The organism is Pseudomonas sp. ADPe (genome assembly GCF_014843515.1).
Lineage (GTDB): Bacteria > Pseudomonadota > Gammaproteobacteria > Pseudomonadales > Pseudomonadaceae > Pseudomonas > Pseudomonas citronellolis.
Map to the genome: position 1 here is coordinate 450,326 of NZ_CP062122.1, position 459,562 is coordinate 909,887.

Consider the following 459,562-nt stretch of genomic DNA (forward strand, 5'->3'; position numbering starts at 1 on the left):
GCAGTAGCCTGTCCGGCCTAATCATCCGATGATTGGATGTCTATATGGCCAATCCCCTCAAACGCTCCCTGGTCGACATCGCCCTGGAGCAGATCCGCCAGCGCATCGACAGCGGCGCCTGGGCCCTCGGCCAGCGCCTGCCGCCGGAACCGGAGCTGGCGGAAATTCTCGGCATGAGCCGCAACACCGTGCGCGAGGCGGTGCGCGTGCTGACCTTCTCCGGCGTGCTGGAAGTGCGCCAGGGCGACGGCACCTACGTGCGCGCCTGCGCCGACCCGCTGGACACCATGCTGGCCCTGGCCCGCGGCTCCATCGAACAGGCCCTGGAAGCGCGCGGGGTGATCGAGGTCGAGGCCGCGCGCCTGGCCGCCCTGCGCCGCAGCGACGCCGACCTGGCCGCCCTGCGCCAGGCCCTGGCGCTCAGCGCGCAGCACTTCGGCGGCGACCTTCAGGCCTACGTCGAGCACGACCTGGCCTTCCACCAGCGCGTGGTGGACAGCGCCCACAACCCGCTGCTGAGCGAGCTGTACCGCTACTTCTCCCAGGTCATCCGCGCCGGCCTGCAACACACCATCAGCGAACCCGGCCGCCCGCAGCCGGCCTTCGAGCTGCACCGGCAACTGCTGGACGCCCTGGAGCGCCAGGACGCCGAGGCGGCCGCGGCCGCCAACCGCGCGCTGCTGATCTGACTTCCCTTCCCACTGCCTTGCGATCGCCACCATGCCCCAACAACATCACGCCGACGAACTGCTGATCGACGCCGAGATCGACGAAGCCCCCGCCCCTACACCCGCACCGGTGCGGCCCTGGCTGCTGTTGCTCGGCCTGGTGCTGGTGGCGCTGAACCTGCGCCCGGCGCTGTCGAGCCTGGCGCCGCTGCTGAACACAGTGCGCGAGCACACCGGCCTGTCAGCCGCAGCCGCGGGCCTGCTGACCACCCTTCCGGTGCTCTGCCTGGGCCTGTTCGCCCCGCTGGCGCCCCGCCTGGCACGGCGCCTGGGGGCCGAGCGGGCGGTGCTGGCGATCCTCCTGCTGCTGGCCGCCGGCATCGTCCTGCGCAGCCTGTTCCCCATCGCCGGGCTGTTCCTCGGCAGCCTGGTGGCCGGCGCCAGCATCGGCATCATCGGCGTGCTGCTGCCGGGCATCGTCAAGCGCGACTTCCCGCACATCGCCGGGATCATGACCGGCGTCTACACCATGGCCCTGTGCCTGGGCGCGGCCCTGGCCGCCGGGGCCAGCGTGCCCCTGGCCGAACTGTTCGGCGACGCCTGGCAGCCGGCCCTCGCTGCCTGGGCCCTGCCGGCGGTGCTCGCCGCGCTGGTCTGGCTGCCGCAGACGCGCCAGGCCCAGCACGCCCACCGCCAGGCCTTCCAGGTCCGCGGCCTGTGGCGCGATCCGCTGGCCTGGCAGGTGACCCTGTACATGGGCCTGCAGTCGTCGCTGGCCTACATCGTGTTCGGCTGGCTGCCGTCGATCCTCATCGACCGCGGCCTGAGCCCGACGGCCGCCGGGCTGATGATGTCCGGCTCGGTGATGGTGCAGCTGCTCAGCGCCCTGGGCGCGCCCTGGTTCGGCACCCGCGGGCGCGACCAGCGCCTGGTGGTGTTCCTGGTCCTGGCGCTGACCCTCGCCGGCCTGCTCGGCCTGCTCTATGCGCCCGGCGGCAGCCTGTGGCTGTGGGCGGTGGTGCTCGGCCTGGGCCAGGGCGGCACCTTCAGCATCGGCCTGGCGCTGATCGTGCTGCGCTCGCCCGACGCCCACGTCGCCTCGCACCTGTCCGGCATGGCCCAGGGCGTGGGCTACACCCTGGCGGCCCTGGGGCCCTTCCTGGTCGGCCTGGTGCACGATCTGAGCGACGGCTGGAATGCGGTGGGCGTCATCTTCATCGCCATCAGCCTGGGCGCGCTGGTGGCCGGCCTGGGCGCCGGCCGCGACCGCCTGGTCGGCGTGCGCAGCGAGGCGCTTTCGTAGGGCTTCGCTGCATGGGCCAACGGCGCCAGGGAAGCACGGTCGTAGGAGCGGACCTTGTCCGCGATAGCCGGACATGCCGGCGCGATTCGCGGATGACCCACCCACGCCATCCCCCTGTAGGAGCGCGCCCTGCGCGCGAATCGCAGGCAGGGCCTGCTCCTACAGGTTTCTGCACAGCTGGCCTAGGGCGCCTTGTCCCCCGGGCCGCCCGGCGGCAGGGTGCCGCGCTTGGGGCTCTCGATCCAGTCGTTGACCAGGTTGTAGACCACTGCCAGCAGCACCGGGCCGAGGAACAGGCCGATGAAGCCGAAGCTGAGCAGCCCACCGAGCACGCCGAGCAACACCACCACCAGCGGCAGGTTGCCGCCGCGGCTGATCAGGTAGGGCTTGAGGATGTTGTCCACGCCGCTGATGACGAAGAAGCCCCAGATGCCCAGGAACACCCCGTAGCCGTACTCGCCCTGGAAGAACAGCCAGACGGTGGCCGGCCCCCAGACCAGCGGCGGGACCATCAGCAGGCTGCAGACGAAGGTCAGCAGGCCGAGCAGGATCGGGCCGGGCACCCCGGCGATGCTGAAGCCGATGAAGGCCAGCACTGCCTGGGCCGCCGCGGTGCCGATCACGCCGTTGACCACCCGCTGCACGGTGCCGGCGATGAGCTCCATGTAGTGCTCGGCGCGCGGGCCGATCAGGCGCTCCAGCATCTGGTAGGCGAAGGCCTCCAGGCGCTTGCCGTCGCGGTAGAAGAAGAAGATCAGCACCAGGCTCAGGACCAGCTCGAAGATGCCCCCGGCCAGCTTGGCCGAACGCGCCAGCAGCCAGTTGCCGACCTCGCCCATGTAGGGCTTGAGCGCGGAGAAGATGGCCACCCCCTGCTGGTCGATGGAGTACCACCAGCCGATCAGCCGGTCGCCGATCAGCGGGGTGCGCGCCAGCCAGCTCGGCGGCGGCGGCAGGCCGGAGACCTGCAGGTTCTTCACCAGCTCGACGCCGGCGCGCAGCTTGTCCGCCAGGCCGAAGCCCAGGCCCAGCAGCGGCAGCGCCACCACGATGATCCAGAAAGCGGTCAGCACGCCCGCCGCCAGGGCCTCGCGGCCGCCCAGCAGGCGCGTCAGCAGGCGCATCAGCGGCCAGCTGGCGAAGGCCAGCACGGCGGCCCAGAACAGCGCCGTCCAGAACGGCGCCAGCACCCACAGGGTGGCGACCAGCAGGACCACCAGGAGGATGCGCAACAGCAGGTTATCGAACATCGGGGCCGGACTCCTTCTCGGTACGGCGACGGCAGCCGGGCACAGGGCGCGCCCAGCTTCAGCGTAGGCGAATCAGCGTAGCCAGGTCAGGTGCAGCCCGTCCCCTTCGCCGCTGCCCAGCTCCAGGCGGGCATCGCGCACGCCCTGACCGGCCAGGGCGCTGCGCCAGTCGGCGGCGTGGGCGCCAGCCAGCTCGACGCGCACGCCGGTGTCCTGGCGCAGGGTGCGCACCAGCAGGTCGAGCCAGGCGCCGCCGGGCTCGGCGGGCACGTGGCTGAGGGTCAGCTCGCCGTTGGCCTTGAGCAGGCGCATCAGGGTGGCGGCGCTGGGCAGCAGTTCGCCCAGGGCGCTGCCGGCGTCCAGTTGCTCGGCGTGCAGGTAGGCGCGGCGGTTGCCGCGGGTGATGGCGTAGACCGCCAGCAGGCTGTCCTGCTGCGGCGCGGCTAGGCGCACCAGCAGGTAGGCCTGCTGGTCGTCCGGGCCGTAGAGGCTGGATTTGCCGAACACCGCGTTGGCCAGCAGGCTGCTGGAGCCGCAGTCGCGGCCCTCGCACCAGAACAGCGGGGTGGCGTCGGCCTTGAGCAGGTCCTTGCGCGCGGCGGCGAAGGCGCTGGCGCTGGAGTCCTCGTCGGGCAGGCGGTAGGTCAGCGCGGTGAGCTGGCCGAGGGCGCGCGCCTCGCCCTCCATGCGCAGGCGCCCGCTGATGCGGCTGATCGGCCCCAGCGGGTAGACGCGCTCGGTGGCGGGGGCGCTGGTGAAATCGACGATCTCCGCCCTCGGGAAACGGGGCAGCACGTCAAGGTCGTGGCTGTCGGGAACGTCGGCGGCGAAGGCACTGGCCGCGAGCAGCGTGCCCACCAGGGGCAGCAGGGAAAGGCGAGGCATGTCAGGCGTCGCACCTCCGTTGCGCACGCCGCGGGGCATGCGCGCCCGGGCCGCTGGAATCCTTGGGGCCGCCCGGCATGGCGGTGGCGAAGAGCTGAATCATGCAGAATCTCCCGACTGCGATCCATGCAGCGTCGTGGCAAGCCCCGCTTTAGTCAAGCGGGGTGCGGCAACGGGGTGTTTCCCCGCGCCTACTCTCCCAGGAACGGCTGGAAGATCGCCGCCACCGCCTGCGCCCCCGCTTCGTCGTCCAGGTGCAGGTGATGGCCGCCGGGCAGCTCGTGGACGTCGAAGGGGCGCCCGTCGATCAGCTTGCGGATGCCCGGCTCGGCAGAGAGCATGCCGCCCTGGGCCAGCACCAGGCTGACCGGGCACTGCACGGCCTGGGCGAAGCTCGCGGCGTGGGCGCGGGTGAAGCGCAGCGGCGAAGGCAGGGTCAGGCGCGCATCGCTGCGCCAGGTGAAACCGCCGGGCACCGGCATCAGGCCGCGCCGGGCCAGCAGTTCGGCGGCTTCGCGGCTGACCGCGCCGACGCCCTTCATGCGTGCCTCCACCGCGCGGTCGATGGCTTCGTACACCGGCTTGCGCTTGTTCGGCAGCGCCAGTTGCGCCTTCAGCGCCTCGCCCAGCTTGGCCGGCGCGCTGTCGGCCTCGCCGGTGTAGGGCACCAGGCCGTCGATCAGCGCCAGGCGCTCGATGCGCTCGGGCATGGCGCCGGCCAGCAGCACCGAGACGATGGCGCCCATGGAGTGCCCGAGCAGCGAGAAGCGCTCCCAGCCCAGTTGCTCGGCCACCGCCAGCACGTCGTAGGCGTAGTCCCATAGCAGGTAGCTGGCCCCGGGGGCGCGGTGCGCCGAGTGGCCGTGGCCGGCGAAGTCCAGGGCGACGATGCGCAACCCGTCCAGCTTCGGCGCCAGGCGCGCGAAGCTCATGGCGTTGTCCAGCCAGCCGTGCAGGGCCAGCACCGGCTTGCCGTCCTCCGGGCCGAACAGGTGCGCGGCCAGTTCGATGTGCGGAAGGTTCAGGCGGATCTCTTCGACCTGGGCGCTCATGGGCGGGAATTCTCCTGTTCGGCGCGGCGCTGCCAGCGCTCGACTACCTGCTTGATCAGTTCGGCGGTGTCGCGCGGGCGCTCCAGCGGGAACATGTGCCCACCGGGCAGCGACAGGGCTTCGCCCTGGGGCGCCAGGCGCACCGCGCGGGCATGGTGCGGCAGCACCACCCGGCTGTGGCGGCCGCGCACCAGCGCCAGCGGCACCGCCAGGCGCCGCGGGCTGCCCGGCGCGGCATGGGGCACGTTGCGGTAGATGCTGATCTCGGTGGCCGGGTCGAACTTCAGGCGCAGGCCCTGGCCGCTCGCGGCCAGGCCGTGGCGCACGTAGTCCGCCAGGCAGTCCGGGTCGAAACGGCGGAACAGCGACTTGCCGCCGAAGTAGCGCAGCGCCTCGTCGAAGTCGGCGAACGCCTCGCGCCGCCCCAGGGTGCGCCCGGCCGGGGTGATGCGGTCGATGAAGCCGAAGCGCTTGGCGGCGCGGATCACCCACTGGTCGGCGAAGGTCAGGGTCGGCGAGTCGAGCATCAGCACGCCGCGGTACAGCTCCGGGCGACGCAGCGCGGCATGGTAGTGCAGCAGGCCGCCGAGGGAATGGCCGACGCCCCACACCGGCGCGCCCTGGGCCTCCAGGTGGAACAGCAGTTCGTCCACCAGGTTCGCCCAGTTGGCGTTCACCGGGAAGCGCGGGTCGTGGCCGTGCATGTCCAGGTGGCGCACCTCGAATTCCGGCGCCAGGGCCTGGAACAGCTTGCCGTAGGTGGCCGAGGGGAAGCCGTTGGCGTGGGCGAAGAAGATCGCGTGGGACATGCCGGTGACCGCAGTGCTGATGACTGCGGAATTCTCCCCCAGGCCATGGCTGGCCACAATGGCCGGGCCCACCGCCGGCCAGGGCACTCCGGCCAAAAGCCAGGGCGCCTCAGAACTGCCGCGCCAGGCTGAGCGCGATGCCGCCGGCCACCAGCAGGAACACCAGGCCGCAGGCGCCGTCGATGACCGGTACCGCCCGCAGCAGGCGCTGTTGCAGCGCCGGGCGGGTGAGGGTCACGCTGAGCAGGCTGAACCAGGCGAAGCCGGTGCAGAACAGCATGGCCGCCACCGCCAGCTTGCCGGGCACGGACATGTCCAGCGGGATCAGGCTGCTGAGCAGGGCGAGGAAGAACACCAGCGCCTTGGGGTTGAACAGGTTGGTCGCCAGGCCGCGCAGCCAGGGCCCCAGCGGCGAGGCCGGCAGCTCGCCGTCCAGGCGCCCTGCCCCGCCCGCGCCACGCCGCGACCAGGCGCGCAACGCGCCGATGCCAAGCCAGCCCAGGTAGAGCGCGCCAGCTCCCTGCAGCAGGCCGAACAGCACCGGCGAATGGCGCAGCAGTAGCGACACGCCGGTCAGCACCAGGGTGCCGTGGACCAGGATGCCGCAGGCCAGGCCCAGGGCGCTGAGCACACCGGCGCGGCGCCCCTGGTGCAAAGCGGTGCGCACCACCAGGGCGACATCCGGGCCCGGGCTGACCAGGGCGACGGCGAATACGGCGGTAAGCGTCAGCAAGGCGTGGGCCTCCTGCATGGCGGGATTCTCCAGGGGAAAGGGGGATCGGAGTGGGATCAGCGTTGGCGCAGGCGCGCCGGCGGCAGTCCGTAGGTGCGGCGGAACAGGCGGCTGAAGTGCGCCTGGTCGTAGAAGCCCAGGCTCAGCGCCACCTCGCTCAGCGGCTGGCCGGCGAGCACCCGCGGCAGGGCCCGCTCCAGGCGCAGCTGGGTCAGCCACTGGTGCGGCGGCAGACCGCAGTGGTTGCGGAAGCGCCGCAGCACCTGCCAGGGGCTGAGGTCGCAGAAGGCCGCCAGTTCGTCCAGCGTCGGCGGGCTCTCCAGACGCGATTCCAGCCAGTCGCGCAGGCGTCGCCAGGTCGCGGCGTCGAAGCCCTGGCGCGGCTCGCGGATGCGCAGGCTGGAGGCATGCCCGAGCAGCGTGGCCAGGCCCTGCCAGAGCCGGCCTTCCTGTTCCAGGCGCTCGCCTGCGGCCAGCACCTGGTGCAGGCCGTGCAGTTGCTGCCGCAGCTGTTCGTCGCGCAGCTGGCTGGCCAGCAGCCGCGGCGTACCCTGGCGGCCATCGCTGAGGCTGCGCGCGGCCTGCTCCAACCACTGCGGCTCGATGGACAGCACGCGGATGCGGTAGCCGCCGTCGCCCTCGCTGGCGCCGTCGTGGATGCTTTCCGGGCTCATCAGCAGGATGTCGCCGCCACCGGCCAGGCAACGCTCGCCGGCGTGCACGTAGCGCTGGCGACCGTCGAGCATCAGCCCGATGTGGTAGTCCAGGTGAAAGTGCCGGGGAAAGGCGAAACGGTGGTACTCGGCGTCGATGTAGCGCACGCCGGGCAGCCCGCTGCGGTGGTGTTCGATGCGTTCCATGGGCCTACTCTAGCGCCCGGGCGCCGGCAGGTCTTGGATAAAATTGCGCGGCCGGAAGGCGAATCGCGGACGGAGTCCGCTCCTACGGTCCGTCGTGAGGCATGGCGCTTCCCTGTAGGAGCGGACCTTGTCCGCGATAGCCGGACGTATCGGCGCGATTCGCGGATGAGATCCGCTCCTACGCCGCCCCACACGCGCCATTTCCTTGTAGGAGCGCGCCCTGCGCGCGAAATCGCGGGCAGGGCCCGCTCCTACAGGTCTTGCGTATCGCCTAGCGCTCCAGCGGCACTATGGCCATGGTCAGCCGCGAGATGCAGCTGGGCTTGCCGTCGTCGCCATGCAGGCGGATTTCCCAGACGTGGGTGGAGCGGCCGAGGTGCACCGCCTTCGCCACCGCCGTCACCCGCCCGCTGCGCAGGCCGCGCAGGTGGTTGGCGTTCACCTCCAGGCCCACGCAGTAGTACTTGCTGGTGTCGATACACAGGTAGCTGGCGGTGGAACCGACGGTCTCCGCCAGCACCACCGAGGCGCCGCCGTGCAGCAAGCCATAGGGCTGGTGGGTGCGCGCATCCACCACCATGCTGGCGGTCAGCGAGTCGTCGTCCACCGCCTCGAAGCGGATGTCCAGGACCTCGCCTATGGTCTTCTTCAGGTTGGCGTTGAGCGCCTCCAGGTCAGGCGTAGTGCGCCACTGGCTCATGCATTCACTCCCGGCAGTCAGTCATGCCACTGCACCGCTTCGCGGCGCTCGGCCCATTCGTTGAAACGCGCGCCGTAGGTGGATTCCACCACGTTGCGCTTGATCTTCAGAGTAGGCGTGAGGAAGCCGTTGTCCACGCTCCACACGTCCCTCACCAGCACCAGCCCGGCCAGGCGCTCGTGCTTGTCCAGCTCGCCGTTGACCTCCTCCACCAGCTGCCGCAGGCTCTCCTCCAGCTGCGAGCGCGAGCCGTTGGCGGCCTCCTGGCGGCCGACCTCGGACAGCACGCACAACCCCAGCGGCGCCACCAGGCCGTCGCCGACCACGCAGATCTGCTCGATGCGCGAATGCACCGCCAGGCGGTTCTCGATGGGCGCCGGGGCGACGTACTTGCCCTTGCCGGTCTTGAAGATTTCCTTGAGCCGGCCGGTCAGGCGCAGGTTGCTGTCGGCGTCCTGCTCGCCCTTGTCGCCGGTGCGCAGGTAGCCGTCCTCGGTGAGGGTCTCGGCGGTGCGCTCGGGGTCCTTGTAGTAGCCGAGCATGGTCGCGCCGCTGCGCACCTGCACCTCGCCCTCGTCGCTGATGCGCACTTCCACCCCGGGACTGGACTGGCCGATCCAGCCTTCGCGCTGCTTGCCCGGGCGGCACACATGGGAGTAGCCGCAGTTCTCGGTCATGCCGTAGACCTCCAGCACGCTCAGGCCCAGGCGCCTATACCAGTCGAGCAATGCCGGCGGCACCGGCGCCGCGCCGCACAGGGCGTAGCGCACCGCGTCCAGGCCGAGGCCGGCGAGTACCTTGCGCCCGACCAGGCGGCCGACGATGGGCAGACGCAGCAGGCGGTCGAGCTTCTGCGCCGGCATCTGCGCGTAGACGCCCATCTGGAACTTGGTCCAGATCCGCGGCACGCCGAAGAACACCGTGGGCCGCGCCCGGCGCATGTCGGCGATGAAGGTGTCCAGGCTGTCGGCGAAGAAGATCGTCTGCCCGGCGTAGATCGAGGCCATCTCCACGAACATCCGCTCGGCCACGTGGCACAGCGGCAGGTAGGACAGCAGGCGGTCCTCCTCGCCGACGCCGAACAGTTGCATGGCGTGGCTGGCGGCGAAGTCGAAGTTGGCGTAGGAATGCATCACGCCCTTGGGCGTGCCCGTGGTGCCGGAGGTATAGATGATGGTGGCGAGGCTGGCGGGGTCCGGCAGCGGCACCTCCTGCAGCGGCTCGCAGGCCTGCAGGTCGTCCCAGCTGTGGTCGAAGCGCCCTGCCGGATGCAGCGGCAGGGACACGCTGAGCACTTCGGCCGGCAGCCCGGGCGCCATCGCCGGCCAGTCGTCGAGCTTGCCGACGAAGGCAACCGCGGCTTCGGAGTGGCTCAGCACCTGGCGCGCCGATTCGGCGGTGAGGTTCGGGTACAGCGGCACCGAGACGTGCCCGGCCATCCAGATGGCGACGTCGGCGATGATCCAGTGCGCGCAGTTCTTCGAGATGATCGCCACGCGGCTGCCCGGCGGCAGTTGCAGGCTGCGCAGCCAGGCGGCTGCACGCCGCGCCTGGTCACCGGCCTCGCCCCAGGTGAGGCTATGCACCTGGCCGCCCGGCAACGGCTGGACCAGGTAGCGCTTGTCCGGATGGCGCGCCTCGCGTTGCAGGAATTGCTCGAGCGGAGAACGAATTTCAGTGACCACATGCCCCTCCTTTTTTGTTGTTCTAGAGGTGTAGCGATAGATCAACCAAGCACTTGCTTGGTCGAATATTCCATGCGTCCTACAGACTGGCAAGAAGGGATATGTGAACTTTTGTAGGGAGATGCTTCAGCAGCGCATGGCGCGTCCGACGGCGAACTGCTAAAAGCAGCGGCAGGCCCCTGTGGAAAGCTGCCCATGCCGTTCATCACCGACAGCGCGCTGGCCGAGTTGCCGCTGCTGTTCAACCTGCTCTGCGCCACCCTGTTCGGCGGTCTGATCGGCCTCAACCGCCAGTTGCACCACCGCCCCGCCGGGCTGCGCACCCACGCCCTCACCGCCCTGGCCGCGGCGCTGGCGATCACGGTGATCCAGCAGTTGCAGCCGGGCACCGCGGATGCCGCCAGCCGCGTGGCCCAGGGCGTGCTCACCGGCATCGGTTTCATCGGCGCGGGGGTCATCGTCCACCACGAGCGCCGCTACCGCGTCGAGGGGCTGACTACCGCCGCGACCATCTGGGTCTCGTCGATGCTCGGCCTGGCCTGCGGCACCGGGCACGTGCTGACCGCCGCCGTCGGCTTGGCGCTGACCTTGCTGATCCTGGTGCTGGGCAACCGCCTGGAGCAGCGCCTGGCTGGGCGCGGGCCGAACGACGACGTCAGCCTGACGGACGACGACAAGCCGAATTGACCCGCAGAAACGCCAAGGCCCCATGCGGGGCCCTGGCGGAACCATCAACCGCGTCCGGGATGGTAGAGGGAAACCAGCGTCATCAACCCCGCCAGCGGCCCCTCGCCTTCCAGCTCGGCCAGGGAAGCGGTGGCCATCGGCAGCGCCTCGTCGCGGCTGCCGTGCACCAGCAGCCCGCCCAGGGAGCCGATCAGCGGCTGGTGGCTGACCAGCAGCAGGTTGCGCTCGCTGCGGTTGTCGAGGAAGCGCAGCACGTCGCGCGGGTCGTCGTCCGGCGTCAGCCAGGGCGCGGTGCCCACCGCGCCGTCGAAGCCCAACGCCTCGCGCACCAGTTCGGCGGTCTGCTGGGCGCGCACGTAGGGGCTGGCCAGGATGCCGTCCAGCGGGTGGCCGGCCAGGTGCCCGGCGCTCTGCAGCACTTCCTTGCGGCCATGGGCGGTTAGCTCCCGCTCGGCGTCGCGGCGGGCCTGGGGCTCGGCCTGGCCGTGGCGCAGCAGCCAGATCCTCACAACTTCGGCTCCTCGTCGCGCACCGGGTGCGGCGCCGGCGGCACGGCATGGGCGGCCTCGCCCTCGGGGGCGCGGGCGGCCGGCCAGTCGGCGAAGGGCCAGGGCTTCTCGTCGCTGTTGAAGGTGCCGAAGCGGCCGATCTGCGCCAGGTACTGGCTGAGGCTGTCGCCGAAGGCCAGCAGGCTGGCGCTGGGCGCGCCGTAGATGATGCGGTAGACCAGCTGCACCACCACCACGGCGCCGAGCAGCATCTGCGCGACGTACCACACCAGGGCGAACAGCAGCATCCAGAGGATGCGCAGGGCCAGGGATTCCTTGTTCATACGGTCGGCCAAACGATCAGCGGACATGGGTATCTCCTCAGAAGCCACTGGTGGGAATGAAGTCGGTGTCGGTCTTCGGCTCGCCGCTCATCAGCGCCTGGATCACCTGGGCCAGGGTGCGCCCGCCAAAGAGGATGGCGTAGAGCCCGGCGACCAGCGGCATGTAGACGCCCAGTTCGTCGGCCTTGGCCTTGAGCACCTTGAGGGTGTTCACCCCTTCGGCGGTCTCGCCCATGCGGGCGACGGCGTCGTCGAGGCTCAGGCCCTCGCCCAGGGCGAAGCCGACCTGATAGTTGCGGCTTTTCGGTGACGAACAGGTGACGATCAGGTCGCCCACCCCGGCCAGGCCGAGGAAGGTCATGGGGTTGGCGCCGAGCTTGACGGCGAAGCGCGTCATCTCCGCCAGGGCGCGGGTGATCAGCATGCCCTTGGTGTTCTCGCCCATGCCCAGGGCCGCGGCCATGCCGGCGATGATGGCGTAGACGTTCTTCAGCGCGCCGCCCAGCTCGACGCCGAAGCGGTCGCCGCTGGCGTAGACGCGGAAGGTGCGGCCGTGCAGCGCTTCCTGCACGCGGCTGCAGAGCGCCTCGTCCTCGCTGGCGACCACGGTGGCGGTCAGCTCATGCTCGGCGATCTCGCGGGCCAGGTTCGGCCCGGAAATGACCGCGATGCGCGCGGCCGGGGCGATCTCCTCGAGAATCTGGCTCATCAGCTTGAAGCTCTGCGCCTCGATGCCCTTGGTCAGGCTGACCAGAGACTTGCCCGCCAGTTGCCCGGCGAAGGGCTCCAGCACCTTGCGCAGCGCGCTGGAGGGCACGGCGACGAAGATGAGTTCGCAATCGCTCAGGGTCGCTGCGAGGTCGGTGACCGGCTCGACGTTCTCGTGGATGCGCACGCCCTTGAGGTAGCGCGGGTTCTCGCGCAGGGCGCGGATGCTCGCGGCCTGCTCCTCGTCGCGCATCCATTGGCGCACGCGTTGGCCGTTCTCCGCCAGCAGGTTGGCGAAGGCGGTGCCGAAACTGCCGCCGCCCAGCACAGCGATCGGTTGCTGCTCAGTCATGTCACTTCCATCACGGGCCGCACGCGGGCGGCGATTGGGGCATTATAAGGCGCCACCGCCAGGCGGCCAGTGCACATCGCACGCTGGCAAAGCGCCCCGCCTCGTTTAACATCCGTACCCGTAGAAAACCGAGAACAGGGCCGTTCCGTGCACGCCACGCACCATCGCCAGAATCGACCAGCCGCCGGAGAGGCACGATGACTCCGCGCAAGGGCTGGAACATCCAGAACCGCATGCTCGCCATCAGCCTCGGCCCCGCACTGCTGCTGACCCTGCTGCTGACCGGCTACTTCACCTATTCGCGCCTGCAGGACCTGCGCCAGGAGCTCAACCACACCGGTCAGCTCATCGCCAACCAGCTCGCTCCGGCAGCGGAGTATGGCGTGCTTTCGGGCAACCTGCCGGTGCTGCAGAGCCTGCTGCGCACCACCCTGGGCACGCCGCACGTCCGCTTCATCGAGGTGCGCAACCGCAATGACGAGATTCTCGTCTACGCCGAGCAGCCGCCCAGCGACAACGGCCAGGTCGCGCCCAAGATCGAGGTGTTCCACGCCGCCATCCAGCGCGAGCACGTCGCCCCCGAGGTACCGGGCGACGCCGCCACGCTGCGCCACACACCGGGCCGCCAGGACCAGCCGGCCAGCGACGCCGACTACCTGGGCCGCGTGGTGGTGGGCATGGCCAACGACGCCTTCAGCGAACGCCAGCAGGAAATCCTCTTCAAGGCCAGCCTGCTGGCCTTCTTCGCCCTGCTGCTGACGCTGCTGCTGGCCCGCCGCCTGGCGCAGCGCCTGGCGGCGCCGATCAGCACCATGGCCAATGCGGTGCAGGCGATCCAGACCGGCGACTACCAGACCAGCCTGCCGGTGCTGGACAACGGCGAAGTCGGCGACCTCGCACGGCACATCAACAATCTGGCGCGCGGCCTGCAGCAGGCCAGCAAGGAGCAGGAACGCACCATCGCCCAGCTGGTGGCGGCCCGCGAGGAGGCCGAGCAGGCCAACCGCAGCAAGTCGGACTTCCTGGCGATGATGAGCCATGAGCTGCGCACGCCGATGAACGGTGTGCTGGGCATGCTGCAACTGCTCGAGACCACCGAACTCAACCACGAGCAGGCCGAATACACGGCGCTGGCCACCGAGTCCACCGAGCACCTGCTCAAGGTCATCAACGACATCCTCGACTTCTCGCGCATCGAGCGCGGCGCCCTGGAGCTGGAGCGCATCCCCTTCAACGTGCTGGAGCTGATCCAGGGCTCGCTGCTGGCCTTCCAGCACAGCGCCCAGCAACGCGGCCTGACGCTGCGCATGGACGTCCAGCCCGGGCTGGAGCACCTGGAGGTGCGGGGCGACCCGACGCGCCTGCGGCAGATCCTGGTCAACCTGCTGGGCAACGCGCTGAAATTCACCGAGGAGGGCGCCATCCGTCTGGAAGTCCGCTGGCAGGCCCTGGACGACGAAGTGCTGTGGCTGACCTGCGCGGTCAACGACAGCGGCATCGGCATCTCCCCGGAACGCCTGGAGCACATGTTCGAGGCCTTCAAGCAGGCCGACTCGTCCACCTCGCGGCGCTACGGCGGCACCGGCCTGGGCCTGGCCATCGCCCGCACCCTGGCCGAACGCATGGGCGGCACCCTGCAGGCATCCAGCGAGGAAGGCCTGGGCTCGACCTTCACCCTGGAGATTCCCCTGCCCTTCCAGGCGCGCAGCCTGGGCGCGGCCGAACGCGCCCTGCGCGCTTCGGAGCAGGCCACCGGCCAGTCGGTGCTGCTGGTGGAGGACAACCCGGTGAATCAAACGGTCATAGAAGCCATGTTGCGCAGCCTCGGCTATCGCGTCACTCTGGTCGGCGATGGCGCGCAGGCAGTACGCACGGCAGAACGCAACGAATTCGATGCCATCCTCATGGATTGCCGCCTGCCGCTGCTCAACGGCTACGAGGCCACGCGACAGATTCGCGCACTTCCCGGACGCCAGCAGGTGCCGATCATCGCCCTGACGGCCAATGCCCTGCAGGGCGATCGCGAGCTGTGCCTGGAGTCGGGCATGGACGATTACCTGGCCAAGCCGTTCAAGCGCGCTGATCTACAGAAAATTCTGCAGCGCTGGTTGACTTCCGGCCGTTGATCCGCGGGGCCTGTTCGCCCAAACTCGTGGGCCTGCGAGGCTGATCGGCAAAATGCACGCCCAGCTGGAGCAACGAGGCACCGAAAGAAAGTGAACAACCGTTCGCCCGGTGCTGTGACTTTAACCATCAGGCAATAGTCTATGACTAGGCTGCCGCAGGACGCCGCTACAAGAATGAGGCGCGCGGAGCCGCAGGACGACCGATTTCGCCCTGCCGTTCAGGATTTTTGAGGAGCTCGCATGACCAAACAACACGCCTTCACCCGAGAAGACCTGCTGCGCTGCAGCCGCGGCGAGCTCTTCGGCCCGGGTAATGCGCAACTGCCCGCCCCGAACATGCTGATGATCGACCGCATCACCCACATCAGCGACGTTGGCGGCAAGTATGGCAAGGGCGAACTGGTCGCCGAGCTGGACATCAACCCCGACCTCTGGTTCTTCGCCTGCCACTTCGAAGGCGACCCGGTGATGCCGGGCTGCCTGGGCCTGGACGCCATGTGGCAGCTGGTCGGCTTCTACCTCGGCTGGCAGGGCAACCCCGGCCGCGGCCGCGCCCTGGGTTCGGGCGAGGTGAAATTCTTCGGCCAGGTCCTGCCGACCGCCAAGAAAGTCACCTACAACATCCACATCAAGCGCACCATCAACCGTTCGCTGGTCCTGGCCATCGCCGATGGCAGCGTCAGCGTCGATGGCCGCGAAATCTACAGCGCCGAAGGCCTCCGCGTCGGCCTGTTCACCTCCACTGACAGCTTCTAAGGGTAATCCGCATGCGTCGCGTCGTGATCACCGGCCTGGGCATCGTATCCTGCCTGGGCAATGACAAAGACACCGTCTCCGCCAACCTGCGCGCCGGCCGTGCCGGTATCCGCCACAACCAGTCGTACGTCGACATGGGGCTGCGCAGCCACGTCTCCGGCTCGGTGAACCTCAACCTCGAAGAGCTGATCGACCGCAAGGTGTTCCGCTTCATGGGCGACGCCGCGGCCTATGCCTACCTGGCGATGGAACAGGCGATCAAGGACTCCGGCCTGACCGAAGAGCAGATCTCCAACCCGCGCACCGGCCTGATCGCCGGCTCCGGCGGCGCTTCCACCCTGAACCAGATGGAAGCCATCGACACCCTGCGCGAAAAGGGCGTCAAGCGCATCGGCCCATACCGCGTCACCCGCACCATGGGCAGCACCGTTTCCGCCTGCCTGGCCACCCCCTTCCAGATCAAGGGCGTGAACTACTCCATCTCCTCGGCCTGCGCCACCAGCGCGCATTGCATCGGCAATGCCATGGAACAGATCATGATGGGCAAGCAGGACGTGGTCTTCGCCGGCGGCGGTGAAGAAGAGCACTGGAGCCAGAGCTGCCTGTTCGACGCCATGGGCGCCCTCTCCACCCAGTACAACGACACCCCGGAAAAGGCCTCCCGCGCCTACGACGCCAAGCGCGACGGCTTCGTCATCGCCGGCGGCGGCGGCATGGTGGTGGTCGAGGAACTGGAGCACGCGCTCAAGCGCGGCGCCAAGATCTACGCCGAGATCATCGGCTACGGCGCCACCTCCGACGGCTACGACATGGTCGCCCCGAGCGGCGAAGGCGCCATCCGCTGCATGCAGCAGGCGCTGTCCACCGTCGATACCCCGATCGACTACCTGAACACCCACGGCACCTCCACCCCGGTGGGCGACGTGGCGGAAATCCGCGGCATCCGCGAAGTCTTCGGCGACAAGGCCCCGGCCATCAGCTCCACCAAGAGCCTGTCCGGCCACTCCCTGGGCGCCGCCGGCGTGCACGAGGCGATCTACTGCCTGCTGATGATGCAGGGCAACTTCATCGCCGGCTCCGCCAACATCGACGAACTGGACCCGGAAGTCGCCGACATGCCGATCCTGCGCGAGACCCGCGAGAACGCCAAGCTCGACACCGTGATGAGCAACAGCTTCGGCTTCGGCGGCACCAACGCCACCCTGGTGCTGCGCCGCTTCAACGGCTGATCGTTAGCTCGGTACGGAAAAGGCGCCCTTCGGGGCGCTTTTTTGTTGCCTGTGTTTCTTGGCCGCCAGAGGCCCGCTCACGCAGGTCACATAGCCATCCGCCGATGGCCCTGGCGCGGGAGCTGACGGCCTGCTGGCCGGATCGCGGATGAATCCGCTCCTACGGGATGCAGCCCCGTAGGATGGCGTTGAGCGAAGCGATACCCATCAGCGCCGTGGCCTTCACGGGCCCTGCCCGCGATTCGCGCGCAGGGCGCGCTCCTACAGGGGGAATGGTGCAGGTGGGGCGGCGTAGGAGCGGATCTCATCCGCGAAACGCGCCGGAACCGCCGGCAATCGCGGACAAGGTCCGCTCCTACGGGTGCAGGACATACCCTCGTAGGATGGCGTTGAGCGAAGCGATACCCATCGCCATGACCGGCCCAGGGCAAGCCGTAGGGCGAATAACCGTTCGCGGTTATCCGCCGATACACCGAGCGCCCAGACCACCCACGGAGCCGCCGGGGGCGTTATGCGCCCTACGCCAGGCGCTCTTGTAGGATGGCGTTGAGCGAAGCGATACCCATCGCCATGGCCTCGCGGACATAGCGCGGGTGGGGCGGCGTAGGCGCGGATCTTATCCGCGAAGTGCGCCGGGACCTCCGGTGATCGCGGACAAGGTCCGCTCCTACAGGGAGATGCGCCGGCTTTTCCGCGCCCCAAAAGCAAAACCCCCGACCAGCCAGGCTGATCAGGGGTTTTGGGATAGGTGCTTGACGATGACCTACTCTCACATGGGGAAACCCCACACTACCATCGGCGATGCGTCGTTTCACTGCTGAGTTCGGGATGGGATCAGGTGGTTCCAACGCTCTATGGTCGTCAAGCAATTCTTTCGGATGCTCGTGGCTTGCGCACACGCTCACCCTGATTCGGGTATGTGACAGGTCTTCTTTGCGGTTCACACGAACTTTCGGTTCGTCGACTTCACCGTCTAACACACAAATTGTTTGGGTGTTATATGGTCAAGCCTCACGGGCAATTAGTATCGGTTAGCTCAACGCCTCACAGCGCTTACACACCCGACCTATCAACGTCGTAGTCTTCGACGGCCCTTCAGGGGAATCAAGTTCCCAGTGAGATCTCATCTTGAGGCTAGTTTCCCGCTTAGATGCTTTCAGCGGTTATCTATTCCGAACATAGCTACCCGGCAGTGCCACTGGCGTGACAACCGGAACACCAGAGGTTCGTCCACTCCGGTCCTCTCGTACTAGGAGCAGCCCCTCTCAAATCTCAAACGTCCACGGCAGATAGGGACCGAACTGTCTCACGACGTTCTAAACCCAGCTCGCGTACCACTTTAAATGGCGAACAGCCATACCCTTGGGACCGGCTTCAGCCCCAGGATGTGATGAGCCGACATCGAGGTGCCAAACACCGCCGTCGATATGAACTCTTGGGCGGTATCAGCCTGTTATCCCCGGAGTACCTTTTATCCGTTGAGCGATGGCCCTTCCATACAGAACCACCGGATCACTAAGACCTACTTTCGTACCTGCTCGACGTGTCTGTCTCGCAGTCAAGCGCGCTTTTGCCTTTATACTCTGCGACCGATTTCCGACCGGTCTGAGCGCACCTTCGTACTCCTCCGTTACTCTTTAGGAGGAGACCGCCCCAGTCAAACTGCCCACCATACACTGTCCTCGATCCGGATAACGGATCAGAGTTAGAACCTCAAGCATGCCAGGGTGGTATTTCAAGGTTGGCTCCACGCGAACTGGCGTCCACGCTTCAAAGCCTCCCACCTATCCTACACAAGCAGGCTCAAAGTCCAGTGCAAAGCTACAGTAAAGGTTCACGGGGTCTTTCCGTCTAGCCGCGGATACACTGCATCTTCACAGCGATTTCAATTTCACTGAGTCTCGGGTGGAGACAGCGCCGCCATCGTTACGCCATTCGTGCAGGTCGGAACTTACCCGACAAGGAATTTCGCTACCTTAGGACCGTTATAGTTACGGCCGCCGTTTACCGGGGCTTCGATCAAGAGCTTCGCTTTCGCTAACCCCATCAATTAACCTTCCGGCACCGGGCAGGCGTCACACCCTATACGTCCACTTTCGTGTTTGCAGAGTGCTGTGTTTTTAATAAACAGTCGCAGCGGCCTGGTATCTTCGACCGGCGTGGGCTTACGCAGTAAATACTTCACCCTCACCGGCGCACCTTCTCCCGAAGTTACGGTGCCATTTTGCCTAGTTCCTTCACCCGAGTTCTCTCAAGCGCCTTGGTATTCTCTACCCGACCACCTGTGTCGGTTTCGGGTACGGTTCCTAGTTACCTGAAGCTTAGAAGCTTTTCCTGGAAGCATGGCATCAACCACTTCGCTCTCTAAAAGAAAGCTCGTCATCAGCTCTCGGCCTTGAACACCCGGATTTGCCTAAGTGCTCAGCCTACAACCTTAAACTTGGACAACCAACGCCAAGCTGGCCTAGCCTTCTCCGTCCCTCCATCGCAGTAACTAGAAGTACAGGAATATTAACCTGTTTCCCATCGACTACGCATTTCTGCCTCGCCTTAGGGGCCGACTAACCCTGCGTCGATTAACGTTGCGCAGGAACCCTTGGTCTTTCGGCGTGGGAGTTTTTCACTCCCATTGTCGTTACTCATGTCAGCATTCGCACTTCTGATACCTCCAGCAAGCTTCTCAACTCACCTTCACAGGCTTACAGAACGCTCCTCTACCGCGCATCTTGCGATGCACCCGTAGCTTCGGTGTGTGGTTTGAGCCCCGTTACATCTTCCGCGCAGGCCGACTCGACTAGTGAGCTATTACGCTTTAAAGGGTGGCTGCTTCTAAGCCAACCTCCTAGCTGTCTAAGCCTTCCCACATCGTTTACCACTTAACCACAACTTTGGGACCTTAGCTGACGGTCTGGGTTGTTTCCCTTTTCACGACGGACGTTAGCACCCGCCGTGTGTCTCCCACGCTGACACTTCCAGGTATTCGGAGTTTGCATCGGTTTGGTAAGTCGGGATGACCCCCTAGCCGAAACAGTGCTCTACCCCTGAGTGATACGTGAGGCGCTACCTAAATAGCTTTCGAGGAGAACCAGCTATCTCCGAGCTTGATTAGCCTTTCACTCCGATCCACAAGTCATCCCCTACCTTTTCAACGGGAGTGGGTTCGGTCCTCCAGTCAGTGTTACCTAACCTTCAACCTGCTCATGGATAGATCGCCCGGTTTCGGGTCTATACCCAGCGACTAAACGCCCTATTAAGACTCGCTTTCGCTACGCCTCCCTATTCGGTTAAGCTCGCCACTGAATATAAGTCGCTGACCCATTATACAAAGGTACGCAGTCACCCAACAAGTGGGCTCCCACTGCTTGTACGCATACGGTTTCAGGTTCTATTTCACCCTCTCCGGGGTTCTTTTCGCCTTTCCCTCACGGTACTGGTTCACTATCGGTCAGTCAGTAGTATTTAGCCTTGGAGGATGGTCCCCCCATGTTCAGACAACGTTTCACGTGCGCCGTCCTACTCGATTTCACTTCCTGGAACCTTTCACATACGGGGCTATCACCCACTATGGCCGCACTTTCCAGAGCGTTCTGTTAGATTCTAAGAAGCTTAAGGGCTAGTCCCCGTTCGCTCGCCACTACTAAGGGAATCTCGGTTGATTTCTGTTCCTCAGGGTACTTAGATGTTTCAGTTCCCCTGGTTCGCCTCACACACCTATGGATTCAGTGTGTGATAACCAGCTTATGCTGGCTGGGTTTCCCCATTCAGAGATCTCCGGATCAAAGTCTGTTTGCCGACTCCCCGAAGCTTATCGCAGGCTACCACGTCTTTCATCGCCTCTGACTGCCAAGGCATCCACCGTATGCGCTTCTTCACTTGACCATATAACCCCAAGCAATCTGGTCATACGTCTCGAACGTGAAGACGACATTCGCCGAAAATTCGCGCTTGAACTCGCAAATTTTACCTTGACTTGAACAATCCCCAGTGAAAGAGATCATTCAGTCTACTTCTATCACATACCCAAATTTTAAAGAACGGTTCCGGTACAAAGACCAGACAGCAAGGTTCGTTTCTTCGAACATTCCTGTCTGAGCTTTACGACGATTTGGAGATGGTGGAGCCAAGGAGGATCGAACTCCTGACCTCCTGCGTGCAAAGCAGGCGCTCTCCCAGCTGAGCTATGGCCCCAAATCACTACGATTTGGTGGGTCTGGGCAGATTCGAACTGCCGACCTCACCCTTATCAGGGGTGCGCTCTAACCGACTGAGCTACAGACCCATAAAGGGTTGCCTAATCGTCTAACCAGTGAATCAAGCAATTCGTGTGGGAGCTTATGAGAAAGCCGGGATCTTCGATTAAGGAGGTGATCCAGCCGCAGGTTCCCCTACGGCTACCTTGTTACGACTTCACCCCAGTCATGAATCACTCCGTGGTAACCGTCCCCCTTGCGGTTAGACTAGCTACTTCTGGAGCAACCCACTCCCATGGTGTGACGGGCGGTGTGTACAAGGCCCGGGAACGTATTCACCGTGACATTCTGATTCACGATTACTAGCGATTCCGACTTCACGCAGTCGAGTTGCAGACTGCGATCCGGACTACGATCGGTTTTCTGGGATTAGCTCCACCTCGCGGCTTGGCAACCCTCTGTACCGACCATTGTAGCACGTGTGTAGCCCTGGCCGTAAGGGCCATGATGACTTGACGTCATCCCCACCTTCCTCCGGTTTGTCACCGGCAGTCTCCTTAGAGTGCCCACCTTAACGTGCTGGTAACTAAGGACAAGGGTTGCGCTCGTTACGGGACTTAACCCAACATCTCACGACACGAGCTGACGACAGCCATGCAGCACCTGTGTTCCGATTCCCGAAGGCACCCTCGCATCTCTGCAAGGTTCCGGACATGTCAAGGCCAGGTAAGGTTCTTCGCGTTGCTTCGAATTAAACCACATGCTCCACCGCTTGTGCGGGCCCCCGTCAATTCATTTGAGTTTTAACCTTGCGGCCGTACTCCCCAGGCGGTCGACTTATCGCGTTAGCTGCGCCACTAAGATCTCAAGGATCCCAACGGCTAGTCGACATCGTTTACGGCGTGGACTACCAGGGTATCTAATCCTGTTTGCTCCCCACGCTTTCGCACCTCAGTGTCAGTATCAGTCCAGGTGGTCGCCTTCGCCACTGGTGTTCCTTCCTATATCTACGCATTTCACCGCTACACAGGAAATTCCACCACCCTCTACCGTACTCTAGTCAGGCAGTTATGGATGCAGTTCCCAGGTTGAGCCCGGGGATTTCACATCCATCTTACCAAACCACCTACGCGCGCTTTACGCCCAGTAATTCCGATTAACGCTTGCACCCTTCGTATTACCGCGGCTGCTGGCACGAAGTTAGCCGGTGCTTATTCTGTTGGTAACGTCAAAACAGCAAGGTATTAACTTACTGCCCTTCCTCCCAACTTAAAGTGCTTTACAATCCGAAGACCTTCTTCACACACGCGGCATGGCTGGATCAGGCTTTCGCCCATTGTCCAATATTCCCCACTGCTGCCTCCCGTAGGAGTCTGGACCGTGTCTCAGTTCCAGTGTGACTGATCATCCTCTCAGACCAGTTACGGATCGTCGCCTAGGTGAGCCATTACCCCACCTACTAGCTAATCCGACCTAGGCTCATCTGATAGCGTGAGGTCCGAAGATCCCCCACTTTCTCCCGTAGGACGTATGCGGTATTAGCGCTCCTTTCGGAACGTTGTCCCCCACTACCAGGCAGATTCCTAGGCATTACTCACCCGTCCGCCGCTGAATCCGGGAGCAAGCTCCCTTCATCCGCTCGACTTGCATGTGTTAGGCCTGCCGCCAGCGTTCAATCTGAGCCATGATCAAACTCTTCAGTTCAATACTGATCGGGTTTTGAGAAAACCCTAAACTTGGCTCAGCAATCGCAAAAAACTCTCGAATTCACGAGTGTTACTTGTGATGCTGATAATCTTGCGATCACCAGTCTTAACTCACAAGCACCCACACGAATTGCTTGATTCAACTTGTTAAAGAGCAGTTGGTTAAGGCTTTCGTCTCAACCGAGGCCGCGCATTCTACGCCAACCTCTTATTTCGTCAAGCGTTATTTTCAGAATTTTTCGTTCCTACTCAACCGCTTGCGCTGTTGATCGGCCGGAGCTTCTCGTCAGCGGGAGGCGCATTCTACAGCGTTCAAACTCGCTGTCAAGCACCTCGGCGACCTTCCTTTTCAGCTCGCTGCCGGAGCAGTTGTCGAACCCAAAGGCGGCGAGTGAATCACCTGCCTGACCACCACCCCAACTTCTAATCTGCTTAAGCGCTTGATTTTCAAGCTCTTTCAGTGCTTCGTCGCTGGGAGTGGTGCGCATTATAGGGAGTTAAAAACCCCCGTCAACGACTTTTTGAAACTTTTATTTCAGCGGCACGCTTTCCTGCAGCAGCGAGACCAGCGAGTCGAAGTCGTTCATCTGATAGAGCGGCAGGTACAGCTTCCTGACCGCGCCCCTCACCTGCCCTGCCGAGCCCATGTCGCCGCTGACCACCTTCCTCTTATAGGCAACCTGCTCGTCCTGGTGCCGGTACACGTCTTGCGCCGACATCCAGAACACGCCCTTCACGCAGGGCAGGTCGTACCAGTAGACGTAGGCGCACTTGTGCGCTCCCGGGCCGTTGACCACGAGCTCGCGCTGGGCGTTCAACTTGCCGGCGACGTCCAGCGTCATCGAGTGGGAATAACACTCGTAGGCCGGGTTGACCTTCTTCGAGATCCGCAGGAACGGCCGGAAGATGACCTTGAACTCCATCAGCAGCAGAACTTCGCCGGTCTGCACATGCCGCACCTGGAAATCCGGCATGTGCAATTCCTGCCGGTCGGCCCGTTCGATCACGAGCCCCGGAACGAGGGTATCCAGGACTTGCTGGAAGTAGGCCTCGAACACCGCCTCCAGCTCATTGCCCAGGTCGATGTCCGGGTTCTTGTCTATCTGCTTGAGCGTGGAGAGGTGAAACTTCTCGCATTCCCGGCAAACCGCATCGCCAGGTCTTTTCAGCGCCGGCGCGCCCTGCGCCTCATCGAGATACATCGTCTGGTAGTAGTGGCGTGACTCCTGCTGCCAGGCGAGCAGCCTGGAGTGCCCCGCCGGAACGCGGGCGACCAGCCCCGGCGGCAACGACTCCAGCAGGTTCTGGTACAGGTTGCAGGCCTTCCATGGATTCGACATGCGCACAGCTACTCCCTACAATCGACGCCCTTCAGTCATGCTACACGAAGAGATCGCACGTTCTTCATGATCAAGCTGCTCAATACCTACGAAGACCGCGACGAGGCGGAAGCCGCCGCCGAGAAGCTGACCGGCCCCAAGCGCCTGGCCAGCGAGCGCGACGACACCACCACCATCTACAATCTCTTCGGCGCGCCGACCTGGGGCAACTTCCTCCGCCTGGGCATGTACAACCTGGAGGAACTCAAGAGCCTGCTGGCCAACCGGGAAGGCTGGGATGGCGCGCAGCAGGCGCGCCATGCGGAAATCGCCCGGACCCTGGCCATCGTGGCCAAGAACTACGAGATCGAAGTTCCCGCCCACTGGCTGTAGCCCCCGGCTACAGCCAGCAGCGCCCTACCCTATCCTCGCGAACATCTTCTCCAGATAGCTGCCGGCACCATCCTCCATGAAGAGGATGTGGCGGTCCTCCAGCTCCGCTTTCGGGCAATGCTCCGCGACGTTCAGCAACTCCGCATAGGGCGTCGGCGACAGCACGAAGGCGTTGAGCACGAGCGCCTGCTCGCCCGGCTTGGCCAACGTGGCCTGGATCGTCTTGACCTCCTTGTACAGGCCCAGCTTCGGGTGCCCCAGGTCCAGGTTGCGCAGGCCCTTGGGGTCCACGAAGGTCAGCCACTGCTGCCCCGTCGCCTCGTCCACCAGCCAGAGCAGGAAATCGGGATAGAAGTTGCCCGCGGTGGCGAAACCCAGGCCCTTGTCCTGTGTGGCGGCGTTGCGCAGCAGGTAAAGGCTGCGCGAGCCGATGGCCTTCCTGCCCGCGGGTGAGCCGTGGAAAGCCTCCAGGTCCCTGACGAAATCCCACTCGCTGGGCGCGTCGAACGCCAGCGGGCGCAGCTTGAAGGGAACGGCGTCCTTGTCGTCCAGCGACAGCAGCGGGTAGTACAGGTGACGATCGAAGCTGATGGCCACCATGTGCGGCGCGCTCCATTGGCCGGCCTGGTCGATCCGCCCTTCCGCCACCTGCGCCTTCAACGCCTCCAGCTTGCGGAAATACTCCAGGCCCTGCTCGCTGCCCTCGATCTCGAAGCGGTAGCCCTTGAGCATCGAGCCGTGCCCCTCGTCCAGCTGGACCACGTCGTAGAACTGGCCTTCGTAGCCGCTCTTCAGGGCCTTGTAGAAGCGCTCGGTGTAGTCGACCAGCAGGCGGACCAGTATGTCTTCCTGCTTGCGGACGTCGGCATAGCCGGTGATCGCCAGCTCGCTGGCCGGGATCAGCAGCGTGTACCAGTCGGCCGGGCCCTGGCAGAAGTCCATCAGCTTCTGCCGGTCCAGGCGCAGGTTGCTCCAGCCCCGCTGCAGCTTGCAGTCCTGCAGTTCGACATAGATGCGGTCCCAGTCGAACAGACCGAACAGCGCCGGGTTGAGCTTGGCGCGGTTGCGCGCCTGCGCCACGGAGCCCGCCGCCTTCGTGGTGCTCAGCGCCTCGATGCGCGGATACAGGTCCAGCGTCACATGGGGCAGCTTGACCTTGCCGGCGAACGCCGCGGGCACTTCGTACAGCCAGGGGAAGTGGGTGCGCTTGAAGCCCTTCTGCTGGTTGTCCTTGTAGCCGTCCTTGAGCGCCAGGGTCCTCAGCTTGCCTTGCGGCAGGTTCGCCCGGGTGGGGAGCTCCAGCTCGATCAGCTCGTCGCTGGGGGTGATCCCCTCTTCCTTCAGGTAGTCCTTGAAGGCCGCGATGTAGTTGGCGCGCACGCCGAAGATGTTCAGGGTTTCCAGCTTGTCCAGGTGCAGGCCCTTGGGGCGTTCCTGGGGACTGGTGCGCTTGAGCGAGAAGCCCTCGCCCTTCAGCCGCACGCCGCGACCGAACAGCTGGATGATCTGCGAACCCTCGCCCTGCCCCATGTTGAGCAGGCCCATGGTGGAAACCCGCCAGCTGCTCCAGCCCTCGGTGAACTTGCGCGAGCCGATCAGCACGTTCAGCCGGCTGTCCTTGTGGTTCAGGGTGCCGAAGAGCGCGCCGCTGAAATCGTCCGCCTCGCTGTCGAAGGCCGCGCAGGCCTCGGCCTGGCGGAAGAAGGCGGAGTCGTCGCCGATGTTGATCAGCGCGAAGGGCTCGCCATCGCCCACCCGCAGGGCCAGCTCGCCCTTGCTGCTGCGGATGTTGACCAGCTTCAGGCGCTGGCGGGCCGGGGCGTTGAACACCCGCTGGAGGATATCGGCGTACAGCTCGTCGATCCTGTCGCCATAGCCCAGCAGCGGCGCGAAGCGCCCCTGGAAGATGTTGTTGCCCTTGGCGTCCAGCAGCTGTGCCTTGTCGTTCACCAGGTCCGCCAGCCAGGCCTTGATCTGCGCCTCGCGGTTGAGGAACTCGGCGAGGAAGGTCACCACCTCGAGAATGTCGGAGTCTTCGTCCGCCACCTTGTTGCCGACGAACACCCAGAGCGGTTTCTCGATGTTGAAGTCCTGCAGCTGCTCGCGATGACGGCTCCACAGCCAGGTCTGCTGATAGAAGGCCAGCAGGCAGGCGGCAAAATACTTGTAGGCGTTGTCGCCCTCGGCGTAGGCCTCGCCGTTCATGTTGAGGATCAGCGAGTCCTTGCCGTAGCCATCCTCGTAGAAGAACTTGTACGAGTAGTCGAAGAGGATGCACTTGGCGTAGACCTCGCGGGTCGCGGTGATGCGCGCCTGGCGCAGCTCTTCCGCGGTCAGCGCCAACTGCGCCAACTGGTCCTCGTCCAGCTTCTTCAGGCTGGCGGTCTGGAACAGCATCTTCGCGCGCTTCTTCTTCAGCTCTTCCTCAGCCGCGTTGACGGTCAGCCCCTTGGCCACCGCCTGGCCGAAGGTGGCCGAATACTCGAAGGCGAAACCACCGCGCACCAAGGCGTCGCGCCGGCTCATCCAGGCCCCCGCGGCCGTCCCGGTGCCGCGGTGGCCTTCGTCCACCAGCACCAGGTTGTTGCCTTCGAAGGCTTCCACCGCCACGGTCTTGTCGCCCATCTCGTCGCCGAGCTTGTTGATGTCGATGATCTCGATGGTGCCGCGCGGCGGCGTCTGGCTCTTGTTGAAGAACTGGGCGAAGCCGAAGCCGGACAGGTGCAGCTCTTCCAGGTGCTGGCGCGACAGGCCCTCGTTAGGTGTCAGCAGGATGACCTTGCTCGGGTAGCGCTCGCCATTGCCGGCCTGGAAGTAGTGCAGGTACTGCAGGATGTTGACGTGCAGCAGCAGCGTCTTGCCGCTGCCGGTGGCGTTCCAGAAGGCGATCTTGTTCAGGTCGTCGGCGTCGAAGTCGCGGAACGGGTCGGCGCCGGCCTCCCCGCGGTAGGCCGCCAGGGTTTCGTTCAGGCCATCGAGCAGCGCTTCGCGGCGGTTGAAGTACCAGTCCAGGTAGATCTCGCTGAACAGCAGCGACAGGTACTGGAAGTACTTCATCTGCAGTTCGTGGCCTTCGCGCTTGTTGCGCTGGGCGGTGATGCGCTGCCAGTGCGCGACGATGTTCAGGTCGTAGCGGCGCAGCTCCGCCTCGCCGATGCGCTGCGGCTCGAAGAGGTTGCCAGCGAGCTCGTGGAAGAACAGCGTCTGGCCATCGTCGTCGATGCCTTCGTGGCGGTCGTCGCCCAGGCGCAGCTTCAGCGCCCCCAGGCTGCCGCCCTTGAAGAAGCCCAGCATCCAGCGGTTGAGCACCAGTTCCTGGTGGAAGCTGCGCTTGCCGGCCGCGCCCCGTGGTGCTCGCGCCATCAGAGCGCCTCCACGGCGAACATGCGTTCGAGGAATTCCGGCTCGATCTGGCGCAGCTTGAGCTCGCGGGTGGCGCCGCCCTGCGCCGCGGTCTGGGTGAGCACCGAGGGAATGTTGTGGTCGCCGTTGAGGTAGATGACGTCGAAGCGGCTGTTCGCCGGGTCGATCGCCAGCTCCTCGCAGAGCCGGCTGATGCCCTCGTAGTCGAGGACCTCGCAGTCACGCCAGAGCACCAGGCAGCTTTCCCCGCCCGGCAGCGTGCCGGTGACCTTGACGAAGCCGCGCTCCAGCTGCGCATCCACCTGGCCGACGCGCAGGCCGAGGAGGTAGTTGAAGGTCTCGACCAGGTCCACCGGGCGCCGCTCGAAGGCGCCGGCGGAGTCCACCGCGATGTCCATGGCGTAGTCGAACGGCTTGCGGAAATCGCCGATCGACAGCAACGAGGCGCGGCTCTCCACGTTCAGCATGTAGCGCAGCAGGTAGTCGTCCCGCGCGTGGTCCGGGAGGAAGCCGAACAGGTCGCCCACCGCCGGCGGCCGGGCCAGCTGGATGTTGTTCAGGGCGTCCTCGTAGCTCTCCAGCTTGAGCACCTTGAAGCAGCCGGACAGGCCGGTCTGCGGCGCCGTGGGCTCGCCATCCTTCCATTGCGCGGAGTAGATGGCCTTGATCGCCCGCGGCTTGGTCACGGTTTCGAAGTACTCGCCCTGCTCCACCAGGATGAAGCCGAGCTTGGGCTCCAGACCCGCGGCCTGGGCCTCGCGCCGCAGCTCGATCACCGCATGGGCGGTGGTGCCGCTGCCGCCGAAGTAGTCGAGCACCAGGGCCTGCTCGTCGGCCTGGACCGCCAGGGAGATGCACTTCTTCACCAAGTGGATCGACTTCGGGAAGTCGAAGCGTTTCTCGCCGAGCATGTCGATGAGCAGGCTGTTGCCGTACTTGCCGGCGTCGAACTCGCCGCCGCTCCAGACGGTCTTGGGCACGGTCTGCTCGTGGGTGACGAACAGGTCCCAGTCGTCGCCGACCTTGAGCGCCGCGACGCGCTCCAGGTTCTGGCGGATGGAGTCGAGGCCGAAGTTCCAGCGCCGCTCGACGCCGTCCTGGTCGATCGGCCACACCTCGATGCGCCCATCGGCCAGCAGGACGTTCCTGGCGGCCGGGTGGAAATCGTCGTCCGGCACCGTGCCGACGTCGACCACGCGGCCGTCCAGCACGTAGATCGGGTAGAACGACGGCCGCCGGTCGATGCGCCGGGAATTCTCGCCCCAGCGCCGCATCTTGCGCGGGGTGCCGTTCTCTTCCAGGGTCCTGGCGATGCTCGACAGCCCGTCGCGGGTGAGGAACAGGGCGTACTCGTGGGTACGGTTGAAGTTGCGGGTGATCGAGCCCTTGGGGTTGTGCACCACGGTGACCCGCGACAGCGTGTGCTCCGGCGCCACCTGCTCCATCACCTTGGACAGGTTGACCATCTCGGAGTCGTCGATCGCCACCGTCTTCACGCCGTCGAAGCGCAGCAGGCTCATGCCCTTGAGCAGGCGGTCCTGCATCAGGCTCATCCAGGACGAGTGCTTGTACTCGTTCTTGTAGAGGATGGGCGTGGAGTTGGTGTTGTAGGGCGGGTCTATATAGATGTACTTGACCTGCTCGCGGTAGCGCTCCTGCAGGAAGCTCAGGGCCTGGAAGTTGTCGCTGTGGACGAAGGTGCCGTTGACGCTGCCGTCCAAGTCGGCGATGGAAGCCAGCAGCCGCGCCTTGAAGGCGGCGTCGTAGAGGCTGGTGTCGAGCATCCGGAAGGGCGCATTGCGCAGGTCCTGCTCGGTGCCGTTCGCCGTGCCCGTCCAGAGCCCCAGCTGGCGCCACTGCTCCCATTGCCGGGGGTTGCCGACGATGGCCGGGTACAGCGCTTCCGGCACCCGGTCCAGGGTGATGCAGTAATGGCTGGAGACCACGAACTTCTTCTTCAGCCAGAGCTTCTTCTGGAACTCCTCCAGTTGCGCCAGGAAGTCGATCAGTTCCCGGGCGATGGCCCGCAGGCACTGCGTCATGCGCAGGCTCTTGTCGATGTCGGCGATGGCCGTGGCGTTCTGCAGGTCGTCCAGGTGCAGGACTTCGTTCTTGATGTAGAAGTCCAGCTCGCCGCGCAGGAAACGCCCGAGGTCCTTGTGGATGAAGTAGTCGGCGGTGTTCTTGCTGGCGTAGTCGCTGAGATTCTTCTCCAGCAGCGTGCGCTGCGGGTTCTTCTCGGTCGGCTCGCGCCTGGCCAGCTCGGCCCAGCGCGCCTTGACCGCCGCGTCACCCAGCACGGTCTCGACGGCCTTGCCGATCAGCGTCTCCTGCCTGGTGCCCTTGGCCACCGGCCGGTATTCGAAGCGCAGCGTCAGCAGCGGCTGGCCGTCGGCGCCGTCGCCCTCCTCGATGGGCAGCAGCGCTTCTTCGTATTCGTGACCGTGCTCGTCGGTGCGGCTCAGCGTCATCGGCTCGATCAGCGCGAAGCGGCGTTCCTTGTCGTTGTCCTTGCGGTTGTCCTTGGCGGTGTCGGCGGCCACCAGGCGGAAGTGCACGGCGCGGCCGTCTTCCAGGCGGAAGCTGTAGTTGGCGAAGTTCTCGCCGCTCTTGGTGTAGTACTGGTCCTTGTTGGCCCAGTGCAGCATGACTTCCTCGCCGGCGTAGGGGATGGCGTAGGTGTCCCCCTTGTAGCGGCGCTGGCTGACGAAATCGCCGTTGTTGTAGTAACGGCTGAAGAAGGTCAGCAGGTGGCTGAAGACGGCGTTCTCGTGCTCGGCGCCATCGCTCCCCGCCAGGTGCTCCTGGATCTTGCGCGGCAGGCGCCGCTCCAGGTAGTCGTTGATCTCGCCGGCGCGGGCATTGAGGATGCGGTAGACGCCGAAGTCCAGCTCCGGGCGGTCGATCTGGAAGATCTCGCGCAGCTTGGCGACCAGGGCCTGGTGCTTGGGATTACGGATGTCGCTCATGACTTGGCCTTTTTCAATACCGCTGTATCTGTCCGGGTTCGCCGCCGGGAAAACGCACGCCGCGCCCGCAGCCGGGTTCGCCACGACGGGCTCGGACTATGCTCGGGATGCGCGCACCGCCGGCCCGCGCCGCAGCGGCAGGGCACTTCGGCGGCAAACGACCGGGGTGGCAGGCGGAATCAGGATTCAGCTCCCTCTGCGATCCGCCAGGCAGTGAATCTCAACTGACTTGCGATTGGCAACCTGGGCCGCGCCCTGCCAATCCAAACCGTTGATCTTACAAGAGAAGCGAACCGTTCGCGACCGGCGGGGGCCGGGCTGCGCCAAGGGGCTCGACTAGACGCCGGGCGGCAGCTTCGAGCGCATCGCCTTGCGCCGGTCGAACTTCTCGCCATCCGCCACGAAGGTGCCGTCGCCAACCGCGTGCAGGGTACGGCGCTCCTCGCGCTTGGAATCGACATAAGCGGCGATGCCGTCGAGCACCACTATGTTGTGCCGCTCGACCACGTCGACCACCCGGCACTCGATGTTCGCCAGGCACTCGCCGAACAACTGGCCAACGCCTACGCCACCTTGGCCAGTGGCGGGCGGATGATCCCCTGTCGCTGGGGCACCACGAGCACGCCTCATGAACGGCTGGCTGCGGCTCCGCGCGCCGGGAACAGTCCCGGTCCGTTAAGCCACGCGGCCTCCCGTACGCTCTTGCGTCGCCTGCCAGGGCCAGCGCTAGGCTGATTGCATGACAGGCCCCTCCCGAAGGCATCGACATCGAAGAGATCCGCCACGCGTCGGGCTCGACGCCTCTCCACCCCGCCAGCTCGATCATCAGGCAAGTGTTCGACGCACGATGCGGACAACGTTGACGCGCAGCGCAAACCGAGTCCACTCACCAAGCCCCCGGCCAATACGATCCGCGCGGTTTCCTCGTAGTGATGGCGCAGCAGCTCGCAGGCCCGCTCCACGTTCCGCTGCAAAACGGCATCGAGGATGTCGCGGTGCTCGCGCGCCACATCCCGCTCGTCTCCGGAGCTGGCGCGGGCCCAGCGCCGGTACAGGTCCGTCGACTGCAACAGGTTGTTATGCCCATCGTGTCTTCTAACTATTCAGAAGAGAACCCTGAACCCCAGGTTGCCGCTGTAGCCATGGGCGTCGCCGTCGAAGGCCTGCTGGTAGCCGCCGGTGGCGAAGAAGCTGGTGCGCTTGTCGGCTTGCACGTCCACCCCGAAGGTCAGTTCGCCGCTGCTGCCGCCGATGTCGGACTTGAACGGCACGTCGCCATCGGCCGAGGAGAAGCGCGTCTTCGATTCGCCCTGGAAGTCATGCAGCACGCTGGGGCGCAGCCACAGGCTGACGCGGCGGCTGGACTGGCCCGCCGGGGCCAGCCAGTCCTTGGCCAGGCGCACGCCGGCGCGGGTCACCAGCGACTCGCTGTCGTCGAAGCGCACGCTGGCGGCGCTGTCGCGGCTGTCGCTCAGGTCGAGACGGGTGTAGGTCGCCTGCAGCTGCGGCTCGACGTACAGGTCCTGGCCAACCTCGAACGGGTAGCCGCCCTCCAGCGAGGCGGTGTAGGCCTGGCCATGGCTGTCCAGGTCGTAGGTCTGCCTGGAGTTGGCGTCGATGTCCAGGTAGGTGTATTGCAGCACGCCATCCAGGTACCAGCCGCTGGCGCCGAAGTGCGTCCAGTAGCCGCCCAGGCTGTAGCCGCGCAGGGTGTCGTCGCCGGCGTCGCGGTGGTCGTAGTGGTCGACACCGCCCTTGATGTTGCCGAAGGCCAGGGACAGGCCCGCCCGGTCGCTGCTGCCATCGTCCATCTGGCGCTGGAACAGGTCGAGGCCGACCTGGAAGGCGCTGATCTGGTAGTCGTACTTGGGCATCTCGCCGTACTGGCCGTAGCGCTCGCGATCCTGTTGGCCGTTGCGGTAGATCATCCGCCCCCAGCCCAGCGGGCCGTCGCCCGCTGGCCGTTGCTGAAGGGTGCCCTCCAGGCTGCGGTTCTCCTCGCCGACGCGCTCGTGCAGGCTGTCGACCATGGCCTGGGCATAGGTCAGGCCCAGGGACGGGATGGCCGCGTACAACGAGGTTTCAGGACGATAGTCGGGCGTGGTGGGCGTGACGGGGCCGCCCGTCGGCGGCGGTGTGGCGCTGTCGTCCTCGCGTTGCGAGCGCAGGAACCAGGAGTCCGGCGCGGAGTCGTCGCGCGAGCCGCGGTACAGGCTGTAGCGGTAGGGCCCGGCCTCCAGCGAGTTGCCCAGGGAAAACGCCGAGGCCTCGCTGGTGGCGCCGTTCACCGCGTTGACCAGGAGAATGCCGTTGCCCGGCGTGGCGGCGCCGAGGCCGCCGACGTTGGTGACCTGGAGGCTGGTCTGCCCGCTGGCGCTGCCACCGTCGATGACGAGCTGGTCCGTGGGCGAGGCGTCGCCGCCGAGCACGGTGTTCAGGTTGATCCGGCCGCTCTGGCCGGCGTAGCTCCCCACCGTCAGCCGGTTGCCCACGCCGGTACCGGCGAGCTGCACCAGCCCGGCGTTGCTCAATGCGCCGCCGATGACGAAGGCGCCCGTACCCTGCCCCGGCAAGGCCGCGTCGGCCACCGCCAGGGTCCCGGCATTGCTCACCGGGCCTTGCACGCTGCCATAGCCGCCCAGGGTCGCGCCGGCCGCCACCTGCACGGCGCCCCCGCCGCTGAGGGCCGCGGACGCATGGGCCGCATCGCCCACCAGCAAGGTGCCGCTGCTGACGGTGGTGGCGCCACTGTAGGGGTTGTCGCCGGTCAACAGGGTGGTGCCGGTGCCGATCTGGTTGACCGCGCCGGTCCCCGAGATGCTGCCGTCGAAGGTCAAGGCGTCGGCTCGGTTGAATGCCAGCGTGGCGTCGTTCAGCACGTCGCCCACGATCGACCCGGAGGTGCCGCCGTCGCCCAGCTGCAGGGTGCCGGCGGAAATCGTGGTGCCGCCGGCATAGCTGTTGTTGCCGGTGAGGGCAGTGGTGCCGGCGCCGACCTGCTCCAGCGTCCCCGTGCCGGAAATGTCGCCGGCGAGCGTCAGGCTGTCCGAGCGATTGACCACCAGCCGGGCGTCGTCCTGCACGTTACCGACGATGGAGCCCGAGGTGCCGCCGTCGCCCAGTTGCAGGGTGCCGGCGGAAATCGTGGTGCCGCCGGCATAGCTGTTGTTGCCGGTGAGGGCAGTGGTGCCGGCGCCGACCTGCTCCAGCGTCCCCGTCCCGGAAATGACGCCGGCGAGCGTCAGGCTGTCCGAGCGGTTGACCACCAGCCGGGCATCGTCCTGCACGTTGCCGACGATGGAGCCCGAGGTGCCGCCGTCGCCCAGTTGCAGGGTGCCGGCGGAAATCGTTGTGCCGCCGGTATAGGTGTTGTCGCCGGTGAGCACGAGGGTGCCCGTGCCGGCCTTGACCAGGCTTCCTCCGGTCCTGTTGGTGGGCTGCTGGCCGAGGTATTGGCGGTAGGCGTTGATGGCCGCCGAGGTGCCGTCCTGGATGACGCCTGAAATGACGTCGTCGCGGTTCAGCGCCCCCAGCGTCAGCGCCGAATTGGACAGGTAGACCGAGCCCGCGCCGCTCAGCGAGCCAATGGACAGCGCCATGCCGCTGGCCAGGTTCACCACGCCGCCGGCGTTGTTGACCAGGGTTGCGCCAGCGGCGCTGGACGAGCCGCTGAACGAAGTCACGCCGCCGGCGTTGTTGGTGATGGTTGCCGAACCGGCGCTCGACGTCTGGGTGAAGGAGGTCAGGCCGCGGTCGTCGTTGACGATGGTCGCGCTGCCGGCGCTGGAGGCGCCGGCGAAGTTGATCTGGCCCTCGCCCTCGACCGACAGGTTGGCGTTGCCTGCCGTCGAATTCTCGACGAACTGCACCAGCGAACCGCTGAACAGATCGCCCGGGGCATTGCCGACGACGGTGATGGTGGCGTTCGCCGCCGTGGACGAGCCGGCGAAATGCATGGCGTTGTAGGGGTTGCCCGGCGCGGCCGGCGTTGTCCCCTCGAGACTGTAGCTACCGCTGCCGGCCGAGGCCGTGCCATTGAGGTTCAGGCCGGCGCGGCCGGTCAGCTCCAGCGAGCCGGCGTCGATGGTGATGTCGGTGGCGGTGGCGAGCTGCGAACCGGGAATACCGAAGATATGCGCGTCGTCCGCGGCGCCCGGCACCACGCCGAGGTCCCAGTTGCCGGGGGTATTCCAGTTTCCCCCGTCATTGGCGCCCCCGGTCCAGGTGATGGTCTGCGCGGAGAGGGTTCCTGAGAATACCGCCAGAAAACACGGTAACAACATCCTCGTTGTATGCACTGTCCCGTCCTCGTGTGTCGATTTCGATACACCCATGGTAGACGCTTATTCCTGGATGAGAGGTCTGAAGAGTCGGCTATCGCGTCGAAATACGTACCTGGGGCGCCAGGAAATACCGCAGAACGAGCTCCAGCGAGCGCGGCGGAGCTTGGTCGGTAGAATTGTCCGAACGGACAGCAGCGCTATGCCTCCCGGTCGGTGGAGCGTGCGCTGTCTTTCTGCGCCTCCAGCTCCGCCAGGCGGCTGTCCAAGGCCCGCCGGATGTTCTTGTAGGCATCACTACCGAGGATCAGTCGGCGCGGCGGCCGCTCCGAGTCGGCGCAGGCGATTATCGCCGCGGCCATCTTCGCGGCGCATCCAGGGCTGGAGAACTTGCCCATGGCGAGTAGGCGCCGGTAGTTGCCTACCGTGCTGCGCTGGTAGTCCGCGATGATCCGGCGCGGGGTCACGGCATGCTCGTCGAATCGGGTAGGCACTCTGCCAGGCACCACCAGAGTGACGTCGATGCCGAGGCACTCCACTTCCTGGCGCAGCCCTTCGCAGAACCCTTCGATGCCCCATTTGCTCGCCTGGTACAGGGCCAGCGCGGGAAAGCTCATTTCTCCCGACTCACTGGAGAGCTGGAAGATGCGCCCCCGCCCCTGGGCTCGCAGGAACGGCAGGCACGCCTGGATCAGCAGGATCGAACCCAGCAGGTTGGTGCGTAATTGATGTTCGATCTGCTCCAACTCCAGCTCTTCGACAGCGCCAAACAAGCCGTACCCGGCACTGCTCAGCAACACGTCGACATTTCCGACGGACTCGAAGGCCTCCGCCACTATCCGGGGGATGACCTCGGTATCGGTGATTTCCAGGTAATAGGTGCACAGCCGCTCGCCATGGCGCTGTCGCAACGGCTCCAGACGATCCAGGCGGCGCGCGCAGGCTAGCACCCGGTCACCGCGCTCAAGCAACAGGCGAGTCGTCTCGTAGCCCAGGCCGCTACTGGCGCCGCTGATCATCCAGGTCTTCATGACGGTTTCTCCCTTTTCTCAACCCCGCAGGGTGACGCGTACAGGCTGGCCACCTTCACGTAGCATCAGGGACTTCCAGTAGAAGCGCGGCTCCTCTTCCGAGGTGAGCTCGAAGGATGCGTCGCGCAGAAACACCGCGATGAACGTGGCCAGCTCGACCAGGGCGAATTTCTTCCCACCGCAGACACGCGGGCCGAAGATGAAGGCCACGTTCGCGCCGGCACTGGCAGTGTTGCGATAGCCATCCAGATGAGGCGTCCATGGCTCGGGGTGTAGGCGGGCATCGTGCTGGATGCCGAGAATCGACACCGAGACGTTGCCACCCGGCTCGACCCGATGTTCGCCGACATGATCCGCCTCGATGGCCAGGCGCGTGACGATCGGAGTCGGTGGATACAGGCGCAGCGTTTCGGACACGAAGGCTTCCAGCAGGTCGACCTGCGCCAGTTGCTTCCAGTCCTGTTGTGGTGCCTCCCAGAACGGCACCAGGGTGTCGCGCAGGCGCCGCTGGATATCCGGATAGCGCGCCAGCAGGTAGCAGGCCCAGCCGACTCCCGCCGCGGTGGTTTCGGCGCCGGCGGCGAAGAAGGTCAGCAACTCGTGCTCCAGCAGTATGTCGTTACCGGTGTCACGATCGGCGGCAAGCATGCCCTCCAGCATCGGATTGTCGGGCAGGCGTGCTTCGCGGAACAGACGGAAGTCATCGAAAATCTTGCGCCGCAGTTCCGGCAGCAAGCCCAGGCGCTTGTGCTTCAGCACGTCGTTGCCGACGCTGGGTGCGAAGGCATATTCCGAGCCGAACTCCATCAGGGTTGCCAGGTGGTCGATATCCACCTGGGTGTCGCGAAGGGGTACACCGAAGAAGTTCTCGATCAGTACCGATACCGTCATGCGCCGCAGCAGCCGCTCGTCCAACACCGCCTCTCCGGCCGCGCTGCGCAGTGCCAACTCGCGGACGGTGTGCCCGGCGTGCTCGCAAGCCAGAGTGAAGGTACGCTCGCGATCGAACTTGGCCAGGTAGTGCTGGGTGAGATCGCGACGGATCTCCCAGGCCCAGCCGTCTTCGGAGAACCGCGAGGGACCAAGCATGTGGCGGAACCAGTGCATGTTCTTGCGATAGTTACCGGCATTGAGCCTCAGCACATGATCGGCATCCTCCAGACGCTGCACGAGCAGGACCGGGGCGCCGTTGATGTCGACCTCGAGGTTTTCGCCGTTGTGCTCGCGAGCCAGACGTTGCAGCCAGTTCGCCGCCTCGGCGTAGACGCCGTCGAAATGCGGCACGTTCATCGTGCGCCCCGCTCCAGGATGCCGGCCAGATCTCGGACCGTGCGCATTTCCAACAGGTCCATGGGGTCCACCTCGGCCTGGATGAAGTCTTCTATCTCGACGACGATGAGCGCGAAGTTGAGGCTGTCTATTTCATGTGCGGCATTGATGGTAGCGTCGTCGTCGATCTTCTCGATCGGTACGAACAGGCAGCCGGAAAGAATCTTTTTTGCTTCGTACAAGTAGTCCATGCCTTCCTCTCGCTACGTTGCGCGATAGTCACCACGCAGATAGAAATCCTTGGCCCGGCTGCGCGACAACTTGCCGGAAGTGGTCATCGGCAGGCTGCGCGGCGGCAGGAAGACCAGTTGCGCGCTGACGCCGAAATGCTGGCTGAGCACCGTGGCCAGGCGTGTCCGTAGCCCCTCGCGGTGCTCGGCGTCGCCATGCAGGCGCGACTGCACTAACACGACCAACTCCTCGTCCTCCCCCGCCTCCACCGCGAAAGCCGCCACGTCACCCTGGCCGAGCGGCTCGACACGCTCCAGGGCCCACTCGATGTCCTGTGGCCAAAGATTGCGCCCACGCAGCAGGATCAATTCCTTGGCGCGCCCGGTCACCACTACCTGGCCGTCCTCCATGTATCCCAAATCGCCGCTGTCGAAGAATCCTTCGGCGTCGAACATCGAGTCATCCAAACGGGCATCACGCAGGTATCCACTCATCAGGCCAGGACCGCGCACCCACAGGTGGCCGGCCTGGCCGGCTGGCAGCGGCCGGCCGGAAGCGTCGAGCACACGCACTTCGGTACCGGGCAGTACGGGTCCACAGGCCACGAAGTCCCGGGACCGCCCGTCTGCGCCTGGGCCCCGACTGAGCTGCGGCCCCTGGCCGGAACGGCCGATGGCCACAGCCAGGGTGGCTTCGGCCATGCCATAGCTGGGGGACCAAGCTTCGGCACGGAAGCCACAGGGTGCCAGAGCCTCGGTGAACTCCGCGAGGACAGACGGGCGGATCATATCTCCACCGATGCCGGCCACGCGCAGCGCCGATAGGTCCAGGTCGTCGATGTCCTTCAGGCGTTGCACTGCCAGGCGGTAACCGAAACCCGGCGCATAGGTGATGGTGCTGCGATTGGCGGACATCAGCTGCAGCCAGAGGCTCGGCCGCTTGGCGAAGGTGGTCGGGGCGAGGTAATCGACGCTGCATTGGGCGCACAGCGCCGCTATGGAAAAGCCCACCAAGCCCATGTCGTGATAGAACGGCAACCAGGAGCAGGCCCGGTCGCCGGCGCGCATGGCCATGCCGTGGCGAAGAATGGCATCGACGTTGGAGCACACCGCACGTTGCGAGATCAACACTCCCTTGGGTTGCGACGTGGAGCCGGAGGAATACTGCACATAGGCCATGTCTCCAGGCCCCAGCGGCTCCGGCTGCGGATGCGCCGGCAAGGCGTGCAGTTCGGCATGGGTAAGAACGCGGGTGCCGCTGCACAGCGCGGCGGCCTCCAGGCATTCGCGCACACTCTGCGGGGAGATTGCCAGGGGCGCGCGCGAAGCACCGAGCATGCCGGCCAGTTGGTCAATATAGGCGTCTTTGCCGCCAGGGTGGACGCTGAATGGCAATGGGCAAGGCACCAGCCCGGCGTACTGGCAGGCATAGAACAGGGAAAGGAACTCCACGCTGCTGTCAGCCACCAGCGCCAGGTAGGTGCCGCGCGGCAGGCCGAGGCCATGCAGATGCGAGGCGGCGTGCCGGGCCTTCTGGCTTAGTTCGGAATAGGCGAGACACTGATCGAGTTGGCCCAGGCTCGAGTAGAAGTTGATGCCGGTCTCGCCGCCAGCGGCGTAGTCGAGCGCCTCGGCAAGACAAGCGAAGCCGCCCAGCCGCGGCGCGAGCCGGGTGTTCCGGGTGGGCGTCGGGGTCATTGGCAGCACCGTCTCAAGGTGTCTTGTGCGAAGCGAAGACCAGCACGTCCAGGCGCTTGCCATCGGTGGACAGGCATTCGCGGCTGAGCTTGGCCTCGAACTTGAAACGCGTGTCGCCGCGGAAGTTGAAAAGCATGCGAGTGTTGCGAGCAAGGATGCGCGCGGTCATTTTCTCGACATCGCGGAAGGCATAGAAGTGGTCGAGTAGCGCATCGATGGTCGCCCAGAGCACGCCCTTGCCCTGGTAGTCCTTCTCGCCGACTCCGGTGGTGACATTGCCGACCTTGTGCACGGGGTTGACGTCAATGGTGTAGAAGCCGAGCAGTAGCGCGTTCGAACGGTCGAAGATACCGATGAAATAGTTGCGCAGATTGTCGAAGCTGGCGACGAACTCCCTGAGCTGCTCGAGACTGAAGTTCAGTGTCGGCAGGTTCAGGCCGGCGAGCATCTCCTGGTCGTTCAACCACTCCACGAAGCGCGGGGTCACATCCGCCGGGGTCAGGCTGCGCAGGATGTACCCGTTGGTCTCGATGTGGACAGGCGCGCCCCGTTGCGCGAAAGGGCGAACAGCTTCTACCACGAATTCCTCCTTGTGCTCGCTGTGGCAGCCGGATGCGGGCGATCCGGCCGTGGTTTCCCTCAAGCGTAGCCGCTGTGCTCGACGCTGCCGGGATTTTTCCCGGCAGCACCAGCAGGTGTCAGAAATCGATCTGGATGCCCACGTTGAACACCGAGCCCCGGCTGTCGCCACCAAAGGACTGGCGATAGCGGGCATCGCCGAACAAGGTGGAGTTCTCGCCCACCGACAACCGCCCACCGACACCCACTTCGCCGAAGGTGCGGTCGTAATCCTCGCGCAGCTTGGTTCCCTCGAAGTCAACTTTCTCCGGCTTGATGAAATCGTGCAGGAGGTTGGCCACCGCATAGACCTGGCCGGGGCGCTCGGCATCGGAGCGGTCGTCAAGCACGCGTACCCCCAGACGCCCACGCAGGCTGTCGGCGCCGTAGCTATCGATCTTGCCGACGTCGTCATGGAAGCTGTCGTACCAGGTGTGCTGGTAGCTCAGCTGCGCCTGCGGCTCGACTTTCCAGGTCTGCGCGAAACTCAGCACGGGCTTGCCGACTTCCGCCGACAGGCCGAGGCGCCAGGCCTTCTGGGTGCCATGGTCGTCGTAGATGTCGTCGTAGCCGTTGCGGATGTGCGAGAGCATGCCGACGGTGTCCAGGTAGCTGCCATCCGCCTGGGCCAGGGTGTAGTAACCGCCGGCGCTGAGGGTATTGGAATCCATGCTGCCCGTGTGCTTGCGGCCGTAACCCTCCTGAGGCCGCGCCTGGTCGCCGAAATCGGTATCGCCCTTGGCGTAGTCGATGACCACCCCTGCACGCTGGGTATTGCCCTGGCCATCGGCGGTGACCCAAAGGTCGTGGCCGAACTGCAGGGCGACGACGTGCTGGTCGTAGTTGAAGCGGTCGCCTTCGGCACGCTGGTTGTCGTTGTACAGGCGTTGCCAGCCGAGCAGTTCACCGTCCTTTAGATCGTAGGTGCCGCCGATGCGCTGGTGCAGGCTGGAAAGCAACGTCATCCCCTGCTCCATGTTGGCGGTCTGGGCGGCGACGACATTGGCCACCCCCGGGCGGTAATCCGGCTCGGGACTTGAATCGGGTCCGGGACAGGGGCCCGGTTCAGGGCTTGGACAGGGGGCCGGCAACTCGCCGGAGGAACTCAGGTACCAGTGACCGTTGTCGGGATCGCTTGGCGTGCCCTGGAACAGCCGGTACTCGTAGGCACCCGCCTGCACCGGCGCGCCCAGGGTGAACTGCCCTGCCGAGGTACCGTCGACCTGGACCACCTGGATGCCTTCGACGGTCTGGCCGCCGTCACCGCCGGCATTGCGCACCACCAGGGCGGTGGTACCCGCGGTGTCGCCGTTCACCACCAGCTTGTCGGTGGGGGAATCGTCGCCGCCCAGCTGGGTATTGAGCACCACGGTGCCGCCATTGCCGGTATAGGTATGCGCGCCGGTGACGGTGAGCGTGGTGGGACGGAACCCGCCCTCGCCGAAGGGGTTGTTCAGGACTACCAGGCCGGCGTTGTTGAGGGTATCGACGCTTTGGTCGAAGCCGTTCAGGGCCAGGGTGCCGCCACTTTGCACCGTGTAGACGGAGTTCGGGCTGAAGGCGTTCGTCGCGGCCGCGGCCAGGGTGGCGCCATTGCCGACCAGGGTCGGCCCCTGCCATGTGTTGGCGCCGCCGAGGGTTTGCGTGCCGCCCGTGAGATTCAGGCCTCCGGCCCCGGAAATGACGCCGGTGAACAGGCCACTTCCGGCACCGTTGCTGTCCGCCGCGGTGATGTCCAGGTCGTTGCCGCCGAGCACCACGCTGCCGCTGCCGGCGAGGGTGGTGATCGATGCCGCACCGCTGTGCCCGCTGATATCGAAGGTGCCGTTGGCTATCACTCCTGCAGACTCGGCGATGTCGGCTCCTCCCTGGAGGGCCAAGGTGCCTTCGCTGACGGTGGTGATGCCGGTGTAGCTGTTGTCCGCGGTTAGAGCCAGGGTGCCACTACCCACCTTCAACAGGTTGCCGGCGCCGCTGATGGCTCCGGACTGGGTGGCACTGTCGCTGCCGTCGACGCGCAAACTGAGCTTGGCGTTCTGGGCCAGTTGCATGGCGTTGCCGACGTCCAGGGCATTGCCATAGCCCAGGGTGCCGCCACCGGGGATGTCCTGCCGATAGCCGCTGCGGATGACCGAGCTGCCCAGAGCCTGGGCATCGTCGATCCAGAAGGTGCCGCCGTAGATATCGGTGAAACCGTGGAAGCCGGGTTGTGCGACATCCAGGTGCGTGGTGCCGGCGTAACTGGCCAGGGTCAAGCTGCCACTACCCTGTTGGCTGGCATCCAGCGTGGGTACCAGCGCACTGAAAAGCACATCCTGGCTATGGTTGAAGTTGATTACCGCATTGCCCGGGCCCAGCACGATGCTATCCGCCACCAGGGAGCCCGAGGTGGCACCGCCGACCTGCTGCTCCGGGTCACTGCCGAAGTTGATGATCCCGGTCGCGCCCGCCTGTGAGGCCAGGTACAGTTTGCCCCGCTGGGTGTCGATGGGGGTCTTGCCGGACTGCAGCAGGTCATACCCGTCATCATTCCGGACGAGATTGGTGGCCAGGGCGCCGATGAATACCTCACCACCATTGCGCAAGGTCAGCACACCGGTACCGGAATCACCGAGATGGAGATTGCCGATCCCCGTGTCTTCGATGGAGGTCTGGGACAGGAACCCACCCACGAGCCACCTGGCCCCCTGGCCGTCCACGGTAACTTTGCCGGTTCCGCCATCTACGCCAATCCGCGGCTCGAAAGCGGATACATTGCCGGGGTTGTAGCCGCCGATCTCCGAAGAGACCTTGCCGCCCGCCAGGATGTTGATCGTGCCCAGGCTGCCACTGCCCCGACCGACGATTACACCTGTCCCGAAGTTGACCCTGTTGGCACTCGTGCCACTGCCCGCATTCACCGTGAGGCTCCCCGTGCCCCCGGCATCCCCGATAATGGCGCCAATCTGCGTGGGCTCGTAGGGCCACTTCTCGCTGGCCACCTTGCCACCGGACAGCACGTTCAACTCGCCAATGCTCCCTGTGCCACTGCCGAGGATTAGCGGCATGCGAACAGTGCCCAAGGAGCCCCCATCGACGTTGACGATACCGTGCCCCTGCGAGCGCCCGATATATATAGGAAGGCTGTTGTCCCACTGAGTGTGGTTTAGAACCAGTGCATCGGTAAAATAGCGGCTGCTGCCCTTGCCACTCCCCAGCACGTTGAAAGTTCCAGTGCTGCCGCTACCGGAACCGATGCTCAGGCCAGAGCCGATGGACAACTGAGAGAACTGCAGCGTCGTGTCCCGCACGCTGAGGATGCCGTTGCCGCCCCCTCCCCCCAGGTTCAATGTACCTAACGAGAAGTAACTGCTGGCACTGCTGTTCTGGACGACGAGCTCACCTTGTCTACCACCGGAGGTACCGATATTCAGCGACAGTAAATCGTAGTTGCTGGCATCGTTGAGCCTGGCGGCGGGCAAGGTATTGATGTTGACCTCGTCAACGGGAGAGGAAGGTGACACTTGCGGCGGCGTATTGTTTGCCCAGTTGCCCGGATCGGAGAACACACCGTTGCCGCTTGCGCCGGTCCACTCGACCACGGCGGCATTCAGCGCTGGCGAAACTCCCGTCAGCACACCACCGATGCACAATGCCAGCATGCTGGGCGTGAATCGTACTCGCTGCTGCGTTTGCCGCGCGCCGGCGCCGGGCTTGCTCCTGGCCCGAACCAACTCCGACACCACAACCCACGACTGCGACGCTGCGCGCCACACCACTCGGTAAACCCTGTTCATCCCTATCTCTCCAGGTTTCCCCCACCCGCTCGAAGACGGGTACGACCTGGGGCGGTCCGTTAAGACAAGGCTCCTCTCGTCGAATACAACCTGCGGTGGTTACGGTGAAACTCAACGCATCAACGGAACTGCGGAACGCAAACGAACGATAGTTTCCTATCCAATTCTCGGCAATTTTGGATAAGGCATCTTCTGACAAATGGTCAACAATGGGACAACAGCCCAACGCATTCACCTTGGGCTACCAACTACGCTGGCCGCATGAGTCAAGTTGACTTTGCCCTCTCTCCATTAAGGGTAGATGGGCGTCTTTCAGAAAAGACCTCGTCGAAAACTAGCGCTCGCGCAGAGCCTCGCGAGCCTTGTTCAGGGGCTTTAGCAGGTAGTCGAGAATGGTCTTGCTGCCGGTATGGATATCCACCGTGGCGATCATTCCGGGGACGATGCCGAAACGCTTGCCGTCCTTGTTGGTCAGGTGATCGACGTCGGTGCGGATGAATACCCGGTAGTAAAAGACCTCGCGCTTGACCTCATCCTGGATGGTATCCGGCGAAATGGTCGTGACCTTGCCATGCAGACCGCCGTAGATGGAGTAGTCGTAGGCGGTGATCTTCACGGTGGCATCCAGGCCGGGACGAATGAAGGCGACGTCGCGCGGCGAGATGTGCGCCTCGACCAACAGCTTCTCGTCCACCGGGACGATCTCCATCAGCTTGCCGTCCTGCGGAATGACGCCACCGACCGTGGAAACCTCGATGTCCTTGACGATGCCGCGCACCGGCGAGGTGAAGGTGGTGCGATTGAGGGCGTCCGAGCGGCCACGGGTGACCGAGCTCTGCGCCTCGATCTCGGCGTTGGCCTTGGCCAGGTCCTCGCGCGCCTTGACCACGTACTGGGTCTGCAGCTCGGTGGCCTTGCGCTCCAGCTCGTTGGCCTGGCGCTTGAGACGCAGCACCTCCACGTCGCTGGCGGCACCGCGCGCCACCAGCGGCTGGGTCATGGCAAGTTCGCGGCGCACCAGGCCCAGGGCGTCGTTGATGCCGGCCAGGTTCTTCGCCAGGCTGTCCCTGCGCGAGTGGTAGAGCGCGGTCTCGCTGCTCACCAGTTCCGGGAAGGCCTGCAGGTCGTCGGGGAAGCTCAGCGGCGTGCCGTTGACCTCGGCGTACAGCCGCGCGGCCTCGGCCTTGGCGGCGCGCATGCGCGAGGCGCTTTCCTCCACCGCCGACTCGCTGCGGGTGCGGTCGAGCTGGGCGAGCACCTGGCCGGCCTCGACCAGATCGCCCTCATGGACGTTCAGCGAGACCAGGATGCCCCCTTCCAGGGACTGGATGACCTGCTCCCGGGATGATGGCACCACCTTGCCGCTGCCGGTGGAGACCTCGTCCAGGGAGAACAGGCTGGCCCACACGGCGAAGGCACCGAGCATGAGCGCGATCAGCCAGACCACCAGGCTCGAGCGCGGCAGCGGAGGCTCGGCCGGCGCGCCGCGCTGGTGCGCGCGGGGCGTCGAGACGGTGGTTTCGGCAACCGCCGGCGAAGCGTCGGGTTTGCTGATGGGGAGCTTGAGATCGGTCATTGGGTCAGCTCCTTGAGAACTTTGTCTTTGGGGCCGTCCAGCACGATGCGACCGTTGTCGATGAGGATGATCCGGTCGACCCATTTCAGGACCGGCATGCGGTGCGTGGCGACCACCAGGGTGCGCGGCGCCATCCACGGCCCCATCGCGTCGATCACCTGGCGCTCGGTCATCTCGTCGAAGTTGGCGGTCGGCTCGTCGAGCAGCACCACGGACGGGTTGCGGATCAGTGTGCGGGCCAGCAGCAGGGTCTGGCGCTGACCGCCGGACAGGCCCTGGCCGCCTTCGAGGATCACCTCGTCGAGGCCGTCGGGCAGCGACTGCACGAAGGACAGTGCGCCGGACAGCGCCAGTGCCTGGGTGATCATGGCGTCGCTGGCCATCGGCGCGCCGAGCAGGATGTTCTCGCGGATGGTGCCGTAGAACAGCCGTGAGCTCTGCGGCAGCATGGCCATGTCGCGACGCACGTCGGCGGTATCGATCATCGCCAGGTCCAGGCCGTCCAGCGACACCCGCCCCTCCTGCGGAGCGTGCATGCCCGAGAGCAGGTTGAGCAGGGTCGACTTGCCCGAACCGATGCGCCCGAGGATGGCGATCTTCTCCCCGGCCCGGATCTGCAACTGCGGCACCACCAGTGCCGGGCGCTTGTCGTTGTCGCCATAGCGGAAGCTCACGCCGTCGAGCTGGTAGTTGCCATTGAGCGCTGCGCGGTGCACGCGGCGCGCTCGCTCGGGCTGGTCCACCGGACGGCTCATCAGTTCGTCGAGCCCCTTGCGGGCGACCTTGGCCGATTGCCAGCGGGAGAACACCGACGCCATCTGTGCCAGCGGCGAGATCATTCGCGAGGCGAGGATCGACGAGGCCACCAGGGCGCCGGTGGTCATGTCGCCCTGCATCACCAGGTAGCTGCCCAGGGCCAGGACCAGGGCGTAGACGATGCCCTGCACTTCCTGGGTCCAGCTCATCAACAGGCTGGTGAGGAAGCGCTGGCGCATGCTGATGCCGGCGGAGACGTCGTTGACGTTGTTCCACTGATTCTGGAAGCGCGCCTCGGCGCGCAGCAGCTTGATGTCCTCGATGCCCTGCACCGCCTCCACCAGCATGGCATTGCGCAGCGCCGACTCGCGCATGCCTTCGTTGGACAGGCGCTCCAGCGGCTTCTGGATCAGCAGGCCGGGGATCACCAGCAGCGGGATGGCGCCAAGAGCGACGAACACCAGTGGCCCACCGACCATCCAGAGCACCACCAGAAACAGCAGGAAGAACGGCAGGTCGGCCAGCGCGCCAACCGTGGTCGAGGTGAACAGGTCGCGCACCTGGTCGATCTCGCGCAGTTGCGAGATGAAGGTGCCGGTGGAACGCGAGCGCGCCGAATTGCGCAGGCGCAGCGCGCGGCCGAAGACCACGTCGGAGATGCGCAGGTCGGCGCGCTTGCCGACGGTATCGGAGATATGGGTACGCGAGACGCGCAGGCAGAACTCGAAGAAGATCGCCAGCATCACGCCGCCGAACAGCACCCACAGGGTGGCTTCGGAGTTGGCCGGGACCACCCGGTCGTAGACCTGCATGGAGAAGATTACCCCGGCCAGCGCCAGGACGTTGGCCACCAGCGAGGCGAGCATGATGTCAGCGTAGCGCTTCCAGTCGCGCAGGGCGATGCTCCAGAACCAGTTGCGCCGGTACGGGCGGATGTACTGGTCGACGCGCGCATCGGCGACCGCCACCTGCGGGCGGAGGATCGCCACGCGACGCACCCGCTGGCGGAACTCTTGGACGCCGATGCGGGTTTCCAGGCCCTTGTCGCCGCTGAACAGCACGCCGAGGTTGCCCTCGCCGTCGATGGTCTGCACGACGCAGACGCTGCCGTCGTCGAACTCCGCCACCAGCGGCAGGCGCCAGGCATCGAGCAGTTCGACCGAGAGCTTGCCGAAGCGCAGCGCGAGCCCGAGGCTCTTGGCCATATGCAGCAGCATCAGGTCGGCGGAAGCGCCCTGCTCCCAGGCCAGGGCGACGCGCGCGCCCTCCTCGGAGACGCCGATCCCGTAGTGACGGGCAACGGCCAGCATGGCATCCAGCCAGCGCGCGGATTGCGGGGTCAGGCTCATGGCAGCACCTCCATGCCTTGCACCGTGGTGTAGTTCAGCCCGTAGAACTCGCGGTTGCGGCCCTGGGCGTCGACCAGCCCGACCAGGCCCAGCCAGAGGTCGTGGCGCACCATCTCCTCGTCGGAGAGCGCCTGGTAGTACTCCTGCTCGGTATTGAGCAGGTCGAGGATCGAGCGGGTGCCGAGCTTGTACTGCTCGCGGTAGAGCTCGCGGGATTCGTCGAGGTTGCGCTTGCGGCTGCCGAGCACGCCCAGGCGCGCACGGTTGCCGATGATCTGCTCGCGCATGCGGCGCATCTGGTCGCTGGCCGACAGGCGCGCGTCCTCGATGCGCTGGCGCGAGGCCTCCACCGCATTGGTGGCGGCGCGTACCTGGGCGCGCAGGCCGCCGCCCTGGTAGAGGGTCGAGGTCAGGTTGAGGCTGATGCTGTTGTCGCTGCCGTGGCGCTCGTAGGTGTTGGGGTTGTCGCCGCTCAGCGCCTTGGTACTGGAGGCGTCGATGGTCAGGGTCGGCATGCGGTCGGCCTTGGCTACCCGCAGTTGCGCCTCGGCGGCCTGGCGTTCGGCCTCGGCGGCCAGGACATCGGGGAGAATGCTGGCATCCAGGCGCCGCGCCAGGTCGACGCGGGCAGCCTGGTCGTCGGAAAGCGCGGTGATCTCGCCGGAAACCGGACCGCCGACCAGCGTGCGCAGGCGCTCCTGGGCCTGGTTGTACTGCGAGCGGATCTGCAACTGGCTGGCGCGCGCGGCATCGACCCGGGCCAGCGCCTGGATCGGGTCGGAGCGGCTGGTGACGCCGGCGCCGGCGCGGTCCTGGGTCATCGCGTAGACGCGCTCCATCGCCTTCACCTGCTCGTCGGCGATGCGCCCGAGCAGGCGGTAGCGGTGCAGGTCTATGGTCGCCTCGGCGGTCTGCCGGGAAATCAGGTCGATCTGCTTGAGCACCAGCGCCTGTTGCCGGCGCGACTGCGCTTCGGCGCCATCGACGCTACCGGCGACCTTGCCGAAGTCGTAGAGCAGTTGCGAGACCGACAGCGAAGCGGTCTGGCTGGTGCCGTTCTGGGTGGTGTCGCCGCGCCCCACGCCCAGTTTCACCTGGGGGTAGTAGCCGGAACGGGCCATGGCGATGCCGTCGCCCTGCTGCGCCAGGGTCGCGATGGCATCGGCGATGGAAGGATGGCGATTGACCGCCATGTGCACGGCCTGGTTGAGATCCAGCAGGCGACGCGCATCGGGCGCGTCGAACTCCGGCGTCAGGCGCTGGCCGCCGGTCTGCTCGATCAGTTGGCTGGGTGCCAGACTGCGCTGTTCGGGGCTGCTGGCACCGAACCAGCCATCGTCGAGGACACTGGCGAGCGTCGCGGTGGAGAAGCTGGCCAGGCAGAGCCAGGCCAGAGGAGCAAGTTTCCAGGCGTTCACCGAGAGCCTCCAGGAGTCAGTAGAGACGCGCCTGAACGGGATTCCGTGCTCGTTTCGAGGAACTCATCCTGGAGTACCGGCGCGCCATGGATACGCGACGTTCGTCTGCAGCGCCCTCGGAGGGCGGGGGGAGATGGGCCCGACTACGGCCGCCGGTAGGCTGGCCAGAGGATGCCCGCTGGAGAAGAAGGCCGTCTGGGACGGCCTGTTGCGAATCGTCGGGGCCATTATCTGAAGCCCCTTCCTACGCATGAATGAGACATTTCCTAAACGAAAGCTACCCGGCCACCGCGACGCGACGAGCGCAACGGGAGCCGGGCAGGAAGGTCGCGGCCGGTAGGGAACAAGGGGCGCCGGTGGCGTGGCACCCCTTGGACAGGGTCGTCAGACCACGTTGATGCCGTGCTGGATCAACAGGTCCGCATTGGTGTTGCTCCCCATGCTCGCGTTGTGCCAGATGTCGTAGTCGACGCCATTCACGGTCTTGCTGCCGCTGACCTCCCAGCCGCCAGAACCGACCGTCTCGGCCAGGTCCACGGTGGAAGTGCCGTCGCCCTTGATCATCAGGTTGGGCACCTCGTCGCTGGTGGTATCCACCTGCTTGAGCACGTCCGACAGCCGCAGCGAGAGGGTGTTGTTGCCACTGCCCTCCTGGCTGCTGCCCAGGTCGAAGATCTCGAAACCCTTGACCCGCGTACCGTAGCTGGTGAGGTCCAGCTGCAGGCCGGAGGCCTCGAACTTCAGGGTATCGATGCCCAGGCCGCCGTCGACGCGGGTGAAGGTCGTCCCCGCCAGGCCGATGGTGTCGTTGCCGGCGCCGCCCATGGCCACGTCATGCTGTACGCTGGTATCGGTGGTGCCGGTGGTATCGGTGCCGATGCCGTGGATGATGTCGTTGCCCTGGCCGCCGCTGATGATGTCCACGCCGTTCTCGATGGCGGATGCCCCCGGGCTGGTGGTGCCGGCCCAGATCTCGTCGTCGCCCACGGTGTAGCTGTGGGTCAGCAGGGCGATGGAGCCGCTGTAGATGTTGTAGCCGCCGGCGTTGGTCGCACCGGTGTCGCTCTGCCAGACGCCGTAGCCGTAGTCGGCGATGCCGTCGCCATTCCAATCACCAGTGGTCATGCCGGTGCCGGCGTAGTCGTTGGCGTTGACGCCGGTGTACTTCACCGCCAACCCGGCCGCCACCAGGGCGTCCAGATCGGTATTGGCATCGAAGCCGCCGCCCGCCTTGCCGTAGACCAGGTACACCGCGCCGGCGTTGGTCACGCCACTACCATCGTATCCAGGCATTCCGACCAGGAAGTCGTCGATACCATCCCCGTTGACGTCGCCCCCGGAACTGATCGACATGCCGAGCCCGCCGTTGGCTGTAGTGACGGAACCGCCTATGGCAGTGCCATTGCTACCGCTGGAGAGGATGAAGCCGTCCTTTCCATCCAGCTCACCCAGCTTGATATCGGCCCAGGCCGCCCCGCTTTGCTTGCCGTAGATCACGTAGATGCGGCCCGGCGCCAGGCCGTCGCCTGTGCCGTCCCCCCATCCCGGCGAGCCAATGGCGAAGTCCTCGATGCCATCGCCGTTGATGTCGCCGATGTTCTGGATCGACGAGAAGCTCGGATAGTATTGGCCGGCCCATTCCGTAGTCCCGCCCGGCTCGGTGGCACCGCCAAGCCATTCATTGGCCTCTGCCCCGGTCAGGCGCACCCCTTGCTCCGGGGCCAGATTCTTCAGATCGAAGGAATCCCCCAGCCCGGTTGCGCCGCCCCAGATCAGGTAGGCGGAGCCGCTGCTGGACACGGTGCTGCCGGTCACGCCGTTGCTGCGCGGTGCAGTTACGATGTAGTCGGCGAAACCATCGCCATTGACATCGCCAATGACCTTGATCACCGAGCCCAGCTCGGCCCCGGAATCCGGGGAATAGGTGGTGCGTACGTTGGTCTGGTTCGCCACCCGCTCGCCCAGGGTCGTTGAGTTTGCACCGGTGGCGTGATACAGGCCTCCCGGATCGCTGTCACTGGAATAATTGCGCAGCAGCAGGTTGCCCCACTCACCACTGCCCGCTGCACCGGCATGCCCATATAGCACCACGTACATACCGTTGTTACTGGTGTTGCCGTGAGCCGAACCTATGATGATATCGGCATATCCGTCACCGTTGATGTCACCACCGCTGATGCCAGTGGCGGTCCAGGCTCCTGTATTACTGTCCTTGATCACAAACCCATCGGTGGTTGCGCCTTTCTCAATGCTGCGCAAGTCCAAGGTACTGAGGGTGTTTCCCTCGCGTCCGAAGATCACGTAGGCGCGGTCGTTCAGCGTGCCGGCAATGGCGAAGTCATCGTAGCCGTCGCCATTGATGTCTCCCAGGTTGGTAACCACTTGGCCCTGGATGCCCAGGTCGCCGCCGCCCCCCTCGATTCCAGTTTGCTTGATGCGGAAGCCCTGCTCGGGGCTCAGGTTGTCGATGTTGCTCAGAGAAGGCAGGCCGTTGGCGCTGCCGTAGAGGACATACATGTCCGACTGGTAGGCTGCGGTGGAGCCGTAGATGGCATGTGGCGCCGAGACCACGAAGTCCTCATAGCCGTCGCCGTTGAAGTCGCCAATGGAAGACATTGCCCATCCCAGCCCATCGTTGGCCTGGATGCCAGACGACTTCGATGGCGTTCCCGCCACGTCGATGACCAGCCGCGCATCCGCGTTGTTGTCGAGCAGACCGACCTGCGAGTGGTTACCCGCCTCGTCGACCAGCACGGCCTTCAGGTTATAGGTTCCGTCGAACATCGATCTGAGGGGTGGTAACCGTTAGTAAATCCTGTACAGTCCGCGCCACCTTCTGAACCGTCTGGGACAGCCGTTTCCAGCCTTCTAGAGGAAAACTATCAGCACTGGTTAAGGCAGCGGCATGAGGCTTGTATTCGCAACAAAAGACCTAACCCTGGCAGGTAGATCCTTCGAAGGCTTTCCGTTGCTGATTGGGTCTGAGGGATGGCCAGTCGAGCCAGCGCAAACCTTTCTTTGGCAAGCACTGATCGAGTCAGGGGAGTCTTTGAGCGATCTGACTTGGGAAGCCTACGGACGCCGTCTATACGATTACTTCGCCTTCCTAGACGCCAATGACTTGGCCTGGAACGAAGAAAGCCCGGCCCACGGTCTCAGCGTTCTCTCCAGGTACAGGGATTGGTCTAGCGGAGAATTATCTCTTGATCCTGGTACGGTGAATAATCGCCTTGCTCTGGTCGTGAGGTTCTACCGATGGGCCAAACAGCGCGGTCTTATCACCATTCTTCCCTTTGGAGAGAAAAGGGTGAGAGCGGCTTCTCACCAGGGACTCCTTACGCACGTTGCGAGGCCTGGGGCCGAGAACACCAAAGTGTCGGTGATGTTGCGTGACCGTAAGCGACCGACAAAATTTTTGACCAAAGATCAGGTCAAGGTATGCCTTGCAACGGATACTGATCCTAGTCACCAAATACTGTTCCATCTCATGGTTCGTACTGGGCTTCGCTCCTGTGAGGCAAGGTCATTCCCCCTAAAGTACGTTTTCAATCCCAGATTAAAAAAGGGGCTGCGCTTTGGGCAGATGATAAGCATTGCTCTTGATCCTTCTGACATGCATATCAAGTACGACCGCCCGAGAACCATTGATGTGCCTTGGTCGCTGATGGAGAACATGTGGTCTTATTCCCTTCATCAGCGTGAGATTCGTAAATCGCAAGGTGATGGATCTGTGACGGCGCTTTTGCTTACCAACGAAGGCAGACACTACTCCAAAGATTCTGTTGTGGATGTCATGAAGTCTTATGAGCGTAAGTGCGGCTTCTATGTTCGTGCACATATGCTTCGCCACACCTATGGTACTTACACGCTGCTGGCTCTTCGGAAAAGTAAAGACTTTGAAGGGGAACCGTTGCTATACGTAAGAGATAGATTGGGCCATTCCGACGTCCAAACAACAATGATATACCTGCATCTAATCAATCAGCTTGAGGCTCAATCCGTCATTGCGCATGAGGACGAGATTGACATGATGTTTATGGCTAGTTCTACGAAGCAGATCTGAGGTAGTTAAATTGGCAAGGCAAAAAAACTACACGGCATCGTTGAAGTCTGTCACAGACGGATTCGAGGCTGTTGAAAATAATATCTGCATTGATCTTCCGAAAAACCCTAGACACCATAAAAAACTAGACCATGAAAAATACTTGGGTCTGGGTTTTGATGCTTGGGCAATTCAGAGTTTGCATGTAATAAGGATATTGCTTCACGGAGGAAATTTCTCTGTGGCGACCTTGATAGGTTATTCTTCAAATGGGCTGCGATATTTTTTAACGTTCTTGGCCGGTGGAGCGGTCGCGTCACCTCCTGCTACACCTAACAATCTAACCAAGCGGCATTTGGAGCGTTTCGTCTCTTGGCTTAAACTGAAATATCCGAACGGATCCACAGCCAAAAATTACTACACTAGCTTCAAGTCGCTCGTGATCGTCATGGCTGATTACGGTTTCGTAGAGGGCGATCTTGATAACTTGCTGCCACCAAACCCGTTTCCAAACAATGCTCACGTCACCAAAGATGCCGATCCCCTAACCATTGGGGAAATGCAAAGGCTGCTGAGTGCATTGAAGGCCGATCTTGTCGCGATTCACAAAGGAACCTTTTTAGGTAATGGCGCCGAGGCGATGACAGTGATGTTAATAATCACTGCCGCAAGATCGGGTATCAATACCACGCCACTGCTAGAAATGAAAAGGGATGCCTTACAGCCTCACCCATTTATTCCTAGTCTGCGTTTGATTACGACGATAAAGCGACGGGGCAAAGGTGCGCAGAGCAAAACGATACGCCAGACCAATCTGCTGGATGAGTACAGCGCTATACCGCTAGATGGCGTTGCTGTCCTGAATAAAGCTCTTGAGATGAGTAAGATGCTTGTGCCGCTTGCATCGAAGGATATCTCCTCATACGTGTGGTTATACCGTTCTGGCCAGCCGGGCCGCTTTGACGAAATTGCAACTCTAACTCCAAGTGCAGTCTTTTCCTCGACCAGGAGTATTTGCGAACGACATGCGCTCCAAGATGATCAAGGGAATCGATTAAATGTCACCCTCAGCCGGTTGAGAAAGACAATGGAAAGCCGTCTTTGGAAGCTCAGCGGAGGGGACATTCTCGAAGTTTCATCGGTCATGGGGCATACGCCGCAGGTTGCAGATAACCACTATTTAAGGATCAACGATGAAATCAAGGCTGAGGGAGCTATTTTTGTTGGTGAAGCCTTTCCTGACAAGCTACGTGGAACCCACGTTACGCCTACTCCTCCTGGAGGTTGCCAAGACAGCCTGTACGGCAATCGGGCACCTAAGGATGGGGTCAATCATTGCTCTGAGTTCATCCACTGCCTTGGGTGCCCTAGCTACGCCATCGTCGGGACACTTGAGGATTTGTATCGCCTATTTAGCTACCAGCAATTCCTTTATGCGGAGGTTGAATACTATCTGACGGATGAATGGGAGGCATGGCGCAAGCGCCAGTTCAACTACATACAACTAATAGATGCATTTACTCTACAAAAGTTTGATCCGGCTTTGGTGGCCCGAGCAAAGGCTAAGGCAGAAGCATCTCCGCATTTGTTTTGGTCAAAAAAAATTGAGTTCATGAAAAAAAGAATGGATGGCAGAGTTTGAACATCAGGAACTCGAATGCGGTTTTGAAGGCGTATGATGTCCTCATTGCGCAGCCAATTACAGCCAATGGCCTGAGCCCCGCAGAGCGAGACGCTATTATCGTAAGCGCTGTTGTTGACGAGCATGGTGAAATGCTAATTCTTAGCAGGCTCGGGGATTCCCAGTGGGATCTTCGCCCGTTTTTTGATCAGGCCAACGTTGCCGAATACTTTAAGTTCATAAACTGGGATACGAGCATTCCTCAAGCGCTCATTGATGATTGTAAAGCCGTGACTTATGCGTGGTTTAAAAGGGGAATGCCCAGCTCAAAACCCCCTATCGCTAGAGGTATCACAACTTTGGCGGTAGCAAGCGTTATGCCATTTTTGCGGTGGCTTAAAGATCTTGGTATCGCGAGATTCTCTGATGTCCGTCCAATCCATATCAGTAATTATATCCATTATTGTAAGCATGAACTTAAACTGAGGCCGCTTCCTTTGTATGGGCGGCTACGGATTATCGATTTCATTTGGGTTTTCGCTTCCGATATGCTATTCCCGCTTCAGAGTTATCCGTGGGGCAACTCTACACTATGGCGCATATGTGGAATTAGTAAGGTAAAAGGGCTTGATGCTGCTAACAAGAACGTAGGTCGAACGGATATAATCCCGCCTGAAGATCTGTCGAAAATATTCAATTTTTCGGAGGCTGTCGTTCGGGATATGAAATCCGAGCTTTCGATCAATGGCATTGGATACAACCCTAGCGATGATCAGCTATCAGTGCTTTGCAGAGATGCCGTACTTTTTATAGTTTCAATAACTAGCGGCATGCGTAATGATGAGGCTATTGGGATCGAGGTTGGAGCTTGGCGCCGTGTCGTTAAAGACGGCGTGTTGTTTTGCTGGGTTTCCACGATAGAGCACAAAACTGGGAAAGGGCGCGTAGAGTATCTCGTCCCTGAGTTAACTCTGAACGCGCTTGAAACCTTCGCAAAATATTCAGTAACTATCAGAAAGGAGCTAGATCAAGAGATCAGGCTTCTTGCAAAGGTTACCAATCCAGATGACCCCGCTGAACATTTGCTCCGGCTGGAAAAGGCGCGAAGGGACTCGAAAAAGCTATTTCTTGGACGGCATGCTCCGGGTGGAAGAATTCAGGATCAATATGTGGAGGCCCTTAGCGGGCAGGCATCAAATTATGCATTTGATCGGTTAGCCAAAGCTGCTGGGAGCACTTGGCCACTGAGGACGCACCAATGTAGACGAACTTATGCTCGATGCTTTGTAGAATCCCGTATGGGCCGCACCTCCCTGATCTATTTAAAATGGCAGTTCAAACATACCAGCATGAGCATGACTCAGCTCTATGCATCGAATCCGCAACAAGATCTAAGCCTTTTTGACGAAATCTTCCAGCAAATGACCGAATTCAAAATCGACCTGATCGAGTCATGGCTCGACGATCAGCCATTGGCTGGCGGGGCCGGCGAAAAGATCGTGGAGATGCGGGCTATTCCGATCAAAGATAGGGCCGCTCTACTTGCCCAAACGGCCCCACATGCCAACATTCGTGCTACTGGCCACGGCTGGTGCATTGCGACGGAGCGGGGCTGCGGTGGAGCTGGGTTATACGAAGCAACACGCTGCCCAGGATGCAAAAGCTCGGTGATTGATGAGTTTTTCGCTGGCACGTGGCAGGACATTTACAGCCAACAGCAGGAGCTGATCAAAATCGTGGATGCAGGCCCTGCTGTTAGGCAGCGAGCAGAGCGCGACATGCAGGTCGCACTGGATGTCATCACAAGCTTAGGTCTATCTCCCATCAATGACGATACCAACGAGGCTGGGAATGGCGATTAAGCCGACTGAGGGGCAGTCCCCTGGCCGTTCGCGGTCAAAAACACTAGATGCCCTTGATAAAGTCATTGATGGCCTTGTCGAAGGTAACGAGAAGATTTCCATCGCTTCGGTTGCCCGAGCAGCAGGCGTTACACCTGGCCTCATTCACAACACGTACCCAGCGGTGGCGGAGAGAATTCGCACACTCATGGGCAAGTCAGTGCGCGCCCAGCGTGATTCGAAACATCAGGCGCTGATGGTTGAGAAGGAGAAAAATCGTGCCCTTCGTGCGGAAAACGAGCAGCTTCTGGAGGAGCTCGCCCGATTGGCATCTGTAAACCAGGTTTTGATACTTGAAATGGCCCACTTCAAGGGTGTCGTTGACGGTAAAGTTGTCGTCTTTGTACCGAAGTCAGGGGCCAATAACGAAAAGGCCCCTGATTGAGAGCGTTTCCCCTCTTTTCTTTTTGCCCAGACCCATTACCAGACAAGACTAAAGACAAACGTTTCACGTCCTTGTTTGATAAGGTCTAGATTTTAAAACCATATTTGAGTTCTCGTTCCTTGAAGGCCGTAACTCCGCCTTCAAGGATCTCGCATACATGCTGGCGGATGCCCTGAGATCTCAATGGGCCGCCTATCAGCGGTGCCTCATAAGAGCACTCTAAGCTTCCACTGAAATAATCGAATCGATAGTTGTCTACAGCAGTATCCGATTGTTGGCCTGCTTGGTTCGCTACGATTATGCACTCCGCATCAGCTGCTACCACTAGGTTCGCATTGTGAGTGACCATAATTATTTGACGTTTTCTTTTTTTCTGTCTGATGAAATCCTTCAGCTGGTCGTAAATAGTTCTGTTGTCTAAGTTGTCCTCTGGTTGATCGATAAGAATTGGGTGTGATGCGTTGCTTAAGTGCAAAATCAAATTTAATAGCACCAATCCGCGCTTGCCTGGTGACATGGTCGCAATGTCATCGCTTTTATAGTGAACAACATAGTTGATATAGAAGCAGTTGCTATACAGCTTTCTAATTACTTCAATATCTTCTATGCCTTTGCGAATTGCAGGAATGTTGATTTTTTTTATATAGATCGAGTGTGTGCTTGCGATACGCTCTGCATGAGTTTCGATATTAAAATTTAGCTCGCCCGTGGGTAGTATAAGATCACCTAACAAATTGCTCATGTTGCCGCGCCGATCAAATAACAGGGAAAACTCGTTGAATTTATCCTCATTCAGCAGGACTTCTGCTGATACCGAAATGTCTTCTTCAAATTGATAGTCCGGCTTTGAGGTTTCTTTAGCATAATCGTAATAGATTTGTATAAGTTGGGTGTATAGATCGCTTAGCTCTTGCTTGCAATCTAACCCTTGTGTTTTGATTGATGTTTGTTTTTCGGCAATATCATCCAACTGTTTTAGCTTTCCTTCCTCTGCTTTTAGTTTTTTGGTTGCAAGATCAAGTGTTGCTTGGTCGGTGATTTTAATTAAAAGGGGCTGAAGTGTCCTGTCGATTTCGCTCGATTCAGTTGCTATTTTTATATTTAGTATTGGTGTGTTTTGAATGCTGCGAGATAGTTCTTGTTTGAAATTTTCAACTGCGTTCAAAAGCTTTCGCTCTAAAGAGTTAAGAGCGTTGCTCGTAAAGGTTGACTCGCTTGGTAAATCTATATCAGCAAGTATCAAGTCTTTAAGGGTTTCGATTTGAGCATTAAATCTACTTGTGATAGACGCGGCTATCTGCTGACTCCCAATCTCAATTTTTGAAATAATAGCTTCCCGCTTTTCAAGGCTTGATTTACGAGTCGAAAGACGCTTGTATTTTTGTTCCTCTAAATCGGAGAAGCCGGATTTTTCGCGCAAAGTTTTAATTTCACTCTGCAATCTTTCAATCTCAGCCGTAATAGCCGGTCGGGTTCCAATAGCTTCTGCCTCCTTGTTTAGAGAGCCGTACTTAGCTCTAAGCTCAAAAAAAGATTCGATCTTCTGATTTATATCCTTGTTGGTTGTAACTATTCTTCTTTCTTGAGTTTCAGAAAATTGTTGAAATGTTGAGTTTTGTAGAAGTATGTCTTGCACTAGCGCGTTGAGTTGGGATCTTCCATCTTCCTCGGCCAGATGATTAATATAGAGCTGAGGTATGTATGTGATAGGTTTTTTTTCTGAGATTTCTGAAAGTCGACTTATATCGCCGTTAGACCAGCACGCTTCAAAGTCGAGAGAAGGTAGTCCCGTGTAAGTCGAAGCCTTAGCTAACTGCATTTTACTATCAACTTCTTCTGCATTTACCGCTCTGGCAATATGATAGAGCAGTAAAGATTTTCCGGAAGATTTCCCTCCAATGATCGTATTCAGATCCGGATTGAGCACTTGCCATTTTTCGCTAAATAGCTTCTGCTGCCCATTGTTTAAGAAGCGTACTTTTTCAATGGTCTGGTAGGGGCTTTTTTGCTGTGGTGAGAGCTCTTGTATCGCAACCCTTGAGCTAGGATCGTAAATCACCTGTTTTAAGCCTGAAAAAGTTAAATCACCCTTGACCCATGTATGTCTATTTTTTGCGGGGTTGAATAGCTCCTCCAATTTGTGTGCGTCGGAACCCCATAAACAAGCTTTAATTGCTCCAAACTCTTTTATGAAGGAAGCTTTTTCTTTACCTCCAAGAAAAAATGCTGCCGTTTTTTGGTTTGAAGAAAATATGAAGTGCGCCTGTTTTATAAGGTTTTTGCGTAAATTGTGTCCTTGTGAGTTCCAGTTGACATCGCTAAGGTCTTCGTCGCACGGAAGAGCTGTCAGATGCCTATCCTTAAAAAAAGCATTCTGATTAAGAAGTCTTGATATTTCGTCTTCATCTACAGATGCGCACATCATCCCAACGAATAATGCGCTGCCACTTGTTGCGAATGGCGGGTGTTCCGCAATCAAACGCTGACCGAGTTCTTCAAGATTAGATCTTGTCAGTGGACGACGCTCAATTTGGCTGCCGACGGTAGCATTGAAAAAAATTTGGATTTGCGAAATGAAATCGCTTTCAATTTTTTCTACAGGTATTTCATCGGACAGTAGAACGTGGTAGTTCACCTTCCGATTCCAGGAAAGATCGGCTTCTTTACCAATAACCAATTTGTTAATTCGGAACTCTATATTGGGAAATATTTTTATTTCGTTAATTGCAAGGAGGGTTTCGGCATCAAAGAGTTCTTTCATCTTTTCAGGGTTATCTAAATAATCCCGTCTAAGAATCTTGTACCCCTCTGGCAGATAATAATCGGTAACTCCAATTGCGCTAACTCCGGCTGCAATGGCTCGCGTGAAAAGTTCAGTTACATATCTGTCCCAGTCTTGGCCAAATTCACTCCTGAGCACAGAGGCAGGAGTATGCACATGAAGATCCCACTTGCGCCATTCCGATCCTTTTGGGTAAGTCTTATTCACTTCAAATCATCCATTTAAGAGTTGCAAGCTTTTGAGTGTGACTGTTCTTTTTACTTCCAGCGCGGGTAGCATTGAGCCATCAATGCTATTGAAGCCGATTTCGAGGCGCCTGCATATGTGAACGTTGTTTGGGTGGGCATTTCTCTAGGGACGGTGAAGCATGCCTTGTCAGGAACGTGGGTTGCCAGGCGTCTGCTTACCCACCTGTAGAAACATTGCGCTAGCTTTCACTCGTTCGAGCGCATCACCTAGACGGTAATCGTCAATGCTAAAATATTGAAAACTGTTAGATGAATAATTTATTTATAAATCAATGGCTTACAGGTTACTAACCGTTAGTGTCATTCAGATACAACGACGGCAATGTCACATTGAAGGTACCGTCGTTGCCGTTCATCGTCAGCGTCAGGCCTTCGGCGTATATCACATCGCCCTCGCCGTAGATCCCATCGCCATCCTTGTCGTCGAACAGCATGACGGTGATCTTGCCCGCCGCAGCCTCGGCGGCGTCAGAAGTTGCCAAGCCGACGAGGGTCCCCGTGAAGGTCGGGGTAATCACACTGGTCCTGTTGTCGGTGCTGCTGCTGCCGTTGTCGCTGGCGGTATCCAGGTCGAGCACGAAGCTGGTGAAGGTCGGCGCCAGGGTATCGATGCTCAGGCCGTGCTGGGCGCTCTGGCCGATGTTGCCGGCGTCGTCCACCACCCGCACCACCACCGTGTAGCTGCCATCGGCGATCACCTGGCCACGGTTGTCGAAGCTCCAGTCGGTGCCATCGACCTCGGCGCGCTGCCAGGTCTGGCCGCCATCCAGGCTGATCTCCACCCCTTCGCCGGCACCGAGCGCAACGCCCAGCTTGCCGGAGAACACCAGGGTGTTGTCGTTGGTGATGAAGTCATTGCCCTGGGCGCCGTTATCTTCGCTGATGGCGTCAAGGGTGATGGTCTTGTCGGCACTCGGGCCGTCGGTGTCGACGACCACAGTGTGGCTGGCGCTGTTGCCGACGTTGCCGGCATCGTCGACCACCCGCACCTGCACGTCATACTCCGCGTCGTCCAGCACCCGACCGGTGTTGTCGAAGCGCCAATCGGTGCCGTTGACCTCGACGCGCTGCCAGGTCTGGCCACCATCGAGGCTGATTTCCACCCCTTCGTCGGCCGCCAGGGCCTGGCTCAGATGACCGCTGAACAGCAGGGTGTTGTCATTGGTGACGAAGTCGTTGCCGAGGTAGCCGTTGTCGTCGCTGATGCCATCGAAGCTGATGGTCAGGCTGGCGGACGGTCCCTGGGTGTCGATCTGTACCGCCTGACTGTCGGCCAGGCTGACGTTGCCTTCGCTGCCGACCACTCGGGCCATGAATACGTAGTCGCCGTCATCCATGAACGTGCCGCTGTTGTCGAAGACATAGGTGCCGTTGCCCTGGTCCACGGCATCGTGCCAGGTCTGGCCGCCGTCGATGGAGATCTGCACCTTGTCGCCGGCATTGAGCTGGCCGTCCACGGTGGCGCTGACCACCAGGGTGTTGTCGTTGGTGATGAAGTCGCCGGCATCCAGGCCGTTGTCTTCGGAGATGCCGCTGACGGTCGCCAGCGCATAGTGCGCGCTGCCGCTGTCGCTGCTGTTGCCGTCGGCGTCGGTGGCCACGGCGCTGACCTCGCCGCTGCCCTGGGCAGTGGCGCTGGTGACGCTGTAACTGCCCGCGGCGCTGGCGGTGACCGTCTGCGTCGTACCGTCGGGGAAGGTCACGCTGACCTGGCTGCCGGCCTCGGCGCTGCCGCTGACCACCAGGGTACCGTCGGCATTGGCATTGACCAGCACGCTGGGCGCCAGGGGCGCGGTGCTGTCGGCGTAATCCGCGGAAGCGGACGCACCGATGTTGCCGGCCTCGTCAGTGGCATGGGCGCTGACCTCGCCAGTGCTCTGCGGGACATGGGTGGTGACGCTGTAGCCGCCGTCGGAACCAGCGGTCGCGGTTCCAGTGCTGCCGTCCGGGAAGGTCACGGTAACGGTGCTGCCCGCTTCCGCATTGCCGCTCACTGTCAGACCGCCATCGGCGTTGACCGTGATGTTTACGCTCGGCGCGTCCGGTGCTGTGGTGTCAGTGAAGTCCGCAGTGGCGGCCGGACCGGCGTTACCCGCCAGGTCAGTGGCGCTGGCGCTGACTTCACCGCTGGGCTGGCCCTCCGGCGAGGTGACACTGAAGCGGCCATCGGTACCGGCGGTTGCCGATCCAGTGGTGCCATCCGGGTAAGTAACGGTAACGGTACTGCCCGCTTCGGCGCTTCCGCTGACGGTGACACTGCCATCGGCATTGTTCACCAGCGGGTCGAGCACCGGCGCCTGGGGCAGGCTGGTGTCCGTGTAAGTGGCGTTGGTGACCGATCCGTCATTGCCGGCGGCGTCGGTCGCCATCGCGCTGACTTCACCCGTGGTCTGCGGCACGTGGGTGGTGACGCTGTAGCTGCCGTCGGTACCGGCGACTCCCGTGCCGCTGGTGCCATCCGGGAAGGTCACGGTGACCGTGCTGCCCGCTTCGGCTGTACCGGTTACGGTCAGGCCGCCATCGGCGTTCGCCGTGACATTCACGCTCGGTGCATCCGGCGCAGTGGTGTCGGTGAAGGTGGCGCTGGCCGATGGACCATTGTTGCCGGCGGCATCGCTGGCGCTGGCACTGACCTCGCCGCTGGGCTGGCCGACCGGAGAGGTAACGCTGAAGTGGCCATCGGTACCAACGATCACACTCACCTCACTGCCATCCGGATAGGTGACGGTGACGGTGCTGCCCGCTTCGGCGCTGCCGCTGACGGTGACGCTGCCGTCGGCATTGTTCACCAGCGGATCGAGTACCGGCGCCAAAGGTGCGGTGCCATCGATGTAGGACTCGACCGTCGATGCGCCGGCATTGCCAGCGGCATCGGTGGCGCTGGCGCTGACCTCGCCGCTGGTTTGCGGCACGTGGGTGGTGACGCTATAGCTGCCGTCGGAACCGGCGGTTGCCGTGCCACTGGAGCCATCCGGGAAGGTCACGGTGACCGTGCTGCCCGCCTCCGCGGTACCGGTCACGGTCAGACCACCGTCGGCATTGGCGCTGACGTTCACGCTCGGCGCCAGCGGTGCGCCGCTGTCGGTGTAGTCCGCGGTGGCCGAGTCGCCAGTGTTGCCGGCGGCATCGGTAGCCGTCGCGCTGACTTCGCCGCTGGTTTGTGGAACCGTGGTGGTGACGCTGTAGCCACCGTCAGAGCCTGCAGTCGCGGTGCCGCTGCTGCCATCCGGGAAGGTCACGGTGACGGTACTGCCCGCTTCTGCCGTACCGGTCACGGTCAGGCCGCCATCGGGGTTGGCGCTGACGCTTACGCTCGGCGCCAGCGGTGCGCTGCTGTCTGTGTAGTCCACCGTGGCGGCGTCGCCAGTGTTGCCGGCGGCATCGGTAGCCGTCGCGCTGACTTCGCCACTGGTTTGCGGCACCGTGGTGGTGATGCTGTAGCTACCATCGGAACCAGCGGTCGCTGTGCCGGTGCTGCCATCCGGGAAGGTCACGGTAACGGTGCTGCCCGCCTCTGCCATACCGGTCACGGTCAGGCCGCCATCGGGGTTGGCGCTGACGTTGACGCTCGGCGATTGCGGCGCTCCGCTGTCGGTGTAATCCACGGTGGCGGCATCGCCGGTATTGCCGGCGCTGTCAGTCGCGGTCGCGCTGACTTCACCCGTGGTCTGCGGCACCGTTGTGGTGACGCTGTAGGCACCGTCGCTGCCCGCGGTCGTGGTGGTGCTGCTGCCATCCGGGAAGGTCACGGTGACGGTGCTGCCCGCCTCCGCGCTACCGCTGACGGTCAGGCCGCCATCGGCATTGGCTATGACGTTCACACTGGGTGCATCGGGTGCGGTGGTATCGGCGAACTCGCCGGTGACCGACGGACCGGTATTACCAGCGGCATCGGTGGCATTGGCCGTGACATCACCGGTAGGTTGTCCCGCCGGCGAGGTGATGCTGAAGGCGCCATCGCTGCCTGCGACCACGGTGTCGGTCGAGCCGTCCGGGAAGGTCACTGTCACGGTACTGCCCGCTTCGGCGCTGCCGGTGAGGGTGACGCTGCCATCACCGTTGGTCACCAGCGGGTCCAGTTCCGGTGCCAGTGGCGCGGTGTTGTCGGTGTAGGACTCGACCGTCGACGCGCCGGCGTTGCCAGCGGCATCAGTGGCGCTGGCGCTGACGTCACCGCTGGTTTGCGGTACGTGGGTGGTGACGCTGTAGCTGCCATCGGTGCCCGCGGTCGCTGTGCCGGTGCTGCCATCCGGGAAGGTCACCGTCACGGTGCTGCCCGCCTCCGCGCTGCCGCTGACGGTCAGGCCGCCGTCGGGATTGGCGCTGACATTCACGCTCGGCGCCAGCGGTGCGCCGCTGTCGGTGTAGTCCGCGGTGGCCGAGTCGCCAGTATTGCCGGCGGCGTCGGTCGCGCTGGCGCTGACTTCACCCGTGGTTTGCGGAGTCGTGGTGGTGACGCTGTAGCTGCCGTCGCTGCCGGCAGTGGCGGTCGCGGTGCTGCCATCGGGGAAGGTCACGGTCACGCTGCTGCCCGGTTCGGCGCTGCCGGCAACCGTCAGGCCGCCGTCGGCATTCGCCGTCACGTTTACGCTCGGTGCCAGCGGGCCCTGGGTGTCGGTGTAGCTCTCGACCGTAGGCGCGCCGGCGTTGCCAGCGGCATCGGTGGCGCTGGCGCTGACGTCGCCGCTGGTTTGCGGTACGTGGGTGGTGACTTCATAGCTGCCGTCGCTGCCGGCGGTCACCGAGGCAGTCGAACCATCCGGGAAGGTCACGGTGACGGTGCTACCCGCCTCCGCGCTGCCACTGACAGTCAGGCCGCCGTCGTCGTTGGCGCTGACCGTCAGGCTCGGCGACTGCGGAGCGGCGGTGTCGGTGTAGCCCACGGTGGTGCTGTCACCCACGTTGCCAGCCGCGTCGCTGGCGCTGGCGGTCACGTCGCCGCTGGTTTGCGGCACGTTCGTGGTGAGGCTGTAGCTGCCATCGGCGCCCGCGGTCGCTGTGCCGGTGCTGCCATCCGGGAAGGTCACCGTCACGGTGCTGCCCGCCTCCGCGCTGCCGCTGACGGTCAGGCCGCCATCGGCATTGGCCGTGACGTTGACGCTCGGAGCCTCCGGCGCGGTGGTGTCGGTGTAGTCCTCGGTCGTCGAGGCGCCGATATTGCCGGCCTCGTCGGTGGCGTTGACGCTGATCTCACCGCTGGGCTGGTTGGCCGGCGAGGTGACCGACCAGGAGCCGTCCTCCCCCGCGACCACGGAACCGGTGGTTCCGTCCGGATAAGTCACGACGACGGTGCTGCCCGGCTCGGCGCTGCCGCCGACGGTAATACTGCCGTCTTCGTTGGTGATGACCGGATCGAGGACCGGCGCTTGCGGCGCGGTGCTGTCGGTGTAGGTCTGGGTGGTGGCATCGCCCGTGTTGCCAGCGGCGTCAGTCGCGGTGGCGCTGACGTCACCGGAAGTCTGCGGCACCTGGGTGGTGATGCTGTAGCCACCATCGGAGCCGGCGATTGCCGTACCGATGCTGCCGTCCGGGAAGGTCACAGTGACGGTGCTGCCAGCCTCCGCGCTACCGCTGACGGTCAGGCCACCGTCGGCATTGGCGGTGACGGTGACGCTCGGTGCATCCGGCGCGGTGGTATCGGCGAACTCGCCGGTGGCCGATGGGCCGGTATTGCCGGCTTCGTCGGTGGCCTTGGCGGTGACATCACCACTGGGCTGGCCGGCGGGGGATGTGAGGGTGAAGCTGCCATCCTCACCGGCCACCACGCTGCCGGTGGTTCCGTCCGGATAGGTGACGGTCACGGTGCTGCCCGGCTCTGCCAAGCCGCCGATGGTGACACTGCCATCCTCGTTGGTCACCAGCGGGTCGAGGACCGGCGCCAGCGGAGCGGTGCTGTCGGTGTAGCTCTGGACAGTGGCATCGCCCGTGTTGCCGGCGGCGTCGGTGGCAGTCGCACTGACCTCACCGGTAGTCTGCGGAACCGTGGTGGTCACGCTGTAGCTGCCATCGGAGCCGGCAGTCGCCGTACCGGTGGTGCCATCCGGGAAGGTCACGGTCACCATGCTGCCGGCTTCCGCCATGCCAGTCACGGTCAGGCCGCCGTCGGCATTGGCCGTGACGTTGACGCTCGGCGCATCCGGTGCGGTGGTGTCGGTGTAGCTCTCGGTCACCGAGGCACTGGTGTTGCCCGCTTCATCGGTGGCTTCGGCGCTGACTTCGCCGGTGGGTTGGTTCTCCGGCGAAGTCAGGGTGAAGCTGCCGTCTTCTCCCACTACCACAGAACCGGTGCTGCCATCCGGATAGGTGACGGTAACGGTGCTGCCCGGTTCGGCGCTGCCGGTGAGGGTGATGCTGCCGTCTTCGTTGGTGACGATCGGGCCGAGGGCCGGCGCTTCGGGGGCAGTGCTGTCGGTATAGGTGACGGTGGTCGAGTCGCCGTTGTTGCCGGCGGCGTCGCTCGCACTGACGCTGACGTCACCGGTGGTTTGCGGCACATGGGTGGTGACGCTGTACTCGCCGTTATCGCCGGCGGTGGCGGTAGCGGTGCTGCCATCCGGGAAGGTCACGGTGACGGTCGTGCCCGGTTCGGCGCTGCCAGTCACGGTCAGGCCGCCATCGGCATTCGCCGTGACATTGACGCTCGGGGCGTCCGGTGCGGTGGTGTCGGTGTAGTTCTCGGTCACCGACGCGCCGGTGTTGCCGGCTTCATCCGTGGCATTGACGCTGATTTCGCCGGTGGGCTGGTTTTCCGGCGAGGTGATGCTGAAGCTGCCGTCCTCACCCGCCACGACACTGCCAGTGCTACCGTCGGGATAAGTGACGGTCACGGTGCTGCCCGGTTCGGCACTGCCGCCGAGGGTGATGCTGCCGTCTTCATTGGTGACGATCGGGTCGAGTACCGGCGCTTGTGGTGCGGTGTTGTCGGTGTAGGCCTGAGTGGTGGCGTCGCCGGTATTGCCGGCGGCATCGGTCGCGGTAGCACTGACGTCGCCGCTGGTTTGCGGAACCGTGGTAGTCACGCTGAAGCTGCCGTCACTGCCGGTCGTGGCGGTACCGGTGGAGCCATCCGGGAAGGTCACGGTCACCATGCTGCCGGCTTCCGCCGTGCCAGTCACGGTCAGGCCACCGTCGGCATTGGCGCTGACATTCACGCTCGGTGCATCCGGCGCGGTGGTGTCCGCGTAGTTCTCGGTCACCGAAGCGCCGGTGTTGCCGGCTTCATCCGTGGCATTGACGCTGATTTCGCCGGTGGGCTGGTTTTCCGGCGAGGTGATGCTGAAGCGGCCATCCTCACCGGCCACCACGGAGCCAGCGCTGCCATCGGGATAGGTGACGGTCACCGTGCTGCCCGGCTCTGCCGAACCACCGATGGTGATGCTGCCATCGTCGTTGGTGACGACCGGATCGAGTACCGGGGCCTCTGGAGCGGTGCTGTCGGTGTAGCTCTGAGTCGTGGCATCGCCAGTGTTGCCAGCGGCGTCAGTCGCGGTGGCGCTGACGTCACCGGAAGTCTGCGGCACGTGGGTGGTAACGCTGTAGCCGCCATCGGAGCCGGCAGTCGCCGTGCCGGTAGTGCCATCCGGGAAGGTCACGGTGACGGTCGTGCCTGGTTCGGCACTGCCAATCACGGTCAGGCCGCCATCGGCATTGGCCGTGACATTGACGCTCGGGGCGTCCGGCGCGGTGGTGTCGGTGTAGTTCTCGGTCACCGAGGCGCCGGTGTTGCCGGCTTCATCCGTGGCATTGACGCTGACTTCGCCGGCGGGCTGATCCTCAGGCGAGGTGATCGACCAGGAACCATCCTCACCCACCACCACGGAGCCAGTGCTGCCATCGGGATAGGTGACGGTCACCGTGCTGCCCGGCTCTGCCGAACCACCGATGGTGATGCTGCCATCTTCGTTGGTGACGATCGGATCGAGTACCGGTGCTTCCGGTGCGGTGCTGTCGATATAGCTCTGGGTGGTGGCATCGCCGGTATTGCCAGCGCCGTCGGTAGCGGTCGCGCTCACGTCGCCCGAGGTTTGCGGAACAGTGGTAGTCACGCTGTAGCTGCCGTCACTGCCGGCCGTAGCGGTACCGGTGGAGCCATCCGGGAAGGTCACGGTAACGGTGCTGCCGGCCTCTGCCGTACCGCTCACGGTCAGTCCGCCGTCGGTATTGGCGGTAACGTTGACGCTCGGCGCCTCCGGCGCGGTGGTGTCGGCAAACTCGCCAGTGGCCGACGGGCCAGTATTGCCGGCCTCGTCGGTGGCACTGGCGCTCACGTCGCCGCTCGGCTGGTGGGCCGGCGAGGTGATGCTGAAGCTGCCGTCCTCACCTGCCACGACAGTGCCATTACTGCCATCCGGATAAGTGACGGTGACGGTGCTGCCGGGCTCGGCGCTGCCGCCGACGGTGACGCTGCCGTCATCGTTGGTGACGATCGGGTCCAGCACCGGAGCCTCAGGCGCAGTGCTATCGATGTAGTTCTGGGTGGTGGCGTCACCGGTGTTGCCAGCCGCATCAGTCGCGGTGGCGCTGACGTCGCCGCTGGTTTGCGGGACATGGGTGGTGATTTCGTAACTACCGTCGCCGCCGGCTGTGGCCGTGGCGGTGCTGCCATCCGGGAAGGTGACGGTGACGGTCGTACCCGGCTCGGCACTGCCGGTCACGGTCAGGCCGCCATCGGTATTGGCCGTGACGTTGATGCTAGGCGCATCGGGCGCGGTGGTATCAGTGTAGCTCTCGGTCACCGAGGCGCCGGTGTTGCCGGCTTCATCCGTGGCGTTGACGCTGACTTCGCCGGTGGGCTGGTTTTCCGGCGAGGTGATCGACCAGGAGCCGTCCTCCCCCGCTACCACGGAACCGGTGGTGCCGTCCGGGTAGGTGACGGCAACGGTGCTGCCCGGCTCGGCGCTTCCGCCGATGGTGATACTGCCGTCTTCGTTGGTGACGATCGGGTCCAGAACCGGAGCCCCCGGCGCGGTGCTGTCGATGTAGGCGAGGGTGGTCGAGTCACCGATATTGCCAGCCGCATCAGTCGCGGTGGCGCTGACGTCGCCGCTGGTTTGCGGAGCGTGGGTGGTGATTTCGTAACTGCCGTCGCTGCCGGCTGTGGCCGTGGAGGTCGAGCCATCCGGGAAGGTGACGGTAACCGTGCTGCCCGCCTCTGCGCTGCCACTCACGGTCAGGCCGCCATCGGCATTGGCCGTGACGTTGACGCTCGGGGCGTCCGGGGCGGTGGTGTCGGCGTAGTTCTCGGTCACCGAGGCGCCGGTATTGCCCGCTTCGTCGGTGGCGTTGACGCTGATTTCGCCAGTGGGCTGGTTCTCCGGCGAAGTGAGAGTGAAGCTGCCGTCCTCACCGACCACCACGGAGCCGGTAGTGCCATCCGGGTAGGTCACGGTCACGGTGCTGCCCGGCTCGGCGCTGCCGCCGACGGTGACGCTGCCGTCTTCGTTGGTAACGATCGGGTCGAGTACCGGAGCCTCGGGCGCGGTGCTGTCGGTGTAACTCTGAGTCGTGGCATCGCCGGTGTTGCCGGCGGCGTCGGTCGCGCTGGCGCTGACGTCGCCCGTGGTTTGCGGAACCGTTGTAGTCACGCTGTAGCTTCCGTCGCTACCCGCCGTAGCAGTGGAGGTCGAGCCATCCGGGAAGGTGACGGTAACCGTGCTGCCCGCCTCTGCACTGCCGCTCACGGTGAGGCCGCCATCGGCGTTCGGAATGACGGAGACACTCGGCGCTCCAGGCGCGGTGGTATCGGCATAGTTCTCCGTCACCGAGGCGCCGGTATTACCCGCTTCGTCGGTGGCGTTGACGCTGATTTCGCCGGTGGGCTGGTTTTCCGGCGAGGTGATCGACCAGGAGCCGTCTTCACCGACGACTACGTTGCCGGTAGATCCATCCGGGTAGGTCACGGTGACGGTACTGCCCGGCTCGGCGCTGCCGCCGACGGTGACGCTGCCGTCTTCGTTGGTGACAACTGGATTAAGTACCGGAGCTTCGGGGGCAGTGCTGTCCGTATAGATGAAGGTAGTCGACTCACCGGTGTTGCCGGCCGCGTCGGTCGCTGCTGCTCTGACATCACCGCTGGTCTGCGGCACGCTCGTAGTGACGCTGTACTCGCCGTTATCGCCGGCGGTAACGGTACCGGTCGAGCCATCCGGGAAGGTCACGGTAACGGTCGTGCCTGGCTCGGCGCTGCCAGACACGGTCAGGCCGCCATCGGCATTGGCCGTGACGTTGATGCTCGGGGCGTCCGGAGCGGTGGTATCCGCGTAGTTCTCGGTCACCGACGCGCCGGTGTTGCCGGCTTCGTCGGTGGCGTTGACGCTGACTTCGCCGCTGGGCTGATTCTCCGGCGAGGTAATCGACCAGGAGCCGTCTTCTCCTGCCACTACGGAACCGGTCGAGCCATCCGGGTAGGTGACGGTGACGGTGCTGCCGGGCTCGGCGCTACCGCCGACGGTGACGCTGCCATCGTCGTTGGTGACGATAGGACCCAGCACCGGAGCCTCCGGCGCGGTGCTGTCGGTGTAGGCGACGGTGGTCGACTCACCGATATTGCCAGCCGCATCAGTCGCGGTGGCGCTGACGTCGCCGCTGGTTTGCGGAACATGGGTGGTGATTTCGTAACTGCCGTCGCCGCCGGCTGTGGCCGTGGCGGTGCTGCCATCCGGGAAGGTGACGGTGACGGTCGTGCCCGGCTCGGCGCTGCCGCTCACGGTCAGGCCGCCGTCGGGATTAGCCGTGACGTTGGCGCTCGGCGCATCCGGTGCAGTGGTGTCGGTGTAACTCTCGACCACCGAGGCGCCGGTATTGCCGGCTTCGTCGGTGGCGTTGACGCTGATTTCGCCGGTAGGTTGGTTCTCCGGCGAAGTGAGGGTGAAGCTACCGTCCTCACCGACCACCACGGAGCCGGTAGTGCCATCCGGGTAAGTGACGGTCACGGTACTACCCGGCTCGGCGCTGCCGCCGATGGTGATACTGCCATCGTCGTTGGTGACGATCGGGCCCAGCACCGGAGCATCGGGCGCGGTGGTGTCGGCGAAGGTATCAGTGGCGGCCGGGCCGGTGTTGCCATCCAGGTCGGTGGCCGCCGCGCTGACCTCACCGTTGGGCTGCGGACTGGCGGAGGTCACTGAGAAGGCTCCGTTCGCGTCGGCGACCGTGGTGCCGGTAGAGCCGTCCGGGAAGGTTACGATGACGGTGCATCCAGGTTCTGCGCTACCGCAAACGGTGACAGAACCATCACCCAGCGTGATCAGCGGATCGAGCAGAGGAGCATCCGGCGGGGTGCTATCGATGTATGCCAGTCTGCCGGGCTCGCCGGTATTGCCGTATACGTCGGTGGCGGTGGCACTGACTTCACCACTGGCCTGAGGCACGTGGGTGGTGATGCTGTAGTGGCCGTTGCCGTCAGCCATGACGTTACCCACCGAGCCGTCCGGGAAGGTGACGGTGACGATGCTGCCGGCTTCGGCACTGCCGCTGATGGTGAGCCCGCCATCGGAGTTCTCGGTGACGCCAATGCTCGGCGCCCCAGGTGGAGTGGTATCAACGTACGGCAACTGGGTGCCAGGGCTGGTGTTGCCGGCATTGTCGGTGGCGCTGGCGGTCAGATCGCCCGAAGGTTGGTCGGGCGGTGATGTCAGGCTGTAGCCGCCATCTTCGCCGACAACAACGCTGCCGGTACTGCCGTCGGGGTAGGTAACGGTCACGGTACTACCCGGCTCGGCGCTGCCGCTGACGGTCACGCTGCCATCGGCATTGGTGGTCACCTCGACGCTGGGTGCGCTCGGCGCAGTAGTGTCGGTGTAGTCGACGTGGGCGTCGCTGCTGTTGCCCTTACCATCTTCGACGTGAATGTCCACGCCACCGCTGGTCTGCGGTAAGGAAGAAGAGGCCTGGTAGTTACCGTTGGCGTCGGCGACCACAGTCGTGCTGGAACCATCTGGGAAGGTCACGGTAACGCTGGCACCGGGGCTGGTGGTACCACTGACGATCAGCCCGCCCGTATCGCTAGCCTGCAAGTCGACAGTAGGCGCCTGGAGCCCGCTGCCGCCATGATGACCGCCACCGCCGCCGCCACTAGAGGCAGCAACGCCCCCTGCAACCAGTGCCAGACCACCCAGTATCCAGGGCAGCGCCCCCTGATCGCCGCCCTCCGTCACCAGCAGCGATTCGACCGAGTCGACCTCGCTGTAGCTGGAGAAGACAGAGCCTTCTTCATTGGCCTCGGCGACCCAGTAGTGGCCATCACCGCTGTCGAGTACCAGATCGCTGCTCGGCTCGCCCGGAGCCCCGAAGAAACCCTGGATGACGATGGTCTCGCCGTCCAGGGTCTTGATCACCAAGGCATTGCCTTCGCGGGTCATGCTGATGACCTGCTCCTTGCTCAGTGCCAGCTTCACGACGGAGGGTGCGCGAAGGGTCAGGTCAGCCTGGTTGATCTGGGTGGCCGCGTGGGTAGCCTTGTCGATTACAACGATTGTTTTAGCCATGATGGGCCTCGGAACTCGGCAGTCATGGGAATGCAGATGGGCGTCGCCATCGTCATTCCCGATCACAAGGGGTCCGCAGACCGGCAGGTCTGCGGACCTTCTTCAACCACGGGGTTCGATGACTCGTCTCTGCGACCGGCAAGCGAAGGCCGGCTGATCGGGGGAGGCAAAATTCTTGGAATTGATCGTCGAAAGGCCGATGGCGCTTGCCGCTGCGTGCTATGCACTGGTCGCGGAGGCACCCCATGGATACGGCTCAGGAGTATCCGCAGGAAAATTCCCTACTAATATCAGATGATTCCTAATCCCTACCGTCCACGGTACAGAAGCTATGGAGCCCACCATGGGACAACCGACGGTGAGGCGCACGGACTTACTGGGTGAGGGAAATCTGGGGCACTGCCAGCGCCGCGGAAGGCTCGGCTAGCTGCGATATCTGCTTTGAACACCATTCTGCCGTTAGCGCAAGGCAGGCACCGTGCAGTAACGGTACGTTAACCGTCATGTCAGGTGCCTGGTACGGCCGCTGCGCTCAAATCCCGACCGGCATACCCCACCACGAAACTCGCTCCTTCCATTGGTCATTGCACGGAGAGAGTGGCGCTCGCGAAGAGAAAGCTTGGTGCTCGGATTACGCTGCGACTACACGCCAAGACTGCAGCTTGGTGTCCGACTGCGCCCGGGAATATCCTGAACACGCCGCGTTACCGGCCTGTACAGAAGAACCACGCTTCGGCGGCCGGCCTACACTCCTGCGCGATCAGCCTATCGATAACGCATCTACCGCTTCGAGCCTCCCTCGAGCCTCATCAGCTCACCAGCCCCGCAGCCAGCACGATCCGCGCGGTTTCCTCGTAGTGATGGCGCAGCAGCTCGCAGGCCCGCTCCACGTCCCGCTGCAAAACGGCATCGAGGATGTCGCGGTGCTCGCGCTCCACGTCCCGCTGCAACGTTTCCGGAGCCGGCGCGGCCCAGCGCCGGTACAGGTCCGTCGACTGCGACAGGTTGTTGGCGATCCGCATCATCGGCTCGCACTGGCAGCCCACGATCAGGGCCTGGTGGAACGCCCTGTGAGCTACTGACCAATCCTCGCTGATCCGTTCGGGATCGCTACTGCAGCGGCGAGGCGTGCGAGCCAGGCGGTGGTGGGCGGCGATCAGCTCCGTCTCCCACTGCAGGTCGCCACGCTCGATGGCCAGGCGCAGCGCCAGCGACTCGGTGACGCAGCGCAGTTCGGTCACATCCCGGAACTCCCGCAGGTCAAGCTTGGGCACGAAGAAGCCATGGTTAGTCCTGGCCACAACCAGGTTCTCGCCGACCAGCCGGGTGAGGGCCTCCCTCACCACCGGCGTGCTGGTGTCGAAGCGCCCTGACAAGGCTGCCGGCGCCAGCCTGTGACCGGGCGCCCAGGTACCCGCCAGGATCGCATGGCGGATTCGTTCGAAGACGGATGCATCGGGTGAAGTGCTCATTTTTTGGATTCTACTACTTATTGAAAAATATATTCTTCATTGACTAGTATTTTTTGACATGCGTAGTATTCACCCCGTCACGCAGCCGCAGTCGACCCTCAGGCCACCGCGGCAGGTGCCCTGCAAACGAACAAGAACAAGGAGACGGGATGACACTGGCCCTCTGTGCATTGTCACACTCACCACTTTTCGGGATCAACGATCCCGGCCCGGAGACACTGGCCGGGGTGGAAGCGGCGCTCGACACCATGCGTGCCTTCGTGCGTGCCTTCGACCCCGAACTCACCGTGGTCTTCGGCCCCGACCATTTCAATGGCGTCTTCTACGACCTGATGCCAGCCTTCTGCATCGGCTCCGGCGCCGTCTCCGTCGGTGACTGGGGAACCGAGCCAGGGCCCCTGCCGGTCGATCGCCAAGCGGCTCGCCGGCTGGTCCAGGCCGTGCTCGACGCGGGCGTGGACGTCGCCCAGTCGGAACGGCTGCAGGTCGACCACGGCGTCGTCCAACCGCTGGAGTTCCTGTTCGGCAAGCACTCGGCGCAGCCGCTGGTACCGGTCTTCGTCAACGCCGTCGGACTGCCGCTGGGCCCGCTGCAACGGGTACGGCTGCTGGGCGAAGCCATCGGCCGCGAGGCCGCCTCCTGGGGCCGGCGGGTGCTGGTGGTCGCCTCCGGCGGCCTGTCGCACGACCCGCCCGTTCCGCGCCTGGAAGGAGCGACGCCTGAAGTCGCCGCGCGCCTGATCGACGGCCGCGACCCCACACCCGAAGCCCGCGCGCAGCGACAGCAGCGCGTCATCGAGGCCGGCAAGGCCCATGCGCTGGGCGATAGTCCCTTCCAGCCGATCAACCCAGAGTTCGACGCCCAGGTCATGGCGACCCTGGCCTCAGGCCGCCTGACCGAAGCCGACCGCTGGAGCAACGAATGGATCGAGCGCTGCGGCGGCCACTCCGGCCACGAGATCCGCGCCTGGCTGGCGGCCTTCGCCGCGCTGTCGGCGCGCGGCCGCTACCGGGTCACGAACCAGTGGTACTGGCCTGTCGACGAATGGATGACGGGCTTCGGAATGATGACTGCCGTGGAGGAAAACTGAGATGAAGAGCAGCACGCAGGGCCGGCCGGAGCCAAGCCTGGAGCTACGCCTGGAGATTCAGGCGCTGACCGCGGAACACGCCTACCGCCTGGACCACGGCGCAGCGGACACGCTGCATCAGCTCTACACGGCGGACGGCCAGCTGCTGGGCCTGCCGCCGCGCGACCTGGTGGGCCGCGACGCCATCGCGGCCTGGGGCGCAGAACGCGTCAAGCTGCCGCGCGTATCGCGCCACGTCGAGACCAACCACCGGCTGTGGTGGAGCGACGAGGGGCTGTGCGGAACCCTGTACGCCAGCGTCTTCCGCAGCGAGACCGCCGATGCGGTCGACACCACGCCGCTGATGGTCGGCGACTACGAGGACCTGTACGCACAGGAGGACGGCCAGTGGCGGATCCGCCGCCGGGTCATCCGCCGAGCCTTCCGCGCAGCCCGCTGAAACCACCGGTACCCGACCATGACCCACACCCATAACAATATCGCCCCGAAGAATGCCGCCCGCGTGTTTCGCCTGGACCAGCTGCCGCTGACCGAAGTCCGCCCGGGCTTCGCCAGGACCGGCCTGCGCTCCGACGGCGCGGTCACCACCGTCAACTGGTTCGAGCCGGGCTACCGCTCGATCGGCCCGCACGCCCACCCCTTCGACCAGCTCAGCTACGTGCTGTGCGGCGCCATGCGCTTCTGGGTCGGCGACGAGGTCTTCGACGTACAGGCCCCCTCCGTGCTCTACATCCCCGGAGGCGTTCCCCACTGCGCCGAGCCGCTCGGCGACGAGCGCGCCCTCAATGTCGACGTCTTCGCACCACTGCGCGAGGACTACCTCCCCCTCTGTGAACACCAGGGCTTCAACGCCTGAGGAAAGCGCCGCAAGGCGTGGCTTCACGACCCTACTGGAGAATCCCATGGAAACCGACGTACTGGTGATCGGGGCAGGTCCTGTCGGCCTGACGGCAGCCAACCTGCTCGCGGACCAAGGCATCCGGGTGACGCTGGCCGAGCGCAACCCCGGCATCACCGACGAACCACGCGCCATCAGCATCACCGACGAATCGCTGCGGGTGATGGCCGAGATCGGCGTACTGCACAAACTCCTGCCGGAAATGCTGGTGGGCACAGGCGCGCGCTACTTCGGGCGCAAAGGGCAACTGCTGGCGGAAATGTCGTCCCACCATTCGCGCCTGGGCCAGCCGGTCAAGTCGCAGTTCGACCAGCCGATACTCGTCGCCCTGCTGCTGGAGGCGGCGCAGGTGCGAGGCGGCATCGACCTGTGCTTCGACACCGAAGTGCGGGCCGTCGCCAATCACCCGGAACACGCCGAGGTGGAACTGGTGGACGCCAACGGCGCACAGCGCCTGCGCGCGAAGTGGGTGCTGGCCTGCGATGGCGGCCGCAGCCCGGTGCGCACGCAGCTCGGCATCCCCCTCGAAGGCTCGACCCAGGTCGAGAAGTGGATCGTGGTGGACGTCCTCAACACCCCGGGCGAGCCAGAGCGCTTCTCGCGCTTCCACTGCAACGGCGTGCGCCCCTGCGTGGTGGTACCCGGCGTCAAGGGCCGCTGCCGCTACGAGTTCATGCTGTTGCCCGGCGATGACCCGGCCAGGGTGACCACCCCGGAATTCATCATCGAGCTGGTCGCGCCCTACCAGCGCATAGTCGCCGCGGACATCCGCCGCGCCGCTGTCTATGTGGCGCAACAGCGGATCGCCGCGAGCTTCCGCCGCGGCCGCGTGCTGCTGGCCGGCGATGCGGCCCACCTGATGCCGCCGTTCGCCGGACAGGGGCTCAACGCCGGCATCCGCGACGCGGCGAACCTCGCCTGGAAGATCGCAGCCCATGTCCGTGGCCAGGCCAGCGAAGCGCTGATCGACAGCTACCAGGCCGAGCGCCGGCCCCATGTGGAACAGATGGTTCGGCTCTCGCACCGCATCGGCAAGGTGGTGATGAGCACCCATCCGCTGCTGACCACCTTGCGCGACGTTGCTGTCGTGGCCCTGGGGATAGTCCCGCCGGCCAAGCGCTGGTTGGTCGACATGAAATTCCTGAAGCAGCCGTATTTCACGACAGGCTGCATAGTCCCGCCGGCTTCCGATCTGCCGCGGGCGGCCGCCGACCTGGTGGGCCGCGCGCTGCCGCAGCCCCGGGTACAGCGCCCGAACGGGGAACGCGTCGCACTGGACAAGGTGCTGGGGTCCGACTGGGCGATCCTGCGCTTCCCGAAGGACGCGGCGCTCGAAATCCAGCGGCCGGCCGGCCGTCGCGAGGGCGTCGTCGACCTCGACGGTGCCTTCGCCGCGCTGCTCGGCAGCGGCCTCACCCTGCTGGTGCGCCCCGATCGCTACGTGGCCGCCGCCAGCCGCGCGCCGGACGAGCAGTTGGCGCTCCAGGCATTGGCAGCGCTCATCCCGGCACTGCCCGCTTGCCTGTACGGCACCGGCCCGCAGGGCGACACACAACCCCGTGCGTCCCTGGCAATCCAGTCGCGAGCCTCGTGAGCCGCGGCCATGCAACGCCTCAACCCCGTGCAGCGAGCTGCACTCAACCAAACCGGGAACTCCCATGAAACTCATGAGCTTTGAACACGCCGGCAAGGCGAGCTTCGGTGTCGCAGTCGGCGATGGCGTATTCGATCTTCAGCGCCTGCTGGAAGGCCGCTTCGCCGACCTCAAGAGCCTGCTGGAGGGCGATGGCATCGCCCTGGCGGCAGCAGCCATCGAGGGCCGCACGCCGGACCTGAAACTGGCGGACGTACGCTTCCTGCCCGTGATCCCCAACCCCGGCAAGATCTGGTGCGCGGGCCTGAACTACGGCGAGCACGTCCGCGAGACCGGTCGCGAGATCAGCGAGAAGCCGATGTTCTTCCTGCGCGTGGCGGATTCCCAGGTCGGCCACGACGAGGCGATCCCGCGGCCGCCGGAATCGACCCGGCTGGACTACGAAGGCGAGATCGCGGTCATCATCGGCAAGGGCGGCCGGCGCATCCGCGAGGAAGACGCCTGGGAACATATCGCCGGCTACGCCTGCTACAACGACGGCTCGGTGCGCGACTGGCAGCTGCACACCGCGCAATGGGCGCCCGGCAAGAACTTCTGGCGCACCGGCGGCTTCGGCCCCTGGATGGTGACGGCCGACGAGATCGAGCCAGGCGCCCGGCTGTCGCTGGTGACGCGACTCAATGGCGAGGAGGTGCAGCGCGCAACCACGGACATGATGCTGCACAGCATCCCGCGGCAAATCGCCTATGCCTCGACGGTGGCTCCGCTGCGCCCCGGCGACGTCTTCGTGACCGGGACTCCGGGCGGCATCGGCGCCAAGCGCACACCGCCGCTGTGGATGAAGCCCGGCGACGTGGTCGAGGTGGAGGTCGAGCGCGTCGGCATCCTGCGCAACACCATCGTCGACGAATAGCTCGCTAGCCTGGCCGGCCCCGGCCGGGGCCGGCTTTACCCATTACAAGAACAAGACGGGTGAACCCAATGAGCAATCGCCTTGCGCTGCACGACGCACCTGCCCTTCCCCACCAAGGGAGGGCAGTGGCATGACAGTGGAACGAGCAACCGTTCACGGCCAGCCGAGGTTGGCCATCACCATAGCCCTGTGCTTCCTGGTCGCCTTGCTGGAGGGCGTGGACCTGCAGGCGGCCGGCATAGTCGCACCGGAGCTGGGTGGCGTCTTCGGCCTGGACAGGCTGCAGATGGGCTGGGTGTTCAGCGCCGGCATCCTCGGCCTGCTGCCCGGCGCCCTCGTCGGTGGCTGGCTGGCCGACCGCATCGGGCGCAAGCGTGTGCTGATCGGCTCGGTGGCCTTGTTCGGCATCTTCTCCCTGGCCACCGCCCATGCCTGGGGCCTGGGAAGCCTGCTGGTGGCACGCCTGTTCACCGGCGTCGGCCTGGGCGCGGCGCTGCCCAACCTGATCGCCCTGAGCTCGGAGGCCGCTGGCGCGCATCTGCGTGGCCGGGCGGTAAGCCTTATGTACTGCGGCGTGCCACTGGGTGGGGCGCTGGCGGCGGGCATCGGCATTGCCGGGTACTCCGGCGGCTGGCAACTGGTGTTCCACATCGGCGGCGTGGTGCCGTTGCTGATCCTGCCGCTGCTGGCGCTGTACCTGCCTGAGTCCAGCGAATTCCACAAACCGTCGGGGCAGGCCCGGGATAGCCGCAGCCTGCATCGCGACATGCTCGGGCAAGGCGCCACCTGGCTGTTGTGGATCAGCTATTTCTTCACCTTGATGGTGGTGTACATCCTCATCAACTGGTTGCCGAGCCTGCTGGTCGGCAAGGGTTTCAGCGCCAACCACGCCAGTTGGGTGATGTTCGCCCTGCAGATAGGCGCGGCCATCGGCACCCTGGCCCTGGGCATGCTGATGGAGCGCCTGCCGGCCTGGTGCATGGCGACGTTGGTGTACCTGGGCATCCTCGTGGCGCTGGCCGGTTTGGGCCTGGCCGACAACCTGGGCGCGATGCTGCTGGCCGGTTTCGTCGCAGGCTTCTTCGCCACCGGTGGGCAGTGCGTGCTCTACGCCCTGACGCCCTGCTTCTACCCCGCGCGAATGCGCGCCACCGGTGTCGGCGCAGCGGTCGCCGTCGGCCGCCTGGGCGCCATGAGCGGGCCGCTGGTGGCGGGCCAGATGCTCGCCCTGGGGGCTGGTTCCGCAGGCGTTCTGCTGGTTTCGGCGCCGGGCATCGTGGTCGCCGCCCTGGCGCTGTTCCGCTTGATCACCCAGCGCCCCGCCTAGCCGGATCGACGCCCCCACCCTGCGCATTCTCTGCCGCCAACACGGCAGGGCTTCGTACAACTACAAGAAAGTGAAGAGCATCATGCACAAGGCATCCCACGCCCTGCTGTGCCTGGCTGTGCCCCTGTCCTACGCCTGCAGCGCAAGCGCCGCGGGCTTCATCGACGACAGCCATGCCGACCTGGTCCTGCGCAACTACTACTTCGACCGCAACTATCTGGGCGAAACCCCGCAGGCCGTCGCCCGCGAGTGGGCCCAGGGCTTCATCCTCAACTTCAAGTCGGGCTTCACCGAAGGCCCGGTAGGTTTCGGCCTGGACGCCCAGGGCATGCTCGGGCTGAAGCTGGACTCCTCGCCGGACCGCGCCGGTACCGGCCTGCTGCCCTTCGACCCGGCTACCCGCGAGCCGGCCGACGACTATTCCGAACTGGGCCTGACGGCGAAGCTGCTCATCTCGCGGACCGAACTGCAGGCCGGCAACATCAGCACCTTCCTGCCGATCGCCTTCGGTGCCCCCCACACGCCTGCTGCCGCAGACTTTCCGCGGCGTCTATCTGCACTCGACGGATATCGACGACCTGAGCCTGCATGCCGGATGGATGGACCGCATCAACCTGCGCGACGCCACCAACTACGAGAAGATGCGCATCAGCGCGCCCAACGGCCGCTTCAACGGCGCAGCCACCTCGGACAGGTTCACCTTCCTCGGCGGCGACTACGCCTGGTCGAAGCAACTGACGCTGAAGTACTACCACGCCGAGGTAGACCAGCTATACCGCAAGGACTACTTCGGCTTAGTCGACGAGCGCGCGCTGGGCGTGGGCCGGCTCAAGAGCGACTTCCGCCTGTTCGTCACCGGCGAGGACGGTGCGGCCAGGGGCGGCAAGGTGGACAACCGCAACGCGGCCCTAATGCTGACCTACGCCTGGGGCAGCCATAGCCTGGGGCTAGGTTACTCGCACCTGGATGGCACCACCGGGATGCCATACCTGTACGGCACCGAAACCCTGGTGATCACCGAGGGCACCCTCAGTTCCGAATTCCTCAACCCCAAGGAGCGCAGTTGGCAGGTGAAGTTCGACCAGGACTTCGCCGGCGCCGGCCTGCCCGGGCTAAAGGGCATGCTGCGCTATGTGCGCGGCGGCAATATCGAGCTGGCGAAATTCGGCGGCAGCGGCCTGAGCGAGAGCGAGAAGGACCTCGAACTGTCCTACACCGTGCAGAGCGGCAGCCTCAAGGGCGTGGCCTTGCGTGTGCGCCAGGCCTGGTACCGCAACGACTTCGCGCCCGGCGCCACGCACCGCGACGACAACGAGCTGCGGGTGAATATCGACTACACCCTCGCACTCTGGTGACGGCCTTCAGCGCGCGGCATCCGCCTCGATATTGACCGTGGCGGTCATGCCGGCGCTGAGGTGGATGACGACGGCCCGCAGCCGGGTGAACAGCGCCGCGTGCCAACGCCAGTAAGTTCGCTCCTACGAGGAGCGCGGCGCGATGAAAACCGCCTCGAAGGCGGCTTTGGGTTAGAACGGCGCTCCTGGCTTCTGCTGTCGCTATTCCGAGGTCCAGCCGGCCGGGTAGGGGAACAGTAGTTGGAAAGTGTTGACGTACACGTCCTGCGAACCGCCCGCGACTGGCTTGCGGCCGGGCATCGGCTGTTGCTGGCGACAGTGGTCAGGACCTGGGGCTCCTCGCTCCGCCCCGTCGGGTCCATGATGGCTCTGCGCGAGGATGGCCGTTGTGTCGGCTCGGTGTCGGGCGGCGGCATCGAGGACGACCTGATCCACCGATACACCCGCGCCTACGGGGATGGGGAAATGGCGAATATCTCGACACCTGGTCCGTGACCGGCGTGCAAGTCACCAGGGAAATGCCCGATGACGCAGTCCGTGCCATGCGGCCCGACACGCGCACCTGCATCGTGGTCCTGAGCCACGACCCCAAGCTATACGACCTGGCCCTGCTGGAAGCCCTCGATGGTCCCGCCTTCTACGTAGGCGCCATTGGCTCGCGCCGCAACACCGAGAGCCGACGGCAGCGCCTGATAGAGCATTTCTACGCCTCCGCGGACTCGCTCTCGCTGGCACGGCTGTACGCGCCGGTAGGCATCTACATAAGCAGCAAGACCCCTGCCGAAATCGCCATGAGCGTGATGGCCGAGATCCTTGCGGCCAAGAACGGCATTGCCCTCCCCTCCACGCTCGGCGTGGCACAAGCCAAGACACGTATTGAAAAGCAGGGAATGTGACCACGCGGATTGCCCAGGGAGAGCCCCTCCCCCAGGACCTGGAGAAGCCTTGCACAAGATCTCCGGTCGGACGATTGATCGACTGATTAATTCGCCAATAAAATATTAGATATACTTATCAATTCACTGAAAGCCGGACCATGATCAAACGCAACCTCAACGACCTCCTCTACTTCGTCACGGTCGCACGCGAAGGTAGCTTCACCCGCGCCGCGGCCCTGCTGGGCGTCACCCAATCGGCGCTCAGCCAGGCGATCAGCGGCCTGGAGGCACGGCTGCAGATCCGGCTGCTCACTCGCACCACCCGCAGCGTTTCCCCCACGGCAGCCGGCGAGCGGCTCCTGCAGGCCATCGGCCACCGCTTCGATGAAATCGATGCCGAGCTGGAGGAGTTGACGGAGATGCGCGACAAGCCTGCGGGTACGGTACGCATCACCTGTGGCGATCATGTCCTGCGAACCACGCTGCTGCCCAAGCTGACGCCCCTGCTGCTCGAGTACCCCGACATCAAGATGGAGTTCGATGTGAACTACGGTTTCCGCGACATAGTGGCGGATCGTTTCGATGCCGGCGTGCGCCTGGGGGACACCATCGACAAGGACATGATCGCGATGCCCATCGGACCGCCGATCCGCATGGCCGTCGCGGCCTCTCCAGCCTACTTCGCCGAACATCCCGAACCTGCCAACCCGCGGGACTTGATGAGCCACAAGTGCATCAATATGCGCATGCAGTCCGGTGGAGGGATCTATGTCTGGGAATTCGAGCGACGCGGGCACACGCTGAATGTCCGCGTCGATGGCCAGCTCACTTTCAATACCTCGCCCAACATCGTGGATGCCGCTTTGGCAGGGTTGGGAGTGGCCTGGCTACCGGAAGAAGAATTCGCCCCCCACATTGAAGACGGCCGCCTGGTCCGGGTGCTGGAAGACTGGTGCGCCCCCTTCCCGGGGTACTACCTGTACTACCCCAGCCGGCGGCAGCCCTCGCCGGCCTTCTCGCTGGTCGTCAACGCGCTGCGCTTCACTCGCCCGCGGGGAAAGAAGGCCTAGAACCACATCGCTCCTACCAGGCGTAGGCCATTGGCGCCTCGCCACCCGGTCCCGGCCAGATCTCGTCCAGCCTGGCCAGCGTCTCGTCCGAAAGCTTCAGGGACAGCGCATCGAGACTCTGCTGCAACTGTACGACGGTGCGCGGGCCGCTGATTGCGGCAGTGACGACCGGGTTGTGCAACAACCAGGCGAGCGCCACGACCGCAGGTGGCTCACCCAGTTCGCCACATAGCGCCTCGTAGGCTTCCAGTTGCGGGCGCAGCTTGTTGATCCGCTGCTGCAGAGCCGGAGTGGCCCGGCGCCCCTCGGCGACTTTGCGCAGCACACCGCCCAGCAGGCCCATGCCGATCGGGCTCCACGGGATCAGGCCTATCCCGAAGTGGCGCAGCGCCGGAATCACTTCCAGCTCGATGGTGCGCTGGGTGAGGTTGTACAGGCTCTGTTCCGACGCCAGGCCCAGCAGGTTGCGCGAAGCGGCGGTCAATTGTGCGGTGGCGATATCCCAGCCGGCGAAGTTGCTGGAGCCGACATAGGTAATCTTGCCTTCGCGTATCAGTTGCTCCATCGCCTGCCAGATTTCCTCCCAGGGCGTTGCCCGGTCGATGTGGTGCATCTGGTACAGGTCGATATGGTCGGTCTTCAGGCGCTTCAGGCTCGCCTCGCAGGCACGACGGATATGGTAGGCCGACAGGTACTTGTCGTTGGGGCCGGTCTCCATCGGCTGATAGACCTTGGTGGCCAGCACGATCTTGTCGCGGCGCGATTTGTCCTGCGCCAGCCAGTTGCCGATGATCTCCTCGGACGTGCCGAAGCCCTTGGCCATGTCCGGCGACTGCGGCCCGCCATAGACGTCGGCTGTGTCGAAGAGGTTGATGCCGGCGCCGAGCGCCTCATCCATGATCCTGAAGCTGGTGGCTTCGTCGGCCAGCTCGCCGAAGTTCATGGTGCCCAGTGCGATGCGGCTGACTTTGAGGCCGGTACGGCCGAGGTGCGTGTAGTGCATGCGTGTCTCCCGGAGTTGCTACGATGGGATAGGTCGTATTGAGCGTTCAGGCGGCGAGCGAAGCGCAGTCGATGACGAAGCGATACTTCACGTCGCCCTTGAGCATGCGTTCGTAGGCCGCGTCGATTTCCGCGATGCGGATCATCTCGATGTCCGCGACGATGCCGTGCTCGGCGCAGAAATCCAGCATCTGCTGCGTCTCGGGAATGCCGCCGATCATCGAGCCGGCCAGGCCGCGGCGCTTCATGATCAGGTTGAATACTTCGACGGGCGGATGCGGCGTGGCCGGGGCCCCTACCAGCGTCATGCTGCCGTCGCGCTTGAGCAGCACCATGAACGCATCCAGGTCGTGCGGTGCGGCCACGGTGTTGAGGATGAAGTCGAAGCTTTTGCTGTGCGTCGCCATCTCGCCGGGGTTGCGCGAGACCACCACCTCGTCGGCCCCCAGGGCCCTGGCCGCCTCGCGCTTGGAGTCGGAGGTGGTGAACGCGACCACGTGCGCGCCCATGGCATGCGCCAGCTTGATGCCCATGTGCCCTAGCCCGCCGATACCGACCACCCCGACCTTGTGGCCAGGCCCCACCTTCCAGTGGCGCAACGGCGAATAAGTGGTGATGCCAGCGCACAGCAGAGGTGCCACGGCGGCCAGTTGCGCCTCGGGATGCCGGATGCGCAGCACATAGCGCTCATGCACCACGATCCGCTGGGAATAGCCGCCCAGGGTGTGGCCCGGCGCATCGGCTGTCGGGAAGTTATAGGTGCCGACCATGTGGTCGCAGTAGTTTTCCAGCCCTTCGCTGCAATCCTCGCAGTGCTTGCAGCTATCGACGATGCAACCCACGCCGACCAGGTCGCCCGGCTTGAAGTTCGAGACCTGGGCTCCCACGGCCGAGACGCGGCCGACGATCTCGTGGCCCGGTACGCAGGGATAGCGCGTGCCTGCCCATTCGGAGCGCACCTGGTGCAAATCCGAGTGGCATACGCCGCAATAGGCGATGTCGATCTGTACGTCGTGGGCGCCGGGAGCACGGCGGGTGATGTCGATCGGTTCGAGGGGACGATCGCTGGCATAGGCGCCGTAGGCTTTGACGGTCATGGACTTTCTCCTGTGTGCGGGCTGTCTGGCGATGGGCGGCGGGCGTGTCGCCGTCGCTATGGAGCTGGCTGATGCCGTGGTCTTCGTTGAGACATCAGAGCGTGGCTTTTTTCATGGCAGTGTCCCGTGGGATCGATCAGCCGTGTGCCGCGGACTGGCGCGCGGTCATGAGGGTCAACACCGCGCAGATCGCTAGCAGCACGGCGCTGGCGATGAAGGTGCTGCGGTAGCCGCTGTGGTCGAACAGCAGGCCGCCAACGGTGGAGCCCAGTGCGATGGACATCTGGACCACGGCGACGAACAGGCCGCCACCGGCCTCGGCATCCCTGGGAAACACCTTGGCGATCCAGGCCCACCAGCCCACGGGCGCCGAGGTGCCGGTCAGGCCCCACAGCGCGAGCAACGCGATGACGACGGTGGTCCAGCCGCCGAAGGCGACCAGTGCCAGGGCCGTCGCGGCCATCAGCAGCGGGATGACGACCAGCGTCTGGTAGAAGCCCCGCTGCAGGACGCGGCCGATGAGCGCGGTGCCGATGAAGCCGGCCGCGCCTATCACCAGCAGGATCAGGGAGATGGCGGAGCCATGCACGCCCGTGACCGTTTCCAGGAAGGGCCGCACGTAGGTGAACAACCCGAACTGCCCCATGAACAGCAGGCTGCTCGCCAGCATGCCCACGGCAACACCCGGATGCTTGAACAGGGTGAACACCTTGAACACGTTGCCGATACCGGATGCGCGTACCGCGGCCGGCATGGATGGCAAGGTCTTCCACTGCCAAGCCAGCGCGATCAGCGACACCGGCACCAGGCACAGGAACGCACCGCGCCAGCCGATGACGGTGCCCAGGTAGGCGCCCATCGGCGCGGCCACCACGGTGGCGAGCGCGTTGCCGCCGTTGACGATGGCCAGGGCGCGCGGCACATCGCGCGTCGGCACCAGGCGGATGGCCGTGGCCGCCGACATGGACCAGAAGCCGCCGACGACTACGCCGATCAGCGCACGGCCAACCATGTAAATGACGTAGTTCGGCGCCAGCGCGATGATCGCGCCGGATATGCCCATCGCCAACGTCAGGCCCAGCAGCAGCGTCTTGCGGTTGAGGCTGCCGGCCAGCGCCGAGATGAACAGGCTGGTAAGCACAGCGAAGACGCCGGAGATGGCAATGCCCTGGCCGGTCATGCCTTCGGTGACACGCAGGTCCGTCGCCATGGGCGTGAGCAGGCTGACGGGCAGGAACTCGGAGGCGATCAGCGCGAAGGCGCAGACGGCCAGGGCGAAGACGCCGCTCCAGGACGTTGGCGTCTCCTGGTGCTCGCGAAGGGTGTCGGAGCCCTTGGGGGCGTCGATGGCGGTGGTGGTCATGGAATGCCTTTCTTTTGTCGCTCGATAGGAAACACCGTGCCGTCCACTGGGACAGCGCGGTCAGGGGGTTCAGGCACGAGGGGCGTTTCGCACGCCCCGCTGGCTCTATGCCGACGCGGCCAGGTTCTTCTGGAAGAACGTGGTCAGCTTGTCGAACGGGATCTTGTCCATCCGGTCGTACAGGTCCACGTGGACGGCGTCCGGAATGATCATGAGTTCCTTCGGCTCTGCCGCCGCCGCGTAGGCGGTTTCGCTGAAGTAGCGCGAATGCGCGTTCTCACCATGAACCAGGAGGATTGGCCGCGGCGAAATCTCCTTGATGTGGGTGAGGATCGGCAGGTTCATGAACGGCAGTGGCGTGGTGATCGTCCAGGCGTTGCCGGAGTTGACCGCGCGCGGGTGATAGCCGCGCGGAGTCCGGTAGTAGTCGTGGTACTCGACCAGGAACTGTGCCTCGCCCCCCTTCAGTTCGTTGTAGGGCGGCTGGTACGCAGGGGTGCCGCTTTCCGCGTCCTTCCAGCGCTGCTGGCTCAGTTGCTCCAGCGTCTGCGTGCGCTGTTCGAGGGTGGCGCTGTCGTTGTAGCCCTTGGACATGACGCGGCTCATGTCGTACATGGTGCTGGCCACGACGGCCCTGATGCGCTTGTCCACGGCGGCGGCGCTCAAGGCCATGCCGCCCCAGCCGCAGATGCCGATGATGCCGATCCGTTCGCGGTCGACATCGGGTAGCAGGCCCAGGCAGTCCACCGCGGCGCTGAAATCCTCGACGCTGATGTCCGGCGAGGCGACGTTGCGCGGCTCGCCGCTGCTTTCGCCGGTGTAGGACGGGTCGAAGGCCAGGGCGATGAAGCCGCGCTCGGCCATGGTCTGCGCGTATAACCCCGAGGATTGCTCTTTCACGGCGCCGAACGGGCCGCCGACGGCGAGCGCCGCGAGCTTGCCGCTGGCGCTCTTCGGCTGGTACAGGTCGGCCGCCAGGGTGATGCCATAACGGTTCTTGAAGGTGACTTTCCGGTGGTCGACCTTGTCGCTCCTGGGAAACACCTTGTCCCACCTGTCGCTGAGCTTCACGGCCGACTGCGCCATGGCCGGACCACTGGCAATGGCGCCGACACCCACGGCGGCGATTCCGGTGGCGGTCATTTTGAGCAGGGTGCGACGACCCACGCCCAGGCTATCCGGCGTGGCGATGTCGCTTGTCCCGAGGGTCTTGGTCATGATGGGGATGTCTTTCACGCAGCTGGCTGTCACGGGGAAAGGGTCTAGGGCTCGACGCGCTCGATCCGCACCTTGTAGGGACCGGGCCGGGACAGGATGGACAGGCCTTCATCGACCTTGCCCAGCGGCAGCAGGCTGCGCGAATAGGCGCGCGGCTTGATGAAGATCGCCAGATTGCCCCAGGGGGCGTAGTGGGTCAGTTCGCCGGCCGCGGGTGCCATGCCCTCGGGGGCGCCCTGCGTGGAGAGCTTGCGCGGCAGATCGGAGACGCGCTCGATGGTGTCGTAGTCGGTCAACGTCAAGGACAGCGGCAGCAGCGATGCGAAATCCTTGGCGGTGGGGTTGTCATACAGGGTGGCAGTGGCGACCTGCTCACCGACGACCAGGCGAATCTTCATGGGGAACTCCTTGGAGGGCACGGACGAGGTGTCGCTCGCTGCCCAGGCCACCAAGGCACCAGGTATGCCCACCGCCAGGGCCAGGCAGGCGCTGGCGAGGAGCATCGAGGTCCGGTGGCGCGACGGATGCCAGGAGAGTGAGGGAGCGTTTTTCATGGCTGCTATGATGGCGAATCAGGGCTCGGCCGAATAGCTAATGGATCCTTAAAGAGCATATAAGCCCTGCTAATCAATTCGCGCGAGACAAGGAAATAGCGAAAGCCATCAACGACTCCCTGTGCTGAGTCAGAGAGCGCCTCTTGCGTCCTGGCAACAGCATTAATGAAAGGGCTCTCGCCCCTCGACGGTTCGCAGGATCCGTTGGACTCAGCAATACCACCGCGGCATTGGGTGGGAAACGCAGACAGCGTGATCCCCGCATCGTTAGTCAACGCCTACTTGGTACGTCTACACCCATATGCTTGCGTTTGCTCCAGATCACCAGCGAGGCTGGGAATCTCTCTGGAAACCTGGCGAGATAAGCCGTTGAGTTGCGAGAGTAAATCCAACTTGCAAGCCTACGGTGACCAGGATCCGTCCTTAGCAAGCGAACCATGGTCACCAGACCAGAAGCAGCCTGTCGAAAGGGGCAGAAATCGGCCAGAAGGAGACGTACACAGAGGTCATACCACCAGGGGCGAGGGTCGATGCCAGTGAGTAATGCCAGACTCGCAACACGCGAGCGCCGCAAGTTGGAGGCCACAGTGAGCGGGCTCCACTGGACATTGCATCAAACTTGCGCGGCTGATTCATTGGGGTTGGAAAGCGTTTCGTCATAACGCAACAGCCGCCCGGCATTGGCCAGCACGAGTAAAGTGCTGAGGTTATGCAGCAGTGCCGTCACCATGGCACCCGCCGCAGCCAGCAGGCCGAAGGCGGCAGCCAGCACAATCGCCAGTGTCCAGCCCAGGCCGATGATGACGTTGATCTGCAGCGTGCGCCGACACAGGCGACTCAGGCGAATACAAGTCCCCAGGCGCCGCAGATCGCCATTGATCAACACGATATCCGCCGCCGCCAAAGCGATGTCGGCGCCCCCTGCCCCCATGGCCACACCGACCACGCCCGCCTTGAGCGCCAGTGAGTCGTTGATGCCATCGCCAACCACCAGCGGACGAAAGCCGGTCGCCAGCTCCTCATTCACGTGGCGCAACTTGTCTTCAGGTAGCGCCTCGGCCACCACCTGAGTAACGCCGATTTGCGCAGCCACTGCCTCGGCGGAGTCACGGCGGTCCCCGGTCAGCAGCAATTGACGTCCCAGCCCCAGCTCCCGGAGCTGTTGCAAGGCTTCAGCGGACTCCGCGCGCACGCTGTCCACCAGCAGTAGCCAGGCAACAAAGCGTCCTCCTAGCGCCAGGCCGGCAATGGGACCGCCATGGGCAGGAACCGCGGGCAATTCGATACTGGGAACGCGGCTGGAGCTGGAGCAAGGCGTGCTGATCGCCTTCGTGCTGGTCATGCTGTTCGTCCGCGGCCCCATCGAACAGGTGGCCAGCGGCCTGCCCGCCGCGGTCCAGGCCCAGGTTGCCTTCCGCCGAATCGCTGCCGTGCTCGCCGACTTCACCCAGTACGAACCCGACCTGCTGAGCGAGCGGCCGACCGGTGTCTTCCCCGCTTTGCAAGCGCTCGAACTGCGCGATGTCAGCTATACGCACCTCGACTCCGCTGGCCAGCCGACCTTCCACCTCGGCCCGCTGGACTTGCACCTGGAGGCGGGCCAGCGCAAACGGCTGGCGCTGGTACATGCCTTCCTCGAACAGCGGCCGCTGATGCTCTTCGACGAATGGGCGGCGGACCAGGATCCGACCTTCCGCCGGGTGTTCTACGAGGAACTACTGCCGGACCTGAAGCGCCAGGGAAAGACCCTTATCGTGGGGTCCCATGATGATCGGTTCTTCCACCACACCGACCAGCTAGTCCAGCTGCGCAATGGGCGCGTTGTCGACTGATCCACCAGCCCCTCGCTGGCACCCGCTCTTGGTGCAAGCCGTCGACAACAGTTGGCCAGAAGACTTCGCTTGAAGGAGCAAGCGGCTCGGTGCGCCTGAGCATTCTGGCGAAACGCCACTTTTCTTGCGGTAGTCCGACCAACTCTTTTAAGATGAGATAACTTCTCACCTGCAAGTCGTTATCACGCAAGGATTCGCGTTGCCATTTCCGCCCGCCTCCGCCACCCGCCACGTCGATATCCAAGCCCTGTATCTCGATCACCATGCCTGGCTGCTGGGTTGGCTGCGCAAGCGGCTGCGCCACAGCGAGGGCGCGGCGGACCTGGCGCAGGACACCTTCCTCCACATCCTCGGCAAGCCGGCACCCTTGCAGGACATCCGACAGCCCCGCGCCTGGCTGAGTGTCGTCGCCCGGGGCCTGCTGATCGACCGGTTGCGCCGGCAACGGGTCGAGCAGGCGTACCTGGAGGCCATCGCTCACTTGCCCGAAGCGCAAGTGCCCTCCCCGGAGCATCAACTGATCCTCCTGGAAACCCTGGCGCATATTGACGCCCTGCTCGATGGGTTGGCGCCCAAGGTGCGCACGGCCTTCCTGCTGTCTCGCCTGGAAGGCCTCGGTTACAAAGAGATCGCTATCCGCCTGGGCGTCAGCCTCAGCTCAGTCGAGAAGTACATGGCGACCGCCATCCGCCACTGTTTCCTCGCCCAACGATGAACGCCAACTCCCCCGACGATCTGCCCGATGCGGTACTCGACCAAGCTATTGGCTGGCTGGTTCGTCTGCAGTCGGGCTACGCCGATGAATACACGCAAGCGGCATGCCTACAGTGGCGACACGCCCATCCGCTGCATGAAACCGCCTGGCAGGCGCTACAGACCAGCGAATCCGCGTTCCGGCGACTGGCCGAGGCTCCCGGCAGCGTCGCGCAAGACGCCCTGCAGCGCCTGCAGGGCAAACGCCATGGCCGCCGCCAGGCTCTCAAGATGCTCGGCTTTGGCGTGGCGATCACCGGCCTGGGCGGTTGGGGGCTGCGCGAGCACTCGCCGGCAGACTGGGCCTCGGATTACAGCACCGGCGTAGGCGAACGCCGGCAGTTCCTGCTGAGCGATGGCACTCGCCTGCAGCTCAATACCTCCAGCGCGGTGGATGTGCGTTTCTCCAAGCAGCGCCGAACGGTCCAGTTGCTGCGCGGCGAGATTTTCATCGACACCGGCAAGGATATCGCTGCGCCGGAGGGATATCGCAGCCTCTGGGTCGACAGCAGGCACGCACAGCTACAGGCCATCGGCACTGCCTTCGGAGTACGCGAGGAGGCCCGGGGGACACGCCTGCGGGTCGAGGGAGGCATCGTCGCCATCCATCGCGCCGGATCGCAACCCATTCGGGTGCTGGCGGGTGAGGAATACCTGATCAGCGCCGATGGCAGCCACAACGTCGTGAGCCCTGCCATGAACAGCAGCGCTTGGACTCAAGGCCTGCTCGTCGCCAAACGCATGCGTCTGGCCGAGCTGCTCGCAGAACTGGCGCGCTACCGGCACGGCTGGCTCAGCTGCGATCCAGCGATTGCCGGGCTGGAAGTCTCTGGCGTGTTTCAGCTCGACCACATCGACCAAGCCCTGGATGCTCTCGGCGATTCAATGCCTTTGCGCATTCAGCGCTTTACCCCGCTGTGGACACGAGTGACCGCTCGCTGAGAGAGATGCAAAAAATTCTCAATACTGATTACGGCTTTATCCGAGCCCTTCGGCAAACAAGAAAACATACTGCCATTGCCAAGGAGCTCGTTATCCATGCCCTCTCGTTTCTCGCCGCCACGAGTGCCGCGTCGCACCACCTTCGCACTCACCCTGCGCGCCATCCTGCTGGGTAGCGCCGCCGCCACGTCGTTGCCCAGCTTTAGCGTGCAAGCCGAGCAAGCCGATCTGCGCCGCTACGACCTGCCCGCCGGCTCGCTGGAAGATTCCCTCAACGGCTTCGCACAGGTCGCCGGCATCACCCTGCCCTTCGACCCCGCCCTGACGCAGGGCAAGCAAGCACCTGCCCTGCAAGGCGAATTCGGCATTCAGGACGGCCTGGACTACCTGCTGGGCGGCAGCGGTCTGGCCGCCGAAAGAAACGCCAGTGGCCATTGGGTCATCTTCTCCGCCCCCGCTGCCGAAGGTGCGCTGGAAATGGGCTCGGTCACCATCTCCGGCAAGGCACCGGGCTCCGTCACCGAAGGCAGCGGCGAATACACGACCGCCTCGTCGAGCAGTTCCACACGCCTCAACCTGGCGCTTCGCGATACGCCGCAGTCGATCACGGTGATGACCGACCAGCGCATCAAGGATCAGAACCTGAATGACCTCACCGAAGTCATGGAGGCGACTACGGGCATCTCCGTATCCCGCGTTGGCGTCGGCGCCGAGAACGACACTTACTGGTCGCGCGGTTTCCAGATCAACAACTTCGAAGTCGACGGCGTCCCCAGCTCCTCACGGCTGGGCAATTTTTCGCAAAGCACGGCGATGTATGACCGCATCGAGATTGTGCGCGGCGCCACCGGCCTGATCAGTGGCCTGGGCACGCCATCGGCCACTATCAACATGATTCGCAAGCGTCCGACGGCCGAAGCTCAGACCAACCTGAGTGCCGAAGCCGGAAGCTGGGACCGCTACGGGCTGGGCATGGATGTTTCCGGGCCGCTTACCGAAACCGGCAACGTGCGCGGGCGCCTGGTCCTGGACTACAAGACGCAGAACTCCTGGGTCGATCGCTACAAGCAGGACAACCAGCTCGTCTATGCCCTCACCGAGTTCGACCTGGACGATGCCACGCTGCTCACGGCGGGCTTCAGCGTGCAAAAGAACCAGGCCGACTCGCCTCTGCGTACCGGTCTGCAGACGTTCTACTCCAATGGCCAGAAGACCGATTTCTCCCGCTCTGCCAGCAGCTCGCCAGACTGGTCGTACTTCGACGTGAACAAGAGCAATGTCTTCGTCTCGCTCGAACACCAGTTCGACAATGGCTGGAGCGCCAAGGCGGAACTTGGCCACACCGAGTACGAGTTCGACGAACTGATCAACTACATGAATGGGGAAATCGATCAAGCGACCGGCGCCGGCGCCTACCTGTACCCCAACCGCTGGTCCGGAACACCGCGGGAAAACAACCTGGACGCCTACCTCACCGGCCCCTTCAGCCTGCTCGGCCGCGAGCACGAGCTGATCGCCGGCATCACCCTGTCGCGTTACCGCGAAAGCACACCGGACCGTGGCGGCTGGTATGGCCCATGGACCGGCTACGACGGCAGCATCGGCAACATCCACCAGTGGTCCGGCGCGGCACCGCGACCGGACACCAGCCCGATCGGCAAGAACCTGATCGAGGAAAACCAATACGCCGCCTACGCCACCAGCCGCTGGAACCTGCGCGATGACCTCAAGTTGCTGCTGGGCGGCCGCGTCACCGACTGGAAACGCAGCAGCGACAACACTCCTTACGAGGGCACGCCCACCAGTAACGAAGAGAATCGCCATGGCGTATTCCTGCCCTATGCCGGGCTGGTGTATGACCTGAACGACACCTGGTCGGCGCACGCCAGCTACACGAAAATCTTTAACCCGCAGGCCTATGGCATCAAGGGGCTGGACGGCAAACCGCTGGATCCGCAGGAAGGTACAGGCTACGAAGTGGGCATCAAGGCTGCGCCACTGGATGGACGTCTGAACGCCAGCCTCGCGCTGTTCCGCATCGAGCAGGACAACCTCGCGGTATACGCAGGTCAGTTCGATACCTATTACCCGGAAAAGGGCACCACCACCGAAGGCCTGGAACTGGAAATGAACGGTGAGCTGGCCGATGGCTGGAACGCCTCCGCAGGGTATGCCTACAGCGTCAGCCGTGATCAGGATGATGAGCGCATCGTCACCAACATCCCACGGCACAGCCTGAAGACCTTCACCAGCTACCGCCTGCCTGGCGCCTGGAATCGCCTGACCCTCGGTGGCGGGGTGAATTGGCAGAGCAAGATTGGCCAGGACCTGCATACCTTCGAGCAAGGTAGCTATGCCCTGGTCAATGTGATGGCTCGCTTCGCGGTCACCAACCAGTTGGACGTCGCAGTCAACGTCAACAACCTGTTCGACCGCACCTACTACAGCTACGCCGATAGCTGGAGTGTCTATGGCGCGCCGCGCAACCTCATGACGACGCTGAACTACCACTTCTGAGCAGTTGCCGCTGGAAGACCTGGCCACGCTGGCGGGCCTTGCGCGCACCATCGATGCCAGGTCGCTGGGCATCCACGTCACCCTGGTGGAGCCGGGCGCCTTCCGCACCGAGTTCGCCGGCGCCGCGGCGATGAAGGCAGCCACCAGGATCACCGACTACGCCGCCCTGGATGCGGGCCTGGACGAATACTTCGCCGGGCAAGACGGCCGGCAGATAGGCGACCCGGCCAAGGGCATGCAGGTGGTCATCGACATGGTGGAAAGCGATACCACCCCGGTACGCCTGATGCTGGGCTAAGACGCCTAGCCCTAGGACGTTCAGTTGGCCTCCTAAGGGAGACGTTATCAGACCGTCTTTGCATGCTTCTCAGGGTTGAATGCTGGCCAGCGATCACCAAGCCCACGAACTAGATATCTATTTGTGCGGTCCGCTTGAGCCTGAGCAGACTCGTAGTAGTCCGCCTGCTTGTAAGCGATTAGGTCATTCGCGTACAGCCGGTTGAGAACTGCCGGTATCAAGTGCTTTGGCACCCCAGACCTCAAAGAAATCGTCGTGTAGTTAATCGTAGCGATGTTGAAATTCTTGCGATTCCTGTAGGCGACGATGACGAGATAAACCTTAAGCGAGTGCAGGGACAATGCACTGAACTCAAACTCCCTCAGCTTGAGTAGCTTATCGGGCGCGTCATCATAGAAGACCTGCTTAGGCAGCTTGCCGAAGAAAGCATCCTCCCAGCCAGCGAGCTTGAGCTCCGTTCCTTCACGCAGAGGCTTGTCGACCTTCGAGACGAGCTTTTCGCTAATAAGCCTCTTCAGCGCTCTAGCCACTAGCGGCCTAGACATACCCGACAGAGCCATCAGCTGTGGATAGGTTGTCGACAGCGAACCTGTGTTGAAGTCCGCCCGCATACACAAGCAGATGAAGAGCTTGAGAGCCGCCAGGCTGCAGTTCTGCAGCGGACGCGACACTGGCGCGCCTTGACTCGGCCGATTACCAAATGCAACCAGATTCCCTTCCTGGATCCATCTGATGGGAAACCGCGCGAACCTCGGGAGATCTGCCGCCATCCCTATCTCCTATTCCATGCAATAACCACTACGGCAATCGTCAGTACGAAAACGCAGCAGAGGGCCAAGTTAAGAGGGTTAGCAGTAAGAGCAGTAGCTACTGCTTTGAAGAACAGATCCATAATTTTGAGCCTCGTAGAAAATTACGAAGCTATTTTTAACCGCCAAGCCGAGAGGTATCTAGATGATCCATGATCCAAAAAACCGCATGAAGCCCAGTATTTTCGGGGCCTCCACGTGATCTTGATTAGTTCATTCTAGCCTGATTCAAATGACTTCATATTGGCTAAAATGAATCAAATTAGTGATTTTGATTGAGGTAGATATGGTTGGAATTGTAGAGAGCGACCTGCCCTCTCGAATCAGAGAGGCTCACTCAGTTGCCTTCGCCCGAAAGCTCCAAGACGGTGGCTACATCTTGCAGATCGTGTCGCAATCCGAGACCTATGAGCTGCAGCGGCAACGAGGTGGTCCTCGTGTCTTCAAAACCCTTGAGCCGCTTGTTGGCCTGCTCACCAAGCTGGGAGTAGCAGAGTTCGCCATCCTGCTGGATGGCGCGTCAGTGCAGGCTCCTGCTACCGCACCGTGGACGCGCGACCCACATTCATCCAGACCGAGCTTTAGGCTCGATAGATCGCCGTTCTGAAGGTGCTACCGCGATTTAGATCAACTGGACTTGAAGACCCTGAAGTACTTCTCGTGAGCAAGATAGATATCCCCTCGCGCACGTGAACAGGCCACGTAGAGCTTGTTACGCGTCTGGGCAGGCACGCCTTGAAAGCTGCCGCGAGTATAGAGTCTCCAGTCCCTGTCACTGAGCACAACGCAGACATCCTGGAAGTGGTCCATGCCTTTACTCGCTCCCCAGTTGAACGCATGGCATCCGTACTTGTAGCTCTCCTTATAGAAGAGCTTCACCACATCCGGATTGGCATGGATAGCATCAGCATGAGCTTGTGTATACACAGGAACAATCGCCGTTTCATCGTCCCTGTGTGAGCCGATATTGATCTGAAGGTGGGTCGTGATGAAATCGCACACAGTGGTTCCACACCGCCAACTGTGGCTCAAGGTTTCCTTATCAACCTGCACGCCCGCGTCACTAAAACGACGCTCGTAGCGCTGAATGTTGTCATGCAACGTGCGGTTGGTTGGACCATCTCGGCTGGTGTCGAAAGTATGCTGGTAGAAGTCGCCAACCAACAGGATGTCTACTTGGGCAGGCATCAGGGCGAGCAAAAGATCGAAGTCGTGGCCCGCAAAATCTTGGACCTCATCGACAAAAAACTGGTCGTAGAAGCGCTCAATTCGAGCAATGAGTCGAGGGACAGTCCCCTTGACCTGCAGCAGCTTGGCCAGGCGGTTGTGGAATAGATACCCCTTGCCGTCCTTGTAGTACTCCATGCGAGTACGAGCAAATGTCCGTGTGTGAGCAGGCGGCGTTCTGAAGTTCAGCCCACGCGTACCCAAAGCCAACTCAAGCTGCGGTCTGTAGCAGAAGCCGTTAAGGAACCCAAAGTAGGTAAACAGGGAGATGTTGGGAGGCAGAAATCCGAATTTACGGATGATGCTGCGCTGCAGGTGGGCGTAGTTGTTCTCTGTGTAGGTGATGATCAATGCACGCTGGTCTAGGGTCAGGCGCTCAATAAGCGTCGTGGTTTTGCCAGAACCTGCAACTGCAAACATCACGCTCTTAGCCACGCGATTGCCTCCGCAATGTAGCCAGGAACAACCAGCTCATCCGCCTTCTTGTCCAGCAACTCAAATGCGGCTTCTGCTTTGTTCGCCAGCATGTATTGCTGAGGGGTCAGGGTCCTTCGCCCTAGAGCAAACAACTCGTCACAGATGGCCATGTTGTCGGCATACAGACCTATTTCAAAGGTACTGCGCTGGTTGTCAGCATCGGCAAAGACCCTGGCATGCTCGGTCACTAGGTCAGCGTAGTTCTCAACGCAGTTTTCCTCGTAGCTGCCATCATTATCTCTGATCGCTGCAACCTTGATGTTCAACAACGCAGCAAGCTCCAAATATCGCTTGAAGCTGGTACCACCGATAGAAATCACATGGACATCGTCTTCGGCAGGAAGGCGCCCCACCAGCTTCGTGTAAAAGGCCTCGAGGAGGATGAACTCCGCATCGCCCTCGACAAGAATCACCCTGCGGGACAGGGCGAACTCAAGAACATTATTGTCAGGGGCCTTCATAAAGAAGGCGGCTGTATCGTCGGACAGCTGTCTGAGCGTGCCACTACGCTGACCTGGCCCGAGCAGTAATGCGTTGCGCAGATCAAGGCGAGAGCAGATGTGGCTGCTATGGGTCGCGATGAAGAGTTGAGTTCCGTCTTTCTTGGAGAGCTCGTTGACCAAACGCTTCATCAAGGTATGGCTTAGATGGTTTTCAGGCTCTTCAAGCAGCATGACATCGAAGCCGGCTTGGGCTCGGCGCGTATTGAGAGCAAAGCTCGTCTTGATGAAGCACTGCCGCCCCTTACCTCGATGCTCCAGAGTAATACCGTCCTCTGAAATTACCAGGTCGGTTTCGAGGTTTGAGCGAGCGCCTGAGCGAACCTCAAACTGGAAGCCGTCTAGCCCTCCGTTGAGCTCAGCCAAGTGGTTGTCCTTGAAATTCGACTTCCCCATTCGATACGCATTTTCCAGCTGATATCGAGCCTCCACCGGGGCGTGGAAGTGGAACACAGAGCGAGTGTATTCCCGGGCAGCGTAGTCGCTGTCGATGCGAGAGCTGTCTAGCAGGAGATGGCGAACAGGTCGGTTGAAGCTCGCATAAAGATTTCGGGCGAAGGTCTGGAACTTAACGGCGTAGTACTCGAATGGAAAATTACGGCCGGGCTGAGCAAGCACTGCCCGAATCTCCGCACCATAGTCCTGCACCGGCTCGATTGCCAGCCGAATGCCATCCGTCTCCTGACCAGCCAGATTGCCAACACCGTATAGGCTTTCGTCTTGGCCTTCCGCCAGAAACACATCGATGACGAGAGTCGGCAGTTGGTCGATGCCACGCGGACCACCAAGAAAAGCCTCAATGACAGGCTTACAAAACAAGGTCTCAAACCCGAGATTCTCGACTCGATTTCGACTGCCGCTTAATGCCAGGTCCAGAGCAAGAAGCACAGAACTCTTGCCGGTCTCGTTATCACCGATCAGCACGTTATGGCGCTGATCAAAATCCAGATCCAGCTGCCTAAACTGCTTAAAGTTCTGAAGCATCAGCTTGCGAATGGTGGGCATAGCGGCTCCTTGCTAGCCAGGCAGTGGAATCTTAGAGAATAAGCATAAAGGTCAGGTGAGCAGCCTTTAGCTAGGCTGACGCCAGTTCTTATTTGTTGGCACCGTGCTCCAGCACGAGGACATCCGCATAGTGCGGCTATAGGTCAGAGCTGCCGAGCCAAGTAGTGTCGCTGTCTTCTCTTGGTTTTCTGAGGAGACCTGTCCAGGCGAGCCATCAGCTTTGCTGCGCGGCTTGGACCAATGACTCCAATATGGTTTGTCACGCTCATCGGTCAAATCCGGGCGATTCTCTAGCACATAGTCTGAGCTTGGTATAGCCGGAATCGTTGCCGTCACGGGAACATTGGCGTCAAGTTGTGCCAAGAAGTCTGCAGGATAAAGCCTATTGCCTGTCATGCCTCCCAGCGTTTTTAGAAGCTCAAGCAGTCTCGGATGAGTATCCCCATGAAAATAGTTGGGGATGGTGTACTCGTCGGATACATCAAACAGAAAGAATTCAGACTTCGGATGCTTTTCCGTTCCGCGTGATGTCAGCGACAGCTTATAAGGCCGTTCTCCCGTGGAGAAAATGCACTCAAATACAGCCGCGCCCTGCACGCTTCTGAAACGCTGCAGCTCAATTACATCTCCGTGTGCATTAGTTTGAGCGTTCATACTTTCGTGCAGAGACTTTAGGTTTTGCATGAGCATCAGAATCACCTTAATACAGGCCGGCTAGCGAGGCACCGAGGTATTTGGAGTTACTGGGTGGGGATGTGTGCTGAAGCTTTGCTACCCATCTGGCTAAGCAGAGCCTTGGCGTTACTCAACAACTGGTGCCGGACCTCTAGCGGTGGTAGGCCCCAAGCCTCGCTCAGCAGATTGACGGTAATGTCGAAATCCCAGGGCATCACCGGACGCCCTTCCAACTGCGCGAAAGGCCCATCGCTTTCAGGAAGGACCCTATCTTTCGGAAGCTTCTTGGCTAGCGCCTTCCCAGCCGCGGAATGGAAAGCTGCGGGGCCAATACTGAACCAGCAGCCTTGCCCAGCAGCGGCCTTGAGCTCTGATGCCGTACCGGTGAACCAATGCAGCACTGGGATGCCGTGGTCAGGGAACTCACTGAGTAGCGCCAACACGTCTGAAACCGCCTGCCTCGAGTGGATGCTGAGCGCACGCCCTCCCAAGTCATGGCAGCGCTTCACGGCAGTAGCGAAAGCTTGCTTCTGCTTTAGGTAGCTAGAGGCATACCTCTTAGAGCCATCCAAACCGATTTCACCGACAGCAATGGCGCCATCAATCAACTCTGTGAGGAGGTCCAATTCTTGGAAGCGCTCACCGACGATCTCAGGGTGAAGGCCCGGGCTAATCAGCATTGCTTCGTGGCGGCCAAGCACCGAGCTCGTTGCCTGGAAAGCCTTCGGGCTCGTAGTTACCAGCCACGTGAATGCATTCCGGCTCAGAGCCTCAGAATGTACTTCCCTAGCTCTGGGGTAGAGATCTACATGGCAATGGAAGTCGATCAAAGCAGTTGGTCCTGAACAAGAACAGCTTCCAACTCAGCAAGTCCCTGCTGCAGGACTCGGCGATAGTCTGGACGCTCCCCAATAGGTGCAAAAGCCAGTGTGCCGCCCAGGAATCGATCCAGCCCTCTCTGCTTGGCATCGAGCACAGCCAAAGCTACTGCCATGGGATCATCAGGACCGCTTGACTTATCGCTGCCTCGTACTGACGGAAAGCGATAGTTGGTTTGATCGGTCCCTGGTCCCCACGCCAAGAAAGCTGCTCGACGGATCAGGCAAGGCACACAACGGCCACAGTGCTGGCGATTATAAGTTCGGAAGCGCCCGCAGCTTGTGGAGTCTGAAGCCAACTCTCTCAACCTGTCCTGATCGAGGCAGCTACGCATCATCTCGCCTTTGGTTTGGAAGCGATAAGGCAGTATCAACTCAACGGAGATCCCAAGCTCATCGAGCACGCTTTGAAGCGTGCCGATGAAAAGCGGATGGGTCGTGCGCGTACTCAGGCTCGAGACTCGGCCTGGGACCAGTGGAGGGTTGATGCAGATAAACCCGTTTTCAGGGATGTAGATTTGCGGCCTGGGCAGATTGATCTTCGTCGAGGCGAGCACGGCAAACGCATAGAAAGCCAAAGATCGAGCACGAGTCGAAGCCTCACGTGCCCCTTTGAAGCTGATGCCATGACTCCATTGGTAATGCGAGCCAGCGCCCGCAAGCACCCCTGCATAGTCCCGCTGCCGTGCCGAGTCTTTATGCGCAAGCTGGGAAACGAACAGTGGACGTCTTTGTTCCGCGGCCAAATTGATGCCGCCAATCAGACTATCGAGCCCACCTGATAGCAAAGACACGCAGTCGTTCTGGAGATGGGCACCATCGCCATCAGGCGGCTCAACCCCTGCGTCGTTGAAAATGAGGGTCCAATAGTCGCCAGTTAGAACCTTGAGCATTTCCTCAAGGCGATGCTTGAGAGGAACCCACCGTAGCGGCTCACAAAGGCCCACGGTGAGCTGGATCGTACGAGTCCACCCATCTGCACTAGTGCTTCGGAGGCTAGCCAGATCAGCGCTGCAGACCGCGAGACAAAACTGAACGAAGTCCCAAACTGCTGGTGATGGACGAAATCCTGTTTTCTTCAATGACCCATGCCAGCGGTTGGCAATTGCACCGACGCCATTGCGACTCGCTCCCTTGAAGTACGAGAACACTCGCTCGTCTGCTTGTAGCTGCTGCGGGATCCTTTCCGCTTTGGAGCACAGAACCTTATTCATTCGGCAAACACCTGCAAGGCGGATTGGAGGACTGACTGAGCCAAACTCTTAGGGTCTGCATGCGAGGCTTTCTTCTCCTCCAAGACCACCCGCACCTCTGCCCAGACCCATTCCCTTATGTCTGCTCGGCGCTCTTGAATCTGGGCAGGATCATGCTTGAGTTTTTCGTAGGTCTGCCCGAGCTGCATATCGATGCGCTGGCAGATTTGGATGGCGATTGTCAGTCCAATAACTTCGGCAATTTGCGCGTCCGTCAGATCAAAAATGTCTACGTCCGGATGATTCTCGTAGAGCTTGGCCAGCGCCTCAGCGCCGGCGTCACGCAAAGAATCTTCGTCAATGCTGCCCGATCCTGAGATGACCTCTTTCAAGACCTCAAGCGCCAAGTCAGAGGCGGAAAGATTGGCCGATCGGCAACGCGCGACCCAGTCCGTCACTCGTTGGTCGGTGCCCTCGCGAGCAGCTACCAGAAACTGGCCGAGAGCCCCAGCCCCTCTGGCTGTGCCGCGCATGGTCGAAGCAGCACGGCTTGCTCCTCCCATTCCTTTTGACACCATGCTCCGGGTTGCACCACGGAGATCATCGCGGTTTCCGCTCCCAAGGTATGAGCCCAATTGCGAGCGAGCAGGACCAAAGCGGCGATCCGGGGCCATAACGTTCTCAGGTGCCTCAGGTGCATCGCTGGCAGGAGCACCACCGGCTCCATCCTGATCAGAGCCGGCTTCGGCCCCACCACCGGAGCCGCTAGGCGCGGCTCCATCTGGAGCAAGCCATTCGGGGTCAAAAGGAGAGCCTGACCGACCGCCACTACTGGATGTTGAAGTACCCATCAGCGCTTCGTCTCCAGGTTCACAATCGCATTCTTGGTTGCCTTAGTCAGTTCGTTAAGATCCTTCCAACGCTCCAAGACCTCGCGCGCCCAAGCTTGAGCGCCTAGGGTAGGGATGATGCCGGGCCCGACCTGCTTCAAAGGCGCCTGATCCAACAAGCTGGCCGCCTTTCTTCCGAGCGCGGGAAAGGCTTTGCAGCACTCGATGAGCATCAAGATTTCGTCGTTGCGCTTCCAGGAGCGTGTTGTACTGCAGCTTTGCCACGCCTTAGTCATCGCCATCTCGGTCTGATCAGGTCCAACCTTGTTCATGAGATCCGTGAGAGATTGATGCGCGCTAGTTGCTGTCTTCAGAGCATCACGAAGCTTTCTTGAGTCGGGCGTCATGTTGTCATCGCCGAAATCACGAGTGCCCGAGTCACGGCTCAGATGAAGCAGTGGGCGAAGATCCTCAGTACCGAGTGCAGGTGGCAATTGGAGCCATTGCCGAGTGAAGGGGTTGTCTTTGAAGGGCTCGGGCAATCCAGCTTGGCTGGCGGCCGCACCTTCTGCCTCAGCAAGGATCTGCACTCGACCGTCATTATCCGAGTGCACCTGACCGGCTAGCGCTTCGGCTAGTGCTTCATCGCAGCGTTCAAGAATGTGCCATTTCGCCAATGCTGCGATATCTAGCTTGATCCCCTGCGGCGCAGAAAGGGCCTCGCGCAGATAAACAGTGTTTAGAAAGCGTTTCATGAGCCGGGGGTTGGCATTGACTGCTGATGAGCCATGGAGAAGTGAAGCCAACCCCTCTGCAAGGTTCATCAAGCTACGAAGAGCTTCATTTGTTCCGACCAGCTCGTAGAGAAACTCTTGGTTAATCGTCTCGCCTTTCCAACTGTTTCGCAGCCTTTCAGGAATGAGCTGGAGGGCGCTTTCGAATTGGCCACGAGCGAGCGTACCAGCCTTGGCTTCTCGTTCGAGCAGGAGCAGCACCAGATAAGCTTTCGCCTCATTGAGACCAAGTCGCGGAACGTGAAGCGGAACCTGGATGAGCTTGTCAAAGTAGTTAGTGGCAACGTCGCTAGAAATTCCTGCTCCATCGAAATGGACTTTTACAGCTGCCTTGATGAAGTCGTTGTCGGCAGCAACAACAAATGCGCTACGGCGAATGAACAGCAGTAGGCGAATAGATTCGAGCGTTGAAATTGCGGTTTGTGGAAGGCATCGATCTAGGTCGTCGACAAAAATCACCAAGGTGATTTCGAGTTCGGCGAGAAGCTCCTCCAAGGTGTCTCGGAAGGCCTGAATGTGCGCCGGCATGGAGAATGGTTCGCTTGGCTTCAGCAAACCATTGGCCGCCGACGCGATGCCCTCAGCATCTACTGCTACCTCGCCTGACTTTTCCGGCGAAGAGAAGAAGCCAGCAATAGCGTTGAATGTTTTTCCAAGGGCGCCGATCGGAATCCCAGTCGACAGTGTCAGTGCGGCCTCACCACTCAGCTGGGCAATCCTGAGCAAGTTGATGCGACGCCATAGCTCAGCGACCTTGTCAGCGATGGTCTGGTTCTCTTTGGCAAGCCGAACAATCTGATCGCCTACGATCTGAAGCAGAGCACTGCGAGCGGACTCGAAGTCTTGGTACAGCCACGGATTGAAAGTGAGGACAACGAACGTGTTGCGTGGCTTGTCGTCTGCATCAGATTCAGCGGGGGCCTTCAGGCGAGCTGCAATCATCTTCACCAAAGACGATTTGCCAGCTCCCCATCCACCGGAAACACCAATGGAAATCGGCTCACCATCGGCTCGTGTCAACATGCTTGCGCATGCATCAGCCACTACGCCGAAATTCAGGTAATCAATTGCTGTCTCGTTGTCATGCCACATGGCTGAAAATCCATTTTCAATGGTCGAGGGATGCCGACAATCGCTACGCTAGCCGGAGTAGTTGTAAATTGCCATCCTGGATTTTAGGGCATTTCGGCCAGAGTTTGCAGTTAGTCTTTGGTCACACCAACCGAGTAAGGCTCCGCCCTCAACCCACCGTAAAGTGCTCAGGCTGAACCAACAGAGTTGACGCCATGCGTAGGGAGCGATCCGGTTTGGCCGAACTGCGCATACGCATGTGGATAGTGGCCGCAACATCAGCCGGCACCAGGATGCGGGTCATCACGCTAGCCTCACTGGTGCAGAAGAAACAGAACTGGCTACCGGGTGGGCTAAGAAGACAACAGGCAGAACACTCGACAGCCTGACCACCCCACTCTCGGGCCGCTCGAAGTGTCTGATTGACGATCAATTCCTCTCGCCGTTCGCGAGCGCCACGCTCATCCTTCGCAGGAAGCCCAGCAGCACGCTGTTCTTCAGCAGCCACCAACTGGGCCTGTCTATGTGCTGCAAGTGCAGCGGCATGCGCAGAAGCTTTTGCCTCTTGCTCAACTCGTTTCGCTTCCTCGGCAACCTGCCGGCGAACCCGTTCCTGCTCCCATTGATCGTTGTAGAGAACTACTTCGGCAGAGAGCTCATCTGTAGCGCGCTTGATCAGCATTTCGCCCCGCAGAGTACGAATCCACGACCTGTTGGTAGGGTCAGACATCACCGCTTGCTCAAAGGCGACTGGATCGTTGATCTGATCAAGGCTAAGGCCACTTAGATCGATCTCCAGCGATGAAGCCTCAATGCTAGAGAGGCGTTGGTAGCGCTCGTGTTCTGCGCGGGAGGAGACCTTGATTCGCACAAGCAGCTGGCGAGTGTTGGCGGTAAGAATGGCGTGAGCGAGCATATCGCCAAGGTCCACGAATCGCTCCACCGAGTCGCCTCGAACAGGCGTGGCCTGGAATGCCACCTCACGAAACAGCGAGTGTCCGGAGACCGTCGTAGCGCTAACTTGGCGGGAGAATGCAGGGAGGGTTAGGCCCCGCCGTGCTGCTATTAGAGCTACTGCTGCCCGGCGCACGCCTTCCTTGTAGCCACGGATGCAATCTTCAGACTGGACGTGGCGAAAGTGCGGGATGACCTTCAAGCCACCATTTGCAGCATTCAGCGGCTTGCGACACCCCGGACAGATACAGCCACAAGCTAGGCCATTCTCTACTTCTGAGGCACGAAAAAGAGTTCCGTCTCGTTCGCCGAATGGAATCTTCGCATCCTGCATATGCCCATCCCATGGTAACCACCAAGTTGATAGCCCCTCAAAAGCGAGGAGGACTCACCGCCGAGGGAGTGAATATCCTGGCATGCAGATGGACAGCAAGCCCATGGTTGGGATCTGAACTCTTCGGGAGCACAGTTCCACATTACTCACTGGACGTCTGCAATTGGCCGATTGCTGCCTGTCGCGAAGAGCAGAAAAGGAGGAAGATGCACCCGCTCCGCCAAAGAGCGGAGTGTTGCTGCCTGTCTGCGCAGCAATCCGATTACCTCCATGACCTCGCCACCTGAGCCAGTCGGCAAATGCATCGCCCCATCCAATGCTTGAAGGTGTCAACTCACCATCAAAAGAAGGGAGATAACACTCCCAAATCTCGGGTGGGGCAAAAAGTGGGGCAAAATTCGGAGACGCTACAAAAGCATCAGGCATAAAAAAATCCAGTCACCGCTAAGTGACTGGATTTTCTAGGGATTTTTGGTCGGGACGGAGTGATTCGAACACTCGACCCCTTGCACCCCATACAGCGGACATATCCAATCCAAGCCTTTGATTTGGCTTGGAAATCGTACCATTTTGGCCAGGCAAAACACACCACTTTTCAGCGTTTCGCAAACGTAGCCACGCGGGCTCCAGAGGAGGTTTTGCGCCGAGTCGACCAAGCCTTCAGCGGTACTCCGCGACGCCTTTTCCTGCCGGTCGCCACTCTTCCTGCGGGGAGTTGGATCGGAGCATGACGAATGCTTCAACTTCCTGCCCCTCTTTCGGTTCCGCCGGGGAGATGGCGGCATGGCGACCAGCTGCGTAACCGGGGAACATGTCGGAGTTCGCCGACACGTGGTATTCCCAAATCCCGAAATTGCCTGCCTTGCCAACCATGCGCTCCAGCTGAAGCCGCGAGAAAGTGCCCTGACGAATGATGAGCATGCCGACCTCCTGTTGATCGAGGCCGGCATTCTACCTCACCGGCAGGCCAGCACCGCCCCGAGCCGATGCCGCATCCCTCGATGCCCGCCATCCATCGTCAACAGGCGTCCACTCTTATTGACACCTGTTGACGCCGCCTTCGCAGCTCCGGCAGACTAATTCCGTCGCAGTAAATCCTGCGGCCTGGGATTGGCCTCCCGGTACAGAAGGCGGACACAGCCGCCATAGAGCGGTTTTTTTGTGTCCGTAGCATGGCTGCACCTGCGCTTTGGGTGGGCCGTGCGGGCACTCGCAAGAGTGGCCGGTCCTTCTGCCGGTAGGCCAACCCGCACGGTTCCGCCCTCCCTGATTGGCCTCAGGTGGCGGACTCTCAATCAGAAGGAGTCCTCGTCATGCAAACCGCCCAAGTCATTCCGTTCCGTTTCGAAACTCGTGAAGTCCGCACCCTGCTGATCGACGACCAGCCGTGGTTCGTTGCTGCTGATGTCTGCCAGGCTCTGGCCGTCCGCAACAACCGCGATGCGCTATCTCGCCTGGACGATGATGAAAAGGGTGTCGCTACTACCGACACCCTTGGAGGAACCCAGGCGGTTGGCATCATTAACGAGTCTGGCCTGTACTCGCTGATCCTCACCAGCCGCAAGGCCGAAGCCAAGCGCTTCAAGAAATGGGTGACCGCCGAGGTGCTGCCGGCGATCCGCAAGCATGGCCGCTACGAAGACGCCAACGGCCGGATGGCGACTCTCGTCGGCCAGACCATCGGCACCGACGGTTTCCACATGCTCGGCGCGCTGATCAAGGGCAAGGTGTCCTCGCTGCCGGTTCCGGTGCAGCGCCGCGCAACCGCGAAAATCTGGTCGCAGACGCATGCCGCCTTCGGCGTCCGCTCGGCTGCCGACATCCCCGCCGAGCAACTCGACGCTGCCCGGAACTTCATCGCTGCCTACAGCATTGTGGAGGGCGAGTACATCGAGGGCAGGAAAGTCGGCGGCATCCACCTCGATGACTACGAGACGCACCACCTCTACCTGCTGATGTCGAGGTTCGCGATCATGTCAGAGCATCGGGGCAGCATGCTCGCTGCTGCCCGCGCCCTGGACTCCAAGCCGCTGATGACCATCTTCGGCCAACTGGATGAGGGGAGCAGTTCGTTCGCCAAGCTCGACCAGCGCCGCGCCGAGCTCTACGCCATCTACTCCAAGGATGGCTTCCGGGGCGGGTATGCGATGCAGGCCTGAAGCGAAGACCTATTGGCAGGCCTGGACTGCGGCGCGCAACTGCGCCTCGTAGCCCAGGTGCTGCTGCCGCTCTGCCAGCAGCGCCCGGACCTTGGTCTGCAGGCTGTCTCCCCTCTGCAAGCTCGCCGTGGCCCAGGCTGGTTCCTGCACCGCCGGCGCCCGGCAGGGCACCGCCACCGGCACCTCTACGCGCACCGTGCGCGGCTCGGCTTCCTGCCGGCCAGCGCATCCCGCCAGCGCGACCAACATCCCCATCACCAGCCACTTCATAGCCCCAGCTCCTTGTCGATTATGTCGGCCGCCACCTGCGCCGGATCGCCCTCGGTGCGCTCCTGCTGCAGGCGCTGCGCGGCGGCGAAGTGCTGGCCGGCCTGCTGCTGGGCATCGGCCACCGCCTGGGCAGCCTTCGCCTGGCGCTGCTCGGCCTGGTTGGCCAGGCTGGCGATCGCCGTGTTCTGGTCGCCCACCAGCGTCTCCAGATTGCCCCTGGCGGCGCGGCAGGCGGCCAGGTCCTGGGCGGCCTGGTCGAGCTGGGGCCGGTAGTGCCCGGCGGCCAGCCACACCCAGGCTGGCGCCGACGGCGACCAGCAGCAGCGCAGCCAGCACCAGGCCGGCCGCCTTCCACGGGAAGTTCTGCATGGTTCGCTCCTACGGGACGTCGCGGAAGAACACGTGCCGGCCGATGGTGGCCGTGCGCTTCGCCTTCGCCGCCCAGGCTGGCGGCTTGGCCATGGTGGTGGCGTAGTAGTGGGTGGCCCCGCCGGTCGGATCCGGCTGGCTGCCACTGATCACCGCCAGCGCAGCTTCGCGCGCGCGGAGGTACTCACCCGCCGGGATCTGCTTCGCCCCCGACAGGTACTGATAGTTCGGATCGTTCTTGTTCCAGCAGCTGAACTGCCAGGGCGCCTGGCAGACGCTTACGATGTCCCGCCCCCACCAGCCGGGCTTCGCCGCGCGGTTACGGATCGTCCAGCCCACGGCGACCATGCCGGCCGCCCCCTCGCCGCGCGCCTCGCCCCACAGCGTCCGCGCCAGCACATCCACATCACGGTCTTGGCCCATGGTTTCCTCCGGGCATGAAAAAGCCCGCCAGGTGGCGGGCTTGGGTTGAAAGCCTGGAGCCGGTTGGCTCAGACCTCGAAGTCGTACTGCGGCAGATCCGGGGCCGGGCCGGTGACCTGGCCGTCAACCAGAAATGCGTTCTGGCCGGCAGCCACCGAGGTGCCGCGGGCGAGCACCCGGGTGCCGGTTCGCAGTTCCACCACGCTGGTGCCGGCCATGGCGTCGACGCTGATCACCTCGCCCACTGTGCGGGAGCCGCCCGGCAGCAGGCCGATGAATTTCTTCCAGGGATTCACCGTGGCCATCAGCTGCTGCTCCCGTAGTGGCGCTCGATCCGAAGCGTCTGCCAGACGCGCGAGGCGCCCACGCCTTCGGCGGTGATGTCGACGCCCAGGCACAGGCCGCGCCAGGTGGCGTCCGGGTCGCGGAACTCCACGATCATGCCCGGCTGCACCAGGCCCGGGGTGTTGTCGCCGTCCGCGAACAGCGGGATGCGCCGCGTCTCGATGGCCTGGCTGCCGCCCTTCGACAGCTCGCAGATGCCACGGGCGCGGGCCACGTCGGTGCCGGTCATCCAGTCCTCCATGACGTCCGCCGCTGGCTCGTCGCCGGCCGTGCCGGCGCGCCGCACCTGCACGCTCACGCCGTAGTTGGTGCCGCTGACGTAGACGAAATTCCACTCCGGCTGCGGCGACCACTCACTGCCCCACTCGGCGACGATCTCCGCCGGCACGATGCAGTCGGGGATAGCGCTGGACCAGTACCACGTCGCCTCCCGATACCGCGGCAGGATCGTGAAGGCGTCACCGGCCAGGGCTGGGCGCACGATGCCGCCGGCAACCTCGGCCAGGCGGTGGATCACTTCCATGGCCGTCATTTCCGTGTAGCTGAAGGCCTCGCCCGGCAGCGTCCAGTCCGGCGGCCCCATCGACACCGTGTCCCAGCTGGCGGTGAAGCCGGTGAACTGCAGCTGGTCGTCGACGATGTTGCGGGCGTTCACGGGCTGGTGTTCATGCCGCTGCGCTTGGGCGCGTAGGGCGCCGCCAGCAGTTGGTGCGGCTGCTGCCGCTGATGCTGTAGCGCTCCTCCGGGAACTTGCCGCTGCCGCTGTAGCGCTCGACGAGGAAGTGCCAGGTCCAGCCATTGATGATCAACTCGACGGTCTTCGGCCCGTCGGCGTCCTGCAGCACTAGGTTCAGCGAGGTCCGGCCGAACAGGTCGGCGCTGAACGTCCAGGCGAACGAGTCGATGTCCAGGCCGATGCGGATGTTGGTGGCGTCCAACGGCGTGCCGCTGGCCAGCTCCACCAGGGTGACCGTGTTGGCGATCATGTAGGTCTCCAGGATGGTCGGCTCCTCGGGCGGGTCGATGACGACCACGGGGCCGGGGTAGTCCGGGTATACGATGCCCGTCGGGCGCGGATCGGTCGGCGTGCCCCAACCCCAGGGCATGGTCCGCATCTGGTCGATGATGCGTGCCGGGGTGAAGCGCACCACCGCGCCGCTGTCCACCGGCTGGATGGCATGCGGCTGCGGGGTGTAGCGGAAGTCGAAGAACACCGAGGCCGTGGTGCTGGGGATGTAGCGCTGCCCGGAGAACGAGAAGTCCACAACCCCGGCCCGGGGGATATAGAGGCTGGCGGCGCGCTCGGCCGCGGCGTCGAAGCGCGGGCCGAACTCGTCGCAGCGGAACCATGCCTGCCCGCTCGCCGTGTCCTTGCGCGCGGGCTTTGGGTTGTAGAGCAGGCGCAGGCGGGTGTCCTGGGGCTTGATCGAACGGTCCCAGCCCAGGCGCTGCGCCAGGTCCTTCTGCGCCACGGTGTCCCAGCGGCTGGCTGCATCGGCCTCCAGCGCCCCACCCTGCCCCCAGCGCCCGCCTTGGCCCTGGTCGGCCTGCGCCACCGTATCCCAGCGGCCCGCCAAGGAGACGCTCCGCGCCTCGCCCTCCCCCCAGGGTGCCGCGGTGGCCACCTCCTTGGCCGCAACCGTACCCCAGGCTGAACGGCGCGCAGGGTCGAACTGGCGGCGGGCCTTGCGCCAGCCCGCCACCGCGTCATGCGTCAGCATCAGGTCAACTCCACAGGGATAGGGCCGCGCCCTTGCGGCGGGTAGTAGCGGTGCACTTCGGCCCGCGCAGTGCCGAGCGGCTGCGGCCCCAGCAGGCTGTCGTCCCACCAGGTCGGCTCGACGGCGGGCAGTTGGCCGGCCTGGGTGATGCGGTAGATCCAGCCCATGAACACCGTGGGCCGGATCAGGTCGCCCTCGGCCACGCCGAGCAGCGGCTGGAACACCGTACCCCATGAATCCATCGCCATCACATAAACCTGGCCCGGGCCGGCCACCCGCAGGTCCATGTCCAGTTCACCGTCAACCGTGGCGCCATAGCCGGCAACGCGCCACTCACCACCCACGCCGCGCTCGAAGGCGACGACGTCCCGGTCTGCAGGGAGGCCGTCTACCCGAACCGTGGCGGCCAGGTCCGCCGGCGCTCCACCCCCACTCCCCGAGCCGTCGTTCAGGTCGATATCCAGCGTCACGTCCTCGCTGATAGATGGATATCGTGCTGCCCGGGCCGGCGCCTGCTGATCCACCGCGAGCAGTAGCCGGGAGCCATCGATGGCGGACGCAAGGAAGGTCTGCGACTGCTGGTGCGCGGTGGCAAATACCGCCAGCAACGACAGCCCGATATCGAGCAACAAACCCACCTTCACAGATGACGTCTGCTCACCATCGCGTGTCAGCGCCAACGTGATGGTTCGGCGAGCCGCCGTCTGCGGCATAGAGATACGCACTTGCGGGCGAATATCCATAACCGCTTACTCCCAATCTGCCGGATCCAGGGAAATGAATGCCCCCAGGTCAAAGGTGGTGGCATAGAACGGAACCCACTGTTGGCCATTCGGCATGCTGATCGGCAACACCCGGTCCTGCATGATGGGACTGCTCTTGCCCAGTGCCGGCAGCACATTGGCAAGCAAGCAGTCCGCCAACGCAGGCTCACCAAGCAGCCCCGAAGCACACCGCAATGGGCCTGGGCGTTAGTGCTCGTGCTCCCACTAATCCCCGCCCCCGAACCCACTATCGACGCGCGAACCGGACGTAGCTGACCGGGAGCCACCCGGTTCTTGCCCGTCACCGCGCCGGCAGCTGAGTCGACGGCAAGCCCACCCGGAAGCCTGGACTGGCGCCCTGGTTGACGGTGCCGTCAAACGGATTGCGCAAGACCGTACCCGGTAGTGTCGAGGTGGAGTTGGGGTTAAACACTATGCCGATGGCGTTAGTGCTCATGCTTCCGGCGAGACAGCAAAAGCCCGTCCCACCAAAAGCCGGCTGATACTCCCCAAAGTAAATGCCAGCACCGTTGTTAGAAGGCACATCGATATCGGTGACACTGCCCGAGAATTGCACGACCACAGTTCTATCATCCGCGACCACGCACCACTGCTTATTGGCAGTGGTGCTGTAGAAGCTCGGGCAATAGACATACTGACGACCGGTTACCGATGAGCCGTCCGCCCACGGCCCCGAGCGGCGGTTATACCCCCCGGCCAAGGACGTGGTGCCATCCGTAATGGTCTCCATCAGGTAGAGGATCACCTGGCCGTTGGCTGAATGGACGAAGTTGATGATGCCGCCGGCACTGACCAAGCTGAAACCATTGGTGACATCGTGCCCAATGGTCCAGCCGGCTGCCGGCTTGCTCCCATAGCCGTTGACCAAGCAAGCCAGCAGGATCAGCCGCAGGTTGTCGAACAGCCGCTGACTGGTCGCGCTGGGCAAGCTCGGCGCTCCAGAATCAAGGCTGGAGTAATAGCGCACTGTCATCAGTCAGCATCCCCTCGAATCTGCAGACGGAACTCGTCGTCTTCGACTGTGCCCTGCCCGCTCAGTACCGTGCGCGCGAGCCACACCGGCCCCAATGCCGAGTCGGTGTTGAAGCGCACAGCATTGGCCGCCGCCCAGCCGCCACCCCAGCCTTCCTTGCGGATGGTGAAATACGGCGTCCCGGTCTGCGGGTTGATCGGCGCGCAGTCGGAAGCGGTCGTCCCAGTGGAGATAACGCCCAGCTTTTCCTCGACGACCTGGAACTGCGAGGCGCTGGTGAACACCAACGCCCACTTCCCATCGATCGCCCCCATGTTGGTGATGATCGGCGGGTAGCTGAGTTGGTCGTAGTTGGCCGTGGTGGTGTCGCCGATGGGCGCGTCCGTCCAGTTCGGCGCCCCCGTGTTCCACGCCCGCTGGGTGAACCAGTGGTGATAGCGCGCCTGCAGGTCGCCCCAGCTGAGCGCGCTGCTCACCGTCGCCTCGTTCGCCGGCATGTCCCACGGCACCGGCGAGGCCAGGCCGATCTCGCCGCTGATCTGCACCTCAGTGCACAGCGTCATGTGCTCGACGCGGTCCTGCACCACCAGGGGCAGCGTGAGCGGGTTGCCGGCCTCGTCCTGCAGCACCAGCGGGTTCGCCCAGGTCACCGTCCCCACCGCGCGGTTCGCCGTGAAGCTGGCGGCGCGCAGCGCAGTGCCGTTGGCGTCGACGACCTCGATCTCAGCCTGCTGCTGCCGCGACAGCGCCAGGGTGCCCCCGGCCACCGGCTCGGCGACCACGGTCTCCTTGACGTGGCGGATCACCAGCACGTCGGCCTCGCGGAACTGCGGCACCCGGCCATCCGCCGGCAGCCTCACCGGATCGAGGCCGATCAGGTTGGCGTCCAGCGGCAGCGTCGAGTAGACAACCGCGTTGTAGCGCAGCAGGATCGGGATCACCGGGATGTCGCTGGCCCCGGTCTGGTCGTCCAGATTCGACGTGAACCGCAGCCGGACGATGCCCGTCGCGATGTCCACCGTGCCCTTGATCACCGCCCCGTTCAGCACGCCGTTCGCGTCAGCGGTAGCCGTCACCACCTGGGCGGTGTCGACGCGCACCGCGGTGACCTGCAGGCTCGCCGGCCGCAGCGGCGCCCCGGGCGTGCGGAATGTCATGGCGTTAACCGCGAACCCGGAGTTCGTGGTCAGGCACGCCAGCAGCGTGACTGCCGCCGCGGCGCCGGCCGGGTAGGTGCTCAGCGTGGCCGCACGGCCGGCGTAGTCCACCGAGCCGACCGCTACCCCAGCATTTGTGGTGGTGCTGACACCCTTGTAGAGCACGCCGGAGCGGTCCACGTAGGTCTCGCCGGCGTAGGTGAACACCAACGAGCCCGGCAGGATCGTCTCGGCCACGCCCGGCAGCAGGTCGAGGGTGACCGGGACCACGGCCTGGGTGTCAGTCTGGTCGCCGTAGCTCTGGCTGTTCGACTGCGCGCGGATCGTCAGCGTGCCGCCGAAGCTCTCCATCTCGCTGCGGTCGGTGCTGACCAGCTCGATGGTGTCCGGGTTGAAGCCGTGCTTCTCAGTGGCGTAGGTGAACTCCTTGTAGGTGTAGGTCCGCGCAACCTGGAGCGAGCAGGCACCGGTCGAGTAGTTGATGCTCCCGGCCCGGCCGCCTCCCCAGCCGCCGGCGGTGTTGTCGCTGACGGCGTTGTTGACCAGCACCTCCGATTCGTACACTGGCAGGCTATTGCCGCTCTCCAGCACACCGTGGTCGATGGCCGGAACGGCTTGCCTCTGTTTCGTGATCCAGCTGATCTGCACCGAGCCAGGCTTCAGCGGCGAGCCCGGGATGGTGAAGGTGGCCATGCCGGTGCCGTCCGAGGTCACGGCGAGCGGGGTGTCGGTGAAGGCACCTTGCTGGTACGTGTGGGTGATCGCCGTCCCGGCATCCGGGGTGGCGGTCAGTTCCATGCTCACGGTGCCGGCGGCATAGTTGATGACGCCGCTGCCGCCGGAGCCGGACAGCGTGCCGTTGCCGGCGTCGGTGATGGTCTTGGTCACCCCACCGACCTTGAAGCTGGCGACGTAGGAGCCTGGCAGCAGGCCCTGGTGGGGCAGCGTCCGGTTGACCTTCGCCCGGGCCTGCACGCTCACGCCGGTGCGCTGGGTGAACGCGGCGCTGTTCTGCCCGACATAGGCCCAGATGACGGCGCTGCCGACGTCCGGCAGAGCGTTCAGTGTCAGCGACACCGAACCGGTGTTGAACTGGATAGTCCCGGTGCCCTCCCCGGCCAGCTCGCCGTTGCCCTGGTCGCGCAAGCTCTGCCACTTGCCCAGGGCCATGTAGCTGACCTCCAGCGTGCCGGGCATGGGCGGCGCGTCGGACAGGCTCAGCGTGTACACGTAGCCGCGGTTGGAGAGATCGATGGGAATCTCGCCGGTGACGGTCTCGCCGGTCGCGGCGGCGCCAGGTTGGTGGCTGGCGGTCGCCGCGCCCGTGTAGCCGGCGCCGGTGCGCACCAGGTTGATCTCGCCGGTCTCGTAGTCGATGGTCCCGCTAGTGATCCAGTTGCTGCCCGAGACGTAGCGGATGCCACCTTTGCTGTCGTCGGCGAAGGTGCCGCCGTTGACCACCAGGCTCAGCGTGCCCGGGGCGCAGCCGGTGCCAAGGAAGGTTCGTGACTGGCCGCCGCTGACCAGTGCGAAGGTCAGCGCGATGCTGCGCGCCGGCCCGGTGGCCAGCACGATGCGGCGCTGGTAGCCGCCCAACTGGTCAATCAGCGCGTTCTCGCGGGTGCTGCTCGGCACCAGTTGGGCATAGACCGACTTCACACGGACGCTCAGTGCGCCCTCGGCAACGGCCTGCGCCAGCGGGCTGATACCGTAGTAGTGCGCGGCATCCGCCACCTGAGTGGTGAGGATCTGGCTCTTGGTGCCGCTGGAGCCCGACGGCATCGCCGTGCCGGCCGGCGTCGGCTGGCCACCGGGGAAGGTGGTCAGCAGCGGCGAGCTGATCGACAGGTCGAGGCGGCGCCGGGTGAAGTTGACGAAATTGCCGTTCCCGTAGTCGTAGGTGAAGTTCTCCAGCCGCGCCTGCACGTCGGCGATCCGCACGTACTGCGACAGCGAGCCATTCACCAACTGGTACACCTGGCCGATTTCCGGCTGCCGCTGCTCCTCACGCTGGATGCAGGCGATGGCGCGCTGGCCCTGCAACTGGTTGCCCAGCAGGTCGAAAGCCGCGATCACGGCCGGCACCACGTAGGACTCGATGGCGTTGCGGGCGTCGGCGCGCTCGTCGGTCTGGGTGCCGCCGAACAGCAGCACCGACACGCGCGGGTCGGCCGGCGCCTGAGTGAGGATGGCGTGGGCGCCCAGGTAGCTGTCGTTGTTGGCCGACATCACCCCGGCGAAGGCTTTCCGCAGGTTGATGCGGCCGATGGTGCGGTCCAGGCGCGAGATGTCGGGGAACAGGTTGTTCACCTCGGCATCCACCACGGCCTGCCCGGTGGCGCGGCCGCCGCCGTCCGATTCGTCGGTCAGGCGCTGAGACTTGAGCAGCTTGATGTCGCTTTTGCTGATGGCCATGTGTGCTCCAGCCAGAAACGAAAAAACCCGCCGAGGCGGGTTTTGGAAAGGGAAGAGAGAGAGGCAGACGCCGGGCAGGGCCCAGCGAATTAGCTGTGGGCGGCTTCTCCCTAGCTGGGCGCCCGGGGATGGGCGGCGGCTTCGGAGGCGCCGGCATTGACCTGCTGGCCCAGATCTGCCTCGGTCAGCGGCACCGCGCTGCCCGCAGCCCACCCGGTCCCCCAGCCGTCCTGGCTGATGGTGAAATAAGGCGTCCCGGTCTGCGGATTGATGGGGACACAGCCCGCGGCAGGAGTGCCGGTGGAGATCGGTTGCATGGTGTTCTCCGGGTTAGGGTGTTTCAGGGGGTGGCGGCGCCACCGTGATCAGGCTGATCTCTACGTCGTAAATCTCGTCCGGCGCCGGGTTGACCGTGCGGAAGACCTGGGAGGCCTTCAGCGGCGGCGTGCCGCCGGCGCGATTGAAGATCACCGAGAATGTCCTGCCGTCCGGCAGCACCAGGTCCATCACCTTCAGGCTCTGGTCGCGCAGCGCCTCCAGCTGCCGCACGACCGACAGCGGCGTCCAGACGCCGCCGTTGGCCTTCAGGGTGATCGGTCTGCCATGCAGCTTGGTGCCTTCCTGCACCAGCAGGGCGCCGGTGATCGAGCGCTCCTGCTCCTGCGCCACGGCGTCCCAGTCATATTCGTCCGTCCACTCGAACTGGTCGTCCAGTTCGATGCCGTCGAGCATCATCAGCTAGTCCTCATGGCAGCCTGGCCGAGTACATCGAGCAGCTTGCTGCCGTCATCGTCGACGCCAACGTCGACGCTCCGGCCCTGGACCTCAAGGCGGATCGTCTTCATCGGCTGGGAAGGTGTTGCAGCAGGCGGCGCCGAGGCCGGCGCGGGCGCCTGGGCCTGGGCGGCGCTCTGAGCATCGACACGGGACTGCTGCTCGGCACGTTGCCGCTGGGCATCGGTCTCGGCCTGGATCTGCTGCAGGGTGTTCAAGGCCTGCATGATGTTCTGCACGGCGTTGAGATCACCGCCGGCCTTGGCATCAGCGAGCTGCTGCTGGAGGTCCTGCCGCCTGCTGTCGAACTTGCTGCGGTCGATCTTCTCCTGCTCGCCGCGCAGGCCGGCCAGTTCTTCCTGCAGGCTGCGCAGGGTGTCCTGCGAGCCCTTGCCGAGCTGCTCCATGCGTTTCTTGGCCGAGTCGATGGCGCCCTCCAGCTGCCGCAGGTCCGAGTCGTTCAGCAGGTTCATGCCGTTGCGGGCCGCCTTGGCCTGCTCCAGGAACTTGCTGGCCTGGATCTCGCCCTTCTCGTAGCCATCGAGCAGGCTGAGCAGTTGCAGCTTCTGCTCGAGGAACGACACCGCCACCCGGTCGCTGTCGGCTTTCATCGACAGCGCCCACTTGCCCAGGCCGGAGATACCCGGCATCGATGCCGCGGCGTCGAGCTTGCCCAGTTCCTCGCGCATCGTCTGCAACGACTTGGTGGTGCTCTCCACCGAGCTGGTGTCGATTTTGATGTCGGCACTGGCGATGTTCCGCAACTGGTCGAACGCGGCCAGGGCTTCCTGGCTCAGCTCGGCCAGCGGCGAGCGGGCGCTGCTGATCACGCCGGCATAGAAGCTGGCGAAGTCATCCATGCTGGCCTTCGTCTCGGCGACGCTGTCCTTGGTCGCCTGGACGCCCTTGCGCTCCTCCTCCATGCGCTCGCCGCTGATGCGCCGCAGTTCCTCGGTGGTGACGATGCCATCCTGCATGGCCTCGTTCATCATCTGCTGGGACCTGGTCAGGCCCTCGACCTGCTGCGCCTGCGACTGGGTGCTGCTGGACAGCCCATCCGTGGATGCCTTCAGCTGCTGCTGTTTCTGGCTGGTCTTGTCGACCTCCCGGTTGTACTCGGCGGCGCTGATCGCCCCCGTCTGATAGAGCTTCTGCAGGGCCGACTTGATGTTGGAAATGTCGACGTCGGTACGGGCATCACTGATCGCCTGCTGCACGTCCTGCAGGCTGGCCAGAGAGGCGCCGAGCCCGCCCACCTTCGTCGCAGCACTGCCGGCCGCGGCCTCCAGTTTGCGGATGCTGGTGGCCGCGGCGTTGTGCGCCTGCTGATACTCATCCAGGCTGAGGCGCCCACCCTTGTAGGCGTCGAACATCGCCGCCTGCAGCTTCTTCAGGTCGGCCACGGTCTTGGCCGAGCTGACGGCGTCCTGGGCTGCCTGGAAGTTGGCCACCGATACCTTCGCTTCGTCGGCGGCCTTGCCGGTGTTGCGTAGCTGCTCGGCGATGGCGTTGTGTTGCTTCTGGTACTCATCCAGGGTGATCTGGTGCTTGAGGTACTGCTCGAGCAGGCCAGCCTGTTTTTGCTTCAGCTGCTCGACAGCCCGGGCCTGCTCATCGGTGGCCCCCGCCGCGCCCTTGCTCGCGGACGCCATTGAGGCCTGCCGAGTGCTCGCCGCGTTCAGCGCATCCGAATACTGCTCCAGGGTAAGACGCCCCGCCTGGTAGGCCTCGGTGATCGACACCTTGACCACGTCCAGCTGCTTGGCAGTGTCGGCGAAGTTCACCGCCGCCATGGCGTTCTCGAAGCCGGTGATGACGCTCAGGAAGTGATCGAGCACATCCGCGGCCATGCCCTGGCTGGCCTGCTTGGCGGCCTTCGCGCCGCGCTGGACGGCCTGGACCTGGGCGTCGACGTTCTTTTCGACACCGCCGGTCACCGACGACCAAGCCGACGCGATGTCCTTGCCATCCTGGACCACACCAGCCCGCAGGCTGTCCAGCATCTGGAAAGCCGAATCGCGCGCCGATTCCAGGCCCGCCACCAGCTTGGCGCCGCCGAACATGTCCGGCACCACCTTGGCCAGCAGGGCCAGCTTCGCGAAGGTCGCCCCCATCATCTCGACCAGCCCACCCATGGCGCCCCTCAGGACGCCAGTGACCAGGTTGGCCGCGATACGGAACGGCGCCACCAGCCCGGTTACCCAGGTCTCGGCGGTGTCGATCTTGGCCTTGAAGTCCCTCAGCCAGGCCGTGCTGTCGTCTACCAGCTTCTCGAAGCTGACATCGCCCAGCTTCAGGGCGAACTCCTCGACCTTCTTCGCTCCCTCGATGAATGCCGTGGACAGGCTCTGCGCCAAGGCATCCAGGCGCCCGTCCTGGTCCATCTGCTCGATGGTGTCGGCCAGCGCCTCCAGGCGCCCCTTCACGTAGTCCAGGGCGCCGGCCTTGGCAATGCGGTTGAGGAAGTTGGTGGTCGTGTCCTGCAGGTTGCTGATCAGGCCCGACAGGCGGCTCATGTTCGCCGCCGCGGCACCGGCCGAGCTGCGGCCCATCTCTTCGATCAACGCCTTGATGGCGTCACGGCCCAGGCGCCCGTTGCTGGCCAGCGTCATCAGTTCGCCAGCATTGCGGCCGGTCACCTTGGCCAGTAGGTCCCAGGCTGGCACCCCGCGCTCGACGAGCTGCAGGATCTCTTCGGTCTCCAGCTTTTGCTTGGCCCAGGCCTGGCCCACTGCGGAGGCGATACCCTCCAGGCGCTCCATGCCCCCGCCGAGCTTCTCGGACTGGTCCTCCAAGGACTTCAGGCTGCCGTCCATGGGATCGAGGCCGTAGGCCTTGAGCAGGGCGAACGCATCGGTGACATCGCCCAGTTGCAAGGGCGTGTCCTTGGCAAACTTGGTGATCCACTCCGTCGCCTGCTCGCCGGCCTGCACCGAGCCCATCAGCGACGTCAGGCGCGTCTCCAGGCCCTCGAAGGTGTCGCCGGTGCTGAGCATCTCGCGGATGCCGGCAGCGACAGTGCGCAGCCCGGAGGCCACAAGGCCCAAGACCTTCTCGACGCCCACGAACGCCGCGGCGTAGCCGAGGAGCTTCGTGGTACCCCAGGACATCGCCTGGCTGACGGCGCCGACGCGCGAGGCGTGTTCGGCAGCCTGCCGCGCCGCCCTGGCCTGGTCGCGCTCCAGGCTGCGCAACGCCTTGGAGTTTTCGCCGATCTGCTCCTTGGTCCGAGCAACCTCGGCAGCCAGGCGCTTCTCTTCGTCGGCCAGCTTGCTGGTGTCGACGCCCGCCTCCTTGGCCGCCTTCTCCTGATCGGCCAGCTTGGCGTTGAGGGTGTCGAGGGTGCGCCGGAGAGTCGCTGCGTCCTTCTCTGCGGCCTTCAGCGAGGTCTCCAATCCCTTGCTGTCGGGGCTCTTGTCGAGCGCCTTCCGAAGATCCTCAATGGTCCGCTCGGCGCGGGCCAACGAAGTCTCGGTGATGCCCACGGCGCGTTGGGTGTTGGCCAGCCCGTTAACTAGGCCGCGCGCGCCCTTGGCGTCGTCCAGGGCCTGGTTTAGCTGGTTGGCCTTGGTGCGCAGTGACTCCAGGGCCTCAGCAGACTGTTTGGCTGCCGGCGACATTTCATCGCGGCCGCGCAGAACGAACTGGATCAGGCGCTGAAACGGACCAGCCATGGGGAATCCTCAGACATGAAAAAGCCCGCCAGGTGGCGGGCTTCGGAATGGGGTGGCCATCCCTGGCCGGGCAGGTCAGGCCGCTTCAGCCAGGTCCATCTGGCAGAACTTGGAGATGTCGTTGGCGACGACGGTCGGGTCGGCCAGCAGGTCGCAGGGGCCGGTCAGCTTCATGTAGTCCTGACCGAGAGCGGGCAACTCCTGCAGCAGGCCGAACTTCACGCGGCGCAGGCGCAGTGCATACGGTTCGCCGGACTGCGCATCGTTGAGGCCAGCCAGGAACACTTCGTACTCCTTCGCCGATCCGTTCAGCATGTGTACCGCCTTGCTCGGCCGCGGGGTGTAGCTGACCTTGACGCCGGTCTCGTCGATGTTGCTGCCGGACAGTACCTGGATGCCGTGTGGCGTCAGCAGGTAGTCGATGCCCTCGTCCAGTTCCACATCGCCGGCGGTCTTGACCGTCACGGGCTTGGTCAGGTCCGGCAGGTAGTTGAACGGGATCAGCTCATAGAGCACGCCCTTGGAGGTGTGCGGCTCATCGGGTTGCGCCGCAGTCGGAGCAACCTTGACGGTACCGCGGGTGATCATCGCCACGTTGCTGGCGAGGACGTCGTACATGCCGATGGACGCGGTGACATCGCTGGGACGACTGGTCGAGTTGTTGTTGCCGCCACCACCTTGGTAGTTGGGCAGCTTCTTCTGGTCCATCGTGAAGCCCAGGGCGAACGTATCGCAGTTGCCCAGGGGCAACAGGGGATCCTGGGTACCGAAGAGACGGGCCATCGCCTGGCCTTCTCCGATGAACGAACGATCTACGCGTTGGAGCATGATGCTCTCCTGTATCTGGTGTGAGGGGCAGCCCCGGCTTACTTGCCGGCGGCATCCTGAGCGGGTGCCTCCGCGGCGGACTTCGCCGCCTTGGCCGGCGTGGGCTTGGGCTGTTCGGCGTATCCCTTGCTCCAGGCGTGCTGAGCCACCGCCTCGGTTACCTCGACGAGCTCGGTGCTCTTGGCGTAGGGCTTCGGCTGGCCCGCTTCGCGATAGATGAAGGCCTTGTCGATCTTGATCTTGGGCATGGTGCCCTCCTGAAATGAGAAGGCCGCCCGAAGGCGGCCTGGTGGATGGGTTACAGCTGCTGCACGTAGGTGAAGGTGATGGGGATCACCCGGAACGCCCATCGGCGCCCCCTGTCGGGGTATCGCGGCGCGGAGGCGGGGAACGCCACCTTGATCAGGCCGTCAACGGTGAACCCGGCCTTGATGCCCTTCAGCGCCCGCTTGATGTCCAGCCTGGCGGTGCGCAGCGGCTGGGCATGGTCACGAAGCCGGGTCATCGCCACGATGTTGATGGTCAGCTCCTCGCGCACCGTCGCCCCGGACCGGTCCAGCTCCGAGGTGTCGCCCTCCTGCAGGACGATCAGCTGGTCGGGCAGTTCCTCGTCCTCGGCGTCGATCAGGTCCAGCACGTTGTCCTCGCGGATCTCCGCGCCGAAGCCGGGAACGCCGGCGAGCAGCGTCTGCAGCTGGCCGATGATGTCGGCCTGCACGTTGGGTACGTCGCTCATCAGGGCACCACGTAGAAGGTGATGAGATGGCCGTCATCAGAATGGATATCGTCGATGTGCCATTCCTTGCCGTTGGCGTCGCGGAACCGCCCCTGACGATCCAGGGGCGCAAGCTGATGCTTCTGGACGGCAATTGTCCGGTATCGATCGATGGCTCCGATCTCGCCGAGTCGCTCCACGCCATCGCTGACGATGACGGCCAGGCCGGAAGCTATGACGGCGCCCTGACGGTCCAGAAAGTCCATGGGACCGTCGTTGAAAGCCCGGATGGATAGGCGATCCAGGCGCTCACGCATGCTCGCCCAGCCCATGGGTTAGGTCGCTGCCGCCGGCGCGGAGACGCCGTTCAGGCGCACGCGACCGACCGCCGACGGGTTGGCCGCGGCCTCGGTGGCCGCGCCCACCAGCACCAGGCCGGTGGCCGAGGCGTTGCTCAGGCTGCCGCTGGTGGTGTTCATGTACACCAGGTCGCCGACCGCCCAGGCCTGTGCACTGGTCTTGGTCAGCTCGAAGACGCCGGTCAGCTTCAGTTCCACCGGATCGCCAGCGGCTTCGGTGGTGGCAGCCACGCCGATGAAGGCGCCGACCTTGTAGAGCTTGCCGGAGACGGTGCCGCCGGCCGGCGCCGGGACGGTGATGATGTCGCCGTTCTGGATGAAGGTCTTCATGTGGTCTCTCTCTCGAAGGTGCAGAAACACGAAGGGCGCCTTCCGGCGCCCTGGTGAGGTGAGGCTCGATCAGTTGCCCGCGTTCATGTAGGTGCCGCGGTAGTCGATCCAGGCGGCGCCGAACACCAGGCGGGCCTTGATCTCCATGCCGTCCACTTCGAAGCCCTGGCGGGTTTCGGTGAACACGCCCTGCTCGCCTTCGAGGTAGGCGTACTCGAAGGTGTCCACGACGCCCGGGGCGGCGTAGAGGAACCACTGGTTACCCTCGATGCGCGCGTCGACGATCACGGTCAGCGTGGTGTTGCGGCTGTCGTTGATGTCGGCGTTCTTGGCCGGCACGTAGTTGGAGCTGGTGAACTGGAAGGCCTCCAGCTCCTTGTCCGGGCCCACCACCAGGAACTCCGGCCCCAGGTTGAGGAAATGGCCGGCCTTGGACTTCTGCTTGCGCATCGCGGCGCGGGCCGCGGCCAGGGAGGCGGTGCTGATCGCCCCGCCGCTGGCGGCGACGTTGCCGTGCGCGGTGGAGTAGATTTCCTCGCCGTCCACGAAGGTGGGGTTGCCCAGCAGCAGGTCCCACACCACGTTGGACTCGGTCTGGCCGGCGGCCGCGCCGAGGGCCTGCGGGATGCGGGTCAGCGCCGACAGGTCATCGTTGACGATGGCCTCCCAGGTGATGGCGATGATCTTGCCGAACTTAGCCACCTTGATCGGCGCGCCCTCCTCGTCGAGAGTGCCGTACTTGTACTCGCCGGACTCGTTGACCTTCTCCAGGGCCGCGATGTCGCCCAGGGCCACGCGAGTGGCCTCACGGAAGTCCGGCAGGCTGGTCTGACGGCCCAGCGGGCGCCAGGTCTGCGGCGCGAGCTCGTAGGCCGCGCGCAGGGTGCGGTTCACGGTGCTGCCCAGCAGCAGGGGGAAGTCGCTGATGGTGTGCATGCCGGCGGCGCGCACCGACTCGGCGCTGCAGCCCAGGGCGGCGGTGGCGATCTCGCGCGGCGTCAGGCCGCGGGAGTTACCACCGGCCAGGCTGATGCACTCGCGGGCCAGGTCCAGCAGGCGCATGCCGCGGAACTCGCGGGCGGTGTCTTCCAGCTTGGTGGTCGGGCTGCAGCGGTGCTGCAGGGCGTTCTCCATGGCGGAGCGCTTGGCGCGGACCACCGACAGGTCGATGGTGCCCGACGGGGTCGGCTGCGCACTGCGGCTTTCCGGTTGCTCCGTCTGCTGACGCTCGGCCAGCTTGTCGATCATGGCGGCGCTGGCCTGTTCGGCGGTGACACCGCGCTCCACCAGGTCATCAGCGAAGGCCTCGTCCAGGCCCACCTTACGAGCCATCAGGCGGATGGCCTGGCCGCGCTTGCGCTCGGCCTCGGCAGCCTCGCGACGGGCAGTTTCCTCGGCCGCGCGAATTTCTTCTTCGGTCATCTTGGGTTCCTCTTGGGTCTTGGCCGAGACGGCCGGTTGCTCGGTCGGCGCGGCGGCCTCCCGGGTTTCGAAAACGGTGCTGAAGCGCGGTCCCTGGTAGTCGGCTTCCGTCTTGGCGCTGCGCGTCTTGGCGCCATCGTCGAAGCCGATCGGCACCAGCGAGAGCTCCATGGGCTCCCAGTCCACCGCGCGATAGGTGGGCAGCTTGTCGTCCGGCTCCTCGGTCATCTCGTAGCGATGCACCGAGTAGCCGACGCTGATGTTGCGCAGGATGCCGTCACGCACATCGCGGAAGATCGGCTCCACGTCTTCGCGCTGGCTGAAGCGGATCAGGGCCCGGCCCTCCCCTCCTTCAAGCCAGGCACGCTCGACGACGCCGATGACGTCGCCCAGCTCCCAGGTGCTGTGGGTGTTGAGGAAGGGGGCGCCGTTGTTCAGCCGCTCCAGGCGTACCGCCGATTCGCTGACCTCCAGCTCCTCCATGTAACTGCCGATGTCCCAGGACCAGCGGCGCCCCTTGGCGCCCGTGGTCCAGGTGATCTCGACGGTGCGATCTTCGATGTTCACCGAGTCGGGGCGGATGGCCGCCCGCAACTGGAGCATCGGCGTGTCAAACGTCTGTGCTTTCGCCGTCATCTGTCGGACTCTCTTCAGGTGCCTGCCCGGAGACAGGATTGATTTCGGTTGACGGGATCTGCGTCCCAACCGGGCGAGCCTGAGTCAGGCCTGCGTTGGATACCTTCCTGGGATCACCATCCAGTACCAGACCAAGCGCATCGAACAACTCGTTGGCCTTCGCGATCTCGCTCGCATGCGCGGCGGTGTCGGTGATTCCCAGCTCCCGCAGGGCATCCGGCCATGTGACCAGCCCCAAGCGAAGCCGGTCCTTGACGTTCTCGGTCTCCGACTTCGGGTCAACCATGTCTCGGCGAGGAGGAACCCAGTCAGCACGCGCCTCGCCGGATACCCCGCCAGGCGCCAGCAACTGGGCTTCCATGAACCATTGCCAGGAGCGCTCACAGAGCTGCGGAATCAGGAGCCGCCACTGCCACACGTCCACCCGCCGGGCGAAGTGCAGCCAGCCCATACGCCCGCTGGAGAAGTTCACCCCCTTCAGGTCGTGGGAGAGCAACTCGTAGGGGATGCCCAGGCCCACCGAGATGGCATGCAGTGCCTGCCACGAATAGGTGGAGTAGCCATTGAATGCCGGCGGCGAGGCGAAGCTGACATCCTCCCCGGCGCCAAGCTCCTGGATGATTCCCGGCTCGATCCGCTCGATGAGTGGCGGTTTCTTCGATCCACCCCCGGCCGCTTCGTCCCTGGTGACGAAGGCGGCGTAGCAGGCAGCGATCTTCGCCTGCTCCATCACCGCATCTTCCATCTCGTCGAAGCTGCGCACGCGCTGCATCACCGGCGCCAACCAGGTGTAGCCGCGCGCCTGCCCCGGGCGCTTCGGCAGGAAGATGTGTGCCACGTCCTCCGCCGGGATGCGCCGCGACTGCATGCTGCGCCAGGTTCCGCTGGAGCCGGGGTGCTCGTCGAACAGCCAGTAAGCGACGCGCCGGCCGATGGAATCGAACTCGACACCCTGGATGATCAGGTTGCCGCCGTTCTGCCCGTTCTTCTCCTCGTCGAGGAAGTCCGGTTCCAGGACCTGCAGCTGGAGCGGAACGGCCAGGCCGTCCGAGCTCTTCCGGCGCCGGCGGCGCACCAGGCATTCCCCGGACTCGACCACCGTTTCCATGATCTTGTGCTGCAGCCCGGAGAAGTTCTCCAGGCCGTCGGCGTCGCACTGGATGGAATCAGCCCAGGCGCGCCAGAGCGTGGCCAGCTTCTTCCCGGCACGCTCACTGCCACCGATTGGCCGCGGCACGATGCCGGCACCCACCACGTTGTCGGCGATGCCGGTGATGGCCCGCTCGACATAGGGGTTGTTGCGGCGCAGGTCCCTGGCGCGGTTACGCAACACAGCCAGGGCTGGGGCGTTCTCGGTGTTGGCATCGGTGCCGGCCGAGCGCCAGCCATCGTTCCGGCGTCCACCGGCTGCCCCCTCGAAACGGCGCTCCATGAGCTGCAGCCGGAGCTCCGCCTGCTTTTGTCGTAGGCGAGCCTCGGCGCGCTTCGCGGCGCGGCCGGGAAGCCAGGTGTCAAGGAAGCCCATGTCAGAAGCCTTTCGAGAAGGAGGCGAAGCGGCGAGTGCCGTTGCTATTGGCGTTCAGGCCCAGGTCAGACTCCATGAGCCGCAGGATGCGGATCATCTCGTCGACCGATCGATAGGTGACGCTGCGGTCGGCGAAGCGCACCGACAAGGCGCCTTCGGCGATGGCCGCCTTCAGCGCCTCGTACTGTTCCAGGGTGTAAGCCATCAGTTCCGCTTCCAGTAGTTGGATTTCGCCCGCGGGCGCTCGTCTTCAATCACAGCCTCGTCGCCGCCTGGCGTCGGCTGCTGCGCCAGCAGATCCAGGTCAGCGCCGAAGCGCTGTTGGCTGATGCGCAGCGCGGCCAGGGCCCCAATCAGGCAGTCCAGCGCCTCGTTCCGGCGCCCTCTGGCATCCCAGCGATGCACCCATACGCCGTTGACCAGCTTGCGCAGCTTCTCCTCGGCGACGAGCTGCTTAGTCTCGTTCTCGTCGCAGATGTCGTCGTTCGCTGGCAGGTGGATGACGCCTGGCTGCGAGATGCCGGCCTGCGACTTCACCGTGTCGACGGGCATCCGGTAGCGGCCGTAGACCAGCTCCTTGGCGTTGTCGGTCCCGATCTCGGTCAGGTAGACCTTGCTGACCTTGCTGCGCGTGCGCGGCATGTTGGCGATCGGCTTGCCGTACTGGCTTGCCCCCTTGGTGGGGACCACCCAGAGCACGCCATGCTTGCGGCTCTCTGCGTACACCTCGTCGGTGTAGTGGCCACCGGAGTCCCAGCCCCAGCGGTCGACCTTCATCACCAGGCCATCCGCTCGGGTGAACTGCCGCTGCAGTTCCAGGCCAACCTTGCGCCGGAGTTCCTCGCTGGCCGGGTCGCCCATGAGGATGAATCGGTGCACCAGCCAGGCCTCCTCGCCCGGCCCCCATGCCCATACGCGGCCCTCGTAGCGGTCGTCCTGGGTGTCGATGAAGCCGGTCAGCAGCACCGCCAGGGCCGGCACCTGACCGGTCCATACCTCGCGGCGGCCGTACAGCACCTCCCAGTCGACCTTCTCGCCTTCGCTCTCGTCGAACGTCTCGCCCAGGGTGGTGTTGACGAACGTCTTTAGCTTGTTGCGGTCGTCCTTGGCCTTGAGAAAGTCCAGGACGATCCGCCCCCAGGTCGTGAACGGGCTGTAGGCCGTCCAGACGTGGAAGGTGACCGACTCCGGCGTTGGCATGGCAGCGCCGTCGGCGTCGTAGAAGTCCAGAGCATCGCGAGTCCAGATGCCGGTTCGCTCACACACCCAGCGCCCCTTCGGCTGCTGGGCCTGCATCTCGTGCTGCTGCACGTCGCAGCCACTGGCCGCGCACTTGTACCAGGCATCCTGCGGCCGCTCAGGCGCCCACTTGATGCCGAACTCGCAATCCTTTCCGCCCCACAGCAGCGGCTGCTCAACCTGGCAATGCGGGCAAGGCACGTGCAGACGGAACAGGTGCGGCGACTCGCCGGCTGCCGCCTCGATCTGGCAGGTTCCTTTGATCTTCGGCGTGCTGCCCCGGATCGATTTCGGGAACGTCGAGCCCTCGATGCGCTTGTCGCCGAGGAATGTCGGCGAGCCCTCTTTCTCCACGTCAGGCTCGAAGGCCGCCAGCTCGTCGTAGATGACCGTGTCGGCCGAGAGCTCCCGGTAGTTCTTCGCCGCCGCCCCGCCGCGGCACCACAGCTGCTTGCCGTGAGTGAAGCGCTTGGTGTCCAGCGTGTTGTCGCGGTGCTTGGAGCCGTACCACGGCGCGAGTTCGCGAACGACCGGAACGTCGCGGATCATGGTTTCGATCTGCGACTTCATGAAGCCAGCAGCACTACCATCGGTTGGCACCAGGAACAGGATGTTCCGCCGCTTGTGCTCGACCTGGTAGGCGGCGGCAGCCAGCAGCATCTTGGAATAGCCAACCCGGGCCGACTTGATCACGTTGACGGTACGGATCTCGTCGTTGCCCATGGCGTTCAGGATCGCCACCTGGAAGGGCAGCGTCTCCCAGGCGCCTTCCTGGTAGGACGACTCGCTGGACAGGTAGAAGTTATCGTCCGCCCATTCCACCGGCGTCTGCGGCGCCGGCCGCTCCAGCGGCTTCAAGCCGGCCCGGATGGCCGAGGCGAGCTCAGTCAGTTGTGGTTGCGAGATATTCATCCAGTAGTCCAGGCAGGCGCTCGTCGAGCTGCGCGGCCCGGTTGCGAGCCTTCGACAGCTCGCGTTGCACCGATTCGATGTGGCGAACCTCGAGATCCGGGTGACGCCGCTTCAAGGTCAGGGGCAGGGTGTCGAGGATCGAAGCGATCTCGGCCGCCAGCTTGGAGAAAGCAAACATGGCGAAGTCCGTCGGCACAGCGCGCCGGCGGCTGATGTCGTTCTTCAGCTCCTGGCCCTCGGCCTGGGCCGCAGTCAGCCGCAAGCGCTCCTGCGTCAGCTTGTGCTCGGCAAGCGGGTCAATACCCTCGGGGTATTCAGGGTCCGTTTCCGGTTTGACCTGGTTGCTACCCAACCCCCGCAGATAGCGGATGTACGCCAGGCGGCAGGCGTCAATGTCGAAGCCGCCCTTCCCCTTCGAACCAGGCAGGACGCCGTCTGCGAGCAGATTTCGAACCTGCCGGTCGCTCAGGTCGAGGTGCTTCGCTATCTCGATCTGCGTGGCCATGAATCACCAAACCGGAACCGGAAACGGTCCCTCCTGAAAAAGCTGGTATGTAGTCCGCGGTCGGGGTTCGAATTACCCTCGACGGCCCCACCCCCGGGGAGAACCTAGACAGGGGGTGCCCCAACCAGGGATTTTTTCGCCTTGAGGGTTCCAGCTGGTTTTAGGTTTTGTGCTGGACAATAAGAATCCCGCACCAAAACCGTGCAGCCCCTCAAGGCACGGCGCTGAAGGTCACAAGCCCCGGTTTAGGCCCGCGGCCCCGACTGAGGCCGGCGCCTCCATTCGGTCGGCGTCCGTCCCTGCGCAGCCTTGGCGATGGCCTCCTCTATGTTCGCCTCCAGCCTGGCGTCGTCCTCGGCGATGCGTCGCACCACCTCGAAGAACTTGAAGCGCTCGCGGTACTGGGGCGAGCGCACGAAGGCCAGCACCATCACCAGCGTCTTGTCGCGCCGCTCACCGATGCCGATTGGCACCCTGCCCCGCTTCATCACGAAGTAGGCCTGCTGGTGCCCCTTGGCCAGTGACCTGGCGCTGTCGGTGGCGTTGTGCTTGGAGCCCTCGCGGTACTCCAGGGCACCCAGGCCGGACAGGATCTGGATCATCTGGCCGCGGCTCATGTTGCCGTACTGGTCCAGGCGAGCACCTGCGGCGGGCACGATGAACATCCCCTTGGGCAAGATGCCCTTGGCTCGCAGGTTGCGCTCCGAAGCCTTGTCCACCCTGGGCCCACCGAACACCTGGGGCGCCACCCAGTCTTCCGGCGCCTGCCCCTTCGATGCATGGTCCTTCTCGTCCTTCACCCACAGCGCAGCCTCCAAGCGGTTCGGCGTAGCGCTCAGGATGCGGATAGCGTTGCGGGTGAAGGGCGTCGGCTGATCGAACACGTCGTCAATCTCCGACCGCAGAGCCTGGTTCGCCTGGTTGGCGGTGTGGTTCAGCGCATCGGCCAGCACACGGTTGGGCAGATCGCCGCCAAGGCTGGCCAGGGAGGCGACTGCGTCGTCCAGGTCCTGGGCACTGATGCTTCCGCGCACGGTCAGCCCTCGCGCTTCGGCAGCTTCCAGTCGGCGACACGATCGGCAAGCTCGGCGATCTTCTTCACGCCGAGGAAGCCAGTGAAGACGCCGGCGGCGGTGGCCATGTTCTGGGGCAGACCGAGCCACTCCAGGACGGGGATCAGGCCCAGGGTGATCAGGGTGCACAACGTGGCCTCAAGCAGCGCCTGACGCCGGGTGCCACCGCCGTAGATGACACGGGTTATCGCGACCAGGAAGGACAGGCCACCTGCGTACAGCACGGGCGCGTGCTGGCTCAGCCAAGCAAGCACGATCGCCCACGTCTCCGGTTTGTCGGGCATGTTGGCCATCTCGATATCCCCTCTGAGGGGCGGTGAATAGAAAGGCCCGAGCGTGATCAGGCAAGGCGCAGGAGCGTGCACCATGAACATGAAGTCGCGGACAACAAAAAAACCCGGCGCGATGGCCGGGTTTCAATTTCTACGCGGTAAAACCGCACTTTGCGGTAAAAAGTACAGGTTCGGCCCGGGGAAATCAAGCAGCCGAATGCATGCCTAGTTCCAGGCCTTCACGCACCCCAGCGAGTCAACGTAGAGGTATTGGCTCTTGCCTGGCCCAAGGTCGTACACCCATTGATCCAGGCCGCTCGAACTGCGATTGATCTTGGTTGGCGCCCCCCATGATTCCTTTGCATCCTCCGCCGACATGCCTACCTGAATCTTCTGGTGCCCAATCAGATATCTGGCATCTACCTGAGTCATGTCACTGCAATGCGTATAAGCGCTGCGGGCCGACACCGAACCCTGGACGGGCGAGATGTCCGAAGGGTTAGCGATCCGCATCCCCTCGCTTGCGCTCTTCACCTGAATCTGCTGGCCGGCGCCGCCACCTGGGCAGGCTTGCTGCGTAAATGTGACGCGCCCTTGCGCATCGACGCATTTGTTCATGGATACAGCCGAAGCGGAAGTAGTGGCTAGTAACGCGAGCATGACGATGGCATTTCGCATGGATTCCCTCCCTAGACCAAGGGAGGGAATTTACCGCGCAAGGAAGCCTTTTGCCACTACCCCGCCATGCGCCAATCCAGCTCACTGGCGCAGTACTTCTTCACGTGCGCCGCCGAACCGAGCGCATCGTAGAGAAAGCTCGCAATCTCCAGGCCGGTCTTGCAGCCCAGGCTGCTGAGGTGATGGCTCAGCTGGGAGCGCTCCATGATCCGCCAGCACTGCTCGACGCAGTTAATCAGAGCCCCGACGTTCGACCACTCGCACGGGCCGACCGTCGAGACCACCTCGACCTTCGGCAACCACTCGCCCTCCAAGGCGTAGGCCGCGATGAAGTTCCGGGCAGCGTCGAGTTGCTCGGCCGGGATGTCGGCAGCCGAGCGGACGCCGAAGGCGGCATGCGTCTGCGACCAGATTTTCGCGGTTGCGCGGCGCTGGACCGGAGCCGGCAGCGATGACACCTTGCCCTTGATCAGCGCACCGAGCATGTGGAAGCCGTCGGTGCCGATGGTTTGGTCGCGAATGGTCGCAGCCTCCTGCGGGGCAACTTGCTGTAGGCGCTTCTCGCACTCGATGAAGTAGCGACGAGCCTGGCGGCCTTTCTCGTTGCGCTCCACCATGGACAGCTCTTTGGCCATGTCCAGGGTAATGTGGTACTCGCGACTTCTGCGGCCTCCAGAACTTTCGCCCAAAAATGACCGAAAGTCCTCGCCCTCCTGAAAACCGTATTCCTCGATGCGCCGCGCGACCCACTTACGGAAATCGGTGTCGATACTGAGGAAGCGATGCAGCGAACGCGCATCAACCAGTTGGGTGGATTCGTTGTGGATTGGGCCGGTGAAGACCGGGATCAGCTCTTGATCTGCGTGCATGATGGGACTCCTTACCTGTTGGAGTTCGCTCCACCATCGCCAAAAGGTGGAGGCGAACTGTACGCGGGTTGGCGAACCGGGGGTAAGGAACCCGGCAGACCTCTCGGTCTCCCACGCACAGCCCGCCATAACGCGGGCACAAAAAAACGCCTTACGGCGCTGTGCGCCTCACCAATCGGGTCGCCAAACCCGGCCGCTGAATTTGCAGCGGCAGGGACACGGTACCCAGCCAAAGACGGCATGTCAATGATGCCGCGGCTTTGACTACGCTCAGGCCGCCGCGCGCTGCCGCTTCATCTCCAGCGCCCCGTCAATCCAAGCTACACCTGCCCTTGTCATCTGCCGCGCCGACTCCTCCCCCATCCCCAGCATGCTGCCCACCTGCTTGTAGGTCTTGCCGGTGGTGTAGTACAGCACCACCACCTCCCCCATCAGCGGATGTCTCAGGCCGAGCTTGGCGACAAGGGCGTCGAGCTCCAACCCCTCATCGTCGGTCAGTCGCGCCGTTGGCAGCGACCAACTCGGTGCAGCACACGAAAGATTCCCCGTGCCCTGGCGAACCCAGATTCCCCACTGCTCCAGCAAGCTCTCGGTTGTCCTCTCGATAGCCATATTCCCCACCCCCTCAATCCCCAGTGAAATGCGAACCGCCGGGCCCGCGACGGTTGTTATCCTCTGTCCAGGCCGAGACCTTCGCCTGGTTCACCAGCCGCTGCTCGGCCTCGGTGACACGCCGCCCCAGCGCCCGGATAAGTGCAGCCGGCTCCACCGGCATTCCGTCCATCCCCAACCACCCGGTGCCGTCGCATGCCGAGCAGTCGAGCTCGAAAAACACCCCCTTGGTGAAGCCCTGGCCGCGGCACGCCCGGCAGCGCTGAATGGCCGGCACGGCCTTCTGCAGGTCAGGCCCGTGCTTGCGCATGCGCCCTCCTCTTCAGTTCGTCGGCCAGGCGCTTCCGCTCAGTGCGCAGGGCATCGATCTCTCGCCGGCAGCGCTCAACGGCAGAGCGGCGCGTCTTGGCGATCTTCCGAGGCCGGCCGACGCGGTTGCCCACCACCCGCCCCTCGCGATAGCCCAGGGCCACACGCTCCTGCTGGTAGCCGAGTCCCATCTGCTGATCCAGCGCCTTGATGCGACGCTCGATGTCCGCCCTTGGCGCCGCGGCCAGCACCTCGTCAGCGCGGCGCTGCAGCGCGCCGAGCACGGTGATGCCCGGCACGCCCCGGCCAGCGAAGCATGCACGCGCCTCCTTCCGATGCTCAGGCGTCACCGACCACGAACTGCCGATGATCCGGCAGGCGTCCTCCCAGATATCCATCACCGCACCGCCTCCGTCCTTGGCTGGGCCAGGTACTGCTCGATGACTCGCAGCGCGTCGTCGACGCCGCGGCAGACGGTGGCGTAGTAGCCCTCCCGCTCCATGCGCACCAAGAAGGCGCTCTGCTCGGGCGACACCCGGGCGTCGTTCGGCGGGGCCGCCTTGAACTCGACGAACAGGCCGAACCACCCGCCGCGCGCCATGGGCAGCACGATGTCGCTCACGCCGGCCTTCACGCCCTGGCGCTTCATCTCGGCGGCGACCTTGATGTGCCGGTGGCCGCCGTTGGGGACGTGGAAGGCCAGGCGCGCAGCCTCGGGGTGCTTCACCGCCAGGATGGCGAACAGAGTGGCCTGCTCCATGCCCTCCCAATCGACCTTCGGCCGGCGCAGCGGGCGCGGAGTACGCGCAATGGGGCGAGGCGACTTCATGCCTGCACCTCGCTGGCCTTCATGTCGGCCCGGATGATCGACACCACCTCCTCGCGACTGCCCAGGTAGGCGAACGGGGCGGCATCGCCCGGGCGGGTGACGGTGAAGCGCTTCTCCGGCAGCCGGCACTCGGAAACGGTGTAGCCGCTGTCGGTGATCCAGCAGTTCGGGATCTGCTGGCCATCGCGGTTGCGCTTGGCGCGCCACTTCAAGGGGTTCAGGTCAGACATTACGGGCTCCTTTCAGGCGTGCGCGGATGGCCTGCAGGGCGGAGTTGCCCACTTCGGGATCGGCCGCCTTCGACGGTTGAGGGAGGGCCGCCACGGGAACCGGCGGCAGGCTGTTGCCCTTCGCGATTTCGCGGCGGATCTGGGAGTACTTGCTCTCCAGCAGCTTCATGCCGTCGTCGCGGCTGAGCTGCTGCAGGTTGCTGAAGCCGGCGCGGGCGGCAGCGTGGTACACCGCGGCGTGACTCCAGGTGGCGGTTGCGGCGGCAGCGGGGTGTGTCTTCGCCAGCGCTTCGCGGTAGGCCTCCTCCAGGCTCGGCAGGCCCAGCTGATCGGCACCGAAGCACCAGTCCACGAACAGCGCCGGGGCCGGCACGAACTCGCGCTTGCTCTGGCGCAGGGCGCGCACACCGTTGTCGACCAGCTCCTGGCTGTTCACGCCGGCCCGGGCGAACTCGGCCAGCCACTCCTCCTTGGCCTTGCCCATCACCGCCGGGGTGGACCAGGCGGAGCGCCAGCCGGAGCAGATGCCGCGGATGCGGTCGAACAGGTCGTCCATCACCTGGCGGGCGAAGTCATCGACGGGCACCACGTTCGGGGTGGCCTGGACCGGGGTGGCGCGGAGGTTCGCCGCGATCAGGTCAGCGCGCTTGGCCTGGCTCATACCCGCACCCCGTTCGCGCCCCAGGCAGCGCCATCGCTCTCGCCTGCGTCCTCGACGCGCTCCCGCTTGATCCACTTCGCCAGCTCGTTCGCCCACTTGGCCTGGGTGAACACGGCATCTGGCAGAGCCAGCCAATGGGCCTTGAACTTGTTCACGACGGGCAGCGTGATCGCCGACACCGGGATGCCCATCAGGCGAGTCTGCGCTGCCAGGTCGTCAGGATCCGGTTCCCAGTCCTCGGTCATGGCGAAGCGCTGGCGAACATCGACCGGATCGCTCGCGTGTTGCAGCTGCTCTTCGGTTCCCTGATGGTTCAATGACGGATTGGGTGCAGCCGCTGCACCCCGTTCCGTCGTAATTTGCACCCCGTTCTGCTGTAGATTGCACCCCGTGGCATCTTCACGGGGTGCAGTGGTTTCACCCCGTTCATTTTGACGGGGTGCAGCAGGTTCACCCCGTTCCATGACGATGTCGTAGCAGGTCGGAACACGGTCCCGGCGGGTGATGTACGCCGCGGCGATCGCCCGGTTGCCCTCGACAATCACACCCAGGTCTTCCAGCAGGCGCAGCTTGGCCTGCACGGTGCGCTCGGACAGGCCGGTGTCATCCGCAAGGCTGGCCACCGAGGGGAAGGCGCCCCGGCCGTGCTTGTCGGCGTAGTTGGCCAGGCACAGCAGCACATGGCGGGCAGAGGAGTCGGTGACTACGCGCTGCTCCAGAGCCCAGGTCATAGCTTGAACACTCACGCCTGGCCCTCCATCTGGTGCTCAGCCCACAGGCCAGCCACCCACTGCACGCCCTTCGGGGTGAAGCGAGCCTGGGTGTAGGCATGGCTGTTGCGTTCGCTGGTGCCCGTCCGTGTCTCGAACCGGCCGGCGGCGATGTGGTTGCTGTGCGCAGTGAGGGTGCCGTTCAGGTAGTACATCACCTTCCGCTTGATCAGCATGTCGCGCAGCTGGTGCTCGTTCGCCTTCAGCAGCTTGGCCACCTGGCGGAAGCCCATGGAGCCCTGGGCGTCGACGTAGCGGTCGACGAAATCCACCTTCGGGGCGGCGATCAGCAGGGCCTGCTCGGCTGCCTGGCGCTGCTCGAACTGCTCGGCCCAGGCGCGCGCCGCATCGGCAGGGTTCGCGAAATTCGGGAGGGCCGGCGACAGCGCCTGCTGAGCCTCCAACTCTTGCCAGCGATCCACCAAGCGCGCGGTGAACTCCGGGCACAGCTGGGCGACGACGATGAAGCTGTCGCGCTTGTTGACCAGGTACACCTCGACAGGGCGCGCGCCGGCGCCGTCATGGGAGGTTTCCTCCGACGGAGTAAACCTGATGATGCCCTTCTCGCTCAGGCGCTCGATGGTGCGCTTCACGTTGTCGTGCCGAGACTCGACCAGGTCGGAGATCTCGCGGGACGACATTGTCCGCGCCACGTTTTGCGATGCGGAAAAACGTGGCGCGTGATTGCTTGCTTCGCTCTGGATATGCATACTCACTCCCGATCTCTCAGAACCCCGGCACCGAGTCCCCACTCCTGGCCGGGGTTTTGTTTTTTCAGCGCACCAGCACCAGCGGCGAGCCGCCGGCGTGGATCGCCAGTTCGTTCTCCATGCGCCGGCGCATCTCGAAGCTCTTCGACTCCACCAGCAGCAGCCGGTCGATCGCCGCGGGAAGGTCCGGCAGGTCGTTCGCGTCGATGCGGCCGTCAGCCAGCACCACGCTGCAGCGCTCCACCGCTTCGCCGATGCCGGCGACCAGCTGGCCGAAGGCGCTCACCGGGCAGCCCACCACGCCGGCAGCCCGGGCCCCGATCAGCCCGTAGCGGTCGGCGAGTTCGTTGATGCAGCGCTCCCGCCACTCCGGCTCCAGCGCCGCCACCCAGGCCTCTTCCATCCAGGCGGGCAGCTCCTGCTCACCGCCGAGCAGCCGCTGGACGCGCTTCAGCCACCGGCCGGCGGCCCTCAGGTACTCGCCGGTGTCGCCCTTCAGCTCGTCCGACTCGAAGTCGGGCACCTTCTCGGCCACCGCCTTGCGCGGGCACTTCTGGTACAGCGCCCGGTTCAGCGCCTGGGCGAAGTCGTCCTGGCTGAGGCTGGTGCGTGCGATCTGGTCGGCCGCGTAGGCCACCAGGACCTGGTCGCGAGTCATTTCGTGTCGGGGATTGGACGTGTTCACGTTGCGCTCCTGGTCCTAAGCTGCCCCCATCAAGAAAGGGAGGTCAGCGGTATGTCTTGTTGGGGCTCAGCTGGAACTGGTGATTGCGTGAGCCTCTGTTGGAAAAGGGCGCCGGGCGCAGCGTGGTATCGTTTTGCTTCCACACGAAACGGCCATGGAGGCCCGGCATGTCTATTGATCGAATCCCAACCATCACCAGAGAAGAGCTACTCCGCCGCATCGAGGCCCTGCCGAAAGGCTGCGAGATCAGCTTCTCCGGCCTTGAGTTCATTGACTTCGAAACAACGAATCGGCAGCCGTATAGAGTCCGTTTTCTGTTCCATCCAAACGTGTTCCGAAAGGCCGACGGGGAAGTGGTGGTTGAAAACCCTGCATGAGGTAAAAGGCGTTCTGGCACACCTCCTCTACGCTCCGAGGGGCGTAGAGGGCGTGCACTGCGCCGTAGATGCGGACGTCCAGCGAGAACCGATCATCCTCACCAGCGGCCTGAGTGATCACCAGTTGAAGGCGGAACTGGGAGCGGAGACGCTCAGCTTCCGCCCAGAGCTCCTGGGCCTCTTTGCACATGCGATCAGCCTCGGCCAGCGTGGCCAGGCGGTCTTTGTCAGCGGGGTTCATCGCTTGCTCCATGCTCTAGCGCTCCACAGAGGTGGCTGCCGGAATGGAAGCCAGGTAGGCCCTGATGGCGTCCACCACCGGCGCCATCTCCTGAATGCGGACGATTCCGCCTTGGCCGCCGCGAGCGATTTCCTCGGTCAGGCAGATCGCCCGGCTGAACACCCCGAGAAGACGAACCACCTCGCGGACGCTCGGCACCTCCATGCGGAGCCGGGCAACGCAGCCAGCGGCCTGCACATCGATACCCGCGCAAACCGGCGGACGGTCAGTGCTCGCGGCCGCGGCCTGGACGACCACGTCCAGGTGAACACGCGGAAGGCCGGCCCTTTCCCGCGCCCCGTTCAGGTCGGCAATGGCTTTGAGCGCCAGGGCTTCCTTGTGCTGGAGGGCGGCGAGTTCGGGACGCGGCGGCGGATCTGGGTATCTCATGGGCTCTACTCCTCGATCTCTTCGGGCGGCGGGGAACTCATGTCCTCGCGCAGTTGGTGGATCGCCTCTGCAATTTCGAGCAGGCCCTCCTCGAGGGCGCGAAGGCGGTCTTCATGGGCGGGGTTCTGGGCGGCAGCGGCAGTCACTGGCTGCCCTCCATGGCCTGTGCTTTTGGGGCTTGGTCTTCGCTGCGCTGCAAGGAGGAGCGTTCGTGGTAAATCCGCTCAATCTCCTTGCCGGTCTCGTAGCGAACGCCCGCCCCCTTAGCGGCACGGTGAATTGTTGGCTGGGTGGTTCCCGCCAGTTCTGCAAGGGCCTTCTGAGAGAGGCCCGTTGCGAGCAGAGCGGCAATCATTTTCTGCACGGTCATCACGGACTCCAATGCGCATTCGTATGAATGATAATACGCACACGTATTACTCCGAGCAATACACTCCGCCGATACGTTTTTCTATTGGCGGGCACATGAAGATTGGCGAGCGGATTGAATCCGAGATGAGCCGCAGGGGATGGAGCGAGGGGGAGCTGGCCAGGCGGTCGGGCATTCCGCAGCCGACCATTCATCGAATCATCAAGGGTGAATCCAAGAATCCACGCCAAGACAACGTCCAGGCTATTGCTCGCGCCTTCGGTAGCTCCACCGAATGGCTGTGGAACGGGGTGGGAAAGGCGCCAGATGGAAACCCGGAACCTGAACCGCCGACCGCTCAAGCGAGCAAATCATCAGCCGACATCGTGCGCCAAATGCTGGAGAAGCATGGAAAAGGCCTGAGCGAAGACGCCCGGCGCAAGATCGTCGATGCAGTTGAAGCAGAGACGCCAGCGCCGACGCCGGCCAGCAATGTCATCGTCGGCGACTTTTCCCGATCCACCGTGGTGAAGGGCGACACAATCGTCATCGCACAGTACGACGTGCGCGCCGCCATGGGCGGTGGCCAGCTCCCGGCTGAGTACCGGGAGTTCGTCCGCAACCTGGTGGTGGACAAGGTCCAACTGGACGACCTCGGGATCAAATACACCTCCCCCACGAACCTCAAGATCATCACGGGCTGGGGCCAGAGCATGACCGGCTCGATTGAGGATAAATCGCCGGTGATCGTCGATATCGGCATCACCGAGTTCGTAGAGGAAGCCGTCTACGTCTTCACCTGGCTGGGCCACCTTTTCGTGAAGCGGGTGCAGCTACTGGATGCCGAGCACTTCCAACTGGTGTCCGACAACAAAGTGTTCGAGCCGCAGAAGGCCCGCATGGACGACATGCACTTCCATGCCCGGGTGCTTGGGGCCTGGAATTTCAAGAAGCTATAGCAGCGACAGAGGCCGAGATTGGAGCTACGAAGGAGATGGAATGCCTGATCGGGTTACTGCCATAGAGGTCATCCGCCAGAGTGAGCAGGGCATCTCCGTCAGGCCGTTCTTGGTGCGTGCCGACGATGGAAATCGCTATTTTGTGAAGGGGCTCAGTCGCGCAGGTGGGCCTTCTCTGATGTCCGAGGTAATCGCTGCTGAGCTTGGTACGCTCCTAGGGTTGCCGATTCCAGAATGGCGAATCATGGACATCCCGCAGGGCCTTATTGACTTCAGTCCCATGGAAAACATTCAGGACCTATCCGGCGGCCCTGCTTTCGCCTCAAGGCAAGTCGAGAATGTCAACGAACTGATGTGGGCCAGCCTGCGAAGCGTCCCGCTGGAACTGCAGCGCAAAGTCTTGCTATTCGACTGGTGGATTCAGAACGGTGACCGATGCCTTGGGGAAAACGGAGGGAACGTTAATCTCCTGCTGGACTCACAGGGCAGCCTAGTGGTGATCGATCACAACGTGGCGTTCGATGCCAATCTGACCGCTGAAGAGTTCTGCGACGACCACGTGTTCCGCGACCAGCTCGGGCACTTCCAGGACCTGGTCACTCGTCAGGAATATGCACAGGAACTTGACGCAGCCCTTGGGCATTGGGATAGGATCGTAGCCCTTTTGCCGGTAGAGTGGATCTACCGAGATTCGGACGAGATCGACGAAACCATTCCCACCCTGCTTCAAAGGCTTGAAACGCTGCATCAGTTCAGGGACGAGCGCTTCTGGGGGCAGCTATGAACTACTTCTGCAACTATTCGATCCTGCGATTCCTCCCCTACCCCGAGACGGGGGAGTTCGTGAATATCGGAGTGGTTCTGCTGGCCAGCAATGGCGAGTTTCACTACAAAGTCGAAACCAAGCGCCAGCGTGTAACCAATTTCTTCTACAAGCTCGACGCCAAAATATACATCCGCGCGCGCACCGAGGTTGAGCAGGAGCTCGCGCGCCTGTCGAGCTTCTTCAGCAAGTACCGGGACCAGCAATCCACTCAGCTTGCAGCATTCAAGAGCCTGATCCATCCACGCGAGACCATGATGCGCTTCAGCGCGCCTGGAACCATCGCTGTGGAGAGGGTTGATGAGGCGCTCCAATCAATCTTTGACCACTACATCAACCTCAGCTTCGCGAGCAAGGAGTATGAGGAGAAAGTGTTGGAGCGTCAGCTTGGGCATCTGCTTGCAGCCGCCAACCTCAAGCAGCGCTACAAGGAACAGAAATTAGGAACTACCGACTACCCGGTGAAATTCCCCTATGTGATTCTGGACACTGATGGCGCTGCTCAGGCCATCAAACCCATTCACCTGGGGCACGATGAGCCAGCGAAGATACTCGAGCACGGCGATGCTTGGCTCGCAAAGGTACGCAGACTCCACAGAGCCAATAAGCTGGCTCGAGACACCCTGTTCATTGCTGCGCCACCGGCGAGCAAGAAGCAAAAGCTGCTCTCGGCGTATAGCGACATTGTGGATCAACTCATCGAGATCGAGTCGGTTCGAGTCGTCAGCAACGAACTGCCCGAGCAGAATCTGTTGGACGAGATTCGACAAGGTATTCCAGAAGCCATCCATTGAAACGAAAAAGCCCCGCACTGCGGGGCTTTTCATTTCTGCCCTTCCCTCCTAGAACGGCGCCGGCTCCTCGTGCAGATGCTGGACGACGAAGTCGGCCGGCTCCGCCATCTCCTCCCATGCCGGATCACTCTCGTCGGTAGCCTCCCACTCCAGCAGCACCGTCCCATCCTCGTTCGCGGTCATCGTAAGGCCGTCCGTCTCAGCTAACTCCTCCAGCACCTGGCGCCACGCCACGTCCGCGTCGCTGTCCAGCTTCCAGATCGTCGTTCGACGGTCCGCCTGGGCCTTCGGACTGTTGATCATCGCTGACACCCTCAGGCGCAGCCGGTCTACGCCGGTCATTCCTGCGCGATCCCGATCAGCTGCCCCTTTTTTCTGCTTGGCCATGTCGGCTCCCTCCTTGAGAGATACTGTATGTGCATACAGTAATTTCAGTCCTTTCCTTCCGCAAGACCTCCCTTTGATACGAAATAATGCGTTTGCGTATTGACACGCCCAATACGCATTCGTATTGTTCGTTCCACGCCAGTTCACCGGCAGCCCACCCGGGCACCGCTCTTTAACAACCAGACGAACCCAGCGACGTACCGGCTCCGGCCGGTGGCGAGAAGCTAAACCGTCGCCCACGCAGCCTCTGGATAGCTGCCGGACTCGCCATATCGCGAGGACGCCAAACCATGCGAGCCACCCGATGTGACGCCAGTAGCGGCAGCGGGCAGAGGTGGGGAAACCCGGCGACGAGCATGGAGCGGAACAAACACAGAGGAGGAACCAGCCCATGAAGCACTAAGCCCAGCCGATGTTCGGATCGGCACCTCGCGAGCAGCTGCCCACATCATCAGGCCGCCGGGCTGCAGCGAACCGCGAGATCACCCCTAGCCCCCAATGACCTGCTCCGTAAGCCGATTGAAGGCGCAGCGAGGGAAGCCCAAGGCCAAACACATCGAGTCCGAGCTGCTATCGGCAGTGGTGAGGACAGCATCACCCGCGGGTTGTAGAAGCCCAGTAGGCGCACGCGGGAGCAATACCGATTTCCTCGATGCCCTTGGAGACAGGGGCATCCGGGAAATCACCAGCAGAGGAATCACCGTGGACAACCAGCACCGGAAAATCAGCGGCTACCGCGAACTCAGCCAGAACGAGATCGACCTGATGAACGAGATCAAGGCCTTCGGCCCGCAGCTCGCCCAACTGATCGGCAAGGTCGAGGAGCACATCGGCATTCAGGTTGAGAAAGCCAACAGCATGGAGACCGATGAAGAGGTCGAGCGCCTTGATGCGGCCGGCCCGCGCCGCTGGGCCGCGATCGCAAAGAAGGACCTCCAGACCGGTCTGATGGCGCTGACGCGCGCAGTCGCTCAGCCGACTTTCTTCTGAGGCAGAAACCATGATCGAGCTTGGAAGGAAAGGCCGGGACAAGATCACCGGCTTCGAGGGAATCATTACCGGTCGTTGCCAGTACCTCACCGGCTGCGACCAGTACGGCCTGGTGCCGCCGGCGCGCGACGGGAAGATCGAAGGCGCCCAATGGTTCGATGAGGGGCGCATCGAGGTCATCGGCGGCGGCATTACCGCCGACCAGGTGCGGGCGCCGCAGCGCGGTGGCCCGAACCGCGACGCTCCCCAGGCCTGAGCATCACTTCTGCACCTGGTGCGCCGGGTGCTTCGGGATGCGACGAGCATCACCTTCCCCATCCTTCGCCCGGTTCGCCGGGCTTCTTTTTTCGCCCTCTTTCGCATGCCGACTTCGCAGCCGGCAGCCGAAAGCGCGCACGTCGCCCTCGGCCAGGGGCATCACGCACTCCCAAGGAACGCACCATGACCCGCAAGAAAAAGACCGAGGAAACCATCGTCGCCTACAAGGGCTTCAATAAGGATCTGACCTGCCGCGGCTACCAGTTCGAGATCGGCAAGACCTATGAGCACAAGGGCGAAGTTGAAGCCTGCGCTTCAGGTTTCCACGCCTGCGAATATCCCCTGGACACGTTCGGCTACTACCGCCCTGCCGGTAGCCGCTTCGCACTGGTCGAGCAGTCCGGCGACCTGAGCCGCCACGACGACGATTCGAAGGTCGCCAGCCGCAAGATCTCCATCAAGGCCGAGCTCACCATCGCCGGCCTGGTGAAGGCGGCCATCGAGTACACCACCAGCCGCTGCACGCCGGTTGATCCTGAATCGCCGGCGTCGAGCACCGGCGACTACGGCGCGGCGTCGAGCACCGGCAACCGCGGCGCGGCGTCGAGCACCGGCAACCGCGGCGCGGCGTCGAGCACCGGCTACCAGGGCGCGGCGTCGAGCACCGGCAACCGCGGCGCGGCGTCGAGCACCGGCAACCGCGGCGCGGCGTCGAGCACCGGCGACTACGGCGCGGCGTCGAGCACCGGCTACCAGGGCGCGGCGTCGAGCACCGGCGACTACGGCGCGGCGTCGAGCACCGGCTACCAGGGCGCGGCGTCGAGCACCGGCGACTACGGCGCGGCGTCGAGCACCGGCAACCGCGGCGCGGCGTCGAGCACCGGCAACCGCGGCGCGGCGTCGAGCACCGGCTACCAGGGCGCGGCGTCGAGCACCGGCGACTACGGCGCGGCGTCGAGCACCGGCTACCAGGGCGCGGCGTCGAGCACCGGCAACCGCGGCGCGGCGTCGAGCACCGGCAAGCATTCAGTGGCGATGGCCGCCGGCATCGGAGGCAAAGCCAGGGCATCCGCCGGCAGCGCCATCGTTCTCTGCTACCGCGATACCGACGCAGAAGGCGATGAGTACGCCCGAATCGTGCACATCAAGGCAGCCATCGCCGGTCAGGACGGCATAAAGCCAGGCACCTGGTACCAGCTGAACGCCGATGGCGAGTTCGTCGAAGCAGACGAATGACCAGAACAGCGAACGAGTCGAGGGGCTAGCGCAGCCAGGCCTGACGCATTCCGGGAAGCGCCGGACGTTCGCTCCGCTCCACGCGCCGGCCGGCGCCTCCGGTCGATCCCAGCAGGAGGAGTGGCAGCCATGTAGACCATCAACCCAGGTAGTTCGGCAACAACGCCGGGCGCGCCGCGAAACACTCACATACGGCGGCGTTTGTGAGACCGAAAGGCCGGCACCGCCGGCCTTTCACTCTCCAGTTTCTTTCCGACAGCACTCACCGCGGCGCCCACCGGCGCACCAGCCGCGCGACCGAGTGCTGCCGAAAGGAAACCACCCAACAGAGGAAACGCCATGCAACAGCTGATCCCCTGCCAGCAGCAGCTGGCCGACCTGCTCCGCCAGACCGCCGCTGCGCGCGACGCCTTCGCCGTCCGCCGGCGCCTGGACGTGGAGGCACCGAAGTTCCAGGTGAAGCCGGCCGGGCGCGGCTTCTTCCACATCGTCGAGACCGCCACCGGCCTGGTGCGCGGGTTCCGCCGTAGCCATAACGAGGCCTGCCAGCGCGCCGCCGAACTGGAGCAGCAGGCGCGCGACAACCTGGGGACGGAAGGCTGATGGCGAAGACTCAGCAGGAGCGCTCCGCCAAGGCTGCGGCGAAGCGCGCCGAGGTCGGCGAGGAGGAACTGCGGCACCGGGTTCGACCTGGTGTGCTGGCCAAGCTGGACGACCTGATGCGCTGGAGTGACATCGATCAGAAAGCCGAGGCCGTGCAACTGCTGATCCTCAATGTGCATGCCCTGGGGCCGGACGGCGCCGCGCGGCTGCTGGCTGTTCCGCTCCACGAAATCACGATCAGCGAAAGCGTGGCGCGAAGGCTTGAAGCGGAGGGCCGGCGCGAAGCTGCCGCCCTCGATCGGAGCGAGCAATGAGCGCCCGGCCGAATGGTCGCTTGGGCAACAACGAGCTCGCCCTGGCATACGAACTCCGCGCTGCCGGCATCGACTGGCAGCACATCGCAAGCGGCCTTGGCGTGAACCCCGACTGGCTGCGGCAGCGCATCCGCCAGGTAGAGATCGGCGGAATGAGCGCGCCTTGCCTACCTCGATAGCCAACTAGATACCCGGCGCCGCCGTAAACGGGGCCGGGTTACTCCATCTGGAGAAGACCATGACCCTACCCGTTCAAGCCTGCTCCGACGAGGAGCTGGAAGGCTACGCCGGCGTCTGCCCGGAAGCCGCCGTAGAGCTCGCCCGGCGCATCGCGGCCGGCGAGACCGATCACGAATCCGAACTGGAGGAGCTGCAGAGCCAGCTCCGCGAGGCGGAGTCCGAGCTCGACTGCCTGCATGACGAGCGCAGGGCTCTCAAGCGCCGCGTGAGGATGGATCTGGAAAATCTGCGCGCGCTCCTCGGCGAGCACGACATGACCGATGACCTGCGGACTGCGATCAGTTCGTGGGCGAAGCGGCTGGAGGATCGGATATGAGCACCTTCGCCGTATTCGGAATGACTCGCGATGTGGCGCTTGAACAGGCCAGGAAGACCGTAAAGATCACTCGAAAAACCCCGCAGGGCGAGGTTGGCATCCCCATGACCGAGTGGCTCGCGCTCTGTGAGAAGCGCGCCGACGAGATCATGGCCGGCACGAAGACCAAGCAGCTCAGTCCTCTGTTCGACTCGCCCCAGTACGCCGATGACTTCATCCACCTGGCGCGGCGGACCTTGAAGTGCCGCGACATGCACATCAAGGCGCGCGTCACCCTCACCGATGAGAAGGGCAATCCCCTGATCGACAAGAAGACCAAGGCTCCGAAAGTCGGCTGGGCGCCCTACGGAGCACAGCCGAACCGCAGTGCGGCATAGCCATGCATGTCGCCTACTACAACGAGCACGACGCCTACGCCGCCCAGTGGCTCCGCAACCTGATTGCCGCCGGGCACATCGCGCCGGGCGACGTCGACGAACGATCCATAGAGGACGTGCACCCCGATGACCTCCGCCCTTACACCCAATGCCACTTCTTCGCCGGTATCGGCGTCTGGTCTCTCGCCCTTCGCCGAGCCGGCTGGCCAGATGATCGACCTGTTTGGACGGGTTCCTGTCCTTGCCAACCTTTCAGCGAGGGAGGCGCGCAGCTTGGGTTTGCTGATGAGCGGCATCTGTGGCCGGCGTGGCACCACCTCATCCGAGAGCGAAACCCTAAGGTTGTGTTTGGCGAGCAGGTTGCGAGCAAGGCTGGCCTCGCGTGGTTCGACCTTGTTCAGGCTGACATGGAAGGAGCGGGCTACGCCTGCTGGGCGTTCGATATCTGCTCTGCGGGGGTCGGCGCACCACACCTCAGGCAACGCCTGTGGATCGTGGCCAACACCAACCGCCCAGGACGCCATCGGGAGTCGAAATGCAACGAGCAGCCGGAGGCAGGGAAGTCGGCACCACGGGGTCACCCTGACCGATGCGGCTTGTCTCCATGGTCTGCCGCGGTCCCAATGGAAGGCGCCGACGGTTCCTGGCGTCTACTTGAACCCGGCATTGAGCCGTTGGCTGATGGCGATACCGATCGAGGTGGACGCCTGCGCGCCTATGGAAACGCCATCAATGCTGAAGCGGCGACGCAGTTCATAGCGGCCTACCTCGAAGCAACTTCCTGACCTACCCCACTCCATGCCATTGCGCCACTACGGCGCGAGGACACCCCATGAAGACTTACGAGCAGCTGCGCGAAGAGCGCCGGGCTGAGGCCGCCGAGTACCTGAAGAATCACCAGTATCGACCACTGGTAGATGCCGATGACGTGAAGGTCTGGCGCTGCCAGCAGCCGGGCACCAGCGCCTATGCCTTCGACATCATGCTCACCCGCTACGGCATCGCCGTCGTGGGCGACATCGCTAACCTGACCTTCGGCGTCGGCCTGGGCTACGGCCTGGACTTCCTGGCCGGCGACGACGTCGGCTACTACATCCACTCGAAGCTGGACGAGAAGTGCAAGACGCGAGACTTCGACGAGGCCGCCTTCCGCGGCGCGCTCATCGAGGGGATCTGCCAACGCATCTCCGATGAGGCTGACTACGATGCCTACGATGAGTTACCCGCCTGGGTACGCGAAGAGAAGGAGCGCGGCCCAACTGGCAGTCGCTGGGCAGAGCTTCGCGCCTTCGTTCGGGTAGAGGCTCGGAAGGATGACGCCGACGAGAAGTGGGGCGAGTGGGTAGACCTGCTCGCTGAAGCTACCGACATCGGGGACCAGCACCAGGCAGGCGTGTTCATGAACGAGCACTGCGAGACTCTGGGCCTGGGCCCGGACTGGTGGGAGATCCGTGTCACCACGCCATCTGAATCCCTGATCCGCGAGCTCTACATGATCCGCCACGCAGCTCGCGAAATCCTGGCGCAGAAGCAATCCGCAGCCGCCTAACCCTCCTCCCATCCGAAAGCTCTTTATCGCGCCAGCCAGGCGCGGAGGACAAGTCATGCCCGAAAAAACCCTCAAGGCCTACCAGGTAGGCGACAACGACATCGTGGCCGCTTACGACCCGGCCGGCGCCATCGAAGTGATGTGCGAGGAATGCGGCTACGTAGAAGAGGATTTCGCCCTGGACGAAGTAGTCCTGGTCCGCGACGAAGTGCTGGACGTCATGCAGGCCTACGACCAAGACGAAGGCAAGGTGGTGCCGCTGGAGAAGTCCCTGCGTCAGGAACTGGCCGAGCTGACCGAGCCGGCCTACATGCTCGGGTGGGAATAGCGATGGTGCGCATCTACCTCGCCGGCCCCATGACCGGCCTGCCGGAGTTCAACTACCCGGCCTTCCACGCCGAGGCCGAGCGCCTGCGCCAGCTCGGCTACCACGTCGAGAACCCGGCCGAGAACGCGGCGCCCGCCTGCGGCACCTGGGCCGGCTACATGCGCCTGGCCCTGGCCCAACTGGTCACCTGCGAAACCATCGCCCTGCTGCCAGGCTGGCTCGCCTCCCGCGGCGCCAACATCGAGCGCGCGCTGGCCGTGGACCTGGGAATGAAGATCGTCATGGCCGACACCATCACCGAGCCCGCAAGGACCGCAGCATGACCCGCCCGACCTTCTGCCGCGGCACCGGCCGCCCCACCAACGAATGCGACTGCCTGCGCTGCACCCCGCCGGCAAGGGAGCCCGCACCATGCAACCCATCCAACTGACCGTCGAGCACCTCCACGGGCTCGACGGCAAGCCCTTCATGGTCGTCGAGGGCCTCCCCCGCCTCGGCGCCAAACTCGACCCCGAGCAGGCCCTGCAGCTCGGCCGCCAACTGATCCAGGCCGCCATCGTCGCCCAGCAGGGCGAGCGCGGCACCCGCCTCTACCCCGCCGAGGACTAAACCATGAGCAAGGAACAAGAGAAGAACGCCTGCGACTGGCTGGAGAACCTGGAAGGGGATGCCTGGGCAGATGCATGCGAAGAGATAGACGGGGCAGTGAAGCGGCAGGCAGAGGGCGCGCAGTGGGAGCGGAACTCCCTGCGCAGCGCGCTTGAGCAGGCCTACATGGCGCTGATCGGCTACCTGCCCGCGCACCGCAATGCGGTCACCGATGCGGCCATTGAGGCATCCCGCGCCGCCCTGGCGCTCCCCTCCCTGGCACCGGAACTGGAGCGGCCGGAGGAATGGCGGCCCATGGATACTGCACCGAAGAACGGTTCGATTATCCGGCTGCTGGTCAACTTCGAAGACATGAGCATCGACGATGGCGATGGTCCATTCGCCACCATTGGGCAGAACAACTTCGCAAACGACGGCGAGGACCTCTGGCAGGTCGTCGGCTGGTGCTGGGAACACGACCACTTCACGGACGGCAAGGGCACGCCAATTGGCTGGCTGCCTATGCTCTACGCCGCCCCGGTAGCTCCGGTCGCCCAGGCTGGGCAGGTGCCGAAGGAGTTGCGCGAGGCTGTCGAATGGGCAGATCACCTGCTCTTTGAGTGCGGGGCCCTGGTGCAAACCCGAGCACCTTCGGTCCACGTTTACAACAAGGCATTCGCGGCAATCGAAGCAGCCAAGACGTTGCTTGCCAGCGCATCGGCGCAGGGAGGTGAGTGATGCGCACCCTCGGAGCGATCATTGAGGCCGCAAGGGCCGGCGAGAAACCGACCGTGGACGAACTCAGGTACGCCGTGTGCGCGCTCGACATCCTGATGACGTTCGACCGCAACGCCCTGTTCAAGCTGGCGGAGGCCGAACAGGAGGGCAAGAAGCCGGTCCTGGTCTACAGCCCTACCTGGCAACGGGACGAGAGCTTCAACCGGGTGAAGCGCGCCATGGAGAAGTCACCCAAGGACTACCTCGGCCCGAACTATAACCCTGACAGCACCGAAGTTCAGCAACGCCGCCGGGCAGCTGCCCGGCTGTATGAGAAAGCGATTCAGCGCCGCGTGCCGGAAGGGGGTGGCCATGCGTAGGGCCTTGCTCATCACCTCCAGCATCGTCTTGCTCGGCCTGGCCACCATCGGCGCGGCCATTGCCGTGCCGCTGTTCCCAGCGTTCGCCGCCATGCAGTGGGGGTGCAGCCTATGACGCCGGCCAGGCAACAGGCCTTGCTCAAGGCGCAGACCGGGGTGGCGCGCAAGGTCTACGACGTGGTGCCGATCAATCGCCCTGGTCGCCCCTGCAGATCAAGGGCGCCCTGACGGCCAGCGGCCACAGCAGCGCGGAGCTGTCGGTGATCCGCGCCTGCTTGAACGACCTGAAGGACGCCGGTCTGGTCCGCGAAGTCGACCGCCAGATGTTCCTGCGCACCGAGGTCAGAACCCCACCCCAGCAGAAGGACCAACCCATGCCCCGGATCGTCACCAGCATCAAGCCAGCAGCGAAGGCCGGCAACACCAGCGCCAGCCCCATCGAACTGCTCGGCGACCTGGCCAGCCAGTTGAAGACGCTGGGCGAGGAGTTCTCGGCGAAGGTCCAGGCGCTGGCGGCGCGCGTCGAGGAAGCCGCCCTGACGATCGAGCAGGGGCTGGAGGCGAACGCCGCCAATCTGGAGAAGGTGCGCCAACTCCAGACGTTGCTGAAGAGCCTCGCCGAACCCAACACCTAACTCATGCGGCGCCGGTACGCCGGCGCATTGAGGCATTGCTATGCGAAAAGAACTCATCAAGATCAGCGAGTTCCAGCGGCGCCGCTGGGGCACCAACGGAACACCATTGTCCGGCCAGGCAATCCGCAATCAGCTCAGGGACGGCATTCTCCCGGGCGAGCGGATCGGCAAACTCTGGTTCGTCGACTGGACGGCGTTCAGCAAGTCGACCAGCAACGACCTGGTCGCCATGGTCCTTCGAGGAGCAGCGTGATGTCGCCTCGCCCACGGAACAAGGCCAACAAGGGGCTCCCCGAGAACCTCTACCTGGACTCCAGGCGCGGGACCTACCGCTACAGAAGGCCGACGGATGGAAAGTGGTTCCCCTTTGGCGCCGACCGGGCCAAGGCAATCAACGCGGCCAAGCAGTTGAACATGGAGTTCATTGGCGGGGCTGACCTAGTGTCCAAGGTGAAAGGCGGATCCACCGATCTGTTCGTCGACTTCCTCGACCACTACAAGGAGAAAATCCTCCCGCCGCGCGAACTGGCGAAGGGTACGCTCGATCTGTACGAAGTACGGTTCCGGCAATTCCGGAAGGCCTGGCCCACCCAGGCGGTCAACGAGATCACCATCCGCATGATCGCTGACCTGCTCGATAGCCTGACGCCCCGGGCAGCAAACCAGGCCCGGGCGCTTCTGGTAGACATATTCAACCACGCCGTGGCGAAAGGCCTGTGCCCGGACAACCCAGCTATCTGCACCATTCCGAAGATCGAGAAGAAGCAGCGCAAGCGGCATACCATAGAGGGGCTGCGGGCAATTCGCGAGAAGGCGCCAGCCTGGCTGCAGAACGCGATCGACCTGGCGCTGATCACCGCCCAGCGCCGGACCGACATCCTGGCCATGCGATTCGACGACGTTCGCGACGGGTTTCTGTACGTTGTCCAGCAGAAGACGGCCAAGGCCAGCGACGCGGCCTGGATTCGCTTCCGGGTGACGCCCGAGCTCCAGACCGTGCTCAGCAGGTGCCGGGACAACATCCCGTCCCCCTTCCTGATTCACCGCCGGCCAGAACGGAAAAAGCAAAAGCAGGCGGAGCAGAAGGAGCACTGGACGAAGATCGAGGAGCGCTATCTGACCAGGGCCTTCAAGGATGCCAGGGATGCGGCAGGCTGCTATGCGGGGTGGAGTGAAGAGGAAATGCCGGGCTTCCATGAGGTCAGGGCGCTGTCGCTGCACCTGTACAAGAAAGCCGGAAAGGATGGGCAGAAAATCGCCGGCCACGCCAGCGAGGAGATGACGAAAAACTATCAGCGCGACCACGAGGAAGTGGTCTGGGCAGACGCGATTCCGGACTTGGATATCAGCGAATTCGCCCGGTAGTTTTGCGCGCATTTTGCGCCAGTTTTGCGCGGGACCGGAAATGAAAACGGCCCAAGCACTGTAAGTGCTTGAGCCGTTTGGGATTTTTGGTCGGGACGGAGTGATTCGAACACTCGACCCCTTGCACCCCATGCGCTTATTTAATGGATTTACATGGATGCTAGTGGACACTGATGGATCGCCTACACCCTAGTAAATACGGGGCATACAGGCTAAATTAGCGTCCATCATGATCCACGAGCATCCACCGACAGCCAAACGATTCGGTGGGGCAAAAGTGGGGCAAAATTCCAAGGCGACCGAACCGGGCAAGGGGTAGAAGGTGGCAAAACTGACGGCGAAGCAACTGGAAGCACTCACCTCGGCCGACGACGGCAAGACACTGCGTGAAGATGGCGGCCTAGTCGCCAAAGTTCGCGCCGGAGTAAAAGGCGTCACTGTCCTGTTTCGCTACGAGTTCAAACTGGATGGAGCGAAACGCGATCATCGCTTGGGCAGTTGGCCCAAGAAATCGCTGGCGCAGATTCGTGCCGAGCGCGACGAAGTGAAAGCGACAGTCACAAAGGGGATCGATCCCACTGCCGCCCGCAAGGCCGCCAAGATCGAAGCCCAAGCCGCTATCGCGGCCACCATCGCTGAAGCCGAGCGCCAGGCAGCGGAGAACAAGACAGTCGCCGATCTCTTCGAGGAGTGGATGCGCGATGGCGTATCTCGTCAGGACGGTAACGCCGAGCTGCGCCGCAGCTTCACCAAGGACGTGCTACCGCTCATAGGCAAGAAGCCGCTGCGCACTCTGACCGAGAAAGACTTGCTCAACGTGCTGCGCTCGGTCAAAGCACGCGGCCTAAACCGCACCGTGGTGATCCGCAGCAAGGACATCGGACAGATGCTGCGCTGGGCCGAGAAACGAAAGCCGTGGCGCACCCTTATGGCCGACGGCAATCCGGCCGACCTGGTAGACGTCAACAAGCTGCTTGACCACGACTACGAGGAACAGCGGGACCGACTACTTTCCCCTGACGAAATCCGCGAGCTGCACGACATCTTCGCCCGCCTGGAACGTGACTACGATGCCCTCCCCGCCGGCCAGAAATACTCCGGCATTCGGCCAGTAAACCCGCGCGTGCAATGTGCCATCTGGATCTGCCTGAGTACCCTCTGCCGTATCGGTGAACTGCTCAAATCCGAATGGCGGCATGTGGATCTGGAGAAAGGCACCTGGTTCATCCCTGCCGAAGCCACCAAAGGACATAAGGGCAAACGCCAGGATCACCATGTGTTTCTGTCGCCATTCGCGCTGAACCAGTTCAAACGCCTAAAAGAAGAAACCGGACATACGCCCTTCTGCTTCCCCAGCAAGGATGAGAATAGCCACGTTGACACCAAGACAGTCAGCAAGCTAATTGGTGACCGGCAGTGCCGCTTCAAGAATCGCAGCAAGCCGCTTACTGGCCGCCACCATGACGACTCATTGGTGCTGAGTAAGGGTACTAAGAGGGAATGGACACCACATGACTTACGCCGTACCGGTGCGACCATGATGCAGGAGCTGGGGGTGACGCTGGAGATCATCGATCGTTGTCAGAACCACTTACTGGGCGGCTCCAAGGTGCGCAGACACTATTTGCATCATGACTACGCGAAGGAAAAAGCCGAGGCATGGAGAGTGCTCGGAGGACACATCGAAGCCATCTTGACCACCTAGGAATGTCATACCGAAGCGCCTTGAGGCTTAAGCACGCCCCACCCAGGTGTTGGATAAAGTGTAGGTTTGTAACCAATCGCCCATATTCGGGCCTACCCTCGATCATCCATAAACGAATGAGCTGCTCATGTCGATGAAAGCAGTCCTCAGGACTGACCTGCAAGCCAGCACAGGAGCGACAATCAAGCCTGCCTTACAGAATGATGCCCCGCAGTAACCGCTGACTGCATGCTGGCTCACCGCCATGTAGACGCTGCGCCACGCATACAAACGCGTTTATGATGCCGGGAAACTGTGAATCACTGCGCAAGGGAGCACGCAATGAGGCTGATCCAAAACGCCGGCCAAGACCGAGTGATCGATTTGCTCAACGAGCGAATGAAAGCAGATCACCAGCTAGCCTGTGCCTCCCCAGCGCTCTCCTTGTTTGCATTCTCTGAACTGGCCAAAGCCCTCGCTCAACTGCGCAAAGTTCAGTTGATTCTGCCGTCCGACAGCGAGAACCTAGGACTGCTTGGTGGAGAAGCAGACCGAGCTGCACGTAATCATCTCACTGCCCGCAGCCTCGCTCGGCGCTGCCACCAATGGCTGAATGCCAAGGTCGAGCTGAAACGCGCCAATTCAGTTATTCCTCAAGGTATCGGTTTACTGAGGGATGCCGCCGGCACGCCCGATCAGGTCGTCATGGGCTCCTTTGCACTGACCACCGACGGCCTCGGCATAACGCCCGGCAACCCCATGAGCCTGATTCAGGCCAGCGAGTCTCCCCAGGAGGCGGCGATGTTTGCGCCTTGGTTCGATAACCAATGGCAAACCCTGAATGCCCGCCCCAGTGACAAATCTGAACTGCTGAACGTCCTGCGCGAGATTGCCGAACAGCGCTCGCCGGCCACGCTGTACAACCTGGTCCTCCATCAGCTCTTCAAAGAGAAGGACGATGGGCTGGATGAAGAACGCGTGGTGAAATCTGCCACTGGCATACGCAACACGGTGGTTTGGAACAGGCTCTTCAAGTTCCAACGCGATGGCGTTGTGGGTGCCATCGACAAGCTCAACCGCTTTGGCGGCTGCATCATCGCTGACAGCGTTGGTCTGGGAAAAACCTTCGAAGCACTCGCCGTCATCAAGTATCACGAACTGCGCAACGACCGCGTACTGGTGCTGTGCCCGAAGCGCTTGCGTGACAACTGGACGCTCTACAAGGCAAACGACCGGCGCAACGTTTTGGCGTCAGATCGTTTCAACTACGACGTCCTCAATCACACCGACCTATCGCGGGAGGCCGGGCTATCCGGCGACCTCGACCTATCCCATATCAACTGGGGCAACTATGACCTGGTCGTGATCGACGAATCGCATAACTTCCGCAACAAGAAAGCGCCACGCCAAGGCCAGGAAACGCGCTACGACCGACTCATGCGCAGAATCATCCGCGAAGGTGTGAAAACCCGCGTCCTGATGCTCTCAGCCACCCCGGTCAACAACCGTCTGGCTGATCTGCGAAACCAGATTGCGTTCGTAACCGAGGGCGATGACAACGCACTGTTCGAGCATGGCATCAGCAGTATCGAAGCCACTACCCGTAAAGCCCAGCTGCAATTCAATCGCTGGCTGGATCTTGATGAGCGTGAGAAGACGCCAGAGCGCCTGGTCGAAATGCTCGGCTTCGACTATTTCACCCTACTCGACCTACTAACCATCGCCCGCTCACGCAGGCATATCGAGAAGTACTACGGTACCACTGAAACCGGCCGCTTCCCCACTCGCCTCCCCCCGAAAAACATCAAAGCTGACGTGGATGCTGCCGGGCAGTTCCGCGCAATTCGTGAAATCAACCAAGAGATTCGCCGGCTCAACCTCGCCAGCTATGCGCCTCTGCGTTACGTCCTACAGCATAAGCAAGCGGCATACGACGCCAAATACAGCACGGAGATTCGTGGCGGCGAGAGCTTCTTCCGCCAAGCTGACCGAGAAGAGAGCCTGATCCACCTGCTGCGGATCAACGTGCTCAAGCGTATGGAAAGTGCCGTTTCATCGTTCGCATTGACGCTTGAGCGTCAACTCCAAGATGTCGAGCGCACACTCGAACGCATCGAGCAGCACACCCACGAGATTGAAGAGATCGACATAGCCGATGTCGACATCGACGACCCGGCGTTTGAATCATTGCTGGTCGGCCGCAAGGTCAAAGTGCTGCTGAGCGACGTTGACCTGGTGCGCTGGAAGCAGGATCTACTGGAAGATCGCAACCGCCTAGCCACCCTGCTATCGGCGGCACAGCAAGTCCAGCCCCAGCGTGATGCCAAGCTGGCGGAGCTGCGCAAGATGCTCGCCGACAAGTGCACGAATCCAATCAATCCAGGCAATCGCAAGGTCATCATCTTTACCGCGTTCGCCGATACGGCCCGCTATCTGTATAACCAGCTAGCCTCATGGGCCAACGAAGCCTTGGGCGTACAGACAGCCTTGGTGACTGGCTCCGGCCGCAACCAAACTACCATCCCAGGCCTTCGTACCGATCTAGCTTCGATACTGACGACCTTTTCCCCGCGCTCTAAAGAGCGCCCAGCCGACCTGGCTGGGGAAGGCGAGCTGGATCTGCTGATTGCCACCGACTGCATTTCCGAAGGCCAAAACCTGCAGGACTGCGACTGGCTGATCAACTACGACATCCACTGGAACCCGGTGCGGATCATCCAGCGCTTTGGTCGTATCGACCGCATCGGCTCGCCCAACCAGCACATCCAGCTGGTCAACTTCTGGCCCAACATGGAGCTGGAGGAATACATCAATCTGGAGCAACGCGTCAGCGGCCGCATGGTTCTACTAGACGTGTCGGCTACCGGAGAAGAGAACCTGATCGAGGCACAGTCCGGCAATGCGATGAATGATCTGGAATACCGCCGCAAGCAGCTACTCAAGCTGCAGGATGCCGTTATTGATCTGGAAGACCTATCCAGTGGCGTTTCGATCACTGACCTCACCCTCACCGACTTCCGCATAGACCTGGCCCAGTACCTAAAGACCCATCCCGGCGTGTTGGAGAACATGCCACTGGGAGCCTGTGCCATTACTACAACTCGCGACGAGGACATACCGCCTGGCATTATTTTTTGCCTACGCGCAGAGGGGGAAGCGGCGGACAAGATCAGCGATGGCTACCCACTCGCCCCCCACTATCTCGTCCATGTGGCCGAAGATGAAACCGTGCTACTGCCCTTCACCCAGGCCAAACGCATTCTGGATCGGCTCAAGCATCTGGCTCTCGGCCGTGAACTACCTGATGCCAGCGCTGGCAGTCGATTCGACGAGGTAACCAAACAGGGCGAAGACATGCGCTATGCACAAAGCCTGCTGGCAGCAGCCGTGTCATCTGTAGCCGGCAAAAGCGAAGAGCGCGCCATTGCCAGCCTATTCAATCCGGCCGGTAGCCATGCGATGAAGGGCGAGTTCGCCGGCAGCAACGACTTCGAGGTAATCGCCTTTATGGTCATCTTGCCGCAGGAGTAAGCCGTGGTTGCCGAGGACATCATTGCAGCCCTGCAGCTACCAGAACAGGCGCGAGTCAACCAACGTGTGGCCAAGAAGCTGTTGATTGAGAATCTTGCCCCCACAACCTCGGATCGCCAGCAGATTAATGACGGCGTCGAAGAGGTTCAGTGGGTAGCCGCACTTAAGCCAGGCAATTGCGGAATCCCCGCTTACCGTGACGCTCAGCGTGAGTATGTGGAGGCAGCTGTGCTGCACCTCAACCTACGCCAATCCGCACGGCCGGCCAGGCTGATTGAACTGCTGCACCGTGCTGTACCGCACCCGACACTAGTGCTGGTCAGCACGCCGGACTCGTTACAGCTTTCCGTCTGCCACAAACGCTGGGCACAGAACGAAGCCGGTAAAATCGTGCTCGATGGAGATATCGCCACTGTCGCGTTGCAGGCTGCCCCCCACGTTAAGGCAGACTTTCTGGCTGCAGTAAGCTTGGAGCGACAACCGCGCAGCAACCTCTACGCGTTCTATCAAGGTTGGGTAGATACCTTGCTGGCACTGCAGGCAGCGTATCTTACCGGCAGCTTTCGCATGGCCAGCAGCCCGCCAGATGCCGCTGCAAGGCACCAAGCCTTGCAAGCCTGCATCGAGCTACAAGCGCAGATCGGCGCAGTACGTACCCTGGCTCAAAAGGCTCAGCAAATTGCCCGCCAGGTGGAGCTAAACCTGCAACTGAAGCAGTTGCAAAAGGCCCTCGACGAAGCCCAAGCAAAACTTTAGGCGGATGGCCTGCTGCAAACAGCAGCCCCTGGCCAATAACCGTTAAAAGGTTGGCGAAATGAAATACCATGCCAGCCAGCATGACACCGTGCCTGCAAACCACTATCTGCAGGCAGACCGTGAAGGAAAGAACGAATGACCCTGCAAAAAATCGACGCACAGTCGCCGGAAGCGCAAAGCGCCGACCTCAAAGCCGAAAACATAGCGAAGCTCAAAGCCTTGTTCCCTGAGCTGATCACCGAAGGCCCCAATGGCGTGGCCATCAATCAGGACGTGCTCAAACAGCTAGTCGGCGATGCCACCGTGACGGACGCCGATGAAAAATACGGCCTGAACTGGCACGGCAAACGCACCGCGCGCCAACTGGCGCTGACGCCCAGCACTGGCACCCTACTGCCCTGCCCTAACGAAAGCGTGGATTGGGACACCACACAAAACCTAATGATCGAGGGAGATAACCTCGAAGTACTCAAACTGCTGCAAAAAAGCTATGCGGGCAAGGTCAAGCTGATCTATATCGATCCACCCTATAACACCGGCCAAGATTTCGTATATCCAGATAACTTCCAAGACAACATAAAAAATTATCTTGAGATAACAGGTCAATCAGTAGCAGGCATCAAAACAAGCACTAACAACGAAAACTCTGGCCGATACCACACAGATTGGCTAAACATGATCTACCCCAGACTCGTGCTAGCACGAAGTCTACTGAGTCCTGACGGGGCAATTTTCATTTCAATAGATGACCATGAAATTCATCATTTGCGTTCAATGGTGAGTGAAGTTTTTGGCGAAGAAAACTTCTCAGCAACGGCAATCTGGGAGAAAGCTGACTCTCCACGAAATTCAGCACGACAGTTCTCTGAAGACCATGACTATATTCTAATCTTCTCCAAGGACCCCGGCTGGACACCTGACAGGCTTCCACGCACTGAAGCAGCTAACGCTATTTACTCCAACCCTGATAATGACCCAAGGGGTGAATGGCTCCCTGGGGATCCTTATGCCAACAAGCCTTACTCGAAAGGCAAATATACGATTTCCGGACCCACTGGCAGATCTTTCTCTCCTCCACCTGGAAGATTCTGGCGTATCTCTGAGGAAAAGCTAAGAGAGCTAGATGCGGATGGAAGAATTTGGTGGGGACCCAAAGGAGATGCTCGCCCAAGCATTAAGCGTTATTTAACAGAGGTTGCAGATCTAACGCCTCGCACGCTATGGAAGAAAGAGGATGTCGGCAGCAATAGAACATCGAAAAACGAACTAAGATCTCTTTTCCCTGAGAGCGAGTCGTTCGACACACCAAAGCCTATCCGACTCATAGAGCGAGTTCTGCAACTAGCAACATCACCCAAATCCGGTGATATTGTCCTAGATTTCTTCGCAGGATCAGGGACTACGGGGCATGCAACTCTATCTCTAAACTCCGCTGACGACGGGAATAGACGCTTTATTCTCGTTCAACTACCGGAGCCAATAGTATCAGGCGCATTTGAGAACATCGCAGAAATCACAAAAGAACGGCTACGCCGCGCAGGGACTAAGATCAAAGCCGAGAGCTCCATGTTCTCTGGTGATACGGGATTCCGCACTTTCAAGCTGGACACATCAAATATCCGGGCATGGAATCCAACCCCAGAAGACCTGACGGCCGATCTTCTGGCTCACCAAGAGCACGTTATTGAAGGCCGGAGCGAGTCCGACATTCTTTACGAACTGCTGCTTAAGCTCGGTCTAGACCTGTGCGTCCCCATCGAGCACCAGCAGATTGCAGGAAAAACGGTGTACAGCATCGGCGGTGGCGTACTGCTGGCATGCTTGGCTGAACAGATCACTCGTGATCAGGTGGAGGAGCTCGCTCAAGGCATGGTTGCCTGGCACAAAGGGCAAGCGCCTGCCAGCGACAGCACCTGCGTGTTCCGCGACAGCGCCTTTGCCGATGACATCGCCAAAACCAACCTGGCCGCAATCCTCAACCAGGCCGGTATCAAGAACGTGCGGAGCTTGTAAAATGGCCGTGCCCGCGCAGCCCAAGATTTACCACATCTGCCACGTGGACCGTCTGCCGTCCATCATCGCCAGCGCTGGCTTGCTGTCCGATGCAGTACTGTTGAATCAGGCGCTGCCGGGTACGGTCATAGGCATGAACCACATCAAGCAGCGCCGTCTTGAAGAACTAAGACTGGCCAGTCATCCCACACTGCATGTGGGTGAATGCGTGCCGTTCTACTTCTGCCCCCGCTCAGTGATGCTTTTCCTGATCTACCGGCAAAGCCAAGAGCTAGCGTACAGGGGCGGGCAAGGGCCTATCGTGCATTTGGAAGCGGACCTGCACGCCACTGTACAGTGGGCTAACTCCCAAGCCAGACGCTGGGCGTTCACGCTATCCAATGCCGGGGCCTACTACTTTGAAGACAGAGCGGATCTGACCCGGCTCAATGAGATTGACTGGAACGCCGTGCAAGCCCGCGACTGGCGTCAGTGCAAGGAAGGTAAGCAGGCCGAGTTTCTGCTCGAAAACAGCTTCCCCTGGCACCTAGTCGAGCGCATCGGTGTACAGTCCCGGCAAATTTATACGCAGGTAGCGAATGTGTTGCCTGCACAAGGGCACAGACCAACGGTCGAGCTACGCCCAGAGTGGTATTACTGAGTGAAGACCCTGTCATGATCGAATTTACTAGCGGCGACATCCTGCGGGATGACTCCGAAGCCATCATCAACACCGTGAACTGTGTCGGTGTGATGGGCCGTGGCATTGCCTTGCAGTTCAAGAACATGTGGCCGGAAAACTTCAAGGCTTACGAGGCTGCATGCAAGCGCGAAGAGGTGCAGCCTGGTCGGATGTTCGTGTTCGACACCAACCAGCTCACGTCGCCGCGTTACATCATCAACTTCCCCACCAAGCGTCACTGGCGCGGCAAGAGCCGCCTACAGGACATAGAAGCGGGGCTCAGTACCCTGGTGGCCGAGATTCATCACCGCGGTATCCGCTCCATCGCCATTCCGCCGCTGGGCTGCGGTCTGGGCGGGCTTGATTGGGCTGATGTACGACCGCGTATCGAGGCGGCCATGGCCGATCTGCCGGATGTGCGCGTACGCGTTTACGAACCCAAGGGCGCCCCCGCTGCAGACACCATGCCCCACAGCCGCGAAGTGCCAAGCATGACCGCTGGACGCGCCGCACTGGTGGAACTGATGAACCGTTATGTCCGCGGCCTGCTAGATCCAACGATCAGCCTGTTGGAGGTACATAAGCTGATGTACTTCATGCAGGCAGCAGGCGAGCCATTACGCCTCAAGTACGTGCAAGCCGCCTACGGCCCCTACGCCGAGAATCTTCGTCACGTATTGCGCGCCATTGAAGGCCATCTGGTCGCGGGTTATGCCGACGGCGGGGATGCCCCAGAAAAGCCGTTGACGCTGGTGCCTGGGGCAGTCGATGAAGCTAATGCCTTGCTGGCTGCCAATGCCGAGACACGAGCCCGATTCGACCGAGTCGGCGAGCTGGTGGAGGGCTTCGAGACGCCCTTCGGTCTGGAGCTGCTGGCGACAGTGCATTGGATCGTCAAGAACGGTGAACCTGTAACCAGCGTCGATGACGTGATCACCCGCACCTACGCCTGGAACACTCGCAAGAAGCAGTTCACTCCGCGCCAAATCGGCATAGCCGTCGATGTGCTGACGAACAAAGGCTGGATCGAGCCGATAGCACTAAGCGCCTGACTTCTCATGAACCTGACTCGACTCCCCATGCCGCTGCGAGGCATGGGGAGTCGATGAGCTAAATGACTAAATATCTCGCCCCTGCCTGATGGCGAGTTTGAAAATGGATTGAACATGAAACTGCACTTCGAGCCGGATCTCGACTACCAATTACAGGCCATCGAAGCGGTATGCGATCTATTCCGTGGCCAAGAGGCGTGTCGTACCGAGTTCACGGTTACCATGAAGGCTCCCTCGCCCACAGGCATCGATCTCTCGCAAGGAACTTCCCCTCAGCAGTATGCCCTCGGCATCGCCGAATCCGACTTGGGTGTCGGCAACCGCCTGACGCTGCTCGACGACGAACTGCACAAAAACCTCAGCGATATCCAGCTCCGTGGCGGCCTACCTCCTTCGGGTCTGCTCACCTCTGGCGACTTCACCGTTGAGATGGAAACCGGCACAGGCAAAACCTATGTCTACCTGCGCACGATCTTTGAACTGAATAAACGCTACGGTTTTACCAAGTTCGTCATCGTAGTGCCCTCGGTGGCAATCAAGGAAGGCGTCTATAAGTCGTTGCAGATCACCGAGGAGCACTTCAAGGGGCTCTATGCCGGCGTGCCTTACGACTACTTCCTATACGACTCGAACAAGCTCGGAGAGGTACGCAACTTTGCCACCAGCTCGACCATCCAGATCATGGTGGTCACCGTAGGTGCGATCAACAAGAAGGACGTCAACAACCTCTACAAGGACAGCGAAAAGACCGGCGGTGAGAAGCCCATCGACCTGATCAAGGCTACCCGCCCAATTCTGATTGTCGACGAACCGCAGAGCGTCGATGGCGGCCTAAAAGGAGCCGGCAAAAGCGCGCTGGATGCGATGAACCCGCTGTGTACCCTGCGCTATTCCGCAACCCATGTGGACAAGCATCACATGGTCTACCGCCTGGATGCGGTCGACGCCTACGAGCGCCGCCTGGTGAAGCAGATCGAGGTGGCCTCGGCAACGATTGAGGACGCCCACAACAAGCCGCGTGTTCGACTGGTGGCGGTAAGCAACAAGCGCGGCACAATTTCAGCCAAAGTCGAGCTAGATGTTGCTATAGCCGCCGGCGGTGTGGCGACTCAAGAAGCTACTGTGTACGACGGCGACGATCTGGAGCAGACCACCAAGCGCGCCATTTACAAAGACCTCCGTATTGGCGAAATCAACACCGCCAAGGGCGAAGAGTTCGTCGAGCTGCGCTACCCAGGTGGCGAGAAATATCTGCGCATTGGTGAAATCCACGGCGGCGTGGAGCCGTTAGCGATTCAGCGCGAAATGATCCGCCGCACGATCAAGGAGCACCTGGATAAGGAAAAACGCTTCCGCCCCATGGGGATAAAAGTGCTGTCGCTGTTCTTCATCGACACGGTCGAGCGCTATCGCCAGTACGATGCTGACGGCAATCCGGTAAAAGGCGTATACGCCACAATTTTCGAAGAAGAATACAAGCGACTTGCCAAGCATCCGGATTACCAAAGCCTGTTCAGCGAGGTCGACTTCAACCACAGCGCTGAAGAGGTGCATAACGGCTACTTCTCCATCGACAAAAAGGGCGGCTGGTCTGACACCGCCGAGAACAACGCCGGCAACCGAGAGAACGCTGAGCGCGCCTACAACCTGATCATGAAGGACAAGGAAAAGCTGCTCAGCTTCAGTACCCCCTTGAAGTTCATCTTTTCCCACTCAGCACTCAAGGAAGGCTGGGACAATCCCAATGTCTTCCAAATCTGCACGCTGCGTGACATTCAATCCGAGCGCGAGCGTCGGCAAACCATCGGCCGCGGCCTGCGTCTGTGCGTCAACCAGAACGGCGAGCGAGTGCGTGGCTTTGAGGTAAACACTCTTACGGTGATCGCCACAGAGAACTACGAGGCCTTTGCCGAGAACCTGCAGAAAGAGATTGAGGCAGACACCGGCATCCGCTTCGGTATCGTCGAGCAGCACCAGTTCGCAGCAGTCACAGTCACCGATGCTAACGGCGAGTCAAAGCCACTTGGTTTTGAGCAGTCCAAGGTACTGTGGGATTTCCTGAGAGCACAGCAGTACGTCGATGCCAAGGGCAAGGTGCAGGACTCACTCAAGCAGGCACTCAAAGATGGCCTGCTGCAGCTACCGCCTGAATTCGAGGCTCAGCGCTTGCAGATCATCGAACAATTGAAGAAGGTCTCCGGCCGCCTGGAGATCAAGAATGCAGATGAGCGCCGTGCTGTCCCTACCCGTCAGGCCGTGCTGCAGAGCGAAGAGTTCAAAGCCCTTTGGGATCGGATCAAACATCAGACCACCTACCGCGTTGACTTCGACAACGAAAAATTGATCGCTGATTGCATCGATAACCTACAGAAAGCCCCTGCTGTATTCCGCCCTCGCCTTCAATGGCGCAAAGCAGATCTGGCCATCGGCAAGTCAGGCGTAGAAGCCAGCGAGAAGAAAGGCGCTTATACAGTCAACCTGGACGAGAGCAATATCGAGCTGCCGGACATTCTGACCGACCTGCAAGATCGTACGCAGCTGACTCGCCGGACGCTGGTACGCATCCTCACAGAAAGCAAGCGTTTGGACGACTTCAAGCGCAACCCACAGCAGTTCATTGAGCTTTCCGGCGAAATCATCAACCGCTGCAAGCGCCTGGCGTTGGTGGACGGCATCAAGTACGTGAAACTGGGTGACGACAGTTTCTATGCTCAGGAACTGTTCGAGCAGCAGGAGCTGACCGGCTACCTGAAAAACATGCTGCTCAACACCGAAAAATCCGTCTACGAGCACGTGGTCTACGACTCAGCAGTCGAACGCGACTTCGCCCAGGCGCTGGAGCACAACGATGCCGTGAAGGTTTACGCAAAGCTGCCAGGCTGGTTCCGTATCCCCACCCCGCTCGGCAGCTATAACCCTGACTGGGCAATACTGGTAGAGCAAGACGGCGCTGAACGCCTGTACTTCGTGGTGGAAACCAAGAGCAGCCTGTTCAATTATGACCTGCGCCCGATTGAGCAAGCGAAGATCGACTGCGGCACCGCTCACTTCAAACTGCTTGCAACCGATGAAGCCAACCTGCACTTTGGCCGAGCGAGTAGCGTGGATGATGTAATTGCTGGCGTGCTGAGCTAACGAAATGGGACTAATTGGATGAAGCAAGTGATGACGGAAGATATGGCAGCACCACAGAACGGGGTGCGGTACGTTCATGTGCAAGCACAGGCCGATCACCTTGAGTCACTTGCTCGCGGAAAACCAGTTAATGCCCTAGCTGAGTTAATTTGGAATGCTCTGGATGCCGATGCAGATCAGGTGCACGTCCGCGTCACAGATAACGAGTTAGGTAACCCGTCAGAAATCGAAGTTCTGGACAATGGGAACGGCATTACAGTCCACGATGCAGAACAAGCCTTCGGCAATCTAGGCGGTTCTTGGAAACGAGAGTACAGAGCGTCTGCCGGCTCCCAAAAGAAACTACACGGCCGTAACGGCAAGGGCCGATTCAAGGCCTTTGCCCTAGGGCATGATGTCACTTGGGATTCAGCTTTTTTTGACAGCCAAGACAAGCTCTTCCTTCACTCCATCAAAGGCAGCGCGAGCAACCTTCAAGACTTCGAAATCAAAGAAGCACACCCCGCTCCTGCTGGCCGCTTTCACGGTACAAGAGTCCATATCACTAACCTTCAAGACTCCCTGGGTGTGCTTTCACAAGACGGAGCAGCAGCCAGACATCTTGCAGAAATTTTTGCACTGTATCTGCGCCATTATCCTGCGACAAATATCACCTTCCGCGACGAGCGCATTGATCCGAAATCAGTCCAGAAATCGCATGCTTCTGTCGAGCTTCCAGTATTTCAGGCAATAGACGGCTCCGAAGTGCAAGCAAAACTAGACATCGTCGAATGGAGCTTTGCTAAGAAGGAACGCCGGATCTGCCTATGCGATAATGATGGGTTTGCACTCCATGAAGTTGAAGCCGGTATTCGCCCTGGGAGTGAGTTTAACTTCACAGCGTTCCTGCGCTCCGACTTCATCGCCAAGCTGAACCATGAGAATCTGCTTGCTCTAGACGACCTGAATACTGATCTCCGTCGCCTGGTTGATAATGCTCGCTCAGCTATGCGTACTCATTTTCGCCGTAGAAAAGCAGAGACTGCATCAGAGCTGGTTCAGCAATGGAAAGACGAAGGTGTCTATCCGTTTGCGGGAGATGCTGGTGACGAGCTGGAGCAGGCCCGACGCGAGGTCTTCGACATCTGCGCCTTGAACGTGCACCAGTACCTTGACTCATTTCGCGAAGGACACACGAGAAACCGCCAGTTCACACTCCGGATGCTCAAAACCGCACTCGACGAGAACCCGGAAGCGCTGAAGCGAATTCTGACTGAAGTATTGGATCTTCCCAAAGAGAAACAATCTGAGCTTGCCGACCTGCTTCAATACACCACGCTTTCAGCCATTATTGAGGCAAGCAAGTTGGTTACAGACCGACTGCAATTTCTTGCCGGGCTGCACGAGCTTCTATTCGACCCCGAGTCAAAGCGCGAGCTTAAAGAGCGTACACAACTGCACCGGATGCTAGAAAGTGAGACTTGGATTTTCGGCGAAGAATATCTACTAACCAGCAGCGACGAGAACCTGAACACGGTATTGCGCAAGCACCTAGCCAAGTTGCGCCCTTCCGAGAAAAAAACTAGAAAGCAGAAAGCGGTGCTGCGAGATGACGGCTCCCAGGCAGTGATCGATTTGCTATTAGGCCGCGAAGTTCCCGCCTATGCGCGGACACGCCGAGAGTACCTAGTCGTAGAGCTGAAGCGCCCATCACAGAAAATTGACCTTGAGGTTAAGGCGCAGATTGAGAGCTATGCGATGGCGGTAGCTGCGGATGAGCGCTTCGATAAGCACAACACCTTCTGGACATTTCTCGCCATATCAAACGAGATGACCGAGGAAGCAGCACGCTCAGTACGTCAGCAGGGAAAGGCCTTCGGTTTCTTCCATGATGATCCAAACTTGAAAATAGGCTTGGCTACTTGGAGTGAAATACTCGGCGCGTCACGTGCCCGACTGGAGGCTTTCCGTGAAAAGCTGGATTACACAGCTACAAAGGACGAAGGCGTAGCATTACTTCATAGCAAGTACTCGCAATTTCTTCCGAAATCGCTACAACCGAAATAACCTTAAACCTCACTGACCAAGCCCGTTCAGGCCACATCAACACAACGACGGGCTGCCACCTTCCCCGGCCGAACAAAAACTCACCTCAATATCCGGGATGGGTTAACTACTATCGGCTGTGCTTCATAGCCATATTTCCATTGCAACTCAAACACCTGATCACGAATACATCTTTGAATCGTTGCCAAGAGTAATCTGACGGCAAATTCAACTCCTTCGGAAAGTTTCTTGCTCGTTTGTCGATCCTCCTCCCAACTGTCATGGAGGCCAAACGAGTAGCTCAGATTGGCTGAGCCATGCACGTACGACGACCTTAGGTCATACAAGTGACCCACGATATTCTTCGACTTACCTGACGCCCCCAGCCAGAGTTGAGACTTCTCCGAGAGTTGACGACGGAGATCACCGACCCCATCGCTGAAGAAAGCCTCCAACCCCTGCATCGCTCGGAAAAGCGTCTCCCCTGCTTGAACTGAAGGTAGCGACAGAGCATAGGTGAGAGCGGCAAAGGATCTCTGAACTCGGGTACGAGCTATAGCAGATGAGAGTGCACCCAATTCACCAGACCAAGAGCATACTTGGGTGAGACTAAGATCAACTATCTGCGGCCAAACAATCCTGCGACTGTCGCCAGAGAGTAATTCATACATGAACCATTGGCGCGTAATAGTCGACAATATTTTGTTATCTACAACAACAACGCCGCCAGCTACGCCAAGACAGCCCGGCCGTGCTATTTGATTGAGAACCGACACTACGTCAATAGCCTCCTTCAGTTGATTCGCTGCGAACGAGTCGAGGAGACTGGCCGGGGATTTCGACTTGCCGGTTTCAAACTTCACAAGGCATCTGACTCGTCTCAAGCTGAACAGTGAAATATCAAGACCACCAAGTAGCGCCTTCAGCTGCGACAGTACATCTACGCTCGGTACGCCTTCGCAGATATCCACATCGTTTAGCGTTGTATGAACCATGGCAAGTGCTACAGGGAATTCCTGGAGAGAACTCGCAACGCGCGCGTTGTTTTCAACGGCCCAGTCAAGTTCCTCAGGAAAGGCTGGCCGAATTGCAATCCATGCTTCTGCAGTGCGAGAAATCAACATGAGCTTCTTCGACGACTAATGTTTAGATTGAGAGACGGACTCTATCCCGCCCCAGTGAACGAAGCGAACGATTTGAAACTATTAGAGGCATGCCTTTCAACATTTTGGGGTATTCCACCACGCGCCACTATCCTCGTACTCTCGGCACAACTACCTCCCAGCGCTCACTCTTGTTCAAATCCCTATACTGCTCCTCGCTATCCTCAGTAAACCGCACCACCACGGCAGCTACTTCGCATTGATCGAAGCCGATCTGTGGCTGGAATGACTTGGCGGTTCGCCCTACCACGTTGCCTTGCCTGTCGAGCAGTTGATAGCGGCCAGCCTCTTCCTTCAGCGTCAGCGGATCACCCTCGCGAAGTGCCTCAACCGCCTTATGTATTCGGGCATGCGGTGATTGACGACCGGAAAAACCAATGTCGATCTCCTTCAGCGTGAGTTGCTGAAAGCGCACCTCTAGCTCAGGAAGAGGTTGTCCCTGAAACTCATGCTGCTGAACATCCTTCATCAGGCTGCGACTGAATGGGTTGCCGTCAGCAAACTCGCACAACGTCAGGGTCTGTTCGGCTCGAGTCATCCCCACGTAGTACAAACGTCGCTCATCAGCCAAGGTATCGACCTGCGTGCTCCAGCCACCATCCAGCAGAATGACATGGCGGAACTCCAGACCTTTGGCCGAATGCACGGTGCCCAGATAGAGGCCTTCCTTCGGCTGTTGACGCAATTCACGGGCGTAGTCGTAAAGCCAGTCGGTCAAGGCAGCACTGCCAAGCTGGCAGTCGCCCAACTCTCCTCGCATTTGTTCAAAGGCTATCTGGAAGAAATTCCTCCACTCGGCCTCCGCCAGTTGATTGCTATCCGAAAAACGCTGCCATGCGTCAGCCGCGCACAAAGCGCCTTCGATTGCTCGCAGAGAGTCTATTGCAGCCACGAAACTTCGCTGCCGAGTAAGGGGTAACGCCGTTTCTTTGTCTGCGGCCAGGAAATAAGGAATATCGTGCTGCTCGCACCAGGCCTGGATCGGCCACAGATAGCGATGCGTCCGAGCCAGAACCGCACAGCCGTTCCAACTCCCCTGCTCGAGCACCAGTAACCGCTCCAACTCCACCATGGCCGCCTGAGCCTGCAGATTGCCGCGCTCACGGTCGCTCGGGTCGATCAGCAATCTCAGTACCCGGCCTTTGCGCTGCTCATCCTGCTCTTCCCATAGCCCGCCGGCAGGCAGCTCCTGCCGCCCCCTGTCGATCCGGATGGGATTGGCCTCTTTCAGTCGAGCCGAATTCTGGCCAATGAGCCGGTTGGCCGCCTCAATGATGCACAGGGAAGAACGGTAGTTATCGACCAGGAAGCTGGTCGACGCCTCATAGTCGTCGCGGAAGCGCTCGATATAACGATTGTTGGTATCGCGCCAGGCATAGATGTTCTGGTCATCATCGCCTACCGCCATGATGCACAACCGGCCATCCTCTTCCGCGTGCCGCCCAGCCAGAGCACTTACCAGACGGTATTGCAGGTCGTCGATGTCCTGGTATTCGTCAACCAGGATATAACGGTATCCGCGCAGTAACTGCTCGCGGAGGTCGTCTTCTCCCTCAACATTACGCTTACCCTCCAGCAACTCGACGGCATCGCTCAATACCTGCTTGAGAGCTCGCTCGTCGACCGTAGCGCCTCGCTCAAAACGAGTACCGGTCAACCGCATGGCCATGCTGTGATAGGTCAGAACGCTGACACCGTAGGCATCGGCCCCGACCAGCACCAACAGTCGCTTGCGAATCTCGTTCGCCGCGTGGCGGTTGAAGGTCAACGCCACAATGCTGGTCGCTGGCACTCGCCGCACCCGTAGCAGGTAAGCAATGCGGTGCACAATCACACGTGTCTTGCCAGAGCCCGGCCCGGCCAATACCAGCCGGTTGATGTCATCGTCGTCAGCGACTATCAGTTTTTGAGTGGTGCTCAGCGACTCGATGATCGATTTCCATGACTCCTCGCTGGTCGCCAGCTTGAGCACATCCTCCCGCCCCGCGAAATGGCGTTTGATAAACGCCTGCTTGGAGTCGGTGAAGTAATCCAGTACCAGGCGCAACGCCTCGGCCATCTCCTTCAGCGCCACTTCGGCATACTCGCGCATTACGTGAACCTGGATGCGCTTCTCGCGGTAGTGCTCGTCGAGCCGCAGGTAGTCCTCCTTGAGGAAGGTCTTGCGCTTATCCTCCTTCTTGACCCCGATGGTCATGGCGCGGCGCATGACCGTCATGCCGTGATTGAGGACCAGAATGTCCTGCCGGTGCAGATAGAGCAGGACATGCTCGATCACCTTGCGGCGCCTGTTCGGCGGAATCAGATGCGGCAGTTCGAGGTCGCTTTCGATCACCTGAAGCAATTCGCCAAAACTCGTTTCGACCAGCAGATCCGCGCCACGCAATCCTGCCGGTAGCTTACCGACCAACAGTTCCAGGAACTTGCTAGCCAATACGCGCCGCACGTCACCAAAGCCCACGATCTTCGCCCAGGAATGACCACCCTTGATGCGCAGTTTGAGGTAGTCACGATTGAGTTGCCTGAGCTCAAAGCTACTGCGCTGCTGATCATCGGCATCATGATCCTGGGCCAAGCTGCGCAACAGCCGCAGCACATGCAGCGGGAGCAGCTCCTCCAGCCCTGTCGTTACCTTAAGTTCAGCGGTCAGTGCCGGCAGATTCAGATCCTGCCAACCGCCCTGCTCGGCGTCCGGCGCCTGCTCTGGCAAGCACTGCAGCAATGCCTTTTCCAGCTCCAGGGTGTTTTGCAGGCGCTGACTGGAAGCCCCCGTCACACCATGGCGCACATACAGCGTTATCTGCGAGTCGTTGACCAGCAGCCCCATCTCCTCCAATTGCTTGAGTGCGCTGGCAACCTCTTCCGATTCCAGACTGGTCAACTGCATCAACTGGTCGGTGTTCACCCGTTCATCAGCATCGGCGCCGTAGAGAAAGCGCAGAATAGCCCTGAACTCCTCCAATCGACGTTGCGGCAACTCGGCCTTCAGCAAACGTTTCTCGGCCTCTTCCTCGCTCACATCCAGCCGTGCCGGGAAAATCTGCGTATGGTTTTCCTCACGTTTGAGGTAATCACCACGCTCCAGCCAGGCAACCGCCGTAACGACCTTGGTTTCGGCATCACGCTCATCCGCGGAGAAGGTGGTTTCAATGTCATCGTCCAAGAGGATTTCACCCGCTGTGATGACCAGCTTGCCGCCCTTTCGCCGATTGCTCTCGTTACGCAACTTGCGCAGGATCTGCTGGATGTCACGGATGCTGAGCTTCGAGCGCTCACTCATGCCGAACTGGGTTTCAATGTCTTGCGGGTCGTACAACAGCACACAACGCGCATCTCCCTGATCACGCCCAGCCCTGCCCGCCTCCTGAAGGTAGTTCTCCAACGAGCCCGGTATGTCGGCATGAACAACGAGACGGATGTCAGCCTTGTCCACGCCCATCCCGAAAGCGTTGGTGGCAACGATGATTCTCAGTTGCCCAGCCTTGAAATCGTCCTGAATATCCGTTTTGGTGTTGGGCTCAAGACCGGCATGGAAGTGCTTGCAAGGCCACCCTTGGCCAATCAGGAAATCGGACAGTTCCTCAGCACTCTTGCGACTGGAAACGAAGACGACTGCACCACCTTCCTGAGCGTCCAGGTGCTCACGCAATAACCCATCCGTACGCGACCACTTCTCTGCCTTGGTGCAGGGCAGCACGTCAAAATGCAGATTGGTTCGCTCGTGCCCTCCAGGGAACACCTTGAATTCAATGCCCAGGCTTTCCCTGAAGTGGCTCTGGATATCCGCGAGCACATCGGGCTTGGCCGTCGCGGTAAAACAGCCGATCTGCGCCAGCGGTTGGTCATCGGTGTACTCCCGGATGAAGCGGGAGACATAAAGGTAGTCTGGCCGAAAGTCGCTACCCCATTTCGATAGGCAGTGCGCCTCATCAAAAATCCAGGCACCGACCTGACGCTGGCGGATCGCTCTCCGGAAAGCCTTGTTGCGGAACTGCTCGGGCGACACCAGCAAAATGCCGACGTCGCCCATCTGGATCTTTTCCAGTACCTCGGCACGCTCCGGCACGGTCAATAGGCCATTCAGGGCTGCTGCGCACTGAACGTTGCGCTCCAGCAACCCGTCGACCTGATCCTTCATAAGCGACTGCAACGGCGAAACGATGACGGTAAGGCTGCCGTTACGATGGAACCGATTCAACGCCGGCAATTGGTAACATAGCGACTTGCCCCCGCCAGTAGCCAGGATGGCCAGTACATGCTGGCCACGCATGCCGGCCAGCACGATATCGTGCTGAAGACTCTTCCCTGGCTGCTCATAGCGAAAATCAGGGAAGCCGAAATAGCGCTTGAGCTCGTGACGTGGGTCATGAGTCGTCTGGCAATACTGACAATCCTCTCGCTCACACGGCACGTCACGCAGTTCGGAGATCAGCCGGCCAACATCCGGAAACTGATGTCGCACCCAGGGCGCCAGTACCGAGTTGCCGCCAGATACACGGAGCCAGGCCAGTGCGTAGGCCACCGCCCAATGCAGATCCTCCCGCTGTAAATCCTCCTCAAGTAGTTGCTCAAGCCGTGCTCGGCATACCTTCAAGTCACGCTGAAGGGCTGGATCCGTCTCTTGCAGCAATTGCGCAATCAGTACGCCAAGTTCGGATACAGATTTTGGAGACTGCCCAGTCAAGGATGCGAAGAAGGCCCCCAAATCCCCCTTCATACTCGGCGCCAGCAACGCCTGATAGCAGAGAAGCTCTGTCTGGCTGGTCTCGTTCAACCGAGTGAAGGCCTGGCGTTGATCCTGGAAAAGAACCAGCGTCGAGCGGCAGTCGGACAGCGGCGAATTGAGGCTGTCGCGGATAAGCTTGTAATCCTTGACCAACCGGTGGTATGGGTTCTGCGGAAACGCCAACGGCGACAGACGCAGCGTGTCGATGACAGGCAAGGCATGCAAGGCCATGCCGGGCGAGTGTCGGCGCAAGATGGGCAGGTCATGGTCGATAACGTTGTGCCCAAGCACGAAGCTCGCCCCCTCGGCCAGCGCATCCAACTGCTGCAAGGCTGGGGACGGGTTTCCAGCGACCTTCAGTTCCAGCTCTGCCCCCGAGTCAGGCCGAAGGGCACCGACCATCATGATCCGGGCAAGCTGACCGCTCTTGGGCGGCACCACCTCAAGATCGAATATCAGGCCTCTGGGCTCAGGAAGAGACGACATCAAACGAGCATTCCCTGCTTAAGATATTGCAGCAATCATCATTCAACGAATGAGCGTTGAAAAGTTACTGACATCATCATGCCATCAAATCTACGTTAAGAGATCTACGTTACGACCACAAATAGGAACTGCGATTACCCGCTGGCCGCTGGGCGGATATCAACATCGAGAAGAGGATTTGGACAGACTCCTGCCGAGCGCATGAAGCAACACCGTACGCATATCGTCCCGCTCACGGGGCTCTCGCGCTCCTGGAAGCGATCAAGCCCTACAGTGGACACCGAGAGTACGTATTCCCCCACTGCAACAGCCAGACCGCCAACATGGCACTGAAACGCATGGGTTTCGAAGGGCGCTTGGCCAGCCACGGCATGCGCTCGATGGCCAGCACTATCCTCAACGAGCAAGGCTGGGATCCTGAATTGATTGAGGTAGCGCTTGCTCACGTCGACAAGGACGAGGTTCGCAGCGCCTACAACCGGGCGGATTACATCGAACGTAGACGTCCGATGATGGCTTGGTGGAGCGAGCATGTTCAGGCGGCAGCTACTGGAAACCTGTCGGTATCAGCTATCAGGGAAAATCGGGACAGAAAAGTCGCCTCGATACGCTAATCAAGTGGGCTACTATCATAGCCCTTATCACATGCGGTCATAACGCTTAGAATCGCAGGCCATCTCAACCCGAAAAGCCGAAGCCTTCTTTCGACTGGGGTGAATCACCCAGCGCCCCAGCCCTTACTCCGAATAAGCAACACTGACACCTCTAGAGCGCGCTCTCAGGAAGCCTAACTCCATTATCACGCAAGAACTGATTTATCTCTTTCGCAGTAACGAATTCAGTCGAATATATAGATGGGGCCCCCGTCGCAAAGCTTTCACGTCGACGGCTTATCACGCCCGCCAAACATCCGCTCTTCACTTCATACAGCGCACCACCGCTTGTCCCTTCGGGGTAATAGCCCGTCAGGTGACTTGTCCACATAGCTCCTTGAGAATAGCTCATATAGTCCGGCGAGCCATACGAGCGAGATGAGCCATTATGAAACTCAGAGACCACAAGCACTTCTTGAGCAGGCTTAATTTGTTTTTCACATATCCGCACCGAAGCCAACCCAACCACTGTCGGCTGAATATCTCTGCCATTTCGAACACGGAGAATTGCAAGATCAAGAATCGCAGGGTCGTCAATGGCCACTACCTCAGCCTCTACCCAGGCCCCTCTTTTTCCGACCCTGACTTGACTATCCTCAGGCATATTTAGAAACAGGTGGGAAGCAGTAATCACAAGATCAGATGACAGCCAAGAAGCCGAGCCCAAGCTTTTCACTTTATCAGAAGACACTTCAATTGATAGCGCTCTAGCATACCCCTCCATGCCGATATCGATTTGCTGAGCATCCGCACTCTGCTCGTTGAGCGCACACCCCGAAACCAACGCACCAATCGAAGCCAGGGACAGAGCTAAACCCCTCATAGCTATATTTTTAGCTCCAGATGACAGAGCAATCACTTAAAGAACTCCCAACAAAAAAGACACACACCACCCCTTAAGCCCGGCAATATTATCTAAACCAAGCAAGCCGTCCAGCAATGCGTCTATAATAACCACCGCGCGCCAGAACAACCAAGCCTTTGCCAATATTCTCTAGCAAGAAATATTTCCAAGATCTCACTGAGATGCACACGATACTGCCGCCACTTACATATCACCCACGCAACCAATGGCGACAATAAAAAACAAAACCAGGCTTTAGCATGGCACGACAAAAACAACACCCGCCACATGCTCCCAATAAAACTCAAATGTTTACAGTACTGACCAACTACCATATCGCCGTGACACTCTATATTTGAGCCAACACCACCGAAATCTTAAAAGCCAACCAAAATATAATTCCGCACATCTAATCCAATCCATAAACACCCTGTACTCAACAGCAATAAGCTCCCTATTATCGTCTCAGTAGAAAACGCAGACATGCTTGTGTTGGTTCAATGATTCTTCAGGTCACCCACTACCGGGCGAAGCGTCTTTCTCAGAGCCCGAAAGTCCATGATCTTGTTGCTCCGAGCAGTAGCCAACAGGCGGAGAAAGCCCTCTCCCCCGACCTGTCAGGCCGTCACCAGGCGTTTTAGGTTCTGCAGGATCACTTTGGCCGCGTGTTCCGCCGTCACCCCATGAACCTCAGCAATTTCTCCGACCGCCCGGGCCACCTGTGATGGGCGGATCGGACTGCCATCGCGCTGTACGAACGGACCATCCGTCTCAGTCAACAAGCGGTCCGGTGGCAAACTGGCGACCAGCTTCCGATGCTTGGGCGAACGCAGCATCTCCTCATTGACCGAGAAGTAGCAGCCCATCTCCACCGCACGACGCGCTTCTGCGGCCGAGCCGGTGAACCAGTGCAGGATCACCCCCCCCCGTTCGGGCGGCAGCGCCCGTTCGAGATGCCCCAGCACCTTACCAACTGCTCGCACGCTATGAATGCTCAGGATCTTGTCACCTTGCTCTGCACATGCTCGCAGGATGCGCTCGAACACTCGCTCCTGAGCCTCGAAGCTGCTGTAAAAGCGAGGTCCCGCATCCAGCCCAACTTCCCCGACATATCGAGCATCGGGCAAGTAGCGCTCGAACAGAGGCAACTCGCCCGCCCGTTCAGCGACAAGCTGCGGGTGTAACCCTAGCCCAACGCGAACGTAGGGCGAACGCTGGGTCAGCTCACGATTGCGGGACCAAGCTTTGGGCGTAGTGGTGACCGCGAGCGTCGCCACACGCTCGCGGTCGCATTCGGCGATGAGCGCCTCATGGTCGCTGTAGAGGTCAGCATGGCAATGGAAGTCGACCCACAGGGGCGATGATTTTTGCATCGGTACGATCACGTCAAAGAGGGCGCGCTTGCACACCCTGAAGCAGTCGCCCGACCTCACTCAGTCCCCGCACGTATACGGCCTCGTAATCGGACAACTTGTCGGGATGATCGATCAGCGGACCCGGCTGGTGAATATCGAATCGCGCACGGCCAGGCCTCCGCGCGAGCCGCGCCAGGGCGAGCTGAAACGAACGCACATGCTCCCCTTCCGCCTTGTTGGTATCCAGCACCTGGGCCTGCAGGTCGGCAATGCGGTACGGCGTATTGTCGCTACCAAAAGCCTCATACAAGGCGGCCCGCCGAATCAAGCATGGCACACATCGACCGCAGTGTTTGGGCGAACGCTCGGTCGGGTCTGGATCATAGCGTCGACTCAGGGGAGACGAGCAGGACATCGTACTGCTTGCAGTTCGCTGGAGAAAGGCCTGGTCTCGGCATTGCCTGGCCATTTCTCCCTTCGTCATGAGGAGTATGGGTTCTCCAGCTGGGCCCGGATGCCGAGTCCGCGAAGGAGGTCGTCGAAGCGCGCCATGTAATAGGGGTGTGTCGTCCGGGTGCTCAACGAGCCAACGCGCAGGGGGTCCAACGGCACGTTGAGCGAGATCAGGCCATTTTCCGGCACGTGGATGACCATGTCCCCGCCCACCGCGTCCGCCGCCATTGCTGCAAGGGAGAAGAAGAGAAAAGATCGGCCCCGGAGTGTGTCTTCGCCGCCGTTTTCATCAACTATGTCGTTCGGGAAACCCACCCGAGCGCGGACATGTTCAAGGGGGCTGCCGAAGTATGTGGTCAGGAGCTCCGCACAACTGGACTGGTACGAGCTAGTGAGCCCATCCCAATAGTGGCTGACCAGCAAAGGCGCCATCCCATCCGAGATCAAGTCGATGGCCCCGATGAAACTGTCCAGCCCTCCAGAAAACAGACACACAGAAGTGGGATGGACCATGCGCAACTGCGTCTGCTCCGGTGCGAGTCCACCTCCAAGGGTTGGGCGTGGACGGAAATGGACACCCCAGCGATCCCCGGTAAGGAAGTTCAGAAGCTTCACGATCAGCGGCGCAAGGCTGCTCCAGAGTTGCGGGTCAGCAACCGGGAGATGGACATCGATTTCCCGGGTCCAGGAATCCTGAGCATCTTCGTCGCGTGAAATACGGGTGTCGGCGGCGGTCACCGCAGCCGCCAACAGAGCCAGATCCACGGATTTCTCCGAGGGAGTCAGGCCCAACTCGTTGAGGGCGCTCAGTGCCTGCCATAGGCCGAAGTTAAGGTGGCCATGTCCATCCAGGAAGTTGATCGTGGTCGGTTGCGTATCGAGACGGCTCGTGGTGACCAGGCGTGTATCCGTGGCTCCGAGCCTGGCAATGATGGAGTGATGTTTCACTCGGCTTCCTCCCCAGCAGCTGCAATGAGGTCGAAGGCAGTCTCATAGATCTGGTTGACCTTCACTTCGATGTCGCGATCCGACAAGTTCGCAACCCCATCCAGGCGCCCCGCGAGTTGCCCCCGCGTCGCGCCCGATACGAAGTCATGCAACTGGTCCTGCATATGTTCCACCGCAGCCACATCATTGGGCAGCGTAATTCCACGCCCCCCCATGTCAGCCATGACCCGCCCCTCGATCGAATGGACAATGAAATCCAGGAACACGTCGTTCAGTTGCTCACGGGTCAGCGTATCGAAGCTGCCAACACCGGCATCGGCCATATCTGCGATCGTTTCAACCATGGCTTGGCGGGCGATACCTTCGTCGACTGCGCCACCCGGCGGACAGATGAACTCCATCAGCGCCACGAAAACATCCGCGGCCGGCTGTCCAGCCAGATTGCCGAGGTTGAGCTGGCGTAGCATCTGCTCGGGCCCCAACTGCTGGATATCGCGGACGATGCCGAGTATCCCCCGGGCTGCCACTTGGGACGACCCCATCCGGCGGCTAGCGCGCCGGGCACCGCCCGTACCGCTGCGTATATAGCTCGCCATGGCCCTACCCAGCGAACTGCTGCTCCCTGTATTGGCGAACCGCGAGAAATTGCCGCGCGCCCCTCTGAAGGAGGTACCCGCCCCACCGATATCTGGCGGTCGTGGAGCCACCGGCTGCTGCCCTGGTGCGCCCGGCGCCACAGGAGTGCCAGGCGCACCTGGCTGCGCCGGTTGAGACGGTGCGGATGCCGGTGCTACCGGCGGGCGAGGAACGGTAGGAGGTGGCGGATTGTCCACAAATGACGGAACCAGGCCACTCGCGGGCCCTCCGTAGGCTTTGGAAGTACCCATTGTCTCAACCCTGTCCCTGTAGCTTGAGAATGCCCTGCGCCGCGGTTTGCAGGGTTGTGTTTTCGGTCTGCTCCGCCCAGCCCCTCAATACGACCTGGAATTCTGTGTCGAATGCGTCCTTGAAACAGGTAGTCCAGCTCGATGCCGCCCAGGCCCGGATCTTGTTGGTGGGCAACTCACGCACAAAGTCCAGCAGCCTGCGCTGGAGCTGCGGGTGTGCTTCGACCAGACGAGCCAGGCCATCGATACCCTTCGGCTTCCTGGTAAAACTGTCCTCCTGGAAGATTCGGCTACGGATAGCCTCGAAGACCTCCTCTGGTTCCGCGCCGGTGAGCTTGCCCAGCTCACCGCTCGCTGCGCGTACCATAATCAGGGGACCCATCAGCTTTTCGACGATCTCTTCCAGGTGGCTGACGGCCACCGATCCCCCCAGGGAGCTGCGCTTGTCACGGGTCACGAAGACATACGGACGCAGATCGACGCCGGCGAGCACGGGCTCAATGGCAGCCCAGTCTTTCGCCCATTGGTGCTTCTCCCACTCGGTAACCTCTGGAGCTATTGCCTGCATGACCTTGCGCGTCTTCTTGGTCGTGGCCTCTTCGCCGTCTGCCTGCTCTACCTTGGCCTCGGTGCGAATCTGCGCCTCGAACTGGCGGATCGCCTCGGGCTTGCCATCCGGATGTCCCGCGGCCAACCGGGCGATCTGCTCGTAGAAGTCAGGATAAAAACGTTCGGCCAGCATGATCTTCGCCAGAATGGGGCGCTGGATGTCAGCCCCAAAGCCCCGCTCGTCCGCGATGGCATGGCGAAGCATCAGGGAGTTGAGAAAGCGCTTAATCTGCCGCGGATTGCCGCGCGTGCCTTCGCTGAGAATCTTGGTCACATGCGCGCTGATCACCAGCGCCTGGTCGATTTCCGACGGTACCGTCCCTCCCATGCTCTCCTCGACCGTCCTCCGATCCAGACCGCGACTCTTCCAGGGTCGCTGCATGTCTTTACGCGCTTCGGCCAACAGGTTCTCAAAGCGTTCATCAGTCGCCCCCAAGGCGTTCTCGGCGAGTAGCAGGGTTACGTACACGCGGGTTTCGGCCACGCCCAATGCAGGAATGCGGAACGGGACCTGGATCAGTTTCTCAAGATAGTTGCGGGCGTAAGACACAGGTCCGACGCTCTGGGGAAGATCGGGGAAGTGCTCTCGCACGGCATACTCAATCATCATCTCGTCGGCGCCGATGACAAACGCCGTCCGCTCGACAAATAGGAACAGCCGGATGGCCTCCAGAGTGGCAATCGCCGTCTTCGGCAGACAGCGGTCCAGGTCATCGACGATGACCACCAGCTTGTCCACATCCGCTGCGTCGAGCAGTACCTTGAACTCCGCACGGAAAGCGTGAATATGCTCGGGAAGATGGTCAGCGGAGTCGTCTGCGTCCCTGAGAAAATCGCCTGCTTTTTCGGCGAAAGACTTGATGTCCTCGGCCGAGACACTCTCCTGCGGCTTGGCCAGGAACCCGGACGCAAACTCATAGGCACCCTTGAGCTGATCCAAGGTGGGAATCCCAGTAAAGGCCGTGAGCGCGAACCCTCCGGTTTTTCGGGCAAGCTTGAGCCAGTCGACGCGTTTGAGGACCTTCTTCGCCGCATCGGCCACCTTTTTGGATGTGGGCCTGGCACGGCGCAGCTCATCGACAATTGTCTCGATGACAACGGTCTTGGCGTCCTCGAATCCTTCGAAAGTCCAGCCGTTAAACCACAGACACAGCGTCCGGTCGTTGCCTTCGAACGAGGCCTCCAGCATTTTCAGCACACTGGATTTTCCCGCCCCCCAATCCCCGTGTACGCCAATGGTGATCGGAGTTTCCGGTGTTTTCCCGATTAGCTTCACCACCGTCTTGGCGATCGCTTCGTAGTACAGCAGATCGGTCGCCGTTTCCTGATCGTTCAAAAACATGCGGTTCCCTCCCCAGGCCAGCGTGCACTGTACCCATTTTTCTCAACAGGTTGGAATCAAGCAGACAAAGCTCTTTCGATTCGAAAAATATTCAGCCCTACATCACTGCCATGACATACCCACCATGGAGGCCTTCCAGCCATGTCATTGCAGTGCCCTCGCTGTAACTCTCCCAAGATCGCATCCCTGCATCCCGCCATGAAGATCGGCGCCCTGGTTGGCACCGTCGGTGGCGCAGCGCGTGGTGCATCCGCAGCTCTTGCTGGCGGCCAGGCCGGTGCGGCAGTCGGAGCCATTGCCGGTCCGTTGGGCATCACCCTCGGCTCGTTGTCCGGCGCCATTCTCGGCGGCCTGGCAGGGGGCGTAGGTGGCTGTGCGCTCGGTGCCCAGCTAGGCGATCAGTTAGATCGCCATGTGCTCGCCAACAACCTCTGCCTGATCTGCGGTCATCGCTTCAACCTGCCGACCTGATCGGCTTCGTTCTTCGCTCCCCTTCCCTTTCATTCCTTCCGCCGGTGCTGCGCTTCGCGCAGCGCTTTATGCCGGCTATTGCTCACAGGAAACTCATCATGGCTCATCTCATCGAACGTATGGCCTATGTCGGCGAAGCCCCCTGGCATGGCCTGGGTAGCCGCCTGTCCCCAAAACAACCGCTGGAAGTCTGGCAGCGTGAAGCCGGCATGGACTGGCAGATCCAGGAAAGCCCGGTTCACTTCAAAGCGGACGCGGTCGGCCACCTGGGCAGCATCCACTCCTTTCCCGAACAGAAGGTGCTCTACCGCTCCGACAACAAGGCACCGCTCTCGGTAGTCTCCCAGCGCTACCAGGTGGTGCAGCCACGGGAAGTGCTGGAGTTCTACCGCGACCTCACCCAGGTCTCCGGCTACGAGTTGGAAACCGCTGGCGTACTCAAGGGTGGTCGTAAGTTCTGGGCGCTGGCACGCACCGGGCAGAACACCTCGCTGAAGGGTAACGACCTGGTCAATGGCTACCTGCTGCTGGCCACCTCCTGCGACGGCACCCTGGCCACCACGGCGACGCCGACCACCGTGCGGGTGGTGTGCAACAACACCCTGACCATCGCCGTCGATGGTGCTACCCGGGCGATCAAGGTGCCGCACAGCACGCGCTTCGATGCCCAGGCGGTGAAGAAGCAACTGGGGATCGCCGTCTCGCAATGGGACGAGTTCATGTACCGCATGCGCCACCTGGCCGAACGCAAGGTGCAGTGGCACGAGGCAATGGGCTACTTCATGCAGGTGCTCTGTGATGCCCAGCCCAACAACCCATTGCCGGATGCCTTGCCGAACGAACGCGCGCTGCGTCGGGTGCAAAGCCTGTACGAAGGCCGCGGTCGTGGCTCGCAGTTGGAAGCCGCCAACGGTACTGCCTGGGGCCTGCTCAATGCCGTCACCGAGTACGTCGACCACGAGCGCCGGGCGCGCAGCAACGAGTACCGCATGGACTCGGCCTGGTTTGGCCAGGGAGCAGTGATCAAGCAACGCGCCCTGGAGGCGGCCCTGCAATTGGTAGCCTGACGACAGCTCCCTCTTCTCGTTATTCATCTTCGCCCAAGCAGTTCTGCGGCTACAGCGATTGCTCGTAGGTACCACAGCTGTGGGCGCTCCCTTCCACCCGCCGGGGTTCCACTCCCGTGGAGTGGGCTCCGGTGTTTCATTGGAGGCCTCTCTCATGGGCTGGCTCTTCTCATCCCGTACCCGGTCAGAACTCATCCAAGATCTGATCCGCCCCGAAGACACGGCACGAGCCAGTGTTCGTGTGCTTGTGCACACCTTGCGCGGAAATGTGCTGTGGTCCGTCAGCGAAATGACGGCGAAAGCTACTGGTGTCTACCCAGACCTCGCGCCTGGCGAGTCGATGCGCTACATCCGCTGCGACCTGCTGCAACGCAGCGGCGGCGAGTGGGGCTACAAAGCCATGGATGAGTCCATGGCGCCGTACTACTACAGCTGCCCGCTGCGCTATCTCGACATGGCCAAGGAACTCTCGCCCGGCTGGCGCGAGAAAGTGCGTGCCCATCACGCACGGCAACGGCAGCCGGCGGCCTCCACAGCCGTTGCTGTAGCCCGGTAAGTGGGAGTGATCGCAGCACCACCTGGATGTGGTCCTCCCATTGATGGCCTGACGGCCGCCCATTCCCCGATGCCCGACCGGCTCTGCCGGCCGGGCATTTTTATATCCGGAGAAAAACCCTCATGACTCATGCCCATTCCACGTCCAACAGGACACGACAGCGCCCTGCCCTGCGCCTGGTCGGTACCAAGGACCTGTCCCGCAACGACTGGCTGGCCGTGCGCAAGCACGGTATCGGCAGCTCGGATGCTGCGGCTGCGGTCGGCCTCAACCCCTACAAGTCGCAGCTGGAGCTGTGGCTGGAGAAGACCGGCCGCGATGCCGGGCTGCCCAAGAGCGATCCCAACGACGAGGAAAGCCCAACCTACTGGGGCAACATCCTCGAGCCCATTGTCGCCAACCACTATGCCCGCCGCACTGGCAACCGGGTACGGCGGATCAATGCGGTGTTGCAGCATCCGGATCCGAAACTGGACTGGATGCTGGCCAACATCGACCGCGAGGTGATCGGCGCCAGCGACGTACAAATCCTCGAATGCAAGACCGCCGGTATCGACGGCGCCCGTCTGTGGAAGGAAGGTGTACCGGTCTATGTGCAACTGCAGGTGATGCACCAGTTGGCGGTCACCGGCAAGCAGGCGGCCGACGTGGCCGTGTTGCTCGGCGGCCAGCACCTGGAGATCCATCGCATCGAGCGCGACGAGGAGCTCATTGCTCGGTTGATCGAGCTGGAGCGCGACTTCTGGGGCTACGTGCAACGCGATACGCCACCACCGGCGGACGGCTCCGACTCGGCGGAGCAGGCCCTGCGCTGCCTGTACCCGGAGGACCAGGGTCACACCCTGGACTTCACCCAGGATCCGCGGTTGTCGGCCGCCTTCGATGAACTGCAGGTAGTACGCGCCAACCTGGAACTGCAGGGCAAGCGCGAGGCCGAGCTGAAGCAACAACTACAGCAGGCCATGGGCGATGCCAGTCGGGCGCTGTTCGCCAACGGCACGGTGTCCTGGCGCAAGGCCAAGGACAGCGTGGTGCTCGATGTGCCGCGGCTGCTCAAGGAAAAGCCCTACCTGCTGGCGCGCTACCCCACCACCAAGGTCGGCAGCCGGCGCTTCCTGATCACCTGAATTCGATTCCCCCCTTGACCACCCCCGACGTTTCCCCTGCGCCGGGGTGGTCCTTTTATTCATCCACTGGAGAACCACCATGCTCAAAGGCTTGGCCATTACCCCGCCGGTGCTCGGGCGGATTTCCATCGGCAAGGTCGTCGAGAAGAACGGCAAGCGCCTGCCGGAGAAGGACGATCAATTCACCCTCACCTCGCAGGTCCAGCTCCGCGATGGCTGGCTGGCGCATCCCCTGGACGAGGAGCTGCGCAAGGTCCAGGGCGGCAAGATCCGCAGCATTCCGATCCGCCTGCTGTTCAACGCGCCGGAGCTGAACTTCCGCGCGGAGTACTGCCTGTTCGATCGGCAGTCCGGACGGCCGCTGTGTGTCGGCAACGGCGAAACCTGCAAGCGCCGCAGCCAGGACGGTATCGCCTCGCTGCCCTGCCCTTCGCCGGATGGCTGTCCGTTGGCAAAGGGCGGTGCCTGCAAGCCCTATGGTCGCCTCAACGTCGCCATCGGCGATGAGGATCCGCTAGGGTGCTTCGTGTTCCGCACCACCGGCTTCAACAGCATCCGCACCCTGGCAGCCCGGCTGCAGTACCTGCAGGCGATTTCCGGCAACCGCCTGGCGTGCCTGCCGCTGGAGCTACGCCTGCGTGGGAAGTCCACCCGACAAAGCCACGGCTCGCCGATCTTCTACGTCGACATCACGGTACGCAGTGGGCTGTCGATGGAGGAAGCGCTGCAGCAGGCGCGGGAACTCGATGAAGCGCGCCAGGCCTCCGGCTTCGACCAGGTGGCGCTGGATGCCACCGCACGGCTGGGCTTTGCCAATGGTGCCTTCGAGGACAGCGATGAGGAGACCGGAGCCATCGCCGAGGAGTTTTTCCCGGAGCCGACTCCTGAATCGCCCCCTTCAACTGTTCCTGCAGCAGAGCCACACACTGCACCGAAAACCACCCTGTCGACGCTGCTGAAAGCCCGCGCCGAAGCTCGTGCTCAACACACCGCGGAGTGACATGCGCGGCATCCCCCATCGCTCAACCTACAAGGAGGATCGCGCCATGAACCTGGTGCGCTTCATTGGTTTGCTGTTCGTGTTCATTGGGGTGCTGGCCAGCTGTGCAGTGGCCGTCGTGCTGCTGGTGCTCATGCTGCGTCTCTGGCCACTGCTGCTGATTATCGTGCTGGCATGCGCAGTGTTTGGACGACTGCTAAGCAAACAGGACTAAAGCCCAGCATCAATCAGCAGGTCAGATGGCTTGCACCGGATAGCTGCCGCTATCCGACAAATGTTCAGGAAGGTGACGTTCCTTTCACCCCTCTCGATTTTCCCCATATGGGAACGATCTATCGACGCCGCGTCAGCTAGCGCCTCTTGGGACAGATCAAGAGCTAGGCGACGAGCACGTACGGCCGCCCCCAGCTTCACGAGGTCACGGTCTTTATCTTGGATAGCGGAGATTCTTGCCATGGCAAAAATCGTCAAGCTATGATGGCAAAACGACCACGGCATTTACGACCCATCTGATAACGGACCGGCACTCCCAGAGTGCATTCGCCTACTACATCCCCATCAGGAAAAGGAAAAAATCAAATGCTCAGAAAGATTCTCTTGGTCTCATTACTAGGATGGGGCGCCAACCTCTACTCCATAAATGCCGCTGCCTGGCAGGCGGCAGATGTACAGGAATGCCCTGTAAGCAAACAAAACGCAAAGTGGTTGGACTGCTCTCCAGAAGATATACCAGCCAAACTCCCCTACAAGATGGATGATGGCAGCGTCAAAGTTCTTGAGACTCGGCTGACTGCGTTCTGCAAGCAAGGCACTTGTGCGTACTATTATCAATTACCTAATGGCTTCTGGGACTCCAACGGTGATTATGCTGGGCAAATCCAACAACAGGATCTGAACATCATTTCCCTTCCAAGGGGCTACTATCTGGGTAATGCCAAAGACGGGCGGATCGTAGCTTACCTAAGAGGAACCGGCCCCGAAAATGGCGGAGACATGGCTTCTGCCTTACAAATGCCGAAAGAAGAAGGTAGCAACAACCCTGATATTGATGCATGTGTCGATCAGTGGGCGGCCGACTTCCGGAAAAAGAATGGCAACGAAGCTCCAATAATGTTCGATTTCTTTGATGAGTGGGAAAACATGTGCAAGGAAGGGAAACGCCCCTAACAAAACTTCGGTAGCGGGGCGTATCACCCTGCTACCGAAACTTCTTTATTTTGCCTTTAAATTTAAATAAGCCGAATCACAGAATCATAAGGGTGCCCTATGTACGTCAACGTTTACAAGTGCGACGAAATCCCCAATGAACAAATCGTAGAAAGACAAAGAAAAAAGAAAGCTTTACCCTGGAGGAAGTCAGCACAATGAAATTTAGCGCAACAGTCGAAAACCTTGAACGGCTCATTGAAAAGCAAGGACTCAAGTGCCGAATATACACATCCGGTCGGATTGCAGCTGCAGGCGACTCGGTGGCAGGGGGAATAACCGGGGGTTTCGCGACAAGAATTGTCGCCCCTTGGCTGCAGCATGGCGCCGCCAGATAGCCATGAGATGCAACCATGCCGTTCCCATCACGCCCATTTACCCTTATCTGTCAATACTGCTCCTGGAAAAAAACGATACTCCCCAGCAGCGACGTGCTAGTGCTACATCGTGATTGGTTCCTCAACTGCCCTAACTGCCACACCCCCACGCCTCAACGTCGCAATGCAGCCCACAAGGAAGTGCTAAAAGTACGCCTAGAGCAATTCCTGAAATTTGGTGAGTAATCCTTAATACACGCGACATAAGCTGTCGCACCCATCAGAGAAAATTTCAGCATGTTTAGGAGGCCACCTGTATGAAAAACCTACTTGCCGCTATCGGATTTGTTGTGGTGTTGAAGAAAGTTTATGAGTTGTACCTTGAATACAGCGAGCTGAAGCGTGAGAAGGAAGCACGGGCTCCTTCTTCTTCCTGATGAACACGCGGAGCCGCAGCCGGTGCTCAAGTTTCATGCAAACCAGCGAATGGCTTTGTCGTAGGGACTGCACAACAGGTGGCACAAAGCCATTAAGCCTAGTAGAATCGACGTCAACTTGACGCCAAGTCACTGGCGACCGGTTGAGACACAGAGGTAGTTACCATGTCCCAAGCGAAGGATACGCTGCTCAGGCTATTTGCATTACTCCGCCTGATTCCAACCGAGCCTCAGCGCATCGCAACTCCAACCCTTCTCGAGAAGCTTCGCGATAGAGGCTTTTCGGTGACCTTGCGCTCGATTCAGCGCGACCTGAATCGATTGTCGGTTCCCTTCTCCTTGCAGTGCGACGACAGCGAAATGCCATTCCGCTGGAGCTTCACGCGCGAGGCACCGCTCAAGCTTGAGGACATGGACGCGCCGACCGCCCTGGCGCTTTTCTTATCTGAAAGCCACCTCAGCCCGATTCTACCGCAGAGCGTTCTGGATCAATTGGCCCCTCAGTTTCGCCGAGCCCGCAACTACCTCAGCGGCTTGGGCGGTAACGGCCTGGCCGATTGGGCAAAACGCGTTCGTACACTGCCGTATGGGAAAACTCTGCTACCAGCGCAGGTCAGAGCACATACCTGGGCGCAAGTATCCGCGGGCCTGCTCGAGCGCAAGCAACTCGAGGTGGCTTATCTGAGTCGCAGCAAAGGCGAACTCAAGCACTTTCGTCTACACCCGGCCGGCCTGGTCTCACGCCACGCCGTGAGCTACCTGCTTGCCTCTGTTGACGGTTTCAGCGATCTGCGTCAGTTCGCCTTGCACCGGATTACCGAAGTGACCGTACTCGAGCAGGCCGCTCAAGAACATGAGAGCTTCGATGTCGATGCTTACATCGCCAGTGGCGTATTCAGCCAGCGGGAAGCAGAGGCACAAGTCGAGCTAGTTGCCGATGTCCGCCCACAGATCGCGGCCTTGCTCAGTGAAACACCATTGAGCCATCGGCAAACCTTGAGCGATACCGCCAGTCATGGCTGGCACCGCCTTCACGCAACAGTGCCATTGGACCGCGAAACGCTCTGGTGGATCTTTGCCCTGAACGAAAACATTCGCCTGCATGCACCCGCGGTGTGGGTGGAGGAGATTCGTGAGCGATTGAACTCGATGCAAGCGCTCTATCGAGAAACCGGCGCAATCCAGCAACCTGCCTGAACATCCCAATACTTCAAAAGGATATTGTCATGCCACTTCCCCTCATTCTCGGCGCCGCGGCGCTGGCCAGTGCAGCCTACGGTGCCAAGAAAGGCTACGACGGTTACCAGAAGCATTCCGAAGCCGACGACATCGTCAACGCCGCAAAAAAGCGTTACGCCGGGAAGAAGGAAGCGTTCGACGTACAGGAAAAGGCCACCACTGACGCCCTCGAATCACTGGGCCAGGAAGAACTAAACATCGGCCAGCAGTTCAACGAGTTCAAAACTCTCGCCGAAGACTTGCTGCAAAAACTCAACAACGGCCGCCAAGACAAGCTGGAAATCAATATTCCCAAGCACAAACTGCAGCGTGTCGAGAACTACAGCTACACCGCCATCGGCGTGTTGGGCGCTGCCGCCGGAGCGGGTGTAGCCGGCGCTGCGGCTGGATTTGCCGTATATGGCGGCGTGATGGCATTGGGTGCAGCCTCTACTGGCACCGCCATCTCCTCGTTAGCTGGCGTTGCTGCGACCAACGCTACGCTGGCGGCTATTGGAGGCGGCTCGCTGGCCACCGGCGGCTTGGGCATGGCCGGCGGCACGGCGATTCTCGGCGCCGCCGTGGCCGGACCGGTGCTGGCCATCGCGGGTTGGGCATACGACAGCCATGGCGAAGAGGCGTTGAAGAACGCGCGCAAGGCCGACCGTGAAGTCGATAACGCCGTGGCGAAGCTGGAAAAAGCCCAGCAACAACTCAGCAAGACGGAAGATTACGTGTTCGACATCAGCGACGTGCTGAAGTCGGTTTACGCGCAATTCGATCAATACTTCGAACACCTCAAGTTCATCGCCCACCACATCGAAGACATCAGGTCTCGCCAACTCGACCCGCAGAGAGAACTGGCCAAGCTGGGCGACTCCATTCTGCGCCTGATCAACAACGGCTTCGCACTGGCAACTATCCTCGTAGACCTGATCACCACGCCGCTGTTCAAGGTCAAGATCGCCAACGGCGAAGTCATCAAAGACGAAAATGGCGTACCGGTGATGGACACGGACGAAGACGGATCGATGATCCTCAACACGGATCAGTTGGATAAGCAACTTGGTGATACCAAGGCCAGCGCAGCTCGCATAGAGCCGGCTTGACCCGGGTACGGGGCCAAACGGCCCCGCCTCCGCCCTGCACCTTACTCACTTGTCACGGACGCCACTATGCACGCCGCAGCGCAAGACTTCCCCTGGGCTGAAGAGCTCGAGAAAACTGTCGTTAACAGCCTTGTAACCAGTTTCGGACTGGACTTTCTGCTGTTCAAAGACCAGAAAGGAGGCAACGTAGACACAGTCCACAATGTGCGCAACGGTGTGTGGGCCACCGCCGCCGAACAGCAGCATTATGAGCAACGCGGCGAATACGACAGTACCCCCTACCATCAGCACGACAATTACATCGCCACCGGCCAGCAGGATAAAACCCTGCACGCCGCTGGCGCCCTGCGCGACCCCTATCGCAATGCCGTGATGGGCGCACACGAACAGCGCAACCTCGACCATGTGATCAGCGCCAAGGAAATTCATGACGATGCCGGTCGGGTACTAGCGGGGCTCAGCGGCGTAGAACTGGCCAATCAGAGCAGCAATCTGCAATCCACCCACGAAACCGTAAACAAATCGAAAAAGCAGGCGCCCATCAATGAGTACCTGCAAAGGCTGCCTGGCCTGATTTCTGACAACGAAGTAACACTGGCCAAAGACCGCGCTCGCCTGGCCACTCTGCCGCGTGAAACACCGCAGCAGCAACACATGGCCCGCGAACTGGAAGACAAGATCCGTAAAACCGAAAACAAAATCATCGAACTCAAAGCGGTAGATCCCGACGCCATGCGCAAGCGCGATGCTGAAGCGCGGGCACCATACGAGCAGCAGATCAACCACACCTACTACACCAGCAGCAAGTTTTTCCATCAGACCGCTAGCGCTGCCGGCACCGCCGGACTGGCTATGGGCACTCGGCAGATGCTCGGCATGGTCATGGCTGAAGTGTGGTTCGAACTACGCGAGCAACTGCCCGCCCTGCTGGACAAGCTCAAGCATCAGTTCAGCTTCGAAACATTCGTAGACAGCATCACCGCCTCACTCAAAGGTATCTGGGAGCGAGTGCAAAGACGCTTCAGTGACTTCTTGGTGTCTTTCAAAGACGGCCTATTCGCAGGCATCCTCGGCAGCCTCACCACGACAGTGTTCAACATCCTCGCCACCACGCAGGTGATGGCGATCAAGATCATTCGCGAAGTCTGGGGCCAACTGGTCAAGGCCATCAAACTGATGATCTTCAACCCCGACCAACTCAGCTTCGTTGAATTGTGCCAAGCAGTCACCTCGCTGTTGTCCGTAAGTGCCGCTACCGTCGTCGGCTCCATGACCTACGCCCAACTTCTGCCGGTGTGCAGCTTCCCGTTCGGTGCCGAGCTAGCCGCCTTCGCCAGCGCCTTGGTTACCGGTGTGATCACCCTTGGGCTCAACTACTTTCTGCTGCACAGCGGCGTGGCGCTCAAGCTGTGGGCATTTATCGAATCACTGCCCCCGCACACAGGCACAATCAAACAGTTTCAGGCGATAAATGCCGAATTAGATCGATACCTGGCCGAACTGAGCCGACTGGAATTCAACCTAGACGTGGACGAACTGCAAGCTTTCAGCCTCGAACTACAAAGTTGCAACGATGAACTGCAGCGCAGTGTGGTGTTGCAGCAAGAAGTACAGGCCCGCGGTATCGAACTGCCGTTCGAGATAGGGAATGCAGCTAGTACCCGTAACTGGCTGACCTCGCTGGTATGACGTTACCAGCGTTTCCGTGTACGCAATGCGGGCTGTGCTGCCGCAATGTAAATATGGCTGAGCAAACTCGCTATCTGGATCGGGGAGACGGCACATGTCGGCACTACAGTGATGCTGAACGGCACTGTCTGATTTATCAGACCCGACCAGATATCTGCCGGGTGGATCGGCAGTACCGGATGCACTATGCAGAGCTATACAGTTGGGCGGAGTTTGTTGACGCAAATCTCGAGGTTTGTCGGGTGCTGCAGAGCCAACATTAGCCTCATATAGACGAGCTTGTGAGGTCTCGTTGGGCAATCTCGGAGACTTACCAGTTGGTGAAGCAGCAACTGGCTGTTCAATTGGACCGGGCTTCGCATCACTTCGCAGCGCTGATCCAGAGCGCCCGGCACTCACTCCAGCATGTCGAAATAAGCCAGCATGAGCAGCCTGTAACTGCTCACGCTGTGACCCATTTTTTTCTTTGCTCCTGTGGCTTTACTGAGCGCTGAGTCAGGCACCCGACTCGTACGAGTCTTTCAGACGCTGCAACAGGTCTTTGTGACGTGCCTCCAGATCAGTCAGAGCAAAGCTTCCCATCGCCAACAAGCGCTGCGAGTTTGGCAGACTTTCCACCCGATCCTCGAAATAGCGAACTCGTTTGCTCGCGAAATCCAGATTGCCCAAGGAGGTGTTCTTGCGCCGCGAGAGCAGCATCAAGTTGCCCAGTCGATGCAGCCATGTCTCGTGCTGCTCCTCATTGAAGTCCTTGACCCACTGGCTCGCATCGTCCGGATTCTGCGGCAGGATATGCTCCACACTAATATCATCCGGCAGGTTCAACGGCGCAGCATGGCTGGCCAGCAGGTACTCCAGGCGCAGCAGAATATATCGAGCGAAGCGCCGACCGTAGATGGCGCCGTCCAGTAAGTCCTGCAACTGTTTGCGGTCGAAGTCGAAGGCTTTGCTGGCGAGCACTTCAGCCGGGATCTTGGCCGCCTCGATCACCTTGAGCACTTCATTCATGTTGCTGATGCGCTGGGTGGGTGTGAGCTGCACAATCCAGTCGGCAGAGAACTTGAGCCTTAGATTCCAGGCCAGAGCCTAAACCATCGACCGGCCAGGACTCCACCAGCACCGTGCTAGCACCCGGCACGCTGGCATCCCATCGGATCACCAGCGCGAGCCTGAGCTACCAGCCCTACCTACGTGATGAATTACGCTTGTCGGGGAATGGACGATTAGCCGTCGTGGAAACCCTCCTTGCCTGTCCCTTACGCAAGCAACGAGCGCCTACTGGCTTCAGCCGCAGGTGTTGATCATTCTTAACCAGGTAACGCATGGTGTAATGCACGTCACCCCGCGCACTCATGTCCCGCCGGTGAATCAGGCCAAGCCCCAGCCTGTCGTGGTATTTATCTTTTTCGATGTTGCAGTTGTTGAAGCAACCCTGACCACGGGTGATGCGCTCCCACAATTCACCGATCCGCTGAGCCCTGTAGATGTCGGCACTCACTGCAGCACCGTTGAAGAAGAACGCCGCATGGATGTGATAGCCACGATCTTCGCCTTGTTCAACGCTGCAGATGTAGCCGGTTTCATGGTCGAAAATCAGGTTACGTTCACGCTCAACAATTAACCGATTCAGGTCGTCGAATACGCGCTCCACACGCAACCTCGCTTGGGCTTCAGTACGGTAATACAGATCAACCCTGATCACACAGGTGCGAGCGTAGCGATCAAGCACTGCATCAACGTAGCGGCCGATTTCAATCTCTTGCTGGAGCGCCTGATAGCGCTGGTCGTACCCTCGGCGGGTATACCGCTTTTTGAAGAGGAGAGTACGGATGCCCTTGGTTAGCTCGTTCAGCGTCTCACTGGTGCTCAGATAGCGCGTTTCACTCTCACTCAAGCAGGTAATGCCACCAAAGGGGCTGAGTTCAACCCCAATGGCCTGGCAGGCCTCCTGAAAAAGGCTCAAGTGCCAGCTGAGCTGATACTCCGCATCACACTTGAACAGCGCGACCATTTGCACGATCCCGTCGAAGTATTTTGACAGCCGGGTTTCACTGACTCGCTCATCGCCATGCTTTGAGTATGTGATTTGGAAGGCTTGGCTATCTGTACGCTGGACGGCGTTGATGAGGCGCTCAATTCGGATGGCAATATCGGACTGTGAGCGAAAGGTGTTGGTCTTCATGGGAGGTACCTGGTTGGTTGTTCGTATACCAGGTAGGTGCTGTGTACTTTTTGACTGGGTAGCCGCCGCTAGCCTAGGGACTAGGCTATGCGTAGATAGTGCGAGAGGGCAGTCTATTATTGGTGACTAATAGATAGTTAATGACTATATAACTAGATCCCCCTCCCACTCTCAGCAAGCAATCCCGGCAAGGCAAGGCATATGGGGAGCGACATTGCCTGCCTGCCGAGAGATTTGCCTAACCACAACATGGGGGAGTTAGCTGAGAACGTAGCCTTTCCCCAAGCAGCATAAACGCCATGACCAGCCTTAGCCGGTCATGGCACAGGTTAGTTCTAGCTAGCCACAGTCAGGTGGCCGGTGGAGCGCACCACGGTACCCTCTGCCAAGTCACGTTCCTCAATCCTCGCCAGGATCCAGTCGTGCACCTCGCTATCGACCCAGCCGACGCAGCGGTCGCCGAGTGAAACGGGTTTCGGGAAGGTGCTTTCCGCGATGTATTTGTAGATGGTCGACCGAGCCAGGCCAGTCGAGTCGATGACTTCTTTCAGCCGGATAATTCTCATGAGCAGGCTCCTCTGTTAGCTCAGAGGATTTGGGGAGGTTGTAAAAAAATACACGGAGCCTACCTGTAGTAGATGAGGCCGCGATCAACCCACGGGGTAGGCAACCACAGGACGGCGATAGATTGCTGCATAAGCTGAATCACCAATGCCTCCGCCAACCACTGCCAATCTGCGTCTCGACGTGGCCGCTGCTGACTCGCCGCGCTATCCCCTAAGGCGCCTAGGCGGCCTTCATCGCCATGTTGTTTATATCTATCAGAAATCGTATAGAGAAAATTTTCCGTTATTCTGCTACTGTCGCTAGAAAATAGCGGAAATAGCTACAAAAAATGAAAAAATCAGATCATATTAAGTCTGCATCCTCTGGCAGTGAAATGCTTACCGTTCAGCAAGGCTGGCCCTGCTTTCGCGAGCACAGCTTGTTCGAGTCCGCTGTGACAGAGGCTGCTCGAGAGCTACAGGTCTCTCGAGAGATGGCAATGATGTGCGCGTTCGGTGCCATGGCTACTGCCTGTCAAGGGCAAGTCAATTTGCAGATGCCTACTGGCCACCCGGCACCTACCTCATTAATGCTCCTAACCATCGCCGAATCGGGGGAAAGGAAGACCACAACGCAGAACTACTTCTTTGACGCAATCAATGTACTAAATGATGAGGAGTACCAGGCTAACGAAGTTTCTTTTAGAAAGCACCGGATCAACTATGAACTATGGGAAACTAAGAAACGACATCTGCAGCGCATGTATAGCAAATGCGCAGCGCAGGAAGATGAAGATGCGACGCACGCAGCTTTAGAAAAACTCACCGAGCATCTCAAGACCGAACCCCAACCTAACCGGTCAGGGAAGTTCCTGTATGAAGACACCACCCCACAAGCTCTGGTACAAATGCTTTACGAAAACAGGCCTAACGGCTGCTTACTGACCAGCGAGGCTAGTAGTATTTTCAGCGGTAAAGCATTAGGTGAACTCGACAAGCTTAATACACTCTGGGACGGTGGCAGCGTAATTGTCGATCGCGTATCCAGAGAGGGGTTTATTCTTCGAGATGCACGACTAACCCTATCGCTAATGGCTCAACCAAGCGTTATCGCATCGTTCATGGGAAAACGCGGCAATGAAGCTCGTGGTACCGGCTTCCTTGCTCGCTTCTTAGTCGTTAAACCGCGCACCATGGCCGGCGAACGAACTCACGAAAAGCTATCATCATTACCACGCAAGCAGAATTTCAATGCCCGTGTTCGCGAGAAATTGACGTTCGCGACCTCGTCTAGTCGTCAGGTGTTGAGATTTTCGGAGCCAGCTGCGAGTCTCTGGTACGAATACAGTCAATACTTAGAACAAGAAATGAGGAGCAATGGACTATACCACTACCTCCGAGATCACGCATCTAAATTACTTGAAAATGCCAGTCGGCTAGCAGCCATCCTGCATACATTTGAGCGAACCTCAGACAACGATACCGAGATTGATTTATTTACTTTAAAATTTTGCTGGGAGTTTGCTAGAGCTTGTTCAGGGCACTTCATAGCGCACCTAGCTAACGAACCACAAGTAGTTACAGACGCTAACAATCTGGCGCACTTCTTACTAAGCCTTGCCAATAAAGATTCCCGCATAGATCACACGCGAGCCGCTCAAGACACAAGAAGATATCGAAATCAAGTAACGCCACCCGAAACACAGACTGACAACCTCATTAGCGGGGTAAGAACAACATTTACTCTGACCAAAGTAAAACAGTATGGCCCCAGCAGCCTGAGAGGCCGAGCAAATTCTGAAAGACTAGACGCCGCTATCGACTTACTTACTAAGCTTGGACACATTAGGAAAGAGGGAAGCAACTATCGCTTCCAAGAGACAATTCTACTCACGCCAGAACAACTTACACTGAAAAATGGCGAAACAATTACAGTCAAAGAACTCCCTCTATTTAGCGAGCAGCAGTATTGCAAGCCTCAGACCATGGATGCATATAGAGTTAAAGGCGATTATTTCATAAAAGTCTGTCAATAGCACAATTCCAGAGCAACCTATTGAAGCTAGACATAACCTAGCCTGTCCCGGAACCGGTGGGCAGGTAGTTAAGAGCTACTGCTCGTATTTCTCCGCTCAAACTCCATCGGACTGAGATACCCCAGCGTCGAGTGGCGACGGTGGTGATTGTAGAAGCAGATGTAGTCGAACAGGTCGGCTTTCGCCTCCTGATAGCAGGCATAGTACGCCAGGTACACCCGTTCGGACTTCAGCGAACAGAAGAAACTCTCCATCACCGCATGATCCCAACAGCTTCCCCACCGCGAGTGGCTTGGCACGATGCGATGCCACCGAAGCAGGGCTTGGTAGTCGCAGGCGCAGTACTGACTGCCGCGATCCTAGTTCAGCAGCACCTCCAATTATAGCTGTCGGCGAGCAACAGGCATCTCTAGCGCGGCATGCATCAAAGCCTGATACATACGGTGGTGCATCGTAAGCGTCCGGCCAACACACCTCCCCGATTCTTCCAGCTAGCGGGATGGTGTCCACCTGTTTTTGGTGGACACCATTTCAAGCCCCTAGTGGAGGATCTCCCGTGCCAGGTCAACGCCGCTCCTATCCAAAATCTTTCAAGGCCCAGGTCGTCGATGAGTGTATCCAGCCCGGCGCCTCGGTTGCCGGTGTGGCCTTGAGTCATGGCCTCAACGCCAATCTCGTGCACAAGTGGATTCGCCGCCAGCAGGCGCAGTTGCCCGCTGCACCTTCAAGTTTTATTCCGATTCCTCTCGTCCCGAGCCTGCCGGTTACTCCGAATGCGGCCGACATGGCCATCCAGATCGCCATTCCCCATCGGGCCGGCAAGCTGTCGGTGCAGTGGCCGGGCAACGACCCTGAAGGCTGCGCCCGCTTCCTGCGCGAGCTGCTGAGGTGATCCGCATCGAGCGCATCTGGCTCGCCACCGAGCCGCTGGACATGCGCGCCGGCACCGAAACAGCGTTGGCCCGGGTGGTGCAGGTGTTCGGTGCGGCGCAGCCGCACTGTGCCTACCTCTTCACCAACAAGCGCGCCAACCGGGTGAAGGTGCTGGTGCACGATGGCTTCGGCATCTGGCTGGCCGCTCGAAGGCTGAATAGGGGGCGCTTCGTCTGGTCGGGGAATTGGCAGGGACAGCAGTTGGAGCTCAGCCCCGAGCAGTTGCAGGCCCTGGTGGTCGGCCTGCCTTGGCAGCGTCTTGGGCCTGATGCCGAGATCAGGCTCCTGTAGCCGGGGTGCAATTAGGCCAATGGCCTATCGCCGAGGGGGGCCAGAAATCCTCACACTCGACGCCATGGATTCTGCCGCTTTCGATCATCTGACGCCTGAGCAACTGCGCCAACTGGCCGCGCAGTTGAGTCAGCGCGTCGATCATCTGGAAACGCTCAACCAGCGCTTGAACCACGAACTCGCCGTGCTGCGACGCCACCGCTTCGCCCGTCGTAGCGAGCAGCTCAATGCCGACCAGCTCAACCTGCTGGAAGAGATGATCGATGCCGACATCGCCGCCATCAAGGCAGAGCTTGAAGCGGCACGCCCGGCCCCTGCCAAGCGCGAGCTACGGCAGCAGCCCAAGCGGGCGCCTCTGCCGGCCGAGTTGCCGCGCACGCTGATACTTCACGAGCCGGACAGCACCCAATGTACCTGCGGCTGCCAACTCGAGCGCATCGGCGAAGACGTCAGCGAGAAGCTCGACTACACCCCAGGCTCCTTCACCGTCGAGCGGCATATCCGTGGCAAGTGGGTCTGCGCCAAGTGTGAAATATTGATCCAGGCCCCAGTGCCTGCGCAGGTGATCGACAAGGGCATCCCGACTGCCGGGCTACTGGCTCAGGTCATGGTGGCCAAGTTCGCCGATCACCTGCCGCTGTACCGCCAGGAAAAGATCTTCGCCCGCGCCGGGCTGGCCATCGCGCGCTCCACGTTGGCGCAATGGGTCGGCGCTTGCGGTGTCCAGCTGCAACCCCTGGCGATGCCCTGCGCGACTGCCTGCTTCGGCAGGACGTCATCCTCGCCGACGAAACCCCAGTACAGATGCTTGCCCCAGGCACGAAGAAGACCCAGCGGGCTTACGTCTGGGCCTATGCACCCAGCCCCTTCGCCGACCTCAAGGCCGTGGTCTATGACTTCAGGCCGAGCCGGGCCGGTGAGCACGTGCGCAGCTTCCTGGGCGACTGGCAAGGCAAACTGGTCTGCGACGACTTCGCCGGCTACAAGGCCAGCTTCGAGCAAGGCGTGACCGAGATCGGCTGCATGGCCTATGCACGGCGCAAGTTCTTCGACCTGCATGCCGCCAACCAGAGCCAACTGGCCGAGCAGGCCCTCCAGTATATCGGCCAGCTGTACGAGGTGGAGCGCGAAGGGCGCGAGCTGCTCGCCGAACATCGACGGCAACTACGCCAGGACAAAGCCAGGCCGATCATCGATGGCCTGCATAGCTGGATGCTTGGGCAGCGGCAGAAGGTGCCGGAAGGTAGCGCGATCGCCAAGGCACTCGACTACAGCCTCAAGCGCTGGGCAGCGTTGGTGCGTTACCTGGATGACGACAACCTGCCCATCGACAACAACTGGATCGAGAACCAGATCCGTCCCTGGGCCTTGGGGCGCCCTTATGGCCGGGTGCAAGCTTTCCGGCTCGCTTACAGTTACTGGACGGACACCAACTCATGCAGCAGGAGCGAGCTGCAACCAAGGCCGCCAAAGAGGCATTGTCGGAGAAAACCAAGGATCTGGAAGCGACCAGAAAGCTACTGAAGAACTGCGTGGCACGGCTGTCCGACTGCACTGTCATGATGAAAGATGCAGGGCTCTCCATAGATGCGCTTACCGAGGAGCAACGACAGCAGAGGGCCGATCTTCAACGAGAGATGCTTAGAAAGCTGGGAGGGAACGATATCGCGCTGATCCTGAACGCATTCCTCGCCCTGTTGAAATTGATGCCAGGTATTGGCCATTGTGATGATGCTTGAGATCGGTGATATCGAACGCTTTGCCGATACCGGCGAGTTCACCTCCCATGCTCTCAACGCGGCCAACGTCCATTATTCGAACGGCAAGAAAAAGCGTGACTGCCCAACTGGAAGCCAGGAAGGCGAAGCTTTCATCTCAGCCAAGCAACACAACCGCGGAGAGCAGACCTCAAAACGAGAGCTGAGGGCATGGCAGATAGCCATCAATGAAGACGGCTGGCATCATCCCGTTCCGACGTTATCTTAGCCTGTGGTCATCAATATCCCCGGGCAGCCGATAACGCAGACAGGCGATCAACAAGTAAAGGATGATCTCGATGCGACTCCGTACAGCAGCTCCCGCACTGCTGCTGGCCCTCTTGGCCGGCCAATCAATGGCAGCAAGCTTTGACTGCACCAAGGCCAACAGCTTTGCCGAGAAAGAAATCTGCCGGGATGGTTACCTGTCAGGCTTGGACGAATGGGTTGTCCGCTCCTACAAGACAGCATTGGAAGTGAATCCAGGTCAGGCCGACGCGGTTCGACAATCGCAACGGGAATGGCTGCAAACCAGAGATGCTTGTAGGGATCAGAAGTGCCTCGACACATCCATCAGTTCTCGAATCAACTCTCTTGACCGGTACGTGAGCAAAGAGAGAGCCAATGCCTCCTCGGCACTTGCTGAGGCTCAGTTGGCGCGTCATCAAGAGGCCGAGGCAGAGAGACAGCGGCAAATTGCTGAGCGTGCCGCGGCCCAGGAAGTGGCACGGCAATCGCAGATCGAAGCCCAACGTGAGCAAGAAGCCGCCGAGTTACAGCAGCGTGCTCGAGAAGCGCAGGCCGAGGAAGCGCGGCGCATTGCGGAGCGCCAACAGGCGGCTCAGATGCCGCAATACCAGCCTCAGCAGCAAGCGATACAACCCACGTCCGCCGCTTACACGTCACCGACATCTTCAACAAGGCAGCCTGACTACCACGTGGCGGAGAAATCTCTTTGGCAACAGTTCAAAGCAAGCCCTGCATGGAAGTACCTGATGCTCGTTGGTGCACTTCTTACTGCTTGGGCTATGTGGCGTCACCACCAGGGCGAGGCAACCATCTATAACGACTACACGGATGCCGCAATTACCAATCTCTTGCCAGCAGCAGGTGTGTTTGTGGCATTCCTGATGAACTGGCTTGAGCTGCCTCGGCAATTGGCGGTAGCCGCCGGGGCAACGGGCTTCCTTCTCTCATTGATGTTCTCCGTGTATGCGTCTGTGCGATCCAACGCAGGGTGGCTGAACGTAACCTTGTCGCTGATCGCCAAGATCATGCTGGTATCGATCTTCTATGCAGTGATAGCTGTACTGGTGACTTCGCTATTCTTGAACACCAAGTACAAGGGCGAATCGCAGGCAAGGGCTAATGCAAGGAATCGACGGCAGAAGAAAGAAACGATGGCCATGATCGCCACGCTTACTACAGCCTACACCTTCCTTACGGCCTGGCTGTGTCGTCGGCAAGAATTCACCTCAGTGTCGGAGTGCTTGACCTTTGACCCAACCGCAAGCGCGGCATAAAGACATCAGCATGAGGCGCAAGGGCCGCACCTCATGCTGACTCAGCCTCGACCTTTTCAATATCTTCGGCTAAGTCAAGATCATCCGCTGTGGCTGCAAGGATCTCCAACTCAGAACAGATGCGAATCTCATCTCCGAGCTTCAGTCCGATACATGGCGCTCTGTTCAAATATACCTCCTGGGAGGCACTTCGAAAGGACGCCTCCAAACGGGAGAGCACCTTTGGGCACATTGATCGAGTACTTGAAAAGGGATACTCGACCATGGACTTCGACGTAGCCTCATAAAACTGGATCAATACGGAAGGCGCCCTACAAGCTTGGAACCGTCGTTGCCACCACACTGAGGTCGACGCGGTGATGCTTTTCCCGGAGCCTCTGGATAGTACCGGCTCCGATCGCCTTGATGCTGCCCCCGGCCTCTGCAGCGATCCACACAAGCGGTGTCCGCACCCGCTTGAGCTACTTGTGCCTGAACATCTGCAACGCTGCGGCCAAGGCGGCGCGCTACAGTCGCACAACCGCAGCCTCACTGAACCGCCAGAAGACCCGTGCTTAGCTGGAGAGAACTGGTACTCTGACTCGGGTCGATTTTCAGACCGATTGGAGGGCAACCCATTGTTGACTTGGACCTTATCAGTACGTGGCACCCTTATCGGTCCTATGGACACAGAGAAGGCGAAGCTGGTCGCCCGGGAGTCGCCTGGTTCATGGTGCTGGCGGCCTGGAATGAGTGACTGGCAGTTGGCCCACCTTGTCCCGGAAATCCGGCCCATGAAGAAGGACGGGGTCACTCCTCTTCCTGAACCATCCCCAGACATGATCTCGCCGAAACCTGGCGTCGTCCCAGGGGGTCAATCCTTGGAGGTTCCACCCCGCTCCTCTAGCCTGGCGCAAACCACAAGTGACGGTATGCAAAACGCATCGGAAGGGTTCGGATCGAGCCAGCGCAGCGAGGGCATTGACTTCAAGGTCTTCGGCTCCGAAACGCAATTCGTGGAACTTGAGCTTGATCAAGGTGAGAGTGCGATTGCGGAAGCCGGCGCCATGATGTTCAAGAGTGCCGGCGTGGAGATGCACACCATTTTCGGAGATGGGTCCAACGGTACAGCTGGACTCATGGGAAAGCTGTTTAGTGCCGGTAAAAGACTGCTCACCGGTGAGAGCCTGTTCACCACTGTTTTCACTCAACAGACCGCGGGCAAAGGGCGTGTAGCCTTTGCGGCCCCTTTCCCTGGCACCATCCTTGTGCTCGACCTGAAACAGTACGGCGATCGACTGATCTGCCAGAAAGACAGCTTCCTTGCTGGTTCGAAAGGAGTCACCCTGGGACTTCATTTCCAGAAGAAGATCCTCACGGGCTTGTTTGGAGGCGAGGGGTTCATCCTCCAGAAACTGGAGGGAGATGGCCTAGTTTTCGTTCACATGGGGGGCACGATTAGGAAGATCGACCTCGCACCTGGCGAGCGTCTAGATGTTGATACTGGGTGCTTGGCAGCTATGACCAATGAAGTGGACTTTGACATCCGGACCGCCGGCGGCATCAAGAGCATGCTCTTCGGGGGCGAAGGAATGTTCTTCGGGACGCTTACAGGACCAGGGACCGTTTGGCTTCAGTCACTTCCGTTCTCACGGCTTGCCGGCCGCATGCTTGCTGCCGCACCCGCTGGTGGTGGTCAACGTCAAGGAGAGGGATCGATCTTAGGTGGTCTTGGCGAAATTATCGGCGGCCGGTAGCCGGGGCTTCATCTTATTCAGAGAGAAGACAACCAAGCCATGTACTTGGGTTGTCGGGCTGTGCGGTGCAGCTCTTCCGAGAGAGCAACTGAAGCGTAGAGCACCCGCGCCAGTCCTGTACCAGCGATCGCTGAGAACCCAACTGTGGCAGCGAGGTATTTCTTTCCATCGAGGATGGAGAACCTGGCCTGCGTATGGGCCACTTTCAGTGGTGATGCTGCACTGGCCGCCTATGTGATAGCTCTGCCCCCTCGGTCCTCAGTAGCTCCTGATGGCTGGAGGATTTCCTCAAGCCCCCCCGACTCTGGCAACCCTCCACAGTTGCAGCAAGTCCGATGCCCTATGCCGGAGAAGAGCTGCGGCGTCGGAGCATGCTGATTCAAGCGTCATGGGGCCAGAGGTGATGGAGAAGGCTGCAACGATTCCAATGTCGCGCAACCGCTGATATCCGACTCCCAGCGTGCCGGCTATTGCTATGGTAGGCACTCCCGCTGCAGAAGCGATAGCCGCCACCCCCGCAGGGGTCTTCCCGTACAAAGTCTGTTCGTCCAACTTCCCCTCGCCCGTGATCACTAGATCTGCCCCTTGAACTGCCCGGCCCAGTTCAGACAGATCCGCGATCAGTTGAACACCAGGCCGGAATTCCGCATGGAGAAATGCTTTGGCGGCGAACCCGATTCCTCCCGCAGCGCCAGCTCCTGGGAAATCACGAACGTCTTTCTGAAGCAGCGCAGCCACAACATCAGCATACGCATTCAGAGCCTCATCCAAAGCCAAGACCTGATCAGGAGTTGCACCTTTCTGTGGGCCGAAAACGTGAGAAGCTCCTTGTGGCCCGATCAATGGATTGTCGACATCACAGGCAACATCAATCCGAACTTTATGCAGCTTTTCATCCAACCCGTTCAGATCGATCTGCCGAAGAGCTTTGAGCGCCAAGCCACCCTCCTCAATCTCATCGCCGGCAGAGTCGAGGAACTTGGCACCAAGCGCTCGCAGCATTCCGGTACCGCCATCATTGGTCGCACTCCCTCCGAACCCTATGATGATTCGTTGCGCGCCGGCGCTCAGAGCTTGCAGGAGCAGTTGGCCGGTCCCGAAGGTGGAAGCGCGCGTAGCGTCGCGCTCCCCGGCTGGAACCAAGTGGATGCCACTAGCTGCCGCCATTTCGATCACCGCGGTGCGGGACTCGTTTAGCCAGCCCCAAGCTGCCTGGACTTCAGCCCCAAGTGGTCCTCGGACGGTGCTGACCCTCCGTTCACCTCCGGTAGCAGCCAGGACGGCGTCGACGGTGCCCTCCCCACCATCTGCCATGGGCATGCACACAATTTCAGCGTCTGGAACCGAATCTCGCACTCCTTGGGCAATCGCTTCTGCCACGAGCTCTGCAGACAGGCTTTCTTTGAACGAGTCCGGCGCGATCACGACTTTCATGCAGTTCCCTCGTCAGGCTTTGCGATGTGATTGAGAGGAATTGTTCCTGCACAAGGTGTGGTGCGGGTAGGTTGAAATCACAGACTTTTCTTTGTCCTTTTGTGCAAATTCACAAGAACCACGAATCCTTTACTCTACCGCCAGGATCATCGCCAGGTAGAGTTCAGTCGTGCCTTTCGGTGAAGCCATGTCGATCCCGGTAATATCGGCAATCCGCTCCAGTCTGTAGCGAAGGCTGTTCCGGTGGATATTCAGGGCCTCGACGCAGGCTTGACCGTCACCTCCATGCTCGAACCAGCACTTCAATGTCCTACGCAGCTGGCCATTGCTGTCCTCTTGCTGCAGAGCGATGTAGGGCTCTGCCAGTTGCTGAAAACCGTGCTCAGAACGATAGCGCCACACTGCAACCGGAATTCTGTGAGCGGCCAGATCCAGCCATTGAGCATCTGGCATTTTGGCTTGGGCATAGGCCATCAAGTCAGATAACTGCTCAACTTCAGAATGCAGAGCCCCCGTTTCGGTGTTAGAGGTGCCGATCGCTACCCGGGTAAGCGGAATTCCAGCGCGGGCTACCCGCTCACGAAAATCCAGTGGAACTGTGCGGGATGGGCACCAGACCAGGCCTGAAGCATGCCACGGAATACACCAGGCGTCCGCGGCCTGGTGCCGAGCCCATTGGGCGGCCAGTTCAAGATCTTCTGGATTGGCCATCTCGAGAAGGACTGCTGTGCGGCGAAGATCAGGTTTCAGCCCCAATCGTTGGGCTTCAACAATAGCCCGTTGAGAAAACTCTCCAGACAGGAGGATGGCGGTCAGAACATCTTCGGTCCGCTTCTGGAGCCAAATTCGGGGCTGCTGATCATTTCGTTGGGCGACCAGCATTTCAGCTGTCATTCGTACCATCTCAGCGAACGTGCGTACCTCATCAGGCGCACCAGATACGCCAATTACGCCGATCACCTGGCCATCTAGGCGAAGTGGCAAGTTCACCCCTTCTTGCACCCCCCTGAGAGCGCTAGCGGCTGCGATGTCGATCTCAACAGCCCTGTTGTTGGCGAGGACTAGTTGGGCCCCTTCGTGGCGTGTATAGAGACGTTCAGTCTCGCCTGTCCCAATAATCAAGCCTTGACTATCCATCACGTTCACATTGCGAGGAAGGATGGCCGTAAGCGTCTAGCTAACTCACCTTGCGTATCTGTATCACAGGCTGCACGGGTAGCTGTATCACACGCTGAACGCTTACCGTGTATCACATCGTGAACGCCCAAAAAATCAGTGCGAGACTATTACGGGTAGGCTGTTTGGGGTGATACACCGCTGTGGTTACATGCCTGCTTCAGGCTGTATCCACTGATGCGGCAGCAGTTGACTGATTTCGCTTGCCCGCTGCGTTGGTAGCCGCATGAGCACGTCCTTCAGGTAGGCGTACGGATCGTGACCGTTGAGGCGTGCTGACTGGATCAGGCTCATGATCGCAGCCGCCCGTTTGCCGCTGCGTAGTGAACCGGCAAACAGCCAGTTCGAGCGCCCCAATGCCCAAGGCCGAATCTGGTTCTCGACCTGATTGTTGTCGATGGGCACGGCTCCATCTTCCAGATAGCGCGTCAGCGCTAGCCAGCGTTTTAGGCTGTAATCCAGGGCTTTTGCCGTGGCTGATCCATTGGGCACCCGATCACGCTGGGCCAGCATCCAGTCATGCAGCGCATCGAGGATCGGTGAAGACTTTTCCTGGCGTATTCGCCAGCGTTCTTCATCGCTCATGTGCCGTGCTTGCCGCTCGATTTCATACAGCCCGGCAATGGAGTGCAGCGCCTGTTCGGCTAACTGGCTTTTGTTCGCTGAGTGCAGATCGAAAAATTTGCGGCGGGCGTGGGCCATGCAGCCAATTTCGGTGATGCCCTGCTCGAAGCTGGCCTTGTAGCCGGCGAAGTCGTCGCAGACCAGTTTGCCATTCCACTGACCCATAAAATTGCGCGCATGCTCACCTGCACGGCTTGGGCTGAAGTCATAGACCACGGCCTTCAGGTCGGCGAAGGGTGTGGTGCAGTATGCCCAGACGTAAGCCCGGTGGGTTTTCTCGCCAGGGGCCAGCATTTGCACGGGGGTTTCGTCGGCATGGATCACGCCTTGCGCCAGTACCGCCTCGCGCAGGGCATCGACCAATGGTTGGAGCTGTACGCCGGTTTGTCCGACCCACTGCGCCAATGTCGAACGCGCGATAGCCAGACCCGCACGGCCAAAGATCTTCTCTTGCCGGTACAGCGGCAGATGATCGGCGTATTTGGCCACCATGACATGAGCCAGCAAGCCGGCAGTCGGGATGCCCTTGTCGATCACCTGGGCTGGTACCGGCGCCTGGATCAATGTTTCGCACTGGCGGCAGGCCCACTTGCCACGCACATGCTGTTCGACGGTGAACACGCCAGGCGTGTAATCCAGCTTTCGCTGATGTCTTCGCCGATGCGTTGCAGCGGGCAGCCGCAGGCGCATTGAGTGTTCTGCGGCTCGTGACGGATCACAGTACGCGGAAACTGGGCTGGCAGCGGCGCGCGCTTGGGCTGTTGGCGGGGTTCAGCCGGAGCCGCCGGAGGATTGAGGGTTTTCAGTTCCGCCTCGATGGCGGCGATGTCCGTGTCGAGCAAATCATCCAGCAGGCTGCCCTGTTCAGGGCTTAGTTGCTCGCTACGCTTGGCGAACTTGTGGCGCTTGAACCAGGCGATTTCGTGGGTGAGCTGCTCGATGATGGTTTGATCACGGTGGATCTTTTTGCCCATCGCATCGACCTGCGTGAGCAACTGGGCGGCCAGTGCGCGCAGTTGCTCAGGTGTTAGTTGGTCGAGATTGGGCAAGGAAGTCATGCCGCTGATTGTGCCAGAGCAGGCGATCCGCGCAGATAAAGCGATAGGCTAATGGCCGGCGCTACAGCATTGTGATCGCACCGGCTGCACCAACCCGCTGCCAGGGTAAACCGAGCACCAAAGCCTGAAGCTGCTCGGTGTCGAGTTCAACTTCCAAGCCGCGGTGGATGCCTGGCCAGTGAAACTTGCCTTGGTTCAATCGCCGCGCGGCCAGCCAGATCCCTACACCGTCATGCACCAACACTTTCATGCGGTTGGCGCGGCGGTTGGCGAACAGATAAGCACAGTGCGGCTTCGCCGCACCGAATACCGCCACTACACGGGCCAATGCGGTTTCGGTGCCGGCGCGCATGTCCATCGGCTCGGTGGCCAGCCAGATGCGATCGATGCGAATCATGCGAGCAGCCCGCGCAGCAAGCGTGTACAGCCTTCGCCGTCCTGCACCGGCCAGTGCACCGACAGACTGCCGGCGTGGTAGGGGATTTCGATTCGTATCGTCAGCTCTTCAGAGCTGGCCTGCTCTGAAGGCAGGATGCCGAGCGGCACCGGGATAAAGCGTGCAGATACGACCGGTAGCGGCTCGCGCTGCTTACGAATCCATTTATGCACCAGGTTGGCATTGAGCCCGTGGCTGAGCGCCACGCCGGCGACGGAAGCACCGGACTGGGCGCACTCTTCGATGACCTGGGCCTTGAAAGCCTTGGGGAATGTACGGCGCTGTCGAGACACGAAACCCTCCAGAAAGTGGCTTGAAATGGTGTCCACCAAAAATAGGTGCACACCATGCCGCTATCTGGAAGAAGCGGGGAGATGGGTTCGGCGGACGGTTACGGATGGCCATCGCCCGGTCAGCGATTTCCTGGGCGAGGGAGTGGTCTAGGTCAAACATGCCGACGGCCTGTGTTTTGTTTCAGGCCAGTGTAGCGAGGTCGGTGGTTGCCACCAGTCTTTCGGAAAATGATTGCGCGGGCAGGAGGGGCAGCAAGCGGTGCTGGTCCACAATACGCAAGTAACCCTACATGCTTGGGGAGCTCTGTAGCAGCATCTCTGGACTCAGGGTACAGCAGTAACGTCTGAGCGCTCAGTTGGTAGGCTTCTGGTTGGAACACCCGGTATCCAGGCCCAAGAAACAACCAGCAGCAACAAAGGCAAAGCCATATAAGCAGAGAGGTGATCGTCAACGATGACAGACTCACCTAGCTTCCTTTTGCTAGGCGGTCCGGAGGCCGCGCTCATGAAATTCCGGTTCGCTTGAGCCGCCGGTGGTCCCATCTCGCTCTCTCCTCTGCACATCCCTGACCACTCAATAGAAGAAGCGAGTTAGCCGGAGATCGCCAACAGTCATCTAATACGCGGGGGCATCCCCCTGGGAAGTCGCCATTTGTCGCGCCTGACGCGGGGTCACGGCATTATCGAGGTCAACATGCTCAATCCCAGTTTCCACCTTGATCTGGCGGTAGAAGGCTCTCTTGGATACCGTTTCGCCAGGCCCTTACCTATCTCATGAAGACTTGTTCCGAGAGGTCGTCGGAGGTATAGCATCTAAGCGCTCCGCTCCATTGCTCATGTACACAAGACAGGCACAGTCCTGTCCAGTTTGAGTGGAGGCATGAAGTTGCTTGCCTACCGAGATGAGGGGAGTCCTGTACTCTGATTTTCCGTCGTCATGGAATCGATCATTTGGTGAATTGCAGGGGGACAGCATAACAGCACCTTGACATATCCCCACTTTAGACAGATCGCGAGGACTGAAAGGGTTATGAGCTATGCCACTAGCAATGCGCTGATGATGACGGAGAAGCATTCGTGCCGTAAGCACGCCGAGAGAAAAGAGCGCAGCCCGGCTTCCCGGGCTGCTTGCAAAGGATATGGTGGTCAGTTGGTTTCGAACTCGTAGGATCGGCCCAAGAAGAGAGATGCGTAGAGGGTCTTCCCTTCGCTGAATTTGTAGTACTCCTCGAATTTTCCATTCTCGACCAGTTTGCGTGCAATCGCACATTCACTGTCGCTGTGCTCCCTCGCCTTAGCTCCGAAGTCGCTTTGCCAGGTCGAGAGGCCAACTGCCTGGCAAAAAGCATTGAACTGCTCTTTGCCGGCATTGGCCTGGAAGGAATCGAAGGCGACCTTCATCGAAGGGAAGCCCTTGTAAGTTACCGAGTAGTCTTCCGCCTTGGCTTGGAGAGCAAATTTGCTGACTGCATCTACCAGAACGGACTGACCGGTGAGAGAGCTATAAGCCCCAATGATGAAGCTGCTGAGGGAGTTCCTAAGCAAGTTCTGCACCTCATCGAGCTCAGGAAGGGAGGTAAACTCAGCCTGGCGAACAATCTGACCTATCTCGCTGCCATCGTTGCGGTGAGTCACAACAAACCTCATGGAGCCCTCCCCGTCGTCGCTACGCTTGAGGGTGAAGTCAAGGTCGACTTTGGTGCCAAACTCTCCCGTTGCGCCAACGATAAATGCACCAGTGATCGGGCTGCGCACGCCCATGTTGGTACCCCAGGCATAGGGAAGCTTGATCTCACTGCTGGCTTTATCAGCTGCCGTCCACTCGTTCTCGGCAGCCAGATCGCCCACCAGAACGACGTCGGACCCTTTGTGCGAAATGAAGGGGTTGGCCATCTCCATTCCCAGCAATTGGACGTGGATCTCTCCATCTTTGCTGTCGCCAGAATGGCTGATTTTCAGCGCATCGGCCTTCAAGTAGAGCCCCCCGGCGTTACGGCCGGTAGTGGAAAGCATCAGGTACTTGGTCCAACCGACCAGGCCTTCATCGCTCGAACGGCCAAGTGATGATTCGAAAAGGCCGCGTAACCCTTGGAGGAATTGCTCGGCACCGTTGGTTTGTGCAGCCACAAGGCGGATTTCGGGATTCTTTATAGTCAGATCGCCGGAAAAGACCGAGTAGGAAACCTCACCCTCGGAGAGGACTTCCTGCAGGAAGTAGCGCTCTTTGAAACTGTCGTAGTAACTTAGAGCCGATTTCTTCCCCGAGCTGGAAAGCATTGCTGTCACAAACCCAACAGCCACCACCGCAGCGGCGATGGAAGCCATCAGAATGTGCTTCTTGTTCATCGTTTTCGTCATGATGATGCCTTATTGGATCTGGGCGGAAGCGTTCTTCCAGGCGTTCACATACTGCTGGGATACGTCCGGAGTCCAGTTGAAGTCGATCCCAGAGTCCGGGCCAAACTCACGAGCGAGGACCGCCCCGAAGGAGACCTTATCGCCACAGTGATCCTGCTTACAGGCTTCGGGAGCGTCTGGTAGGTTGCCCCGGAAGGTTGGAATAGCGCGACCATCAACCAGTGGCATGAAGGGGGTCATGTTGGCTACCGGCACCACATACCACTCATCCTCAAACTTTTGGTTCGACATCAGCCGCCCCTTGGCTGGGAAGTCGATGTCGTAGATGCCGTCGGTATTGCCAACGACATGGATCATCATCAGGCGCACACTCTTGGATGAATTCGGGTTCTGTAGCTCCAGCGGTGAGTCATAGCGGACCTGGATGCCCGCCATCTGAGCAAGCGCCTCTACCTCCCTACCTTCGAAGTCCTTCATGCCGGCCTTCAACTGCTCATAGCGTGCAAGCACGCGAGAGTGGAGTTCGGCCATCTGCTGTTGCTGCCTCCGCTCATCTCGTAGGCGTTGTTGCTCGCGCTGAAAGGCCCAGTTGGAACCGTCCTGAACGTCGAAGTAGAACTGGCCGCGGTTTTCCCCAATTCGATTGCGGATGATCTTCAGCTTGTCATCACCCCATCCTGACTCGGGATATAGAGCCTCAAGACTTTTCGCAACGTAGAGGTTCTGCACAGAGACGGTCGAGGGGGATGTGCTCTTGACCAGCTGGAATATCTCCTCACCCGTCTTCTTGTAATCGATGGGATTGAGGGCGAACGATTCATCTGGTGTGATCGCAACATAGTACGGATCGTTATTGAATGGCCCCAGCACGCGGTAATTGCCTCGTTGGAAGGCCAGATAGACCTTCATCTGCCGGCTAGGAATCTCGCCCAGAAGGAAAAGTGCCTGATCGGCATTCGGGCTCAGGTAGGAGATCTGCTTGTCTTGAACAGCACCTTCCAGATCCTTGCTAAACATCAAGCTGCTGGCGTGTACATAGACGCGATTCCAATTGTCCCCTCGGTACGTGTTAGGAACCTTCCAAGACAGCTTCTCGAAGAAGCCTTCTGCAAACCCTGTGGCGGGACAAGGCATAGCTGGTGTCGAACCGAAAGCAAGACTTCCATCGCCATCCTCAAGGGTAGATTTGCTCAGCACCCATTTGCAGCCGCTCCCATCGGTGATCTGCACGAGCTTGCGGTTCTCTAGCACCACTGATCGGCCGAAGTCTGAAGCCGGCACAGGTGTTCTAGCTGCAGGCACTGACGAGCCCGGCTGGTCGGGCTCGTCGACCTTGGCCATGCTCGAGGACTCTGCGTCACGCTGTGTTTGGTCTGGGACTTCCGGAGCCGATTGCTGCAGCACGGGCGGCTGGACAGCTTCTGGTATCGGGTTCGTAACAGAGCGCACAGCGTTGGTTGGGCTCACCGTCTGGTCGACAGTGGACGGTGTTTCCACAGTTGAAGTGTCAGGCTGGGTAATTGCCGGAGATACGGTCTTGCCAGAGGCCAGCGCGACAACACCTAGATTGGCCGCTGTACCAGAACCGCTAGCATAGAGGTTGCCGGTAGCATCGACAGCTTTCCAGGTAACCTTTGCAGCTGGGCAATCCTTACCGAGCACGATGGGTAGTTTCCCAACCAAACCAGTCAGTAGTGCCTGGTTGTCCCAAACAGGCCGGCGAATAGTCAACTCGATTTCCGGCTTGCACCAAGTCGAGGCTTCACCTGGAACCTCAACCTTGATGTGGTCCTTCTTTGAAACAGCCAGCTCGTGTGCGAATGCTTGCGGCACAAGGCCGCAAGCTCCCACTACAGCCAGCGCAAGCGCTCGCTTCTTCATGGTCATCCTCAGATCAGTTCCCATGTACCGTTGGCCTGTTTGCAGAAGGTGTTCTGCTGCTGCTCGGCCTGCCCGCTCGCAGACTTGAGGCTCACGGTCACCGGGCGGCAGGCAGTTTCGGCCACCACTTGCTCGGAAGGCAGGGACGGGATCGAGTCGAGATCGAATGCTTGAGTCTCTTTGCTGGCAGAAACATTCATGTCATCGAGGTTCACCGCCGGCGCAGCGCTCTTGGCAACCGCCTGTGCCTTCGGCTCGACGTAGTCTTTGTGAACATAGCCAACGGTGACGCCTTTACGCCCTACCAGAATCCAGTCGCCTGTTGAGCCAACGGCGGTGAATTCGGTGTTGGAAGGCAGGCCTCCAACCTTGTCAGCCTTAAGGTTCGGCGCTGCACGGACATTGAGGCTCGACTTAGTGACATAGGCCTCGTTGATCAGCTTCATCGATGGGACAGCCTGGATCTTCGGAGCCCGCTTGACCTCTACGGTTTTGGTCTTGTTGTATTCCTGGCCTTGGGTGATTTGGGCGGTTGCCCCGGAATGGTCCGAGGTCCAGGTGACAGGCTGAGCTACACCAGTAGCCGGCTGATTTAGGACATCTTGGGTACGAAGAGCCAGAGCTTGTTGGTCCTTCTCATCCAGCATCTGCCCCAGGCGGTTGCCAATGTATCCTCCGATCCCCGCGGCGATGAGAGTTGCGGCAATCTTGCCGTTCCCTTTACCCATGGTCGCCCCGATTGCTGCACCAGCGAGGCTGCCGAGGACGGTGCCGGCTTGTTCTTTACTGATACCCATTTCAGCGCAACCGGAGGTTGCTGTAATCGCTACAGCCAGGATCGATGCGACGAACTTCTTACGCACGGTATTTCTCTCCCTTTCGTTTATGCTCACTCTGCTTTCAACAGAGGTTTGGTTAGGTCGTAGAGCATTGCTTCCGCGGACATAGCCCAGTGGAATACGCCAGCCATGATGGTTGGGCCCCTCTCGATGCTCCGAAATGCAGTTCGGTATCCTTCTGATCGGATGATGGAGTTCCCTGAGATCAATGGGACGAAGATGATCACCGCGACTGCCCCTAACCGAACAAGGCGTCGTCGGCCCTGGATCAATCCGCGCGGCTCAACGGCCGAAAGCACAAGGCCGCTGAGATTGAGGGCACCCATGAACAGGCCGCTGAGCAGCGACCAAGGGACGAACCACATGTTCTTCAGGACGTTCAGGCCCTGCTCACCGTGGATGTCGGTGTGGGCCACGTCGAATGCCATGTTGCTGGCGATTCCCGGTAGGTACTGGTCGAACTGCTTCCGGGTGGCCAGAACATCCATGCCGTTCACGTAGAGCGGACCCAATGCTTCCTTAGCGAAATGCCTAACCTCGGGGGTGTTCACGATTGCCTGGCGGGTTCGCAGGCCTGGCTTGATTGCCCGCGCATAATCCTCAGCGGTTGGGATGTAGTCGAGATATTCCCCAGGCTTCGGCCAGGCTATGGGCTTCCACTCATTGCCAGGGATTCTTGTCGCGCGAAAAGCTTCGAGCTTTGCATAGGCCCTGATGATGTCTTCGATCTGAGGAACGACCTCTTCCTGAAGACGCTCATACAGCCGATCCCCATTGCGTCTCGTGAACCCCTTGAATACGGCGGTCGCAAAACCATAAAAATTCTGATCGATCTTTTGTACATATGAGCCTTGGACGCTCATCAGAACCCCGAGATTTGCGATGAACGCCTTGCCATCACCGGTATCTCGATGCTCCTGGTATGGAACACCCGGGATCTGTAGGGAGTCATACAGCAGCCCTTTCTTCGTGACATACGCATAGAGGCTGTAGACGCGCAAGCTGGCGGGAAACTTCTCGGCGATCAGATCGGGGGCCTCGCCTTGAATCCACCAAGTGGCTGGAGCCGCAACGGCAGTGCTGAGTGCAATACTGAGACCAATGTAATGCGCCCCACCCCATCGACGGTGACCCCAGATGCACATCCGCCAGGTGAACAAGCACACGCTTGCCGATGCCAGGATTTGACTGTAGATCTCAAGTGACTGCAGCTCTTTGAGAGGGATATCTGCACCTGCCATGTTCAACAACTCAGCGTTGAACAGGAGGCCGCAAATCAGGCAGATGGCATTAAGCACAACGAGGGCGACTAGAAGCATCCAACGGTCCTTGTCAGCAAACGGAACCAGCAACAACAGAGCCTTCGATCCAAGAGGCAGCTATTGAGGTCGATGGCATTCTGCCAGCCGGCTCGGAAGCAGGCTACCTATTTGACGCCAGAAACACGTTCCCCATCGGAACGGCGTCGGCTTGGGTTGAATCTAACGGCAGAGCTACTCGGTTCAAGCCAAAGCACTGAGCAGAAAGAAAGGATGTAACTCGAGACGTAGTTGCCGGCTTGGTTGTTTCATCTCAGCCGTTATGGTCTGACAGGTGCAGTACCTCTGGGCTGCACATTCGAGCCACCAGGGAACCCTGGGCACGGTACTATTCAAACCAGTACCTGGTGCACGATACAACTCTCAAGGAAGCACTCAATGCAGATCAGCCAAGGGCAACGCATCCCGTTATCGAACCTCATTCAGGGTCAGTCCCTGTCCCTTTCCATCCAGATCAACTCTCCTCACACAATCGACCTCGCCTGTTTCGGTCTGGATACTGCTGGGAAGCTGTCGGACGATCGATACATGATCTTCTTCAACCAGCCTACCTCACCTTGCGGCAGCTTGAAGCAAGCTGGAGCCGAGTTCAGCCTGAACCTGGCGGAGCTCCCCTCTTCCATTGATCGGCTGGTGTTCACCGCTGCAATCGATGGTGCAGGCGCCATGCGCGACATCCAATCGTCATCCTTCACTATCAAGGACACCGCCGGCCAGATCGTTGCCACGTGCCCCTTTGCTGGAAGCACCTTCACCGCAGAAAAAGCCATCATGGTGGCGGACGTCTACCGTAAAGATGGCCAATGGCGTCTGGCGTCGAATCTCCAAGGTTTCAACGAAGGACTCAGCGCCCTGGTGAAGCATTTCGGTGGCGAGGTTGCTGATGACGCTCCTCCCGCAGCTCCCCCTGCACCAGCCCCCGTTCAAGCCACCATCTCGTTGGAAAAGAAAGTGGCCGCCGCGGCTCCACAACTGATCAGCCTGGCAAAGAAAGCCCAGGTAAGCCTCGAGAAAGCGAAACTGACGCATGTGAAGGCGCGCGTCGCGCTGGTACTCGATGCCTCGGGCTCCATGAATTCCCAGTATTCCAAGGGCCGTGTGCAAGAGGTGGTTAACCGACTGCTGCCCCTGGCCGTCCACTTCGATGATGATGGCTCGATTGACTGCTGGGCTTTTGCAGCAAAGCCGCAAAAGCTCTCCGAGATCACCCTGAGCAACTTCCAAGATTTCATCAACACCGACAACTACGGTTGGCGTGACTGGAATGTAGGTAGCCGGATCAACGACGAACCCAAGGTAATGGAAGAGGTGATCAACCATTACCTCAGCGACGGCGACCGGTCGCCGGTCTATGTGCTCTTCATAAGCGACGGTGGTGTACACGAGAACAAGAAGATCACCAAGCTCATGACCGAGGCTGCGAAGTTGCCCTTGTACTGGATGTTCGTAGGCCTCGGTGGAAGGGGCTACGGCATCCTGGAAAAGCTTGATGACATGAAAGGTCGAGTGGTCGACAACTGCGGCTTCTTCGCGCTGGATGACCTGCATCAGGTAACCGAGGAAAAGCTCTACGACCAGCTCATGGAGGAGTTCCCGAGCTGGATCAAAGAAGCTTCGGCGAAAGGGATCATCGGCTAGCACGCCCCAGAATCCCCTGGGTGTCTTTGCTGGAACGCCCCTTCAAAACAGAAAACCCGCCATCAAGGCGGGCTTTCTGTTTTAGGGACCGTGAGATCGATTCCCTGGTTCAACCAAGGGTGGCTAAATCCATTGGGGTGATTTCACGGAACCGTGATGCTCTGTCGAGGCTCACCACGGCCCCGAATGCCTTCAACGTCGCACCTGGGTCGATTGCCTCCAGCCGGGTGAAGTCCAAAGTCTCCCATTGATCACGAGAGATCAGTGCCGAGATTACGTACTGATCCTCAATACGCCCCGTTGCTGAATTTGTGCGCTGAATGTACCCGGAAGCAAGGCACTGTTGGATGCCCGGGAGCAGGGCAAAAACCTCTCCAACCACGCGGAAAACGGTACCGTAGCAAAGTGAGACGAAGTCCTTACGAGTCTGCGCTTCGGATCTGGTTTTGAAAGTGAGCTTGCCATTGCCCCTGGCTTCAGCCGTTCGGTTTGGCACATCCCCTTCATCAGGCAAATCGATGTCCAGAGCGATTCCCGTGACGTCATGCGAGAACTCGTACTCGAGGAGCGTTTCTTTCGGCCAGGCGATGCCGGATAGCACATAATCAAGGGCGCGCTCCATCTGAGCGCTGTATCCCTTTGCGGCAAGCCGAATGGCCTTCTCGATTTCGGCTCGTGCCTTCTCGTGAGCCTCGCGTGCAGCGTTCCACTCGGCCAGATCCTGCTGGTACTGGGTTTCTCGAACCTGGGCCTCCTTTTCCATCTTGGAGCTCCGTAGGAGCATCTTATCGAGCAGTCCTGGAGCGTCTTTCGAGGGGGGCCGCGGTTCGTCCACATCGAATGCCGGTGGTAGCACTAGGTGAGAACCCGGTCGAGGCGTTGTCATGTGCACCGAAAGGCACTCATCGAGCGCCTCGTTGATCTTGGCTGCAGCTTTTTCCAGAAGCGCCTGAATCTCCTCACTCTTCTCCACCTTCACCCGCTTCACGATTGCCGGCGCAAGGGGGTGGTCTTCCAAATCGGTGATGACCAGCGAACCGTCATCGTCAACTTTGACTTTGATCGGCCCTGAGTAGCCGGTCGAGTCCTCAGTTGGGCTTGGCGCACTCCTTTGCCCGGATCGGTCCAGCCGTTCACGATAAGAGAGACCGGTCCCGGGCAGCCCGGCGTTGAGGTAGGTACCACGTTTGCCCATCGTTAGGCTTAGGCCTCGTGGCCCAACAGAGGTACTGATCCCCGAACCGCTGATGTTGAGTCGAACGCCGGGCACGATAGTGATTCGTTTGCTGAAGCGGAATCCCATTTCTTCCTCCGAGATTCTCTGGAAGCGTCGGCCTGCTCACCGGCAGGCCAAGGTGTTGGCCAATCTATGTCCGGCCGGCGAGATAGTCATCAATGTGTGAGAACTGTCGATTCCGGCAAATCCAGGCGGTAAAGAAGGCGAACATTACACTCGCAGCGATTGCCCACCCTCGCCTCCGGCGACGTTCCGTCTTGGTGGTCCCGCCGAGCAGTAGAAGGATCATCAGGAATAGGTAGAGGGTGAACAAGACAACCTTCGCGTACAGAGAAAGCAGGAAATACAGTGATGGGCCATTACTGCGGTAGGTCTGAACGAGGATCTGCAAGCCCATCAGCACCAGGACGGCCAGGGCTATCCAAGCAGCAATCTCATCGGAGAACTCCAGCCACTTCACGAGAAAAAATGCCCCTACAGAGAGGATGGGGGTCACGGTTGTCCAGAGAGCGTCCGTATAGTCTTGGTAGATGGTCATTGAGCCTCTGGAATGCAGCCAGATGCAGATGAGCAGTACCAGGATCATGGCCACCAGGGCGATCTTGAATGGTTGCGAATTCGCAGTGCTCTCCGCGGCATTGGTGCTAGCGGCTGGGGATACCACTTTTGGATGCACTACGCTGGTTTCCCGATCCCCGGCCTTCTGTTGGATTGCCGGTTGATGATCGCCGCCGGCTTCGCTCTTCTGTGGTTGATACGTGGACTCTGGAGACTGCTTCGGTACACCTTGCTCTATCCCCCAGAATGCCAGTGCACGGATCTGGTCTGTAATAGCCACTGAAACACAGCTAGGTGTTTTGCAAGCATCCCTGCGCTTCAGCCACTCTCGTTGTGCCTGGCGAACCTGACCTTTTGCCTGATCCGGCATACGCCCGAGAGTCTTCACATACTCAGAGTTCAATTCCTCATCCAAGCGCTGAAGAGGAGCGGATGCGCAGATGGTCTTTTCTGCGTACGAATTGGCTTTTTCACAGTCAAAGCTGGTTGCCTGAGTTGAGCCTAGCCCGGCTATTGTCAGGATGGTGCACAAGATCAAGCCCTTCAGGATGCTTTGCATTGCCTACTTCCATGAATCCACGGGGACGATGAAAGGGACCAGGTCTTGTCCAGACTGGCCCCCGATGAAGGCTTAGCCAGCGTTCTGGCCAGCGCTGGTCAACTCAGAAAAATTGGTTCCGGTCCACCTGTACTTCACGATGCTTTCAATGCTCGGGCAGCACATCGGGTCATCATCACCGTGGGTTAGCACCTTCAGGCCGAAGACGTTCTGGCCCAGTGCCTGAATCTCTGTAGCACCGCCTACGACAACCTTTTGCTTGAGTACCCAGCCGTCAGGCTCCTTATACAGAGCTGCCAAGGTTTGGTAGGAGCCGTTGCCACCGCCCTGCCCTTCGATAGTGAACAGGACCACGGCATCCTCAGCTCCGTCTCCATTGAGGTCCACTTGTATAACCTTGCGCCCTTCCTTGTATTCACTCCCACCGTCTTTCGAAGTCTCTTCAGCAACCAGGCTTTCGATGGCAGCAGGAAGAGTCAACGCATGAACACCAGCTGTGAGAGGCTGGGGTTGCGTCTGACGCTGTGTATCAACTGTTGGCTGTACTGGGTGTGTTATTGAATCGTGCTGGTTCGAAACTTGCGTACCTTGAAGTGCCTGCTTCACATCGATGTATTTAGCCGCCTCCTCTGCGTTAGGCTTCAGACCTGCAGCTTTGATCTTGGTGATGAATACAACTTTCGCCCGTTCCTGGAATCGATTCATCTCCATTGAGGAGATCTCCGATACCCCTTTTTCACTGAATGGCTGGGCATCACCGAGGAACCAACGGGAGAAAAAGCCAGGGCGTATCTTTTCAAGTGCCTCAATCACTTGGTCTTTCACCTCTTGCTCTGACTCTTCCCAAAGGTCCCACCCCTTGTCACCAAACATCGCAATGATGTCTTTTTTGTCGTTCGGTCCGGAAAGAGGTAAGGACTCAAGCACCTTGATGTTGAAGTCGATAGTCTTACTGACACAGGTGTTGGTAAAATTACCGAAACACTCCTGACGCAACTCTTGCCGCGCCATCGATAGTTTGAAGTCAGTAACTGCATCACAGCCCACTAACCCCAGTAGGCTGACTACTGCCAAAACCAACCTGAGTTTCATCTCACGATGACTCCTTGACCAGAGACACAACTTGCACGGCGTAGCAGCGGTTTAGCTTGCCGACCATGCCATTCCCTTCTTGTAGATGTGAAAAAGCCCCGGCTAGGACCGGGGCTTTTTCCTACCTTCGGCTTAACCGATGCTCACACCGTGAGACTCAGCCAGAGGCTTCAGCCCGCCGGCAAAGCCTTGGCCGATCGCCTTGAACTTGAACTCGTCATTGTGACGGTACAGCTCACCGAAGATCATGGCGGTCTCGGTGGAGGCGTCTTCCGACAGGTCGTAGCGAGCGATTTCTTTGCCGTCAGCCTTGTTCACAACGCGGATATAGGCGTTGGAAACCTGGCCGAAAGACTGCTTGCGACCTTCGGCTTCGTGGATGGTCACGGCGAAGACCAGCTTTTTCACGTCGGCAGCCAGACCGGCCAGCTTGACGTTGACTTGCTCGTCATCGCCATCACCCTGACCGGAGCGGTTGTCGCCCAGGTGCTCGATGGAACCGTCAGCGCTCTTCTTGTTGTTGTAGAAGATGAAGCTGGCGTCGTTGAGTACTTTACCGTTTTCGCCAGTGACGAATACGGAGGCATCGAGGTCGAACTCGGTTCCGTCAGTCACGCGCGGGTCCCAGCCCAGGCCAACGACGACCTCGGTCAGGCCCGGCGCTTCTTTGGACAGGCTGACGTTGCCGCCCTTTTGGAGAGAAACTGCCATGGTTCGATTCCTTGTTCAGTTGAAAGGGCGGTTTAGTTGACTACCAGTCCGTAGCCATTGGCCAGGGCCTTCAGGCCACCAGCGTAACCTTGGCCGACAGCGCGGAACTTCCATTCGCTGTTGTGACGGTACAGCTCGGCGAAGATCATCGCGGTCTCGGTCGAGGCGTCTTCGGCCAGATCGTAGCGTACGATCTCGGCGCCGTTGGCCTCGTTGACGATGCGGATGAAGGAGTTGCTGACCTGGCCGAAGTTCTGGCGGCGGTTTTCAGCGTCGTGGATGGTCACGGTGAAGGCGATCTTGTCGACGTCGGCCGGAACGCGGCTCAGGTCGACCTTGATGGCTTCATCATCACCCTCGCCGGCGCCGTCGCGGTTGTCACCTGTGTGCTCGACGGAGCCATCCGGGCTCTTCAGCTGGTTGTAGAAGATGAAGTCGGCATCGCCGCGGACTTTACCGGAGGTGTTCAGCAGGAATGCGCTGGCATCCAGGTCGAACTGGGCGCCATCAGTGGAACGCGGGTCCCAGCCCAGACCTACCAGAATTTTGGTCAGGCCAGGTGCTTCTTTGGACAGGGAGAGGTTGCCGCCTTTTTGAAGAGACAGTGCCATGTATACAGCTCCTTGTGGTTGCTACTGATTACTGATTTTCGGTTTGCGCTTCTTCCTTTTCCGGGAAGATCACGCTGGCCAGGATGCCGACAGCCAGAACTGCCAGAACGATAAGCAGACTGGTATTCGGATCAATGCTGATGCCGTGGTGGAACAAGTGGTCGGTGGCGTTCAGGCCGAGTTTGGCCGCGATGAAGAACAGCAGCACGATGACCGCCTTCTCGAGGTGCACCAGGTACCGCTTCAGTGCTTCGAGGACGAAGTAGAGGGTACGCAGGCCCAGAATGGCAAACAACATTGCCGAGTAGACGATCAGGGGCTCACGGCTCACTGCGATCACCGCCGGAACCGAATCGAAGGCGAACAGGACGTCCGAAACCTCTACCACTACCAGGCAGAGAAACAGCGGGGTGGCGAACAGGGCGCCCTTCGCCGCCAGGCTCATGCCCTTGTTCTCGGTTTTCTGCACTTCGATTTCGAGCTTCTTGCGGCTCACGAAGAAATTGTGACCGTACAGCTTCGGCCATACCGGGAACAGCTTTTGGGCGAAACGGTAGGCGAGATGTTGGGAGTAGTCCTCCTCTTCATCATCATCGTCACTGCCTTTGAGCATCATCACAGCAGTCCAGGCCACGATCAGCGCGAAGACAATTTCGACCCAGGGGCCGAATGCCAGCAAACCGGTACCGATGGCCACGAACACGCCTCGGAAAACAATGGCGCCGATGATGCCCCAGTACAGAACACGGTGACGCAGGCCATCCGGTACCTTGAACCAGGCAAAGATGGCCATGAAGACGAACAGGTTGTCGACCGACAGCACTTTCTCCAAGGCATAACCAGTAACGAACAGGCTGGCGACTTCAGCGCCGTGCTGTACGTAGAGGAAGCCTGCGAACGCCATGGAAATCGCCACCCAGAACACGGACCAGATTGCAGCGCGCGCCAGGGTGATCGGCTTGTCATCGCGGTGGGTGACCATGTCCAGCAGCAGGGCAGCAAGCGCCAGGCCGACGAATACCGCCATGGTCAGCGGTGGGAAGCCAATGTGAGTCGTTTCCACGTTTCAGATCCTTACAGTTCGAAGTCGGCCGGGTTCAGGCCCAGCTCCAGGCAGATCAGACGGCAGGCAGCTTTCTCTTTGTCGTCGAAGTTGCCGTCGGAAGCTCCGATGGCGCAGGCCACCCGCACCAGCAGGCGAGCTTCGCCGTCCTTGCCTTTGATCTTGCTGATCGCCTTCAGAGCTTCGGCTTGGCCAATCTGGAAGTCGAACTCGAACTTCCCACAGGCATCGCTGAAGACCTTGATCACGTCACTCAGGTTGAAGACCTTCAGTTCCGGGGAGTTGTTGATGAAGCCAGTCATCTTCATCTTCTCCTCGGACTTGATTTCACCATCTGCCGCGGAAATCAGAGCGCAGGCATTAGCTACCGCCTCCATGAAGGTCCGGTTCTTGAATTTGGCGACCTCAGTGGTCAGCGTTTCGCGAGCTTTCGCCGCGTTGGTTTTCAACCATTCGAGCATGTGCTCTCCCTCATTGAGTGGGGCCCATTGGCCCCGCCGGATCAGTTTTACTTGGAGCCCGCTTTCCAGCGCATCCCCCAACCGTAGGCTCGGTCCATCTCTTCGTGCCCACGGTGGAAGTCGACCCTGCGGGAGACCTTAACGGCCCCGCTCACGTTTTCAAGCATGGCAATTGCGCACATCCCGTAACGGCCACCCTCCTCGTTCAAGCGCACTTCAATTTCGGGTTGCCCCGGAATGAAGATCGTCACAACACCGTCAGTAGCCTTCCAGTTCGGAGCACCTTCGTAGATGAACGCGAAGACCAAGATTCGTTTGATCTCGCTCCACTTCCGACCGTTGATATGCATCCACTCGCCGCCTGCAACCGAGCCGGTTCGGTCATCGCCCATCAGCTGGATGAAAGGCTCATCGTCCAGGTCACCGAAGCAGTTGCCCAAAGCCTGGACAACGCCTTTGTAACCGTCCTGCAACTCGAAGAGACAACCGACATCGAGGTCGACGGATTTGCTCTTGCCGAAGATGCCGCCGAGCACCCCGCTGCTGCCTCCCTGGTTCCAGTTCAAGTTGACCTTGATCTCGCCGAAGCCTGCAGCAGGCTTGTCCAAGCTGATGCTGGAACGAGTCTTGTCGAGGGAAATCTTACTCAGGCTAATGGTGGACTTCGGCGGTGCCGGAGTCGGCTCAGGTGCTGCTGCGGGAGGCGCTGGAGTAGGTACTGGAGCAGGAGCAGCTATCTCAACACCAAAGTGCTTTGCAAGTGGCTCAAGGCCTCCTGCGAAGCCTTGTGCCACACAACGGAACTTCCACAAGCCCTGGCGAAGGTAGAACTCGCCAAGAATGAGGGCTGTTTCGTTCATCCCGCGTGTTGGGATCTGAGCTTCGATCCCACCGGTAACGGCCAGCGCCAACGTCGAGACACGATCGAAGGTTGCTTTGTTCTCGTAGATGGTCGCGGTCAGGGCAACTCTCTCAACGAAAGGATCTATCCGGCTGAGGTCAACTGTGAACTCAGCACGGCCAGCCGAACTCGCGGTCAGTTGAACGGCCCCGCCGAGAATGTTGGTTTGGCCGTAGAAGCACATGTCGCCATCACCGCGAACCTTACCCGAGGCGGTCAAGGCGAATGCAGAGATATCGAGGTCTGCACCTGGAATCGGCGTATAACTGATGTCCACGCGCAGTTGGCCGGTGGCAACCGGCGCATTACCGCCAGGTACCAGTGTTGTCATGCGCGCACCGCCTGAATGGCCAGGTTAACGAGGTCGTCGGCGGTGCGGCCGTTGGTGGATTGCCCGATCGCTTTGAAGTCCCAGTCGTTGCCCTTGCGGCTGAGGCTGGCCATCACCACACCGGTGTGCTTGCCTTTCTCTGCGAGGTTGAAGCGAGCCAACTCTTGGATCTTGGAGTTGTTGACGATGCGGCAGTAGGCATTTTCCACCTGGTCGAACGTCTGCCCCCGGAAACTATTGACGGTGAATACCAGATGCTGAACGGAGGAAGGCAGGCGCTGCAGGTCGACGTTGATAGTTTCATCGTCACCCTCCCCCTCACCAGTTAGGTTGTCCCCGGAGTGTTTGATGGAGCCGTCCTTTGAACTGAGTTGACGGAACCACACCAGATCCACTGGCTCCATGTTCCCGTCCAGCAGAATACAGGAGGCATCGAGGTCGATCGAGTCATTGCCGCCGCCGAGGAGCTTGGAGAAGAAACCACCAGACTTAACTGGGTCCCAACCCAATCCCAGGCTGACCGAAGTCAGGCCGCTGCCGGCAGTTTTCTCCAGAGAGATGCTCTGATTTTTGCTCAGGGTGAGTGCCATGCTTACGCTCCTTGTTGATCTTCAGAGTTCGAGTGGGAGGCACGCGGAGTCACACTCCCCGGGCTCCCAGTTTTGCTAAACCGCGAGCGGGAACGCCGCCAAGCGGGGTGAAAATGACGCCAATGCGCATCTTGTGCAGCTGCCAGTAATTCATGATCGCCACGGGTGTCGCCCCAGGCCCTCAGCCGGTACTGCTCTAGGGGGCCATAGATGGCTTCCAGTCGAAGCACCTTGTTCTCGCACCGGCAGTTGCTTCCGCTAATCTTTCCAGTGAGGCGCCCATCGACCACTTCCAACTCAGTTCCAATCAGCTTGATGCCAAGGCGCTCGGCGAAAGGACGCAACACCAGTGCCGGAGAAGCCGAGCAGAGAGTTACCTCCGCTCCAGAGGCCAATTCGGCCGCAACCGATCGTAACCCTGTCGGACGCATGAGCTTGGGCCAAGCCATCTGGCAGAATTCTTCCGCCTTCTGGACCACCCATTTGGCTTCTACGCCGGTGAGAAATGTGCATATCAGATGGGCCTTTAGCTCATCTCTGGACATGCCTTTAGCGAGGTACCTCAGGCTTGGCAGCGCCAGCCTGAGGATGCGACGGGTGAACTCGCTCGTACCGAAGGCGAATCGAAGAAACGGCACGAAGCTGTCGTGCCGGGTGAGAGTGCCATCGAAGTCAAACACCGACAGCACCTTCGCTCCTTTCGGGCCCGCTTCCAGCATTTCAAAACTCATCAGTTTGCCTCTGCCAGGCGGACACTGTGCTCGCCATTACTCAGATCGGCAGGCTTTACCCCTTGCCACTTGGCGCGCTCAAGGATGTTCATTGCCCACTTGTAATGGGTTGCCGGCTCGCACATTGCATCGTTGTGCTTGAAAACAGCGGGGGCCACATCGTTGACGATCAGCTTGGCGCAGTTGAGATCCTCAAGGCTCACGCGGAGCTTGTCCTGAATGATGCTGATCTGACTTGGATGAATTGCCGTCTTGCCCACCAGTCCATGCGCGATATCGAGCTTCAGTTCTTCACGAAGCAAATGGGGAGTGGCCAACTGCTCGAAGACAGGGGCTGTCAGAGCAAAGCCCTGCGCCCCCATCACGCCGGCGAGCATGGGGATCACATAGCTCATAGGCGTGTTGTAGAGCGTGGTGGTAGGATTGCGACGCAGGCCGAGACAACCCATCAGGTCATTGCCACCAATCCGCAGCGCGATGATGCGTTGGTTCAGATTGGCCTTCAGCGCCTCGCCGAGCTCGACCATTGCACCCGGATCGTAAACATCGCTCGTTTCCAGGGTTGGCATGAGATAAAGGTCTGGATTGCTGACCGCGCATTCCCAAGCTGGGAGCGACTTCAGCGTCAGCTTTGGAACCACAAACCCGTCGACGCGCTTCATCAGCGGCCATCCATTCAGCACCGCTGCCATCTCCGCATCCCGAGGGCGGACAAAGAGCAACGGGCCTTTTTCGGGGCGACCACCTCTTGCGTCGATTCCCATGAGGAGCGCCTGCAGGTTTGCGAGTGCGCTTTCGATGTCGATCGCTGCAACGGCGTCTTCCAGGCACACCACCAGAGAACGGAGATCAGGGATTTTCATCCCGAACACCACATCCAGGATGTCATCGCGGGTGGCCGGCATATACAGAGTCGCCCCGAGGGCGAATGGAGATATCGCCTTCATCAGTTCGCACTCCGGATGATAGTGACTGCGCGATACGGCCCCAGGACCTCACCGACCTCTTCGACCGTTACTCCCGCGCGCTCGGTGAGATGCAGCAGAAGTTGAACGTCACCGTCATTACGATCACGCACCAACACATGATCAGGTACACGGCGCAGGACCGCCCGGGTAGCTTCAGCAATGCCCGGCTTCACGCGGTTCAGGTTGCTGATACCGAATCGGGCTGCCAGGGAGGAAACCACTCCTTCGGCACCGGTCTGAAGCTTCAGACGCTCATCATGAGTCCACGGTACCGCGAGTTGGACGGTGCCCAAGGCCTGCCGTTCGACCTCGATCTTGTCGATGAATTCTCGGGTAACGTCGTGCTCATGCAAGTGGTTGTAGACCACACAACCATGTAGCCCACCTTGCGCCGGCCAGATAGATCGAGAAACCAGGCCCGAAACGGTTGCGCCCAGGATTCCGGAGGGGATTACCCAGTCTTCTGCGGAGGCGGCGAGCCACGCACGGCCGCAGGGGTCGGCCAGTACCACGAGACGGGGCTCTTCCGGAAAACGCTGATCTGAACCCAACGTCCGCTTGAGCTCGCCAGAGATTGCACCCTTGCCGGTCCAGCCATCCACGAAGACGATATTTTCAGCCCCGTGCAACTGGATGATCGCTTCGAGGGCCACAGTATCGATGCCCCGATCACGGATAATGCTGACGCCATAGTGGTGGGCGTCACGGCCCATCTCGACCAGAGCCCGGCGCAGCAGGACTCCGAGAGGAAGGCCGGCACGGACGAAGGAAACCAGCGCAATGCTCGAGCCCTTACAGGCAGCATTCAGCGCCAAAGCAAGAGACTGGACATCTTCAGCCATGCGAGTCCCGTTCTGCATCAGCGCACGGGCATACAGGGACTTGTGCACCTCGGTAGGCGCGTACTCCTGACTGATCATCTCCGAGTAGTGCTTCTGATTGCTCTGAATCAGACGCTCCTTCTCCTCGACATCGGTGACACTCATTTGCACCGGTTGCAGAAGAAAATGGACGTCTTCCGGTGCGTAGCTGCCGCAGCCGATGGTATTCAGGGTAGCAAGGAGATTACTCATTGATTTTCTCCTCTACGGCTTTGGCCAATTGGCTCCGAGCGGGAGTTGCCCACATGTGGCACAGGTCCATAAATCCCAGGTCAGTGATGCTGTCACCGAAGCCCAAGACCGGACGATCGCCGTGAATCTCCGCGTCACTCCGCAGCCATTCTTGAACTGCCAGGCGCTTGGCCAGCCCCTTGGGAAGGAAGGCAAGGTTGTTGCCGTTGGCGTGGATGTGCATATCCTCCAGCATGCCTCGGGCTTGAACTTCGGTCAGGACCTTGGCGAGGACCGCGTCGTCGGTTTCGTTATGCTTGGTCACCACGTAGTGGCGCAGCCCTTCTTCTTCCACAACCCAGCCGCGGAGCGAATACCCCAGATCCTTCCCGATCTGCAGGGTGGCTTCGCTCAACACTGGCAGTCGGTCCTGGAAGGCCCAAAGGGCTTCAGCCATCTGGCCATGCCAGTCCTGATTCAGCGAGCCATCGGGGCGGAGCATCACTCCACCATGCGAGCAAATAGCCCCCTCGGTAAAGGGAAGCTTGACGCGGCTGTACGCCTCAACGCTGCGCGCGGTCACTGGTACTACATCGGCCGAAGACAGCAACCAATTGATGAAGGAGAGCTGGACCGGGCTCATGTAACCGTTGGGTTGACCATGGACGTCCAGAGTCGCGGTAGTACGTGGAGTGCCTTCGACCATCTTCCGAGCGGTCTGGAACAGAGTGTCGTCGAGATCGACGAACACCAGGGGACGATTACTGCTCATCGAAAATCACCTCCGCATTCAGGGCCTCAACCAGCTCTGCAGGGAGCGCCTGCGCAGGTGTCTCGGTACAGATCAGAACCCGATCAAACTGGCCGGGCTTCACGTTGTAGAGGAAGTTCGGAATGCCCAGACCGTAGTTGTCGGAGAACGACAGGGCATGCTCGATAGAGTGGCCAAGGGCGATTGGAGAACGGGTGGTAGAACTGAAGTGAACATCCGCACCAGCACGTTCCAGGCGCTCAGCCAGCAGGAAGGGGCGCCACACGAACTCACTGGTGCCCACCACGATAACCTTCTCGCCAGGTTGGACCTGGATGTTGGGCACGAGAGTATCGTCCACATGACGAACGCCCAAACGTCCCCAGTCCTTGTCGGCAAAAAGAGGCCACTCGCCGATGGAAACGGCCCCTACGTCAGGCATGTCGGGCAGCGGCGCTGCCAGATCTTCATGGAATTGATAGGAGCCCTGAATCAGAGAAACCGCGGTGGCCGACTCCCCGATGGCTTTGCGCACAGCGCCAGCAGACCAATCCGTGAGCACGCACGTGACAACACGTTCGATATTGCTCAGGCCTGCATCTACCAGGGCGCGATGCAAGTTGACGAAGGTCTTCCCGGTGGAAGCCTCGTCGTCCACCAGTACCAGCGACCGAGCCTGGAGCATCATGTCCCGAGCCTCAGGGTCTACGGGCATATGGATCAGGTGGGCGCTGGCATGGCTGTGTTCTTCCTCGAAACGAGCGAAGAGCTCGGTACCGAGGGGGTGGCGAGTGCTGATGAGGTACACACTGTCAGGACGGGTTGTGCTGAGTGCGCGATGCACGCCGGCCCCGAGACCTACGGCCGTTTCGGCCATGCCAATGACCAGCACCGGCCCAGGGAGATCAGTCGGGATTTCGGCAGCCAAGCTCTCGAAGCTGGCTGCCATGACGGAGGGGCGCACCGGTATATGGCGGCCCAGCACCTTCGATACGAAGAGGAATGCCCGCTTGGGATTCCGGCGCTCTGCGAAGCCGAACAGGTTAGCCGGAGGGAGGACGGCGTCGTCGACTTTGACCTCGAGAAGCCCCCGCTTGAGTTGGGCGCGCAGTGACGTTGGTACTACATTGCTTTCCATGAGCTGCTTCCTAGTTTGGCGCGAGGTCGAGAACCTAACGCCTCTTCCCTGGGTTTCAAGCCAAAGTGGCTCTATGGATTGCGCGCCTCGATTTTCCAAAGCGATTGTTGGGCTTCACGGGCCATTTGAGATGTCGTGAAGGTCTTTCCTGTTGGGGTTCGAGTTGGTTCGACACCACAGGCGTCGAGAAACGCCAGGGCAAGCCCGGCCTTGACCGCGAAGTTCATGTTCTGTGCGTCTGGGATCGTGGAGGTCACCATCCCTACTACTGATCCAGCTGCGTCAAAGAGCGGGCTACCGCTTGATCCAGGCTGAATTGGTGCAGTGAACTGGAGCAGGCTTGCGTCATTGTGCAGGCCAAATAGTGCAGACACGCCACCTTGGGTGACATGCACTCCACCACCCGCCAGGCCGGCGAGCGGGAACCCAAGGGCCACCACAGACTCGCCAAGGTCGCACCCAACCCCATCCCGGAAAGCCACTGGCTTAAATGCAGGAGCGCCTTGCACTCTGAGGAGAGCCAAATCATTGCGTTCATCTACAACCACCGCTTCGGCACGATGCCGACCCTCGAACGAGGCGATGTGGATCTCTTGCATGTCTTCGATGACATGCGCGCAGGTGAGGATATGGGTGGTAGTCACGGCAAAGCCGGTGCCTGTTGCTCCCGATGCCGACCGATTCCGATCTGTGGAGCTGGAGCGGTGGTGAGGATGGGCATCGTCGATCATGAGCCCGACCCGACGCCCAAGCGCTGCGAGGCCATATGCCGAACCCTCGGCGAGGGCGCGGAATTTCCACTGCTGATTGCGACAATAGAACTCGCCGACAATGATTGCCGATTCGCCATTGTCAGACAGGTTCAAACTGCATTCGATCTGAGAGTCAACCTGCAGGCGAAGGGACCGCAGTTCGCTGACTGGGCCCATGGCCGAGAAGGTGTACACGACCAGGAGCACTCTGTCCGCGCCGGCCGGGAGTTGCCCAAGATTCAAGCTGCAGCAGACTTTCTCTTGACTGCCGCTCCACTGCATCCAGGCCTGGGGAACCTGGAACAGTGCTGGCTCCCCTTTAGGGTTACGTTTGTCGTCAAGTGGAAGCAGAGCAACGGCCGCGTATTCACCGAATGCAGAGGAATTTCCACACTCCAGCATCCAGGAGCATTGCGCTGCCCCCAAAGCGGTGTTTGCGCCAGGCGCCAGCACCATCATCCCTGCCTCGCTCCTTGAATCCCGAATCTTACAAAAAGAGGCAAAATAGTATCAAACTTGATGTGTGATTACATATCAGGTCGCTACGGGCACCGCAATGGTTATGGCTTTTACCCTGACATTCGGCACCCAAGCTCCCTCGGGCTCCGGAAGGCCAAGCCTCCTGGTGGCGAAGATTCCTGGAAGGTTGATCCCCGTGTGCCGGGTATAGCCAATGCCACCTGAATACCTCGGGTTGATCTCGAGAAGATGAGGGACGCCTTCTGCGTCATCCCGAGTCTGGACGTTGACCAGGCCATCGCACTGAAAATGAGCCGCGGCTTTCAGAGCGAGCTCTACAGCTGGCGTGTCGTTCTCGAAGGTCTGGTGCAGTCCCTGTTTTCGGCGGCCGACGTATGCTACTGGGCGGCCGGACTCGCAAACCATGTCGATCGAGCAATCGCTTCCTGCCATGTACGGCATCACCAGCATGGCGGGACGATCCCCCCCGGCACGATAGGCATGAAGATAGGTTTCAAACTGAACCTCTCGAGAGTCGGGGTTGGCGAAGCAACGGAACGGGTCCGCTTCAGACTTGAAGCGCCAGAACCCCTGACCGTAGATGCCAACTGCCGGCTTAATACAGACATCTCCGTGAACGCGGAGAACCTCGTAGGCTTCGATGAGTTCCTTGGCATTGCTTGCTGTGATCGCGGGAACGCAGGCAAGGCCGGCGCGCTCTGCTTCAGCAGTGAATTTGCTCTTGTCGTCCACCAACTCAAACGTGCTCATGCTCATGCCGCCGGTAACCAGAATCAGGCCAGCGGCTTCGAAGCGGTGGCGTTGGGCCTCGAAGACGCTCCCTACGCGGCCGACCAGGATGACTTTTATCTGTTGGCTTACAGCTGTCTCGATCACCCAGTCGATGCGTTCCTGATTGTCCTTCGGCTCAAGAAAGCTTACGTCGGCGTTGCCGGTGATTTCAGGCCTGTCCTGGCGATGTGAGGCATAAATCTTCACCTCCGACGGGACCGCCTCACGCGCTCCCAGAATGATGTCGCGCTGGCTGGACTGTCCCTCAAGAAACCAAATCAAAATGTGTGTCCTCGTTTAGAGTGCGCCCCGGCAAGAAGAGAGATCAGCCGTGTTTGTGGTGAAAGGGACGATAACGGAGCTCGGCTCATATCAACCAGCCTTGAGCATTCTACTGAAGGCTATACAGTAACGGCAGGATCATCAGCCCGAGATGATAGGCGTGCTCCGCCAGACCATGGAGTACCCGTTTAGCCCCTCAAGCACTGGATGGGCGCGAAGCACTTCCTGACCAAAACACTGCCTCGAGGGAGCGAACGAGCCCCCCTTAACATCTGCCGCCCCATCCATAGCAGAGGCCTACCATGCTGCATGCCATCACCCAAAATAAGAGCCGCCTCCACCTGCGCTATCTCGGCCATCGAGAAGAAGGCGAGCACCGCGTAGCTGAGGAAGATGAAATCACTGCTCTACTAATGGGGCCATTATCGTTTCTTCCGTCAACTGACATCGCCGCATTCTGGCAGGCGATAGTGGAAGGCGATTGGCCGGCAGATCAGGCCCACAAAGCGGACATGCATTTCTGGAAAAAACGGAACGGACTTGAGCCGGATCTATTTGTCGAGCTGGAGTGGCCGAACGGCACTCGCCGAGTGCTTTTGGTGGAATTCAAATGGCGCTCAGGCCTAAGTGGCGCCCGGCAACTACATGAACAATGGGAAAACTGCTTGGATGAGACGGAAAAGACGCAAGCTTTCCATCTCTTCATCGCCCCTGAGGTCAGTGCAGGCCAGGAAGCGCTCACTCGGGAGGACATCTGGAAGGGCAGACTCCTACTGCGTTCGTGGACAGAAGTGTTGGCCAGATGCCCAAATACGAGTGTCAGCCTGATTAAATGGAGAGAGCAAATGGAAATTGCACTGAAAAAACTCCGAATCCAGCCTTTCCTAGGTTTTCCGAAACTGCCTGCTAGCGCTTCGCTGCAGCAATATCTAATGCACCTCCCTGCACTTTATGAGCAGTGCTATGCGCTTCGGGACAGCCTCAAGCAGGTTTTCCATGAATTGCCACGGAATCTTAGTCTCGCAAAGCTCGTCAGCCTTGCAGATGACAATCTGCGACGAGAAAGCCAGCGCGAGAGTTGGCAGGAGGACTCTCTAGGTTGCTTCTATCAGAGCCTCGCCTATTCCATGCCAATCCGACTGGGGCGGCGTAAAACTCCTTCGCACCTGTTTTTCCAGATCAGTCTGGCAGGTGATGGCATGCAAGCCTCCGGTAATGCAGAGCCTTTGCTACACATCGGCCTCTGGAACTGCCCCATCAATTTCCATGAGAACCAGTACATGGGCTTTCCTGTTGGCGGCTATGCACCTACCTCGATCGACCATGACGTGCTAATGCGCTGGGGAAAACAAGAATGGCTCTACACCCTGAAATTGCTTGACCTTGACCCACAGGATATTCAGACGAGCATAGCCGAGCCGGTAAAGTCACTGCTACTGCACTCCTCAGCTGAACAGGCATTGCCCACCACCCTGGAAGGGCTGGTTCGCTATGGGCCCGACGCAACAGAAGGCCAATACCGGCTCACCTTCCAGTCGATGTCCACGTATGAATAGAGCTCTAGAAGAAAGCCTTTACGCTGACTTCCCGCGGCTACTCCGGGGTCTTAACGAAACGCCTCAGGAAAGCGCTCTGGGCTGGGGCTCGAATGCGGTGATGGCTGGCATCTTCTGCTTCGCAGCCTCTGTGAGCAACTGGCGGCGCACCAGCATCAGCATCCCCCCCTGACCTGGATCTGGAATTAACCCAGGCCAAAAGCAAGCTCGGCACACCGCACATCCATTCGCGCGGCGGAGATTCTGTGAGCGAAGAATTGATCGCAGCAAGCAGCATGCGCGCAAGCTGTCTCGCTTCCCGAGCACTCCTGACAGGCCCTGCAACCCACTCCCCCTGAGATCGAGAGAGCGCTCTAGCTCCGGATTGAAGCTCGCTAGCCCCACCCGGGAAATCCATCAGCTCTACATGCCCTGCTCACACCATTGCCCCCAAAGCGATGCAGCGATGTTGCCAAAGGCTACACCCAGGCAACCAATGTACAAAATCACCGGTGGGGCAAAAAGTGGGGCAAAATTTGGAGACGCCACAAAATCATCAGGCATAAAAAAATCCAGTCACCGCTAAGTGACTGGATTTTCTAGGGATTTTTGGTCGGGACGGAGTGATTCGAACACTCGACCCCTTGCACCCCATACAGCGGACATATCCAATCCAAGCCTTTGATTTGGCTTGGAAATCGTACCATTTTGGCCAGGCAAAACACACCACTTTTCAGCGTTTCGCAAACGTAGCCACGCGGGCTCCAGAGGAGGTTTTGCGCCGAGTCGACCAAGCCTTCAGCGGTACTCCGCGACGCCTTTTCCTGCCGGTCGCCACTCTTCCTGCGGGGAGTTGGATCGGAGCATGACGAATGCTTCAACTTCCTGCCCCTCTTTCGGTTCCGCCGGGGAGATGGCGGCATGGCGACCAGCTGCGTAACCGGGGAACATGTCGGAGTTCGCCGACACGTGGTATTCCCAAATCCCGAAATTGCCTGCCTTGCCAACCATGCGCTCCAGCTGAAGCCGCGAGAAAGTGCCCTGACGAATGATGAGCATGCCGACCTCCTGTTGATCGAGGCCGGCATTCTACCTCACCGGCAGGCCAGCACCGCCCCGAGCCGATGCCGCATCCCTCGATGCCCGCCATCCATCGTCAACAGGCGTCCACTCTTATTGACACCTGTTGACGCCGCCTTCGCAGCTCCGGCAGACTAATTCCGTCGCAGTAAATCCTGCGGCCTGGGATTGGCCTCCCGGTACAGAAGGCGGACACAGCCGCCATAGAGCGGTTTTTTTGTGTCCGTAGCATGGCTGCACCTGCGCTTTGGGTGGGCCGTGCGGGCACTCGCAAGAGTGGCCGGTCCTTCTGCCGGTAGGCCAACCCGCACGGTTCCGCCCTCCCTGATTGGCCTCAGGTGGCGGACTCTCAATCAGAAGGAGTCCTCGTCATGCAAACCGCCCAAGTCATTCCGTTCCGTTTCGAAACTCGTGAAGTCCGCACCCTGCTGATCGACGACCAGCCGTGGTTCGTTGCTGCTGATGTCTGCCAGGCTCTGGCCGTCCGCAACAACCGCGATGCGCTATCTCGCCTGGACGATGATGAAAAGGGTGTCGCTACTACCGACACCCTTGGAGGAACCCAGGCGGTTGGCATCATTAACGAGTCTGGCCTGTACTCGCTGATCCTCACCAGCCGCAAGGCCGAAGCCAAGCGCTTCAAGAAATGGGTGACCGCCGAGGTGCTGCCGGCGATCCGCAAGCATGGCCGCTACGAAGACGCCAACGGCCGGATGGCGACTCTCGTCGGCCAGACCATCGGCACCGACGGTTTCCACATGCTCGGCGCGCTGATCAAGGGCAAGGTGTCCTCGCTGCCGGTTCCGGTGCAGCGCCGCGCAACCGCGAAAATCTGGTCGCAGACGCATGCCGCCTTCGGCGTCCGCTCGGCTGCCGACATCCCCGCCGAGCAACTCGACGCTGCCCGGAACTTCATCGCTGCCTACAGCATTGTGGAGGGCGAGTACATCGAGGGCAGGAAAGTCGGCGGCATCCACCTCGATGACTACGAGACGCACCACCTCTACCTGCTGATGTCGAGGTTCGCGATCATGTCAGAGCATCGGGGCAGCATGCTCGCTGCTGCCCGCGCCCTGGACTCCAAGCCGCTGATGACCATCTTCGGCCAACTGGATGAGGGGAGCAGTTCGTTCGCCAAGCTCGACCAGCGCCGCGCCGAGCTCTACGCCATCTACTCCAAGGATGGCTTCCGGGGCGGGTATGCGATGCAGGCCTGAAGCGAAGACCTATTGGCAGGCCTGGACTGCGGCGCGCAACTGCGCCTCGTAGCCCAGGTGCTGCTGCCGCTCTGCCAGCAGCGCCCGGACCTTGGTCTGCAGGCTGTCTCCCCTCTGCAAGCTCGCCGTGGCCCAGGCTGGTTCCTGCACCGCCGGCGCCCGGCAGGGCACCGCCACCGGCACCTCTACGCGCACCGTGCGCGGCTCGGCTTCCTGCCGGCCAGCGCATCCCGCCAGCGCGACCAACATCCCCATCACCAGCCACTTCATAGCCCCAGCTCCTTGTCGATTATGTCGGCCGCCACCTGCGCCGGATCGCCCTCGGTGCGCTCCTGCTGCAGGCGCTGCGCGGCGGCGAAGTGCTGGCCGGCCTGCTGCTGGGCATCGGCCACCGCCTGGGCAGCCTTCGCCTGGCGCTGCTCGGCCTGGTTGGCCAGGCTGGCGATCGCCGTGTTCTGGTCGCCCACCAGCGTCTCCAGATTGCCCCTGGCGGCGCGGCAGGCGGCCAGGTCCTGGGCGGCCTGGTCGAGCTGGGGCCGGTAGTGCCCGGCGGCCAGCCACACACCCAGGCTGGCGCCGACGGCGACCAGCAGCAGCGCAGCCAGCACCAGGCCGGCCGCCTTCCACGGGAAGTTCTGCATGGTTCGCTCCTACGGGACGTCGCGGAAGAACACGTGCCGGCCGATGGTGGCCGTGCGCTTCGCCTTCGCCGCCCAGGCTGGCGGCTTGGCCATGGTGGTGGCGTAGTAGTGGGTGGCCCCGCCGGTCGGATCCGGCTGGCTGCCACTGATCACCGCCAGCGCAGCTTCGCGCGCGCGGAGGTACTCACCCGCCGGGATCTGCTTCGCCCCCGACAGGTACTGATAGTTCGGATCGTTCTTGTTCCAGCAGCTGAACTGCCAGGGCGCCTGGCAGACGCTTACGATGTCCCGCCCCCACCAGCCGGGCTTCGCCGCGCGGTTACGGATCGTCCAGCCCACGGCGACCATGCCGGCCGCCCCCTCGCCGCGCGCCTCGCCCCACAGCGTCCGCGCCAGCACATCCACATCACGGTCTTGGCCCATGGTTTCCTCCGGGCATGAAAAAGCCCGCCAGGTGGCGGGCTTGGGTTGAAAGCCTGGAGCCGGTTGGCTCAGACCTCGAAGTCGTACTGCGGCAGATCCGGGGCCGGGCCGGTGACCTGGCCGTCAACCAGAAATGCGTTCTGGCCGGCAGCCACCGAGGTGCCGCGGGCGAGCACCGGGTGCCGGTTCGCAGTTCCACCACGCTGGTGCCGGCCATGGCGTCGACGCTGATCACCTCGCCCACTGTGCGGGAGCCGCCCGGCAGCAGGCCGATGAATTTCTTCCAGGGATTCACCGTGGCCATCAGCTGCTGCTCCCGTAGTGGCGCTCGATCCGAAGCGTCTGCCAGACGCGCGAGGCGCCCACGCCTTCGGCGGTGATGTCGACGCCCAGGCACAGGCCGCGCCAGGTGGCGTCCGGGTCGCGGAACTCCACGATCATGCCCGGCTGCACCAGGCCCGGGGTGTTGTCGCCGTCCGCGAACAGCGGGATGCGCCGCGTCTCGATGGCCTGGCTGCCGCCCTTCGACAGCTCGCAGATGCCACGGGCGCGGGCCACGTCGGTGCCGGTCATCCAGTCCTCCATGACGTCCGCCGCTGGCTCGTCGCCGGCCGTGCCGGCGCGCCGCACCTGCACGCTCACGCCGTAGTTGGTGCCGCTGACGTAGACGAAATTCCACTCCGGCTGCGGCGACCACTCACTGCCCCACTCGGCGACGATCTCCGCCGGCACGATGCAGTCGGGGATAGCGCTGGACCAGTACCACGTCGCCTCCCGATACCGCGGCAGGATCGTGAAGGCGTCACCGGCCAGGGCTGGGCGCACGATGCCGCCGGCAACCTCGGCCAGGCGGTGGATCACTTCCATGGCCGTCATTTCCGTGTAGCTGAAGGCCTCGCCCGGCAGCGTCCAGTCCGGCGGCCCCATCGACACCGTGTCCCAGCTGGCGGTGAAGCCGGTGAACTGCAGCTGGTCGTCGACGATGTTGCGGGCGTTCACGGGGCTGGTGTTCATGCCGCTGCGCTTGGGCGCGTAGGGCGCCGCCAGCAGTTGGGTGCGGCTGCTGCCGCTGATGCTGTAGCGCTCCTCCGGGAACTTGCCGCTGCCGCTGTAGCGCTCGACGAGGAAGTGCCAGGTCCAGCCATTGATGATCAACTCGACGGTCTTCGGCCCGTCGGCGTCCTGCAGCACTAGGTTCAGCGAGGTCCGGCCGAACAGGTCGGCGCTGAACGTCCAGGCGAACGAGTCGATGTCCAGGCCGATGCGGATGTTGGTGGCGTCCAACGGCGTGCCGCTGGCCAGCTCCACCAGGGTGACCGTGTTGGCGATCATGTAGGTCTCCAGGATGGTCGGCTCCTCGGGCGGGTCGATGACGACCACGGGGCCGGGGTAGTCCGGGTATACGATGCCCGTCGGGCGCGGATCGGTCGGCGTGCCCCAACCCCAGGGCATGGTCCGCATCTGGTCGATGATGCGTGCCGGGGTGAAGCGCACCACCGCGCCGCTGTCCACCGGCTGGATGGCATGCGGCTGCGGGGTGTAGCGGAAGTCGAAGAACACCGAGGCCGTGGTGCTGGGGATGTAGCGCTGCCCGGAGAACGAGAAGTCCACAACCCCGGCCCGGGGGATATAGAGGCTGGCGGCGCGCTCGGCCGCGGCGTCGAAGCGCGGGCCGAACTCGTCGCAGCGGAACCATGCCTGCCCGCTCGCCGTGTCCTTGCGCGCGGGCTTTGGGTTGTAGAGCAGGCGCAGGCGGGTGTCCTGGGGCTTGATCGAACGGTCCCAGCCCAGGCGCTGCGCCAGGTCCTTCTGCGCCACGGTGTCCCAGCGGCTGGCTGCATCGGCCTCCAGCGCCCCACCCTGCCCCCAGCGCCCGCCTTGGCCCTGGTCGGCCTGCGCCACCGTATCCCAGCGGCCCGCCAAGGAGACGCTCCGCGCCTCGCCCTCCCCAGGGTGCCGCGGTGGCCACCTCCTTGGCCGCAACCGTACCCCAGGCTGAACGGCGCGCAGGGTCGAACTGGCGGCGGGCCTTGCGCCAGCCCGCCACCGCGTCATGCGTCAGCATCAGGTCAACTCCACAGGGATAGGGCCGCGCCCTTGCGGCGGGTAGTAGCGGTGCACTTCGGCCCGCGCAGTGCCGAGCGGCTGCGGCCCCAGCAGGCTGTCGTCCCACCAGGTCGGCTCGACGGCGGGCAGTTGGCCGGCCTGGGTGATGCGGTAGATCCAGCCCATGAACACCGTGGGCCGGATCAGGTCGCCCTCGGCCACGCCGAGCAGCGGCTGGAACACCGTACCCCATGAATCCATCGCCATCACATAAACCTGGCCCGGGCCGGCCACCCGCAGGTCCATGTCCAGTTCACCGTCAACCGTGGCGCCATAGCCGGCAACGCGCCACTCACCACCCACGCCGCGCTCGAAGGCGACGACGTCCCGGTCTGCAGGGAGGCCGTCTACCCGAACCGTGGCGGCCAGGTCCGCCGGCGCTCCACCCCCACTCCCCGAGCCGTCGTTCAGGTCGATATCCAGCGTCACGTCCTCGCTGATAGATGGATATCGTGCTGCGGCCCGGGCCGGCGCCTGCTGATCCACCGCGAGCAGTAGCCGGGAGCCATCGATGGCGGACGCAAGGAAGGTCTGCGACTGCTGGTGCGCGGTGGCAAATACCGCCAGCAACGACAGCCCGATATCGAGCAACAAACCCACCTTCACAGATGACGTCTGCTCACCATCGCGTGTCAGCGCCAACGTGATGGTTCGGCGAGCCGCCGTCTGCGGCATAGAGATACGCACTTGCGGGCGAATATCCATAACCGCTTACTCCCAATCTGCCGGATCCAGGGAAATGAATGCCCCCAGGTCAAAGGTGGTGGCATAGAACGGAACCCACTGTTGGCCATTCGGCATGCTGATCGGCAACACCCGGTCCTGCATGATGGGACTGCTCTTGCCCAGTGCCGGCAGCACATTGGCAAGCAAGCAGTCCGCCAACGCAGGCTCACCAAGCAGCCCCCGAAGCACACCGCAATGGGCCTGGGCGTTAGTGCTCGTGCTCCCACTAATCCCCGCCCCCGAACCCACTATCGACGCGCGAACCGGACGTAGCTGACCGGGAGCCACCCGGTTCTTGCCCGTCACCGCGCCGGCAGCTGAGTCGACGGCAAGCCCACCCCGGAAGCCTGGACTGGCGCCCTGGTTGACGGTGCCGTCAAACGGATTGCGCAAGACCGTACCCGGTAGTGTCGAGGTGGAGTTGGGGTTAAACACTATGCCGGTGGCGTTAGTGCTCATGCTTCCGGCGAGACAGCAAAAGCCCGTCCCACCAAAAGCCGGCTGATACTCCCCAAAGTAAATGCCAGCACCGTTGTTAGAAGGCACATCGATATCGGTGACACTGCCCGAGAATTGCACGACCACAGTTCTATCATCCGCGACCACGCACCACTGCTTATTGGCAGTGGTGCTGTAGAAGCTCGGGCAATAGACATACTGACGACCGGTTACCGATGAGCCGTCCGCCCACGGCCCCGAGCGGCGGTTATACCCCCCGGCCAAGGACGTGGTGCCATCCGTAATGGTCTCCATCAGGTAGAGGATCACCTGGCCGTTGGCTGAATGGACGAAGTTGATGATGCCGCCGGCACTGACCAAGCTGAAACCATTGGTGACATCGTGCCCAATGGTCCAGCCGGCTGCCGGCTTGCTCCCATAGCCGTTGACCAAGCAAGCCAGCAGGATCAGCCGCAGGTTGTCGAACAGCCGCTGACTGGTCGCGCTGGGCAAGCTCGGCGCTCCAGAATCAAGGCTGGAGTAATAGCGCACTGTCATCAGTCAGCATCCCCTCGAATCTGCAGACGGAACTCGTCGTCTTCGACTGTGCCCTGCCCGCTCAGTACCGTGCGCGCGAGCCACACCGGCCCCAATGCCGAGTCGGTGTTGAAGCGCACAGCATTGGCCGCCGCCCAGCCGCCACCCCAGCCTTCCTTGCGGATGGTGAAATACGGCGTCCCGGTCTGCGGGTTGATCGGCGCGCAGTCGGAAGCGGTCGTCCCAGTGGAGATAACGCCCAGCTTTTCCTCGACGACCTGGAACTGCGAGGCGCTGGTGAACACCAACGCCCACTTCCCATCGATCGCCCCCATGTTGGTGATGATCGGCGGGTAGCTGAGTTGGTCGTAGTTGGCCGTGGTGGTGTCGCCGATGGGCGCGTCCGTCCAGTTCGGCGCCCCCGTGTTCCACGCCCGCTGGGTGAACCAGTGGTGATAGCGCGCCTGCAGGTCGCCCCAGCTGAGCGCGCTGCTCACCGTCGCCTCGTTCGCCGGCATGTCCCACGGCACCGGCGAGGCCAGGCCGATCTCGCCGCTGATCTGCACCTCAGTGCACAGCGTCATGTGCTCGACGCGGTCCTGCACCACCAGGGGCAGCGTGAGCGGGTTGCCGGCCTCGTCCTGCAGCACCAGCGGGTTCGCCCAGGTCACCGTCCCCACCGCGCGGTTCGCCGTGAAGCTGGCGGCGCGCAGCGCAGTGCCGTTGGCGTCGACGACCTCGATCTCAGCCTGCTGCTGCCGCGACAGCGCCAGGGTGCCCCCGGCCACCGGCTCGGCGACCACGGTCTCCTTGACGTGGCGGATCACCAGCACGTCGGCCTCGCGGAACTGCGGCACCCGGCCATCCGCCGGCAGCCTCACCGGATCGAGGCCGATCAGGTTGGCGTCCAGCGGCAGCGTCGAGTAGACAACCGCGTTGTAGCGCAGCAGGATCGGGATCACCGGGATGTCGCTGGCCCCGGTCTGGTCGTCCAGATTCGACGTGAACCGCAGCCGGACGATGCCCGTCGCGATGTCCACCGTGCCCTTGATCACCGCCCCGTTCAGCACGCCGTTCGCGTCAGCGGTAGCCGTCACCACCTGGGCGGTGTCGACGCGCACCGCGGTGACCTGCAGGCTCGCCGGCCGCAGCGGCGCCCCGGGCGTGCGGAATGTCATGGCGTTAACCGCGAACCCGGAGTTCGTGGTCAGGCACGCCAGCAGCGTGACTGCCGCCGCGGCGCCGGCCGGGTAGGTGCTCAGCGTGGCCGCACGGCCGGCGTAGTCCACCGAGCCGACCGCTACCCCAGCATTTGTGGTGGTGCTGACACCCTTGTAGAGCACGCCGGAGCGGTCCACGTAGGTCTCGCCGGCGTAGGTGAACACCAACGAGCCCGGCAGGATCGTCTCGGCCACGCCCGGCAGCAGGTCGAGGGTGACCGGGACCACGGCCTGGGTGTCGGTCTGGTCGCCGTAGCTCTGGCTGTTCGACTGCGCGCGGATCGTCAGCGTGCCGCCGAAGCTCTCCATCTCGCTGCGGTCGGTGCTGACCAGCTCGATGGTGTCCGGGTTGAAGCCGTGCTTCTCGGTGGCGTAGGTGAACTCCTTGTAGGTGTAGGTCCGCGCCACCTGCAGGCTGCAGGCGCCGGTCGAGTAGTTGATGCTCCCGGCCCGTCCGCCACCCCAGCCGCCGGCCGTGTTGTCGCTGACGGCGTTGTTGACCAGCACCTCCGATTCGTACACCGGCAGGCTATTGCCGCTCTCCAGCACACCGTGGTCGATGGCCGGAACGGCTTGCCTCTGTTTCGTGATCCAGCTGATCTGCACCGAGCCCGGCTTCAGCGGCGCGCCCGGGATGGTGAAGGTGGCCATGCCGGTGCCGTCCGAGGTCACTGCCAGCGGGGTGTCGGTGAAAGCGCCCTGCTGGTACGTGTGCGTGATCGCCGTCCCGGCATCCGGGGTGGCGGCCAGTTCCATGCTCACGGTGCCGGCGGCGTAGTTGATGACGCCGCTGCCGCCGGAGCCGGACAGCGTGCCGTTGCCGGCGTCGCTGATGGTCTTGGTCACCCCGCCGACCTTGAAGCTCGCGCTGTAGCTGCCCGGCAGCAGGCCTTGGTGGGGCAGCGTCCGGTTGACCTTCGCCCGGGCCTGCACACTCACGCCGGTGCGCTGAGTGAACGCGGCGCTGTTCTGGCCGACGTAAGCCCAGATCACCGAGCTGCCGACATCCGGCAGGGCGTTCAGCGTCAGCGACACCGAGCCCGTGCCGAACTGGATGGTCCCGGTGCCCTCCCCGGCCAGCTCGCCGTTGCCCTGGTCCCTCAGCGCCTGCCACTTGCCCAGGGCCATGTAGGAGATTTCGAGCGTGCCCGGCATCGGCGGGGCGTCGGACAGACTCAGCGTGTACACGTAGCCGCGGTTGGAGAGATCGATGGGGATCTCGCCGGTGACGGTCTCGCCAGTCGCCGCGGCGCCAGGCTGGTGGCTGGCGGTAGCCGCGCCGGTGTAGCCGGCCCCGGTGCGCACCAGGTTGATCTCGCCGGTCTCGTAGTCGATGGTCCCGCTGGTGATCCAGTTGCTGCCCGAGACGAAGCGGATGCCGCCCTTGCTGTCGTCGGCGAAGGTGCCGCCGTTGACGACCAGCGACAGCGTGCCCGGGGCGCAGCCGGTGCCGAGGAAGGTCCGCGACTGGCCGCCGCTGACCAGCGCGAAGGTCAGCGCAATGCTGCGCGCCGGCCCGGTGGCCAGCACGATGCGGCGCTGGTAGCCGCCCAGCTGGTCGATCAGCGCGTTCTCGCGGGTACTCGACGGGACCAACTGGGCATAGACCGACTTCACCCGGACGCTCAGTGCGCCCTCGGCCACGGCCTGCGCCAGCGGGCTGATACCGTAGTAGTGCGCGGCATCCGCCACCTGGGTGGTGAGGATCTGGCTCTTGGTGCCGCTGGAGCCCGACGGCATCGCCGTGCCGGCCGGCGTCGGCTGGCCGCCGGGGAAGGTGGTCAGCAGCGGCGAGCTGATCGACAGGTCGAGGCGGCGCCGGGTGAAGTTGACGAAGTTGCCGTTCCCGTAGTCGTAGGTGAACGACTCCAGCCGGGCGTCCACGCTGGTGATCCGCACGTACTGCGACAGCGAACCGTTGACCAGCTGGTAGACCTGGCCGATCTCCGGCAGGCGCTGCTCTTCACGCTGAATGCAAGCGATAGCGCGCTGGCCCTGCAGCTGGTTGCCCAGCAGGTCGAACGCCGCGATCACCGCCGGCACAACGTAGGACTCGATGGCGTTGCGGGCGTCGGCGCGCTCGTCGGTCTGGGTGCCGCCGAACAGCAGCACCGACACGCGCGGGTCGGCCGGCGCCTGGGTGAGGATGGAATGGGCGCCCAGGTAGCTGTCGTTGTTGGACGACATCACCCCCGCGAACGCTTTCCGCAGGTTGATGCGGCCGATGGTGCGGTCCAGGCGAGAGATGTCGGGGAACAGGTTGTTCACCTCGGCATCCACCACGGCCTGCCCGGTGGCGCGGCCGCCGCCGTCCGATTCGTCGGTCAGCCGCTGGGACTTGAGCAGCTTGATGTCGCTTTTGCTGATGGCCATGTGCGCTCCAGCCAGAAATGAAAAACCCGCCGGAGCGGGGTTGGTGGTCAAGGGGTTTCAGGGGGTGGCGGCGCCACGGTGATCAGGCGCAGGGTGATTTCGTAGTCCTCGGCTGGCCCCGGGTTCACCGTGCGGTGTACCTGGGAGGCCTCGAGCGGCGCCTGGCCATTGGCCCGGTTCCATGTCACCGAGAACTCCCGGCCGTCGGGCAGCACCAGGTCCATCACCTTCAGCCGCTGGTCGCGCAGGGCCTCCAGCTGCCGCACGACCGACAGCGGCGTCCAGGCGCCGCCGTTGGCCTGCAGGGTGATGGGCCGGCCGTGCAGCTTGACGCCCTCCTGCACCAGAAGGGCGCCGGTGATGGAGCGCTCCTGCTCCTGCGCCACCGAGTCCCAGGTGAACTCATCGGTCCATTCGAGCTGGTCATCCAGTTCGATGCTGTCGAGCATCATCAGCTAGTCCTCAAGGCAGCCTTGCCGAGCAGGTCGAGCAGTTGGCTACCGTCATCGGTGACGCCGACGTCCACGCTCCGCCCCTGGACCTCGAGGCGGATGGTCTTCATCGGCTGGGAAGGTGCTGCAGTTGCAGGAGCCGCCGCGGCCGGCGCGGGAGCCTGTGCCTGCGCAGCGTTCTGGGCGTCGACGCGCGCCTGCTGCTCCGCCAGTTGGCGCTTGGCATCGGTCTCGGCCTGGATCTGCTGCAGCGTGGCCAGCGCCTCCATGATGTTCTGCACGGCGTTCAGGTTGCCGCCGGCCTGGGCTTCAGCCAGTTGCTGCTGCAGATCCTGCCGGCGGCTGTTGAACTTGCTGCGGTCCACCGCTTCCGTCTCGCCGCGCAGGCCGGCCAGCTCCTCCTTGAGGCCGGTCAGGGTGTCGCGGGTGCCGTTTTCCAGCTGGTCCATTCGCTGCTTGGCCGAGTCGATCGCGCTTTCCAACTGCCGCAGGTCCGAGTCGTTCAGCAGGTTCATGCTGTTGCGCGCGGCCTTGGCCTTGTCCACGAAGTCGCTGAGCGGGATCGTCTTCTTCTCGTAGCCATCCATCAGGCTGAGCAGTTGCTGCTTCTGCTCGAGGAAGGACACGGCAACCCGCTTGCTCTCCTCCTGCATCGACAGCGCCCACCTGCCCAGGCCGGAAAGGCCCGGCATCGAGGCGGCGCCCTGCACCCGGTCGAGCTCCGAGCGCATCTGCTGCAGCGCCTTGGTGGTCGACTCCAGCGAGCTGGTATCGATCGAGATGTCGGTGGTGCTGATACCGCGCAGCTGATCGAAGGCGGCAAGCGCTTCCTTGCCCAGTTCCGCCAGGGGCTGGCGGGCCTGGTTGATGACGCCCTCGTAGAACCCGGCGAAGTCCGACATGTCGGCCGAGGTCTCGGCGATGTTGTCCTTGGTCGCCTGGACGCCCTTGCGCTCCTCCTCCATGCGCTCGCCGGAGATCCGGCGCAGCTCCTCGGTGGTGACGATGCCGTCCTCCATGGCCTCGCTCATCATCTGCTGGGACTTGGTCAGCCCCTTCGTGCTTTCGGCCTGGGTGTCCATCGTGGACGACAAGCCGTCGGTGGACCTCTTCAGCCGCTCCTGCTGCGACTCCAGATCCTTCATGGCCTGGTTGTATTCCGAGGAGCTGATGACGCCGGTCTGGTACAGCTTGGTGATCGACTTGCGGATGTTGTCGATATCCACATCCGTGCGCGCGTTGGCAATCGCGTTCTGCACGTCGGTCAGCGACTTCAGGCTGTCGGAAACACCCTTCAGTTGCGTGCCAGTGGTTGCCGATGTTCCGCCAAGTTTCCTGAGCCGCTCATTCAATACCGCCGTGCCCTGGCTGTACTGTTCCTGGCTCAGGTCGCCGCGCTTATAGGCGTCGTACATCTCCTTGGAGAGCTGGCGAAGTTGTTCAACACCTTCCGCCGCGCTGATCTGCGCCAGGGCGTTGTTGATACCGGTGACGCGCTGTACCGTGTGCTCGAAGGTTTCGTCAAGTTCTTTCTTGACGCTACCAGTTGTTGATTTAGCGCCATCACTTATCCCTTCTCCAGCTGTATCCCAAGCAGCAGCAATATCTTTTGCGTCCTGCTCTATTTGAGACTTGAAGCTAGAGCTTAGGGCTTTGAGTGTTCCCTGAACCCCTGCAACAGATGCCCGAATTTTCTCACCACCAAGGGCATCAGGTATTTTTTTAGCCATCCACTCGATAGCTGAAGCCATAAGCCCCATGGTATTGGTAAATCCCAACCCAATCAGGCTTAACCCAGAAGTAATACCGTTAAATAAAGTTCGGAACGGTGCAACGAACAGCTTAACTTTCGTAGCCATCTCATCGAGATTGGCGCTAAAGTTATGAAGCCAGCCTGAAACATCACCTATTACAGACTCGAAATCAACGGTCCCAAGCCTATCGACAAACTTTCCGATCCAATCAATACCCTGAATAAATGCATCTGATATACCGCTCGCGAGCCGATCCAGACGGCCATCATCCGCCATAGCCTTGATGCTACTGCTCAGGTCTGTCAGACGCCGCTTCACATAGTCAAAAGCGCCGCTATCGGCGACCTTTCCGGCGAAGTCACCGAATTGGTCGCCCAGGGTTTTCATCAGGCCCCTGAAGGTGTTCAGCCGCGCCGAGGCAGCGGCACCGCCATAGGCTTCGGTCATCATGTTGATGATGATGGCCTGGGCCTCGGCCTTCTTCCCGGTCGCCTCCAACTGCTTCAGCAGTTGCTTTTGCCCATCCTCCAGCTTGAAGCCCTGACGGCTCAGGGTGGCCATAGCATCAGAAGGCGACTGCAGCGCCTTCCCTACCGTTTCGGCGGACTGCTCGACGCTGATGCCCAGTCGCTGGGCCTGGTCAATGGTGATCTGCAGCGCCTGGGGAAACTGCTTGGCTGCGATGTCGGTATACGACAGCAGGCGCGTCTCGGCGGAAAGGATCTGCTCAGTGGTGAGCATTGAGGCCGAGCGCATGCTGTCGGCCATGTCGAGCAGTTGCTGGCTGGTCAATCCGGCCGCATTTCCGGTAGACGTCAGGGCTGCTTCGAGCTGGGCCAGGGCTTGTTCGTTGTCACTGCCGGAACCAATGAAGGCACCGATTCCGTCCTTAAGGAAACCGACACCAGCGCCAAGCCCCTGCAGGGCCTTGTCTACCAGGTAGATGCTGACGAGCCACTTACCGAAGTTGACCGTCGCATCCGTCACGCCGGTCTTGATGTTCCTGACTGCATCACTCATCCGGCTTGAGCTATCGGCAGTTTGTCGCTGCTGACGTTCGAGCTTGCGCAGCTCCTCATTCGCGGCGGCAAGCTGGGCCTTGGCGCGCTCAACTTCAGCGGCCAGGCGTTTCTCTTCTTCGGACAACTTGCTGGTGTCGATGCCAGCGGCGACGGCGGCCTTCTCCTGCTCGGCCAACTTGGTGTTCAGGGTGTCGAGGGTGCGCTGCAGGGTAGAAACATTACGCTCTGCAGCCTTCAGTGAGGTCTCGTAGCCCTTGCTGTCAGGATTCTTGTCCAGCGCCTCACGAAGCGCCTGCACGGTGTTCTGCGCCCGCAGCAAGGAGGCTTCCGTCGAGCCAATTACGCGCCGGGTGTTCTCCAGCCCGGTGACTAGGCCGCGTGCGCCCTTGGCATCGTCCAACGCCTGGTTGAGTTGGCCGACCTTGCCTCGCATCGCCTCCAGCGCTTCGGTGGACTGTTTGGCGGCGGGAGACATCTCGTCCTTGCCGCGCAAGATGAACTGAATCAGGCGCTGAACAGAGTTTGCCATAAATAGCTCCAGACAATAAAAAACCCGCCTGCTGGCGGGTTCTTTCGTTGCAACTAGCTTGTTATTTTGGAAGCCCCAGCATACCGCCGATCAATGATCCAAAAATGGCACCAAGCATCCCAACTATTCCAACAAACACAATGAAAGCCGGAATTGCGGCAAGCATCCACTTGACCATGAAGACCATCATCGACCAAAAGCGCATTTGGATATCAACCACAACTACGGGTTGAACACCATCCAGTCCTCGCGTAGCGACCTGGACATGATCAGCCGCCATACGGAAAGACTTCTGCTTTTGGGGCGAATTTTGAACTTGAGCCGGTTCAGCCTTTAAGTCGGCCGCCAGCTTCATCTTGAGAGCCTTTTCGTAATAAGCGCCACATGCTGGGCACCGAAGGGGATCACCGAAAGCGGATTGCGGGGCTTCATGGTCACAACTTGGGCATTGCATGGTTTCCCTCCCATTCGAAATTCATGCTGGAGCGGACTCTACTCCAGCAGCAAGGCAGAAGGCCATCCATGGCCATGCCGCCTTAGGCCGCCAGGTCCATCTGCAGGAACTTCGAGATGTCGTCGGCGACAACGGTCGGATCAGCGAGCAGCTCGATGGGGCCGGTCAGTTTGAGGTAGTCCTGGCCCAGGATCGGCATCTCCTGCAGCAGGCCGAACTTGGCGCGGCGGATGCGCAGCGCGTAGGGCTCGCCCGACTGCGCGTCGTTCAGGCCGGCGATGAAGATCTCGAACTCCTTCTCCGAGCTGTTGAGCATCTGCACAGCCGAGCTCTTGCGCGGGGTGTAGTCGATCAGCACGCCGGTCTCGTCGATGGTGGTGCCGGACAGCACCTGGATGCCGTGAGGCGTCAGCAGGTAGTCGGTGCCGGCAACCAGGGGATAGCCGCCGGCACTCTTGACGGCGACAGTCTTCGTCAGGTCCGGCAGGTACTTGAACGGGATCAGTTCGAAGGCCACGCCAGCGGAGGTGTGGGCCTCGCCGGTGATCGCCGCAGTGGGCGCCACGGTGATGGTGCCGCGGCTAACCGCTGCCACGTTCTCCGGGGTGAGGTCGTAGAGACCGATGGAGCCGGTCACGTCGGTGGGCCGGGTACGCACGTTGCGGTTGCCGCCGCCGCCCATGTAGTTCGGCAGGGCCTTGCGATCGGCGGCATAGCTGACGCTGAAGATGTCGCAGTTGCCGAAGGGCAACAGCGCGTCCTGCGAGCCATACAGGCGGGCGAAGGGCTGGCCCTCGCCGATGAAAGAACGATCAATGGGCTGGAGCATGTAGGTCTCCTCGAGGGATGCCGGCGCTTACTTGGCGCCGCTGGGTTCGGTGGACGGCGCCGGGGCGGGCGCGGCGGTCTGGGCGGCGACCTTCTCGACCTTGGGCTTGGGGGCAAAGTCGTTGGCCCAGGCGTGTTCGGCGACGGCCTGGGAAACCTCGACGGGCTTGTCCGATTTCGGGTAGTGCTTAACATCGGAGCCTTCGCGGAAGTTGAAGGCCCTGGCGATCTTGATCTCGGGCATGGCGCCCTCCTGAAATGAGAAGGCCGCCCGGAGGCGGCCTAGCGGGGTCAGAGTTTCTGGTGGTAGGTGAATGTGATGGGGATGACGCGATATCCCCAGCGCCGGCCGGGCTCCGGCAGGCGCACGGAGGAGGCGGGGAAGCCGACGGTGATCAGCCCATCTACCTGGATGCCGGCCTTGAGCCCCTTCAACGCCTGCTTGATAGCCAGGCGACCGGCGCGAAGCGCGGCAGCAGATCCACTGCCACGGCCGAGGGCCACGACATTGACGGTCCACTCTTCTTTCACGCCAGACGGCATGCGTTCGCGCTCCACCGTGTCGCCTTCCTGCAACACGATCAGGCGCGAGGGCAGTGAGGGATCATCGGCGTCCATCACCCCGGCAACCGAGTCCTCACGGACGTCGGCGCCAAAGTCCGGTACGCCGGCAAGCATGGCCTGCAGACGGCCGATGATCTCGGCCTGCACATCGGTCACGTCGCTCATTCGGGCACCACGTAGAAGGTGATCAGGTGTCCATCGTCGGAGTGGATTCCGTCGATGGCCCAGAGGTTGCCGTCGGTGTCGCGGAAGGCGCCCTGGCGATCGAACGGAACCAGCAGGCCCCGGCGCACCTCCATGGTCCGCACGCGGTCGAGCGCTCCCTGGACAAGGCGCTCCACACTCTCCTCGACAGCGGCGTGGATCACCTCGACCAGGGTGTGGCCGTTCCGATCGACATAGGCGAACTCACCGTCCCCGAGAACCTCGAGGACGATGTCATCCATGTCGTCGACTAGGTCGCCGAAGCCGGCCATCACTTCACCAGTTGGATGACCGCGCGCGGGCGGGTGCAGATGTGCAGCGGGTTCGACTGTGCCTCACCGGCAATGCCCTTGTTGAACGGCATGGCCTCCTGCTTGGCGTAGTACGGCAGGCCCAGGGTGTTGACGGTCTCCATGTAGTTGGCCGGCGCGAAGATGCTCAGGAACAGCTCCGGCACACCCATGGGCACCAGGCGCGCCTCGTCGTCCGGGATGAAGGAGCGGCCACCTACCTTGCCGCGGTAGCGCTCCCAGACGATTCCGCCGAACTCGAACTCCTCGCGCGCATCACCCCGCAGTTGCGCGGCCTGCTGGGTGTTGAGGTAGGTCTCTTCCACGGACTTGTGGGTGATCAGCGAGTTCCAGAAGTTCTTGCCGCAGAGCGCGCGCGAGCCGCTGCTGGGAATGTTGCCCAGAGCGTCTTCCTGGGCATCCAGCGCCTCCCCGGCCTTCAGCCGCACCTTGGTGGCGGTGTTGCTGAGTTCCATCTGGACGACCTGCGGGCTGATGTCGAAGCGGTCGTAGAGATCGAGCAGCACGGTGGTGCCATCGGCATCCAGGATGGTGCCGAGCACCGCCCCCATGCGCTGGTGCTCGTGGGTGGCGTCGAGCTGACGGCGCATCTTGCCCAGGCGCTTGTTCACCACGTCCTGCACGGCCTGCAGCTCGGTCTGCTCACCGAAGGCACGGATGCCCTGGATCTCGTCGGCCATGATGGAGAAGGTCTGCGGCAGGTGCACGTTGTTGAACGGGATCAGCAGACGCTTGCTACCGGTGACCACCAGCCCCGCGGCGCCGCGGTCGGCAGCTGGCACCAGGTGCAGGGTTTCGCCGTCCTTCTCGATCTGCTGGGTGATGGTGGTGCTGCCCTCTTCTTCGAAGAGACCGAGAGCAGCCAGACGGCCGGGAACCTCGGGGGCTTCGTTGATGGCAGCAGTGAGGGACGAGACGCTGAACGCCTCGTCTTCGAAGACGTTGATATCAGCCATTGCTTGCTCCAGAAAATGAAAAGCCCCGCAGATGCGGGGCTTCGAGAGGCTTCAGGTGGGTTCGATCAGTACGGCGTGCCGGTGCGGATGATGATGTTGCGAGCTTTGAGGTCAGCGCGGGCGGCAGAGTCCAGGCCGGTCAGTGCGACATCGATCACCTCGGCCAGCCGGGCAACCACGGTGGCGGCCTGGGGTCCGGTGGAAGCAGGCTTTGGCGCGTAGAGGATGGCCGCCGCCACTTCACTGCCATCGGTCGCGGCGTTGTCGTAGGGGGCGTATTCGCCCGAGGCGGTAACGATGCCCAGGACCTGCCCGGCGGGCAGCGCCACGTCGGTGGCAGCCAGCGTCACCTGCTCGCGGGAAATGCTGCCGGTTCCCTCCGAGAGGAGGAACTCACCGGCGTGGAAGCCTTCGGTTTTGATCATCATGCTTCTCCTTTCGAAGCCTTGGATTTAGTGGTTCGGGCGGCCTTGCGCTCCGCATACACCTTCGACGGCGTGGCGGCCTTGGGCTTGGTGGGTGCCGGCGGTTCATCTTCCAGCGGCGGGGTATTGATGATTTCGCCGAAGCCGTTGCCGGCCAGCTTGTCGAACAGGCGGGCGCGCACGGCGTCCGGTTCGAGGCCGGCTTTCACGTAGTCGGCGGCGAGTTCCGGCAGGCGCGCGCTGACACACAGATCGCGGACCGCCTTGGCCCGGGCGATTGCTGCATCGACGCTCGCCTCGTCTTTCAGGTCTCCAGACATGGTCAGGACCTCCACGAGGTTGCTGATGCCGGCCTCCGAGCAGCTGCGGATGATCCGCGCGGCCAGAGCGCCAGCGTTGGGTTGGGTGATCGGGAGCGGCTCGGGATCATCCGCCGGCACCGGCGCGGGCTGGTCTTCCGCCGGCGGTGCGTCGAGCTGGGCGAGCAGTTCCTGGGGAGCGTTGCGGTATTTCCGCAGCGCACCGCCGTCGCCCACCATCGCCTTCACCGCTACGCCCTCCAGCACCTCGTCGCAAAGACCAAGAGCCTTGGCCTCCGCAGCCGTCAGCCAGGTCTCGTCCTTGATCATCTGCCGCAGCTCGGCGTCATCGACTTCAGGCGCCTTGCGCTTGTAGGAGGCGACGATGGCCTCCAGTGTCTGGTCGAGGACGTCGGCCACCTTGCGAAAGTCCTCGGCGTCACCGCTGGCCCAGGTCCAGGGGTTATGGATCATGAGCATGGCGTTGGAGGCCATCACCAGGCGGTGAGCCCCGCAGGCCGCCACACTGCCGGCGCTGGCGGCCAGCGCGTCGACGCGCGCCGTGCAACGCTCGCCCAGGCGGTTGAGCACGTTGTGGATCGCCAGGCCGTCGAACAGGTCGCCGCCGACGGTATTGAACGCCACCAGCACCGGCGAGACGCCGTCGTCCAGGGCCTTCAGGTCCTGGATGAACTGGTTGGCCGTGATGCCCCAGGTGCCGATCTCGCCGTAGATGTAGACCTCGATCGCCCGCTCGGACTCGCCCTCGGCGGCAGCCTTGATGCTGTACCAGGTCTCGTCCTTGGGCGCCGGCACCGCCGGGGCCTTGTTGAAAATTCGCAGGCCGAGCTGGAGCGCCAGCGCGCGAAGCGTCGAATGTCCGATCATGGGGTTTCCTCGTCGGCGGCAACCGGCAAGTCCGGGGCCGTGGTGTAGGTGATGCCGAGTTCGCGGGCGCGGGCCTGGTCTGCGGCGTTTTCTTCGTCGATGGTTTCGGCGTCGTACCCCTGGCGCAGCACGACCTCGCTGCGGGAGGTGATGCCCGCGTTGATTTCCATGACCTTGCCCTGAACGTCCTGCACCGGGTGGATATAGGCCCAACCCTGGGGAACCCAGCGAGTCCGCAGGTACTCGCGCCGGCGGCGCGCGAAATCAGGCAGGTCCAGCGCGCCGGAGAGGTAGGCCATGTCCATCCAGGCCGCGCGGATTGGCCGGCAGAACTGGTGGATGTAGAGGCTGAACTGGATCTGCTCCAGGCGGCGGCGGAACTCGTTGAGCACCACGCGGATCACGCGGTCGTTCACCTGGCGAAGATCCCCGGTGAACAGCTCATAAGGCACCCCGGCCCCCATGGCGGAAGCCTGCAGTTGCTGCCGCATGAAGTCCGGGTAGTTGTTGCCGGCCTCCGGCGGCTTGGAAAACTCCACCTGCTCGCCCGGCAGCAACTCCTGCATGGTGCCGGGCTCCAGCCCCACCATCGGGGTGAAGCCGTCGCCATCCATGCGCGCCGGACCTCCGTTGATGGGGTCGATCTGCGGCAGGTCGGCCGCGTTAGGCCGGGTGATGAACCCGGCAAACAGGTTGGCCACCTCCTGGCGAAACAGAACCGCATCATCGAAGTTATCCAGCGAACGCAGGCGAAGCAGAACCCGCGAAAGCCTCGGGATGCCGCGCAGTTGCCCAGCCTCCTGCAACTCGTAGATGTGCAGCACCTCGCTGGCCGGAACGCGCACCAACTGGTTGTAGCCTGCGGCGATCACAGAGCTGTCGCCGGGGTGGCGGCGATACATCCAGTACGCCACCCGCTTGCCCAGCGCGTTGAACTCAATGCCAGCCCGGATCAGGTTGCCGTTGCGCGTCACCTCGTTCTTCTCGACAGGGACGAACTCTGCCGGAAGCAACTGCACCTGCAGGGGAACGGCCAGGCCGTCCTCCGGGCGCCGCGGGCGCATTCGGACAAAGCACTCGCCGCTCTCCTCGACCATCCGGGCCACCAGGGCCTGCTGGCCGTAGAAGTCGGTACGCTCATCGGCGTCCGATTCGTCAGTCCAGTCTGCCCACAGCTCCAGCATCAGGCGGCGCAGCTTCTTATCCTGCGTCGTCGGCATAGGGACGATGCCCGTACCGATGAGGTTGCTCACCCTGGTGTCGATCGCGCCGCCGGCATAGGGGTCGTTGCGCGTCGCCGCGCGTGAGCGCTTGCGCAGCAGCGGCAATGCCGGGAGCGACAGAGTGTTGATGGAGCCCGGCGGCGCGTCCCAGTTCTGGGCCCGGCGGCCGGTGCCGGCACCGTCGTAGCTGTTCTTGATGCGATCCGGGAGCATGAAGCCCGCTCGGGTCAGGTGGGGGTACTTGGCCATCAAACCCCCTTCCCGGCGTGGTACAGCCGGGCGACTCGGGAGCGGCGGCCGCTGAGTGCAGACTCCGCACCGACATCCGCCACGTACTGGCTTTCCAGCATCCGCAGGCTCGCCAATTGCGCCCGCTCGAGCTTGCGGCCGTCCTTGGTGATGGCCTGGCCCTGGGTGAGGATGTCATGGATGGCCGCGCGCACATCCGCCAGCCGTTGCTGCGCATCGGTCATATCCGCCTCGCGTGGTTATCGACGTTGCTTCAGGTAGCCGCTGCCGGAGCTGCGGCGCTTGGGGGTTCCCGCCGCCGGGGGTGGCGCGGAGGTTGTGGGTGGTGCTTCGAGCACCAGACCGAAGCGCTGCTGCGCCACACGCAGCATGGCGAGCGCACCGACTGCGCAGTCGAGCGCCTCGTTGCGCCGGCCCTTGGCGTCCCAGCGATACACCCGCTGGCCCTTCTCGATCTTCATCACCTTGGTTTCGGCGGTGAGCTGCTTCAGTTCGTTCTCGTCGCAGATGTCGTCGTTGGCCGGCAGGTGCATTACACCGGGCACAATGGCGCCGGGCTGCGGTTGCAACTTCAGGCGGCTGTAGATCAGCTCCTTGGCGTTGTCGGTGCCAAGCATGGTCAGGTAGACGCCGGCCTTGTTCTTCTTCATCGGGAACTCGGCGATGGGCTTGCCGTAGACGTTGTGCCCCTTGGTGGGGATAACCCACATCAGGCCGTGCTTCTTGCTCTCCGCGTACACCTCGTCGGTGTAGTGGCCGCCAGAGTCCCAGCCCCACAGAGCCACCCGCATGCTCACGCCATCTTCTCGCTGGTACTGCTGCTGGAGCTTCAGCCCTACCTTGCGCCGCAGTTCCTGGCTGGCGGGATCGCCCTGGAGAATCCAGCGATCCACCAGCCAGCCCTCCTCGCCTGCGGCCCAGGCCCAGATGCGCGCTTCGTAGCGGTCGTCCTGGGTATCGATGAAGCCGGTCAGCGCCGCCACCCGCGCCGGCAGGTGCGCCCACACCTCCCGGCGACCGTAGAGGTTTTCCCACTCCAGCTTCTCGCCCTGGTCACCCTCCCAGGTCTCGCCCAGGGTGGTGTTGACGAAGGTGATCAGCTTTTCGCGGTCGCCCTTCACGTTCAGCCAGTCACCCACCATGTCCAGCCAGGTGGTGAAGATGCTGTAGGCAGTCCAGATGTGGAAGGTGACCGAGCGCGGCGTCCGGGCCGGCTCGCCGTCGGCCTTGAACCACTCCATGGAGTCGCGCGTCCACAGCCCGGTGCGATCGCAGATCCACCGGCCATCATTGGCCGCCTCGACCGCCTCGTGGTACTCGATCACGCAGCCGGTGCGCTCGCAGCAGTACCAGGCTTTTTCAGCCTCGCCGAGCTCATTCCTCTCGTACTTGATCCCGAAGGCGCAGTCCTTCCCGCCCCACTTCAGGTACTGCTCGGCGCCGCAGTGCGGGCAACCGATGTGGAAGCGCATGAAGTGCGGCGATTCCTCGCCGGCCTTGGTGACCTGGCACTCGCCGGCCGTCCCCGGCGTGGAGCCGCGGATCGACTTCTTGAAGGTCGCGCCCTCCAGGCGCTTGTCGCCGAGGAAGGTCGGAGAGCCCTCGCCCTCGATGTCGGCGTCGAACTTCGACAGCTCGTCGTAGATGACTTCGTCGGGCGACTTCTCGCGGTAGTTCCGCGCAGCCTTGCCACCCAGGCACCAGAGCATCTTCTGGTGGCTGAACTTCTTCGCGGCGAGGGTGTTGTCCCGGTGCTTCTTCCCGTACCAGGGTGCCAGCGCCAGCAGGACGGGGACGTCGCGGATGAAGGACTCGACGTGCCGCTTCATCAGCTCTTCGGCGTCCGGGTCCGTCGGACAGTAGCTCAGCACGTTGCGCTTCTTGTGCTGGAGCTTGTAGCCGATGTTGGCCATCAGCATCTTGGTGTAGCCAACCCGGGCGGACTTGATCACGTTGACTACGCGAATCAGGTCGTTGCCCATGGCGTTCAGGATCGCCACCTGGAACGCCGCCGTCACCCACTTGCCCTCCTGGTAGGAGGACTCGGACGACAGATAGAAATGTTTGTCCGCCCACTCCACCGCAGTCAGTGGTGGCTCACGATACAGGGACTGGAGGCCGAGCCGGATCTGCTTCTGCAGGTCATTCAGCCAAGGACTCGACATATTCATCCAGCATTCCCGGTAGGAGGTCGCCCAGTTCGGCGGCGCTGTTGCGCGCCAGGGCGATCTCTCGCTGCAGCGACTCGACGTGTCGCACGTCGAGGTCCGGGTGCTTGCGGCGCAACTTCAAGGGCACCGTGTCGAGGATTGAGCTGATCTGCGCGGCGATCCGGCCCAGGGCAAAGACAGCGAATCCGGTTGGCACAAGTTGCTTGTCGGCCACCAGGTTCTTCTTCTCTTGGGCTTCGGCCTGGGCCGCGGTGAGACGCACGCGCTCCTGCGTCAGCTTGTGCTCGGCCAGTGGGTCGATCCCCTCGGGGAAATCCCCCTCTGGTTGGTGTTTCCGCTCCGCCTGGGCCAGGCGGTTCTCCAGCACCGAGCGGACGTCATAGAAGGCCTCTCGGCCAATCCGAGCCACGGGCTCGACGCCCCATTTATCAAAGGCTTGGGTGCTGATTCCGAGGCTCGCCGCCATCCGGCTTTTGTTGAGCCAATGGGGCTGCCGAGTGATGTTCGAGTTGCTCATGACAACACAACAACCAACCCCCGAAATTCGGTCATATGTAGTTCGCGGGCGGGGTTCGAATTACCCTCAGGCCCCGGTTTTCCCTAGGGGCCCCCACGCATTCGCCTGTAGCACGTCAGTTCCCCTCGCCAAACCCGGCAGCTCGCCCGCGTGTAGCACGCCACTGGCCCTACCTATCTTCGAGGGGCCGACTGAGGACGCTTGCGGAAGTTGCTGGGGACGTTCCCCTGAGCCGCCTTGGCGATGGCCTCCTCGATGTTCGCCTCCAGCCTGGCGTCGTCCTCGGCGATGCGCCGAACGATGTCGAAGAAGCGGAAGCGCTCGCGGTACTGGGGCTGGCGCACGAAGGCCAGCACCATCACCAGCGTCTTGTCGCGGCGCTCGCCGATGCCGATCGGCACCCTGCCCCGCTTCATCACGAAGTAGGCTTGCTGGTGCCCCTTGGCCAGAGACCTGGCACTATCGGTCGCATTACCCTTGAAGCCGGCGGTGTACTCCAGCGCACCAAGGCCGGAGAGGATCTGGATCATCTGGCCGCGGCTCATGTTGCCGTACCGATCCAGACGGGCGCCGGCGGCCGGGACGATGAACATGCCTCTGGGCAAGATGCCCTTGGCTCGCAGGTTGCGTTCCGAAGCCTTGTCCACGCGCGGGCCGCCGAACACTTCCGGTGCCACCCAGTCCTCGGGCGCCTGGCCCTTGGAGTTGTTGTCCTTGTCGTCCTTCACCCACAGCGAGGCCTCTAGACGACTCGGCGTGGCGTTCAGGATGCGGATCGCATTGAGGGTGAACGGCGTGGGCCGGTCGAAGACGTCGTTCTGCGCGTCGACCAAAGCGCCCTCGGCCTGGTTGGCCGTGTGGTTGAGCGCGTCGGCCAACACACGGTTGGGCAGATCGCCGCCGAGGCCGGCCAAGGATGCCACCGCATCGTCCAAGTCGGTGGCAGTGATGCTTCCGCGCATGGTCCCGCCCTCAGAGACCGGTGCCTTCGCGAAACTCCTTCACCATCTCGGGCAGCGCCTTGTCCTTGCGCGACTCGCTCCAGGCGAACCAGGCCCGGACGATCACCCATGCCGGCAGACCGCAAACGAAGATCACGCCGCACAGAGCGATCATGCCGATGTCGTCCTGCACCCAACTGCCGATGTCGAGCCAGCGGACCAGGAACGCACCACCGCAGACACTGGAGACCACGGTGCAGATCATGGCCACCACGAACTCGCGCGGAGACTTGGGCAGAGTCATCACCATCACCAGGATGGCGGCCAAGAAGGCGAAGCCTCCGAAGGCGCCGAGCTTGTAGAGCGCGATCCCGCCAACTGCTGTCGAGGCCGGCTCGGTCATTGTGGAAGTCCTCATAAGGGTGTCCCCAGGCTTCGCCAGCCCTGGCACTGCGTGGATAGAAAGGCCCGGCCATGACCGGGCAAGGCGCGGAGCGCGCACCATGAAATCGCGGACAACAAAAAACCCGGCGCGATGGCCGGGTTTATTGGAGCGTCTTGCTGCGTTCACAGCAGTTCACGCTGGCATGAAAACACCCCCTATTCCGCGCGTAAAGCGCTTTATGCTGCCGCCCTCAACCGCTCCAACCAACAGTCGATCCAGGCGGCCCCGGCCTTCACCAGTTCCCTGACCTTCGCCTCGCCCAGGCCGTATTCGCGAGAGATTCGCAGCGCCGGCCATTTCGATCCGTAGTAGAGCCAGACGAAGTCCCCCATCTGCTGATCGCGCGCCACCAGCTTCGCCAGCGCGCCATCGACGGCCAGCGCCGCCTCATCGGTGATGCGGTAGGCCTTCACCGCCCCAGCCGGATTGGCCCGGCTCATGATGACGGCCATCTGCGACACGTGGTGCGGGATGCCCCTACCATCCATGCGCCACCACCCCCATTGCTCCAGCAGATACTCGGTATCGCCCAGCGCCTTGTCCGTGTAGGTGCGAGTACGCGCCATCTTCAATCCCCCGTGAAATGTGATCCGCCGGCCCCGCGGCGGTTGTTGTCCTCTGCCCAGGCCGACGCCTTCGCCCGGTCCACCAACTGCTGCTCGGCCTTGTCCAGGCGCCGGCCCAGCGCCCGGATCAGCGCGGCAGGCTCTACCGGCGCGCCATCCGCTCCGAGCCAACCGGTTCCGTCGCAGGCGGCGCAGTCCAGTTCGAAGAACACCCCCTTCGTGAAGCCCTGCCCGCGGCATTGCCGGCAGCGCTGGATGGCCGGCACGGCCTTCTGCAGGTCAGGCCCGTGCTTGCGCATGCGCCCTCCTCTTCAGCTCGTCCGCCAGGCGCTGCCGCTCCTTGCGCATGCCATCGATCTCTCGCCGGCAGCGCTCAACGGCAGAGCGGCGCGCCGCAGCGACTTTCCGAGGCCGGCCGACGCGGTTGCCCACCACTCGCCCCTCGCGATAGCCGAGGGCCACGCGCTCTTGCTGGTAGCCGAGCACCATCTGCTGGTCCAGCACCTCGATGCGCCGCTCGACGTCCGCCCTAGGCGCTGCAGCCAGCACCTCGTCAGCGCGACGCTGCAGCGCGCCCAGCAGGGTGATGCCCGGCACGCCCCGGCCGGCGAAGCATGCACGCGCCTCCTTCCGATGCTCAGGCGTCACCGACCACGAACTGCCGATGATCCTGCAGACGTCAGCCCAGATATCCATCACCGCACCACCTCCGTCCTGGGCTGGGCCAGGTACTGCTCAATGACGCGCAGGGCGTCATCGACGCCGCGGCACACGGTGGCGTAGTAGCCCTGCTGCTCCAGGCGCTGCAGGAATGCGGTCTGCTCGGGCGACACCCTGGCGTCATTCGGCGGCGCCGCCTTGAACTCAATGAACAGGCCGAACCAGCCGCCTCGCGCCTGGGCGACGAAGATGTCAGGGACTCCCGCCTTCACGCCCTGGCGCTTCATTTCGGCGGCAACCTTGATGTGCCGATGGCCGCCGTTCGGGGTGTGCCAGGTGACGCGGCTGGCCTCGGGGTACTTCACTGCGAGGATGGAGAACAGGGTGGCCTGCTCCATGCCCTCCCAGTCGACCTTCGGACGCCGCAGCGGGCGCGGGGTATGCGCGATGGGACGGGGCGACTTCATGCCATCACCTCGTCGCCATCCAGCCAGGCGAGGAAGCCGGCCGGGATATCGTGGCCGGCCTCTGCGACGATGCGAGCACACTGCCCCACCAGGTCAGCCTGGCGGCCATAGCGTGCCTCGAACTGCGCCTTGTACGGATGCACGGCCACGCCCGGGAAGCTCTCCGGCCCCGTGCCGGCCTGGTGATGCCCGGCGCACAGCGGGAGCACGTACCAATGCGCATGTGGCTTCGCGCGGCCGTCTACGTGGTGGATGCTGCAGAAGTCATTCACGACGCCGTGCTCAATGCGGCAAGCGATGCAGCCGACCACGCTGACGAGCAGGTCGTGCCAACGCTTCTGCTCGGCGGTGGGGTTGCGGCCCTTCATGCCGACACCCCGCTGGCCCTCATGTCGGCCCGGATGATCGACACCACCTCCTCGCGACTGCCCAGGTAGGCGAACGGGGCGGCATCGCCCGGGCGGGTGACGGTGAAGCGCTTCTCCGGCAACCGGCACTCGGCCACGGTGTAGCCGCTGTCGGTGATCCAGCAGTTCGGGATCTGCTGGCCGTCGCGGTTGCTCTTGGCGCGCCACTTCAGGGGGTTCAGGTCAGACATTGCGGGCTCCTTTCAGGCGTGCGCGGATGGCCTGCAGGGCGGAGTTGCCCACTTCGGGATCGGCCGCCTTCGACGGTTGCGGGAGGGCCGCCACGGGGACCGGCGGCAGGCTGTTGCCCTTCGCGATCTCGCGGCGGATCTGGGAGTACTTGCTCTCCAGCAGCTTCATGCCGTCGTCGCGACTGAGCTGCTGCAGGTTGCTGAAGCCGGCGCGGGCGGCAGCGTGGTACACCGCGGCGTGACTCCAGGTGGCGGTTGCGGCTGCAGCGGGGTGCGTCTTCGCCAGCGCTTCGCGATAGGCCTCCTCCAGGCTCGGCAGGCCCAGCTGATCGGCACCGAAGCACCAGTCCACGAACAGCGCCGGCGCCGGCACGAACTCGCGCTTGCTCTGGCGCAGGGCGCGCACGCCGTTGTCGACCAGTTCCTGGCTGTTCACGCCGGCCCGGGCGAACTCGGCCAGCCACTCCTCCTTGGCCTTGCCCATCACCGCCGGGGTGGACCAGGCGGAGCGCCAGCCGGAGCAGATGCCGCGGATGCGGTCGAATAGGTCGTCCATCACCTGGCGAGCGAAGTCATCGACGGGCATCACGTTCGGGGCGGCCTGGACCGGGGCCGGGGCGGCGCGGAGGTTCGCCGCGATCAGGTCAGCGCGCTTGGCCTGGCTCATACCCGCACCCCGTTCGCGCCCCAGGCCGCAGCGTCGGGCAGCTCGCCGGCATCGGCCTCGACGCGCTCCCGCTTGATCCACTTCGCCAGTTCGTTCGCCCACTTGGCCTGGGTGAACACGGCATCCGGCAGGGCCAGCCAGTGGGCCTTGAACTTGTTCACGACGGGCAGCGTGATCGCCGACACCGGAATGCCCATCAGGCGAGTCTGCGCTGCCAGGTCGTCAGGATCCGGCTCCCAGTCCTCGGTCATGGCGAAGCGCTGGCGAACATCGACCGGATCGCTCGCGTGTTGCAGCTGCTCTTCGGTTCCTTGATGGTTCAATGACGGATTGGGTGCAGCCGCTGCACCCCGTTCCGTCGTAATTTGCACCCCGTTCTGCTGTAGATTGCACCCCGTGGCATCTTCACGGGGTGCAGTGGTTTCACCCCGTTCATTTTGACGGGGTGCAGCAGCTTCACCCCGTTCCATGACGATGTCGTAGCAGGTCGGAACACGGTCCCGACGGGTGATGTACGCCGCGGCGATCGCCCGGTTGCCCTCGACAATCACACCCAAGTCTTCCAGTAGGCGCAGCTTGGCCTGCACGGTGCGCTCGGACAGGCCGGTGTCATCCGCGAGGCTGGCCACCGAGGGGAAGGCGCCCCGGCCGTGCTTGTCGGCGTAGTTGGCCAGGCACAGCAACACATGGCGGGCAGAGGAGTCGGTGACTACGCGCTGCTCCAGGGCCCAGGTCATGGCTTGAACACTCACAGCGAACCCTCCGCGACCTTCTGGGCCAGCTTGGCCAGCCCCTTCGGCGTGACGCGCACCTGGGAGGCCAGGCACTGGTCGCCGATGGAGTCGGTGCCGATCACGGTTACCCGGTGCTCCAGCAGGCCGGCCGCCATGCGCGGCTGGTAGGCCAACCAGTGGGCCGAACCCTCCCGGCGGTAGATCCAGCGGTTCTCGTGCATCCAGTCGAGCAGGACGTGACGCGGGATGTTCAGGTGCTTGGCAGTGTCGGTCAGACAGAGCGTGCCGCGCGCCTCGGCGATCCGCCCCAGGGCCTCGACCTTGGGCGCCTGCTCGTTCACCACCATGCGCAGCTGGGTGTTCTGCTCGTGGAGGTCAGCTGCGACTCGCAGCGCCTCGGAGTAGGTCTGCGGGATGGCCGGAGCCGCGGCGCGCTCCTCCAACTCATGCAGGCGCCGGATCACCCGGTGCCGCAGCGGGATGCTGTAGCCGGTGATCAGCGTCTCGGTCAGCTCGCGGTCCAGGTGGAAGTTCGTCGTGTAGCCCCTGGCGTCCCGGTCCTCGCGGACATGGTCCAGAACTGGACCATCCTCCGACAGGGCGTCGAGCATCTCGCGGATGTCCCGGATCACGTGCTTGTGCTGCTTGCCGGTGAGCTCGGCGATCTCGCGCGAGGTCATCATCGGGCGCGCCACGTTTTGCGATGCCGGAAAACGTGGCGCGGCATTGTCAGTTCCATTCGTCGTGTGCATACTCACTCCTGTTGATCTGAACCCCGGCGCCGAGTCCCCACTCCAGCCGGGGTTTGTTTTTTCAGCCGACCAGCGACAGCGGCTTGCCGCCCGCGTGGATCGCCAGTTCGTTCTCCATGCGCCGGCGCATCTCGAAGCTCTTCGACTCCACCAGCAGCAGCCGGTCGATCGCCGCGGGAAGGTCCGGCAGGTCGTTCTCGTCGATGCGGCCGTCAGCCAGCACCACGCTGCAGCGCTCCACCGCTTCGCCGATACCGGCGACCAACTGGCCGAACGCGCTCACCGGGCACCCAACCACGCCAGCGGCGCGGGCCCCGATCAGGCCGTAGCGGTCGGCGAGTTCGTTGATGCAGCGCTCCCGCCACTCCGGCTCCAGCGCCGCCACCCAGGCCTCTTCCATCCAGGCGGGCAGCTCCTGCTCACCGCCGAGCAGCCGCTGGACGCGCTTCAGCCACCGGCCGGCGGCCCTCAGGTACTCGCCGGTGTCGCCCTTCAGCTCGTCCGACTCGAAGTCGGGCACCTTCTCGGCCACCGCCTTGCGCGGGCACTTCTGGTACAGCGCCCGGTTCAGCGCCTGGGCGAAGTCGTCCTGGCTGAGGCTGGTGCGTGCGATCTGGTCGGCCGCGTAGGCCACCAGGACCTGGTCGCGAGTCATTTCGTGTCGGGGATTGGACGTGTTCACGTTGCGCTCCTGGTCCTAAGCTGCCCCCATCAAGAAAGGGAGGTCAGCGGTATGTCTTGTTGGGGCTCAGCTGGAACTGGTGATTGCGTGAGCCTCTGTTGGAAAAGGGCGCCGGGCGCAGCGTGGTATCGTTTTGCTTCCACACGAAACGGCCATGGAGGCCCGGCATGTCTATTGATCGAATCCCAACCATCACCAGAGAAGAGCTACTCCGCCGCATCGAGGCCCTGCCGAAAGGCTGCGAGATCAGCTTCTCCGGCCTTGAGTTCATTGACTTCGAAACAACGAATCGGCAGCCGTATAGAGTCCGTTTTCTGTTCCATCCAAACGTGTTCCGAAAGGCCGACGGGGAAGTGGTGGTTGAAAACCCTGCATGAGGTAAAAGGCGTTCTGGCACACCTCCTCTACGCTCCGAGGGGCGTAGAGGGCGTGCACTGCGCCGTAGATGCGGACGTCCAGCGAGAACCGATCATCCTCACCAGCGGCCTGAGTGATCACCAGTTGAAGGCGGAACTGGGAGCGGAGACGCTCCGCTTCCGCCCAGAGCGCCTGGGCCTCTTTGCACATGCGATCAGCCTCGGCCAGCGTGGCCAGGCGGTCCTTGTCGATGGGGTTCATCTCTTGCTTCATGCTCTAGAGTTCCACAGAGGTGGCCGTCGGCAGCGCGGCCAGGTAGGTGTTGATGGCGTCCACCACGGGCGCCATCTCCTGAATGCGGACGATTCCGCCTTGGCCGCCGCGAGCGATTTCCTCGGTCAGGCAGATCGCCCGGCTGAACACCCCGAGAAGACGAACCACCTCGCGGACGCTCGGCACCTCCAGGTGGAGCCGAGCAGCACAGCCGGCAGCCTGCACATCAATACCGGCGCACACCGGCGGATGCTCAGTGCTCGCGGCTGCCGCCTGGACGACCACGTCCAGGTGAACAGGCGGAAGGCCGGCCCTTTCCCGCGCCTTGTTCAGGTCGGCAATGGCATTGAGCGCCAGGGCCTCCTTGTGCTGAAGGGCGGCGAGTTCGGGCGGCGGCGGAGGGTTCGGGTGCCTCATTTGGCTCTGCTCCTATGCAGCGAAGGACGCCCAGGGAAAGCTCGGGCAAAGATCCCGGCGAGATACCTCGCCCTTGGTGAGGCTTTCGATCTCAATGGCACGAGGTGCCGGGATCGGCCGCTCTCCCGAGCACCACTGGCTTACCGTTGGCGCTCGAACACTGAGAAGGCGAGCCAGTTCGGCCTGGCTCCCCAGAATCTTTGCGGCTTTGAGTACGGCTTCGGGCGGGGTCATTTCGTGTCTCCGGTGTAATGCGGAGAAAATAAGGCATTGGCTAATCAAAGGCAAGCCATTGCCTAACCACCTAATGGGTAGAGTTAAATTAGGCAATGCTTACCGGACCTGAATTGGGCGCAGCCATTGAGGCTGCCCGTATCGCCAAAAACATCTCGAAAAAGGCTCTTGCCGGGCAGTTCGGGGTGCAGCCTCCGTCTGTTCAGACGTGGGTCAAATACGGCCGAATCGACAAATCGAAGCTCATCGAGTTGATTTCCTTCTTTGCCGACACGGTTCCAGCCAGCCATTGGGGGCTGACGGAAAAGGAGGCCGACCTGGTGGCTGTGGCGTCAGTGGAAAAAGCCAGCAGCCCAAGCCCGCATGAGGGCGATGATGAGTACGTCCATGTCCCGCTGAAGAGTGCCAAGGGTGCGATGGGGCGGGGCTACGAGAACCCCTACATAGAGGTGAAGGGGCATCTGGCGTTCAAGCGCTCCTGGATCAGGGCTAGGGGCTTGAATGCGAAGCATCTGGAAGCCTTCTATGCCGATGGGCAGAGCATGCACTCCACCATCAACCATGGCGATGTGGTGCTGCTGAACAAGGCCCAGAAAGAGCCCATCCACAACAAGATCTTCGCTCTCAATGGCGCCGACGGCGTGATCATCAAGCGCCTTTCGCATGCCAGCGCTGTGAACCAGTGGGGGCTGATCAGCGACAACCTCGACAAGCGCGAATTCCCTGACCAATGGCTGGACGAGGATGACGAGCCAATGTCGCTGATGGGGCAGATCGTTTGGCGTGGCGGAGACCTGTAGTCGCACTGCTCGATTAGGCAGCGGCTGCATGATCGGAATTGGAACTGCAAAGGAAATGGAATGCCTGATCGGGTCACAGCCATAGAGGTCATCCGCCAGAGTGAGCAGGGCATCTCTGTCAGGCCGTTTCTGGTGCGCGCCGACGATGGAAATCGCTATTTTGTGAAGGGGCTCAATCGCGCAGGCGGCCCTTCTCTGATGTCTGAAGTTATCGCTGCCGAGCTTGGCGTGCTCATGGGGCTGCCGATTCCAGAATGGCGCATCATAGACATCCCGCAGGGCCTTATCGACTTCAGCCCCATGGAGAACATTCGGGACCTATCCGGGGGGCCTGCTTTCGCCTCAAGGCAGGTCGAGAATGTCAACGAGCTGATGTGGGCCGGCCTGCGAAGCGTCCCACTGGAACTGCAGCGCAAAGTCTTGCTTTTCGACTGGTGGATTCAGAATGGTGACCGATGCCTTGGCGAAAACGGAGGGAACGTTAATCTCCTCCTGGACTCACAGGGCAACCTAGTGGTGATCGATCACAACGTGGCGTTCGATGCCAGCCTGACCGCTGAAGAGTTTTGCGACAACCACGTGTTCCGCGATCAGCTCCGTCACTTCCAGGACCTGGTCACTCGTCAGGAATATGCACGGGAACTTGACGCAGCCCTTGGGCATTGGGATAGGATCGTAGCCCTTTTGCCGGTAGAGTGGATCTACCGAGATTCGGACGAGATCGACGAAACCATTCCCACCCTGCTTCAAAGGCTTGAAACGCTGCATCAGTTCAGGGACGAGCGCTTCTGGGGGCAGCTATGAACTACTTCTGCAACTATTCGATCCTGCGATTCCTCCCCTACCCCGAGACGGGGGAGTTCGTGAATATCGGAGTGGTTCTGCTGGCCAGCAATGGCGAGTTTCACTACAAAGTCGAAACCAAGCGCCAGCGTGTGACCAACTTCTTCCACAAGCTCGACGCCAAGATATACATCCGCGCGCGCGCCGAGGTTGAGCAGGAACTCGCGCGCCTGTCGATCTTCTTCAGCAAGTACCGGGACCAGCAATCCACTCAGCTTGCAGCATTCAAGAGCCTGATCCATCCACGCGAGACCATGATGCGCTTCAGCGCGCCTGGAACCATCGCTGTGGAGAGGGTTGATGAGGCGCTCCAATCAATCTTCGACCACTACATCAACCTCAGCTTCGCGAGCAAGGAGTATGAGGAGAAAGTGTTGGAGCGTCAGCTTGGGCATCTGCTTGCAGCCGCCAACCTCAAGCAGCGCTACAAGGAGCAGAAGCTAGGAACCACCGACTACCCGGTAAAATTCCCCTATGTGATTCTGGACACCGATGGCGCCGTTCAAGCCATCAAGCCTATTCACTTGGGGCACGATGAGCCAGCGAAGATACTCGAGCACGGCGATGCCTGGCTCGCAAAGGTACGTAGACTCCATAGGGCCAATAAACTGGCTCGAGACACCCTGTTTATTGCTGCGCCGCCAGCAAGCAAGAAACAAAAACTGCTCTCGGCGTATAGCGACATTGTGGATCAGCTCATCGAGATCGATTCGGTCCGAGTAGTCAGCAACGAACTTCCCGATCAAAGTCTGCTGGACGAGATTCGGCAAGGCATCCCAGAAGCCATTCATTGAAACGACAAAGCCCCGCACTGCGGGGCTTTTCGTTTCTCAGCAGCCTAAACCAGAACCTGTCGCGTACTGGCGATCAGTTGGTGGACCTGCCGCACCACCGATTCATCCGTAGGCGTCTCGGGCCCTCTCCCCTCCGGACACGGCATGCTGGGCGTGGTCCCGAACAGCCGGCAGATGAGTGGGCGCTGCTCATACGCCTCGCACCCATTGGGGCCAAGATGGGCACAGCTCCACTCCGCCAAGGCAGCATCGTGCTCGGCCTGACTCTTGGCTGGCAGCCGGGCCATCTCTTCCGAAGACGCAGTGACCGGTCCGCAGCAGTCGTGGCAGCCAGACTTGCACTCGAAGCCAGGGATTTTCCGGCGCAACTGATCGATCCTGCGGCTAACGCTGTTCATTTTCGCTTCCTGGTTTGGGCGCGCGGATTGTACATCCATGGCTACGCGGCTCATCACCACATCAGCGCGGGGCGCCCAGCCTTCCCTACCAGGCGCTCTCGTCCACCTGCCACCGAATGGTGACAGCGCCCTCCTCTCCCTCCTCGATGTCCACCCCGTCAGCCAGGGTCATCTCGTCCAGCAGCCGGTCCCAGTCAACCTGGCTCTCACCCTCCTCCTTCCTGATGGTCAGCGACCGCGCCAGCTGCGCGGCCGGCATGCCCATCAGTCGCTGAATTCTTCTCCCCAGCACCTCGTAGCTGCTCGGTGCGCGGGGTTCCTGCCTCTTTGCTTGCTTCGCCATTACAACTCTCCTTTTGCAATAACTGTATGCACATACAGTATCGACATTCCTGTACGCCCGCAAGGCATCGCCTAATCGCCGGCAGATAAGGCTATACAAAATAATTAGCCATTGCCTATTGCAATGAGATTAGGCATTGGCTTATCTTGATTCCACGCCAGTTCACCGGCAGCCCACCCGGGCACCGCTCTTTAACAACCAGGAACAACCACGCCGGCTCTGGTCACCGGCCTGCTCGAAGCTGCGACGCCCTTCTGGAGGCGCCGCGCCAAGGGTTGCTTCGCTAACGCTCCCTGCCAGGGCCCCTCAGACCGGGGTTCTGTACCTGGCACAGCGGACAGGCGCCAGAAGCGCTTGCGTTGATTGTTCGTGCCCTGCCGGTGGTGGCCTCGTAACCCCGGCCGCAACACGACTGCAGCGCCCGGCATGCCGGCGACGCGGTTCCCCTGACAGCCAGAAGAATGACCCGCGGGTAGGAGAAGCCCAGTAGGCGAACGCGGGAGCGACACCGAGAGCATCACTGAAGCGCCCTCACCCGAGGGCGCTTTGGGATGCCACCAACAGAGGAATCACCATGATCGAGCTTGGAAAGAAGGGCCGGGACAAGATCACCGGCTTCGAGGGAATCATCACCGGCCGCTGCCAGTACCTTACCGGCTGCGACCAGTACAGCCTGGTGCCGCCGGCGCGCGACGGGAAGATCGAAGGCGCCCAATGGTTCGATGAGGGGCGCATCGAGGTCATCGGCGGCGGCATTACCGCCGACCAGGTGCGGGCGCCGCAGCGCGGTGGCCCGAACCGCGACGCTCCCCAGGCCTGAGCATCACTTCTGCACCTGGTGCGCCGGGTGCTTCGGGATGCGACGAGCATCACCTTCCCCATCCTTCGCCCGGTTCGCCGGGCTTCTTTTTTCGCCCTCTTTCGCATGCCGACTTCGCAGCCGGCAGCCGAAAGCGCGCACGTCGCCCTCGGCCAGGGGCATCACGCACTCCCAAGGAACGCACCATGACCCGCAAGAAAAAGACCGAGGAAACCATCGTCGCCTACAAGGGCTTCAATAAGGATCTGACCTGCCGCGGCTACCAGTTCGAGATCGGCAAGACCTATGAGCACAAGGGCGAAGTTGAAGCCTGCGCTTCAGGTTTCCACGCCTGCGAATATCCCCTGGACACGTTCGGCTACTACCGCCCTGCCGGTAGCCGCTTCGCACTGGTCGAGCAGTCCGGCGACCTGAGCCGCCACGACGACGATTCGAAGGTCGCCAGCCGCAAGATCTCCATCAAGGCCGAGCTCACCATCGCCGGCCTGGTGAAGGCGGCCATCGAGTACACCACCAGCCGCTGCACGCCGGTTGATCCTGAATCGCCGGCGTCGAGCACCGGCGACTACGGCGCGGCGTCGAGCACCGGCAACCGCGGCGCGGCGTCGAGCACCGGCAACCGCGGCGCGGCGTCGAGCACCGGCTACCAGGGCGCGGCGTCGAGCACCGGCAACCGCGGCGCGGCGTCGAGCACCGGCAACCGCGGCGCGGCGTCGAGCACCGGCGACTACGGCGCGGCGTCGAGCACCGGCGACTACGGCGCGGCGTCGAGCACCGGCGACTACGGCGCGGCGTCGAGCACCGGCTACCAGGGCGCGGCGTCGAGCACCGGCGACTACGGCGCGGCGTCGAGCACCGGCAACCGCGGCGCGGCGTCGAGCACCGGCAACCGCGGCGCGGCGTCGAGCACCGGCTACCAGGGCGCGGCGTCGAGCACCGGCGACTACGGCGCGGCGTCGAGCACCGGCTACCAGGGCGCGGCGTCGAGCACCGGCAACCGCGGCGCGGCGTCGAGCACCGGCTACCAGGGCGCGGCGTCGAGCACCGGCAACCGCGGCGCGGCGTCGAGCACCGGCTACCAGGGCGCGGCGTCGAGCACCGGCGACTACGGCGCGGCGTCGAGCACCGGCTACCAGGGCGCGGCGTCGAGCACCGGCGACTACGGCGCGGCGTCGAGCACCGGCAAGCATTCAGTGGCGATGGCCGCCGGCATCGGAGGCAAAGCCAGGGCATCCGCCGGCAGCGCCATCGTTCTCTGCTACCGCGATACCGACGCAGAAGGCGATGAGTACGCCCGAATCGTTCACATCAAGGCAGCCATCGCCGGTCAGGACGGCATAAAGCCAGGCACCTGGTACCAGCTGAACGCCGATGGCGAGTTCGTCGAAGCAGACGAATGACCAGAACAGCGAACGAGTCGAGGGGCTAGCGCAGCCAGGCCTGACGCATTCCGGGAAGCGCCGGACGTTCGCTCCGCTCCACGCGCCGGCCGGCGCCTCCGGTCGATCCCAGCAGGAGGAGTGGCAGCCATGTAGACCATCAACCCAGGTAGTTCGGCAACAACGCCGGGCGCGCCGCGAAACACTCACATACGGCGGCGTTTGTGAGACCGAAAGGCCGGCACCGCCGGCCTTTCCCCTTCACTCTCCAGTTTCTTTCCGACAGCACTCACCGCGGCGCCCACCGGCGCACCAGCCGCGCGACCGAGTGCTGCCGAAAGGAAACCACCCAACAGAGGAAACGCCATGCAACAGCTGATCCCCTGCCAGCAGCAGCTGGCCGACCTGCTCCGCCAGACCGCCGCTGCGCGCGACGCCTTCGCCGTCCGCCGGCGCCTGGACGTGGAGGCACCGAAGTTCCAGGTGAAGCCGGCCGGGCGCGGCTTCTTCCACATCGTCGAGACCGCCACCGGCCTGGTGCGCGGGTTCCGCCGTAGCCATAACGAGGCCTGCCAGCGCGCCGCCGAACTGGAGCAGCAGGCGCGCGACAACCTGGGGACGGAAGGCTGATGGCGAAGACTCAGCAGGAGCGCTCCGCCAAGGCTGCGGCGAAGCGCGCCGAGGTCGGCGAGGAGGAACTGCGGCACCGGGTTCGACCTGGTGTGCTGGCCAAGCTGGACGACCTGATGCGCTGGAGTGACATCGATCAGAAAGCCGAGGCCGTGCAACTGCTGATCCTCAATGTGCATGCCCTGGGGCCGGACGGCGCCGCGCGGCTGCTGGCTGTTCCGCTCCACGAAATCACGATCAGCGAAAGCGTGGCGCGAAGGCTTGAAGCGGAGGGCCGGCGCGAAGCTGCCGCCCTCGATCGGAGCGAGCAATGAGCGCCCGGCCGAATGGTCGCTTGGGCAACAACGAGCTCGCCCTGGCATACGAACTCCGCGCTGCCGGCATCGACTGGCAGCACATCGCAAGCGGCCTTGGCGTGAACCCCGACTGGCTGCGGCAGCGCATCCGCCAGGTAGAGATCGGCGGAATGAGCGCGCCTTGCCTACCTCGATAGCCAACTAGATACCCGGCGCCGCCGTAAACGGGGCCGGGTTACTCCATCTGGAGAAGACCATGACCCTACCCGTTCAAGCCTGCTCCGACGAGGAGCTGGAAGGCTACGCCGGCGTCTGCCCCAGGCTGTGTAAAAACGTTTCTGAGAATCGGGTCTGCTAAAAAAGCGAGCGAATTGCGCACTTCCTCGCGAATTCCAGCCGGTTCAGCCTAGAAAACCTCCGCAAATTTTACGTAGCGACGTGAACCTCGATTATGAGCGAGCGTTTTTACACAGCCTCGCCCGGAAGCCGCCGTAGAGCTCGCCCGGCGCATCGCGGCCTGCGAGACCGATCACGAATCCGAACTGGAGGAGCTGCAGAGCCAGCTCCGCGAGGCGGAGTCCGAGCTCGACTGCCTGCATGACGAGCGCAGGGCTCTCAAGCGCCGCGTGAGGATGGATCTGGAAAATCTGCGCGCGCTCCTCGGCGAGCACGACATGACCGATGACCTGCGGACTGCGATCAGTTCGTGGGCGAAGCGGCTGGAGGATCGGATATGAGCACCTTCGCCGTATTCGGAATGACTCGCGATGTGGCGCTTGAACAGGCCAGGAAGACCGTAAAGATCACTCGAAAAACCCCGCAGGGCGAGGTTGGCATCCCCATGACCGAGTGGCTCGCGCTCTGTGAGAAGCGCGCCGACGAGATCATGGCCGGCACGAAGACCAAGCAGCTCAGTCCTCTGTTCGACTCGCCCCAGTACGCCGATGACTTCATCCACCTGGCGCGGCGGACCTTGAAGTGCCGCGACATGCACATCAAGGCGCGCGTCACCCTCACCGATGAGAAGGGCAATCCCCTGATCGACAAGAAGACCAAGGCTCCGAAAGTCGGCTGGGCGCCCTACGGAGCACAGCCGAACCGCAGTGCGGCATAGCCATGCATGTCGCCTACTACAACGAGCACGACGCCTACGCCGCCCAGTGGCTCCGCAACCTGATTGCCGCCGGGCACATCGCGCCGGGCGACGTCGACGAACGATCCATAGAGGACGTGCACCCCGATGACCTCCGCCCTTACACCCAATGCCACTTCTTCGCCGGTATCGGCGTCTGGTCTCTCGCCCTTCGCCGAGCCGGCTGGCCAGATGATCGACCTGTTTGGACGGGTTCCTGTCCTTGCCAACCTTTCAGCGAGGGAGGCGCGCAGCTTGGGTTTGCTGATGAGCGGCATCTGTGGCCGGCGTGGCACCACCTCATCCGAGAGCGAAACCCTAAGGTTGTGTTTGGCGAGCAGGTTGCGAGCAAGGCTGGCCTCGCGTGGTTCGACCTTGTTCAGGCTGACATGGAAGGAGCGGGCTACGCCTGCTGGGCGTTCGATATCTGCTCTGCGGGGGTCGGCGCACCACACCTCAGGCAACGCCTGTGGATCGTGGCCAACACCAACCGCCCAGGACGCCATCGGGAGTCGAAATGCAACGAGCAGCCGGAGGCAGGGAAGTCGGCACCACGGGGGGTCACCCTGACCGATGCGGCTTGTCTCCATGGTCTGCCGCGGTCCCAATGGAAGGCGCCGACGGTTCCTGGCGTCTACTTGAACCCGGCATTGAGCCGTTGGCTGATGGCGATACCGATCGAGGTGGACGCCTGCGCGCCTATGGAAACGCCATCAATGCTGAAGCGGCGACGCAGTTCATAGCGGCCTACCTCGAAGCAACTTCCTGACCTACCCCACTCCATGCCATTGCGCCACTACGGCGCGAGGACACCCCATGAAGACTTACGAGCAGCTGCGCGAAGAGCGCCGGGCTGAGGCCGCCGAGTACCTGAAGAATCACCAGTATCGACCACTGGTAGATGCCGATGACGTGAAGGTCTGGCGCTGCCAGCAGCCGGGCACCAGCGCCTATGCCTTCGACATCATGCTCACCCGCTACGGCATCGCCGTCGTGGGCGACATCGCTAACCTGACCTTCGGCGTCGGCCTGGGCTACGGCCTGGACTTCCTGGCCGGCGACGACGTCGGCTACTACATCCACTCGAAGCTGGACGAGAAGTGCAAGACGCGAGACTTCGACGAGGCCGCCTTCCGCGGCGCGCTCATCGAGGGGATCTGCCAACGCATCTCCGATGAGGCTGACTACGATGCCTACGATGAGTTACCCGCCTGGGTACGCGAAGAGAAGGAGCGCGGCCCAACTGGCAGTCGCTGGGCAGAGCTTCGCGCCTTCGTTCGGGTAGAGGCTCGGAAGGATGACGCCGACGAGAAGTGGGGCGAGTGGGTAGACCTGCTCGCTGAAGCTACCGACATCGGGGACCAGCACCAGGCAGGCGTGTTCATGAACGAGCACTGCGAGACTCTGGGCCTGGGCCCGGACTGGTGGGAGATCCGTGTCACCACGCCATCTGAATCCCTGATCCGCGAGCTCTACATGATCCGCCACGCAGCTCGCGAAATCCTGGCGCAGAAGCAATCCGCAGCCGCCTAACCCTCCTCCCATCCGAAAGCTCTTTATCGCGCCAGCCAGGCGCGGAGGACAAGTCATGCCCGAAAAAACCCTCAAGGCCTACCAGGTAGGCGACAACGACATCGTGGCCGCTTACGACCCGGCCGGCGCCATCGAAGTGATGTGCGAGGAATGCGGCTACGTAGAAGAGGATTTCGCCCTGGACGAAGTAGTCCTGGTCCGCGACGAAGTGCTGGACGTCATGCAGGCCTACGACCAAGACGAAGGCAAGGTGGTGCCGCTGGAGAAGTCCCTGCGTCAGGAACTGGCCGAGCTGACCGAGCCGGCCTACATGCTCGGGTGGGAATAGCGATGGTGCGCATCTACCTCGCCGGCCCCATGACCGGCCTGCCGGAGTTCAACTACCCGGCCTTCCACGCCGAGGCCGAGCGCCTGCGCCAGCTCGGCTACCACGTCGAGAACCCGGCCGAGAACGCGGCGCCCGCCTGCGGCACCTGGGCCGGCTACATGCGCCTGGCCCTGGCCCAACTGGTCACCTGCGAAACCATCGCCCTGCTGCCAGGCTGGCTCGCCTCCCGCGGCGCCAACATCGAGCGCGCGCTGGCCGTGGACCTGGGAATGAAGATCGTCATGGCCGACACCATCACCGAGCCCGCAAGGACCGCAGCATGACCCGCCCGACCTTCTGCCGCGGCACCGGCCGCCCCACCAACGAATGCGACTGCCTGCGCTGCACCCGCCGGCAAGGGAGCCCGCACCATGCAACCCATCCAACTGACCGTCGAGCACCTCCACGGGCTCGACGGCAAGCCCTTCATGGTCGTCGAGGGCCTCCCCCGCCTCGGCGCCAAACTCGACCCCGAGCAGGCCCTGCAGCTCGGCCGCCAACTGATCCAGGCCGCCATCGTCGCCCAGCAGGGCGAGCGCGGCACCCGCCTCTACCCCGCCGAGGACTAAACCATGAGCAAGGAACAAGAGAAGAACGCCTGCGACTGGCTGGAGAACCTGGAAGGGGATGCCTGGGCAGATGCATGCGAAGAGATAGACGGGGCAGTGAAGCGGCAGGCAGAGGGCGCGCAGTGGGAGCGGAACTCCCTGCGCAGCGCGCTTGAGCAGGCCTACATGGCGCTGATCGGCTACCTGCCCGCGCACCGCAATGCGGTCACCGATGCGGCCATTGAGGCATCCCGCGCCGCCCTGGCGCTCCCCTCCCTGGCACCGGAACTGGAGCGGCCGGAGGAATGGCGGCCCATGGATACTGCACCGAAGAACGGTTCGATTATCCGGCTGCTGGTCAACTTCGAAGACATGAGCATCGACGATGGCGATGGTCCATTCGCCACCATTGGGCAGAACAACTTCGCAAACGACGGCGAGGACCTCTGGCAGGTCGTCGGCTGGTGCTGGGAACACGACCACTTCACGGACGGCAAGGGCACGCCAATTGGCTGGCTGCCTATGCTCTACGCCGCCCCGGTAGCTCCGGTCGCCCAGGCTGGGCAGGTGCCGAAGGAGTTGCGCGAGGCTGTCGAATGGGCAGATCACCTGCTCTTTGAGTGCGGGGCCCTGGTGCAAACCCGAGCACCTTCGGTCCACGTTTACAACAAGGCATTCGCGGCAATCGAAGCAGCCAAGACGTTGCTTGCCAGCGCATCGGCGCAGGGAGGTGAGTGATGCGCACCCTCGGAGCGATCATTGAGGCCGCAAGGGCCGGCGAGAAACCGACCGTGGACGAACTCAGGTACGCCGTGTGCGCGCTCGACATCCTGATGACGTTCGACCGCAACGCCCTGTTCAAGCTGGCGGAGGCCGAACAGGAGGGCAAGAAGCCGGTCCTGGTCTACAGCCCTACCTGGCAACGGGACGAGAGCTTCAACCGGGTGAAGCGCGCCATGGAGAAGTCACCCAAGGACTACCTCGGCCCGAACTATAACCCTGACAGCACCGAAGTTCAGCAACGCCGCCGGGCAGCTGCCCGGCTGTATGAGAAAGCGATTCAGCGCCGCGTGCCGGAAGGGGGTGGCCATGCGTAGGGCCTTGCTCATCACCTCCAGCATCGTCTTGCTCGGCCTGGCCACCATCGGCGCGGCCATTGCCGTGCCGCTGTTCCCAGCGTTCGCCGCCATGCAGTGGGGGTGCAGCCTATGACGCCGGCCAGGCAACAGGCCTTGCTCAAGGCGCAGACCGGGGTGGCGCGCAAGGTCTACGACGTGGTGCCGATCCAATCGCCCTGGTCGCCCCTGCAGATCAAGGGCGCCCTGACGGCCAGCGGCCACAGCAGCGCGGAGCTGTCGGTGATCCGCGCCTGCTTGAACGACCTGAAGGACGCCGGTCTGGTCCGCGAAGTCGACCGCCAGATGTTCCTGCGCACCGAGGTCAGAACCCCACCCCAGCAGAAGGACCAACCCATGCCCCGGATCGTCACCAGCATCAAGCCAGCAGCGAAGGCCGGCAACACCAGCGCCAGCCCCATCGAACTGCTCGGCGACCTGGCCAGCCAGTTGAAGACGCTGGGCGAGGAGTTCTCGGCGAAGGTCCAGGCGCTGGCGGCGCGCGTCGAGGAAGCCGCCCTGACGATCGAGCAGGGGCTGGAGGCGAACGCCGCCAATCTGGAGAAGGTGCGCCAACTCCAGACGTTGCTGAAGAGCCTCGCCGAACCCAACACCTAACTCATGCGGCGCCGGTACGCCGGCGCATTGAGGCATTGCTATGCGAAAAGAACTCATCAAGATCAGCGAGTTCCAGCGGCGCCGCTGGGGCACCAACGGAACACCATTGTCCGGCCAGGCAATCCGCAATCAGCTCAGGGACGGCATTCTCCCGGGCGAGCGGATCGGCAAACTCTGGTTCGTCGACTGGACGGCGTTCAGCAAGTCGACCAGCAACGACCTGGTCGCCATGGTCCTTCGAGGAGCAGCGTGATGTCGCCTCGCCCACGGAACAAGGCCAACAAGGGGCTCCCCGAGAACCTCTACCTGGACTCCAGGCGCGGGACCTACCGCTACAGAAGGCCGACGGATGGAAAGTGGTTCCCCTTTGGCGCCGACCGGGCCAAGGCAATCAACGCGGCCAAGCAGTTGAACATGGAGTTCATTGGCGGGGCTGACCTAGTGTCCAAGGTGAAAGGCGGATCCACCGATCTGTTCGTCGACTTCCTCGACCACTACAAGGAGAAAATCCTCCCGCCGCGCGAACTGGCGAAGGGTACGCTCGATCTGTACGAAGTACGGTTCCGGCAATTCCGGAAGGCCTGGCCCACCCAGGCGGTCAACGAGATCACCATCCGCATGATCGCTGACCTGCTCGATAGCCTGACGCCCCGGGCAGCAAACCAGGCCCGGGCGCTTCTGGTAGACATATTCAACCACGCCGTGGCGAAAGGCCTGTGCCCGGACAACCCAGCTATCTGCACCATTCCGAAGATCGAGAAGAAGCAGCGCAAGCGGCATACCATAGAGGGGCTGCGGGCAATTCGCGAGAAGGCGCCAGCCTGGCTGCAGAACGCGATCGACCTGGCGCTGATCACCGCCCAGCGCCGGACCGACATCCTGGCCATGCGATTCGACGACGTTCGCGACGGGTTTCTGTACGTTGTCCAGCAGAAGACGGCCAAGGCCAGCGACGCGGCCTGGATTCGCTTCCGGGTGACGCCCGAGCTCCAGACCGTGCTCAGCAGGTGCCGGGACAACATCCCGTCCCCCTTCCTGATTCACCGCCGGCCAGAACGGAAAAAGCAAAAGCAGGCGGAGCAGAAGGAGCACTGGACGAAGATCGAGGAGCGCTATCTGACCAGGGCCTTCAAGGATGCCAGGGATGCGGCAGGCTGCTATGCGGGGTGGAGTGAAGAGGAAATGCCGGGCTTCCATGAGGTCAGGGCGCTGTCGCTGCACCTGTACAAGAAAGCCGGAAAGGATGGGCAGAAAATCGCCGGCCACGCCAGCGAGGAGATGACGAAAAACTATCAGCGCGACCACGAGGAAGTGGTCTGGGCAGACGCGATTCCGGACTTGGATATCAGCGAATTCGCCCGGTAGTTTTGCGCGCATTTTGCGCCAGTTTTGCGCGGGACCGGAAATGAAAACGGCCCAAGCACTGTAAGTGCTTGAGCCGTTTGGGATTTTTGGTCGGGACGGAGTGATTCGAACACTCGACCCCTTGCACCCCATGCAAGTGCGCTACCAGGCTGCGCTACGCCCCGACGTTGCCTTCCGGTTACCCGGTTGGCGGATCGCACTATACCGTAAGGTTTTCTTTCGGCAAAGCACTTTTTTCATTTTTTTCAGCTACTTGCGCAGCACGTGAAGAACGTCTTCCAGTTCCGCGATCATCTGGCGGATGAGTTGCTTGTACTGGGTGATGTCTTCGCGGGCTTCGTCGCCGGAGAGGCGCTGGCGCGCCCCGCCGATGGTGAAGCCCTGGTCGTACAGGAGCGCGCGGATCTGGCGGATCATCAGCACGTCCTGGCGCTGATAGTACCGGCGGTTGCCGCGGCGCTTGACCGGGTTGAGCTGCGGGAACTCCTGTTCCCAATACCGCAGCACGTGCGGTTTCACTGCGCACAAATCACTCACTTCACCGATGGTGAAGTAGCGCTTGCCCGGAATGGGGGGCAGTTCGTCGTTATGACTTGGTTCCAGCATAAGCCTCAACCCTGGCTTTCAGTTTCTGGCCTGGACGAAAGGTGACGACGCGGCGAGCCGTGATCGGGATTTCCTCTCCCGTCTTCGGGTTGCGACCCGGGCGCTGGCGTTTGTCGCGCAGGTCGAAATTGCCGAAACCGGACAGTTTCACCTGTTCGTTGTGCTCCAGCGCCTGGCGGATCTCTTCGAAGAAGAGTTCCACCAGTTCCTTGGCTTCCCGTTTGTTCAGGCCCAGCTCTTCATACAGACGTTCGGCAATCTCAGCTTTCGTCAGAGCCCCCATACGCTACTTCCTTAACGTGGCGTTGAACCTTTGCTCCAGCGAGGCGACGATTTTCTGCGTAGTCGCGTTCACCTCGTCATCGTTAAGAGTGCGTGATGGATGCTGCCAGGTCAAGCCGACGGCCAAGCTTTTTCCAAGCGGATCAATACCTTTACCCTGATAGACATCAAACAGCCTGAGGTCGGTCAGGAATTCGCCGGCCTCTTCGCGGATGGTCGACAGGACGGATTCGGCTGGAATATCGCGGTTGACCACCAGCGCCAGGTCGCGGCGCACCTCGGGGAAACGCGACAGTTCGCTGAACTTCGGCAGGCGGCCGCGGACCAGTTCGCCCAGCACCAGCTCGAACAGGTAGACCGGGCGATCGAGGTCCAAGGCCTTGGCCAGTTCCGGGTGCAGGGCGCCGACGTAGCCGACCAGCTCGCCGTCGCGCTCGACACGGGCGGTCTGGCCCGGGTGCAGCGCCGGGTGTTCGCCGGGGACGAAGGCGAAGGCATCGGCGGCGCTGGCGCTGGCCAGCAGCGCTTCGACGTCGGCCTTGATGTCGAAGAAGTCGACGCCTTCGCGCACGTTGCTCCAGCCTTCCGGCTCGCGGCTGCCGCAGATGACGCCGGCCAGCATGTTTTCCTGCTGCAGGCCCTCGAGCTGGCCGACGAAGCGCAGGCCGCTCTCGAACAGGCGCACGCGGGTCTGCTGGCGGTTCAGGTTGTGCTGCAGCGCCTTGACCAGGCCCGGCCACAGCGAGGCGCGCATGGCGGCCATGTCGGCGGAGATCGGGTTGGCCAGCATCAGCGGCTGCACGCCCGGGCTGAACAGTTCGAACAGCTTGGGATCGATGAAGCTGTAGGTGATAGCTTCCTGGTAGTCGCGAGCGACCAGCAGGCGGCGCAGCGCCGGCAGCTCGGCCTGGGTTTCCGACTTGGTGTTGGGCGCCAGGCGCGCCTGCGGGTAGCGCACCGGCAGGCGGTTGTAGCCGTACAGGCGGCCCAGCTCCTCGATCAGGTCGACTTCCAGGGAAACGTCGAAGCGGTGGCTCGGCACGCCGACCTTCCAGCGCCCTTCCCCATCGGCTTGCACCTGGAACTCCAGCGCGGTGAGCAGGCGCTCGATTTCCGCAGCGTCCATTTCCATGCCGAGCATCTGGGTGACGCGCTCGATGCGCAGCACCACCGGCTCGACCTTGGGCAGGTGTGCCTGGCTGACCTGCTCGACCACCGGACCGGCTTCGCCGCCGACGATCTGCAGCAGCAGTTCGGTGGCGCGCTCCATGGCGCGGCGGGCCAGTTGGAAGTCCACGCCACGCTCGTAGCGGTGCGAGGCGTCGGTGTGCAGGCCGTAGGAACGAGCCTTGCCGGCAACAGCGATGTTGTCGAAGAAGGCACTTTCCAGGAACAGGTCACGGGTCTTGGCGCTGACGCCGCTGTGCTCGCCGCCCATCACGCCGGCCATGGCCAGGGCGCGTTCGTGGTCGGCGATGACCAGGGTGTCGGTACGCAGGGCGACTTCCTGGCCGTCCAGCAGCACCAGCTTCTCGCCCTCTTCGGCCATGCGCACGCGGATGCCGCCCTTGATCTCGTCGAGGTCGAAGGCATGCATCGGCTGGCCCAGCTCCAGCATCACGTAGTTGGTGATGTCCACTGCGGCGTCGATGCTGCGGATGTCGGAACGGCGCAGGCGCTCGACCATCCATAGCGGCGTCGGCTTGCTCAGGTCGACGTTGCGGATAACGCGGCCCAGGTAGCGCGGGCAGGCGCTGGGCGCCAGCAGCTCGATGGGACGGACGTCATCGATGCCGGGGGCGACCGGCTTCACATCGACGAAAGTGACCGGCGCCGAGTACAGCGCGCCCACTTCGCGAGCCAGGCCGGTCAGCGACAGGCAGTCGCCGCGGTTGGGGGTCAGGCCGATTTCGATGGAGGCGTCGTCCAGCTCCAGGTAGTCGCGGATGCTCGCGCCCACCGGGGCGTCGGCAGCCAGTTCCATCAGGCCGGCGTTGTCGTCGCTGATTTCCAGCTCTTTGGCCGAGCACAGCATGCCGTTGGACTCGACGCCGCGCAGCTTGGCCTTCTTGATCTTGAAGTCGCCCGGCAGTTCGGCGCCGATCATGGCGAAGGGGATCTTCAGGCCCGGGCGCACGTTGGGCGCGCCGCAGACGACCTGGAAGGTCTCGCTGCCGTTGCTGACCTGGCAGACGCGCAGCTTGTCGGCGTCCGGGTGTTGTTCGGTGCTCAGCACCTCGCCCACCACCACGCCGCTGAAGGCGCCGGCGACGGGGATCACGGCATCGACCTCGAGGCCGGCCATGGACAGACGAGCCACCAGCTCGTCGCGGGAAACCTGCGGATTCACCCAGCTCCGCAGCCATTGTTCACTGAATTTCATCCTGTTCTCCTAAGAATTCGTTGACGTCGCACGCGGCCTAGCGGAATTGCCCGAGGAAGCGCAGGTCGTTGTCGAAGAACAGGCGCAAGTCGTTGACGCCGTAGCGCAGCATGGCCAGGCGTTCGATGCCCATGCCAAAGGCGAAGCCCTGGTATTTCTCCGGGTCGATGCCGGACATGCGCAGCACGTTGGGGTGCACCATGCCGCAGCCCATGACTTCCAGCCAGCCGGTCTGCTTGCACACGCGGCAGCCCTTGCCGCTGCACAGCACGCACTGGATGTCGACTTCCGCCGAAGGCTCGGTGAAGGGGAAGAACGACGGGCGGAAGCGCACCGAGAACTCCTTCTCGAAGAAGGCGCGCAGGAACTCCTCGATGGTGCCCTTGAGGTCGGCGAAGCTGACGTCTTCGTCGATCAGCAGGCCTTCGACCTGGTGGAACATCGGCGAGTGGGTCAGGTCGGAGTCGCAGCGGTACACGCGGCCGGGGCAGACGATGCGGATCGGCGGGCGCTGGCTCTCCATGGTGCGCACCTGTACCGGCGAGGTGTGGGTGCGCAGCAGCATGTTCGCGTTGAAGTAGAAGGTGTCGTGCATCGCCCGCGCCGGGTGGTGGCCGGGGATGTTGAGCGCTTCGAAGTTGTGGTAGTCGTCTTCGACTTCCGGGCCCTCGGCCACTTCATAGCCGATGCGGGTGAAGCATTGCTCGATGCGTTCCTTGGTACGGGTCACCGGATGCAGGCCACCGGAGGTCTGGCCGCGGCCCGGCAGGGTCACGTCGACGCGTTCGGCCGCCAGCTTCGCCGCCAGCGCGGCGCCTTCCAGGTCGGTCTTGCGGGCGTTGAGCGCCTCCTGGACCTTTTCCTTGGCAACGTTGATCAGCGCACCCACCTTGGGGCGCTCCTCGGCCGGCAGGTCGCCCAGGGTCTTCATCACCTGGGTCAGCTCGCCTTTCTTGCCAAGATAGTGAACCCGGATCTGTTCCAGGGCATTGACGTCTTCGGTATGTCGCACAGCCTCCAGGGCTTGGGAGACCAGCGCGTCCAGGTTTTCCATGTACCAACTCCAGATACGAAATAGGGGAAGAGCGGTTAGGCTCTTCCCCTATCGGTGACGTTACGTCCCGGATAAAAATCCGGTGATTGTCTTAGGGCTTAAGCCAAGCTTGCCTTCGCTTTTTCGACAATCGCGGTAAACGCCGCTTTTTCGTTCACAGCCAGATCGGCCAGGACCTTACGGTCGATCTCGATGGCCGCCTTTTTCAGGCCGGCGATCAGACGGCTGTAGGACAGACCGTTCTGACGAGCACCAGCGTTGATACGGGCGATCCACAGGGCGCGGAACTGACGCTTGCGCTGACGACGGTCACGGTAGGCGTATTGGCCGGCCTTGATCACCGCCTGCTTGGCAACGCGGAACACGCGGGAACGCGCACCGTAGTAGCCTTTGGCGAGTTTCAGAATCTTCTTGTGACGACGACGGGCAATCACGCCACGCTTAACACGAGCCATTTATCTATCCTCTACCAGAAATCAACGCAGACGCAGGGAGCGTTCTACACGGCGAACGTCGGAAGCAGCGAGCATCGAGGTGCCGCGCAGCTGACGCTTACGCTTGGTGGTCATTTTGGTCAGGATGTGGCTCTTGAAAGCGTGCTTGTGCTTGATGCCACCAGCAGTCACTTTGAAGCGCTTCTTGGCGCCACTCTTGGTTTTCATCTTTGGCATGTTTAGTACTCCGCATTCGTTAACAACTGATAACCATCAGGCCTGCCAGTGCCCGGGAGGTTATTTACGCTTCTTGGGAGCGATGACCATCATCAGCTGGCGTCCTTCCAGCTTAGGATGCTGTTCCACGGTGCCGTATTCGGCGAGGTCGGTCTCGACCCGCTTCAACAGCTCCATGCCCAGCTCCTGGTGGGCCATCTCACGACCACGGAATCGCAGGGATACCTTGGCCTTGTCCCCTTCACTAAGGAAACGTACCAGGTTGCGTAGTTTTACCTGGTAATCCCCTTCTTCCGTCCCTGGACGAAACTTGATTTCTTTGATCTGTTGCTGGTGCTGGTTTTTCTTCGCCGCAGCCGCCTGCTTCTTCTTCTCGAACAGGTGCTTGCCGTAATCCATGATGCGGCAGACAGGAGGCGCCGCATCGGCAGAGATTTCAACCAGGTCCAGCTTGGCCTCGTCGGCGTGGCGCAGCGCCTCATCAAGGGTCACTACGCCGATCTGCTGACCGTCGGCACCGATCAGACGCACTTCGCGTGCGGTGATGTTCTCGTTGATCGGTGGTTTCGGGAGAGCCCGCTTATCCTGTCTCATTTCACGCTTAATAATGATTACTCCGAGTCTTGGCGACCACGCCGGGAAACCGCCCGAGTCAACAGCTCGACGAACTGGGAAAGCGGCATCGAGCCGAGGTCTTCCCCTTCGCGCGTACGTACGGCGACGGCCTTCGATTCAACCTCCCTGTCTCCAATAACCAGGAGATAGGGAACCTTGAGCAAAGTATGCTCGCGGATTTTAAAGCCGATTTTCTCGTTTCTCAAGTCGGACTTGGCACGGAATCCGCTTTCCTCGAGCGTACGGACCACTTCCTCGGCGAAATCGGCCTGCTTGTCGGTGATGTTCATGACCACCGCCTGGGTCGGCGCCAGCCAGGCCGGGAACAGGCCGGCGTAGTGCTCGATCAGCATGCCGATGAAGCGCTCGAAGGAACCGAGGATGGCGCGGTGCAGCATGACCGGGCGCTTGCGGTTGTTGTCCTCGGCGATGTAGCTGGCGTCCAGGCGCTCCGGCAGGTTCGGGTCGTACTGCAGGGTGCCGCACTGCCAGTTACGGCCCAGGCAGTCCTTCAGGGTGAACTCGATCTTCGGGCCGTAGAAGGCGCCCTCGCCCGGCTGGTATTCCCACTCCAGGCCGGATTCGTTGAGCGCATCGGCCAGCGCGCCTTCGGCGCGATCCCACAGCTCTTCGGAGCCCACGCGCTTGGCCGGACGGGTGGACAGCTTCATGGAGATGTCGGAGAAGCCGAAGTCGGCGTAGACCTGCAGGGTCAGCTTGATGAAGTCGGCCGCTTCCTTCTTCACCTGGTCCTCGGTGCAGAAGATGTGCGCATCGTCCTGGGTGAAGCCGCGCACGCGCATGATGCCGTGCAGCGCGCCCGAGGGCTCGTTGCGGTGGCAGGCGCCGAACTCGGCCAGGCGCAGCGGCAGGTCGCGGTAGGACTTCAGGCCCTGGTTGAAGATCTGCACGTGGCACGGGCAGTTCATCGGCTTGACCGCGAAGTCGCGACTTTCCGACGAAGTGGTGAACATGTTCTCGGCGTAGTTCGACCAGTGGCCCGAACGCTCCCAGAGGATGCGGTCGACCACCTGCGGGGTGCGCACCTCGACGTAGCCGTGCTCGCGCTGCACCTTGCGCATGTACTGCTCGAGCACCTGGTAGACGGTCCAGCCGTTGGGGTGCCAGAACACCATGCCCGGCGCTTCTTCCTGCAGGTGGAACAGGTCCAACTGCTTGCCGATGCGGCGGTGGTCGCGCTTCTCGGCCTCTTCGATGCGCTGGACGTAGGCGGCCAGCTGCTTCTTGTCGGCCCAGGCGGTGCCGTAGATGCGCTGCAGCTGCTCGTTCTTCGAGTCGCCGCGCCAGTAGGCGCCGGAAATCTTGGTCAGCTTGAAGGCCTTGAGGAAGCGGGTGTTGGGCACGTGCGGGCCGCGGCACATGTCCACGTACTCTTCGTGGTAGTACAGGCCCATCGCCTTCTCGTCGGGCATATCCTCGACCAGGCGCAGCTTGTAGTCCTCGCCGCGGGACTTGAACACCTCGATGACTTCGGCACGCGGGGTCATCTTCTTGATGACGTCGTAGTCCTTATCGATCAGCTCGGCCATGCGCTTCTCGATCGCCGCCATGTCTTCAGGGGTGAAGGGGCGCTCGAAGGAGATGTCGTAATAGAAGCCTTCGTCGATTACCGGGCCGATGACCATCTTCGCGCTCGGGTACAGCTGCTTGACCGCATGGCCGACCAGGTGCGCGCAGGAGTGGCGGATGATTTCCAGCCCTTCCTCGTCCTTCGGGGTGATGATCTGCAGGGTCGCGTCGTGTTCGATCTTGTCGCAAGCATCGACCAGCTTGCCGTTGACCTTGCCGGCCACGGTGGCCTTGGCCAGGCCCGCACCAATGGATTGCGCCACCTCGGCCACGCTGACCGGGTGATCGAAGGACCGCTGACTACCGTCGGGAAGAGTAATGATGGGCATGGCGCCTCCTCTCCTAGTGGTGACCCCTACGAAAGGCCACATGGGTTGGGATGTGCCAGTAAGCGTCGCCCGCCGGGCAGGCCTGCCTCACAGTGGCAGGCGCCTTTTCGGCACCCTGCGCTTGCGCGCGCGGACGGAGATCACTGGAAGAAAAACGAACGAAGCCCCGACGAGCGGGGCAGGTCGCCATGGTACTGCATGTGGAGGCAACTGACGAGCGGCATCAGTGCGCGTCGATGAACTCCAGCACGGCGCGATTGAAAGCGGCCGGGCGCGTGGCGTTCATGCCGTGGGAAGCGCCGGCGATGACTTGGCTGCGCACGTCCGGCAGCGTCTGCGCCAGGGCCTGGACCACCTGCGGGAAGGGCTCGGGGCTGAGTTCGCCGCGCAGCAGCAGGGTCGGCGCTGCCAACGTGGCCAGGCGCGCGCGCCCGAGCGGCTCCGGCCGATCGGCGACCTGGCCGATCAGCGTCATGGCGTTATCGGTGGCCATGTCGCGGAAGTGCCGCGAGGAACGCCGCCAGACCCCCGGCCCGCTGACGGTGTCGACGAACAGCTCCAGGCCCGCCTCGACCTCGCCCTGGCGGATCAGTTGCAGCGCCTGCTCGCGGAAACGGTTGCGCTCGGCCGGCGCCGCCGGCACGGGCACGCCGGCCGCCTGGAACAGGTCGGCGGCGAAATCCCCGCCGGGGTCGCACAGCACCAGCGAACGCAGGCGCCCGGGCGCCTCCAGCGCCAGCCGCAGGCAGATATTGCCGCCGCGCGAATGCCCCAGCAGGTGTACCGGCTCGCCCTGCATGTCGATCAGCGCGAGCAGGTCCTCGACATGTTGCGCGGTAGTGAAGTCCGCGCCCTCGCCATTCCAGCGCTGCGGATAATAATGTCGAAGACTGGGCGCCAGCAGACGATAGCGCTCGCCCAAACCGCGCAATTGCCATTGCCAGTAGCGGTAATCGCAAAGCGAGCCGTGCACCAATACCAGCGGCACCCCCTCCCCTTCCACCAGGCAGGCCAGTTCATGTCCATTGAGTGAATACGACTGGACATTCGAAAGCATCTACATCCCCTATCCCATGGCGCACGCAAGATATCGGCGATCCCCATGGCGAACCGCCATCTAGTTGATGGGAGACGATTATCCGCGATTCGCGGCATGGCGATAAAGCCACACATTCGGAAGGACCTTTGCAATGCCGTGAAAAACACCTTATCGAAGATTAATTATTGCATCGCCCGCTTATTTAAATTAATAATTCGCCGCCCACATAACTTTCCGAACACAATGGTCGCCGAATAGCTGCGCACCGATATCCGTTTCGGAATGACCTGCCCTGGAGTGCAAACATGTCCAAACTCGCGGAATTCCGTGAAGCCGAACGCCTGCTCAAAGAACAACTGGCCCTGCTGGAAAAGCTGAAGAACGACAGCTCCCTGAAGAAGGAACTGGAATTCAAGGATCAGCTGCAGGCCCTGATGGACGAATACGGCATGAACCTGCGCAACGTCATCGACATCCTCGACCCGCAGGGCACCGCCAACAACGCCGCCGCCGCGCCGGCCGCCAGCGCCCCGCGCCGCAGCCGCCAGTTGAAGGTGTACAAGAACCCGAACAACGGCGAAGTGGTGGAAACCAAGGGTGGCAACCACAAGACCCTGAAGGCCTGGAAACAGCAGTACAGCGCCGAGACCGTGGAGTCCTGGCTGCAGAAGTGATGCCCGCCCCGCGGCGGCCGACGCCGCCGCGGGAAGCTCCTCGGAAACATCCTCTGACGATCCGCACTTGAAAGACCCGCCCAGCATCCGGATAATGCTGCCCGCGAGTCATGAACTTCAGGTCGCCCCTCCCGTCGCCGCCCACCCCAACCAGAGCGCAGCAGCCGGGACACACAGGGCCACGGCCAGCAGCCAGTCACTGGCAGGCGCATCCAGCGCGCCCCTCAAGGCGCAGCAAATCGTCCTTACATATTTGGCAAGCCCGAACTTCGGGGGTTGGCGTATTCTCCCGCCATGGCGCCCTCGAAAGACCTCTTCGAGTTTTCATTCGCTGCCACATTCCGGTCATGGATATCACGCATTCTGCGTTCGACCGGAGTTTTTTACGTTTCACGCGGTCATAAGACCGTGACTATTTGGAAGAAAGACAATATGAAAAAAAGCACTCAGATCCAGGAGGCGATCGGCACCCTCAAGGCAGCTTTCGCCCCGCTCAACTGCATCATCCTGGCACCGCGCAAAGACAGCTTCAGTTTCGCCCTGGTGGACGAATACGGCGTCGCCTGCCATAGCGAACGTCTCTATCCGCAGCAGTACCAGGCCGCAGAGCCGCTGCAGGCCGTCATCGCCCGCGTGCAGAGCACCCTGGCCGCCTGACCGGCACCCGACGAAAAGCCCCGCGAATGCGGGGCTTTTTCATTTCCGGCCCGCTCACTCCAGGCGCAGGCCAGCCTTGAGCGCCGCCACCTCGGCAAGTCGCTGCGGGTAATCCGCCGCCGGCGCGGCATAGGTCAGCGAATAGGCCGCCTCCTTGCCCAGCGCCACCTGCACACCCTGCTTCATGGCCTCGTTGCCGTTCTGGCTGATCGAGCAGACCAGCTCCAGGCCGTCCAAGCCCCCAAGGGAAGCTTGCCGCGGCTTGCTGCAGGCCGCCTGGAAGCCCTGGCGCAGGAAGTCGACCTGCAGCGACTTGCGCATCTGCAGGATCACCCGCTGCAGATCCACATCCTTCACCTCGGCCAGGCGGCTGCGGGTGATTTCCACCACCAGCGCCTGGGAGCCATCCGCCGCCAGCTTGACGCCGCGCTCGCGGCGCAGCGCCGCAGCGTCGTCCGGCGCCTCGGGCGAACGCGTCACCTGCCAGCCCTCCGGCCATTCCGCCAGCCCGGCGGCCGTTGCCAACCCACTCGCCGCGCACAGCAGAAACACCCCGAGCCCCCAGCCCCACCCACCACTCATGCCACGCCTCCCGCACTTCCCGACCAGCAGTAGCCACGAAACGCCACCGCACTTTTGCCGGACAAACTACACCGATTGCCGTCGATTGGCTGCTGAACCCCGGCCGGCAATTCGTCGCTCGATGCGCCCGCAACGCCAGGGACCGACAACGCCCACGAGGGAATACGTGATGCGCAGCGAAAAATCCAAGGACACCAGCGGCCGCGCCCTGGGCGTGCTCTGCGTGGTGGACACCCAGCCGCGCGCTGCAATTCGGCGAACTGCCCCTGACCTACCAGTCACCACCCCGGAGCGGCACCCGGCCGCCACCTGGCGCAGGGCTACTTCACCGGCCGTCCACTGCCCTGCCATGCACTGCGCGCCCTGATCCCCGGCCTCAGGCACAGCGCCAGCGCCGCCTGAGCCGCCGGACGAACGCATCGGCGCCGATACAAACCTTACCCTGCCGATACCAGGTTTCTCGGGACACCCGCGCCGCGGGCGTGTCTACTTTGCGCCCATTTTTCCAACCCTGGTGTCGCCATGCTTTCCAGATTGACCAAAGTCGCCCTGCTGCTCGCCCTCGTCTCGCTCTCCGGCTGCTGGCCGTTCTTCCCGCCCTTCGGCGGGCCGGGAGGTGGCGGACACGGCGGTGGCGGCCATGGCGGCGGGCCCGGCTTCGAGCGCCGCTGAGCACGCAGGGGCGCCCGGCGCGGCCGGTGAATCCAATCGCGGACGGAGTCCGCTCCTACGCCCGCGCTTCCCTGCGGGCCGCGCCGAGGTGCTTTTCGTAGGATGGGTTGAGCTTGCGAAACCCATGCGGTTGCGCTGATGGGTATCGCTCCGCTCAACACCATCCTACGAAAAGCCATGCTCGCTCATGCGGCAGGAGCGGACTCCGTCCGCGATCAGCCCAAATCGCGCGCAAACAAAAAAGGCGACCCTCTCGGATCGCCCTTTCTGCTACCGCCGAAGCGGTGAATTGGTAGGCACAATTGGACTCGAACCAACGACCCCCACCATGTCAAGGTGGTGCTCTAACCAGCTGAGCTATGTGCCTAAAGAAAAGGGCGACCGCTTAAGATCGCCCTCTCGCTACCGCCGAAGCGGGAATTTGGTAGGCACAATTGGACTCGAACCAACGACCCCCACCATGTCAAGGTGGTGCTCTAACCAACTGAGCTATGTGCCTAGCGATGGGGGCGCATTCTACGCGAAGGCGTTGAACCGTCAAGCATTTTTTCGCTAACCCCCTGAAAAAGGGAATTTTTTTATGTTCGTCCTTGCGTAAAAAATTTTGCACGGCCACTAGCCGAGTGATTTCGACTCGGGTAGCATCAGCCCATCTCGTAAAAAATAACAAACACAGGTGCAATATGCCGCACACTTCTTATCCCACTTCCTACTATGCAGCCTCGGCCAATCCGGTCCCTGCGCGCCCCGAACTCAAGGGCGAGACCGAAACCGACGTGTGCATCATCGGCGCGGGCTACACCGGCCTGTCCACCGCCCTCTTCCTGCTGGAGAACGGCTTCAAGGTGACCGTGCTGGAAGCCGCCAAGGTCGGCTTCGGCGCATCCGGCCGCAACGGTGGCCAGATCGTCAACAGCTACAGCCGCGACATCGACGTCATCGAACGCACCGTCGGCCCGAAACAGGCGCAACTGCTCGGCCAGATGGCCTTCGAGGGCGGCCGCATCATCCGTGAGCGCATCGCCAAGTACGACATCCAGTGCGACCTGAAGGACGGTGGCGTGTTCGCCGCCCTCAGCGCCAAGCAGATGGGCCACCTGGAGTCGCAGAAGAAGCTCTGGGAGCGCTTCGGCCACACCCAGCTGGAGCTGATGGACGCCAAGCGCATCCGCGAAGTCGTGGCCACCGACAGCTACGTCGGCGGCATGCTCGACATGAGCGGCGGCCACATCCACCCGCTGAACCTCGCCCTGGGCGAAGCCGCGGCGGTGGAATCCCTCGGCGGCGTGATCCACGAGCAGTCCCCGGCGGTGAAGATCGAGCGTGGCGCCAACCCGGTGGTGCACACCCCGCAAGGCCGGGTGAAGGCCAAGTTCGTGGTGGTCGCCGGCAACGCCTACCTCGGCGGCCTGGTCCCTGAGCTGGCCTCCAAGTCCATGCCCTGCGGCACCCAGGTGATCACCACCGAGCCGCTGGGCGACGAGCTGGCCAAGGCCCTGCTGCCCCAGGACTACTGCGTCGAGGACTGCAACTACCTGCTCGACTACTACCGCCTGACCAGCGACAAGCGCCTGATCTTCGGTGGCGGCGTGGTCTACGGTGCCCGCGATCCGTCGAACATCGAGGCGATCATCCGTCCGAAGATGCTCAAGGTGTTCCCGCAGCTGAAGAACGTGAAGATCGACTTCGCCTGGACCGGCAACTTCCTGCTGACCCTCTCGCGCCTGCCGCAGGTCGGCCGGATCGGCGACAACATCTACTACTCCCAGGGTTGCAGCGGCCACGGCGTCACCTACACGCACCTGGCCGGCAAGGTGCTGGCCGAGGCCCTGCGCGGCCAGGCCGAGCGTTTCGACGCCTTCGCCGACCTGCCGCACTACCCCTTCCCGGGCGGGCGCATGTTCCAGGTGCCGTTCTCCGCGATCGGCGCCTGGTACTACAACCTGCGCGACAAGCTGGGCGTGTAACCCGCCCTGCGAACGACGAAAACGGCGCCCTAGGGCGCCGTTTTCGTTGGCGCGCCGCTGTCGCTGCGGATCTGCGCGTGGCTGATCAGGGCGAAGATCAGGCTGCCGCCGACGATGTTGCCGGCCAGCGTCGGCAGCGCGAAGTCCAGCAGGAAGGCCTTCCAGCCCAGCTCGCCGGCCCACATCAGGTAGCCGACCTCGCAGGTGCCGACCACGATGTGGCTGAAGCTGCCCAGCGACATCAGGTAGGTGACCAGGATGATGATCCACACCTTGGCGCCCTCCGCCGCCGGTACCAGCCAGACCATGGTGGCGATCATCCAGCCGGAGACGATGCCGCGGGAGAACATCTGCCAGCCGTCGTTCTCCATGACTTCGCGGCCGATCTCGAGGAAGGCCTGGTCGGTCTTCGCATCGAAGATCGGCAGGTGCAGCATGGCGTAGGCGAACAGCAACGCGCCGGCGACGTTGCCCAGCAGCACCACGCCCCACAGGCGCAGCAGTTGCCCCGCCTTGCGCAGGGTCGGCTCGCTCATCAGCGGCAGCACCGCGGTGAGGGTGTTCTCGGTGAACAGCTGCTGGCGGGCGAGGATGATGGCGAGGAAGCCCACCGGGTAGCCCAGGCTGGTGACGATGGCCGCGCTGTCGTGCTCCGGCAGCCTGGCGCGGAACAGCCCCATGGCCATCAGCGACAGGCCGATGGTCAGCCCGGCGGCCAGGGCCGACCACCAGAGCGCCGCCAGGGTGCGCTCCAACTCGTGGTTGCCCTGCAGGCGGATCACCTCATGCAGCACCAGCGCCCGGGGCGGCTGGGCCTTCTCGACCTTGCGGCGCTCCTCGGCGGAAAGATCGTCCGCGGTATCGCCCTTGCCGGCGGCATCGCGTACCGGCTGCTGCTTGTCGCTGGCCATGGGTTGCACCTCATCAAGGGATGCAACTTAGGCCGGCGGCCAAGCGCAGCGGTTCAAAGAAAATGCCCCGCTACGCCTCAGCGCACGGGGCAGGTCGGCGCGGCGCTGCATTGCCCGGCAGCCACCGGTGCCGCCTGGGGCGCCTGGAGGAAACGCGCATCCGTCGGCGCCAGCTGGTGCGCGCAACTCGCCGGGGCGCGGGCCTGCTCGGCGCAGCCGCGTTCGGCCATGACGTTGGCCAGGTTGTACCAGGCGGCGGCGAAGTCCGGCCGCGCGGCCACGCTGTGGCGCAGCGCCGCTTCGGCCTCGCCCAGGTCGCCGGCGGCGTAGCGGGCGTTGGCCAGGGCGAACCAGCCCAGCGGCTCCTGCGGCCAGGCCCGGGTGGCGGTGCGGTAGGCCTGGTCGGCCAGGGCCTGTTGCCCGGTTTCCTCCAGGTCGTGGGCCGCGCGCAGCCAGCGTGTCGGTTCGACGCTGGCCGGCAGCCGGTCGGCCGGCAGCGTCAGCACCGCCCAGCGCCCGCTGCGCCGCCAGGTGACGTCGAACGCGGTGAAGTCGATCACCAGGCGCTGGGTGATGCCGGAGCGCAGCACCAGTTCGTGGCGGTCGCGGTCGTAGCCGACCACCACGGCGTAATGCCACATCGGCAACCAGTCCAGGCCGTTGTTCTGCAGCACCAGCACCGGGTTGCCGGCGGCCACTTCCTTGAGCACGTCCTCCAGGCGCGGGCGCAGCGGGTAGACCAGCAGGCCCCGCTCGCGCGCCGCGGCCACCAGCTCGACCTGCAGGCTGCCCTGGCGCTGCGGCAGGAACACCCGTTCCTTCAACTGGTTCGGCGTCACCCGCACGCCGCGCTGGTTGAGCACGGTGGCGAGCGCCGCCGGGCCGCACTGGTATTGCTGCTGCGGGAAGAACTGCACCGCGGAAAGCTCGACGCGCCGTGGCAGCGCGTCGACCTCCGCCGGCAGCCGCGGCGCCGTGGCGCAGCCGCCGAGCAGCAGCGCGGCCAGGGCCACGGCAGCGGCGGCGTGCCTCAACGCTGGCACCGCACGAAGGTGAAGATATGCGTGATGCAGAGCATGTCGGTGATGATGAAGATCAGCAGGAACAGGATGATGATGCCGATGATGCCACCGGCCGGCGCCTGGTCCAGTTGCTGGTTGAACTGCGCCAGCTCCTCGTTGGACAGGCTCTTGATGCGCTGCTCGACCTGGCTGCGCTCCACGCCCATGGATTGCAGCTTCTTCTGCACACCCTGGTCATCGAGCATGCGCAGCAGCTGTTCGCGGTCGACGTGCTGCTGTTGCGCCTGCAGCACCTCGCCGGTGCCCACCATCGCCGCCTGCGCCAAAGGCACCTCGGCCACCACGCCCAACTGCGCCAGCACCAGCACGGCCGCCAGGCGCCTTACCCGTTTTGTGATTGTCATTCTGGGTCTCCTCCACTTTGACGCGCTAGCAGACCGCCGGGGAAAGCCGGAGGTTCCGCGCCGCCAAGCACGGTTGCACAAGCAAAGCCCGGGCGCCGTCGCCGAACGAGGCACCTTCTGTTCAGATCACGGCGTCAGGCGTTTGGTTCGAAGCGCAAGCGTCGCCAGTCCAGGGCCAGGTGGCCGAGGTACACGCAAGGGTAGGCATGGGGCAGCAGGAAATGCTCGTGGCCGGCCACGGCCAGCCCGGCGCGCCGGCAGTCCAGGCGCAGCAGGCGGCCCCAGGCATAGGCCTGGGCATCGAGCGCCTGCGCGCCGCAGTCCGCCCCCGGCCAGCGCGCCCGGCACAAGTCGAGCAGCGCCCGGGCATCGCACACCTCGGGCAGGCAGGCGATCCGCACCTCGTCGTCGCGCCAGTCCAGCGCCCGCTGCGCATCGAAGGCGGCCTGGCGCTCCAGGGGCAGCGGGCGGACCCGGGCACCGTCGGCCAGCGGTTCCAGCGTCACCGCCAGCGGCTGCCAGCTGCTGTGCTCCAGGGCCCAGAGCAGATCGCCGTCGACTTCCAGCGACGGCCGCCCCGCCACCCGCTGGCGGAAACCCTCGCAAACCAGGCAGCAATCGCCCAGTGGAATTCGCAGTCGACTCTCGCTCACATCAGCCTCGCAGCACATCGGCCGCGTGATTCTAGGGAAAGCCTGCGGCTGACGGAAAGCCCCGTCAGTTACCAAGCAGGAACTGCCGCCTTCCGTTCAGCCGCCGGTCATGCTCATGAAGCGCAGCACCTGGACCTGCCCGGCGGCGTCGAAGTGATGGCGCTGCGGCTTGAGCTGCAGCGCCTCGACCAGCGCCGCGCGCAGCCGGGCACCGTCGCCGGGGTGGCTGCGCAGCAGTTGGCGCAAGTCCAGCGCGCCTTCGTGGCCGAGGCAAAGCACCAGCCTGCCCTCGGCGGTGACGCGCACGCGGTTGCAGTCGCCGCAGAAGTTGTGGCTGTGCGGCGAGATGAAGCCGATGCGGCTGGGCAGCCCGTCGACGCGGTAGTAGCGCGAGGGGCCGCCGCTGCGCTCCAGGCTGGGCGTCAGTTGCCAGTGTTCGGCCAGGCGGGCGCGCACCTCGTCGCTGCTGCACAGCGTCTGCGCGCGGTCGTGGCTGCTGATGCTGCCCAGCGGCATCTCCTCGATGAAGCTGATGTCCAGCCCGCGGGCCAGCGCGTATTCGACCAGCTCGCAGACCTCGTCGTCGTTGCGCCCCTTCTGCACCACGCAGTTGAGCTTGATCCGTTCGAAACCCGCCGCCCGCGCAGCCTCTATCCCCGCCAGCACCTGGGGCAGGCGGTCGCTGCGGGTGAAGGCGGCGAAACGTTCGCGGCGCAGCGAATCCAGGCTGATGTTCAGCCGGCGCACGCCGGCGGCGCGCAGCTCGGCCGCGCGGCCGGCCAGTTGCGAGCCGTTGCTGGTGATCGCCAGGTCTTCCAGTTCGGGGCGCGCGCCGAGCCGCGCCAGCAGCGAGGTCAGGCCCTTGCGCACCAGCGGCTCGCCGCCGGTGATGCGGATGCGCCGCACGCCCAGGGCGATGAAGGCGTCGGCCACCGCGTAGAGTTCTTCCAGGCTCAGCACCTGGTCGCGCGGCAGGAACTGCATGTCTTCGCTCATGCAGTAGGTGCAGCGGAAGTCGCAACGGTCGGTCACCGACAGGCGCAGGTAGGTGATGCGGCGGCCGAAGGGGTCGACCAGTTGGCTGTCGGACATGGCGGCGAGCTCTTGGAAGGCCGGGCGCCGTGGCGGCGCCGGGGTCCGGCAGACTCTACAGAAAACCTGAACATCGGGTCAACTTCAGCCGCCGGGCCCTTGCTTGAGAGGCCCGCGGAGCCGGTGCTACCATCGCCGGCCCAGCCATGGGCTACCCGCGCACAAGAAGACCCAGCAGACCATGACCAGCATTCGCGAACGCAACCGACGCCTGATCCTCCGCGCCGCCAGCGAAGAGTTCGCCGAAAAGGGCTTCGCCGCCACCAAGACCAGCGACATCGCGGCGCGCGCCGGGCTGCCCAAGCCCAACGTCTACTACTACTTCCAGTCCAAGGAAAACCTCTACCGCTGCGTGCTGGAAAGCGTGGTGGAGCCGCTGCTGCAGGCTTCCGCACCGTTCCGCGAGGACGACGAGCCGGCCGAGGCGCTCAAGGCCTACATCCGCTCCAAGGTGCGCATCTCCCAGGAGCTGCCGCACGCCTCCAAGGTGTTCGCCAGCGAGCTGATGCACGGCGCGCCGCACCTGCCCAGGGAATACCTGGACGAGCTGAACGCCCAGGCCCAGCGCAACATCGCCTGCCTGCAGAGCTGGATCGACCGCGGCCTGCTGGCCCCGGTGGACCCGCACCACCTGCTGTTCACCATCTGGGCGGCGACCCAGACCTACGCCGACTTCGACTGGCAGATCTCCATGGTCACCGGCAAGGACAGCCTCAGCGACGCCGACTTCGAAGCCGCCGCCGAGACCATCACCCGCCTGGTGCTGCGCGGCACCGCGCCGGACGCCGGCGAGCCGGCCAAGGCCAGCGGCCGCATGCGGCCGTTGCCGCTGTAGGGCGCATAACGCCTACGGCGTTATCCGCCGTTCGGCCCCCGCATCCGGCCGCTCCGGGTTCAGCCTCGGCGCGAATCATGGCTTGGGTGTATCGGCGGATAACCGCGAACGGTTATTCGCCCTACGCTCGACCCGACCTTGGCGTAGGGCGCATAACGCCTAAGGCGTTATCCGCCGTTTGGCCCTCGCATCCGGCCGCTCCGGTTTCAGCCCTTTTCACCCTACCCCGCGTCGGCCACCAGGCCGGCGGCCTGGATGCCGCGGATGGCGCATTGCTCGTCGATGTCCGAGGCGTCGCCGCTGATGCCGATGGCGCCGATTACCCGACTGCTCTTGTCGCGAATCAGCACGCCGCCCGGCGCCGGCACCACGTTGCCCTGGGCCAGGGTGTTCACCGCGGCGATGAACGACGGGCGCTGCTGGGCGTCGGCGGCCAGGGCGCGCGAGGACTTGCCCAGGGCCACCGCACCCCAGGCCTTGCCGATGGCCACCTGCGGGCGCAGCAGGCTGGCGCCGTCCTCGCGCTGCAGGGCCACCAGGTGGCCGCCGGCGTCGAGCACCGCTACGGTCAGCGGCGCGGTGGACAGTTCGCGGCCGGCGGCCAGGGCGCTGCGGGTGATGGCCAGGGCGGTATCCAGGTTGATTTCGCTCATGAGGGGTTCCTCGCAAAGGGATAAGACGTTCGCCCGCGCCTTTTCCGAAAAACGGCGCGGCGTTGCAAAGCCCTTGATGGAATAGCCGAAGGCAACCCCGGACGCAACGACTAAATACAATCCTGCGACATTTTGTACACAACAACAAAAACAAAAAAATACAACGCCAGTATCGAATCAGCCGCTCAAGGATGCCGGGTTTCCCAGTACCCCGGGGTGTTGTAGAGGGCCTTCAGGTAGTCGATGAAAAAGCGCACCTTGGCCGGCAGGTAGCGCTGCTGCGGGTACACCGCCTGGATGTCGTAGGCCGGAATCTCGTACTCGTCGAGCACCGTCACCAGTTCGCCGGCCTTGAGCTCGGCCTGGATTTCCCAGGTGGAGCGCCAGCCGATGCCCAGGCCCTGCTTGACCCAGTCGTAGAGCAACTCGCCGTCGTTGCAGTCGAGGTTGCCGGACACCCGCACCGCCACCTGCCGGCCGTCGCGCAGGAAGGTCCAGCCGCGCTGCTGGCCGCCCTGCAGGTTGAAGGCCAGGCAGTTGTGCCGCGCCAGGTCTTCCAGAGTGCGCGGCACGCCGTGCAGCTCGAAGTACGAGGGCGCGCCGCAGACCACCCGGCGGTTGGGGAACAGCTTCACCGCCACGTAGTTGGGGTCGGTGACCTCGCCGATGCGGATGCCCATGTCGTAGCCCTGGCGCACCAGATCCACCAGGCTGTCGGTGAAGTTGAACGACAGCTTCAGGTCCGGGAAGCGCTCCAGGAAGGCCGGCGCGTGGGGCGCGATGTGGCGCCGGCCGAAGGCCGCCGGGGCCGACACCACCAGGTGCCCGCGCACCGAGGTGCCGCCGCGGGCGACGCTGGCGTCGGCCTCGTCGAAGTCCTTGAGCAGGCTGCGCGCGCGCTCCAGGTATTGCTCGCCGAGGTCGGTCAGCTGCAGGCCGCGGGTCGAGCGGTGCATCAGCTTCACGCCCAGGTGCTGCTCCAGCGCATCGAGGCGCCGGCCCATGACCACCGGCGTCACGCCTTCGCTGAGCGCCGCCGAGGCGAAGCTGCCGTTGTCCGCTACCAGGACGAAACTGCGGATGAGGGTATAGCGGTCCATTCGATACTCCAGATATCGACAGAACTGAAGTATCCATCAATTCCGTCGCTTTGGCACAGCCGGCATCCTTGGCCCCAACAAGAAAACCACCGACTCAAGAGGAAAGGTCATGGCCAAAATGAGAGCGATCGAGGCGGCCGTCCTGGTCATGCGCCGCGAAGGCGTGGACACCGCCTTCGGCGTGCCGGGCGCTGCCATCAACCCCATGTACGCGGCGATGAAAAAGCTCGGCGGCATCGACCACGTGCTGGCCCGCCACGTCGAGGGCGCCTCGCACATGGCCGAAGGCTACACCCGCACCACGGCCGGCAACATCGGCGTGTGCATCGGCACCTCCGGCCCGGCCGGCACCGACATGGTCACCGGCCTCTACTCGGCCTCCGCCGACTCCATCCCGATCCTCTGCATCACCGGCCAGGCGCCGCGTGCGCGGATGCACAAGGAAGACTTCCAGGCCGTGGACATCACCAGCATCGTCAAGCCGGTGACCAAATGGGCCACCACCGTGCTGGAGCCGGGCCAGGTGCCCTACGCCTTCCAGAAGGCCTTCTTCGAGATGCGCAGCGGCCGCCCCGGCCCGGTGCTGATCGACCTGCCGTTCGACGTGCAGATGGCCGAGATCGAGTTCGACATCGACGCCTACGAGCCGCTGCCGGTGCACCGCCCGAGCGCCACCCGCGCCCAGGCCGAGAAGGCCCTGGCCCTGCTCAACGACGCCGAGCGCCCGCTGCTGGTCGCCGGCGGCGGCATCATCAACGCCGACGCCTCGGCCAGGCTGGTGGAGTTCGCCGAACTGCTCGGCGTGCCGGTGATCCCGACCCTGATGGGCTGGGGCACCATCCCCGACGACCACCCGCTGATGGCCGGCATGTGCGGCCTGCAGACCTCGCACCGCTACGGCAACGCCACCCTGCTGGAGTCCGACCTGGTGTTCGGCATCGGCAACCGCTGGGCCAACCGCCACACCGGCTCCGTGGACGTCTACACCGCCGGCCGCAAGTTCATCCACGTGGACATCGAGCCCACGCAGATCGGCCGCGTGTTCACCCCGGACCTGGGCATCGTCTCCGACGCCGGCGCCGCGCTGGACGCCTTCCTCGAAGTGGCCCGCGAGTGGAAAGCCGCCGGCAAGCTCAAGGACCGCAGCGCCTGGGCCGAAGCCTGCCGCGAGCGCAAGCGCACCCTGCAGCGCAAGACCCACTTCGACAACGTGCCGGTCAAGCCGCAGCGCGTGTACGAGGAGATGAACGAGTTCTTCGGCAAGGACACCTGCTACGTCAGCACCATCGGCCTGTCGCAGATCGCCGGCGCGCAGTTCCTCCACGTCTACAAGCCGCGCCACTGGATCAACTGCGGCCAGGCCGGCCCGCTGGGCTGGACCATTCCCGCGGCCCTGGGCGTGGTCAAGGCCGACCCCAGCCGCCAGGTGGTGGCGCTGTCCGGCGACTACGACTTCCAGTTCATGATCGAGGAGCTGGCCGCCGGCGCGCAGTTCAACCTGCCGTACATCCACGTGCTGGTGAACAACTCCTACCTGGGGCTGATCCGCCAGGCCCAGCGCGGCTTCGAGATCGACTACTGCGTGCAGCTGGCGTTCGACAACGTCAACGCGCCGGAACTCAACGGCTATGGCGTGGACCACGTCGCCGTGGTGGAAGGCCTCGGCTGCAAGGCGATCCGCGTGTTCGACCCGAACCAGATCGGCGCGGCCTTCGCCCAGGCCCGCGAGCTGATGCAGCAGCACCGCGTGCCGGTGGTGGTGGAAGTGATCCTGGAGCGCGTGACCAACATCGCCATGGGCACCGAGATCAACGCCATCAACGAGTTCGAGGAGCTGGCCCAGAGCCGCGACGACGCGCCCACGGCCATCTCCCTGCTCGACTGACGAAGTACCGGGCCCCGCGTGCGCGGGAGCCGTGGCAGGGAAAACCACAACCTGCGCGCGGCGGGGCCCACCCTTACGGAAATACGTGTTTCACCACCAGGAGGCCCCGACATGCCCCGTTTCTGCGCCAACCTGTCCATGCTCTTCACCGAGGTGGACTTCCTCGACCGCTTCGAAGCCGCCGCCAAGGCCGGTTTCAGCGGCGTCGAATACCTCTTCCCCTATGACTTCGAGGCCGAGGTCATCAAGGCCAAGCTCGACGCCAACGGCCTGGAGCAGGTGCTGTTCAACCTTCCTTCGGGCGATTGGTCGAAAGGAGAGCGCGGCATCGCCTGCCACCCCGACCGCGTCGAGGAATTCCGCGCCGGCGTCGACAAGGCCATCGCCTACGCCAAGGTGCTGGGCAACAAGCAGATCAACTGCCTGGCCGGCATCCGCCCGCAGGGCTACGACTGCGCCACCATCGAGAACACCTTCCTGAACAACCTGGAGTACGCCGCCGAGAAGCTCGAGGCCGCAGGCATCAAGCTGGTCATGGAGATGATCAACACGATCGACATCCCCGGCTTCTACCTGCAGACCACCCAGCAGGCGCTGGACGTGCGCGAGAAGGTCGGCAGCCCCAACCTGTTCCTGCAGTACGACATCTACCACATGCAGATCATGGAAGGTGACCTGGCCCGGACCATGGAGAAGAACCTGGCGGCCATCAACCACATCCAACTGGCCGACAACCCCGGCCGCCACGAACCGGGCACCGGCGAGATCAACTACCGCTTCCTGTTCGGCCACCTGGACCGCATCGGCTACCAGGGCTGGATCGGCTGCGAGTACAAGCCGGCCACCACCACCGAGGCGGGGCTGGGCTGGCTGAAGAGCCATAACGCCGTGTGAACGCAAGCGCACGAATTCCGCTGCCCGGCCGCACCGGGTAGCCAACAGACAAACAGAACCAGGAGACACCCTCATGGCCAAGATCGGATTCATCGGCACCGGCATCATGGGCCTGCCCATGGCGCAGAACCTGCAGAAAGCCGGGCACCAGCTGTTCCTCTCCAGCCACCACGACAAGGCCCCGGCCGCGCTGGTCGAAGCCGGCGCCGTGGCCCTGGCCAACCCCAAGGAAGTGGCCCAGGAAGCCGAGTTCATCATCGTCATGGTGCCGGACACCCCGCAGGTCGAGGACGTGCTGTTCCGCCAGGACGGCATCGCCGAGGGCGTCGGCCCGAACAAGGTGGTGATCGACATGAGCTCCATCTCGCCCACCGCCACCAAGGCCTTCGCCGAGAAGATCAAGGCCACCGGCGCGCAGTACCTGGACGCCCCGGTCTCCGGCGGCGAGGTCGGCGCCAAGGCCGGTAGCCTGAGCATCATGGTCGGCGGCTGCCCGAACACCTTCGAGCGCGCCCTGCCGCTGTTCCAGGCCATGGGCAAGAACATCACCCGCGTCGGCGGCAACGGCGACGGCCAGACCGCCAAGGTGGCCAACCAGATCATAGTCGCGCTGAACATCCAGGCAGTGGCCGAGGCCCTGCTGTTCGCCGCGCGCAACGGCGCCGACCCGGCCAAGGTGCGCGAGGCACTGATGGGCGGCTTCGCCTCCTCGCGCATCCTCGAAGTGCACGGCGAGCGCATGGTCAAGGGCACCTTCGACCCGGGCTTCCGCATCAGCCTGCACCAGAAGGACCTCAACCTGGCCCTGGCCGGCGCCCGCGAACTGGGCCTGAACCTGCCCAACACCGCCAACGCCCAACAGGTGTTCAGCACCTGCGCGGCCCTGGGCGGCAGCAACTGGGACCACTCCGGACTGATCAAGGGCCTGGAGCACATGGCCAACTTCTCGATCCGCAAGGACTGAGAAAGCGGATCGTAGGATGGCGTTGAGCGCAGCAATACCCATCAGCCGATGCAGCATGGGTTTCGCAAGCTCAACCCATCCTACGAAAAGCCCCGCTGCGTTATGGGAGTGACGCGGCGAGGCAAGGCTTCGAACCCCGGCCGGCGTGAACACGGCTTCGCCGGCCGGGCGTATCGAAGGCATTGCCCAGGCGCTTGCCCCCAGGCGCCTGCGCAATGCCGAAATAAAGAACAACGACAAGAACCTGAGGAGCCCCAGATGAGCCTCGACCCACGCGCCCTGCTGCGCGAGCTGTTCGACACCGCCATCGCCGCCGCCCACCCGGCGCAGACGCTGGCCCGCCACCTGCCGCGGGTGCATGGCGGGCGCACCATCGTCATCGGTGCCGGCAAGGCCGCCGGGGCCATGGCCGAAGTGGTCGAGGCGCACTGGAAGGACGAGCAGGTGGACGGCCTGGTGGTCGCCCCCTACGGCTACGGCGCCAATTGCCAACGCATCGAAGTGGTGGAAGCCGCGCACCCGGTGCCGGACGACGCCGGCGAGCGCGTGGCCCGCCGCGTGCTGGAGCTGGTCAGCGACCTGAGCGAGGACGACCGGGTGATCTTCCTGCTCTCCGGCGGCGGCTCGGCGCTGCTCGCCCTGCCCGCCGAAGGCATCAGCCTCGACGACAAGCGCGCGCTGAACAAGGCGCTGCTCAAGTCCGGCGCCGCCATCGACGAAATGAACTGCGTGCGCAAGCACCTCTCGGCCATCAAGGGCGGCCGCCTGGCCCGCGCCTGCTGGCCGGCCAGCGTGTACACCTACGCGATTTCCGACGTGCCCGGCGACGAGGCCACGGTGATCGCCTCCGGCCCCACCGTGGGCGACCCGACCACCTCCGCCGATGCCCTGGCCATTCTCAAGCGCTACGGCATCGACACCCCGGCGCACATCCGCGCCTGGCTGGAAGACCCGCGCTCGGAGACCGTCAAGCCCGGCGCCGACTGCCTGTCGCGCAGCTACTTCACCCTCATCGCCACGCCGCAGCAGGCCCTCGACGCGGCCGCCGCCAAGGCCCGCGCCGCCGGCCTGGAGGTGCTGATCCTCGGCGACCTGGAGGGCGAATCCCGCGACGTGGCCAAGGTCCACGCCGGCATCGCCCGCCAGGTGCGCAAGCACGGCCAGCCGCTGGCCGCGCCCTGCCTGCTGCTCTCCGGCGGCGAGACCACCGTCACCGTGCGCGGCAAGGGCCGCGGCGGGCGCAACGCCGAGTTCCTGCTCAGCCTCACCGCCGCGCTCAAGGGCGAGCCGGGCATCTGGGCGCTGGCCGGCGACACCGACGGCATCGACGGCATGGAGAACAACGCCGGCGCCCTGATGAGCCCGTGCAGCTACCAACGCGCCCTGGCCGCCGGGCTGAACCCGCTGCACGAACTGGACGACAACAACGGCTACGGCTTCTTCGCCGAGCTGGACGACCTGGTGGTCACCGGGCCGACCCGCACCAACGTCAACGACTTCCGCGCCATCCTGATCCTCGAGAGTGACGAGCAATGAACAGCGACAAGAAGGTCAAGATCCTCGCCACCCTCGGCCCGGCCATCAAGGGCCGCGAGGACATCCGCGCCCTGGTGGACGCCGGCGCCAACCTGTTCCGCCTGAACTTCAGCCACGGCGAATACGCCGACCATTCGCAGCGCTACCAGTGGGTGCGCGAGGTGGAGGCCGAGCTGGGCACGCCCATCGGCATCCTCATGGACCTGCAGGGGCCGAAGCTGCGCGTCGGCCGCTTCGAGAACGGCGCGGTGATGCTGCACAAGGGCCAGAGCTTCACCCTCGACCTGATGGACGCCCCCGGCGACGAACGCCGCGTGACCCTGCCGCACCCGGAGATCATCCAGGCCCTGGAGCCGGGCATGAGCCTGCTGCTGGACGACGGCCGCATCCGCCTGCAGGTGCTGAACAACCACGGCGACGCCATCGAGACCCGCGTGCTCAACAGCGGCGAGCTGTCCGACCGCAAGGGCGTCAACGTGCCCGAGGCGGTGCTCAAGCTCAGCCCGCTGACCGCCAAGGACCGCCGCGACCTGGCATTCGGCCTGGAGCTGGGCGTGGACTGGGTGGCGCTGTCCTTCGTGCAGCGCCCCGAGGATATAGAGGAAGCCCGCGCGCTGATCGGCGACAAGGCCTTCATCATGGCCAAGATCGAGAAGCCCTCGGCGGTGCAGTGCATCGAAGAGATCGCCCGCCTGGCCGACGCCATCATGGTGGCCCGCGGCGACCTCGGCGTGGAAGTGCCGGCGCAGAACGTGCCGGGCATCCAGAAGCGCATCATCCAGGTCTGCCGCCAGCTCGGCCGGCCGGTGGCGGTGGCCACGCAGATGCTCGAATCCATGCGCTTCTCCCCGGCGCCGACGCGCGCCGAGGTCACCGACGTGGCCACCGCGGTCAGCGAGGGCGCCGACTGCGTGATGCTCAGCGCCGAGACCGCCTCCGGCCAGTACCCGGTGGAAGCGGTGGAAATGATGGCCAAGATCATCCGCCAGGTGGAAGCCGAGCCGGACTACCAGGGCCAGCTGGAACTGAACCGCCCGGAGCCGGACGCCACCGTGTCCGACGCCATCAGCTGCGCCATCCGCCGCATCAGCCGCATCCTGCCGGTGGCGGTGCTGGTCAACTACACCGAGTCCGGCAGCTCCACCCTGCGCGCCTCGCGGGAACGGCCGAAGGCGCCGATCCTCAGCCTGACGCCCAACCTCAAGGCGGCGCGGCGGCTGAGCGTGGCCTGGGGCGTGTACTCGGTGGTCAACGAGCAGCTTGCTCACGTCGACGAGATCTGCGCCACCGCCCTGGAGATCGCCCTGGCCCAGCGCATGGCCCAGCGTGGCGATACCGTGGTGGTGACGGCGGGGCTGCCGTTCGGGCAGCCGGGGAGTACCAATATGTTGAGGATCGAGACGGTGGCGCCGGCGTTGTCGGCCTGAAGAGCCCCTCACCCCAGCCCTCTCCCGGAGGGAGAGGGGGCAGTTCGGCGCCGCCGGTAATGCCGGTGTTCCGCCTTCTGCCACACAAGTCCCCTCTCCCCCTGGGAGAGGGTTAGGGTGAGGGAACCAGGCCACCGGTAACTCCGGCGCCCCGCCTTCTGCCACACAAGTCCCCTCTCCCTCTGGGAGAGGGTTAGGGTGAGGGAACCAGGCCCACCGCCAACACCGGAGCCAGGCCTGGCCCCTCCCCCTCTTCAGGAAAAAGCCTGGAGAGAAAAAACAGAGTTCCGGAACCCTGCCGAAGCCGGGTTCCACACCGCGTCACTCCCGGACGGACGGGGCCGGGAAAACGGGGCCGCGACCCCGTCCGTCCGGGATTGGCCTTGAACGGCCAGCAGTTCTGTCGGCCATAGCCACCCTCGCACCCTCCCACGCAGGCTATGGACATTCGAGGCCACCCTCCGGCGATCCCGGGGACAGGCCTCTTTTTTATTCACGCCCCAAAATGGTGCCATGGCAGAATGCGCCCGCTGACACAGCCCACGGAGCTTCCCGCGATGCCCTCCCCCGATGGAAGGCACGGCCGCCGACGCGGAACCGGAGAAGCCCCGGACATCCCCTTCAACTGCCCAGACCCTCGATGCGCCCACTACCGTTACTGACCCTCTGGCTGCGCGGCTTCAGCCAGGTGTTCCTGCAACCCTCGCCGCTGTTCGGCCTGCTCTGCCTGGCCCTGATCGGCGCCTGCGCCCCCGGCCTGCTCCCCGGCGCCCTGCTCGGCGCCACTGCCGGCCCGGCCTTCGCCCACCTGCTGCGCTGCCGCCAGGGCGACACAAACGCCGGCCTGTACGGCTACAACGCCGTGCTGATCGGCCTGCTGCTGCCGCTGAAGTTCGCCTGGTCGCCCATGCTGGTGGCGCTCGTGCTGTTCGCCAGCCTCGCCAGCGTGTTGCTGCAGCGCCTACTGCTGCGCGCCTCGCGCCAGCGCCACGGCCTGCCGCCCTACACCCTGGCCTTCGTCCTGCTCGGCTGGACGCTGCCGGCGCTGGGCACGCTGCTGTCGCTGCCGGCCGCCACGCCCCTGGCCGGGCTGGTCGAGCTGCCGCTGCCGGCGCTGCTCGAAGCCACCTCCCGGGCCTTCGGCCAGGTGATCTTCCTCGACACCCCGCTGGCCGGCGCGCTGATCTTCCTCGGCTTGCTGCTGGGCGCGCCGCGCGCCGCCACCTGGGCGCTGTTCGGCGCGGTGATGGTGCTGCCGGTGGCGGTATTCGCCGGCATCCCCCAGGGCGACGTACAGAGCGGCCTACCCGGCATTAACAGCGCCCTGGCCGCCCTCGCCCTGGCCCTGCGCGGCCCCGGCCCCTTCGCCCCGCTGGCCGGCGCCGTGCTGGCGCTCATCCTGCAACAGGCCATGGTCGCCCTGGGCATCCCCTTCATGACCGCGCCCTTCATCTTCGCCTGCCTGCTGGTACTGCTGGGCGAACGCCTGCTGCGCCCGGCCTCGCGCCGCGCACCGCTGGCCGGTAGCTGAGGCGGATTGGCCAGGCGCGCGCGGGGCTGGCTATAGTGCAAGGCCCCCGCCGTCTGGAACCCGACCTGCGATGCGCTTCCACAAGTACCACGCCCTAGGCAACGACTACCTGGTCTACGCCGACACCACGCCCTTCCCCTTCGACGACGCGGCCGTGGTGCGCATCTGCGACCGCCATCGTGGACTCGGCTCCGATGGCATCCTGGTGCCCGACGGGCACGGCGACGATGGCTTCGGCCTGCGCATCCTCAACCCCGACGGCTCCCTGGCCGAACGCAGCGGCAACGGCCTGCGCATCTTCTCGCGCTACCTGTGGGACCAGGCCCTGGTGGGCGACGTCCCCTTCCGCATCGTCACAGTCGCAGGGCCAGTAGTCAGCCAGGTATTCGACCAGGGCCGCGAAGTCGAAGTGGACATGGGGCACGCCGAGTTCGCCAGCGCCCGCATTCCCGTGCAGGTCGCCACGCCAGAGGCCCTGGACCTGCCCGTCGAGCTGGAAGGCCAGGCCTTCCGGCTCAACGCGGTCTCCATGGGTAATCCGCACTGCGTGGTGTTCGTCGAACACACCTCGGCGGAACTGGCGAAGACCTTCGGCCCGTTGCTGGAACGCCACCCCCTGTTCCCCAACCGCAGCAACGTGCAATTCGTCGAGGTGCTCGGGCGCAACGACCTGCGCGTGGAAATCTGGGAGCGCGGCGCCGGCTACACCCTGGCCTCGGGCACCAGCAGCTGCGCGGCCGCCGCCATGGCACGGCGCAAGGGCTACTGCGACGGCGAGGTTCGCGTGCACCTGGCCGGCGGCCAGCTGCGCATCCGTGTCGAGGACGACTTCCGCGTGCACATGCGCGGCGCCGTGCAACGCATCGGCGAGATGCGCCTGCACGCGGAATGCCTGCGCTGACCGCCAACCGTGACGCCATGTCACATGGCAATCCCATCCAGGCCGGCACAGGTCAAGGCCGGCCCGGCTCCACGCCGCCATGCTGGCGAGGCGTGGGCGTGGTTTCCGACGACCGCCGCGCATTTTCCCGCCCGTGACGGCATAATCCGCGCCCTTCCGCGGCCCGCCGGGTTCGCGTTTCCATTTGCAAGCAGCGGTAAGGTCATGACACTTCCCTCCCCCACCCTGTTCCAACGCATCCAGCGCAGCAGCCTGGTGATGCGCATCTTCGTCGGCATGCTGGCCGGCATCGCCCTGGCGCTGGTCGCCCCCGACGCCGCCCTGGCCGTCGGCCTGCTCGGCAAACTGTTCATCGCGGCGCTCAAGGCCGTGGCGCCGGTGCTGGTCCTGGTGCTGGTCTGCGCCTCCATCGCCAACCACAAGGCCGGGCAGCGCACCCACATCCGCCCGATCCTGGCGCTGTACCTGCTGGGCACCTTCGCCGCCGCGGTGGTGGCGGTGGCGGCCAGCTTCGCCTTCCCCTCGACCCTGGTGCTCGACGCCCCGGCCAGCGGCAACGCTCCGCCCGGCGGCATCGGCGACGTGCTCAATGGCCTGCTGTTCAGCGTCGCCAGCAACCCGGTGAAGGCGCTGCTGGAGGCCAACTTCATCGGCATCCTGGCCTGGGCCGTGGGCCTCGGCCTGGCCCTGCGCCATGCCCGGCAGAGCACCCGCGACCTGCTCGACGACCTGGCCGGCGGGGTGACGCTGATCGTCCGCGTGGTGATCGCCTTCGCCCCGCTGGGCATCTTCGGCCTGGTGGCCAGCACCTTCGCCGAATCCGGCCTCGATGCCCTGCTCGGCTACCTGCAGCTGCTCGCCGTGTTGCTGGGCTGCATGCTCTTCGTGGCGCTGGTGGTGAACCCGGCGATCGTGTTCTGGAAGCTGCGCCGCAACCCCTACCCGCTGGTCTTCACCTGCCTGCGCGAGAGCGGCGTGACCGCCTTCTTCACCCGCAGCTCGGCGGCCAACATCCCGGTCAACCTGCAGCTGTGCGAACGCCTGGGCCTGCACGAGGACACCTACTCGGTGTCGATCCCGCTGGGCGCCACCATCAACATGGCCGGCGCCGCCGTGACCATCAGCGTGTTGAGCCTGGCCGCGGCCCACACCCTGGGCATCGCCATCGACCTGCCCAGCGCCCTGCTGCTGTGCGTGGTCTCGGCGGTGTGCGCCTGCGGCGCCTCCGGCGTGGCCGGCGGCTCGCTGCTGATGATCCCGCTGGCCTGCGGGCTGTTCGGCATTTCCGGCGAGGTGGCCATGCAGGTGGTGGCGGTGGGCTTCGTCATCAGCATCCTGCAGGACTCGGCGGAAACCGCGCTGAACTCCTCCACCGACGTGATCTTCACCGCCGCGGCCTGCCTGGCCGAGGAACCGGCAGCCGCCGAGGCGGGCCTGGGCGGGAAGCGCTGAACCAGGCGACGCGCCCCGCGGGGCGCGTCCCTGCATAAGCAAATAGCCTTTGGGTATTTAAGCGACATATAACCCATGGGCATAATCGGGCGATCCAACACTGCCGAGAAGGAACCGCCCGTGAAACGACTCTTCGCCGCCTCCCTGCTGGCCGCCGGAATGGCCCTGGCCGGCGCCGCCCAGGCCGCGCCGCCGCTGCTCAACGTCTCCTACGACGTGATGCGCGACTTCTACAAGGAGTACAACCCCGCCTTCCAGAAGCACTGGGAAGCGGAGAAAGGCGAGAAGATCACCATCCAGATGTCCCACGGCGGCTCCAGCAAGCAGGCGCGCTCGGTGATCGACGGCCTGCCAGCCGACGTCATCACCATGAACCAGGCCACCGACATCGACGCCCTGGCCGACAACGGCGGCCTGGTGCCGAAGGACTGGGCCACCCGCCTGCCGAACAACAGCGCGCCCTTCACCTCGGCCACCGTGTTCATCGTGCGCAAGGGCAACCCCAAGGGCCTGCACGACTGGCCGGACCTGCTCAAGGACGGCGTGCAGGTGGTGGTGCCCAACCCGAAGACCTCGGGCAACGGCCGCTATACCTACCTTTCCGCCTGGGGCTACTCGCTCAAGCACGGCGGCGATGAAGCCAAGGCCAAGGAATTCGTCGGCCAGCTGTTCAAGCACGTACCGGTGCTGGACACCGGCGGCCGCGCGGCGACCACCACCTTCATGCAGAACCAGATCGGCGACGTGCTGGTGACCTTCGAGAACGAGGCCGAGATGATCGCCCGCGAATTCGGCCGCGGCGGCTTCGAGGTGGTCTACCCGAGCGTTTCCGCCGAGGCCGAGCCGCCGGTGGCGGTGGTCGACAAGGTGGTCGAGAAGAAAGGCACCCGCGCCCAGGCCGAGGCCTACCTGAAGTACCTGTGGTCCGACGAGGGCCAGACCATCGCCGCCGACAACTACCTGCGCCCGCGCAACCCGGCGATCCTGGCCAAGTACGCCGACCGCTTCCCGAAAGTGGACTTCTTCTCGGTGGAGAAGACCTTCGGCGACTGGCGCACGGTGCAGAAGACCCACTTCGCCGATGGCGGGGTGTTCGACCAGATCTATAGCGGTAACTGACAGCGCCAACTGCGCCGAGGCGCTCTTCGTAGGATGGGTTGAGCTTGCGATACCCATGCTGCCGTGGTGATGGGTATCGCTTCGCTCAACACCATCCTACGAAAAGCCGTGCTTCCTGGAACCGTAGGACCTTGTCCGCGATGGCCGGACGTCCCGGCGCGATTCGCGGATGAGATCCGCTCCTACGCTGCCCCACCCACGCCATTCCCCTGTAGGAGCGCGCCCTGCGCGCGATTCGCGGGCAGGGGAAATGCCGTGCCTCTCGGCCTGGGCAGGCCTGCGGCTCCCTCACCCTAACCCTCTCCCAGAGGGAGAGGGGACCGTTCGGAGTGCGTTGGTATTTCGGCGTTAGCCGGCTAGCCCAGGGATTGCCGGCTGAAACCAGGCTGTGGTGGTCAAAGGCCGCCTCTCGGCACGGACAAGCCCCCTCTCCCTCCGGGAGAGGGCTGGGGTGAGGGGAAAGCCCGAACGCCAATGTCATTCCCATTGTAGGAGCGCGCCCTGCGCGCGAATTCGCGGGCAGGGGAAATGCCGTGCCTCTCGGCCTGGGCAGGCCTGCGGCCCCCTCACCCTAACCCTCTCCCAGAGGGAGAGGGGACCGTTCGGAGTGCGTTGGTATTTCGGCGTTAACCGGCCAGCACAGGGATTGCCGGCTGGAACCAGGCCGCCTCTCGGCACAGACAAGCCCCCTCTCCCTCCGGGAGAGGGCTGGGGTGAGGGGAAAGCCCGAACGCCAATGTCATTCCCATTGTAGGAGCGCGCCCTGCGCGCGATTCGCGGGCAGGGGAAATGCCGTGCCTCTCGGCCTGGGCAGGCCTGCGGCCCCTCACCCTAACCCTCTCCGTTCGGAGTGCGTTGGTATTTCGACGTTAGCCGGCCAGCACAGGGATTGCCGGCTGAAACCAGGCCGCCTCTCGGCACGGACCAGCCCCCTCTCCCTCCGGGAGAGGGCTGGGGTGAGGGGAAAGCCCGTGCGCCGATGTCATCGCGCCCTGCGCATGAATCGCGGACGGAGCCCCGCCTCCTCAACGCGGCCGCCACCCCACCTCGCGCAACGCCTCCAGCAGGCGCTCCCCGCCCAATGCCGGCACCCGCGTGCCGTCCGCCGTGCGCATCTCGCGGCCGGCCAGGATGGCGTTGACGATGGCTTCCTCCACCGCCTCCGCCGCCGCGGCGAACAGCGGCGAGATGTGCTCGTTGTTGAGCATCTGCAGCGGCGTGCTCTGCGGCAGGCCCTTGCGACCGTAGTCGGCAGGCGGCAGGTCCCGGTTGCCGGTGGCGAAGGCCAGGAAGATGTCGCCGCTGCTGTCCTCGGTGCCGCCGCCGGTGCGGGCGATGCCGATGGAGGCACGCTGCGCCAGGCGCTGGCACTGGTGCGGCAGCAGCGGCGCGTCGGTGGCGATGATCACCACTATCGAGCCCATCCCCGGCTCGCCCTTTTCCGCGAACGGCGAAGGGATATCACCCAGCACCCGGCCCACCGGGTAGCCGTCGACGCGCAGTTCGCGGCGCTGGCCGTGGTTGGCCTGCACCAGCACACCGACAGCCCAGCCGCCCTGCTCCGCCGGCAGCTTGCGCGAGGCGCTGCCGATGCCGCCCTTGAACTCGTGGCAGATCATCCCGGTGCCGCCGCCCACCGGGCCTTCGGCCACCGGCCCGGACTCGGCGCCGGCCAGGGCCTGGCGCACCTGCTCGGGGCCGACGTGCTGGCCCCAGATGTCGTTGAGCAGGCCGTCGTAGGTCTCCATCACCACCGGCATGCACCAATACACTGCCGGGTCGCCCAGGGCGTCGCGCTCGGCGGCCACCAGGGCGTCGCGCACCACGCCGACGCTGTGGGTGTTGGTGATGGCGATGGGCGTGGTCAGCAGGCCGGCCTCGCGGATCCACTCCAGGCCCGTGGCATCGCCGTTGCCGTTGAGCACATGGACGCCGGCGAAACAGGGCTGCAGGCGGGCCTCGCCGGCGCGAGGCTGGACAATGGTGACGCCGGTGCACACCTGCTTGCCATCGCGCTCGGCGATCAGCGTGCTGTGGCCGACGCGGACGCCGGGGACATCGGTGATGGCATTGAATGCGCCGGGCGTGCCCAGGCCCAGGGTGATGCCGAGTTGACGAGCGCGCATGGGGACTCCTGTGGTCTTCAGAGTTTCTGGAAAGCCGGGCTCAACTTGCCGTAGGTGCCGTAGAGAATCACCGACACGGCCAGTATCCCGATAATGGTCATCACATCCCGCGCCGAGGCTTCCAGCAACAGGTTGAGCAGCAGGTAGCCGGCGCCGACCACCGCCAGCAGCGCCGGCAGCGGCCACAGCGGCATGCGGTAGGGGTGCTCGCGGTCGCGGCGCAGCACGCGGCTGAACAGCGCGCACAGGGCCACCACCAGGTAGATCAGCACCAGCAGCAGCACGGTGAAGGAGGTCAGTTCCTCCAGGTTGGAGCTGAAGCTCAGCGCCGCCGAGGGCACGCCGAGGAACAGCGTGGCCAGCCAGGGCGACTCCCAGCGCGGGTGGATGCGGGTGAAGGCGCGGTTCAGCGTCGGTGTCCAGAGGGCGTCGCGGCCGCTGCTGAAGATCACCCGGCCGACCTGGATGACGATGGCGACTATGGCGTTGAACACCGAGAGGAAGATGCCGGCGCTGACCAGCCGCGACAGCGTGGCGTTGCCGTGGGCGGTGAGCAGGTAGCCGATAGGGTCGGGGCTGGCGAGCATGTCCTTGAGCGAGGGCGCGCCGATCAGCAGCGCGGTCAGCGGCACCAGCTCGATCACCACCACCAGCACCAGCGACCAGAGCACCGCGCGGTGTACGCTGCGGCCGCCGTCTTTCATGTCCTCGGCCAGCAGCACGGCGCCGCCGAAGCCGTTGTAGGAGAACACCGCTGTGCCCACCGCGCCTATCACCAGCGCCCAGGGCGCCGCCGCCAGCACGCCGCCGTTCAGCGTCTGCGGCTGCAGCAGCACGCTCAGCGGCTGGCTGGCGTGGCCGAAACCGAGCACCACTATCACCAGCAGCGCGGCCACTTCGCAGAGCAGGAACACCCCGGTGACCCAGGCGTTGACGCGGATGTTGAGGATGCCCAGCACGTAGCTGGCGGCGACTATGACCAGGGCCACGGTCTGGGTGTCGAACTGCGTGCCCAGCGCGCCGTTGAGGTAGGTGGCCGCCCCCGTGGCCAGCACCGGCGGGATGAACAGCAGCGAGACCAGCACGGCGAGGAAGGTGGCGTAGCCGGCCATGCCGCCGAACACCCGCTTGGCGTAGACGTACTCGCCGCCGGCCGAGCTGTGCGCGCGGCCCAGCTCGGCGTAGCACCAGGCGAACATCAGCGCCAGCGCCGCGGCCATGACGAAGGCCAGGAAGGCGCCGCTGCCGGCCTGCTGGATGGCGAAGGGCGCGATGACGAATACGCTGCTGGCGGGGGTGACCGCCGAGACGGTGATGGCGACCACGTCGAACACGCCCAGGCTGGGCTTGAGCGCGCCGTCCGGCGCTGCGGGAGAGCTCATGTCGTTTTCCTCGAATTGTTATTGGCGGTTGAGGCAGGAACGAAAACCCTTGTGGCGCCCTCTGCGCGGGACGCTGCATGGCCCGCAGTCTGGGCGGCCGGGCCCTGGCGGCCAATCACCATTTGGGGTTACGCCCCTTGACGGCGGGGCCTGAAAAAGAGGAAACCGGGTGACCTTTCGCGCCGGAGCCCCGGGGATGCACAACCTGTTTCGCGAAGTCGGCATGCACGCCAACCTCGGCCGCGCCATCGAGCAGATCGGCCAGCCGCGCTTCTGGAAGCAGCTGATCCTGCTGCTGCACCAGTGGCTGCCGTTCGACAACGCCCTGGCGGCCTTCTACCCCGCCAACGCCACCCCGGTGGCGCTGGAGGAATACGACGCCGATCCACAGGCCGTCTCGGCGGCCATGCCCGCCTACCTCAGCGGCCTGTACCAGCTCGACCCCTTCTACCAGGCCTGCCGCGAAGGCCTGCCCAGCGGCCTGTACCGCCTGGAGGAAGTCGCCCCGGACCAGTTCCGCCAGAGCGAATACTTCCTCAACTACTTCCACGACAACGTGCTGGAAGACGAGGTGCAGTTCATCCTGCAGTTGCCCGGCCAGGGCGCGCTGTCGCTGTCCCTGGGCATGCGCAAGCCGTTCGACGCCGCACAGTGCGGCCTGCTGGCGATGCTCTGCCCCTGGGTGCTGGCGCTGATGCAGCAGCACTGGCAGCAGCGCAGCCAGCGCCTGCTGCCGGCGAACCCGGAGGGCGTGGCCACCCAGGTGCGCGACGCCCTCAGCCACTTCGGCGCCGGGGTGCTCTCCGAGCGCGAGCTGGAGATCGCCCGGCTGATCCTGCGCGGCTACTCCTCCAAGGCCATGGCCGAGCGCCTGGCCATCTCCCCGGAGACCATCAAGGTGCACCGCCGGCACCTCTACGCCAAGCTGGACATCTCCTCGCAGCCGGAGCTGTTCTCGCTGTTCCTGCAGTCCCTCGGGCACGACCCGGAGAACCCCTGAGGCAGGCTCCATCGACCCGGCGAATGCGCCCGGGCGGGGAGCTTCGCGGCCTGAATGGGCGTGTCCGGAGAGACAGCAGCCTGTCCGCCGCGGCCACTGGCCGGCTACGGCCGGGCCCCTAGACTGAAGGCCGTCCAAACGACAATCACAAGAGGACAGCCCGATGAATGCCCGCGCCAAGTTCACCCACATGGAAGACGGCAGCGTCGAGGACTGGTCGATCATCGCCCAGGACTTCGCCGCCTATGCCACCCAGTTGCCCGACCGCATCCTCGCCCACCTGCGCCTGCTCGACGGCGACTTCGGCGGCTTCCCGGTGGACCGCCTGAGCCACTCGCTGCAGACCGCCACCCTGGCCCACCGCGACGGCCGCGACGAGGAATACGTGGTCTGCGCCCTGCTCCACGACATCGGCGACACCCTCGGTTCCTACAACCACGCCGACATCGCCGCCGCCATCCTCAAGCCCTTCGTCAGCCCGGAGAACCTCTGGATGATCGAGAAGCACGCGATCTTCCAGGGCTACTACTTCTTCCACCACCTGGGCCTGGACCGCCACCTGCGCGAGCAGTTCAAGGACCACCCGCAGTTCGAGCAGACCATCGAGTTCTGCGCGCGCTACGACGCCGCGGCCTTCGACCCCGAGGGCGAGACGCTGCCGCTGGCGTTCTTCGAGCCGATGCTGCGGCGCGTCTTCGCCAAGCCGCGGCAGTCCATCTACATGGCGCGGGACGCCGACTGAAACCGGCCGCCGGCCGGGGCGATGAATCGTCACTGGCCGGCGGATGGGCGCTTGGTTAAGATCCCCAGGTCGTACTTGTGGAAGGCGCACGTCAGAATGCGCCATCACCGATCAGGGATAATCCGAGCGCATGAAGCCCAACCGTTCCGAAACGCCGTCCCGACCTGGCGCCGCTCCTCTGCGCGAGTACCATTCGCGCGTCCTGGCCTACCTCGCCGTGGCCGCCACCGTCAGCGCCGGCACCTTCAGCCAGTACTTCGGCTACGACGCGCTCTGGATGGTCCCCTACGCCCTGCTCTACCCGCACCTGGCGCAGAACCTGAGCCGCCGCTACAAGCACAGCCACCCGCAGCAGACACGCCTGGTCCTGCAGGCCCTGGACGCCCTGCACACCGGCGCCGGCGCCGCGCTGCTGGGCTTCTCGGCGGTGCCGGCGCTGATGCTGGTGCTGATCCTGGCCTTCTCCTCGCTGGTCGTCGGCGGCCTGCGCACCCTCGGCCTGGCCCTGCTGATGGCGCTGAGCGCCGCGGTGCTCACCGGCGCGCTGGCCGGCCCGGGCTTCAAGGGCAATGCGCCGCTGCTGGTGAACCTGGTCAGCGTGCTGTTCTGCGCCTTCTACATCTGCGTCACCGCCTACTTCACCCACCAGCAGGGCCTGCGCCTGGCCCAGGTGCGCGGCGAGATCGCCCGCGAGCAGGAAAAGGCCGCGCGGCTGGCGCACAACCTGGCCAAGTACCTGTCGCCGCAGGTCTGGGAATCCATCTTCAGCGGCAAGCGCAGCGTGCGCCTGGAAACCCAGCGCAAGAAGCTCACGGTGTTCTTCTCCGACATCAAGGGCTTCACCGAGCTGTCCGAGGAGCTGGAGGCCGAAACCCTGACCGACATGCTCAACAACTACCTCAACGAAATGTCGAAGATCGCCCTCAAGTACGGCGGCACCATCGACAAGTTCGTCGGCGACTGCGTGATGGTGTTCTTCGGCGACCCCGCCACCCAGGGCGCGAAGAAGGACGCCGTGGCCGCGGTGTCCATGGCCGTGGCTATGCGCAAGCACATGAAGGTGATGCGCCAGCAGTGGCGCGCCCAGGGCATCACCAAGCCGCTGGAGGTGCGCATGGGCATCAACACCGGCTACTGCACGGTGGGCAACTTCGGCGCCGAAACGCGCATGGACTACACCATCATCGGCCGCGAGGTGAACCTCGCCAGCCGCCTGGAAAGCGCCGCCGAGGCCGGCGAGATCCTCCTCAGCCACGAGACCTACTCGCTGGTGAAGGACGTGATCATGTGCCGCGACAAGGGCCAGATCAGCGTCAAGGGCTTCAGCAAGCCGGTGCAGATCTACCAGGCGGTGGACTTCCGTCGCGACCTGGGCGCCAACCCCAGCTTCATCGAGCACGAGCTGCCGGGGTTCTCCATGTACCTGGACACCAACAACGTGCAGAACTTCGACAAGGACCGGGTGATCCAGGCGCTGCAGCAGGCGGTGGAGAAGCTCAAGGACAAGATCATTCTTTGAGCTTGTGCCGCTGGCTGCCTTTGTAGGAGCGAGCTTGCTCGCGAACGGGGTTTGCCGGTGGCTGCGGTGCTGGGTAATTAGAGCACCCTCTCCCCAACCCTCTCCCTGAAGGGAGAGGGGGCTGTCCTGAGCGGGCTGCAAGTCAGGCACCATCCTTCCACCCCGTCATTCCCGCGAACGCGGGAGCCCAGAGACTTTGGGGTGACTCCTTTCCCTCTCCCTGAAGGAAGAGGGGCCGTTCGGAGCAGTTGGGCTTTCCAGAGTCAGCCGGCAGCTCCAGAGTTGCCGGCCGACACCAAATCCTTTCTCGGCACGGACAGCTCCCTCTCCCTTCAGGGAGAGGGTTGGGGAGAGGGGACGGAGTCAACCTGAAACACGACAGCCACCGGTAAACCTCGTTCGCGAGCAAGAACTAGGCGTCCCCCTCGCTCCTACAATCCCCCCCGCCCATAAAAAAGCCCGCTGCGGGGCGGGCTTGAAGGAGGCGCGGCGCTTCACGTCGCCGCGCCCAACCGGAGAACCGGGAGGTATCAGGCGGCCTGGGCCTCCTTGGCTTCCAGCGCCGACGGGCCGGCGGCCAGTTCGCGGTCCAGTTGCGCGGAGTCCAGCTGCTTGCACCACTTGGCGACCACCACGGTGGCCACGCCGTTGCCCACCAGGTTGGTCAGCGCACGGGCCTCGGACATGAAGCGGTCGATGCCGAGGATCAGCGCCAGGCCGGCGACCGGCAGGTGGCCCACGGCGGACAGGGTGGCGGCCAGGACGATGAAGCCCGAACCGGTGACGCCCGCCGCGCCCTTGGAGGCGATCAGCAGCACCAGCAGCAGGGTCAGTTGGTGGGTGATGTCCATCGGGGTGTCGGTGGCCTGGGCGATGAATACCGCGGCCATGGTCAGGTAGATCGAGGTGCCGTCGAGGTTGAACGAGTAGCCGGTGGGGATCACCAGGCCGACCACGCTCTTGTCGCAGCCCAGCTTCTCCATCTTGGCGATCATGCGCGGCAGCGCCGATTCCGAGGACGAGGTGCCGAGGACGATCAGCAGCTCTTCGCGGATGTACTTGATGAACTTCAGGATGTTGAAGCCGTGGGCGCGGGCGATGCCGCCCAGGACGATGAGCACGAACAGCAGGCAGGTGATGTAGAAGCAGGCCATCAGCTGGCCCAGCTGCACCAGCGAGCCCACGCCGTAGGCGCCGATGGTGAAGGCCATGGCGCCGAAGGCACCGATGGGAGCGACCTTCATGATCACGTTGATGATGTTGAACATCACCTGGGTGAAGCGCTCGATGAACTGGAAGATCGGCTGGCCGTAGCTGCCCAGGCGGTGCAGCGCGTAGCCGAACAGCACGGAGAAGAACAGCACCTGCAGGATGTCACCGTTGGCGAAGGCGCCGACCACGGTGTTGGGGATGATGTTCATCAGGAAGTCGACGGTGCTCTGCTTCGCGCCGGCGGCCGCGTAGGCGGCGATCTTGCTGGTGTCCAGGCTGGCCGGGTCGACGTGCATGCCGGCGCCGGGCTGGACCACGTTGACCACCACCAGGCCGATGATCAGCGCGATGGTCGAGACGATCTCGAAGTACAGCAGGGCCATGCCGCCGGTCTTGCCTACAGCCTTCATGCTCTGCATGCCGGCGATGCCGGTGACCACGGTGCAGAAGATGATCGGCGCGATGGCCATCTTGATCAGTTTGACGAAGCCGTCGCCCAGGGGCTTCATCAGCACGGCGGTCTGCGGATAGTAGTGGCCCAGGGCGATGCCGATGGCGATGGCGATCAGCACCTGCACGTACAGGCTCTTGTAGAAGGGTTGCTTGGTCATTGCGGCAGGGTCCTCTTGAGCTGGCGGCCCGCCTTCCTGGCGGCGGCGCGTTGCCCGAAGCGTTATCTCCCTTCAGTGGGAGAATTTGTTTTCGTCCTGCCCGTCGGCAGGCCTTGAACCCTATTGGCAAGCCCTGTGCCAAATCGCCATCTTTATGTTTTTACTTTATTTTCAACAACTTACAAAAATACCAAAGCGACATGCGAGCCGATCGATGGCGGAAACCCGCCAAGCCCGCGGCGGGTTTCCCGCCACTTGGCGGGTATCCGCCAGGGCCCCGGGTGCCTTAGATTTGCCCCACGGCCGCCGCGAACCGGCGCCCGGCACACACGCAGCAGAACAAGGAAAACCCATGCGTGAACGCACCATCGCCAGCCATTTCGTCCGCGCCGCCCTGCGCGGCGCCCGCCAGCAGGGCCACGACCCCCTGCCCCTGCTGCGCGCCGCCGGCATCCAGCCGGCCTTGCTCGAAGAGCCGCGGGCGCGGGTCTCGCCGGAGCAGTTCGGCCGGCTGATCCAGTTGGTCTGGGAAGACCTCGACGACGAGTACATGGGCTTCGGCGAGGTGCGCAGCAAGCGCGGCACCTTCGCCATGATGTGCCACGCCATCATCCAGTGCCGCACCCTGGAGAAGGCCCTGGGCCGCGGCGCGCTCTTCTACGACCTGTTCCCCGCCGCGCCGCGCATCGAGCTGCGCCGCGACGGCGAGCGCGCCGAGCTGGTCATCGACCACAGCGCGCTGCAGGACCCGGAACACTTCCTCACCGAGAGCCTGCTGGTGATCTGGCACCGCCTGGGCAGTTGGCTGATCGGCCAGCGCATCCGCCTGGACGAAGCCCGCTTCGCCTATCCCGAGCCAGCCCACGCCGCCGAGTACGACCTGCTGTTCCCCTGCCCGCGGCGCTTCGCCGCCGACAGCACCGGGCTGAGCTTCCACGCGCGCTACCTGGACATGCCGCTGCTGCAGGACGAGCGCAGCCTCAAGCACTTCCTCAAGGACTCCCCGGCCGACCTGCTGGCCCGCCCGGACGGCGGCGACAGTCTGACCAGCCAGATCCGCCGCCTGCTCGGCCGCGACTGCCGGCGCTGGCCGGACCTGGAAAGCGTGGCGCAGCAGTTGCACATGAGCCCGCAGACGCTGCGCCGCCACCTGCGCGAGGAAGGCCCGAACTTCCAGGAACTCAAGGACCAGCTGCGCCGCGACCTGGCCATCTACCACCTGGGCCGCGACGAACTGTCGATCCAGGACATCGCCGACCAGCTCGGCTTCTCCGAGCCCTCGGCGTTCCACCGCGCGTTCAAGAAATGGACCGGGCTGACGCCGGGGGCGTACCGGGCGCGGCAGGGGGAGTGATGTCGCTAGTGAAATGGCGGGAGAGGCGCTAGCATTGCGCGACTACTCACCAAGGAAGGTACGCAAGCGATGGAAGAAAATCCCTACGTCCAGCCGAAGGCCACGGTGCACGAACAGGAATCCGCCAACAAGGCTCTGCGCATGGCCGAGCTGCACATCTCCCAGGCCTGGATCGGCGCTTGCATCGGCAGCGCATTGGCCGCCATGGTGGTGGTCCACGGGTTGAGCCGGGGTGGATTGCCCCACCTGCTCATCCAGGCCACCGGCATCAGCGCAGCCGTGCTGCTAGCGCTCGCACTCGGCGTCTATCGCAAGAGCCGTGTCTGCGCGGCGCTGCTGCTGATGTACCAACTCTGCACCCTGTTCCTGGTGGCCTTTCTGGGGCGGATGACACTGACGGCGCTGATCGCCGCACTCTTCACCTACCTGTTCGCCCAGGGTTTGCTCGGCTGTATCCGCTATCACCGCTTGAAGCACCTGGCGCAGACCTGATTCGTAAGTGCGCATGACGCCTACGGTTCCTGGCAAGCACCGATGCAGAAGCGCGCCCTGCGTGCCTTTCGCCGCCTCTACCCCGGCAAACGGATGCGGAAGCAGGCGCCGCCCAGCTCGGAGTCGTCCAGCGCCAGGCTGCCGCCGTAGCTGTCGAGGATGTCCATCACCACCGCCGTGCCTATGCCCTGCCCGGGGTGCTGGGTGTCCAGCCGCTCGCCGCGCTGGAGGATGCGCTGGCGCTGGTCCGGGGGGATGCCCGGGCCGTCGTCTTCCACCCGCAGTTCGTAGCCGCCGTCCTGCTGGCGGGCGCTGATGCGCACGCGGGCCAGGCACAGGCGGTAGGCGTTCTCCAGCAGGTTGCCGAGCAGTTCCAGCAGCGCGCCCTGCTCCAGCGGCAGGCTCAGGTGCTCGGGGAAGTCGCGTTCGAGGATCACCCGCTTGTCGCGGTAGACCTTGTCCAGCGCGCCGGCCAGGGTGTCCAGCAGCGGGCCGAGCTGCACGCGGTGGCGCACCAGGCCGCTCTTGCGCAGGCTGGCGCGCTGCAGCTGGTAGCCGATCTGCTGGCTCATGCGCTCGATCTGGCTCTGCAGCACCTGCACCTGCTCGCGGTTGCGCGGCTCGTCGGCGAGGTTTTCGCTCACCCCCTGCAGCACTGCCAACGGCGTCTTCAGGCTGTGCGCGAGGTCCGCCAGGGAGTTGCGGTAGCGCTCGCGCTGGCTGCGCTCGCCGTCCAGCAGGCGGTTCAGCGAGTCGGTCAGGCGCAGCATCTCGCTGGGGTGTTCGTCGCTCAGGCGTTCGCGCTCGCCAGCCTCGATCTGGTCCAGCTCCTCGCGTATTCCGCGCATGGAGCGGAAGCCCCAGCCCAGGCCCAGCCAGAGCAGCCCGAGCAACAGCAGCAGCGCGCCGCCGAGCCAGATGTACAACTGCTCGCGGAAGCCGTGCACCAGCTCGCGAAAGGCGCTCACCGGCTGCATGGTGACGATGCTGTAGGCGGCCTGCTTGCCGCCCACCAGGTCGATCTCCACGTCGTAGACGAAGAATTCGTTGCCGTGGTCGTCGCGGGCGCGGGTGAACACGTCGGGCTCGCCGTCGTAGAGCGGCACGTACTGCACGCTCTCGTCCTGGGTCGAGGTGGAGCGCCAGACCATCCGCCCGTCGCGGTCGTAGATGTAGCCCAGCAGCTTGGACTCCGGCAGGTTGAAGTCCTCCACCGCCAGGTGCTCGGGCATGCTCAGGCGGTCGCCGTCGATGCGCGCGGACGACACCAGGGTGGCGACGTCCGAGGCCAGGCGCTGCTGGATGGCGTTCACCAGGGCGATGCTGAACGCCCGCTGCAACGCCGGCAGCAGGGCCAGCATGAAGAGGATAGCCAGGGCCGCGGCCCCCAGCATCAGGCGCAGGCGCAGCGAGCGCATCAGCGGCAACGCTCGGTGAACAGGTAGCCCTGGCCGCGCACGGTGTCGATCGGGCGGAAGCCCTCGTGGCTCTCCAGCTTGCGCCGCAGGCGGCCGACCAGCACCTCGATGACGTTGGGGTCGCGCTCGTCGTCGTCCGGGTAGAGCTGCTCGATCAGCCGCTCCTTGCTCACCACCTGCTGGTGGTGGCGCATGAGGTATTCGAGGATGCGGTACTCGAAGGCGGTCAGGCCCAGGGTCTCGCCGGCCACCGTGGCCTGCTTGCGGTTCAGGTCGAGCAGCAGCGGGCCGGCCTCGATGGTGGCCTGGACGAAGCCGCTGGAGCGACGCAGCAGGGCGTTCAGGCGCGCCTCCAGCTCCTCGAACTGGAACGGCTTGACCACGTAGTCGTCGGCGCCGGCGGCCAGGCCCTCGACCTTGTCCTGCCAGTTGCCGCGGGCGGTGAGGATGAGGATCGGGAAGGCCTTGCCCTGGCTGCGGAACTCGCGGATCAGGTCCAGGCCGCTCATGCCCGGCAGGCCGAGGTCGATGATCGCCAGGTCGTGATGGTATTCGTGGGCCCGGTACAGGGCCTCTTCGGCGTTGCCCACGGCGTCGACCACGTGGCCCTGTTCGCCGAGGCGGGTGTACAGGTGATGACGCAACAGCGCCTCGTCCTCCACCACCAGTAGTTTCATGGGACTTCCTCCTTATGCGGGGCCGGGCCGCGAGCCCGGCCCCCTGCCAGTCAGAACCGGTAGTTGGCGCCCAGGTAGAGCTGCGCGCTGCTGTGCAGGTCCAGCGAGCCGACCTTGTCGCCGCCGTGCGGGCTCATTTCCGTGCTGGCGTTGGTACGCAGGTAACGATAGCCGCCTTCCAGCGAGGCGTTCCGGCCGATGTCCTGGAGGATACCGGCCTGGGCGCCGATGGCGTAGCCGATGTCGCTGTCACGGCTGTAGCCGCGGGAGTCCTGTTCCAGCTTGGTCAGGCCCAGGGTGCCGCCGCCGAACAGCTTGGTGCCCTGGTCGTTGAGCGGCAGGAAGGCGTCGTAGCTGCCGAGCAGGTTCTGCTGGCGCAGCTTCAGGCCGCGGTGGGTGTCGGAGGTGTTCTCGTAGGTGGCGTAGTAGCGGCCGGTGTCGTTCTGCTGGCCGGCGCGCACGCCCCAGGTGCTGCTGTTGTCGATCACGCTGTCGAGTTTCGGGTCGTTGAGATTGCGGTTCAGCGCGTGGGATTTCTGGATGTTGTTGCTGGTTTCGCCCCAGGTCAGGCCGGCGAAGTTTTCCGAGGCCTGGGCGACGCCGACCGAGGCGCCGAGGATGGCGGTGGCGAGGGTGAGCTTCTGCAGCAGGTTCATGGCGTTTCTCCGTCAAGGATGTGGGTAAGGGGTTGACGGAGTGCAGGTTAAGGGGCGGCCACTGAACGCTACCTGACGCGCCGCTGAACCTGGCCTGAACGGAAGGCTCGCGGTGCCTTGGCCCCGTGGGATGGGTTGAGCCTTGCGAACCCCTATGGCCGCGATGATGGGTATCGCTTCGCTCAACACCATCCTACGGCGACACGGGGCAACCCGTAGGGCGCATAACGCCTACGGCGTTATCCGCCGTTTGACCTTGATTCCCGGCGGCTCCGGGGTTGACCTGGGCGTTGGCCATGGCCTCGGTGTATCGGCGGATAACCGCGAAGGGTTATTCGCCCTACGGTTCAATGCGCGGCCTGCAGGGCCTTGAGGATCTTCTGCCCGGCGCGGCCATCGGCCGGTTGCAGGCCCAGGCGCTGCTGCTCGGCCTGGATGGCGCGGCGGGTGTTGTCGCCGATCAGCCCGTCCGGCTCGCCGATGGCGTGGCCGCGGGCCAGTAGCAGTCGCTGCAGCTCCTTGCGCTGGGCGCGGCTCAGGCCGGGGTCGTCGGTGGGCCAGGGGGTGCGCAGGCCCGGCTCGCCGCGCAGGCGGTCGGACAGCAGGGCGATGGCCAGGGCGTAGCTTTCCGCCGCGTTGTACGAATAGATGGCGTCGTAGTTGCGCAGCACCAGGAAGGCCGGGCCGGCCTTGCCGGTGGGCAGCAGGATGGCGGCGCGGGCGTCGCCGGCCGGCAGCGGCCCGCCGTCGATGCGCTTCACGCCCAGGGCCTGCCAGTCCGCCACCGTGCGCCGCTTGGTGCGCCCGGCCTGGGACTCGGCGAAGTTCGCCGGCAGCTTCACCTCGTAGCCCCAGGCCGCGCCCGGCACCCAGCCGGCCTTGCGCAGGTAGTTGGCGGTGGAGGCCAGGGCATCGGGCACGCTGCCCACCAGGTCGCGGTGGCCGTCGCCGTCGAAGTCCTCGGCGATGCGCGCGTAGGTGCTGGGCATGAACTGCGTCTGGCCGAAGGCGCCGGCCCAGGAGCCGGTGATGGCCGGATCGCGCAGGTCGCCCTGCTGCAACAGCTTGAGGGTGGCGAAGAACTCGCCCTGGAAGAACGCCTGGCGCCGCCCGTAGCACGACAGCGTGCCCAGCGAGACCAGCAGCGGGCGCTTGCCGGTGATGCGGCCGAAGTCGCTCTCCACGCCCCACACCGCCGCCACCGTGTACTTGTCCACCCGGTACTGGCGGGCGACGCGCTCGAACAGCTCGGCATGCTGCGCCAGCATGGCCTTGCCGTCGGCGACGCGCTGCTCGTCCACCAGCCCGGCCAGGTAGTCCCACAGCGGGGTGACGAATTCCGGCTGGGCGTTGAGCAGGTCGAGCACGCTGAGGTCGGCCGCAAGGCCGCCGGTGTAGCGCTGGTAGGCCGCGGCGCTCACGCCCTTGGCGGCGGCCTGCGGTTGCAGGCGCGCGAGGCAGGCGGAGAACTCGTCGGCCACGGCACCCGGGGCCTGGGACAGGCCGGCGGCGAGCAGCAGGGCCGGGAGGATTCGGGAAGGCAGCATGGGGCAGTTCCTCAACGGTGCATGATCGACAGGGCGCTGAAGGTCGCCCGCCCGCCTTCGCTGGCGGGGCCGCGATTATCCTGCAGGTACAGCCCCGCCTTGAAGTACAGGCCCTGGCGCGCCCACTGCGGGTCGAGCTGGCGGACCAGGCGCTGGTCGTTGACCTCGATGCTCAGCACGCCCGTGCGCGACACGCCGATGCGGTAGTCGAAGCTGTGCCCCAGGGGGATGCCGTCCAGCACCGTGTAGGTGATGGCGGTGGCGTCGCCCGGGCGCTCGCGGATCTGCGCCAGAACCCGGCCCTGGTCCAGGCGCAGCTGGTAGACCAGCTTCAGCAGCGGCGCGGCATCGCCGCTGCCGGCGCCGTCGCTGTGGATCTGGCCGATCACCATGCGCCGCATGGAGGGCACCGCGTCCACGTGCAGGGTGGCGCGCAGCAGGCTGTCGACGTTGGGATAGCGCCAGGTGTAGGGCGAGCCGTCGCTGCGCGTCTCGCGCAGTTCGGTGCGCGGGAACTCGCTGTTGCGCGTGTGGCTGCCGTTCACCGGCACCCAGAACTCCACGCCGTCGGCGCTGCGGTGGAAATACGGGCTCTGGTAGTCGCGCTGCAGCGCCGGGGTGGAAATGGTCCTGGCCGGGCGGCCTTCGGGAAGGGTGAGGTTCCAGGTACTGAGGTCGAACATCCGTTGTGGGTCCCGCACGGCTGACTGGCCCGGCAAGGGTAGCCGATGGCGCCGCGGCTTTCACGCCATGCCGCGGGCTTGAGCGGTTGCGCCGGCAAAATCCGACCTCCGCCGCACAACCGGCTATCTTTTTCAGTCCACCCTCTGGAGAAAACGCCCATGCGCCTGCTCGCCACCCTGCTGCTGCTCGGCCTGGGCTTCGCCGCCCAGGCGGAGGTCAAGACCCAGGAAATCCCCTACCAGGCCACCGACGGCACCAAGCTGGTCGGCTACTTCGCCTACGACGACGCCCAGGCCGGCATCCGCCCGGGGATCATCGTGGTCCACGAATGGTGGGGCCTGAACGACTACGCCAAGCGCCGCGCCCGCGACCTCGCTGCGCTGGGCTACGCGGCGCTGTCCATCGACATGTACGGCGAGGGCAAGGTGGCCGAGCACCCCGAGCAGGCCCAGGCCTTCATGCAGGAAGCATTGAAGAATGCCGACGCCGCCAAGGCGCGCTTCCAGGCCGGCCTGGACCTGCTGAAGAAACAGCCGCAGACCGACCCGGCGAAGATCGCCGCCATCGGCTACTGCTTCGGCGGCAAGGTGGTGCTGGACATGGCCCGCCAGGGCCTGCCGCTGCTGGGCGTGGCCAGCTTCCACGGGGTGCTGGCCACCGCCACCCCGGCGCAGCCGGGCGCGGTCACCGCCAAGGTGCTGGTGGAGCACGGCGGCGCCGACACCCTGGTGCCGGCCGACAGCGTGGCCGCCTTCAAGCAGGAGATGGACGCCGCCAAGGTGGACTACAGGTTCGTCGTCCAGCCCAACGCCAAGCACAGCTTCACCAACCCCGACGCCGACAAGCACAAGGGCCACGGCCTGGACGTGGGCTACGACAAGACCGCCGACCAGAAGTCCTGGGCCGACCTGCAGGCCTTCCTCAAGGACATCTTCCAGCAGAAGGCCGACTGAAGGGCGATGGGTATCGCTTCGCTCAACCCATCCTACGGGGGTGTTGGCGTTTGGCCGGGCAAAAAAAAACGGAAGCCCGAAAAGGGGCTCCCGCCACGATCTGTGAAAAAGCCGGAGCACGCGGCTCCGACAACAACCTCACCTGCGTTCCGGCAAAGGAACGCGAGGCGCAGTGTGGCAAATTCCCCGGCCGCCGATCCGTAGCGCTTCGGTAAGCCTTTGCAAGCGAATGTAAACGCCGCGTGACCGCCCGGACGCGACTGGGCGGTCACTCGCCACGCGAATCCACTGGCACCGCGTCCGGCGGCCGGGCAGAATCCCCGCCATGCCCGACACCGACGACTTCCTCACCCCGCCCCAGGCGCACTGGCCGCTGCCCCAGGCGCTGCCCGGCGCCCTGCTCCACAGCTGCCGCTTCCAGCCGCAGAAGCTCGACGCCCAGGCCTTCGGCCGCCACGGCGTGGACCTGCCGCCGAACATCGGCCGCGCGGTGGCCAAGCGCCGCGCCGAGTTCCTCGCCGGGCGCCTGTGCGCCCGCGCCGGCATCCAGCGCCTGACCGGCCTGCCGCAGGCGCCGGGCCTGGCGCCGGACCGCGCGCCGATCTGGCCGGGCGGGCTGGTCGGCTCTATCACCCATGGCAACGACTGGGCCGCCGCCGTGGTGGCCCGCCGCGACGCCTGGCGCAGCCTCGGCCTGGACGTCGAGACGCTGCTGGACGATGCCCGCGCCAGCCGCCTGCTGGAGGAAATCCTCACCCCCGCCGAGCGCGAACGCCTGGCGCCGGAGCAGGTCGGCCTGGGCGTGACCCTGACCTTCTCGCTCAAGGAAAGCCTGTTCAAGGCCCTCTACCCCCTGGTGGGCCGGCGCTTCTACTTCGAGGATGCCGAACTGCTGGCCTGGGACGCCGAAGGCCGCGCGCGCCTGCGCCTGCTCTGCGACCTGTCCGCGGAATGGCACCACGGCCGCGAGCTGGAGGCGCAGTACGCGCTGTTCGACGGACGCCTGCTGAGCCTGGTGGCGGTCGCCTAGCGCTCCGCCGCCAAGGTGCGGCATCGCGGCCATTGACTGGAAAGTCAGAATTTGGCCTCATGCACCGCGTCCAGCGACCGACCCTAGCCTTTGCCCGACCGCGTCATCGTCACGGCAATCACGTCTTGCGCCTATCGCTATATACAAAAACATATAGCGATGGACGCCAGCCGCGGCTACCCTGGCCGGCGCGGATGGCGCCATCCCGGCCACATACATAGAAAAAGAACGGACCAAGGAGCATGACAATGAAGCGATCCACCCTCGCCCTGGCGATCGCCACGGGCATCCTCGCCCAGCAGGCCAGCGCCGGCGGGTTCATCGAGGACAGCAAGGCCAGCCTCGGCCTGCGCAACTTCTACATCAACACCGACAACCGCAACGGCCCCACCTCGCCGAGCAAGCAGGAGGAATGGGGCCAGGGCTTCATGCTCAACTACGCCTCCGGCTTCACCGAGGGCACCGTCGGCTTCGGCGTCGACGCCCTGGGCCTGCTCGGCCTGCGCCTGGACGGCGGCGGCAAGTCCGGCAAGAGCGGCATCGACCGCCAGCCCGGCACCATCTTCCCGCTGGAGAGCGACGGCAGCGCGGTGGACGAGTTCAGCAGCCTGGGCCTGACCGCCAAGGCAAGGGTGTCGAAGACCGAGTTCCGCTACGGCACCCTGCAGCCCAAGCTGCCGGTGGTGGTCTACAACGACGCGCGCCTGCTGCCGATGACCTACGAGGGCGGCCAGGTCACCTCCAACGAGTTCAAGGACCTGACGCTGATCGGCGGCCAGCTGACCCACACCAAGGGCCGCAACTCCACCGACTGGCGCAGCATGTCCATCGCCGGCGCCAACGGCAGCAGCGCCAGCTCCGGCGACAGCAACAAGTTCTACTTCGCCGGCGGCGACTACAAGGCCACCAAGGACCTGACGCTGCAGTACTACTACGGCCAGCTGACCGACTTCTACCAGCAGCACTTCCTCGGGCTGACGCACAACTGGGCGGTCGGCCCGGGCACCCTGAAGACCGACCTGCGGGTGTTCATCAGCGATTCCGACGGCAAGAACGGCAGCGCCTCCGGCCGCAAGGACGGCTACGTCAGCAGCGGCTATTACGGCAACAACGTGGTCAAGGGCGAGGTGGACAACAACGTCTACAGCGGCCTGCTCACCTACAGCCTCGCCGGCCACAGCATCGGCGCCGGCTATCAGGTGCTCACCGGCGACAGCGACTTCCCCTACCTGAACCGCGGCGACGGCGAAGGCACCAGCACCTACCTGCACACCGACGCCCAGCTGTTGAAGTTCAACCACGCCGGCGAGCGCACCTGGATCGGCCGCTACGCCTACGACTTCGCCAAGCTCGGCGTGCCGGGCCTGACCTTCAGCGTGCTCTACCTCAACGCCGACGACATCAAGACCGGCCGCGGCGACCAGGGCGAGTGGGAGCGCGACATCGCTCTGGGCTACGTGGTCCCCGAAGGCACCTTCAAGGGCCTGGGCCTGGCCTGGAAGAACGCCACCATGCGCAGCGGCCTGCCGGTCAGCGGCTCGGGCACGGCGACGCAGCGGGACCAGGATGAGAACCGGTTGATCGTGAGTTATACGTTGCCGTTGTTCTAGGTCTTGGGTCTGGAGGGAGGTGTTGGTTGAGGGTCAAGAGCCCAGAGCCAAGAGCCCCTCTCCCTAACCCTCTCCCTGAAGGGAGAGGGGACTGTCCTCTGCCAAGAGGTAGTCCGCAGTAGTCCTGATGCATCCGGCTGAAGGCTGACTCCCAATTCGCACCGAACGGCCCCCTCTCCCTTCAGGGAGAGGGCTGGGGAGAGGGGGCGGAGCCAACCCAAGGCACGAAAGCCACCGGGCCGCGCCAGGATGCTCTTCGTAGGAGCGAGCTTGCTCGCGAACAAGCACGGTGCCATGCGGTTCGCGAGCAAGCTCGCTCCTATGTATGGACTCACCCCCACCGTCAACCCGCTTTTGAACATGAAAACCCGACTGCATCTATGTATTAGGCCTGTTCGAGGAAGCCACGTCGGGCTTCTGGCCAACATTGGGTAAGCCCGCGGAATGCCGATTACAAAGAGGCCTCGAAGGCCGGTAGGAGCGTAGGCATCGATCCGCGACGGTCTGACCAGGGGTCAATGTTCTTCAGCAAGGGTTGGAGCGACTTGGCGCCCCGTTGGCGGGAACTCGTTGATCAGTGGCTCATTTCCATCTCCCGGCAAGCATTCGGCTTGCGCTGGTAGGTTTGTTCGCTGCACAGCAGCACCCAGGCGATACGCAGGTTGCGGTTGGCCAGTCGTACTGCCGCGCCCTTGCGCCCCAGACGTTGTAGCCAGCGCTGCAGGCGCCGATCGTCCGGGTGTTCGGAATCGGGCCGCAGTTGCTTCAACACCGCATGCGAGCCCACGACCATCAGGCTGCGCACATAGGCGTCGCCACGTTTGGTCATCTTGCCCAGCCGTACCTTCTGCCCGCTGCTGTGCTGGTCGGGCACGATGCCGAAGTAGGCAGCGAACTGACGCGCATTGGCGAAACGTTCCGGCTCGACCTGTTTGGCCAGCAAGGCCGTGGCCGTGATCGGACCGATACCACGTACCGTCATCAGCCGTTTGGCTGTCGGGTCGGCGGCGGCACAGGCTTCCAGACGCCCGGTCAGCGCGGCGATACGCTCGCCCAGCCGTTGCCATTCGTTCAGCATCTCGTCGATCAGCTCGCGCAGCAGCGCCGGCAACGGCTGGCGGGCGTCTTCCAGCACCCGGGTGACACCTTGCTTCAAGCCCACATCCCCCTGCGCCAGGGCGATACCCTGCTCCAGCAGCAGCCCGCGGATCTGATTACCCATGGCGGTGCGCCGCCGCACATAGCCCCGCCGGACACGGTGCCAGGCCTGCATCGCCAGTGCCGCGACGCTCTTCACCGGTACCGACGCAATACTGCTATCCCGGCCCGCCCGCAGAATGGCGTGGGCATCATTGCGATCATTCTTCGCTCCGCTCCGGTGCTCGGCCACCCGCTGGGCCGGCAGGATCCGCACCGGGTTGCCCTGCGCCTGCAGCAGCCGGGCCCAGGCTTGTGCTCCAGGACCGGTCTCCATCAGCACCGTCACGCCCTCCGGCAGCTTCTGCAGAAACACCTGGAACGCTTCACGCGACTTGATTCGCTGTTCGTACGCCAGTTGGCCCAGGGCGTCTTCCCCCGCCACCTGGAAGACCTTTTTCGCCAGATCCACGGCGACTGTCGTGCACACCGATACATCGGTTGCAGACACCGGCTTATTCATCGTCGTATGCTTTTTCATGGACTCACCCTCACTGTCGGTGGCTTCTTAGACCGCCACCGTGGCGCCTCGACGCCTCGGTGAGGGTGAGTCCATCCAATTACGAAAAGCCATAAAGCCATCCGCCCTCAGGCCAACACCGCCACCGACTTCACCTGCGCCCACACCCCCTCCCCCACCCGCAACCCCAGTTGCTCGCAGGAATACCGGGTAATCCGCGCCAACAACGGATTCCCCCCCACATCCAGCCGCACCAGCAAATGCGCCGGCGTATCCGTGGGGGCCAGCTCGGTCACCGTGGCCGGCAGCAGGTTGAGGATGCTGCTGCGCTGCGGGCGCTGCAGAGTCAGGCTGACGTCGCGGGCCTGCACCTTGATGCGCAGCGCCTTGCCCACCGGCAGCGGGCCGTGGGCCAGGCGGATGCGTTCGCCGCAGTTGGGCAGGCCGAGGTCGAGCAGGCCGTATTCGGCGTCGTGGCCCAGCACCTGGCCGTCGATCACCACGCCGGCGTCCTCCAGCAGCGAGGTGGGCAGGTCGGTGCGCGCCAGGGTCTCGCCCACCGCGCCGCTGGCCAGGGCGCGGCCGGCTTCCAGCAGCACCAGGTGGTCGGCCAGGCGCGCCACTTCGTCCGGCGAGTGGCTGACGTAGAGGATGGGAATGTCCAGCTCGTCGTGCAGGCGCTCCAGGTAGGGCAGGATTTCCGCCTTGCGCTTGAGGTCCAGGGCCGCCAGCGGCTCGTCCATCAGCAGCAGGCGCGGGCTGGTCAGCAGCGCGCGGGCGATGCCCACCCGCTGGCGCTCGCCGCCGGACAGGTGGCGCGGCATGCGTTCGAGCAGGTGGCCGATGCCCAGCAGCTCGCAGGCCTGGTCCATGGCCACGCGGTGCTCGCGCGCCGGCACGCGTTTCATGCCGTAGCGCAGGTTGCGCCTCACCGACAGGTGCTCGAACAGGTTGGCATCCTGGAACACGTAGCCGATGGCGCGCTTGTGCGGCGCCAGGAACAGGCCTTGGGCGCTGTCCTGCCAGGTTTCGCCATTGACCACCAGGCGCGCCTCGCGCGGCCTTTCCAGGCCGGCCACGCAGCGCAGCACTGTGGTCTTGCCGGAGCCGGAATGGCCGAACAGCGCGGTCACCCCGCGGCCCGGCAGGCGCAGGTCGACGTCCAGGGTGAAGCTGCGGTATTCGAGCAGGAAGCGTGCTTGGATGTCTGCCGGCATCTCAGTTCCAGGCCGAGTGGCTGCGGCGCGTGGAGTACAGCGCCAGCAGCACGAAGAAGGAGAACACCACCATGCCGCCGGCCAGCCAGTGCGCCTGGGCGTACTCCATGGCCTCGACGTGGTCGAAGATCTGCACCGAGACCACGCGGGTCTGGCCGGGGATGTTGCCGCCGATCATCAGCACCACGCCGAACTCGCCCACGGTATGGGCGAAGCCGAGGATGGCGGCGGTGACGAAGCCCGGCCGCGCCAGCGGCAGGACCACGCTGAAGAAGGTGTCCAGGGGCCCGGCGCGCAAGGTCGCCGCGGCCTCCAGCGGGCGCGTGCCGATGGCCTCGAAGGCGTTCTGCAGCGGCTGCACCACGAAGGGCAGCGAGTAGATCACCGAGCCCACCACCAGCCCGGCGAAGCTGAACGGCAGGCGTTGCCAGCCGAGGGCGTCGGTGAGCTGGCCCACCGGGCCGTTGGGGCCCAGCGTGACCAGCAGGTAGAAGCCGATGACCGTCGGCGGCAGCACCAGTGGCAGGGCCACCAGCGCGCCCAGCGGGCCCTTGAGCCACGAACGGGTGCGCGCCAGCCACCAGGCGATGGGGGTGCCCAGCAGCAACAGGATCAGGGTGCTGACGGTGGCCAGCTCGAGGGTGAGCCGGATCGCCGTGAGGTCCGCCGCGGTCAGGTGCATCGTTTTCCCTGTTTACAGCTCGTAGCCGTAGGCCTTGATCACCGCCGCCGCCTTCGGCCCCTTCAGGTAGTCCACCAGGGCCCTGGCCGCGGCGTTGTCCTTGCCTTTTTCGAGGATGACCGCGTCCTGGCGGATCGGCTCATAGAGGTCGGCCGGGACTATCCAGGCCGAACCGGCCGTCACCTTGCCATCCTTGTAGATCTGCGACAACGCCACGAAGCCCAGTTCGGCATTGCCGCTGGAGACGAACTGGTAGGCCTGGCCGATGTTCTGGCCCTCGACGATCTTGCCGGTCAGCTTGTCCTTCAGGCCGAGCTTGTCCAGCACCTGGGTGGCGGCCAGGCCGTAGGGCGCGGTCTTCGGGTTGGCGATGGACAGGTGCTGGAAGCCGCCTTTCTTCAGGACCTCGCCCTTGGCGTCGACGTAGCCGTCCTTCGGCGACCACAGCGCCAGCTTGCCGATGGCGTAGGTGAAGCGCGAGCCGGGGACCACCGCCTTCTCCTGCTCCAGCTTGGCCGGGGTGCTGTCGTCGGCGGCGAGGAATACCTCGAAGGGCGCGCCGTTCTTGATCTGCGCGTAGAACTGCCCGGTGGCGCCGAACGAGGCCACCAGCTTGTGCCCGGTGTCCTTCTCGAAGTCCTTGGCGATGGCCTGGATGGGCGCGGTGAAGTTGGCCGCGACCGCGACCTGCACCTCGTCGGCCAGCGCCGCGTGGGTGGCCAGGCAGGCCGCCAGGGCCAGGGAAAGGCGGGCGAATGTGTGTTTCATCGATGTGCTCCAGTGGTTGGCTGTCGTTCTGCTTCGAAGGGCCCGCCGGCTCTGCTATACCTTCCTGACCTCACTGGACCCAAGGAGAGAAAGACATGAAAGTCAGCGCGCGCAATGTGTTCCGCGGCACGGTCAAGCAACTGCGCAACGGCGCGGTGAATGCCGAGGTGGTGGTGCAACTGCCCGGCGGCAACGACCTGGTGGCCATCGTCACCGAGGAAAGCGTGAAGAGCCTGGGCCTGGCCCAGGGCAAGGACGTGGTGGCGCTGGTCAAGGCGCCCTGGGTGATGCTGATGACCGATGCCGAGGGCATTCGCCTGTCGGCGCGCAACTGCCTGGCCGGCACGGTGAAGTCGGTGGCCGACGGCGCGGTGAACGCCGAGGTGGTGCTGGACCTTGGCGGTGGCAGCGAAGTGGTGGCGGTGGTCACCCGCGATGCCGTCGCCGAGCTGGGGCTGGCGGCCGGCGTCAAGGCCACGGCGGTGATCAAGGCTTCCCATGTGATTCTCGGTGTTCCTTCCTGACGGATGCCACGGCGCGACGCTGGAGGGCCCCGGTCTGTCCGGGGCCCGCTGCCGGAGAATCGTTATATCAAAAATTACATAACGATACCCGTGCCGCAGCAATACCCATTAAGGGCAACGCCATGGGCTTTGCCGCGGGCGTCGGTGCCGGAGGGCACGCCAGCATTCTGCATTTATTGACCTGAAGGTCAATTTTTCCGCAAGGCTACAACGCCAGGTACAGCGTCAGCAGCAGGCCCAGGCCGGCCACCGTCAGGTTGAGCCAGGGCCCGGCGTTGACCCGGTAGCCCTCGGGAATCTCCACCGGCTTCAGCCCGCGCACCACGTTGCGGTACTGCAGCGCCGAGCTGCAGGCGGCCACGCAGCCGAGCAGGATGAAGCCCAGCCCCACCCAGAACGACATGCGCAGCGCCGCCGCGGTCTCCAGGCCCGCGTGCATCAGGCGCAGCAGCAGGCCGGTGCGCTCCACCACGAAGCCGAAGGCGATCAGCGCCAGGGCGGTACGGTTCCAGGCCAGCAGGGTGCGCTCGGCGGCGAAGAAGACGCGGGGGTCGTTCAGGTCGGACATGTGGCCTCGGTTCGCAGGGGAATCTCCGGGTAGCGTAGGCGGCGGGCGGCGCTGCGTCTAAGGCACGGCTTCATGCCCCCGCGCCCTTGCGCCGCTGCTGCCATTCGAACGCCGCCATGCCGGCCAGCATCCCCAGCACGAACAGCGCCGCCTGCCAGTGGCCGGCGCCCAGGCCGACCAGCGCCGGCCCCGGGCAGATGCCGGCGATGCCCCAGCCGACGCCGAACACCAGGCTGCCCAGCACCAGGCGGCGGTCCAGGTCGCGCCGCGTCGGCAGCTGCATGGCGCCGCCGAGCAGGCCGTGCGCCTTGCCGCGGGCCAGGCCGAAGAACGGCGAGGCGGTGAGGATGGCGCCGACCATCACCAGCGCCAGGGACGGGTCCCAGGCCCCGGCCAGGTCGAGGAAGGCCAGCACCTTGGCCGGGTCGGCCATGCCGGCCAGCAGCAGGCCGAGGCCGAACAGCAGGCCGCAGAGGAAAGCGCTCAGGCGGGCCATGCTCAGGCTCCCAGCAGGTGGCGGATGCAGAAGACGGTGGCGAAGCCGCTGGCCATGAAGCACAGCGTGGCCAGCAGCGACCGCGGCGACAGCCGCGCCAGGCCGCACACGCCATGGCCGCTGGTGCAGCCGGCGCCATAGCGGCTGCCCAGCCCCACCAGCAGCCCGGCCAGCAGCAGCGCCGGCCAGGCGCTGTCGAAGTGCAGCGCCGGCAGCGGACCGAAGGCCAGCCACAGCAGCGGCGCCAGCAGTAGCCCGAGGAGGAACGCCAGGCGCTCGCCGCCGACGCCGCCCCTGGCCAGCAGGCCGCCGAGCAACCCGCTGATGCCGGCCACGCGGCCGTTGAGCAGGGCGAACAGGCCGGCGGAAAGGCCGATCAGCGCGCCGCCGGCCAGGGCGCTCCAGGGGGTGAAGGCAGTCCAGTCGATGTTCATTCGGCATCCTCTGCGCAGAACAGCTGGTAGAGCGTCTGGATCACCGCCAGCGCCTGAGGGCTGCTGATGCGGTAGTACACCTGCTTGCCCTCCTTGCGCGTCGCCACCAGCCCCTCGCGACGCAGCACGCCCAGTTGCTGCGACAGCGTCGGCTGGCCGACGCCCACCCGCTCCTCCAGGGCGCCGACGTGCAGCTCCTCCTGGGAGAGCATGCACAGCAGCAACAGGCGGTCGGGGTTGCCCAGGGCCTTGAGCAGGCGCCCGGCCTGGTCGGCGGAGCGGCGCAGGCGTTGCAGGTCGATGGCTGGGGTGGCGGGCATGGGAACGCTCTACGAAATTACAATATATAAAAACATATAATATAAACACGCAAAACGTCTACCCTCGCCCGCCACGGGCTATTCCTTGGGCGCCTGGCGCCGCGGCCAGGCCAGGGTGAAGCAGGCGCCGCCCAGGGCCTGGCTGCGGGCGATGGACACCCGGCCGCCGTGCCAGCGGATGATCCGCCGCACGATGGACAGCCCCAGGCCGTGCCCGCCGGTGACCCGTGTGCGGCTGTCGTCGACGCGGAAGAACGGCGTGAACAGGCGCTCCCAGCGGTCCTCCGGCACGCCCGGGCCGTCGTCCTCGACGTCCACCTGGCAGCGGTCCAGGCTGACCCGGTAGCTCACCCGCACCCGCGTCTCGGCGTAGCGGATGGCGTTGCTCAGCAGGTTCTGCAGGGCGCGGTGCAGATAGCGTGGTTCAGCCTCGATCCAGCTACCCTGGTCGAAGGGCACCAGCGCGCCGGCCTCGCAGGTCACCTGCACCTCGCCGCGCAGCGGGGCGATCTCCGCCACCACCTGGCGCACCAGCTCGCCCAGCTCCACGCTCTGGTAGGTCAGTGCCGGCGAGCCCTGCTCCAGGCGCGCGTAGGTGAGCATCTCGTCCACCAGTTGGTCGAGGTCCTGGATGTCGCCGTCCATGCCCTCCAGGTACTTGTGCCGGGTCTTGTCGTCCTCGGCGGACTCGATCATCTCCAGGCCGAAGCGCAGCCGCGCCACCGGCGTGCGCAGCTCGTGGGACACCGCGCGGACCAGCTCGCGCTGCACGCTGATCAGGCGCTGGATCTGCTCGGCCATGTGGTTGAAGGTGCCGGCCAGGCGCCCCACCGAGTCGCTGCCGCGTTCCTCCACCCGGGTGTCCAGGCTGCCGCGGGCGATGCGCGAGGCAGCCGACTCCAGGCCGCGCAGGCGCTGCTCCAGGCGGCTGATCAGCAGGTACAGGGTGAGGCCGATCAGCGACAGGCCGACGGCGGCGATCAGCAACAGCAGTTGCGGCGGATAGGGGTTCATCTGGTAGATCGGCCCCAGCTCCAGCACCCAGGGCGTGTCGACGATGCCGGCCACCACGCGGATGGAGTCACCGTTCTTGCCCAGCGCCAGCACGGTGTCGCCCTCCTCCACCCGGCGGCTCTGGTCGTCGTCCAGGTCGATCTCCTTCAGGCGCAGCAGGTGCACGTCGAAGCCGAAGCGCTTGTCGCGCACGATGCGCGCCAGGTGGTAGGGCTGCTCGCTGGCGGGGAAGCGGCGCAGCTCGTCCATCAGCATATAGATGGTGGCCCGCGCCAGTTGCTCGCTGACCTGCTCCACCTCGCCGGTGAGCACCAGGCCCTCCTGCAGGCTGACCTGGGTATGGATGCGCACCTGGTGCGGCCCGTCGGCCTCCACCAGCACCTGGTTATTCATCAGCCGCGCGCGGTCGCGGCCATCCATGCCCAGGGCGTCGAGCTTCTGCAGGCTCAGCGGGATGCCCATCAGGCGGCTCCACTGCAGCAGCGCGCGCTTGCGGTCCACCTCCTCCATGCCCGCCATCTCGTCGGCCATCAGGCGGAAGGTGCCGCGCGCCAGCTCCTCGCGGTAGCGGTCGCCGCGCACCTCGTTGACCAGGTGCAGGGTCAGCACGCCGAGGGCGGCGACCAGCACCAGGGTCAGCAGCATGCCGCCGTAGATGCGCAGGAAGATGGATTTCATCGGCGAAGCCCTGTGCCGGGTTCAGCGGCCGGCGTGGAGGCGCGGGGATGGCGCCGGGAAGTATGGATGCAACACGCAGGATGGGAGAGTGAAGCGATACCCATCGATGGGTATCGCCGCGCTCCACGCCATCCTACGTGAACACGGACGCGGGCGAGAGCGTTGGCCCTACTGCTCGCCAACGAACAGGTAGCCCTTGCTGCGCACCGTCTTGATCAGCCGCGGGTGCATGGGGTCGTCGCCGATCTTCGGGCGGATGCGCGAGATGCGCACGTCGATGGAGCGGTCCTGGCCGTCGTACTCGATGCCGCGCAGGGAATTGAAGATTTCCTCGCGGGAAAGGATGCGCCCGCTGTTGGCCGCCAGCAGCCACAGCAGGTCGAACTCGGCGCTGGTCAGCTCGATGGTCTGGCCGTCCAGCCAGGCCTCGCGCATGGCGTTGTCGATCACCAGCCTGCCAAAGGTCAGGCGCTTGCTGCCCGCCGCGGGCGCCTCGTCCGGCCCCTCGCTGCGCCGCAGCAGGGCGCGGATGCGCGCCAGCAGCAGGCGCGGGCGCACCGGCTTGCACACGTAGTCGTCGGCGCCCATCTCCAGGCCCTGGATCTGGTCCATGTCGTCGGTGCGCGCGGTGAGCATCAGGATCGGGCCGTCGTAGTCCGGGCGCAGGCGCCGGCAGATCGACAGGCCGTCCTCGCCGGGCAGCATCAGGTCCAGCACCACCAGGTCCGGCCGCTCCGCCAGCACGCGGTCCACCGCGCGGGCGCCGTCGGCCTCGACGCCCACCTTCAGGCCGTTGCTTTCCAGATAGTCCTGGGTCAGCTCGGCCAACCGCTGGTCGTCCTCGACAATGAGGATTCGCGCCTCTTGCTCCACACCGCCTCCCAATGCACCTGAACGGGTCCGCCGCGCACCGCCGCGAGGCAGGCGGGACGTGCCGCATTGTAGCCAGGAAGCCGCGCCATGGCACGGGCGGAACGCGATGGGGCAGGACCACAAGATATTGTGGTAGGGTTCACACCCTGACAGCCTCAGGCCAACTCCTGAATCTGTCAGTCGCTCATGACGAACGGTGAAAATCAGCAGCGGTGCGGCCTGGCGCGATCCCTACGCGATCACGCACACGCCACCCACAATTTATCCACAGGTTTCCCCCAGCCTGCCGCCTTGCAAAGCCTCCCATAGCGCATTATCTTGTATCCCCGTTGCGGATAACCCCTACATGTTGGGTCCGCAACCTGGAACCGGACACAAGAAGAAGCATGAGGTCGCGAGCCTTTTCCATGGCTCCTCCGGTTCCCCCAGCAGCTGCATCCAGGCGTACGGAAGTCCGACGCGGCGTAGGCCGCAAAGGAGTGATCGATGTCGATGGCCATGCGGTACGGGTGTTGCAACCGATCGGTCAACACCACTAGGTATTGTGGTTCCGGCCCGTAAAGCCGGACACCCGACTTGGGCCAGGGAGGCGCTTGAGTCCCCTTCCCCTGTTACGCAAGTTTTCATGCGGCCGGCCCCGCCGGACGCACACGCTCTTTATTGCTGTTTTTCCGGAGCGGCGCCCCCGGCGCCAGTGACAGAACCCACTAAGAGAATGTGGAGACAACCACCCATGCAGATCGACACCACTCGCGAGAACCCGCAGGCCGCAGCGCCGCAGGCAGCCGAATCCGCCCAGGATCTGGCCGCCACCGCGCCCGGCCAGCTGCGCGTGATCAAGCGCAACGGCACCGTAGTTCCCTACACCGATGACAAGATCACCGTAGCCATCACCAAGGCGTTCCTCGCCGTGGAAGGCGGCACCGCTGCCGCCTCGTCGCGCATCCATGAAACCGTCGCGCGCCTGACCGAGCAGGTCACCGCGACCTTCAAGCGCCGCATGCCCTCCGGTGGCACCATCCACATCGAAGAAATCCAGGACCAGGTCGAACTGGCCCTGATGCGCGCCGGCGAGCAGAAAGTCGCCCGCGACTACGTGATCTACCGCGAAGCCCGCGCCAACGAGCGCAAGACCGCCAGCGCCGCCGGCGAAGTCGCCCAGCCGCACCCGAGCATCCGCATCACCAAGGCCGACGGCAGCACCCAGCCGCTGGACATGGGCCGCCTGCAGACCATCATCCGCGAAGCCTGCGAAGGCCTGGCCGAAGTCGATGGCGGGCTGATCGAACGCGAAACCCTGAAGAACCTCTACGACGGCGTGGCCGAGAAGGACGTCAACACCGCCCTGGTGATGACAGCCCGCACCCTGGTGGAACGCGAGCCGAACTACTCCTACGTCACCGCCCGCCTGCTGATGGACACCCTGCGCGCCGAAGCCCTGGGCTTCCTCGGCGTGGTCGAGAGCGCCACCCACCACGAAATGGCCGAGCTCTACGCCCGCGCCCTGCCGGCGTACATCGAGAAGGGCGTGGAATTCGAGCTGGTCGATCCCAAGCTGAAGACCTTCGACCTGGCCAAGCTGGGCGCCGCGCTGAACCACGAGCGCGACCAGCAGTTCACCTACCTGGGCCTGCAGACCCTGTACGATCGCTACTTCATCCACAAGGACGGCATCCGCTTCGAACTGCCGCAGGTGTTCTTCATGCGCGTGGCCATGGGCCTGGCCATCGAAGAGCCGCAGAAGGAAGAACGCGCCATCGAGTTCTACAACCTGCTGTCGTCCTTCGACTACATGTCGTCCACCCCCACCCTGTTCAACGCCGGCACCCTGCGCCCGCAGCTGTCCAGCTGCTACCTGACCACCGTGCCGGACGACCTGTCGGGCATCTACAGCGCCATCCACGACAACGCCATGCTGTCGAAATTCGCCGGCGGCCTGGGCAACGACTGGACCCCGGTGCGCGCGCTGGGCTCCTACATCAAGGGCACCAACGGCAAGTCCCAGGGCGTGGTCCCGTTCCTGAAAGTGGTCAACGACACCGCCGTGGCCGTGAACCAGGGCGGCAAGCGCAAGGGCGCAGTCTGCGCCTACCTGGAAACCTGGCACCTGGACATCGAAGAATTCCTGGAGCTGCGCAAGAACACCGGTGACGACCGCCGCCGCACCCACGACATGAACACCGCGAACTGGATTCCCGACCTGTTCATGAAGCGCGTGTTCGAAGACGGCACCTGGACCCTCTTCTCCCCGTCCGACGTCCCCGACCTGCACGACCTCTACGGCAAGGCCTTCGAAGAGCGCTACGAGTACTACGAAGCCCTGACCCAGTACGGCAAGCTGAAGCTGCACAAGGTCGTCCAGGCCAAGGACCTGTGGCGCAAGATGCTCTCCATGCTGTTCGAGACCGGCCACCCGTGGCTGACCTTCAAGGACCCGTGCAACCTGCGCAGCCCGCAGCAGCACGTGGGCGTGGTGCACAGCTCGAACCTGTGCACCGAGATCACCCTGAACACCAACAAGGACGAGATCGCCGTCTGCAACCTGGGCTCGGTGAACCTGGTCAACCACATCGTCGACGGCAAGCTCGACGTCGAGAAGCTCGGCCGCACCGTGAAGACCGCGGTCCGCATGCTCGACAACGTCATCGACATCAACTACTACTCGGTGCCCCAGGCGGAGAACTCCAACCTCAAGCACCGCCCGGCGGGCCTGGGCATCATGGGCTTCCAGGACGCCCTGTACCTGCAGCACATCGCCTACGGCTCCGACGCCGCCATCGACTTCGCCGACAAGTCCATGGAAGCCATCAGCTACTTCGCCATCCAGGCCTCCTGCGACCTGGCCGAAGAGCGCGGCGCCTACGAGACCTTCGACGGCTCGCTGTGGTCGCAAGGCATCCTGCCGATCGACTCGCAGAAGCTGCTGATCGAAGCCCGCGGCGCCAAGTACATCGAAGTCGACCAGAGCGAGAGCCTGGACTGGGCCCCGGTGCGCGAGCGCGTGCGCAAAGGCATCCGCAACTCGAACATCATGGCCATCGCGCCGACCGCGACCATCGCCAACATCACCGGCGTGTCGCAGTCCATCGAGCCGACCTACCAGAACCTCTACGTGAAGTCGAACCTCTCCGGCGAGTTCACCGTGATCAACCCCTACCTGGTGCGCGACCTCAAGGCCCGCGGCCTGTGGGACCCGGTCATGGTCAACGACCTGAAGTACTACGACGGCTCCGTGCAGCAGATCGAGCGCATCCCGCAGGACCTGAAAGACCTGTACGCCACCGCCTTCGAAGTGGAGACCAAGTGGATCGTCGACGCCGCCAGCCGCCGCCAGAAGTGGATCGACCAGGCCCAGTCGCTGAACCTCTACATCGCCGGCGCCTCGGGCAAGAAGCTGGACGTGACCTACCGCATGGCCTGGTACCGTGGCCTGAAAACCACCTACTACCTCCGTGCCCTGGCCGCCACCAGCACCGAGAAGTCCACCATCAACACCGGCAAGCTGAACGCCGTGAGCTCGGTGATCGACGAAGGCCTGCAAGCCGCCCCGGCCCCGGCGCCGGTACCCAAGGCCTGCAGCATCGATAACCCCGACTGCGAAGCCTGCCAGTAAGGAAGCAGCGGCCCTCGCCCGAGGGCCGCGTTTCCACGCAGCACGGATATCCCCTCGCCCTTCAGGGAGAGGGTTAGGGAGAGGGGCTCTTGTCCCCGCCTCCCCCAGACATAACAGCTTCCCCTCGTCATTCCCGCGAACGCGGGAACCCGGAGAAGGGAAGCCAAGCAAGCTTTAGCGTGCCCCCCATCACGCAACCAGACCAGGAGAGGAACCAATGCTGAGCTGGGACGAATTCGACAAAGAAGACCCCACCGAAGCCAAGGCCGCCCCGGCCGTGGCCAAAGCCGCCGCCCAGGCCGCCGACAAACTGGACGACGAAGCCGCCGGCTCCGTGGAAGAAGCCCGCGCCGTCTCCGCCAGCGACTCCGACGCGGTCGCCCGCGCCAAGAAGGCCCTGGACGCCCTGGACATCCAGGAAGGCCTGGACGACCTGGAAGGCTCCGCCGCCCGCGTACAGGTCGGCGACAAGCAGATGATCAACGCCCGCGCCGACCTCAACCAGCTCGTACCCTTCAAGTACGACTGGGCCTGGCAGAAGTATCTGGATGGTTGCGCCAACCACTGGATGCCGCAGGAAGTGAACATGAACGCCGACATTGCCCTGTGGAAGAGCAAGGACGGCCTGTCCGAAGACGAGCGCCGCATCGTCATGCGCAACCTCGGCTTCTTCTCCACCGCCGACTCCCTGGTGGCGAACAACCTGGTGCTGGCCGTGTACCGCCTGATCACCAACCCCGAATGCCGCCAGTACATCCTGCGCCAGGCGTTCGAAGAGGCGATCCACACCCACGCCTACCAGTACTGCATCGAGTCGCTGGGCATGGACGAGGGCGAAATCTTCAACATGTACCACGAGATCCCGAGCGTCGCGAAAAAGGCGTCCTGGGGCCTGAAGTACACCCGCTCGATCTCCGACCCGCAGTTCCAGACCGGCACCCCGGAAACCGACCGCCAGTTCCTGCGCAACCTGATCGCCTACTACTGCGTGCTCGAAGGCATCTTCTTCTACTGCGGCTTCACCCAGATCCTCTCCATGGGCCGCCGCAACAAGATGACCGGCACCGCCGAGCAGTTCCAGTACATCCTGCGCGACGAATCCATGCACCTGAACTTCGGCATCGACGTGATCAACCAGATCAAGATCGAAAACCCGCACCTGTGGGATGCCCAGATGAAGGACGAAGCCACGCAGATGATCCTGCAGGGCACCCAGCTGGAAATCGAATACGCCCGCGACACCATGCCGCGCGGCGTCCTGGGCATGAACGCAGCGATGATGGAGGACTACCTCAAGTTCATCGCCAACCGCCGCCTGACCCAGATCGGCCTGAAGGAAGAATACCCGGGCACCAGCAACCCCTTCCCGTGGATGAGCGAAATCATGGACCTGAAGAAGGAAAAGAACTTCTTCGAAACCCGCGTGATCGAGTACCAGACCGGCGGCGCGCTGAGCTGGGACTGACGGAAGTAGTCGTCATTTTTCACTAAGAATTGGAATTTATTCACTTCAAAGTGGAATAAACGCACCAAATGAGTGCGGAGTGTAACAAGCAAGAACCTTGGAGCCGTTAAGGATGGCGGTGAAGAGGAGCAGTCGAAAGGGCCGGAGTGCTGCTATGCACACCGGCCTTTTTTTGATGATGCCCGCCAAACGCAAGCGTCCGCCACACACCGAAAAATCTAAGCGGGCGTGGCCTATGTGTATAAAGCCACTCCCGGCACATCGCAGACAGGCTGCGTACGAGACTGAACGCTAGACTCAGACTGCCGCAGGAAAGGAGTCACCAGATGGATGCCAAGAACCTCGAAGTTCGCCGGCATGGCGCGCGGGGCCGTGTTTCGCCGCCTGGATCGCTGGGGGCACCTGAACAACAAGGCGCTGCACCCCGGCAGCCTGATCAGCCTGCTACGCCAGATATTGTTGCGCGCCGGTGTCCCGGCTGAGCTGTACACCAGTCATTCGCTGAGCCGCGGCTTCGCCACCTGGGCCACGGCCAATGGCTGGGATCTCAAAGCGCTGATGACCTACGTGGGCTGGAAGGACATTAAATCAGCGATGCGCTACACCGACCCGGCGATCTCCTTCGGTAGCCTCGCGGCGAGGCCAGCATTGGAGTCCTCTGTGGGCACTTCGACGCATTTGCTCGCTCACATCGACAGGTGACAGGAGTGAAGGCACAGGGATATCGCTCAATGACTCACTTCGATGAGCCGACACTACGAACCATTTACCCGACGTCGTTTGCAAGCGACGGCTTCCGGTGGCACGTCCGAGCATTCTGTTTCAGGTCGCTCATTTTCAAGGACTTTGTACTGGGGCGAATTACAGAGGTCATCAACTCCTCCCCCCCCCCTCACCTATCCCACGAGATGCAGAGTGGGAAACATTGATCGACGTAGTCATCGGACCCAATCCGACTTACCCCCCTAATAAGCGCCGAGCGATTGAGCACGACTACCAAATGGTAAATGGAGAAACCAAGCTTCGTGCCCGCAAAGCCCAGCTCTACTACCTCAATCGCCGCCTGAACTTGAATCTCAAGGCGGGCGACCCCGTGAATGACTCCCAGCAAATCGTCATGCTTCGCATCGAGGAACATATTCCTATAGGGGAGGCACAGCAAAATGAGTGATAACGGCGTAACAGGGGACGCTCCAGCCAAGCACATATGGATGATCCTAGGGATCCTGTTCTATCTATTGGGCTGGCTCATCTTCGCAACCTACTCGATAGGTGCCATGGCATTAGGTTGGTTACCAGTCCCGTACGCGCCATTGCGCGTGCCGCTCATGTGTGGCGCTATCGCTTATGTGGGCGGGGCGCTGTATTGCTTCCGGGCGATATACCTAAACAAATGCGTTCATAAGCGTTGGGACCCAGACTGGCACATCTGGTATTTCATTCGCCCCATCACCAGCACTATTGCCGGGGCAGTCAGTTTTCTATTCCTCAAAGCTGGCCTCCTTGTGCTGGAGTCGAGCTCAAAGGCCGACGCAAGCGAGATTGGTTTCTTCGCCCTTGCATTCATCGCCGGTTTCAACGTCGACAAGTTCGTTGCAAAAATTGAAGAGGTAGCGAAGGCCGTTTGGGGGATTGACAAATCAAGAAGCGCCAAAACCCTTGCCGGAGAACCAACGCCGCCGCCCAGCGGAACATCCACGCCTTCCAAGACACCCTGATCGTTAGTATGTGCAAAATCACAGATACTTTGGTGATCTAGAGTGAAAAATATGTATATCTGACTACTTCGAGATCGACTTTCTTTATGTCGAAACCGCGAAAGTGAAGATGTAACCACGTTGCTCTATTTGCGTCATTTGTCACTATGAGCTGGAATTTTTCACTTCAAGGGGGCATGTTAGGGACAGCACCGGAATCGCTCTGACAAAGCCCATCGACACCGCTTCCCGTCGTTGCCCATGGGACTTCATTAGAAAACTTTCCCCTCCTCTGCCAGAGCCTCATCGAGGATCGAAAGGATCTGGTCGGCCTGTTCGCGGTCGATGGTCAGCGCCGGGCTCAGGCACATGGTGTTGTTGAAGTCGGCGAAGGAACGGTTGGTACGGCTGTACCTACGACTACTTAGCCTTGGTCCCGGCAAATTCGCATCCTGCACAGCCCCTCGCAACCAGAGGCTTGCCGGGACAATACGGAGGTGGAGCGTTTCTTCCGCTCGCCGAAAGCAGAACGGCTGTACCTGACGCACTACACCAGCAACCAGAATGCGAAAAGTGACTTGCTCGACTGCATCTACCTTTACAATCACCTCCGTCGCCACTCGATATTGGGCAATCTCCGTCCGATGGAGTTTGAGCGGCGAAATGCAAGTAATAGCCTTAACTAACTGCACATCAGTTGCGGATCAGGCCACAAAGCAGATCAAAGCGGAGACTCACGTGACCAACAGTCATTCCTCATCAAGATCAGACGGCGCTGCCACTCGCGAGCACATTATTGAGGAGGCCGGTCGACTTATTGCTAAGTACGGTCTGGCAGGAGTGAAAAGCGCATTAATTGCAGAGAAATCTGGCACCAGCTCTGCCTCAATAAATTACCATTTTGGCAGTCGCGCAAAGCTTTACGAGGAGGTTATTTCCGAAGCTAAAAGGCGAATAGATCGCCTTCCAGAACTGAGCCCTACCTCTGACCTAGAGCTCCCGGCATCGATACAATTGCGTCGCACCTTAGAGCGTCTGATCGACATAAGTACAACAAAAGACATATGGTATGTCCAGATACTTATAAGAGAACTATTCCAGCCATCTTCGAGACTTCAGAAGCTCTTTGAAAAAGAGGGTGATGCTCAAATATCGAGACTACTGGAGATTTCTAGCCAGATTAGCGGCATTCCTAGAACCGCTCCCGACCTGCCGTACTTCGTACTCTGCATTGTCGGACCTTGTATTGCTCTACTCATGGAAAACACTTACAAAAATCCCACCATCGACATGAAGAAAACTACAGCCGCCGCGCTCTTAGACTTCTTCCATAGTTTCTTCCTGGCAGGTCTATTGGCGGCAGGCCAGAATTACTCTAGCGACACTCAAAAACTTGACATAGCCACAATCACCCCAAGTACTCGCACCTAGAGGCAAAACCAAGTGTCATGACCATTCTTTTCAACCGCTGAAAACAGGCCATTCCAAAGTCACAGCAAAAGCTCGTGGAAAAAACCGGCCCGTCAGCCTATGCCTGAACCATTACCAGTTTGTCGAACCGCTGCATTAAATAAAGTCGCAGCACCTTCAACAGCGACTCCATTGAACCTGACAACCTAGCACTTCGGGCTTACCAGTGCCCCCCCCGCTCCAGAACTTCGGTGACGCCATCGACACAGAGCAGCCGCCCCAACACCAGGCTATTTGCCGGACTAGCCAGGCAGAAGCGCTCAACCGGGCATCCGCCAGAATTTGCGACACCTCGACTGACGTCGGCACATGGATGCACTCTACGTCTGCCCGACTCATTCGAGGTTCAGACAAGTGGCAACGATCTTGTGGCCATCCAGATCACGTACATACGCGGAATATACGTGAGGGCCGTAGTTCCGCGGACCGGGGGCCCCCGCATCGACGCCTCCAGCCTGCAGAGCCACCTTGTGAAATTCATCCACCGCAGCCCGGGTGGGGGCGGTGAAACCTATCGTTACGCCGTTACCTACTGTTGCGACATTGCCATCAGTTGGCTTCAGGACCACGAAGCGAGAATCTGCTCCTCCCCAGACTGCGGAATTTTCCATGGATGCCAAACAGACGTAGCCCAGTGTGGGAAGAACAAGATTGTAGAAGGCGTGCGCCTTTACCAGGTCATTGGTGCCCACAGTCAAATGCGTAAACATCATTACAGTCCTCCGGTAGGGTAATTTCTGGTTTCTAAGAGACCAAGCAACTACACGCGCGAATTATCTGGACCTAGTCCCCAAGCGCCGTACTTCATCATCAAGGGCGGTCATCGCTTTCATCAGGTACAGCGCTACCGCATTCGGCGCCCAGTGCCTTGACGGCTCCAGAAGGCGCGGACGCACGAAATGGTAGTCACGCTGTGGAGCGTTCAGAGTCGTGGACAGATCGTGGCCGCGCGCGGATAGCTCAGCAAAGTGCCGTTCGATACTGCTATCCAGCGAGGCGAGTGCTTGATCGTCGAGAATCCAGAGGTCGCCGCCGAAGTTCGGAAAGGACGCCAGTTGGTACGAGATCAACATCTGCCCGATATTCTGACTTAGCTCGTGCAGTTCGTCTTGCATCTTCCCCGGATCAGGAGCAGCGTCGTAGTGCTCGGTCAGTAACCTTTCTAGGTTGGAATACCCCTCAACGACAGCGGGCAACCAACGTGTATAAGCTGCCTGAACCTGGCGAGCGTCAGCGATGCTTTGTGGCAGGTGCTTGAGTTCGACAACCGCATTGTCGAACCGGCGGACCTGCTCAATCAGAGACGCATCCCCCACTTGCGTGGCCATTTCGTGCAAGCGCTCCAGTTCACGGGTGGAGACTTCGATGTTCTCTGCCTCATAGGGGGTGCCGTTGAGGTTGTAGTAGAGCAGCGCATTGACGGCCGCCCGGGTCGCCAGAGTGCGCATCCCGTGCAACGCCTGTCGGTCCTGTGCCCCCAAAGCCTCTCCCCTGGAACAAGCCAGCAGCATCAATATCAGCAGGTAACTCCGAAACCGATTGTCTTTCTTGTTATCGCGATTCAAGTAGAAGTTCCTTCACAAATCCTGTGATGCCTTCGACCCAATGGCAATGTCCGGCTCCAGGCAGAGCCGAACCCACCCTCAACGATCTCCCTGGCCTCAGCTGAAATTCCCGTCGGTGAGTGCCGACCAATCGCGCCACTGCTCCACTTCGCGAGTCAACGCCACCAGTTTTCCTGTCATTACTTGCAGGGCATCGGAACCGGCCAGGTAGCGCAGCGGCGGATGCTCTTCACCGGCCAGCCTCACAAGCATCACACCCAGCTTGGCGGGATCGCCCTTCTGTTGGTGATTGTTAGCCGCCGACGACGCCTTGATACGACGACTGAGCTCGGCATAGTCCTCCAGGCTGTTGCTACCCAAAGCGGCCGAACTGCCATCGAGAAAGTCGGTACGAAAGGCGCCAGGCTCGATCAGAGTTACGCGTATGCCGAATTGCGCGACCTCTTGGGCAAGGGATTCGGAAAACCCCTCCACAGCGAACTTCGCCGAACAATACAGCGCCGCACCAGCCATACCGGTCAGACCAGCAATGGAGGAAACATTGAAGATGTGTCCACTGCGCTGTCGGCGCAACGTTGGCAGCACTGCACGGCAGACATGGAACAGGCCGAAGACATTGGTTGCAAACTGCCGCTCTGCTGCTCCGGCGTCGTTCTCCTCGAAGGGACCCAGTTGGCCATATCCCGCATTATTCACGACAACGTCAATACGCCCGAAACGTTGTACTGCTGCCTCAACCACGGCGGCCGCCTGGCCAGCCTCGGTGACATCCAATTGCAGAGCCAGTACACGCTCAGCAAAGGGCTCGAACACCCGTTCGAGACGAGTCAGATGGCGACCTGTCGCAACAACATTGTCACCTGCTTCCAGCGCTGCTCTGGCAATGGCCTCGCCGAGACCACGGGTGGCCCCCGTGACGAACCAAGTCTTATTCATTGTTGATCTCCGGGCTCGGTGGATTCCTGGGCCAGCCAATGTCGAAGGCCGGCTTGATGATTGCCTGGAAAGCATATGAACAAATTTTTAATTTATGTTCAAATAAGATTTTATAAATCCGTGCCACTGCCTTGCAACCCACCCTGAGGACTACACCGTGCTGATCGATATCCATGCCCACCTCGTGACAAAGGGAATGCTGAACCGCCATGAGTTCTGGGGCCCCTTCATGAAGACCACAGGCTTTACAGTCGGTCACTTTTCCTTGGGCACCAAGCAGCCGTCCAAGGCGCGAAGCGACGAGGAAGCCGAAGCCAACCTACTGGGTCGCATGACCCATGAAAGCCGCCGACGCCTGATGGCCGAGCGCGGCGTAGACAAACTGGTAGTTTCAGTACCCTCTCATGCATTCATGTACTGGGCAGGTGAGTTCGGGACCGAATACGCACGCATATGCAATGACGAAATGGCCGCCTATTGCCGTCAGGATCCGCAGCATTTCGACTTCTGGTGCCATGCAAACCTGGCCGAGCCGGAAGCAGCAACAAGGGAGATCGAGCGCGCTGTCCAGCAGTTGGGCGCCAAGGGAGTCTGTGTCGGCGGTACCAATTTCAATGGTATCGAAACCCATGACGAACGCCTGTTTCCGGTCTGGGAGAAAATCGAGCAGTTGGATGTGCCTATCATGGTGCACGGCTTCAACCAGTCCATCTACTGGGGCGAGAAGCACACCGACGACAAGTTCGAGACCACCTCGATCGTTGGTGACTGCGTCGATGAAACGCTGTTCTTCTGGTACCTGATCTGCGGTGGTGCGCTGGATGCGTATCCTAAACTCAAGGCCTACATCACCCATGCTGGCGGTATGGCGGTGTTTCAGCTCGGCCGCCTCAGCGAACTGAACCAGGCCATGGCACCGGATGCCCGCAACCGCAGGCCGTTGATGGACTACCTGGACAACTTCTACTTCGACCTCGACGTACATGCGCTAGGCCTGCGCCGTGGCGTGGTGGAGGTCGTCGGCGTGGATCGGCTGGTCTACGGCACTAACTTCGGGGGAGCCTATGCCCATGGCGACCTCACCGAGAACCTGGGCCTGAGCGGAGATGACCGGGAGAAGATTCGCAGTGGCAACGCGATCCGCCTGCTCAAACTGGAGCCCCAGGTCAGCCGCTGATCATCCCCAAGCGGGCTCAGGTGTCGGAGCACCTGGGTCCCGTCCCTCCCGTACCGGTCCTGGTCCCCCTGCGCGGCATCGGTACGAGTCCCTGTACCACAGCGATGCCAAACAGAATCAGGCCACCACCAATAGCGTGATAGCCATGCAGTTCCTCACCCAGTAGCACCACTGCCAGCAAGCCGGTGAACAATGGCGTAAGGTTCATAAACACCGCAATCCTCTCCGCTCCGATCTCCCCAAGCGCATGGTTCCAGAGCCCGGGCGCCAGCGCCGACGCGAACAGACCGGCATAGACCACCAGCGGCAAGTTGTGCGCTGTCAGTTGCACCGAAGGGGCCAGCAGGAACGCTGGTAGCAACACGATCAAGCCACAGAACACCTGCACATAGAGTGACTCCCAGGTCGCTATCGGTAATTGCCAGCGCTTGAGCAGCAGGCAGTAGACCGCATAGGACAGCGACGCCATGAGCATGAGGAACTCGCCCAAGCCCATTCCTTCCCGCCACAGCCGACTCGGCTGTCCGGCACTGATAAGCAGGGCGAGCCCGCAGAATAAGACCAGACAACCGAGCCAGACAGAAGGCGTCGGCCGCACCCCCATCAACGGTAATGCCAGCAGCGTGGTCAGCAGCGGCATGGTACCGAGAATCAGGCCCATCGAGGTGGCAGAAACCGTATGCGCGGCGAAGTAGGCTAGCGACTGATACAGGGCCATGCCCAACACTCCGAGGGCAAACAGCTGCCAGAAGTGCCGGCGGATCAACCGCCGTTGCTTCCAGGCCCTGGGCAGCAACCAGGGGCTGAGCAAGATGAACGCCAGGAGCCAGCGATAGAAGGAAATGGCCGCCGGCTCGATAGCACCGACGGCCAGTCGATTGACTACCGTGCTACCGGCCCAGATCAGCGAAGCTAGAATGGGGAACAGATAGATCATGAGTCATCCGTCCTAACGAACCCAGGAGTCACTGGAAACCAGCGCACATCCAGACAAGCTCCACAGGCTCCCCGCTTCGCGTACCACAACGCCCTTCAGGTCCCAGGGCGTATGTAGTAACCGACCGCCACAGCGTATCGCCCTACTTGGCGAAGCAGGGTGCTCTTCTGCTCAAGGCGATTGCTCGCAGGGTTGCGCCACAGATAGCTCACCTCTGCATATCCACCACCCTTCTTCAGCGCATCGAGCATCTGTATACCGATCCGCTTTTGGTCGGCGGACTGCAAAGCACGGAATTCAGTACCAACCAAGCGCAGGTTGTAACCGTGGGCGCTGAACTTCAGAGTATCCAGGTCGACGATGAAGACATACAGATCATCACGGATAAACTCCATGTCCAGGCTGTTGACCTGCTCGATCACCTTCGCGGGGTTGACTGCTATCGCGGCACTCGCGCGCTCCAACAGTTGGATAGCCTCCTGCTTGCTGGAGCGAGGCATGTAATAGCCGACCGCGAAGATCCGCTCACCAACACGCCTGAAAAACACTCGCTTGCGCTCGGTCTTGCCATCAACCCAGTTCACCCAGTGGTAATCGGCGCTATGGGTTTCACCATCCTCTGGCAACGCCAACGCCGCCTTGAAGGACTTGTTCAATTCAGCGTCAAGCACGCCACCGATATTGCGCCCCACCAGGTTCGCCGACGGCCCTCCGCTGGCCAACATCACGCCGCTAGTGTCGACGACATAAACATAGAATTCGCCATCGACGAACTCTCCCTGACGACTGAAGGCAGCAAAAGCAGCCTCCCCCTTTTCCCGGTAGTAGGCAACAGCTCGGTCCAACAGACGATTAGCCTGCATAGCCTCCGCCGCATAATTTCCTTCGTCTTGGGCCTGGGCGCTGGACAGGCAAAGCACACCGAGCAGCAGTAGCAATACATGGCGAAAAATAGACAACTTGGAGGCCTCGGTGTCAGCAATAGTCATTGGCTCGAAGCCTTCCGATTACAGGGTACGTCCAATGATTTCTTTCATGATTTCAGAGGTGCCGCCATAGATGCGTGCAACTCGTGCATCCACCCAGGCGCGACTGACCTTGTATTCGCTCATGAAGCCGTAGCCACCGTGCAGTTGAAGGAATTCGTCGAGCAACTTGCCCTGCATCTCCGAACCGAGCAACTTGGCCATGGCGGCGACATCCGCCGGTAGTTCACCACGCATAACCTTGGCTAGGCAGTCGTCGACGAAAACCCGCAACATGGTCGCCTGCGCCTTGGCCTCGGCTAGCTTGAAACGGGTGTTCTGGAAATCCAGTACCGGCTTACCAAATACCTTACGATCGCGGGTGTATTCGATGGTTTCTTCCAGTAGGGTATGGATTGACTGCGCCGCACGGATGGCGATGATCAGACGCTCCCAGGCCAACTGGTGGGTCAGATACTTGAAGCCCTGCCCCTCCTCACCCAGGCGGTTGCTAGCCGGTACCCGCACCTCGTCGAAGAACAGCTCGGCGGTATCCTGGCCCTTGAGGCCTATCTTCTCCAGCAAGCGCCCCTTGGAGAAGCCCTTGCGCTCTTCCTCGATACAGATCAGCGTCAGTTCCTTGGCCGCCGGGTCGAGCTTGGTGGCGGTGACTACCAGTCCGGCATTACCGCCATTGGTGATGAAGGTCTTCTGTCCGGAAACGATGTAGTCGCCACCGTCGCGGCGTGCCAGAGTGCGCATCGAGCGCAGGTCGCTGCCGATGCCAGGTTCGCTCATGGCTATCACGCCAATCAGCTCGCCACTGACCATCCGTGGCAGCCACTTCTGCTTCTGCTCTTCGCTGCCATAGGCGACGATGTAGGGTGCGACTATCTCCGAGTGAGTGGTGAAGCCCACGGCAGTCGCATTGGCCCTGGCCAACTCTTCGATCATCACAGCGGAGTGGCCGAAATCGCCACCGGAGCCGCCATATTCTTCCGGCACGGTGGAGCACAGCAGCCCGGTCTCGCCCGCCTTCAGCCAGATCTCCTTGGGCACGATGCCGTTCTTTTCCCACTCATGCAGGTGAGGCACGATCTCGCGATCGACGAAACGTCGCGCCTGCTCGCGGAACAAGTTGTGGTCTTCACGGAAAACACCACGCATAACTATCACTCCAGTTCAGTCGGTCTTCTCAACGGTCCAGATAATCCGGCTTGCGCTTGTCCAAGAAGGCGGAGACCGCTTCCTGATGGTCTTCCGTGTGGTGGGCCAGCGACTGGTAAGCGGCGGACAACTCCAGCAGCGAATCGAGGCGCATGTGCTGGCCCTCTCGCAGCAATCGCTTGCACAGGCGCAGGGCATGCCCCGGATTCACAGAGATGCGCTGTGCCAGCGACCGGGCCTCGGCCTGGAGCGTCTCGTGGGTGCAGACTTGCTCCACCAACCCCCACTCCAGAGCCTTGGCGGCATTGACGGTGTCACCGGTGAAAGCCATCAGACTTGCCTTGGGGATGCCGATGATGCGTGGCAGCAACCAAGCCCCCCCATCGCCCGGTACAATCCCCAGTCGGACAAAACTTTCCGCGAACAGTGCCGAAGTCGACGCCAGGCGAATATCACACATGCAAGCCAGGTCCAGTCCGGCGCCAATCGCCGGGCCGTTGATAGCGGCAATCACCGGAATATCCAGCTCGTACAACGCCAGCGGGATGCGCTGGATACCATCACGATAGGTATTACGCAGTTCGTAAGGGGACCCGGCGAATATCCCCTCGCGACTGCGCATGTCCTTGACGTTGCCGCCGGCGCAGAAGGCGCTGCCGTTGCCGGTCAGTACCATAACCCGCGCCGAGTGATCCCGACGCAGTTCGGCGCAAAGGTCGACGAACTCCTGGATTTGCTCCGGCGAGGTCAGCGCGTTGCGGGTTTCCGGGTGGTTCATGCGCACGGTGACGATGGCGCCGTCCCGCTCGATCTGCAGAAAGGGATTCATGCTGTATGTCCCCCGAGTCCAGGTAGAGATTGGGTTGCGTGCCCTGTAAGCAACGGCCAGTAGCCTTGGCCACCAGCGGCGCAGGCCAGTTGGCCGATACGCTGGCTCCACAGGCTGGCCGAACCAAACTCGCTACGCCAGGCCCACAGGCGACGCGACAGCAGGTGCAGCGAATACTCCTGGGTAAAGCCGATGGCGCCGTGCACAGAATGGGCGATACTGGCGCCGACGCTGGCTGCCTCGGCGGTACTGACCTTTGCAACAGCAATACTGAGGGCGGCCAGGTCAGTGTCCGATTCGACGAAGGCAGCCTCCGCAGCGACACCAGCGGCCGCCGCCTGCTCGGCGAATACCGCGAGCTGTTGCTGGATAGCCTGGAAGGCGCCGATCGGGCGGCCAAACTGGTTGCGCTCGCAGGCGTAGTCAGAGGTCATGTCCAGCAGCGCTCGCAAGGCCCCGGCGATCTGTGCGGAACGCAGCAACGCCCCCCCCAACAAAAGAACATCACCCGGCATCCCCGCCGGCAGGGGTGCACTGGCGAGCACCGGAGCCGAGCTGAAGCGCAGGCCATCGCGTGGCTCTCCAGCCACGTTCAGGGCCAGGATCTGTTCAGCCGCCGCGGCACGGTCCAACAGGACTACACGTGGACCATCAGCGGTATCGGCAACGGCCACCACCGCATCGACATACCGCCCCCAAGGCACGTCATGCACGGAGCCATCCACCTTGTCGCGCCGCAGGCTGAGTTGAACGCTGGCGCCAAAGCTGAGGACGCCACTATGTCCTTCGAGCCCGGCCTTGCCAAGCAACCAGTTGGCCAGCAGCGCTTCACCCAGGGGCACTGGCGCAGCAAAACGGCCGGCGGCGCGAGCCAGCACATAGAGATCAGCCCACCCCGCCTCGCCCCCACCCAGGGCTTCAGGTACGGCAGCCAGTGTGAAACCAGAGTCCTCCAGGACGCTCCAGAGTTCTGCTGGCCACGCACCACCTTCGCAGCCGAGCACGTATTCCGACGTGGCCAGATTGCCGAGCAGGCGCTCAATGGTCGATTCAAATAGTTCTCGCATGATTATCGCAACCCCAGGCCACGCGCGATGATGCCGCGCAGGATTTCGCGAGTACCACCGCGCAGAGAGAAGGAAGGTGCCATCTGCATCAGATAGGCCAGGACCCGGGCGTGTTCGCTGCCACCAACTAGGCGAGGCTCGGCCTCGACCAGCAGTTGGGCGACCTCGGGCAGTTCCTGCTCGAACAGATTGCCCAGATCCTTGACGCAGGAAGCAGCCCAGGTCGGATGCTCGCCGGCAGCCAGTTGCGCGGTGACTGCCAATGACATATTGCGCAAGGTCAGCAGCTTCGCCGTGAGGCGGCCAACCTCGCGGCACTGTAGGGCATCCGGACTGTGGCCGAGTGCATCGATCAGTGTCCTGAACAAGGCCATGCAGCTGAGGAAGCGTTCCGGACCGCTACGCTCGAAAGCCAGCTCGGCGGTGACCTGCTCCCAGCCCTTGCCTTCGGTACCGATCAGCGCATCCGCATCGAGCTGAACGTTGTCGAAGAACACCTCGTTGAAATGCTCGCCACCGGCCAGGTCTCGGATGGGACGGATGATGATCCCCGGCAGGCTGAGGTCGACGATGAACTGCGACATACCCTCATGGCGCGCCGCCTGCTTCTCGCCGGTACGCACCAGGGCGATCATGAAATGCGAGTGCTGGGCGTTTGTGGTCCACACCTTCTGTCCGTTGAGCAACCAACCACCGTCATTGCGACGAGCGGAGGTCTTGATCGAAGCTAGGTCGGAACCTGAGTTCGGCTCGCTCATACCAATGCAGAAATAGCTTTCGCCGCGGCAGATCGACGGAAGGTAACGGTCTTTCTGCGCCTCGCTGCCGAAACGGTTTATCAGCGGGCCGCTCTGCCGGTCAGCAATCCAGTGCGCCGACACCGGTGCACCGGAGGCCAGCAACTCCTCAATGATTACGTAGCGAGAGAAAGGACCGGCTTCAATGCCGCCATAGCGCTTCGGCAACGCCATGCCGACCCAGCCCCGGGCGCCGAGCTGGCGACTGAACCCCGCATCGAACCCCATCCAGGATTGCGCCCGGGCGGTCGCCGGATACTCGGCAAGATAGTCCTGGAGAAATGTCCGCACCTCGTGGCGGAGCAACTCCGCTTCGTGGGGAATCCTGCTGTAAGTGAATTGAGCGATAGACATGCGAACTCTCGAAATGGGGCACAAGGCCAATCACTGACAGGTGAGCCGAAACCCGCCAGCCCTCCCCGACATTAAGGGAGAGGGCTGGTAGGCGCCTTATCAGAGAGCAGTGCCGGCGTCTGCCTTCGCAAACATCGCATTGATGTCGCCAGAAGTGACCGGCTTGCCATCGGCACGCCCGTGGTCGGCGCCACCAAGGCCCAGCGCCGGCTCGGTTTTCACGTGCGCAGCTTGGGCGCGCAAGGCGCCGACCGTGCAGTTCTCGCGACCGAGAATCGCGAACGGGTCGTAGGAGAACTCGCGCATGGCGTTGAGGTGGGTGACCTTGTCGATGGTCTCCTTGGGCAAGTGCCTCAGGCCTTCCCAGGCCGTTTCCGGCGAGTTCGGCCAGGTGCAGTCGGAGTGCGGGTAGTCGCTTTCCCAGGTCACCATCTCTTCGTTCATGAACTTCAGGTTCTGCAGCCCGAAGTTATCCTCGATGAAGCAGGTGATGAAATGCTTCTTGAAGATGTCGCTAGGCATCTGTCCACCGAAGTTGGAATTGGTCCAAGCGTTGTGATGGCGATGGGTGAAGTCGGCGCGTTCCAGCAAGTAGGGAATCCAGCCGATGCTGCCTTCGGACAGGGCCATACGTAGGCTCGGGAATTTCTTCCACATCGGCGCCCAAATCCAGTCGGCCGCCGAGTTGGCGATGGAGATCGGCATAGAGGTGATCCAGGCGTCGATCGGAGACAGGTCGGAGGCGTGCTCGGCCTTGACGCCGGTACCGATGTGGCAGCAGATCACCACGTTGTGGTCGGCGCAGGCTTTCCATAGCGGGTCCCAGTAGTCACTGTGGATCGACGGGAAGCCGTGAATCGCCGGGTTGTCGGATAGCGAGAGGGCATGCACGCCTTGCTTGGCCAAGCGCGCAACCTCCGCGGCTGCGGCCTGCATGTCCCACCAGGGCACCAGCATCAGCGGGATGAAACGTCCCGGCGCGGCATTGCACCAATCGTGCAGGTGCCAGTCGTTGTAGGCCTGGATGGCCGCCAGGGACACGGCGCGGTCCGAGTGGTTCTGGAAGCGCTGGCCGGCGAAGCCAGGAAAGGTCGGGAAGCAGAGTGAGCCGAGTACGCCATTGGCGTTCATGTCGTCCACACGATCACTGATGTTCCAGGTGCCGCGGCGCATCTGCTCATAGCCCAGCGGCTCCATGCCGTACTCCTCCTTGGGCCGCCCGACCACCGAGTTGAGGCCCATATAACCGGTGGCCTGCTCCTCGAAGACCCACACATCGCGCTCTCCGCGCTTGACAACGTGGGGCTCGCGCCCCTTGAAGCGGGCCGGCATGTGACGTGCAAAGGCATTCGGCGGCTCGATCGCGTGGTCATCAACGCTGACGAGAATCAGATCTTCAATCTTCATTGTTGTTTTCCCCTTGGCTTACGGGTTCCTGATGTGTTTCCGATCATAGAGCACGACCGAGATAAATTAAACACTTTTTTTAAATATGTTCAACTACATGTTCTATCAGGAACACATCGAGCACGCCCCGCAAAGGCCAGGGCCACGTGGCTCAATCCCAGATCACATGTAGGTGATGGGGGCCACGCAGTTGCGCTCCGATAATTTGTGGGGCCGGTTTGCCGACATCGAGGCGAATATTGGGCATCAGGTCGAGGACGGCATTAAGCGCGCAGTTGATTTCTGTTTTGGCGACGAACTGACCAATGCACATATGCGGACCGAAACCGAAACCGAACGACGGCCTGGACTTGCGGTCGATGTTGAAGCTGTCGGCCTGCTCGAACGCGTCCTCGTCACGGTTGGCCGAGCTGACAATGCACGAGACCATGGCCCCCTTGGGAATGGCCACGCCACGAATCTCGACGTCCTTGGCCGCCTGGCGCACCTTGAAAGTGGCCACCGGCTCGTAGCGCACCGTTTCGTCGATGACTCTGGGCACTAGGCTGCGGTCCTCACGGATACGCGCCAGTAGCTCCGGCCGCTCCAGCAGCAGTGCCATCAAGGTGCCAAAGGTACGAGTGGTAGTCTCGCTCGCCGCCGGGAGCAGCGAACGGACAAAGGTGGTGATCTCATGATCATCAAGTGAGCGCCCCTCGTACTCGGCCCGAATCAGACGGCTGATCAGGTCATCGCCCGCAGCGCCTTCGGCACGACGTTGCGCTACTACCACCTTGACCACGTCATAGAGAGCCTGGGCGGCCTCCATCGCCGCGCCACGTGCGGCGGCAGCCCTCTCGGGATCAACCTGCGGACCAGCCAGGATAGCCAGCGCCCAGGCGGCATACTGCTCTATCTCCTCGGGACGGTCCTCGGGGAAGCCGATCAGCGAGTAGATCACGCGAATGGGGAAGTACAGGGCGAATTCCATGAGATCCGCACGCTTGCTAGCAACCATGGGCTTCAGATACTCATCGCGGATAACCCGATCGATCTTGGATTCCTTCCAGCGATTGACTGTCTCGGGCATGAACACCGGCTGCAGCAGGCTGCGGATGTTCTTGTGCGCGAGTCCATCCATGGCGGTGAGGATCAGGCCATCGAAGAACGACCCCAGCCCCTCGGCGATGAAGCCACTGGTGAAATTCGTGGCATCGCGCATCACCGCCATGACATCGTCGTACTTGAACAGCGTGAAAACCGGACGGTCAGGATCAAGTCCGGCAATCGACGGCACACCCAGGCGCGCCATGAAGTTCTCCGGGAGAACCGGGGATTTCTCGCGCATCTCACGATATACCGCGTGCAGATCGATATCGGCACCTCGGTAGTTGCTCGCGACATTGGCGAAGACTTGCTCCAAGTTGCTTTGGGCCGGGGCGGACATGGACATCTCCTTTCTTGTTGTACGTAGCCGGTATGCGTGGCCCCGTGAGGGACACGCCCTATCGGGCATATTAGGCACGCTATGCATAAATCTGAACGATTTTTTACATTTTGCCCAAAATCAAGAAAAGAAATGCCCAGCCAAGGCGTATGAACAATGCGTTCAATAAGCTTGCTGGACGTAAGTCATACGACCACCGGCTAGCATCAGGGCACAATAGAGGTTGATTTCCGTCACCTGAGCCGGACTGAAGAATTCGGCCATTCGTGCGTAGTGCTCGTCGTCGATGGCCATGTAGTCACCCGCGAACAGTTCGGCAAAACGCAGAGCAGCCCGCTCGGCAGGAGTGAAGCGCTCACTGTCGGTCGCCAAGCAGGCAATATCGTCCTCGCTGACCTCATCGGACTTGCGCGCCAACTGGCATGCCTGGCAGGTGGTGATACTGGCGATCTTCAGCCGCAACAGCTCGCGCAAGCGCTCGTCCAGCAAGCTGTCCCGATAGAAGCCGGCCATCAGCTCCAGCCAGGCCAGGGCCAGGCCAGGGCGATGCGCCCAGACCTGGATCGGCCTTGTCGAACTGAGCATGCGGGTTTCCTGCCCCCACACGATGGCCTCGCGCAGCTCGGCCGGCATATCCTCCAGCGGTACCATGGAAATTCGCGCTATGCCTGCAGCCCTCTCCATCTGTTCAACCAAGGCGCTCGATGATGGTTGCGGTCCCCATGCCTCCGGCACAGCAAATCGCCTGCAGCCCATAACGGGCACCGCGCCGCTCCAACTCGTTCAGCAGCGTGGTCATCAGCCGTGCGCCACTAGCGCCAAGCGGGTGGCCCAGGGCGATGGCACCACCGTTGACATTGAGTCGCTCGTGCGAGACACCGGTTTCATGCATCCAGGCTAGCGGTACCGAAGCGAAGGCCTCGTTGACCTCGAACAAATCGATATCACTGATGCCCAGGCCAGCTTTCTGCAGCACCTTGTAGGTGGCAGCGATCGGGCCAGTAAGCATCAGCGTCGGGTCAGCCCCCACCGTGGTGAACGCACGAATCCGAGCCCGAGGCTTCAATCCCAGACGCTGAGCAGTTTCCACCGACATCAACAGCAGTGCTGCCGCACCATCGGAAATCTGTGAAGAGTTTCCGGCGGTGATGCGGCCGCCCTCAGGGCGGAAACTGGTCTTCAAGGTCGACAACTTACCCCGGGACGTGTCACGACGAATGGTCTCGTCCGCCCGCAGCGGTGCTACAGGTTCGCTAAACCCATGCTCGCGCAAACCCTCGACCGGTACTTCGACGATTTCATTAGCGAAATACCCGGAATCAGCCGCAGCGGCCGCCCGGCTATGGCTGACGAAGGCGTAGTCGTCCAGTTCGTCACGGCTGAGCGACCACTTGTCGGCAATACGCTCGGCGGCCTCACCCTGACTGGTCAGCTCATAACGCTCGGCAGCCATCCAACCAAAAGCTTCGCCGTGGATCTCGCGGTTGCTCCCCATCGGTACACGGCTCATGTTCTCCGCCCCGCCGGCAACCACGATGTCAACGCCCCCGGCGGCAATGGCGCCAGCGGCGACATGCACCGCCACCTCTCCCGACCCGCACTTGCGGTCGATGGTCAGCCCAGGGATATCCACCGGCCAGCCGGCACCAAGTAACGCGGTTCGGGCAATGTTGGCCGACTGTTCGCCGATCTGGGTGACGCAGCCGAGTATCACGTCATCAACCTGCGCTGGCGACAGGCCTACGCGCTCCAGCAGCTTGCCAATCACCAGTGCTCCCAGGTGATCGGCACGCACACCGGCCAAACCACCGCGGAAACGGCCAATCGGCGTACGTACTGCATCGACGATCACTATGTCTTTCATAGTGCACTCGCCTTGAGGCCGGAGCCCGGCACCCGCGTGCCCTCTTCATAGCGATAGACGCCATGCCCGGTCTTGCGGCCGAAGCGCCCGGCGGCGACCATCTTGATAATCAGAGGGCACGGCCGGAACTTCTCGCCCAAGGTCTGATGCAGGTAGCGCAAGACAGACAATCGGGTATCCCAGCCGGTCAGGTCACCCAGCTCCAAAGGCCCCATGGGGTGATTGAAACCCAGACGCAGAGCCGTGTCGATATCCTCAGCACTGGCCGTACCCTCCTGGAGCATGTACATCGCCTCGTTGCCGAGCAATGCGGACATCCGGCTGGTGGTCAGGCCAGGCGACTCGTTGACAACGATCGAGGTCTTACCCATTGCACCGCACAGCTCACGAGTACGCACCAGCGCCTCGTCACTGGTCGCCAGACCGCGAACCAGCTCCACCAGCTTCATCTTGTGCACCGGATTGAAGAAATGCATGCCGATGACCCGCTCGGGGCTGGCTAGGGCGGCGGCGATCTCGGTCACACTCAGCGCCGAGGTATTGGTGGCGATGATTGCGCCGGGGGCGAGCAGCGGCTCGGCCTGGGCAACCACCGCCCTCTTCACATCCAGTCGCTCGGAAACCGTTTCCACCAGCCAATCGGCCCCCTGCGCGGCCTCGGCCAGGTCGCCGCTGGTGGACAGGCGCGCCAAGGATGCCTGCGCCGACTCAGCGGAGACTTTGCCAAGCGATACACCATCCTCGAGGATCTTGCCGATATTGCCCCTGGCGCGGGACAACGACTCAGGGTTGGTATCCACCAGCACGGTGGGATAGCCGGAACTGGCGAACCCGTGCGCAATACCGGTCCCCATCAGACCAGCCCCCACTACCACGATCTTTTCTTGTTTATCAGTGCTCATGCTTCGCTCTCGATTCAGTCGCGGGACTTCTTGCCCACTACGTTGCACAATGTGCCTATGCCCTCGATGGTTGCCTCGACGACATCCCCGGGATTGAGGAATCGGCCAGTTCCCATGCCGACACCGGCCGGCGAACCGGTGAACAGCACGTCACCACAGGCAAAGCTGGATCGCTGCTGGACGAAACGAATCAGCTGGCCGACATCCCAGGTCATCTCCGCGGTCGAGCCGTCTTGTCGAATCTCGCCGTTGACCTTAAGGATTAGGCGCAGCTCAGGTGAGCCGACTGGAAACTCGTCCTTGGTGACGATCCAGGGCCCAAGCCCGGTGGTACAGTCCTGACTCTTGGCCGCAAACAGGTCCATGCCGATACCCGCCGGACCACTGCGCTGCAGGTCCCGTGCGCTGACGTCGTTGCCAACGGTGTAGCCCAGAACGCTGGCCAGCGGGTCATCCAGGTCTATCTCGGAATTACCGATCACCGCCACCAATTCGACCTCGTGGTCTAGCTCCTCGGTCAGGGGTGGATAGCGAATCGGGTCTTTCGCGCCGATCAGCGCACCGTAGGCTTTGAGGAAGGCCACCGGCTGTGGAGGGCTGGCGAGGCCGAAGTCATCAGCCAGGTGCTTGGCATAGTTTGCACCCGCCACCACCACCCGGTTGACCGGTTCGATCGGAGGTAGGAGGCACATCTTAGACAGCGGTAGCGACGGTCCAGAAAGGCGCAGGGCACTGATACCTGCCCCCCTGGCCAATGCGGGGGCCCACTGGGAAAATTCCCCATCGATGGCATGGACCTCGTCGCGCTCAGGGTCAACGACAGCCCAGAAGGGCCCCGTTTGGAAATAGGAACAGCGCGCCAGCTTCATCAGGCACCCACCTTGCCCAATTTGGTCGGATCCAGGTGCAGGAGATCACAGGCGTTTTTCCAGCGGATCTTCTGCAGATCCTCGTCGGATAGGCGCAGCCCTTCCGTCAGGTCATGGCGCACCGCATCACTGCCGCCGAAGTTGGAGCCGTACACCACTCGATCAGCACCAATGACGTCCAGCATGGCCTGACGCATGGGGAGCTCGTGCAACTCCACGTCGAAATAGAAGTTGGACAGATAATCCAGGAATGGCTTCTTGTTGTGATAGACGTCGAGATTGGGGTTGGTCTGCGCCATGCGCCCCAACTGATAGGGCACGAAGCCACCACCATGAGTGATGTAGACCTTCAGGTTCGGGAAGCGATCCAGCACACCGCCATTGATCAGGTACCAGAAGCACTTGGTTTCGTCATAGTTCATACCCACGATCGCGGTCGTCTCATAGCGATCGGTATTGGCGTCCTTACCCCAGGTTACGGACTGGTTGTAGCCATGCACGAAAATCGGCAGGTCGAGGTCGCACAGTGTCTCCCACACGGGATCCAGCTCGGGTGAGTCGTATTCCAGCCCGCCAAAGTTGGAACCACCGGCAACCAGGCCCTTGGCGCCCAGTACGGTGCAGGCACGACGGATTTCCTTGGCCGCCTCGTGCGGTACATTCAGTGGCGCGTGTGCCCAGAACATCAAGCGATTGGGCGCTGCAGAGCAGTAGCTCGCCAGCGCATCATTGACCCGGCGAGCAAAGGGCACGGCGAACTCGGCTTCCGTCCAGTACATGTAGCAATGGCTCGGCACCGAGAGCACCTGGGCAGCCTGACCCGCCGCATCCATCGCAGCGAGGCGATGGCTCGGGTCACGCCATTTCGCCATGTATTCCGCCACGTTCAGCGTTTCGCCACGAGCATGCGCCTCGCGCAGCGCCTTCTTACGCTCCGGAGCACCCAGGGTCAGTATCCAGTCTCCCACTCGCAGCTTGATGTCGCCATCGGGTTGCAGCTCGAAGGCCGGTCCCCAGTAGGGATGCTGGTCGTAGTAGTCGGGATGGGGCGCGTGGGCGTGAAGATCGATGAGCATAGTCTGGATACCTCAGAGTGGCATTTTTTGTGTTTATGTAGCGCAACGCTCGTGGCGTACCCGGCCTAGCCGGGTACACATCACTCAACATGCGCGTCAGGCCCGCTTTCATGGTGAAGCATAATTTTAAATTGATCATAAATCAAAAAACTGTTCAATTTATTTTTAAGATCACAAGACACAACCCCGACTCCAACCTCTCGAGACGAGCGGTAGCAGAACAGCCCCAGGAGGAATGGGTAAGGAAAAAAAAGGGGGGAGACGAGATCGGATGGGAAGGGTGCGACTGAGTGAGGGCGGGGCTAAAGCAGAGAGGACGGGAGAGAGGAAGGAGCCAGCCACCCCCTAGCAGAGGGTGGCGGCAAGGTCGATCAGCGGCGAGAGCGCGAGGTGGAGCCGACAGTCAAGGCAACGACGAGTTTCCGTACACGTACCGGCAAGAGACGACGACTAACCCCCTCGGGCACGAGCACTTCGCTCAGGACATAGCGAATGATCATTTCGCAGACCAGCTCCCGGTCGATCTTGATGCCTAGCCGGGCATCCCACTCATCGAACACGATCCCCAGCAGATCCTGAAAGCGCACGATGGAATCATGGAATATCCGTCGGAAGAAACCCAGGGCATAGTCAGGCGCCACCACGAGCAAGCGTCGGGCGCGGCTCTGCTCAAGGTAATTATCGAGGTAGGTAATCAGCGCATTCAAACGCGCGTCGGGGTCGGCAATATCCCCCAGCGCCAAGGCCAGCGACTCATGGAAGCTGTCCCGTTTGTGGCGGGAGAAGGTATCCAGCAAGTCCTCCTGGGAGGAGAAGTAGCGATAGAACGTCCCCCGGGACACCCCAGCCACCTGGCAAACATCCAGGATCGATATCCGATCTGCGCCGGAGCGCAGCACCACCTCCTCGGTGGCAGACAGGATATTCGTAACGGTCTCCTCGGAGCGCTTATTGGGCCTTACCTTGCCATTCACCGACGAGGCAACACCATTTTTCTGAACAGGCCTTTTCGTGACGGTAGCAGGCTTCTCCGCAGGACTGGCATTCTTTCTGGCGAGCTTGTCACTCGCGCCCTTGCTCGATCTGGTGGCTTTCGAAGTCATTGACAAGGATTCTCAGCGGCTAAATAAGAGCAACACTACCACAAGATATGGGCAGTATCAGCAAAACCTGTTCAAATTTTAACTGAAGACATCTGTAAAATTTGAATCTAGAATGGCATTCTCTCTTCAAAATAAAATCGCTTGCCCGCACCAGGGCAGGCCCTAAGGAGATCGAGACATGAGCGGCACTGGCCATCCGGACACCTGGTCCATGGGGGAACGAGACACTGTTATCGCAGCGCTTGAACGAGCGGTAGCAAAGCATCCAGACCGAGTCCTATTGGATTTCAGCGGAAAGTTATACACATATTCTGAAGTCGACTCGATTTCCACCCGCATGGCCCATGCGCTCTCGAACCTCGGCGTGCTACCAGGCGAGACCGTGCTGACAATGCTGGACAACAACATCGACGCTGTCGTGTGCTGGCTGGCGATCAACAAGCTGCGTGCAGTTAGCGTTCCGATCAACACCGCGCTCAAAGGCGAGTTCCTCCGTCACCAGATCGCTGACACCGGAACCCATCTGGTCATCTGCGAAGCGGACTACCTGACACGCATCACTCCGCTGGCCGAGCAGCTCACTAACGTCACCCGGATTCTCTGTCGCGGTGACTTCATTGCTCCCAAGAACTGCCGCATTCCTATCGCCGCCTTGGACGAACACCGTGGCAACGACGACACCCCTCTGAGCGTCAAACCGGAAGCTTCCGACCTGGCTTGTCTGATCTATACCTCTGGCACCACCGGCCCCTCAAAGGGCTGCATGATCAGTTACAACTTCATGTGCAATCTGGCGCGCCTACAGCTGCGAGCCGGTCCGGCCAACGAAAACGACGTAACCATCACGCCCCTGCCGCTGTTCCACATGAACGCCCTGTGTGTCAGCATCATCGCCAGCATCCTCGTTGGTGCACGGGCAGCGATCCTACCGCGCTTCTCGGTCTCCAACTTTTGGCAGGAAGTCGAGCGTTCCGGCGCTACTATTGCCTCCATCCTCGGCGGAATGGGTGGCCTGCTAGCTCAGGCCCCTGACAACGAGGCGATGAAACGCTGCTATGGTCAGATCCATACTGCTCGCGGCAACCCCTATACCGAGGAAACCAAGAAAATCTGGCGCGAACGCTTCGGCAGCAAACTGGTCGGCGGAAATGGCTATGGCCTCACCGAGGCTTGCGTAGTCACTTCTCTGGCCGCCGGCGAATACGCAGCGCCCGGCTCGTCCGGCAAACGCATCCCAGACTTCGACGTGCGGATCGTCGATGACAACGACCAAGAACTGCCCGCCAACACTCCCGGCGAAATCGTCGTCCGCCCATTACGTCCGGACATCATGTTCCAGGGCTACTGGAATCGCCCCGCAGATACCCTGAAGCTGATGCGCAACATGTGGTTCCACACCGGCGACGTCGGCAAGTTCGACGACGAAGGCTTCTTCTATTTCGTCGATCGCAAGAAGGATTACCTGCGCCGCCGTGGCGAAAATATCTCCAGCTTCGAGATGGAAGCCGCCTTCGCTGTGCACCCGGCCCTGGCCGAGGTTGCCGTGCATGCCGTGCCGTCCGACAAGGGCGAGGACGACGTCAAGGTGACCGCAGTGCTACATGAAGGGGCCTGCCTGACTCCGGAAGAGCTGTTCCACTGGGCTGTCGAGTCAGTCCCTTATTACGCCCTGCCCCGCTACATCGAGTTCCGCACCAACCTGCCGAAGAACCCCCAGGGCCGCGTGCTGAAGTATGAGCTGCGCGACGAAGGCAAGACAGCCGACACCTGGGACCTGGAAGACACTGATATCAAGATCGCCAAGCGCTGACCCGCCATGCAGCCCCGGCCTCACTTTCTGACTGGCCGGGGCTCGCTATCCTTCCTCGCGATGGAACTAGTGTGCACCTCACCCTGATCTTGCGACCTCGCCCCGTGTTACAGAAGAAAGCGCGGTGGCAATAGCCGCGCTCGATGCCTCCCGTCAGTATTCGCGCACAGGTACGGTGGCCGGTCGGGAATTGTAGCCAGGGAGGTGCAGCCCGCCATCGACATGGAGAGTCTCGCCGGTGACGAAGCGCGACATCTCAGAAGCCAGAAATACCACTACTGGCCCAATATCTTCCTCCGGCTCCCCGCAACGCCCCAACGGGCGTAGAGCGGCGGAACGCTCGGCAAACCCCGGGCTCTCCGCCGCCAGCTTATGGAAGGTTGCCCCCATGGCGGTAGGCGCAATGGCGTTCACGCGGATGTTGAAACGCCCCCACTCCGAGGCCGCACTGCGGGTCAAACCGACGACACCAGCCTTCGCTGCGTTGTAGTCGCCATGCAGCCAAGCACCGACCTCGGTGTCGATGGAGTAGAAGTTGATGATCTTGCCGCCGCCGCGCACGCGCATGTGCGGCAGTGCAGCCTTCATCGACCACCAAGCGGCCCACAAGGTGGAGTCGAGGGTCCGAGCCAGCATCTCGTCGGTCTTCTCCTCCAGTAGCACATTGGGCGTGGGGGCGAACGCATTGTTGACCAGAATATCCAGCCCTCCGAAACGCTCCACTGCCACCTGGATAGCCGCCTCAATATCCACCTTGCTGGTCACGTCGGTTCTGATGAAAACCGCGCGCGCGCCAAGCGCCAGCAACTCGCCCTCCACAGCCTTGCCAGAGGCCTCGTCCAGCTCGGCTATCACTACCGCGGCGCCGGCCTTGGCAAAGCTCAACGCCACGCCGCGACCAATACCGCCACCAGCGCCAGTTACCAGCGCTATCTGCTCTTGCAATAGCTTCATAACGAATTCCTTCTTGTTTTTAGATGAACACTTTTGCGTATACTGTTCAAATATACTTCAATCCGCAAGATCAGGCACCTGCGGAAACCAGCGCAAGGAAAAAACGATGACCAGCATGTTCCGCCGCCGAGTGGAAATCGTCTCTACGCCACAGGATGCCATGCGAGAGATACGGGCTACTCTTGAGGACGATTTCCATCACTTCCGCGTCTGGCTACACCATAGTGACGGCATCGTACGGGAGATTGGCGGGGAGGCCTTGCGCTACCCCTACTCCGCCTGCCCACAAGCAACCGATCAGTTGGAGCAACTGATCGGCATGCCACTCAGCCATATCGCCCATACAGTGACCCGGCAGACCGATGCCCAGCATCAATGCACACACCTGCTAGACCTTGCCGGCCTGGCCATCGCCAATGCGGCCCGCGGAACGCTCCGCCGATGCTACGATGTCCAAGTACCGGACCGCGTCAACGAACGCACGACACCGGTACTGCTTCGTGATGGGAGGCTCCTGCTGAGCTGGGAGGTACGAGGCTCGATCATCGAAGGGCCAGCGCCCTACTGCGGGGTAAATCTGCGCGAAGGAATGGCTCGCTGGGCCCTTAGCCATCTTCCCGAAGAAGATGCGGAAGCTGCGCTATTGCTACGCAGGTGCACCCAGATTTCACTGGGCCGCCAGCATCCACTGGACTCCCAGGTCCATGCATCCAGCACCAGTCTCTGCTATAGCCAGCAACCGGCACGGGCTGCGCAAGCCCTACGGATCAAGGGTTCAACTTGGGATTTCAGCGACACGGCAGCACATCTATGCTCGGGCGACCAAGACTGGCTGGCCGGAGAATAACCAGCCAGCCACTGATGCCAACTCACCAGCCCCCTTCCCCTTAGGGGAAGGGGGTGAGCCAAACCGGATGAAACAAAACTCCGACACAACATGACGCTGGCTTCGGCAGATAACGTGCGCTCCGAAAACGTCAGCACGCCCACCAAGAGAGGGCCAACATGAAAAAAACCTGTACCGGTATAACTCGCCCCGGCACCGAGGCCCACAACGGAATTAGGCCTCCCTTCAAAGAAGGGAGCGCCATGGTAGGGTCGTCAGAGGAACACGGCGAGGTTCGGCGTGCCCAACACGGCCTGATCAAGAATGACCTCGCGGCACGCCAGCTTGAAGCCCTCATCAGTCAAACGCAACACATCCCGGCGCTCACCACTTATGATGTCGACATGGTGGTCCTTGAAGCGATTGCGGGTCAACAGCAAGTAACTGGTCACCACGAACTCGTTGGACTTTTCGGTCTCCTCGACGAAGACGTTGGTCACCAGGCGCCGGGTGCGCGAGGGCGGATCCTCCGCCCACGCGCTCTTGCCGGACAGCCGCAGAATTCGCCCCATGATCGAACGGTAGTCGTCATGGTAATGCTGCACGGTACGCACGATGGTGGTGGACAATTCCGACTGCAGGCGGGTGTGGCGAAGCGGTACGGTATAGACGAGGTCTGGAGCCAAGCGTGCACCCCATTCCTGCAGACGGATCTGATCCAACAGGGTCGCCTCCTCATAGAGGAAGGTCACCACCTGGTTGTAGATATCCGAACCTACCGGGACGCGCTTGATACCGACGGGCGACCCCGGCTGGATCTGATCGACGCCGCGCTCTTGTACTTGGGCCATGTGTAACTCCTGAAATGTGTGGTTTTGCCTGGAACGACGCGACGATCAGCTCTCCGCCGTCATCAGTTCATGCCAGTACAACCACCAATGCCACTGGGTGTCGTCCTTGGTGAAGCCCTCGTTGACGATGCCCGGCCCTGGCCAGCCCGCAGGCGCGCCGGTCTCATAGCAGGCTTGGTACTTGAGGGTCATCTGGCGGCCCATCGCCCCCTTGGCAGCCAGGGTCATGTGCGGCCAGGTATCGGAGTCATCCTGCTCGACCATCCCGGAGGTACCGAATAGCTGGATAGTCTGCCTGAGCATCTTCTCGCGCAGTTCTGCTGGTGCGTCCTTCTCGGCGAAGATCCAGTTGACGAACTCGAGCTTGTCGGGCCCCTGAGGCACGTATGCGTGCATGGTCATGGAGCCAACCACCGATCCATCCGGCTGCGGGATATAGACGAACCCGAACAGTATGTTCGGGAACATCCCACCAACCTGCGGTGGCATGCTAGTCAGTACCTCAAGCTGCTCCTCACTGAGATTGCGCGCCAACTGCTCAACCATTTCACGCGTCATCCCGGCCGGCGGCAAGGCGTTCAGCTTCTCCTGCACCGACAGTTCCGCAGGGTCGAGACCGGTAAGGCGTTTGATTTTGCGGGCTAGGTCAATGCAGCGAAGAGCATGGCCGTGCGGCGAACTGACCTCCACACCGATCATCTCCGGACTGAGGTCGGCGCCTTCACCTTCACCGTCGCCTTTCTTCGCATAGTTACCGACCTCGCCCAGCCAGCGGTGCAGTGTCAAGGTATGGAAGCCATCGGCGGCGGACTGCTCACCAGCAGTCTTCCAGTTGGCATTGACAATGAAACGCTGCGGCGGACCGAGCACTTCCATGCCCTTGTCAGAACGGCAGAACAGCATGTCATAGTACCACTTGGCATCGCCGAGGAACTCATCGAAGGAGGGACCATCGACGTTCCAGGTGGCGAAGATCAACCCGCCATAGAGCGTGACCCGAGCCTTCTTCAGGCCAAGCGCCTCCTTGGGTAACATCTTGCCATGCATACATTCGCGCTCCACCGGCGAGCCGATGAAGTCACCGTTGGGACGGAACGCCCAGCCGTGGTAGATGCACTTGTGGATTTGCGTATTGCCGCAGTCGGCGGTGCTGATGCGCATGCCGCGGTGGGGGCAGACGTTGAGGTTTACATAAACCTCGCCATCCTTTCCACGGGCGACGATCACTGAGTCGGAGCCCATGTCGCGCACAACGAAGTCGCCGGAGTTGGGAATCTCGGACTCATGGCCGAGGAACACCCAGATCTTGCCGAAGATCTTCTCCATCTCCAGCTCGTAGATCTCGCGGTCCGACAGCACGCGCATCTGTACTTCGCGGGTATCGGGGAAGATAAGGTCGGAAACCTTGGTTCCGTCGGACAATACAGGGCTTGTTCTTGTTAGCATGATTGCCTCCTGATCAGGGCACTACGGCGAATGAAAGCCTCGGCAGAATATAAGACACTTTTAACAAAAATGTACACATAAAGCGCAAAGCAACGCTCTGGGATATCACGTGCCAACAGAGCTGCGGCTTGAGACATATCAGCCCCCCCCTTGCTCCGCGCGCCCCACCCGGGTGCGCAGCACACCAATACCCTCCACCGCCAGTTCGACCAAATCGCCAGACTTCAGATAGCGCAACTGCTCCAGGCCACAGCCGTTGCCGACCGTGCCGGAGCCGAGGAACTCCCCGGGATAGAGCGTTTCCGAACGCGACACATGGGCGATGACGTCCTCGAAGGACCAGCGCATCTCACGAGTGTTGCCACGCCCCCACTCCTCGCCGTTCACCTTCGCGACCATCTCCAGATCGTAGGGGTCGCCCAACTCATCAGCCGTCACCAGGCATGGCCCCATGATGTTCGCCGTGTCGAAGTCCTTGCTCTTGGCAGGGCCGAGCATGCCGGGCATCTCCGCAGCCTGGGCGTCGCGGGCGCTCATGTCGTTGAAGATGGTGTAACCGACGATGTGCGAGCGGGCCGCATCGCGACTGATGTCCTTACCACGCTTGCCGATGTAGCAACCGAACTCCAGCTCGAAGTCCAGCGCCTTGCTGAAGCTCGGCCACTGGAATTCGTCGTCAATACCGATGACCGCGAAGCGGTTGCATTTGTAGTAGATGGGTTGGCGGTTGAAGGTTTCGATGACGCGCTCGTCGGCACGCGTATTCATCGCCTTGAGCGTAGCCTCCGGGTCTGGCGTTCGCAGTGCACGGGCCCGGCGTGCTGCGGCAAAGCTCTGCCGCAGGTGTAGCTCGAAACAGGAGCAATCGCGCATCTGCGGCGGTGGCTGAATCGGTGCGTGCAGCTTCACCGCCGCCCGGGCACGCACGGCTCTTGCAGGAACCTGCTCCACCATCGAACGGGCAAGAGCCAAGCCCTCCTCCCCGGCCTCGACCAGCGCCAGCACGCTGACCAACTCGGGACGCTCGCTTCCGTATCGGGCCTGGCAGGCGGCCTGTAGGTCCAGGACGATCTGGTCGTTCTCCAGCAAGGCCCCGGCACGCGCAAACCCGTTGCCGTCGGTAAAGGTTACCAATCTCATGACTTTTGTACTCCAGTCGAAGAGCAGCAGAAGGCCACGGGCGTCATACCCGACCAGCCACGGGCAGGCAGGCTCCCGTAATGGGTGTGGCATCGTCCGAGAGCAGGAATGCAATTACTCTGGCCAAAGCCTCCGGCGTTACCCAGCGACTGGCATCGGAGTCCGGCATGTCTGCGCGATTCGCTGGAGTGTCGATGATGCTTGGCAGTACCGCATTGACGGTGACCCCACGATCTTTGAGCTCTTCAGCCAGTGTTTCAGTGAGGCGTGCCACCCCGGATTTGGAGGCGGCATACGCGCCCATGCCCAGGCCCGCCTTCAGGGACGCCAGAGCGCCAATGTTCACGATGCGTCCGGACTCGGCAGCAAGCAAATAGGGCAGCGCAGCCTGGCTGCTCACCAGAGCCGTACGAAGGTTGATCTGATACAGGCGATCCCACGTATCCAGAGCGCCATCCTCGAAGGATTCCCAGGCGAACCCACCAGCGACGTTGATTAGGCCGTCGAGGTGTCCGAAGCGCTCCACCACCCGGGCCACGGCAAGCCGCGCCGACTCGGTAGAGGTCAGGTCGACGCCGCCCAAGGGCAGAACCCCAGAAACATCGCCCAGACTAGCTGGAATTTCGGCGCGATCGAGCAGAGCAACCTGCGCACCGCGCTCCAGCAGCAGGCGACCAACGGCCCCGCCGAGAGCACCGAACCCGCCGGTGACGATGATTGTCTTGTCTTGCAAAGGCCGGGACATGGCAAAAGGATCCTCTTGTTGTTAGATAGCGAGCTATGTGGTTAGCGTATAACCCGGCATAAATATATGACACTTCTAGAAAATATGTGCAATTATTAGAGCACATACATCCAAGCCAGTGCTCGCAGGTTCCGCGAATGACCAGAAAACTGCCCGCCCTCAACGCCGACAACCGCGCCTTCTGGCAGGGTGGCGAGCACGACCAGCTGTTGATCCACCATTGTCAGGGCTGCGCACACTATTTCCACCCGCCCGGGCCAATCTGCCCCCGCTGCGCGAGCCGGGAGGTCGCACCTCGCGCGGTGTCAGGAAGAGGCAAGGTGCTGAGCTACACCCTCAACTACCAGCCTTGGGTCGCCGACCTGGAAGTACCCTACGTCGTCGCCATTATCGAGCTGGTCGAGCAGCAGGGCCTGCGTTTCGTCAGCAATGTAATTGGGATGGACCCGCTCCAAGTGCGGATCGACATGCTGGTACGGGTCAGCTTCCTCCACATCGAGGATGTCTGGCTCCCTCTGTTTGAGAAGGATCAATGATGCCCCCTCATCGCTACGAAAAAGAGGTCGCCATCACCGGCATCGGCCAGTCCGAGGTGGCCCGGCCGTCTAGCAAGTCAGCTATGCACCTGACCCTCGATGCCTGCCTGGAAGCAATTGCCGATGCAGGCCTTGAGCGCCATGACATCGATGGCGTCGCCTGCTGGCCGGGCGACAACAACAATGGCGATCCCTTCTCGCCAGTCGGCCCCAGCGCCCTGAAAAGCGCCCTAGGGTTGAACGTCAACTGGTTTGGCGCCGGCTACGAGGGGCCTGGCCCTCTGGCCGGGGTGATCAACGGGGCAATGGCCATCGCCGCCGGTCTTTGCCGCCACGTCCTGGTATTCCGAACCATCACCGAGGCCACGGCGCGCCTGCACAACAGGCAGGCAGGAGCGCTGACCAACAAGACCCAAGGGCGCGATAGTAGCTACGCTTGGCAATGGCTGACGCCCTTCAATGTCATGTCCGGCATCAACCTGATGGCACTTTATGCGCAGCGCCATTTCCACGAATACGGCACCCGCCCCGAACAACTCGCGCAGATCGCATTGACCTGCCGACGCAATGCTGCACGTAATCCCAAGGCCATCTACCGCACGCCGATGACGATGGACGATTACCTGCACTCGCGGATGATTTCCACCCCCCTGCGCATGTACGACTGTGATGTGCACTGCGATGCATCCACCGCCATCGTCCTATCGCGCCGCGATGCTGCGCGGGACACGCGCAATGCTCCTATTCGTATAGAGGCCATCGGGGCCGCGCTGAACCAACCGTGGTCCTGGGATCAGATCTCGCTGACTGAGATGGCAGCCTTCGACGTTGCCCGGATGATGTGGGCGCGCACCGACTACACGCCAGCTGATGTCGGCTCGGCTCAACTCTACGACGGCTTTTCGATCCTCACCATGATCTGGCTGGAAGCCCTGGGTCTGTGCCCGGTGGGACAAAGCGGCGCCTTTGTTGAAGGCGGTGCGAGGATCGCCCTGGACGGCGGGCTGCCACTCAATACCAACGGTGGCCAACTGTCCGGTGGACGCACCCACGGCCTGGGCTATGTCCACGAAGCCTGTCTGCAGTTATGGGGACGCGCGGAAGGACGCCAGACTGCACCACATTCCCTCTCTGTGGTGGCCGCCGGCGGCGGCCCATTGGGCGGCAGCCTGCTGCTGGCCTGCGACTGACGCGGTCACCAGCCAAGAGATCAGAACAGAATACCCGCCAGTGAGGTACAGAACTCGATGAGCTCGGCGGCCAGTTCACCAACCCCCTCGTCGTCTCGCTGGCCGCGGAACATCACGGCGGAGACAGTGAAATCGATTGCGCCCTCAGGGGAATACACCGGCGCAGCGACCGCCTGGATGCCAACCGAGAAATACCCATCGTCCACCGCCCAACCCCGTTCCGCGGCTAGGTGAACTTCCTCGCGATAGGTCTCGATTGGCAAGTGGCGCGCCCAGCGTATCCGATGGTAGATATCCTCGAATGCCGGCGTGTCCAGGTCCAGCTGGGTCGAGAACAGCCGACCGCTGGCCCCCATCAGCATCGGAAAGCGCTGCCCCTCGGCCATGTCAATGCGCACATCGGCAGGACTGGCCGCCGAGCTAACGATGACGATGCGATCCTCCCCCATGCGCCGCCAAAGGGTGATAGTTACCTGCATGCGCGCGGCGAACTCCTGCAGCAGCGGCTTAACCAATTGCACACGCTGCCCTTGGGTAACCAGTTGCCCAACTAGGCGGGCCAATCCCAGGCCGGCCGAATAGCGCTTGGACATCGGGTTGAAATCGATCACATCCTCCATGGCCAAGGTACGCAGGATGTTGAAGCAGGTGCTGGGGTTGATCGACAGGCGCCGAGCGATGTCCACCGAACGCTCCGGCGCCCCGCTCTGGCTCAAATGACGGAGTATGCGAATCGCGTTGGCGACCGGTTTCACCGTGACGCTGGAGCCCTTGCGACTATTGCCAACCTCCGTGAGCTCTGGGCTTTCCATAGGCGTGCTCTCTATTATTTTCTATCGATCAATTCTATAACGAGAACACTATTGACTAGCAAATTTAATATAGAGATTTCTAGAAGCCCTCTACCGGTGCTTGATTGACATAGCGTCGGGTCGATCGGCCCTCGCGAAAAGGCGAAAGTGGTACTGCCTGCGCTTCGTCCCCCTGGGTCATGCGTCCGCACTGGCGCAGGTAATCCAGCCACGACTCGACGATGAAGCGCTCGACGTAGCGGTTGGACTCCTCCAGATCACGGTACAGGCACCAATTCCGCGCACCATTACGCCGTCGCGTCTGGCCGACGGCATAGACCACACGCAGAAACGCCTCACGCCCGGCAGCATCCACCCGGTAGCCGACTTCGATGCACACCGGCCCGTCGCCGTGGGCGACGCCCTCAGTGACCAGCATCGGCTTGTCCGTTTGCTGGGCATCGGCGAAGTCAGCTTCGCGGCCCATCTCGATCGCCCCACCACGAGTCAGGAACAAGCCCAGGAAGATGCTCGATGCCGATAGCAGCAGACTTTGCTGCAACCCCAGATATTGCGCGAGAGCCCCCCACAGGGCGCCACCAAGGGCCATTGAGCCCATCAGCACCAGGAGGTAAACCGAGGCGACACGGGCTCGCACCCAGTTCGCAGCATAAGTCTGTACCACGGTGGAAATGGTCGCGTTCACCGCCATCCAGCCCATGCCGGCCAGCAGGAGCGTGGCACAGATCACCACCTGGCTGCGCGACAGCGCCGCCGCCAGGGTCGCCACAGCAAAGGCGAGCGCCCCGGCGTCGATCAACCGCCGCAGGGCAAAACGGCGATAGATGCTGGTCAGGCCGAGCGCAGCGAGGACCGCCCCAGCCCCCATAAACGCCATCAGCAGCCCATAGCCACCGGCGTCCATGCGCAGCTCCTCCTTGGCTACCAGCGGCATCAGTGCCCATAACGCGCTGGCGCAACTGGTGAACACGAATACCCGCTTGAGCGCGCTAGACAGAACCGTCGAGTGGCGGATGTAGCGCAGGCCGCTGCGCATGCCGCCGACTAAGGTTTCAGGTGGCAAGCCGTCGGCATGGACGCGAGCCGGCAGACGGAAGATGAATACGAGCACTGCAGCCATGCATAGTGCGATGACCAGGAATACTGCGGCGCTGGTCCACCAGACGATCAGTGCGCCGGCCAGAGCCGGCCCCAGGGCCCGAGTGGCATTAACGGAAATACCATTGAGAGAGACCGCCGCCGGCACCTGCTCACGTGGAATGACTCCGACCACCGTCACCATCCAGGCCGCCATACCCAAGGCGCTACCGACCCCCAGCAGGAACGTGAACAGCAGCAGCGACCAGGCCTCCAGCAGTTCCCCCCAATCCAGCAGGCAGAGCGCTGCGGCCGCCACCAAGATGACCGCCTGGGTGAGAAGCAACAAACGGCGTGGATCCATGCGGTCAGCGAGCACCCCGCCCGGCAAAGCGAACAGGAAGACAGGCAGGGTAATGGCCGTCTGTACCAGGGAAACCATCAGGGGTGATGCTGATAGCTGGGTCATGATCCAGGCTGCCCCCACGGTCTGCATCCAGATCGCCAGGTTGACGACCGCACAGGCCAGCCAAAGGCCGACGAACAGGCCATGACGCAACGGCGCCCAAAACGAGGAGTGTTCCGCCACTGCCAAAGCAGAGTTGGCCTGCCTGTCCATACTCATTCGCCGTCAGGCCTGCCCAGCCGCCCGGCACTTCGCGCAGCAGACAGTATACGCCGGGGACCAACACGGTTGCGCAGCTCGCCGATCCCGTCGATGCGCGCCTCGACCAAATCACCCGGCGCAAGGAAGCGACCATCCTCCATGCCCACACCGTGAGTCGAGCCGGTGAACACCAGGTCGCCCGGCCGCAAGCTAATACGCGCATCAAGATAATCGAGCAATTCGTCCACCGGGAAGATCATCTGCCGAGTATTGTCCCGCTGACGCGGTTCACCGTTGACCTCTAGGCCCATCTCCAACTCAGGCTGTCCGGTGCCGCCCAATTCGTCGAGAGTGACGATCCAGGGACCGATCGGTGTAGTGCGATCCATGGCTTTCTGAGTTAGCAGGTCGAGGCGACCGATACGCCTCCCCGCGTCCCGCGCACTGACGTCATTGCCGACCGTGTAGCCGAGTAGACAAGCACTGGCCAGCGCTTCCTCGCCTAGCGGCCGGGCAACCACAGCGACCAACTCGACCTCATAGTCGAGCTGTCCGGTCAGGGCCGGATAGGCTATTTCGTCGTACGCGCCAACCAGCGCGGAATCCGGCTTCAAGTAGGCCAGCGGATGAGCCGGAGGCGAACTGCCAAGACGCTCAAGATGGCTGCGATAGTTCAAGCCCACGCCAAAAACACGCGCCCCCGGCTCCAAGGGCGGCAGCAAGCGGCACGCCGACAGCGCAAGGCAGTCATCATCGAGTCCCAGGTTGATCATCCCCCCCTGCCCGATCACCTGCGCCCAGGCAGCGAATGGCTCGCGAATGCGGCGAAGGCGCTGCAGATCCGAATCGAGCAATGCCCAGAATACCTCACCGGCTACCTCAACCCTCGCCAGGCGCATGCTCAGCGCTTCTTGCCGGCTAGGTACTCGGCGTCCAGCACTTCCTCGGGGGTACGCACGCTCGGTCCAAGGATCGGACCAACCATCTCATGGCCCCATAAACTCAGGGTCTCGGGGTTGAGCTCATAGGGATCGCCCTGCCACGGCTCAATCTCAGCTATGGTCTCGAAGGCAAAGCCGGACGGTGTGAAGTGGTAGAAGGACAGATGCGGATCCTGGCTGTGCTGGCCAAGGGTCATCATCATCGGCAGTTCGCGCTTGCGCACGATATCGTAGGTTTCACCCACATCACGCACATTGCGCACGAACAGGCCGACATGCTGCACCCCCATGCGCCCTGGACCGTGGCCGTAGGCGATGTCGTGGCTGGTATGGTTGTTCAGCTTGGCGCGGAAGAAGCCGGTTCGGCCCTTGCCGGCGCCGGCTCCGTACCAGTGGAAACCCATCACATCGAGCAGGAAATGCTCCAACTCCGGAGTGTATTCCGGAGTGATCACCACTACGTGCCCAGCACCACGTTCATCGGCCAGGAAGCCGGTATGCGGACGACCGGGAATGAAAGAGCGTGGCGTCCACTTCTGTCCGTAGAACAGTTCGTACTGGTAGCCCACCGGGTCGCGGAAACGTACTACTTCACGCACCCCACGTAGCTCGCAGAACGCCGTATCGCCTCTCACGAACTCCACTCCCGCAGCCTCGAGCTTCCTCAGACCAGCCTCGAAAGCCATACGTCCGACCGCCTCCCAACCGATATAGGCAAGGCGATCCACCTTGCCAGGGTGAAAGGCAAAGCGGTGCCGCCGGTCGTCGATCCTGAAATACAACGACGCCAGATCGCTGTCCGGCGACTTGCCAATGCCGAAACCCATGACCTGCGGGCCATATTCGCGCCAGGCGTCAAGGCTCGCGGTCTCGAACCCCATGTAGCCGATGCCGATGATATCCATGCCTTCACCTTCTTGTTCGAATGTCTTGGGAGGAACGGCTATGCCTAGCTAGATAGCCAGCAGACCGCCATCGATGACGAAATCAGATCCGGTCACGAAGGAGGCCTCGCCGGATGCCAGGAATAGGGCCAGGGCGACCACTTCCTCGGGTTCGCCAGGGCGGTCCATCAGGACACCATCGAGAAGCGCCGCTCGCGCCACCGGATTTTCCAGAAACTCCAAGGTCCCTGGGGTAGCGACGAAGCCAGGGCTGAGACTAACGGCGCGAATCCCCAGGGGAGCCCCTTCGACAGCCAGTTGCCGAGTAAAGGACACAACCGCCCCCTTCGCTGCGGCATGTGCGGAAATTCCCGCGACCTTGGAGCCACCCCAGGCTGCCGTGGAAGAAACATTGATAATGACTCCACGCCGCGCAGCCAGATGGCCCCAGGCGTACTTAGTGGTATAAAACAGCAGGTCGATCTCGTTGCGAATGGTGTAATGCCAATCCTCGACAGACAGTTCATTGACCTTGCCGAAGCGTGCCGCCGATGCGTTGTTGTACAGGATATCAATGCCACCATGCTCAACCACAGCCGCCTCGACCCAGGCCCTGGCCTGCTCATAGTCACCGAGGTCGACGGGCGCTCGACCATGCAGACGAAGTCCCTGGGCGCTCAGCAGAGCGGCGGTTTCCTCGTGTGCTGCACCATTGAGGTCGCAGCCCACGACGATAGCGCCCTCACGGGCGAAGCGCAGCGCCGCCGCCCTACCCTGGCCACCGCCAGTTCCGGTGATCAGCGCGACCTTACCTTCAAGACGCCCAGTCATTGCATTCTCCATTTCTTGTTCTGATTTTCTCAGATCGGATACCGCTATTGCCCCTCAGGCTTGATCTCTTCGAGCCAGATGGCTTCGGCCGGGCAAGCTTCGGCGCCCTCTCGTGCCTCGTCTTCCAGTTCGACGGGAACAGCCTTGTTATCGACGTAAACCAAACCATCGGCATCCAGCTTGTAGATGCTGGGACAGATCGCAGCACAAAGACCGTAGCCACAGCAGCGGCTGCGCTCGACCACAACCTCGAATCGGGCCTTGTCGGAACTCATCTTATTCTCCTTATCCAAGCAGGCGCAAAAATAATGAACACTTTTCTTAAATTTGTAAACAAAAGCCCAGTACGCTTCCAAAAACCAAAGTCATCTCGCCTCGAATAGCTGCGACCTATCCCCCCAGACCGCTCAAAACCGGCTAACTACCGCCGATCCGCCGGTAACAGAAAGGCAAACGCAATCGATGCTCCCGCACAGGATCAGACCAAGGTGCAGTCGGCCGCCTCCGACTCTCCCTGAAAGCGGAAGCGACCTACCGCCAGGGTCAACTCCTCGGAGAGCCCTCGCAACGAAATAACGGCACTGGAGACACTATGAGCAATCGCATCCCCCTCTCCAGCCATGCGCGCAATGCGCTCGACATTCAGAGCCACGTCCCGTCCACCGACATTCTGCACGCGGACCGCATCGGCAATCTGTTCCACGCCACGAGTGGAATCCCCCACCAATTCCGCCGCCTGCTGTAACGTGGACTCCAGGTCAGCCAGCAGCCTGCTGCTGTCCTCCAGCGCCACAGTGCCAGCACGCAAGGCTTCGTCCACCACCTCAGACTGCCCTTCCAACTTCGAGGTCAGCTCGTTGATCGAGTTGGCCGCTAGGGCGGAACGCTGCGCCAGACTGCGCACCTCGTCCGCCACCACGCTGAATCCACGCCCACTTTCGCCGGCGCGCGCGGCTTCGATAGCCGCATTGAGGGCCAGCAGGTTTGTTTGGGCCGACAGGTCCTTGACCTGAGTAATGCTCGCAGTGATGGCCGTGGTGCTTTCCACGAAGTCGCTTACCGATCCCCGTATTTCTGAGAACGCGTGACGCACGCTGTCGATATTCTCGAGCAAGCGTGACAGCGCCAGATGACCATTCTCCGCCCCGTGCAGGCTCGCCTCCGCCGAACTGCGCAAGCTTTCCGCATGACTGGAAATAGTCGCTATACCGTCGCTCATCTGCCCGATAATGAGCGATACCGAGGCCACAGCATCGACCTGCGCAGTGGAGCTCTCAGCCACCTGTGCGGAGGCCTCCACCAACTGTTCCGCTGAAGTGCCAACCGAAATTGCCACATTGGTGACCTGCCACATTGCCTGCTGGAAACTGTCAATCAGCTCGTTGAAAGCCTGCGCAGTATGGGCTATCTCGTCACGCCCCATTACCCGCACACGGAGGGTCAGGTCGCCATCGCGCAACCTAACGGAAGCTTGCTCAATTTCCCGAATGGCTCGAACAATCTGTCGACGCAGCAGCAGACTGACAAACAGAGCTAGAGCGCTAGCCGCAACGAGGACAACAATCAGCATCCTGGACAACTGCCGCTGCAGATCGCCAGCCTCGATGAAGGCATTGGAGGTCAACTCCGCCTGCAACCCCAGCAACCGGTTGAACTGCCCCTGCAAACCGTTGTATTCGGCACGCATTCGCCCCAGCAACGCCGCCGCCTGCAACTGATCGTCAACGGCCGTGCGTTTGAAGTCAGACAAGCCTTCACCGACCACCCCAGCCTGCTCTTCCACGGCTCGATAGAGGGTTTTCTCCTCGCCGCCCAGGCGGGTCTCCTGAGCCAGCTTGCCCATCCCTGTATGCATGTCATCGATACTGTCCTGCATATCCTCGAGATAGGACTCGAGCTCCTCCCTGGAGGCCGAGCCATTCGACTCGAGGATTCGCACTACCACAGCATAGGCGCCCACCATCGCCGCTTGCGAAGCCGAGGAGGTTTCGAGCACCTGGCGATACTGATGGAAACGCAGGTGGTCGATTTCCTCAATCACTGCCTGCTGCTTGAGCAGCCCCCTATAGGCCATCCCCGACACGATCAGTAGTGACAGCACGAACAACCCTGGCAGCACGAGAAGCTTGGCGCCGATCGAAAGCCCTCTCAGAAACATCATGGCACTCACCGTTCTTGTTGTTATGGAAGATAGCTGGACAGGCACGCTGCCCCGCCATACTATTTGCACAGTATTCACGTTTATGTACATAACATCAAATAAGACGCCTTGCCTGCTCGAGACCCCGGCCCTACAAAACCAATAAAGGACGCCAAACCATGCCTACCGCCCGAAACGAAGCGGCTATTGACTTCACCGAGTTCAAACGGGGATGGCGCATCCTGCTACTGTCCGTGGTTGGGGTTGCTGTCAGCATCAATGCTGCCCTGCTCTACGGGTTCGGTACCCTGGTAGTGCCGCTGGAAGCGGCATTCGGGTGGAACAAGAGCGAACTTCAGGCGGCGATCACTTTCCTCTTCGGTGGCGCAGTAATCTCGCTGCAGCTGGTTGGCTGGTTCAACTTGCGCTACGGCATGAAGCAGGTGACAGTCATCTCGCTGATCCTGCTGTCTCTGGGCTACCTAGGCACCACTCAGCTGAACGGGTCGATCTGGTCGCTATACCTAGCTTTCGCTGTCCTGCCTTTGATCGGCATGGGAGCGCTGGCGGTAACCTGGACCCAGTTACTCAGCCTCTGGTACGACCGCAATCGCGGGCTGGCCCTGGCTATCGGCCTGTCCGGTACCGGCTTGACCGCGGCGGTCGTCCCGCGCCTGATGTCCTGGAGCATCGAGCAATGGGACTGGCGCGCAGCCTTCGTTCTTCTCGCCCTGCTCAACTTGCTGCTGCTATTACCGCTGACCCTGCTTTGGTTCAAGCTTTCCGACAGAGCCGGCCAACGCGCGCAGGGCGACACCAGTACCCTGCTAGAACTGCCCGGCCTGAGCTTCCGTGAAGGCATGTACTCGACCAAGTTCTGGACCTGCAACCTGGCCCTGGCGCTTGTGATTTCCTCTATCGTCGGCATGGTCACCAGCACCGTCCCCATGTTGCAGACCAAAGGCCTGCCAGCCGCAGAGGCAAACCTGATCTTCAGTGGCTTCGGCATTGCCCTGATCTTTGGCCGCATGCTCATCGGCTACCTGCTCGACCGCCTCTGGCCACCAATGGTGGCCGCCATCAGCCTGGCGTTGCCGGCCATCGGCTGCCTGGTCTACCTCGGCGGCACCACAGAGTTCGCTCCGCTACTGCTGGCCGCCGTGCTGGTGGGTTTCGGCGCCGGTGCCGAGTTCGACATCGCCGCCTTCCTGGTCGCACGCTACTTCGGCCTGCGCGAGTACGGCCGCCTGTTCGGTGTACACCAGGGTCTGAATACCGTGGCATCAGCCCTCGCGCCACTGTTGTTCGCCTTCCTTCTCAGCCGCACCGGAGGCTATTCGGCAATGCTGGTCTATTCCCTTGCCTGCAGCTTGATCGGCCCCCTGTTGCTACTGACTCTGGGCAGCGCTCCCCGCTTCGTCTCGACGCCGATCGCGTCCCACCCCTGACCCGACACCCAAGGAGAAGACCATGCCCACACTGACCTTCATTGAGCACAACGGCACCGAGCACAAGGTGATCGGGGATATCGGCCAATCGGTAATGCAGGCCGCCACCTTCGCTTCGATACCCGGCATCCCGGCAGATTGCGGTGGTGCCTGTGCCTGCGCCACCTGCCATGCCTATGTCGACGAAGCCTGGCTGGCACGTTTGCCTGCGCCGGAGAGCACCGAAAACGACATGCTCGACTGCGCCTTCGAGCGCCGCGACAACAGCCGCCTGACCTGCCAGGTATTCATCAGCGAAGAACTCGACGGCCTAGTGCTGCACCTGCCTGCATCGCAATTCTGAAGAAGAGGTCCTTATGTCACTTGCCTCAGTAGTCATCGTCGGCGCCGGACAGGCCGGTTTTCAGATCGCGGCCTCGCTGCGCCAAGAAGGATATGACGGCACTATCACTCTGATCGGTGACGAGCCGGGCCTCCCGTACCAGCGGCCACCGCTGTCTAAGGCCTACCTGCTTGGCAAGATCAACGAGAACGCTCTTCTATTCCGTCCAGCCGAGTTTTTCACCACCCAGCGCATCGACCTTCGCCACGACCAAGCTACCGCCATCGACAGGCAGAACCGTCGGGTTCTGCTAGCCTCCGGCGAGGCGGTCTCCTACGATCATCTGGTCCTCGCCACCGGAGCCCATAACCGCCCACTGCCGGTCCCCGGTGCCGAACTGCAGGGCGTATTCGGCGTCAAGACCAAACAGGATGCCGACGCCCTAGCCCCGCTGGTGAAGGAAATCCGCAACGTTGTGGTAGTCGGTGCCGGCTTCATCGGCCTGGAGTTCGCCGCAGTGGCCGCCGAACAGGGTGCCAGCGTGCACGTCTTGGAGCTCGGCGACCGCCCGATGGCACGCGCCGTCTCAGCGGAGATGTCCCAGTTGTTCCGCCAAGCACATGAGGCCTGGGGGGTAAAGTTCGATTTCCGCCAGGGCCTGACCCGGATCGAAGGCAATGCCGGCCGAGTCAGTGGTGTGCAGACTTCGGATGGACGCCTGCTGCCGGCCGACCTGGTGGTCTTCGGTATTGGCGTGATCCCCAACACCCAACTGGCCAGCGAGGCTGGCCTAACCATCGAAAACGGCATCCGCGTTGACGCCAACCTGCTGACCTCCGATCCGCACATCTCCGCCATCGGTGACGTCGCCTGCTTCCCTTGCCTGCAGAACGGCGAACAACCGACCCGCCTGGAATCCGTACAGAACGCCGTCGACCAGGCGCGCAACGTGGCAACGCGACTGCTTGGCAAATCGGCACCCTACGCCGCACTGCCCTGGTTCTGGACCGATCAGGGCAACCTCAAGCTGCAGATCGCCGGGCTTTCCACCGGCTACGACAGCACAGTGACCCTCGGCTCGACGGAAACCCAGCAGCTCTCTGTGCTGTGTTTCCGCGACGACCAATTGATCGCGGTGGAATCCTGCAACCGACCGGGCGACCACATGGCCGCGCGCAAGATTCTCTCCCGCCCGCCGCAGCTGAGCGCCGCCGAGGCCGCCGCCGAAGGCTTCGAGCTCAAGGCCTGGGAAGCCGCCAACCGCGACTGAACGACCGCCGCCGCGCCCACCGCAGGGCGCGGCTTCGGCCAGCGCCACGGCCAATCCCGCTCCCTGCCGAACGAGCCTGCACCGACTGCCGTCCGCTCAAGGCGACACCTGATGAACGCCCGTAGCCAATCGCTTTCCACCGGCCTGTCGATCGTCTCGATCGTCTGCTTCAACTTCGCCTCCTACATCGCCAACGGACTCCCCCTTGCCGTGTTGCCCGGCCATGTCCTGAATACCCTCGGATTCAGCAGCGCCATGGTTGGCCTGGTGATCGGCATGCAGTACCTGACGACCCTGCTGTCGCGCCCACTGGCCGGCCTGCTTGCCGACACCCATGGCGCCAAACGCACGGTGATGACCGGACTAGCCGTGCTGACCGGCAGCGGCCTGCTGACGGCTCTGGCGATCATCCTGCCGCTGCCCCCGGGGGCCGGCCTGGCGCTGCTGCTCACCGGGCGCATCCTCCAGGGCATCTCTTCGGCTCTGATCTCGACACCCTGCTGCACCTGGGCCATTGGCCTGCATGGCACGACACGTACCGCACAGGTGATGTCCTGGAATGGCATCGCCGCCTATGGCGGAACCGCCCTCGGCGCGCCGCTCGGCGTTCTAGTACGGGACCAGCTGGGGCTTGCCGGCATCGGTATCGGCATCACCCTGCTCGGCTTGCTGCCCCTGCTGTTCGCCCGGAGCCGACCGCCGGCCCCGTTGCTGCCGGGCATACGCCTGCCATTCCACTGCGTGTTCCTCGCCGTGCTGCCCAACGGCCTGGCCATCGCCTGCAGCTCGGTGGGCTTCGGCAGCCTGACCGCCTTCGTCGCCCTGTACTTCGACAGCCGGGGCTGGAACAACGCGGCCTATTGCCTGAGCGCCTTCGGCATCGCCTTCATCTGCGCCCGGCTGGCATCGCCCAACGCGCTGCCACGCTTCGGCGGCTACCGGGTGGTCGCGCTCTGCCTGACGGTACAAACCCTTGGGCTGCTGCTCGTTTGGCTGGCACCTACGCCCCTGGTGGCGATCCTCGGCTCGGCGCTGACCGGCCTGGGGGTGTCCTGGGTCTATCCGGGGCTGGGGGTGGAAACCCTGGCGCGCACGCCGGAGAGCAACCGTAATTCGGCCCTGAGCACACTGTCGCTGTTCTTCGACCTGGCCGTAGGGCTGGCCGGCCCACTGATGGGCCTGGTGGCCGCGCATTTCGGTCTGCCATGGATTTTCTTCTGCTCAGCCCTGCTCTCGACCCTCGGCCTTACCCTGGTGCTGTACCTGCGCCAGCGCCCCGGCCAGTGAAGAGTGGGGCGCTGGCGGTCGAAGCATAACTGAACAATTTCAATAATATTGCCCATACAAATCGATACCTGCATTCTGCAACCAGCGCCCCGGCCGCCGGCAAACCCGCCACACCCTACTCCACAAGCCCCATTCCATAGATCTGAAAGGCTGCCCAACGGGAGCAGCAACGTGCCTGACCGGTGGTTTCCGGCCCTGAGCAGCCGTTGACTCAGATCAATTAAAAAGCCCTCCACGGGGCAGATAATCGGCTCGCAAATGAACAAAAAACTATTTTTTGTTCATATTAAACAACAAGAGCGAAGACCGACTATGACCAGCACTACCAACCCGGCGCTGAGCGACGGCACGAGGATTTCGGACCTGATCGACCTGGAAAAACATGAAGTGAAGATGCGGACGCTGTCCGACCCCGAGCTTTATACCCTTGAAATGAAGAAAATCTTCGCCAGGACCTGGGTCTTCCTTGGCCACGAAACCGAGATTCCGAACAAGGGCGACTTCGTCGTCCGCGACATGGGCTCTGACTCGGTGATCGTCGCCCGCTCCAGCGACGAGCAGATCCATGTCTCGCTGAACGTCTGCCCGCACCGAGGCATGAAGATCTCCACCGTCGATGGCGGCAACGCCGCCGCCCATGTGTGCATCTACCATGGCTGGACCTTCCGCCCCAACGGCGACTTCATCGCCGCGCCGGTGGAAAAGGAGTGCATGCACGGCAAGATGCGCACGAAGGCCGAACTCGGCCTGCACAAGGCCCGCGTGTCCGTCTATGGCGGCCTAATCTTCGCCACCTGGAACATCGACGGCCAGTCCTTCGAGGACTTCCTCGGCGATGCCAAATGGTATTTCGACACGCTCTGGTGCCGCACCACCGCCGGCATGGAAGTGCTCGGCCCACCACAGCGCTTCATCATCCGCGCCAACTGGAAGACCGCCTGCGAGCAATCCGCCTCGGACGGTTTCCACACCCTGACCCTGCACCGCTGGCTGGGCGAGGTCGGCCCCTATGCGAAGAAGCCGGATGCCGAAGGCAAGGGCGGCGACCTCAGCCCGGAAATGTACGGCGTCGAAGTCTGGACCGAACACGGCCATACCATGCGCTGCATCGAACTGGACCGCAAGATCCAGCGCCTCACCGGACGCGACCCGTCCACCATGAGCGCCGAGGAAAAACTCACCCTACTGCCACCACCGGGCATCACCCGGGAAATGGTCCCGGAGCTGCTCAAGCGCTTCAGCCCCGAGCAGTTGCACGTCATGAGCTGGCGCCCGCCGCAGGTGGGCAACTTCTTCCCCAATGGCCTGTTCGAGTTCATCTACCTGCCTCAGCCGGACGGCACCGTGCTCGGCGCCATGGCCCTGCACGCCTATATCCCCAAGGGGCCGGACAAGCTGGAATTCGTCAACTGGATCCTCGCCGAGAAGGACACCCCGCCGGAAATCAAGGCGCGCATGCTGCGCCAGTCGATCCAACTGCTCGGCACCTCCGGCATGGTCGAACAGGACGACTCCGACACCTGGCCACACATGACCCTGGCGGCCAAGGGAGCGATGAGCGAGGACATCACCCTCAAGTATCAGGCCTTGTACGAAGACGACACCAAGCCTGCCGACTGGCCCGGCCCCGGTTATGTCGGCGAGGGCTTCACCAAGGACGATACCCAGTGGCAGTGGTGGAAATACTGGCACGCGCTGATGACGGCCTGACCCCCAATCCTCGTACACCCTGCCCGGCTGCGCAGCGCAGCCGATGGCACGCACAGCCTCACGGAGATCGCCATGAACGACCTACAGACCCTGCTCGCCCCCACGCCCCTGCCGCCGACCGATCGCAGCAAGCGCATCTCCAGCGGCAGCCCGCTGCATAGCGAAATCGTCGACTTCCTCTACGACGAAGCGGAGTTGCTGGACACCCTGCAACTCAAACAGTGGAGCGAAACCCTGACCCTGGATATCGAGTACAACGCCCCGGCGCGCCTCACCCGTCCCAACCGCCAGCAACAGCAGACCGTGGTGCGCAACGTCCAGCACCTGCATGAGAGCCATGGCTCGCTGATGGTGCGCATCATGCGCATCACCGACACCCGCAGCGCCTGGGGCGAGGACCCGCCCTCGCGCACCCGGCGCCTGGTCAGCAACGTCCGCGTGTTCGGCACCGACAAGGCCGACGAATACAAGGTACTGAGCTACCTGCTGGTGACCCGCAGCCGCTTCGACTTCGACGACTTCGACCTGATCCCCTGCGAACGCCACGACATCCTGCGCCGCGAGAACGGCCAACTGAAACTGGCGCGGCGCGAAATCCTGCTGGACCAGGCGGTGATCGGCACCCCGAACCTCGGCATTTTCCTTTGATCGACCCGACAGAAGTATAGGCCGCAGCCGCTGCGGCCAACCACGGAGAACGACAATGCAACTCGAAGACATGATCCTCGTCAGCGTGGACGACCACGCCATCGAACCGGCCGGCGCCTTCGACCGCCACATGCCGGCACGCTTCAAGGGCCGCCAGCCGCGCGTCGAGCAGCACGGCGGCCGTGATGTCTGGGTATTCGAAGGCCAGGCCACGGGCTACATGGGCCTCAACTCGGTGGTCGGCCGGCCCAAGGAGGAATACGGTATGGAGCCGCTGGGCTACGAGCACATGCGCCGCGGCACCTGGGACATCAAGGCCCGCGTCGATGACATGAGCGCCAACGGCATCCTCGGCTCGATCTGCTTCCCCACCTTCCCCGGCTTCGCCGGCCAGCGCTTCCAGAACCACCCGGACCGCGCCGTGTCCCTGGCGGCCATCCAGGCCTACAACGACTGGCACCTGCACGACTGGTGCAACGTCGCGCCGGGACGTTTCATCCCGCTGATGCTGGTGCCCTGGTGGGACATGCAGGCCGCCGCCGCCGAAGTCGAGCGTCTGGCCAAACTCGGCGTGCATGCCCTGTCGCTGTCCGACAACCCAGCGCTGCACGGCTTCCCGTCGATCCACAGCGACTACTGGGACCCACTGTGGAAAGCCTGCTCCGACAACAACGTGGTGATCTGCTGCCACATCGGCACCGGCATCAAGGCCGAGCACGCATCCGAGCTGTCGCCGATCGATGCCTGGATCACCTCCATGCCGATCTCCATCGCCAACTCGGCCGCCGACTGGATCTGGGCGCCGATGTGGAAGAAGTTCCCCAACCTGCGCATGGCCCTGTCCGAAGGCGGCATCGGCTGGATCCCCTACCTGCTGGAACGCGCCGACTTCACCCATCGCCACCACCACGCCTGGACCAACGCCGACTTCGGCGGCAAGAAGCCCAGCGACATCTTCCGCAAGCACATAATCACCTGCTTCATCGAGGACGATTTCGGCCTGCGCAACCTGCCGGACGTGGGTGAGAACATGGTCACCTGGGAATGCGACTACCCGCACTCCGACTGCACCTGGCCGAATTCGCCGGAAGTGGCCTGGGAAAGCCTGCGCAAGCTGCCCGAGGCGACCATCCACAAGGTCACCCACCTCAACGCCATGCGTGAGTTCTCCTACGACCCGTTCCCCCTGCTCGGTCGGGAGAATTGCACCGTCGGCGCGCTGCGCGCCCAGGCCACGCACGTCAATATCGAGCCGGCACTGGGCATGGGCGGAGCCGCGCCCAAGCGCGAGAAAGGCCAGCCGGTGACCTCCGGCGACATCAACGCGATGTTCGCCCAGGCGGACGCCCAGACCGCGTTGTAGGAAAGGCCATGGCGCCCCTCCCGGGCAAAGGCCGGGAGGGGACGGTTCAAGACCACGACACGAGGCCAGCATGGACATCATCGGCATTGGCTACCTGGGCTTCGAAAGCCCGAACCTGGACGCCTGGCGCGAGTACGCACCGCAGGTGCTCGGCCTGGGGCTGGGCAACGCCCCGGCGGGCGACCCCGACTCACTGTACCTGCGCAGCGACGACCGCCGTCACCGCATCGCCTTTCACCCCGGCCCCATCGACCACATCGCCTATATCGGCTGGGAAGCCCGCGGACGGCAGGCCTTCGACGCCGCAGTGGCGCGCTTTCGCGCAACCGGGGTGGCCCTGGAAATCGGCGATGACGCCTTGCGCGAGATACGCGGAGTGCGCGAACTGGTGCGCTTCCGCTGCCCGGCGGGCTACCAGCACGAACTCTTCTACGGACAGAAGTGGACGCCGCGCTCGTTCGTTCCCGGTCGCCCCCACGGCGGTTTCGTCGCCGACGAGCGCGGCGTCGGCCATATCGTCCTGATGACGCCGGACTACGGTCCCGAACTGGAAGCCTTCTTCATCGAGCTGATGGGCTTCCACTGGTACGGCGCGGGCGCCGGCAAGGGCCGTACCGGCTTCTTCCGGGCCAAGCTGAACGACAAGACCAGCCACGACATCGCCTTCGGCCATGCCCCCGGCATGAAGGGGGTGCAGCACATCGGCCTGTTCGTCAAGAGCCTGAGCGATCTCGGCAAGACCTACGACATCGTGCGCCAGCGCGAGCTGCCGATGCAGATGACCCTCGGCCAGCACTGTCAGGACCCGCACGTTTCCTTCTACCACTTCAGCCCGTCCGGGTTCGCGGTTGAGTGCATCCATGAATTGGAGCCCTGGCACCACGACGGCTTCGAGCTGAACCCCGAGCATCTGAGCGTTTGGGGCCATGAGCGGGCCGGACCGATCCTTGGCCCCAGCGTCATGCCCGTGGAGCGCTACCCCGACGACTGAGCGCGTGAATCCAACACCAACATCGACAGAAAAAGGACAAGAAGATGAGCAAGACCTACGACATCGTCATCGCCGGCGGCGGCCACAACGGTCTGGTCGCCGCCTGCTACCTGGCCAAGGCCGGGCGCAGCGTGTGCGTGGTGGAGAAGAACGACAAGGTCGGCGGCGGGGTCATGACCCGCGAGCTGACCATTCCCGGCTTCAAGCACGACGTCTGCTCGGTGGCGCACACCCTGCTGCAGGCCAACCCGCTGCTACGCAACGACGAGCTGGAGCTGAAAGCGAAGTTCGGCCTGAAATACATCAACCCCGACAAGATGACCGCGATCTTCTACGACGACGGCAGCACCCTGGAGTTCTACACCGACCTAGAGCGCACCTGCCAGGCCATCGCCAAGTTTTCCGAGCGTGACGCCGACGCCTACCGCCGCTTCAACTACCAGGTGTTCCAGAACCTCGACATGCTGGTCATGGGCATGTTCAACACGCCGCCTAGCGCTTCGCACCAAGCGCTGATGATGGAACAGAGCCAGGTCGGCCAGGAACTGATGCGCACCCAGGCGATGAGCGCCTGGGACTACATCAGCGAATGGTTCGAGAACGACAAGGTCAAGATCGCCCTGGCCCGCTACGCTTCCGAGGCGATGATGAACCCGTTCGACAACGGCACCGGCTTCGGCTTCTACATCATCCTGCCGCTGATGCACCGCTACGGCGTGGGCATCCCGGTCGGCGGTTCCGGAGCCTTCGCCGACGCCCTGCGCGCCTGCCTGGAACACCATGGCGGCGAGGTGCGCACTGAGGCGCCGATCAAACAGTTCAAGATTGACGGCGGCAAGACGACCGGCGTGATCCTCGACAGCGGCGAGGAAATCCTCGCTCGCCAGGGCGTGATCTCCACCCTGCATGCCAAGCAGGTATTCCCCGCCATGGTCCCCGGCTGCGAGTTGCCCGAAGGCTTCGAGCAGCGCATCCGCACCCTCAAGCACAGCAGCTTCCAGCCGTTCAACATGCACGTCGCCCTGCGCGAGGCACCGCGCTATAAGGTCGGCCCGGCGGTGGACGACTTCTTCTGGGTGGAACGCTCGCATTCCGACCCCGAGGAATTCGCCCGCGCCTTCCGCGACCTGGAGTACGGCATCCCGCGCCGCGACTTCATCGCCTACGTGACCCAGGACACCTACGATAAGACCCGCGCCCCTGAAGGCAGTCGCGTGCTCAACATGTACGCCTTCTGCCCCTACCACCTCAAGGGCGGCGCCCAGCGCTGGGACGAGATCGGCAAAGAGGTGGCCCACGCTTTTCTCGATGATCTGCGCAAGCTCACCACCAACATGGACGACGACAACATCCTCGGCTTCTCGTGGATGACCCCGCTGGACATCGAACGCCACAACAACGCCATGATCGGCGCCGACATCCTGCATTTCGGCTCCTACTCCTGGCAGATCGCCGGCAACCGCCCTGCTCCCGGCTACGCCCAGTACAAGTCGCCGGTGGCGGGCCTGTACCTGGCCGGCGCCAGCACCCACCCCGGCGGCGGTGTCACCGCCGCCTCCGGGCGCAACGTGGCGCGGGTGCTGCTGGAGGAATCCGGCCTGGACTTCGACGAACTGGTCGGGGCCTGAGCCCCAGGCAGGAGCAAGCGCAGCATGAAGATGTTCAGCAAGGAAGGCGTGGAGATGGTGGACGTCAAATCCATCACTCGCGAGGGTCAACGACTGGTGATCAAGGGCAAGGTCATGGGTGCCATGAGCACCACCATCCTGGTCCACCCGCAAGACTGCTGGCAGGCCGCCCAGCTGCTCGGCATCGGCGTGATCCTACGCCTGCCGCTGCTCCTGTTCCAGGGCTGGCGGGCAGCGCGCAGGCAGGAGCGGGCCGCTCGCGGCTGAGCGTCAGGGGCGCGCGCCTGCGTGCCCCGTGGCTTCCTTCACGCCTTGATGAAATATCGCACCCACAACCTGCCGTCCTGGAAACGGTACAGCTCGATGGTCTCGATACCGCCATTGCCGTCACGCAACGCATTGCGATGATGGCAGGCGGCTTCCTCGCCGTTGATGATGGTTTCCTTGACCTCCACGCGAAAACGCGGCTGCTGGTTTTCCCACATGCCTTCGAGGATCTGCCATGGGTCGGTCGGCAGAGCACGGCCAACGTACTCGATGTTCAGGCCAGCGGGCGACATCCGCCGGTAATGCTCGAAGAACCCCTCCTTGTCGCCGTTGTTCCAGCAATCGATCTGGCCATGCAGGAAATGCTCGATGGTTTCTTGCGCACTCATTGCTTACTCCTAGTATCCGCAGACGGGCAGGCCCGCCGGACGTTCGCACACCGCTTCAGGCATGCCGTTGCTTGGACCGCGACCACCGCTGCCGGCCGCAGCCAGAGCAGGATCGACGGCCCGATGAGGGAACAGGCCAGGCAGCACAGCAGCACCGCCGAATAGCCCTGGTACGCCTCGTAGAGATAACCGAAGAACACCGGCATCAAGCCGGACATGACTGTGACCAAGGCCAGGTGCAGGCCGAAGATACGCGCGTAGTCGCGCAGCCCGAAATAACGCGCTATGAGGAATGCCGCCAGGTCGAATTCAGCACCGGCGCTGACACCGACGCACAGGGTGGCGAACACCAGCAGCGCGGTACTCTGCACACCAGCGAACAGAAAGACCGCGCAACCGATGGCCGGTAGCGCCAGGCTCGTCACTGCGACCAGGACCGGAGGGTAGCGGTCCAGCAGATAGCCTACCAATAGACGCCCGGCGATGATGGAAATGCCGAAGCTGCTGAAGATCTGGCTCGCTACTTGGGCGGAAAGCCCCTTGCTCTGCAACATGGGCACTATATTGGTGACCATACCGACGGTAAGGCACACCGATAGGATCAGCGCGACATTGAAACTCCAATATACCGGCGAGCGCAGTGCCTGGCGGAAGCTGAAACCGTTCAGTTGTGTAGCCAACGCACGCTCCGTCGAGGACATGGACTCGACCTCCGTTGGCAAACGCATCCATGCCAAGGCCATAGGCAAGGTAAACAGCAAGGGCAGCGCCGCTAGGGCGAAAAAGCCAGCCTGCCAGCCGAACCGGGCGATCAGGCCGGCCAGTAATGGCGGCAGCAGCAGCGCCATCATCCCAGTGCCGCAGAGGATAGCCGCCAAGGCCAAACCACGGTTGCGCTCGAACCACAGGTTGACCAGTTGCGTCCAGGTAATGGCAATAGTGCCTGCACAGACCAACGGCATGGAGAAGAACGCCAGGTACAGCCAACCGATGGAATGCTCGATCCGCGTGATTGCCACATAGCCGACCACCTGCAGCAGGATCGATACGATCGCCACCCGCCGCAGGCCGAAACGGTGATACAGCGGGCCGACCAGTTGGGTGGAAACGGCCACACCGGCAAACAGGAAGGTGATAGACGCTTGTAGCTCGCCCCGGCTCCAACCAAAGGCCTGCTCAAGGGGAATGACCAGGGTGCCGAAGCCATAAAGCAAACCGGCGCTGATACTGGTGCAGATCCCCACGAGACCGAGTAGCAGGATGCGCCAGCCACGCCTGAACTCAGCAATGTCGAAAGCTGAGCGCCAGTATGAATTGGAGGTATCGGACATACAGGGACTCCTGACGCAATCGCCCGTTGGCAGCCTGCGCAATCCGGGCTCAATGCCCCTTGAGGATTTCTTCGACCTTGGGCATGGCCACCATAGTGGCGCCGCCGTCGACCAGCAGGGAGGTACCAGTGATATAGGAAGCGTCGTCGGAGGTCAGGAACAACGCAGCGGCGGCGATATCCGCCGACTGCCCCAAACGGGGCACAGGGAAGCGCTCGGCCAGGCGGTGCGGTAGCTCTTCCCCCAGGGACTCGAACATGTGATCGGTGCCTATCAGCCCCGGCTCGATCACGTTGACCAGAATGTTCAGTGCGCCGAACTCCACCGCCAGCCCACGGGCAAAGGCGTTCATGAACGCCTTGCTGGAACTGTACGGGATCAGCGTTGGCGTGTACTTGCGATTGGCCTCGCCAGAGGAGATGAATACGATCCGGCCCTTGTCCTGCGCCTTAGAAAGATGGGGTGCCGCATCCTTGGCCAGCCAGAACAGCGACTGGATATTGCTGCGCACCAAATGATCGAACGTCTCGTCCGTCATCTCGACGACCAACCCGGATGATGTATCCGCGGCACAATGGACAAGGATGTCCAGTGCGCCAAAATGCTCCACACCACCCTCGATCATGGTCTTGACCGACGAGCGGTCGGCAATGTCACCACCGACCAGGTGAGCCTCGCTGCCCAGTGCCGCGATCTGCGCGACGGTTTCCTCGCCATGGCGTGGCGTACGAGCAGACACTATCACCTTTGCCCCTTCGCTCGCGTACGCCAGCGCGATGGCTCGCCCCATGCCTCGCCCGGCACCGGTGACCAGCACCACCTTGTTCTTGAACCTCATCGGCTGTTTCCCCTGTTCTTGTACGGAACACTCCCGCGGAGCTTGGGCCGCACGGAGCCCGAGCGGCCAGATCAGATATCCCGGCCCGGCATGTTGCGCGCCGAACCGTTGCGCCGGTCGGACTCTCCCCAGCCTAGCCAGTGCGAAGGCTCTCGGGTGTCTCCGACACGGCGCCAGCGCCCCTCCTGCTGTGCGGTGATCGGGAAGCCACCGACAAAGTCGATCATTTCACCCCTGGTGTCGGGAAGAAACTCCCACTCCTCCTCACCTTCGAGCACAATTCGAGCCGACTCAAGGAAGTAGCTACCTTCCTTGTGCCGGGTTTGTCCTTCGATATCGGTGGTCACACGCACCTCACCTTTATCGTTGGTGAAGATCGCATAGCCCAGGTGATCGTGGCCAACCATGAAGGAACCGGCGTCCCAACTGCCGTCCTTGTAGACAGTGACAAACGACCACCAGAGCACGTGCTTGTTGTTATTGACTACAAGGTCCTTCTTGAAGTGGATTGCACCGCCCTCTGCCATGTAGAACTGGTCCAGCGCCATCGCCCCCTTCACCGGCCGTCCTTCGCAGATGCCGGCCAGTTCCCAGAGTTGGGACACATAGAAGGTGCCCCATTCCACTCCCGGCAGATACCACTGCAGGCCCGGGCCGAGCAGCCGTCCTTCCAGTTGGAACAGGCCGTCCTCGCGCCAGCTCAGGCGTTCACTGTTGGCCGTGATTTCCCAACCATTACCGGCCTCGCCGGGTTGGCTGGTCCAGCGCACGGTGTCGCCCTCCAGGGTCTGCACCGGCATCGGCGTCGACGCCTGGCGAGCCATCTTCTCGTGATCCATGCGCAGGTTGATACCGTCGACATGGTTGTTCAGGTAGAAGAACTTGGTCGGGTTCGGCGTACCGCCCGGCGCCATCAGCGAACGCACGAATGAATAGATGTTGCCCTCCTCGTCACGCACCGAGCCGAACGGCGAGGATTTGCTCAACTGCAAGCCGAAATAACCCCGGATACCACCCATCGAGGCACCGCTGACTTGATGCGGGCCGACCAGTTGCTGGAAACCAAAGTCACCACGCACGGGAATCGTCTTGAAAGTTCTCATGGGGATTCTCTCTTGTCGTAATTGTCGAGGGCACGCAAGGCAAAGGGGCAGCGAGGCTCAGTCCCAGATCACCGGGAGCGACGAGGCACCGCGTAACTGTGCACCCTCGATGACCGGCACCGACTTCGACGGATCCAGACGGATATTGGGGAACAGGTCGAGGATGGCGTTGATCGAGCAGTTGATCTCGACCTTGGCAATGAACTGACCAATGCACATATGCGGGCCAAAACCGAAGCCGAAGGAAGGCTTGAGCTTGCGGTCGATGTCAAACACGTCAGGGTTCTCGAAAGCGTCCTCGTCGCGGTTGGCGGAAACCACCATGCATTGAACGAAGGAGCCCTTGGGAATTTTCACCCCATGGAACTCCACGTCCTTTGCTGTCTCACGAACCTTGAAGGTCGCCACCGGCTCAAAGCGCGCGGTTTCGTCCATCAACTTGGGAACGAGTGAGCGATCTGCCTTCACCCGCTCCAGCAAGCCCGGAGTGGTGAGCAACAGGGCCATCACCGAGCTGAACATGCGCGTGGTGGTTTCACCAGCAGCGGGCAATAGCGAACGGGTGAAGGTGACTACCTCATGATCGTCCAGAGTGCGTCCTTCGAATTCGGCACGCAGCAGGCGGCCGACCACATCGTCGCCGTGGCTGCCCTCGGCACGCCGCTGCACCACGACGGCGTGGATAGCGTCGTAAAGTCCCTTTACTGCGATGCCGGCACGCTTACGCGCTTCGTCCATCTTCGCTGGGTCGATCTGATTGCCACCAACCATGGCCAGTGCCCAGGCAGCGTATTGCTTGTATTTCGACGGATCGTCTGTGGGGAACCCCATCAGCGCGTACATGATGCGAATCGGCAGCTCCAGGCCGAACTCCATCAGGTCGGCGCTCTTCTTCGATACCAGCGGCTCAAGAAACTCCCTGCGAATCACCTCGTCGATCTGTCCACGCCACTTGTTCACATTCTCCGGCATGAATGCCGGTTGCAGCAGGGCACGCACCTTTCGGTGCGGCTCGCCGTCCATGGCCAGGATCACCAGGCCGTCGAAGAAGGCGCCCAGGCCTTCGGCGATGAAGCCGTTGGTGAAGGTGCTCCCGTCGCGCAGCACCGCCAGCACGTCCTGATACTTAAACAGCGCGAAAGTTGGCCGGGTACCTTGCTGGATACCCGCATTGGTCGGCACCCCGAACTGAGTGATGAAGTCACCTTCGTAGATCGGTGACTTCAACCGCTGCTCTCGGCAAACGGCATGGATGTCCAGGTCGGTACCACGATAGGTTTCGGAGACTGCGGAGTAGTTTTCCTTGAGATCAAGGGCAGAAGCGCTATTAGTGCTCATGAGATTAAACACTCTAAATTGTTGTTGTCGAAGTCGACCGACGCCGGCACGGTGGCAGGCCATCAGCATCACGGGGTAAGGGTCCCGCTGCGATATTTCATTTGGAAACACCCCGGCTTGCTCGCCAGGCCGCAAGTAGCGGTATCCTTTCGGAATCACCAACTTGGGATACTAACGAGCTGCCTCTTTTCTGCGACTCGATTCGTTTTACCCAAGGTCAAACGAAGTACGTCAGCCCATCGCTGCCATAAGGAGCCCAGGGTGAAAACCGCGGTGCAGAATGAACCCGGAAAACGCAACACGATCCGCCGCCTGATCGAGGTAGCCCGCTTGGAATTCGCGAAGAAGGGTCTCACCGGCGTGCGCATGGAGGAGCTCGCCCGCGAAGCGGGGATCACCAAACAGTTGGTCTACCACTACTACGGCTCCAAGGAAGGTCTGTTCATCGCCGTGCTGGACGAATGCTCCGAGCGCGTCATGTCCGAGCTGGTGGAGTTGGATGTCGACTTACTACCACCGATGCAAGCCATGCAGGGAATGCTCAACCACTTTTTCGACCAGTATCGTCACGATCCGCTGCTCGGCGCACTAGCCCTGGAGGGCATCCACTACCACAACACCCACGAGACACCGCGCAACCGCTTCCTGGAGCTGACGCCAAGGCTGATAGACAAGCTCGACGGCATCCTGCGACGCGGCGCCGAGGCTGGGGACTTCAAGGCCGGGATCAACCCCCGGCTGTTTCTCGCCACCGCCGCGCTGGTTACTACCGGCTGGTTCACCAACCGCTATTCGATGTCGGCGCTGGCCGGCCTGGACACCACCTCAGAGGAAGGCATGACCACCTGGCGCCAACATTCTGCGGACTTCATCCTCGCCAGCATCGCCCTGCACTAGAACGACCGTGCCAGAGGACACCTACACGGCCATCGGCTACTTTCTTCCGACTTGCGCCAAGTAGCGCTTCACCCGGCCGGCCGCCAGCCGCCCGGCCATGCCGTTGACGCCACCGCCTGGGTGGATACCGGCGCTCCCCAAGTACAACCCTTCGACCGGGAGAGTCTCTCCACCGAGGCCATAGGCTGGCCGCATGGCACTGGAGCGCATGGACGTGGTGTCGATATGCACCACGCAACCGTTCACTGTATTCAAGCGTGCAGTGAAATCCGGCGCCGCCTCGATCCAGCGCCCAATTACATGCCCCTGAATACCCTCGACGTATTCGGACAGTTGTTCGACCACTTGGTCAGCCACTCGCTCCCTGAGCGCATCCCACCCTTCAAGAGGAGCGACCGGCATTACCGGCGGGTAGATATAGAGCACGTCCTGTCCCTCCGGCGACTGCGAAGGATCCACCGAGTTGGGAGCTACCATGGTGATGTAGGGCAGGCGCGGCACTTCTCCCCGGGCGCTAGAGGCGAAGTTCTCCAGTACCGCCTCTTCGGTACCTATCATCAGGCAGGCCTTGCGCAGGTCGACACCATCGCCTCTGGCAGCCTCGAAACGAGGTACTGCGATCTGTCCATCAAGTGCCAGGTCCACCTTAAGCGGCCCAGAGCCCCTGGCGTTGGCCGGTGCCATGGCGATACGGGTCAGCAGGTTGCGTGGCATTTCTCCGGCGCTGACCATTTCCAGCGCGACCTTGGGATGGCAGCCGGCAACAACCGCACGGGCCGTGAACTCACGTCCATCAGCTAACCGTACACCCCGAACCTTGCCCCGGCTGGCGAGGATTTCCTCGACACGGGCCAGGGTCAGGACCTGGCCACCAAGCTCCTCCAGGCGCGCGCGCATGGCGTTACTGAGCTGCTGCATGCCACCGATCACCCGACCAACACCGAAGCGATGGAGGAAACCCAGCAGGGCGTAATAGATGCCACCACCATCGGCACTGATGTCGCCGGCCAGGCCAGTGAGCGCACACATGGCAGAGATGGTCACCGGGTGCTCGAAGCGCTCCCGCGCGGCCTGGTGTGCCGAACCGGTCATCAGCGCCATCAGCTCGGGCTTGAGCTTGCGGTGTTTGAGTGCAGTACCTACGACCTTCAGCTTGGTCATGATGTTGGTCCGAGCCGGGTCGATCCGCATCATCGGCAAAGCGATGTCGAGGAACAGGTCGATGACCGCCATGAACTCAAGGAATGCCTCAGCGTCCCTGGTGCTGTAACGGCGGATTTCCGCGGCCGTCTTTTGACGATCACGCCAGAACACCAGCGAGGTGCCATCCGGGTGCAAGTACACGTAGCCCGGCGACAGCTCGATCGACTTGAACCCATGCCGTTCGAGCTGCAGCTCGTGGGGTACGTGGGCATGAACGCGCATGGACATCATATCCATCGCGCAAGGGTGTACGAGGTGTTGCGGCGCCTCGGGAATCAGGTAGCCCGATGAGGCCATTCCGCCAACCTTGTCCAGCGCCTCAAGCACCAACACCTTCTTGCCATCCATCCCTAGGTAGCAACCCGCCGACAGGCCGTTGGTACCACCACCCACGATAATTACATCGAAATCCGTGTTGTCATTTTTCATGGCTTGATTGTTCTTGTTCATCGCTGTTTTGAGTAAGTGCCTGGTGGCTCTGGCAATCTCTCACCAGACCACTACTACCTGCTTGGCAGAAGGCTAGGGTCCTGCCTTTCACCGGGAAGGCAACGCTAGCAACAACCAACCGGCAGTGGTTGGGCATCGTTTTACCGGCGGTCAAACAATTCTCCAGCGACTCTTGCGGCGCAAGGCACAGCCCTCGCCGATATCGACATCGGTGACCACGAATAAAAGTTTTCTAAAGGGAACGGTCGATGCGGGCGCAAGGGCATGACTATCGGCAGCTACAAGGGCTGCTCATCCAGGTGGCCAGCAAATTGCCAAGCTACAGCAGGTAGTGGCCAGTCGGGGGAATGCTTGGCGTCTCCGGGCACTGACGACCACACTTCTCGCCCGGGTCCATTCGGATTGGTGCGGATTGAGCTTCAGCACGCAGGCGTGAGGCCTGACCGCCCCTACCGGCCCGCTTCGCTCACATGCTATTGCGCCCCATCTGGTCGAACAGCTTGCGCACCGCTACCAGTGACGGAGTGTGGCTACTGAAGCCGCCATCGGCCACCACGGTACTGCCGGTGATGAACGAGGACTCGTCGGAGGCCAGGAAAGCCACCACGTCGGCGATCTGCCGAGGGGTGCCCAGCTCCGGCGTGCAGTGGTTGTCACGCATGATGTCCAGCAGGGCGTCAGGCAATGGGTGCTGCGGCGCAAGACCGATCTGTACAGCGTTGCCGCGAACCCCCTGCTTGCCGTACTGCGCAGCAACCAGCTTAGGCAGCATCAGCAGCGCCGCCTTGGAGGTGGCGTAGCCTGTCAGCGACATATCCCCCTGCACACCCAGACCGGAGGTGGCGAAAATAATCGAGCCGCCACCTTGCTCCAGCATCACCGGAACGACGTGTTTGGTGCATAGCACCGCTCCACGTAGGTTGACAGCGATGGCCCGGTCGAAAGCGTCCATGTCGAGATTAGCCAGGTCGCGATCGCGCTGTCGCTGCCCGGCATTGAGCACTGCAGCATTGTTATGCAGCACGTCAATGCGACCGAAATGCTCCTTGACCTGGCCAACCATGGCGTGGACGTCCTCTTCCGACGAGACATCGGTGCGGATGCCCAGCGCGTCGTGACCAGAAGATATCAAGGAGGCCGCCACTTCCGCGGCAGCCTCTCCATTGATGTCGACTACGGCAATGGAGGCCCCATGGGAGGCCAAAACCCGCGCGCATTCGGCCCCCAGTCCGCCACCGGAGCCAGTGACGATCGCAACGCGTCCAGATAGTTTTCCCATACTGGTCATAACCTTGTTCTCCACACTACTTTCAACTCATTCCCGTCATTCACCGGTGAAGCGCGGTACACGCCGCTCGGCAAACGCTAGCGCGGCCTCTCGGCGGTCCTTGGTTGGTGCCAGGAGCGCAAACAGATCTAATTCAAGATCCAGTCCGCGCTTGATGTCCAGCTCCAACGCAGCCCGCGCGGCCTGCTTGACGTAAGCAGAAGCGGCAGGCGGCTTGGTGGCTATCAACCGGGCGAGTGCCGCAACCTCATCAAGCCAGTTGGTCTCGTCGCTCGCCAGGCGGGTGATCAGACCAACCCGGCGGGCTTCATCCGCTCTAATCCGCTCACCAGTCAACAGGAGGTCCATGGCTAGCCCCGGAGCAACGACTCGCGCCAAGCGCTGGGTTCCGCCGCCACCGGGAATGAGGCCGAGCCCGGTTTCCGGTAGGGCAAATACCGCACTTGGCGCGGCGAAGCGGATATCGCAAGCCAGAGCCAGCTCCAGACCTCCCCCCATGCAGTAGCCATGGATGGCGGCTATCACTGGCTTGGAGATGCGGTCCAGGGACTCTATCCAGCGGGAATGCTCCATACGCTGACGAACCTGTATGGCCGACTCATCACCACGTTTTTCCTTGATGTCCGCACCGGCGCAAAAACCTCGGTCACCCTCGCCGCGAATTAGGATGACCCGCACCTGCGGGTCGGTCTCCAGCTGCGCCAAAGCCTTCGGCACGCCGATGCGGATATCGTCATTAATAGCGTTGATCTGTCCGGGCCGGGTCAGCACGATCCAACCCAGGGTGGAATCGCGCTCGATGCGAACAGCTCCATTGATCACCAGCGGATCCAATACCTCCGAACTGGAAGTCATACAAGCACCTCCTCGAACTCGAACACCTGGCCGTCCAGTTCCTTCGGGTCGACCTTGATCAGTGGCCGACCACCAACAGCTTCGCTCGACTCGATCCACTGGAAGGCAGTCCCCCGCGCGCGCAACTCCTCAGCCTTCGCAGCCAAGTCGTTGACACCAATGCGGATGTAGTACGGGCCCGGGCCCCAGTTGTTCAAATAGTGACCGGCATCGGTGTTCCAGTGGGTCGCTTCGAGCACATCGAGAGTCGCGCTGTTGGCCACAGTAAAGCCCATGCGCGCTCGGCGATAACCTTCCTCACGCAGTTGCTCCACCGGACCGCTGGGCTCCCAGTCAAGATTGGCGGACACCTTGCGCAAGGTCTCGTCCAGATCACGCACCAGGAAGCCGCGGGCAGTCACCCGCACCATACCGCCGGGCGCCAGGTCACGGGGCTGCACCGGCGGCAGCGCGTAGGTTTCCGCCGGCATCTGCAGCGGCTCGGTCTCCATGATCTCGATGCATAGGCCTCCGTCGACCGAAGGCTGGTAATACGGCTGCTCCGGCGTGGCACCGAGCCATAGGCGATCAAACGGCATCTCCGGCGTGCGCTGCGCCATGCGGAACGGCAGGCGGCGGCGCATCAACTTATCTACCAGCACAGAGAACTTCTCGCGGTGCAGGGCCAGGACAATGGAGTGGGTCATCATCGGCCGATGATGCCCCTGATAGTCCTTGAGGCTTTCTAGGAAATCGTGGAACAACGGGTCTCCGGGGTTCGGCTTGTCGAGGTGCCACTGCGGCTCGATGCGCGTAGGCGCCACCGCCAAGGATTTGTGCACCCGCAGGAAATGCGCGATGTAGGGGTGGTTATCGAACGCCTGCCGCCAGCGCTCATGCTTATAGACACCGAGCTTGTCCACTAGCTTCTCGGTCATCCCGTCGGGGTCCGGCACCATCATGTCGGCGCTCATCAACAATTCGAACATGCAACTTTCCTCTAGTCGTCGGCCAGGCGCGGAGACATACCACCGAGCATCCGCCCCTGTAGGCCGGGTTGATCAATGGGCGGTAGCAACGTGGACGTTTACGTCCGTGCCTTTCCCGAGAGGGCCGGGCACAGTGTTGCCAGCCATCAAGGGTTCTGCGGGACGAGCTTTCGGGTTGAGCAGGAAATGGGACAGGGCCGGTATGAGCACAAGAGCGCCGAGCATGTTCCAGAGGAACATGAAGGTCAGCAGGATGCCCATGTCGGCCTGGAACTTGATGGGTGACCAGGCCCAGGTAACGACGCCCGCCGCCATAGTCAAACCGATCAGGGCTACCACTCTGCCAGTGAAGTCTAGGGAGCGCCGATAAGCCACAGTCAGGCTGCCACCACGCTCCTGCACCGCCAACTGCACGCTGAGCAGGTACAGGGCATAGTCGACGCCGACGCCGACGCCGACGGCGATGACCGGCAAGGTCGCCACCTTCAAGCCAATACCCAGCCACACCATCAGGGCCTTGCAGATGATGGTTGTCATCAGCAACGGAATCAGCGCTACCAGCGTGGCACGCCAGCTACGGAAAGTGAGCAGGCAAAGTAATGCTGTGGCGCCATACACCGCCAGGTACATGGTGACGATACCCCGCTCCACCTCGATGTTTGTAGCAGCCTCGATACCGGCGTTACCGGCGGCAAGGAGGAACTCGACCGGTTGCTCTCCGGTACTGATGTTGTTCTGCCTGGCGAACTCCTCAGCAACCCGCAGCACGCGGTTGAGCGTGTCGGCCTTGTGATCGGCCAGATAGGCAATCAGCGGTGTGATCGAGCACTTCTGGTTGGTGATCCCCGGCGAGGAGATCATCGCCGAGTCTACCGAGGAATTAGTGATCGCCTGGTCACGACTGATGGTCAGCCACTTGCCGCTGCCTTCGGCCATGCCCGCAGTGAAGAAACGCACAGTCTCGGCCAGCGAACTGGTGGTCTGCACGCCCTCGGTCTGACGCAATTGCCAGGCCAGCCGGTCCATAGTCTGCAACGGCTGATAGAGGCGGCAGTTGTCCTCGTTGGTCTTCATGATCACCACGAACTGGTCGCTGGACAGGCCATAGTTGGCGGTGATGAACGCGTTGTCCTGATTGTAGCGCGAGTCAGCGCGCAACTCCGGCGCCCCAGGGTCAAGGTCACCGACCTTGAGATGAAGCATTACCACACTGCATGCAGCGGTAACGATAACGGACAGGGCGATCACCCCTATCGACCAGGGACGTTCGGTGAAGCGGTCAAGACCGTGCCAGATATGGCCGAGGAAACCGCGGTTGGCTTCCCCGGCGCGATCCTTCTCGATGGCGATCCGCGCGGCCTTCTGACTGACCCCGAGATAGGACAGCGCTACGGGGATCAGCAGCAGTTTGGTGAAGATCAGCACAGCCACACCGATACTGGTGGTCAAGGCCAAGTCGCGGATCACCGGGATATCGATGATCACCAGGACGGCGAAGCCGACGATATTACACAGCAACGCTGTCAACCCGGTCAGGAACAAACGGCGGAAGGTGTAGCGGGCAGCAATGTACTTGTGTGTACCACGCCCGATGTCCTGGAGAATGCCGTTCATCTTCTGCGTGCCATGGGAAATCCCGATGGCGAAGATCAGAAACGGCACCAGGATCGAGTAGGGATCCAGTTCGTAGCCGAGTAGCTCCATCAGGCCGAGCAGCCAGATTACGCCAGCCACGGCGATGCCAACCAACAGCAAAGTGCTGCGCAGGCAGCGGGTATAGAAGTAGACGAAGACTGCGGCGATGATCACCGACGCGCCGAAGAACAGCATTACCGCGTAGAGACCATCGATCAGATCACCGACCAGCTTGCTGAAACCAACGATATGGATACCAACCGAGTCGTTCTCCATCGACCGTAGTTGGGTCTCCAACTGGCGGGAGAACTCGCGGTAGTTCAGCGGCTGGCCAGTCTGGGGATTGGTCTCCAAGAGGGGGGCGACGATCATGCTGGAGCGACTGTCGTTGGCCACCAAACTTCCCAGAATGCCTGCGCGCGCGATATTGCGCCGAAGCTTGTTAATGGACGCCTGGCTACCGTTGTAATCGGCGGGCATCACCGCACCACCGTCGATGCCTTCCTCGGTAACCTCCTTCCAGCGCACGATCGGCATCCACAGAGACTTCATCCAAGAACGATCGACCCCGGGAATCAGGTACAGGGTGTCATTCACCTTCTGCAGCGCGGTCAAGTAGTCATGGTCATAGATGTCTCCCTTCTTGTTCTCCACCACGATCCGCACGCTGTTACCGAGCCCAGGCAACTCGCTCTTGTAGGCAAGATAATTCTTGATATACGGGCTGGCGCTAGGAATCATCTTTTCGAAGCTGGCGTTAACCTGCAATCGAGTCGCATGGAAGCCCAGTACCAGGGTGGCAACAAGGCATGCCAGCAACACCAAGATGCGATTGTTGAAGATCACTCGCTCGAGAAACCCGCCGGAGGTCATGTCGAAGTCCCGAAGGTCAGGGATCACCGGCATTCCACTGTTGTATTTCTGCTCGACCATTTCTACGTTCTCTCTGGAGGGGAGCCGCAGGCTCATTCCGCTGTGGCGATCTGCACGACCCGTGCGCCGGCGTAGGTAGCCACAAGCAAGCGGCCATCTCGGCCAGTTCGGCTCGCCGCATAAACTTCGCTGGAGCGTACCGGCTCAAGGGCCCGTACCAGCAATGAACTCGGGGCCAGTACCGCCAGTTGCCCGCTCTGGCTGACCAGCACCAGCGAACCAGCCTCATCAACCAACCCCACCACACTACTGTCCAACCCGGTTTCGACCTTGCGCCAGTCCCGGCCATCATCCTGGCTCGCATACAAGTTGCCGCGCAGGCCATAGGCAAGCAGAAGACCGTCACGAGCGGCGATACCAAAGAAGGTACCGCCATAGGGCGTCTCAACCTTGACGAAATGCTGCGACTCGGGGTTCAGGCGCAGCAGCAGTCCCTGCTCGCCACAGGCGTAGAACTGACCATGGTCCTGGGCGAGTCCATAGAGGTGCATACGCCGCTCGTTATCCGAGCGCTCAATCCAGGGCTCCCAAGTGGCGCCGGCATCCGTGCTGTGCAGCATCAGGCCGAAAGCGCCCACTACAAAGCCATTACCCTTGTCATCGAAGGCAACATCGAGCAACGGCGTGGGCAAGACATCCGACGTTGCCGAGGTTTTCATTGCCAGGTCGATTTCACGCAACAGGTCGCCAGCCTGCTGATCTCCAGCTTTCTCTGCTCGCGAGTAGTGCTCGCGCAGGAGCACCAGTACCTGCCTTCCATCCAGGCGTATCTGCCAACTCCGGCCGCCATCGCCACTGTGCAATAGCAAAGCGTCGTGGCCGACGATCCAGCCATTCTTCGTATCGGTGAAGCGTACTTGCACCAGATCGCTGGAAACCGGACTGGGAACCTGGCTCCAATTCTGGCCATTGTCTTCCGAGCGTAGGATCACACCATGTGGACCGACACCGAGCAGTGCCTCGCCAGAGTGGGTCACAGCAACAATTGGAGGGCGTATATGAGGACTTACCTTCGGAGCAGGCTTGCTCAGGACGTCATTCCCGACAATCGTCGCCGCGCCAGCGAACAACGGGGCGAACAGCAACAGAGGAGTCGAAGCCACAGCCAACAACACCTGCCGGCGAACTTGCCATCTGCCAGTCAGCAGGCAGTGCATCGAATGGATCAGGTCACGGCAAGGGCTTGTCATTGTTATTTTCCTCAACCACCGGGCGCGTCCGGCCAAAGCAAGCACACCGACGCGCCCATTTCTTGTCATCTGCCCACGCAAGCAATGTCGCGCGGGCTCACAGTCAACGCTGGGTGACGCGGGAGACGATCGCCTCCGGGTTCATCTGACGCTCCGAATAGGGCTCGTCAGTGAAGCGATAACCACCTTTCAGCGCATCGTTCAACAGTGCCCACATCCCCTTGTTGAAGTCGTACACGACGTTCTTCACGTTGTAAGGGATGTTCTTGTCGTAAATCTGCACGCCGCTGAGGAAGATCGCCCGGTACAGCGCACCGCTCTTGTCCCAGGCGTCGTACAGGCCGATGCCGAAGGTGTCTTCATCGAGGTAGTAGGTCCGTTTGCTGTAGACGTGGCGCATGCCAGGCTTGAGAGTTGCCTCGACCACCCAGACACGGTGCAGTTCCCAACGCTCGCAGGCAGGATTGGCGTGGTTCTTGAGGAATTGCTCGTCCTGCTTGCAATCGAAGTAGAACTTGTACGCGTTATAGGGAATGTACATTTCCTTGCGGCCTACCAGCTTGTAGTCGAAGCGGTCCTGGCTGCCGGAAAACATCTGCAGTTCGTCGAACAGAGTTACCCCGCCCTGGCTGGCAACGGGGGTGTCGAAGTTGAACTCAGGAGCCAGCTTGACCCGGCGCTGCCCTGGGGTGTAGCTGAAGGAACGACGTGGCTTGGCTTCCGGGTCGAGGTAATCGTTGAGGACGATCACCTCCCCCGCCCGCCGCGCCGGGAAGTTGTTCAGCGAGAACACCCTGGCGTACATCATCGGATCACGATCGGTCTGGCTGGTCTGGTAGAACGGCGTTTCCTCGAAGGTCGCCTGCTCGGCAGTCTTGGTCACCTGGCCATTGGTATCGATCACCCAACTGTTGGAAGAACTGGTAGTGGAATAGCCCGGACCGATCTTGTAGCGCAGCTGCTGGTTCCACATCACCTCGTTGCCGTTTTTCGGGATAGGGAACGGCAGGCCGCCACGACAGGCGGGGTCGACCGCTAGGCCATCCTTTTGCACCTGGCAACCGGTGGCATTGCGTAGCGTCGCGTTGACCACGGCGTCGGGATAGGCGGTTGTCCGATGACTCGGGTAGACGTCCATGTACCAGGTCTCGGGATTGCGCTTGAGGAGGGCCTTTTGCCCCTCGCTGAGCTTGTCTGCGTATTTGTCGGCATTCGCAGCGGTGATGCGGAACAGGGGCTTCTCATCCTTGAAGGGATCGACCCAGAATCCGCTGTCCGGCTGGAACCCTGGCGGGGCCTTCTTCAGGCCACCCTCATAGGCAGGGATGGTACCATCGGCATTACCAGCTTTGATCGCCCCCCAGGGCGTCAGGTCCTTGCCGAGTTCGGCGGCCTCCTGCTGGCTCACGGCAGCCAGTACCGGCAAAGAGAGTCCACCCAAGGCAAGGGCTAAGGCGAGTCGAAGTTTCATGACCAGTCTCCGTTCTTGGAATTATTAAAAGGAGGTTTTGTAGGTGAAGACCAACCAACCACGGTCGGTACCGCCAACGTTACCGTTGCCATTGACCATCCGCTCTCCATTGGCATTCAGGGAATTCTTCTCCTGCGCGGATACGTCGGCGTAGCGCAGGCTGAATTCGTGTTCCTGACGGTAGGTCATCTTCGCACCGACCGACCAGGAAAGCGCGCCCTCGCTACCACCACCGGCGCTGGCAGCATTACCGTGCAGGCCATAGTTAATGGTCAGCGGCACATCAAGAGTCCATGACGGCAGGATCTCGACATATTGCGGGGTGTAGTTCACCGCCACGGCGTAGTAGTCACGGGTAGAGCAGCCATCGGATTTGTCACCCTTGCCGCCGGTTTGGACATCCACGCAGTTGTAGCCTTCGCCTTTGTAAAGCTCCTTGTGCTCCGTCACCTTGTCCAGATGGCTGTAGGCGAACTCAGTGACCAGCGTTGCGTTATCGGCGATGAAGTTGCGCGGTACGCCGTACACGGCGTTGGCCACGAAGTGGATGGTGTCACCACGTGGCCCCTCATCGTCCAGCAAGCTGACGCCAGTAGCATTGAGCGCCCCATCCTTGCGATAGGACAGTTCTGCACCTACTGCGGCGCTGCCAATGGCCCGGGAAGCGCTGACGCCCACCAGCTTGACGTCACGCGGATAAACCAGTCGGTATTGGCGATGGGCAGCATCAATCTGTGGCGATAGCCAGGGTTGGTAGTCGTCGAATTGGCGATAATAAGCACCAAAGGTAGTTTCGATAGCCTCGACATTTAGCTTGGCCATCACTCCCCAGTTCTCACCATCGCGCCCACGCTTAGAAGACGCATGATTGAGGTTGAAGCCTGGAGCCGCAGGCAACCTATCAGGGCCTTCGAAGAAGGGATCTGCTGCGCCGAAGTAAGTTCCACCATAAGGGAAGCGGGTATTGTCCCACTCGTAGAAGTACTGACCGGCAATGGAAAGGTTGTCGGTGACCTGGGCTTTCGCGGAAATCTGCCCGATCGGCAGGAAGACTTCCTTGGTCTCGATACCGGGGCTAACTACTGCCTTCATACCATCGGTTGGTGCCTGGGAGTAGGACACAGCATGGGCACCGAACAGCAGCCCCTCCCCCCAGTAATTGGTGTGCCGGCCGACCTTTACGTTGATGGGCGTCTGCCCCAGCTGGAAGTTGCTCCACACAAAGGCATCGAGGATTTCACCGGAGGGTCCGAGCGCATAGCGCTTGGTTTCGGAACTGTAGCGATCCCGGTTGTAACTGGTCGAATAGCCCGGGACGTTACTCTTCACATCAGTATCGTGGTAGGCATCGTCGTACCAGGCCGCGGCGCTCAGGCGTGCGCCGTACTGATCGCGGAAGGAGAGGTCAAGTTCACTGAGCAAATCCAGGCGATTGGTGACGACATCGCCCTTGTCGAATTTGCCGTCGGACTCGTCGTAGTTCGGGTTGTTCATGATCTTGTGGTCCTGACCCTCGGTCCGAACCCCGAGGTTGTACCGCACAGTGTTGTCCCATCGCAGCCGTAGGTCGGGATTGCCGACATCGATGTCCATCGCCATCACACCACCGACCTGCCCCATGACAGCCAGGGCCAGACCACTGAGAACGAGGGACTTGCGCCCAGACCTCTTCATTGCCATCGCGTTCATCTCAGATCCTTTTATTTTTATTTTCAAACACTTAGGAGAAGAATCGTACTAATACTCCCATCGGCCTCGCCTGGGGCCCCTTGGCAATTTATGCACACCAATCGCAGAAACGTTCCATCAAACCTATCAGCACCCTAGCCGATCAGCGCAAATAATTCCATATGCAGATTTCAATTCTATATTCAGAATCATGTGCACAGACTGAGGTCCCTGCTTAGAGGCGCCCCACGCTCCCGGAATGCGCGCAGTTTGGCCCCATACGGGACCTTCACAGACACCGGGTCAGGCAGAATGCGAGAGGCGAATCCAAAATAAACACAAACATATTTTTTGTTCAATATTTTCTTTAAAAAACCCGCTCTCTGGGATTTAATGCGGCGCAACAGGCCGGCATCCATCGGATACCCCCGGCCATCGGCCACAGCAGGAGGCTCCATGCACATCGATCTCAGAGGTAAACGAGTCATCATAACCGGCGCGTCACGAGGCATTGGCAAGGCAATCGCCCAGGCATTTGCCAACGAAGGCGCGAAAGTGGCTATTTGCGCCCGTACCCTGGAAGCTGTGACGACCGCTGGCCAGGAACTGGAAAGCACCGCGCAGGCAGTCATTGCTCGTGCCGTCGATGTCACCAATACAACAGGGGTCAAAGCATTTGTCACCGAGGTCGCCGAGACCTGGGGTGGCGTGGACGTCCTGGTCAACAATGCAGGTCAGGGCAAGGGCGGCAACCTGGACACCCTGACACCAGAGGCCATTCTCGAACACGCCAATATCCTGCAGCTGGGTCACTATCGTTTCGTCCAGGCAGTGGTTCCATACATGCGTGCTCAACGCTGGGGACGGATCATAGAAATCAACGCTCTCGCGGGGAGCGTGCCCACCCCGGACGGCATCCCCTCGGTGATCAACCGAGCCTCCTGCATCGCCCTCTCGCGCTCATTAGGCATGTCCCTGGCGCAAGACAACATCCTCGTCAACAGTCTGAACATGGGCTGGATCGACACCGGGCAGTGGGAGCGCCATTACAAAGAGATGCCGCCCGGCGTAAGCCGCGAGGAGTTCAACGAGATGGTGCTCAAGGTGGTTCCACTCGGTCGCTTCGGCAAGCCCGAGGACGTCGCCGGCATGGCTCTGTTCCTGGCCAGCGAGTACGCTTCGTTCATCAGCGCCGCGTCCATTGACATCAGCGGTGGCATGGGTGGGCAGATAGCCTATTTCCCTACCCTCAAACGCGATTTCGTCGAAACAGCCCGGAAGCGCAACGAACAAGCCTGAAAGAGTCGACTCCCCGTCCCAAACGAAAGGAGCAGAACAACATGACCCAGACGATCTACGACATCCCACTCAAGAGCATCGAAGGCGATGCCCTGACGCTCGAGCGCTTCAAGGGCAAGGTACTTCTGGTGGTGAACGTTGCTTCGAAGTGCGGGCTCACCCCCCAGTATGCCGGTCTGGAAAAGCTCTACGAGGACAAGGGGCCGGCCGGGCTCGAGATCCTGGGCTTCCCAGCCAATGACTTCAGGGAACAAGAGCCCGGCAGCGACGAGGAAATCAAGGCATTCTGCGAACTGAACTACGCCGTCCGGTTCCCCCTGTTCTCCAAGATCGCGGTGACCGGCGAATACCGCCATCCCCTGTACCGACTGCTGACGGAGGCGCAACCACACACCGTAGGCGAAGGTCCGATGCGCGAACGCCTCAAAGGCTATGGCATAGAAGCGGGACCGATTCCCGCGGTACTGTGGAACTTCGAGAAGTTCCTGGTCAGCCGTGACGGACAGGTGGTTGGCCGCTTCGCCCCGGATGTGGCGACGGACGATTCGCGTCTACTTCAGGCCATCGAAATCGAACTGGACAAGCACTAGAAACCGCCCCTGATCTCATCGAGCCGGGGTGGGCTGTGCATTCCCTCTCGGCCGATGCCTATCAGCGCGTTTAGGAAGCACATGCCATGATCAGGAACTGCCGGAATGCCTGGGCGGGCTCCGGTAGGTCGGCGTCGGGACGCCAAACCAATCCGAGTTCCATGGGCGGAATGGCATCGGCCAATGGACGTGCCTCGATTTTCTTGCCCTCCAGGGACCAGGCGCGATAAAGCATGTCGGACAGGATGGCGACGCCAAAACCGTGCGCCACCAGACCACGCAGAGCTTCCATCGAAGAGGTACGGAACGCCACCTGTGGCGCTAGCCCCTGCGCCTCCCAGTAACGGTTAGTGGAGACGTCACCCTCGTCCACTGTTGCCAGAATATAGGCGTGCCCGGCGACATCCTCGAGAGTGACCGAGCTCGCCGTCATTAGAGGATGCTGACTAGCAAGCCAGAGCTGGCGCCGAGAACGGATCAGTACATGATGCTCGAAGCGAGACAGGTCCTGACTATTGGAGGTGATCACCAAACCCAGGTCAAGGCAACCGTCGGCCACTGCAGCCTCGATGCTCGAACGGTCCATGTCAATGAGGTCGATTTCCACCTGAGGGTAACTGCGTTTGAAACGCGCCAGAAGCGCCGGTAGGAAGTAGCCGAGCACCGTGTAAGACGCACCGACCCTCACGACTCCCTGCATCGAATGACCGAGTAACAGCGGCTCACTAAGGGCGTCCTGCAGGGTATCCAGAATATGTCGGGCATGCAGGGCAAACTTGTGCCCCTCGGCAGTCAGTGCCACTCCATAAGGTAAGCGCTCGAACAGACTAGCCCCCAACGTTTCCTCAAGCTGCAGGACGGCCGCAGTGATTGCCGATTGCGACACATGCACCTTGAGTGCGGCCTGGGAGAACTGGCCGGCGTCAGCTGCCGCTACAAAGTAACGGAGTTGCCGCATGGAAATGTCCTTACCTCTCGCCATCTGCTTTTCCGATACCTGCCTCTTATTTTTATGAATCGCCTTCGTGATCTCCCTGGGTAGACTCGGGCTTAGACGAAAGCACCACCGAGCGAGCCTGCGCTCGGTGCTCCTGCGACCGTTCGCATTTCAGCGCCAATAACAAGAATTGCTGAAGGTTGAAGATGAACGCGATCAATTACTGCGAGTACGAATCCGAGCAATCGGGGGCTTTCGTGACAGAAGCATCGCTTTGCAAGAAAGGCTTTGACGTGCGCCAGGAACATGCCTTCTGGCCTAGCGCCGGAACTGCACTGATCGAGACCCGCAAGGGCTGTCTGATACGCATGCACTCACCCCTTCGGGCTTCGGGTGCAACGAAAAAGCGCACAACCTCGGTAGCTTCCGCGGCCACATTCAGCACGAATTCAAACCACTCGGCCAACTTCTATTCATTCCCCATGGTACCGAGTTCCATCTCAAACATGACGCCTGCCAGCAAAAAGCCGTGATCTGCCTATTCGATCCGGCAGACCTCGGTGACCTGGCAGCCTACCGTTGGGATTGGGCAGGCCGCACCGACGAGAACATGCTCGACCTACAGAGTCACTACCTGCAAAGCACACTGCAACGCCTGGCCGAAGAAGTTGTCGCACCGGGCTTCGCCAGTGAGCTGCATACCGAATGCTTGCTAACCAGCATCGCCTTGGATCTGCGCCGGGAGTTCCTAGGCAGCCATCGCGACGATGAGGCATGCGGCAAACTAACGCCCCGTCAGCTGAAACTACTACGTGAAATGCTAGAGTATGGATCTGCCGAGGACGCTTCCTTGCATCGCCTAGCAGATGCCTGCTCACTGCCAGTGAGAAAGCTATCGGCGTATTTCAAGCACACCACCGGCAAGACTCTACGCTGTTACGCGGCGGAAATCCGTATCCGCAAAGCCATGGTGCTGCTAGCCGACAGGCATCTGCTGATCAAGCAGGTCGCCCATGGTGCCGGTTTCCAGAATGCTGCTGCTTTCACCGCAGCCTTTCGCAAGGAGGTTGGAATGACACCAGAGGAATTCCGTCATCAGCGCAGCAATTACAGTCCCTCTTAGCGGACCAGCAGTACATTCCGCTCCGCACCCCGGCAAGCATTAGGCTTCTTAACCGCCGGGATGCAGGCCGCGGGCTCCCAAGCGACTCAGCGTTTGATGCTTGCAGTGATCTTCGCGTGCGGGCCGGCCACTTGTGCAGCCCAGGCCTCGGTGGCCTGGTCCAGGGTGTAGTCCATATAGTCGATCCAAATATTCTGTTCCTTGGCGATCTTCAGAAGACGCCGCCAGATCTGCTCGCGCTCAGCCGGTGGACGCTGACCGGTGCCGATACAAGACAACGAGCGGAACAGCAGGTCGGCAATGTCCAGGTTGACTTGCCGCCCCGCCCCGGTACCGATAGTCATGATCCGCGCTCCCCAGTTGGTGGCCTTCAGGGCGGTGAGCATCGGTTGGCCACAGACCAGATCGAGGACCACGTCGAACCCACCGTCGGCGGCGTCCTTTAGGGCGGCCACGTCGTCCGCTCCCCCCAAAGTCACCACCTCATCAGCGATACCACGCGTTTTCAGGCCCAACAGGGCTTGCTCCGAGCGTGCGGCACCCACCACCTTACCCGCCCCCATACCACGAGCCAGTTGTAGAGCTATTTGGCCGAGGGTACCAGTGGCACCAAGGATGAGCACCTTCTCGCCCTTCTGGATCTCGGCTTTCTCCAACGGCACTATGGCCCCGGTAGCGGCGATGCCCATACTGATGGCGGTCTTGTCGTCGACGTCATCCGGTACCTCCCACACCTCGGGAGCAGGTACCAGGGTACGCTCGGCCCAGGCACCAAACGGCGCTACCGAGCGCTCACCAAAATACACGCGGCGGCCATCGGTGGTGTGCCCCACACCCTCTCCACGGATCACGCAGGGGTACTCCACCCCTAGGCGATAGGCACCGAGCACATCCCAGCCGCCGAGACCGGCAGTGTCGACGTCGATCAGGACCGCACCGTCCTGCAGCTCGGGTTCACAGAAATCGCCCACCAGCGGCGGAACATTGCGTTCGGAAATCACAGCAGCGCGCATACAGCCTCCTTCTTATTTTTTCTACACGATTTCAGAAGCCAATTAATTGAACACATTTTAATAATTTGTCCAGAAAATTATCCATGCACTACCGCCGACTCCTGCCTGAAGCGCGGATACACCCCCAGCGTCAGCAGCAATAACGGGCCGACCAGAAAGCAGACGAAGCAGAAGCCAAACCGATTGCGGCAAGACCGGAGCCGCTGAGGATGATTGCCAGGGCAAGCCCGCGATTTTCTTCGAACCATAGATTGACCAGATGCGACCAAGTGATCTGCAAGGTACCCAGCCCGGCTAGCGGCACTAGGAAGAACCCCAAGTAGAGCGTCCAGATAAAACCACCGATGCGCGCTAGCGTGCAGACACTCAGGGCTAGCGCGACCAGCGAAACCAGCGTGACGGCGCGCAGGTCATAGCGCAGGTTGAGCCAGCCGGCCAGTTGCACGCCGACGATGGTGCCCAGTGACAGGGCAGTGATCGCCGCCTGCAGGTCAGTGCGCGCCCACCCCATGGCCCGTTCCAGCGGTATAACCATGGCGCCAAAGCTGTACAGCAGCAGCGAACTAGAGCTTGTCGCCACTCCGACGACTACCAGAATTATCACGTGCCAGCCCCGCTTGAATTCCGCGTTGTTGAAACCTTTCATGAGCAGGCCTCGTTCACTCTCGTGGTAAGTGTGTCAGTCGTTGCCGATGAAAACCGCGGCCTCGGCACTCTTGGCGATCACGTGCTCGCGTCGCACCCGGCCCGGCGCCTGCCCGGAGCCAGTAATGTCGACGTATTGGGGATGGACCAGGGTCGGACCGTTAGGCAGCTCCTGCAGAGCCAAGGCGACAATGTCTTCGGCCTGGGGCAAGGGCATGTCCAGTGCATTGGGGATGTTCAGGTGTCACCACGGCCTCCCGCGTTGTCGGCCATACTGAAGTTGCTCGATACCAGCGGGGCGTTTTGCCGATAGGAAAGGTCGACACCAACCGACCCGCCACCTTATACCGGTCCCACCGACCACCCCAGGCCGTAAAGTCGAACGTCCCTGGCGTAGACGTAGCGTGCGAAGTCACTGCCGACCTGCAGCCCCCACGGGTTGTAGTCGTCGAACCGGCGGTAGAACAGACTGAGGTCCGAGTGCAGGAAATCCAGGCTATAGGTGCCCATCCCCCCCCAGTTGCTGCGGTTTCGCGGCGTCACCGGATCGTTGATCGGTCGGGCGACGCCGGTGAACAACGGCATCCGGTCAGGGCCCTCAAGAGCGACGCCGGCAGAAGCGAGATAGGTGCCACTCTCCGGCGCGCGGGTCGACTCCCACTCGAGGAAATACTGGGCGGCGACGGACAGGTTCTCGGTGAGCTGGGCCTGGGCGGATAACTGCCCCAGGGGCAGAAATATCTCGCGTGTCTCGGTCCCCGGGCTGCTAACCGCCTTGCGTCCATCCAACGGGGCCTGCGAATAGGACACTGCATGGCCGGCGATCAGCACCCCATTGCCCCAATACACCGTATGACGACCTGCACGTACGCTGATCGGTACGTCGCCGAGGTTGAAGCGGGTGAAGGCAAAAGCATCAAGCAGCTCGCCGCTCAAGCCTCGGTGATAGCGCTTTGTGAATCCGGAGCAGTGCCTGCCGCTGTAACTGGAGGTACTCGAGCCAGCCCCCGCGCCGGCGTAGTAGACGTTACCGGAGGCCGTCTCGACATCCGTATCGGCATAGGCCTGGTCATACCAGGCTGCACCGCTGACGCGGAAGCCATGGTACTCCCGGCAGGTCAGTTCGAATTCGCTCATCAGGTCAACGCGGTTGGTCACCACGCCCCCACGATCAAACTTCGAATCGGACTCATCGTAGGTGGCGTTATTGGCCAGGGCACTATCACGCCCTTCAGTCCGGACCCCAAGGTTGTAGCGCAGAGTATTGTCCCTGCGCAGCTTCAGGTCCGGGTTGGCAGTTTCGAACTCCTGCGCCTGGACCATGCCCCCACACGCCAGAGCCGCCAGCATACCCAGCAGCAAATGGCCCCAGATCAGGTTGGCACTCGACATCAGCAGTCTCCGTCTTGCTCGTTGTTATTTTCAGCCGGTGCTGACGGTCTCTCGGCACGACCGCAGTACTAGTAGACGGGAAGGGCGGGGCCGGAAACAACGAATCGGGGTATCGCCGAAACACAGAAATCTATTGCCGAAAAGCACAGGCGAAAACCAAGGCATTAGATTTTCAGATACCTATAAGTAATTTTTATCACTCAACAAAAAATGAACACTAACCAATAATTCGTTCAACAAAATGCGAGACGTCCTGGCGCGGTCGCAACGACAAGAACAATTGGAGGTTAGCCGTGAGCACACCACTCTCCTTGGAAGACAAGTACGTCCAGCAGACCGGAAAGGCCCTGATGACAGGGATCCAGGCACTGGTCCGGCTACCATTGATGCAACGCCAGCGCGACCTCGACAGCGGCCTCGACACCGCAGGCTTTATCTCCGGCTATCGCGGCTCCCCCCTCGGCGGCTTCGACCAGGCGCTGTGGAAAGCCCGCGACCACCTCAAGCAGCACCAGGTGTTGTTCCAGCCGGGGGTCAATGAAGACCTCGCGGCCACCTCGTTGTGGGGTACCCAGCAGGTCAACCTGTTCCCCGGCGCCAAGCACGACGGCGTGTTTGGTATCTGGTACGGCAAGGGCCCCGGCGTGGACCGCTGCGGCGATGTATTCCGTCACGCCAATGCCGCCGGTACCTCACGCTTCGGCGGCGTGCTGGCCATTGCCGGCGATGACCACGGTGCTCGCTCCTCCTCGCTTCCGCACCAGACCGAACACATCTTCAAGGCCGTGATGATGCCGGTGCTGGCACCATCCGGCGTGCAGGAGTACCTTGACTATGGTCTGCACGGATTCGCCATGTCGCGTTACTCCGGGTGCTGGGTAGCGCTCAAGGCGGTAGCCGATACCGTAGAAAGCGCGGCCATCGTCGACCTTGACATCAATCGCGTGCAGCCGGTCACTCCCGATTTCGCTCTGCCCGAAGGCGGACTCAACATCCGCTGGCCGGACCCACCGCTGGCCCAGGAACAGCGATTGCTGGAGCACAAACTCTACGCAGCCGCCGCCTATGCCCGGGCCAACGGCCTCAACCGAGTGACTCTGGACTCGAGTCGGGCACGCATCGGCATCATCACCTCCGGCAAGTCCTATCTGGATGTGTGCCAGGCGCTGGAGATTCTCGGAATCGACCAGGAGCAGGCCGAGCGGATAGGCCTGCGAGTCTACAAGGTCGGCATGGTCTGGCCGCTAGAGGCCGAGGGAGTGCGCCAGTTCGCCGAAGGGCTGGAAGAGATCGTGGTGGTCGAGGAAAAGCGCCACATGATCGAGTACCAGCTCAAGGAGGAGCTGTACAACTGGCGCGAGGATGTGCGCCCGCGCATCGTCGGCAAGTTCGACGACAAGGGCGAGTGGAGCCTGCCGCACACCGATTGGCTGCTGCCGGCAATCAACGACTTGACGCCGGCGCAGATCGCCCGAGCCCTGGCCAAGCGCATCTTGCGCATGCACCCGCACGGTCCGTTACAGATGCACCTGGCGGTGCTAGACGCCCAGTTCGGTTGCAAGCAGCAATTCAGCAACCTGATGGAGCGGGTACCGCACTACTGCTCCGGATGTCCTCACAACTCCTCAACCAAAGTACCGGAGGGCAGCCGAGCTCTGGCAGGCATCGGCTGCCACTACATGGCGGCCTGGATCTATCCGCGCACCGAGACCTTCAGCCAGATGGGCGGCGAAGGCGTGGCCTGGGTCGGCCAGGCGCCATTCACAGAAACCCGCCACGTGTTCGCCAATCTCGGCGATGGCACCTATTTCCACTCTGGCCTGCTAGCCATCCGCGCGGCCGTGGCGGCCAAGGTGCCGATCACCTACAAGATCCTCTACAACGATGCTGTGGCGATGACCGGAGGGCAACCGGTGGACGGCAGCCTGAGCGTGGCGCAGATCTCCCGACAACTCGCCGCCGAAGGCGTTCAGCGTATCGTGGTAGTCAGCGACGATCCGGACAGATACCAGGAGGTACACGACCTGGCAGCCGGGGTACCGGTCCGGCATCGCGACCTGATGGAAGAAGTGCAGAAGCAGCTGCGTGAATTTCCCGGTGTATCCGCGATCATCTATGACCAAACCTGTGCTGCCGAGAAACGCCGCCGTCGCAAGCGCGGCAAATTTCCCGATCCAGCGCGACGGGTAGTGATCAACGAGGCGGTTTGCGAAGGCTGCGGCGATTGCAGTAATAAGTCCAACTGCATGTCGGTAGTCGCAGTGGAGACCGAGTTCGGTAGCAAGCGAGAGATTGACCAGTCGTCCTGCAACAAGGACTTCACCTGCCTCTCTGGATTCTGCCCAAGCTTTGTCACCGTCGAAGGCGGCCGGCTGCGCAAGCCCAAAGCGCTGGTGCAGAGCGCCGGGGATGTCTGGGAGCTTCCCGAGCCGTTGCTGCCCGACCTCGGGCAGCCCTACAGCATCCTAGTCACCGGCGTCGGTGGCACCGGAGTGGTCACCATCGGCGCCCTCCTGGGTATGGCAGCTTTCCTTGAGGGCAAGGGCGTGCTGAACCTGGACATGGCCGGGATGGCGCAGAAAGGTGGCGCGGTTTGGTCACACATCCGCATCGCCGCTCGCCAGGAACAACTGTTCGCCCCCCGCATCGCAGAGGGCGAGGCCAGCCTGTTGCTGGGCTGCGACCTGGTGGTGAGTGCCAACACAGAGACCCTGGCCAAGCTGCGCCAGGGCGTCAGTCAAGCCCTGATCAACAGCGAAGAAAGCATCACCAGCGCCTTCGTCCGCACCTTCGCCCGCCAGGCGGAAACCGGTGACCTGCTGGAAAACCCCGACCCTCGCTTCCGCAGTCACGAAATGGCCGCACAAATCAACGAAGCAGTCGGCGCGGAGCGGGCGGAATTTGTCGATGCCAGCGCGATCGCTACCGCTCTGATGGGCGACTCCATCGCCACTAATACCCTCATGCTCGGCTATGCCTACCAGAAAGGTTGGTTGCCGATAGGCGAGACGGCCCTGCTGGAGGCCATCGAACTTAACGGCACGGCGGTTGAGTTCAATCGCACTGCCTTCGTCTGGGGCCGCCGCTACGCAGTTGACTCGCAACGAGTACGCCAGTTGCTCGCAGCGGGCAGGGTCGAGAGCCGCGACCGGCAGTTGTCGCAGAACCTGGACGAGATCGTTGCCCGGCGCACCAAGTTCCTGACCGACTATCAGGACGCTGCCTACGCCGAGCGCTATCGTAAGCGCGTCGAACGCTTCAGCGTCGCGGAAAGCACCCTCAATGGCCAGCCCGGCGCCCTCACCGAGGCAGTGGCGCGCTATTACTTCAAGGCACTGGCGATCAAGGACGAGTATGAAGTAGCCCGTCTTTTCGCCAACGACGAGTTCATTCGTAAGATCGAGGCAACCTTCGAGGGCAATTACCACCTGAACTTCCATCTGGCCCCACCACTGCTCAACAAGACCGCACCGGGTGTAGAACCGGCCAAGCGCAGCTTCGGTCCATGGATGCTCAAGGGCTTCCGCCTGCTCGCCCGTTTCCGGCGCCTGCGTAACACCTGGCTCGACCCCTTCGCTCGCACCCATGAGCGCAAGGTCGAGCGCGCATGGCTGGAAAGCTACGAGGCGATCCTCGACGAAGTGCTGGCCCGCTTCACTACCGACAACTTTGCCGCTGCGGTGGAGCTAGCTCGATTGCCGGATGCCGTACGCGGCTATGGCCAGGTCAAGGAGCGCTATCTAGCCCACGCCGAAGAGCGCAAGACACGATTGCTAGCCCGGTTGCGTGGTGAAGCACAGTTCCACGACGCCACTCAGACAACTGGCATGAGTGCACACATCCAGGTCACCCAGTTGTGACCACGACGAGAGCTCGGGCCGAAGACAGTTTTATTCGGAGAGGTAGCATGCAAGACGTCGTCGCCGCCGACCGTACCGCCATCGGTGTCTTCCAGGACAGCCTGGCCGACTTCAGTGCCGTCGAATTAGGCAGCGCCGTAATCCGCACCCTGCTAGACAAAACAGGCTTGGCTACAACCTACGTAGATGAAGTGATTCTCTGCCAGGTGCTTATCGAGGGCTGCGGACAGAATCCGGCACGCCGGGCGGCAATCACTGCCGGGCTGCCTTATGTCGTGCCCGCCCATGAGCAAGCTGTGCGGGTCGGGTCTGAGACAGTCGCCATGGCGGCCCAGACGATCCGCTGCCGCGATGGGAATCATGGGTGTTGGCCGGTCCCAGCCAGCCGCAAATACCTGGAAAAGGCCGGCTGGGCACTGGCCGATCTCGACCTGATAGAAGCCAACGAAACCTTCGCCGCGCAGGCTCTGTCAGTTGGCGGGGAGCAGGGTTGGGACATCGACAAAGTCAATGGTGGTGCCATCGCTCTTGACCACCCGATCGACCCTTCCGGCTGCCAGGTACTGGTTCCCCTCCTGTACGAAATGATCCGCCGCGATGCCAGGAAGGGCCTTGTCACGCTGTGCATCGGCGGAGGCCAGGGGCTTGCCTTGACGCTGCATCGAGATTAATCGTGAAACAAACCATATCGACTGCCGAGTCCGACTGCCCAGCCGCCGAATCGATGCTATATCGGCACGAGGAATACACAAAGCCGCAATTGGTCAAACAGCCTTGCGCTCACGAAAGACTTCGTCGGGTGGCACTCCAGCTGTTCGTCGAGCAAGGCTTCCAGAGCGTCAGCCTGCGCCAGCTCGCCAATGCTCTCGGCATGCAGGCCGGATCGCTATACAACCACATGGACAGCAAGCAGGCATTGCTGTTCGAGCTAATCGAAGAGCATGAGTCAGATCTGCTGGACACACTCCGGGCAGAAGATCCGAGTAATGCCAGCGGCTTGCAGCGCCTACGGCAATATATCCATTCACATGTGCACTTCAGTCTTGCTAATCACGGCAGGCAGGTATTATCTCGCCTAGAACTCCGCCAGCTCACCAACGAGCAAAAGAACGCGATAATGGTAATTCGACTGGCTCAGATTGAGCATATGCGGGGAATCATCAAGCAAATATCGAGCAAGTATGTTAGGGATGAGGGAAAACTGACGTTGGTCGTTCGTAGTGTAATGGCTATCCTTGACGATTATCCGGAATGGCGCCTACCAAGCCGCCGGCTCGACGCGTTGGTCGAATTTCTGACACAACTTGCAGTAGTGGGTATTACATATCAGAAATTTCAAAAATGAGTACTGCCGGCGCATGGTGAACCTAGCCCCCAAGACGGATGTACCACGTGCAGTCTACATAGGAGGCTAAGCAAAGAAAATTGGCCGATTCAGCTTCATCCTGGCAAACCACCTCGCTTGAAAGAAGCCCACGAATTCGCATTCACATCTGCATCGTAAGCACACAGCCTATTTCTCTAATGATCAGTCAGATAGAAACATCTGAAGAAAGCGGAAAAATTCGGAGAACTCTTCCTCACTGAACCTCGATAGCCGAGAATTCAGCAAAGGGACTATGAACTCAGTCCCCCTGTCAGCTATTCGCTCCCCCTCCGGAGTCAGGCGCAGGACGATCACTCGACGGTCCTCGGTACTCCGGATGCGACGAATGAGTCCTTTGCTCTCAAGCCGGTCAAGCATGCGTGAGACCGAACCAGTGTCGATACAGAAGAGTTTGGATAGCGCCACCGAGGTAATCGCCTCACCTCGGCGTAGAGTTAACAGCACGCCCATTTGCTGCCCAGTAACCCCCAGTTCCTTCAGGGCAGCATCCGCCTCACACGAGACAATGTTCCGCGCCTTGACCAACATGAAACCTATATTCTGGCCAGGCACGAAGTTTTTATTTGAATAATGCACCATCAGTTTGCCACCCTATCTAACAAATCCATCTGATCGAAAAGACTGGAAGCTGTCATTTCTCGCTATGGGTCATTGCTGGCAGACAGCATTAGGAGCCCCAAAATCATGAACGAAATACAAAATACTGTTCAAGTGTATCGTAATAAACAATCGATGACATCATGCGTAACGCTGCCCATATAGGTATCTTCTGGACTCTCGCCGGCCGCTTCGAAACCTTCTGCTCGCTGGTAGCGATGTGCCAGCCAAGGGTCCTCCCCCCCCGATCAGCGCATGGCAGGTGGTAGGAAACACCATGGCCAACGGGCACGCACAGATACTACTGCACCCCGAACAGCTTCACTCGAGCCACAGAGCGATGCTCCCGAAAAGCACGGATGACAGCTGCGGGAGTGATGGTTGGCGGTGACTTTGGTGGGGCTAAATGCACGGCGAGGGCTAAGCTCGAAGCAACTGTCTGCAGCAGTTGCCACCTCAGGCGATTTGACGACTCCTAACAGGGTGCCAGCAATGGACTGCCCCCGACATAGGAGCAAGTGTTCACATCTTTTTTCAGCGGAGCTGCTCACCTCTTCTTAGCTGGCATACTGGCATAACGATCAGCCTACTCTGACCACCACCATACATATGCTTGAAACCATTGAGGCTGGCTTCGCGGTTTGACTGTGTTTGGTGGCGCGACTCAAGGGGATCAGCGAAAACCAGGTTGCCATGCCAATACAAAAGAGTAACAAGCAAGTCATTAGGATGCAGCGGAAGATGAAGTACAGCTCCGGAGTCAATACTGCGACAGGAGTGGTCGTTTCTATACTGCCTCCTCAACTTCCTGTCGCAGCCCCTCACGCTGCAAAAGCGTAGCGAGCCAGCGGATCAGCTTTGTAACCAGGACTCAACGACATCGTTGCCATACTCCGCTTTCCAGGCTTTCAATACCTTGTGGTTACCACCTTTGGTTTCTACCATCTCACTAGTATGCGGATTCCTATACACCTTGACAGCACGCGCACGTCGCGTCGATTGAGATATGCGAGCGCCACGCACACCGGCTTCACGTACCGTCTCCGGATCGAGAATCGAAACTATATCTCGTAGCGATTTTCCATAGGCCGCCATCAGTTCCTTGATTTTCGTTTCGAACTCGATTTCTGCCTTGAGCGCGGCATCGTTTTTCAGTGACTCCAAGTGTGCCAGCTGTTCAGCCAGCGCCTTCTCTGCGGCTCGGAACTCGACAAGCTTTGACATTTAACTATCCCTACCCAAGGGATTAACTCAGCGTTCAGACTATACCGTAGAAGTAATCTACGCACCAAAGGTAGATCATCGCCAAGTATTTCTCTTCTCTGTCCAGTGCGCTGCCAACCAACGTCTCTACAAAAAGACACGCCACAACAAGCGCCAACTTCACAAGCAGTACGACCGCACAGCCACACCAGCATATGGGATGACCTCTACGGTAGTCGAATCGAGTATTGGTGCTACGATTCGTAGCAGTGATGCAAAAGTTACCCTCACAGTTAGCTCTCTTCGGAAACAAACACAACGAATGTCTAATCCCTAGCAGGGTAGCGGAGGCTTGCATTCCTCCGCAAAACACAGGAGTGTATTCAGTAGAGATACAGTCATAGCAAGGAGATCCTGTGGGGAGCAAGATACCTCGAGCACTCATCCAAGGGTTGGGCGGCATCACTGCGCTACAGTATGAAGCGCTCAGCACAAGCCCCCAACCCTACTGCGACTCCCATGTGTGCAATGCAGAAATAAGCTTTGTCAAACGACACCTTCGAAAATGCGCTGACCAGACGATAGAGGTTCTCCCTTGCTATCGCCTGAAGAAGAGCTCAGAGCATCACCAGAACTGTAAATACAACTTGAAAGGTGCGCTTTCGGTTGTTGCAAGAGAATCTGATTCCGACTTATTTGGCGCGATCGAAAACGCACGCTACGAATTGCGTCTCCACATTCTGCAAAATGCATATTGGGAGTCTACAAAGGCGGCTTTCGAACGAAAAGCTAGACCACCGCGCCCAGACACCCCAGAGAAGAGCTACTCCAGTCATGGGAAGCTCAGCACCTATTTAAAAACACTCAAACAGATACTTGAGCTTCGCAATCTTTGCGCAAACAATGAAGAACTAAAGGAACTCATCACCCTAGATCACAAAGGAATGAAAGTCCCGTGGTCAAGATTTTTCTTTGACCATGAGAATCTCCATACTTTTCTCAAGTACTACCCCAAAGACCAATACACCATTCCCCTAGCTATTAACGGCCACATTGACAGAATCGAGCAGCCTTCGACCCAACGGAAATATCATACACTCAAGCTCGTCCCCCCATTTGTCAGCCCAAACGCCCAGAACGTCATCAAGAAACCTCAACCCCAGATCGTTGTCACCACTCCCGATCTCGCCACACATTTCAACCCAGGGGAGGAGTACATCTTTTTCGGTATCTGGAAACCATCCATTTCATACAAGAAAACAGAAAAATATCATTGGGAAAACCAACGAATAGAAATGTACATCAAGAACAGCGAGCACTTTATACGCTGCGAAGAGAACTAAAAACAGCGAGAACAGACAACTATGGCCCAATATAAATATTCGCAAATCTTGCAGCAGAACAATCATCCCGCCTTTGATGAAACACACGCGCCCGGCGCAACGGCAACCAATCCGGGAATTTACCGATGCACCGCCTGCGGAGATGAAATCGCAATTGCCAAGGGGCACACACTGCCGCCACAAAACCATCACCAACACGCACCAGGGGCCGGTAAGATTCAATGGCAGTTGGTCGTCTTCGCCCAACAGCGGTCATAACCTCACCTCGGGAAAGACTAAGCGCACTCTCCTCGCCACATGCAAGTATGGCGCGCTCCCATGCCCGAGTCATCGAACAACGAGACGGTTGCAGCCTTCAAGACGGCGCAACCGCTTCCTCCAGGAGATTCAACAGACCACGCCCCCAAGACTGGTAGACGTTAATCAGCGCCTGTAGAACTAACGCTCACTATTCGGTTCGGCCCCAGCAGTCCCATGGCCCCATAGAGTAGCCAAGTTGCCATGCGCTCCAGATAATCAAGGGCCTCATCTTGGACAAACTCCCGGTAACAGCATCGTCTTGCCGGTGGCAGCCGGCCATGATTCGCGAGGCATAGCAGCACCATGTCATGCAGTAGATAGCCACGAACGTCATAACGGCGATCCACTGCCCTGAGGAGTGTTCGATAACACGCCACATAGACATAGGCAGAGGGGCCAAGGGAAGCCTTGCGACTCATCCTTGAGCCCCTGCTAGCCAAGACTCGATGAACTGGAGTACGTGGTCGGTCTTGCCCGCACTGACCAACTCTTCTGCCGTTCGATAATCGAAGGCCGGCAGCGGCTCGTTACGGAAACAGAAAATCACGCGGTCGAGCGAGGAACCACTCTCCGCTAACATCAGTACCACCCGCAGCGCATCCCGGATAAACGCCTGCACTGGCGCCGACTCCGGCGTATGCGAGAGCTCCCTGCACGTCACGCCCGCCCGAGCCGCCAAGGTTTCCGGGTGCATGGCGAACACCTGAAGGTAGCGCTCCAGCGAAACGCTTACTCCATCCGCAGCGCGCAGGTACTCCATCAGCGCTGGTACCGACATCCTCGGTAAATCCACGGCGTCCATAACACCCCTCGTTGTCCGCCCCTTTGAATGCAGCATGCGCGCAAATGGCCAACCTGAGTAGTACGACTCCTCGCGCAATGCTTGTCGGCAGTCCTCTTGCCGCAAGGAAATCTTCACGGCCGCCGCCCGCCTGAAAGTTTTCCTCACTCCCCGCAGAAAATCTTCACTTCGGGGGTTCTGGTCGATTTTTTCTTCAGCCACCTTCCCCCTGGCGCGTCACGACCGGGAGGGCTGGCGCAGCAATTCGCCGAAGGGCATCTCCGGCTCGATATAGCGCAAGGCCGAACGCCCATCACGCCAGCCGACATACTCCATCAGGGCCTTCTGACTCCAGCGATTGTCGCTGGCCCAGGTCGCAAAACCACGACGCAGCGAGTGGCTGCTATAACGCTCAGCCGCCAAACCACTGTGCAGCAGCGCCTGGCGCAAGATGCGAGACACGCTGTTCGGGTGCAGCGCCTCCTCGGCCAGATGCCCCCAGCGATCCAGCGCCCGAAACACCGGCCCCTGCTGCAGGCCAGAAACGGCCAGCCAGGTCTCATAGGCCTGCACCGGGCACAAACGCTGCAAGGCCGGTACGCTGAAGTGTTGCCCGCGGTTCTCGCGATCCCCCTTGCTGCGCGGGACGAAGACCACGAGCTTTCGCGACGGCTGCACGTGGATGTGTTCCACCTGCAGTCGGCACAGCTCGTCGCTGCGAAAGGCCCGCCAGAAGCCCAATAGGATCAGCGCGCGATCACGGTGAGCGCGCAGTCGTTCAGCGGCATCCTCCGACTGCTCGCACTGCTCCAACCATTCCACACATTGGTTCAACGCCTGCAGTTGCAACGGTTCTGCCTGCCGCTCCACCTGCGGATGTTCGGCTCGGATACCACGAAACACCTCGCGCACCCGCAACGATTTGGTGGGATCGACAAAGCCATTGCGCGTATGCCATTTCGCCAACGCCGCCAAACGCCCGCGCAGCGTGCTGCTCGACAACTCACCGGCGTAGTCCGCCAGGTAGGCCGCAACAGACTCGGCAGTCGCCGGCAGGAAACCACCCCAGACCACCTCGAAATGCTCCAGGGCCTGGCGATAGCGGCGCAGCGTACTGTCACGCGTGCCGGCCTGGATATAGTGCGTCACCCGGTCAGTCGCCATGAGCCACCTCCCGCGTACCGAATAACCGCCTATAACGGTGCTTTTCACGCCTCACGTTAGAGAAATCCCAATTCTCTAACGTCAGTTCGTCAGCTGTTGATGCCAAAATTCGGCGGCAGTACACCTGTAATTCCATACTCCATGACACGCTACGAAATTGTCGGAGGTCGCCATGGCCAATGCCGGAGTCAACAAAGCCTTGGTCAAACAGGCTCGCGATGCGCTGCTTGCGCGAGGCTTGCGCCCTACCATCGACAACGTCCGTATCGAGCTAGGTAACACCGGATCCAAAAGCACCATTCAACGCTATCTGAAGGAACTCATTAATCAGCCTAGACCTGATCCAACGCCCTCGTTGATTCGGGAGCTCGAGTATCTCTTGCTACCCGTGGCGGAACGTCTGCAGGCCGCGGCCGAGGACGCGATCATCACGCAACGCGAAGCCCTGGCGAGAGAGAAGGAGGAGTTTCGCCATCAACGACAACTTCAGGTCGAGCGGATCCAGCAGTTGCAGGAGCAAGTCAGCCAGCTGAAGCAACTGGCGCAAGAGCAACGTGAGCGTGAACACCTGTTGCTGAATCAACAGCAACACGGGGAAGTCGAGATTCGCCGCCTACTGCAAGCCGACACCAATGCTCAACTGTTGCTGGAGGAGCGTGCGGCACAGCTGCGATCGCTAGAAGAGAAGCTTCGACATGCGCGCGACTCCCTCGAACATTATCGGCAACACCAACAGGAGCTAAGAACCCAAGAACTGAGCCGCCATGAAGCGCAACTCCAACAGTTAAAGAAGGAGCTTCGCATCGTGCGAGACCAGTTGATGAGCCAGCAAAACGATGTCGTCGCCCTCAATCGCGCCAATGAACGACTCATCGCCGAAGCTCAAATGCTGACTCAGCGGGAGTTTGAGAAGGAGCGGGAACTGCGCGAACTGCACGCGCAAATCGAACAGAGCCAAGCGGCATGGAACACCGAACAGGCACATCTGCAACGCGCGCGGTTGGATGCAGAGGAAGAAGCATCATCGCTGAAAAAGCGCCTCCGTCCGCACCTAACAGCGCTACGCGTGCAACAACACCAGTTGCGTGACCAGCGCCGTCAAATCGAACAGTTGCAGACGGTACTGCAACACACGCTTCCTGAACGAATTGCTCAGGCCAGTACCCTCGCCAGACAAGAGACCCGGTAAGAGTGACGCCTTGGTGTGCACCCTACGCGACAAACTGCAGTTGAGTTCGCCGCTGGTAGTCTAGTGCCCGTCTCGCACTTTGCAGCAACGCAGTGGAACAGGGCCTTCTACTCCCCTGCGTACTGTCAATCAGCAGCACCTTGAGTTCGCAAGCCCAATGACGATCCATTAGCTTCCAGAGTAGTTCATAGCCTCGATCATCCGCGTCTTTTGCCCACTGCATTTCACGCATCAGGCAAAACAAATAATTCCTGAATTTGATGGATTGATGAAGTGCTTCGGCGGTTTCTGGCCAATTATTTATGACGATATCCTGACGCTTAGCGAGCAGAGAACTCAGCACTTCATACAGTTCCGTCGAAACGAAGCAAAGTGGTTCGCGCAAACAAGCTATCTCAAAGTAATTCGAAAAATTCTTCTGCAACCATAGACTGTGCAGCTGCCACTTCAAAGAGAATGAGAAAAGCATCGCCAATAGCAATCCAAAGCGCTGCCAGCTCGGCACGCCGCAAAGGCGTTCCATGTCTGGATTGGAGAAGCCGGCAATATCATGACCGTTCAGTTTAAAGTGTTCCACAAGGCTATCGGTAGGTTGTTGAGTGGCCAGCACCCTTAGAACATCCCAGAGTGGATTATTATAGACCTCGGACAACATCGGAAACTCCGCGCACAAGCGAATACGCACTTCATCTCGGATTTTTCCGCCCCGAAAACAGACCCGCCAGTCTTGATAAGGATTGTCCATCAGTCCGTTCAGTACTTGACGATCAGCCCACATATTCCCTGCGGTCATTAGGGCATAGGGTTTATGCGCACAACCAAACACCTGAGGCAACGAGTGCCCCATGAAGAGCGAACGCAAACGCGTGACATGCCGCGTTGGCTGCCTGCCTAGCTCCATCGACCCATACCGTACCAAGCAGAACACCCCCTCACCATACGCCTAGCAAATGCTAAAGCAACACCCCTATCTAAGCCCCGGTTTAGACGCATTTAGCCTCAAGAAAAAATTCGAAATTCCGTATTACACCGGGCCGTAAAGAGGAGGACTCTCGACCTTGAGTGTCGACACATGGCGAGGATGCGAATTGCTCTCGTCGCGTACTGAGTACGGCACCTGGTTAGGCCCATCCAGCCCAGGGGACTCATCATGGCTGCAGCTAATGAAACAGCACGAAACGTGACTCGCTGTCACTATGGAAAAAATGTTGTTTTTTTCCCGTCCCGTAAGAATAACTGTCAAGTAATCTGCGAAAGCGTGCTGGAAGCAGATTACTGCCTCCTACTTGAGTTCGATAAGCAAGTCTTGGACTATCGGAGCCAACCTGAAACCTTGACGCTTCTCGATGACGGCGAAACTTTTATCTACACACCGGACTTCTGCGTAAACAGTAGTGAAGAGCTATTTTATGTAGAGGTAAAACCAGATCGAAATCGATTACCCTCAAAATATCTTCGAAAATTAACGGCTGCAAAAAAATTACTCAACGAGCGCGGTAGCGAACTTCAACTTTTAGACACCAGTGATATCCGCCCACACCATCTATTGAGAAATCTAAAACTGCTGTACTCACGCTCGTTCAATACCCGCCCCGAAGAATACGCCTACCTCATTAGCCAAATACCTCTTTTGCCGAGACATCTGACACTCGACGCCTTGCTACGAGAACTACCAGCCATCAGCTGTTCGGCCAAATACTTGGCCATTTTCAACGAGGTCTTCGGCGTTGATCTGGACCGTTTATTAACAACAAGCACGACGCTGGAGGTATTATCATGAGCCATTCAAGCCCCCCAATGGTCGGTGCCCAGTACGATCTGGAACACGACACCTATGTCGTCACCTGCGTCTTGGATGACCAGATCTCTCTGTGCTCACTTACTGGATTCCAGCGACGCTACCTCTCACGCGCGGAGTTTGCCGTGTTGGAACATCAGGGCAGCATCACTAAAAAGGTGGCCGCCCCTGGCGAGCTCAGCGACGCTTCTCGGTTGCTCCGCTCGGCAGCCGACCGGCAGAAATATGACTATCGCCGTGCCTATGTAGAAGCCTATCTGGAACAGAAAGAACTTACGGGCTGCACGAGAAGCCGTCTGCGCAAACTGATTGACGTGACCGCCGCCTCTCTCGGCGATCAGCGCAAACCCTCCCCCGTCACAGTGTACTGCTGGACCATGCGCTATCTGCGCAACAATCGTAATCCGTTGGCATTGCTACCCAACTATCCCACACATCGGTCACGCGCGATCAAACTAGCCGTAATCGAAATGATGAAACATTACATCAACACGGTCTATTTGACTCGCGAACGCCCGACCATTCAATACACCTACCGTTTGCTGAAAGGACATATTCAGGCGGAAAACGTTAAGCGTGCGAAGGCGGACATGCCGCTACTAAAACCGCCCTCCTATGCCACGTTCTGGCGGCAAGTGGTGAGCACCGACCGCTACCTCGCCGTACGTATGCGCGAAGGAAACAAGGCGGCACAAAGGACCTTTAAACACGGCCGAGCTCTCTATGTGGAGGACGACCTGTACGCCACAGTGCAATTTGATACAAAAACCATGGATGTGGTGGTTGTCGACGAAACCGGCCAACCCTTGGGACGGCCAGTCCTGGTCGCAGGACTCAACCCTAGCACGCGAGAATGCACGGGCTGGCACATGTCGCTTGGCGCCGTCTGCGCAGAACACGTGGTTTTAGCTCTCATTAATGCCATTCAAGGAGACGAGGATGATCCTGACAGCGGGGGAAAGATGCGTAACGCTGATCTGGATAATGGTTCAGAAAACGCCAACGACTGGCTTCAGAACATTGCCAATACCCTGGGCATCTCGCTGCGCTACGTCCCTCCAGGACAACCGGACGCGAAAGCCTTTATTGAGCGCTTCTTCCGAACCGTTGATCAGGGGTTGGTGCATATGCTGCCCGGTACGACCAAGGAGTCGCCCGCCAAGCTGGGTGATTACAAGTCAAAAGAGCATGCCTGCCTCACACTCCAGGAACTTCGCACCGCATTTATCAAGTGGCTGAAGATTTACCATAACAGTTACCACGATGAACTGTACATGTCGCCTCACCAAAAGCGCCTGGAACTCCTTCAGAAATCACCACCGCCAGAACGCTACAGTTCATCCGACCTCAAGCAACTGACACGTAGCATCTGTTATCGCAGACTGTCCAATGGCCGTGTGAGAATGTTCAATCTCTTATGGACCGGGCCTGGAATTGCAGAAACTGCCGCACGCTTGGGAAAAAAACAAACCGCTATCGTCTATTACGACCCATGTGACCTCTCTGAGGTCTGGGTTGCTCATCGCAATTCGCCTAAAGAGATGATTCCGGCATTTGCAACCCGACCAGCATATCAGCATGAATTGACCTTAAGCGAACACCTCAACGTCATGCGAGAGATCAATGAGAGCCGGACAAACTTCAATGAGAGCTTGGCATTGAAAGTGCGCAAGGAACTCTTCGAGGACATCCAAGAGATCAAAAGGAAGGCTGCTCAACGCTCTGCCAAGCAACGAGGCAAAAAGAGTTGTCCCTCCGGGAAAAACAAATCGCTGGAACGCCCTTACGTACACTCTGAGGAGGCCAATTTCCGCCCAATTTCAGTTTCCTTGAGCATCATCGAGACCGAGAAGTTCGAAACATTTAACGTCGAGGATATTCAGCATGAAGAGTCCTGACACAACAGACATTCTTACCAGATTTTCCTCATTTACCGTGGTCCACCCGTATTTCAAGAATGCGATGGACACCATCAATGAGGCAATCGAAATGACCCGTGACCGCCACGAGCCAAGTTCGGTGCTATTGCTCGGCGATGCCGGCACCGGCAAAACGCGAATTTGTCAAATCCTCACCGCCCGGGTCGGTGACTCCCGAGTTACCCGCAGCAAGGACGGCGTCACGATCCTGCGGCCGGTTATCAGCTGTGTAGTCCCACCTCATGCAACGATCAAAGGCCTCGTCGATCGTATTCTTAAGGAGCTGGGCTCACACAAGAACAATCAATCTCTCAGTAACCTGGAGAGTCGATTGTTTACCTTGCTAGCTACTTGCTGCACGAAAATCATCATTTTGGATGAGTGGCAACATCTAATATCACGAGGAGCCGAGCCCACACGCAACGGAGTATGCGACTGGGTTAAGGTATTGATCAATACGTTCAAAGGCACTGTCATTCTCTCCGGCACTCGAAAAAGTGAGGAGATCGTGGATGAAGATGAGCAACTGGCGGGCAGATTTCCGTTCAGGGCTTACCTGTACAACTTCTCGCTGGGCACACCAGAGGAACAGGACGTTTACGCCACACTCGTGGCGGCCTTTGCTCGAGAAATCAGCAATGCCATGCCGTTTGATGAAGTGTTGGTTCTTTGCGACGAAAAACTTCTGTTGGCACTTTTTATTTTCACTGCTGGAAACCTGCGCATCCTCAGGCTATTGCTACACTCCGCCTTGAAACAGGCACTGGAAAGAAACGACCGAAAGTTTATCCGTGAAGACCTGGCTTATGCCGCGACACGAATTCATTATGCGCGACGCCTGACGAAGAAGAACCCCTTTGAACTTTCGCTAGCAGAGCTGCAGGGAATTCTTTTTGGTAAGCGATAATGATGAGAATCCCTTATGTCGCCCTTCCACTGGATGAGGAAAGCTTTGCAAGCACCATCCTGCGAATGGCTCAAAGAAATGGTTATCTCTGCGTGGACCAATTCCTTAAGTCTTTTGGCCTGGGGAATAGTGGGATCCCCGCTAATCAATGGGTAGGATCGAATCTATATAGATTGATATTGGGGCAACCCACACTGAGAAACGAAGATCGAGAACTACTTAAATCTATATTTAACACCAAGTCCATGCGCTATCGCACCGACGTATTCACGATTAACGGGATACGGTTACCGACTCACATGCTGCGCCAAGATCTGGCCATATGTCCAGACTGCCTGAGAGAGGGCTACTTACACCACATGCATGCTTATGAGTTCTGTGATATCTGCCCCAAACACAGCCAATATTACTATCTGACGTGCCCTAGCTGTAACGTCCCTATTAGCTGGCGCAACCTAAAAGGCTGGATTTGCGCCTGCGGCCAAGACTTACGCCAACTCACGACTCAACCCGCCAATAGTTACTCCACGATGCTAGTTGCGCAGGCACTCCAAGAGGCTGACCATATTTATATGAAAAACCTCTGCACAGCGATAAAATGCACACGCTATCTAGAAAGCCCAATACGCAGCCATGACTTGCTAGCCGATTGCCAAAACGTCGCCACCGGTGATAAAGACTACTTCTTCAGCCATATCAGAAAGCAACAATCTCTTTACCCTTGCCTACATCGGCGGGCAATTCTGGCACCATGGCTACTGACAGACAACACCCAATTGCGCACTTATGCCATCGAGTACTTTTTTGCCGCATCGCAGCAGAAACCCTCATCCCGAGCTCACGCCTGTGAGTGTAGCCAACTATTATTCAATCCAGCAGAGCTCAGATTTACCTTCAAGATTGAAAGATCCCAGAAGAGCAAGATCCCAAATCAGAGCAGGCCTACCGGAACCACTATCAAACTATTCCAAGTACAGGATCTCTGCCGCTTACTGATGGAGTGTCCCAAAATCAGTTGGGATGACTTCGATCATCAGCCCTATCCGTGCAACGCCAATAGGCTTATGAATGCAACGGAAGCAGCATACGCATTGACCACGAGTAAGCAGACGATAAAGCGTCTTCACTACTTTGGCTTACTTAAGGGAGAGCGGTTTCAGAGGAAAGTTGGGGTGCTATTCCCTTGCAGTGAGGTCGAAAGGTTCCACCAGACCTATGTACTCAACCGTGAAATCTCCAAGAATCTAGGAATCAAACCCAAGACTGTACAGAAACTATTGACTTCGGCGGGTATCCAGGAGGTACGTAACAGGGCTTTCGGCTCATCACTCGTCGCCTATCGAAAGGACAAAATCTCCGCAGAGCTTCTCTCATTTCTTACCACTCCTAGGCCTCCTACAGCCCCCAGACTCCAGACCTCCTCCTGCTCAGGAATATTATTTAGCGAAGCAGCCAGCAAACTACGATTGGGCGTCAAGGATATCCCGACCCTCATCAAGATGGGCATTTTGGAGACTGCTCCGGCCATTCGGAGCACAGGACTTCCTGGCAGGGATCTATGTACCCGCAAAAGCCTGTATCAGGCCCTACGCTGGAGAAGTCGGCTTCTCACGTTTTTGGAGGTTGAGAAGCTCTCAGGCTGCTCAACAATCATGATCCATGCCCGATTTGTTTCTGCAAGCTTCATTAAAGAAATCAAGCTAACAACTACATCACTGATGAGTTCTCTAGACGCCGAGAAGGTGAAAAATCACTTCAAAACCTACACTACTGAAAAGACGGCGAGAACTGAGTACCGACTAAGTCCAAAAAGAATTCAGCAGCAAATAGCGAAAAATAGAATTCATCCTCTTCCTCCCTCCCACAAGGACTTTCTCAAAGGTCAAAATACAATTTTAAGAGCAGAGCTTGACGCTATCTATAGAGCATCCCCTGAGTATTAATCCACTTCCCTCTTAGTTTCTCCTCTCCGTCACACGCTCTTCCCCTACCAGCACGCAGCGTGCCCCAATGATCCGCCACAACCGTCATTCACCCTCGTGGCCAATTCCGACTCCCTATCAGTCCAGTACTTAGCGCAAAAGAAAGCACATATTCCAGGAATTGGTGAAACGGAGCAAATCCAGCCGGTTGGTAACCTATTGATAATATTCGGCACCTGGGATAAATCCATCTGAAAAGGTACGGTAGTAGCAAAGCAGCAAGTCAAGACCATTAGAAACGCTGATACTCGAAATGGAATTTTGGGGCAGTGATTAGAAAGACAAAAGCCCCGCCTAGTGCGGGGCTTTTTTATTTTGAAGAACAGGTATAACAATGCAGGAAAGCGACAGCCTACTCAGCACATTAAACTTTGCGATAGAACATATAAGTGGAATCAGCGCAGCACTTTCACTAATTCTTGCAGCAAGCTGCCTTGGCTACTTCTCATACAGGGCAAAATCTTTTCTATTTATAAGAGATAGACTCTGGAAATTAATCGGAGGAAAAACTGAGTTCCATACTAAAGCCTTCGAAGCACTGAGAAAAGAATCTCGAGAGCTTGAGCACTTCAGAATGGAATTTCGCGTCCCAGTAGAGACAGTAGAAGACGCAGAGAATTTTGTATCTTGGCAAAGCACTAGCAAAATCCCAACAAACAAAATTGCGTTAGCCCACCGACACTTCGACTGGAGCGACTTTTCCAAACCAAGAATAAAAACCAAAAACATAAAATCCAAAGCAGCCTTCTTCATAGCCCTAGAAATTTTACAAGTAATAATACTTGGATTCTCTCTAGTAACAGCCACATCAAAATACGCGATAGTCAACTTTCCAAACTCACCAGCTTTTTATCTTTCTCACAATGAATTCAAGCTTGGCCTATTCTCAACCCCAATAACGGCTGAAACCTGCACGAACTCTGGAAAAATAAAAGAAATAGCTTTATCGGCCAATTTCCCTCAAAACCAAGCCCTCGCCATCTGCACATCCATCACAACGTCCGAAGACGCAGAAAAAATAAGTAAGGTATTTAGAATACAAAGATCAGGAAACATCATACTATTCTCAATAGCAGTATTTTATTTCACCCTACTATTCTACGAACTGGCGAAGCTTTTCGCGGCTCAAGAAATAAAGAAGAAGATGGAGAAAAGGATATCTATATTAGAATCCGAAATTAATCTTCAAGATATTGAGAAGAAATATCCAGAAAAATCCATACAGAGTTAGAAAACTAGTACTCTACCTGCGTGAATTTAGTTGACCCGATACTTTCGGACCATTAACCTCTTACTCGGCGCCTAAGAAACGCCTAAACCAGAGCGGTCCACCGCACCCGATAGCCTATGCGGCTTTTTTGCGCCTGCGGCCCTGTCGCGTCCGCAAGAAAGAACCCGTGCTGTCGGGAGTGGGCTAATACAAGACCCGCAAGGGGAATACGTCCGGCCCGTCTCTGGTGGGTTTCTTAGCTCCCGACTCCAATCACGCCCTAAGAAGCGACCAGAGGTAATGGATATGCCTATCACCCCCAGCCTTCAGCCCGAAGGCGCTCCGCCGTACCTGCTCTCTTCCCCCTCCACCCCGGAGGTGCGCCATGTCTGAAGAGATCCTGATCCCCACCCTGTTCACCCGCCACAAGCGCCAACTGCGTGCCCTGCTGCTGGAAGACCAATGCTGGTTCAGCACCCGCGACCTCGGCCGGCTGATGGGCGTGCCGATGCTGGAAGAGCGCGTGCAGCGCAACCTGGACGACGACCAGCACCGCCGCGCCTGGCTGCGCGGCGGCAATGGCGACTACGAGGACGAACTGCTGCTCAGCGAATCCGCCGTGTACGCCACGCTGATCCACTACTTCCACCCGGAAAACCGCTGCATCCGCCAATGGATCACCCAAGAGGTGGTCCCGGCCCTGCGCGACAGCTACCGCCACGACACCCGCCAACCCCGCCGCGAAACCCTCCACGGCCCCACCCAGGCCCTGACGGTGCTGCACTGGCAAGGCATGCTCTGGGTGCCCTACCGGCAATGGCCACAGGTGGACACCACACCCAACCGCTAAGCACCGGACCTGTTCGTAGGATGGCGTTGAGCGCAGCGATACCCATCGATGGCGCGGCAGCATGGGTATCGCTTCGCTCCACCCATCCTACGGGGCTGGCGCTTCGGGTTCGGCCATGGTGTTGGCGGCAACGGTGATCACCGCGTACAACCGCGAACGGTTATTCGCCCTACGGGTGGGCCTGGCGTAGGGCGAATAACGCTCCGCGTTATCCGCCGTTTGACCTCGGCCCAATCCCGCTCGCCGCCGAGCACGGAGCCGCCCTCGAAACCGCGCCAGGCTCAACCACGGCGTTGCCGGCAAGGAAGGTGTAGCGGCGGATAACCGCGAACGGTTATTCGCCCTACGGGTGGGCCTGGCGTAGGGCGAATAACGCTCCGCGTTATCCGCCGTTTGACCTCGGCCCAACCCCGCTCGCTGCCGAGCACGGAGCCGCCCTCGAAACCGCGCCAGGCTCAACTACGGCGTTGCCGACAAGGAAGGTGTAGCGGCGGATAACCGCGAACGGTTATTCGCCCTACGGGGCGGTGTGGATGTCCCTTTGGAAATCCGTAGGGCGCATAACGCCCACGGCGTTATCCGCCTGATCGCGGACGGAGTCCGCTCCTACGGGGAAGCTTCGTGCCTCATTGCAGACTGTAGGAGCGGGCCCTGCCCGCGAATCGCGCGCAGGGCGCGCTCCTACAGGTGAATGGTGCGGGTGGCACTCACGTCACGACCGAGCCCCATGCTCAGGACTGTCATCCAGGCTGATGCCTTGCACCCCGATTTCCTTCTCCAGCGCCAGCAGGTATTGGCGCAGGGCCTGGCGGGTGGATTCTTCGCGCAGGCTGTGGCGGACACGGGTGCTGACTTGTTCGTAGGGCAACGGGCGGCTTTCCTGGCGCTGGTCGATGCTGACCAGGTGCCAGCCGTAGCGCGAGGCCAGGGGGCGGTCGTGCAGGCCTATCGGCAGGCGGTGCAGGGCCTGGTCGAGTTCGGCGACGGTTTGCCCGGCGCGCAGCCAGCCCAGGTCGCCGCCTTCTTCTTTCGACGGGCAGGCCGAGTGGCGTTGGGCGAGTTCGGTGAAGCGCTGCGGGTCGCGGTGCAGTTCGCGCAGCAGTTTTTCGCCCAGGTGGTAATGGGCATCGCGGGCGCTGGCGTCGTCCGGGGCGGCGGGCAGGAGGATGTGGCGGACCTTGATCCTGGCCGGCTCGGCGAAGCGTTCGCGGTGGGCTTCGAAGTAGCGCCGGCAGGCGTCCTCGTCGGGCTCGGGGACTTGCAGTTCGCGCTCCAGCAGCGCCGCCACGGCCTGGTCGGCGCCCTCCTCCGCCAGTTCGCCCGCGGGCAGCAGGCCGAGGCTGGCGGCCCTTTGTCCGAGCAGTTCGCGCACCACCAGGGCGCGGGCGGCCTGCAGTTGCGCCTCGGCCAGGGAGGCGGCCGGGTGGAAGGGGGTTTCCCGGGCGATGTCGGCTTCGCTGAGCTGGGCGCTGCCGACGCGGATGACCGCGACGGGTTCGTCCGGCAGGTTCTCGACGGCGATCATTTGGGCCATGGCTTCGCTCCTCAGCCGCGCCGGCGGACGATCTGGTAGTTACGCCCGAAGTAGCCCAGGGGGATGCTCCAGACGTGCACCAGGCGGGTGAAGGGGAACAGCAGGATGATGGTCAGGCCGATGAAGATGTGGATCTTGAAGATCAGCGGCGTGCCGATCAGGAAGCTGGCCGCGTCGCCGCGGAAGAACACGATGGACTGCGCCCAGCCGGCCAGGGCCAGCATCATTTCGCCGTCCAGGTGGTGCAGCGAGAAGAAGATGGTGATCAGCCCCAGGCACGCCTGCAACAGCAGCAGGGCGATGATCAGGTTGTCCATGAAGCTGGACGAGGCGCGCACCCTGGGGTTGAACAGCCGGCGCCAGAGCAGCATGCCGCCGCCGATCACGCAGAGCACCCCGGCCGCGCCGCCGAAGAGGATGGCCATGAGTTGCTTGTGGCCGGCGGAGAGGAACGGCTCGTAGACCCAGTGCGGCGTCAGCAGGCCGACCAGGTGGCCGAAGAAGATCGCCAGGATGCCGATGTGGAACAGGTTGCTGGCCAGGCGCATGTGGCGGCTGGAGAGCAGCTGGCTGGAGCCGGTCTTCCAGGTGTACTGGCCGTAGTCGTAGCGCAGCAGGCTGCCGAGCAGGAACACGGTGCCGGCCAGGTAGGGGTAGTAACCGTAGAGCAGGTGCAGAACGTAGTCTTCTAACATGGTGAGCCTCCGTTCATTGGCCGTCCGCCAGGGGCGACGGGGTGGCGGGCAGGACCTGGACGACCTGGGGCAGCGCCTGGTACTTGCGCTCGGCCAGGCGCCGGCCCTCGGCGGACTGCAGGCTGCAGTCCTGGTCGGTCTCGGCGTTGAAGCGGACGATTTCCTCTTCCCACACCGCGTCCAGGGCCTGCGGGGTGTGGTCCGGCGCCTCCCCCTCGACCGCCGGGCGCTGCTGCTGGATCAGCTCGCTGCGGCCGATCAGCGCCAGCAGCGCGTGGGGCACCAGGGCGTGGTCGGCGCCGCGCTCTTCCAGGCGCGCGGCGAGCAGCGCGAGGATGTGCTGGATGTCGCCCAGCCACTGGCCGATCTCGGCGTGGCTGCGGGTGGAGAGGTATTCGAGGAACAGCGGCAGGTGGTCGGGCAACTCGCGGGCGTCGAGCTGGAAGCCGGCGGCCTCGTACTCGGCCAGCAGGTCGACCATGGCCTGGCCGCGGTCGCGGGACTCGCCGTGGACGTGCTCGAACAGCAGCAGCGAGACCGAGCGGCCGCGGTCGAAGAGTTCGACGTAGGCTTCCTGCAAGTCCAGCAGGTCGCTCTGCGCCAGGCGTTGGCACCACTGGCCCAGGCGCTTGCGCAGGGGCTCGGGCAGACGCGTCTCGTCGTCGAGGATGGCGGCCAGCTCGCCGGCCGCCGCCTGCAGCTCGGCGCAGGGGTAGTCGAGCAGCCGGGCCAGCACGCGCAGGCTCAGCAGGCCCTGGGGCTGGCGCTCATCCATGGCGGCTGTCCTCCACCGGGTCGAAGGTCTGCACCGGCTTGACCAGGGTGGTGGTCTGCTTGCTGCCGCCGAACAGGCTGACCTCGCTGTTGCCGCCGTGGCAGCCGTTGCCGAAGGTGAAGCCGCAACCGCTGCGCTCGGCGTAGGCGTCGGGCAGGGCCTCGCGGTGGCCGGTGGGGATGACGAAGCGGTCCTCGTAGTTGGCGATGGCCAGGTAGCGGTACATCTCTTCCACCTGGCGCTGGCTCAGGCCGACCTGTTGCAGCACTTCGCTGTTGAGGGTGCCGTCCACGTGCTTGGCGCGCATGTACACGCGCATGGCCATCAGCCGCTTGAGGGCCAGCACCACCGGCGCCTCTTCGCCGGCGGTGAGCATGTTGGCCAGGTAGCGCACGGGGATGCGCAGCGATTCGATCTTCGGCAGCACGCCGTCGAATTCCACGTGGCCGGCCTCGGCGGCGGACTGGATGGGCGACAGCGGCGGCACGTACCAGACCATCGGCAGGGTGCGGTATTCCGGGTGCAGCGGCAGCGCCAGCTGCCAGTCGATGGCCAGCTTGTACACCGGCGAGGCCTGGGCCGCGGCGATGACGCTGTCGGGCACGCCATCCTTGCGCGCCTGCTCGATCACTTGCGGGTCGTGGGGGTCGAGGAAGATTTCGCACTGGCGGTGGTAGAGGTCGCGGTCGTCCGCCGAGGCGGCCACTTCCTCGATGCGGTCGGCGTCGTAGAGCAGCACGCCGAGGTAGCGGATGCGCCCCACGCAGGTCTCGGAGCAGACCGTCGGCTGGCCGGTCTCGATGCGCGGGTAGCAGAAGATGCACTTCTCGGATTTGCCGCTCTTCCAGTTGTAGTAGATCTTCTTGTACGGGCAGCCGCTGATGCACATGCGCCAGCCGCGGCACTTGTCCTGGTCGATCAGGACGATGCCGTCTTCCTCGCGCTTGTAGATGGCGCCGCTGGGGCACGAGGCCACGCACGCCGGGTTCAGGCAGTGCTCGCACAGGCGCGGCAGGTACATCATGAAGGTGTTCTCGAACTGCCCGTAGATGTCGGCCTGGACCTGCTCGAAGTTGATGTCCTTGCGCCGCTTGGCGAACTCGGTGCCCAGCAGTTCTTCCCAGTTCGGCCCCCATTCCACCTTGTCCATGCGCAGCCCGCTGATCAGCGAGCGCGGCCGCGCCACCGGCTGGTGCTCGCCCTGGGCGGCGCTGTGCAGGTGCTGGTAGTCGAAGGTGAAGGGTTCGTAGTAGTCGTCGATCTGCGGCAGGTCGGGGTTGGCGAAGATGTTCGCCAGCACCCGCCACTTGCCGCCGATGCGCGGGTTGATGGAGCCGTCGGCGTTGCGCACCCAGCCGCCGTTCCATTTCTTCTGGTTCTCCCATTCCTTGGGGTAGCCGATGCCGGGCTTGGTCTCGACGTTGTTGTACCAGGCGTACTCGATGCCTTCGCGGCTGGTCCAGACGTTCTTGCAGGTGACCGAGCAGGTGTGGCAGCCGATGCACTTGTCGAGGTTGAGGACCATGCCGACCTGGGAACGGATCTTCATTTCACCGCCTCCTGCTGGTAGTCGTTGCCTTCGCCGTCGAGCCAGTCGATGCGCTTCATCTTGCGCACGATGACGAACTCGTCGCGGTTGGAGCCAACGGTGCCGTAGTAGTTGAAGCCGTAGGACAGCTGCGCGTAGCCGCCGATCATGTGGGTCGGCTTGGGGCACACCCGCGTCACCGAGTTGTGGATGCCGCCGCGCGTACCCGTCACTTCCGAGCCGGGGATATTCAGGATGCGTTCCTGGGCGTGGTACATCATCGCCATGCCCGGGCGCACCCGCTGGCTGACCACCGCCCGCGCGGCGATGGCGCCGTTGGCGTTGTAGAGCTCGATCCAGTCGTTGTCGACCACGCCGATGGCGCGCGCGTCGTCCTCGCTGATCCAGACGATGGGCCCGCCGCGCGACAGCGTCTGCATCAGCAGGTTGTCGCTGTAGGTGGAGTGGATGCCCCACTTCTGGTGCGGCGTCAGCCAGTTCAGGGCGATTTCCGGGTTGCCGTTGCTGCGCGGCTCGGCGACGCTGGCGGCGGCCTTGGTGTCGATGGGCGGGCGGTAGACCATCAGGCTCTCGCCGAAGGCGCGCATCCAGGGGTGGTCCTGGTAGAACTGCTGGCGGCCGGTCAACGTGCGCCAGGGGATCAGTTCGTGGACGTTGGTGTAGCAGGCGTTGTAGCTCACGTGCTCGTCCTCCAGGCCCGACCAGGTGGGGCTGGAGATGATCTTGCGCGGCTGCGCCACCAGGTCGCGGAAGCGGATTTTCTCTTCCTGCTTGGGCCGCGCCAGGTGGGTGTGGTCGCGCCCGGTGATCTTCGACAGCGCGGCCCAGGCCTTGACCGCCACCTGGCCGTTGGTTTCCGGGGCCAGGGTGAGGATCATCTCCGCCGCGTCCACCGCCGAGGCCAGCCGTGGCCGCCCTTCGGCGGAGCCGTCGAGCTTGCGGTAGTTGAGCTTGCCGAGCAGGTCGACCTCTTCCTGGGTCTGCCAGGCGATGCCCTTGCCGCCGTTGCCCAGGGTGTCCAGCAACGGGCCCACGGAGCTGAAGCGCTCATAGGTTTCCGGGTAGTTGCGCTTGACCTCGATCAGCGAGGGCATGGTCTTGCCGGGGATGGGCTCGCACTCGCCCTTCTTCCAGTCGCGCACTTCGGGCTGGGCCAGCTCGCCGGGGCTGTCGTGCTGCAGCGGCAGGGTCACCAGGTCCGTCTCCTCGCCCAGGTGGCCGACGCACAGGCGCGAGAAGGCGCGGGCGATGCCGTCGTAGATCTGCCAGTCGCTGCGCGCTTCCCAGGCCGGGTCGGTGGCGGCGGTGAGCGGGTGGATGAAGGGGTGCATGTCCGAGGTGTTGAGGTCGTCCTTCTCGTACCAGGTGGCGGTCGGCAGCACCACGTCGGAGTACAGGCAGGTGGTGGACATGCGGAAGTCGAGGGTCACCAGCAGGTCGAGCTTGCCCTCGATGGGCTCGTCCTTCCAGACCACTTCCTCGGGCTTCTGCTTGCCGGCCTCGCCCAGGTCCTTGCCGAGCACGCCGTTCTTCGTGCCGAGCAAGTACTTGAGCATGTATTCGTGGCCCTTGCCCGAGCTGCCCAGCAGGTTGGAGCGCCAGACGAACAGGTTGCGCGGGTGGTTCTGCGGGTTGTCCGGGTCTTCGCTGGCGAAGCGCAGCTGGCCGCTCTTGAGCTGCTCCACCACGTAGTCGGCGGTGCTCTTGCCGGCGGCCTGGGCCGCGGCGGCCAGGCGCAGCGGGTTGGTGCCCAGTTGCGGCGCCGAGGGCAGCCAGCCCATGCGCTCGGCGCGCACGTTGAAGTCCACCAGGCTGCCGCTGAAGTCCTGCGGCCGGGCCAGGGGCGAGAGCAGTTCCTTCACTTCCAGCTTCTCGTAGCGCCACTGGCTGGAGTGGTTGTAGAAGAACGAGGTGCCGTTCATGTGCCGCGGCGGGCGGTGCCAGTCCAGGGCGAAGGCCAGGGGCGTCCAGCCGGTCTGCGGGCGCAGCTTCTCCTGGCCGACGTAGTGCGACCAGCCGCCGCCGCTCTGGCCGATGCAGCCGCAGAGGATCAGCATGTTGATCAGCCCGCGGTAGTTCATGTCCATGTGGTACCAGTGGTTCATCCCGGCGCCGACGATGATCATGGAGCGGCCGTGGGTCTTGTCGGCGTTCTCGGCGAACTCGCGGGCGATGCGGATCATCTGCGCCGCCGGCACCCCGGTGATGGCCTGCTGCCAGGCCGGGGTGTAGGGCTTGAGCTGGCCGTAGTCGCTGGCGCCGTCGTCCTCGCCGGCGCCGCCCACGGTGGGCTGCAGGCCGCGGTCGATGCCGTAGTTGGCGGCCATCAGGTCGAACACGCTGGCCACCAGCGCCTCGCGGCCGTCGGCCAGTTGCAGGCGCTTGGCCGGCACGTGGTGGTAGAGCACGTCGCGCACCGGCACGTTGGGGAAGTGCTTGCGCTCGATGCCGCCGAAGTACGGGAAGGCCACCCGCGCCACTTCGTCGTGGCGGCCCAGCAGCGACAGCGCCAGGCGCACCTCGCGGCCCTCGGCGTCCACCGGCTCCAGGTTCCAGTGGCCGGACTCGCCCCAGCGGAAGCCGATGGAGCCGCGCGGCACCACCAGGCGCTCGCCCGCCTCGTCCCAGGCCACGGTCTTCCATTCGGGGTTGTTGGCCTGCGCCAGGTTGCCGGCGAAGTCCGCGGCGCGCAGTTGCTTGCCGGGGACCAGGCCGCCTTCGGCGCGCGGCTCCAGCTCCACCAGGATCGGCAGGTCGGTGTAGCGGCGCGCGTAGTCGGTGAAATAGCTCCGCGGGTTCTCCAGGTGGAATTCCTTGAAGATCACATGGCCCATGGCGATGGCCAGGGCCGAGTCGGTGCCCTGCTTGGCGCTCATCCACTCATCGCAGAGCTTGGAGATTTCCGCGTAGTCCGGGGTGATGGCTACGGTCTTGGTGCCCTTGTAGCGCACCTCGGTGAAGAAGTGCGCATCGGGGGTGCGCGTCTGCGGCACGTTGCTGCCCCAGGCGATGAGGTAGCCGGAGTTGTACCAGTCGGCGGACTCGGGCACGTCGGTCTGCTCGCCCCACACTTGTGGGGATGCGGGCGGCAGGTCGCAGTACCAGTCGTAGAAGCTCAGGCACACCCCGCCGATCAGCGACAGGTAGCGGGTGCCCGAGGCGTAGCTGACCATGGACATGGCCGGGATCGGCGAGAAGCCGGCGACGCGGTCCGGGCCGTAGGTCTTGATGGTGTAGACGTTGGCCGCGGCGACCAGCGTCTGCAGCTCGTCCCAGTCGCTACGCACGAAGCCGCCGCGGCCGCGGATGGATTTGTACTGCTTCGCCTTCTGCGGGTCTTCGACGATGCTCGCCCAGGCCTGCACCGGGTCCTTGTGCGCGGCCAGCGCCTCGCGCCACAGCTGGATCAGCGCCTTGCGCACCAGCGGGTATTTCAGCCGGTTGGCGCTGTACAGGTACCAGGAGTAGCTGGCCCCGCGCGGGCAACCGCGCGGCTCGTGGTTGGGCAGGTCCGGGCGGGTGCGCGGGTAGTCGGTCTGCTGGGTTTCCCAGGTGACCAGGCCGTTCTTCACGTAGATCTTCCAGCTGCACGAGCCGGTGCAGTTCACCCCGTGGGTGGAGCGGGCGATCTTGTCGAACTGCCAGCGCTGGCGGTAGCCGTCTTCCCAGGCGCGGCTCTCGTCGCGGGTCTCGCCGTGGCCGCCGGCGAATTCCGGCGGGCGTTTGACCAGGTAGCGCAGGCGGTCGATGAAGTAACTCATTTCTCTCCTCCTCGGCGCGGGCCGGATGGCTAGCAGCTCACCTCGGCGTTACGGCGGGTGTAGTAGAACCAGGTCACGACGATGCACAGGGCGTAGAAGACGATGAAGCCGTAGAGCGCCCACTCCGGCCCACCGGTCAGGTCGAACGAGCTGCCGAACGACTTCGGGATGAAGAAGCCGCCATAGGCCGCCACCGCCGAAATGAAGCCCACCGCGGCGGCGGACTCCTTCTCGCTCTGCAGCGCCTGCTGCTCGGCGGGCAGGCCGGGGAACAGGCGCGGCGTCTGGATGCGGAAGATCGCCGGGATCATCTGTGTGGTGCTGGCGTTGCCGACCCCGGAGAAGAAGAACAACAGCAGGAACATGGCCAGGAAGCCCCAGTAGGCCCCCGGCTGGTCCTTGATGCCGATGAAGAACAGCACGCCGCCGACGCACACGGCCATGGCGACGAACACCCAGAGGCTGATGCGGGCGCCGCCGAAACGGTCGGCCAGGCCGCCGGAGAAGGCGCGGCTCAGGGCGCCGATCAGCGGGCCGAGGAAGGCGAAGCGCAGCACGTCGACCTGCGGGAACAGGTGCCCGGCCAGCAGCGGGAAGCCGGCCGAGAAGCCGATGAAGCTGCCGAAGGTGCCGGTGTAGAGCACGCTCATCAGCCAGGTGTGCTTGCGCTTGAAGATCGCCATCTGGTCGCTGAACGAGGACTTGGCGCTGGCGATGTCGTTCATCCCGAACCAGGCGGCGAGGGTCGCGGCGATGATGAACGGCACCCAGATGAAGCCGGCGTTCTGCAGCCACAGCGGGGTGCCGGCGGCGGTCGTCTGCGGCTCGCCGCCCAGGCTGCCGAACACCGCCAGGGTGATCGCCAGCGGCACCAGGAACTGCATGACGCTCACGCCCAGGTTACCCAGCCCGGCGTTCAGGCCCATGGCCGCGCCCTTGGCCTGTTTGGGGAAGAAGAACGAGATGTTGGCCATGCTCGAGGAGAAGTTGCCGCCGCCCAGGCCGCACAGCAGGGCGAGGATCAGCATGATCAGGTAGGGCGTGTTGGGGTTCTGCACGGCGAAGCCGATCCACAGCGCCGGCAGCAGCAGCGAGGCGGTGGACAGCGCGGTCCAGCGCCGGCCGCCGAAGATCGGCACCATGAAGCTGTAGAAGATGCGCAGGGTGGCGCCCGACAACCCGGGCAGCGCCGCCAGCCAGAACAGCTGGTTGGGCGTGTAGCTGAAGCCGGCCAGCGGCAGCTTGGCCACCACCACCGACCAGACCATCCAGATGGCGAAGGCCAGCAGCAGGTTGGGGATGGAGATCCACAGGTTGCGCGTGGCGATGCGCTTGCCCTTGGCCTCCCAGAACGCGGCGTCCTCCGGGTGCCAGTCCAGCAGCACGAAGCTGCTGGGGGTGGACAGTTCCGGCAGGTCGCGGCCCTCGCGCTGCTCGGCCCATTCCACGCGCTCGGCCATGCGGATCGCGTAGTGCATCCAGGCCAGGGCGCCTGCGGCGATCAGGAACAGCAGCATGAAGCAGCTCTGCCAGACGCCGATGACGTCGTTGAGCATGCCGAAGGTCAGCGGCAGCAGGAAGCCGCCCAGCCCGCCGACCATGCCCACCAGGCCGCCGACCACGCCGACGTGCTGCGGGTAGTAGCTGGGGATGTGCTTGAACACCGCCGCCTTGCCCAGCGACATGAAGAAGCCCAGCACCACGATGACCGGGATGAAGCCGGCCAGGCCCAGGTGCAGGGAGAACTCCAGGTCCCCGCGCACGCCGCTGACGATGTAGCGCGTCGGCGGGTAGCTGAGCAGGAAGGTGCACAGCACCGACACGCCGAGGGTCCAATACATCACCCGGCGCGCGCCGTAGCGGTCGGACAGCCAGCCGCCGAGGATGCGGAACAGCGACGCCGGCACCGTGTACAGCGCGGCGATCACCCCGGCGCTGGCCAGGCTGACGCCGAACACCTGCATCAAGTAGTGCGGCAGCCACAGGGCCAGGGCGACGAAGGCGCCGAAGACGAAGAAGTAGTACAGCGAGAAGCGCCAGACGCGCAGCTCCGCCAGCGGCGCCAGTTGCTCCGCCAGGGGAATGGGCTGCTGCTTGCGCGCCTGGCTCTGCGGGTCGGACTTGGCCAGCAGCATGAAGGCCACGCCCATGGCCGCCAGCACCGCGGCATACACCAGCGCGGCGCCGCGCCAGCCCAGGGCCAGCAGCAGGAAGGGCGCGGCGAAGTTGGTGATGCCGGCGCCGACGTTGCCGGCGCCGAAGATGCCCAGCGCGGTGCCCTGGCGCCCCGGCTCGAACCAGGCCGAGGTGTAGGCGGTGCCGACGATGAAGCCGCCGCCGGCCAGGCCCACGCCCAGGGCCGCCAACAGCAGGCTGTAGAAGTCCGTGGCGAAGGTCAGCAGGTAGACGCACAGCGCCGAGGCCAGCATTACCAGGCCGAACACCCAGCGCCCGCCGTAGCGGTCGGTCCACAGGCCGAGGAAGATCCGCGAGATGGAGCCGGTCAGCACCGGCGTGGCCATCAGCAGGCCGAGCTGGGTGTCGGTCAACCCGAACTCGTCCTTGATCTGCAGACCGAGGATGGAGAACAGCGTCCACACGGCGAAGCAAAGGGTGAACGCCAACGTCGACAAGCCGAGGGCCCGGTATTGGTCCCGGGCGGGAACGGTCGTAACCATGCGCACGCAGTCCCTGGCGAGCGCCTCGAACGGCGCTTGCTCTACAGGCCCGGGGGCGAGTCCCGATACCGGCGGCTACCGGTCCACAGCGAATAACGTCGCACTCAGGCCAATCACGGTTGATGTTGCTGCTTTCGTTATCGTGGCACCGCTTTGGTGCAAGAACTGAGCGTAGACAGGTTCCGCGAGAATTCCAGAACGCCCGTGCAAGAGCGCTGCGAAGGCTGCGGCGCAAGTTGTCCCCTTGCGGGGACATCGCGGTCGCGCGTGGGGGGTAGAGTCGGGGCGATCCGACCGGCATCCGCCCACAAGCACAATAATCCCGGAGACGCACCGCGATGCACTGCCCTTCCACCGAGCCCCGGCGCTCGCTGTATTTCGACTACCAGGTCCACCCCGCCTTCACCGCCGCCGTGGGCGCCGCGCAGGCCGAGCGGCATGCGGTGGTCATCGTCGGCGCCGGGCCCATCGGCCTGACAACCGCGCTGGACCTGGCCCGCTACGGCATCCCTTCGGTGCTGCTCGAAGCCGAGCAGCAGGTCAGCGAGGGCAGCCGCGCCATCGTCTTCACCCGCCGTTCGCTGGAAATCCTCCAGCAGGTCGGCGTGGCCGACCGGGTGACCGCGGCCGGGCTGGGCTGGCGCTTCGGCAACTCCTTCTACCGCAACCAGCGGGTGTTCCGCATGGAAGCGCCGCAGGACGCCGACGACCGCTTCGCGCCCATGACCAACCTGCAGCAGCCGTGCCTGGAGCAGTACCTGGTGGAGGCCGCCCGGGCCAACCCGCTGATCGAGCTGCGCTGGGGCAACAAGGTGACCGCCGTGGCCCAGGCCGCTGACCATGCGCGCCTGGAAGTGGACACGCCCGCCGGCCCCTACGCCCTGGAAGCCCAGTGGGTGATCGCCGCCGACGGCGCGCGTTCGGCCCTGCGCTCCCTGCTCGGGCTGAAGCTGGAAGGCGCGGCCTACGAGGGCCGCTTCGTGATCGCCGACATCCGCATCCGCCTCGACCTGCCCACCGAACGCCTGGCCTTCTTCGACCCGCCGTGGAACCCCGGCAACACCGTGCTGATGCACCGCGAGCCCGGCGACATCTGGCGCATCGACTACCAGCTGCCGGCCGACGAGACGCCGGAGCAGGCCCTGGCGCCCGAGTCCCTGCGCGCACGCATCGACGCGCAGCTGGCCCTGGTGGGCGTGCAGGACCCGCAGTGGGAGCTGGACTGGTGCTCGGTGTACTCCGCCCGCGCGCTGACCCTGCCGGACTACATCCACCGGCGGGTGATCTTCACCGGCGATGCCGCGCACCTGCTGCCGATCTTCGGCGTGCGCGGGGCCAACACCGGCTTCCAGGACTGCAACGGCCTGGCCTGGAAACTGGCCCTGGCGCTCAAGGGCCTGGCCGGCCCGGCGCTGCTGCCCTCCTACAGCCACGAGCGCGTCGGCGCGGCGCGGGAAATCATCGCCGAGGCCGGCAAGAGCACCCGCTTCATGACCCCGCCCACGCCCGGCCAGCGCCTGGTGCGCGATGCCGTGCTGTCGCTGTCGCTGAGCCAGGCCTTCGTCCGCCCGCTGTACCACTGGCGCACCTCGCGGCCCCACGACTACACCGACTCGCCGCTGAACTGCCGCGACGACGACGATGCGGCGTTCCCCGCCGGCCCGCGCCAGGGCGCGCCGCTGCCGAACGTCCGCCTGGGCGAGGACGACTACCTGTTCGACCACCTGGGCGCCGCCTTCCACCTGCTGTACTTCAGCGAAGCCGGCGAACTGCCCGCAGACCTCCGGACCGAGGTCGCGGCCCTGCGCGAGCGGGGCATCCCGCTGCGCATCCTGGCCATAGGCGCGGCCGAAGCGGTGGACGGCGCCGACCTCAGCCTCGCCGACGCCGACGGCCACCTGCGCCGCAAGTACGCCGCGCAGCCGGGCGGCGCCTACCTGGCGCGCCCCGACCAGCACGTCTGCGCACGCTGGCGGCAACTGGACGGCGCCGCGCTGGGCCGGGCCATCCATACCGCACTGGGCAACGCCTGAGGGAACCGCCATGCAAACACTGACCATCGCCGGGCTGGAAAGCGTCTACGAACAACTGGCCGAAGCCCTGGACCGCGCGCCCCAGGCGCAGCGCGAGCTGTTCCTGGTCAAGCTGGCGCTGCTCGCCGCCGAGGCCCTGGGCGAGCCCGAACGCTTCGCCGAACTGACCGAGGCCGCCCTGCTGGACCTCTGAGCCCGGCCGATCCCCGGTCCGCCATGGCGGCGGCCGGGGTGCTACAGTGGCCGGCGCCCGCAACCCGCAGAACCCCGGAGGGACGTCGCGATGCAGTACTGGCCCCTGCGCGCCGGCAGCGTCGAGCACAGCCTGAACCTCGGCCACGCCGCCAACCTGTTCGCCCGCGTCGGCGGCAACCGCAGCCGCACCCTGGCCGCCGACCTGCTGCAGCTGATCGGCCCCGGCGTGCCCCTGGCGCAGTGCACCATCTTCGCCTACGCGCCGCGGCGCAACCCGCAGGTGTTCTCCTTCGCCGACCGCGCCCGCGACGTGGCGCTGCCGCGCATCTCGCACAACTACGCCGAACGCTTCTACAGCCAGGACGGCAACCAGCAGGCCATGGCCCGCCGCGGCCCGGCCGAGCGCATCCTGGTGCAGCGCCAGGGCATCGACGACATCGCCCACCCCGAGTACCGCCGCGTGTGCTACGAGCAGCCGCGCATCAGCGAGCGCGTGGCCCTGCTGGCCCACGGCGAGAACGAGCGCTGGCTGTCGCTGAACCTCTACCGCGGCCACGAGCACGGGCACTTCTGCGCCCGCGAGATGGACTACCTGGAAACCCTCGCGCCGCTGCTGATCCAGGCCGTGCGCCTGCACTACCGGGCCTGGCTGCAGGCCAACGAGCTGCCGCTGCTGCTGGCCGAACGCGTGGCCGCCCGCCAGCCGGGCCTGACCCTGCGCGAGCAGACGCTGCTGCGCCTGATGCTGACCGGCGCCGATAACCACGCCATCGCCGAGCAGTTGGGCGTGCGCCCCTCCAGCGCGGCCACCTACGTCAAGCGCCTGTACCGCAAGCTGGGCATCGGCGGGCTGCGCGAGCTGATCGGTTTGGCGACGCAGGCGCAGTGGGCCTAGCGCAGACGCCAGGCGGGCGCCGCGGAAAACCCCGGAAACGCTTTTGCCCGGCGGCGATCCGCAATTCCACGAACTGGCCTGACTTGGGACAAGGACTCCGGGGAATGGCGCGACCGAGCCTAGGTGTCGGCCGAAAAATTGTCGGACAATTCGCACGCCAATCTCTGCCCTCGACGGGAAGAAACTACACGCATGCCCACCCGGATCTTCGCCTTCATGATGTCGCTGGCCATCGGCCTGTCCCTGCTCGCCGGCTGGCAGATGCTGGCCATGAAGCGCGATGCGCTGGCCTACGCCCGGGCCAGCGGGCACAACATCCTGCTGCTGGTGGAACGCGAGCTGCACCGCGACCTGGTGGTGCATACCCAGACTCTGCAGACACTCAACAACGTGGTCGTCTCGCCGGACGCCCGCGAAGTCGCCGGGCCGGCGCTGGGCGCCCTGCTGCGGGGGCACGAGGACAGCGCCGGGGAACTGGGCACCATCGTCCTCACCGATGCCCGGGGCCAGCTGCTGCGCGAACTGCACCACCAGACCGAGGTACAGCGGGACCTGTCCGGGCGGGAATACGTCAGCGCGGTGCTGGCCGAACCGCAGCGTCTGCACCTGAGCCATCCCTTCCTGCCGTCCTATCCGGGCGCGGGGCCGAGCACGGCGCTCAGCCGCAGCCTGCTCGACGCGGACGGCAAGCTGATCGGCGTGGTGGCGGTGATCAAGGAGCTGCGGCGCCTGCGCAGCCTCATCGAGGACGTGAAGATCGACAGCAGCGGCCTGGTGTCGATCCGCCTGCTCGACGGCACGCCGCTGGCCCGGTGGCCGGTCGCGGGGCGCAGCAACAGCGAGGCGGAAAAGCGCGCCTTCGAGCACTTCGTCGCCAGCGGGCAGCAGGAATACGTGCACGACAACCTGGACGCCCCGCAACCGGCCTGGCACGGCTACAAGCGCGTCGGCGACTACCCCATGGCGGTCAGCGTGGAACTGGGGAGCGAGTGCGTGCTGCGCACCTGGAACGGCCGCACGGTGGTCACCAGCGGCCTGCTGGTGAGCTTCAACATCGCCACCGTGGCCATGGCCTTCCGCCTCAGTCGCTATCTGCGCGAACGCGCCGCCGCCGAGAACCGCCTGCGCAACCAGGCCTGCACCGACGCCCTGACCGGCCTGCACAACCGCCGCTGGTTCGACGACAAGGCCCGCCAGGAATGGCACCGCCACCTGCGTAACGGCGGCGACCTGGCGGTGCTGATGCTGGATATCGACCAGTTTAAGGCCTACAACGACCACTACGGCCACCCCATGGGCGACGTGGCCCTGGCGAAGGTGGCCGAACAGGTGCGCCAAGGCTGCCGCCGCGAGGAAGACGGCGCCGCGCGCTACGGCGGCGAGGAGTTCGTGGTCATCCTGCCCAACGCCGACCTGGCCGGTGCGCGCAAGGTGGCCGAGGACATCCGCCAGCGGGTGGAAGCCACCGCCCTGCCCCACGCCAAGGTCCAGCGCGGCGTGGTGACGGTGAGCATAGGCGTGGCCAGCACCTCGGCGAGCAAGGTGGAGAGCGTCGAGGCGCTGCTGAAGGTGGCCGACGAGAACCTGTACCGGGCCAAGGCGGGTGGGCGTAATCGGGTGGTGGGGTGACCGCCCATGGCGGGCTTGGCGTAGGGCGCATAACGCCTCCGGCGTTATCCGCCGCTTGACCTTGGCCACACACCGCTCGCTGCCGAGCCCGGAGCCGCCGTTGAAGAGCGCGCCGAGTTCAACCACGGAGTCGGTGATAGGTGAGGTGAGGGCTTGCTCGGGGACAGTGCTTGCCGGGGACTTTGGAGAGCCTTCAGAGCGCCCTCTCCCCAGCCCTCGGCTGCGCGCCCCGCCCTGAAGGGAGAGGGGGCTTGTCCGTGCCGAGAAAGGATCTGGTGTCAGCCGGGTAATCGGTACAAGCCGGCTAACGCCGAAACATCCGCGCACACCGAACGGTCCCCTCTCCCTTAAGGGAGAGGGTTAGGGAGAGGGAACAGAGGTGGGCTTGGCAGAGGAGTCACCGGGGAGCCTGTTCGCAAGCAAGCTCGCTCCTACCAACCCTGCAAACAAAAACGCCCGCGGATCACTCCGCGGGCGTTCTTTCATTCCAGCGCCGCCCCCCTCAATCCGGCAGCGCGAAGGCCATCACGTAATCCCCCTGGCGGGTGCCCAGGGAGCCATGCCCGCCCGCCATGACCAGCACGTACTGCTTGCCGTCCTTGCCGGTGTAGGTCATCGGCGTGGTCTGGGCGCCGGCCGGCAGGCGGCCTTCCCAGAGGACCTTGCCGTCGCGCATGTCGTAGGCGCGCAGGTACTGGTCCAGGGTGCCGCTGAGGAAGCCCAGGCCGCTGGCGGTGGTGATCGGCCCGCCCATGCTGGGCACGCCCATGGTCAACGGCAGCGGGAGGGGCGAGTTGTCGCGCACGGTGCCGTTCTTGTGCTTCCAGATCACTTTGTGGGTGGTCAGGTCCACCGCCGCCACGTAGCCCCAGGCCGGGGCCTGGCAAGGCAGGCCGATGGGCGACAGGAAGGGCGCCATGATCACGCCGTAGGGCGCGCCGGCGTTGGGTTGCACGCCTTCGGTCTCGCTCTTGCGGGCCGGGCCGCCGGCGACTTCCTCGCGGGGCACCAGCTTGGACTTGAAGGCCATGTAGTCGGGGTTGACGAACATGATCTGGCGCACCGGGTCGACCGACACGCCACCCCAGTCGAACACCCCGAAGTTGCCCGGGAACACCAGCGAGCCCTGCAGCGACGGCGGGGTGTAGATGCCCTCGTAGCGCAGCGACCTGAAGTCCAGGCGGCAGAGCATCTGGTCGAACGGCGTCACGCCCCACATGTCCTTCTCGCGCAGGGTGGTGGGCATGAAGTTCAGCTCGGACATCGGCTGTGTCGGCGAGGTGTGGTCGCCTTCCACCGCGCCTTGCGGCACCGGGGTTTCGTTGATCGGCACGATGGCCTCGCCGTTGCGCCGGTCGAGCACGTAGATGCTGCCCTGCTTGGTCGAGGCCAGCAGCGCCGGCTTGATGCCGTCGGCGGTCTTCAGGTCGACCAGGGTCGGCTGGCCGCCCACGTCCATGTCCCACAGGTCGTGGTGGGTGAACTGGTGGGTCCAGCGCACCTTGCCGGTGGTCAGGTCCAGCGCGGTGACGCCGGCGCTGAACTTCTCCGCCTCGGGGGTGCGGTTGCCGCCCCACTGGTCGGGCATCTGGTTGCCCATGGGCAGGTAGACCAGGCCGAGCTTCTCGTCGACGCTGGCCACCGACCACATGTTCGGCGAATTGCGGGTGTAGGTTTTATCGGCGGCGATGGGCGCGGTGGCGTCCGGATTGCCGCTGTCCCAGTTCCACACCAGGTGGCCGTCGCGCACGTCGTAGGCGCGGATCACCCCGGAAGGCTCGTCGGTGGAGACGTTGTCGGTGACGTGGCCGCCGATGATCACCAGGTCGCGGGTCACGGCCGGCGGCGAGGTGGAGTAGTAGCCGCCGGCGGTGAAGCTGCCGATGTTGGCGCGCAGGTCGATCTCGCCCTTGTTGCCGAAGCCTTCGCAGACCTTGCCGGTGTCGGCGTCGAGGGCGATCAGGCGGGTGTCGGCGGTGGGCACGAACAGGCGTTTCGGGCAGCTGCCGGCGGCCGGCGCCGGGCTGGCGACGGTAGTGCCGTCGGCGGCCTTGACGGCGTAGGCGGCCTCGTCATGGTAGGCCACGCCGCGGCAGGTCATGTGCGCCCAGCCCTTGAAGTTGGCCGCGTTCTGCGTGCTCAGCTTGGGATCGAAACGCCAGAGTTCCTTGCCGGTGTCCGGGTCCAGGGCGATCACCTGGCTGTGCGGGGTGCACACGTAGAGCTTGCCGTTGACCTTCAGCGGGGTGTTCTCCGCGGTGGTCTCGCCCGGATCGTTCGGGCCGGGCAGGTCGCCGGTGCGGAAGGTCCAGGCCAGCTTCAGCTGGTGGACGTTGTCCGGGTTGATCTGTGTGAGCGGCGAATAGCGGTCGCCGAAGGCGGTGCGCCCGTAGGCCTGCCAGTCCCCCTCGGGCTGCGCCGGGGCGGCGTTGGGCACGCCGGCGCTGGCGCGGTCGATGCGCCCTTCGATGCGCCCCGGGTTGGTGAACTGCGAGGCGATGGCGGTGGCGCCGGCCAGCACCACGGCCAGGCCCAGCAGCGCGGTGGCCTTGGGCGCCGGGCCCGCGCTCAGCAGCGGGCGGCGCAGCCAGGGCAGCAGCAGGACGATGCCGAGCGCGAACCACAGCGCCAGGCGCGGCACCAGTTGCCACCAGTCCAGGCCCACTTCGTACCATGCCCACAGGGTGCTGCCCAGCAGGAACAGCGCGTACAGGCCGATGGCGGCGGCGCGGCCGAGCACCAGCAGCACGCCGGTGACGACCAGCACCACGCCGGCCACCAGGTAGTAGAGCGAGCCGCCCAGGCTCATCAGCTTGACGCCGCCGGCCAGCAGGGCCAGGCCCATCAGCAGCAGCAATAGTCCGAGCAGGCTCGGCAGCAGGCGTGACCTGCCAAACGCACCGTCAGTGCTCATGCGTGTTCTCCTTCGGTCTTTCAGTGAGCGGGTACTGCTTGGGTTCAGAACTGGTATTGGAGGCCGGCGCCGGCGTACCAGGAGCGCCCCGGAGCGGCCTCGTAGTAGCGGCCGTTGCTGTCGCCGACGATGACCGAGCCGACGTACTGGCGGTCCAGCAGGTTGTCCAGGCGCAGCAACTGGTGGAAGGTCCAGGGGCCGTAGCGCTGTTCGAAGCGGGTGCGCCAGTTGAACACCACGTAGCTGGGCGCCGGCTTGTCCTCGTTGCTGTCTTCAACATAGACCTTGCTGCGGTACTGCCCTTCGAAGCCCATGCTGATGTCCTGGCGCGGCTTCCACACCAGCTCGCCGTAGAGGCTGCTGCCGGGCACGCCGGGCAGGTGGTTGCCCTTCTCGATGAGGTTGCCGCCCTCGACGAAGTCTTCATCGTAGGTGGCCTCCAGGCGGGTATAGGCGAGGGTCGCGCCCCACTGCTCGTTGAGCTGGCTCTGCACGCCCAGTTCGAAACCGCGGCGCAGGGTCTTGCCGGCGTTCTGGTAGCTGGTGCGGCCGCCGGTGGAGCTGGCAACGACGATCTCGTCGTCGGTGCGGATTTCGAAGACCGCCGCGTTGACCCGCGTGTTGCCGCCGACCTTGGCCTTCAGGCCCAGTTCGTACTGGGTGCTGGTGGCCGGGTCGAGGCCGAAGTTGAAGCTTTCCACCAGGCCCGGGGCGTAGGCCATCTCGGCCTGGGTCGGCGTCTCGAAGCCCTTGCCGGCGCTGACGTAGCCGTGCAGTTCGGGGGTGAAGGCGTACATCACCGACAGCGATGGGGTGTTCTGCTGGTACTTCTTCGAGCCGCTGGAGTCGCCGTTGGCCAGGTAGTGGTCGTCCACCTCCATCTTCATGGTGCTGTGGCGCAGGCCGGCGTCGAAGGTCCAGTCGCCCAGCTCCCAGCGCGCCTGCACGTAGGGGTCGAGGCTGGTGGCGATGTCGTCCTCGTCGCGGCGCAGCTCGCCCTTCACGCCCAGCAGGTCGCCGCTGTAGTTCTGGTAGCCGTGGCGGTCGTCGCGGCTGCGGTCGTAGTCCACCCCCGTGGTGACGGTCAGCTCGCCGGGCACCCCATGCACCGGCTGGATCCAGCGCAGGGTGCCGCCGTGGAATTCGCGGTCGAAGTCCACCACGCCGCCGCCGCGCTGGGTGTTGGAGACCACGCCCCTGGGGATCGACAGGTACTGGATGACGCTGCGCTGCCCGGCGTAGAGGTTGAACTGCAGGGTGGCGTCGCCGAAGTAGCGCTCGTAGTTCATGCCCACCTGCTGATGGTCGATGCTTTTGCGCGTGTCGTAGGTCTCGGCCGCCGATGCCACCGAGCGCGGGTCGTGCTTGTAGGCGTCCCAGGTCTGGCCCAGCGGGTCCTGCGTGTTGTTCTGCTCCAGGCTGCTGTAGATCAGCGCCAGGCGGCTGTCGTCGTCGGGCCTGAAGTTGAGCTTGGCGAAGGTCTGGTCGCGGCGCGCGGCGCTGTGGTCGCGGTAGCCGTCGGTGTCCATGCGTGAGGCGTCGAGGAGGAAGCCGGCCTTGTCGTTGCCGCCCTCGGCGTAGAGGTGGTTCTTGTTGAAGCCGTCGCTGCCGAAGGTGGTTTCGGCGCCCACCTTCGGCGGGCCGGAGCCATCGCGGCTGAACATCTGGATCACCCCGCCGGCGTTGCTGCCGTAGATAGTCGAGGCCGGGCCACGCAGCACCTCGATGCGGTCGGCCACATCGAGGTTCAGCGTCGCTGCCTGGCCCTGGCCATCCGGCGTGCTGGCCGGGATGCCGTCGCTGAGCAGCTTCAGCCCACGGATGCCAAAGGCCGAGCGGGCGCCGTAGCCGCGCGAGGAAATCTGCAGGTCCTGGGCGTAGTTCTGGCGGTTCTGCACCACCAGGCCGGGCACCCGCGGCAGCACCTCGGAAAGGTTGACGCCGAGCTGGCCATCGCCGATCTGCGGCTGCTGCACAGTGTCGATGGAGAACGGCAGGTCGAAGCTGGAAACCGGCGCGTAGGCGCCGGTGACAACCATCGGGGCGAACACCTCGTCGGCGGGCACGGCGCTGTCCGTGGCAAGGGCGAAGGTGCCTGTGCTCAGGCCCCAGAGCAGCAGCGGCGGCTGCAGGGTCATGGCGAGGCTGAGCGGGCGAAAACGCAAGGTCATGCTGGGGTTCCTGCTCCCTGCCCCGGCGCTGGCCGGGGCCTTGGTGATGACTGGGCGGCTCAGAAGCTGGACTGGATCTTCAGGCCGGCGACCAGGGCGTTGTCCACCTCGTAGACGCCGCCGGGATGCTTGATGTACTGCAGGTTCGGCCGCACCGTCAGCCAGTTGGTGACGTGCACCCCGTAGTACAGCTCGGCGTCGTATTCGCTGTGCTGCACCGGCTGGAACAGCGGGTTGTCGTAGTCGTCGAGGCCGGCGATTTCGTTGACCTGCTTCTGGTGCCTGGTCACGTCGTCGTTGATATGGATTCGCGCCACCGCCAGGCCGATGTCGTCCTTCGGCCGGGCATCGAACAGGCCTTTGTAGACCGCGCCGACCTGCTGGTAGTTGTCGATGCTATTGGTCGCCTGGTCATGCACGGTGAAGTTGGCGAACAGGCTCAGGCCACGCGAGGCGTCGCCGTCGTGCGCGGTGACCTGCTGCTGCGCCACCACCCACCAGCCGTGCTTGCTGCCGTGGGACTTGAAGGCGTTGCCGGTCAGCGCCTGGGGCTGGCCGTTCACATCCTCGTAGACGTCGTCGGCCTTGGCGGTGCTGTAGTAGTAGCCCAGGCGGTATTCGCCCGGCAGCCCACCCACCTTCGGCGACCACACCAGCTCCACCGGCAGGATCGCGCCCTTGGTGCCGCTGCCGCTGAGCTTGAAGCCGTTGCCGGTCTCCAGGTTCGAGGGGTTCTGCTCGTAGGCGCCGACCTGCACGAAGAACTCCGGGCTCAAGTTGTACTTCACCCGCAACGCCCACTGCGCCACCGGCCAGTTGTACCAGATGCCGCCCACCCAGTTGCCCACCTGGGAGCCGCAGAAGGCCAGGTTCTGGAAGTCGCAGGGGAAACTGTTGAAGTCCTCGCCCTCGCCGAACTGGCCGACCTTGATGTCCAGGGCGTCGTCGAGGAAGGTCTGCTTGTACCACATCTGCGTCAGCCGCCAGGTCTGGCCGCGTCCCCAGACCTCCTGCACCGAGCTGAGCTGGCCGGCGCGCGGGTCGCTGAGGCGGTCGTTGGAGAGGTTGTTGCCATTGCGCTCGGTCACCGTCAGCTGGAACTCCGCGCCGTGCCAACCGAGGATCTTCTGCAGGTCCAGGTGGGTGCCCAGCGCCCACTGGTCGGTGTAGCGCGCGGTCTTGTCGTCGTTGTAGCCGCCGTGCAGGTTGCCCGCGGCCTCGCCGACGTAGTCCAGCTTGAAGTCGTAGCCCTTCTCCAGCAGCTCGCTGCGGGTGCCGCCCCAGTCCCCCAGGCCCCACTTCGAATCGGCGGAAAAAGCCTCGTCGCCATGGGCGCCGCCGGCCAGCAGGGCGAGCAGCCCCAGCCCCGGGGCGAGATTGCGGGCGGTGATCATGGGGGCTATTCCTCCTGGCAGCCTGAAGCGAAAAAGCGCCACCCGGCCCGCTCCCCAACGGGGCGCGAGCCGCATGGCCAAACGAAAACTGTAGAACAGGGGCCGACGCAGCGCTCTGGCGCAGCCATTCCCCCTGCCCCGGAAAACCTGCGCAGCCTTGAGACAGCGCTATCTTTTGCAGGTGAAAAAAACGCCCGGTCAAAGGCGATGCGCACGTTACTGCCCGCGCGGGCTAATCGCCAGACGCAGGGCTGGCAATATTATTTTTCATATCCCGTAATAATCCAGCCCACTGGCGAAATACTTTCCTCAATAACCGCACGAAAATCAGGGCAATGGCGACCCACAGGTTTGCGCCTGCAAGGCCCTGCGACGACATGCAGTCTCCCGCGCGCAAAAGACAGCGCTGTCCAAACACATCCCCAAACCACCACCGGCACGGCGCTGGCAGCCCGCGCCCGGCTCCGCTACCTTGGCCGGGCCATCGACGAAGCGAGAATCCCCATGCCCCTTCCGCACGCCGCCCGAGGCCCCCATGGCCCGCGCTGACACGGCCAGCGCGCCCACGCCGCGCATCGACGAAGAGCTGACGCTGAAGAAACTGGAAGTCTTCCTGGCCTTCATGCGCACCGGCAACCTGGCCCGCGCCGCCGCCGAGCTGGGCACCAGCAACGTCAGCGTGCACCGCGCCATCCACTCCCTGGAAAGCGCCCTGCGCTGCCCGCTGTTCAAGCACGAGGGGCGCACGCTGACGCCGCTGGAAAGCGCCTTCGTGCTGGAGGAACGCGCGCAGAAGCTGGTGCAGGACGTGAACGAGACGGTGCGCCTCACCCGCGAGGCCGCCGGCTTCTCCGCCGAGCGCTTCAAGCTCGGCGCGCTCTATTCGCTGACGGTGAAGACCGTGCCGCAGCTGATCATGGGCCTGAAGCTGCGGCGCAGCGAGCTGAACATCGATCTCATCCTCGGCTCCAACGTCGACCTGTTCTACCAGTTGAAGAACATGGAGCTGGACGCCATCCTGGTGTCGCTCAACGAGAGCGTGGCCGACCCCGACTGCGAGCAGCTGCCGCTGTTCTCCGACGACATCTTCCTCGCCGTGCCGGTGGATTCGCCCTATGCCGAGCAGGCCGAGATCGACCTGGCCAGCCTGAAGGACGCGCCCTTCGTCACCCTCGCCCAGGGCTTCGCCACCCACCAGGACGGCGTGCGGGTGTTCCGCCAGGCCGGCTTCGAGCCGCACATCGCCATGCAGGTGAACGACATCTTCACCCTGCTCAGCATGGTCAGTTCCGGGGTGGGCTACGCGCTGCTGCCCAAGCGCATCGAGGCGGTGTACGAGAACCGCGTGAAGCTGATTCCGCTGCAGGCGCGCTACCGCCTGCAGCAGCGCATCGGCGTGGTGTTCCTGCGCGCCAAGGAGCGCGACCCGAACCTGCTGGCGCTGCTCGCCGAATGCCGCATGTACAGCATGCGCCACGAGCAGGAAGCGGCGCGGGCGGGGGCCTGAGGCGCCCCGCCCGCTTTTCTCAGCCGGCCACTAGCTCAACCCACCAGGCCGCGCACGCAGAAGTACAGCAGCGACGGGCCGAGCAGACAGCCCAGGCCGGTGTGGAAGGTGGCGGTCAGCGCGCCGTAGGGCACCAGGCGCCGGTCGGTGGCGGCGAGCCCGGCGGTGACGCCGCTGACGGTGCCGGCCAGGCCGCCGAAGACCATCGCCGAGCGCGGGTTGTCCAGGCCCAGCAGGCGCGCCGAAACCGGAGTGAAGACCATCACCAGGATGGCCTTGATCAGCCCGGTGGCGATCGACAGCGCCATCACGTCGGAACTGGCGCCCAGCGCCGCGCCGGTGACCGGGCCGACGATGTAGGTGACCGCGCCCGCGCCTATGGTGGTCATGCTCACCGCGTCGCGGTAGCCGAACGACCAGGCCACTATCACCCCGACGATGAACGGCAGGATGGTGCCCAGCAGCAGCGACACCGCGCCGATCAGCCCGGCCTTGCGCGCCTCCGTGGCCTGCACCTCGAAGGCCGTGGCGACGATGGCGAAGTCGCGCAGCATGGCCCCGCCCATCAGGCCGATGCCGGAGAACAGCGAGAGGTCGGCCAGGCCCTTCTGCCCGCCGCTGAGGGTGCCGCCGACCCAGGCCAGCACCAGGCCGATGAGGATGGCGATGGCCGAGCCGTGGACGCGGCCGAAGGTCAGGTGGCGGGAAATCAGCACCGACACCCACATGATCACGCCCACCACCGCGAAAGCGGTGACCAGGCCGTTATGGATGAGCGCGTTCTCGACGATCTGCCACATCTCAGCGCCCTCCCACCGGGGCGGCGCCCAGGTCTTCGGCGCGGTCCTCGCGCGGCAGCGGCTCGCCGCGGTGGGTACGGCTGATCAGCGCGATGGTCGCGCCGCACACCAGCACCGAGCCGATCGCCGCGAGCAGCGCCACCGGGCCGCCGTGCAGGGCGGTGACCACGTTCTGCTGGGCGGCCATGGCGACTACCACGGGAATGTACATGGCGCCCCAGAAGCCCACGCCGAACTCGCATTCCTTGCTCAGCCCGCCGCGCTTGTGCATCGCCAGGCGGGCGAAGATCAGCAGCAGCATGGCGATGCCGACGCCGCCGACGTTGGATTGCACGCCGAGCAGCACGCCCAGCAGATCGCCCAGGATCACGCCCGCGAGCGTGCAGGCAGACAGTAAAGCGACACCGTAGATGATCATTGTTGTTGTCCTCGGTTGGTCGTTGGGGTTGGGGGTGTTGGGACCGGCTCAGGGGTCGCGGCGTTCCTCCTCGCGCAGCAGCGCGTCCAGGGTGTCCGCGTTGGCACCGTCGAAGGCGATGGCGGCGGCGCCGAAGCAGGGCTTGGCCAGGCCGCTGAGTATGCGCCCGGGCGGCAGCTCCAGGTGCAGGCGGGCGCCGCGCTCGTAGGCGCTGCGCAGGGTCGCGCGCCACTCCACGCGGCGCGCCATGTTCCAGGCCAGGTCGGCGGCCAGGGCCGCCGGCTCCATGACCAGGCGCGCCGTGCTGCTGCTCAGGTAGCGCAGCCGCGGGCGCTTCAGTTGCACGCCGGCGAAGGCTTCGGCCAGGCGCGCGGCGGGTTCGGCCAGCAGTTCGCAGTGCGAGGGCACGCTGACCGCCAGGCGCTTCGCCGCGCTGGCGCCATGGGCGCGGGCCAGTTCGGCGATGGCTTGCAGGGCCTCGTCGCTGCCGGCCACCACCAGTTGCCGTTCGGCGTTGATATTGGCCAGGTAGACCGGGCGTTCGGCGCTGTGCACCTGGGCCAGCAGCGGTTCCAGCTGCGCCTGCTCCAGGCCGAGGATGGCGCTCATGCCGTAGCCGCTGGGCCAGGCCCGCTGCATCAGCTCGCCGCGCAGGGCGACCAGGCGCAGGGCGTCGGCATAGGCCAGGGCACCCGCGACCACGGCGGCCGGATAGGCGCCGATGGACAGCCCGGCCACCATCGCCGGCCGATGCCCGCGTGCGCCGAGCAGGCGTGCCGCGGCGACACCGGCGATCAACAGGCACAGCTGCACGGCGCGGGTAGAGGCCAGGGCCTCGGCGCTTTCCAGGCTGGCCATGGACTGGCCGAGCACGTCCGCCGCCTCTTCCAGGCAGGTGCGCACTTCCGGCTCGCCGGGCAGCGCCGAGAGCATGCCGGGATACTGCGCGCCCTGGCCGGGGAAGGCGAAGAAGCTGCTCATGCGGCCACCTCGGCACGCGCCCAGGGATCGGCCAGCAGAACCGGCGCCTGGTCGCCCTTGACCATGACGCGGGCGCCCTCCCCGGCCCATTCGGCCAGGGCCAGGCCACCGGCGGGGGTCTGCAGTTGCAGGTCGATGCGGCAGGCGGCCTGGTTCAGTTCGGCGAGCAGCGCGCGGGCCGCATCGCGGGAAAACGGCTGCGGAGTGCGCAGCAGCAGGTCGAGGTCGCTGGCGTCGTGCAGCACCGGCACGCCGGTGGCCAGTTCGAAGCCGGCGCCGCCGGTGATGCCCCAGGCCAGGCCGCTGGCGTCCAGCACTTCGCGCACTTGGCGCAGGGCCTGCCAGGTGGGCAGCTCGCGTTGCGGCACGACCTGGCGCAACGCTTCGGGCATGGAGCAACGCTGCACCGCGGCTACCGGCAACCAGCCCGCCCAGCGCTGCTCGCGGCT

Annotated in this window: 422 protein-coding genes, 5 tRNA genes, 3 rRNA genes and 9 pseudogenes (1 of these 439 only partly in view); 166 read left to right on the plus strand and 273 right to left on the minus strand. The window is 62.4% G+C overall.

Annotated features, from left to right (window positions below; all coding sequences use genetic code 11):
* The first annotated feature begins 44 nt into the window (after positions 1-44).
* Both IG194_RS01970 and IG194_RS01975 read left to right on the plus strand, forming a co-directional pair.
* Positions 45-689: a FadR/GntR family transcriptional regulator gene (locus IG194_RS01970; protein ID WP_043272180.1), complete on the plus strand. Its 645-nt coding sequence runs from the start codon at positions 45-47 to the stop codon at positions 687-689.
* A 31-nt stretch (positions 690-720) separates the two neighbouring features.
* Positions 721-1,971 (plus strand): CynX/NimT family MFS transporter, encoded by a 1,251-nt coding sequence (locus tag IG194_RS01975; protein WP_058490259.1) that lies wholly within the window; start codon positions 721-723, stop codon positions 1,969-1,971.
* A 182-nt stretch (positions 1,972-2,153) separates the two neighbouring features.
* Here IG194_RS01975 and IG194_RS01980 read toward each other — a convergent pair whose 3' ends face one another.
* From IG194_RS01980 to IG194_RS02015, 8 genes are all read right to left on the minus strand, one after another.
* Positions 2,154-3,221 carry an AI-2E family transporter gene (locus tag IG194_RS01980; protein WP_009618560.1) on the minus strand — a complete coding sequence of 356 codons (1,068 nt, stop codon included), beginning with the start codon at positions 3,219-3,221 and terminating at the stop codon, positions 2,154-2,156.
* A 72-nt stretch (positions 3,222-3,293) separates the two neighbouring features.
* Positions 3,294-4,106 (minus strand): DUF4892 domain-containing protein, encoded by an 813-nt coding sequence (locus tag IG194_RS01985; RefSeq protein ID WP_058490260.1) that lies wholly within the window; start codon positions 4,104-4,106, stop codon positions 3,294-3,296.
* Positions 4,107-4,297: 191 nt separating this feature from the next.
* On the minus strand, positions 4,298-5,158 hold the full coding sequence (locus tag IG194_RS01990; RefSeq protein ID WP_058490261.1) for an alpha/beta fold hydrolase: 861 nt from the start codon (positions 5,156-5,158) through the stop codon (positions 4,298-4,300).
* Positions 5,155-5,967 (minus strand): alpha/beta fold hydrolase, encoded by an 813-nt coding sequence (locus IG194_RS01995; protein ID WP_024128626.1) that lies wholly within the window; start codon positions 5,965-5,967, stop codon positions 5,155-5,157. Before IG194_RS01995 ends, IG194_RS01990 begins: the two co-directional genes overlap by 4 nt.
* Positions 5,968-6,076: 109 nt before the next feature.
* A complete protein-coding gene (locus tag IG194_RS02000) occupies positions 6,077-6,718 on the minus strand; it encodes a LysE family translocator (protein ID WP_058490262.1) in 642 nt (213 codons plus the stop codon).
* A gap of 38 nt (positions 6,719-6,756) precedes the next feature.
* Complete coding sequence (locus IG194_RS02005; protein ID WP_009618550.1) at positions 6,757-7,560, minus strand: AraC family transcriptional regulator; 804 nt, start codon at positions 7,558-7,560, stop codon at positions 6,757-6,759.
* A 271-nt stretch (positions 7,561-7,831) separates the two neighbouring features.
* Positions 7,832-8,260: a hotdog fold thioesterase gene (locus tag IG194_RS02010; RefSeq protein ID WP_009618548.1), complete on the minus strand. Its 429-nt coding sequence runs from the start codon at positions 8,258-8,260 to the stop codon at positions 7,832-7,834.
* Positions 8,261-8,277: 17 nt separating this feature from the next.
* Entirely contained in the window at positions 8,278-9,945 is a 1,668-nt protein-coding gene (locus tag IG194_RS02015) for an AMP-binding protein (protein WP_058490263.1), read from the minus strand.
* Positions 9,946-10,140: 195 nt separating this feature from the next.
* On the opposite strand from IG194_RS02015, the gene IG194_RS02020 reads away from it, so the two are divergent.
* The gene (locus tag IG194_RS02020) at positions 10,141-10,632 is read left to right on the plus strand and encodes an MgtC/SapB family protein (RefSeq protein ID WP_058490264.1); all 492 of its coding nucleotides are present in this window, start codon (positions 10,141-10,143) and stop codon (positions 10,630-10,632) included.
* A gap of 44 nt (positions 10,633-10,676) precedes the next feature.
* Here IG194_RS02020 and sixA read toward each other — a convergent pair whose 3' ends face one another.
* From sixA to IG194_RS02035, 3 genes are read right to left on the minus strand one after another with little or no spacing between them, the layout of a single operon-like run.
* On the minus strand, positions 10,677-11,141 hold the full coding sequence (sixA, locus tag IG194_RS02025; protein ID WP_043272187.1) for a phosphohistidine phosphatase SixA: 465 nt from the start codon (positions 11,139-11,141) through the stop codon (positions 10,677-10,679).
* A complete protein-coding gene (locus IG194_RS02030) occupies positions 11,138-11,464 on the minus strand; it encodes a DUF4389 domain-containing protein (RefSeq protein WP_371921149.1) in 327 nt (108 codons plus the stop codon). The genes sixA and IG194_RS02030 overlap by 4 nt, the downstream gene beginning before the upstream one ends.
* A 37-nt stretch (positions 11,465-11,501) precedes the next feature.
* The gene (locus IG194_RS02035) at positions 11,502-12,524 is read right to left on the minus strand and encodes an NAD(P)H-dependent glycerol-3-phosphate dehydrogenase (protein WP_058490265.1); all 1,023 of its coding nucleotides are present in this window, start codon (positions 12,522-12,524) and stop codon (positions 11,502-11,504) included.
* 197 nt (positions 12,525-12,721) lie between these two features.
* Here IG194_RS02035 and IG194_RS02040 point away from each other — a divergent pair, with 197 nt between their 5' ends.
* The 3 genes from IG194_RS02040 (at position 12,722) to fabB (ending at position 16,635) form a co-directional block, all read left to right on the plus strand.
* On the plus strand, positions 12,722-14,650 hold the full coding sequence (locus tag IG194_RS02040; protein WP_043314254.1) for an ATP-binding protein: 1,929 nt from the start codon (positions 12,722-12,724) through the stop codon (positions 14,648-14,650).
* Positions 14,651-14,890: 240 nt separating this feature from the next.
* On the plus strand, positions 14,891-15,406 hold the full coding sequence (gene fabA, locus IG194_RS02045; protein ID WP_009618534.1) for a 3-hydroxyacyl-[acyl-carrier-protein] dehydratase FabA: 516 nt from the start codon (positions 14,891-14,893) through the stop codon (positions 15,404-15,406).
* Between the two features lie 11 nt (positions 15,407-15,417).
* On the plus strand, positions 15,418-16,635 hold the full coding sequence (gene fabB, locus IG194_RS02050) for a beta-ketoacyl-ACP synthase I (RefSeq protein WP_009618533.1): 1,218 nt from the start codon (positions 15,418-15,420) through the stop codon (positions 16,633-16,635).
* Positions 16,636-17,385: 750 nt separating this feature from the next.
* On the opposite strand, the gene rrf is transcribed toward fabB, so the two are convergent.
* From rrf to IG194_RS02080, 6 genes are all read right to left on the minus strand, one after another.
* Positions 17,386-17,501, minus strand: a 5S ribosomal RNA gene (gene rrf, locus IG194_RS02055).
* A gap of 134 nt (positions 17,502-17,635) precedes the next feature.
* Positions 17,636-20,514: ribosomal RNA gene (locus IG194_RS02060) — 23S ribosomal RNA — on the minus strand.
* A 233-nt stretch (positions 20,515-20,747) separates the two neighbouring features.
* Positions 20,748-20,823: transfer RNA gene (locus tag IG194_RS02065), tRNA-Ala, on the minus strand.
* Positions 20,824-20,837: 14 nt separating this feature from the next.
* Positions 20,838-20,914: transfer RNA gene (locus IG194_RS02070), tRNA-Ile, on the minus strand.
* 78 nt (positions 20,915-20,992) lie between these two features.
* Positions 20,993-22,529: ribosomal RNA gene (locus tag IG194_RS02075) — 16S ribosomal RNA — on the minus strand.
* Together the 16S, 23S and 5S rRNA genes with 2 tRNA genes alongside form the textbook arrangement of a ribosomal RNA operon.
* Positions 22,530-23,061: 532 nt before the next feature.
* Positions 23,062-23,871, minus strand: a complete 810-nt coding sequence (locus tag IG194_RS02080; RefSeq protein ID WP_058490266.1) for a hypothetical protein — start codon at positions 23,869-23,871, stop codon at positions 23,062-23,064.
* Positions 23,872-23,940: 69 nt separating this feature from the next.
* Here IG194_RS02080 and IG194_RS02085 point away from each other — a divergent pair, with 69 nt between their 5' ends.
* On the plus strand, positions 23,941-24,243 hold the full coding sequence (locus IG194_RS02085) for a hypothetical protein (RefSeq protein ID WP_024128624.1): 303 nt from the start codon (positions 23,941-23,943) through the stop codon (positions 24,241-24,243).
* A gap of 24 nt (positions 24,244-24,267) precedes the next feature.
* Here the strand turns inward: IG194_RS02085 and IG194_RS02090 are convergent, their stop codons facing one another.
* The 15 genes from IG194_RS02090 to IG194_RS02160 all read right to left on the minus strand — a co-directional run bounded on the left by IG194_RS02090 (position 24,268) and on the right by IG194_RS02160 (position 51,360).
* Entirely contained in the window at positions 24,268-27,606 is a 3,339-nt protein-coding gene (locus IG194_RS02090; RefSeq protein ID WP_058490267.1) for a DEAD/DEAH box helicase family protein, read from the minus strand.
* Positions 27,606-30,575, minus strand: a complete 2,970-nt coding sequence (locus IG194_RS02095; protein WP_058490268.1) for a DNA methyltransferase — start codon at positions 30,573-30,575, stop codon at positions 27,606-27,608. Before IG194_RS02095 ends, IG194_RS02090 begins: the two co-directional genes overlap by 1 nt.
* A gap of 336 nt (positions 30,576-30,911) precedes the next feature.
* Positions 30,912-31,127 (minus strand): hypothetical protein, encoded by a 216-nt coding sequence (locus tag IG194_RS02100; protein ID WP_197674146.1) that lies wholly within the window; start codon positions 31,125-31,127, stop codon positions 30,912-30,914.
* A gap of 74 nt (positions 31,128-31,201) precedes the next feature.
* Entirely contained in the window at positions 31,202-31,645 is a 444-nt protein-coding gene (locus IG194_RS33240; RefSeq protein ID WP_197674147.1) for an FCD domain-containing protein, read from the minus strand.
* Positions 31,646-31,678: 33 nt separating this feature from the next.
* A complete protein-coding gene (locus tag IG194_RS02110; RefSeq protein WP_160329420.1) occupies positions 31,679-34,735 on the minus strand; it encodes an autotransporter outer membrane beta-barrel domain-containing protein in 3,057 nt (1,018 codons plus the stop codon).
* 320 nt (positions 34,736-35,055) lie between these two features.
* Complete coding sequence (locus tag IG194_RS02115; protein ID WP_009617099.1) at positions 35,056-35,886, minus strand: SDR family oxidoreductase; 831 nt, start codon at positions 35,884-35,886, stop codon at positions 35,056-35,058.
* A gap of 18 nt (positions 35,887-35,904) precedes the next feature.
* Entirely contained in the window at positions 35,905-37,176 is a 1,272-nt protein-coding gene (locus IG194_RS02120) for a cytochrome P450 (RefSeq protein ID WP_009617098.1), read from the minus strand.
* Positions 37,173-37,406: an acyl carrier protein gene (locus tag IG194_RS02125; RefSeq protein ID WP_009617097.1), complete on the minus strand. Its 234-nt coding sequence runs from the start codon at positions 37,404-37,406 to the stop codon at positions 37,173-37,175. The genes IG194_RS02120 and IG194_RS02125 overlap by 4 nt, the downstream gene beginning before the upstream one ends.
* Before the next feature lie 12 nt (positions 37,407-37,418).
* Positions 37,419-39,083, minus strand: coding sequence for a fatty acyl-AMP ligase (locus tag IG194_RS02130; protein WP_058490270.1), 1,665 nt, complete (start codon positions 39,081-39,083; stop codon positions 37,419-37,421).
* Positions 39,084-39,096: 13 nt separating this feature from the next.
* Entirely contained in the window at positions 39,097-39,663 is a 567-nt protein-coding gene (locus IG194_RS02135) for a GNAT family N-acetyltransferase (RefSeq protein ID WP_009617095.1), read from the minus strand.
* A gap of 118 nt (positions 39,664-39,781) precedes the next feature.
* Positions 39,782-43,477: an autotransporter outer membrane beta-barrel domain-containing protein gene (locus IG194_RS02140; protein WP_082996259.1), complete on the minus strand. Its 3,696-nt coding sequence runs from the start codon at positions 43,475-43,477 to the stop codon at positions 39,782-39,784.
* Between the two features lie 334 nt (positions 43,478-43,811).
* Entirely contained in the window at positions 43,812-45,053 is a 1,242-nt protein-coding gene (locus IG194_RS02145) for an HlyD family type I secretion periplasmic adaptor subunit (RefSeq protein WP_009617093.1), read from the minus strand.
* Positions 45,050-47,158: a type I secretion system permease/ATPase gene (locus IG194_RS02150; RefSeq protein WP_058490272.1), complete on the minus strand. Its 2,109-nt coding sequence runs from the start codon at positions 47,156-47,158 to the stop codon at positions 45,050-45,052. Before IG194_RS02150 ends, IG194_RS02145 begins: the two co-directional genes overlap by 4 nt.
* On the minus strand, positions 47,155-48,576 hold the full coding sequence (locus IG194_RS02155) for a TolC family outer membrane protein (protein ID WP_009617091.1): 1,422 nt from the start codon (positions 48,574-48,576) through the stop codon (positions 47,155-47,157). The genes IG194_RS02150 and IG194_RS02155 overlap by 4 nt, the downstream gene beginning before the upstream one ends.
* Before the next feature lie 384 nt (positions 48,577-48,960).
* Positions 48,961-51,360: an FG-GAP-like repeat-containing protein gene (locus tag IG194_RS02160; RefSeq protein WP_058490273.1), complete on the minus strand. Its 2,400-nt coding sequence runs from the start codon at positions 51,358-51,360 to the stop codon at positions 48,961-48,963.
* Positions 51,361-51,481: 121 nt separating this feature from the next.
* Here IG194_RS02160 and IG194_RS02165 point away from each other — a divergent pair, with 121 nt between their 5' ends.
* From IG194_RS02165 to IG194_RS02180, 4 genes are read left to right on the plus strand one after another with little or no spacing between them, the layout of a single operon-like run.
* Entirely contained in the window at positions 51,482-52,639 is a 1,158-nt protein-coding gene (locus IG194_RS02165) for a tyrosine-type recombinase/integrase (protein ID WP_058490274.1), read from the plus strand.
* A gap of 10 nt (positions 52,640-52,649) precedes the next feature.
* Entirely contained in the window at positions 52,650-54,260 is a 1,611-nt protein-coding gene (locus IG194_RS02170; protein WP_082996260.1) for a hypothetical protein, read from the plus strand.
* Positions 54,257-56,101, plus strand: coding sequence for a tyrosine-type recombinase/integrase (locus tag IG194_RS02175; protein WP_176707158.1), 1,845 nt, complete (start codon positions 54,257-54,259; stop codon positions 56,099-56,101). Before IG194_RS02170 ends, IG194_RS02175 begins: the two co-directional genes overlap by 4 nt.
* A complete protein-coding gene (locus IG194_RS02180; RefSeq protein WP_176707159.1) occupies positions 56,091-56,525 on the plus strand; it encodes a TetR family transcriptional regulator in 435 nt (144 codons plus the stop codon). Before IG194_RS02175 ends, IG194_RS02180 begins: the two co-directional genes overlap by 11 nt.
* An 85-nt stretch (positions 56,526-56,610) precedes the next feature.
* Here the strand turns inward: IG194_RS02180 and IG194_RS02185 are convergent, their stop codons facing one another.
* The 3 genes from IG194_RS02185 to IG194_RS02195 form a co-directional block, all read right to left on the minus strand.
* On the minus strand, positions 56,611-59,514 hold the full coding sequence (locus tag IG194_RS02185; protein WP_141679752.1) for a TrlF family AAA-like ATPase: 2,904 nt from the start codon (positions 59,512-59,514) through the stop codon (positions 56,611-56,613).
* Between the two features lie 328 nt (positions 59,515-59,842).
* A complete protein-coding gene (locus IG194_RS02190; RefSeq protein ID WP_058490276.1) occupies positions 59,843-72,040 on the minus strand; it encodes an Ig-like domain-containing protein in 12,198 nt (4,065 codons plus the stop codon).
* A gap of 809 nt (positions 72,041-72,849) precedes the next feature.
* Positions 72,850-73,512 (minus strand): GntR family transcriptional regulator, encoded by a 663-nt coding sequence (locus IG194_RS02195; RefSeq protein WP_058490277.1) that lies wholly within the window; start codon positions 73,510-73,512, stop codon positions 72,850-72,852.
* Positions 73,513-73,661: 149 nt separating this feature from the next.
* On the opposite strand from IG194_RS02195, the gene IG194_RS02200 reads away from it, so the two are divergent.
* The 9 genes and pseudogenes from IG194_RS02200 (at position 73,662) to IG194_RS02240 (ending at position 82,638) form a co-directional block, all read left to right on the plus strand.
* Complete coding sequence (locus IG194_RS02200) at positions 73,662-74,603, plus strand: 3-carboxyethylcatechol 2,3-dioxygenase (protein WP_058490278.1); 942 nt, start codon at positions 73,662-73,664, stop codon at positions 74,601-74,603.
* Between the two features lies 1 nt (position 74,604).
* Complete coding sequence (locus IG194_RS02205) at positions 74,605-75,042, plus strand: nuclear transport factor 2 family protein (protein ID WP_058490279.1); 438 nt, start codon at positions 74,605-74,607, stop codon at positions 75,040-75,042.
* A gap of 18 nt (positions 75,043-75,060) precedes the next feature.
* Entirely contained in the window at positions 75,061-75,459 is a 399-nt protein-coding gene (locus IG194_RS02210; RefSeq protein WP_058490280.1) for a cupin domain-containing protein, read from the plus strand.
* Positions 75,389-77,095 carry an FAD-dependent monooxygenase gene (locus IG194_RS02215; RefSeq protein WP_082996261.1) on the plus strand — a complete coding sequence of 569 codons (1,707 nt, stop codon included), beginning with the start codon at positions 75,389-75,391 and terminating at the stop codon, positions 77,093-77,095. The genes IG194_RS02210 and IG194_RS02215 overlap by 71 nt, the downstream gene beginning before the upstream one ends.
* A gap of 64 nt (positions 77,096-77,159) precedes the next feature.
* Entirely contained in the window at positions 77,160-78,008 is an 849-nt protein-coding gene (locus IG194_RS02220) for a fumarylacetoacetate hydrolase family protein (RefSeq protein WP_058490282.1), read from the plus strand.
* A gap of 130 nt (positions 78,009-78,138) precedes the next feature.
* Positions 78,139-79,335, plus strand: coding sequence for a 3-(3-hydroxy-phenyl)propionate transporter MhpT (gene mhpT / locus IG194_RS02225; protein ID WP_058490283.1), 1,197 nt, complete (start codon positions 78,139-78,141; stop codon positions 79,333-79,335).
* A gap of 82 nt (positions 79,336-79,417) precedes the next feature.
* A pseudogene (locus tag IG194_RS02230) lies at positions 79,418-80,690 on the plus strand (OprD family porin).
* A gap of 240 nt (positions 80,691-80,930) precedes the next feature.
* Positions 80,931-81,586 (plus strand): annotated as a pseudogene (locus tag IG194_RS02235) (XdhC family protein).
* Positions 81,587-81,726: 140 nt separating this feature from the next.
* Entirely contained in the window at positions 81,727-82,638 is a 912-nt protein-coding gene (locus tag IG194_RS02240; RefSeq protein WP_058490285.1) for a LysR family transcriptional regulator, read from the plus strand.
* Between the two features lie 13 nt (positions 82,639-82,651).
* Here the strand turns inward: IG194_RS02240 and IG194_RS02245 are convergent, their stop codons facing one another.
* From IG194_RS02245 to IG194_RS02270, 6 genes and pseudogenes are all read right to left on the minus strand, one after another.
* A complete protein-coding gene (locus IG194_RS02245; protein ID WP_058490286.1) occupies positions 82,652-83,641 on the minus strand; it encodes an aldo/keto reductase in 990 nt (329 codons plus the stop codon).
* 46 nt (positions 83,642-83,687) lie between these two features.
* Entirely contained in the window at positions 83,688-84,737 is a 1,050-nt protein-coding gene (locus tag IG194_RS02250) for an NAD(P)-dependent alcohol dehydrogenase (protein WP_058490287.1), read from the minus strand.
* Positions 84,738-84,873: 136 nt separating this feature from the next.
* Positions 84,874-86,100 (minus strand): MFS transporter, encoded by a 1,227-nt coding sequence (locus IG194_RS02255; RefSeq protein WP_058490288.1) that lies wholly within the window; start codon positions 86,098-86,100, stop codon positions 84,874-84,876.
* A gap of 105 nt (positions 86,101-86,205) precedes the next feature.
* A complete protein-coding gene (locus IG194_RS02260) occupies positions 86,206-87,186 on the minus strand; it encodes an alpha/beta hydrolase (RefSeq protein WP_197674152.1) in 981 nt (326 codons plus the stop codon).
* A gap of 176 nt (positions 87,187-87,362) precedes the next feature.
* A complete protein-coding gene (locus tag IG194_RS02265) occupies positions 87,363-87,716 on the minus strand; it encodes a cyclophilin-like fold protein (protein ID WP_197674148.1) in 354 nt (117 codons plus the stop codon).
* Between the two features lie 769 nt (positions 87,717-88,485).
* Positions 88,486-89,142 (minus strand): annotated as a pseudogene (locus IG194_RS02270) (HAD-IC family P-type ATPase); the annotation flags it as partial.
* A gap of 46 nt (positions 89,143-89,188) precedes the next feature.
* Here IG194_RS02270 and IG194_RS33135 point away from each other — a divergent pair.
* The 5 genes from IG194_RS33135 to IG194_RS02295 all read left to right on the plus strand — a co-directional run bounded on the left by IG194_RS33135 (position 89,189) and on the right by IG194_RS02295 (position 94,214).
* Entirely contained in the window at positions 89,189-89,704 is a 516-nt protein-coding gene (locus IG194_RS33135) for a hypothetical protein (protein WP_058490291.1), read from the plus strand.
* Between the two features lie 199 nt (positions 89,705-89,903).
* On the plus strand, positions 89,904-90,419 hold the full coding sequence (locus tag IG194_RS02280) for a sigma-70 family RNA polymerase sigma factor (protein WP_009617060.1): 516 nt from the start codon (positions 89,904-89,906) through the stop codon (positions 90,417-90,419).
* The gene (locus tag IG194_RS02285) at positions 90,416-91,399 is read left to right on the plus strand and encodes a FecR domain-containing protein (protein ID WP_058490292.1); all 984 of its coding nucleotides are present in this window, start codon (positions 90,416-90,418) and stop codon (positions 91,397-91,399) included. The genes IG194_RS02280 and IG194_RS02285 overlap by 4 nt, the downstream gene beginning before the upstream one ends.
* A 96-nt stretch (positions 91,400-91,495) precedes the next feature.
* Positions 91,496-93,916, plus strand: a complete 2,421-nt coding sequence (locus IG194_RS02290; RefSeq protein ID WP_058490293.1) for a TonB-dependent siderophore receptor — start codon at positions 91,496-91,498, stop codon at positions 93,914-93,916.
* A 4-nt stretch (positions 93,917-93,920) separates the two neighbouring features.
* Positions 93,921-94,214, plus strand: coding sequence for a hypothetical protein (locus tag IG194_RS02295; protein ID WP_058490294.1), 294 nt, complete (start codon positions 93,921-93,923; stop codon positions 94,212-94,214).
* 47 nt (positions 94,215-94,261) lie between these two features.
* Here IG194_RS02295 and IG194_RS02300 read toward each other — a convergent pair whose 3' ends face one another.
* The 10 genes from IG194_RS02300 to IG194_RS02345 all read right to left on the minus strand — a co-directional run bounded on the left by IG194_RS02300 (position 94,262) and on the right by IG194_RS02345 (position 105,882).
* Entirely contained in the window at positions 94,262-94,984 is a 723-nt protein-coding gene (locus IG194_RS02300; protein WP_058490295.1) for a hypothetical protein, read from the minus strand.
* 666 nt (positions 94,985-95,650) lie between these two features.
* Positions 95,651-96,685 (minus strand): AAA family ATPase, encoded by a 1,035-nt coding sequence (locus tag IG194_RS02305; protein ID WP_058490296.1) that lies wholly within the window; start codon positions 96,683-96,685, stop codon positions 95,651-95,653.
* Positions 96,670-98,232: an ATP-dependent nuclease gene (locus IG194_RS02310; RefSeq protein WP_058490297.1), complete on the minus strand. Its 1,563-nt coding sequence runs from the start codon at positions 98,230-98,232 to the stop codon at positions 96,670-96,672. Before IG194_RS02310 ends, IG194_RS02305 begins: the two co-directional genes overlap by 16 nt.
* 66 nt (positions 98,233-98,298) lie before the next feature.
* Entirely contained in the window at positions 98,299-98,922 is a 624-nt protein-coding gene (locus IG194_RS02315) for a DUF6037 family protein (RefSeq protein WP_141679754.1), read from the minus strand.
* Between the two features lie 50 nt (positions 98,923-98,972).
* Positions 98,973-99,737, minus strand: a complete 765-nt coding sequence (qatD, locus tag IG194_RS02320; protein ID WP_058490298.1) for a Qat anti-phage system TatD family nuclease QatD — start codon at positions 99,735-99,737, stop codon at positions 98,973-98,975.
* Positions 99,734-100,999, minus strand: a complete 1,266-nt coding sequence (gene qatC / locus IG194_RS02325) for a Qat anti-phage system QueC-like protein QatC (protein ID WP_082996263.1) — start codon at positions 100,997-100,999, stop codon at positions 99,734-99,736. Before qatC (IG194_RS02325) ends, qatD (IG194_RS02320) begins: the two co-directional genes overlap by 4 nt.
* Positions 100,996-101,436: a hypothetical protein gene (locus tag IG194_RS32645; protein ID WP_197674149.1), complete on the minus strand. Its 441-nt coding sequence runs from the start codon at positions 101,434-101,436 to the stop codon at positions 100,996-100,998. The genes qatC (IG194_RS02325) and IG194_RS32645 overlap by 4 nt, the downstream gene beginning before the upstream one ends.
* Before the next feature lie 392 nt (positions 101,437-101,828).
* On the minus strand, positions 101,829-103,694 hold the full coding sequence (locus IG194_RS02335) for a P-loop NTPase fold protein (RefSeq protein WP_058490301.1): 1,866 nt from the start codon (positions 103,692-103,694) through the stop codon (positions 101,829-101,831).
* 148 nt (positions 103,695-103,842) lie between these two features.
* On the minus strand, positions 103,843-104,604 hold the full coding sequence (locus IG194_RS02340; RefSeq protein WP_141679755.1) for a hypothetical protein: 762 nt from the start codon (positions 104,602-104,604) through the stop codon (positions 103,843-103,845).
* Between the two features lie 1,017 nt (positions 104,605-105,621).
* The gene (locus IG194_RS02345) at positions 105,622-105,882 is read right to left on the minus strand and encodes a hypothetical protein (protein ID WP_058487177.1); all 261 of its coding nucleotides are present in this window, start codon (positions 105,880-105,882) and stop codon (positions 105,622-105,624) included.
* Positions 105,883-106,274: 392 nt separating this feature from the next.
* Between IG194_RS02345 and IG194_RS02350 the strand changes: the two genes are divergently transcribed.
* On the plus strand, positions 106,275-107,120 hold the full coding sequence (locus IG194_RS02350; protein ID WP_064987587.1) for a Bro-N domain-containing protein: 846 nt from the start codon (positions 106,275-106,277) through the stop codon (positions 107,118-107,120).
* A 9-nt stretch (positions 107,121-107,129) separates the two neighbouring features.
* Here IG194_RS02350 and IG194_RS02355 read toward each other — a convergent pair whose 3' ends face one another.
* The 39 genes from IG194_RS02355 to IG194_RS02545 all read right to left on the minus strand — a co-directional run bounded on the left by IG194_RS02355 (position 107,130) and on the right by IG194_RS02545 (position 137,612).
* Positions 107,130-107,390 carry a hypothetical protein gene (locus tag IG194_RS02355; protein ID WP_058487176.1) on the minus strand — a complete coding sequence of 87 codons (261 nt, stop codon included), beginning with the start codon at positions 107,388-107,390 and terminating at the stop codon, positions 107,130-107,132.
* Positions 107,387-107,683, minus strand: coding sequence for a hypothetical protein (locus tag IG194_RS02360; protein WP_412535717.1), 297 nt, complete (start codon positions 107,681-107,683; stop codon positions 107,387-107,389). Before IG194_RS02360 ends, IG194_RS02355 begins: the two co-directional genes overlap by 4 nt.
* A gap of 85 nt (positions 107,684-107,768) precedes the next feature.
* A complete protein-coding gene (locus IG194_RS02365) occupies positions 107,769-108,182 on the minus strand; it encodes a cell wall hydrolase (RefSeq protein ID WP_058487174.1) in 414 nt (137 codons plus the stop codon).
* A gap of 68 nt (positions 108,183-108,250) precedes the next feature.
* Positions 108,251-108,487: a hypothetical protein gene (locus IG194_RS02370; protein WP_058487173.1), complete on the minus strand. Its 237-nt coding sequence runs from the start codon at positions 108,485-108,487 to the stop codon at positions 108,251-108,253.
* Positions 108,487-109,182, minus strand: a complete 696-nt coding sequence (locus IG194_RS32650) for a hypothetical protein (protein WP_225617156.1) — start codon at positions 109,180-109,182, stop codon at positions 108,487-108,489. The genes IG194_RS02370 and IG194_RS32650 overlap by 1 nt, the downstream gene beginning before the upstream one ends.
* A 10-nt stretch (positions 109,183-109,192) precedes the next feature.
* A complete protein-coding gene (locus IG194_RS32655) occupies positions 109,193-110,248 on the minus strand; it encodes a hypothetical protein (RefSeq protein WP_225617157.1) in 1,056 nt (351 codons plus the stop codon).
* Positions 110,248-110,991 (minus strand): hypothetical protein, encoded by a 744-nt coding sequence (locus IG194_RS02380; protein WP_192353633.1) that lies wholly within the window; start codon positions 110,989-110,991, stop codon positions 110,248-110,250. The genes IG194_RS32655 and IG194_RS02380 overlap by 1 nt, the downstream gene beginning before the upstream one ends.
* Positions 110,992-111,313: 322 nt before the next feature.
* The gene (locus tag IG194_RS02385; RefSeq protein WP_192353634.1) at positions 111,314-112,006 is read right to left on the minus strand and encodes a hypothetical protein; all 693 of its coding nucleotides are present in this window, start codon (positions 112,004-112,006) and stop codon (positions 111,314-111,316) included.
* Complete coding sequence (locus tag IG194_RS02390) at positions 112,006-115,578, minus strand: hypothetical protein (RefSeq protein ID WP_058490305.1); 3,573 nt, start codon at positions 115,576-115,578, stop codon at positions 112,006-112,008. The genes IG194_RS02385 and IG194_RS02390 overlap by 1 nt, the downstream gene beginning before the upstream one ends.
* A gap of 110 nt (positions 115,579-115,688) precedes the next feature.
* Complete coding sequence (locus IG194_RS02395) at positions 115,689-115,895, minus strand: hypothetical protein (protein ID WP_058490306.1); 207 nt, start codon at positions 115,893-115,895, stop codon at positions 115,689-115,691.
* Between the two features lie 13 nt (positions 115,896-115,908).
* Entirely contained in the window at positions 115,909-116,313 is a 405-nt protein-coding gene (locus IG194_RS02400; RefSeq protein ID WP_058490307.1) for a hypothetical protein, read from the minus strand.
* The gene (locus tag IG194_RS02405) at positions 116,313-120,026 is read right to left on the minus strand and encodes a tape measure protein (protein ID WP_058490308.1); all 3,714 of its coding nucleotides are present in this window, start codon (positions 120,024-120,026) and stop codon (positions 116,313-116,315) included. Before IG194_RS02405 ends, IG194_RS02400 begins: the two co-directional genes overlap by 1 nt.
* A 75-nt stretch (positions 120,027-120,101) precedes the next feature.
* Positions 120,102-120,854, minus strand: a complete 753-nt coding sequence (locus IG194_RS02410) for a hypothetical protein (protein ID WP_058490309.1) — start codon at positions 120,852-120,854, stop codon at positions 120,102-120,104.
* A 38-nt stretch (positions 120,855-120,892) separates the two neighbouring features.
* Complete coding sequence (locus IG194_RS02415) at positions 120,893-121,102, minus strand: hypothetical protein (protein ID WP_058490310.1); 210 nt, start codon at positions 121,100-121,102, stop codon at positions 120,893-120,895.
* A 50-nt stretch (positions 121,103-121,152) separates the two neighbouring features.
* Positions 121,153-121,590, minus strand: a complete 438-nt coding sequence (locus IG194_RS02420; protein ID WP_058490311.1) for a hypothetical protein — start codon at positions 121,588-121,590, stop codon at positions 121,153-121,155.
* Complete coding sequence (locus IG194_RS02425; RefSeq protein ID WP_225617158.1) at positions 121,590-121,835, minus strand: hypothetical protein; 246 nt, start codon at positions 121,833-121,835, stop codon at positions 121,590-121,592. The genes IG194_RS02420 and IG194_RS02425 overlap by 1 nt, the downstream gene beginning before the upstream one ends.
* 69 nt (positions 121,836-121,904) lie before the next feature.
* Positions 121,905-122,258: a DUF2190 family protein gene (locus IG194_RS02430; RefSeq protein WP_058490312.1), complete on the minus strand. Its 354-nt coding sequence runs from the start codon at positions 122,256-122,258 to the stop codon at positions 121,905-121,907.
* Between the two features lie 69 nt (positions 122,259-122,327).
* Positions 122,328-124,316, minus strand: a complete 1,989-nt coding sequence (locus tag IG194_RS02435; RefSeq protein ID WP_225617159.1) for a prohead protease/major capsid protein fusion protein — start codon at positions 124,314-124,316, stop codon at positions 122,328-122,330.
* Positions 124,291-125,841 (minus strand): phage portal protein, encoded by a 1,551-nt coding sequence (locus IG194_RS02440; RefSeq protein ID WP_058490314.1) that lies wholly within the window; start codon positions 125,839-125,841, stop codon positions 124,291-124,293. The genes IG194_RS02435 and IG194_RS02440 overlap by 26 nt, the downstream gene beginning before the upstream one ends.
* Position 125,842: 1 nt before the next feature.
* Positions 125,843-126,046, minus strand: a complete 204-nt coding sequence (locus tag IG194_RS02445) for a phage head-tail joining protein (RefSeq protein WP_058490315.1) — start codon at positions 126,044-126,046, stop codon at positions 125,843-125,845.
* Complete coding sequence (locus IG194_RS02450; RefSeq protein WP_058490316.1) at positions 126,046-127,992, minus strand: phage terminase large subunit family protein; 1,947 nt, start codon at positions 127,990-127,992, stop codon at positions 126,046-126,048. Before IG194_RS02450 ends, IG194_RS02445 begins: the two co-directional genes overlap by 1 nt.
* A complete protein-coding gene (locus tag IG194_RS02455) occupies positions 127,964-128,497 on the minus strand; it encodes a terminase small subunit (protein ID WP_058490317.1) in 534 nt (177 codons plus the stop codon). The genes IG194_RS02450 and IG194_RS02455 overlap by 29 nt, the downstream gene beginning before the upstream one ends.
* Before the next feature lie 245 nt (positions 128,498-128,742).
* On the minus strand, positions 128,743-129,531 hold the full coding sequence (locus IG194_RS02460) for a hypothetical protein (protein WP_058490318.1): 789 nt from the start codon (positions 129,529-129,531) through the stop codon (positions 128,743-128,745).
* A 2-nt stretch (positions 129,532-129,533) separates the two neighbouring features.
* The gene (locus tag IG194_RS02465) at positions 129,534-129,863 is read right to left on the minus strand and encodes a phage holin, lambda family (RefSeq protein ID WP_058490319.1); all 330 of its coding nucleotides are present in this window, start codon (positions 129,861-129,863) and stop codon (positions 129,534-129,536) included.
* 204 nt (positions 129,864-130,067) lie between these two features.
* Positions 130,068-130,520 (minus strand): DUF4124 domain-containing protein, encoded by a 453-nt coding sequence (locus IG194_RS02470; RefSeq protein WP_058490320.1) that lies wholly within the window; start codon positions 130,518-130,520, stop codon positions 130,068-130,070.
* A 56-nt stretch (positions 130,521-130,576) separates the two neighbouring features.
* A complete protein-coding gene (locus IG194_RS32660; RefSeq protein ID WP_058490321.1) occupies positions 130,577-131,389 on the minus strand; it encodes an antA/AntB antirepressor family protein in 813 nt (270 codons plus the stop codon).
* A 270-nt stretch (positions 131,390-131,659) separates the two neighbouring features.
* On the minus strand, positions 131,660-132,001 hold the full coding sequence (locus IG194_RS02485) for an antiterminator Q family protein (RefSeq protein ID WP_058490322.1): 342 nt from the start codon (positions 131,999-132,001) through the stop codon (positions 131,660-131,662).
* A gap of 13 nt (positions 132,002-132,014) precedes the next feature.
* Positions 132,015-132,311, minus strand: coding sequence for a hypothetical protein (locus IG194_RS02490; protein ID WP_058490323.1), 297 nt, complete (start codon positions 132,309-132,311; stop codon positions 132,015-132,017).
* Complete coding sequence (locus IG194_RS02495; RefSeq protein WP_058490324.1) at positions 132,292-132,708, minus strand: hypothetical protein; 417 nt, start codon at positions 132,706-132,708, stop codon at positions 132,292-132,294. The genes IG194_RS02490 and IG194_RS02495 overlap by 20 nt, the downstream gene beginning before the upstream one ends.
* On the minus strand, positions 132,708-133,139 hold the full coding sequence (locus IG194_RS02500; RefSeq protein ID WP_058490325.1) for a VRR-NUC domain-containing protein: 432 nt from the start codon (positions 133,137-133,139) through the stop codon (positions 132,708-132,710). The genes IG194_RS02495 and IG194_RS02500 overlap by 1 nt, the downstream gene beginning before the upstream one ends.
* Complete coding sequence (locus tag IG194_RS02505) at positions 133,136-133,369, minus strand: hypothetical protein (RefSeq protein ID WP_225617160.1); 234 nt, start codon at positions 133,367-133,369, stop codon at positions 133,136-133,138. The genes IG194_RS02500 and IG194_RS02505 overlap by 4 nt, the downstream gene beginning before the upstream one ends.
* Positions 133,362-134,030 carry a replication protein P gene (locus tag IG194_RS02510; protein WP_058490326.1) on the minus strand — a complete coding sequence of 223 codons (669 nt, stop codon included), beginning with the start codon at positions 134,028-134,030 and terminating at the stop codon, positions 133,362-133,364. Before IG194_RS02510 ends, IG194_RS02505 begins: the two co-directional genes overlap by 8 nt.
* Complete coding sequence (locus tag IG194_RS02515) at positions 134,027-134,776, minus strand: helix-turn-helix domain-containing protein (protein WP_225617161.1); 750 nt, start codon at positions 134,774-134,776, stop codon at positions 134,027-134,029. Before IG194_RS02515 ends, IG194_RS02510 begins: the two co-directional genes overlap by 4 nt.
* Positions 134,773-135,441: a phage antirepressor KilAC domain-containing protein gene (locus tag IG194_RS02520; protein ID WP_058490328.1), complete on the minus strand. Its 669-nt coding sequence runs from the start codon at positions 135,439-135,441 to the stop codon at positions 134,773-134,775. The genes IG194_RS02515 and IG194_RS02520 overlap by 4 nt, the downstream gene beginning before the upstream one ends.
* A gap of 133 nt (positions 135,442-135,574) precedes the next feature.
* Entirely contained in the window at positions 135,575-136,195 is a 621-nt protein-coding gene (locus IG194_RS02525) for a hypothetical protein (RefSeq protein WP_058490329.1), read from the minus strand.
* Between the two features lie 267 nt (positions 136,196-136,462).
* On the minus strand, positions 136,463-136,825 hold the full coding sequence (locus IG194_RS02530) for a hypothetical protein (protein WP_153010609.1): 363 nt from the start codon (positions 136,823-136,825) through the stop codon (positions 136,463-136,465).
* Positions 136,826-136,828: 3 nt separating this feature from the next.
* Positions 136,829-137,242, minus strand: coding sequence for a hypothetical protein (locus IG194_RS02535; protein ID WP_058487143.1), 414 nt, complete (start codon positions 137,240-137,242; stop codon positions 136,829-136,831).
* A gap of 5 nt (positions 137,243-137,247) precedes the next feature.
* Positions 137,248-137,388: a hypothetical protein gene (locus IG194_RS02540; protein ID WP_160329383.1), complete on the minus strand. Its 141-nt coding sequence runs from the start codon at positions 137,386-137,388 to the stop codon at positions 137,248-137,250.
* Complete coding sequence (locus IG194_RS02545) at positions 137,385-137,612, minus strand: helix-turn-helix domain-containing protein (protein ID WP_058487142.1); 228 nt, start codon at positions 137,610-137,612, stop codon at positions 137,385-137,387. The genes IG194_RS02540 and IG194_RS02545 overlap by 4 nt, the downstream gene beginning before the upstream one ends.
* A gap of 95 nt (positions 137,613-137,707) precedes the next feature.
* Here IG194_RS02545 and IG194_RS02550 point away from each other — a divergent pair, with 95 nt between their 5' ends.
* Genes IG194_RS02550 through IG194_RS02560 form a run of 3 tightly spaced genes read left to right on the plus strand, consistent with a single transcriptional unit; the run spans position 137,708 to position 140,167 of the window.
* A complete protein-coding gene (locus tag IG194_RS02550) occupies positions 137,708-138,550 on the plus strand; it encodes a helix-turn-helix transcriptional regulator (RefSeq protein ID WP_064987622.1) in 843 nt (280 codons plus the stop codon).
* Positions 138,551-138,590: 40 nt separating this feature from the next.
* Entirely contained in the window at positions 138,591-139,334 is a 744-nt protein-coding gene (locus tag IG194_RS02555; protein WP_064987621.1) for a HipA family kinase, read from the plus strand.
* On the plus strand, positions 139,331-140,167 hold the full coding sequence (locus tag IG194_RS02560; protein WP_058491105.1) for a DUF3037 domain-containing protein: 837 nt from the start codon (positions 139,331-139,333) through the stop codon (positions 140,165-140,167). The genes IG194_RS02555 and IG194_RS02560 overlap by 4 nt, the downstream gene beginning before the upstream one ends.
* Positions 140,168-140,215: 48 nt before the next feature.
* On the opposite strand, the gene IG194_RS02565 is transcribed toward IG194_RS02560, so the two are convergent.
* Positions 140,216-140,554 (minus strand): DUF1654 domain-containing protein, encoded by a 339-nt coding sequence (locus IG194_RS02565; RefSeq protein WP_058491107.1) that lies wholly within the window; start codon positions 140,552-140,554, stop codon positions 140,216-140,218.
* Positions 140,555-141,256: 702 nt separating this feature from the next.
* Between IG194_RS02565 and IG194_RS02570 the strand changes: the two genes are divergently transcribed.
* The 27 genes from IG194_RS02570 to IG194_RS02695 all read left to right on the plus strand — a co-directional run bounded on the left by IG194_RS02570 (position 141,257) and on the right by IG194_RS02695 (position 165,328).
* Positions 141,257-141,544, plus strand: coding sequence for a hypothetical protein (locus tag IG194_RS02570; protein WP_058491109.1), 288 nt, complete (start codon positions 141,257-141,259; stop codon positions 141,542-141,544).
* Positions 141,545-141,554: 10 nt separating this feature from the next.
* On the plus strand, positions 141,555-141,800 hold the full coding sequence (locus IG194_RS02575) for a hypothetical protein (protein ID WP_083540415.1): 246 nt from the start codon (positions 141,555-141,557) through the stop codon (positions 141,798-141,800).
* Between the two features lie 185 nt (positions 141,801-141,985).
* Entirely contained in the window at positions 141,986-143,038 is a 1,053-nt protein-coding gene (locus IG194_RS02580; RefSeq protein ID WP_058490338.1) for a hypothetical protein, read from the plus strand.
* Between the two features lie 339 nt (positions 143,039-143,377).
* Positions 143,378-143,641, plus strand: coding sequence for a hypothetical protein (locus IG194_RS02585; protein WP_082996256.1), 264 nt, complete (start codon positions 143,378-143,380; stop codon positions 143,639-143,641).
* Positions 143,641-143,955 (plus strand): hypothetical protein, encoded by a 315-nt coding sequence (locus IG194_RS02590; RefSeq protein ID WP_058490339.1) that lies wholly within the window; start codon positions 143,641-143,643, stop codon positions 143,953-143,955. Before IG194_RS02585 ends, IG194_RS02590 begins: the two co-directional genes overlap by 1 nt.
* Complete coding sequence (locus IG194_RS02595) at positions 143,952-144,134, plus strand: hypothetical protein (protein WP_058490340.1); 183 nt, start codon at positions 143,952-143,954, stop codon at positions 144,132-144,134. The genes IG194_RS02590 and IG194_RS02595 overlap by 4 nt, the downstream gene beginning before the upstream one ends.
* A gap of 59 nt (positions 144,135-144,193) precedes the next feature.
* Entirely contained in the window at positions 144,194-144,511 is a 318-nt protein-coding gene (locus IG194_RS02600) for a hypothetical protein (protein WP_058487139.1), read from the plus strand.
* Positions 144,508-144,888, plus strand: coding sequence for a hypothetical protein (locus IG194_RS02605; RefSeq protein ID WP_058487138.1), 381 nt, complete (start codon positions 144,508-144,510; stop codon positions 144,886-144,888). The genes IG194_RS02600 and IG194_RS02605 overlap by 4 nt, the downstream gene beginning before the upstream one ends.
* Before the next feature lie 2 nt (positions 144,889-144,890).
* Positions 144,891-145,673 (plus strand): DNA cytosine methyltransferase, encoded by a 783-nt coding sequence (locus IG194_RS02610; protein WP_192353635.1) that lies wholly within the window; start codon positions 144,891-144,893, stop codon positions 145,671-145,673.
* A 47-nt stretch (positions 145,674-145,720) separates the two neighbouring features.
* Positions 145,721-146,437, plus strand: a complete 717-nt coding sequence (locus tag IG194_RS02615) for a hypothetical protein (RefSeq protein WP_058487137.1) — start codon at positions 145,721-145,723, stop codon at positions 146,435-146,437.
* A gap of 55 nt (positions 146,438-146,492) precedes the next feature.
* Positions 146,493-146,765: a hypothetical protein gene (locus tag IG194_RS02620; protein ID WP_058487136.1), complete on the plus strand. Its 273-nt coding sequence runs from the start codon at positions 146,493-146,495 to the stop codon at positions 146,763-146,765.
* Between the two features lie 2 nt (positions 146,766-146,767).
* The gene (locus IG194_RS02625; RefSeq protein ID WP_058487135.1) at positions 146,768-147,088 is read left to right on the plus strand and encodes a DUF4406 domain-containing protein; all 321 of its coding nucleotides are present in this window, start codon (positions 146,768-146,770) and stop codon (positions 147,086-147,088) included.
* An 88-nt stretch (positions 147,089-147,176) separates the two neighbouring features.
* Complete coding sequence (locus IG194_RS02630) at positions 147,177-147,374, plus strand: hypothetical protein (protein ID WP_058487134.1); 198 nt, start codon at positions 147,177-147,179, stop codon at positions 147,372-147,374.
* 3 nt (positions 147,375-147,377) lie between these two features.
* Complete coding sequence (locus IG194_RS02635) at positions 147,378-148,091, plus strand: hypothetical protein (protein ID WP_058487133.1); 714 nt, start codon at positions 147,378-147,380, stop codon at positions 148,089-148,091.
* Entirely contained in the window at positions 148,091-148,450 is a 360-nt protein-coding gene (locus tag IG194_RS02640; protein ID WP_043270640.1) for a hypothetical protein, read from the plus strand. Before IG194_RS02635 ends, IG194_RS02640 begins: the two co-directional genes overlap by 1 nt.
* Positions 148,443-148,565: a hypothetical protein gene (locus tag IG194_RS33000; protein ID WP_263866482.1), complete on the plus strand. Its 123-nt coding sequence runs from the start codon at positions 148,443-148,445 to the stop codon at positions 148,563-148,565. The genes IG194_RS02640 and IG194_RS33000 overlap by 8 nt, the downstream gene beginning before the upstream one ends.
* A 145-nt stretch (positions 148,566-148,710) precedes the next feature.
* Positions 148,711-149,085: a hypothetical protein gene (locus IG194_RS02645; RefSeq protein WP_192353636.1), complete on the plus strand. Its 375-nt coding sequence runs from the start codon at positions 148,711-148,713 to the stop codon at positions 149,083-149,085.
* Between the two features lie 40 nt (positions 149,086-149,125).
* Positions 149,126-149,338 (plus strand): hypothetical protein, encoded by a 213-nt coding sequence (locus tag IG194_RS02650; RefSeq protein WP_043270643.1) that lies wholly within the window; start codon positions 149,126-149,128, stop codon positions 149,336-149,338.
* Complete coding sequence (locus IG194_RS02655; RefSeq protein WP_058487131.1) at positions 149,338-150,450, plus strand: tyrosine-type recombinase/integrase; 1,113 nt, start codon at positions 149,338-149,340, stop codon at positions 150,448-150,450. The genes IG194_RS02650 and IG194_RS02655 overlap by 1 nt, the downstream gene beginning before the upstream one ends.
* A 322-nt stretch (positions 150,451-150,772) precedes the next feature.
* Positions 150,773-152,155: a tyrosine-type recombinase/integrase gene (locus IG194_RS02660; protein WP_058487225.1), complete on the plus strand. Its 1,383-nt coding sequence runs from the start codon at positions 150,773-150,775 to the stop codon at positions 152,153-152,155.
* 321 nt (positions 152,156-152,476) lie between these two features.
* A complete protein-coding gene (locus IG194_RS02665; protein WP_058487224.1) occupies positions 152,477-155,665 on the plus strand; it encodes a helicase-related protein in 3,189 nt (1,062 codons plus the stop codon).
* Between the two features lie 3 nt (positions 155,666-155,668).
* Complete coding sequence (locus IG194_RS02670) at positions 155,669-156,421, plus strand: DUF4391 domain-containing protein (RefSeq protein ID WP_058487223.1); 753 nt, start codon at positions 155,669-155,671, stop codon at positions 156,419-156,421.
* Between the two features lie 135 nt (positions 156,422-156,556).
* Positions 156,557-158,434, plus strand: coding sequence for a site-specific DNA-methyltransferase (locus IG194_RS02675; protein ID WP_225617162.1), 1,878 nt, complete (start codon positions 156,557-156,559; stop codon positions 158,432-158,434).
* A gap of 1 nt (position 158,435) precedes the next feature.
* Complete coding sequence (locus IG194_RS02680) at positions 158,436-159,074, plus strand: DUF4433 domain-containing protein (RefSeq protein WP_058487222.1); 639 nt, start codon at positions 158,436-158,438, stop codon at positions 159,072-159,074.
* A 14-nt stretch (positions 159,075-159,088) separates the two neighbouring features.
* Positions 159,089-160,147 (plus strand): macro domain-containing protein, encoded by a 1,059-nt coding sequence (locus IG194_RS02685; RefSeq protein WP_058487221.1) that lies wholly within the window; start codon positions 159,089-159,091, stop codon positions 160,145-160,147.
* Between the two features lie 114 nt (positions 160,148-160,261).
* Positions 160,262-163,282, plus strand: a complete 3,021-nt coding sequence (locus IG194_RS02690) for a type III restriction-modification system endonuclease (protein ID WP_058487220.1) — start codon at positions 160,262-160,264, stop codon at positions 163,280-163,282.
* 18 nt (positions 163,283-163,300) lie between these two features.
* Positions 163,301-165,328, plus strand: a complete 2,028-nt coding sequence (locus IG194_RS02695; protein ID WP_082996238.1) for an ATP-binding protein — start codon at positions 163,301-163,303, stop codon at positions 165,326-165,328.
* Positions 165,329-165,408: 80 nt separating this feature from the next.
* On the opposite strand, the gene IG194_RS02700 is transcribed toward IG194_RS02695, so the two are convergent.
* Positions 165,409-166,431 carry a hypothetical protein gene (locus IG194_RS02700; RefSeq protein ID WP_141679726.1) on the minus strand — a complete coding sequence of 341 codons (1,023 nt, stop codon included), beginning with the start codon at positions 166,429-166,431 and terminating at the stop codon, positions 165,409-165,411.
* Between the two features lie 127 nt (positions 166,432-166,558).
* Complete coding sequence (locus IG194_RS02705) at positions 166,559-171,682, minus strand: RecQ family ATP-dependent DNA helicase (protein ID WP_058487218.1); 5,124 nt, start codon at positions 171,680-171,682, stop codon at positions 166,559-166,561.
* Between the two features lie 146 nt (positions 171,683-171,828).
* Between IG194_RS02705 and IG194_RS02710 the strand changes: the two are divergent.
* A pseudogene (locus IG194_RS02710) lies at positions 171,829-172,296 on the plus strand (tyrosine-type recombinase/integrase); the annotation flags it as partial.
* A gap of 151 nt (positions 172,297-172,447) precedes the next feature.
* Here the strand turns inward: IG194_RS02710 and IG194_RS02715 are convergent.
* The 6 genes from IG194_RS02715 to qatA all read right to left on the minus strand — a co-directional run bounded on the left by IG194_RS02715 (position 172,448) and on the right by qatA (position 178,773).
* The gene (locus IG194_RS02715) at positions 172,448-173,194 is read right to left on the minus strand and encodes a trypsin-like peptidase domain-containing protein (RefSeq protein ID WP_141679725.1); all 747 of its coding nucleotides are present in this window, start codon (positions 173,192-173,194) and stop codon (positions 172,448-172,450) included.
* A gap of 602 nt (positions 173,195-173,796) precedes the next feature.
* Positions 173,797-174,561: a Qat anti-phage system TatD family nuclease QatD gene (gene qatD, locus IG194_RS02720; protein WP_058130937.1), complete on the minus strand. Its 765-nt coding sequence runs from the start codon at positions 174,559-174,561 to the stop codon at positions 173,797-173,799.
* 4 nt (positions 174,562-174,565) lie between these two features.
* A complete protein-coding gene (locus IG194_RS32665) occupies positions 174,566-174,844 on the minus strand; it encodes a hypothetical protein (protein ID WP_225617164.1) in 279 nt (92 codons plus the stop codon).
* Between the two features lie 170 nt (positions 174,845-175,014).
* Positions 175,015-175,935: a Qat anti-phage system QueC-like protein QatC gene (qatC, locus tag IG194_RS02725; RefSeq protein ID WP_225617165.1), complete on the minus strand. Its 921-nt coding sequence runs from the start codon at positions 175,933-175,935 to the stop codon at positions 175,015-175,017.
* The gene (gene qatB, locus IG194_RS02730; RefSeq protein ID WP_197674141.1) at positions 175,932-176,531 is read right to left on the minus strand and encodes a Qat anti-phage system associated protein QatB; all 600 of its coding nucleotides are present in this window, start codon (positions 176,529-176,531) and stop codon (positions 175,932-175,934) included. Before qatB ends, qatC (IG194_RS02725) begins: the two co-directional genes overlap by 4 nt.
* Before the next feature lie 295 nt (positions 176,532-176,826).
* Positions 176,827-178,773, minus strand: a complete 1,947-nt coding sequence (gene qatA / locus IG194_RS02735; protein ID WP_058487217.1) for a Qat anti-phage system ATPase QatA — start codon at positions 178,771-178,773, stop codon at positions 176,827-176,829.
* A 198-nt stretch (positions 178,774-178,971) separates the two neighbouring features.
* Here qatA and IG194_RS02740 point away from each other — a divergent pair, with 198 nt between their 5' ends.
* The 6 genes from IG194_RS02740 (at position 178,972) to IG194_RS02765 (ending at position 183,208) form a co-directional block, all read left to right on the plus strand.
* On the plus strand, positions 178,972-179,244 hold the full coding sequence (locus IG194_RS02740; protein ID WP_003150493.1) for a hypothetical protein: 273 nt from the start codon (positions 178,972-178,974) through the stop codon (positions 179,242-179,244).
* Between the two features lie 98 nt (positions 179,245-179,342).
* The gene (locus IG194_RS02745) at positions 179,343-180,311 is read left to right on the plus strand and encodes a DUF932 domain-containing protein (protein ID WP_058487216.1); all 969 of its coding nucleotides are present in this window, start codon (positions 179,343-179,345) and stop codon (positions 180,309-180,311) included.
* A 154-nt stretch (positions 180,312-180,465) separates the two neighbouring features.
* Positions 180,466-180,867, plus strand: coding sequence for a hypothetical protein (locus IG194_RS02750; protein ID WP_058487215.1), 402 nt, complete (start codon positions 180,466-180,468; stop codon positions 180,865-180,867).
* Positions 180,868-180,989: 122 nt separating this feature from the next.
* Entirely contained in the window at positions 180,990-181,994 is a 1,005-nt protein-coding gene (locus tag IG194_RS02755) for a YqaJ viral recombinase family protein (protein WP_058487214.1), read from the plus strand.
* 79 nt (positions 181,995-182,073) lie between these two features.
* Complete coding sequence (locus IG194_RS02760; protein WP_058487213.1) at positions 182,074-182,994, plus strand: hypothetical protein; 921 nt, start codon at positions 182,074-182,076, stop codon at positions 182,992-182,994.
* A 46-nt stretch (positions 182,995-183,040) separates the two neighbouring features.
* Positions 183,041-183,208 carry a hypothetical protein gene (locus IG194_RS02765; protein ID WP_176707148.1) on the plus strand — a complete coding sequence of 56 codons (168 nt, stop codon included), beginning with the start codon at positions 183,041-183,043 and terminating at the stop codon, positions 183,206-183,208.
* Here IG194_RS02765 and IG194_RS02770 read toward each other — a convergent pair.
* A complete protein-coding gene (locus IG194_RS02770; protein WP_082996236.1) occupies positions 183,205-183,450 on the minus strand; it encodes a helix-turn-helix domain-containing protein in 246 nt (81 codons plus the stop codon). The genes IG194_RS02765 and IG194_RS02770 overlap by 4 nt on opposite strands.
* 123 nt (positions 183,451-183,573) lie before the next feature.
* Here IG194_RS02770 and IG194_RS02775 point away from each other — a divergent pair, with 123 nt between their 5' ends.
* The 5 genes from IG194_RS02775 (at position 183,574) to IG194_RS33245 (ending at position 189,233) form a co-directional block, all read left to right on the plus strand.
* A complete protein-coding gene (locus IG194_RS02775; protein WP_141679724.1) occupies positions 183,574-184,161 on the plus strand; it encodes a hypothetical protein in 588 nt (195 codons plus the stop codon).
* Between the two features lie 958 nt (positions 184,162-185,119).
* Positions 185,120-186,151 carry a helix-turn-helix transcriptional regulator gene (locus IG194_RS02780; RefSeq protein ID WP_058487211.1) on the plus strand — a complete coding sequence of 344 codons (1,032 nt, stop codon included), beginning with the start codon at positions 185,120-185,122 and terminating at the stop codon, positions 186,149-186,151.
* A 29-nt stretch (positions 186,152-186,180) separates the two neighbouring features.
* On the plus strand, positions 186,181-187,281 hold the full coding sequence (locus IG194_RS02785; protein WP_058487210.1) for a hypothetical protein: 1,101 nt from the start codon (positions 186,181-186,183) through the stop codon (positions 187,279-187,281).
* A gap of 66 nt (positions 187,282-187,347) precedes the next feature.
* Positions 187,348-188,970 carry a hypothetical protein gene (locus IG194_RS02790; protein ID WP_058487209.1) on the plus strand — a complete coding sequence of 541 codons (1,623 nt, stop codon included), beginning with the start codon at positions 187,348-187,350 and terminating at the stop codon, positions 188,968-188,970.
* Positions 188,967-189,233 (plus strand): YkgJ family cysteine cluster protein, encoded by a 267-nt coding sequence (locus tag IG194_RS33245; RefSeq protein WP_082996234.1) that lies wholly within the window; start codon positions 188,967-188,969, stop codon positions 189,231-189,233. Before IG194_RS02790 ends, IG194_RS33245 begins: the two co-directional genes overlap by 4 nt.
* Positions 189,234-189,465: 232 nt before the next feature.
* Here the strand turns inward: IG194_RS33245 and IG194_RS02795 are convergent, their stop codons facing one another.
* From IG194_RS02795 to IG194_RS02805, 3 genes are all read right to left on the minus strand, one after another.
* A complete protein-coding gene (locus IG194_RS02795; RefSeq protein WP_176707147.1) occupies positions 189,466-189,978 on the minus strand; it encodes an HNH endonuclease family protein in 513 nt (170 codons plus the stop codon).
* Between the two features lie 175 nt (positions 189,979-190,153).
* Positions 190,154-191,152, minus strand: a complete 999-nt coding sequence (locus IG194_RS02800; protein ID WP_058487207.1) for an inovirus-type Gp2 protein — start codon at positions 191,150-191,152, stop codon at positions 190,154-190,156.
* 335 nt (positions 191,153-191,487) lie between these two features.
* Positions 191,488-191,718 carry a helix-turn-helix transcriptional regulator gene (locus IG194_RS02805; protein WP_058487206.1) on the minus strand — a complete coding sequence of 77 codons (231 nt, stop codon included), beginning with the start codon at positions 191,716-191,718 and terminating at the stop codon, positions 191,488-191,490.
* Positions 191,719-192,047: 329 nt separating this feature from the next.
* Between IG194_RS02805 and IG194_RS02810 the strand changes: the two genes are divergently transcribed.
* On the plus strand, positions 192,048-193,733 hold the full coding sequence (locus IG194_RS02810) for a YfjI family protein (protein ID WP_082996233.1): 1,686 nt from the start codon (positions 192,048-192,050) through the stop codon (positions 193,731-193,733).
* A 68-nt stretch (positions 193,734-193,801) separates the two neighbouring features.
* Here the strand turns inward: IG194_RS02810 and IG194_RS33250 are convergent, their stop codons facing one another.
* Positions 193,802-194,032 (minus strand): IS3 family transposase, encoded by a 231-nt coding sequence (locus IG194_RS33250; protein WP_160329385.1) that lies wholly within the window; start codon positions 194,030-194,032, stop codon positions 193,802-193,804.
* A 257-nt stretch (positions 194,033-194,289) separates the two neighbouring features.
* Between IG194_RS33250 and tnpA (IG194_RS02820) the strand changes: the two genes are divergently transcribed.
* From tnpA (IG194_RS02820) to IG194_RS02850, 7 genes and pseudogenes are all read left to right on the plus strand, one after another.
* On the plus strand, positions 194,290-194,625 hold the full coding sequence (gene tnpA / locus IG194_RS02820) for an IS66-like element accessory protein TnpA (RefSeq protein WP_058487205.1): 336 nt from the start codon (positions 194,290-194,292) through the stop codon (positions 194,623-194,625).
* Positions 194,622-194,957, plus strand: a complete 336-nt coding sequence (gene tnpB, locus IG194_RS02825) for an IS66 family insertion sequence element accessory protein TnpB (RefSeq protein WP_033986756.1) — start codon at positions 194,622-194,624, stop codon at positions 194,955-194,957. Before tnpA (IG194_RS02820) ends, tnpB (IG194_RS02825) begins: the two co-directional genes overlap by 4 nt.
* A gap of 64 nt (positions 194,958-195,021) precedes the next feature.
* Positions 195,022-196,334 (plus strand): annotated as a pseudogene (tnpC, locus tag IG194_RS02830) (IS66 family transposase); the annotation flags it as partial.
* A gap of 182 nt (positions 196,335-196,516) precedes the next feature.
* Positions 196,517-196,696: a hypothetical protein gene (locus IG194_RS02835; RefSeq protein WP_058487204.1), complete on the plus strand. Its 180-nt coding sequence runs from the start codon at positions 196,517-196,519 to the stop codon at positions 196,694-196,696.
* On the plus strand, positions 196,686-196,943 hold the full coding sequence (locus IG194_RS02840; protein ID WP_141679721.1) for a hypothetical protein: 258 nt from the start codon (positions 196,686-196,688) through the stop codon (positions 196,941-196,943). Before IG194_RS02835 ends, IG194_RS02840 begins: the two co-directional genes overlap by 11 nt.
* 70 nt (positions 196,944-197,013) lie before the next feature.
* Positions 197,014-198,237 (plus strand): lysozyme inhibitor LprI family protein, encoded by a 1,224-nt coding sequence (locus IG194_RS02845; protein ID WP_058487203.1) that lies wholly within the window; start codon positions 197,014-197,016, stop codon positions 198,235-198,237.
* Positions 198,238-198,899: 662 nt separating this feature from the next.
* A complete protein-coding gene (locus IG194_RS02850; protein ID WP_058487202.1) occupies positions 198,900-199,973 on the plus strand; it encodes an AIM24 family protein in 1,074 nt (357 codons plus the stop codon).
* Between the two features lie 288 nt (positions 199,974-200,261).
* On the opposite strand, the gene IG194_RS02855 is transcribed toward IG194_RS02850, so the two are convergent.
* The 9 genes and pseudogenes from IG194_RS02855 to IG194_RS02895 form a co-directional block, all read right to left on the minus strand.
* The gene (locus IG194_RS02855) at positions 200,262-201,407 is read right to left on the minus strand and encodes a glycerate kinase (protein WP_082996230.1); all 1,146 of its coding nucleotides are present in this window, start codon (positions 201,405-201,407) and stop codon (positions 200,262-200,264) included.
* 129 nt (positions 201,408-201,536) lie between these two features.
* Positions 201,537-202,568 (minus strand): CdaR family transcriptional regulator, encoded by a 1,032-nt coding sequence (locus IG194_RS02860; protein ID WP_225617205.1) that lies wholly within the window; start codon positions 202,566-202,568, stop codon positions 201,537-201,539.
* Between the two features lie 162 nt (positions 202,569-202,730).
* Positions 202,731-204,265, minus strand: a pseudogene (locus tag IG194_RS02865) (IS66-like element ISSal1 family transposase).
* Between the two features lie 61 nt (positions 204,266-204,326).
* Positions 204,327-204,662 carry an IS66 family insertion sequence element accessory protein TnpB gene (gene tnpB / locus IG194_RS02870; RefSeq protein WP_003156940.1) on the minus strand — a complete coding sequence of 112 codons (336 nt, stop codon included), beginning with the start codon at positions 204,660-204,662 and terminating at the stop codon, positions 204,327-204,329.
* Positions 204,659-204,994, minus strand: coding sequence for an IS66-like element accessory protein TnpA (gene tnpA, locus IG194_RS02875; RefSeq protein ID WP_023911066.1), 336 nt, complete (start codon positions 204,992-204,994; stop codon positions 204,659-204,661). Before tnpA (IG194_RS02875) ends, tnpB (IG194_RS02870) begins: the two co-directional genes overlap by 4 nt.
* 1,146 nt (positions 204,995-206,140) lie before the next feature.
* Positions 206,141-207,352 (minus strand): hypothetical protein, encoded by a 1,212-nt coding sequence (locus tag IG194_RS02880; protein WP_058487199.1) that lies wholly within the window; start codon positions 207,350-207,352, stop codon positions 206,141-206,143.
* A 9-nt stretch (positions 207,353-207,361) separates the two neighbouring features.
* Positions 207,362-209,233: a hypothetical protein gene (locus IG194_RS02885; RefSeq protein ID WP_058487227.1), complete on the minus strand. Its 1,872-nt coding sequence runs from the start codon at positions 209,231-209,233 to the stop codon at positions 207,362-207,364.
* Positions 209,234-209,241: 8 nt separating this feature from the next.
* Entirely contained in the window at positions 209,242-210,096 is an 855-nt protein-coding gene (locus IG194_RS02890) for an SH3 domain-containing protein (RefSeq protein WP_058487198.1), read from the minus strand.
* A 26-nt stretch (positions 210,097-210,122) separates the two neighbouring features.
* On the minus strand, positions 210,123-211,391 hold the full coding sequence (locus IG194_RS02895; protein WP_058487197.1) for a hypothetical protein: 1,269 nt from the start codon (positions 211,389-211,391) through the stop codon (positions 210,123-210,125).
* Between the two features lie 378 nt (positions 211,392-211,769).
* Between IG194_RS02895 and IG194_RS02900 the strand changes: the two genes are divergently transcribed.
* A complete protein-coding gene (locus IG194_RS02900) occupies positions 211,770-213,029 on the plus strand; it encodes a VWA domain-containing protein (protein WP_058487196.1) in 1,260 nt (419 codons plus the stop codon).
* A 109-nt stretch (positions 213,030-213,138) separates the two neighbouring features.
* Here IG194_RS02900 and IG194_RS02905 read toward each other — a convergent pair whose 3' ends face one another.
* The 16 genes from IG194_RS02905 to IG194_RS02980 all read right to left on the minus strand — a co-directional run bounded on the left by IG194_RS02905 (position 213,139) and on the right by IG194_RS02980 (position 228,068).
* The gene (locus IG194_RS02905; RefSeq protein ID WP_082996229.1) at positions 213,139-214,332 is read right to left on the minus strand and encodes a DUF4236 domain-containing protein; all 1,194 of its coding nucleotides are present in this window, start codon (positions 214,330-214,332) and stop codon (positions 213,139-213,141) included.
* A 64-nt stretch (positions 214,333-214,396) separates the two neighbouring features.
* Positions 214,397-215,383, minus strand: a complete 987-nt coding sequence (locus IG194_RS02910) for a lysozyme inhibitor LprI family protein (protein ID WP_082996228.1) — start codon at positions 215,381-215,383, stop codon at positions 214,397-214,399.
* Positions 215,384-215,455: 72 nt separating this feature from the next.
* Positions 215,456-216,475: a hypothetical protein gene (locus tag IG194_RS02915; RefSeq protein ID WP_058487193.1), complete on the minus strand. Its 1,020-nt coding sequence runs from the start codon at positions 216,473-216,475 to the stop codon at positions 215,456-215,458.
* Positions 216,476-216,607: 132 nt separating this feature from the next.
* A complete protein-coding gene (locus IG194_RS02920) occupies positions 216,608-217,186 on the minus strand; it encodes a TerD family protein (protein ID WP_058487192.1) in 579 nt (192 codons plus the stop codon).
* Positions 217,187-217,218: 32 nt separating this feature from the next.
* Positions 217,219-217,797, minus strand: a complete 579-nt coding sequence (locus IG194_RS02925; protein ID WP_058487191.1) for a TerD family protein — start codon at positions 217,795-217,797, stop codon at positions 217,219-217,221.
* Between the two features lie 28 nt (positions 217,798-217,825).
* Positions 217,826-218,860 (minus strand): TerC/Alx family metal homeostasis membrane protein, encoded by a 1,035-nt coding sequence (locus IG194_RS02930; RefSeq protein ID WP_058487190.1) that lies wholly within the window; start codon positions 218,858-218,860, stop codon positions 217,826-217,828.
* An 11-nt stretch (positions 218,861-218,871) separates the two neighbouring features.
* Positions 218,872-219,321, minus strand: coding sequence for a tellurite resistance TerB family protein (locus IG194_RS02935; RefSeq protein WP_058487189.1), 450 nt, complete (start codon positions 219,319-219,321; stop codon positions 218,872-218,874).
* Between the two features lie 47 nt (positions 219,322-219,368).
* Positions 219,369-220,553: a TerD family protein gene (locus IG194_RS02940; protein ID WP_058487188.1), complete on the minus strand. Its 1,185-nt coding sequence runs from the start codon at positions 220,551-220,553 to the stop codon at positions 219,369-219,371.
* Positions 220,550-221,143, minus strand: coding sequence for a TerD family protein (locus IG194_RS02945; protein WP_058487187.1), 594 nt, complete (start codon positions 221,141-221,143; stop codon positions 220,550-220,552). The genes IG194_RS02940 and IG194_RS02945 overlap by 4 nt, the downstream gene beginning before the upstream one ends.
* A gap of 2 nt (positions 221,144-221,145) precedes the next feature.
* Positions 221,146-221,874 carry an HAD family hydrolase gene (locus IG194_RS02950; RefSeq protein WP_058487186.1) on the minus strand — a complete coding sequence of 243 codons (729 nt, stop codon included), beginning with the start codon at positions 221,872-221,874 and terminating at the stop codon, positions 221,146-221,148.
* Positions 221,874-222,821, minus strand: coding sequence for an HpcH/HpaI aldolase/citrate lyase family protein (locus IG194_RS02955; protein WP_058487185.1), 948 nt, complete (start codon positions 222,819-222,821; stop codon positions 221,874-221,876). The genes IG194_RS02950 and IG194_RS02955 overlap by 1 nt, the downstream gene beginning before the upstream one ends.
* Positions 222,821-223,915, minus strand: a complete 1,095-nt coding sequence (locus IG194_RS02960; protein ID WP_058487184.1) for a cysteine protease StiP family protein — start codon at positions 223,913-223,915, stop codon at positions 222,821-222,823. The genes IG194_RS02955 and IG194_RS02960 overlap by 1 nt, the downstream gene beginning before the upstream one ends.
* Positions 223,908-224,666 (minus strand): hypothetical protein, encoded by a 759-nt coding sequence (locus IG194_RS02965; protein ID WP_058487183.1) that lies wholly within the window; start codon positions 224,664-224,666, stop codon positions 223,908-223,910. The genes IG194_RS02960 and IG194_RS02965 overlap by 8 nt, the downstream gene beginning before the upstream one ends.
* Entirely contained in the window at positions 224,656-225,783 is a 1,128-nt protein-coding gene (locus IG194_RS02970; RefSeq protein WP_058487182.1) for a phosphoribosyltransferase domain-containing protein, read from the minus strand. Before IG194_RS02970 ends, IG194_RS02965 begins: the two co-directional genes overlap by 11 nt.
* 71 nt (positions 225,784-225,854) lie before the next feature.
* The gene (locus IG194_RS02975) at positions 225,855-226,994 is read right to left on the minus strand and encodes a trypsin-like peptidase domain-containing protein (protein ID WP_058487181.1); all 1,140 of its coding nucleotides are present in this window, start codon (positions 226,992-226,994) and stop codon (positions 225,855-225,857) included.
* A 75-nt stretch (positions 226,995-227,069) separates the two neighbouring features.
* Positions 227,070-228,068, minus strand: coding sequence for an ATP-grasp domain-containing protein (locus IG194_RS02980; protein ID WP_058487180.1), 999 nt, complete (start codon positions 228,066-228,068; stop codon positions 227,070-227,072).
* Between the two features lie 302 nt (positions 228,069-228,370).
* On the opposite strand from IG194_RS02980, the gene IG194_RS02985 reads away from it, so the two are divergent.
* On the plus strand, positions 228,371-229,624 hold the full coding sequence (locus IG194_RS02985; RefSeq protein ID WP_141679720.1) for a hypothetical protein: 1,254 nt from the start codon (positions 228,371-228,373) through the stop codon (positions 229,622-229,624).
* A gap of 777 nt (positions 229,625-230,401) precedes the next feature.
* Here the strand turns inward: IG194_RS02985 and IG194_RS02990 are convergent.
* Positions 230,402-230,662, minus strand: coding sequence for a hypothetical protein (locus IG194_RS02990; RefSeq protein WP_058487177.1), 261 nt, complete (start codon positions 230,660-230,662; stop codon positions 230,402-230,404).
* Between the two features lie 392 nt (positions 230,663-231,054).
* Between IG194_RS02990 and IG194_RS02995 the strand changes: the two genes are divergently transcribed.
* Complete coding sequence (locus tag IG194_RS02995) at positions 231,055-231,900, plus strand: Bro-N domain-containing protein (protein WP_064987587.1); 846 nt, start codon at positions 231,055-231,057, stop codon at positions 231,898-231,900.
* 9 nt (positions 231,901-231,909) lie between these two features.
* Here the strand turns inward: IG194_RS02995 and IG194_RS03000 are convergent, their stop codons facing one another.
* The 36 genes from IG194_RS03000 to IG194_RS03175 form a co-directional block, all read right to left on the minus strand.
* Entirely contained in the window at positions 231,910-232,170 is a 261-nt protein-coding gene (locus IG194_RS03000; protein ID WP_058487176.1) for a hypothetical protein, read from the minus strand.
* Complete coding sequence (locus tag IG194_RS03005) at positions 232,167-232,541, minus strand: hypothetical protein (RefSeq protein ID WP_058487175.1); 375 nt, start codon at positions 232,539-232,541, stop codon at positions 232,167-232,169. The genes IG194_RS03000 and IG194_RS03005 overlap by 4 nt, the downstream gene beginning before the upstream one ends.
* A gap of 9 nt (positions 232,542-232,550) precedes the next feature.
* Positions 232,551-232,964, minus strand: coding sequence for a cell wall hydrolase (locus IG194_RS03010; RefSeq protein WP_058487174.1), 414 nt, complete (start codon positions 232,962-232,964; stop codon positions 232,551-232,553).
* A gap of 303 nt (positions 232,965-233,267) precedes the next feature.
* On the minus strand, positions 233,268-234,887 hold the full coding sequence (locus tag IG194_RS03015; RefSeq protein WP_225617167.1) for a hypothetical protein: 1,620 nt from the start codon (positions 234,885-234,887) through the stop codon (positions 233,268-233,270).
* Between the two features lie 141 nt (positions 234,888-235,028).
* Entirely contained in the window at positions 235,029-235,775 is a 747-nt protein-coding gene (locus IG194_RS03020; protein WP_058487172.1) for a hypothetical protein, read from the minus strand.
* A 6-nt stretch (positions 235,776-235,781) separates the two neighbouring features.
* Complete coding sequence (locus IG194_RS03025) at positions 235,782-236,792, minus strand: hypothetical protein (RefSeq protein WP_064987588.1); 1,011 nt, start codon at positions 236,790-236,792, stop codon at positions 235,782-235,784.
* The gene (locus tag IG194_RS03030) at positions 236,792-240,364 is read right to left on the minus strand and encodes a hypothetical protein (protein ID WP_058487170.1); all 3,573 of its coding nucleotides are present in this window, start codon (positions 240,362-240,364) and stop codon (positions 236,792-236,794) included. Before IG194_RS03030 ends, IG194_RS03025 begins: the two co-directional genes overlap by 1 nt.
* A gap of 47 nt (positions 240,365-240,411) precedes the next feature.
* Positions 240,412-240,816 carry a hypothetical protein gene (locus IG194_RS03035; protein WP_058487169.1) on the minus strand — a complete coding sequence of 135 codons (405 nt, stop codon included), beginning with the start codon at positions 240,814-240,816 and terminating at the stop codon, positions 240,412-240,414.
* Positions 240,816-244,121 carry a phage tail length tape measure family protein gene (locus tag IG194_RS03040; protein ID WP_058487168.1) on the minus strand — a complete coding sequence of 1,102 codons (3,306 nt, stop codon included), beginning with the start codon at positions 244,119-244,121 and terminating at the stop codon, positions 240,816-240,818. Before IG194_RS03040 ends, IG194_RS03035 begins: the two co-directional genes overlap by 1 nt.
* A 61-nt stretch (positions 244,122-244,182) precedes the next feature.
* Entirely contained in the window at positions 244,183-244,476 is a 294-nt protein-coding gene (locus tag IG194_RS03045) for a hypothetical protein (protein WP_197674163.1), read from the minus strand.
* 181 nt (positions 244,477-244,657) lie between these two features.
* On the minus strand, positions 244,658-245,404 hold the full coding sequence (locus tag IG194_RS03050) for a hypothetical protein (protein WP_058487166.1): 747 nt from the start codon (positions 245,402-245,404) through the stop codon (positions 244,658-244,660).
* 27 nt (positions 245,405-245,431) lie between these two features.
* Complete coding sequence (locus IG194_RS03055) at positions 245,432-245,647, minus strand: hypothetical protein (RefSeq protein WP_058487165.1); 216 nt, start codon at positions 245,645-245,647, stop codon at positions 245,432-245,434.
* Between the two features lie 47 nt (positions 245,648-245,694).
* Positions 245,695-246,132, minus strand: a complete 438-nt coding sequence (locus IG194_RS03060) for a hypothetical protein (protein WP_058487164.1) — start codon at positions 246,130-246,132, stop codon at positions 245,695-245,697.
* On the minus strand, positions 246,129-246,443 hold the full coding sequence (locus IG194_RS03065; RefSeq protein ID WP_058487163.1) for a hypothetical protein: 315 nt from the start codon (positions 246,441-246,443) through the stop codon (positions 246,129-246,131). The genes IG194_RS03060 and IG194_RS03065 overlap by 4 nt, the downstream gene beginning before the upstream one ends.
* Positions 246,443-247,438, minus strand: a complete 996-nt coding sequence (locus tag IG194_RS03070) for a major capsid protein (RefSeq protein WP_058487162.1) — start codon at positions 247,436-247,438, stop codon at positions 246,443-246,445. The genes IG194_RS03065 and IG194_RS03070 overlap by 1 nt, the downstream gene beginning before the upstream one ends.
* Before the next feature lie 65 nt (positions 247,439-247,503).
* On the minus strand, positions 247,504-247,866 hold the full coding sequence (locus IG194_RS03075; RefSeq protein ID WP_058487161.1) for a head decoration protein: 363 nt from the start codon (positions 247,864-247,866) through the stop codon (positions 247,504-247,506).
* Entirely contained in the window at positions 247,863-249,050 is a 1,188-nt protein-coding gene (locus IG194_RS03080) for a head maturation protease, ClpP-related (protein ID WP_058487160.1), read from the minus strand. Before IG194_RS03080 ends, IG194_RS03075 begins: the two co-directional genes overlap by 4 nt.
* Positions 249,047-250,522, minus strand: coding sequence for a phage portal protein (locus IG194_RS03085; protein ID WP_058487159.1), 1,476 nt, complete (start codon positions 250,520-250,522; stop codon positions 249,047-249,049). The genes IG194_RS03080 and IG194_RS03085 overlap by 4 nt, the downstream gene beginning before the upstream one ends.
* Complete coding sequence (gpW, locus tag IG194_RS03090) at positions 250,522-250,746, minus strand: gpW family head-tail joining protein (RefSeq protein WP_058487158.1); 225 nt, start codon at positions 250,744-250,746, stop codon at positions 250,522-250,524. The genes IG194_RS03085 and gpW overlap by 1 nt, the downstream gene beginning before the upstream one ends.
* 15 nt (positions 250,747-250,761) lie before the next feature.
* Complete coding sequence (locus tag IG194_RS03095) at positions 250,762-252,693, minus strand: phage terminase large subunit family protein (RefSeq protein WP_058487157.1); 1,932 nt, start codon at positions 252,691-252,693, stop codon at positions 250,762-250,764.
* Complete coding sequence (locus IG194_RS03100) at positions 252,665-253,210, minus strand: terminase small subunit (RefSeq protein ID WP_058487156.1); 546 nt, start codon at positions 253,208-253,210, stop codon at positions 252,665-252,667. Before IG194_RS03100 ends, IG194_RS03095 begins: the two co-directional genes overlap by 29 nt.
* A gap of 173 nt (positions 253,211-253,383) precedes the next feature.
* Complete coding sequence (locus IG194_RS03105; protein ID WP_058487155.1) at positions 253,384-254,172, minus strand: hypothetical protein; 789 nt, start codon at positions 254,170-254,172, stop codon at positions 253,384-253,386.
* A gap of 10 nt (positions 254,173-254,182) precedes the next feature.
* Entirely contained in the window at positions 254,183-254,554 is a 372-nt protein-coding gene (locus tag IG194_RS03110; protein WP_058487154.1) for a hypothetical protein, read from the minus strand.
* 218 nt (positions 254,555-254,772) lie between these two features.
* The gene (locus IG194_RS03115) at positions 254,773-255,162 is read right to left on the minus strand and encodes an antiterminator Q family protein (protein WP_058487153.1); all 390 of its coding nucleotides are present in this window, start codon (positions 255,160-255,162) and stop codon (positions 254,773-254,775) included.
* 2 nt (positions 255,163-255,164) lie between these two features.
* A complete protein-coding gene (locus tag IG194_RS03120) occupies positions 255,165-255,461 on the minus strand; it encodes a hypothetical protein (RefSeq protein WP_058487152.1) in 297 nt (98 codons plus the stop codon).
* Positions 255,442-255,858 (minus strand): hypothetical protein, encoded by a 417-nt coding sequence (locus tag IG194_RS03125; protein ID WP_058487151.1) that lies wholly within the window; start codon positions 255,856-255,858, stop codon positions 255,442-255,444. Before IG194_RS03125 ends, IG194_RS03120 begins: the two co-directional genes overlap by 20 nt.
* Positions 255,858-256,289 carry a VRR-NUC domain-containing protein gene (locus IG194_RS03130; RefSeq protein ID WP_058487150.1) on the minus strand — a complete coding sequence of 144 codons (432 nt, stop codon included), beginning with the start codon at positions 256,287-256,289 and terminating at the stop codon, positions 255,858-255,860. The genes IG194_RS03125 and IG194_RS03130 overlap by 1 nt, the downstream gene beginning before the upstream one ends.
* On the minus strand, positions 256,286-256,657 hold the full coding sequence (locus IG194_RS03135) for a Ref family recombination enhancement nuclease (RefSeq protein ID WP_058487149.1): 372 nt from the start codon (positions 256,655-256,657) through the stop codon (positions 256,286-256,288). Before IG194_RS03135 ends, IG194_RS03130 begins: the two co-directional genes overlap by 4 nt.
* On the minus strand, positions 256,654-256,887 hold the full coding sequence (locus IG194_RS03140) for a hypothetical protein (protein WP_225617168.1): 234 nt from the start codon (positions 256,885-256,887) through the stop codon (positions 256,654-256,656). Before IG194_RS03140 ends, IG194_RS03135 begins: the two co-directional genes overlap by 4 nt.
* A complete protein-coding gene (locus tag IG194_RS03145) occupies positions 256,880-257,554 on the minus strand; it encodes a replication protein P (RefSeq protein WP_058487148.1) in 675 nt (224 codons plus the stop codon). Before IG194_RS03145 ends, IG194_RS03140 begins: the two co-directional genes overlap by 8 nt.
* Positions 257,551-258,291, minus strand: a complete 741-nt coding sequence (locus IG194_RS03150) for a helix-turn-helix domain-containing protein (protein ID WP_058487147.1) — start codon at positions 258,289-258,291, stop codon at positions 257,551-257,553. Before IG194_RS03150 ends, IG194_RS03145 begins: the two co-directional genes overlap by 4 nt.
* Positions 258,292-258,302: 11 nt before the next feature.
* Entirely contained in the window at positions 258,303-258,971 is a 669-nt protein-coding gene (locus IG194_RS03155; protein ID WP_058487146.1) for a phage antirepressor KilAC domain-containing protein, read from the minus strand.
* A gap of 130 nt (positions 258,972-259,101) precedes the next feature.
* Positions 259,102-259,722 (minus strand): hypothetical protein, encoded by a 621-nt coding sequence (locus IG194_RS03160; protein WP_058487145.1) that lies wholly within the window; start codon positions 259,720-259,722, stop codon positions 259,102-259,104.
* Between the two features lie 267 nt (positions 259,723-259,989).
* On the minus strand, positions 259,990-260,352 hold the full coding sequence (locus IG194_RS03165; protein ID WP_058490330.1) for a hypothetical protein: 363 nt from the start codon (positions 260,350-260,352) through the stop codon (positions 259,990-259,992).
* A gap of 3 nt (positions 260,353-260,355) precedes the next feature.
* The gene (locus IG194_RS03170) at positions 260,356-260,769 is read right to left on the minus strand and encodes a hypothetical protein (protein WP_058490331.1); all 414 of its coding nucleotides are present in this window, start codon (positions 260,767-260,769) and stop codon (positions 260,356-260,358) included.
* A gap of 12 nt (positions 260,770-260,781) precedes the next feature.
* On the minus strand, positions 260,782-261,003 hold the full coding sequence (locus tag IG194_RS03175; protein WP_082996340.1) for a transcriptional regulator: 222 nt from the start codon (positions 261,001-261,003) through the stop codon (positions 260,782-260,784).
* Positions 261,004-261,116: 113 nt separating this feature from the next.
* On the opposite strand from IG194_RS03175, the gene IG194_RS03180 reads away from it, so the two are divergent.
* The 3 genes from IG194_RS03180 to IG194_RS03190 are packed head-to-tail and all read left to right on the plus strand — an operon-like array spanning position 261,117 to position 263,440.
* Positions 261,117-261,803, plus strand: a complete 687-nt coding sequence (locus IG194_RS03180; protein WP_225617169.1) for a helix-turn-helix transcriptional regulator — start codon at positions 261,117-261,119, stop codon at positions 261,801-261,803.
* Between the two features lie 60 nt (positions 261,804-261,863).
* A complete protein-coding gene (locus IG194_RS03185; protein ID WP_058490333.1) occupies positions 261,864-262,607 on the plus strand; it encodes a HipA family kinase in 744 nt (247 codons plus the stop codon).
* Positions 262,604-263,440, plus strand: coding sequence for a DUF3037 domain-containing protein (locus tag IG194_RS03190; protein WP_058490334.1), 837 nt, complete (start codon positions 262,604-262,606; stop codon positions 263,438-263,440). The genes IG194_RS03185 and IG194_RS03190 overlap by 4 nt, the downstream gene beginning before the upstream one ends.
* Positions 263,441-263,484: 44 nt before the next feature.
* On the opposite strand, the gene IG194_RS03195 is transcribed toward IG194_RS03190, so the two are convergent.
* Positions 263,485-263,838, minus strand: a complete 354-nt coding sequence (locus tag IG194_RS03195) for a YkgJ family cysteine cluster protein (protein ID WP_058490335.1) — start codon at positions 263,836-263,838, stop codon at positions 263,485-263,487.
* A gap of 85 nt (positions 263,839-263,923) precedes the next feature.
* Positions 263,924-264,181: a DUF1654 domain-containing protein gene (locus tag IG194_RS03200; protein WP_058490336.1), complete on the minus strand. Its 258-nt coding sequence runs from the start codon at positions 264,179-264,181 to the stop codon at positions 263,924-263,926.
* A gap of 574 nt (positions 264,182-264,755) precedes the next feature.
* Here IG194_RS03200 and IG194_RS03205 point away from each other — a divergent pair.
* The 5 genes from IG194_RS03205 to IG194_RS03225 all read left to right on the plus strand — a co-directional run bounded on the left by IG194_RS03205 (position 264,756) and on the right by IG194_RS03225 (position 267,503).
* On the plus strand, positions 264,756-265,001 hold the full coding sequence (locus IG194_RS03205; protein ID WP_058490337.1) for a hypothetical protein: 246 nt from the start codon (positions 264,756-264,758) through the stop codon (positions 264,999-265,001).
* A gap of 185 nt (positions 265,002-265,186) precedes the next feature.
* Entirely contained in the window at positions 265,187-266,401 is a 1,215-nt protein-coding gene (locus IG194_RS03210) for a hypothetical protein (protein ID WP_192353638.1), read from the plus strand.
* A gap of 345 nt (positions 266,402-266,746) precedes the next feature.
* A complete protein-coding gene (locus IG194_RS03215; RefSeq protein ID WP_082996256.1) occupies positions 266,747-267,010 on the plus strand; it encodes a hypothetical protein in 264 nt (87 codons plus the stop codon).
* Positions 267,010-267,324: a hypothetical protein gene (locus IG194_RS03220; RefSeq protein ID WP_058490339.1), complete on the plus strand. Its 315-nt coding sequence runs from the start codon at positions 267,010-267,012 to the stop codon at positions 267,322-267,324. Before IG194_RS03215 ends, IG194_RS03220 begins: the two co-directional genes overlap by 1 nt.
* On the plus strand, positions 267,321-267,503 hold the full coding sequence (locus tag IG194_RS03225) for a hypothetical protein (RefSeq protein WP_058490340.1): 183 nt from the start codon (positions 267,321-267,323) through the stop codon (positions 267,501-267,503). Before IG194_RS03220 ends, IG194_RS03225 begins: the two co-directional genes overlap by 4 nt.
* A gap of 252 nt (positions 267,504-267,755) precedes the next feature.
* Here the strand turns inward: IG194_RS03225 and IG194_RS03230 are convergent, their stop codons facing one another.
* Positions 267,756-267,977, minus strand: a complete 222-nt coding sequence (locus IG194_RS03230) for a hypothetical protein (protein WP_058490341.1) — start codon at positions 267,975-267,977, stop codon at positions 267,756-267,758.
* Positions 267,978-268,039: 62 nt separating this feature from the next.
* Here IG194_RS03230 and IG194_RS03235 point away from each other — a divergent pair, with 62 nt between their 5' ends.
* The 12 genes from IG194_RS03235 to IG194_RS03285 all read left to right on the plus strand — a co-directional run bounded on the left by IG194_RS03235 (position 268,040) and on the right by IG194_RS03285 (position 273,984).
* Complete coding sequence (locus IG194_RS03235; protein WP_058487138.1) at positions 268,040-268,420, plus strand: hypothetical protein; 381 nt, start codon at positions 268,040-268,042, stop codon at positions 268,418-268,420.
* Between the two features lie 2 nt (positions 268,421-268,422).
* Positions 268,423-269,181 carry a DNA cytosine methyltransferase gene (locus tag IG194_RS03240; RefSeq protein ID WP_225617170.1) on the plus strand — a complete coding sequence of 253 codons (759 nt, stop codon included), beginning with the start codon at positions 268,423-268,425 and terminating at the stop codon, positions 269,179-269,181.
* 73 nt (positions 269,182-269,254) lie between these two features.
* Positions 269,255-269,971, plus strand: a complete 717-nt coding sequence (locus IG194_RS03245) for a hypothetical protein (RefSeq protein ID WP_058487137.1) — start codon at positions 269,255-269,257, stop codon at positions 269,969-269,971.
* 55 nt (positions 269,972-270,026) lie between these two features.
* On the plus strand, positions 270,027-270,299 hold the full coding sequence (locus IG194_RS03250; protein ID WP_058487136.1) for a hypothetical protein: 273 nt from the start codon (positions 270,027-270,029) through the stop codon (positions 270,297-270,299).
* 2 nt (positions 270,300-270,301) lie between these two features.
* Complete coding sequence (locus IG194_RS03255; protein WP_058487135.1) at positions 270,302-270,622, plus strand: DUF4406 domain-containing protein; 321 nt, start codon at positions 270,302-270,304, stop codon at positions 270,620-270,622.
* A gap of 87 nt (positions 270,623-270,709) precedes the next feature.
* Complete coding sequence (locus tag IG194_RS03260) at positions 270,710-270,907, plus strand: hypothetical protein (RefSeq protein WP_058487134.1); 198 nt, start codon at positions 270,710-270,712, stop codon at positions 270,905-270,907.
* Positions 270,908-270,910: 3 nt separating this feature from the next.
* The gene (locus tag IG194_RS03265; protein WP_058487133.1) at positions 270,911-271,624 is read left to right on the plus strand and encodes a hypothetical protein; all 714 of its coding nucleotides are present in this window, start codon (positions 270,911-270,913) and stop codon (positions 271,622-271,624) included.
* Positions 271,624-271,983 carry a hypothetical protein gene (locus IG194_RS03270; protein WP_043270640.1) on the plus strand — a complete coding sequence of 120 codons (360 nt, stop codon included), beginning with the start codon at positions 271,624-271,626 and terminating at the stop codon, positions 271,981-271,983. The genes IG194_RS03265 and IG194_RS03270 overlap by 1 nt, the downstream gene beginning before the upstream one ends.
* Positions 271,976-272,098 carry a hypothetical protein gene (locus tag IG194_RS33005; protein ID WP_263866482.1) on the plus strand — a complete coding sequence of 41 codons (123 nt, stop codon included), beginning with the start codon at positions 271,976-271,978 and terminating at the stop codon, positions 272,096-272,098. The genes IG194_RS03270 and IG194_RS33005 overlap by 8 nt, the downstream gene beginning before the upstream one ends.
* Positions 272,095-272,619 (plus strand): hypothetical protein, encoded by a 525-nt coding sequence (locus IG194_RS03275; protein WP_058487132.1) that lies wholly within the window; start codon positions 272,095-272,097, stop codon positions 272,617-272,619. Before IG194_RS33005 ends, IG194_RS03275 begins: the two co-directional genes overlap by 4 nt.
* Before the next feature lie 40 nt (positions 272,620-272,659).
* Positions 272,660-272,872 (plus strand): hypothetical protein, encoded by a 213-nt coding sequence (locus IG194_RS03280; protein ID WP_043270643.1) that lies wholly within the window; start codon positions 272,660-272,662, stop codon positions 272,870-272,872.
* Entirely contained in the window at positions 272,872-273,984 is a 1,113-nt protein-coding gene (locus tag IG194_RS03285; RefSeq protein WP_058487131.1) for a tyrosine-type recombinase/integrase, read from the plus strand. The genes IG194_RS03280 and IG194_RS03285 overlap by 1 nt, the downstream gene beginning before the upstream one ends.
* Positions 273,985-274,071: 87 nt before the next feature.
* Here the strand turns inward: IG194_RS03285 and IG194_RS03290 are convergent.
* From IG194_RS03290 to IG194_RS03335, 10 genes are all read right to left on the minus strand, one after another.
* Positions 274,072-274,148: transfer RNA gene (locus IG194_RS03290), tRNA-Pro, on the minus strand.
* A gap of 85 nt (positions 274,149-274,233) precedes the next feature.
* Complete coding sequence (locus IG194_RS03295) at positions 274,234-274,590, minus strand: MerR family transcriptional regulator (protein ID WP_009617038.1); 357 nt, start codon at positions 274,588-274,590, stop codon at positions 274,234-274,236.
* Positions 274,571-274,873: an integration host factor subunit alpha gene (gene ihfA / locus IG194_RS03300; RefSeq protein WP_003090661.1), complete on the minus strand. Its 303-nt coding sequence runs from the start codon at positions 274,871-274,873 to the stop codon at positions 274,571-274,573. Before ihfA ends, IG194_RS03295 begins: the two co-directional genes overlap by 20 nt.
* 3 nt (positions 274,874-274,876) lie before the next feature.
* Complete coding sequence (pheT, locus tag IG194_RS03305) at positions 274,877-277,255, minus strand: phenylalanine--tRNA ligase subunit beta (protein ID WP_058490343.1); 2,379 nt, start codon at positions 277,253-277,255, stop codon at positions 274,877-274,879.
* A 37-nt stretch (positions 277,256-277,292) separates the two neighbouring features.
* Positions 277,293-278,309 (minus strand): phenylalanine--tRNA ligase subunit alpha, encoded by a 1,017-nt coding sequence (pheS, locus tag IG194_RS03310; protein ID WP_009617022.1) that lies wholly within the window; start codon positions 278,307-278,309, stop codon positions 277,293-277,295.
* Positions 278,310-278,407: 98 nt separating this feature from the next.
* The gene (gene rplT / locus IG194_RS03315) at positions 278,408-278,764 is read right to left on the minus strand and encodes a 50S ribosomal protein L20 (RefSeq protein WP_003099086.1); all 357 of its coding nucleotides are present in this window, start codon (positions 278,762-278,764) and stop codon (positions 278,408-278,410) included.
* A 21-nt stretch (positions 278,765-278,785) separates the two neighbouring features.
* The gene (rpmI, locus tag IG194_RS03320) at positions 278,786-278,980 is read right to left on the minus strand and encodes a 50S ribosomal protein L35 (RefSeq protein ID WP_009617012.1); all 195 of its coding nucleotides are present in this window, start codon (positions 278,978-278,980) and stop codon (positions 278,786-278,788) included.
* A 60-nt stretch (positions 278,981-279,040) separates the two neighbouring features.
* Complete coding sequence (gene infC, locus IG194_RS03325) at positions 279,041-279,592, minus strand: translation initiation factor IF-3 (protein ID WP_173427906.1); 552 nt, start codon at positions 279,590-279,592, stop codon at positions 279,041-279,043.
* A complete protein-coding gene (gene thrS, locus IG194_RS03330) occupies positions 279,592-281,514 on the minus strand; it encodes a threonine--tRNA ligase (RefSeq protein WP_043270648.1) in 1,923 nt (640 codons plus the stop codon). The genes infC and thrS overlap by 1 nt, the downstream gene beginning before the upstream one ends.
* A 223-nt stretch (positions 281,515-281,737) precedes the next feature.
* Entirely contained in the window at positions 281,738-282,571 is an 834-nt protein-coding gene (locus IG194_RS03335) for an alpha/beta fold hydrolase (protein WP_058490344.1), read from the minus strand.
* Positions 282,572-282,858: 287 nt separating this feature from the next.
* Here IG194_RS03335 and IG194_RS03340 point away from each other — a divergent pair, with 287 nt between their 5' ends.
* Positions 282,859-283,227 carry a histone-like nucleoid-structuring protein, MvaT/MvaU family gene (locus tag IG194_RS03340; protein ID WP_058490345.1) on the plus strand — a complete coding sequence of 123 codons (369 nt, stop codon included), beginning with the start codon at positions 282,859-282,861 and terminating at the stop codon, positions 283,225-283,227.
* A 432-nt stretch (positions 283,228-283,659) separates the two neighbouring features.
* Entirely contained in the window at positions 283,660-283,884 is a 225-nt protein-coding gene (locus IG194_RS03345) for a hypothetical protein (RefSeq protein ID WP_009617001.1), read from the plus strand.
* Positions 283,885-283,938: 54 nt separating this feature from the next.
* On the opposite strand, the gene IG194_RS03350 is transcribed toward IG194_RS03345, so the two are convergent.
* Positions 283,939-284,466, minus strand: coding sequence for a DUF4946 domain-containing protein (locus IG194_RS03350; protein ID WP_058490346.1), 528 nt, complete (start codon positions 284,464-284,466; stop codon positions 283,939-283,941).
* 169 nt (positions 284,467-284,635) lie between these two features.
* On the opposite strand from IG194_RS03350, the gene IG194_RS03355 reads away from it, so the two are divergent.
* On the plus strand, positions 284,636-284,833 hold the full coding sequence (locus IG194_RS03355) for a hypothetical protein (protein ID WP_141679801.1): 198 nt from the start codon (positions 284,636-284,638) through the stop codon (positions 284,831-284,833).
* 155 nt (positions 284,834-284,988) lie between these two features.
* Positions 284,989-285,138, plus strand: a complete 150-nt coding sequence (locus IG194_RS03360; RefSeq protein WP_162839902.1) for a hypothetical protein — start codon at positions 284,989-284,991, stop codon at positions 285,136-285,138.
* A 290-nt stretch (positions 285,139-285,428) separates the two neighbouring features.
* On the opposite strand, the gene IG194_RS03365 is transcribed toward IG194_RS03360, so the two are convergent.
* Together IG194_RS03365 and IG194_RS03370 are read right to left on the minus strand one after the other, a co-directional pair.
* Positions 285,429-285,505: transfer RNA gene (locus IG194_RS03365), tRNA-Val, on the minus strand.
* A gap of 55 nt (positions 285,506-285,560) precedes the next feature.
* Positions 285,561-285,637, minus strand: a tRNA-Val gene (locus tag IG194_RS03370).
* A 184-nt stretch (positions 285,638-285,821) separates the two neighbouring features.
* Here IG194_RS03370 and IG194_RS03375 point away from each other — a divergent pair.
* Positions 285,822-287,105: an NAD(P)/FAD-dependent oxidoreductase gene (locus IG194_RS03375; RefSeq protein ID WP_058490347.1), complete on the plus strand. Its 1,284-nt coding sequence runs from the start codon at positions 285,822-285,824 to the stop codon at positions 287,103-287,105.
* 29 nt (positions 287,106-287,134) lie between these two features.
* On the opposite strand, the gene IG194_RS03380 is transcribed toward IG194_RS03375, so the two are convergent.
* From IG194_RS03380 to moaA, 5 genes are all read right to left on the minus strand, one after another.
* Entirely contained in the window at positions 287,135-288,016 is an 882-nt protein-coding gene (locus tag IG194_RS03380) for a formate/nitrite transporter family protein (protein ID WP_058490348.1), read from the minus strand.
* 77 nt (positions 288,017-288,093) lie between these two features.
* Positions 288,094-289,050: a PA2778 family cysteine peptidase gene (locus tag IG194_RS03385; RefSeq protein ID WP_082996341.1), complete on the minus strand. Its 957-nt coding sequence runs from the start codon at positions 289,048-289,050 to the stop codon at positions 288,094-288,096.
* Positions 289,047-289,442, minus strand: a complete 396-nt coding sequence (locus tag IG194_RS03390; protein WP_009616989.1) for a PA2779 family protein — start codon at positions 289,440-289,442, stop codon at positions 289,047-289,049. The genes IG194_RS03385 and IG194_RS03390 overlap by 4 nt, the downstream gene beginning before the upstream one ends.
* A gap of 134 nt (positions 289,443-289,576) precedes the next feature.
* Positions 289,577-290,095 (minus strand): hypothetical protein, encoded by a 519-nt coding sequence (locus IG194_RS03395; RefSeq protein WP_141679802.1) that lies wholly within the window; start codon positions 290,093-290,095, stop codon positions 289,577-289,579.
* Positions 290,096-290,191: 96 nt separating this feature from the next.
* Entirely contained in the window at positions 290,192-291,187 is a 996-nt protein-coding gene (moaA, locus tag IG194_RS03400) for a GTP 3',8-cyclase MoaA (protein WP_009616986.1), read from the minus strand.
* 181 nt (positions 291,188-291,368) lie between these two features.
* Between moaA and IG194_RS03405 the strand changes: the two genes are divergently transcribed.
* Entirely contained in the window at positions 291,369-292,022 is a 654-nt protein-coding gene (locus IG194_RS03405) for a TetR/AcrR family transcriptional regulator (RefSeq protein WP_058490350.1), read from the plus strand.
* A gap of 221 nt (positions 292,023-292,243) precedes the next feature.
* On the opposite strand, the gene IG194_RS03410 is transcribed toward IG194_RS03405, so the two are convergent.
* Positions 292,244-292,675 (minus strand): GlcG/HbpS family heme-binding protein, encoded by a 432-nt coding sequence (locus IG194_RS03410; protein WP_058490351.1) that lies wholly within the window; start codon positions 292,673-292,675, stop codon positions 292,244-292,246.
* 185 nt (positions 292,676-292,860) lie between these two features.
* Positions 292,861-293,775: a LysR family transcriptional regulator gene (locus IG194_RS03415; RefSeq protein ID WP_009616980.1), complete on the minus strand. Its 915-nt coding sequence runs from the start codon at positions 293,773-293,775 to the stop codon at positions 292,861-292,863.
* 109 nt (positions 293,776-293,884) lie between these two features.
* Between IG194_RS03415 and gcl the strand changes: the two genes are divergently transcribed.
* The 9 genes from gcl (at position 293,885) to IG194_RS03460 (ending at position 305,484) form a co-directional block, all read left to right on the plus strand.
* Positions 293,885-295,660, plus strand: coding sequence for a glyoxylate carboligase (gcl, locus tag IG194_RS03420; RefSeq protein WP_058490352.1), 1,776 nt, complete (start codon positions 293,885-293,887; stop codon positions 295,658-295,660).
* A 111-nt stretch (positions 295,661-295,771) separates the two neighbouring features.
* Complete coding sequence (hyi, locus tag IG194_RS03425; RefSeq protein WP_043317244.1) at positions 295,772-296,554, plus strand: hydroxypyruvate isomerase; 783 nt, start codon at positions 295,772-295,774, stop codon at positions 296,552-296,554.
* Positions 296,541-297,518, plus strand: a complete 978-nt coding sequence (locus IG194_RS03430) for a 2-hydroxy-3-oxopropionate reductase (RefSeq protein WP_324711416.1) — start codon at positions 296,541-296,543, stop codon at positions 297,516-297,518. The genes hyi and IG194_RS03430 overlap by 14 nt, the downstream gene beginning before the upstream one ends.
* A 258-nt stretch (positions 297,519-297,776) precedes the next feature.
* The gene (locus IG194_RS03435) at positions 297,777-299,054 is read left to right on the plus strand and encodes a glycerate kinase (protein WP_058490353.1); all 1,278 of its coding nucleotides are present in this window, start codon (positions 297,777-297,779) and stop codon (positions 299,052-299,054) included.
* The gene (pyk, locus tag IG194_RS03440) at positions 299,051-300,481 is read left to right on the plus strand and encodes a pyruvate kinase (RefSeq protein ID WP_058490354.1); all 1,431 of its coding nucleotides are present in this window, start codon (positions 299,051-299,053) and stop codon (positions 300,479-300,481) included. Before IG194_RS03435 ends, pyk begins: the two co-directional genes overlap by 4 nt.
* A 640-nt stretch (positions 300,482-301,121) precedes the next feature.
* On the plus strand, positions 301,122-302,012 hold the full coding sequence (locus IG194_RS03445) for an urea transporter (RefSeq protein ID WP_058490355.1): 891 nt from the start codon (positions 301,122-301,124) through the stop codon (positions 302,010-302,012).
* Between the two features lie 70 nt (positions 302,013-302,082).
* Positions 302,083-302,913 carry a diaminopimelate epimerase gene (gene dapF / locus IG194_RS03450; protein WP_058490356.1) on the plus strand — a complete coding sequence of 277 codons (831 nt, stop codon included), beginning with the start codon at positions 302,083-302,085 and terminating at the stop codon, positions 302,911-302,913.
* 204 nt (positions 302,914-303,117) lie between these two features.
* Positions 303,118-304,365 carry a serine/threonine transporter SstT gene (gene sstT, locus IG194_RS03455; RefSeq protein ID WP_058490357.1) on the plus strand — a complete coding sequence of 416 codons (1,248 nt, stop codon included), beginning with the start codon at positions 303,118-303,120 and terminating at the stop codon, positions 304,363-304,365.
* Positions 304,366-304,485: 120 nt separating this feature from the next.
* A complete protein-coding gene (locus IG194_RS03460; RefSeq protein WP_058490358.1) occupies positions 304,486-305,484 on the plus strand; it encodes a sulfate ABC transporter substrate-binding protein in 999 nt (332 codons plus the stop codon).
* 1,025 nt (positions 305,485-306,509) lie between these two features.
* Here IG194_RS03460 and IG194_RS03465 read toward each other — a convergent pair.
* Positions 306,510-307,610 (minus strand): P1 family peptidase, encoded by a 1,101-nt coding sequence (locus IG194_RS03465; RefSeq protein WP_058490359.1) that lies wholly within the window; start codon positions 307,608-307,610, stop codon positions 306,510-306,512.
* Between the two features lie 17 nt (positions 307,611-307,627).
* The gene (locus IG194_RS03470; RefSeq protein ID WP_058071230.1) at positions 307,628-308,992 is read right to left on the minus strand and encodes an APC family permease; all 1,365 of its coding nucleotides are present in this window, start codon (positions 308,990-308,992) and stop codon (positions 307,628-307,630) included.
* A gap of 196 nt (positions 308,993-309,188) precedes the next feature.
* On the opposite strand from IG194_RS03470, the gene IG194_RS03475 reads away from it, so the two are divergent.
* The 3 genes from IG194_RS03475 (at position 309,189) to IG194_RS03485 (ending at position 312,253) form a co-directional block, all read left to right on the plus strand.
* Positions 309,189-309,992: a LuxR family transcriptional regulator gene (locus IG194_RS03475; protein ID WP_043270680.1), complete on the plus strand. Its 804-nt coding sequence runs from the start codon at positions 309,189-309,191 to the stop codon at positions 309,990-309,992.
* Positions 309,993-310,155: 163 nt separating this feature from the next.
* A complete protein-coding gene (locus tag IG194_RS03480) occupies positions 310,156-310,734 on the plus strand; it encodes an HD domain-containing protein (protein ID WP_009616962.1) in 579 nt (192 codons plus the stop codon).
* Between the two features lie 130 nt (positions 310,735-310,864).
* Positions 310,865-312,253, plus strand: a complete 1,389-nt coding sequence (locus tag IG194_RS03485) for an adenylate/guanylate cyclase domain-containing protein (protein ID WP_058490360.1) — start codon at positions 310,865-310,867, stop codon at positions 312,251-312,253.
* Positions 312,254-312,783: 530 nt separating this feature from the next.
* Here the strand turns inward: IG194_RS03485 and IG194_RS03490 are convergent.
* Positions 312,784-314,076, minus strand: a complete 1,293-nt coding sequence (locus IG194_RS03490) for a dicarboxylate/amino acid:cation symporter (protein ID WP_043270686.1) — start codon at positions 314,074-314,076, stop codon at positions 312,784-312,786.
* Between the two features lie 352 nt (positions 314,077-314,428).
* Between IG194_RS03490 and IG194_RS03495 the strand changes: the two genes are divergently transcribed.
* Together IG194_RS03495 and IG194_RS03500 are read left to right on the plus strand one after the other, a co-directional pair.
* Positions 314,429-315,430, plus strand: coding sequence for an AraC family transcriptional regulator (locus IG194_RS03495; RefSeq protein WP_009616959.1), 1,002 nt, complete (start codon positions 314,429-314,431; stop codon positions 315,428-315,430).
* Between the two features lie 69 nt (positions 315,431-315,499).
* A complete protein-coding gene (locus IG194_RS03500) occupies positions 315,500-315,922 on the plus strand; it encodes a hypothetical protein (protein WP_058490361.1) in 423 nt (140 codons plus the stop codon).
* 77 nt (positions 315,923-315,999) lie between these two features.
* On the opposite strand, the gene IG194_RS03505 is transcribed toward IG194_RS03500, so the two are convergent.
* The 5 genes from IG194_RS03505 to IG194_RS03525 all read right to left on the minus strand — a co-directional run bounded on the left by IG194_RS03505 (position 316,000) and on the right by IG194_RS03525 (position 320,903).
* The gene (locus IG194_RS03505) at positions 316,000-317,343 is read right to left on the minus strand and encodes an ATP-binding protein (RefSeq protein WP_058491049.1); all 1,344 of its coding nucleotides are present in this window, start codon (positions 317,341-317,343) and stop codon (positions 316,000-316,002) included.
* Positions 317,340-318,017: a response regulator gene (locus IG194_RS03510; RefSeq protein WP_009621787.1), complete on the minus strand. Its 678-nt coding sequence runs from the start codon at positions 318,015-318,017 to the stop codon at positions 317,340-317,342. The genes IG194_RS03505 and IG194_RS03510 overlap by 4 nt, the downstream gene beginning before the upstream one ends.
* A gap of 50 nt (positions 318,018-318,067) precedes the next feature.
* Complete coding sequence (locus IG194_RS03515) at positions 318,068-318,673, minus strand: outer membrane beta-barrel protein (RefSeq protein WP_064987634.1); 606 nt, start codon at positions 318,671-318,673, stop codon at positions 318,068-318,070.
* A gap of 347 nt (positions 318,674-319,020) precedes the next feature.
* Positions 319,021-320,220 (minus strand): lytic murein transglycosylase, encoded by a 1,200-nt coding sequence (locus IG194_RS03520; RefSeq protein ID WP_116425991.1) that lies wholly within the window; start codon positions 320,218-320,220, stop codon positions 319,021-319,023.
* A gap of 11 nt (positions 320,221-320,231) precedes the next feature.
* The gene (locus IG194_RS03525; protein WP_058490364.1) at positions 320,232-320,903 is read right to left on the minus strand and encodes a polysaccharide lyase family 7 protein; all 672 of its coding nucleotides are present in this window, start codon (positions 320,901-320,903) and stop codon (positions 320,232-320,234) included.
* A 159-nt stretch (positions 320,904-321,062) separates the two neighbouring features.
* On the opposite strand from IG194_RS03525, the gene IG194_RS03530 reads away from it, so the two are divergent.
* The 3 genes from IG194_RS03530 (at position 321,063) to IG194_RS03540 (ending at position 324,497) form a co-directional block, all read left to right on the plus strand.
* The gene (locus IG194_RS03530) at positions 321,063-321,857 is read left to right on the plus strand and encodes a dienelactone hydrolase family protein (protein ID WP_043317226.1); all 795 of its coding nucleotides are present in this window, start codon (positions 321,063-321,065) and stop codon (positions 321,855-321,857) included.
* A gap of 325 nt (positions 321,858-322,182) precedes the next feature.
* Positions 322,183-322,887 (plus strand): 4'-phosphopantetheinyl transferase family protein, encoded by a 705-nt coding sequence (locus IG194_RS03535; protein ID WP_009621779.1) that lies wholly within the window; start codon positions 322,183-322,185, stop codon positions 322,885-322,887.
* A 242-nt stretch (positions 322,888-323,129) separates the two neighbouring features.
* Positions 323,130-324,497 (plus strand): OprD family porin, encoded by a 1,368-nt coding sequence (locus tag IG194_RS03540; protein ID WP_197674172.1) that lies wholly within the window; start codon positions 323,130-323,132, stop codon positions 324,495-324,497.
* Between the two features lie 574 nt (positions 324,498-325,071).
* Here IG194_RS03540 and IG194_RS03545 read toward each other — a convergent pair.
* From IG194_RS03545 to modA, 4 genes are all read right to left on the minus strand, one after another.
* A complete protein-coding gene (locus IG194_RS03545; RefSeq protein WP_083280500.1) occupies positions 325,072-326,157 on the minus strand; it encodes an IS110 family transposase in 1,086 nt (361 codons plus the stop codon).
* A 125-nt stretch (positions 326,158-326,282) separates the two neighbouring features.
* Positions 326,283-327,371 carry a molybdenum ABC transporter ATP-binding protein gene (gene modC, locus IG194_RS03550; RefSeq protein WP_058490366.1) on the minus strand — a complete coding sequence of 363 codons (1,089 nt, stop codon included), beginning with the start codon at positions 327,369-327,371 and terminating at the stop codon, positions 326,283-326,285.
* Position 327,372: 1 nt separating this feature from the next.
* Entirely contained in the window at positions 327,373-328,053 is a 681-nt protein-coding gene (modB, locus tag IG194_RS03555; protein WP_043270704.1) for a molybdate ABC transporter permease subunit, read from the minus strand.
* 12 nt (positions 328,054-328,065) lie between these two features.
* Entirely contained in the window at positions 328,066-328,821 is a 756-nt protein-coding gene (modA, locus tag IG194_RS03560; RefSeq protein ID WP_058490367.1) for a molybdate ABC transporter substrate-binding protein, read from the minus strand.
* 95 nt (positions 328,822-328,916) lie between these two features.
* Between modA and IG194_RS03565 the strand changes: the two genes are divergently transcribed.
* A complete protein-coding gene (locus IG194_RS03565) occupies positions 328,917-329,345 on the plus strand; it encodes a TOBE domain-containing protein (protein WP_043270708.1) in 429 nt (142 codons plus the stop codon).
* Between the two features lie 205 nt (positions 329,346-329,550).
* Here the strand turns inward: IG194_RS03565 and IG194_RS03570 are convergent, their stop codons facing one another.
* From IG194_RS03570 to IG194_RS03595, 6 genes are all read right to left on the minus strand, one after another.
* Positions 329,551-329,913 (minus strand): YidH family protein, encoded by a 363-nt coding sequence (locus IG194_RS03570; protein ID WP_009621770.1) that lies wholly within the window; start codon positions 329,911-329,913, stop codon positions 329,551-329,553.
* A gap of 70 nt (positions 329,914-329,983) precedes the next feature.
* Positions 329,984-330,409 (minus strand): DUF6691 family protein, encoded by a 426-nt coding sequence (locus IG194_RS03575; protein ID WP_058490368.1) that lies wholly within the window; start codon positions 330,407-330,409, stop codon positions 329,984-329,986.
* Between the two features lie 2 nt (positions 330,410-330,411).
* Complete coding sequence (locus tag IG194_RS03580; RefSeq protein WP_058071240.1) at positions 330,412-330,843, minus strand: YeeE/YedE family protein; 432 nt, start codon at positions 330,841-330,843, stop codon at positions 330,412-330,414.
* Complete coding sequence (locus IG194_RS03585) at positions 330,840-331,163, minus strand: ArsR/SmtB family transcription factor (protein ID WP_058490369.1); 324 nt, start codon at positions 331,161-331,163, stop codon at positions 330,840-330,842. Before IG194_RS03585 ends, IG194_RS03580 begins: the two co-directional genes overlap by 4 nt.
* A gap of 78 nt (positions 331,164-331,241) precedes the next feature.
* Positions 331,242-332,855, minus strand: coding sequence for an ATP-binding protein (locus IG194_RS03590; protein WP_009621766.1), 1,614 nt, complete (start codon positions 332,853-332,855; stop codon positions 331,242-331,244).
* A 168-nt stretch (positions 332,856-333,023) separates the two neighbouring features.
* Complete coding sequence (locus IG194_RS03595; RefSeq protein ID WP_009621765.1) at positions 333,024-333,728, minus strand: response regulator; 705 nt, start codon at positions 333,726-333,728, stop codon at positions 333,024-333,026.
* Between the two features lie 733 nt (positions 333,729-334,461).
* On the opposite strand from IG194_RS03595, the gene IG194_RS03600 reads away from it, so the two are divergent.
* The 7 genes from IG194_RS03600 (at position 334,462) to IG194_RS03630 (ending at position 341,934) form a co-directional block, all read left to right on the plus strand.
* Positions 334,462-337,341: a ribonucleoside-diphosphate reductase subunit alpha gene (locus tag IG194_RS03600; protein ID WP_192353639.1), complete on the plus strand. Its 2,880-nt coding sequence runs from the start codon at positions 334,462-334,464 to the stop codon at positions 337,339-337,341.
* Between the two features lie 217 nt (positions 337,342-337,558).
* Positions 337,559-338,806 (plus strand): ribonucleotide-diphosphate reductase subunit beta, encoded by a 1,248-nt coding sequence (locus IG194_RS03605; RefSeq protein ID WP_009621763.1) that lies wholly within the window; start codon positions 337,559-337,561, stop codon positions 338,804-338,806.
* A gap of 330 nt (positions 338,807-339,136) precedes the next feature.
* Positions 339,137-339,508: a tyrosine-type recombinase/integrase gene (locus IG194_RS03610; RefSeq protein WP_042929798.1), complete on the plus strand. Its 372-nt coding sequence runs from the start codon at positions 339,137-339,139 to the stop codon at positions 339,506-339,508.
* Between the two features lie 223 nt (positions 339,509-339,731).
* Complete coding sequence (locus IG194_RS32670) at positions 339,732-339,977, plus strand: hypothetical protein (protein ID WP_141679811.1); 246 nt, start codon at positions 339,732-339,734, stop codon at positions 339,975-339,977.
* Entirely contained in the window at positions 339,970-340,524 is a 555-nt protein-coding gene (locus IG194_RS03620) for a hypothetical protein (protein WP_225617171.1), read from the plus strand. The genes IG194_RS32670 and IG194_RS03620 overlap by 8 nt, the downstream gene beginning before the upstream one ends.
* 476 nt (positions 340,525-341,000) lie before the next feature.
* Positions 341,001-341,189: an IS3 family transposase gene (locus IG194_RS33255; RefSeq protein ID WP_366917378.1), complete on the plus strand. Its 189-nt coding sequence runs from the start codon at positions 341,001-341,003 to the stop codon at positions 341,187-341,189.
* Positions 341,190-341,241: 52 nt separating this feature from the next.
* On the plus strand, positions 341,242-341,934 hold the full coding sequence (locus tag IG194_RS03630) for a TetR/AcrR family transcriptional regulator (protein ID WP_158546391.1): 693 nt from the start codon (positions 341,242-341,244) through the stop codon (positions 341,932-341,934).
* Between the two features lie 374 nt (positions 341,935-342,308).
* Here IG194_RS03630 and IG194_RS03635 read toward each other — a convergent pair whose 3' ends face one another.
* The 3 genes from IG194_RS03635 to IG194_RS03645 all read right to left on the minus strand — a co-directional run bounded on the left by IG194_RS03635 (position 342,309) and on the right by IG194_RS03645 (position 344,474).
* Positions 342,309-342,686 carry a VOC family protein gene (locus IG194_RS03635; RefSeq protein WP_082816375.1) on the minus strand — a complete coding sequence of 126 codons (378 nt, stop codon included), beginning with the start codon at positions 342,684-342,686 and terminating at the stop codon, positions 342,309-342,311.
* A 60-nt stretch (positions 342,687-342,746) separates the two neighbouring features.
* A complete protein-coding gene (locus IG194_RS03640) occupies positions 342,747-343,538 on the minus strand; it encodes a hypothetical protein (RefSeq protein ID WP_058490371.1) in 792 nt (263 codons plus the stop codon).
* A gap of 96 nt (positions 343,539-343,634) precedes the next feature.
* On the minus strand, positions 343,635-344,474 hold the full coding sequence (locus IG194_RS03645; protein ID WP_058490372.1) for an oxidoreductase: 840 nt from the start codon (positions 344,472-344,474) through the stop codon (positions 343,635-343,637).
* Positions 344,475-344,631: 157 nt separating this feature from the next.
* On the opposite strand from IG194_RS03645, the gene IG194_RS03650 reads away from it, so the two are divergent.
* Entirely contained in the window at positions 344,632-345,651 is a 1,020-nt protein-coding gene (locus IG194_RS03650) for an amidohydrolase family protein (RefSeq protein ID WP_058490373.1), read from the plus strand.
* 16 nt (positions 345,652-345,667) lie between these two features.
* Here IG194_RS03650 and IG194_RS03655 read toward each other — a convergent pair whose 3' ends face one another.
* The 14 genes from IG194_RS03655 to IG194_RS03720 all read right to left on the minus strand — a co-directional run bounded on the left by IG194_RS03655 (position 345,668) and on the right by IG194_RS03720 (position 360,414).
* Positions 345,668-346,588, minus strand: a complete 921-nt coding sequence (locus IG194_RS03655) for a DMT family transporter (protein WP_058490374.1) — start codon at positions 346,586-346,588, stop codon at positions 345,668-345,670.
* A gap of 95 nt (positions 346,589-346,683) precedes the next feature.
* Complete coding sequence (locus tag IG194_RS03660; protein WP_058490375.1) at positions 346,684-347,577, minus strand: cache domain-containing protein; 894 nt, start codon at positions 347,575-347,577, stop codon at positions 346,684-346,686.
* 18 nt (positions 347,578-347,595) lie between these two features.
* A complete protein-coding gene (locus IG194_RS03665; protein WP_058490376.1) occupies positions 347,596-348,720 on the minus strand; it encodes an acyl-CoA dehydrogenase family protein in 1,125 nt (374 codons plus the stop codon).
* 28 nt (positions 348,721-348,748) lie between these two features.
* On the minus strand, positions 348,749-349,549 hold the full coding sequence (locus IG194_RS03670) for a crotonase/enoyl-CoA hydratase family protein (protein ID WP_058490377.1): 801 nt from the start codon (positions 349,547-349,549) through the stop codon (positions 348,749-348,751).
* On the minus strand, positions 349,546-350,616 hold the full coding sequence (locus tag IG194_RS03675) for an acyl-CoA dehydrogenase family protein (RefSeq protein ID WP_058490378.1): 1,071 nt from the start codon (positions 350,614-350,616) through the stop codon (positions 349,546-349,548). The genes IG194_RS03670 and IG194_RS03675 overlap by 4 nt, the downstream gene beginning before the upstream one ends.
* Positions 350,617-350,618: 2 nt before the next feature.
* Positions 350,619-351,767, minus strand: a complete 1,149-nt coding sequence (locus IG194_RS03680; protein ID WP_058490379.1) for an acyl-CoA dehydrogenase family protein — start codon at positions 351,765-351,767, stop codon at positions 350,619-350,621.
* 99 nt (positions 351,768-351,866) lie between these two features.
* Entirely contained in the window at positions 351,867-353,174 is a 1,308-nt protein-coding gene (locus IG194_RS03685; protein WP_058490380.1) for an amidohydrolase family protein, read from the minus strand.
* Between the two features lie 151 nt (positions 353,175-353,325).
* Positions 353,326-354,600 (minus strand): cytochrome P450, encoded by a 1,275-nt coding sequence (locus tag IG194_RS03690; protein ID WP_058490381.1) that lies wholly within the window; start codon positions 354,598-354,600, stop codon positions 353,326-353,328.
* A 162-nt stretch (positions 354,601-354,762) separates the two neighbouring features.
* Entirely contained in the window at positions 354,763-355,233 is a 471-nt protein-coding gene (locus tag IG194_RS03695) for a carboxymuconolactone decarboxylase family protein (protein ID WP_225617172.1), read from the minus strand.
* A 55-nt stretch (positions 355,234-355,288) separates the two neighbouring features.
* A complete protein-coding gene (locus tag IG194_RS03700; protein ID WP_058490383.1) occupies positions 355,289-356,464 on the minus strand; it encodes a thiolase family protein in 1,176 nt (391 codons plus the stop codon).
* On the minus strand, positions 356,461-357,366 hold the full coding sequence (locus IG194_RS03705; protein WP_058490384.1) for a 3-hydroxyacyl-CoA dehydrogenase: 906 nt from the start codon (positions 357,364-357,366) through the stop codon (positions 356,461-356,463). The genes IG194_RS03700 and IG194_RS03705 overlap by 4 nt, the downstream gene beginning before the upstream one ends.
* 14 nt (positions 357,367-357,380) lie before the next feature.
* Complete coding sequence (locus tag IG194_RS03710; RefSeq protein WP_058490385.1) at positions 357,381-358,235, minus strand: fumarylacetoacetate hydrolase family protein; 855 nt, start codon at positions 358,233-358,235, stop codon at positions 357,381-357,383.
* A complete protein-coding gene (locus IG194_RS03715) occupies positions 358,235-359,311 on the minus strand; it encodes an amidohydrolase family protein (RefSeq protein ID WP_058490386.1) in 1,077 nt (358 codons plus the stop codon). Before IG194_RS03715 ends, IG194_RS03710 begins: the two co-directional genes overlap by 1 nt.
* 371 nt (positions 359,312-359,682) lie before the next feature.
* Entirely contained in the window at positions 359,683-360,414 is a 732-nt protein-coding gene (locus IG194_RS03720; RefSeq protein WP_058490387.1) for a TetR/AcrR family transcriptional regulator, read from the minus strand.
* Between the two features lie 178 nt (positions 360,415-360,592).
* Between IG194_RS03720 and IG194_RS03725 the strand changes: the two genes are divergently transcribed.
* Positions 360,593-362,224: an ATP-dependent acyl-CoA ligase gene (locus IG194_RS03725; protein ID WP_058490392.1), complete on the plus strand. Its 1,632-nt coding sequence runs from the start codon at positions 360,593-360,595 to the stop codon at positions 362,222-362,224.
* Positions 362,225-362,377: 153 nt separating this feature from the next.
* Here the strand turns inward: IG194_RS03725 and IG194_RS03730 are convergent, their stop codons facing one another.
* Positions 362,378-363,178: an SDR family NAD(P)-dependent oxidoreductase gene (locus tag IG194_RS03730; protein WP_058490394.1), complete on the minus strand. Its 801-nt coding sequence runs from the start codon at positions 363,176-363,178 to the stop codon at positions 362,378-362,380.
* Between the two features lie 106 nt (positions 363,179-363,284).
* Here IG194_RS03730 and IG194_RS03735 point away from each other — a divergent pair, with 106 nt between their 5' ends.
* Entirely contained in the window at positions 363,285-364,025 is a 741-nt protein-coding gene (locus IG194_RS03735) for a DUF2889 domain-containing protein (protein ID WP_058490395.1), read from the plus strand.
* Positions 364,026-364,279: 254 nt separating this feature from the next.
* Here the strand turns inward: IG194_RS03735 and IG194_RS03740 are convergent, their stop codons facing one another.
* From IG194_RS03740 to IG194_RS03755, 4 genes are all read right to left on the minus strand, one after another.
* Complete coding sequence (locus IG194_RS03740) at positions 364,280-364,855, minus strand: aromatic-ring-hydroxylating dioxygenase subunit beta (RefSeq protein WP_058490396.1); 576 nt, start codon at positions 364,853-364,855, stop codon at positions 364,280-364,282.
* Between the two features lie 45 nt (positions 364,856-364,900).
* Positions 364,901-366,301, minus strand: a complete 1,401-nt coding sequence (locus IG194_RS03745; RefSeq protein WP_058490397.1) for an aromatic ring-hydroxylating dioxygenase subunit alpha — start codon at positions 366,299-366,301, stop codon at positions 364,901-364,903.
* Positions 366,302-366,439: 138 nt separating this feature from the next.
* Positions 366,440-367,441, minus strand: a complete 1,002-nt coding sequence (locus IG194_RS03750; protein WP_058490401.1) for a fumarylacetoacetate hydrolase family protein — start codon at positions 367,439-367,441, stop codon at positions 366,440-366,442.
* Between the two features lie 43 nt (positions 367,442-367,484).
* Positions 367,485-368,186, minus strand: coding sequence for an SDR family NAD(P)-dependent oxidoreductase (locus IG194_RS03755; RefSeq protein ID WP_058490403.1), 702 nt, complete (start codon positions 368,184-368,186; stop codon positions 367,485-367,487).
* A 137-nt stretch (positions 368,187-368,323) separates the two neighbouring features.
* Here IG194_RS03755 and IG194_RS03760 point away from each other — a divergent pair, with 137 nt between their 5' ends.
* A complete protein-coding gene (locus tag IG194_RS03760) occupies positions 368,324-368,722 on the plus strand; it encodes a Zn-ribbon domain-containing OB-fold protein (RefSeq protein WP_058490405.1) in 399 nt (132 codons plus the stop codon).
* Entirely contained in the window at positions 368,719-369,912 is a 1,194-nt protein-coding gene (locus IG194_RS03765; protein WP_370686639.1) for a thiolase family protein, read from the plus strand. Before IG194_RS03760 ends, IG194_RS03765 begins: the two co-directional genes overlap by 4 nt.
* A 20-nt stretch (positions 369,913-369,932) precedes the next feature.
* Here IG194_RS03765 and IG194_RS03770 read toward each other — a convergent pair whose 3' ends face one another.
* From IG194_RS03770 to IG194_RS33265, 8 genes and pseudogenes are all read right to left on the minus strand, one after another.
* Positions 369,933-370,724 carry an IclR family transcriptional regulator gene (locus tag IG194_RS03770; protein WP_058490410.1) on the minus strand — a complete coding sequence of 264 codons (792 nt, stop codon included), beginning with the start codon at positions 370,722-370,724 and terminating at the stop codon, positions 369,933-369,935.
* Positions 370,725-370,803: 79 nt separating this feature from the next.
* Positions 370,804-372,426: an MFS transporter gene (locus IG194_RS03775; protein WP_058490412.1), complete on the minus strand. Its 1,623-nt coding sequence runs from the start codon at positions 372,424-372,426 to the stop codon at positions 370,804-370,806.
* On the minus strand, positions 372,423-373,307 hold the full coding sequence (locus IG194_RS03780) for a fumarylacetoacetate hydrolase family protein (protein ID WP_058490414.1): 885 nt from the start codon (positions 373,305-373,307) through the stop codon (positions 372,423-372,425). The genes IG194_RS03775 and IG194_RS03780 overlap by 4 nt, the downstream gene beginning before the upstream one ends.
* A gap of 2 nt (positions 373,308-373,309) precedes the next feature.
* Positions 373,310-374,254 carry a VOC family protein gene (locus tag IG194_RS03785; RefSeq protein ID WP_058490415.1) on the minus strand — a complete coding sequence of 315 codons (945 nt, stop codon included), beginning with the start codon at positions 374,252-374,254 and terminating at the stop codon, positions 373,310-373,312.
* Positions 374,255-374,302: 48 nt separating this feature from the next.
* Positions 374,303-375,064, minus strand: coding sequence for an SDR family NAD(P)-dependent oxidoreductase (locus IG194_RS03790; RefSeq protein WP_058490417.1), 762 nt, complete (start codon positions 375,062-375,064; stop codon positions 374,303-374,305).
* 44 nt (positions 375,065-375,108) lie between these two features.
* Positions 375,109-375,339 (minus strand): ferredoxin, encoded by a 231-nt coding sequence (locus tag IG194_RS03795; RefSeq protein WP_058490419.1) that lies wholly within the window; start codon positions 375,337-375,339, stop codon positions 375,109-375,111.
* A 203-nt stretch (positions 375,340-375,542) separates the two neighbouring features.
* A pseudogene (locus tag IG194_RS33260) lies at positions 375,543-376,058 on the minus strand (methyl-accepting chemotaxis protein); the annotation flags it as partial.
* Between the two features lie 426 nt (positions 376,059-376,484).
* Positions 376,485-377,315 (minus strand): annotated as a pseudogene (locus IG194_RS33265) (hypothetical protein); the annotation flags it as partial.
* 68 nt (positions 377,316-377,383) lie between these two features.
* Here IG194_RS33265 and IG194_RS03805 point away from each other — a divergent pair.
* The 10 genes from IG194_RS03805 (at position 377,384) to IG194_RS03850 (ending at position 388,138) form a co-directional block, all read left to right on the plus strand.
* Positions 377,384-378,652 carry an MFS transporter gene (locus tag IG194_RS03805; protein ID WP_058490422.1) on the plus strand — a complete coding sequence of 423 codons (1,269 nt, stop codon included), beginning with the start codon at positions 377,384-377,386 and terminating at the stop codon, positions 378,650-378,652.
* Between the two features lie 22 nt (positions 378,653-378,674).
* A complete protein-coding gene (locus IG194_RS03810) occupies positions 378,675-378,995 on the plus strand; it encodes a 2Fe-2S iron-sulfur cluster-binding protein (protein ID WP_058490423.1) in 321 nt (106 codons plus the stop codon).
* A 13-nt stretch (positions 378,996-379,008) separates the two neighbouring features.
* Complete coding sequence (locus tag IG194_RS03815) at positions 379,009-380,244, plus strand: NAD(P)/FAD-dependent oxidoreductase (RefSeq protein ID WP_058490424.1); 1,236 nt, start codon at positions 379,009-379,011, stop codon at positions 380,242-380,244.
* Between the two features lie 111 nt (positions 380,245-380,355).
* Positions 380,356-381,531 (plus strand): MFS transporter, encoded by a 1,176-nt coding sequence (locus IG194_RS03820; RefSeq protein WP_058490425.1) that lies wholly within the window; start codon positions 380,356-380,358, stop codon positions 381,529-381,531.
* A 312-nt stretch (positions 381,532-381,843) separates the two neighbouring features.
* Positions 381,844-383,241 (plus strand): aromatic ring-hydroxylating dioxygenase subunit alpha, encoded by a 1,398-nt coding sequence (locus tag IG194_RS03825; protein WP_058490427.1) that lies wholly within the window; start codon positions 381,844-381,846, stop codon positions 383,239-383,241.
* A gap of 72 nt (positions 383,242-383,313) precedes the next feature.
* The gene (locus tag IG194_RS03830) at positions 383,314-383,889 is read left to right on the plus strand and encodes an aromatic-ring-hydroxylating dioxygenase subunit beta (RefSeq protein ID WP_058490429.1); all 576 of its coding nucleotides are present in this window, start codon (positions 383,314-383,316) and stop codon (positions 383,887-383,889) included.
* 55 nt (positions 383,890-383,944) lie between these two features.
* The gene (locus IG194_RS03835; protein WP_058490431.1) at positions 383,945-385,252 is read left to right on the plus strand and encodes an amidohydrolase family protein; all 1,308 of its coding nucleotides are present in this window, start codon (positions 383,945-383,947) and stop codon (positions 385,250-385,252) included.
* Positions 385,253-385,322: 70 nt separating this feature from the next.
* Positions 385,323-386,243: a VOC family protein gene (locus tag IG194_RS03840; RefSeq protein ID WP_058490433.1), complete on the plus strand. Its 921-nt coding sequence runs from the start codon at positions 385,323-385,325 to the stop codon at positions 386,241-386,243.
* Positions 386,244-386,287: 44 nt separating this feature from the next.
* The gene (locus IG194_RS03845; protein WP_058490435.1) at positions 386,288-387,871 is read left to right on the plus strand and encodes a phytoene desaturase family protein; all 1,584 of its coding nucleotides are present in this window, start codon (positions 386,288-386,290) and stop codon (positions 387,869-387,871) included.
* Positions 387,872-387,895: 24 nt separating this feature from the next.
* Positions 387,896-388,138: a hypothetical protein gene (locus IG194_RS03850; protein ID WP_058490436.1), complete on the plus strand. Its 243-nt coding sequence runs from the start codon at positions 387,896-387,898 to the stop codon at positions 388,136-388,138.
* Between the two features lie 38 nt (positions 388,139-388,176).
* On the opposite strand, the gene IG194_RS03855 is transcribed toward IG194_RS03850, so the two are convergent.
* From IG194_RS03855 to IG194_RS03875, 5 genes are all read right to left on the minus strand, one after another.
* Positions 388,177-388,527, minus strand: coding sequence for a nuclear transport factor 2 family protein (locus tag IG194_RS03855; protein WP_058490438.1), 351 nt, complete (start codon positions 388,525-388,527; stop codon positions 388,177-388,179).
* Complete coding sequence (locus tag IG194_RS03860; RefSeq protein WP_058490441.1) at positions 388,524-389,858, minus strand: MFS transporter; 1,335 nt, start codon at positions 389,856-389,858, stop codon at positions 388,524-388,526. Before IG194_RS03860 ends, IG194_RS03855 begins: the two co-directional genes overlap by 4 nt.
* A 49-nt stretch (positions 389,859-389,907) precedes the next feature.
* Positions 389,908-390,696 carry an SDR family NAD(P)-dependent oxidoreductase gene (locus IG194_RS03865; protein WP_058490443.1) on the minus strand — a complete coding sequence of 263 codons (789 nt, stop codon included), beginning with the start codon at positions 390,694-390,696 and terminating at the stop codon, positions 389,908-389,910.
* A gap of 71 nt (positions 390,697-390,767) precedes the next feature.
* On the minus strand, positions 390,768-391,799 hold the full coding sequence (locus IG194_RS03870; RefSeq protein WP_058490445.1) for a hypothetical protein: 1,032 nt from the start codon (positions 391,797-391,799) through the stop codon (positions 390,768-390,770).
* Positions 391,800-391,856: 57 nt separating this feature from the next.
* On the minus strand, positions 391,857-393,137 hold the full coding sequence (locus IG194_RS03875; protein ID WP_058490447.1) for a cytochrome P450: 1,281 nt from the start codon (positions 393,135-393,137) through the stop codon (positions 391,857-391,859).
* 261 nt (positions 393,138-393,398) lie between these two features.
* Here IG194_RS03875 and IG194_RS03880 point away from each other — a divergent pair, with 261 nt between their 5' ends.
* Positions 393,399-394,034: a TetR/AcrR family transcriptional regulator gene (locus tag IG194_RS03880; protein WP_058490449.1), complete on the plus strand. Its 636-nt coding sequence runs from the start codon at positions 393,399-393,401 to the stop codon at positions 394,032-394,034.
* Positions 394,035-394,070: 36 nt separating this feature from the next.
* On the opposite strand, the gene IG194_RS03885 is transcribed toward IG194_RS03880, so the two are convergent.
* From IG194_RS03885 to IG194_RS03920, 8 genes are all read right to left on the minus strand, one after another.
* Positions 394,071-395,687 carry a phytoene desaturase family protein gene (locus tag IG194_RS03885; protein ID WP_058490451.1) on the minus strand — a complete coding sequence of 539 codons (1,617 nt, stop codon included), beginning with the start codon at positions 395,685-395,687 and terminating at the stop codon, positions 394,071-394,073.
* Between the two features lie 466 nt (positions 395,688-396,153).
* Positions 396,154-396,975 carry an SDR family NAD(P)-dependent oxidoreductase gene (locus IG194_RS03890; protein ID WP_058490453.1) on the minus strand — a complete coding sequence of 274 codons (822 nt, stop codon included), beginning with the start codon at positions 396,973-396,975 and terminating at the stop codon, positions 396,154-396,156.
* Between the two features lie 36 nt (positions 396,976-397,011).
* Positions 397,012-397,830: an enoyl-CoA hydratase/isomerase family protein gene (locus IG194_RS03895; RefSeq protein WP_058490455.1), complete on the minus strand. Its 819-nt coding sequence runs from the start codon at positions 397,828-397,830 to the stop codon at positions 397,012-397,014.
* Positions 397,827-398,798 (minus strand): hypothetical protein, encoded by a 972-nt coding sequence (locus IG194_RS03900; RefSeq protein ID WP_058490457.1) that lies wholly within the window; start codon positions 398,796-398,798, stop codon positions 397,827-397,829. Before IG194_RS03900 ends, IG194_RS03895 begins: the two co-directional genes overlap by 4 nt.
* 72 nt (positions 398,799-398,870) lie before the next feature.
* Positions 398,871-401,366 carry an efflux RND transporter permease subunit gene (locus tag IG194_RS03905; RefSeq protein WP_058490463.1) on the minus strand — a complete coding sequence of 832 codons (2,496 nt, stop codon included), beginning with the start codon at positions 401,364-401,366 and terminating at the stop codon, positions 398,871-398,873.
* A 32-nt stretch (positions 401,367-401,398) separates the two neighbouring features.
* Entirely contained in the window at positions 401,399-402,556 is a 1,158-nt protein-coding gene (locus IG194_RS03910; protein WP_082816377.1) for a WD40/YVTN/BNR-like repeat-containing protein, read from the minus strand.
* Between the two features lie 103 nt (positions 402,557-402,659).
* On the minus strand, positions 402,660-404,027 hold the full coding sequence (locus IG194_RS03915; RefSeq protein WP_058490465.1) for a DUF1329 domain-containing protein: 1,368 nt from the start codon (positions 404,025-404,027) through the stop codon (positions 402,660-402,662).
* A gap of 24 nt (positions 404,028-404,051) precedes the next feature.
* Positions 404,052-405,716: a DUF1302 domain-containing protein gene (locus IG194_RS03920; protein ID WP_371921087.1), complete on the minus strand. Its 1,665-nt coding sequence runs from the start codon at positions 405,714-405,716 to the stop codon at positions 404,052-404,054.
* 435 nt (positions 405,717-406,151) lie between these two features.
* On the opposite strand from IG194_RS03920, the gene IG194_RS03925 reads away from it, so the two are divergent.
* Positions 406,152-406,994: an SDR family oxidoreductase gene (locus IG194_RS03925; RefSeq protein ID WP_058490467.1), complete on the plus strand. Its 843-nt coding sequence runs from the start codon at positions 406,152-406,154 to the stop codon at positions 406,992-406,994.
* Between the two features lie 41 nt (positions 406,995-407,035).
* Positions 407,036-407,584: a glutathione peroxidase gene (locus tag IG194_RS03930; RefSeq protein WP_058490469.1), complete on the plus strand. Its 549-nt coding sequence runs from the start codon at positions 407,036-407,038 to the stop codon at positions 407,582-407,584.
* A gap of 70 nt (positions 407,585-407,654) precedes the next feature.
* Here the strand turns inward: IG194_RS03930 and IG194_RS03935 are convergent, their stop codons facing one another.
* The gene (locus IG194_RS03935) at positions 407,655-408,566 is read right to left on the minus strand and encodes a LysR family transcriptional regulator (protein ID WP_058490471.1); all 912 of its coding nucleotides are present in this window, start codon (positions 408,564-408,566) and stop codon (positions 407,655-407,657) included.
* Positions 408,567-408,727: 161 nt separating this feature from the next.
* Between IG194_RS03935 and IG194_RS32675 the strand changes: the two genes are divergently transcribed.
* Together IG194_RS32675 and IG194_RS32680 are read left to right on the plus strand one after the other, a co-directional pair.
* Positions 408,728-409,054: a hypothetical protein gene (locus tag IG194_RS32675; RefSeq protein WP_225617173.1), complete on the plus strand. Its 327-nt coding sequence runs from the start codon at positions 408,728-408,730 to the stop codon at positions 409,052-409,054.
* A complete protein-coding gene (locus IG194_RS32680) occupies positions 409,051-409,644 on the plus strand; it encodes a helix-turn-helix domain-containing protein (protein ID WP_225617174.1) in 594 nt (197 codons plus the stop codon). The genes IG194_RS32675 and IG194_RS32680 overlap by 4 nt, the downstream gene beginning before the upstream one ends.
* A gap of 86 nt (positions 409,645-409,730) precedes the next feature.
* Here the strand turns inward: IG194_RS32680 and IG194_RS03945 are convergent, their stop codons facing one another.
* The 4 genes and pseudogenes from IG194_RS03945 to IG194_RS03960 all read right to left on the minus strand — a co-directional run bounded on the left by IG194_RS03945 (position 409,731) and on the right by IG194_RS03960 (position 412,694).
* On the minus strand, positions 409,731-410,657 hold the full coding sequence (locus tag IG194_RS03945; RefSeq protein WP_058490473.1) for a zinc-binding dehydrogenase: 927 nt from the start codon (positions 410,655-410,657) through the stop codon (positions 409,731-409,733).
* Between the two features lie 175 nt (positions 410,658-410,832).
* Positions 410,833-411,303 (minus strand): annotated as a pseudogene (locus tag IG194_RS03950) (MFS transporter); the annotation flags it as partial.
* A gap of 33 nt (positions 411,304-411,336) precedes the next feature.
* A complete protein-coding gene (locus IG194_RS03955; RefSeq protein WP_158546392.1) occupies positions 411,337-411,513 on the minus strand; it encodes a hypothetical protein in 177 nt (58 codons plus the stop codon).
* 131 nt (positions 411,514-411,644) lie between these two features.
* Positions 411,645-412,694, minus strand: a complete 1,050-nt coding sequence (locus IG194_RS03960) for a DUF1302 domain-containing protein (protein ID WP_225617176.1) — start codon at positions 412,692-412,694, stop codon at positions 411,645-411,647.
* Positions 412,695-412,987: 293 nt separating this feature from the next.
* Between IG194_RS03960 and IG194_RS03965 the strand changes: the two genes are divergently transcribed.
* The 3 genes from IG194_RS03965 to IG194_RS03975 are packed head-to-tail and all read left to right on the plus strand — an operon-like array spanning position 412,988 to position 417,899.
* On the plus strand, positions 412,988-416,554 hold the full coding sequence (locus IG194_RS03965) for an indolepyruvate ferredoxin oxidoreductase family protein (protein ID WP_058490477.1): 3,567 nt from the start codon (positions 412,988-412,990) through the stop codon (positions 416,552-416,554).
* A gap of 47 nt (positions 416,555-416,601) precedes the next feature.
* A complete protein-coding gene (locus tag IG194_RS03970) occupies positions 416,602-417,225 on the plus strand; it encodes a hypothetical protein (RefSeq protein WP_058490479.1) in 624 nt (207 codons plus the stop codon).
* A gap of 2 nt (positions 417,226-417,227) precedes the next feature.
* Positions 417,228-417,899 (plus strand): TetR/AcrR family transcriptional regulator, encoded by a 672-nt coding sequence (locus IG194_RS03975; RefSeq protein ID WP_082996347.1) that lies wholly within the window; start codon positions 417,228-417,230, stop codon positions 417,897-417,899.
* Between the two features lie 183 nt (positions 417,900-418,082).
* On the opposite strand, the gene IG194_RS33270 is transcribed toward IG194_RS03975, so the two are convergent.
* Together IG194_RS33270 and IG194_RS03985 are read right to left on the minus strand one after the other, a co-directional pair.
* A complete protein-coding gene (locus tag IG194_RS33270) occupies positions 418,083-418,520 on the minus strand; it encodes a MarR family winged helix-turn-helix transcriptional regulator (RefSeq protein WP_058490483.1) in 438 nt (145 codons plus the stop codon).
* Between the two features lie 870 nt (positions 418,521-419,390).
* Complete coding sequence (locus tag IG194_RS03985; protein WP_082816379.1) at positions 419,391-419,762, minus strand: histone-like nucleoid-structuring protein, MvaT/MvaU family; 372 nt, start codon at positions 419,760-419,762, stop codon at positions 419,391-419,393.
* 395 nt (positions 419,763-420,157) lie between these two features.
* Between IG194_RS03985 and IG194_RS03990 the strand changes: the two genes are divergently transcribed.
* The gene (locus IG194_RS03990) at positions 420,158-421,084 is read left to right on the plus strand and encodes a hypothetical protein (protein ID WP_064987638.1); all 927 of its coding nucleotides are present in this window, start codon (positions 420,158-420,160) and stop codon (positions 421,082-421,084) included.
* 715 nt (positions 421,085-421,799) lie between these two features.
* Here IG194_RS03990 and IG194_RS03995 read toward each other — a convergent pair.
* Positions 421,800-422,387, minus strand: coding sequence for a hypothetical protein (locus IG194_RS03995; protein ID WP_141679809.1), 588 nt, complete (start codon positions 422,385-422,387; stop codon positions 421,800-421,802).
* 15 nt (positions 422,388-422,402) lie between these two features.
* Positions 422,403-423,329, minus strand: a complete 927-nt coding sequence (locus IG194_RS04000; RefSeq protein ID WP_058490489.1) for a site-specific integrase — start codon at positions 423,327-423,329, stop codon at positions 422,403-422,405.
* Positions 423,330-423,501: 172 nt separating this feature from the next.
* On the opposite strand from IG194_RS04000, the gene IG194_RS04005 reads away from it, so the two are divergent.
* Positions 423,502-424,518 (plus strand): DNA-binding protein, encoded by a 1,017-nt coding sequence (locus IG194_RS04005; protein ID WP_058490491.1) that lies wholly within the window; start codon positions 423,502-423,504, stop codon positions 424,516-424,518.
* Between the two features lie 22 nt (positions 424,519-424,540).
* On the opposite strand, the gene IG194_RS04010 is transcribed toward IG194_RS04005, so the two are convergent.
* Complete coding sequence (locus tag IG194_RS04010; RefSeq protein WP_141679808.1) at positions 424,541-425,263, minus strand: hypothetical protein; 723 nt, start codon at positions 425,261-425,263, stop codon at positions 424,541-424,543.
* Positions 425,264-425,668: 405 nt separating this feature from the next.
* Between IG194_RS04010 and IG194_RS04015 the strand changes: the two genes are divergently transcribed.
* The 6 genes from IG194_RS04015 to IG194_RS04040 all read left to right on the plus strand — a co-directional run bounded on the left by IG194_RS04015 (position 425,669) and on the right by IG194_RS04040 (position 433,184).
* Entirely contained in the window at positions 425,669-426,298 is a 630-nt protein-coding gene (locus IG194_RS04015; protein WP_082816380.1) for a TnsA endonuclease N-terminal domain-containing protein, read from the plus strand.
* Entirely contained in the window at positions 426,295-428,214 is a 1,920-nt protein-coding gene (locus IG194_RS04020; RefSeq protein WP_082816381.1) for a DDE-type integrase/transposase/recombinase, read from the plus strand. Before IG194_RS04015 ends, IG194_RS04020 begins: the two co-directional genes overlap by 4 nt.
* Positions 428,201-429,142 carry a TniB family NTP-binding protein gene (locus IG194_RS04025; RefSeq protein WP_082816382.1) on the plus strand — a complete coding sequence of 314 codons (942 nt, stop codon included), beginning with the start codon at positions 428,201-428,203 and terminating at the stop codon, positions 429,140-429,142. The genes IG194_RS04020 and IG194_RS04025 overlap by 14 nt, the downstream gene beginning before the upstream one ends.
* Before the next feature lie 2 nt (positions 429,143-429,144).
* Positions 429,145-431,085, plus strand: coding sequence for a TniQ family protein (locus tag IG194_RS04030; protein WP_225617208.1), 1,941 nt, complete (start codon positions 429,145-429,147; stop codon positions 431,083-431,085).
* A gap of 373 nt (positions 431,086-431,458) precedes the next feature.
* Positions 431,459-432,355, plus strand: coding sequence for a DUF6216 family protein (locus tag IG194_RS04035; protein ID WP_141679807.1), 897 nt, complete (start codon positions 431,459-431,461; stop codon positions 432,353-432,355).
* Positions 432,356-432,719: 364 nt separating this feature from the next.
* On the plus strand, positions 432,720-433,184 hold the full coding sequence (locus tag IG194_RS04040; RefSeq protein WP_058490499.1) for a Bro-N domain-containing protein: 465 nt from the start codon (positions 432,720-432,722) through the stop codon (positions 433,182-433,184).
* A gap of 712 nt (positions 433,185-433,896) precedes the next feature.
* On the opposite strand, the gene IG194_RS04045 is transcribed toward IG194_RS04040, so the two are convergent.
* Genes IG194_RS04045 through IG194_RS04070 form a run of 6 tightly spaced genes read right to left on the minus strand, consistent with a single transcriptional unit; the run spans position 433,897 to position 444,176 of the window.
* Complete coding sequence (locus tag IG194_RS04045) at positions 433,897-434,718, minus strand: peptidylprolyl isomerase (protein WP_058490501.1); 822 nt, start codon at positions 434,716-434,718, stop codon at positions 433,897-433,899.
* A gap of 11 nt (positions 434,719-434,729) precedes the next feature.
* Positions 434,730-435,413, minus strand: coding sequence for a respiratory nitrate reductase subunit gamma (narI, locus tag IG194_RS04050; RefSeq protein ID WP_043270724.1), 684 nt, complete (start codon positions 435,411-435,413; stop codon positions 434,730-434,732).
* A gap of 13 nt (positions 435,414-435,426) precedes the next feature.
* A complete protein-coding gene (gene narJ, locus IG194_RS04055) occupies positions 435,427-436,188 on the minus strand; it encodes a nitrate reductase molybdenum cofactor assembly chaperone (RefSeq protein WP_043300132.1) in 762 nt (253 codons plus the stop codon).
* Positions 436,181-437,737: a nitrate reductase subunit beta gene (gene narH / locus IG194_RS04060; protein ID WP_009621752.1), complete on the minus strand. Its 1,557-nt coding sequence runs from the start codon at positions 437,735-437,737 to the stop codon at positions 436,181-436,183. The genes narJ and narH overlap by 8 nt, the downstream gene beginning before the upstream one ends.
* On the minus strand, positions 437,734-441,498 hold the full coding sequence (locus IG194_RS04065; protein ID WP_058490503.1) for a nitrate reductase subunit alpha: 3,765 nt from the start codon (positions 441,496-441,498) through the stop codon (positions 437,734-437,736). The genes narH and IG194_RS04065 overlap by 4 nt, the downstream gene beginning before the upstream one ends.
* 29 nt (positions 441,499-441,527) lie before the next feature.
* Positions 441,528-444,176 carry a nitrate/nitrite transporter gene (locus IG194_RS04070; RefSeq protein WP_058490505.1) on the minus strand — a complete coding sequence of 883 codons (2,649 nt, stop codon included), beginning with the start codon at positions 444,174-444,176 and terminating at the stop codon, positions 441,528-441,530.
* Between the two features lie 338 nt (positions 444,177-444,514).
* Here IG194_RS04070 and IG194_RS04075 point away from each other — a divergent pair, with 338 nt between their 5' ends.
* From IG194_RS04075 to IG194_RS04090, 4 genes are all read left to right on the plus strand, one after another.
* The gene (locus IG194_RS04075) at positions 444,515-446,209 is read left to right on the plus strand and encodes an FAD-dependent monooxygenase (protein ID WP_058490507.1); all 1,695 of its coding nucleotides are present in this window, start codon (positions 444,515-444,517) and stop codon (positions 446,207-446,209) included.
* 10 nt (positions 446,210-446,219) lie between these two features.
* Positions 446,220-446,402 (plus strand): hypothetical protein, encoded by a 183-nt coding sequence (locus tag IG194_RS04080; protein ID WP_009621747.1) that lies wholly within the window; start codon positions 446,220-446,222, stop codon positions 446,400-446,402.
* A 90-nt stretch (positions 446,403-446,492) separates the two neighbouring features.
* Positions 446,493-447,299, plus strand: coding sequence for a helix-turn-helix transcriptional regulator (locus tag IG194_RS04085; RefSeq protein WP_058490510.1), 807 nt, complete (start codon positions 446,493-446,495; stop codon positions 447,297-447,299).
* A 192-nt stretch (positions 447,300-447,491) separates the two neighbouring features.
* Positions 447,492-448,928, plus strand: coding sequence for a sensor domain-containing diguanylate cyclase (locus tag IG194_RS04090; protein WP_009621745.1), 1,437 nt, complete (start codon positions 447,492-447,494; stop codon positions 448,926-448,928).
* A 502-nt stretch (positions 448,929-449,430) separates the two neighbouring features.
* Here the strand turns inward: IG194_RS04090 and IG194_RS04095 are convergent.
* From IG194_RS04095 to IG194_RS04105, 3 genes are read right to left on the minus strand one after another with little or no spacing between them, the layout of a single operon-like run.
* Positions 449,431-451,842: a glucose/quinate/shikimate family membrane-bound PQQ-dependent dehydrogenase gene (locus IG194_RS04095; protein WP_058490512.1), complete on the minus strand. Its 2,412-nt coding sequence runs from the start codon at positions 451,840-451,842 to the stop codon at positions 449,431-449,433.
* Positions 451,843-451,886: 44 nt separating this feature from the next.
* Complete coding sequence (locus IG194_RS04100) at positions 451,887-454,013, minus strand: TonB-dependent receptor family protein (protein WP_082996345.1); 2,127 nt, start codon at positions 454,011-454,013, stop codon at positions 451,887-451,889.
* A gap of 59 nt (positions 454,014-454,072) precedes the next feature.
* On the minus strand, positions 454,073-455,407 hold the full coding sequence (locus tag IG194_RS04105) for a carbohydrate porin (RefSeq protein WP_058490514.1): 1,335 nt from the start codon (positions 455,405-455,407) through the stop codon (positions 454,073-454,075).
* A gap of 535 nt (positions 455,408-455,942) precedes the next feature.
* On the opposite strand from IG194_RS04105, the gene IG194_RS04110 reads away from it, so the two are divergent.
* Positions 455,943-456,914: a LysR substrate-binding domain-containing protein gene (locus tag IG194_RS04110; RefSeq protein ID WP_052267717.1), complete on the plus strand. Its 972-nt coding sequence runs from the start codon at positions 455,943-455,945 to the stop codon at positions 456,912-456,914.
* Positions 456,915-456,949: 35 nt separating this feature from the next.
* Here the strand turns inward: IG194_RS04110 and madM are convergent, their stop codons facing one another.
* The 4 genes in view from madM to IG194_RS04130 are tightly spaced (at most 48 nt apart) and all read right to left on the minus strand, a layout consistent with a single transcriptional unit that may run on beyond the window.
* Positions 456,950-457,714 carry a malonate transporter subunit MadM gene (gene madM, locus IG194_RS04115; RefSeq protein WP_043314735.1) on the minus strand — a complete coding sequence of 255 codons (765 nt, stop codon included), beginning with the start codon at positions 457,712-457,714 and terminating at the stop codon, positions 456,950-456,952.
* Position 457,715: 1 nt separating this feature from the next.
* Entirely contained in the window at positions 457,716-458,132 is a 417-nt protein-coding gene (madL, locus tag IG194_RS04120) for a malonate transporter subunit MadL (protein ID WP_043314736.1), read from the minus strand.
* Between the two features lie 48 nt (positions 458,133-458,180).
* Positions 458,181-459,113 (minus strand): malonate decarboxylase subunit epsilon, encoded by a 933-nt coding sequence (gene mdcH, locus IG194_RS04125; protein ID WP_058490515.1) that lies wholly within the window; start codon positions 459,111-459,113, stop codon positions 458,181-458,183.
* On the minus strand, positions 459,110-459,562 hold the 3' portion of the coding sequence (locus tag IG194_RS04130; protein WP_058490517.1) for a malonate decarboxylase holo-ACP synthase. Its footprint extends 216 nt past the window's final position; the window shows 453 of its 669 coding nt (coding positions 217-669); the start codon falls outside the window, past its right edge; its stop codon occupies positions 459,110-459,112. Before IG194_RS04130 ends, mdcH begins: the two co-directional genes overlap by 4 nt.

Coding starts and splice junctions, on each gene's coding strand:
- IG194_RS02850 (WP_058487202.1), top strand. CDS start 198,900: ATGGACACAGAGAAGGCGAAGCTGGTCGCCCGGGAGTCGCCTGGTTCA.
- IG194_RS03825 (WP_058490427.1), top strand. CDS start 381,844: ATGACCAGCACTACCAACCCGGCGCTGAGCGACGGCACGAGGATTTCG.
- hyi (WP_043317244.1), top strand. CDS start 295,772: ATGCCCCGTTTCTGCGCCAACCTGTCCATGCTCTTCACCGAGGTGGAC.
- IG194_RS02335 (WP_058490301.1), bottom strand. CDS start 103,694: ATGTGGCATGACAACGAGACAGCAATTGATTACCTGAATTTCGGCGTA.
- narI (WP_043270724.1), bottom strand. CDS start 435,413: ATGTTAGAAGACTACGTTCTGCACCTGCTCTACGGTTACTACCCCTAC.
- IG194_RS02885 (WP_058487227.1), bottom strand. CDS start 209,233: ATGAAGAAGCGAGCGCTTGCGCTGGCTGTAGTGGGAGCTTGCGGCCTT.
- IG194_RS03165 (WP_058490330.1), bottom strand. CDS start 260,352: ATGAAGCAAGAGATGAACCCCATCGACAAGGACCGCCTGGCCACGCTG.
- IG194_RS02495 (WP_058490324.1), bottom strand. CDS start 132,708: ATGGATATCTGGGAGGACGCCTGCCGGATCATCGGCAGTTCGTGGTCG.
- IG194_RS03225 (WP_058490340.1), top strand. CDS start 267,321: ATGAGCGCCCGGCCGAATGGTCGCTTGGGCAACAACGAGCTCGCCCTG.
- IG194_RS04065 (WP_058490503.1), bottom strand. CDS start 441,498: ATGAGTTACTTCATCGACCGCCTGCGCTACCTGGTCAAACGCCCGCCG.
- IG194_RS03915 (WP_058490465.1), bottom strand. CDS start 404,027: ATGAAACTTCGACTCGCCTTAGCCCTTGCCTTGGGTGGACTCTCTTTG.
- IG194_RS03375 (WP_058490347.1), top strand. CDS start 285,822: ATGCCGCACACTTCTTATCCCACTTCCTACTATGCAGCCTCGGCCAAT.
- IG194_RS03515 (WP_064987634.1), bottom strand. CDS start 318,673: ATGAACCTGCTGCAGAAGCTCACCCTCGCCACCGCCATCCTCGGCGCC.
- IG194_RS02975 (WP_058487181.1), bottom strand. CDS start 226,994: ATGATGGTGCTGGCGCCTGGCGCAAACACCGCTTTGGGGGCAGCGCAA.
- IG194_RS02250 (WP_058490287.1), bottom strand. CDS start 84,737: ATGACCGTCAAAGCCTACGGCGCCTATGCCAGCGATCGTCCCCTCGAA.
- narJ (WP_043300132.1), bottom strand. CDS start 436,188: ATGGATGAGCGCCAGCCCCAGGGCCTGCTGAGCCTGCGCGTGCTGGCC.
- IG194_RS02585 (WP_082996256.1), top strand. CDS start 143,378: ATGCAACAGCTGATCCCCTGCCAGCAGCAGCTGGCCGACCTGCTCCGC.
- IG194_RS02945 (WP_058487187.1), bottom strand. CDS start 221,143: ATGGCACTCACCCTGAGCAAAAATCAGAGCATCTCTCTGGAGAAAACT.
- IG194_RS01970 (WP_043272180.1), top strand. CDS start 45: ATGGCCAATCCCCTCAAACGCTCCCTGGTCGACATCGCCCTGGAGCAG.
- IG194_RS03495 (WP_009616959.1), top strand. CDS start 314,429: ATGCGTGAACGCACCATCGCCAGCCATTTCGTCCGCGCCGCCCTGCGC.
- IG194_RS03945 (WP_058490473.1), bottom strand. CDS start 410,657: ATGCGCGCTGCTGTGATTTCCGAACGCAATGTTCCGCCGCTGGTGGGC.
- IG194_RS03465 (WP_058490359.1), bottom strand. CDS start 307,610: ATGCGCGCTCGTCAACTCGGCATCACCCTGGGCCTGGGCACGCCCGGC.
- IG194_RS02690 (WP_058487220.1), top strand. CDS start 160,262: ATGAAACTGCACTTCGAGCCGGATCTCGACTACCAATTACAGGCCATC.
- IG194_RS04105 (WP_058490514.1), bottom strand. CDS start 455,407: ATGATCACCGCCCGCAATCTCGCCCCGGGGCTGGGGCTGCTCGCCCTG.
- IG194_RS03145 (WP_058487148.1), bottom strand. CDS start 257,554: ATGAGCCAGGCCAAGCGCGCTGACCTGATCGCGGCGAACCTCCGCGCC.
- IG194_RS03070 (WP_058487162.1), bottom strand. CDS start 247,438: ATGGCTGATATCAACGTCTTCGAAGACGAGGCGTTCAGCGTCTCGTCC.
- IG194_RS02430 (WP_058490312.1), bottom strand. CDS start 122,258: ATGAAGACCTTCATCCAGAACGGCGACATCATCACCGTCCCGGCGCCG.
- IG194_RS03765 (WP_370686639.1), top strand. CDS start 368,719: ATGATGCCCCCTCATCGCTACGAAAAAGAGGTCGCCATCACCGGCATC.
- IG194_RS03900 (WP_058490457.1), bottom strand. CDS start 398,798: ATGTTCGAATTGTTGATGAGCGCCGACATGATGGTGCCGGACCCCGAC.
- IG194_RS02355 (WP_058487176.1), bottom strand. CDS start 107,390: ATGAAGTGGCTGGTGATGGGGATGTTGGTCGCGCTGGCGGGATGCGCT.
- IG194_RS03220 (WP_058490339.1), top strand. CDS start 267,010: ATGGCGAAGACTCAGCAGGAGCGCTCCGCCAAGGCTGCGGCGAAGCGC.
- IG194_RS03235 (WP_058487138.1), top strand. CDS start 268,040: ATGAGCACCTTCGCCGTATTCGGAATGACTCGCGATGTGGCGCTTGAA.
- IG194_RS04080 (WP_009621747.1), top strand. CDS start 446,220: ATGCAAACACTGACCATCGCCGGGCTGGAAAGCGTCTACGAACAACTG.
- IG194_RS03540 (WP_197674172.1), top strand. CDS start 323,130: ATGACAATGAAGCGATCCACCCTCGCCCTGGCGATCGCCACGGGCATC.
- IG194_RS02445 (WP_058490315.1), bottom strand. CDS start 126,046: ATGGCTTACACCCTGGAACAGTACGAGGCGCTGAAGGCGGCCATCGCC.
- IG194_RS03780 (WP_058490414.1), bottom strand. CDS start 373,307: ATGCGCCTGGCGAGGGTTGAGGTAGCCGGTGAGGTATTCTGGGCATTG.
- mhpT (WP_058490283.1), top strand. CDS start 78,139: ATGACAGTGGAACGAGCAACCGTTCACGGCCAGCCGAGGTTGGCCATC.
- IG194_RS02745 (WP_058487216.1), top strand. CDS start 179,343: ATGGCTCATCTCATCGAACGTATGGCCTATGTCGGCGAAGCCCCCTGG.
- IG194_RS02640 (WP_043270640.1), top strand. CDS start 148,091: ATGCGCACCCTCGGAGCGATCATTGAGGCCGCAAGGGCCGGCGAGAAA.
- IG194_RS02775 (WP_141679724.1), top strand. CDS start 183,574: ATGCTCAGAAAGATTCTCTTGGTCTCATTACTAGGATGGGGCGCCAAC.
- IG194_RS02750 (WP_058487215.1), top strand. CDS start 180,466: ATGGGCTGGCTCTTCTCATCCCGTACCCGGTCAGAACTCATCCAAGAT.
- IG194_RS02960 (WP_058487184.1), bottom strand. CDS start 223,915: ATGAGTAATCTCCTTGCTACCCTGAATACCATCGGCTGCGGCAGCTAC.
- IG194_RS02550 (WP_064987622.1), top strand. CDS start 137,708: ATGAAGATTGGCGAGCGGATTGAATCCGAGATGAGCCGCAGGGGATGG.
- IG194_RS02290 (WP_058490293.1), top strand. CDS start 91,496: ATGCCCTCTCGTTTCTCGCCGCCACGAGTGCCGCGTCGCACCACCTTC.
- IG194_RS02030 (WP_371921149.1), bottom strand. CDS start 11,464: ATGAACAAGGAATCCCTGGCCCTGCGCATCCTCTGGATGCTGCTGTTC.
- IG194_RS03755 (WP_058490403.1), bottom strand. CDS start 368,186: ATGTCCCGGCCTTTGCAAGACAAGACAATCATCGTCACCGGCGGGTTC.
- IG194_RS03910 (WP_082816377.1), bottom strand. CDS start 402,556: ATGACAAGCCCTTGCCGTGACCTGATCCATTCGATGCACTGCCTGCTG.
- IG194_RS03490 (WP_043270686.1), bottom strand. CDS start 314,076: ATGACCAAGCAACCCTTCTACAAGAGCCTGTACGTGCAGGTGCTGATC.
- rpmI (WP_009617012.1), bottom strand. CDS start 278,980: ATGCCAAAGATGAAAACCAAGAGTGGCGCCAAGAAGCGCTTCAAAGTG.
- IG194_RS03510 (WP_009621787.1), bottom strand. CDS start 318,017: ATGAAACTACTGGTGGTGGAGGACGAGGCGCTGTTGCGTCATCACCTG.
- IG194_RS03660 (WP_058490375.1), bottom strand. CDS start 347,577: ATGACTATTGCTGACACCGAGGCCTCCAAGTTGTCTATTTTTCGCCAT.
- qatA (WP_058487217.1), bottom strand. CDS start 178,773: ATGTTTTTGAACGATCAGGAAACGGCGACCGATCTGCTGTACTACGAA.
- IG194_RS03600 (WP_192353639.1), top strand. CDS start 334,462: ATGCAGATCGACACCACTCGCGAGAACCCGCAGGCCGCAGCGCCGCAG.
- IG194_RS03545 (WP_083280500.1), bottom strand. CDS start 326,157: ATGAATAAGCCGGTGTCTGCAACCGATGTATCGGTGTGCACGACAGTC.
- IG194_RS01990 (WP_058490261.1), bottom strand. CDS start 5,158: ATGAGCGCCCAGGTCGAAGAGATCCGCCTGAACCTTCCGCACATCGAA.
- IG194_RS03710 (WP_058490385.1), bottom strand. CDS start 358,235: ATGAAGCTGGCGCGCTGTTCCTATTTCCAAACGGGGCCCTTCTGGGCT.
- IG194_RS02915 (WP_058487193.1), bottom strand. CDS start 216,475: ATGAAACTCAGGTTGGTTTTGGCAGTAGTCAGCCTACTGGGGTTAGTG.
- IG194_RS03410 (WP_058490351.1), bottom strand. CDS start 292,675: ATGAGCGAAATCAACCTGGATACCGCCCTGGCCATCACCCGCAGCGCC.
- IG194_RS03720 (WP_058490387.1), bottom strand. CDS start 360,414: ATGACTTCGAAAGCCACCAGATCGAGCAAGGGCGCGAGTGACAAGCTC.
- modC (WP_058490366.1), bottom strand. CDS start 327,371: ATGCCGGCAGACATCCAAGCACGCTTCCTGCTCGAATACCGCAGCTTC.
- IG194_RS32675 (WP_225617173.1), top strand. CDS start 408,728: ATGAACGCGATCAATTACTGCGAGTACGAATCCGAGCAATCGGGGGCT.
- IG194_RS03820 (WP_058490425.1), top strand. CDS start 380,356: ATGAACGCCCGTAGCCAATCGCTTTCCACCGGCCTGTCGATCGTCTCG.
- IG194_RS03810 (WP_058490423.1), top strand. CDS start 378,675: ATGCCCACACTGACCTTCATTGAGCACAACGGCACCGAGCACAAGGTG.
- IG194_RS03645 (WP_058490372.1), bottom strand. CDS start 344,474: ATGAATAAGACTTGGTTCGTCACGGGGGCCACCCGTGGTCTCGGCGAG.
- IG194_RS02260 (WP_197674152.1), bottom strand. CDS start 87,186: ATGGCGCAGTCGGCCGTGAAGCTCAGCGACAGGTGGGACAAGGTGTTT.
- IG194_RS02020 (WP_058490264.1), top strand. CDS start 10,141: ATGCCGTTCATCACCGACAGCGCGCTGGCCGAGTTGCCGCTGCTGTTC.
- IG194_RS02165 (WP_058490274.1), top strand. CDS start 51,482: ATGAGGCTTGTATTCGCAACAAAAGACCTAACCCTGGCAGGTAGATCC.
- IG194_RS03665 (WP_058490376.1), bottom strand. CDS start 348,720: ATGCGTGGTGTTTTCCGTGAAGACCACAACTTGTTCCGCGAGCAGGCG.
- IG194_RS02680 (WP_058487222.1), top strand. CDS start 158,436: ATGGCCGTGCCCGCGCAGCCCAAGATTTACCACATCTGCCACGTGGAC.
- IG194_RS02595 (WP_058490340.1), top strand. CDS start 143,952: ATGAGCGCCCGGCCGAATGGTCGCTTGGGCAACAACGAGCTCGCCCTG.
- pheS (WP_009617022.1), bottom strand. CDS start 278,309: ATGGAAAACCTGGACGCGCTGGTCTCCCAAGCCCTGGAGGCTGTGCGA.
- IG194_RS03195 (WP_058490335.1), bottom strand. CDS start 263,838: ATGAACAGCGTTAGCCGCAGGATCGATCAGTTGCGCCGGAAAATCCCT.
- IG194_RS03715 (WP_058490386.1), bottom strand. CDS start 359,311: ATGCTCATCGATCTTCACGCCCACGCGCCCCATCCCGACTACTACGAC.
- IG194_RS03140 (WP_225617168.1), bottom strand. CDS start 256,887: ATGTCTGACCTGAACCCCCTGAAGTGGCGCGCCAAGAGCAACCGCGAC.
- IG194_RS02485 (WP_058490322.1), bottom strand. CDS start 132,001: ATGGCTATCGAGAGGACAACCGAGAGCTTGCTGGAGCAGTGGGGAATC.
- ihfA (WP_003090661.1), bottom strand. CDS start 274,873: ATGGGGGCTCTGACGAAAGCTGAGATTGCCGAACGTCTGTATGAAGAG.
- IG194_RS03020 (WP_058487172.1), bottom strand. CDS start 235,775: ATGGATATTCGCCCGCAAGTGCGTATCTCTATGCCGCAGACGGCGGCT.
- IG194_RS03935 (WP_058490471.1), bottom strand. CDS start 408,566: ATGGCGAGAGGTAAGGACATTTCCATGCGGCAACTCCGTTACTTTGTA.
- IG194_RS03920 (WP_371921087.1), bottom strand. CDS start 405,716: ATGAACGCGATGGCAATGAAGAGGTCTGGGCGCAAGTCCCTCGTTCTC.
- rplT (WP_003099086.1), bottom strand. CDS start 278,764: ATGGCTCGTGTTAAGCGTGGCGTGATTGCCCGTCGTCGTCACAAGAAG.
- IG194_RS03085 (WP_058487159.1), bottom strand. CDS start 250,522: ATGGCCAAGTACCCCCACCTGACCCGAGCGGGCTTCATGCTCCCGGAT.
- IG194_RS02140 (WP_082996259.1), bottom strand. CDS start 43,477: ATGAACAGGGTTTACCGAGTGGTGTGGCGCGCAGCGTCGCAGTCGTGG.
- IG194_RS03135 (WP_058487149.1), bottom strand. CDS start 256,657: ATGAAGGGCCGCAACCCCACCGCCGAGCAGAAGCGTTGGCACGACCTG.
- IG194_RS03840 (WP_058490433.1), top strand. CDS start 385,323: ATGGACATCATCGGCATTGGCTACCTGGGCTTCGAAAGCCCGAACCTG.
- IG194_RS02380 (WP_192353633.1), bottom strand. CDS start 110,991: ATGGATATTCGCCCGCAAGTGCGTATCTCTATGCCGCAGACGGCGGCT.
- IG194_RS02245 (WP_058490286.1), bottom strand. CDS start 83,641: ATGCACTACACGCACCTCGGCCGTACCGGCCTCAAAGTCAGCCGCATC.
- IG194_RS03200 (WP_058490336.1), bottom strand. CDS start 264,181: ATGGCGAAGCAAGCAAAGAGGCAGGAACCCCGCGCACCGAGCAGCTAC.
- IG194_RS04010 (WP_141679808.1), bottom strand. CDS start 425,263: ATGGACAATCCTTATCAAGACTGGCGGGTCTGTTTTCGGGGCGGAAAA.
- IG194_RS03255 (WP_058487135.1), top strand. CDS start 270,302: ATGGTGCGCATCTACCTCGCCGGCCCCATGACCGGCCTGCCGGAGTTC.
- IG194_RS04100 (WP_082996345.1), bottom strand. CDS start 454,013: ATGACCTTGCGTTTTCGCCCGCTCAGCCTCGCCATGACCCTGCAGCCG.
- IG194_RS03605 (WP_009621763.1), top strand. CDS start 337,559: ATGCTGAGCTGGGACGAATTCGACAAAGAAGACCCCACCGAAGCCAAG.
- IG194_RS03150 (WP_058487147.1), bottom strand. CDS start 258,291: ATGACCTGGGCCCTGGAGCAGCGCGTAGTCACCGACTCCTCTGCCCGC.
- IG194_RS02635 (WP_058487133.1), top strand. CDS start 147,378: ATGAGCAAGGAACAAGAGAAGAACGCCTGCGACTGGCTGGAGAACCTG.
- IG194_RS03725 (WP_058490392.1), top strand. CDS start 360,593: ATGAGCGGCACTGGCCATCCGGACACCTGGTCCATGGGGGAACGAGAC.
- IG194_RS03470 (WP_058071230.1), bottom strand. CDS start 308,992: ATGAGCTCTCCCGCAGCGCCGGACGGCGCGCTCAAGCCCAGCCTGGGC.
- IG194_RS03620 (WP_225617171.1), top strand. CDS start 339,970: ATGAGTGATAACGGCGTAACAGGGGACGCTCCAGCCAAGCACATATGG.
- thrS (WP_043270648.1), bottom strand. CDS start 281,514: ATGCCCATCATTACTCTTCCCGACGGTAGTCAGCGGTCCTTCGATCAC.
- IG194_RS03155 (WP_058487146.1), bottom strand. CDS start 258,971: ATGATGACCTCGCGCGAGATCGCCGAGCTCACCGGCAAGCAGCACAAG.
- IG194_RS03785 (WP_058490415.1), bottom strand. CDS start 374,254: ATGGATATCATCGGCATCGGCTACATGGGGTTCGAGACCGCGAGCCTT.
- IG194_RS03100 (WP_058487156.1), bottom strand. CDS start 253,210: ATGAGCAACTCGAACATCACTCGGCAGCCCCATTGGCTCAACAAAAGC.
- IG194_RS03970 (WP_058490479.1), top strand. CDS start 416,602: ATGCAAGACGTCGTCGCCGCCGACCGTACCGCCATCGGTGTCTTCCAG.
- IG194_RS02395 (WP_058490306.1), bottom strand. CDS start 115,895: ATGCAACCGATCTCCACCGGCACTCCTGCCGCGGGCTGTGTCCCCATC.
- IG194_RS03830 (WP_058490429.1), top strand. CDS start 383,314: ATGAACGACCTACAGACCCTGCTCGCCCCCACGCCCCTGCCGCCGACC.
- IG194_RS02115 (WP_009617099.1), bottom strand. CDS start 35,886: ATGAAGACCTGGATGATCAGCGGCGCCAGTAGCGGCCTGGGCTACGAG.
- IG194_RS03770 (WP_058490410.1), bottom strand. CDS start 370,724: ATGGAAAGCCCAGAGCTCACGGAGGTTGGCAATAGTCGCAAGGGCTCC.
- IG194_RS03895 (WP_058490455.1), bottom strand. CDS start 397,830: ATGACTTCCAGTTCGGAGGTATTGGATCCGCTGGTGATCAATGGAGCT.
- IG194_RS03265 (WP_058487133.1), top strand. CDS start 270,911: ATGAGCAAGGAACAAGAGAAGAACGCCTGCGACTGGCTGGAGAACCTG.
- IG194_RS04085 (WP_058490510.1), top strand. CDS start 446,493: ATGCAGTACTGGCCCCTGCGCGCCGGCAGCGTCGAGCACAGCCTGAAC.
- IG194_RS02910 (WP_082996228.1), bottom strand. CDS start 215,383: ATGCAAAGCATCCTGAAGGGCTTGATCTTGTGCACCATCCTGACAATA.
- IG194_RS03415 (WP_009616980.1), bottom strand. CDS start 293,775: ATGGACCGCTATACCCTCATCCGCAGTTTCGTCCTGGTAGCGGACAAC.
- IG194_RS03520 (WP_116425991.1), bottom strand. CDS start 320,220: ATGCTGCCTTCCCGAATCCTCCCGGCCCTGCTGCTCGCCGCCGGCCTG.
- IG194_RS02810 (WP_082996233.1), top strand. CDS start 192,048: ATGAAAAAATCAGATCATATTAAGTCTGCATCCTCTGGCAGTGAAATG.
- IG194_RS02650 (WP_043270643.1), top strand. CDS start 149,126: ATGCGAAAAGAACTCATCAAGATCAGCGAGTTCCAGCGGCGCCGCTGG.
- IG194_RS03065 (WP_058487163.1), bottom strand. CDS start 246,443: ATGGCCGGCTTCGGCGACCTAGTCGACGACATGGATGACATCGTCCTC.
- IG194_RS03380 (WP_058490348.1), bottom strand. CDS start 288,016: ATGGCCAGCGACAAGCAGCAGCCGGTACGCGATGCCGCCGGCAAGGGC.
- IG194_RS03865 (WP_058490443.1), bottom strand. CDS start 390,696: ATGAGGTTCAAGAACAAGGTGGTGCTGGTCACCGGTGCCGGGCGAGGC.
- IG194_RS02080 (WP_058490266.1), bottom strand. CDS start 23,871: ATGTCGAATCCATGGAAGGCCTGCAACCTGTACCAGAACCTGCTGGAG.
- IG194_RS03860 (WP_058490441.1), bottom strand. CDS start 389,858: ATGTCCGATACCTCCAATTCATACTGGCGCTCAGCTTTCGACATTGCT.
- IG194_RS02685 (WP_058487221.1), top strand. CDS start 159,089: ATGATCGAATTTACTAGCGGCGACATCCTGCGGGATGACTCCGAAGCC.
- IG194_RS02610 (WP_192353635.1), top strand. CDS start 144,891: ATGCATGTCGCCTACTACAACGAGCACGACGCCTACGCCGCCCAGTGG.
- IG194_RS03535 (WP_009621779.1), top strand. CDS start 322,183: ATGCCCGACACCGACGACTTCCTCACCCCGCCCCAGGCGCACTGGCCG.
- IG194_RS02565 (WP_058491107.1), bottom strand. CDS start 140,554: ATGGCCAAGCAGAAAAAAGGGGCAGCTGATCGGGATCGCGCAGGAATG.
- IG194_RS03530 (WP_043317226.1), top strand. CDS start 321,063: ATGCGCCTGCTCGCCACCCTGCTGCTGCTCGGCCTGGGCTTCGCCGCC.
- IG194_RS03885 (WP_058490451.1), bottom strand. CDS start 395,687: ATGAACAAGAACAATCAAGCCATGAAAAATGACAACACGGATTTCGAT.
- IG194_RS03210 (WP_192353638.1), top strand. CDS start 265,187: ATGACCCGCAAGAAAAAGACCGAGGAAACCATCGTCGCCTACAAGGGC.
- IG194_RS03930 (WP_058490469.1), top strand. CDS start 407,036: ATGACCCAGACGATCTACGACATCCCACTCAAGAGCATCGAAGGCGAT.
- IG194_RS03175 (WP_082996340.1), bottom strand. CDS start 261,003: ATGACCCCGCCCGAAGCCGTACTCAAAGCCGCAAAGATTCTGGGGAGC.
- IG194_RS03030 (WP_058487170.1), bottom strand. CDS start 240,364: ATGGCCATCAGCAAAAGCGACATCAAGCTGCTCAAGTCCCAGCGGCTG.
- IG194_RS02000 (WP_058490262.1), bottom strand. CDS start 6,718: ATGCAGGAGGCCCACGCCTTGCTGACGCTTACCGCCGTATTCGCCGTC.
- IG194_RS03795 (WP_058490419.1), bottom strand. CDS start 375,339: ATGAGTTCCGACAAGGCCCGATTCGAGGTTGTGGTCGAGCGCAGCCGC.
- IG194_RS32655 (WP_225617157.1), bottom strand. CDS start 110,248: ATGCTGACGCATGACGCGGTGGCGGGCTGGCGCAAGGCCCGCCGCCAG.
- IG194_RS02615 (WP_058487137.1), top strand. CDS start 145,721: ATGAAGACTTACGAGCAGCTGCGCGAAGAGCGCCGGGCTGAGGCCGCC.
- IG194_RS03680 (WP_058490379.1), bottom strand. CDS start 351,767: ATGTCTATCGCTCAATTCACTTACAGCAGGATTCCCCACGAAGCGGAG.
- IG194_RS02310 (WP_058490297.1), bottom strand. CDS start 98,232: ATGCCCACCATTCGCAAGCTGATGCTTCAGAACTTTAAGCAGTTTAGG.
- IG194_RS03570 (WP_009621770.1), bottom strand. CDS start 329,913: ATGTCCGACCTGAACGACCCCCGCGTCTTCTTCGCCGCCGAGCGCACC.
- IG194_RS02985 (WP_141679720.1), top strand. CDS start 228,371: ATGCTGCATGCCATCACCCAAAATAAGAGCCGCCTCCACCTGCGCTAT.
- IG194_RS02970 (WP_058487182.1), bottom strand. CDS start 225,783: ATGGAAAGCAATGTAGTACCAACGTCACTGCGCGCCCAACTCAAGCGG.
- IG194_RS03735 (WP_058490395.1), top strand. CDS start 363,285: ATGACCAGCATGTTCCGCCGCCGAGTGGAAATCGTCTCTACGCCACAG.
- IG194_RS02880 (WP_058487199.1), bottom strand. CDS start 207,352: ATGACGAAAACGATGAACAAGAAGCACATTCTGATGGCTTCCATCGCC.
- gcl (WP_058490352.1), top strand. CDS start 293,885: ATGGCCAAAATGAGAGCGATCGAGGCGGCCGTCCTGGTCATGCGCCGC.
- IG194_RS03240 (WP_225617170.1), top strand. CDS start 268,423: ATGCATGTCGCCTACTACAACGAGCACGACGCCTACGCCGCCCAGTGG.
- IG194_RS02790 (WP_058487209.1), top strand. CDS start 187,348: ATGCACGCCGCAGCGCAAGACTTCCCCTGGGCTGAAGAGCTCGAGAAA.
- IG194_RS03055 (WP_058487165.1), bottom strand. CDS start 245,647: ATGCCCGAGATCAAGATCGCCAGGGCCTTCAACTTCCGCGAAGGCTCC.
- IG194_RS02415 (WP_058490310.1), bottom strand. CDS start 121,102: ATGCCCAAGATCAAGATCGACAAGGCCTTCATCTATCGCGAAGCGGGC.
- IG194_RS03130 (WP_058487150.1), bottom strand. CDS start 256,289: ATGAAGTCGCCCCGTCCCATCGCGCATACCCCGCGCCCGCTGCGGCGT.
- IG194_RS02465 (WP_058490319.1), bottom strand. CDS start 129,863: ATGGCCAACATGCCCGACAAACCGGAGACGTGGGCGATCGTGCTTGCT.
- IG194_RS03485 (WP_058490360.1), top strand. CDS start 310,865: ATGAAGCCCAACCGTTCCGAAACGCCGTCCCGACCTGGCGCCGCTCCT.
- IG194_RS02425 (WP_225617158.1), bottom strand. CDS start 121,835: ATGGACTTTCTGGACCGTCAGGGCGCCGTCATAGCTTCCGGCCTGGCC.
- IG194_RS03170 (WP_058490331.1), bottom strand. CDS start 260,769: ATGAGGCACCCGAACCCTCCGCCGCCGCCCGAACTCGCCGCCCTTCAG.
- IG194_RS02285 (WP_058490292.1), top strand. CDS start 90,416: ATGAACGCCAACTCCCCCGACGATCTGCCCGATGCGGTACTCGACCAA.
- IG194_RS03590 (WP_009621766.1), bottom strand. CDS start 332,855: ATGAAATCCATCTTCCTGCGCATCTACGGCGGCATGCTGCTGACCCTG.
- IG194_RS02580 (WP_058490338.1), top strand. CDS start 141,986: ATGACCCGCAAGAAAAAGACCGAGGAAACCATCGTCGCCTACAAGGGC.
- mdcH (WP_058490515.1), bottom strand. CDS start 459,113: ATGAGCAGCTTCTTCGCCTTCCCCGGCCAGGGCGCGCAGTATCCCGGC.
- IG194_RS02345 (WP_058487177.1), bottom strand. CDS start 105,882: ATGCTCATCATTCGTCAGGGCACTTTCTCGCGGCTTCAGCTGGAGCGC.
- gpW (WP_058487158.1), bottom strand. CDS start 250,746: ATGACCGATGCGCAGCAACGGCTGGCGGATGTGCGCGCGGCCATCCAT.
- IG194_RS03275 (WP_058487132.1), top strand. CDS start 272,095: ATGACGCCGGCCAGGCAACAGGCCTTGCTCAAGGCGCAGACCGGGGTG.
- IG194_RS03580 (WP_058071240.1), bottom strand. CDS start 330,843: ATGAACATCGACTGGACTGCCTTCACCCCCTGGAGCGCCCTGGCCGGC.
- IG194_RS03105 (WP_058487155.1), bottom strand. CDS start 254,172: ATGCGCGGAAGCATCACTGCCACCGACTTGGACGATGCGGTGGCATCC.
- IG194_RS02300 (WP_058490295.1), bottom strand. CDS start 94,984: ATGGCGGCAGATCTCCCGAGGTTCGCGCGGTTTCCCATCAGATGGATC.
- IG194_RS02200 (WP_058490278.1), top strand. CDS start 73,662: ATGACACTGGCCCTCTGTGCATTGTCACACTCACCACTTTTCGGGATC.
- IG194_RS02125 (WP_009617097.1), bottom strand. CDS start 37,406: ATGGACTACTTGTACGAAGCAAAAAAGATTCTTTCCGGCTGCCTGTTC.
- IG194_RS03655 (WP_058490374.1), bottom strand. CDS start 346,588: ATGATCTATCTGTTCCCCATTCTAGCTTCGCTGATCTGGGCCGGTAGC.
- IG194_RS02785 (WP_058487210.1), top strand. CDS start 186,181: ATGCCACTTCCCCTCATTCTCGGCGCCGCGGCGCTGGCCAGTGCAGCC.
- IG194_RS02575 (WP_083540415.1), top strand. CDS start 141,555: ATGATCGAGCTTGGAAGGAAAGGCCGGGACAAGATCACCGGCTTCGAG.
- IG194_RS02895 (WP_058487197.1), bottom strand. CDS start 211,391: ATGCTTCTAGTCGCCCTCGTTGTGCTTAATGCCATCTGCCTGATTTGC.
- IG194_RS03345 (WP_009617001.1), top strand. CDS start 283,660: ATGAAAAAAAGCACTCAGATCCAGGAGGCGATCGGCACCCTCAAGGCA.
- IG194_RS02950 (WP_058487186.1), bottom strand. CDS start 221,874: ATGAGTTTTGAAATGCTGGAAGCGGGCCCGAAAGGAGCGAAGGTGCTG.
- IG194_RS02130 (WP_058490270.1), bottom strand. CDS start 39,083: ATGACCCCGACGCCCACCCGGAACACCCGGCTCGCGCCGCGGCTGGGC.
- IG194_RS02705 (WP_058487218.1), bottom strand. CDS start 171,682: ATGTCGTCTCTTCCTGAGCCCAGAGGCCTGATATTCGATCTTGAGGTG.
- IG194_RS03245 (WP_058487137.1), top strand. CDS start 269,255: ATGAAGACTTACGAGCAGCTGCGCGAAGAGCGCCGGGCTGAGGCCGCC.
- IG194_RS02935 (WP_058487189.1), bottom strand. CDS start 219,321: ATGCTCGAATGGTTGAAAACCAACGCGGCGAAAGCTCGCGAAACGCTG.
- IG194_RS03635 (WP_082816375.1), bottom strand. CDS start 342,686: ATGATGTTTACGCATTTGACTGTGGGCACCAATGACCTGGTAAAGGCG.
- pheT (WP_058490343.1), bottom strand. CDS start 277,255: ATGAAATTCAGTGAACAATGGCTGCGGAGCTGGGTGAATCCGCAGGTT.
- IG194_RS03790 (WP_058490417.1), bottom strand. CDS start 375,064: ATGACTGGGCGTCTTGAAGGTAAGGTCGCGCTGATCACCGGAACTGGC.
- IG194_RS03575 (WP_058490368.1), bottom strand. CDS start 330,409: ATGGCCCGCCTGAGCGCTTTCCTCTGCGGCCTGCTGTTCGGCCTCGGC.
- IG194_RS03205 (WP_058490337.1), top strand. CDS start 264,756: ATGATCGAGCTTGGAAAGAAGGGCCGGGACAAGATCACCGGCTTCGAG.
- IG194_RS01985 (WP_058490260.1), bottom strand. CDS start 4,106: ATGCCTCGCCTTTCCCTGCTGCCCCTGGTGGGCACGCTGCTCGCGGCC.
- IG194_RS03435 (WP_058490353.1), top strand. CDS start 297,777: ATGAGCCTCGACCCACGCGCCCTGCTGCGCGAGCTGTTCGACACCGCC.
- IG194_RS02315 (WP_141679754.1), bottom strand. CDS start 98,922: ATGCTCATGCAAAACCTAAAGTCTCTGCACGAAAGTATGAACGCTCAA.
- IG194_RS03390 (WP_009616989.1), bottom strand. CDS start 289,442: ATGACAATCACAAAACGGGTAAGGCGCCTGGCGGCCGTGCTGGTGCTG.
- IG194_RS02405 (WP_058490308.1), bottom strand. CDS start 120,026: ATGGCTGGTCCGTTTCAGCGCCTGATCCAGTTCGTTCTGCGCGGCCGC.
- IG194_RS02655 (WP_058487131.1), top strand. CDS start 149,338: ATGTCGCCTCGCCCACGGAACAAGGCCAACAAGGGGCTCCCCGAGAAC.
- IG194_RS02965 (WP_058487183.1), bottom strand. CDS start 224,666: ATGAGCAGTAATCGTCCCCTGGTGTTCGTCGATCTCGACGACACTCTG.
- IG194_RS03855 (WP_058490438.1), bottom strand. CDS start 388,527: ATGAGTGCGCAAGAAACCATCGAGCATTTCCTGCATGGCCAGATCGAT.
- IG194_RS03260 (WP_058487134.1), top strand. CDS start 270,710: ATGCAACCCATCCAACTGACCGTCGAGCACCTCCACGGGCTCGACGGC.
- IG194_RS02995 (WP_064987587.1), top strand. CDS start 231,055: ATGCAAACCGCCCAAGTCATTCCGTTCCGTTTCGAAACTCGTGAAGTC.
- IG194_RS02365 (WP_058487174.1), bottom strand. CDS start 108,182: ATGGGCCAAGACCGTGATGTGGATGTGCTGGCGCGGACGCTGTGGGGC.
- IG194_RS02905 (WP_082996229.1), bottom strand. CDS start 214,332: ATGGGATTCCGCTTCAGCAAACGAATCACTATCGTGCCCGGCGTTCGA.
- IG194_RS02625 (WP_058487135.1), top strand. CDS start 146,768: ATGGTGCGCATCTACCTCGCCGGCCCCATGACCGGCCTGCCGGAGTTC.
- IG194_RS03405 (WP_058490350.1), top strand. CDS start 291,369: ATGACCAGCATTCGCGAACGCAACCGACGCCTGATCCTCCGCGCCGCC.
- IG194_RS02240 (WP_058490285.1), top strand. CDS start 81,727: ATGATCAAACGCAACCTCAACGACCTCCTCTACTTCGTCACGGTCGCA.
- IG194_RS03115 (WP_058487153.1), bottom strand. CDS start 255,162: ATGGCGCGTACTCGCACCTACACGGACAAGGCGCTGGGCGATACCGAG.
- IG194_RS03125 (WP_058487151.1), bottom strand. CDS start 255,858: ATGGATATCTGGGCTGACGTCTGCAGGATCATCGGCAGTTCGTGGTCG.
- IG194_RS02590 (WP_058490339.1), top strand. CDS start 143,641: ATGGCGAAGACTCAGCAGGAGCGCTCCGCCAAGGCTGCGGCGAAGCGC.
- IG194_RS03875 (WP_058490447.1), bottom strand. CDS start 393,137: ATGAGCACTAATAGCGCTTCTGCCCTTGATCTCAAGGAAAACTACTCC.
- IG194_RS03905 (WP_058490463.1), bottom strand. CDS start 401,366: ATGGTCGAGCAGAAATACAACAGTGGAATGCCGGTGATCCCTGACCTT.
- IG194_RS03850 (WP_058490436.1), top strand. CDS start 387,896: ATGAAGATGTTCAGCAAGGAAGGCGTGGAGATGGTGGACGTCAAATCC.
- IG194_RS03250 (WP_058487136.1), top strand. CDS start 270,027: ATGCCCGAAAAAACCCTCAAGGCCTACCAGGTAGGCGACAACGACATC.
- IG194_RS02665 (WP_058487224.1), top strand. CDS start 152,477: ATGAGGCTGATCCAAAACGCCGGCCAAGACCGAGTGATCGATTTGCTC.
- IG194_RS02160 (WP_058490273.1), bottom strand. CDS start 51,360: ATGTTCGACGGAACCTATAACCTGAAGGCCGTGCTGGTCGACGAGGCG.
- IG194_RS02620 (WP_058487136.1), top strand. CDS start 146,493: ATGCCCGAAAAAACCCTCAAGGCCTACCAGGTAGGCGACAACGACATC.
- IG194_RS02805 (WP_058487206.1), bottom strand. CDS start 191,718: ATGAGAATTATCCGGCTGAAAGAAGTCATCGACTCGACTGGCCTGGCT.
- IG194_RS02455 (WP_058490317.1), bottom strand. CDS start 128,497: ATGGCCACGCAGATCGAGATAGCGAAGCACCTCGACCTGAGCGACCGG.
- IG194_RS03005 (WP_058487175.1), bottom strand. CDS start 232,541: ATGCAGAACTTCCCGTGGAAGGCGGCCGGCCTGGTGCTGGCTGCGCTG.
- IG194_RS02040 (WP_043314254.1), top strand. CDS start 12,722: ATGACTCCGCGCAAGGGCTGGAACATCCAGAACCGCATGCTCGCCATC.
- IG194_RS04015 (WP_082816380.1), top strand. CDS start 425,669: ATGGCTGCAGCTAATGAAACAGCACGAAACGTGACTCGCTGTCACTAT.
- IG194_RS03745 (WP_058490397.1), bottom strand. CDS start 366,301: ATGCTAACAAGAACAAGCCCTGTATTGTCCGACGGAACCAAGGTTTCC.
- madL (WP_043314736.1), bottom strand. CDS start 458,132: ATGATCATCTACGGTGTCGCTTTACTGTCTGCCTGCACGCTCGCGGGC.
- tnpB (WP_003156940.1), bottom strand. CDS start 204,662: ATGATTCGCATCGATCGCATCTGGCTGGCCACCGAGCCGATGGACATG.
- IG194_RS02560 (WP_058491105.1), top strand. CDS start 139,331: ATGAACTACTTCTGCAACTATTCGATCCTGCGATTCCTCCCCTACCCC.
- IG194_RS32660 (WP_058490321.1), bottom strand. CDS start 131,389: ATGCACGCAGATCAAGAGCTGATCCCGGTCTTCACCGGCCCAATCCAC.
- IG194_RS02265 (WP_197674148.1), bottom strand. CDS start 87,716: ATGAAGATTCGCCTGGTCGTCGGTGAGCAGGTCGCCACTGCCACCCTG.
- IG194_RS02010 (WP_009618548.1), bottom strand. CDS start 8,260: ATGAGCCAGTGGCGCACTACGCCTGACCTGGAGGCGCTCAACGCCAAC.
- IG194_RS03475 (WP_043270680.1), top strand. CDS start 309,189: ATGCACAACCTGTTTCGCGAAGTCGGCATGCACGCCAACCTCGGCCGC.
- IG194_RS03270 (WP_043270640.1), top strand. CDS start 271,624: ATGCGCACCCTCGGAGCGATCATTGAGGCCGCAAGGGCCGGCGAGAAA.
- qatC (WP_082996263.1), bottom strand. CDS start 100,999: ATGAATAAGGTTCTGTGCTCCAAAGCGGAAAGGATCCCGCAGCAGCTA.
- IG194_RS02035 (WP_058490265.1), bottom strand. CDS start 12,524: ATGACTGAGCAGCAACCGATCGCTGTGCTGGGCGGCGGCAGTTTCGGC.
- IG194_RS02420 (WP_058490311.1), bottom strand. CDS start 121,590: ATGAGCGACGTACCCAACGTGCAGGCCGACATCATCGGCCAGCTGCAG.
- IG194_RS03120 (WP_058487152.1), bottom strand. CDS start 255,461: ATGCGCAAGCACGGGCCTGACCTGCAGAAGGCCGTGCCGGCCATCCAG.
- IG194_RS02770 (WP_082996236.1), bottom strand. CDS start 183,450: ATGGCAAGAATCTCCGCTATCCAAGATAAAGACCGTGACCTCGTGAAG.
- madM (WP_043314735.1), bottom strand. CDS start 457,714: ATGTGGCAGATCGTCGAGAACGCGCTCATCCATAACGGCCTGGTCACC.
- IG194_RS03870 (WP_058490445.1), bottom strand. CDS start 391,799: ATGAGAACTTTCAAGACGATTCCCGTGCGTGGTGACTTTGGTTTCCAG.
- IG194_RS03185 (WP_058490333.1), top strand. CDS start 261,864: ATGCCTGATCGGGTCACAGCCATAGAGGTCATCCGCCAGAGTGAGCAG.
- narH (WP_009621752.1), bottom strand. CDS start 437,737: ATGAAGATCCGTTCCCAGGTCGGCATGGTCCTCAACCTCGACAAGTGC.
- IG194_RS03960 (WP_225617176.1), bottom strand. CDS start 412,694: ATGTCGAGTGCCAACCTGATCTGGGGCCATTTGCTGCTGGGTATGCTG.
- IG194_RS03110 (WP_058487154.1), bottom strand. CDS start 254,554: ATGACCGAGCCGGCCTCGACAGCAGTTGGCGGGATCGCGCTCTACAAG.
- IG194_RS03355 (WP_141679801.1), top strand. CDS start 284,636: ATGCGCAGCGAAAAATCCAAGGACACCAGCGGCCGCGCCCTGGGCGTG.
- IG194_RS03500 (WP_058490361.1), top strand. CDS start 315,500: ATGGAAGAAAATCCCTACGTCCAGCCGAAGGCCACGGTGCACGAACAG.
- IG194_RS33270 (WP_058490483.1), bottom strand. CDS start 418,520: ATGGTGCATTATTCAAATAAAAACTTCGTGCCTGGCCAGAATATAGGT.
- IG194_RS04005 (WP_058490491.1), top strand. CDS start 423,502: ATGGCCAATGCCGGAGTCAACAAAGCCTTGGTCAAACAGGCTCGCGAT.
- IG194_RS03730 (WP_058490394.1), bottom strand. CDS start 363,178: ATGAAGCTATTGCAAGAGCAGATAGCGCTGGTAACTGGCGCTGGTGGC.
- IG194_RS04035 (WP_141679807.1), top strand. CDS start 431,459: ATGCAGGAAAGCGACAGCCTACTCAGCACATTAAACTTTGCGATAGAA.
- IG194_RS02835 (WP_058487204.1), top strand. CDS start 196,517: ATGATGAAAGATGCAGGGCTCTCCATAGATGCGCTTACCGAGGAGCAA.
- IG194_RS03050 (WP_058487166.1), bottom strand. CDS start 245,404: ATGCTCCAGCCCATTGATCGTTCTTTCATCGGCGAGGGCCAGCCCTTC.
- IG194_RS04090 (WP_009621745.1), top strand. CDS start 447,492: ATGCCCACCCGGATCTTCGCCTTCATGATGTCGCTGGCCATCGGCCTG.
- IG194_RS03845 (WP_058490435.1), top strand. CDS start 386,288: ATGAGCAAGACCTACGACATCGTCATCGCCGGCGGCGGCCACAACGGT.
- IG194_RS03280 (WP_043270643.1), top strand. CDS start 272,660: ATGCGAAAAGAACTCATCAAGATCAGCGAGTTCCAGCGGCGCCGCTGG.
- IG194_RS02925 (WP_058487191.1), bottom strand. CDS start 217,797: ATGGCACTGTCTCTTCAAAAAGGCGGCAACCTCTCCCTGTCCAAAGAA.
- IG194_RS02845 (WP_058487203.1), top strand. CDS start 197,014: ATGCGACTCCGTACAGCAGCTCCCGCACTGCTGCTGGCCCTCTTGGCC.
- IG194_RS03565 (WP_043270708.1), top strand. CDS start 328,917: ATGAAAGTCAGCGCGCGCAATGTGTTCCGCGGCACGGTCAAGCAACTG.
- IG194_RS02920 (WP_058487192.1), bottom strand. CDS start 217,186: ATGGCAGTTTCTCTCCAAAAGGGCGGCAACGTCAGCCTGTCCAAAGAA.
- IG194_RS04040 (WP_058490499.1), top strand. CDS start 432,720: ATGTCTGAAGAGATCCTGATCCCCACCCTGTTCACCCGCCACAAGCGC.
- IG194_RS04045 (WP_058490501.1), bottom strand. CDS start 434,718: ATGGCCCAAATGATCGCCGTCGAGAACCTGCCGGACGAACCCGTCGCG.
- IG194_RS33245 (WP_082996234.1), top strand. CDS start 188,967: ATGACGTTACCAGCGTTTCCGTGTACGCAATGCGGGCTGTGCTGCCGC.
- IG194_RS01980 (WP_009618560.1), bottom strand. CDS start 3,221: ATGTTCGATAACCTGCTGTTGCGCATCCTCCTGGTGGTCCTGCTGGTC.
- IG194_RS03445 (WP_058490355.1), top strand. CDS start 301,122: ATGCGCCCACTACCGTTACTGACCCTCTGGCTGCGCGGCTTCAGCCAG.
- IG194_RS03045 (WP_197674163.1), bottom strand. CDS start 244,476: ATGAAGCTGGCGGCCGACTTAAAGGCTGAACCGGCTCAAGTTCAAAAT.
- IG194_RS02180 (WP_176707159.1), top strand. CDS start 56,091: ATGGCGATTAAGCCGACTGAGGGGCAGTCCCCTGGCCGTTCGCGGTCA.
- IG194_RS02490 (WP_058490323.1), bottom strand. CDS start 132,311: ATGCGCAAGCACGGGCCTGACCTGCAGAAGGCCGTGCCGGCCATTCAG.
- IG194_RS02510 (WP_058490326.1), bottom strand. CDS start 134,030: ATGAGCCAGGCCAAGCGCGCTGACCTGATCGCGGCGAACCTCCGCGCC.
- IG194_RS02190 (WP_058490276.1), bottom strand. CDS start 72,040: ATGGCTAAAACAATCGTTGTAATCGACAAGGCTACCCACGCGGCCACC.
- IG194_RS03670 (WP_058490377.1), bottom strand. CDS start 349,549: ATGAATCCCTTTCTGCAGATCGAGCGGGACGGCGCCATCGTCACCGTG.
- pyk (WP_058490354.1), top strand. CDS start 299,051: ATGAACAGCGACAAGAAGGTCAAGATCCTCGCCACCCTCGGCCCGGCC.
- IG194_RS03685 (WP_058490380.1), bottom strand. CDS start 353,174: ATGAAGATTGAAGATCTGATTCTCGTCAGCGTTGATGACCACGCGATC.
- IG194_RS02700 (WP_141679726.1), bottom strand. CDS start 166,431: ATGTTGATTTCTCGCACTGCAGAAGCATGGATTGCAATTCGGCCAGCC.
- IG194_RS03010 (WP_058487174.1), bottom strand. CDS start 232,964: ATGGGCCAAGACCGTGATGTGGATGTGCTGGCGCGGACGCTGTGGGGC.
- IG194_RS01995 (WP_024128626.1), bottom strand. CDS start 5,967: ATGTCCCACGCGATCTTCTTCGCCCACGCCAACGGCTTCCCCTCGGCC.
- IG194_RS03215 (WP_082996256.1), top strand. CDS start 266,747: ATGCAACAGCTGATCCCCTGCCAGCAGCAGCTGGCCGACCTGCTCCGC.
- IG194_RS02410 (WP_058490309.1), bottom strand. CDS start 120,854: ATGCTCCAACGCGTAGATCGTTCGTTCATCGGAGAAGGCCAGGCGATG.
- IG194_RS02095 (WP_058490268.1), bottom strand. CDS start 30,575: ATGAGCGACATCCGTAATCCCAAGCACCAGGCCCTGGTCGCCAAGCTG.
- IG194_RS02535 (WP_058487143.1), bottom strand. CDS start 137,242: ATGAGATACCCAGATCCGCCGCCGCGTCCCGAACTCGCCGCCCTCCAG.
- IG194_RS02435 (WP_225617159.1), bottom strand. CDS start 124,316: ATGACGGCGAAAGCACAGACGTTTGACACGCCGATGCTCCAGTTGCGG.
- IG194_RS03060 (WP_058487164.1), bottom strand. CDS start 246,132: ATGAGCGACGTGACCGATGTGCAGGCCGAGATCATCGGCCGTCTGCAG.
- IG194_RS02470 (WP_058490320.1), bottom strand. CDS start 130,520: ATGCGAAATGCCATCGTCATGCTCGCGTTACTAGCCACTACTTCCGCT.
- IG194_RS03750 (WP_058490401.1), bottom strand. CDS start 367,441: ATGAGATTGGTAACCTTTACCGACGGCAACGGGTTTGCGCGTGCCGGG.
- IG194_RS02205 (WP_058490279.1), top strand. CDS start 74,605: ATGAAGAGCAGCACGCAGGGCCGGCCGGAGCCAAGCCTGGAGCTACGC.
- IG194_RS03095 (WP_058487157.1), bottom strand. CDS start 252,693: ATGAATATGTCGAGTCCTTGGCTGAATGACCTGCAGAAGCAGATCCGG.
- IG194_RS02350 (WP_064987587.1), top strand. CDS start 106,275: ATGCAAACCGCCCAAGTCATTCCGTTCCGTTTCGAAACTCGTGAAGTC.
- sstT (WP_058490357.1), top strand. CDS start 303,118: ATGACACTTCCCTCCCCCACCCTGTTCCAACGCATCCAGCGCAGCAGC.
- IG194_RS02755 (WP_058487214.1), top strand. CDS start 180,990: ATGACTCATGCCCATTCCACGTCCAACAGGACACGACAGCGCCCTGCC.
- IG194_RS02695 (WP_082996238.1), top strand. CDS start 163,301: ATGAAGCAAGTGATGACGGAAGATATGGCAGCACCACAGAACGGGGTG.
- IG194_RS02740 (WP_003150493.1), top strand. CDS start 178,972: ATGAAGATCGGCGCCCTGGTTGGCACCGTCGGTGGCGCAGCGCGTGGT.
- IG194_RS02500 (WP_058490325.1), bottom strand. CDS start 133,139: ATGAAGTCGCCTCGCCCCATTGCGCGTACTCCGCGCCCGCTGCGCCGG.
- IG194_RS02210 (WP_058490280.1), top strand. CDS start 75,061: ATGACCCACACCCATAACAATATCGCCCCGAAGAATGCCGCCCGCGTG.
- modA (WP_058490367.1), bottom strand. CDS start 328,821: ATGAAACACACATTCGCCCGCCTTTCCCTGGCCCTGGCGGCCTGCCTG.
- IG194_RS02605 (WP_058487138.1), top strand. CDS start 144,508: ATGAGCACCTTCGCCGTATTCGGAATGACTCGCGATGTGGCGCTTGAA.
- IG194_RS02990 (WP_058487177.1), bottom strand. CDS start 230,662: ATGCTCATCATTCGTCAGGGCACTTTCTCGCGGCTTCAGCTGGAGCGC.
- IG194_RS03675 (WP_058490378.1), bottom strand. CDS start 350,616: ATGCGAGAACTATTTGAATCGACCATTGAGCGCCTGCTCGGCAATCTG.
- IG194_RS03815 (WP_058490424.1), top strand. CDS start 379,009: ATGTCACTTGCCTCAGTAGTCATCGTCGGCGCCGGACAGGCCGGTTTT.
- IG194_RS03740 (WP_058490396.1), bottom strand. CDS start 364,855: ATGGCCCAAGTACAAGAGCGCGGCGTCGATCAGATCCAGCCGGGGTCG.
- modB (WP_043270704.1), bottom strand. CDS start 328,053: ATGCACCTGACCGCGGCGGACCTCACGGCGATCCGGCTCACCCTCGAG.
- IG194_RS02675 (WP_225617162.1), top strand. CDS start 156,557: ATGACCCTGCAAAAAATCGACGCACAGTCGCCGGAAGCGCAAAGCGCC.
- IG194_RS02195 (WP_058490277.1), bottom strand. CDS start 73,512: ATGAGCACTTCACCCGATGCATCCGTCTTCGAACGAATCCGCCATGCG.
- IG194_RS02955 (WP_058487185.1), bottom strand. CDS start 222,821: ATGAAGGCGATATCTCCATTCGCCCTCGGGGCGACTCTGTATATGCCG.
- IG194_RS03690 (WP_058490381.1), bottom strand. CDS start 354,600: ATGTCCGCCCCGGCCCAAAGCAACTTGGAGCAAGTCTTCGCCAATGTC.
- IG194_RS04075 (WP_058490507.1), top strand. CDS start 444,515: ATGCACTGCCCTTCCACCGAGCCCCGGCGCTCGCTGTATTTCGACTAC.
- IG194_RS03695 (WP_225617172.1), bottom strand. CDS start 355,233: ATGCCGGCCGAGCTGCGCGAGGCCATCGTGTGGGGGCAGGAAACCCGC.
- IG194_RS02630 (WP_058487134.1), top strand. CDS start 147,177: ATGCAACCCATCCAACTGACCGTCGAGCACCTCCACGGGCTCGACGGC.
- IG194_RS04030 (WP_225617208.1), top strand. CDS start 429,145: ATGAGAATCCCTTATGTCGCCCTTCCACTGGATGAGGAAAGCTTTGCA.
- IG194_RS04025 (WP_082816382.1), top strand. CDS start 428,201: ATGAAGAGTCCTGACACAACAGACATTCTTACCAGATTTTCCTCATTT.
- IG194_RS02120 (WP_009617098.1), bottom strand. CDS start 37,176: ATGAACGTGCCGCATTTCGACGGCGTCTACGCCGAGGCGGCGAACTGG.
- IG194_RS02215 (WP_082996261.1), top strand. CDS start 75,389: ATGTCGACGTCTTCGCACCACTGCGCGAGGACTACCTCCCCCTCTGTG.
- IG194_RS02855 (WP_082996230.1), bottom strand. CDS start 201,407: ATGAAAGTCGTGATCGCGCCGGACTCGTTCAAAGAAAGCCTGTCTGCA.
- IG194_RS04070 (WP_058490505.1), bottom strand. CDS start 444,176: ATGGTTACGACCGTTCCCGCCCGGGACCAATACCGGGCCCTCGGCTTG.
- IG194_RS03075 (WP_058487161.1), bottom strand. CDS start 247,866: ATGATGATCAAAACCGAAGGCTTCCACGCCGGTGAGTTCCTCCTCTCG.
- fabB (WP_009618533.1), top strand. CDS start 15,418: ATGCGTCGCGTCGTGATCACCGGCCTGGGCATCGTATCCTGCCTGGGC.
- IG194_RS02800 (WP_058487207.1), bottom strand. CDS start 191,152: ATGAAGACCAACACCTTTCGCTCACAGTCCGATATTGCCATCCGAATT.
- IG194_RS03360 (WP_162839902.1), top strand. CDS start 284,989: ATGCTTTCCAGATTGACCAAAGTCGCCCTGCTGCTCGCCCTCGTCTCG.
- IG194_RS03700 (WP_058490383.1), bottom strand. CDS start 356,464: ATGAAAGACATAGTGATCGTCGATGCAGTACGTACGCCGATTGGCCGT.
- IG194_RS03340 (WP_058490345.1), top strand. CDS start 282,859: ATGTCCAAACTCGCGGAATTCCGTGAAGCCGAACGCCTGCTCAAAGAA.
- IG194_RS03295 (WP_009617038.1), bottom strand. CDS start 274,590: ATGCTGGAACCAAGTCATAACGACGAACTGCCCCCCATTCCGGGCAAG.
- IG194_RS01975 (WP_058490259.1), top strand. CDS start 721: ATGCCCCAACAACATCACGCCGACGAACTGCTGATCGACGCCGAGATC.
- IG194_RS02220 (WP_058490282.1), top strand. CDS start 77,160: ATGAAACTCATGAGCTTTGAACACGCCGGCAAGGCGAGCTTCGGTGTC.
- IG194_RS02385 (WP_192353634.1), bottom strand. CDS start 112,006: ATGACAGTGCGCTATTACTCCAGCCTTGATTCTGGAGCGCCGAGCTTG.
- IG194_RS02780 (WP_058487211.1), top strand. CDS start 185,120: ATGTCCCAAGCGAAGGATACGCTGCTCAGGCTATTTGCATTACTCCGC.
- IG194_RS03705 (WP_058490384.1), bottom strand. CDS start 357,366: ATGAGCACTGATAAACAAGAAAAGATCGTGGTAGTGGGGGCTGGTCTG.
- IG194_RS02255 (WP_058490288.1), bottom strand. CDS start 86,100: ATGACCACCACCGCCATCGACGCCCCCAAGGGCTCCGACACCCTTCGC.
- IG194_RS33005 (WP_263866482.1), top strand. CDS start 271,976: ATGCGTAGGGCCTTGCTCATCACCTCCAGCATCGTCTTGCTCGGCCTG.
- IG194_RS02145 (WP_009617093.1), bottom strand. CDS start 45,053: ATGACCGATCTCAAGCTCCCCATCAGCAAACCCGACGCTTCGCCGGCG.
- IG194_RS02900 (WP_058487196.1), top strand. CDS start 211,770: ATGCAGATCAGCCAAGGGCAACGCATCCCGTTATCGAACCTCATTCAG.
- IG194_RS03805 (WP_058490422.1), top strand. CDS start 377,384: ATGCCTACCGCCCGAAACGAAGCGGCTATTGACTTCACCGAGTTCAAA.
- IG194_RS02520 (WP_058490328.1), bottom strand. CDS start 135,441: ATGTCGTCCCGCGAGATCTCCGACCTGGTCGAGTCTCGGCACGACAAC.
- IG194_RS03025 (WP_064987588.1), bottom strand. CDS start 236,792: ATGACAGTGCGCTATTACTCCAGCCTTGATTCTGGAGCGCCGAGCTTG.
- IG194_RS02840 (WP_141679721.1), top strand. CDS start 196,686: ATGATGCTTGAGATCGGTGATATCGAACGCTTTGCCGATACCGGCGAG.
- IG194_RS02530 (WP_153010609.1), bottom strand. CDS start 136,825: ATGGAGCAAGCGATGAACCCCGCTGACAAAGACCGCCTGGCCACGCTG.
- dapF (WP_058490356.1), top strand. CDS start 302,083: ATGCGCTTCCACAAGTACCACGCCCTAGGCAACGACTACCTGGTCTAC.
- IG194_RS02940 (WP_058487188.1), bottom strand. CDS start 220,553: ATGACAACACTGGTACCTGGCGGTAATGCGCCGGTTGCCACCGGCCAA.
- IG194_RS02090 (WP_058490267.1), bottom strand. CDS start 27,606: ATGGCGCGAGCACCACGGGGCGCGGCCGGCAAGCGCAGCTTCCACCAG.
- IG194_RS02450 (WP_058490316.1), bottom strand. CDS start 127,992: ATGAATATCTCGCAACCACAACTGACTGAGCTCGCCTCGGCCATCCGG.
- IG194_RS03985 (WP_082816379.1), bottom strand. CDS start 419,762: ATGTCAAAGCTTGTCGAGTTCCGAGCCGCAGAGAAGGCGCTGGCTGAA.
- moaA (WP_009616986.1), bottom strand. CDS start 291,187: ATGTCCGACAGCCAACTGGTCGACCCCTTCGGCCGCCGCATCACCTAC.
- IG194_RS03190 (WP_058490334.1), top strand. CDS start 262,604: ATGAACTACTTCTGCAACTATTCGATCCTGCGATTCCTCCCCTACCCC.
- IG194_RS02545 (WP_058487142.1), bottom strand. CDS start 137,612: ATGACCGTGCAGAAAATGATTGCCGCTCTGCTCGCAACGGGCCTCTCT.
- IG194_RS02440 (WP_058490314.1), bottom strand. CDS start 125,841: ATGGGCTTCCTTGACACCTGGCTTCCCGGCCGCGCCGCGAAGCGCGCC.
- IG194_RS02150 (WP_058490272.1), bottom strand. CDS start 47,158: ATGAGCCTGACCCCGCAATCCGCGCGCTGGCTGGATGCCATGCTGGCC.
- IG194_RS03080 (WP_058487160.1), bottom strand. CDS start 249,050: ATGATCGGACATTCGACGCTTCGCGCGCTGGCGCTCCAGCTCGGCCTG.
- IG194_RS03760 (WP_058490405.1), top strand. CDS start 368,324: ATGACCAGAAAACTGCCCGCCCTCAACGCCGACAACCGCGCCTTCTGG.
- IG194_RS04095 (WP_058490512.1), bottom strand. CDS start 451,842: ATGAGCACTGACGGTGCGTTTGGCAGGTCACGCCTGCTGCCGAGCCTG.
- IG194_RS02370 (WP_058487173.1), bottom strand. CDS start 108,487: ATGGCCACGGTGAATCCCTGGAAGAAATTCATCGGCCTGCTGCCGGGC.
- IG194_RS33000 (WP_263866482.1), top strand. CDS start 148,443: ATGCGTAGGGCCTTGCTCATCACCTCCAGCATCGTCTTGCTCGGCCTG.
- IG194_RS03035 (WP_058487169.1), bottom strand. CDS start 240,816: ATGATGCTCGACAGCATCGAACTGGATGACCAGCTCGAATGGACCGAT.
- IG194_RS02505 (WP_225617160.1), bottom strand. CDS start 133,369: ATGTCTGACCTGAACCCCTTGAAGTGGCGCGCCAAGCGCAACCGCGAT.
- IG194_RS03480 (WP_009616962.1), top strand. CDS start 310,156: ATGAATGCCCGCGCCAAGTTCACCCACATGGAAGACGGCAGCGTCGAG.
- fabA (WP_009618534.1), top strand. CDS start 14,891: ATGACCAAACAACACGCCTTCACCCGAGAAGACCTGCTGCGCTGCAGC.
- IG194_RS03775 (WP_058490412.1), bottom strand. CDS start 372,426: ATGAGTATGGACAGGCAGGCCAACTCTGCTTTGGCAGTGGCGGAACAC.
- IG194_RS03040 (WP_058487168.1), bottom strand. CDS start 244,121: ATGGCAAACTCTGTTCAGCGCCTGATTCAGTTCATCTTGCGCGGCAAG.
- IG194_RS03285 (WP_058487131.1), top strand. CDS start 272,872: ATGTCGCCTCGCCCACGGAACAAGGCCAACAAGGGGCTCCCCGAGAAC.
- IG194_RS02005 (WP_009618550.1), bottom strand. CDS start 7,560: ATGGAACGCATCGAACACCACCGCAGCGGGCTGCCCGGCGTGCGCTAC.
- IG194_RS02390 (WP_058490305.1), bottom strand. CDS start 115,578: ATGGCCATCAGCAAAAGCGACATCAAGCTGCTCAAGTCTCAGCGCCTG.
- IG194_RS03835 (WP_058490431.1), top strand. CDS start 383,945: ATGCAACTCGAAGACATGATCCTCGTCAGCGTGGACGACCACGCCATC.
- IG194_RS03350 (WP_058490346.1), bottom strand. CDS start 284,466: ATGAGTGGTGGGTGGGGCTGGGGGCTCGGGGTGTTTCTGCTGTGCGCG.
- qatB (WP_197674141.1), bottom strand. CDS start 176,531: ATGGCGAGCTATATACGCAGCGGTACGGGCGGTGCCCGGCGCGCTAGC.
- IG194_RS03335 (WP_058490344.1), bottom strand. CDS start 282,571: ATGCTTTCGAATGTCCAGTCGTATTCACTCAATGGACATGAACTGGCC.
- IG194_RS03000 (WP_058487176.1), bottom strand. CDS start 232,170: ATGAAGTGGCTGGTGATGGGGATGTTGGTCGCGCTGGCGGGATGCGCT.
- IG194_RS02795 (WP_176707147.1), bottom strand. CDS start 189,978: ATGAATGAAGTGCTCAAGGTGATCGAGGCGGCCAAGATCCCGGCTGAA.
- IG194_RS03890 (WP_058490453.1), bottom strand. CDS start 396,975: ATGACCAGTATGGGAAAACTATCTGGACGCGTTGCGATCGTCACTGGC.
- IG194_RS03585 (WP_058490369.1), bottom strand. CDS start 331,163: ATGCCCGCCACCCCAGCCATCGACCTGCAACGCCTGCGCCGCTCCGCC.
- IG194_RS04000 (WP_058490489.1), bottom strand. CDS start 423,329: ATGGCGACTGACCGGGTGACGCACTATATCCAGGCCGGCACGCGTGAC.
- IG194_RS02400 (WP_058490307.1), bottom strand. CDS start 116,313: ATGATGCTCGACGGCATCGAACTGGACGACCAGTTCGAGTGGACGGAC.
- IG194_RS04110 (WP_052267717.1), top strand. CDS start 455,943: ATGGCCCGCGCTGACACGGCCAGCGCGCCCACGCCGCGCATCGACGAA.
- IG194_RS02765 (WP_176707148.1), top strand. CDS start 183,041: ATGAACCTGGTGCGCTTCATTGGTTTGCTGTTCGTGTTCATTGGGGTG.
- IG194_RS04020 (WP_082816381.1), top strand. CDS start 426,295: ATGAGCCATTCAAGCCCCCCAATGGTCGGTGCCCAGTACGATCTGGAA.
- IG194_RS03525 (WP_058490364.1), bottom strand. CDS start 320,903: ATGTTCGACCTCAGTACCTGGAACCTCACCCTTCCCGAAGGCCGCCCG.
- IG194_RS02760 (WP_058487213.1), top strand. CDS start 182,074: ATGCTCAAAGGCTTGGCCATTACCCCGCCGGTGCTCGGGCGGATTTCC.
- IG194_RS02600 (WP_058487139.1), top strand. CDS start 144,194: ATGACCCTACCCGTTCAAGCCTGCTCCGACGAGGAGCTGGAAGGCTAC.
- IG194_RS02555 (WP_064987621.1), top strand. CDS start 138,591: ATGCCTGATCGGGTTACTGCCATAGAGGTCATCCGCCAGAGTGAGCAG.
- IG194_RS03925 (WP_058490467.1), top strand. CDS start 406,152: ATGCACATCGATCTCAGAGGTAAACGAGTCATCATAACCGGCGCGTCA.
- IG194_RS03610 (WP_042929798.1), top strand. CDS start 339,137: ATGCCAAGAACCTCGAAGTTCGCCGGCATGGCGCGCGGGGCCGTGTTT.